Origin of the sequence: Novipirellula rosea (genome assembly GCF_039541335.1) — a bacterium.
In the GTDB taxonomy this organism is placed as follows: Bacteria; Planctomycetota; Planctomycetia; order Pirellulales; family Pirellulaceae; genus Novipirellula; species Novipirellula rosea.
Window position 1 is genome coordinate 346029 of the sequence record NZ_BAABGA010000120.1, and the last position, 461373, is coordinate 807401.

310 protein-coding genes, 3 pseudogenes and 1 riboswitch (1 of these 314 cut by a window edge) are annotated in these 461373 nt (G+C 55.1%); of the genes and pseudogenes, 165 read left to right on the forward strand and 148 right to left on the reverse strand.

Annotated features, from left to right (window positions below; translation table 11 throughout):
- Nucleotides 1–32 precede the first annotated feature (32 nt).
- Together aroE and ABD971_RS33545 are read left to right on the forward strand one after the other, a co-directional pair.
- A complete protein-coding gene (gene aroE, locus ABD971_RS33540; RefSeq protein WP_345328003.1) occupies nt 33–1523 on the forward strand; it encodes a shikimate dehydrogenase in 1491 nt (496 codons plus the stop codon).
- An 18-nt stretch (nt 1524–1541) separates the two neighbouring features.
- Complete coding sequence (locus ABD971_RS33545; protein ID WP_345328004.1) at nt 1542–2051, forward strand: GNAT family N-acetyltransferase; 510 nt, start codon at nt 1542–1544, stop codon at nt 2049–2051.
- Here ABD971_RS33545 and ABD971_RS33550 read toward each other — a convergent pair.
- Nucleotides 2048–3112 carry a hypothetical protein gene (locus ABD971_RS33550; protein WP_345328005.1) on the reverse strand — a complete coding sequence of 355 codons (1065 nt, stop codon included), beginning with the start codon at nt 3110–3112 and terminating at the stop codon, nt 2048–2050. The genes ABD971_RS33545 and ABD971_RS33550 overlap by 4 nt on opposite strands.
- Before the next feature lie 346 nt (nt 3113–3458).
- On the opposite strand from ABD971_RS33550, the gene rpsL reads away from it, so the two are divergent.
- The 5 genes from rpsL (at nt 3459) to ABD971_RS33575 (ending at nt 8414) form a co-directional block, all read left to right on the forward strand.
- A complete protein-coding gene (gene rpsL, locus ABD971_RS33555; RefSeq protein WP_008708955.1) occupies nt 3459–3824 on the forward strand; it encodes a 30S ribosomal protein S12 in 366 nt (121 codons plus the stop codon).
- A 123-nt stretch (nt 3825–3947) separates the two neighbouring features.
- On the forward strand, nt 3948–4418 hold the full coding sequence (gene rpsG, locus ABD971_RS33560) for a 30S ribosomal protein S7 (protein ID WP_339936314.1): 471 nt from the start codon (nt 3948–3950) through the stop codon (nt 4416–4418).
- 189 nt (nt 4419–4607) lie between these two features.
- Nucleotides 4608–6701, forward strand: coding sequence for an elongation factor G (gene fusA, locus ABD971_RS33565; protein ID WP_339936315.1), 2094 nt, complete (start codon nt 4608–4610; stop codon nt 6699–6701).
- Nucleotides 6702–6737: 36 nt separating this feature from the next.
- Nucleotides 6738–7760, forward strand: a complete 1023-nt coding sequence (mtnA, locus tag ABD971_RS33570; protein ID WP_345328008.1) for an S-methyl-5-thioribose-1-phosphate isomerase — start codon at nt 6738–6740, stop codon at nt 7758–7760.
- 420 nt (nt 7761–8180) lie between these two features.
- A complete protein-coding gene (locus ABD971_RS33575) occupies nt 8181–8414 on the forward strand; it encodes a carbon storage regulator (RefSeq protein ID WP_339936318.1) in 234 nt (77 codons plus the stop codon).
- A gap of 442 nt (nt 8415–8856) precedes the next feature.
- On the opposite strand, the gene ABD971_RS33580 is transcribed toward ABD971_RS33575, so the two are convergent.
- Nucleotides 8857–9786, reverse strand: a complete 930-nt coding sequence (locus ABD971_RS33580) for a glycosyltransferase family 2 protein (protein WP_345328011.1) — start codon at nt 9784–9786, stop codon at nt 8857–8859.
- Between the two features lie 215 nt (nt 9787–10001).
- On the opposite strand from ABD971_RS33580, the gene ABD971_RS33585 reads away from it, so the two are divergent.
- A complete protein-coding gene (locus tag ABD971_RS33585) occupies nt 10002–10988 on the forward strand; it encodes an aldo/keto reductase (RefSeq protein ID WP_345328014.1) in 987 nt (328 codons plus the stop codon).
- A gap of 20 nt (nt 10989–11008) precedes the next feature.
- On the opposite strand, the gene ABD971_RS33590 is transcribed toward ABD971_RS33585, so the two are convergent.
- Nucleotides 11009–11497, reverse strand: coding sequence for a Crp/Fnr family transcriptional regulator (locus ABD971_RS33590; protein ID WP_345328016.1), 489 nt, complete (start codon nt 11495–11497; stop codon nt 11009–11011).
- Nucleotides 11498–11693: 196 nt separating this feature from the next.
- On the opposite strand from ABD971_RS33590, the gene ABD971_RS33595 reads away from it, so the two are divergent.
- From ABD971_RS33595 to ABD971_RS33605, 3 genes are all read left to right on the forward strand, one after another.
- On the forward strand, nt 11694–12977 hold the full coding sequence (locus tag ABD971_RS33595; protein WP_345328018.1) for an outer membrane protein assembly factor BamB family protein: 1284 nt from the start codon (nt 11694–11696) through the stop codon (nt 12975–12977).
- A 71-nt stretch (nt 12978–13048) separates the two neighbouring features.
- The gene (locus tag ABD971_RS33600; protein WP_345328021.1) at nt 13049–14737 is read left to right on the forward strand and encodes an SHD1 domain-containing protein; all 1689 of its coding nucleotides are present in this window, start codon (nt 13049–13051) and stop codon (nt 14735–14737) included.
- A 146-nt stretch (nt 14738–14883) separates the two neighbouring features.
- Nucleotides 14884–16194: an outer membrane protein assembly factor BamB family protein gene (locus ABD971_RS33605; RefSeq protein ID WP_345328023.1), complete on the forward strand. Its 1311-nt coding sequence runs from the start codon at nt 14884–14886 to the stop codon at nt 16192–16194.
- Nucleotides 16195–16206: 12 nt separating this feature from the next.
- On the opposite strand, the gene ABD971_RS33610 is transcribed toward ABD971_RS33605, so the two are convergent.
- The 15 genes from ABD971_RS33610 to ABD971_RS33680 all read right to left on the reverse strand — a co-directional run bounded on the left by ABD971_RS33610 (nt 16207) and on the right by ABD971_RS33680 (nt 38287).
- Complete coding sequence (locus ABD971_RS33610; RefSeq protein ID WP_345328025.1) at nt 16207–17553, reverse strand: sigma-54-dependent transcriptional regulator; 1347 nt, start codon at nt 17551–17553, stop codon at nt 16207–16209.
- Entirely contained in the window at nt 17550–19760 is a 2211-nt protein-coding gene (locus tag ABD971_RS33615; RefSeq protein ID WP_345328027.1) for a sensor histidine kinase, read from the reverse strand. Before ABD971_RS33615 ends, ABD971_RS33610 begins: the two co-directional genes overlap by 4 nt.
- 231 nt (nt 19761–19991) lie before the next feature.
- A complete protein-coding gene (locus ABD971_RS33620) occupies nt 19992–20318 on the reverse strand; it encodes a hypothetical protein (protein WP_345328030.1) in 327 nt (108 codons plus the stop codon).
- Nucleotides 20318–21001: a PspA/IM30 family protein gene (locus ABD971_RS33625; RefSeq protein WP_345328032.1), complete on the reverse strand. Its 684-nt coding sequence runs from the start codon at nt 20999–21001 to the stop codon at nt 20318–20320. Before ABD971_RS33625 ends, ABD971_RS33620 begins: the two co-directional genes overlap by 1 nt.
- A gap of 204 nt (nt 21002–21205) precedes the next feature.
- The gene (locus ABD971_RS33630) at nt 21206–25027 is read right to left on the reverse strand and encodes a hypothetical protein (protein ID WP_345328034.1); all 3822 of its coding nucleotides are present in this window, start codon (nt 25025–25027) and stop codon (nt 21206–21208) included.
- Nucleotides 25028–25404: 377 nt separating this feature from the next.
- Nucleotides 25405–26364, reverse strand: a complete 960-nt coding sequence (locus tag ABD971_RS33635; RefSeq protein ID WP_345328036.1) for an H-X9-DG-CTERM domain-containing protein — start codon at nt 26362–26364, stop codon at nt 25405–25407.
- The gene (locus ABD971_RS33640) at nt 26361–26678 is read right to left on the reverse strand and encodes a hypothetical protein (protein WP_345328038.1); all 318 of its coding nucleotides are present in this window, start codon (nt 26676–26678) and stop codon (nt 26361–26363) included. The genes ABD971_RS33635 and ABD971_RS33640 overlap by 4 nt, the downstream gene beginning before the upstream one ends.
- 148 nt (nt 26679–26826) lie before the next feature.
- Entirely contained in the window at nt 26827–27921 is a 1095-nt protein-coding gene (locus ABD971_RS33645; protein WP_345328040.1) for a Gfo/Idh/MocA family protein, read from the reverse strand.
- Between the two features lie 90 nt (nt 27922–28011).
- Entirely contained in the window at nt 28012–29697 is a 1686-nt protein-coding gene (gene ispH / locus ABD971_RS33650) for a 4-hydroxy-3-methylbut-2-enyl diphosphate reductase (RefSeq protein ID WP_345328042.1), read from the reverse strand.
- Between the two features lie 64 nt (nt 29698–29761).
- Nucleotides 29762–30184 carry a transcriptional regulator gene (locus ABD971_RS33655; protein WP_345328044.1) on the reverse strand — a complete coding sequence of 141 codons (423 nt, stop codon included), beginning with the start codon at nt 30182–30184 and terminating at the stop codon, nt 29762–29764.
- The gene (locus tag ABD971_RS33660) at nt 30184–30798 is read right to left on the reverse strand and encodes a hypothetical protein (protein WP_345328046.1); all 615 of its coding nucleotides are present in this window, start codon (nt 30796–30798) and stop codon (nt 30184–30186) included. The genes ABD971_RS33655 and ABD971_RS33660 overlap by 1 nt, the downstream gene beginning before the upstream one ends.
- Nucleotides 30799–30942: 144 nt before the next feature.
- Entirely contained in the window at nt 30943–32358 is a 1416-nt protein-coding gene (locus tag ABD971_RS33665; protein WP_345328048.1) for a DUF1501 domain-containing protein, read from the reverse strand.
- 65 nt (nt 32359–32423) lie between these two features.
- Nucleotides 32424–35447: a PSD1 and planctomycete cytochrome C domain-containing protein gene (locus tag ABD971_RS33670; protein WP_345328049.1), complete on the reverse strand. Its 3024-nt coding sequence runs from the start codon at nt 35445–35447 to the stop codon at nt 32424–32426.
- A 169-nt stretch (nt 35448–35616) separates the two neighbouring features.
- Nucleotides 35617–36270, reverse strand: coding sequence for an RNA-binding protein (locus tag ABD971_RS33675; RefSeq protein WP_345328051.1), 654 nt, complete (start codon nt 36268–36270; stop codon nt 35617–35619).
- A 298-nt stretch (nt 36271–36568) separates the two neighbouring features.
- Nucleotides 36569–38287 carry a ferredoxin gene (locus ABD971_RS33680; RefSeq protein ID WP_345328053.1) on the reverse strand — a complete coding sequence of 573 codons (1719 nt, stop codon included), beginning with the start codon at nt 38285–38287 and terminating at the stop codon, nt 36569–36571.
- A 388-nt stretch (nt 38288–38675) separates the two neighbouring features.
- Between ABD971_RS33680 and ABD971_RS33685 the strand changes: the two genes are divergently transcribed.
- The 3 genes from ABD971_RS33685 to ABD971_RS33695 all read left to right on the forward strand — a co-directional run bounded on the left by ABD971_RS33685 (nt 38676) and on the right by ABD971_RS33695 (nt 45678).
- The gene (locus ABD971_RS33685) at nt 38676–40004 is read left to right on the forward strand and encodes a tetratricopeptide repeat protein (protein ID WP_345328055.1); all 1329 of its coding nucleotides are present in this window, start codon (nt 38676–38678) and stop codon (nt 40002–40004) included.
- A 508-nt stretch (nt 40005–40512) separates the two neighbouring features.
- Nucleotides 40513–44109, forward strand: a complete 3597-nt coding sequence (locus tag ABD971_RS33690) for a 3-keto-alpha-glucoside-1,2-lyase-like domain-containing protein (RefSeq protein ID WP_345328057.1) — start codon at nt 40513–40515, stop codon at nt 44107–44109.
- A gap of 96 nt (nt 44110–44205) precedes the next feature.
- Nucleotides 44206–45678: a DUF7133 domain-containing protein gene (locus ABD971_RS33695; RefSeq protein ID WP_345328059.1), complete on the forward strand. Its 1473-nt coding sequence runs from the start codon at nt 44206–44208 to the stop codon at nt 45676–45678.
- Between the two features lie 125 nt (nt 45679–45803).
- Here ABD971_RS33695 and ABD971_RS33700 read toward each other — a convergent pair whose 3' ends face one another.
- The 9 genes from ABD971_RS33700 to ABD971_RS33740 form a co-directional block, all read right to left on the reverse strand.
- A complete protein-coding gene (locus tag ABD971_RS33700) occupies nt 45804–46358 on the reverse strand; it encodes a hypothetical protein (RefSeq protein ID WP_345328061.1) in 555 nt (184 codons plus the stop codon).
- 140 nt (nt 46359–46498) lie between these two features.
- Nucleotides 46499–47644 (reverse strand): poly-gamma-glutamate system protein, encoded by a 1146-nt coding sequence (gene pgsW / locus ABD971_RS33705; protein ID WP_345328063.1) that lies wholly within the window; start codon nt 47642–47644, stop codon nt 46499–46501.
- Nucleotides 47641–48123: a poly-gamma-glutamate biosynthesis protein PgsC gene (pgsC, locus tag ABD971_RS33710; RefSeq protein ID WP_339936368.1), complete on the reverse strand. Its 483-nt coding sequence runs from the start codon at nt 48121–48123 to the stop codon at nt 47641–47643. Before pgsC ends, pgsW begins: the two co-directional genes overlap by 4 nt.
- A gap of 5 nt (nt 48124–48128) precedes the next feature.
- Nucleotides 48129–49328 (reverse strand): poly-gamma-glutamate synthase PgsB, encoded by a 1200-nt coding sequence (gene pgsB / locus ABD971_RS33715; protein WP_339936370.1) that lies wholly within the window; start codon nt 49326–49328, stop codon nt 48129–48131.
- Between the two features lie 567 nt (nt 49329–49895).
- Nucleotides 49896–50120, reverse strand: coding sequence for a hypothetical protein (locus tag ABD971_RS33720; protein ID WP_345328067.1), 225 nt, complete (start codon nt 50118–50120; stop codon nt 49896–49898).
- Between the two features lie 74 nt (nt 50121–50194).
- The gene (locus ABD971_RS33725; protein ID WP_339936374.1) at nt 50195–51424 is read right to left on the reverse strand and encodes a DUF1559 family PulG-like putative transporter; all 1230 of its coding nucleotides are present in this window, start codon (nt 51422–51424) and stop codon (nt 50195–50197) included.
- A 242-nt stretch (nt 51425–51666) separates the two neighbouring features.
- Complete coding sequence (locus ABD971_RS33730; protein WP_345328070.1) at nt 51667–53718, reverse strand: hypothetical protein; 2052 nt, start codon at nt 53716–53718, stop codon at nt 51667–51669.
- A 49-nt stretch (nt 53719–53767) separates the two neighbouring features.
- Nucleotides 53768–53953 (reverse strand): hypothetical protein, encoded by a 186-nt coding sequence (locus ABD971_RS33735; RefSeq protein WP_345328072.1) that lies wholly within the window; start codon nt 53951–53953, stop codon nt 53768–53770.
- Nucleotides 53954–54007: 54 nt separating this feature from the next.
- Nucleotides 54008–54901, reverse strand: a complete 894-nt coding sequence (locus ABD971_RS33740; RefSeq protein WP_345328074.1) for a hypothetical protein — start codon at nt 54899–54901, stop codon at nt 54008–54010.
- Between the two features lie 475 nt (nt 54902–55376).
- Here ABD971_RS33740 and ABD971_RS33745 point away from each other — a divergent pair, with 475 nt between their 5' ends.
- The 3 genes from ABD971_RS33745 (at nt 55377) to ABD971_RS33755 (ending at nt 59098) form a co-directional block, all read left to right on the forward strand.
- Nucleotides 55377–56654, forward strand: coding sequence for an HlyD family secretion protein (locus tag ABD971_RS33745; protein ID WP_345328076.1), 1278 nt, complete (start codon nt 55377–55379; stop codon nt 56652–56654).
- A gap of 379 nt (nt 56655–57033) precedes the next feature.
- Nucleotides 57034–57858, forward strand: coding sequence for a TackOD1 domain-containing metal-binding protein (locus ABD971_RS33750; RefSeq protein ID WP_345328078.1), 825 nt, complete (start codon nt 57034–57036; stop codon nt 57856–57858).
- Nucleotides 57815–59098 carry a glycosyltransferase family 2 protein gene (locus tag ABD971_RS33755; RefSeq protein ID WP_345328081.1) on the forward strand — a complete coding sequence of 428 codons (1284 nt, stop codon included), beginning with the start codon at nt 57815–57817 and terminating at the stop codon, nt 59096–59098. Before ABD971_RS33750 ends, ABD971_RS33755 begins: the two co-directional genes overlap by 44 nt.
- Here ABD971_RS33755 and ABD971_RS33760 read toward each other — a convergent pair.
- A complete protein-coding gene (locus tag ABD971_RS33760) occupies nt 59081–60946 on the reverse strand; it encodes a TolC family protein (RefSeq protein WP_345328083.1) in 1866 nt (621 codons plus the stop codon). The two genes, ABD971_RS33755 and ABD971_RS33760, sit on opposite strands and share 18 nt — an antisense overlap.
- 518 nt (nt 60947–61464) lie before the next feature.
- On the opposite strand from ABD971_RS33760, the gene ABD971_RS33765 reads away from it, so the two are divergent.
- Nucleotides 61465–62406 carry a glycerophosphodiester phosphodiesterase gene (locus ABD971_RS33765; RefSeq protein WP_345328086.1) on the forward strand — a complete coding sequence of 314 codons (942 nt, stop codon included), beginning with the start codon at nt 61465–61467 and terminating at the stop codon, nt 62404–62406.
- Here ABD971_RS33765 and ABD971_RS33770 read toward each other — a convergent pair.
- Entirely contained in the window at nt 62372–62677 is a 306-nt protein-coding gene (locus ABD971_RS33770) for a hypothetical protein (protein WP_345328088.1), read from the reverse strand. The genes ABD971_RS33765 and ABD971_RS33770 overlap by 35 nt on opposite strands.
- A 219-nt stretch (nt 62678–62896) precedes the next feature.
- On the opposite strand from ABD971_RS33770, the gene ABD971_RS33775 reads away from it, so the two are divergent.
- Nucleotides 62897–64270 carry an SGNH/GDSL hydrolase family protein gene (locus ABD971_RS33775; RefSeq protein ID WP_345328091.1) on the forward strand — a complete coding sequence of 458 codons (1374 nt, stop codon included), beginning with the start codon at nt 62897–62899 and terminating at the stop codon, nt 64268–64270.
- An 82-nt stretch (nt 64271–64352) separates the two neighbouring features.
- Here ABD971_RS33775 and ABD971_RS33780 read toward each other — a convergent pair whose 3' ends face one another.
- The 4 genes from ABD971_RS33780 to ABD971_RS33795 all read right to left on the reverse strand — a co-directional run bounded on the left by ABD971_RS33780 (nt 64353) and on the right by ABD971_RS33795 (nt 70283).
- Entirely contained in the window at nt 64353–65642 is a 1290-nt protein-coding gene (locus ABD971_RS33780; protein WP_345328093.1) for a DUF1501 domain-containing protein, read from the reverse strand.
- A 14-nt stretch (nt 65643–65656) separates the two neighbouring features.
- Complete coding sequence (locus tag ABD971_RS33785; protein ID WP_345328095.1) at nt 65657–67627, reverse strand: DUF1549 and DUF1553 domain-containing protein; 1971 nt, start codon at nt 67625–67627, stop codon at nt 65657–65659.
- A gap of 449 nt (nt 67628–68076) precedes the next feature.
- The gene (locus tag ABD971_RS33790) at nt 68077–69138 is read right to left on the reverse strand and encodes a peptidase M42 (RefSeq protein ID WP_339936395.1); all 1062 of its coding nucleotides are present in this window, start codon (nt 69136–69138) and stop codon (nt 68077–68079) included.
- Nucleotides 69139–69266: 128 nt separating this feature from the next.
- Nucleotides 69267–70283 carry an alpha/beta hydrolase gene (locus tag ABD971_RS33795; protein WP_339936397.1) on the reverse strand — a complete coding sequence of 339 codons (1017 nt, stop codon included), beginning with the start codon at nt 70281–70283 and terminating at the stop codon, nt 69267–69269.
- A 422-nt stretch (nt 70284–70705) separates the two neighbouring features.
- On the opposite strand from ABD971_RS33795, the gene ABD971_RS33800 reads away from it, so the two are divergent.
- From ABD971_RS33800 to ABD971_RS33815, 4 genes are all read left to right on the forward strand, one after another.
- A complete protein-coding gene (locus ABD971_RS33800) occupies nt 70706–74236 on the forward strand; it encodes a PVC-type heme-binding CxxCH protein (RefSeq protein WP_345328101.1) in 3531 nt (1176 codons plus the stop codon).
- Nucleotides 74237–74478: 242 nt separating this feature from the next.
- Nucleotides 74479–75228 carry an ABC transporter ATP-binding protein gene (locus ABD971_RS33805; protein WP_339936401.1) on the forward strand — a complete coding sequence of 250 codons (750 nt, stop codon included), beginning with the start codon at nt 74479–74481 and terminating at the stop codon, nt 75226–75228.
- A 365-nt stretch (nt 75229–75593) separates the two neighbouring features.
- Nucleotides 75594–78512 carry a Gldg family protein gene (locus ABD971_RS33810; RefSeq protein WP_345328104.1) on the forward strand — a complete coding sequence of 973 codons (2919 nt, stop codon included), beginning with the start codon at nt 75594–75596 and terminating at the stop codon, nt 78510–78512.
- A gap of 12 nt (nt 78513–78524) precedes the next feature.
- A complete protein-coding gene (locus ABD971_RS33815; protein ID WP_345328106.1) occupies nt 78525–80579 on the forward strand; it encodes a DUF4340 domain-containing protein in 2055 nt (684 codons plus the stop codon).
- Between the two features lie 336 nt (nt 80580–80915).
- Here ABD971_RS33815 and ABD971_RS33820 read toward each other — a convergent pair whose 3' ends face one another.
- Nucleotides 80916–81440 (reverse strand): tRNA (cytidine(34)-2'-O)-methyltransferase, encoded by a 525-nt coding sequence (locus ABD971_RS33820; protein WP_345328108.1) that lies wholly within the window; start codon nt 81438–81440, stop codon nt 80916–80918.
- A 127-nt stretch (nt 81441–81567) separates the two neighbouring features.
- On the opposite strand from ABD971_RS33820, the gene ABD971_RS33825 reads away from it, so the two are divergent.
- Genes ABD971_RS33825 through nagB form a run of 3 tightly spaced genes read left to right on the forward strand, consistent with a single transcriptional unit; the run spans nt 81568 to nt 84455 of the window.
- Nucleotides 81568–82209 (forward strand): hypothetical protein, encoded by a 642-nt coding sequence (locus ABD971_RS33825; RefSeq protein ID WP_339936409.1) that lies wholly within the window; start codon nt 81568–81570, stop codon nt 82207–82209.
- Complete coding sequence (locus tag ABD971_RS33830) at nt 82199–83671, forward strand: HD domain-containing protein (protein WP_345328111.1); 1473 nt, start codon at nt 82199–82201, stop codon at nt 83669–83671. The genes ABD971_RS33825 and ABD971_RS33830 overlap by 11 nt, the downstream gene beginning before the upstream one ends.
- A 13-nt stretch (nt 83672–83684) precedes the next feature.
- Nucleotides 83685–84455: a glucosamine-6-phosphate deaminase gene (gene nagB, locus ABD971_RS33835; RefSeq protein WP_345328113.1), complete on the forward strand. Its 771-nt coding sequence runs from the start codon at nt 83685–83687 to the stop codon at nt 84453–84455.
- 303 nt (nt 84456–84758) lie between these two features.
- Here nagB and ABD971_RS33840 read toward each other — a convergent pair whose 3' ends face one another.
- Both ABD971_RS33840 and ABD971_RS33845 read right to left on the reverse strand, forming a co-directional pair.
- On the reverse strand, nt 84759–85739 hold the full coding sequence (locus ABD971_RS33840; protein ID WP_339936415.1) for a Gfo/Idh/MocA family protein: 981 nt from the start codon (nt 85737–85739) through the stop codon (nt 84759–84761).
- Nucleotides 85740–85795: 56 nt separating this feature from the next.
- Nucleotides 85796–86965, reverse strand: coding sequence for a cysteine desulfurase family protein (locus ABD971_RS33845; protein WP_345328116.1), 1170 nt, complete (start codon nt 86963–86965; stop codon nt 85796–85798).
- Between the two features lie 288 nt (nt 86966–87253).
- Here ABD971_RS33845 and ABD971_RS33850 point away from each other — a divergent pair, with 288 nt between their 5' ends.
- The 3 genes from ABD971_RS33850 to ABD971_RS33860 all read left to right on the forward strand — a co-directional run bounded on the left by ABD971_RS33850 (nt 87254) and on the right by ABD971_RS33860 (nt 91082).
- Nucleotides 87254–87580: a DUF6793 family protein gene (locus ABD971_RS33850; protein ID WP_339936419.1), complete on the forward strand. Its 327-nt coding sequence runs from the start codon at nt 87254–87256 to the stop codon at nt 87578–87580.
- 49 nt (nt 87581–87629) lie between these two features.
- On the forward strand, nt 87630–90083 hold the full coding sequence (locus ABD971_RS33855; protein WP_345328120.1) for a hypothetical protein: 2454 nt from the start codon (nt 87630–87632) through the stop codon (nt 90081–90083).
- 72 nt (nt 90084–90155) lie between these two features.
- The gene (locus tag ABD971_RS33860; protein WP_339936424.1) at nt 90156–91082 is read left to right on the forward strand and encodes an ABC transporter ATP-binding protein; all 927 of its coding nucleotides are present in this window, start codon (nt 90156–90158) and stop codon (nt 91080–91082) included.
- Between the two features lie 125 nt (nt 91083–91207).
- Here the strand turns inward: ABD971_RS33860 and ABD971_RS33865 are convergent, their stop codons facing one another.
- Nucleotides 91208–94846 (reverse strand): AsmA family protein, encoded by a 3639-nt coding sequence (locus ABD971_RS33865; protein ID WP_345328123.1) that lies wholly within the window; start codon nt 94844–94846, stop codon nt 91208–91210.
- A gap of 307 nt (nt 94847–95153) precedes the next feature.
- On the opposite strand from ABD971_RS33865, the gene ABD971_RS33870 reads away from it, so the two are divergent.
- A complete protein-coding gene (locus ABD971_RS33870) occupies nt 95154–95579 on the forward strand; it encodes an FHA domain-containing protein (protein WP_345328124.1) in 426 nt (141 codons plus the stop codon).
- A gap of 332 nt (nt 95580–95911) precedes the next feature.
- On the opposite strand, the gene ABD971_RS33875 is transcribed toward ABD971_RS33870, so the two are convergent.
- The 3 genes from ABD971_RS33875 to ABD971_RS33885 all read right to left on the reverse strand — a co-directional run bounded on the left by ABD971_RS33875 (nt 95912) and on the right by ABD971_RS33885 (nt 102234).
- Nucleotides 95912–97420 (reverse strand): hypothetical protein, encoded by a 1509-nt coding sequence (locus ABD971_RS33875; protein WP_339936430.1) that lies wholly within the window; start codon nt 97418–97420, stop codon nt 95912–95914.
- A 148-nt stretch (nt 97421–97568) separates the two neighbouring features.
- Nucleotides 97569–99752 carry a cation:proton antiporter domain-containing protein gene (locus ABD971_RS33880; protein WP_345328127.1) on the reverse strand — a complete coding sequence of 728 codons (2184 nt, stop codon included), beginning with the start codon at nt 99750–99752 and terminating at the stop codon, nt 97569–97571.
- Nucleotides 99753–99957: 205 nt separating this feature from the next.
- Complete coding sequence (locus ABD971_RS33885) at nt 99958–102234, reverse strand: bifunctional SulP family inorganic anion transporter/carbonic anhydrase (RefSeq protein WP_345328129.1); 2277 nt, start codon at nt 102232–102234, stop codon at nt 99958–99960.
- 497 nt (nt 102235–102731) lie between these two features.
- Here ABD971_RS33885 and ABD971_RS33890 point away from each other — a divergent pair, with 497 nt between their 5' ends.
- Entirely contained in the window at nt 102732–104246 is a 1515-nt protein-coding gene (locus tag ABD971_RS33890) for a sensor histidine kinase (protein WP_345328132.1), read from the forward strand.
- A 274-nt stretch (nt 104247–104520) separates the two neighbouring features.
- On the opposite strand, the gene ABD971_RS33895 is transcribed toward ABD971_RS33890, so the two are convergent.
- The 3 genes from ABD971_RS33895 to ABD971_RS33905 form a co-directional block, all read right to left on the reverse strand.
- Nucleotides 104521–105837, reverse strand: a complete 1317-nt coding sequence (locus ABD971_RS33895) for a 3-deoxy-D-manno-octulosonic acid transferase (RefSeq protein WP_345328134.1) — start codon at nt 105835–105837, stop codon at nt 104521–104523.
- A gap of 46 nt (nt 105838–105883) precedes the next feature.
- Complete coding sequence (gene secA / locus ABD971_RS33900; RefSeq protein ID WP_345328137.1) at nt 105884–109594, reverse strand: preprotein translocase subunit SecA; 3711 nt, start codon at nt 109592–109594, stop codon at nt 105884–105886.
- A 262-nt stretch (nt 109595–109856) separates the two neighbouring features.
- Complete coding sequence (locus ABD971_RS33905; RefSeq protein ID WP_345328139.1) at nt 109857–110522, reverse strand: hypothetical protein; 666 nt, start codon at nt 110520–110522, stop codon at nt 109857–109859.
- A 557-nt stretch (nt 110523–111079) separates the two neighbouring features.
- On the opposite strand from ABD971_RS33905, the gene ABD971_RS33910 reads away from it, so the two are divergent.
- Complete coding sequence (locus ABD971_RS33910) at nt 111080–114055, forward strand: CHAT domain-containing protein (RefSeq protein ID WP_345328142.1); 2976 nt, start codon at nt 111080–111082, stop codon at nt 114053–114055.
- A gap of 268 nt (nt 114056–114323) precedes the next feature.
- Here the strand turns inward: ABD971_RS33910 and ABD971_RS33915 are convergent, their stop codons facing one another.
- The 3 genes from ABD971_RS33915 to ABD971_RS33925 all read right to left on the reverse strand — a co-directional run bounded on the left by ABD971_RS33915 (nt 114324) and on the right by ABD971_RS33925 (nt 122579).
- The gene (locus ABD971_RS33915; RefSeq protein WP_345328144.1) at nt 114324–114971 is read right to left on the reverse strand and encodes an RNA polymerase sigma factor; all 648 of its coding nucleotides are present in this window, start codon (nt 114969–114971) and stop codon (nt 114324–114326) included.
- A gap of 7 nt (nt 114972–114978) precedes the next feature.
- On the reverse strand, nt 114979–121011 hold the full coding sequence (locus tag ABD971_RS33920) for an alpha-2-macroglobulin family protein (protein ID WP_345328147.1): 6033 nt from the start codon (nt 121009–121011) through the stop codon (nt 114979–114981).
- A 230-nt stretch (nt 121012–121241) separates the two neighbouring features.
- Nucleotides 121242–122579 carry an NRAMP family divalent metal transporter gene (locus ABD971_RS33925; protein ID WP_345328149.1) on the reverse strand — a complete coding sequence of 446 codons (1338 nt, stop codon included), beginning with the start codon at nt 122577–122579 and terminating at the stop codon, nt 121242–121244.
- Between the two features lie 225 nt (nt 122580–122804).
- On the opposite strand from ABD971_RS33925, the gene ABD971_RS33930 reads away from it, so the two are divergent.
- Both ABD971_RS33930 and ABD971_RS33935 read left to right on the forward strand, forming a co-directional pair.
- The gene (locus ABD971_RS33930; protein WP_339936451.1) at nt 122805–123572 is read left to right on the forward strand and encodes a glucosamine-6-phosphate deaminase; all 768 of its coding nucleotides are present in this window, start codon (nt 122805–122807) and stop codon (nt 123570–123572) included.
- Complete coding sequence (locus tag ABD971_RS33935; protein WP_339936453.1) at nt 123569–124504, forward strand: N-acetylglucosamine-6-phosphate deacetylase; 936 nt, start codon at nt 123569–123571, stop codon at nt 124502–124504. Before ABD971_RS33930 ends, ABD971_RS33935 begins: the two co-directional genes overlap by 4 nt.
- Here the strand turns inward: ABD971_RS33935 and ABD971_RS33940 are convergent.
- Nucleotides 124474–125031 carry a GNAT family N-acetyltransferase gene (locus ABD971_RS33940; protein WP_339936455.1) on the reverse strand — a complete coding sequence of 186 codons (558 nt, stop codon included), beginning with the start codon at nt 125029–125031 and terminating at the stop codon, nt 124474–124476. The genes ABD971_RS33935 and ABD971_RS33940 overlap by 31 nt on opposite strands.
- A gap of 263 nt (nt 125032–125294) precedes the next feature.
- A complete protein-coding gene (locus ABD971_RS33945) occupies nt 125295–126599 on the reverse strand; it encodes a TMEM43 family protein (protein WP_345328154.1) in 1305 nt (434 codons plus the stop codon).
- A gap of 457 nt (nt 126600–127056) precedes the next feature.
- Here ABD971_RS33945 and ABD971_RS33950 point away from each other — a divergent pair, with 457 nt between their 5' ends.
- The gene (locus ABD971_RS33950; protein ID WP_345328156.1) at nt 127057–128265 is read left to right on the forward strand and encodes an SHD1 domain-containing protein; all 1209 of its coding nucleotides are present in this window, start codon (nt 127057–127059) and stop codon (nt 128263–128265) included.
- A gap of 55 nt (nt 128266–128320) precedes the next feature.
- On the opposite strand, the gene ABD971_RS33955 is transcribed toward ABD971_RS33950, so the two are convergent.
- A complete protein-coding gene (locus tag ABD971_RS33955) occupies nt 128321–128890 on the reverse strand; it encodes a hypothetical protein (RefSeq protein ID WP_345328158.1) in 570 nt (189 codons plus the stop codon).
- A gap of 153 nt (nt 128891–129043) precedes the next feature.
- A complete protein-coding gene (locus tag ABD971_RS33960; RefSeq protein ID WP_345328160.1) occupies nt 129044–131956 on the reverse strand; it encodes a hypothetical protein in 2913 nt (970 codons plus the stop codon).
- A 236-nt stretch (nt 131957–132192) separates the two neighbouring features.
- On the opposite strand from ABD971_RS33960, the gene ABD971_RS33965 reads away from it, so the two are divergent.
- The gene (locus tag ABD971_RS33965) at nt 132193–132741 is read left to right on the forward strand and encodes a hypothetical protein (protein ID WP_339936463.1); all 549 of its coding nucleotides are present in this window, start codon (nt 132193–132195) and stop codon (nt 132739–132741) included.
- Between the two features lie 25 nt (nt 132742–132766).
- On the opposite strand, the gene ABD971_RS33970 is transcribed toward ABD971_RS33965, so the two are convergent.
- Both ABD971_RS33970 and pdxA read right to left on the reverse strand, forming a co-directional pair.
- On the reverse strand, nt 132767–134473 hold the full coding sequence (locus ABD971_RS33970; protein WP_345328163.1) for a DUF6798 domain-containing protein: 1707 nt from the start codon (nt 134471–134473) through the stop codon (nt 132767–132769).
- 41 nt (nt 134474–134514) lie between these two features.
- Nucleotides 134515–135474: a 4-hydroxythreonine-4-phosphate dehydrogenase PdxA gene (gene pdxA, locus ABD971_RS33975; RefSeq protein ID WP_345328165.1), complete on the reverse strand. Its 960-nt coding sequence runs from the start codon at nt 135472–135474 to the stop codon at nt 134515–134517.
- 119 nt (nt 135475–135593) lie between these two features.
- Between pdxA and ABD971_RS33980 the strand changes: the two genes are divergently transcribed.
- From ABD971_RS33980 to ABD971_RS33995, 7 genes and pseudogenes are all read left to right on the forward strand, one after another.
- On the forward strand, nt 135594–137147 hold the full coding sequence (locus ABD971_RS33980; protein WP_339936470.1) for a C25 family cysteine peptidase: 1554 nt from the start codon (nt 135594–135596) through the stop codon (nt 137145–137147).
- Nucleotides 137148–137950: 803 nt separating this feature from the next.
- On the forward strand, nt 137951–138994 hold the full coding sequence (locus ABD971_RS33985) for a ferrochelatase (protein ID WP_345328168.1): 1044 nt from the start codon (nt 137951–137953) through the stop codon (nt 138992–138994).
- Nucleotides 138995–139274: 280 nt separating this feature from the next.
- Nucleotides 139275–139754, forward strand: a pseudogene (locus ABD971_RS36155) (formyltransferase family protein); the annotation flags it as partial.
- Nucleotides 139755–139784: 30 nt separating this feature from the next.
- A pseudogene (locus tag ABD971_RS36160) lies at nt 139785–141554 on the forward strand (AMP-binding protein); the annotation flags it as partial.
- Between the two features lie 117 nt (nt 141555–141671).
- Nucleotides 141672–143135 (forward strand): annotated as a pseudogene (locus tag ABD971_RS36165) (LLM class flavin-dependent oxidoreductase); the annotation flags it as partial.
- A gap of 78 nt (nt 143136–143213) precedes the next feature.
- Nucleotides 143214–143966 (forward strand): AMP-binding enzyme, encoded by a 753-nt coding sequence (locus ABD971_RS36170; protein WP_425571419.1) that lies wholly within the window; start codon nt 143214–143216, stop codon nt 143964–143966.
- Complete coding sequence (locus ABD971_RS33995; RefSeq protein ID WP_345328173.1) at nt 143963–150421, forward strand: SDR family NAD(P)-dependent oxidoreductase; 6459 nt, start codon at nt 143963–143965, stop codon at nt 150419–150421. Before ABD971_RS36170 ends, ABD971_RS33995 begins: the two co-directional genes overlap by 4 nt.
- Nucleotides 150422–150600: 179 nt before the next feature.
- Here the strand turns inward: ABD971_RS33995 and ABD971_RS34000 are convergent, their stop codons facing one another.
- From ABD971_RS34000 to ABD971_RS34015, 4 genes are all read right to left on the reverse strand, one after another.
- Entirely contained in the window at nt 150601–151287 is a 687-nt protein-coding gene (locus ABD971_RS34000; protein WP_339936477.1) for a lysophospholipid acyltransferase family protein, read from the reverse strand.
- A gap of 110 nt (nt 151288–151397) precedes the next feature.
- Nucleotides 151398–151685, reverse strand: a complete 288-nt coding sequence (locus tag ABD971_RS34005) for a hypothetical protein (RefSeq protein ID WP_345328177.1) — start codon at nt 151683–151685, stop codon at nt 151398–151400.
- A gap of 102 nt (nt 151686–151787) precedes the next feature.
- On the reverse strand, nt 151788–152795 hold the full coding sequence (gene argC, locus ABD971_RS34010; RefSeq protein WP_345328179.1) for an N-acetyl-gamma-glutamyl-phosphate reductase: 1008 nt from the start codon (nt 152793–152795) through the stop codon (nt 151788–151790).
- Between the two features lie 124 nt (nt 152796–152919).
- On the reverse strand, nt 152920–154218 hold the full coding sequence (locus tag ABD971_RS34015; RefSeq protein WP_339936481.1) for a putative sugar nucleotidyl transferase: 1299 nt from the start codon (nt 154216–154218) through the stop codon (nt 152920–152922).
- Nucleotides 154219–154374: 156 nt separating this feature from the next.
- On the opposite strand from ABD971_RS34015, the gene ABD971_RS34020 reads away from it, so the two are divergent.
- The 5 genes from ABD971_RS34020 (at nt 154375) to ABD971_RS34040 (ending at nt 159366) form a co-directional block, all read left to right on the forward strand.
- Entirely contained in the window at nt 154375–155715 is a 1341-nt protein-coding gene (locus ABD971_RS34020) for a hypothetical protein (protein WP_345328183.1), read from the forward strand.
- A 351-nt stretch (nt 155716–156066) separates the two neighbouring features.
- Entirely contained in the window at nt 156067–157167 is a 1101-nt protein-coding gene (locus ABD971_RS34025; RefSeq protein ID WP_345328185.1) for a hypothetical protein, read from the forward strand.
- 36 nt (nt 157168–157203) lie between these two features.
- Nucleotides 157204–158049 carry a hypothetical protein gene (locus ABD971_RS34030; protein ID WP_345328187.1) on the forward strand — a complete coding sequence of 282 codons (846 nt, stop codon included), beginning with the start codon at nt 157204–157206 and terminating at the stop codon, nt 158047–158049.
- 50 nt (nt 158050–158099) lie between these two features.
- Nucleotides 158100–158855, forward strand: a complete 756-nt coding sequence (locus ABD971_RS34035) for an SGNH/GDSL hydrolase family protein (protein WP_345328190.1) — start codon at nt 158100–158102, stop codon at nt 158853–158855.
- Nucleotides 158856–159033: 178 nt separating this feature from the next.
- Nucleotides 159034–159366: a tetratricopeptide repeat protein gene (locus ABD971_RS34040; protein ID WP_339936490.1), complete on the forward strand. Its 333-nt coding sequence runs from the start codon at nt 159034–159036 to the stop codon at nt 159364–159366.
- Nucleotides 159367–159847: 481 nt separating this feature from the next.
- Here the strand turns inward: ABD971_RS34040 and ABD971_RS34045 are convergent, their stop codons facing one another.
- Nucleotides 159848–161647: a TolC family protein gene (locus ABD971_RS34045; protein WP_345328193.1), complete on the reverse strand. Its 1800-nt coding sequence runs from the start codon at nt 161645–161647 to the stop codon at nt 159848–159850.
- 351 nt (nt 161648–161998) lie between these two features.
- On the opposite strand from ABD971_RS34045, the gene ABD971_RS34050 reads away from it, so the two are divergent.
- Nucleotides 161999–163339, forward strand: a complete 1341-nt coding sequence (locus tag ABD971_RS34050) for an efflux RND transporter periplasmic adaptor subunit (protein ID WP_345328195.1) — start codon at nt 161999–162001, stop codon at nt 163337–163339.
- Between the two features lie 123 nt (nt 163340–163462).
- Nucleotides 163463–166600 (forward strand): efflux RND transporter permease subunit, encoded by a 3138-nt coding sequence (locus ABD971_RS34055; RefSeq protein ID WP_345328198.1) that lies wholly within the window; start codon nt 163463–163465, stop codon nt 166598–166600.
- A 428-nt stretch (nt 166601–167028) separates the two neighbouring features.
- On the opposite strand, the gene ppnP is transcribed toward ABD971_RS34055, so the two are convergent.
- The gene (gene ppnP / locus ABD971_RS34060) at nt 167029–167307 is read right to left on the reverse strand and encodes a pyrimidine/purine nucleoside phosphorylase (RefSeq protein WP_345328200.1); all 279 of its coding nucleotides are present in this window, start codon (nt 167305–167307) and stop codon (nt 167029–167031) included.
- A gap of 346 nt (nt 167308–167653) precedes the next feature.
- On the opposite strand from ppnP, the gene ABD971_RS34065 reads away from it, so the two are divergent.
- The gene (locus ABD971_RS34065) at nt 167654–170041 is read left to right on the forward strand and encodes a glycoside hydrolase family 2 protein (RefSeq protein WP_425571412.1); all 2388 of its coding nucleotides are present in this window, start codon (nt 167654–167656) and stop codon (nt 170039–170041) included.
- Between the two features lie 620 nt (nt 170042–170661).
- Here the strand turns inward: ABD971_RS34065 and ABD971_RS34070 are convergent.
- Nucleotides 170662–171603 carry a putative bifunctional lysylphosphatidylglycerol flippase/synthetase gene (locus ABD971_RS34070; protein ID WP_339936500.1) on the reverse strand — a complete coding sequence of 314 codons (942 nt, stop codon included), beginning with the start codon at nt 171601–171603 and terminating at the stop codon, nt 170662–170664.
- A 308-nt stretch (nt 171604–171911) separates the two neighbouring features.
- Here ABD971_RS34070 and lpdA point away from each other — a divergent pair, with 308 nt between their 5' ends.
- On the forward strand, nt 171912–173303 hold the full coding sequence (lpdA, locus tag ABD971_RS34075; RefSeq protein ID WP_345328204.1) for a dihydrolipoyl dehydrogenase: 1392 nt from the start codon (nt 171912–171914) through the stop codon (nt 173301–173303).
- A 388-nt stretch (nt 173304–173691) separates the two neighbouring features.
- Here the strand turns inward: lpdA and ABD971_RS34080 are convergent, their stop codons facing one another.
- From ABD971_RS34080 to ABD971_RS34115, 8 genes are all read right to left on the reverse strand, one after another.
- Nucleotides 173692–174651, reverse strand: coding sequence for a hypothetical protein (locus ABD971_RS34080; RefSeq protein ID WP_345328206.1), 960 nt, complete (start codon nt 174649–174651; stop codon nt 173692–173694).
- Nucleotides 174652–175247: 596 nt separating this feature from the next.
- Entirely contained in the window at nt 175248–178016 is a 2769-nt protein-coding gene (locus ABD971_RS34085) for a BatD family protein (protein ID WP_345328209.1), read from the reverse strand.
- Between the two features lie 3 nt (nt 178017–178019).
- Nucleotides 178020–179180 carry a prolipoprotein diacylglyceryl transferase gene (locus tag ABD971_RS34090; protein WP_345328211.1) on the reverse strand — a complete coding sequence of 387 codons (1161 nt, stop codon included), beginning with the start codon at nt 179178–179180 and terminating at the stop codon, nt 178020–178022.
- The gene (locus ABD971_RS34095) at nt 179177–180223 is read right to left on the reverse strand and encodes a vWA domain-containing protein (RefSeq protein WP_345328213.1); all 1047 of its coding nucleotides are present in this window, start codon (nt 180221–180223) and stop codon (nt 179177–179179) included. The genes ABD971_RS34090 and ABD971_RS34095 overlap by 4 nt, the downstream gene beginning before the upstream one ends.
- A gap of 26 nt (nt 180224–180249) precedes the next feature.
- Entirely contained in the window at nt 180250–181338 is a 1089-nt protein-coding gene (locus ABD971_RS34100; protein ID WP_345328216.1) for a vWA domain-containing protein, read from the reverse strand.
- Nucleotides 181338–182294, reverse strand: a complete 957-nt coding sequence (locus ABD971_RS34105) for a hypothetical protein (protein ID WP_345328218.1) — start codon at nt 182292–182294, stop codon at nt 181338–181340. The genes ABD971_RS34100 and ABD971_RS34105 overlap by 1 nt, the downstream gene beginning before the upstream one ends.
- A 77-nt stretch (nt 182295–182371) precedes the next feature.
- A complete protein-coding gene (locus tag ABD971_RS34110; protein ID WP_339936517.1) occupies nt 182372–183247 on the reverse strand; it encodes a DUF58 domain-containing protein in 876 nt (291 codons plus the stop codon).
- A gap of 202 nt (nt 183248–183449) precedes the next feature.
- Nucleotides 183450–184478, reverse strand: a complete 1029-nt coding sequence (locus ABD971_RS34115; protein WP_425571420.1) for an AAA family ATPase — start codon at nt 184476–184478, stop codon at nt 183450–183452.
- 344 nt (nt 184479–184822) lie between these two features.
- On the opposite strand from ABD971_RS34115, the gene ABD971_RS34120 reads away from it, so the two are divergent.
- From ABD971_RS34120 to ABD971_RS34140, 5 genes are all read left to right on the forward strand, one after another.
- On the forward strand, nt 184823–186982 hold the full coding sequence (locus ABD971_RS34120; RefSeq protein ID WP_345328221.1) for an efflux RND transporter periplasmic adaptor subunit: 2160 nt from the start codon (nt 184823–184825) through the stop codon (nt 186980–186982).
- The gene (locus ABD971_RS34125) at nt 186979–187947 is read left to right on the forward strand and encodes an HlyD family secretion protein (protein ID WP_345328224.1); all 969 of its coding nucleotides are present in this window, start codon (nt 186979–186981) and stop codon (nt 187945–187947) included. Before ABD971_RS34120 ends, ABD971_RS34125 begins: the two co-directional genes overlap by 4 nt.
- Before the next feature lie 50 nt (nt 187948–187997).
- Complete coding sequence (locus ABD971_RS34130; protein ID WP_345328226.1) at nt 187998–190013, forward strand: hypothetical protein; 2016 nt, start codon at nt 187998–188000, stop codon at nt 190011–190013.
- Nucleotides 190000–190602: a peptide chain release factor-like protein gene (locus tag ABD971_RS34135; protein ID WP_345328229.1), complete on the forward strand. Its 603-nt coding sequence runs from the start codon at nt 190000–190002 to the stop codon at nt 190600–190602. Before ABD971_RS34130 ends, ABD971_RS34135 begins: the two co-directional genes overlap by 14 nt.
- A 176-nt stretch (nt 190603–190778) precedes the next feature.
- Nucleotides 190779–191078 carry a hypothetical protein gene (locus ABD971_RS34140; RefSeq protein WP_345328231.1) on the forward strand — a complete coding sequence of 100 codons (300 nt, stop codon included), beginning with the start codon at nt 190779–190781 and terminating at the stop codon, nt 191076–191078.
- 118 nt (nt 191079–191196) lie between these two features.
- Here the strand turns inward: ABD971_RS34140 and ABD971_RS34145 are convergent, their stop codons facing one another.
- A complete protein-coding gene (locus ABD971_RS34145; RefSeq protein ID WP_008696001.1) occupies nt 191197–191973 on the reverse strand; it encodes an NRDE family protein in 777 nt (258 codons plus the stop codon).
- 297 nt (nt 191974–192270) lie between these two features.
- Between ABD971_RS34145 and ABD971_RS34150 the strand changes: the two genes are divergently transcribed.
- Nucleotides 192271–192534: a FliM/FliN family flagellar motor switch protein gene (locus ABD971_RS34150; RefSeq protein ID WP_339936531.1), complete on the forward strand. Its 264-nt coding sequence runs from the start codon at nt 192271–192273 to the stop codon at nt 192532–192534.
- Here the strand turns inward: ABD971_RS34150 and ABD971_RS34155 are convergent.
- The 4 genes from ABD971_RS34155 to ABD971_RS34170 form a co-directional block, all read right to left on the reverse strand.
- Nucleotides 192531–193346, reverse strand: a complete 816-nt coding sequence (locus ABD971_RS34155) for a TIM barrel protein (protein WP_339936533.1) — start codon at nt 193344–193346, stop codon at nt 192531–192533. The two genes, ABD971_RS34150 and ABD971_RS34155, sit on opposite strands and share 4 nt — an antisense overlap.
- Before the next feature lie 203 nt (nt 193347–193549).
- Nucleotides 193550–194500, reverse strand: coding sequence for an aldo/keto reductase (locus ABD971_RS34160; RefSeq protein ID WP_345328524.1), 951 nt, complete (start codon nt 194498–194500; stop codon nt 193550–193552).
- A 354-nt stretch (nt 194501–194854) separates the two neighbouring features.
- Nucleotides 194855–195151 (reverse strand): BON domain-containing protein, encoded by a 297-nt coding sequence (locus tag ABD971_RS34165; RefSeq protein WP_339936535.1) that lies wholly within the window; start codon nt 195149–195151, stop codon nt 194855–194857.
- Between the two features lie 361 nt (nt 195152–195512).
- The gene (locus ABD971_RS34170) at nt 195513–197942 is read right to left on the reverse strand and encodes an alpha/beta hydrolase family protein (RefSeq protein WP_345328240.1); all 2430 of its coding nucleotides are present in this window, start codon (nt 197940–197942) and stop codon (nt 195513–195515) included.
- Between the two features lie 818 nt (nt 197943–198760).
- Between ABD971_RS34170 and ABD971_RS34175 the strand changes: the two genes are divergently transcribed.
- Both ABD971_RS34175 and ABD971_RS34180 read left to right on the forward strand, forming a co-directional pair.
- A complete protein-coding gene (locus ABD971_RS34175; RefSeq protein ID WP_345328243.1) occupies nt 198761–202534 on the forward strand; it encodes an efflux RND transporter permease subunit in 3774 nt (1257 codons plus the stop codon).
- A gap of 382 nt (nt 202535–202916) precedes the next feature.
- Nucleotides 202917–203750 (forward strand): HAD-IIA family hydrolase, encoded by an 834-nt coding sequence (locus ABD971_RS34180; protein ID WP_339936636.1) that lies wholly within the window; start codon nt 202917–202919, stop codon nt 203748–203750.
- Between the two features lie 224 nt (nt 203751–203974).
- On the opposite strand, the gene ABD971_RS34185 is transcribed toward ABD971_RS34180, so the two are convergent.
- The 5 genes from ABD971_RS34185 to ABD971_RS34205 form a co-directional block, all read right to left on the reverse strand.
- Nucleotides 203975–205024 carry a DUF6807 domain-containing protein gene (locus ABD971_RS34185; RefSeq protein ID WP_345328245.1) on the reverse strand — a complete coding sequence of 350 codons (1050 nt, stop codon included), beginning with the start codon at nt 205022–205024 and terminating at the stop codon, nt 203975–203977.
- Between the two features lie 104 nt (nt 205025–205128).
- Nucleotides 205129–206004: an EamA/RhaT family transporter gene (locus ABD971_RS34190; protein ID WP_345328248.1), complete on the reverse strand. Its 876-nt coding sequence runs from the start codon at nt 206002–206004 to the stop codon at nt 205129–205131.
- Between the two features lie 48 nt (nt 206005–206052).
- The gene (locus ABD971_RS34195; protein WP_345328250.1) at nt 206053–207099 is read right to left on the reverse strand and encodes a glycosyltransferase family 9 protein; all 1047 of its coding nucleotides are present in this window, start codon (nt 207097–207099) and stop codon (nt 206053–206055) included.
- A gap of 310 nt (nt 207100–207409) precedes the next feature.
- Complete coding sequence (locus ABD971_RS34200; protein ID WP_339936548.1) at nt 207410–211165, reverse strand: serine/threonine-protein kinase; 3756 nt, start codon at nt 211163–211165, stop codon at nt 207410–207412.
- Nucleotides 211166–211567: 402 nt separating this feature from the next.
- Complete coding sequence (locus ABD971_RS34205) at nt 211568–212845, reverse strand: HD-GYP domain-containing protein (protein WP_345328253.1); 1278 nt, start codon at nt 212843–212845, stop codon at nt 211568–211570.
- A 356-nt stretch (nt 212846–213201) separates the two neighbouring features.
- Here ABD971_RS34205 and ABD971_RS34210 point away from each other — a divergent pair, with 356 nt between their 5' ends.
- Nucleotides 213202–214245 (forward strand): acyl-CoA desaturase, encoded by a 1044-nt coding sequence (locus ABD971_RS34210; RefSeq protein ID WP_339936553.1) that lies wholly within the window; start codon nt 213202–213204, stop codon nt 214243–214245.
- Nucleotides 214246–214350: 105 nt separating this feature from the next.
- On the opposite strand, the gene ABD971_RS34215 is transcribed toward ABD971_RS34210, so the two are convergent.
- Complete coding sequence (locus ABD971_RS34215) at nt 214351–215367, reverse strand: rhomboid family intramembrane serine protease (protein WP_345328256.1); 1017 nt, start codon at nt 215365–215367, stop codon at nt 214351–214353.
- 232 nt (nt 215368–215599) lie between these two features.
- Nucleotides 215600–216046, reverse strand: a complete 447-nt coding sequence (locus tag ABD971_RS34220) for a YkgJ family cysteine cluster protein (protein ID WP_345328258.1) — start codon at nt 216044–216046, stop codon at nt 215600–215602.
- A 258-nt stretch (nt 216047–216304) separates the two neighbouring features.
- Here ABD971_RS34220 and ABD971_RS34225 point away from each other — a divergent pair, with 258 nt between their 5' ends.
- The 3 genes from ABD971_RS34225 (at nt 216305) to ABD971_RS34235 (ending at nt 220021) form a co-directional block, all read left to right on the forward strand.
- A complete protein-coding gene (locus tag ABD971_RS34225; RefSeq protein ID WP_345328260.1) occupies nt 216305–217231 on the forward strand; it encodes an SHD1 domain-containing protein in 927 nt (308 codons plus the stop codon).
- A gap of 169 nt (nt 217232–217400) precedes the next feature.
- A complete protein-coding gene (locus ABD971_RS34230; RefSeq protein ID WP_345328262.1) occupies nt 217401–218762 on the forward strand; it encodes a sigma-54-dependent transcriptional regulator in 1362 nt (453 codons plus the stop codon).
- Between the two features lie 113 nt (nt 218763–218875).
- Nucleotides 218876–220021 (forward strand): SGNH/GDSL hydrolase family protein, encoded by a 1146-nt coding sequence (locus tag ABD971_RS34235; RefSeq protein WP_425571413.1) that lies wholly within the window; start codon nt 218876–218878, stop codon nt 220019–220021.
- 32 nt (nt 220022–220053) lie between these two features.
- On the opposite strand, the gene ABD971_RS34240 is transcribed toward ABD971_RS34235, so the two are convergent.
- The 8 genes from ABD971_RS34240 to ABD971_RS34275 all read right to left on the reverse strand — a co-directional run bounded on the left by ABD971_RS34240 (nt 220054) and on the right by ABD971_RS34275 (nt 229382).
- Nucleotides 220054–221430, reverse strand: coding sequence for a methyltransferase RsmF C-terminal domain-like protein (locus ABD971_RS34240; protein WP_345328265.1), 1377 nt, complete (start codon nt 221428–221430; stop codon nt 220054–220056).
- A complete protein-coding gene (locus tag ABD971_RS34245) occupies nt 221427–221723 on the reverse strand; it encodes a hypothetical protein (RefSeq protein ID WP_339936565.1) in 297 nt (98 codons plus the stop codon). Before ABD971_RS34245 ends, ABD971_RS34240 begins: the two co-directional genes overlap by 4 nt.
- Nucleotides 221724–221976: 253 nt before the next feature.
- Nucleotides 221977–222591 (reverse strand): septation protein SpoVG family protein, encoded by a 615-nt coding sequence (locus tag ABD971_RS34250; protein WP_345328268.1) that lies wholly within the window; start codon nt 222589–222591, stop codon nt 221977–221979.
- Between the two features lie 94 nt (nt 222592–222685).
- Nucleotides 222686–223720: a 4-(cytidine 5'-diphospho)-2-C-methyl-D-erythritol kinase gene (locus ABD971_RS34255; RefSeq protein ID WP_345328271.1), complete on the reverse strand. Its 1035-nt coding sequence runs from the start codon at nt 223718–223720 to the stop codon at nt 222686–222688.
- A 58-nt stretch (nt 223721–223778) separates the two neighbouring features.
- Nucleotides 223779–224693: an LpxI family protein gene (locus ABD971_RS34260; protein ID WP_425571414.1), complete on the reverse strand. Its 915-nt coding sequence runs from the start codon at nt 224691–224693 to the stop codon at nt 223779–223781.
- A 5-nt stretch (nt 224694–224698) separates the two neighbouring features.
- Complete coding sequence (gene lpxD, locus ABD971_RS34265; RefSeq protein WP_345328276.1) at nt 224699–225799, reverse strand: UDP-3-O-(3-hydroxymyristoyl)glucosamine N-acyltransferase; 1101 nt, start codon at nt 225797–225799, stop codon at nt 224699–224701.
- Nucleotides 225800–226356: 557 nt separating this feature from the next.
- A complete protein-coding gene (locus tag ABD971_RS34270; protein WP_345328278.1) occupies nt 226357–228660 on the reverse strand; it encodes a SulP family inorganic anion transporter in 2304 nt (767 codons plus the stop codon).
- A gap of 395 nt (nt 228661–229055) precedes the next feature.
- Nucleotides 229056–229382, reverse strand: coding sequence for a hypothetical protein (locus ABD971_RS34275; RefSeq protein WP_339936577.1), 327 nt, complete (start codon nt 229380–229382; stop codon nt 229056–229058).
- Between the two features lie 655 nt (nt 229383–230037).
- On the opposite strand from ABD971_RS34275, the gene ABD971_RS34280 reads away from it, so the two are divergent.
- Entirely contained in the window at nt 230038–231927 is a 1890-nt protein-coding gene (locus ABD971_RS34280; protein ID WP_345328280.1) for a hypothetical protein, read from the forward strand.
- A 68-nt stretch (nt 231928–231995) separates the two neighbouring features.
- Here ABD971_RS34280 and ABD971_RS34285 read toward each other — a convergent pair whose 3' ends face one another.
- Both ABD971_RS34285 and ABD971_RS34290 read right to left on the reverse strand, forming a co-directional pair.
- Nucleotides 231996–233633: a hypothetical protein gene (locus tag ABD971_RS34285; protein WP_345328282.1), complete on the reverse strand. Its 1638-nt coding sequence runs from the start codon at nt 233631–233633 to the stop codon at nt 231996–231998.
- Nucleotides 233634–234123: 490 nt separating this feature from the next.
- Nucleotides 234124–236034, reverse strand: a complete 1911-nt coding sequence (locus tag ABD971_RS34290; protein WP_345328284.1) for a tetratricopeptide repeat protein — start codon at nt 236032–236034, stop codon at nt 234124–234126.
- A 379-nt stretch (nt 236035–236413) separates the two neighbouring features.
- Here ABD971_RS34290 and lepB point away from each other — a divergent pair, with 379 nt between their 5' ends.
- From lepB to ABD971_RS34310, 4 genes are all read left to right on the forward strand, one after another.
- Entirely contained in the window at nt 236414–238477 is a 2064-nt protein-coding gene (gene lepB, locus ABD971_RS34295; protein ID WP_345328286.1) for a signal peptidase I, read from the forward strand.
- Nucleotides 238478–238524: 47 nt separating this feature from the next.
- Complete coding sequence (gene lptB, locus ABD971_RS34300; RefSeq protein WP_345328288.1) at nt 238525–239406, forward strand: LPS export ABC transporter ATP-binding protein; 882 nt, start codon at nt 238525–238527, stop codon at nt 239404–239406.
- 68 nt (nt 239407–239474) lie between these two features.
- Nucleotides 239475–241526 carry a thioredoxin domain-containing protein gene (locus ABD971_RS34305; RefSeq protein WP_345328290.1) on the forward strand — a complete coding sequence of 684 codons (2052 nt, stop codon included), beginning with the start codon at nt 239475–239477 and terminating at the stop codon, nt 241524–241526.
- Nucleotides 241527–241583: 57 nt separating this feature from the next.
- A complete protein-coding gene (locus tag ABD971_RS34310; protein WP_339936593.1) occupies nt 241584–242450 on the forward strand; it encodes a hypothetical protein in 867 nt (288 codons plus the stop codon).
- Between the two features lie 46 nt (nt 242451–242496).
- Here the strand turns inward: ABD971_RS34310 and ABD971_RS34315 are convergent, their stop codons facing one another.
- On the reverse strand, nt 242497–242865 hold the full coding sequence (locus ABD971_RS34315; RefSeq protein WP_339936595.1) for an Hpt domain-containing protein: 369 nt from the start codon (nt 242863–242865) through the stop codon (nt 242497–242499).
- A 370-nt stretch (nt 242866–243235) separates the two neighbouring features.
- Nucleotides 243236–243350, forward strand: a riboswitch (cyclic di-GMP riboswitch).
- Between the two features lie 181 nt (nt 243351–243531).
- Here ABD971_RS34315 and ABD971_RS34320 point away from each other — a divergent pair.
- The 5 genes from ABD971_RS34320 (at nt 243532) to ABD971_RS34340 (ending at nt 249252) form a co-directional block, all read left to right on the forward strand.
- Nucleotides 243532–243720, forward strand: a complete 189-nt coding sequence (locus ABD971_RS34320) for a Flp family type IVb pilin (protein WP_040771246.1) — start codon at nt 243532–243534, stop codon at nt 243718–243720.
- Nucleotides 243721–244163: 443 nt separating this feature from the next.
- Entirely contained in the window at nt 244164–244721 is a 558-nt protein-coding gene (locus tag ABD971_RS34325) for an A24 family peptidase (RefSeq protein ID WP_339936599.1), read from the forward strand.
- 327 nt (nt 244722–245048) lie between these two features.
- Nucleotides 245049–246143, forward strand: a complete 1095-nt coding sequence (gene cpaB, locus ABD971_RS34330; protein ID WP_345328296.1) for a Flp pilus assembly protein CpaB — start codon at nt 245049–245051, stop codon at nt 246141–246143.
- Nucleotides 246144–246472: 329 nt separating this feature from the next.
- Nucleotides 246473–247924, forward strand: a complete 1452-nt coding sequence (locus ABD971_RS34335) for a type II and III secretion system protein family protein (RefSeq protein WP_339936603.1) — start codon at nt 246473–246475, stop codon at nt 247922–247924.
- A gap of 107 nt (nt 247925–248031) precedes the next feature.
- The gene (locus ABD971_RS34340) at nt 248032–249252 is read left to right on the forward strand and encodes a nucleotide-binding protein (protein WP_339936605.1); all 1221 of its coding nucleotides are present in this window, start codon (nt 248032–248034) and stop codon (nt 249250–249252) included.
- 29 nt (nt 249253–249281) lie between these two features.
- Here the strand turns inward: ABD971_RS34340 and ABD971_RS34345 are convergent, their stop codons facing one another.
- Nucleotides 249282–250760: a leucyl aminopeptidase gene (locus tag ABD971_RS34345; protein ID WP_339936607.1), complete on the reverse strand. Its 1479-nt coding sequence runs from the start codon at nt 250758–250760 to the stop codon at nt 249282–249284.
- Between the two features lie 286 nt (nt 250761–251046).
- Here ABD971_RS34345 and ABD971_RS34350 point away from each other — a divergent pair, with 286 nt between their 5' ends.
- From ABD971_RS34350 to ABD971_RS34365, 4 genes are all read left to right on the forward strand, one after another.
- A complete protein-coding gene (locus ABD971_RS34350) occupies nt 251047–252894 on the forward strand; it encodes a UbiD family decarboxylase (protein WP_345328298.1) in 1848 nt (615 codons plus the stop codon).
- A gap of 200 nt (nt 252895–253094) precedes the next feature.
- Nucleotides 253095–254141 (forward strand): hypothetical protein, encoded by a 1047-nt coding sequence (locus ABD971_RS34355; protein WP_345328299.1) that lies wholly within the window; start codon nt 253095–253097, stop codon nt 254139–254141.
- Nucleotides 254138–255169: a DUF362 domain-containing protein gene (locus tag ABD971_RS34360; protein WP_339936612.1), complete on the forward strand. Its 1032-nt coding sequence runs from the start codon at nt 254138–254140 to the stop codon at nt 255167–255169. The genes ABD971_RS34355 and ABD971_RS34360 overlap by 4 nt, the downstream gene beginning before the upstream one ends.
- A gap of 8 nt (nt 255170–255177) precedes the next feature.
- Nucleotides 255178–256020: an SDR family NAD(P)-dependent oxidoreductase gene (locus ABD971_RS34365; protein ID WP_345328301.1), complete on the forward strand. Its 843-nt coding sequence runs from the start codon at nt 255178–255180 to the stop codon at nt 256018–256020.
- Nucleotides 256021–256088: 68 nt separating this feature from the next.
- Here ABD971_RS34365 and ABD971_RS34370 read toward each other — a convergent pair whose 3' ends face one another.
- From ABD971_RS34370 to ABD971_RS34380, 3 genes are all read right to left on the reverse strand, one after another.
- Nucleotides 256089–256601, reverse strand: a complete 513-nt coding sequence (locus ABD971_RS34370) for a CinA family protein (protein WP_339941399.1) — start codon at nt 256599–256601, stop codon at nt 256089–256091.
- Between the two features lie 43 nt (nt 256602–256644).
- Nucleotides 256645–258000 (reverse strand): Gfo/Idh/MocA family protein, encoded by a 1356-nt coding sequence (locus ABD971_RS34375; protein ID WP_345328302.1) that lies wholly within the window; start codon nt 257998–258000, stop codon nt 256645–256647.
- Between the two features lie 236 nt (nt 258001–258236).
- Nucleotides 258237–259205 (reverse strand): deoxyhypusine synthase family protein, encoded by a 969-nt coding sequence (locus ABD971_RS34380; protein ID WP_339941403.1) that lies wholly within the window; start codon nt 259203–259205, stop codon nt 258237–258239.
- A 700-nt stretch (nt 259206–259905) separates the two neighbouring features.
- On the opposite strand from ABD971_RS34380, the gene rpoB reads away from it, so the two are divergent.
- Together rpoB and rpoC are read left to right on the forward strand one after the other, a co-directional pair.
- On the forward strand, nt 259906–263628 hold the full coding sequence (rpoB, locus tag ABD971_RS34385; protein WP_345328303.1) for a DNA-directed RNA polymerase subunit beta: 3723 nt from the start codon (nt 259906–259908) through the stop codon (nt 263626–263628).
- Nucleotides 263629–263806: 178 nt separating this feature from the next.
- Complete coding sequence (gene rpoC, locus ABD971_RS34390; protein WP_339941408.1) at nt 263807–268240, forward strand: DNA-directed RNA polymerase subunit beta'; 4434 nt, start codon at nt 263807–263809, stop codon at nt 268238–268240.
- Nucleotides 268241–268367: 127 nt separating this feature from the next.
- Here the strand turns inward: rpoC and ABD971_RS34395 are convergent, their stop codons facing one another.
- Nucleotides 268368–270806 (reverse strand): polysaccharide biosynthesis tyrosine autokinase, encoded by a 2439-nt coding sequence (locus tag ABD971_RS34395; protein ID WP_345328306.1) that lies wholly within the window; start codon nt 270804–270806, stop codon nt 268368–268370.
- Nucleotides 270807–271779: 973 nt separating this feature from the next.
- Between ABD971_RS34395 and ABD971_RS34400 the strand changes: the two genes are divergently transcribed.
- Nucleotides 271780–272706, forward strand: coding sequence for a DUF1559 family PulG-like putative transporter (locus ABD971_RS34400; RefSeq protein ID WP_339941412.1), 927 nt, complete (start codon nt 271780–271782; stop codon nt 272704–272706).
- Nucleotides 272707–272827: 121 nt separating this feature from the next.
- Nucleotides 272828–273238 carry a hypothetical protein gene (locus ABD971_RS34405; protein ID WP_345328308.1) on the forward strand — a complete coding sequence of 137 codons (411 nt, stop codon included), beginning with the start codon at nt 272828–272830 and terminating at the stop codon, nt 273236–273238.
- Between the two features lie 113 nt (nt 273239–273351).
- Here ABD971_RS34405 and ABD971_RS34410 read toward each other — a convergent pair whose 3' ends face one another.
- A complete protein-coding gene (locus ABD971_RS34410) occupies nt 273352–274782 on the reverse strand; it encodes a DUF1501 domain-containing protein (RefSeq protein WP_345328310.1) in 1431 nt (476 codons plus the stop codon).
- A gap of 12 nt (nt 274783–274794) precedes the next feature.
- Nucleotides 274795–277824 carry a DUF1553 domain-containing protein gene (locus ABD971_RS34415; protein ID WP_345328312.1) on the reverse strand — a complete coding sequence of 1010 codons (3030 nt, stop codon included), beginning with the start codon at nt 277822–277824 and terminating at the stop codon, nt 274795–274797.
- Nucleotides 277825–278087: 263 nt separating this feature from the next.
- Between ABD971_RS34415 and ABD971_RS34420 the strand changes: the two genes are divergently transcribed.
- The 4 genes from ABD971_RS34420 to ABD971_RS34435 all read left to right on the forward strand — a co-directional run bounded on the left by ABD971_RS34420 (nt 278088) and on the right by ABD971_RS34435 (nt 282738).
- The gene (locus ABD971_RS34420) at nt 278088–279254 is read left to right on the forward strand and encodes a DegT/DnrJ/EryC1/StrS family aminotransferase (RefSeq protein WP_339941420.1); all 1167 of its coding nucleotides are present in this window, start codon (nt 278088–278090) and stop codon (nt 279252–279254) included.
- Between the two features lie 523 nt (nt 279255–279777).
- Nucleotides 279778–280110 carry a HesB/IscA family protein gene (locus tag ABD971_RS34425; protein ID WP_339941422.1) on the forward strand — a complete coding sequence of 111 codons (333 nt, stop codon included), beginning with the start codon at nt 279778–279780 and terminating at the stop codon, nt 280108–280110.
- A 171-nt stretch (nt 280111–280281) separates the two neighbouring features.
- The gene (speA, locus tag ABD971_RS34430; RefSeq protein WP_339941424.1) at nt 280282–282240 is read left to right on the forward strand and encodes a biosynthetic arginine decarboxylase; all 1959 of its coding nucleotides are present in this window, start codon (nt 280282–280284) and stop codon (nt 282238–282240) included.
- Between the two features lie 99 nt (nt 282241–282339).
- Nucleotides 282340–282738 carry a ribonuclease E inhibitor RraB gene (locus ABD971_RS34435; protein WP_339941426.1) on the forward strand — a complete coding sequence of 133 codons (399 nt, stop codon included), beginning with the start codon at nt 282340–282342 and terminating at the stop codon, nt 282736–282738.
- A 285-nt stretch (nt 282739–283023) separates the two neighbouring features.
- Here ABD971_RS34435 and dnaB read toward each other — a convergent pair whose 3' ends face one another.
- The 3 genes from dnaB to ABD971_RS34450 form a co-directional block, all read right to left on the reverse strand.
- Nucleotides 283024–284466, reverse strand: coding sequence for a replicative DNA helicase (dnaB, locus tag ABD971_RS34440; protein WP_339941428.1), 1443 nt, complete (start codon nt 284464–284466; stop codon nt 283024–283026).
- A 127-nt stretch (nt 284467–284593) separates the two neighbouring features.
- Nucleotides 284594–286549 carry a DnaA/Hda family protein gene (locus ABD971_RS34445; protein ID WP_345328316.1) on the reverse strand — a complete coding sequence of 652 codons (1956 nt, stop codon included), beginning with the start codon at nt 286547–286549 and terminating at the stop codon, nt 284594–284596.
- Between the two features lie 624 nt (nt 286550–287173).
- Nucleotides 287174–288244, reverse strand: a complete 1071-nt coding sequence (locus ABD971_RS34450; RefSeq protein ID WP_345328317.1) for a GNAT family N-acetyltransferase — start codon at nt 288242–288244, stop codon at nt 287174–287176.
- Between the two features lie 184 nt (nt 288245–288428).
- Between ABD971_RS34450 and ABD971_RS34455 the strand changes: the two genes are divergently transcribed.
- Nucleotides 288429–289988, forward strand: a complete 1560-nt coding sequence (locus ABD971_RS34455) for a PDZ domain-containing protein (RefSeq protein WP_345328318.1) — start codon at nt 288429–288431, stop codon at nt 289986–289988.
- Nucleotides 289989–290131: 143 nt separating this feature from the next.
- Nucleotides 290132–290371, forward strand: a complete 240-nt coding sequence (locus ABD971_RS34460) for a hypothetical protein (RefSeq protein ID WP_008692795.1) — start codon at nt 290132–290134, stop codon at nt 290369–290371.
- Between the two features lie 137 nt (nt 290372–290508).
- On the opposite strand, the gene ndk is transcribed toward ABD971_RS34460, so the two are convergent.
- Together ndk and ABD971_RS34470 are read right to left on the reverse strand one after the other, a co-directional pair.
- Entirely contained in the window at nt 290509–290967 is a 459-nt protein-coding gene (ndk, locus tag ABD971_RS34465) for a nucleoside-diphosphate kinase (protein WP_339941446.1), read from the reverse strand.
- Nucleotides 290968–291101: 134 nt separating this feature from the next.
- Complete coding sequence (locus ABD971_RS34470; protein WP_345328320.1) at nt 291102–292289, reverse strand: retropepsin-like aspartic protease family protein; 1188 nt, start codon at nt 292287–292289, stop codon at nt 291102–291104.
- A 148-nt stretch (nt 292290–292437) separates the two neighbouring features.
- Here ABD971_RS34470 and ABD971_RS34475 point away from each other — a divergent pair, with 148 nt between their 5' ends.
- The 5 genes from ABD971_RS34475 to crtI all read left to right on the forward strand — a co-directional run bounded on the left by ABD971_RS34475 (nt 292438) and on the right by crtI (nt 296932).
- Complete coding sequence (locus tag ABD971_RS34475) at nt 292438–293106, forward strand: hypothetical protein (RefSeq protein ID WP_345328321.1); 669 nt, start codon at nt 292438–292440, stop codon at nt 293104–293106.
- Between the two features lie 145 nt (nt 293107–293251).
- Nucleotides 293252–293473 carry a DNA gyrase inhibitor YacG gene (locus ABD971_RS34480; RefSeq protein ID WP_339941452.1) on the forward strand — a complete coding sequence of 74 codons (222 nt, stop codon included), beginning with the start codon at nt 293252–293254 and terminating at the stop codon, nt 293471–293473.
- A 327-nt stretch (nt 293474–293800) separates the two neighbouring features.
- Nucleotides 293801–294280 (forward strand): transcription elongation factor GreA, encoded by a 480-nt coding sequence (gene greA, locus ABD971_RS34485; protein ID WP_339941454.1) that lies wholly within the window; start codon nt 293801–293803, stop codon nt 294278–294280.
- Nucleotides 294281–294334: 54 nt separating this feature from the next.
- Nucleotides 294335–295048: a hypothetical protein gene (locus tag ABD971_RS34490; protein WP_339941456.1), complete on the forward strand. Its 714-nt coding sequence runs from the start codon at nt 294335–294337 to the stop codon at nt 295046–295048.
- A gap of 354 nt (nt 295049–295402) precedes the next feature.
- Nucleotides 295403–296932 carry a phytoene desaturase family protein gene (gene crtI, locus ABD971_RS34495; RefSeq protein WP_345328322.1) on the forward strand — a complete coding sequence of 510 codons (1530 nt, stop codon included), beginning with the start codon at nt 295403–295405 and terminating at the stop codon, nt 296930–296932.
- A 15-nt stretch (nt 296933–296947) separates the two neighbouring features.
- On the opposite strand, the gene ABD971_RS34500 is transcribed toward crtI, so the two are convergent.
- The 3 genes from ABD971_RS34500 to ABD971_RS34510 form a co-directional block, all read right to left on the reverse strand.
- Entirely contained in the window at nt 296948–298159 is a 1212-nt protein-coding gene (locus tag ABD971_RS34500; RefSeq protein ID WP_345328323.1) for a glycosyltransferase family 4 protein, read from the reverse strand.
- A 113-nt stretch (nt 298160–298272) separates the two neighbouring features.
- Nucleotides 298273–299553, reverse strand: a complete 1281-nt coding sequence (rffA, locus tag ABD971_RS34505) for a dTDP-4-amino-4,6-dideoxygalactose transaminase (protein WP_345328324.1) — start codon at nt 299551–299553, stop codon at nt 298273–298275.
- A gap of 358 nt (nt 299554–299911) precedes the next feature.
- Complete coding sequence (locus tag ABD971_RS34510) at nt 299912–300940, reverse strand: AAA family ATPase (RefSeq protein WP_372726365.1); 1029 nt, start codon at nt 300938–300940, stop codon at nt 299912–299914.
- 327 nt (nt 300941–301267) lie between these two features.
- On the opposite strand from ABD971_RS34510, the gene ABD971_RS34515 reads away from it, so the two are divergent.
- Nucleotides 301268–303106: an ATP-binding protein gene (locus ABD971_RS34515; protein ID WP_345328325.1), complete on the forward strand. Its 1839-nt coding sequence runs from the start codon at nt 301268–301270 to the stop codon at nt 303104–303106.
- Between the two features lie 32 nt (nt 303107–303138).
- On the opposite strand, the gene aroB is transcribed toward ABD971_RS34515, so the two are convergent.
- Nucleotides 303139–304272: a 3-dehydroquinate synthase gene (gene aroB / locus ABD971_RS34520; protein WP_345328326.1), complete on the reverse strand. Its 1134-nt coding sequence runs from the start codon at nt 304270–304272 to the stop codon at nt 303139–303141.
- A gap of 200 nt (nt 304273–304472) precedes the next feature.
- Between aroB and ABD971_RS34525 the strand changes: the two genes are divergently transcribed.
- The 3 genes from ABD971_RS34525 to ABD971_RS34535 all read left to right on the forward strand — a co-directional run bounded on the left by ABD971_RS34525 (nt 304473) and on the right by ABD971_RS34535 (nt 307113).
- On the forward strand, nt 304473–305045 hold the full coding sequence (locus ABD971_RS34525; protein ID WP_339941471.1) for a hypothetical protein: 573 nt from the start codon (nt 304473–304475) through the stop codon (nt 305043–305045).
- 139 nt (nt 305046–305184) lie between these two features.
- Nucleotides 305185–306129, forward strand: a complete 945-nt coding sequence (gene radC / locus ABD971_RS34530; RefSeq protein WP_339941473.1) for a RadC family protein — start codon at nt 305185–305187, stop codon at nt 306127–306129.
- Nucleotides 306130–306312: 183 nt separating this feature from the next.
- Nucleotides 306313–307113, forward strand: a complete 801-nt coding sequence (locus ABD971_RS34535) for a phytanoyl-CoA dioxygenase family protein (RefSeq protein WP_345328327.1) — start codon at nt 306313–306315, stop codon at nt 307111–307113.
- Nucleotides 307114–307275: 162 nt separating this feature from the next.
- On the opposite strand, the gene typA is transcribed toward ABD971_RS34535, so the two are convergent.
- Complete coding sequence (gene typA / locus ABD971_RS34540; RefSeq protein ID WP_339941477.1) at nt 307276–309249, reverse strand: translational GTPase TypA; 1974 nt, start codon at nt 309247–309249, stop codon at nt 307276–307278.
- A 554-nt stretch (nt 309250–309803) separates the two neighbouring features.
- Here typA and ABD971_RS34545 point away from each other — a divergent pair.
- The 7 genes from ABD971_RS34545 (at nt 309804) to ABD971_RS34575 (ending at nt 318042) form a co-directional block, all read left to right on the forward strand.
- Nucleotides 309804–311150, forward strand: a complete 1347-nt coding sequence (locus ABD971_RS34545; protein WP_339941479.1) for a Na(+)-translocating NADH-quinone reductase subunit A — start codon at nt 309804–309806, stop codon at nt 311148–311150.
- 150 nt (nt 311151–311300) lie between these two features.
- Nucleotides 311301–312608 carry an NADH:ubiquinone reductase (Na(+)-transporting) subunit B gene (locus tag ABD971_RS34550; protein WP_339941481.1) on the forward strand — a complete coding sequence of 436 codons (1308 nt, stop codon included), beginning with the start codon at nt 311301–311303 and terminating at the stop codon, nt 312606–312608.
- Complete coding sequence (locus tag ABD971_RS34555) at nt 312595–313944, forward strand: Na(+)-translocating NADH-quinone reductase subunit C (RefSeq protein ID WP_345328328.1); 1350 nt, start codon at nt 312595–312597, stop codon at nt 313942–313944. Before ABD971_RS34550 ends, ABD971_RS34555 begins: the two co-directional genes overlap by 14 nt.
- Nucleotide 313945: 1 nt before the next feature.
- Nucleotides 313946–314572, forward strand: a complete 627-nt coding sequence (locus ABD971_RS34560) for an NADH:ubiquinone reductase (Na(+)-transporting) subunit D (RefSeq protein WP_339941485.1) — start codon at nt 313946–313948, stop codon at nt 314570–314572.
- 4 nt (nt 314573–314576) lie between these two features.
- Nucleotides 314577–315212 carry an NADH:ubiquinone reductase (Na(+)-transporting) subunit E gene (gene nqrE / locus ABD971_RS34565; protein ID WP_339941487.1) on the forward strand — a complete coding sequence of 212 codons (636 nt, stop codon included), beginning with the start codon at nt 314577–314579 and terminating at the stop codon, nt 315210–315212.
- Between the two features lie 79 nt (nt 315213–315291).
- Nucleotides 315292–316515, forward strand: a complete 1224-nt coding sequence (gene nqrF, locus ABD971_RS34570; protein ID WP_339941489.1) for an NADH:ubiquinone reductase (Na(+)-transporting) subunit F — start codon at nt 315292–315294, stop codon at nt 316513–316515.
- Nucleotides 316516–316611: 96 nt separating this feature from the next.
- The gene (locus ABD971_RS34575) at nt 316612–318042 is read left to right on the forward strand and encodes an FAD:protein FMN transferase (protein WP_339941491.1); all 1431 of its coding nucleotides are present in this window, start codon (nt 316612–316614) and stop codon (nt 318040–318042) included.
- A gap of 505 nt (nt 318043–318547) precedes the next feature.
- Here ABD971_RS34575 and ABD971_RS34580 read toward each other — a convergent pair.
- Genes ABD971_RS34580 through ABD971_RS34595 form a run of 4 tightly spaced genes read right to left on the reverse strand, consistent with a single transcriptional unit; the run spans nt 318548 to nt 323571 of the window.
- Complete coding sequence (locus ABD971_RS34580) at nt 318548–321166, reverse strand: CHASE domain-containing protein (RefSeq protein WP_345328329.1); 2619 nt, start codon at nt 321164–321166, stop codon at nt 318548–318550.
- 9 nt (nt 321167–321175) lie between these two features.
- Nucleotides 321176–321565, reverse strand: a complete 390-nt coding sequence (locus ABD971_RS34585) for a response regulator (protein WP_345328330.1) — start codon at nt 321563–321565, stop codon at nt 321176–321178.
- 28 nt (nt 321566–321593) lie between these two features.
- Nucleotides 321594–321956, reverse strand: coding sequence for a response regulator (locus ABD971_RS34590; protein ID WP_345328331.1), 363 nt, complete (start codon nt 321954–321956; stop codon nt 321594–321596).
- Entirely contained in the window at nt 321949–323571 is a 1623-nt protein-coding gene (locus tag ABD971_RS34595; RefSeq protein WP_345328332.1) for a hybrid sensor histidine kinase/response regulator, read from the reverse strand. The genes ABD971_RS34590 and ABD971_RS34595 overlap by 8 nt, the downstream gene beginning before the upstream one ends.
- Nucleotides 323572–324090: 519 nt before the next feature.
- On the opposite strand from ABD971_RS34595, the gene ABD971_RS34600 reads away from it, so the two are divergent.
- Nucleotides 324091–324489: a response regulator gene (locus ABD971_RS34600; protein WP_345328333.1), complete on the forward strand. Its 399-nt coding sequence runs from the start codon at nt 324091–324093 to the stop codon at nt 324487–324489.
- 45 nt (nt 324490–324534) lie between these two features.
- On the opposite strand, the gene thiS is transcribed toward ABD971_RS34600, so the two are convergent.
- The 3 genes from thiS to ABD971_RS34615 form a co-directional block, all read right to left on the reverse strand.
- Nucleotides 324535–324738 carry a sulfur carrier protein ThiS gene (gene thiS, locus ABD971_RS34605; protein ID WP_339941502.1) on the reverse strand — a complete coding sequence of 68 codons (204 nt, stop codon included), beginning with the start codon at nt 324736–324738 and terminating at the stop codon, nt 324535–324537.
- 1 nt (nt 324739) lies between these two features.
- The gene (locus ABD971_RS34610; protein WP_339941504.1) at nt 324740–325735 is read right to left on the reverse strand and encodes a sugar phosphate isomerase/epimerase family protein; all 996 of its coding nucleotides are present in this window, start codon (nt 325733–325735) and stop codon (nt 324740–324742) included.
- A 158-nt stretch (nt 325736–325893) separates the two neighbouring features.
- A complete protein-coding gene (locus ABD971_RS34615) occupies nt 325894–326457 on the reverse strand; it encodes a hypothetical protein (protein WP_345328334.1) in 564 nt (187 codons plus the stop codon).
- Nucleotides 326458–326692: 235 nt separating this feature from the next.
- Here ABD971_RS34615 and ABD971_RS34620 point away from each other — a divergent pair, with 235 nt between their 5' ends.
- The 3 genes from ABD971_RS34620 to ABD971_RS34630 all read left to right on the forward strand — a co-directional run bounded on the left by ABD971_RS34620 (nt 326693) and on the right by ABD971_RS34630 (nt 332079).
- Nucleotides 326693–327802, forward strand: a complete 1110-nt coding sequence (locus ABD971_RS34620) for a prenyltransferase/squalene oxidase repeat-containing protein (protein WP_345328335.1) — start codon at nt 326693–326695, stop codon at nt 327800–327802.
- A gap of 248 nt (nt 327803–328050) precedes the next feature.
- Complete coding sequence (locus ABD971_RS34625) at nt 328051–329244, forward strand: phosphoglycerate kinase (RefSeq protein WP_339941510.1); 1194 nt, start codon at nt 328051–328053, stop codon at nt 329242–329244.
- 129 nt (nt 329245–329373) lie between these two features.
- Entirely contained in the window at nt 329374–332079 is a 2706-nt protein-coding gene (locus tag ABD971_RS34630) for an MGH1-like glycoside hydrolase domain-containing protein (protein ID WP_339941512.1), read from the forward strand.
- Between the two features lie 139 nt (nt 332080–332218).
- Here ABD971_RS34630 and ABD971_RS34635 read toward each other — a convergent pair whose 3' ends face one another.
- The gene (locus ABD971_RS34635) at nt 332219–332647 is read right to left on the reverse strand and encodes a secondary thiamine-phosphate synthase enzyme YjbQ (RefSeq protein WP_339941631.1); all 429 of its coding nucleotides are present in this window, start codon (nt 332645–332647) and stop codon (nt 332219–332221) included.
- 495 nt (nt 332648–333142) lie between these two features.
- On the opposite strand from ABD971_RS34635, the gene ABD971_RS34640 reads away from it, so the two are divergent.
- From ABD971_RS34640 to ABD971_RS34650, 3 genes are all read left to right on the forward strand, one after another.
- A complete protein-coding gene (locus ABD971_RS34640; RefSeq protein WP_008705212.1) occupies nt 333143–333367 on the forward strand; it encodes a hypothetical protein in 225 nt (74 codons plus the stop codon).
- A gap of 218 nt (nt 333368–333585) precedes the next feature.
- Complete coding sequence (locus ABD971_RS34645; protein ID WP_345328337.1) at nt 333586–334704, forward strand: Gfo/Idh/MocA family protein; 1119 nt, start codon at nt 333586–333588, stop codon at nt 334702–334704.
- A gap of 274 nt (nt 334705–334978) precedes the next feature.
- Entirely contained in the window at nt 334979–335266 is a 288-nt protein-coding gene (locus tag ABD971_RS34650) for a hypothetical protein (RefSeq protein WP_345328338.1), read from the forward strand.
- A gap of 268 nt (nt 335267–335534) precedes the next feature.
- Here the strand turns inward: ABD971_RS34650 and ABD971_RS34655 are convergent, their stop codons facing one another.
- On the reverse strand, nt 335535–335873 hold the full coding sequence (locus tag ABD971_RS34655; RefSeq protein ID WP_339941520.1) for a LapA family protein: 339 nt from the start codon (nt 335871–335873) through the stop codon (nt 335535–335537).
- 269 nt (nt 335874–336142) lie between these two features.
- Here ABD971_RS34655 and ABD971_RS34660 point away from each other — a divergent pair, with 269 nt between their 5' ends.
- The 12 genes from ABD971_RS34660 to ABD971_RS34715 all read left to right on the forward strand — a co-directional run bounded on the left by ABD971_RS34660 (nt 336143) and on the right by ABD971_RS34715 (nt 357733).
- On the forward strand, nt 336143–337390 hold the full coding sequence (locus ABD971_RS34660; protein ID WP_345328339.1) for an ImuA family protein: 1248 nt from the start codon (nt 336143–336145) through the stop codon (nt 337388–337390).
- Nucleotides 337305–339038, forward strand: coding sequence for a Y-family DNA polymerase (locus ABD971_RS34665; protein ID WP_345328340.1), 1734 nt, complete (start codon nt 337305–337307; stop codon nt 339036–339038). The genes ABD971_RS34660 and ABD971_RS34665 overlap by 86 nt, the downstream gene beginning before the upstream one ends.
- Before the next feature lie 837 nt (nt 339039–339875).
- Entirely contained in the window at nt 339876–340487 is a 612-nt protein-coding gene (locus ABD971_RS34670) for a LemA family protein (RefSeq protein WP_339941526.1), read from the forward strand.
- A gap of 177 nt (nt 340488–340664) precedes the next feature.
- Nucleotides 340665–342662, forward strand: coding sequence for a M48 family metalloprotease (locus ABD971_RS34675; protein WP_345328342.1), 1998 nt, complete (start codon nt 340665–340667; stop codon nt 342660–342662).
- 623 nt (nt 342663–343285) lie between these two features.
- Nucleotides 343286–344359, forward strand: coding sequence for a CPBP family glutamic-type intramembrane protease (locus ABD971_RS34680; protein WP_345328344.1), 1074 nt, complete (start codon nt 343286–343288; stop codon nt 344357–344359).
- A 75-nt stretch (nt 344360–344434) separates the two neighbouring features.
- Nucleotides 344435–347464, forward strand: a complete 3030-nt coding sequence (locus ABD971_RS34685) for a VWA domain-containing protein (RefSeq protein WP_339941532.1) — start codon at nt 344435–344437, stop codon at nt 347462–347464.
- A 289-nt stretch (nt 347465–347753) separates the two neighbouring features.
- The gene (locus tag ABD971_RS34690) at nt 347754–349256 is read left to right on the forward strand and encodes an aldehyde dehydrogenase family protein (RefSeq protein WP_345328345.1); all 1503 of its coding nucleotides are present in this window, start codon (nt 347754–347756) and stop codon (nt 349254–349256) included.
- Between the two features lie 112 nt (nt 349257–349368).
- The gene (locus tag ABD971_RS34695) at nt 349369–349767 is read left to right on the forward strand and encodes a hypothetical protein (protein ID WP_345328346.1); all 399 of its coding nucleotides are present in this window, start codon (nt 349369–349371) and stop codon (nt 349765–349767) included.
- 263 nt (nt 349768–350030) lie between these two features.
- Nucleotides 350031–351440: an NAD(P)/FAD-dependent oxidoreductase gene (locus tag ABD971_RS34700; protein ID WP_339941538.1), complete on the forward strand. Its 1410-nt coding sequence runs from the start codon at nt 350031–350033 to the stop codon at nt 351438–351440.
- A gap of 438 nt (nt 351441–351878) precedes the next feature.
- Nucleotides 351879–352148 carry a 30S ribosomal protein S15 gene (gene rpsO, locus ABD971_RS34705; RefSeq protein ID WP_339941540.1) on the forward strand — a complete coding sequence of 90 codons (270 nt, stop codon included), beginning with the start codon at nt 351879–351881 and terminating at the stop codon, nt 352146–352148.
- A gap of 323 nt (nt 352149–352471) precedes the next feature.
- Nucleotides 352472–354736 carry a polyribonucleotide nucleotidyltransferase gene (gene pnp / locus ABD971_RS34710; RefSeq protein WP_339941542.1) on the forward strand — a complete coding sequence of 755 codons (2265 nt, stop codon included), beginning with the start codon at nt 352472–352474 and terminating at the stop codon, nt 354734–354736.
- Between the two features lie 285 nt (nt 354737–355021).
- Complete coding sequence (locus tag ABD971_RS34715) at nt 355022–357733, forward strand: bifunctional acetate--CoA ligase family protein/GNAT family N-acetyltransferase (RefSeq protein ID WP_339941544.1); 2712 nt, start codon at nt 355022–355024, stop codon at nt 357731–357733.
- Between the two features lie 28 nt (nt 357734–357761).
- Here ABD971_RS34715 and ABD971_RS34720 read toward each other — a convergent pair whose 3' ends face one another.
- Nucleotides 357762–358697 (reverse strand): histone deacetylase family protein, encoded by a 936-nt coding sequence (locus ABD971_RS34720; RefSeq protein ID WP_345328347.1) that lies wholly within the window; start codon nt 358695–358697, stop codon nt 357762–357764.
- A gap of 629 nt (nt 358698–359326) precedes the next feature.
- Here ABD971_RS34720 and ABD971_RS34725 point away from each other — a divergent pair.
- From ABD971_RS34725 to ABD971_RS34735, 3 genes are all read left to right on the forward strand, one after another.
- Nucleotides 359327–360625, forward strand: coding sequence for a DEAD/DEAH box helicase (locus ABD971_RS34725; protein WP_339941549.1), 1299 nt, complete (start codon nt 359327–359329; stop codon nt 360623–360625).
- A 156-nt stretch (nt 360626–360781) separates the two neighbouring features.
- Complete coding sequence (locus ABD971_RS34730) at nt 360782–360913, forward strand: hypothetical protein (protein ID WP_339941552.1); 132 nt, start codon at nt 360782–360784, stop codon at nt 360911–360913.
- A 168-nt stretch (nt 360914–361081) separates the two neighbouring features.
- Nucleotides 361082–361285 (forward strand): cold-shock protein, encoded by a 204-nt coding sequence (locus ABD971_RS34735; RefSeq protein WP_339941553.1) that lies wholly within the window; start codon nt 361082–361084, stop codon nt 361283–361285.
- 172 nt (nt 361286–361457) lie between these two features.
- On the opposite strand, the gene ABD971_RS34740 is transcribed toward ABD971_RS34735, so the two are convergent.
- Together ABD971_RS34740 and ABD971_RS34745 are read right to left on the reverse strand one after the other, a co-directional pair.
- Nucleotides 361458–363047: an aspartate:alanine exchanger family transporter gene (locus ABD971_RS34740; RefSeq protein WP_345328348.1), complete on the reverse strand. Its 1590-nt coding sequence runs from the start codon at nt 363045–363047 to the stop codon at nt 361458–361460.
- Nucleotides 363048–363213: 166 nt separating this feature from the next.
- Nucleotides 363214–364620: an L-serine ammonia-lyase gene (locus ABD971_RS34745; protein WP_345328349.1), complete on the reverse strand. Its 1407-nt coding sequence runs from the start codon at nt 364618–364620 to the stop codon at nt 363214–363216.
- A 272-nt stretch (nt 364621–364892) separates the two neighbouring features.
- On the opposite strand from ABD971_RS34745, the gene thiD reads away from it, so the two are divergent.
- The 4 genes from thiD (at nt 364893) to ABD971_RS34765 (ending at nt 368941) form a co-directional block, all read left to right on the forward strand.
- Nucleotides 364893–365663 (forward strand): bifunctional hydroxymethylpyrimidine kinase/phosphomethylpyrimidine kinase, encoded by a 771-nt coding sequence (thiD, locus tag ABD971_RS34750; protein ID WP_345328350.1) that lies wholly within the window; start codon nt 364893–364895, stop codon nt 365661–365663.
- A 118-nt stretch (nt 365664–365781) separates the two neighbouring features.
- Entirely contained in the window at nt 365782–366546 is a 765-nt protein-coding gene (locus ABD971_RS34755; RefSeq protein WP_339941560.1) for a methyltransferase domain-containing protein, read from the forward strand.
- On the forward strand, nt 366543–367667 hold the full coding sequence (locus ABD971_RS34760) for an NAD(P)/FAD-dependent oxidoreductase (RefSeq protein ID WP_345328351.1): 1125 nt from the start codon (nt 366543–366545) through the stop codon (nt 367665–367667). The genes ABD971_RS34755 and ABD971_RS34760 overlap by 4 nt, the downstream gene beginning before the upstream one ends.
- A gap of 278 nt (nt 367668–367945) precedes the next feature.
- On the forward strand, nt 367946–368941 hold the full coding sequence (locus tag ABD971_RS34765) for an adenosine kinase (RefSeq protein ID WP_339941564.1): 996 nt from the start codon (nt 367946–367948) through the stop codon (nt 368939–368941).
- 162 nt (nt 368942–369103) lie between these two features.
- On the opposite strand, the gene ABD971_RS34770 is transcribed toward ABD971_RS34765, so the two are convergent.
- The 3 genes from ABD971_RS34770 to ABD971_RS34780 form a co-directional block, all read right to left on the reverse strand.
- Complete coding sequence (locus ABD971_RS34770; protein WP_345328352.1) at nt 369104–373315, reverse strand: DUF7133 domain-containing protein; 4212 nt, start codon at nt 373313–373315, stop codon at nt 369104–369106.
- Nucleotides 373316–373399: 84 nt separating this feature from the next.
- Nucleotides 373400–374671 (reverse strand): serine hydrolase domain-containing protein, encoded by a 1272-nt coding sequence (locus tag ABD971_RS34775; protein WP_345328353.1) that lies wholly within the window; start codon nt 374669–374671, stop codon nt 373400–373402.
- Nucleotides 374672–374746: 75 nt separating this feature from the next.
- A complete protein-coding gene (locus ABD971_RS34780; protein ID WP_345328354.1) occupies nt 374747–376105 on the reverse strand; it encodes an enolase C-terminal domain-like protein in 1359 nt (452 codons plus the stop codon).
- A gap of 211 nt (nt 376106–376316) precedes the next feature.
- On the opposite strand from ABD971_RS34780, the gene ABD971_RS34785 reads away from it, so the two are divergent.
- From ABD971_RS34785 to ABD971_RS34810, 6 genes are all read left to right on the forward strand, one after another.
- Complete coding sequence (locus ABD971_RS34785; RefSeq protein WP_345328355.1) at nt 376317–379433, forward strand: PSD1 and planctomycete cytochrome C domain-containing protein; 3117 nt, start codon at nt 376317–376319, stop codon at nt 379431–379433.
- A complete protein-coding gene (locus tag ABD971_RS34790; protein WP_345328356.1) occupies nt 379430–380878 on the forward strand; it encodes a DUF1501 domain-containing protein in 1449 nt (482 codons plus the stop codon). The genes ABD971_RS34785 and ABD971_RS34790 overlap by 4 nt, the downstream gene beginning before the upstream one ends.
- Nucleotides 380879–381021: 143 nt before the next feature.
- Nucleotides 381022–383250, forward strand: a complete 2229-nt coding sequence (locus ABD971_RS34795; protein WP_345328357.1) for an acetylxylan esterase — start codon at nt 381022–381024, stop codon at nt 383248–383250.
- 621 nt (nt 383251–383871) lie between these two features.
- Nucleotides 383872–385161, forward strand: a complete 1290-nt coding sequence (locus ABD971_RS34800; protein ID WP_345328358.1) for an efflux RND transporter periplasmic adaptor subunit — start codon at nt 383872–383874, stop codon at nt 385159–385161.
- A gap of 249 nt (nt 385162–385410) precedes the next feature.
- Entirely contained in the window at nt 385411–388581 is a 3171-nt protein-coding gene (locus ABD971_RS34805) for an efflux RND transporter permease subunit (protein ID WP_345328359.1), read from the forward strand.
- 436 nt (nt 388582–389017) lie between these two features.
- Nucleotides 389018–390817 carry a TolC family protein gene (locus tag ABD971_RS34810; protein WP_345328360.1) on the forward strand — a complete coding sequence of 600 codons (1800 nt, stop codon included), beginning with the start codon at nt 389018–389020 and terminating at the stop codon, nt 390815–390817.
- A gap of 188 nt (nt 390818–391005) precedes the next feature.
- Here ABD971_RS34810 and ABD971_RS34815 read toward each other — a convergent pair whose 3' ends face one another.
- The 3 genes from ABD971_RS34815 to ABD971_RS34825 form a co-directional block, all read right to left on the reverse strand.
- Nucleotides 391006–391848: a glycoside hydrolase family 16 protein gene (locus ABD971_RS34815; protein WP_345328361.1), complete on the reverse strand. Its 843-nt coding sequence runs from the start codon at nt 391846–391848 to the stop codon at nt 391006–391008.
- Between the two features lie 90 nt (nt 391849–391938).
- Nucleotides 391939–395400, reverse strand: coding sequence for a hypothetical protein (locus ABD971_RS34820; RefSeq protein ID WP_345328362.1), 3462 nt, complete (start codon nt 395398–395400; stop codon nt 391939–391941).
- Nucleotides 395401–395505: 105 nt separating this feature from the next.
- Nucleotides 395506–397221 (reverse strand): MFS transporter, encoded by a 1716-nt coding sequence (locus ABD971_RS34825; protein WP_345328363.1) that lies wholly within the window; start codon nt 397219–397221, stop codon nt 395506–395508.
- A gap of 254 nt (nt 397222–397475) precedes the next feature.
- Here ABD971_RS34825 and ABD971_RS34830 point away from each other — a divergent pair, with 254 nt between their 5' ends.
- From ABD971_RS34830 to tnpA, 8 genes are all read left to right on the forward strand, one after another.
- Nucleotides 397476–398483 (forward strand): LacI family DNA-binding transcriptional regulator, encoded by a 1008-nt coding sequence (locus ABD971_RS34830; RefSeq protein WP_339941591.1) that lies wholly within the window; start codon nt 397476–397478, stop codon nt 398481–398483.
- 260 nt (nt 398484–398743) lie between these two features.
- Nucleotides 398744–399952 (forward strand): DUF1559 family PulG-like putative transporter, encoded by a 1209-nt coding sequence (locus tag ABD971_RS34835; protein ID WP_339941593.1) that lies wholly within the window; start codon nt 398744–398746, stop codon nt 399950–399952.
- A 116-nt stretch (nt 399953–400068) separates the two neighbouring features.
- Nucleotides 400069–400263 (forward strand): hypothetical protein, encoded by a 195-nt coding sequence (locus ABD971_RS34840; RefSeq protein ID WP_339941595.1) that lies wholly within the window; start codon nt 400069–400071, stop codon nt 400261–400263.
- A gap of 148 nt (nt 400264–400411) precedes the next feature.
- Nucleotides 400412–403516 carry an FG-GAP-like repeat-containing protein gene (locus ABD971_RS34845; RefSeq protein ID WP_345328364.1) on the forward strand — a complete coding sequence of 1035 codons (3105 nt, stop codon included), beginning with the start codon at nt 400412–400414 and terminating at the stop codon, nt 403514–403516.
- Nucleotides 403517–403518: 2 nt separating this feature from the next.
- A complete protein-coding gene (locus ABD971_RS34850) occupies nt 403519–406668 on the forward strand; it encodes a CRTAC1 family protein (protein ID WP_345328365.1) in 3150 nt (1049 codons plus the stop codon).
- A 55-nt stretch (nt 406669–406723) separates the two neighbouring features.
- Nucleotides 406724–407347 carry a quinone oxidoreductase family protein gene (locus tag ABD971_RS34855; protein WP_345328366.1) on the forward strand — a complete coding sequence of 208 codons (624 nt, stop codon included), beginning with the start codon at nt 406724–406726 and terminating at the stop codon, nt 407345–407347.
- 18 nt (nt 407348–407365) lie between these two features.
- A complete protein-coding gene (locus ABD971_RS34860; protein ID WP_345328367.1) occupies nt 407366–407716 on the forward strand; it encodes a zinc-binding dehydrogenase in 351 nt (116 codons plus the stop codon).
- A 539-nt stretch (nt 407717–408255) separates the two neighbouring features.
- Nucleotides 408256–408720 (forward strand): IS200/IS605 family transposase, encoded by a 465-nt coding sequence (gene tnpA / locus ABD971_RS34865; RefSeq protein WP_345328368.1) that lies wholly within the window; start codon nt 408256–408258, stop codon nt 408718–408720.
- 487 nt (nt 408721–409207) lie between these two features.
- Here tnpA and ABD971_RS34870 read toward each other — a convergent pair whose 3' ends face one another.
- Entirely contained in the window at nt 409208–410614 is a 1407-nt protein-coding gene (locus tag ABD971_RS34870; protein WP_345328369.1) for a sulfatase family protein, read from the reverse strand.
- A gap of 52 nt (nt 410615–410666) precedes the next feature.
- Nucleotides 410667–412286: a sulfatase gene (locus tag ABD971_RS34875; RefSeq protein WP_345328370.1), complete on the reverse strand. Its 1620-nt coding sequence runs from the start codon at nt 412284–412286 to the stop codon at nt 410667–410669.
- Between the two features lie 196 nt (nt 412287–412482).
- On the opposite strand from ABD971_RS34875, the gene ABD971_RS34880 reads away from it, so the two are divergent.
- The 11 genes from ABD971_RS34880 to ABD971_RS34930 all read left to right on the forward strand — a co-directional run bounded on the left by ABD971_RS34880 (nt 412483) and on the right by ABD971_RS34930 (nt 424600).
- A complete protein-coding gene (locus ABD971_RS34880) occupies nt 412483–412797 on the forward strand; it encodes a TraR/DksA family transcriptional regulator (protein WP_339941608.1) in 315 nt (104 codons plus the stop codon).
- Between the two features lie 54 nt (nt 412798–412851).
- Nucleotides 412852–413253 carry a hypothetical protein gene (locus tag ABD971_RS34885; protein ID WP_339941610.1) on the forward strand — a complete coding sequence of 134 codons (402 nt, stop codon included), beginning with the start codon at nt 412852–412854 and terminating at the stop codon, nt 413251–413253.
- Between the two features lie 8 nt (nt 413254–413261).
- Nucleotides 413262–414125, forward strand: coding sequence for an RnfABCDGE type electron transport complex subunit B (locus ABD971_RS34890; protein ID WP_345328371.1), 864 nt, complete (start codon nt 413262–413264; stop codon nt 414123–414125).
- Nucleotides 414126–414277: 152 nt separating this feature from the next.
- Entirely contained in the window at nt 414278–419197 is a 4920-nt protein-coding gene (locus ABD971_RS34895) for a 2-oxoacid:acceptor oxidoreductase family protein (protein ID WP_345328372.1), read from the forward strand.
- Nucleotides 419194–420552 (forward strand): electron transport complex subunit RsxC, encoded by a 1359-nt coding sequence (rsxC, locus tag ABD971_RS34900; protein WP_345328373.1) that lies wholly within the window; start codon nt 419194–419196, stop codon nt 420550–420552. The genes ABD971_RS34895 and rsxC overlap by 4 nt, the downstream gene beginning before the upstream one ends.
- Nucleotides 420549–421571 (forward strand): RnfABCDGE type electron transport complex subunit D, encoded by a 1023-nt coding sequence (locus tag ABD971_RS34905; RefSeq protein WP_345328374.1) that lies wholly within the window; start codon nt 420549–420551, stop codon nt 421569–421571. The genes rsxC and ABD971_RS34905 overlap by 4 nt, the downstream gene beginning before the upstream one ends.
- Entirely contained in the window at nt 421568–422290 is a 723-nt protein-coding gene (locus ABD971_RS34910; RefSeq protein ID WP_345328375.1) for an RnfABCDGE type electron transport complex subunit G, read from the forward strand. The genes ABD971_RS34905 and ABD971_RS34910 overlap by 4 nt, the downstream gene beginning before the upstream one ends.
- Nucleotides 422290–422940 carry an electron transport complex subunit RsxE gene (rsxE, locus tag ABD971_RS34915; RefSeq protein WP_345328376.1) on the forward strand — a complete coding sequence of 217 codons (651 nt, stop codon included), beginning with the start codon at nt 422290–422292 and terminating at the stop codon, nt 422938–422940. Before ABD971_RS34910 ends, rsxE begins: the two co-directional genes overlap by 1 nt.
- The gene (locus tag ABD971_RS34920; RefSeq protein ID WP_345328377.1) at nt 422937–423518 is read left to right on the forward strand and encodes an electron transport complex protein RnfA; all 582 of its coding nucleotides are present in this window, start codon (nt 422937–422939) and stop codon (nt 423516–423518) included. The genes rsxE and ABD971_RS34920 overlap by 4 nt, the downstream gene beginning before the upstream one ends.
- A 4-nt stretch (nt 423519–423522) precedes the next feature.
- Complete coding sequence (locus tag ABD971_RS34925) at nt 423523–423720, forward strand: hypothetical protein (protein WP_345328378.1); 198 nt, start codon at nt 423523–423525, stop codon at nt 423718–423720.
- A gap of 19 nt (nt 423721–423739) precedes the next feature.
- Nucleotides 423740–424600 carry a ferredoxin reductase domain-containing protein gene (locus tag ABD971_RS34930; protein WP_345328379.1) on the forward strand — a complete coding sequence of 287 codons (861 nt, stop codon included), beginning with the start codon at nt 423740–423742 and terminating at the stop codon, nt 424598–424600.
- 205 nt (nt 424601–424805) lie between these two features.
- On the opposite strand, the gene ABD971_RS34935 is transcribed toward ABD971_RS34930, so the two are convergent.
- The 10 genes from ABD971_RS34935 to ABD971_RS34980 form a co-directional block, all read right to left on the reverse strand.
- Nucleotides 424806–425432 (reverse strand): hypothetical protein, encoded by a 627-nt coding sequence (locus ABD971_RS34935; RefSeq protein ID WP_345328380.1) that lies wholly within the window; start codon nt 425430–425432, stop codon nt 424806–424808.
- Nucleotides 425429–426013 (reverse strand): type IV pilus inner membrane component PilO, encoded by a 585-nt coding sequence (locus tag ABD971_RS34940; protein WP_345328381.1) that lies wholly within the window; start codon nt 426011–426013, stop codon nt 425429–425431. The genes ABD971_RS34935 and ABD971_RS34940 overlap by 4 nt, the downstream gene beginning before the upstream one ends.
- Nucleotides 426010–426618 (reverse strand): PilN domain-containing protein, encoded by a 609-nt coding sequence (locus ABD971_RS34945; RefSeq protein ID WP_345328382.1) that lies wholly within the window; start codon nt 426616–426618, stop codon nt 426010–426012. The genes ABD971_RS34940 and ABD971_RS34945 overlap by 4 nt, the downstream gene beginning before the upstream one ends.
- On the reverse strand, nt 426609–427700 hold the full coding sequence (locus tag ABD971_RS34950; RefSeq protein ID WP_345328383.1) for a hypothetical protein: 1092 nt from the start codon (nt 427698–427700) through the stop codon (nt 426609–426611). Before ABD971_RS34950 ends, ABD971_RS34945 begins: the two co-directional genes overlap by 10 nt.
- Before the next feature lie 13 nt (nt 427701–427713).
- Nucleotides 427714–428922: a type II secretion system F family protein gene (locus tag ABD971_RS34955; protein ID WP_345328384.1), complete on the reverse strand. Its 1209-nt coding sequence runs from the start codon at nt 428920–428922 to the stop codon at nt 427714–427716.
- Nucleotides 428923–428940: 18 nt separating this feature from the next.
- Complete coding sequence (locus ABD971_RS34960) at nt 428941–430677, reverse strand: GspE/PulE family protein (protein WP_345328385.1); 1737 nt, start codon at nt 430675–430677, stop codon at nt 428941–428943.
- Nucleotides 430674–431009 (reverse strand): STAS domain-containing protein, encoded by a 336-nt coding sequence (locus ABD971_RS34965; RefSeq protein ID WP_339941645.1) that lies wholly within the window; start codon nt 431007–431009, stop codon nt 430674–430676. The genes ABD971_RS34960 and ABD971_RS34965 overlap by 4 nt, the downstream gene beginning before the upstream one ends.
- 14 nt (nt 431010–431023) lie before the next feature.
- Nucleotides 431024–432466 (reverse strand): sensor histidine kinase, encoded by a 1443-nt coding sequence (locus ABD971_RS34970; protein ID WP_345328386.1) that lies wholly within the window; start codon nt 432464–432466, stop codon nt 431024–431026.
- A 16-nt stretch (nt 432467–432482) separates the two neighbouring features.
- On the reverse strand, nt 432483–432890 hold the full coding sequence (locus ABD971_RS34975; RefSeq protein WP_339941649.1) for a response regulator: 408 nt from the start codon (nt 432888–432890) through the stop codon (nt 432483–432485).
- Nucleotides 432891–433019: 129 nt separating this feature from the next.
- Nucleotides 433020–433427 (reverse strand): prepilin-type N-terminal cleavage/methylation domain-containing protein, encoded by a 408-nt coding sequence (locus ABD971_RS34980; protein ID WP_339941651.1) that lies wholly within the window; start codon nt 433425–433427, stop codon nt 433020–433022.
- A gap of 222 nt (nt 433428–433649) precedes the next feature.
- Between ABD971_RS34980 and ABD971_RS34985 the strand changes: the two genes are divergently transcribed.
- On the forward strand, nt 433650–435287 hold the full coding sequence (locus ABD971_RS34985) for an HD-GYP domain-containing protein (RefSeq protein WP_345328387.1): 1638 nt from the start codon (nt 433650–433652) through the stop codon (nt 435285–435287).
- Between the two features lie 24 nt (nt 435288–435311).
- Here ABD971_RS34985 and ABD971_RS34990 read toward each other — a convergent pair whose 3' ends face one another.
- Both ABD971_RS34990 and ABD971_RS34995 read right to left on the reverse strand, forming a co-directional pair.
- Nucleotides 435312–435476 carry a hypothetical protein gene (locus tag ABD971_RS34990; protein WP_008693701.1) on the reverse strand — a complete coding sequence of 55 codons (165 nt, stop codon included), beginning with the start codon at nt 435474–435476 and terminating at the stop codon, nt 435312–435314.
- Between the two features lie 41 nt (nt 435477–435517).
- Nucleotides 435518–437329 (reverse strand): secretin and TonB N-terminal domain-containing protein, encoded by a 1812-nt coding sequence (locus ABD971_RS34995; RefSeq protein WP_345328388.1) that lies wholly within the window; start codon nt 437327–437329, stop codon nt 435518–435520.
- Between the two features lie 216 nt (nt 437330–437545).
- Here ABD971_RS34995 and ABD971_RS35000 point away from each other — a divergent pair, with 216 nt between their 5' ends.
- Genes ABD971_RS35000 through ABD971_RS35015 form a run of 4 tightly spaced genes read left to right on the forward strand, consistent with a single transcriptional unit; the run spans nt 437546 to nt 442421 of the window.
- Complete coding sequence (locus tag ABD971_RS35000; protein ID WP_345328389.1) at nt 437546–438097, forward strand: pilus assembly FimT family protein; 552 nt, start codon at nt 437546–437548, stop codon at nt 438095–438097.
- On the forward strand, nt 438094–439770 hold the full coding sequence (locus ABD971_RS35005) for a PulJ/GspJ family protein (RefSeq protein WP_345328390.1): 1677 nt from the start codon (nt 438094–438096) through the stop codon (nt 439768–439770). The genes ABD971_RS35000 and ABD971_RS35005 overlap by 4 nt, the downstream gene beginning before the upstream one ends.
- Nucleotides 439767–440591, forward strand: a complete 825-nt coding sequence (locus ABD971_RS35010) for a PKD domain-containing protein (protein WP_339941663.1) — start codon at nt 439767–439769, stop codon at nt 440589–440591. The genes ABD971_RS35005 and ABD971_RS35010 overlap by 4 nt, the downstream gene beginning before the upstream one ends.
- A gap of 60 nt (nt 440592–440651) precedes the next feature.
- A complete protein-coding gene (locus ABD971_RS35015) occupies nt 440652–442421 on the forward strand; it encodes a carbohydrate binding domain-containing protein (RefSeq protein WP_345328391.1) in 1770 nt (589 codons plus the stop codon).
- Between the two features lie 80 nt (nt 442422–442501).
- On the opposite strand, the gene ABD971_RS35020 is transcribed toward ABD971_RS35015, so the two are convergent.
- From ABD971_RS35020 to ABD971_RS35035, 4 genes are all read right to left on the reverse strand, one after another.
- Nucleotides 442502–443551 carry a dihydroorotate dehydrogenase-like protein gene (locus ABD971_RS35020; protein WP_339941667.1) on the reverse strand — a complete coding sequence of 350 codons (1050 nt, stop codon included), beginning with the start codon at nt 443549–443551 and terminating at the stop codon, nt 442502–442504.
- 195 nt (nt 443552–443746) lie between these two features.
- Nucleotides 443747–444046 (reverse strand): hypothetical protein, encoded by a 300-nt coding sequence (locus ABD971_RS35025; RefSeq protein ID WP_345328392.1) that lies wholly within the window; start codon nt 444044–444046, stop codon nt 443747–443749.
- A 245-nt stretch (nt 444047–444291) separates the two neighbouring features.
- Nucleotides 444292–445296, reverse strand: a complete 1005-nt coding sequence (locus ABD971_RS35030; RefSeq protein ID WP_345328526.1) for a helix-hairpin-helix domain-containing protein — start codon at nt 445294–445296, stop codon at nt 444292–444294.
- Between the two features lie 61 nt (nt 445297–445357).
- Complete coding sequence (locus tag ABD971_RS35035; RefSeq protein WP_345328393.1) at nt 445358–445954, reverse strand: hypothetical protein; 597 nt, start codon at nt 445952–445954, stop codon at nt 445358–445360.
- Nucleotides 445955–446354: 400 nt separating this feature from the next.
- Between ABD971_RS35035 and ABD971_RS35040 the strand changes: the two genes are divergently transcribed.
- Both ABD971_RS35040 and ABD971_RS35045 read left to right on the forward strand, forming a co-directional pair.
- The gene (locus ABD971_RS35040) at nt 446355–448175 is read left to right on the forward strand and encodes a heavy metal translocating P-type ATPase (RefSeq protein ID WP_345328394.1); all 1821 of its coding nucleotides are present in this window, start codon (nt 446355–446357) and stop codon (nt 448173–448175) included.
- 105 nt (nt 448176–448280) lie between these two features.
- Nucleotides 448281–449183 carry a universal stress protein gene (locus ABD971_RS35045; protein WP_345328395.1) on the forward strand — a complete coding sequence of 301 codons (903 nt, stop codon included), beginning with the start codon at nt 448281–448283 and terminating at the stop codon, nt 449181–449183.
- Nucleotides 449184–449251: 68 nt separating this feature from the next.
- On the opposite strand, the gene ABD971_RS35050 is transcribed toward ABD971_RS35045, so the two are convergent.
- Nucleotides 449252–450205, reverse strand: a complete 954-nt coding sequence (locus ABD971_RS35050; protein WP_345328396.1) for a universal stress protein — start codon at nt 450203–450205, stop codon at nt 449252–449254.
- Between the two features lie 409 nt (nt 450206–450614).
- Here ABD971_RS35050 and ABD971_RS35055 point away from each other — a divergent pair, with 409 nt between their 5' ends.
- The 3 genes from ABD971_RS35055 to ABD971_RS36175 all read left to right on the forward strand — a co-directional run bounded on the left by ABD971_RS35055 (nt 450615) and on the right by ABD971_RS36175 (nt 454001).
- Nucleotides 450615–451607 (forward strand): potassium channel family protein, encoded by a 993-nt coding sequence (locus ABD971_RS35055; RefSeq protein WP_339941679.1) that lies wholly within the window; start codon nt 450615–450617, stop codon nt 451605–451607.
- 43 nt (nt 451608–451650) lie between these two features.
- Nucleotides 451651–453378, forward strand: coding sequence for a Na/Pi cotransporter family protein (locus ABD971_RS35060; RefSeq protein ID WP_345328397.1), 1728 nt, complete (start codon nt 451651–451653; stop codon nt 453376–453378).
- A gap of 362 nt (nt 453379–453740) precedes the next feature.
- Nucleotides 453741–454001, forward strand: coding sequence for a BON domain-containing protein (locus ABD971_RS36175; protein WP_425571415.1), 261 nt, complete (start codon nt 453741–453743; stop codon nt 453999–454001).
- A gap of 23 nt (nt 454002–454024) precedes the next feature.
- Here ABD971_RS36175 and ABD971_RS35065 read toward each other — a convergent pair whose 3' ends face one another.
- The 4 genes from ABD971_RS35065 to ABD971_RS35080 form a co-directional block, all read right to left on the reverse strand.
- Nucleotides 454025–456103: an FAD-dependent oxidoreductase gene (locus ABD971_RS35065; protein ID WP_345328398.1), complete on the reverse strand. Its 2079-nt coding sequence runs from the start codon at nt 456101–456103 to the stop codon at nt 454025–454027.
- A 122-nt stretch (nt 456104–456225) separates the two neighbouring features.
- Nucleotides 456226–457023, reverse strand: coding sequence for a 3-keto-disaccharide hydrolase (locus ABD971_RS35070; RefSeq protein ID WP_345328399.1), 798 nt, complete (start codon nt 457021–457023; stop codon nt 456226–456228).
- 216 nt (nt 457024–457239) lie between these two features.
- Nucleotides 457240–458652: a DUF1501 domain-containing protein gene (locus tag ABD971_RS35075; protein WP_345328400.1), complete on the reverse strand. Its 1413-nt coding sequence runs from the start codon at nt 458650–458652 to the stop codon at nt 457240–457242.
- A 58-nt stretch (nt 458653–458710) separates the two neighbouring features.
- On the reverse strand, nt 458711–461373 hold the 3' portion of the coding sequence (locus tag ABD971_RS35080; RefSeq protein ID WP_345328401.1) for a DUF1553 domain-containing protein. 241 nt of this gene lie beyond the right edge of the window; only the last 2663 of its 2904 coding nucleotides appear in the window; its start codon lies off the right edge, out of view; the stop codon is at nt 458711–458713.

Here is a 461373-nt window from a genome sequence, read left to right on the forward strand (position 1 = left end):
GACCGTTCTTCCTCGATGTTTTTTCTGACTTCATGATTTGTGTTAGCCTCGGTCGTGCCCGCCACAAGCGGATGATTGCTGAACATCAGTTTCTCGTTGAACAAGGCGCCCAATTGGTCGAGCTTCGGCTAGATTTCATCGGGCGTGCGGTCAATTTGAAGCGTTTGATTGATGAACGTCCGGGCCCCGTCGTCATCACCTGTCGTCGCCGCGAGGACGGAGGGCGTTGGATGCGTAGCGAGCAAGAGCGTTTGATGGTGCTGCGAAGTGCCATCGCCGCCGGGGTTGAATATGTCGATATCGAGGCCGACATTGCCTCACAAATCCCTCGTTACGGCAATACAAAACGGATCATCAGCTATCACGATTTCGCGGAAACCCCCGACGATCTTGAAAGTTTGGCCGCCGCCATGGCGGATGAGGACGCGGATATTGTCAAAATCGCCTCGATGGCCAACAGCTTCTCGGACAACATCCGTATGTTGAATATGGTCAAAAACGCCAAGCGACCGACAATCGGGATCTGTATGGGCGAAATCGGGATGGTGACCCGAATTCTGGGCGAGCGAGTGGGGTCGCCGTTCACCTACGCGACCTACAGCGCCGACAAGAAACTGGCGCCGGGACAGCTCAATTGGAAAGAAATGAACACGCTGTACCGCTACAAAGAGATCAATGAGGCCACCGAATTGTTCGGCGTCGTCGCCGACCCCGTCGCGCATAGCTACAGCCCGCTGATCCATAACACCGCCTTTTACGATCAGGGGCTGAATGCTCGGTATTTGCCGTTCCGGGTCCCCGCCGACGATCTGCACATTTTCCTGCAAAATGCCCGCAATCTTGGGGTCAGCGGGATCAGTGTCACGATCCCTCACAAAGAGCGGACGCTCGAGTATTGCACGCAAGCGGAATCGAGTGCGAATGGAATTGGGGCGGTCAACACCGTGATTTTCCAAGGCAAAGACAACCTCGGCTATAACACCGATTACCGCGCAGCGATGGATTGCATCGAACAGGTGCTGACGCTGAAAAAAGACGTCGATAAGCCGATGATGGGGATGTCGGTCTTAATTCTTGGCGCTGGCGGGGTTTCCCGAGCGATCGCGTGGGGATTGCGTCAACGTGGCGCCGATATCACGATCGCCTCGCGAACCTTTGAACGCGCCAACCTTTTGGCCTCGGAAATCGGCTGCCGCGTGGTCGAATGGGAAGATCGTCATTCACACAAGGTCAACTTGCTGGTCAACGGAACGCCGATCGGAATGCATCCTGATGTCGACAGCACGCCGTACAACGCCTCGGCAATGAATCAGTTCATGGTCGTGTTTGATACCGTTTACAACCCCGAAAGCACGATGTTGATCAAACATGCAAGAAAGCACGGCTGCCGAATCATCACTGGGATCGATATGTTTGTTCGCCAAGCGGCGTACCAGTACAAATTGTTCACCGGACGCGACGCCCCAATCGCCTTGATGCGAGACACCATCAAACAAGCGACCAACCCAGTTCAATTGAATTAAGCATTTGCGGCATTAGGAGTGATCGTGACGCAGGATTCTTCGCAAAATACCCCTCATTCGTCGGAAAACCCCGACGCCGAGCCCCCTTCGCTGCTGGCGGGGGTGACGATTCGCAAAGCGATGCCAAGCGACGCCGAAGCGATTCATGCCCTGCTGCGACCTTACGTGGCACAGCGTTTATTACTGGCCCGCACCGAAGCGGAAGTGATCGAGCTGACCCGGCACGGTTTTATGGCGGTGCGAACCGATGACGGCAAAGAAAAATGCCTCGGGTTTGCCGCAGTCGAGATCTACAGCGCCAAACTGGCGGAACTGCTCAGCTTGGCCGTGCACCACGAGTATCGAAACATTGGGGTCGGCCGGATGTTGGTCGACCACTGTGTCCAGCGCGCCCGTGAGCTCGGGGTGATGGAGGTGATGGCGATCAGTTCCTCCGAAGAATTCTTCAAAAATTGTGGCTTCGATTACTCATTGCCCGACCAGAAGAAAGCGTTCTTCTGTCAATTGCGACCCCGCCACCCGCACTAGATGCCGACTGATTTAATCGCGTCGGGCTTTTCCGCGTCGGGCTTTCTCGCGTCGGGCTCGGCAACCGGTTTGGCGAGCGTGGGTTGGCCCGAGTTCGCTCGATCCGCAGCAGCATCAGGCTTGGGCATCGGAGGAGGTAGCGTCTCTGCGGCCCCGGGCGAAGTTTCGGTTGCTGCGGGAGCGGCAGGCTGCGGCGTCGACTCGCGAATGCCGTTGTCGGTACTCGCATTGGCAACCCGAAGTTCCAATTGTTGACGCGTCTCGCCAAATCCAGGCAGCGACGTTAACCAGCGGAGCTCGGGGGTAAAGGTCACCCCCTGGTAATTGCGGAGCCGTGTCTGGGCCATTTCGGTGGACATTTCACCCGAATCGATCAGGCGCAGGATCTCTGCGGGGGCCAAATAGTCGATCCAGATATCGCTGTCGCCCCCTCGCCGCGAAAGGCTGGTTTGCAATTGCATCGCCGCGCGGCGGAGCAAATCATCCGACGCCGACCCCGCAAACGGAGGCCTTTGGGACGCAGCCGAAACAGGGCCATCGCCCGACAGAGGGGATGGAGTGGCCGAGGCAATGATCGAGCTGCCGTATCTGCTGTCCGAATTGCTGAATCCGGGATTGCTTTGAATGGGAGCGGCCGGCATTGGGGTGCCGTAGATTGAGCTGCCACTAACAATCGGACTCGTACTCCGGTAGTTTGGCGACGAGTACACGTTTGGGGGATAACTCGGGACGCTGCGATAGTAGGGCGAGGCTGGGGGATAGGCGTAACTCGGGTAAATGGGGCTGCCATAGCGGCTTGAATAGCGTGGGCCGGCATAGATTCCCGTGTTTACCGAGGTAAAGGGAGCACGAACCCGGGTGTCGCCCCAAGGAGCCACATCCACTGCAACGAATGGGACTCGGACACGGACGCCGCCGCCGAATCCGCGACCGATCTGAATCAACTGGGCCTCGGCCTGCGGTTCAGGGCTGAAGGCAAACAGCGACGCCAAAGCGAGCATCGCAAATGGGCGGCCCGAGCAAAGTCGGGTTGCAAAGCTGCCGAGTACTGAGGATTTCATCGCATTTATCTCTCATTGATGGGGTGATAGGCTTCATCGAAAGTCGCTCCCCCTCCATGGAGGTCTAGGTAATCTAGCGAAAATTCGCTGTCCGGCTAGTTGCCATTACATACAGCGGAACAGCTGTTCACTTTTCGAGGAATCTGTTGCGGAAAACGGGGGATTCGTCGTGGTGTTTGAGGCCGTAGGGGGGAGCGATGGGAAAGTTAAGAGGGCATTTTTCATTCCAAGCTAAATTTCCTGCGTTTCAAACGCCGAGTAGCTATTGACAGGTTTCGTGCAAAACGGATACTTGCTCGTTCGTAATGAATTAAGGCCCGACGGAAAAGATCCACAACTACTTTCTATGCCAACCATCAATCAACTCGTCCGCAAGCGACGTAAGCTGAAGAAAAGCCAAAGCAAGTCGCCTGTGCTCGAAAAGTGCCCACAGAAACAGGGCGTTTGCTTGCAGGTCCGTACGATGACACCTAAGAAGCCTAACTCAGCTCTTCGGAAGATCACGCGTGTGCGTTTGAGCAACGGCAAAGAAGTCACCGTCTATATCCCTGGTGAAGGTCACAACCTTCAAGAACACTCGATCGTCTTGGTACGTGGTGGACGTGTTCGTGACTTGCCGGGTGTTCGTTACCAAGTGGTCCGCGGATCGCGTGACGCATTGGGCGTTGATGGCCGCAAGCAATCTCGAAGCCGTTACGGTGCGAAGAAATAGTTTGTGGATCTGATTCCGCAAACCCACTCGCTTCGAGATTTTACCGTTTAGATCCATTTCACGGATTTGCCAGCCGATCGTTGTTTTCGGCCGCGATTCCCAACCGACTTACCGAAACCAAACATGGGACGTATCACAGCTAGCCGCACCTCGCTTAAAGGTGACCCGAAGCACGGATCGATGCTTGCGGGCAAGTTCATCAATTGCTTGATGCTCGATGGCAAAAAGACCACAGCACAACGAGTTTTCTACGACGCACTCGAAGAAGTAGGCAAGCGTAACACCGACGCCGAGCCAATCGAAATCTTCGAAACCGCACTGGAAAACATCAAGCCTTACATCGAAGTTCGCAGCAAGCGAGTCGGTGGTGCGAGCTACCAGGTGCCGATGCAAGTGAACCGTAGCCGTCAACAAAGTTTGGCGATTCGTTGGTTGCTTGCCGCCGTCCGCGACAAAAAGGGACGCCCAATGCACCTCAAGCTTGCTGACGAAGTTTTGGCGGCCTACAAGAAAGAAGGCGTTGCCTACACCAAGCGTGAAAACACGCACCGCATGGCGGACGCGAACAAGGCATTTGCTCACTTCGCTTGGTAGTGCATTCGCACAACGAAATCCATGGACCGCGATCCGGTGTGGCTTACACCGTGTCGCGGTTTTTCATGCGCTAGTGTAGGCTTTGCAAAAACACTATGAACTGTCCTGACGCATCCGCGAATCTTGATTTCGTGAACACGTCGAGCTTGAACCGGTTTCCCTTCTTCCTAGCAACACCCCACGAGACTGATGGCTCTCGACATATCCAAAATTCGTAACATCGGCATCATTGCCCACATTGATGCGGGCAAAACGACCGTGACCGAACGCATGCTGTACCTCAGTGGTGCGAAGCATCGAGTCGGCCGGGTTGATCATGGAACGACCGACACCGATGACGATCCCGAAGAACAAGAGCGTGGGATCACGATTTTCAGTGCGTGTGTGAAGTACAACTGGAATCAGTACTCGATCAACTTGCTCGATACCCCTGGACACGTCGACTTTACCGCCGAAGTGGAACGCTGTCTCCGCGTGCTCGATGGTGCTGTCACCGTGTTCTCGGCTCGCGAAGGGGTCGAAGCGCAAAGCGAAACCGTATGGCGACAAGCGGACAAGTATGGCGTCCCGCGGATTGTCTTTATCAACAAGATGGACCGCGAAGGAGCCAATTTTGAAGCGGTCTACAACGATATCGCGCCTCGATTGGGCGGGCGTCCTGTGGCGGTCGAGTTGCCGGTCGGCCAAGGCCCACCGCACACCAGCGATCCGTTCCGCGGCGTGATTGATCTCGTCGACTTGAAAATGCTGGAATTTGATCCCGAAACCGAAGGCAAGGAAGTCAAAGAGACCGACATTCCCGCAGACCTGCTAGACGAAGCGATGTTGTGGCGGGAACAGATGCTCGAAGTCGTTTATGAATTGAACGACGAAGCGATGATGTTGGCGATGGACGAAAAGCCGGTGCCGCGTGAGATGATTGTCTCGACGCTCCGCAAAGGTTGTATCGAGATGGCGATCCAGCCTGTGTTCTGTGGTTCGGCACTGCACGGTATCGGCGTTCAGCCGCTGATGACCGGGGTTGGCAATTATCTGCCCAGCCCGCTGGATCGGCCGCCTGTCGAAGGATTCGACCCCAAGAAGCCCGACAAGGTCCTGGTTCGAAAACCGGATGTAAAAGAGCCGTTTTGCGGGTTGGTATTCAAAATTTTGCCTGCCAAAACGGGCGACAATTACTGGATCCGCGTCTATAGCGGTGAACTGAAACAGAACTCACGCGTGCAATGCCCCAATCGCGACAAGAAAGAAAACATTGCTCAGCTGTGGCAGATTCATGCCAGTAAGAAGGAACGCGATGGGCAAATCGAATCGGTCGGTGCCGGCGATATCTGCTGTGTGATCGGACCCCGCTTTGCCATCACCGGCGACACCGTTTGTGACACCAAAGAGACGATCGAATTGCCGAGCATCAAGTTCGCCGAGTCCGTATTGTCGATGGCGATTGAGCCCGAAAACACCGGCGACCGCAAAAAGCTCGAAGAAACGCTCGAAATGCTTCGCCGCCAAGATCCCACCTTTCATGCCGTCGAAAACGAAGAGCTTGGCCAGACGCTAATCAGCGGGATGGGCGAATTGCATCTGGAGGTCATTCAGCATCGCTTGACGCGTGACTTTGGCTTGAACGTCAAGTTCTATAAACCGCGCGTGAACTATCGCGAGACGATCAGCGGCAACTCTGACATCGTGGGACAATGCAATCGCCAAATCGGGGCTTCGCACATGTTTGCACGATTGAAGGTCCGCGTGTCGGCACTCGAAGACAGTTCGTCACCGGTGTTGGTGTTTGACCGGTTGCCGGCGGAGTGTCCGCTGCAAGGCAACGTTCGCGCCGCGGCGATCGAAGAGCTGCGTCAACGTGCTGAGGGGGGCGGGTTGATCGCAGGCTTCCCGCTGTCGGGCGTTAAGATCGAAGCCTACGACGCCGAGGTTCACGAAGAGGGCAGCGATGAGGTGGCGTTCCGCATTGCCGCCGGAGACGCGTTCGACAAAGGGCTGCAGGCCGCCGGCCCCGTGCTGCTCGAACCGGTCATGCGTGTCGAGGTCACGACCCCCGAAGATTACATGGGCGAGATCGTCGGTGACCTGCTGCAGCGCCGCGCCATCATCGCGTCGACCGAAACCCGTGGCGCGATGACCGTGATCACCGCTCACGCCCCGCTAAAAGAATTGTTCGGCTACTCGAGTGCCGTGCGAAGTCTCAGCCAGGGACGGGCGGGCGGTAGTATGGAACCCTACAGCTACCAGCCGGCGCCCAAGGAAGACGCCGAGAGTTTTCAGTACTAAACCATCGCGACTCGCTACCGAAGACCGACCGCTACGATGACGACACAGACGCTTGCGTTTAATGACGGATGTCTCGATCTGATCGATCAGACTCGACTTCCTGCCGAGTTGGTGACGCTGCGATGCGAGAACGTCGACCAGACGTTTGATGCGATTCAGCGATTGGTCGTCCGCGGAGCTCCGGCGATTGGAATTGCGGCTGCCTATGGCGTCTGCTTGGCTCGGCAACCTGATGGCACGCGGTCCAGGCAAAGCTATCTCGATGCAATCGAATATCTTGCGAAAAGTCGTCCCACCGCAGTCAATCTGTTCTGGGCGCTCGACCGCATGAAAGCGATTGTCGATTCGGTGGGTGACGACGATACGTTGCCCGAGCGATTGCTTTGCGAAGCCACGACGATTCATGACGAAGATCGTCAGATGTGCCGCGATATCGGACGTCACGGTGCCGAGCTGCTCGGCGATTGCCACCGTGTGCTGACGCACTGTAACGCGGGTGGGTTGGCGACGTCGATGTGGGGCACGGCGCTCGCGCCGATTTACCATTTGCACGAAGCGGGGCACGCCATCGAGGTGTTTGCCGATGAAACGCGTCCGCTGCTGCAGGGCGCTCGTTTGACGGCATGGGAATTAGCTCAAGCCGGTGTGCCGGTAACGGTGCTGACCGATTCGATGTCGGGAAGCTTGCTGAAAACGGGCCAAATCGACGCGGTGATTGTCGGAGCCGATCGAATTGCTGCCAACGGTGATGCGGCAAACAAGATCGGGACCTACCCCTTAGCGGTGCTCGCCCGCTATCACCGTGTGCCGTTTTATGTCGCGGCGCCCTCGAGCACGTTTGATCCTGCGCTTGCTAGCGGCGATTCTATTCCGATTGAACAACGCGGCCGTGACGAAGTCGCTAACCCTCATGGCGTCAAGCTCGTCCCCGACGCCGCCAACGTGATCAACCCCGCCTTTGATGTGACTCCCGCTGACTTGATCACCGCTATCATTACCGAGCGGGGAATCGTAATGCAGCCTAGCCGCGAAAAACTCGCGAGCCTTCTGGGGTGGTGACATCCGGCGAGCGAAATCGCCCTCAATAAATCAGCAGCGGACTTAGGTCCATGAACACTTTTTGAAGTTTCTTCGAAAAGATTTCGTTGCTGTGACCGGACGTGTCAAAGCGCTAGCTGATACTTCTTCTGTCGAGCCGAAGATGAGATTTAAGACGTCTCAATTCGAGACTGATGAATCATTTCGGTATCGACGGATGAGATTTAGAGGTCAATCTGCGACCATAATGATAATTTTTCAATCGCTTCGCAAAAGCAAAGGAATGACTCAATAACCTGCGGTTTTCCGCATTTCATTGAGTTTTATTAAAGTTTGGCGAAGCGGTGGAAACTATCTGATTAATGGAAGCGATTTTGGCACAAAAAGTGTATGTACCTATCGTGTTCAAGAAGTTCAACCTACCAATCAGGGAAGAAAACAATGCTAGTTTTAAGCCGCAAAGAAGGTGAGCAACTCCTAATCGGTGACAACATCGTTCTGACGATCAATCGAATCTCGGCAAATCGAGTTGCGATCGGAATCGAAGCTCCGCGTGAAGTGCGGGTGGTTCGTGGTGAGTTGGACCGCAAAGAAGTGGCACCCCGTGGTACCGCTCCGATGACCATCATCATGGAAGAGCAAAATGTCTCGGTCGCTAGCAAGCCTGATTGCTAGCGTGCAGTGGCGTTGATTGTGCAATTTCGTTGCGAAGTTGCATGACACGCGAAAGCGAGCCGAGACTCACGTTGAACTCAAAGAGCGAATTTGATTTCAAAACGCGAGTACGCCGATTTCGATGAGATGGGCCAACCTGTATCGGGCCAGCCAGTATTGGGGCAGCCAATTTTGATTCAGCGAATTGGTTTTTCATGAGGGATGAACGGGCCGAATAACCGGCCCATCATTCCCTTCACTGCTGAGGGCAAAGACCCCTCGCTGCTGAGGGCAAAGAGCTGCCCCCCGCAGCAGAAAAAATGATGCTCTTCGTTCAGGCGGCAATCGTGTGTCCGCAAGTCATCAAGACTTGGGGCATTTGACGATTCATGCTGAATCGCTTGCCGAGTTTCGTTTCCTCAATGCAAGCTGCAACGCAGACCGCACGTCACGTTACGTCACGCTACGCAGCGCGGCGCGAAGGTGTGAACGAACGATTGGGAAGCGGGAGGACCGATTCACACTGGTCAATCGACTTCACTTCGTCGAGATGCACGCGTCGCTTCATTTCAGCGATTGCGGAGCCACCGGTCATCATGCCGATCGATTCTCGAAGACGCGAAGGTCGACCGAGATTCGCTAGCATCCCTCGCAGTCCATCGCGGAACCCGCTGCGATCCTTGCATGCGGTTTGGCGGATTGCCCACAGACGCTTTCCACGTCGGAACGACGCATCGTTCCATGCGGTATGGTCTTGGTCGGAAACCAAGCTGCACTGTTCTGCAGTCACACATCGCCAACCGGCTTGCGATAATGCCAGCCCTGCGGTGTACGAGAATTCGAGCAGACTATTTCCGCGATAGCAATGACAAACGTTTCGCAGTGACTCACGTCGCCAAAACGATGCTTCGACAAAGACGCCATCGATCTTCGCGATCTCTTGGCGACTCAATTTCGTTTGCGATACACCAGCGGGTTGGCAAAGCCGTGACGCGCCGTCGAACCAACCGGCTCCGACAATACGTCCCGTTTGCTCCTGCCGAACGACCGCAGCGATTGCCGCGACATCGTGATGTTCGAATTTTTCCAGGGCGGCATCAACCCAACCTTCTGTTGCCTTAAAGCCGCCACTTAAGACATGGACAAATCGACCGCGGGCTGCCGAAACGCTTGCGGAGATCAGTTCGAGCAACTCAGCCGAGTCAGCGGATACAAAGCGAACTTCGTCACCCAATTCGAACGGGTCTTCATAAGTCCCGTCGTGAGCAACAATCACTTCACAGCCGCTAGGCTGATGCTCTAAAACACTGATCAAACTGGTTTCGAAAGACTGGAGGTCTTCCGTCACCGGGACCACAATCGTAAGCCGCGGGATCGGAGAAATATTTGGCACCGAACCACCTCAAGAAAGAATGCTGGCATGCACGCCGGCTTTCAAGACAATACGACGACCGACTCGCCGTCCTAGCTAGTTTTCGGTAGAACCAGCGTCAGAAGATGAGATCTTCGGCTGAACAGACCAAGAAAGATGCAAAGCAAGCATCGTCTGACTCTGTATTCATTCGCCAACCGACAAACCCAACCTAATCCCTCAACCCAAACACACTTATGCACACGCGATTGCTCCCCCCCGATGGATCAAAGGTTTCCGAGATTGGCTTTGGTGCATGGGCGATCGGGGGGCAGTGGGGTCCACAAAGCGATGACGAATCGCTGCAAGCACTTCATGCGGCGATCGATCGAGGTGTTAACTTTATCGATACCGCCGAAGGCTACGGCAACGGACATAGTGAGATGCTGATCGCCAAAGTATTGAAGGATCGCAGTGAGCCGGTCTTTGTTGCCACTAAAACGCCCCCCAGCCCCGGACCGTGGCCGCCGAGTCCCTATTGCCGCTGGCAAGATCGCTACTCCGCAGCCTATCTGCGAGACAACATTCACCAACGTTTGACAAACCTCGGTGTCGAGCGAATCGATCTGCTGCAACTGCATACCTGGACGCGCGGCTGGAACGACGACCCGCAACCACTATTGGTGCTGCGTCAATTGCGAGATGAGGGCAAGATTAACTTGATCGGAGTCAGCACCCCCGAGCATGACCAGGATTGTGTCGTGCAGCTAATGCGAAATGGATTGGTCGATGTCGTTCAGGTGATTTTTAATCTATTTAACCAGGATGCTGCCGCTCAAATTTTGCCCGTCGCTGCCGAAACAGGCACCGGCGTGATCGTCCGAGTCGCCTTGGACGAAGGATCGCTGGCAGGCAAATATGCCGGTGACCATGTTTTCGGCGAAGACGATTTTCGCAGCCAGTATTTTGCCGGAGACCGGATGCAGCGGACTGCCGACCGCGTTGCCGAAATTCGTGCCGACATGGATGCGCTGGGTTTGTCCGACGATTATTCCATGGCCGATGTTGCACTGAAATTTGCGCTCTCGCGACCCGAGGTGAGCACGGTGATTGCCGGAATGCGAACGGTCAAGCAGGTCGAGCAGAATACCCGAACGAGCCAACTGCGAGATTTACCGGACGAGGCGATCACGCGTTTAAGGCGACACAATTGGCGCCGCGGCATTTGGTACGGCGGAAAATAAGTGCGGCAGAACGCTACCGTTTAAACCGTGCCGGCAAATGGGGTTTCGACTCCGTGATCCTGTTGCAATTGAAACAAACAGTCGTCCGCGATCCGCAACCGCCGGCTGACTTCGCGTCCCAGATTCATCATGATCATCGCGTACTGCTCGACGTTCATGCGATATAGCGATTGCAGCACCGTACGTGGGATTTCAATCGTTTCACAATTGCATTCCGCTTGCGCCGCAGCCGATCGCGACTGAAAATCAATCAGCGACATTTCACCAAAGCAATCGCCGCTAGCCAAACGTCCCAGCATGATCGATTCGTGTTTCCACATCCGCTGGATCAACACCGTCCCGGCTTCGATCACGTACAGCGACTCGCCCGGGTCGCCTTCGTGGAAAAAATAGTCGCCCGCTGCCAACACGAGCCGATGCGATTCCCCCAGAATCAATTCCAGTGACTCGTTTTTCAGACCCCCAAACACGGCCATTTGGCGAAGCATTTTTGCTTGATGTTCATTCATCGAGTGAGCTCGCGAAAAGAGAGGCGAAACGGAGCGGCGGTGCCGAGCAGGAGAAGCACTCCGATTGTAGCACTTTCGTCGTCCTGAGGATTAAAATGTTGACGTGATCGGCTCTCGGGCCATGGCGGGCGAGATTACAATCGAAGTCCTCCTGCCCCTGCTTCGCCTTCCTCGAGTTTTTTTGCTTGGAATTGTTATGTTCACTGCGGTTCGTACCCGACTGTCTTTGTCTGCTTGCATTGCAATTTTATCTCTGAATCCAAATGTCCGCGGCGACGAATCATGGCCAGCGTTTCGTGGACCGAGCGGCGACGGGATCGTACGCTCGGGCGCCAAGTTGCCGCTGCAATGGTCGTCGGAAAAGAACATTGATTGGCGTACCGAATTGCCAGGCAAAGGTTGGTCTAGCCCCGTCTGTGATGACGGTCGTATTTATGTGACCACGGCGATCCCGGCCGAATCAGCGGAAGGGGCCGAGCAAGTGGCGAAGGAGTTTTCGCTGTCGCTGTTGGTCATCGACGCCGCCAGTGGCGAACTGTTGAAAACGATTCCGGTGATGCAGCAAACCAAGGATCGATCGCCCAAAATCCATTCCAAGAACAGTCACGCCAGCCCCACGCCGATCATCGATGGCGATCGCATCTTTGTCCACTTCGGCTACCAAGGCACCGCATGCGTCAGCAAGCAGGGCGAGATTCTGTGGATCAATCGTGATCTGTACTTCAGCCCTCAGCATGGCAATGGCGGAACGCCGATCTTGGTCGACAACCTTCTCATCTTTACCTGCGATGGTGACAAAGAACCCAAAATCGTCGCTCTGCATGCCGACACCGGGGAACTCGCGTGGCAAACGCTGCGAATGATCTTTTCGATTCGCACGTTCTCGTTTGCAACACCGACATTGATTGAAGTCGATGGTCAAAAACAAGTGGTTGCGCCCGGCAGCGATTGCGTCTTTGGTTTGGATCCCAAAACGGGGGAAACGATTTGGGACGTTCGCTACGATGGTTATTCCGTGATTCCCAAACCGATCTTTCATCGCGGGCTTGTGTTTGTTTCCACCAGCTACGACAGCAGCAAACTGCTGGCGATCCGTCCGACCGGCACCGGCGTGGTGACCGACACACATATTCAGTGGCGTTCCAACAAGAGTGTTTCCAAGACGCCGTCGATGGTCGCCGCCGATGGATTAATCTATTGGGTCAGCGATGATGGGATCGCGATGTGCGCCGAAGCCGAGACGGGCGAGATTGTCTATCGAAAACGGATCGGTGGCAACTTTTCCGCGTCGCTCTTGATGTCTGGCGACCGAATCTATTTCACCAGTGAAGAGGGTGTCACCACGGTGGTCCGCGCCGGTCGCGAATTCAAAGTTCTCGCCACCAATCCGATCGAAGAACGAACCCTTGCATCGCTGGGCGTTTTTGAAGATTCCATTTTACTTCGCACCGCGGACGCTCTTTACCGAATCTCGCAGTAGAAAGCGGTTAGAATCAAGGCTTCTACTTCTCCCCCTCTTTTCGAAACCAGAGTCGCCTCGAAGGACGCCCCATGATTTTCGCACTCCGAAGTCGTGCCCACTGCATTCTGCTGTTTTTATCCGTGTCTGTATTGGGATTGGCATCACCGCCGGTCACGGCCCAAGTGCTTCGTTACCAACCCAAGCCCGATTCGAAATTCGCTTATCGATTTGAGATCAGCGCCGATAGCGGAAGCGAAACGACGCATTACAAAGGGATCACAAAGTACGAGGTCAATAGTGTAGGTGCGGATCAGATCCAGCTGACGTATCGGGGCGGATTATCAGAATCGAAAACGTACAAGGCGGGTAATCGTGGGATGCGAGGTCCGTTTGGTTTTGGTTCATTCCCACCGTCGATGCCCAGTCCGTTTTCGCGACCCGCCTTCGCTGGCAAAACGCAAACCACCAACCAAATCACGATGTCGACACGCGGCGAAGTGATCAAATTGGTGGGCGATTCCCAACTCCCTTTCTTGCTCGGCAATGTCTCGCTGATTCCGTTTGAGCCGTTGCCCGAGACGGACGAAAAGAAATGGCAGATCGACTCGGGGATCGCGGTTACGCAAAAGGACCGCCAAGACCGGTTCGGCCCCGGAGGCTTTGGGCCTGGCGGTTTCGATCCTTTTGGCCGTAGGAATAACAATGATGACACCATACGTGCCGCGATTGAAAGGACAAGCTTCCAGTTACTGCGGCATCAAAACGACTTGGTGTTTTTCAAAAAGGACTACGAATTGAAGATGCCGGAAACCGAGGATGGTGTCGCCTATGAAATGTCCGGCTCGGGAACTTGGACATTCGACAAGTCCGAGAATATGCCTGCGGGGATCGAGTTTAGTTACAAGCTAATTGTCAAAAGCAAAAACTCGACCACAACGCTTCCGATCACGATGAAATACGAGCGGTTGTCGCAGCAGGAAATCGATGCGATCGAAGCTGAGGCCAAAAGAGTGGCCGAGGAACGAGCAATGGCCGCCGCCCAAGCCAAGGCCGAAGCCGAAGCTCCGTTGACCGACGCAGAAAGAAACGATGCACTCGCGTCGCTGGCGTCCAACGACGCGACACGGCAAATTCAAACGCTCGGCGAACTAGCCAAGAAAAATTTGCAATCACCCGATCAAGACATCGTGGCGGCGATGAAGCCATTGGTCGATAGCGACAATGACAAACTTCGCAAAGCGGCTCATTCCGCATTGTTACGTTGGGATGCCGAGTACAAACGAATCGCAAGCCTGAAATCGGCATACGATCGTGGCGGCGTGGTGGACAATTCCAAACGCGAAGTCAATCTGCTGACGACGTTGTACGTCGGCCAAATTGTGCAAGTCAACGAGCATGGGCCGTTTTGGAAACCCGCAACTATCGAAGACATACAGACTGATGGTCAAGTCAGTGTCAAACTTCGCGGCGGTGGCAGCCGCAAGATCACGGTGGCCCGCAGCAAAATCCAACTGGCCCCCGAGGATCTGCCGCAACCCAACAAACCTGCCACCGCAGCAGCACTGCCAAGTTCGCAATCACGCACGTGGTCTGACGCGAGCGGCCGATTCAAGGTCGACGCAGTCTTGCTTCGCGTCGAAGGAGCAAGCGTGGTCCTGAAACGCGCGGACAACCGCGAGGTGACCGTGCCGATCGTCAGCTTAAGCGAAGCGGACAAAGATTTTCTACGTGAACTGCAGCAAAAACGCGCCGCAGTCAAAAATCCGTTCGAGCCATAAAGGGCACGGGACTGATTTTTTTGTGATTTCGAATTCTCTCAGCATTGCTGGCATCGAAAGCTGCACGTTCTGTTTTTCGGTAGTTTGCGTTATAAAGGGTAGGCGAAAGCCAAATTGCCGAATTCGAATCGATTGGGACGATGACCATGAAACGCGTTTTATTACTGACGCTGATTCCGCTGCTGCTGGTCGGTGGCTGTGGTCGTAAAAATCCGGTTGAGGAAATTTCTCCAGAAAAATCGAACGTCAAAGTTGTCGACGTTGCCGTGGACGAGACGAAACTGCTCTGGCCGGCATGGCGTGGGCCGCAGCGTGATGGCGTCGTTCCGGATCAACCGCTGTTGACGCACTGGGGCGAAGAGGAAAATGTCCTCTGGCGTACCGAGGTCCCGGGGCGCGGCCACAGTTCGCCGATCGTCGTGGCGGATTCAATCTATTTAGCCACCGCAATCCAAGACCAACAAAAACAACAAGTGCTTGCCTTTGATCGTGCGACGGGCGAGTCAAAGTGGACTGCCGACGTTCATACCGGCGGCTTTCCTTCGGAACGAGCGGTGCACCACAAAGCGACGCACGCCAACGGCACTTTGGCATGTGACGGCGTCCGGCTCTATACAGCGTTTCTCAACAACGATGCCATCATTGCCTCGGCACTCGATTTGGATGGCAACATCGTTTGGCAACGTGAAATCGGAAAATTTGTTTCCAAGTTTGGCTACGCTCCTTCACCGGTTCTCTACAAGTCGCTGGTGATTTTTGCCGCTGACAATATGGGCGGCGGCTATTTAGCCGCGGTTGATGGTGAAACCGGCGAGATCGCCTGGCGAGTGGCTCGCGGCACTATCAGCAGCTATTCGAGTCCCACGATTGCCAGCGTGGGCGGACGCGATCAATTGTTGATCAGTGGTTGTGACGCGGTGGCCAGCTTTGATCCGGCCAGCGGTGAAAAACTTTGGAGCACCCCCGGCACCGCCGAAGCGACTTGCGGCACCGTGATCACGTCGAAGAATCGAATCTTTGCCAGTGGTGGCTATCCCGATAAGGAAACGGTATGTCTTTCCGCAGATGGAGAAAAAATCTGGTCCGTTCGTACCAAGGTCTATGAACCCTCGCTGGTTTTGAACGATGGTCATCTGTTCGCCGTCAGCGATGATGGAGTGGCCTATTGCTGGAACGCGGATACCGGTGACGTCGTTTGGCGAGAACGTTTAGGCGGCAAGTTCAGTGCATCACCAATCGTTTGTAACGACGTGATTTACGTTTCCAACTTGAACGGTGAAACGTTTGTCTTCAAAAATAAAAACAACTCCTTTAAGTTGATTTCCACTAATAAGCTGGGTGATGACGCGTACGCGAGTCCCGCAGTGGCCGATAGCCAGATGTTCATGCGGGTCGGTGTCGACAAAGGCAGCAAACGTCACGAACAATTGGTCTGTCTCGAATCCGAGACTCCCTAGCCTATCCACCATTTATTGGATCTCTAACGCTTTCATTTTTTGCTGCAGGCTTTGGCGGTGAATGCCAAGCCGCCGCGCTGCCGCACTGACGTTATGCGACTCGGTTTCTAACGCTCGCAGAATCGCCAGTCGCTCAAAATCTTCGACTAACTGCGTCCTCGCTTCGGTCAGCGGTAGATCGAGGTACCGCTCAAACGGAACCTCGTCACTCGCGTTGCGATCGAGGCCCAATCCGAGGTCGCATCGCGTCACCCGATTCTCTTCGCACAACGCTGCCGACGCGTTCACCAATTGCTGCAGTTCACGCACATTCCCGGGCCACACATGTTGCAGCAGCGCCGAAATCGCTTCGTCGGAGATCGTCACGTCGGGTGGCAGAAATCGGTTTGCGAGTAGCAGGATGTCTTCATGACGCGAACGCAGCGGGGGAATAAACAGTTCGATTCCCTTCAGCCGAAAATACAAATCTTGTCGGAATACTTTATCGTCGATCGCCGCTTCGAGATTCTGATGAGTCGCACTAATCACACGAACATCGACCTTGACCCCTTGCTCGGTGCCGACCGGTTGCACGATCCCCTCCTGCAATACTCGCAGCAAACGCGTTTGCACCGCCGCAGGCATATCGCCAATTTCGTCCAAAAACAATGTGCCTCCGTCCGCTTGCCGGAACACGCCGTCGCGATTGTGGTCGGCACCCGTGAACGCCCCTTTGACGTGTCCAAATAATTCGCTCTCGGCCAGCGACGCTGCGATCGCGGCGGTGTTGACGGCAATGAATGGCTTGCTCGCTCGATTACTTCGGGCATGCAATTCGCGGGCGACCAACTCTTTTCCCGTACCACTTTCGCCTCGAATCAAAACAGGCAGCGAGGTTTTTGCCGCCTTGTCGATTTGCGAAAACAGGGTTCGCATCGGTCGGCTCGTGCCTAGCAATTGACCGAACTGAACCGATTCACTGCCGTTTTCAAGATCTTGGACTTTTTGCTGCAAGACAACCCGTTGCTGCGAGCGTGTGGCCATCGATCGAACGTGCTGAACATCGTACGGCTTGGTGACAAAGTCGGTCGCGCCGAGGTGAACACACTGGACCGCCAAACTGACTTCGTTGTTGGCCGTCACGACGATGATCTCGGGCGTCACCGTGGCGGCATCTTGCTGCAGCGACTGCAAAACAAACATGCCGTCATGCGTTGGCATGTTCAAGTCCAAGAAAACCAGGTCGGGTGCATCCGTGCGAATGATCGACAGGGCCGCCTCGCCGTTATCGGCTTCGAGCAACTGTCGCCCTTCGGCTCTCAGCGCCTTGGTCAGCGCATAGCGAGCCGCCGGTTCGTCATCCACGACCAAAATCTTCATGTCAAATCTGCCTGCGGAATCGCGAGTGGTTTTTCGTTGGTTGCTAGTGGTAACTGCACTTTAAATACAGAGCCCGTAGAATCGCTGGTGTGCGATATCTTTCCTGATAATTCTCTCACTCGCTGGCCAACCAAGTAAAGCCCAAGCCCGGTGCCATCGGTTTTTCCGGTCACAAACGGTTCAAACAAATGCTCTTGAACTTCGCAGTCTATTCCAGGCCCATTGTCCGCGACCACGATTGATGCAAAGCGGGCCGATGACGGATCGGATGTGGTGGCAGTCGAATCAAGCGAAGTTGTAATCGTCACCTCGCCATTGGACATCCCCCGCACCGCCTCGATCGCGTTCTTGATCAAATTGAACATGATCTCGCTGAACCCGGCATCGGTGGATTCGATTCGAGCCGTTCCCAATCGTAAATTTGTCGTCAACGTCACCCCATGTTGCCGGGCCAAATGCCCGAGAATCGAGAGCAACCGCTGAATCACCATGTCCGGTTTCACTCCAACATGCTGCGAATCGCTCGGCTTCGAGAAATCGAGTAGCCGCTGAGTCGTCGCTGTCAGTCGATCAATTTCCGAAACAATCAAATCAATGTCCCGATGCACTCCGCTTTCCGCATCGAGATCTTCTTTCATCAAGGTCGCGATGGTACGAATCGAGGAGAGTGGATTTTTTAGTTCGTGAGCCAGCGAACCTGCCATCAATCCCAGCGTCGACAATTTCTCTTGTTGCACCGCACGGCGTTCGGCGGATTGGCGGGCTTGTTCCAAAATTCGGTTTTGAATCGTTGCGGCAAATTGGTCCACCAATAACGAAATCGTACTGAGTTGTTCGTTCGACAACAGTTCGCCGGTACGAAGCGATCCGAGCATCAAATAGCCGTCCACGTCGCGATAGTGAACTCGGAATACAGCCGTCAAGTCTGCTTCGCGCATCCAACCGCATACGTCGGATTCATGAGGCCCCGAGCATTCGATCCAGCGGTCGGGGCAATCGTCGATCTTGCCGCACAACGACAGCACCTCATTTGCAGCCAGTCGTTCGCAAATGATGTCCCGGGTTTGCTCGTTCGCTACTTTCACGATCGAGCTCGCTTCATGTATTTCGTTTGATTCACCGTGACCCGCCGATCGTTGTATCTCGATAAAGCACAATTTTGCGAACCGCAAATTAAACGTCTGCAAGATTCGCTCGGTAAACCACTCCGATAACGACTCGATCTCGTCGTCCGCACGACGCGACAACTCGACCGATAACTGACGTGCTGCATCACGGACTTTGACCACATCCAAACCGACAAAGTACCGCAGCCCTTCGCGAAAACGACTCCGAAGTGGTTGGTACGCCAATACCAGGGCGACCACGACCAGCGTTTCGAGCACCACAAAATCAAAGTGAAACTCTTTGCTGAACGAGCTCATCATCGGCGAGATCGTCAATCGATGAAGGTAAAAAATTGATAGCAGAATCGCGCCATACACAAGCGTCCGCTCAAACACCATCGGCAACAATCGTCGGCGCACCAGATACCATGCGAATACCAACGTAGGGGCCAGCGGCGACAGGTTGGTGAGCAAGCGGAAGGGAGGCTCAAAACGTGTCTTCTGAGCGACCAGAATATAAACACTGACTAACCCCGTGACCGTGATCAAACCGACCGAGAACTTGACCAGAAACGAGCTGGCGCCTCGAGCCACTTGTTCGAGTCGGCTGCGGTTTTTGATGAACAACCAAGCTGCGGTCAGATTCGCTGCTGACAACCACACCAAAAACGGCAAGTGAAACGGTCGCGTTGATTCAATGAAATCACGCGTGCCGCTTTGTACAATCCCGATTGCGATCGGAATGATCAAAAGCACCGGCGTGTAGACGAAGATGTAGCGAAGGTCGCGACGCGGCCGAGAGTCGCCGCCGGTATGATGGATCCGCAACCCCGCGTGCAAAATACTGCAATTCAATAGCAACATACCCGTTACCATCGTGGTCATGCATACCGCGTCGACCGCCATCGCGGTTGCGCCAACCGTATCTCGCAGCAAGGTATGCAGAAACGCGCCGACATGCCACAGAGTCGCTCCGGCCAATGCCCATTTTAGCCAAATTGCCGTCAACGGCCGATTGATCCGCTCCAAGACGATCAACAGCAATACGGTGTCCACGACAGCCGCAAAGCCGATACAGAAAAGCTCGATCTGAGGCAACATGGGCGATAACGAACCGAAGAACAAACGAAATATGAGCAGCGAGTAATGACTAGTGCTGCATCCAGGTTCGATTTTTGGGTAGTGGACGAGGCCACAAGTCCCTTACGCTCGGCAAAATGCAAGGACTCGTTGCCTCGTCCACTACAGTCAAACCCTAGATATCAAATTTAGATGAAGCACTAGCTCAATCATACCTCCAAAACAGCAGGGTCGCGGCTGCCCGACTCACTTTCAAAGCACCACCAACTCATCCTCGGCGACCTCATCGCATTGATCCAAAAAACACAGTTCGGCGTGCTTATCGAAGTCATGGCCGTTGCGAGTAATCCGCAACTCTGCATCTCCGTCGGGGTGGTTCAAAACGTACGTCACCTCATCAGCAGCATCGCCGATATGTCGCTGCGTCACCTTGAAAAGTTCTCCTTTTAACACCACGCGATCGCCCACTTTTAGCGACAGCAATCGGCCTGCGGTGGGGGAGACGCGGATCCGATCCACGCGATACCATCCCACCACGAACTCCCAAAACGCCGCGCAGAGTTGTTGTGTCGCTTTCATCATGGTTTCTCGGTCGAGACTTGATTCTTCAACGCTTCCAATTCGGCCGCGACTCGTTCTTCGCGTTCCGCTCGCTCGAATTGTCGCTCCAGCTCGTCGGCATCAGGATCCTTGCCATCCATTCGCTCCCACGCTTGACTCATCGCTTCCTCGCGGTCCACTTTCTCTTCGAACCGATTGAACTGAGCGAACGCCGATTGGCGATGCGATCGATCGAGTGTCGCGTTGATCTTTTGAGCCGAAGAGGCTCGCGCCATTCGTGCCGCCAACAGCGTCTTCTTCTGTTTGGCCTGGCGGATCTTGTCCTCCAAGTCACGGACACTCTCTTGTAGCTTCTCCACTTCGGTTCGCTGTCGTTGGTGATCGCCGCTGTAGCGTTCTGCCCGATCGGCGGCGGCCATCTTCTGAGCGAGGGCCGATTTCGCAGCCGACTCGTCTCCCCGCTTCATCGCGGTACTGGCACGCAGCATCCATACCTCCACATCGGCCCGCTCTCGCTCGGCACGTCGTCGCATTTGGATCTCATCGGCCACCGCCTCTGCCACACTCGATCGAATGCGGTCGAGTTCCTCTTCCATGTCGATCACTAATTGATGCAGCATCCGCTCGGGATCTTCGATCTTTTCTTTTAGTGACGTGACGCTTGAACGCATGACCAAACTAAATTGACTTAACCAATTCATGGCAATTTCCTTTTTGAGGAGGTTTAATAAACAAAAAACAAACGTGAGATCGGCCCTCGGGCGAGCCGATTTAGGCATCCGTAGTGGACGAGGCAACGAGTCCTCGTGGATTGGTAGTGGACGAGGCAACGAGTCCTCGTGAATTGATTTGGGACGGGACTCGTAGCCTCGTCCACTACGGGGGGCAGCACTACGATCGAACCACTAATTCCAAGTCGCCAATTCCGACGACAAGACACGGATTCGCGAGATCAGTTTCTCGCGATGGTTTTCACAGAACGCAGCCAATGCGATCACGGCCGCACCTAACGCGACTCCGCAGATCCACAACAAACTGGGGTGATCCATCGTCGATCGAATCACCATGGCCACCAAGTCCGCAATTAAGAATGCCGATCCGGCGTACATCAAAGAGCGAAGACGCAATCCGATCGCAGCCAAGATCACCAAAACACTCAGCACCATCAGCGTGAACATGTGTCCCCAGCTACCTCCGAGGATGTCAAAGAGCGGCGAGACCAAGATGATCAAGGCTCCGATGTAACGCAGAGGATCGTGCGATGCGGCAGGCAGCTCGCGTTTGAGTAACTCCACCCCGCCCAGTACCGACAAACCAAACGGCACCATGTAGAATTCCGGAGCGGTCCAGCCCAGCACTCGCCACAGCAACATCAGTGCGACGTTGACGATGACTGCCGCTGCGATCGCGAAGCCGCGTTGCCGTTTGACAATCGATTGTTGAAAGTACACGGCTGCCGCCAACATCAACGACATTACATTTAGTGCGGTCGATGACTCATCAAACACTCCCGAAATCTCTCGGACCGCAGCAAGCACGGCAACCACGGCAGGCAACGTTTGCCCGATCAACCGCATCGGTCGGCGAGTGATCTCCCATCGCGTTTTGTTCGCGGCAAGATGATCCATTGTTAACGCCGCAATCGCGATTGCCGACATCACCAATTGACTGATTCCGGCTCCGACCGTGATCACACCCTCGTGGAACAGGAACAAGGCCAAAGTCGCCGCAACGATGCAAGCTCCCCAAACTCGGAACTCTTGTTGACGACGAATCGCTTGCAACACTTCCGCGACTGCGACAGTGGCAAACCCAATCGTCATCGCCCCGATTTGGAAGACGTCAAAGTGCATCTTCGTGAACGACAATAGTGCGAGGATCATCATCCCGACACGCAGTGCCAATGCCCAATCCCGACACGGGCTGGAGTCGAGTTTCTGATACGCTCGGTCGAACAGAATGACGCTGATCGCCGCCGTCACAAAGACAAACGGCAATGCGACCGCGATGGATCCATGCATCATGCTTGGTATCACCCAACCGCGACACCCGGCAAGAGCTGCCGCGGCGAGCAAGACATGGATGTTTGCGACGATCGCCACCAAACTTGAAATCGCTCGCTCCTGGTGCGTGCGGAATTGCATCCACAACACGGGCAGGGTGATCAAACCGACAAGTCGTGCGGTCAGGTCAAACGACATGCAAGAGGCTACAAGCAGTGCGGACAACCAACCGACACTGACACCTTGGATGACCTTTGCCACCGGTGATGGCGATGTATCGTTGGCAATGTAACTGGCCGACATCCACAAGATCGCTTGCACGATCGCCCACACCACCGGCAACGCAACCAGTGGGGAATTTAGCCCTGACGAAACCAGGATTGCAGTGGCGACCAGTGGCAAGATCATGCTCGCCAAACCTGACGCCAATCGGCTGCGTTGGATCACGGCAACCGCTAACAACCACAAGCTCACCAACACCGTCGAAAGCCCTATCGATCCCATTGCCGCCGTTGGATCTCCTAGCAGCACCAGGTGGGCTTTCAACAACAATGGAACGTGAACCGCAACGACCAGACACGACAGGGCAACAAAACTCAGGTCAAAAATTGGCACAACGAAAGCTTGTGCCCGTCGCATCCAGCCAGACGAAGAGGGGCGAGTACTCGAAACGGTTGAGAACCGTTCGGCATCAAAACCAAGTGTGTTTCGTAGCGACCCGATCGAGGTCGCTTTTGAAATCGATCGAGTTCCCCGCAAAAAGAGATACGCGACACTGGAAATTGCAATCGAAAAATAGGTCGTGTACATCAAACCGTCAGCGATCGAGATGCCAAGTCCTGCCGCCCACCGCACGGCCGCGTAGCCAACTAACATCCACACACATAATCCCGAGTGGTACTGAGGATTTCGCAGCGTGTACAACACAAATGCAGCCATCAAAAATCCGAATGTCATCAGTGACGCCTGTGACATCGGTTCGACAAAGTGAACGATCGAATCGCACACCCACACAAAGGAAACGATCGCGGCGAGAAAGCAGCCCATGACTTGTGTCAGATTACGATCGCTGCCGTCGGATCGCTGGACCATCCACGATCCAGTTCCGGCCACCGGAATACGATTCAAAATTGAATCGGGAATTCGCGTCGCTGTCATCAATGCTGCGGCGGCAGCCATCAGCGTGGGAATCCAAATCGGCGACACGTCGATCCATTGCATGCCATTGAGTGCGGGAATTGCCGCGACACCACTGACCATCGCACAGCCAAGTGAAACGATCACGTAGCGGCGGTCGGCAAACGCAGCGGCAAACATCAAGAAGGCGATCATGTTCGCCAACGAGACCAAAAACGGTGATGCAAACGACATCCACACCATGTCGCTTGTCGCAATCGCACACAAGAACACGGCGACCAAGGTCACAAAGTGCTGAATGGGTTTACTGAATTCAACTTGTCCGAGCTTGCGAAAGCGATAACTTGCTACGGTCAGCAAACCGAGCAGCGGCAAATAGGTAATGCCATAAAGTGTGATCGGCACTCGTTCTTGTTTCAGTGCCTCGACGGTGGTGCTGCGAAGCGTTTGCACGATGTCCGCAAACAATGCGGGGCAACATTGATAGGCGATTGTTACGAATAACAAACTGATCCAGACGAATCCCGAGTGGCGAGTGTCTTTCGCCGTCGCCGCCATCAAGATTGCGGCAACAAGCGATGTGGGAATCACTGCATAGGAGGTTTCGCCAACATAGGAAAATCCGTAGAAGGACAAGGCAACGCCAAGCATGGTCAGAATCAGCCCGCAGAATAGTGGCGTGATAATTGGCCAAGGCAAAGGGCGGACAAGGTCGCCGGTTCGTTGACGAAATACGTTCGCTACGGTTCGTGTTGTCATCAAGACGGTGGCAGCGACCAACACACAACCAAAACCAATCCACTGAATCGGGATCGCCGTTACTGTTTTGGTGCCAACGAGAACAACAAATTGTAGTCCCAACATCACGATCGGCAGAAAGCCAAAAACGCGAGGTAGCTGATGAGTTTCGGCTAACCAGAATGTATGCCGATTGACTTTCAGGACTCCCGCCGTGAACACCAACCAACATGCGGCGGTGAATATCATTGCGGCAATCGGCGTCGAAACGCTTGGCATCGCTCCGGCAACACAGAGAACGCAAAAGCTGATCAAGAAAGTGGTTTGTCGTCCCCGCAGGAAATGGTCCAGAATGCGGCTCGATGCGAACCACAACAATCCCGTTGCGGGCAACAGTAGCATTGCAAACTCAACCACTTGCCAACCTTCTTGCATCGCCGTCCCCGGTGACAACCATGTCAACGCGAGAAAACAAACTGGCAGCAGCAGTAGCGTCAACGCGTACAGGACTCGGTAGGTCGCGTTGAGTTGCAAACGCTTGCGAGCAACATTGCCGGCGACAAAGACGACGCCGGTGTAGGCCAAGATCGTCAGGTACTTGAGCGTCAACGTCCAATCGGGCCACGCCTTGGTGACCAGCATCAAGGAGGAACCGAACACGATCGCGGCTCCCATCACAAGCATCCACTTGATGTTTTTTTCTTGAAAGAAACGATTGAGAAAGTTTTCCAAGAACGAAGGTTGGCTGCGTGCTTCTCGCGCCAAAATCACCGGCTCATTCTGCAACGCATCCCCACCGCCGGACGAGGGAAACGAGGAATCGATTGTGTGAAAGTTTGCTTCTGACATGGCCTGAGTCCGCCCAAGTGAAGGAAGGAAAATCGTTGTGCTCTCCCCTCCTTAAACAAACCCCATGCCACGCCGGGAAAGAAAGTCGCAACCTGTATGCTGGAAAGGACTTAGGTGAATTCGAAGTTTGCAGTGACCGGACATGTGCAGTCGATCGACTGCAGGCAGATAGCAGTCCGATGACTGCGTTTAGAATTCTTGGATGGTGTTTGCGGCGAGGATGCTGGTTAGATGCGGCCGCCGCTTTCGCGGCACAATTATTTAGCCGCGGCCAGCGGCGGCAGCATTTAGCTGCGGGCGTGAGCCCGCAGAATCAATACGCCACAAAACAGGGGAGCCGCGAAGCGGCGGCAGCAATGCTGAGAGATGATCGACGGTTACTTTTTCGCTTTACCCAATTGCTCAAGCACTCTCGCGTCGATGTGATCGTCGATGAATCGAATGGATCCATCCCCCATCAACATGTTGGCGCCCGAGAGATGGGTACTTCCATAACCAACTTGGCCTCGTTCTGAATTTTCCCAGTTTTTGCGAATGCCGAGCTGGAAGGATCGGACATTGTCAGGGTCGGCCCACGGAACGAACGCTGCATTCACTTCTCCCAAAACGATCGTTTCCCCCAGACTGTCAAAATCTTTGAAACGATGCGGGGTTGTAACAGCAAAAACTGCGGGGTTGGCCGCGTTGTGAGCTAAACCAAAACCATCAGGGGACCAAATTGGGTTTCCTTGAGAAGGACAAATGGCATCAGGCATCACGGTACGAAATGCGTCTGCATTGTTAGACGAATTCCATGGTAGAGACGGGTCGATCTCCGGAATTCCATAATTTGCATACGCCCTGATGTGATAGAGCCAATTCTGTCTTTCGTCAGGCTCTACCGTATTGGGCCGATAAGTCGACAATTCGCTATCGTGGGGCGTTTGTGTCTTGCTGATAAATATCGGTTCGGGGGATGTGACGAGCCAGCCGATTTGATGAGCGATGCCTGTCGTTGCGATGCCAACGATAAATAACAGCATGCACAAAATCACAATCGCGATACTCGATTTCAGACGCCATTGAATCAATGCGTGAGCAGGGCGCTTGGCGTTGGCTTGGGAAATGAACCAAGAAAGCAAGTAGTGGGCACAGGCAACCGAAATGGCAAAGCTCACTGCAAAAACAGCCACACCACCGCTATGAAATTGAACTTGCGGCGCGACTCGTCCAATAAAGAAAAACCAACCAGTCAATAGCGAGTTCAGAAGGTCCGTTGGTACCAGCAGGAGACTGGCCAACACAACCACAGCGACTGCCCCGGCCAACCATGCAGCACCGTTTCGATTCCAGCTCATGACCCGTCATCCAACGTGTAGGTGATGCCGTTTTTCTCCCACGCTCCGGGAGTCAGCAATTCACGTGCACCCGAGACCATGGTTAGTACGAGAACAAACAAGGATCCCCATAACAGGACCACCGCAACGGCTTTGCCCCAGGTCAATGGTGGCGACCATCCCGAGTCCTTTGCAATGGAATTCCAAAGCAATCGAATCACGAGGGTCGTGATCAGAAGTCCAACGAAGAAGAAAGAGATGGCTTGGATTCGCTGCTCCGCTGTACCCGATAATCGCAGAATTGTGTCGATATCCTCAGGTAACACACTAGGCATTCCAGCAACAACGGTGGATGTACAACCAATCGTCCAAACCAATGTTAACACGATTCGTTTGGACGCATACATGGTCGGTGACGGAACGTTCGGGGATAGGGGGCCAGCCGAAACTGTCTGTGAGTTTCGCTACATGAAACCGAGATCATCACGCCTTTTGCACCTGAGTGCGTTTGCCTGTTTTGATGCTCGCGTAGATCGCTTCGATCGCCAGCAAGTCTCTCAGTCCCTCTTCGCCCGGTACCTTGCTTTGCCGATCTTCGAGGATGCACTGTGCGAACGCGTCCATCTCGGCCGCGAACTGGTCGATTTGGTCAAACTGGATCGGGCCATCTTTGCTTTGGCCCTTGATCCCTTTGTAGCTGTAGGCTGGATCGAGTCCTAACCAACCCGATTCGCCATAAGCGTTGAAGCGATTGATGCCGTTAAACGCGTACGAAGTGCTGCAGTAACAATTCACGCCGCTGGGCATCGTCATCGTCCACGTAATCGTTTCGTCGACCTCGGCAAATTTTTGAGGATCCATTTTGGTTTCTTGCGCGGTCACCGCAACGGGTTCTTCGCCGGTTAGAAAACGGCATGCTTGCAGCGCGTAGATCCCCACGTCCATCAATGCGCCCCCACCGGCAAGATCCGCTTTTAATCGCCATTGGTTCGGATCGCCAATCTTAAAGCCAAACCCTGCTTCGATCGCGTGTAGCGGTCCGTATTTCCCGGATTGAATCGTTTCACGACAGTACAAATGATGGGGCTCGAATTGACAGCGATAGCCGACTGCAAGCTTTCGATCGTTTTGTTTACATGCCGCGATCATCGCTCGGCAATCTTCGCTACTATTGGCCATCGGTTTTTCACACAGCACGTGCTTGCCCGCGTTCGCACCTCGCACCGTGAACTCTTTGTGCATCCCGTTGGGCAACACGATGTAGACGACGTCGATGTCTTTGTTGGCCGCGATCTTGTCAAAATTTTCGTAGTTGTAAATGTTCTCGGGCTTGATCGAGTATTTGTCGGCCCAGATTTTCTCTTTCTCCGGTGTTCCTGTGACGATCCCCGCAAGTTTGGCATGCTTCGATTTCTGCAACGCCGGTGCAATTTGATTGGTACTCAAACTGCCGAGTCCGACCAAAGCAAAGTTGACGGTCGTTTTTTCTTCGGCGGCACGCGTCTTCGCTTGGGTGAGCAACGTCGACGCGGTAAGTGCTGCCGTTGATCCAATCATCGTTCTGCGACTGAGTGTCATGGTTTGCCTAGGGGTATGAAGAAGGAGCAAAGGGGGAGTAGCAATGACGGCGACGCAAAACCCGGCCGACCAATATGTCCGTAGCTCGAGTCATGCAGCATCAGCGGATGCCTCTCCATTTGAATCGGTCGAATTGCCGGCAACAAGAGTGTTTCTCGTCCATTTGCCCGCTGCGGACCAACGACGCGAAGTTCGGTTGCGGTAGGCGGTCCAGTCCATCGAAGCGGCGAGAAACACCGATTTATGCTCGTGCCAGACAATTCGGCGGGCAACTTCAAACAGAATATTTTCCACTGTCTGAACACAAAAACGGTGAATTCCTATCCAGCCCTCCGAGAGTTTACCTTTCTGACTTTGCTGAAACACCACGTGAGCTCGCTCGTCTCTCAAGATCCGCCGGCAAATCGCATGCACCGTGGGCGAATCGGTCGCTCGCATCAATGCCAGGTAATACACCTGAGCCAAAATTTCGGCGGTGACCAACACGGAGATTGAAGTTCGCAGCCCCGCTAAATGACGCAAGAAGCGGAAACAACCATCGGACCACTGCTTTTGCAGCAGCGGCACACCCTCTTGAGTCAACAGACGACCAAGCCACGCCGCATGCTGGTTCTCTTCCTGCAAAAACAACGTCAGTGCCGCAAGGTAATCGGGGTCTCCGCCTAGGTCGATCCAGTTTCTCGCACAGCGTTTGATGTGACGACCTTCGCCACTTTCGCCCAACTGAAACGTTTGTACCGATGCCGCGATTGCCGATCGTTCAGCATCGTTTAACGTCGGCGAATCGGACCATGGGATTGTTGGCACCTCTTCCAAATTTCGGATGAAATACTGAATCCACTGGCTGTTATCCCACAGAGCATAAGACGACGTGGCGGTGGCAGCAGGACCATTGAGATTTTGCCCGTCAAGTGTTTGCCCTTCGTGTGCTGACAGCTCAACGATCCGCTGCTGCACCGCATCGATGGTCGCATCTGGAGTCGACGTGCCTGCGGTCAGTCCGATTCGTTCGCAGCGATTGACCCACTCGCTCTTCAAATCGTCTTCCGATTGAACGTGATACGCCTGGCACCCCGACGCGATACAGCGATCGACGAGCCGCCGCGTGTTGTTGGAATTGCTGCCGCCCACCACCACAACCACTTCGACTTGTTTGCAGAGCAAATCAACCGCCGCTTGCCGTTGTCGCGTCGGGCGACAAATCGTGTTGACCCAACGGATAGATGAATCAGGGTGTAGCTCAGCGATGCGGTCCCGGCACGCCAAGGCGATCTCTTCGGGCATGGTGGTTTGGCAAACGATGCCGATATCCGATCCAAGTTGCCTGGGAACATCCGCAGGATCCGAAACGACGGCCCAGCGTCCTGGCGGCAAATCTTCGACGATGCCGAGCACTTCGACATGATCCGGCTTGCCGATCACGACGACGAAGTAACCTCGTTCGGCAAGCATCATTGCGGCATCATGGACGCGTCGCACCAACGGACAGGTCGTGTCGACCAATTCCTTGCCAGCGTCCATCAATCGTTTCCGGCGCTGATTACTGATCCCATGGGCGGTCACCATCACCACAGGCCGATCGGGTAACGAGTCACGATCCAGTTCCGAGAGCAACTCGAATTGCCGTGCATTCAAATCACGCGTCACGTCTTGATTGTGTACAAGCTCGCCGTAGACCGACGTCTGCTCGGGGTGCGAAACACTTTCTGCTGTTGCCAATGCGTCACGAACTCCGAAACAAAACCCAAGATGCTCGGCACGGATAATCTGGACCATAAAGTCGACCTCTCTTGAAAGGCTTTGTATTGCAAAGTGAATGGGCAAATAAAAAGAACAATCTTCAAGATGAATCGGACGCCAATCGCGAGACCGATTTACCCTGAACCTTGATTTGTTGCTGCGCATTGATTTGTCGCTGGGCGTCGCCGAGCACACGTTGCAGTTCCGCCAGGTAAGTAGCAAAACTTTCGCGCCCCGCGTCGGTCAACAAGCACGTCGTTTGCGGACGCCGAGCCGCTTCGTCGCGGACCAGTCGCACGAGGCTTGCATCGACAAGTTGTTTTAGATGTCGATTCAAATTGCCGTCGGTCAGATCACACAAACGCTTGAGCTCGTTGAACGTCAAACCTTCGGGGGCACCAGCCAAGCAAGTCATCAGCCCCAGACGTGCTTTTTCGTGCATGACTCGATCGAGTCCATCGTAGGCAAAGCGTCCCGAAGATGAAGGCGGCGTCGCGTCTTCTTGGTGTTTTGCATTAGCCATCAGGCGTGCACCTCGTGCGTGCGGGTCTGTTTGTGCATTAGCCATGCAGCGAAACATTGACCCCCACCAAACGGGACGGCCATCGCCAGCGGACTTAGTGCTCCGTCGCCGTGTGACATCATTAACACGGCCAAACCACAGCCGATGTACCAAATTGCAACTTGCGAAAGCGATCGCGGCAGTAGCGAGGAGGCCGCGAAAATTCCCAAACCAAGCAGCACCGACCACAATCCGGGCAACATCCAAGCGACCTCCGGCGACGTCACAAAGACGATCAACGTCAGCGCGGCACCGACAACAATCGCAGGAGCCAATCGCGATAAAACATCAAGCGTCATCCGCCGAGCTCGAGCGGTCGGGTCACGATAGTAACGAACCGCCATATCAGCGATCACGATCGAGAGTGAAACCGCAGCGACGCTGATCCAAAGCAGCAAATAAGCTTGTAGTGGCGTGGGCGAAGACGATACCAACCGCGATTGAATCGCGGCGGCGAGCAATGCAATGACGCCCGACGCCGCAGTCGGCGCAGCCCGCAACCCATCAAACGTTCTCGACCGATCGGCGACTGCCGAAATCAGATCTAATTGCTGTAGGGCCTCGTCAATTCGCATCGATACGCGTCTCGGTGAGCGGAAATCTTGATATTGCTTTGCATTGCAAAGTAGACGTTTGTGCTCGCGGTGTCAAGCAAAAAGATCGGGCAAAAAAGGGAGACGACATGTTGTGCAACGGCAGAATGCCTAGAAGTCTCACGTTTAGGAATCAAGGATTCCGTGGATGACGTGAGCGGGTTCGACGCCGGTCAGACGAAAGTCGAGGCCTTGGAACTTGTAGCTGAATCGATTGTGATCGATCCCCAACATGTGCAACATTGTGGCGTGGAAATCGCGAACATGCACTTTGTTCTCGACTGCGTTGTAGCCGAACTCGTCGGTCGCTCCGTAAGTGCTACCGGCTTTCGCTCCGCCGCCTGCCATCCACAGCGAGAACCCGTTGATGTGATGGTCCCGACCGCTGCCTTGAGCCATCGGCGTGCGTCCGAACTCGCCTCCCCACACAATCAACGTGTCTTCGAGCATCCCGCGTTGCTTCAAATCATTCACTAGCGCCGCGGTTCCTTGATCGACCAACGACGCGGTCTTTGCCACGCCGTTTTTGACACCGCCATGGTGATCCCAACCGCGATGATACAGCTGGATAAAACGCACGCCGCGTTCGGCCAAGCGGCGAGCCAATAAACAATTACTTCCAAACGAACCATCCCCGGGCGTACAACCATACATTTTTACAATGTGTTCGGGTTCGCCAGACATATCCGTCAATTCGGGCACGGACGTTTGCATCCGAAACGCCATTTCGTAACCGCTAATGCGCGTGGCAATTTCGGGATCATCAAGTTCTCGGTTGCGGAGCGTGTTGATCCGCGAGACCGCATCAACGACATCTCGTTGTTGGCGTGGACCAACGCCGGCGGGGTTGCCAACATAATGCACTGGATTTCCCGTCGCATGCATTTGAACGCCCTGATAGCGGCTGGGCAAAAATCCCGAGTGCCATTGCCGCGAACTGATCGGTTGACTTTGGCCTCCTCCTTCGCTGGTCAAAACGATAAAGCCAGGTAACTCCTGCGTTTCCGCACCAAGCCCATACATCACCCAGGCGCCCATCGATGGACGACCGCTGATCGCGGTGCCGGTATTGAAAAACGTATGTGCGGGATCGTGGTTGATTTGCTCGGTGTGCATCGACTTGATGACGCACATGTCATCGGCAAGTGAGGTGGTGTGTTTGAAGACACTCGACATCCACAATCCGCTTTGGCCATGGCGAGCAAACGGGTGCTGCGGCGCCATGACCTTCAACGTTTTGCCTTGCAACTGAGCGATCGGCTGTCCGTCGGTCAACGATTGGGGCATCGGTTGGCCGTCGTACTTCGCCATTTCCGGCTTGTAATCGAAGGTTTCTAGATGACTCGGTCCACCAGCCATGTAGAGATGGATGACCCGTTTGATGCGGGGGCGATGATGAAGTCCACCCGAGGCAAGTGGTGCGGCAGCGGCCGAATCGCTGCCTCGAAACAGTGACGTTAGCGCTATCGTCCCTAGCCCGCCTCGTCGCAGGAAGGTGCGTCGTGCCATCTCGTTTTGAAGCGGGAACCGATTAGAGAACATCGTTGTCTCGATTGATCAAGTGAATGGAAAAAAGGCAATCGCGGAAGTGAATTCCAATCGATCAATTAATATCGCATCATCGTTTCGTGCAAATTCAGCAAGACGCGAGCCACACTCGTCCAGGCCGCCAATTCCGCCGCTGGCAAATCCGTGGCGACAGGCGCGTTTCCCTCGGAAACCAAATCCAATGCTTCGTCTTGCTTGATCGAGTAGTGAGCAAGGTGCTGGTCGTAAATCTGTCTCAGTTCGCCGGCCACCTCGGGCTCAGGTTCACGAGAGAGGGCCGTTCGATAAGCCCACTCGATTCGCTGATCGACCGACGGAGCCGATTCACGCATGATTCTGGAGGCAAAAACGCGAGCCGCCTCGACAAAGGTCGGGTCATTCAGCAGCGACAACGCTTGCAGCGGCGTATTGGATTTTGCTCGCGCCGCCGTACATTCCTCACGGCTCGGCGCATCAAACGCCTTGAGCATTGGGTGCAAGAATGTTCGTTGCCAATGTGTATAGACACCTCGTCGATACTGGTCTTCGCCTTGGTCAGCGACGTAGGTTCGGCGAGGAAAATTCAGCTGAGCATAATAGCCCTCGGGTTGATAGGGTTTGACGCTTTTACCCCCGATTCGTTCGACCAACAAACCGCTGATCGCCAGTGCATTGTCGCGTACCATTTCTGCATCGATGCGAAAACGGCCTTGGCGAGCAAAGAGCTCGTTATAAGGATCAAGTTTCCGCAATGGTTCCGTCGGGCGAGAGGACCGGCGATAGGTCTCGCTGGTAACGATCACGCGTAGCATGTGTTTGATATCCCAGCCCGACTCGACAAATTCAACCGCCAACCAATCCAACAGATCAGGGTAGGAGGGAAACGTTCCTTGCCCGCCAAAATCATCGACGCTGGAACAAATTCCGCGTCCAAACATCAAGTACCAAAGGCGATTGACCATCGTGCGCGACGTCAAAACGTTGTCCGAGCGGCACAGCCAATCTGCCAAATCGAGTCGCGTTGCACGTCCGTTGACTTCAAGTTCGCCCAGGAATGCCGGAATCGCAGGCTCGACAATCTCACCTGAATCGTCCATCCAATTGCCTCGAGGCTGGACCCGAATCGTTCGTGGCGTGACCGATTTACTGACCAGCGTCAGCGGTGATGATTCTTCGATCGCTGTCCGCTCGGCCTGAAGCCGCTTCAGGCGTTCTTCAAGCTCGATGACCTGAGGTGAATTGGCGAGGTAATACTCTCGCACCGCTGCGGATTGGGGCTCGTTGCGATCATGGGCTGCGATTTGAAGAGCATCAGCGACCGGCTTGGGAATGCCTGCTTTTGAAATCCAGCCCGCTTTATCCCAGTAGACTTGGCCTCCGAATTGAGTGAACGCCATTCCGATGACGGGGTTCGCTGCGGTTAGCCCCACCTGATCGGCATCCACTTCGAGTCGAACCCATTTGCCGGGTTCCGGCAGCTCGCCGCGTCGTTGGTACCCAGCCCACGATTCGGTTCGTCGGCCGTAAGAAATCGCGTCGCTTCCCCACACGGCACGGTGATCCCATTGGCCATCGTTCCACTGCAGCATGATGGACTGAGGAGGATTTTTCGGATCGAGGTAGACCCAGGCGAAAAAACGAGTATCGGCAGAAACGTCGGCGGTCTTTTTCGCACCGAGAAAGAAATGTTGGACGAGTCCTTTACTGGATTGCCGCCGCGACGCGGTGCCACTGTGCACCGGCGCCGAATCAGAGGAGACGAAGTTCCATTCGCCGTCGCTGTTGCCTCCGGTGTCTTGTGTGTCATCAATCCACACCGTTTCTACTTCCGTGTTCTCGGAGATTTGTTTCTTCGTCTCGACTTCCCATTGCGGCTGGGATGCAATCAGGTTTTGGCGAAGCAACTGTTGTTCGGACGTGATGCTTGCGATGCGTTGATTGATCGCTTCGATCTTTTCGATGTCGGAATGGCTTGGCACGCGAATGCTTGGGGGACGACTGCGGGCACTGTAGACACCCCGTTCTTCCAGATCGGCAAAGAATGCGCCCAACGAGTAAAAGTCACGTGCGGTGTAGGGATCGTATTTATGATCGTGACACTGGGCACACCCGACGGTGGCTCCCATGAACACTTGCGATACGTTACGAACACGATCGGCAAAGTAGATCGAAAGATATTCTTTGGCCTGAGCTCCACCCTCTTCGGTCGTTTGGTTCAATCGGTTGTAGCCCGAAGCGATGAGCTGATCGATCGTAGGGCTGGGAAGCAGATCGCCCGCTAATTGTTCACGAACAAATTGGTCATAAGGCATGTTGGCGTTCATCGCCTTGATGACATAGTCGCGGTACGGCGACTGTGACACGTTCTGGTCCCCGTGGTAACCGACAGTGTCGGCATAACGAACCAGATCCAACCAATAGATTGCCATTCGCTCGCCATAGCGCGGAGAACGCAGCAAGCGGTCGACGAGTTTTTCGTAAGCATTGTCACTCGTGTCGTTAACGAATGCGTTGACTTCGTCAAGCGTTGGGGGAAGTCCCGTTAAATCAAACGATAACCGCCGAATCAAAGTAATGCGGTCGGCTTGGGGCACGGGGGCGACAGACTCTTCGGATAACCGTCTGGCAATAAAACGATCAATCACGGACTGGGGTGACGCGTCGGCCGATGCCGGTGGCAACGTAGGACGAACCAAGGGGACGTACGCCCAATGCGGCTCATAGACAGCGCCTTCGTCGATCCAACGCCGCAGTAGTGCTTTCTCGGACGCGTCGAGATGTTTGTGTGATTCCGGCGGCGGCATAATCTCATCGGGATCGCTGGAAACGATCCGGCGAATCAATTCGCTGGCCGATGCGTCGCCCGGCACGATCGCCTCGCTTGCTTCGATGGCCTCGTCACGCAAGTCCAACCGCAATCCGCCTTCGACCATTTCTGCATCGGGGCCGTGACAGGCGAAACATTTGTCGGACAGAATCGGACGCACATCGCGATTGAATCGCAGCGGTCGATCGGCCCATGCGGTGATGCCACCCACAAGGGCAGTCAGTGCAAAGGGAATCAGTGCGAAGTTACGGATGCCGATGGATTGGGGGGCACGCATCGATTCTGATCCGAAGGTGGGAGAACTAGGCGGGGGAGATGCGGTTATTATATCAAGTCTCGCTTGATCCCCATACGCGAATCGGAACATCGCTAAACCACAAAAAAAGGCTGGCGTTTCCTTTGACAGAAACGCCAGCCTGAAGTCGTTATTCGCTTAAAGACTCTGACTATCGGCCACGATAGTATTGGTTCGGAGCGGTCGAACCGTTGGGATAAACGATTTGACGATTTTGGGTGGGGGCCGCCGCAGGGGCTTGGGCAGGTGCTTTTGCAGCTACGGGTTCTTTGGGCTCATTAGCCAAGTTCCATCGTTTGCCGTTCAAACCGGCTTGTGGGTTCCAGTCCACGCCGGGGACGAACAAAATCGATGCGATGCTGCTGCCGTTGATGGTGGCGATGCCCCATTCGGTTTCAACCGTAACGAGTTTGACGTCGGTTGCACCGGTGATCGAGTCACCGTTGAGCATGACGACGGTGGTCGACGCATCGTCGGCCGAGGCAAACTTGATTCCTGCGACTTCTGAAAGCGGGATGTTGGCAACGCCGAACGAGGTTTGCATGTCCAGCTGAGTGGTGTCGGTCAAGGTGCCCTTGATCACTGTCTTGCTAATCAAGTCAACGCTGACGCTCAGCGGTCGCACTTTGCTGCTGGTGACCACTGCCTTGGCAACCGGTGTCGCCTTGGCAACCACGTCGGCTTTCTTGGCCGGAACTGCTTTGGCTTCGTCATCGGCGAACCCATTCAGCCCGAGAGCCGACGACGAGATCACTGCAACCGCAAAACAAGCAACTAGATTCTTGAGCGAAAAAGGATATGACATCTTCTGAGAAACTCCAAAATGGAAGTAGGTGAAACGTTGTATTGGGAAAGGTGGAATGCATGTGGGCGACTGTCCCCCCCGCCTGTTACATTGAACTTAGTTGCCAACCCATCGAAGTCTAATTTCAATTGCCCATCTTTCTCCAACCCATCGATCTGTTGCTTGCGAAACCGGAACAACCGGCAAAATGCGAGTTTGCATCAAAAAACCGCCCGTCGCAAATTACATGCGGACGGGCGGTTTCGTTTGAATTTCGGCGAATTGCACGTGTCAACTCGCCTGCAAATCGTTTCGCAGACTAGCTGCCACAAGCACACGAAGATGCGGCCGAACCACAAGAGCTGCATGCCGGAGCGGCAGCAGCCGAACCGCACGAGTCACAGCCTGCGGCTGCGGGTGCCGAGCAACCACAGCCACTGCCGACGGCAGAAGCAGCCGATCCCGCATCCGCGTCACAGCACAGGTTGATGGTCTCTTCGACCAAGCGTGGAACCATCTTGCAAACTTGAACTTTTTGCTCTTTGTTCACAACCACAGGAACGCACACGGTGTACTCTTCGACTTGCTCTTCCGCAACGCGGTCGTAGCGAGTCACGGTGTACGGCTCGACAACGTGCTCAGGAACGTTGTAGGTGTAGTTCACTTCCTTGGTGCGTTTTTCGGTGTGATACGAAACGTGAGGAATCGTTTCGGTCTTGGTCACCGTAGTGTACTCGAGTTGCTTACGCACACGAGTGCGAGTTTCGTCGCTGTATTTGACGACTTTACGCATGCGGGTGCGTGTTTCGTCAACGTAAACGACCGACTTTTTGGTGCCTGTGCGTGTTTCAGGCTGATAGACCACTTTGGTGCATTCGTAAGGAACTTGCTCGCTTTGTTGTTCGTAAACGGTGTAGCTGACTTCTTGCGAACGAGTGGTGGTGCCAGAGACAGCCACTTGTTCGGTCACAACGTTAGGAACCCAAACTCGCTTGGTGGTCGTGCCACAGGCACCCACAGCGGATTGGCTGACACCGGCGATCGAAGCGCCGTTGCCACCACCGTTGGATCCGCAGCTGCCACAAGCCGAGCTGCCACATGGACTGCCACAAGCTGAGCCACAGCTGGATGCACAGCGACCACAGGATCGTTTGCAATGTCCGCGTAGCAGGCCACATCCGTGACGGTGACCGACCGCTGAACCACAGCCGCCCATCATGCCATTGCCACATCCGTTTCCGCTGCTGTACCCGGCGGGGGCCGATGTCGCAGCAACCACTTGTTCTTCCCAATGACCGTAGTCTTTGGTGACGGTTTTCATGGTGGTCGTAGGCACGCAAACTTCGATGGTGCGTGTTTTCGACACGGGAACCGCGTTCACGACGGTGTGCATGCGTTGTTCGGTGACAACTTGGGGAACGCTAACGGTGTAGGTGAAAGTCTCGTCCTTCAACTGAGGAACCTTGACGGTGTATTCCTCTGGGACTTCGACGAGTTGGGGAACTCGCACGGTGTACTCTTCGGGGACTTCGACCCAAACGGGGACCGATTCGGTGACTTCGACCGTCTTCTCGGATTTCTCAGGAACCAGCACGCTGTATTCGACCGTTTTGGTTTCGGTCACAGGCGTGTTGACGACCTTGGTGCGATAACGCTCTTCGGTCACGGGAACGGTTTTGTAGACGGTTTTTGTACGTTGACGCACTTCTTCACGATTTTCGGTAACACAAACGATACGTGTTTCGGTGACGTATTTCGGTTCCAAAACCACACGATAGTTGGTTACGGGTTGGCACAGCATTTCTCCGCCGAGGGAGTTTGCGGGGCCACTCGCAGAGCCAAGTTCAGTTGCACATCCGGCACCTGAACTGATTGCAGCACCGCAACCGGCGGCGCTGCTACAGCCAGCGCCCGTCGAAACGGCACCGCTAGCACAAGGATCACTGCATCCGCCACAGGAGAGGCAGTGGCCAGCTTGAGAGACGCTGGATACGACCAACGCCAAACAGATGGCTGATAAATTTGCAAACCACTTCACAGTTGTCACGCTCCAAAAACATAAAGGTAAATGTACGTATCGTTAGGCCATGACCAGTGGCCTAGCCGGTTGCCGATCCCCCGAGCGACACAGACGAGACTAAATGCGGAGCAACGAGTTGCAATCCTTGACCCGCAAAAAAGTCGAGAATCGCTTTCACAGCAGCCATGGATTCCTCCTTGATGCGTCAAATCACCGGCATATTCGCTAAGAACGCTACATCAGATGTTTCTGATTATTTTTTGAGTAAAGCTTAGGAATCGGACAAACAAACAACCGCATCCCTCTGATGCTGAACTAGTTTCAATCGGATGAGTCCTGGCATATCGCCGGGATTCCGTGACGAAGCTCCCTTTTTTCAACATCTTCTTCTGCAGGAATGCCGTTCGTGAAGACGTACAAACTGACTCTCAAAACGATCCCTCTCCGTCGCTTCGGGCACTCTTTTGCATCCGGTTGTTTGATGATTGCCGGCGTCACCCTGCCGGCGCTGACGACCTTGGCGGCACCGCCTCAAGAACCCGTGGTCGCTCGAGTCGAGATGAAATTGACCGATGGCGAGAAGGTCACCGATGTGATCGAAAAAGGCGATTTGCTGACCGTCATCGAAGAGCGTGAAGACGACTATGTGATCCTGACTCACGATGGATCCCGCGGCGCCGTCGACAAAGTCAATGCGGTCCGGCTCGCCGAATCGACCGATATTTACAGCGATTTGATCGAGCGGAATCCTGACGAAGGACGCTTTTTGACGCTCCGTGCTTCCGCATGGTGGGCGCTCGGGAAATCCGAAAAAGCGGTCGAGGACTTCGATCAAGCAATCAAACTTGGCTACGAAGAACCGCATGCCTATTCGAGCCGCGGGCTGTTCCACGCGTCGATCGGTAATTTTGACAACGCGATCGCGGATTACAACAAAGCTCTTGAGCTTGATCCTGAATCAATCGCACCGCTGATCAATCGCGCGGCCGTCTACATGGCGCAAGGTGAGGTCGAAAAAGCGATCGGCGACTACACCGCCGCGCTAAAGCAAAAACCGGGCAATGCCTCGCTGCTGCGTCAGCGAGCGATCGCGCTGAAAGCGGACGGTAAGCTCGATCGGGCCATCGAAGACTTCAATGCGATCCTGAAAGGCAACGAAAATGACATCGATGCGATCTCGGGGCGAGGATATATCTATTTTCAACAGGGCAACCACAAGGCTGCGGTAAAGGATTTCTCGCAAGTCATCGAGTTGAACCCAGAGTCGGCGGTGGCGTTCAATAACCGTGGCTACAACCAATTCCAGCTCGGAAACGCTGCCGACGCGCTGGCCGACTATGACAAAGCCATCGAATTGGCGCCTCAGTACGGTTTGGCTCTCCAAAACCGAGCTTGGTTGCTGGCGACCGCCAAAGAGGATTTGTTACGTGATCCGGCAAAGGCGATCGAATCGGCCAAGGCAGCGTGTGAGGTCAGCGACTACAGCAATCTCGGCGATTTGTCCGCGCTGGCGGCCGCGTTTGCAGCGGACGGCAAATTTGAAGAAGCGATCGGATGGCAGGAAAAAGTCGTCGAAAACGCTCCTGAATCGTATCAAGAGTTCGCCAAGAAAATCTTGCAGCGGTACCAGGACAAAAAGCCGTTTACCGCTAACCCCGACGATGCGGATGTGGCATCCGAAAACGGGCCCAAGCAAGACGATGTGGCCACAGCGAAGGCCAAGTCTGCCTCGTAACCTCTGCTTCGTAGCCTCTGTCACGTAGCCTCTGTCACGTAGCAATCCGTCTTGTTGCCTACTCGTAGCTTCAATGTGATCGGCACTGAAAACCGCTCTCTCACCAAGGGGGGGCGTTGCCGTCGATTTTCAGTATCGCTTGCGACACGCGGCCAATGCCATCTACTTTGGTACTAAACAGGTGGTTTTTATAGCGGAGCGGCGCAAGCCGCCCGGTAAAATTCGAACGTTTTACTCGCTGCAACCGGGCGGCTTGCGCCGCACCGCTAAAACAACACCCGGCGGGTGCGACCGTCGCTGGTTTTGACTGCGTTGGCGGGCTTCAAAAAATCCAGCTGAAATGCGGGTGGCTGCCCAGACTGGGGCAGATCGGTGGCCGACCGTTTCCTCGGGACGGCGCATCGACTATTCTATTCTCTCTCTTGGTCCGATCGAGCGATCACGCTGGCATCGGGCCCTGACGCCCCTCGCGCAACTTCCTTCCTAATCTCAAGATTGGTTACTTACAGTGATCTTGTTATCTCGATTGCGACACGCGGTATGGACCGCATCGATTTTTTCACTGTTCGCATCCTCTGCGTTTGCCCAAGTCTTTGACAGTGTGGAATCGGCGAAAGCCAATCCCGACTTTTTGATCCAGGGTGAATACGCCGGTGAGACTCAGGGAATGCAAGTCATCGCCCGCGGCGATGGCGAATTCGACTTGGTTGTCTACGAAGGCGGATTGCCCGGTGCCGGAGCGAAACCCGCGCCGCCGCGACGACTCGAAGGCGACGCCGATGTGGTGGCCGATCTGGTCGAGGCGATGGAGTTGGAGAAAGTCGAGCGAAAAAGCCAGACGCTTGGGGCGAAACCGCCGCGTGGTGCCACGGTGTTGTTTGACGGCACCAAAGCATCGATCGACAAGCATTGGCGTGATGGAAAACTGATCGCGTCCGATTTGCTTGGCGAAGGCACGACGACCAAACAGACGTTCGGTGATTATCGATTGCATCTGGAATTTAAAACGCCGTTCATGCCCAAGGCGACTGGCCAAGCTCGTGGCAACAGCGGTGTCTATCATCAAGGCCGCTACGAGACGCAAGTGCTTGATTCATTCGGGCTTGAGGGAAAAGACAACGAGGCGGGCGGCATTTATACGGTCAGCGCTCCTTCGATCAACATGTGCTTTCCGCCGTTGTCGTGGCAAACCTACGATGTCGATTTTACTGCCGCTCGTTTTAACGCCCAAGGCAAGAAGACATCCGATGCCAAGATGACCGTGCGTCTGAATGGCGTGATTGTGCAAAACAACGTCTCGATTTCCGGTCCTACACGTGGAGCTCCGCTGAAGGAATCGGCCGTACCGGGGCCGATCCATTTGCAAAACCACGGCAATCCCGTTCGCTACCGCAATATTTGGATCGTTCCGGTCGATACCGAGCGTGAAGCTCGCCGACCGATCGTCGCAGGATTCGAACGGCTTTACGCCAGCAGTAGTGAGCCTGATGCGGTCGCAGGTGAGTTACTGATCAATGCGTTGGCGTGCGACGCCTGCCATGCTGCGGACACCTTTGCTGATTTGTCGATCAAACGCGGGCCTGATCTTTCTGCAGTCGCCGGACGTGTGCGAGTCGATGCGATGGTCGACATGATCGCCAATCCCCATCAAATCAAACCCGGCACGACGATGCCCGATCCGTGGGGGGATCTCAGCCCCGAGAATCGCCGCGAGAAAGCTCAAGCGATCACCAGTTTTCTGGTCAGCAAAGGCTCTGGGACGCTGCAGGACCGGGCTGCCCCGAAAGATTTGATCAAGACCGGACGTAAACTCTATCAAACCGTGGGCTGTGTTGCCTGTCATGCGGCCGATCCTAAGTCCAGCAAGGCGGCGATGACGAGCACGTCGGTACCGCTCGCTGGCATCGAAAAGAAATACACCCTCAGCTCGCTGACGGATTTCCTCAGCGAGCCACATGTCACACGTCCGGGCGTTCGGATGCCTGGCTTCGTCGGCTCGCCAACGGAAACGACGGCGATAGCAGCCTACTTGCTCGGCGATGTGGTCGTTCAATCGGGGCTCGGCAAATTTAAGCGTCGGATTTACCGCGGCGACTGGGATCGACTACCCGACTTTAGCAAGCTGCAACCCGAATCGACCGATGAAGTGGTCGGGTTGAAGATCAGCGACATCAAGCCGAAGGTCCAATACGCCGTAATCTTTGATGCAACGCTGTTGATTCGCAAAGAGGGCGAATATGCGTTCCGAGTCAAAAGCGATGATGGCAGCCGCGTGTTCGTCGATGGAACCGAAGTGACGGAAAACGATGGCGTTCACCCGCCGACCACGGCCACCGGTTCGATCAAGCTAAGCGAAGGCCAGCACAAGCTGACGCTAAAGTTTTTGCAAAAGGGAGGCGGTGCGGAAGTCAGCCTTGAATTCGAAGACAAAGAATTCGGATGGACGCCGGTGGAATCGGTGATCATTGACCCGGAAAACCCCGTGGCACTGGACTTTCTGCCCAGCAAATATGTGCCGGATCCTTCGCTTGCCCAAACCGGCCAACAGATTTTCCAATCGGTGGGATGTGCAAACTGTCATCAATTCAAAGGCACGGCCGCAACGCTGGTCGCAAAACCGCTAAAGCAACTCGATTTGACCCGAGGCTGTTTGGCCGACGATGTTTCGGCCACTCCACAGGGCGTCGTTGATTTCGAGTTGAACAACACTCAGCGTGCCGCGATCAGCGCCGCAATCCAACAGCGAAAACAATCCGGCGTGCCTGATGTTGACGATGCTACCCGGGTGCACGTGACCATGACCGCGATGAATTGTTACGCATGTCACAAACGTGGCACCGTTGGCGGTCCCGAACCGATCCGCGAAGCCTCGTTCATCAGCACCACACCGGAAATGGGGCTCGAGGGCCAAATGCCGCCACCGTTGGATGGAGTGGGCGACAAGTTGACCGATGCCTACATGAAAACGATTCTGCAGAACGGGGCAAACGAGCGCCCCTACATGCTGACGCGGATGCCAGCGTTTCGCTATGAACATTTGAAAGCGATGCACGAATCGGTCAACAAACTCGACCGCAAAGGCGATGACGCTCCGATTGCGACCGAGCCAGCTACCGAAGCTCAAATCGCCGGAGGGCGACAGTGTGTTGGCAATCGCGGGTTGGCGTGCATCAAATGCCACAGTTACAACGGCGCCAAGGGTGGCGGCATCGGAGCGATTGACATGCTGAAGATGACCACGCGTTTACGTCCAGAGTGGTTCCATCGCTACTTGCTCGACCCACCGTTGTATCGGCCTGGGACGCGGATGCCCAAGAGTTTTGTGGATGGCGAATCGCCGCTGGCGGACCTCTATGGTGGCAACCCCGATAAGCAGATCGACGCGATCTGGAAGTATTTGCTCAAAGGCGATAAAGCCAAAGAGCCCGAGGGTTTGACTCAGGGGGCCATCCTGTTGGCGGCAAATGCGAAGCCGTTGATTTATCGCAACTTCTTTACCGACGTCAGCGCCCGTGGCATCGGTGTGGCGTATCCAGGGGACGTGAATCTGATCTGGGACGCCGAGCAGATGTCGTTGGCCAAGCTTTGGAAGAACAGTTTCATTGACGCTTCGATGCACTGGATCGCTCGCGGCCAAGGACGCCAACAACCGATGGGCGATGCCGTCGTGCTGATTGACTCGGCGGTTCCCTTTGCGATCCTGCCGTCGAGTGATGCCGCATGGCCGAGTGAATCCGCACGTGAACTTGGCTACAAATTCATGGGCTACACGCTTGATGCGAGCGGGTTGCCAACATTCCGGTACCTCGTCAACGGTTACGCGATCGAAGACAAGCCGGTGGCGAGAAACGTCGACGGTATCAAGTCGTTAGAGCGGCATTTTACGGTGACAAGAACGTCCGATGCATCGGGGACGCTCGTATCGCGTTTTTCAAACGGTGCAATCAAGTCCAGCGAAGACGGAACCGTCACGCTTGCCAACGGAGTCCGCATGACGATCGAGGGCGTGTCGGTACAGCAGGTAGGCGAGGGGGACGCGGCCGAACTGCGAGCCGTCGTTCCGCCCGGCGAGTCCGTCTCGTTCACGCAAACCATTCGTTGGTAGATGCCGACGCCGATGTTTTGCTTTTGGCATTTTTAGGCGTCTTTAACGCGGCGCTCGTCTCAAATTAACCTTCCACTCAGTTTCGCAGCACTACCGATGAATCAGTTTCAACGCCTCGCCGCTTCGTCGCTCTTCCTGTTGTGCGTCACCCCGTTTGTCGCCGCCGAGGATTTGCCGAAAGAATCGGATTACTACGCGATCACGACCTTCGAGGCGCCGCTGGATGAAACGATCGAAGCCTGTGGCTTTCAGTTGCTCGAGGATGGACGATTGGCTGTGTGCTCACGTCGCGGCGATATCTTTGCGATCAGCGATCCGTTTGCTAAAGACATCTCGGCATCACAATTCAAGTTGTACGCTCGTGGACTGCACGAACCTCTGAGTCTGGCGTCGCGTGACGGTTGGCTGTATGCGGTCCAGCGTCCCGAAGTCACTCGGATGAAAGACACCGATGGCGACGGAGCGGCTGATGTTTTCGAAACCTACGCCGATGGCTGGGGGATCTCGAGTGATTACCACGAATACGCCTTTGGGTCCAAGTTCGATCAGGATGGAAACCTGATTGTCACGCTCTGTTTGACCGGCTCGTTCAGCAGCAAAGTGCCTTATCGCGGCTGGGCGATGAAGATCACGCCCGAAGGAGAAACGATTCCGTTCTGCAGTGGTGTGCGGTCGCCAGGCGGTATGGGAGCGAACCTTGAGGGCGACATTTTCTATACTGACAACCAGGGGCCGTGGAATGGAACGTGCGGATTGAAATGGCTGCGTCCTGGCGGTTTTATGGGGCATCCCGGCGGTTGGGCATGGTTTGAATTGTGCGAAGACGTGATGGGCAAACCACCGACAATGCCCGAGGATGGCAGTCGATTACACGTGGAAGCAAAAAAAATCCCTGAACTCGTGCCACCCGCGATTTTGTTTCCTTATGACAAAATGGGCAAAAGTGCATCGGGCATCGCTTGCGACACCAGCGACGGAAAATTTGGTCCGTTTGCAGGGCAATTATTCGTCGCTGATCAATCGCACAGCACGCTGATGCGAGTGGATCTGGAAAAGGTCGATGGGCTTTATCAAGGAGCGGCGTTTCCGTTCCGCCGCGGATTTGCATCGGGCAATGTCGGCGTCGAGATGTCGCCAAGAGGATCCATTTTTGTTGGCGGCACGAATCGCGGTTGGGGGTCGGTGGGGCGGCGGCCATTTGCGGTCGAGCGACTCGATTGGACTGGCAAAACGCCATTCGAAATCCAGCACATGCGGCTGACGTCCGACGGTTTTGAATTGACCTTCACGGAACCCGTGGATGCTGATTCGGCCAGCAATTTGGAAAGCTACAAAATGACGACCTACACGTACGAGTACCGTGAACAGTACGGCAGCCCCGAAGTCGACCACACAACGCCAACGATCCAATCGGCTAGCGTTTCGGACGATGGCAAGAGCGTCCGGATTGTTGTGGACGGATTGCAACTCGGGCATGTGCATGAACTGCACGCCGACGGTGTCCGCAGCAAGTCCGGATTGCCGCTGTTGCACAAGGAAGCGTACTACACGCTGAACCGTTTTAAATAGGCGGCAATCACCGGACAAAAGCCACCTCCCGTCGACCACACAGAGCACGCTCTACCTCTGCACGCGAATTGCACTTCCAACGCATCACGTGAGACAGGACACTGCGTGTCGATTGATTTGGGCCTCTATTTCCAAAGATGTCCGCTGACGATTTCCTCGAGTTCCGCTTCATCGAAGTCTTCGAGTTGGCGTGAGGTCAGCCAGCAGACTCGCAACAACATCTCTTTGGTGGAGGTGATCTGCAGTGGTTTGACGTTGATCAGGTCGCCGTTGGCCGGGTTTTCCACGGTGCGAGCGGGGACCGATAGTGAATAGCTTTCGTTCCGCGTCGCAATCGCATCCAGGGCATCACGCAAACCCGGATTGGGTGGCTCGGATTCGATCAAATCACCGATGTCGATGCCGATCGTATCGCAGCGAATTTTTCGTAGCCGATTGAGAAGCGAACCGGCAGCACTATCGATTGGCAGGTCGGCAAAGAGTTCGCGGAGGAACGGCAGACTGTGTTCGGTCCGCAAAATCGCGTTCAGGCGATTGACTTCGAACGCTCCACCCTCACTTTTCTCGAGATCGCGGTGCGACAACATCCCGAGCCAGAGCAGCGGGATGTAGCGTTTCGATTCGCTAATCAATTCAGGGCATTTATTCGGGCTACTTACTAAACTACCGCGCGCAGACATCACACCGCTCCTGGGATTTGATAAAGCCAATCAGATTCCCGCCTTTTACTTGCGGGTGATTGTACTGCATCCCAGGCCGCCGTTGGAAACGCGGCGGCAACCTTAGCCGCGATCACTGCTAAGGTTGCCGTATTTCGCGGTTACACCATCGGTTCAGGTTGGCCTGAAATTTTGCGTGATCCACGGCCTTTCATGAAGCGATGTCCAAAGTCGGTCAACACGAAGATTCGGAGCGAACCGAGGATTGCTAACAACACCGCGAGAATCAGCAGTCGACTGCGACGCGTTTGTTTGAACACGCCCCCTTCGCCCACCGCAGGTTGCTGCTGTGGCTTTAGCGGCATTCCGTACATCATGGCAATTTGATCCATCTCGACGAGGTGGATAACCGGGATATCTTTTCGCATAAAGCGAGTCATGATCGAGTCGATCTGCATCGTTGCTCGCGAAGCCGTGCGATTGAGTCCAGGCTTGTAAGCTCGTTTGCCGATCGTCTTGCCTACCGAGACCGCACCGCCGCCGACGTTGATGTAGGCTTTGTATTCTTGCGAACCGGCTTGTTTGCGATAGACGTTCATCCGTTCGTCGATCGCGCTGGCAAAATCCTCTGCCTCGAGTCGCTTCAGGTCATTATCCGAAATCGATTTGCGGATCATTTTGCGTGCTTCGTCGCCAAGTCCGATCCCTAAATCCTCGTAACCGCCGATCGAACTTGCAACCGACCGAAAGGGGATGTACTGCTCTTCATAGAGCATCGTCTCCATGTCGATCCACAAGAATTTCGGACTGTTGGCTCCCCATTGAGACGAACCGGCACTTGCCAAAATGACCGGTCGAGCGCCGATGGTTTTCAGCGCCGCCAAGACACTGACGTTCATTCCGGGAAACGACCCTGAATAGCCGACCGCGACTAGGTCGCCTTTGCCGACACCGGCTTTGATCAGCATGTCGATTACGACAGCGGCAAGGTTGGGATTCGTCGAGGTTTGCTTGGCGCCCAATCGACCACTCAGGGTGGTCAAGGGAGTCATCAATTCGCCAATCATGCCGGTGGAACCGGGGTCGATCGCGGTATTGATCCGCATACCAAGATGAAGTTTTTCGTTGCGAATTGCCTCCATCATTTCCTTGGACAATTCCGCCGCTTGCATCTTCAGGTCAAGGTCTTCCTGAGGTGCTTCGACACGGAAGTACTCGACCGTTGCCAGTCCCAGCAGCGAAAATGCCGCCATGAAAACGATGATCGATTGCGAGACTTGGCGTGGTCGCCAATACAGACGTTTCATAGTACGAACTCCAATCCGATCAGCATCAGTACCAAGCGAACCACGGTCGCAGCGGTCAATAGAATTCCAAGCGTTTCGAGCATCCCTTGACGGTCGATCCAAATCGCGATCAATCCAGGGATGATGTAACCAATCACTTCATAGTCGTTCGATTCGGCCAACACATCCGCATCGAACGAATCGACGGGGACCGCAGAAAACGGCGAGATTGACTCCATTAGGATGCCGACAAGAAAACCGACAAGCACCATCAAGACGGTACGCCGTTTTCCGTAAATGACGATCATGTTCGACAGCGAGTACACGATAAAATACGTGACGATCGCGGCAAAAAATGTGGCGACCACCGTTACCGGACGGTCCAGTGACAAGGCGATGTAACCGGGCACCACCATCCCGCCCGCGGCGAGACCAAAGGTTTCCGAGAACAGCAGGCTGACGGCCAAGCCGATGCCAATTGATACAGTTAAAGTGTCCATAGTTCCTAAAATGCTTTTTCGTCGACAATGCCGCGATTGCGGAAATATCGCACCACGTCTAAACCTGCGCCACCAATATTTGCCATTCCCATCACCAATGATGAACGGCCCGAAAGACTCACTACCTTCTCAAAAATCTCAGGCGCTCCGTCCCCTTCGGCCATCACTAATTTTCGTGAATCCAAGCCTGAATTGATGGCATGCTTGGCGAAAATGTAGGTCCCTGAACCGATCAAAACGTAATGATCCGCCGGACGCCATGCCGCACAACACTCGGCCAGCTGTCGCGAGCGATCAGGACGGTCGAATCGACAATTGAAAATCATGATTCGCTTGCCAACGCTTGGATAGCGATCACATGCCATGTCCCAAATGCGTTCGGTCGATTCAGGGTCATTCGCGGCAAAGCCATTGATAAACACGATCTCGCGACCAAAGAAATCCAATTCGGCCACGGTCATGATTCCCGGGTCGGGACTAGCCGACCACATCCCTTGCAGCGCCGTCGCACGGTCGACTCCAAGGTCGCTGAGGATTCGCAACGCGAGCGCCACATTCTCGGCATGTTCAATGTACGCAAACTGAGCCAAATCCAAGGGCTGGATCGCGTGCACCTCGTCTTCGCCGACCGTGATCAGCTCGGTTTTGCGGTCGTCGCAAACCTTGCGAAACGCATCCAAATGACGACGTTCGGCGGTGTACAGTTTGCCCTCTTTCGGCACCATTCCCAGTAACGCCCAAGCCACATCCTTCTCGCCTGGACCCATCACATCCAAGTGGTCGGCACGCGCGTTGGTGATCACGCTGTGGGTTGCGTGTACCAACATGAATTCGCACAACCACTGCAAGTAGGGAATCAACGCCATGCACTCGATCACAAGCGCTTCGGATTCAATCTCAGCTGCAGCGCGAACGATCCGGATTTGTTCAATCACATTCGCGCGTGCCGGACGGAATACCGGATACTCGGCACCATCAGGCAAAATCATTCTTGCCAATGTGCCCGTCGTCTTGGCACAGGTGCGTTTACCCGATGCGCGCAGCCCCGCGGCGATCAGCCGAGTCACTGACGATTTGCCTCGCGTGCCATTGACATGGATACGCGTCGGAATCGTCGCTAGGTTGCGTCGATGTAGGAAAGACTCTAATAGGCCCAGCCCAACCAGCGACCCGGTCGTGCCAAGCAGTGCAAGCGAACCATCCATTCGTGATGGTTAATCCCAGTAAGAGACGTGGAGACTGCGTCAGGTTGAAAAGGTGAATACGAGACCTGATGCGCAGCGAATTATGGTGATGATGCAAAAGCGTGCTAGTGGATCACCGCAAAATTCTTACTAAATTCGGCAAATTTGTCAGCGGAATTGAGAAGATTCTCACACCAAATCTCAGCCCGCAAACGGCATCTGGATGACATTAACCGCTTAATGGTGACTTGTGGAGCCTTAAAATGCTCATACGTGATCGCTAAGGTCCGTCGCGGTCCGTAAAGCGATCGATGCCAGGTATTCGGATTTGCGAATCCAAGTGAGGCTTCGGGAAAGTCCAACGCTGGGAAGTGTTTTGAAGTTTTTTGTGAGAAGGATCAAGACGAGAGATCAGGACAACATCGCTTGGACCACGTTGTCATCGCCGCCGATTTTGAAGGAGGCGTCCCGATGGAATAGGGAAAAAGGTTCCCCGCGGAAAACGGTTCCCGGACTCAGATCCGCTGTTTTTCGGAACGAGTCCGGGTACCTTTTCTATCGACTCCGCTCATGGTGGAGTTGTTGTTACTACCGATTCATGTGCCGTCGACGCAAAGCCTGTTGATCTTGCCGCACCACTTGCTGGGCGTACTGTTGTTCGCCGGCTTGAAGTTCCAACAGAAAGTCACTTTGAACGCCGCCAATTACTTGTACATGGTCGCTACGACCACAGCCAGAGATCAATGCGGTCATCACGAGTGGAAGCACGCATAACGTGATGCTTTGACAGGTCTGTTTGAATGTGATTGTCATTTCGATAGGTCCTTAAATATTTCTCGATGGTTCTGGGAATTTGCTGTTAATCTGGTTTTCTCAAACCAAGACTCTTAGTTGAACGGTTGATCGATGACTTCATTGGAAGCGCGAGTGCCGAGAGCCCCCCAAAGTCCATACGGGCTCTTTTGACCCGGTGCCGACTTCCCGCTTTGTCCGTACTCGACCATGGCCGCGCTTTGGTCGCCGGATTCGATTGAGTCGGTGACGAAGACAACCGCACCGTCTCCCATCAAAACGTGACAGCCGCCTTGATGCCGACTGCTTGGTGGCGCGATGCCTTCTTGGCCCGGCCAATCGTCTTGCCAACACGCAGCGGAGTTAGGCGGGGTGATGGTGAACATTGCCGAGTGAAACGTTTCGCCATTCATCCATTGGTATCCGCGTCCGTAGATCGATCCGCTTTCCCAATCGCTGAACAGAACCGTCGACTCCTCCCAGAATTTTGGTCGTGAGGGATCGATGGATCCGTTGGATTCACAGATACGTGGATTCGCTTTGACGCCGACTTGGCCGCGTGCCGCTTGCGTCCGGATGTCGCGGTCACCCAAGTCGGTTGTGATTTCGCCAGCGACGATCGTATTGGACAGTCCGTCCCTAATGTCACGAAACCGCATCGATACGTGAGCAACGAACGCGCCTCGTTGTCCGGCACGTGAAAGCTGTGAATCGGTGTTCGTTTGGACGAGTGCATGATTCATTGGTCCTGTTTCGGCCTTGGCGAACGAGTCGCCTAAGCAGACCGCATAGTTGGTTCGCCCTTGCGATGGAACGCCGTATCCAGGATCGGACGGGCAGCGAAACGTCGGGATCTCGGTCATGGCAGGTGGGTACAGAAAACTCACGTGAAAGCTTGGCTTGGGGCCAAAGGCAGTCCACGAAGGAACTTTGGGAATGCGATCGCCATTGGGGCCAAGCTCTTGGCCGAGCGATGAACTCATTTCCTCCCACAGCGTTTGTTGCTCGATAAACGGCGTGATACCGACCCAAGCACTCAGTTGGCTCTGGTTGGTGTTCGGCGACCAAATCCACCAGTTAGCCGTGGTCGGATCGAGCCCCGTACCGGTTTTGTGTTTAGGCAGCCGATTGTAGGCGGAATGGTAGTTGTGGATTCCCAATCCAATCTGTTTGAAATTGTTGCTGCAGCTCATGCGACGCGCTGCTTCGCGTGCGGCCTGGACTGCGGGGAGTAGTAGTCCAACCAAGACTCCAATGATTGCAATCACAACCAATAACTCGACGAGCGTGAAAGCAAACCTGGGCCGGTTCGTTGAAGACGTCATGGTGATACCTTTGATACTAAGTTTGGGCAAAAGGGGCAAACGTGGGTGAAACAAATCCGAAGCGACAGTTGGCCGGCAAAGGGAATCCAAGTGTCGTCAAACAAACCATCAAGCGTTTATCGATTCGCTTGAGGTTCCAAAATGGAGGGGGCATGAAATGGGTAAGTAACTACGAAGTCAGTGAAGGGGGCAAATTGGATCGGAGACAGAAAACCTTCTAAGCTTCGGTTTCCAGTCTTTATTTACGGGGTATGTTTCGGGGCAAACGTCTCGGCCGCGGCTGTTTCGCAAAGCGACCGATAGGTTTCGTAGAAGTGAATCGCGATTCCGCCAAAACACTCGAAATCTCGAAAGTAGTTTTCAGCGGCTGAAGTTTGCTCGTCAAAATCGACCATCGAGTTATCGCCGAACGTCACTTTCGAAGGCATCACACTTTCGGTAACGAATCCTCGCATCCGCGGTATCTCGCCCTCTTCCGCGAGGTCGCGTGCCTCAAATGTTCGCCACTGCGTGTCCGAGGCAATCACGGATTTCGCTGTCGCCCGTCGGCTTTCAACCTGCGGATCACTTTCCATCAGCCAATAGAATTGTTTGGCCAGCAAACGTAGCGACCTCTCGGCCGCAGCCCGCTGTTGATCAGAGGGGGCGTGCGGGATTTCGATCCCCACGTGAATGTTTTCGCCGTCATCCATCGTGTGAACGCGATGTCCATCAATCAGGCTCTGGTCGGCGAGCAACCGAGTGAGCGACAAGGCCTGTTGGAATTTCTTGCGGGGAAGCCCTACCAGAAACCAGACCTGTCGATCGGCTTCCATGAACGTCTCGACCCCCATGAAGATGGTTGCGCCACGCTGACGTTGACCGTATTCGATTAACGCTCGTCCGTGAGCGATGATGCCGTCAGCACCGTCGGCCCGGTCACGATAATTCATAACGCCAACGTTATCGAACATATCGATGCAGTGAAAACTGGCTGCTTTGCGAACGCCATTGAATTCGACCGCTGCGTTAGCCTCGCCAGTGTTCTTGTCCATCACCTGCCACCAAAATGGAATGTCAACGCCGAACTGCATGTTCGAGCCTTCGCGAATGCGTCGTTGACACTCGGCATTCAATTCCAGGTATTGGCGGAGGATTTGTTCGCGACGTGAAGGCGAATGCCAACCGAGCAACAGATAAGGTTCGTTGTCGAAATGAACGCCGTCGAATCTTTCTTGCTGATTGGCTTGTGAATTGAATTGCAGCACTGCATCCACTAGGCCAAGCGGAATGTGGTGATTCTGTGTGAGGCAGTGTTCGGGGGCTCCGTCCAACGCATGAATGCGGATGTTTCGCGAATGAGCTTCTGCGATGAAGCTGCGTAATTCCCGTTGCATCAACATGGTGATGCGGGCAGAAGGCGGTGCTTCGGGGGCGGTCGTCGATACCCTTGACGGTTCGGGGTTCTTGGACAGCCCGGGCCGCTCGACCTTGTAGGGCAACTGCAGCCAGATTTGGCCGATTTCGTGTGCATGGCAGAAATCAAAAAGTTCGTACCAACGCGGTGTGCTGCCCAACAAGTCTTTTGTGGACCATAGCCACAGCGCGCGTGACGGTGCAGTTGATTGCTGACGCTGCGGTTGTGGTTCCGGCGCTACGTTGGCGAGAACCATCTGATCCAAATCCGATTTGAATGCCACATCTTCTAAATAGACCGTGAATTCGCCAACCTCTGCAAACTCGAAGGTCAATCCTGCGAATTGCGAACAGTCGATATTTGTGGATCGAAGCGGCACAATCACCTCTTGCCATCCTTGGGTAACTCCGCCATCAAGAAACTGATCGACGGGCCCCAACAACGCGGAGTCCTCCTTGGCGATCCAGTGCTCGTCTGACAAACGAATGTTGAAGGTTTCACCTCCGCGTTCCCCGCGAATCCAAAACGACAGATGCGAATATGCCTGCGCATCGAAGTAGGTTGGTTTCAATGCGTGCATGTCAAAGAAGTGAATCCAATAGCCGCAGAACCCTGCGCTGGCTTTGGTCGCCTTGACTCGCATGCTGTACCCACTATCGCCACGCCTCGGATCAGGCACTCGTATCGCCGAGGCGAATGAGGGCGAACGTTGAAACGTAGAGCGGTATCCATCGAGTCGGTTCTGAACTGGCTGATCAAAACGATCGGCGATCCGCAGAGTCGATGGTGCGTCAGCGACTAATGCTTGCTCGCGAGGGAATGAAGCGATATCGTCGGCACGTGAAGACGCAGCCATAACGACGCCGCAGAAGAACAGCAGACAGTAGCGAGGGTTCACGAGTTTTATTTTCCTGTACTTAGACAGCTTGAATCAACCATTGCGATGCTTAACTGCACGTCGTCTCCAGTAGACGGACGAACGTGTTGAGAGTGATGTCTCGCTCACTTGGGGCCGGCGATGGATGATCGTTCAGGTTTTCCGAGTCGATCCGCTTGGCATGGCCGCGACTTTGGGTGTGACGCAAAATCGCGATACTTTGAATCTCGGCCTCGCGATCGGCAGAGCGGTGCATGTCATCTCGCTCTGCCGTTCGGCGTGGCACTGGAACTTCATCGGGCTATTCTTCTTACTCGGCACCCGCGTTCGTCATGGCAACCTGCGACGAATTGATGCGAACGACTTCGACTTCGGCCGATCGCGCAACTCCTGCAGGCAATTGTTCAATCGACATCCCAGGACGAAGATTGGTCGATTGCTCCGCGTCGGGATAGATCGCTACGATGCGAAATCGAGTGCCTGTGGGAGTGCTGTCATTGCCAAATCGAGCTGACGAAACAAAACGAGTTTTTCCAACCGGCGAAGAAGCAGCCTGCACCCACCAACTGTCGTTGGCTTGAGTCGAACGAACCAACACGATGGGCTTTCGACCGTCCAACGAGGAACACGTGACCAAATCGGCTCGTTCCACTTGACTATTTTCGGTCGGGCTTTGGATCAATTTCGCTTGTTCCGCTTGCGAGTCTACTGGCTCGATTTCCGGGCGACTTTCTAATTTCGTCAGGGTCCTTTTGGGGTTTCCCAAGATGCCGTTTGGCTTTTTCAGGACCACGATGGTTTCCACCGAGCGGGCTAAATCCGGAGGCAATTCTCGAAATGATGCCCCTGGCTGAAACAGCTCTCTGCCTTCCGCCGTCGGCACCATCAACACAACAATTTGAAAACGGCTTCCGTCGAGTGAATTGTCGTTTCCGATTTGGGCGGACGCTTTGAAGGAGCGTTGAGATGTCTTCTTTGGCCGCTCCTGTGCCCACCATAGGCAGCCGGGCTGATCGGCCCTGACTAGCACAACCGGATAACCTGGAGCCAGAACTCTGCCGGCAACCTCGACGACTTGTTCCACTTTCTCTTGCGGTTGAGGATTCAGCAGGATAACTCCGGTGTTTTTCGTCTCATCGCCTTGAACCATGGCTACAGGCATGGTGGCAAACAATGCGATGCCGACAAGCTTAGTGAATTTCATTGAGATGTTCCTTACGAACGAAGCGTACTTGGTTGGTGTTTGGACAACGCCCGAGAAGTTATCAAATTTCTTAGCATCCCCCCCGAAAATCCATCGCGACATCGGATTGAAATTCCAAGTTGCCGGCGGTCGAGACGAATGCGTTACGTCTGCATGATGATTGGAACGTTCTGATAACGGCACCCTTAACGAACAGTGACTCGCTGCGGTTGAATTGATTCGGGTCGCAACGTTTTTGTCAATTTTGGAAGGGCTGTCGCACCACACCTCAGAATGAGCTTGGCCTGCATAATCGGAATACCCGTTGCAACCTCCGACTGCACCGGTGTGTTTAGGCAACTCGGACGATGCTTTTTCACTTCATCGATTCGCGAGAGCTACGGTTTTCCGTAAGCGACGTTCGTCGGATTACAGAGGGGCATGCGTTTAATTGAATTGAATGGGGCACAACCATGAAATATTTAAGGAACAAGACATGCAATCGCCAGGAAACCAAGATAATTCGCGGGACAGCGTTGCCGAATTAGAGTCAGTTGATGGACGGACCGCACGACGAACTGCGACGGATAACGGAAGCAGTCACTCGTCGCATGCGACCTGGCGGGGAATTCGTCAAGCGTCTGATTGCAGGCCGCGAAGATCCCCCAGCCCACCGCGACCGCCGGCACCTGCTGCCCCGGTCCCCATACGACCCAAGCGAAATCTGTTCACCGGTTCGCTGCTCGTCTGTTTGTGCGCGGCCATTGGGTATTTCGTTTGGGATTGGCAACTGCGTTACCAATCGCACGGAGTCGTTCAGGGACGAGTCCTGCAGGTAACACCGCCTTGGGATGGAAACGTGCTGACGTTGCAGGTGCGCGAAGGCGACTCCGTTCGCCAAGGTCAGGTGCTGCTAACGGTCACCAATATCGAGCAAGAGCAACGGACAGCCGAAGTCGCTGACGCACTGAAACTTGCCCAAGCAACGTTAGAGGCAAAGGTCTCGGAGATGCGCTGGCAATCGCAATTGCGTGGTGACCGGAACCAGAAAGCGCTTGGCGAGTATTACGAGATGTGCGGCGAACTCTCGAGCCAACGCACTCAGCTATTGCAGGCCGAAAGCGAATTGCAACGCTTGCGGGCGACGCAAGAAAAGAACGAGATGGCGGTCCGCGACAAAGACTTGGAAAACGCAAGTTACCTCGTCGAAGGGCTGCGAGCAAAGTACGAAAAACAAACCGAAGCTGTAGCGGAAATGAAAAAGCGAGTTGAGATTTATGAGCAATTTGCAGACGATGCGTCGGCAACCATTCAGCCTGCAATTCTGCAAATCAGTAATCTTCAAGCCGAACTAGTCCGCCTGCGAGAAGTTGTCCAACAAGGGCGAATCTGTTCGCCTGTGAACGGTACGGTGCTCAAGGTGCGTCGTTTTGCGGGCGACTACGCCAATGCCTCGGAAACCGTCATGGAGATTTTGGAAGACTCCACGATCGAACCGGTATTGTATTACTCGCAAAACAACGCGGACAAACTACGGGTTGGAGACGAAGTTGAGATCGATATTCGCCCAGGCCTGAAACGACTCCGCTGCCAAATCACACGGATCGGCGAACAGTTGGAATACGCGCCACCAAACATCGAGCGTTACTACCGCAAGAATGAAAAACTGTTGCCCGTCTACCTTCAGCCCTGCGATGCCAAGAACATCGAATCGCTACTGTACTTGGGCAGCGAAATCGATGTTCCACGTTTTTCTTTAGCAACAGCGAAGTAAAAAGACTCGCTGAATGGTAGTGGACGAGGCGACGAGTCCTCTAATTGTGGGACTCCTCGTAGCCCCGTCCACTACGTTCTTTCTTAAATCGCTGTCGCTTCATGTCCGCGAATAACTCCGCTACTAGTTGATGTACTAATGGCAAGTCGGGCTCGAAATCCTCTTGCCGGTAATGTGCCCACGCGCTGTCAACAATCACAACACAATCAAAGATCAAATCATGCACACCTCAATCAATCAACCAAGACATTCCACTGTTAACCACTCGGGAGAAACACTGCCGGTTCAAACTGAGTTGCTAGTGGGGGTGGCTTCGGCCGCCGTCAATTCCTCGGCGTTCACTGGGCCCAATGGGCCGTTGAAAGCTCCTCACTTTTCGATGAACCGTACGGATTGCAGTGACGAATTCGACGAATCGCGGTATGCGATAACTCGGGGAGTCTTTGCCATCCCAATCCTGCACGACCATTCTCCCGATGTGAGCCATTCTGCCGAAGGAATAACGATTGAAATCGGCCGAAACAGCATCATCTTCGAGTTGGCCACGAGGGCACGGCCAGCGACTTCGAAATGGTTGCTGGGAATCGAAAGAGAGAACGGCGAATTGGGTTTCACAACGGTTGTTTCGAGAAACGTATCTCAAGCTGGATTGGGGCTACACATCTCTGCGACAACCGTTGCAACCGGCGACGATCCACTATCGAACGATAACTTGACGCCGACACTGGACCCACAGGACCTGACCTTTCACACAAAATTGCCACTTGCGGTGTTGAACAAATGGGTGTCGCTGGGCGTGTTGCGGCCGCGATTGCTCGATCGTGTTCTGGTTTGTCGAGGCTGCGGTTCGCTGCCGACATTTCGACGTGGATGTCGAAACTGCGGATCAATCGAGGTGAAATCGCAACGTATGATTCATCACTTTGCTTGTGCTCACGTTGATCATGTCTCCAGCTTTCGCCATGCCACGGAACTGGCATGTCCTAAATGCCTTGCAAAAAAATTGGTTGTAGGGGCAGACTTTGAATACCTTGACGGACCACTGCAGTGCCTCGACTGCCAATGGGCCGACACAGAACTGATGACGATCGCACGGTGCGGTCGTTGTGGCGACGAATGTGCATTAGACCAAACCGTTGAAAAGGAAATGGTAGAATATCGTGTTAACCGATTGGAGCTATTGGATCTCGTCGCTGCGAACTGATCAGTTGTTGGCCGCTCTGCTGCCGCTGCTATTGTTCGATAGTTTGAGATATTCGTTAGGTTCGCTGGCTGTTTGGCTGTGTGATTTTGCCCGTGACATCGGCTGCGAATTGCTGGGCAACCGGACAGAGCCGCGGTTTGGACAGTGTCCATCGGTATGTGTCGTCATCGCCGGCTTGAACGAAGCCGAAACGTTGCCTCATACGCTGCGGTCAGTTTGGAACACCTACCCGCGGTTGGAAATCATCGTGGTCGACGACGGATCGCGTGACGCGATGAGCCAAGTGGCCACGGAGTTTGCGCGTGATCACGCCGGGGTGACCGTGCTGAGAAAACGCAATCGCGGCGGCAAATCGTCGGCACTTAACTTCGCATTACCGTTCACCAACGCCGAGATTATCATCGGCGTGGATAGTGACTCGCACGTGGGCGAAAACGCGATTTGGGAAATTGTCCAACCGTTTGCTAATCCGAAGGTCGGCGCGGTATCCGCCGCTGTTATGGCTCGTAACGCGCACACCAATTTAGTGACCAGGATGCAGGGCCTGGAGTATCTGCGATCCATCTTTTTGGGGCGTCTATTTGCTGATCGGGTCGGAACATTGGGAATTGTTTCCGGAGCGTTTGGCGCTTTCCGTCGCGAGGCATTGATGCGAACGGGGGGATGGGACGTTGGACCTGGCGAAGATGGGGATTTAGCACTCCGCATACGAAAATCAGGCTATCAAATTGCGTTCGCGCCCTTCGCCCAGTGTTTCACGAATGTGCCGACGGTCGCTAAGACGTTGGTCAAGCAACGCCGCCGTTGGGAGTGGGCAGTGATCACGTTGGAATGCCGCAAGCATGTTGATCTGGCAAATCCGTTGTCCAAGAACTTCTGTGTCAGCAACCTCGCCATGTTGGCGGATCGCTGGACTTTCAATCTGTTCTTGCAATTTGTCTGCTGGGGATACATGGGATGGCTGTGCATTCACGCCAACGAAGACACGTGGAAACTGTTCTTCTTGTATTACCTGGTTTTTTTGGTATTGGACGCGATTCAGGTAGCCGTCCTGTTGTATTATTCCAACGATCGCCGTCGCGACTTGAGCGTTGGTTTGGCCGCGCCGTTGATGCCGTTGTATCAAGTCGCGTTGCGAGCGGTGATGTTTTACGGCATCCTCGAAGAACTGTTTTTTCGCAGGTCGCACCACGACAACTTTGTTCCTGAACACGTTCGTCGATCAACGTGGCATTGGTAGGTATGCGTCTCCCTCTATCAGTCCAGCATCCTCCACCGTTGGTATCAATTCTGGGATTGGGGCCTCCGTGAATTCACCTGGCAATTCACACGTTGGCACCGATTCGATGGCATCGGATTGAAAAAAGACGTCTAGGTAAGCCAGGTAGGTTCCGCGTACGTAATGAACCGTGGCCACCGCCATCGTGTGCTCGACTTGTGATCGGGCCAATGCCGTCTCGGCATCGACGGCGCGTTGGATCGCGATGTTGACGAATTCCAGTGGAATGTCGACGACTTGATATTTTTCGCGAATCGCCTCGACGCGTTGCCTTGCTCCGACAACGCGATGTTGGTTGGCTTCATTGGTCGCGAAGGCGCGGTGCAGTTCCGCAAACGCGGCATCCAATTCGATAGTGACTTGACGCTGTTGCTCGCGATAAATGGCTTGTTCTCGCATCAATTGGAATTGAGCGTTTCGCACCGCAGCATGGGCCCGTCGGAAACCAACCGGAGATTTCCATTCAAAACCAACGGTCCAATCTTGTAAATCACCACGAAACAAGTCTGAGTAGGCGCCGCTGTTGGCATCACTGGTCGTTCCGAACAAATCCTGGCCAAAACCGTGCATTCGATATTGTCCGATCAAATCGAGTTGGGGCAGTAGGAAGTTGCGGGCGGCCACCAGTTCATATTCCAGCCTTCGAATCTTCAATTGTTGCGTCTGAAGTTCAACTCTCTGCTGAAGCGCGAACGCGAACGAACTTGGACGGTCAAAGATGATTTCGGCCTGGATCGTCTCATCGATCGGTCGAATCAATTTGCCATCGTAAAACGGAATTCCGATCAAAAATCGCAATCGACGTTCGGCTGCCAGCAAGCCGGTCTCGTAACCGATAATGCTATTGTCGGCCGCGGTCGAGGCAGCCAGACCCGCGGTTCGGCCGATGTAAGCGTCCTCGACCGCAGTGACCCATGCATAGTAACGCTCGCGAGCAAGGGCTTCTTCTGCGCCGTCAGCATCCCCGGTCTCAAGCCGTGCCTGCACCATACGCCACGTTGCCAATGCGGCATCGCGTCCTTGCAACTTGGCATCTAGATTGCGATAGGCAAGCAACAGTTCCCAATAGGCGCGTTCGACATCAAGTAGCAAATCGCGGACGGCAACTTGAAAATCGGCAATTTCAATGTGGGTATTCAGTTGAGCAATCCGCACTCCCCGGTAGTTCCCAGGCGATGCACCTGGACCCGCAATCTGGTTGAACGCGCGTCCAGAACCTTGTTTCAAGGGATGACGAATCTCGCCTTGAAAGCCACCGGTAAAGCTCTGTGGAAACCGATTGAGCGGTGAATTGTTGCGATCAAAAGTCGTGAGGTTGCCTAGTTTAAGCTGGGTTCCGCTACCGGTGATCTTTGAGATCGAAAAATCAAGCAGCCCGAAGTTTGTGCGCGGATCCCGCGTCCCCTGTCCCTCGATCGCATTGTTCAGCGTCTGCTCCGTTCTGCCGTAAAGCAAACTTGTGGCAAGCTGAGCGTCGAAATCGCTTAACGCAGCCTCAACCCCAAACTGGGGATCCGTTCGGACAATCACGGAATCGAAGACCGTCGAAACGCTGTCCGGGGCGGAAACGATTGCCCCGCCGATGTCGCGAATGACCTGGCTTCGTGACAAAGCCATCTGGACGACCGAATCGAGCGTCAGCTCCCATGTTTCCCTTTGTTCCGGTGGCAATTGCACGTTGTCAATGGGAACAGGTGCGTTCGAAATGCAAGTGTATTTGACCTCCATCCACTGGGGGTCGTAATCCGCAATCGAATTTCTGTCGGCTACGGTGATGTGTGATTGCTGAGTGAGTTTGCGAGAGTGCATCCCACATCCAGCCAACAAGCCGACGTAACCAATGAATGTGAGGAGACATATCTTCACTGCCAAATTCATAGTAACTTGAATTCGTAACGCGGAAAGCATGCCCCATCAGAACAGTTTGTCGTCCACTAACCAGCCGGGGCATCATTCCGATCACACGGCCCCCACAGGAGGTACAGTCGTCAAACTCATCGCAAACCGCATCGTTTTTCGCTGGCCGTGGTTTGGGACAATCCAGGGCGACCTGTGCTGCCGCCTGTTGCGTCGGTTGGACTGTCTCGTTCTGTCACTTCCGCATATCGCGTGAATCGTGTTTCCTGAACGAAACGAATCCAATCAGGAAAACGTCAAGGTAATCATTGCGACCATGGTTTTCATCTCTAATATCAAACAAAATGAAATCGGCAGGGTATAAGAATAGTCAACATGTCCAACCCGACGGGCATGTCGATTTGCCGTCGATATCTAAAGGCGATAGAGTTGCACAGATAACCGGTCCCTGCAAAACAGGAAACATAACGATGGTCAAAATCTCTCCTTCCTATCGGTCTGCGTTTGCGAGGATGCATTCACGAAGCCGAGACGAAAAACAACAATGCGGTGCTGTCAATTGCCTTGCGATTTTCATCGCGTTTGTGGTAGCCGTGTCGGTCGGGGCCGATGCCCAGGTGCATGCAGCGGATGCAGCGTCGAGTGCTAACAATTCCGGGGATTTGGCGGCGGCAGCTGGAGCCGTCCAACGCATTTCCGCGCATCGCGGCTCTAGCCATGATCGTCCCGAAAACACCATCGCAGCGATCGAAAGAGCGATTGAAGCCGGAGCAACGGCCGTCGAGATTGACGTTCGCACCTCGCGAGATGGTAAATTAGTAATCATGCACGATGCAAAGGTGGACCGGACGACCAGTGGCAGCGGGCGTGTCAACGATCTGACCTGGCCCGAACTGGCGGCGCTGGACGCGGGAACTTGGTTTGGGACGGAGTACCATTCCGAACGGGTGTTGTCACTGGATCAAGCACTGCAAGTCTGCCGTGGACGTATCGATGTCCAATTGGACTTGAAGGAAGAAGGCGTGGCGTATGCCAATCAAATTGTCGCGGCCGTGAAAGTCTATGGCGAACCCGCGCGCACGATCGCGGCAGTGCGAACCGTGGAACAATCACGTCAGCTCAAAGAACGCTTGCCTGAAATGAAGACGCTAATTTTTCTGCGTCAGAAAAAGCAGCTGGATGCGTTTCTAACGGCGGACGTGAATTACTTACGACCCCAAATTGCCTGGATTGAAAATGATCCAACGTTACTGACTAAGATTCGTCAGGCTGGAGCGAAAATCCATTTCGACGCGACCACAGGAACACCAGAGAAAGTACTGCCGCTGCTAAAATATCATCCTGAATCTTTATTGTGCGATGATCCCGGGCAACTGGTCAAAACGCTTGCGCAACTACAGGCGAAGAAGTAATCGAGGAAGAAAAGTAGCGATGAACATCCCCGACCGTCGGTTCTGGAAGCTCCGAAACCATGACCGCTGTGTCAGGAGACTTTCCAGAGTAAAAAGAGACGTAGTGGGTGTTGCCGAGCACGGTGGCGTTTGCGTTGCCCGAGTCGCACGCAATCGGACTGCCGGTGGTGACGGCTTCCGAAGCAGGCCAATGCAGCGGATTGTCAAAGACGACGTCTGGTTCAACGACTCGGCGCCGAAGGATTCCTCGGCCACGTTCGTAGTAAAGCAAGACAAAGGTTCCAGCAAGACAAAGGTTCCAGGACTCAAATTCGTCCAGTCTTGAATCGAGTCCGCATACCTTTTCGTACCCATACCTCGTCCTACTCGTAGGCCATGCACTGCGATGGTAAGCTCTTCGTTGGCTATTCCAACAGCGGCGACAACGCGGGGCGAGTTGGAACAGGTCGGGAACTCTGGAACAACTGCGTGGAACTCGCGGTCATCTCACTTGAAGCAAGAAGGTCACCCCATGAAACCTACTCTGATACTCACCACCGTCCTGCTGCTGTCGCAATCGATCGCGATCTGCTGCGTTACATCGGTTGCGGCGAAGGACCCCATCACAACGCCCGCGGAGGTGCAAGTTACGGGAGCATGGACCGTCTCGGTAACCGTTCCGGGCCCCGACGCGGTTGCTGCCGAACTTACAATTCCTGGCCCCGAAATCGTCACAGTCACGCACGAGAAATACGACCGGCTTCCCGATTTCGACGCCAAGACGAAGGCGGGCTGGCGTAAGGGGGTTCGGTTCAAGGGGGTAGTGGCAGCGGAATGCACGGTCGAAGGTTCGCTCGATCCAGCGAGCGTTGTAGTCCAGGCCGGACTGGAACCCGAGGCCATGACATTTCGAAAAGGCATCGACTATGACGCTGACCTCGTCGCCGGCACCATCGGTCGGTTGCCGCAGGGAGCTATCGCCCCCGACCAACCGGTGTACATCGACTACCAATACACAAAGCAACGCATCGATTCGGTCGTGCTCGACGGCAAAGGCCGGATCGTGCTCAAAACAGGAACGCCGCATACGGTCATGCCCGAACCGCCGACTTTGGATGCGGGCGAGACCCGGTTGGCGAACATCTATCTTCCCGCCCGCCTTGATGCTCTGACTGAGGATCACCTCTTCCCCATCCTGGAAACCGCCTACCCCGAACCGCCCGTGAACGGTTCATCGGTTGCGGAAAGACTGCTGCCCAAGTCGCTGAACAAGCTTCAGTCCGGAGAGCCGCTCAGAATCCTCGTCTGGGGTGACAGCGTATCTACCTTTAATCGCTACCAAACGATGTTTGTCGAGCGTCTGAAATCGCGTTATCCGAACGCAAAGATTGAATTGGTCACGGAGGCGTGGGGCGGACGTAACACCGGTAGCTACCTGAGCGAGCCGCCGGGCAGCGAACACAACTATCAGGAGAAGGTGTTGAACAGGAAGCCTGATCTGATCGTGTCTGAATTCGTCAACGATTCCGGTCTCTCGGAAACGCAAGTGGAGGAGCGTTACGGGAAGATCCTGGCCGACTTCCGCGAGATTGGTGCGGAATGGATCATTCTGACCCCGCACTATATTCGTCCGAGCTGGATGGGATTTTCGAACCAGCAGAACATCGATGACGATCCCCGCGGCTACGTAAAAGGCGTTCGTGCTTTTGCGCAACAGAACCAGATCGCCGTCGCCGAAGGATCACTTCGCTACGGTCGGCTCTGGCGACAGGGTATCCCCTACATCACTCTGATGGAAAACAACATCAACCATCCCAACGTCGATGGTCACAGGATCTTCGCCGACAGTCTGATGGCGCTATTCCCGATCGTCCGAAGGAAGTAAGACTGGCGAGACTCAATTCCACTGTCATGCCGGAACTCCGCTGCGTTTCGGTCAACGGGCTGCGTTCGGCGCCAAACTGCGATCACGACAACAGGGCTCGGATCACTTTGCCGTCGCCGCCGATTTTAAAAGGGCGTCCCGACGGAGAGTAGACTTCTTTGTCGATCGGCAGCCCAGCCGCGGCGGCAATGGTTTTGTTGAAATCGGCGACGGAGACGTGGTCTTTGGCGACGGAATGTCCCCGTTTGTCCGATTCGCCGTAGGCTTGGCCACCGCGGATTCCGGCACCGATCAACAGGCTGCAGAATGCACCGGGGTGGTGGTCGCGGCCAGCGTTCACGTTCAATTTGGGGCTGCGTCCAAATTCCGTGGTGACGACGATCAGTGTTTCATTAAACAGCCCCTTGCTGTGCAGGTCCCGCATCAAGTTGCCCAGGGCGGTATCAAGATTGGCAGCTCGGGTATCGAGCGACTCGTAAAGGTTTTGGTGCATGTCCCAGCCGCCCGAGGTCACCTCGATAAACTGAGCTCCCTTTTCAACCAACCGCCGCGCCAGTAAGCATCCCTGCCCAAGCGAATTGTTCCCGTAGGCGTCGCGAATTGCCTTGGGTTCTTCGTTGATGTCAAACACTTTTAATTGATCGCTGCCCATCAATTGATACGCATCGCGATACGCCTGGTTGTATGCGATCACTTTGCTGTTGTCGCGTCGTTCTTGAAACGCTTCGTCAAACTTGGTGGCCAGCATCATGCGGCGACCAAATAATTCGGGTGGCAGGTACTTGGGGAGCTTCGTGTTCTGTAGTCCTTTGGCCGCATCGGCGATCGGGACAGGCGAAAACGACGGAGGCAGAAAGCCGGCGCCGGGGTGCCCGCTCGTCGATCCAATTAAATAGTTACTCGGTAATCCGGTGTTGGGTTTGGGTTGCTGGGACGTCATCCACGCGCCCATCCCCGGATGCTGGATACTGTTGAGCTGTTTGTAGGCGGTTCGCATCAAATAGCGTCCTTGCTCGTGAGCCCCGGTTTCGGTGCTCAGCGAGCGGACGACCGCGATCGCGCCGGCGAGGTAAGCCAGTTTGGGGAATCGGTCTCCGAACATCAGTCCCGGAACACGTGTTTGCGTCGGCTTGGTTTCGCCCGCTTCTTCGACACCTTGTTTGGGATCAAACGTATCGAGATGGCTCATCGCGCCATCGAGCATGATATAGATAATGTGCTTGGCCTTGCCCGCCGGGGTCGCCGCCGCGTGAGCCGAGTTGGTCCAGGTTTGCGAGCCGAGTGCGCCGGCAAAGGAGACGCCAAGCGTTTGCTTGGCGACCATTTTCATAAAATCACGACGATGTTGGCTTGTGAATTCAGGTCGATTCATCACAGGTTCCGTCTTTATTGAACGAATAGGAATTCGCGAGTGTTCAGTAATGCCCAAATGATATTGCCGTAACCGACATTGTCGTTTTTCATTTGCGACAATTCTTTGGCGGTAATCAACCGATCTTTCTGAGTCGGCATACGGCCAAGCACGCTCAAGAAAATCGCATCGATGCGGTCCTTTGTTTTGTCGATCGCCAACACGTTGTCGACAATCGCCGAACCGGGTTCGAGCATGACATGAGTGATCGGGCCGTTGAACATCGCCAAGGTTTGCGGGACGGTTGGCTCTTGTTCGGCCGTTTGGATACTTTCACGGTTGCCTTGACCAAATTGGCGTAAGAAATGGTCTGCTGGCAATGGCGATGGTAACTCGCTGGCACGACACAACACGTTGCCTTGGTAGGCATGTTGGTTCAGCGACCGTCGGTAGGTCCCGATGTCATATGATTCTTTAAACTGATCGGCCAGCGCGGTGACTTGATCAAACGATGCGTGGCTGAAGTCGATCGAGACGTAGGGGGCGATGTCCGCAGCCGTCGGCCGTTGGAAGGGCCATGGGTTGTGAACCGCCATCGTCAAAATCGAATCCCAAACTTGTTCCGCCGTCATGCGGCGAACCACGGGCCCCGGTGCGTAGTAGAGTTCGCCACTGGTCACTTCGTAATCGCTTGCTTCGCGTTGATACGTGTCGCTGTACAGGATCGCGCGAATAAATTGTTTCTGATCGAAGCCACCTCGCACCATTTGCTCGCTTAACAAGTCAAGCAGTTCCTCATTTGCGCAAGGGTTGTCTTCGTTAAAGTCATCGATCGGCTCGATCACGCCGACGCCGATAAACCGCTTCCATAAACGGTTCGCGATCATGCGACTGAATTTAGGATTCTCGGGACCTGTCACCCAAGCGGCGAACTGTTCACGAGGTGAACGCGACTTGGCTTTCGCCGGGACCTCGTCCCACAGCACCGCCGGTTTTACTGGTGATAGGGGCTTGGCATCGGAGTAGGCGTAATCGTGAGGCAGTTTTAAAACCGCCTTGACCTCGCGAACATCGTACAAGCTGGCGTTCATTACTCGCCGGTATTGACTGGGGAACCGTCCGTATTTGTCACGTCGCTTGGCTTCGTCTTGGAATTCTCGCCTTTTTTTGCGTTCCTCTTGATAGCCGGGCATGTCGCCACCGATCCGCGTTCGCGTTCCGGCTGTCATCGCAGCGAGTTGATAAAACTGGTGCTGTGTCCACTGATCGAATGGATGGTCATGGCACTGGGCACAGCCGATTTGAGTTCCTAAAAAGACACGCACGGTATTGTCGACGTAGGCCAGCGGCATCAAGTCGTCGCGTAGCTGGAATCCGACCGCGGGGTTTTCCCAGGTCTTGCCGGTTGCCGTCAGCATTTCGTAAACCCATTTGTCATACGGTTTGTTTGAACAAATGGACTCTTTGACGTAGGCCAAATAGGGATCTGAGATATTGTCGGGCGACGGTCGCTCGACCAATCGAAGGACGTCCGCCCACATGTTGTACATGTTGCTGACATAGTCGGGACTGTTCAGCAGTTGGTCGATCAAATCGTCGCGTCGATCAGGATGTGTCGACTGAAGAAATTCCGTCGCTTCGGCGAGCGAGGGAATGCGACCGGCCACATCAAGGTACACCCGCCGCATGAACACTTCGTCGCTGGCCGTCGGGTTGGGCGAGATGCCTTCGCTCGCCAACTTGGCTTCGACCGCCCGGTCGATCGCGCGTGAGGCGGATTTAATTTCCGCGCGCGATCTCACTTCGACCTTCGCCACATCCATCTTGATCGATGTCTTCTCAAGCACGCTAGAGGGAAGCTTGATCTTCACTGGCTTTGGCGGTGCTGGCTTCTTTCGCTGGGCAAATGCGTCGGGGGATGTCAGGGTTAGTACCCCCACGGCAATCAGTAGCGTGAAAACGCGGCTGCGGCCAAGCCATTTGGAAACATGCGGAACGACACCCATCTATCGCTGCCCCTTTTTTGAAGAGTCGAAAAGATGTGAGCAAAGAGGCGTGGTTGCCAAGCCGAACGGAACGGCCTCAACGTCGCTCTCAAACTCACGCTGCGTTGTTATAAACGCGGCTACAGCCCCGTTGAACTCAGGTTTTAGGGGGCGAATGCGTCTTTACCTGTCAATAGTGTAGCTCGCCAGCGTCAGGGCCACTCGGGAATTGGCCGCATTTTGGTGACTTTTGCAGCAACAATGCTGTCCCCCCATTCTAGGCAGGACTCGCACTGTGGAGCATTTCGTGTCGGAACTCGTCAAGAGTTTCGAAGAGCACTCGCCGTGGATCGAAAGTCATGCAAGACTTTCTCTACGCACAAAAAATGCCCAAACCCAATAAGAAAAAAGTGCTGCACCGCGTTGCCCAAAACGGCTACCCCAACCATTGATCGCCTATGGGGGGGCGGTTAGTCGATGTAGCTCTCTAACAGTCGTAAGACGGCGCGAATGCTGCTTAGAGATGCGGTTTCCGACGCGGTGTGATAACTCGTTGTGGGGATTTGCAGAGTGGTGCCATTGATTTTCCCCTCGGTCGCCGCCGTCAAACGCCCTAATTCGGTCCGTCCAAAGGAGAGCGGCTTTTCGCGAGTGCGGTTGATCGCTTCGACATAGTCGTCTTTGAAACTGTAGCCGATCCCCAGCGACTCACAACGATCTTGTAGTTCCATCGTCATGTCGCTGGCAAAAATGGCGGTGGCATCACGTCGTCGCAGAACGACTTCTTGCGCGGCGGCCGCCAACGGGGTCGGATAGGGGCTGGTGTCCAGCACAATTAAACGCTGAGTCCACAATTGTTGCCGCAGAAACCACTCGAGCGCGTACCGCCAACTTCGTCCCGCTTCTTCGCCCGCGGTGAACAGCACAGTGCCCTGAAAACCACAGCGGAACATGTGAACGAGGATCGCGACCGACAACACATTGTCAAGTTGAGCCGAGATGAAACCATCGGCGATCGTCAGCCGATCGACAAACGAAACCGGGGTGCCGGGTTGCAGATGGCTAAGTCCATCGATTTCAAAAATCAAGTTGCGGCGATTGGGACAGACGAAGGAACGCGTGATCGCGCCTTGCCCCAAATAGGTTCCAACGTGCGGCAGATGTGACTGGACTCGTTGGCCGATGAAACGATCCTGGATTAATTCCATCATCTGTTCCGAGACCGAGTCGCCATTCAGCTCGCCTCGGTTGCCCGCGATGAACGCCGCGTATTGGAATTCGTTGGGGCCGGTACAGAGCAATCCGTGACGATCGACGTGCGCGGACAAAATGATGGAATCCGGCCGCTTGCCATGGGCCACTAAGACGCCGTGGTACAGCGAAACGTTCACCGACAATTCCTCGAGTTCGCGCAACACGACTCGAAAAAAAGCTTGCTCGACGCCGACTACCGATGGCTCGCGAACCAAGCCACCGAGCAGATGCAGAAAATCACTTAATCCAGCGTCACTCGCTGCCGAATGTTTTACCAACGCGTCACGACCTTTGCATAAAAGAGGATACCCCGCCTCGGAGTTTCATTGCATGCACAACTTTTGGCAATCACATGACGTCGTGTCGGATTGCAAAGCGGTCGAGCATCCATGCCACACTTGACGCCTTAGTCTCGCTGGATCCAAGGGTTGATGTCGTCGCTGATCTTGACGTTGGAGGTGACAAATTTAACCACCGCTGGGATCACCTCAGACGACTCATTAACTAGCGCCGGGCCACTGAGACTTGTTTTGACCATTTGCTGGGTTAGCCCCGATACTTCGCCTTGTCCTGCTTTCTTCTTGAACACTTCGATCCGTTTGGCGATCCGAGTGGCTTCGGATCCTTCGGAGCTGCTGTCGCCCGCGACGATCATGATCGGCATACGCAGTACGTTAATATCGGTCAGCGTGGTGTCGATCCCGACTCCCTTGAGCTGTTTTTCGGGACTAATCAACACGAGCGCCTTGACGTCTTGGCCTTGCTTTTTGCTGCCGATCGACGGCCATCGCCAATCACGCATCGTGAAATGCGACGCCAACACACAGCCTTCGCGGACTCCGATCATGACCAGGGCGTTCAAATTGAGTTTACCGTCGTCGTTCTCGTGCTTCAGAAACTGTTTGGCTTCTTCGAGATCGGCAGACAAGATCGCATCGATGTCGCGTTTGTTCATCGTCGAAAGATTGAAGGTCTGAGTTTTGCCTCGCAGATCCGTAAACTCTTTGCTGCCGCCGTGACCGCGGTAATCAGGGGCTAAGACCGCACATCCGGCATCGCGAAGGGCGACCACAAGATTGTAGTACGGGCTCGCTTGACCCTCCCATTCATGGATCAGGATTACGGGAATGGCGTCTTTCCCCTTGTTCGAGGGGAAGTAGAAGGCGCGAAGAGCTATGCCGTCGCGAGTTTTTAGCGTGACCGGACGTGGTTTGAGCGCCGGATCCTCTTTGCCCTTGCCTTTCCCTTTTGGGGGCTGGCCGACCGCGATCGAGGCAACCACGACGCTCATCGCAAACACCAAGAACATCACGACCATGCGGCGAACAGCATCGTGAGTCGGGGCGGCATCACGTGTTGGGGTGGCATTACGGGGTAAGTCGGACGGGTTATGCAGGGACTGGACGGCTACCGCGCTTCGCATGAAGGACTCCTAAACGTATTTTTCCGGTCGGCTGAAAGCTGTTCGCTTCACTCGTCTCGTGGGCAACGCATTCTTTCGGACACGCTGCACCGGTTAATCTTACTATCCAGCTTTATCTTACTATCTAGTGATTTCAGAGTGTAACCCAATCGTCCCCGTTAAAGGGCACCAAGACGGGGCGGGGGGATAGGTTTGATGAGTTGAATAAAGGGGGGGAGCGGCACGCAGATAACGAAACCGTCCTAATAAAGGTTAAACTGGCACGTCACGTCGGTCAAACTAACCGGACAAACAATCCGCGTTGATCTATACTGTGCCCATAATCCAGCGTTTGCTCGCTCGGCCTGCCTCGCCAGATCGATCCAAAAGTCCAAGATTCGCATTTCAGAAACCCTCACCACCACTTTCTGTACAAATCGACAATGAAGTTTTGCCCCCCTTGTTGCCATGCTGCTGCCCCACTTTCGCGTTTGTCGACCCAGGCAAAAGCCGTTGCTTTGAAGCTTGCCATCGCAGGGGTGGTCTGGGGCGTGCTGGGAATCGTGACACAGACACAGCTGTATGCCCAGCGAGATCTTACCGAGATTCCGCAGCCGGACCCGGTCAGCGAGTCGGCTGAAATGCGAGTGGACGAATCGGCGAACGTCAATCTCTACGCGGCCGATCCTCAGATTCGCAAGCCAATTCAAATGAACTTTGATGCCTCGGGCGCCTTGTGGGTGGCGACCAGCGAGGTGTACCCGCAAATCAAGCCAGGCGAATTGGCCGACGACAAAATCGTGGTGTTGCGTGATACCGACGGCGACGGTGACATCGACCAATCGACCACGTTTGCCGATGGATTGCTGATTCCGACCGGGGTGATCCCTGATGGCGAAAACGCTTGTTACGTCGCCGACAGCACTCAATTGCTGCATCTTGCGGACACCGACGGTGACGGAATTGCGGACCAACGCCGCGTTATCTTTAGCGGCTTCGGCACCGAAGACACGCACCATCTGCTGCATACGTTGCGTTGGGGGCCTGATGGATGTTTGTATTTCAATCAATCGATTTACATCCACAGCCACATTGATACCGCGTACGGCACCCGGCACTTGGACGGGGGCGGGATTTGGCGTTATCGTCCCAGTACCGGCCGCTTGGAAGTGTTCTGTAAAGGGTTCATCAATCCATGGGGCCACGTGTTCGATGAACAAGGCGAATCGTTTGTTACCGATGGGGCGGGGTACGAAGGCATCAACTATGCGTATCCTGATTCCGTCTTTAATACGTCGCCGGGAGCGAGTCGGTGGTTGAGCGGATTGAATCCAGGAAGCCCGAAACATTGTGGACTCGCGGTGCTGTCGGGAACCCACATCCCCGCCGAATGGAATGGCAACTTGGTCACCAACGATTTTCGCAGCCACCGAGTGTGCCGCTTCGATGTCGCGCCCGACGGCAGCGGATTCCGCAGCCAGCAGCAACCCGAAATCATCACGACATCTCATGTTGCGTTCCGCCCAATCGACGTGCGGATGGGGCCCGATGGCGCCGTCTACATTGCCGATTGGTACAACCCGATCATCCAGCATGGCGAAGTCGATTTCCGTGACGAACGACGCGATCGCAAGCATGGTCGAATTTGGCGGGTCAGTTTTCCTGAGCAGCCGCTGGATCTGTGGCCGGAATTTTCAAAACAGTCGACTGCGCAGTTGTGTCAACTGCTCGAGGATCCATCGCTTGACGTTCGCCAATTTGCTCGCGAAGAATTGTGGCGACGTGCGGCAACCGATTCCGCCAGCGTGATGAAAACGATCCGTGATTGGCGAGACGCCGACAATGCAAATGCCGCGATGCGAGCATTGGAAGTGTTGTGGATGAACGAAGTGGTTTCCGCGGCGAACGTGGAGGATGCCAAAATCGCGATTGCCGCCAGCCAGCAATCCGAAAAACGTGTGCTTGGCACGGCGCTGCGAAGCATTTGGCGTAGCCGCGAAAGCGTCTCCAGTGACAGTGATGCCTACCACGCGATCTCGCAGATGGTGTTCGCACAAGCGGATGCGGCCGATCCGAGAACACGATTAGAAGTGGCTATTAGTGTTGGCCAAGCACGTGCGGATCGCGACGCACTGAACGCTGTGATCAAGGTTGCCAAGCATCCGATCGACAGCAACCTGGATTTTGCAATCTGGCAATCCTTGCGAAAGCTCGACGCGGCATCGCCATCGGCTTCCATCTTGGAACTGATCGATTGGCAGTCGAAACCGCATGAATTGGCCATTGCCGTTGGTGCGATTGCCAATCCAAAGGCAGCTCAAGTCGCGATTGAAATGCTGCGGCGTGATGCCGGCAAAGCGGCCTCGAGCGACGAGTTGTTTTTGGCCACAGTCCGAGCTGGCAACGCAAAACAGCTCGGTCAGTTACTTGAGATGTTGACCCGCCCCGATTCGTCGGCGCCATCGGCATCGCGACTGACCTCGCTACTTGAGCGGACGAAGTCCGATGGAACCGTCCCGGCCGACGCAAACGCGAGCGTCGCGGTAGCGGTTGCGGATGTCGAAACACTCGCCCGCAACCCCGAGTGGCGCACGTCGTTGTATCGAGCGGTCGCCACTTGGAAACTGAGTGAAGCCGAGTCTGCTTTGATCGAAATGCTGCCCAAAGCCACCGGCGATAGCCGAGTGGCATTGATCGAGGCGATTGGATCGTTCGAGTCGGACAAGGCCAAGCAGACGATCCACGGACTACTCAATTCGCAGGACACTCAGGCCCGCGTTGCTGCTACGCGAGCGATGGCAAGCAATCGTCCGCGAGCCGCGTTTGCCGCGGTGATCAAGCTGGTCCAAGACAAAGAAACGATCAACGAGGGATCCGCGATCGTTGCCGAAATGGCGAAACGCAAAGACATTCCCGAAGCGTTTGCCAGCGTACTGGAAAAACACACGCTCGACACAGATCTGGCAGGTCACTTGCTGCGACACATTCGCAGCAGTGGTGGAAATGCACGACTCGAAGAAGCAATTCGCAATAGCGGCAAACTTGAAGATCTGGCCTGGAAATTGACCCCGGAACTTTCGGCCGAGATTTTGGCTCAAGCCAAGCAGGGATCAGCAGCCAACGGCGAACGAATCTATCGTCAAGCAAAACTGCAATGCATCAACTGTCACGCCATTGGAACGGCGGGCGGATTGGTTGGTCCCAACCTGATCAGTATCGGGGGCAGTTCGCAGCCCGATTACATTTTGGAATCGCTACTTGCACCGAACGTGAAACTAAAAGAAGGCTACACGACGACGCAGTTCTTGACCGATGAAGGCCGTGTGATCAGCGGGATTGTGCTGACGGAAAATGACAAAACGATCCAAGTCCGGCTTGCCGATGGCACCGTCACTTCGGTTGTCGTCGACTCGATCGAAGATGAATCGCCGGGCAAGTCGCTGATGCCCGAAGGGCTGCTAGACAATGTGACGCAAGCCGAGCTCGCGGATCTTGTCGCGTTTCTTTCCGCGCTGGGACGGGTTCCGGAATTTACCGTTTCGACCGAGCCGATGCTCCGCAGCATCGAGACTCTGATTTTTACCAATCAATCGAATCACCTGATCAATCGCACCAGCACTGATGCGGTGGCCAGTGGCGCCGACGTCATGCAGTGGCGGCCACTGACGTCGCGAGTCGATGGAACCTTTGCGATCGAAGAGATGGATGCGTTTAAGCAGCACCGAACGACACCGCCAACGTCGTTCATTCGTTTTCAAATCAGCGTGTCCTCCGGTGCCGACGCTCACTTGGGGCTGCCCAACGAGATCAGCGAAGCTTGGGTGGATGGCAAACCGACTCCCGCAGCATCGCTGCGGACCGAAGCGTTGCCCGAGGGCGATCACACGATCGTGCTTGCCATTGACCGGACTCAGCAAACCTCTCCGTTTACCATCGGGTTGTCCGGCAACGTGACCACGCCCGAGCCGAAGTAAACCGTCAGCCGACGTCTTTTTGTCGCCGTCTATTTTGTCGCCCGACGTCGCCGACGTCGGAGATTGTTCTCTGCCTGATGTCACCGACGTCGGAAAGAGAGGAACGTCCGAGGCAACTTTTCGGACATTCCGAGCGAACCGGGGGGCAAATGTCCGCGTAGCGGTGTTGAGAACCTCTCTCAGACCGTTATATTTCCGGTTTGAACATTCCCACATTGAAGGACTTACCCAAGAACTGCCGCATGACGATTCAAACTGAATCCCGCCGGCCCATGATCGAGGCGATCGGGCTGAGTAAGTTTTATGGTCCTTTTGCCGCGACTCGCGACGTCACATTTTCGGTCGGCGAAGGCGAATTGGTGGCGTTTTTGGGCCCCAATGGTGCTGGAAAAAGCACGACGATGAAGATGTTGACCGGGTATATCGCCGCCAGCGAGGGCGAAGCTCGGATCGCAGGTCACAACATGATGGAAGACCGGATCGCGGGCAGTCGCCGATTGGGCTACTTGCCCGAAAACGGCCCGCTTTATCCAGAAATGACCCCCTACGCGATGCTCAGTTTTTTCGCTGAAGCTCGCGGGATGACAGCGGCTCGCAAGAAAGATCGCATCGACGCCGTCGTCGACATCTGTGACCTCTCGAGTGTCGTTCATAAACCGATCAGCAAACTTTCCAAGGGGTTCAAGCAACGTGTCGGCATGAGTCAGGCGTTGTTGCACGAGCCCGATGTTTTGATCCTGGACGAACCGACTGCGGGTTTGGATCCCAACCAGATTCGCGGAGTCCGCAAAACGATGCGGCGGTTGAGCGAAACGAAAACGATTCTGCTCAGCACGCATATTTTGCAGGAAGTCGAAGCGATGGCGGACCGCGTGGTCATGATCAACGAAGGACGACTGGTGTACGACGGTGACGTCGAAGGTCTGCGAAAACTCGGGGCAAACGATTTGGACGAAGCGTTTCATTCGCTGACTCAGGGTGCCACCGCGTAGCGTGCCCACCACGCCTGCGTTGGAGCGATCGTTCGGCATCCGTGACAAGCATCGTTCGTGCTCGCGAACATCGCCTCAGGGCTAAGAACATCGCCTCGGGTTATGACGCGAGTTTTCAGGGATTGACGGCATTCAGGGATTGGCGGCCGAGACATCCTTGCTGATTCCGACCGGGCCAACAATTGACTGGCCCAACAATTGACTGGCTCAACAATTGACTGGCCCAAAACTGACATGAATGCACGCAAACTGTAACCTCCGAGTCGCTGTTGCACTCCGCTCCGAGGTTTTCCGCAACGAGCTAATCAACATCGAAGCCAACCGCTTCGACACGTTTAATCCATCCCATCAATCAAACAGATAACATGACGCTCAATAACGTCGCATTTGCCCTGCTGAACCTGTTCGTCTTGGACTTGATCCTGCTGTTGGTGTTAATGGCGATCGTCGCTGCACTGGCGGGCACCAAGCGTGCTGCTTATGCCGTGCTGAAACGAAACTTTGTGGGCTATTTCGGTAACCCTACCGGCTACGTCTTCCTTTGTATCTTTGTCTTTTTGACATCGGTATCGGCGTTTTGGCCTTACGAGTTCTTCAACCAAAACTTGGCCACGCTGGACCAGCTGAATTACTGGTTCCCGTTGATCATGTTGGTGTTCATTCCCGCAATTACGATGAGCATTTGGGCTGAAGAAAAGCGACAAGGCACCGACGAATTGCTGCTGACGCTGCCGGCGGACGACTTTGACATCGTGATCGGCAAGTACATGGCTGCCGCATCGATTTTCACGGCATCGCTGCTGTTTAGCCAATTGAGTACATTCATCACGCTGGCCGTGCTGACCGAAGGAACACTTGATACCGGGCTGATCTTCACCACCTATCTTGGCTATTGGTTTGTCGGTTTGGCGATGATCGCGATTGGCATGATCGCGTCCTTCTTGACGGGTAACTTGACGGTCGGTTTTATCCTGGGGGCTCTCTTCAATGCTCCGCTTGCGTTTGCCTCGCTTGCCGATTCGATCAGCCCCAACAAACGGATTGCCGAATGGTTGGCCAGCAGCGGGATCGCACGTCCGTTTGACGATTTTGGTCGCGGTGTGATCAGCCTTTCCGCAGTCGGCTATTTCGTGCTTGTCGCTGCGGTGGCGCTCTACGCCACGATGGTTCTGATTGGTCGACGTCACTGGACCGGTGGCAAAGACGGCAACACGATGGCGTGGCACTATATCGCTCGCGTCTTGGCCTTGATCGTGATTACTGCTGGTGCGGTCACACTGTTTCGAAATTGGGACTACCGCAAAGATTTGACCGAAGGCAAAGTCAGCTCGTTGGCGGGAGCGACCAAAACGCTGATCCAAGAACTGGACACCGATCGGCCGATCGTGATCGACGCGTTTATCAGTGCGGATATCCCCGAAATCTACGCTCGTACACGCTACGAGTTGATCAATCTGCTGAAAGAGTTCCGCAGCGAAGCTGCCAAGCGTAATCGCAGGATTGAAATCAATCTGTACGACAATATTGAACTGTTCAGCGAAGAGGCTGCACTTGCGTCGGAGCGATTTGGAATCGAACCGGTGACCCGCATGGTGCGAGAGAAGGGATCGTTCCAACAAAAAGAATTGATCTTGGGTGCCGCATTCCGATCGGGACTCGAAAAAGTCACGGTGCCGATCTTTGAATACGGGATTCCGGTCGAATATGAATTGGTTCGCTCGATTAACACCGTAGCCGAGGGAACTCGGAAACGGATTGGTATTGTATCGACCGACGCTCGCTTGATGGGCGGCATGGTGATGCAAGGCATGTCTCCGTCGCAAGCCGCCAAACATCCGTTGATCGAAGAGCTTGCCAAACAATACGATGTCGAAGAAGTCGATCTGGGGGCCCCCGTGACCGTGGGGATGTTTGACGCGATGATCGCCGTGCAGCCTTCGACGCTGCCGCCGGATCAATTCAGTCGCTTGGTCGACGCGATCAAAGTCGGTGTCCCGGTTGCGGTTTTTGAAGATCCAATGCCGGTGTTCAATCAAGCCATCACACCAACGGGCATGCCCAAGCAGTCGCCCGGCAGCATGTTCGGTGGCGGCGGTCCGATGCCTAAGGGGAACATCCATGAACTTTGGGATGCGCTTGAAATCGAGTCGCCTGGGACTCCCGGAATGCAGGGGCTGTTCTCGTCCGATTTGGTTTGGCAGCAATTCAATCCCTACCCCAACCTTGAACGGAATATCAACGAGTTGTGGGTCTTTGTCGACGAAAACGCACCCGAGGTCGAAGAGGGTGAAGCGCTCAGCGAAAAGAGCGTCATCACCTCCAAACTTCGCCAAGTATTGTGCTTGTACGCCGCATCGGTCCGAGCGAAAGACAGTTCGACTCTGAAGCACACCAAGTTGATGTCCACCGGCGGACGCAGCGGTTTGCTGCCGTTCAACAAGGTGCAACAGATCATGCAAGGTGCGACCACCGTGGCTCGTGAAATCGATAGCGTCAGCCCTGGGTTGGCGGTCGCTATGACGATCGAAGGAGCCGTGGCGGCAACCGAAGAGAAAGCCAGCGACGATGATTCGAAAAAGGACGCCAGCAACGAGGCTGAGAAAGCCGATTCACCTGCGGCCGCGCAAGGCATCAAGGCAGTCTATGTTGCCGACACCGACATCATGTCTCCGGTCTTTTTGCAGATCCGGGCCGATCCCAAACAGGCAGCGGACATGCGTTTCCAGTTCCAAAATGTGACGTTTATTCTGAACGCGATTGATTGGTTGACTGGCGAAACCGACTTCATCGAAGTGCGAAAGCATGAGCCGATTTTTGCCAGTTTGCGAATGATCGACTCGGTCAAGGAAATCGCCAGCAGTAATGTCAGCAAGCGTAGTAAGGAATTTCAAGACGAGTACGACGAGACCGTTCGTGAAGCTCAGGAGAAAATGGATACCGAGCTGAAGTCGCTTCGCGAAGAGCTGGAAAAGCTGCAGAAAGAAAGTGCCAATGGCCGTGTGCCACCGGACAAGTTGCAAGCCAAGGTGCAAGCGTTCCAGACACTGCAAGAACGCGAGCAAACTCGTTTGGAAGTCAAGATTGCCAAGAGCGAACGTGATCGCGAACAAAAGATTGGTGACATTCAACGTGAAGCCGATCAGAAGGTGACTTGGATTCAAAACCAAGTCAAAGCCGCAGCCGTCGTGCTGCCATGTATCCCACCATTGATCATCGGTGTGATTGTATTCGCCTCGCGGCGATTGCGTGAACGAGAAAACATCAGCAAAAGCCGTTTGAAATAGTGAGATAGAGTCGTGAACGAAGGTACAAAAACAGGAATTTTCTGGGTCGTTGCGGTTGTGATGCTCGGCATCGCGACGCTAGTCGCATGGCCTACGACGAGCGATAGCGAAACCGGCGGATTCGTCGGAAAACCGCTGTTCGAGGAATTTAAAGATCCGTTGGCAGCCGCCAGCTTGAAAATTGTCACCTATGACGAAGTCGATGCGACGCTGCAGTCGTTTGAAGTTCGTCGGGACAAGGAATCGGGCCAGTGGACGATTCCCTCGCGAAAGGGACCAAACAACAAGGGCTACCCTGCCGATGCCGTTGACCATATGAAAGAGGCAGCGAACTCGCTTGTCGACTTGAAGGTGCTCGATATCCAATCGGAAAACCCCGAGGATCACGAGGGGCTTGGTGTTGCCGAGCCGAAACTCGAAGAGCTGAAGCGTGGTGATGAAGGTGTCGGCCGCTTGGTGACGCTGAAAGATGAGTCGCAAAAGACGTTGGCTGCGTTGATTATTGGCGACAAACTGAAAGACGATCCTGAGAAAGTCTACGTCCGCAAACCGGGACAGGATCCCGTTTATGTCGTCAGGCTTGATGACACGCCGCTGACGACTCGTTTTCAAGATTGGATCGAAGAAGACCTGCTGAAACTGAGCAGCATCGATATCGACACGATGGAAATCAAGGACTACAGCGCCAGTCTTGGTGCGAGTGGCATTTCGTTGCAGCGGAACTATGTGGCCAGCGTCGTGATGGACGGTTCGCAGTGGAAGCTTGATAAACTGATGAAGTATCCCGAGAACAATCCACTCGGCGAACCGACTCCGGTTGCGGTCAAACCCGGCGAAACGCTTAATGCGACCAAGTTAAACGAGATGAAGAACGCGTTGGACGATCTGAAGATCGTGGACGTCGTTCGTAAACCGGCGGGCATCAGCGAAAACCTACGCGCCGACAAAGATCTTGTCTCGGACCAAGAAGCTCTCGAATCGCTTGCTCGTCGTGGATTCTATCCGCTGCAAACCTCCGATGGCGGCGAGTACGAGATGATCTCGGCCAACGGTGAATTGACCGTTTCGCTGAAAAATGGCGTTCAATACCTGCTTCGCTTTGGCAACGTTTCTGGATTGACCGACGAAGCGGACCAGGAAGCCAAAGAGGGCGAGGAAGCGACCAGCGGCGGAGTGAATCGCTACTTGTTGGTTACCACGCAAGTGGACGAATCGAAATTTCCCGCACCGCAATTGCGAGAGATCCCGCAAAACCTTGATGATTTGAGGAAGTTGTTGGGGGAAAACGAACCGAAGGCGGAACCAGCAAAGGCGGACGAGGAAGCTGAGAAACCAGCGACGGAAAAAGAGGACGCATCCGAAGCCGAGATGAAAGCGGACGAAGCAACGGAAACACCGGATGCCGACGAGGCCAAACCTGCCGAAGAAACGAGCGCTGCTGAGGAAGCGAAGCCTGCTGAAGAAATGAAGGCGGAGGAAGCGGAATCTGACGACGCGAAGGCGGACGAGCCCAAGGAAGTCGAAGAGCCCAAGGAAGTCGAAGAGGTCGAGGCGGAGTCTAGCGAATCGCCTGCGGAATCAGGCGAAAGTGAACTCGAAGGCTCGGGCGAAGCCAGCGGCCAAGGCGAAGCTCAAGAGGAAGTCGCGGATGATGCGGAGGCCGACGATGAGTCGGAAGCCGAGCCCGCAGCTGCAGAGAAAACCGAAGAAGCCGAGGCCGACAAGGATTCGGCTGACGAGGAAAAGGCTGCGGATTCCGAACAGCTAAGCGAAGAAGAGATGCTCGAGCGATTGGCTTCGGAACAGGAAAAGATCACGAAAGCCAATCAACGGATGCTGGACGAGCGAAAAGATAAGCTCGAGGTGGCACGTCGAGCGGTTCGAGATTTGAATGCTCGCTTTGCCGATTGGTACTACGTGATTCCCGAAGAGACCTATCGGAAACTTCGTCTCAGCCGTGAAGAGTTGTTCCAAAGCGATGATGCGGCTTCGGCCAACCCAGCCGCCGGATTTCCTGGTGGCCCAGGTGCAATGCCGCAGTTCAACTTCGGACCTCCTGGACAGTAATTGTCGCAAGCTCACTGCAAACAAAACGTTCCCAAGACGATGTTCTTGGGAACGTTTTTTTATGAGCCGTGACGCGCATCGCTGTGATGCACTGAGAGCTCCGAAATTCGGCATCTTCGTTTCGTGGCGACGCTCGCCAGAGCGTGGACGAGTTTGGATCGTTGCTGCCCCAGATGCGAATCACCACCTTCTGGCGAAACTAGCTCCAGGAAAATGCTTTACAGCGTTGCATGACGCGCAAGCAGCCGGCGACCGTGCGGACCGATTTACTCGCTGCACCCGGGCGGCTCGCATCAATGCAACGTTAGATGACATCGGTCTCGTGGTTTCGGCGACTCACTCGCCGAGGCTTCGCACTTGGCGTTGGTGTTCGTACAACACGATGCCAGCGGTGGTGGCCAGGTTCAAACTTCTGACTTTACCTGTGGTGGGGATTCGCAGTGCGTTCGGCGCGTCGCGATCAAGGATCGATTCCGGCAACCCCGACGACTCGCTGCCGAACACAAACACGTCATCTTTTTCAAACTTGGCGTCCCAGATCGTCTTGGTGGCGAACCGGGAAAAATAGAAAAATCGCCGGGGCGAAAGTTTTTCTGTCAGGGCGTCCCAATTGACCACTTCTTCGATCATCAGGTGCTTCCAGTAATCCAAACCTGCCCGGCGGACGTGCTTTTCGTCCAATTGGAATCCGGCGGGGTGAACGATCCACAACTTGGCTCCCACGGCGACGCAGGTTCGCCCGATGTTCCCGGTATTCCCCGGAATCTCAGGCTGGTAGAGTACAACATGTGCCGACGGTAAAGTCGCTATACTGTCGCCTTTCCCATGACACGGCTCCTGCTTTTCTTGATTCTGTTTCATGCCGATCCAAGTAACCTGTCCAAATTGTTTTAAGCGATTCCAGGTCAGCGATAAATTCGCTGGCAAAAAGGGTCCCTGTCCCGGTTGCAAGAATACCATAGCGGTCCCGGATAAGTCCGAGGAGGTGGTGATTCATGCGCCCGATGACGGCGCGCCAAAAGATCGCAAGGGCGTCAGCGTCCTGAAACCGATCAAACGCACCGAAACGGACGTCACCCGCAAAGGACTGATCATTACGATCTCGGCGGTGGTCGGTGCTTTGGCAATCGCGATCGGGCTCCGCTTGTTCAGCGGCGAAAATGGCCCCCCGCTCTTCGCCCAAATCATCGGTTTGATCGTGATTGCCCCCCCGCTGGTTCGCTGGGGGTACTCGTTCGTCTACGACCAAGAACTCGAACCCTATACGGGCATCGAATTACGAAATCGAGTGTTGATCTGTTCGGCGCTCTATGCTTCGCTTTGGATCATCTACGCGTTTGTTCCTACTTATGTGTTCGATCTCGAAAAGGCGTCGGAGATGAACTACATGACGTTCGGAATCATTCTGTGCGTGATGCTGGGGGTGGGAACATTCATTGCCATGAACACGTTCGAAGTCGAAATGCTGGGGGGGCTGACTCACGCCGGACTGTATCTGTTGTCGGCGATATTGTTGGCCTTGATCGCCGGCGTCACGTTGGCAGGGGTAGAGAATCAGGAAGACGCGAGGCTCCGCGAGGCCGGATTGGCAATGCAAGTGACCGTCAATGATGCACGCCATGATTCCTGAAGTCGCCCAGTTGAACCAAGCTTCCTCGCTGGTTCGCATTCCACCGGCCGAAGGGGTGCCGATCTCGCCCCGCGTAAGACGCATCATTGATTCGCCACCACTGCGTCGCTTGGCTTCGATCAGCCAACTAGGGATGGTTGCGTTAGTTTACCCCGGTGCAACCCACTCGCGATTTGAACATTCGTTAGGCGTTTATCTGAATGCGCTGCGGTTGCTGGCGAGATTCACCGGCGATGCTTCGTTGAACCCGCCGCTCGATGCGCGTTCGGCAGACGCGTTTGTCTTGGCGGCGCTCTTGCACGACGTCGGGCACTGGCCGTTTTGTCATCCAATCGAAGATATGCGGTTAACTGGATTCCGCGAACACGAATCACGTGTGTCGGACTGGATCGAGCAATCCGAGCTTCGCCAATGCATCGAGCAGGATTGGGCATGCGAGATCCAAGATGTTGTGGATCTGTTGGAACCGGCAACGAAATCGGCTGAATCGCCTACGAGTCATATACCGCTCGATTTTCTTCGCAGCTGTCTCAGCGGTCCGATCGATATCGACAAGCTTGATTATTTGCAACGCGACAGCCTTCACTCGGGCGTCCCCTATGGTCGCAATTTTGATGTTGGGCGTCTGATCGAATCGATGTGTGTTCATCCGACCAAAGGTATTTTGGCAATCGGCGAAAAAGGGCGGACGGCGGCCGAGATGATGGTGTTCGCCCGCTATGTGATGTTTAGCGAAGTATATTGGCATCACACCGTTCGCGCGGCCACCGCGATGCTGCAGCGCGCCGTGTTCTTAATGAAGGACAAAATCGAACTTGAATCCACCTTCAAGTTGAACGATGCCCAGTGGATCGCTCGCCTTGTTGAGACCAGCAACAGTATTCGCGACGCATCGCTTGGAAACACACATCAACTTGTCGACGGTTTGTTTGGCGCTCAGCGTCGGCTTTACAAACGAGTCGCTGAGTTTAGCGCGATCGATGCCGTCGAAGGGCAGCCTGTCGAAGTGCATCGCCAAATCGCCCGACGTCCGTATTGGTGGTTGGTTGCTGCGAGTGAGAAACTGGCCGCTCGTGTGTCATCAATGAGCGGTGAACAGGTCGTTGCCGAAGACATCCTGATAGATGCACCGCCGGTTAAGCTCGAGGTTGACATCAATGTCGACGTGATCCTGCGTGATGGCAGCTTCGATCGTGCCGCAAGTGACGTGGATGTTAGCGGCGGCGTGGATAGCCCAGACACTGTCACCCACAGCCGGCCGCCGGTCGGTGTCACGCTGGCGAACGTTTCCCCAGTCGCTCGCGCGCTAGCACGTCAACAATTCGACGATCAAGTCAAACGGGTTCGCGTGTTTGTCAATCCTGAAAAACGCGACCTAATGACACACGCCGTTCGCGCCCATGGCGATTGGTCTACCCTCTTGATCGACGTGGTCCAAAGTGTCGACAACGAGATCGTTTAACTCTAGGAATGTCATGAACAAGCCTGCCTCACTCTCTGCTCATGCCCACTCTGCCAAGGTTATTGTTTGTCGGGATGCGACAGCGGCATCGCGAACGGTGGCAAACATGATCGTCGCAGCGGTCAACGCGAAACCCTCGATCGTGCTGGGGTTGGCAACCGGCGGAACGCCCACCGCGACGTATGCGAACATCGTCGAAGATTTCCGAGCCGGTAAAGTACAGTTTAAAGACGTGACCTCTTTTAATCTGGACGAATACATCGGACTTAGCGGAACGCACCCTCAGAGTTTTCGCTACTTTATGCAGTCTGAATTGTTTGATCACATCGACATCGATCCCAACAACACGTTTGTTCCCGAGGGAGGTGCGAGTGATCCGGCCTCACACGCGATCCAGTACGAAGCACAAATCGCTGCAGCCGGGGGGATTGATCTGCAGTTGTTGGGCATCGGTCACAATGGGCACATCGCTTTTAACGAACCCGGATCGTTGCCGTCCACACGAACACGCGTGGTCGAGTTGACGCCGTCGACGATCGAAAAGAATGCTCGCTTCTTTGCTTCGGTGGATGAGGTGCCTAAGACTGCGATCACGATGGGGATTGGCACGATCCTGGAAGCGAAACAGATCCTGTTGTTGGCCACCGGCAAAGGGAAAGCCGAAGCGGTGCGGCGTTCGCTGCAGGAAGCAGCCAGCGAAGAGGTTCCCGCATCGTGGCTTGAGCAGCACCCCGACGTGACGTTCGTCCTGGACGAAGACGCCGCGAGTGAGTTGTCGCTGTAGAGAGCCGCGACACTCCGCGACCCAAAGCACGTTTAGGCCGTTCTGCTAGAGCTTTACTAAAATGGGCGTAGTTCGACCGTCAACTTTGGAGGTAGTGGACGAGGCTACGAGTCCCAGCGACTGAGTGGCACGTCGGGACTCGTAGCCTCGTCCACTACAGAGAAAACACTTCACCCGCGCGATTTGTCACAAAACTCGAATGACGAAGTTGTTTCCGAACCGTGCCTAAACTTCCGGGGCTTGGCCCCTCAATACTAAATCGCAACTCTAAATCTCAAGCGTCGGGCTGTGATGGTGGCCTGCTCACATCTCGTCGTGGGCGAGTTCCACGGATTCGTTGATCGCATCGATCATGTGCTGGGTATCGAGTGCTTGTTGCTGATAGACATCGAGAGGCTCGTCGCTAATAAATTTCGCGATCATACGACGTTCTTGGTTGCCTTCGAATGGAAACTGCTCGACGCCTCCGGTTGCATCATGGATCCAGCAGCGGGCGGGTCGGTCATGCCATGGACGAGTGAAATCATCGCACACCAGCGATGCGTCACTGCCGGCAACTTCGAACCACTTTCGCGTCGACGTGTCGTAACCACACGACAGCGTGGCGGTCACGTCATGGTCGAACCACATCATCGCCGTAATCCGCTGTGCGACGCCTTGCCGGACGACGCGTCCGGCGACCACACGGTTAGGCAACCCGCCCGCGATAAATCTTGCTAACGAGCAGACGTACCAACCGAGATCCAGCAAACATCCACCGCCCAAAGCCGGGTCCAGTCGATGTTCGCCGGTGATGAAAGGACGGAAAAACGAGACCGCAGCACTGATGTGTCCAATTTTTCCAAACCGTCCTTCGTCTAACCAGCGACGAAACATTTCGGTCCGCTCGTGATGCAACCATCCCGTTGCGTCGAGCAGGCGAACCGAGTGAGCTTCACAGGCCAGGTGAACGGCAAGCGATTGTTTGGTCGAAAGCGTTAGCGGTTTTTCGCACAACACGTGCTTGCCTGCCTTCGCTGCGGCGATAGCCCATTCCGCATGCATCGATGGCGGTAAGGCAACATAAACGGCATCCACATCATCACGGACCAAGAGCGATTCATAACCCTCTACAGCAGCCGCGATGCCATATTGATCGGCATGCCAACGAGCTCGTTCGCTCGTTCGGCTTGCGATCGCAGTGACTTCGGCGCCGTCGGTGGATTGAATGTCGGCGACCAATCGCCGAGTAATCCGCCCCGTTCCCAACACTCCAAAGCGTGTGATTGATCCTTCACCACTCATAAAACACGTTCTCTTGTTTCTAATAATTCGAATTGCTTGTTTCGTTAGATTGGCAACTAGGACAATCGACGCAATTTGGCGTGTGATTCGATCAACCACTCCGCCGCCTGATGGATCTGTTGATCGGTGTTAAACCGCCCGATCCCAAATCGCACACTTCGTCTCGCCTCGGATTCGCTCAGTCCAGTGGCGGTCAATACATGGCTCGGTTTCGCATCAACGCTGCTACACGCCGAGCCGCTACTGAACGCGACCGACGGCGTTGCCGCCATCCACGCCTCGCCCTCGATCGATTCAAGTTGCAGATTCAAATTGCCTGCTAATCGGTGCTGCGAAGCGAGTGGAATTCCATTGAGTTGGATGCCATCGATTCCCGAGCACAGCAGTTGGAACAACTGATTTCGCATTTGCCCGATCCGCTCCTGATGGCTTTCCATTTCATCAACTGCCAATTTTAGTGCCGTCGCCATCGCCACAATCCCGGCGGTATTCAGCGTGCCGCTGCGCAGTCCTTGCTGTTGTCCGCCACCGACGATTTGCGGCCTCAGGCGTACTCGTCGGTTACCGTTGCCGACCACCAGTAAACCGCTGCCCTTGGGGCCATAAAATTTGTGTGCGGCCGCACTCAGCAGATCGACGTCCGTATCGAGCATGTCCACCGGGATTCGCCCCACCGCCTGCGTCGCGTCGCTGTGTAGCAACACACCCCGGGAATGACAAATATCGGCAATGGTTTTCATCGGAGCGATCGAGCCGATTTCGTTGTTCGCCCACATTACCGAAACGAGCGCGGTGTCGTCATCGATTGCTTCGGCGAGTTGGTCCAAATCGACGATTCCACTCGAATCGTGGCCGTGCGGGATGACCGGGACTCGCGTGACACGAAATCCATCCCGCTGCAGATCATCGCAGACATCCAACACCGCATGGTGTTCGGAGGTCACCGAAACGAGATGGCGTTTTTTTTGGCGAGGATGCAGGCAAACACCGCGAATCGCCAAATTATTGCTCTCGGTCGCACCACTGGTGAAGATCACCGACTCGGAGGGAACATTCAGTATCGATGCGATTGTGGCCGCTGACTGTTGTACGGCTGCTGCGGCGGTGCGTCCCATTTCATGCGATCCGCTGCTAGGATTCCCAAAATCCTCGGACAACCATGGTAACATCGCATCGACGACCCGCGGATCGCAGCTCGTGGTCGCGTGATTGTCAAGATAAATCATCGGTTGCGTTTGGAAAAAAGGGCGTATCTGCGGTTGAATCCATTGTAACGGGCTGGCTGGTTTTGCAGACCCGGCTGGGGTATGCCAAGGAAACCAATAAAACCATCGAAAACAACCGTCCAAAAACTTTCCAGCGATTCGCGTCGTCGGTATCATGCACTACCGATGCTTGGCGGATAATTTTTCTGTCGCCCGATCCCTTGGCTTGTTGATCCGTTGGCTCGTTGATTTGCTGATTGACGCGTTGCCGATTGACACGCTGACCCTCTCTCCGAAGGACCTTTACCCATGCCGCTATTCGAGGTTGAAACCAACTCTCATATCATCATCACATGGGCCGAAGATGAAAAGGCGGCTCGTGCCGTGGTGGCGGACGCCTATCCCTACGATGAAATCGCCCGTTTGACCAAGCGGCCTCGCGATACGTGGGTGATCAGCAAAGGCGTGCTCGGGCTCACCACCCCCGACCTGAATCCGTGTGCGGTGGCTCGCGAATGCTTGAGCCGATCATCGGGTGACAAGGTGAATGCGATTCGTTTGTATCGAATGGAAACCGGCAGCGATCTGGAACACGCACGCAAGGCGATTGAATCCAATATGGTCATGGGCTGGTAGTTCCGCCGGATCGTGTTGCAATCCTTTCTTTCGCCTGCCAGATTTTTTCATGCCGCGTTTTCCACTCTTGTTGGCCCTTCTGTGTAGCACGCTGATCGTGGGCTGCGATGGATGTCGTTCAACCCCCAGCGCCGAAGAAGAAGAAAAGAAAAAGGCGACACTGCCTGACTTTACGTCCGCACCCGCTCAAGCGTTTCCCGCCGATAGTGCACCGATCGGGGGCGGGATCAAGCCAGGCCATTGGTTCTCGGCCTCGGAAATACTTAAGAGCAACCGCGAGGATGTACGCGGACAATTGGAAAGCTGGGCAAGATTAGGGAAAACATCGAGCCCCGATTCGCAAACGCCTCGCAATGCATTGGTCAACGTCCGCCCCATCGTGCTGCCCAAGGGGCAACAACGGCGGTTTGATTATCGCAACCTCGCTCCGCTGCCGAGTGGCGATTCCAAAAATGTCTTTCTCTCGAGTCAACTGTATTCAGGCGGTCGAGGGTTGGTGTATGACTCGCTGCCCGATGTGTTCCAGTTCCTGTCCCAGGAAGAATACTTTTTTATCATTTTAACGAATCGTCCCGAACGATTCGCGAAATTGATCGGTGCCGATTGGCAGCGTCCGTATCGCTCGGAAGCTGAATTCGCGGGCAAGGCAGCGAACTATCGAATCGTCATCCCCGATACCGACGAAGTGCTGCCAATTGCCGAAACGATGCTTGATTGGACCAGCACCGCGGTGGTGTTGTGGGACGATATCTCTGCCGATTCGCTGACTCCGGGACAAACCACTGCGATTGCGGACTGGATCCATTTTGGCGGCCAATTGATCGTCAACGGTGCCGATGGATCCGATGCCATCGCCGACTCGCCGCTCGTGGATCTGCTGCCGCTGCTGCCACGTGGCAACATCGAACTGGCTCCCGAATCGGCCACCGAATTGCTGAAGACTTGGTCCGTCAAAACCGATCGATCGACGGAAGCACAATCGGCACTGCTGCAGAGCGAGACCGCTCGGGTGGCGGTCGATGGAAACCTGGCTGCCGATGCGGACGATGTCACGGGAACCGGCAACCTGATCCTGCAACGCAGAATCGGTCGCGGCCGCGTCGTGCAGTCGCGATTCGATCTGATGAGCGATTGGATTTCGAACTGGGATTCCTACAACAGCTTCTTTAACGCCGTGATTTTGCAGCGGCCGCGACGCCAATTTGTCGAGATTGATGCCGATGTTTTGCTGAAACACCAGTACGTTGATTTTCAGCGGTACGATGCCGACCCCACGATGAATACCACGTTTCGTATCGCCACCCGTGATGCGCTGCTCGCCCCAAGCACGCCCAACCCCGTGGCGGGCGATCCCGTGGCGGGCGATCCAGCCATCCCAGGGAAAAAAACGGACGACGACACCGCCGCGGCGGAGGTAAGTCCATTGGGAAAAATACCGGCCAAGAATATGTTGTCACGCGATCAATGGACCCGAGTCGATCCGGTGATGGGGATTGGCGGATGGAATAGCGCCAGCGACGCGGTCAATCTGACTCAGGCTATTTTGCGGAACGAATCGGGGATCGTGATCCCGCCATCCTCGTTGGTGGTCCGCTCGCTTGGGTTTTACCTGCTGGCGTTAGTACCGCTGAACTATCTTGTTTTTCGTTTGTTTGGCAAACTGGAATACGCTTGGTTGGCCGTGCCGCTGATCGCCATCGCAGGCGCTATTTGGGTCGCTCGCTCGGCGCAACTTGATATTGGATTTGCACGCAGCCAAACGGAATTGGCGATTTTGGAGACCCAGCCTGGGTATGAACGCGGACACCTTGCTCGCGTCATCGCCATCTACAATTCATTGTCGAGTACCTACGACATGCAATTCAGCACCGTCGACGCGGTCGCAAATGCGATCCCTCAATCCAAGACCAACCCGGCCGACGAACCGCTTCGATTCCGCACCGATTTCGAAGAGGGGCCGATGTTGTCAGGAGTCGCCGTAGGCAGTAACCAAACTCAAATGGTTCGCGCCGAGCAGATCGTTGACCTTGGTGGTGGCATCTATCTGGACGGCGAAATGCTGGTCAACGGAACCGAATACGACTTGCTCGATTCCTTTGTGGTTGCCAAAACCGCCGACGATCAAACGCAACTTGCCGTGGTGGGCCTCTGTTCGGCTGGCTCGAAAACCAAATTGCGTTTTCGCGACGACGCCACCGTCAAAGTGTCTGCGGATCTGCCGCTTCAGGTTTCTCGGGTGATGAGTGCGTTTCTAGCGGACAAATCGGTCCCAGCGGACTCGTCACGCTTGGTTGGACGTATCGAAGAATCGATTCCCGGGATGACCGTCACCCCCCAAGCAAACCAACGCAGTTCGCAGACGGTTGTGGTCGCCAACCTTCGTTTTCCACCGTCGCCCGAACCCCAATCGGATGTCAATTTGGTCGTCGATTTTCGTAAATCGTTGACCGAACCTTTGGAATCGGAAGTGGAGAGCGAGGATGAGGATGAATCGGAGAAGTAAATCGGCTCGCTCATCTCTACCAGCATTGCAACACTGAAATTCAACGCCCACCGCTCGGCCCCAGGAAACTTGATGATCACGCTCAAAGGATTCGGAAAAGACTATGGCGATTTCACTGCCGTCGAGAGCATCGATTTAGATATTGCTGCGGGCGAAACGTTTGGTTTCATTGGTCCCAACGGTGCCGGAAAGAGCACCACGATTCGCTTTCTCGCGACGCTGTTGCGGGCAAGTCGTGGTAGCGGATCGGTGGCCGGTTGCGATGTGATGGCCGACCCCGTCGGCGTGCGGCAATCCATCGGCTACATGCCCGATAACTTCGGCGTCTATGACGGCATGCGAGTATGGGAGTTCTTGGACTTCTTTGCCGTGGCATACCGAATTGGCCGTACCGAGCGAAAGCAGATTATCGATAACGTGCTAGAGCTGTTGGACCTTGGTCACAAACGCAACGACTTCGTCAACGGTTTATCGCGAGGGATGAAGCAGCGTTTGTGCCTCGCCAAAACACTGGTCCATGATCCTCCGGTATTGATTTTGGACGAACCTGCCTCGGGGCTCGATCCACGTGCGCGAATCGAAGTCAAAGCGTTGCTGAAAGAGCTACGCAAAATGGGCAAAACGATTCTGATCAGCAGTCATATCCTGACGGAGCTGGCGGATTGCTGCACGTCGATTGGCATTATCGAACGAGGTCAATTGTTGATGAGTGGTCCGATCGGGAGCGTATACCGGCAAATCCGTCGCAACCGAATTGTCGAGATTGACTTCTTAACCGGGCTGGAAGCGGGGTTGTCGATCCTCCGAAGCAGTGCGGCACTGCGGTCGCTCGAACAAGAACCGACTCGGGTGATTGCCGAGCTGGAAACTGATGATGAGGGATTGGCGAGTTTGCTCGATGAACTGATCAAAGCGGGCGTGCGAATGCGTTCGTTTAACGATCGCGATCCCACGCTCGAGGATGTCTTTATGACCGTGACCAAAGGCTTGGTCACATAATCGTTGATCGCTTGGGCGTCGACCGAAAAGTGGGATAGGCTTCCAGCCTGTCATTGCACCCTCGACAGGCTGGAAGCCTATCCCACATTAACAAATCCGCGGTGCGATCAACGACACTGCATCACTTAGCGGCCAAAGATCTTGTCGATGCCGCGACCGAGTTGCTTCTGCAGGTAATTCTCGGCTGAATCCTGGACCGCCTGCACCCCTAATTCGGTCACGACTTTTCGCACGCCCGACGAATCCAGACGAGGACGCGAGAACGTTCCTTCGATCGGCAGCGTGACCGGTTGTCCGGCCAGGCCTTGCAGATTGCTGCCCAGCCAACGGGCATCCAGCGGCACCTGGGCGATCAAATTCAAGTTGCCATCGAACGAAACATTTCCGCTGGTGACCACTTGGGCGCGGTCCACTTCAAAGAACATTCGTTGGTGGCTGACAACGCCGCGATCGACTGTAAAGTCGACGGTTTGTGCAGGCACACGAATCAGCGTCGTCTCGGGATTCACAGCGGCTTGCGGTGTTCCGATTGATGCGAGCGAGCGAAGTTGTTTGATTCCACCGATGATTTGGTTTGCCATGGGACCGGAGTTCATGTCGATCGAATCGATGTTCAACCGTCCCACCACGCGGCTCTGCTCAGGTCGATCAATAACCACGATGGCTTCGTCGATGTCAGCACTTAGCGTTCCATCGATGCGAGTGGCATTGGCTGCCAGCGGCGCCAAATACTTGAGCCAGCGATCGGTCATTTCAGGGGTCAGTCGGATCGATTCCGCCACCTGGCCTGGTTCAACTCGCATCCACAGCGGCCCTGGCCGATAATGGACATCGCCGGCAATATTCAATCGGCCTTGATCGACCGGGATCGAGGCAGGTGACACGAAAACGCTCGTCTCGGTCAACCGTACCGGAATATTGGCCTGACCAAACTGCACCCCGGCGACTTCGCCCGATTCCCAGCCAAGGTTAGCCATCACACTCATCGCAATGTGCTCGTCGGATTGACGTTTGAGCGCGATCTCGATCGGAGTCTCTTGGACGCCTTGCAATTGAATTTGCATTCCGGCAAGTTCGCTGAGTCGTTTGGCGACCTCCGTCATTTTGATTCTCGCAGGACCTTTTACCGAAACGTCCCCAAGCGAATCATTCCAAACCGCGTGGCCGGTTAAACTGGTCGCGAACCAATCGCTTGATAATTTCAGCGAATCGGTCACCACGCCGCCACTGGTTGGGTCGACATGAATCGTGCCGTTGATTTTTACATTCGGTTCAGCCCAGACCACTCGTGAGCCCGCATTCAGGCCACCTAAGACGGTCGTATTCGGATTCGCTGCGATAGCCCCCGTCGCGTTACGAACGGGGCCAACCAATTGCGAAGCCGCACTTGCCTGAGAGGGTTGGACGACGGCGACGCCTTTGCCATTCATCTCGGTCTGGACGGCATATCGACCCTTTTGACTGGTCACAATAAAGCGGCCGTCACAGTCGCCCATCACCAACCATTCATCGGTCTGGACCGTTTGGCCCGGACGGTAACCAACTTGGCTGATCGCAGGAACGACTCGGTTTGCCACTCGCGTTTTCATACTGCCTTGGATGCGTTCTAGCTTGGCTTGCCAAGCGATTTCGAGATCGGTTCGCTCGGCATTCCATTCACCTTCGATGGCCGCGGAGATGGCGTTTCCGACAATCGTCAAGGATCGGCAATCCAGCGACGACGTCGTCCAGTCATAGTCGCCACTGAAATGCAGTTTGATTTCAGGTTGACTGAAATAGCGGTCGGCGTAGGCCATGTGGGGCTGCGTCAACTCGATCGTCGTGCCGGTCAATCGGCCGCCTGACGACGAGACATCGGCACGCGCATTCATCGTGAATCCACCGTCGAAATCGTGCAGTTCCGCTGGCAACCAGGGACCAAGCGTATCGGCCAGCGCTTCGAGCCGTCCGTCGCCTTGGATACGCAGCGGAAACCGCGTGTTCGCATCGGGGTGTTGGATCCCTTGAACAAGTTCCGCTCGCAGATTCAGCCCGCTGCTCGACAGCGTGGCGTTTGCCACCGACAGCGATTCAATCTGGCCCGCTTGCCATTGGCCCACCGCGTCGACATTCATTCGCAATGCGGGGTGACGCAGCCGATTTCCGCCAGGCAGTTCGATCAACAGGTCTTTGGCGTCGGCATTGCCCGTCAAACGCCACTGGTCGCCACCAGAGGCATTCCAGTGGATCTTGCCACGCGCGGAACCGGCTAGCGATGAACTGGATAAATCGATGATCGGACGCAGCATGTTGGCCAAGCGACCAAAATCGACTTCGATGTCGGTTGCCCCACTTTGTAAGTTGCCTTGTCCGCTAGCTGCCGCAAAGGAACTGGTTAATTTGAATTGTTCGGCTTGGATGCGGTCTTGGTTACTCGAAACGATTGCAGTCATCTCGACCGGGTCGATTACCACCGCTTGGCCTCGCGATCGCGCACGCAGTGCGTCGCTGCGCAGACTCAAACGTCGCCGGCGAGCGTCACTTGACGGCAATGATTCGATTGTGGCCAGAGCTCGTCCCGAAACCAGTTCGGCATCATTTCGGATTGGCAAAACGCCGGGCAAGGCATGATCGAGTGCCGCCAGGTCGACTTCGGCACTGGCGGTTCCTTCGAGTGCATCAAGCCAACGCACCGGATTGTCGCTTGCACCGACGAGGGTGATCGAGGTCGAAAACGCGCCATCGAGCTTCAGCGAGGCAAAGTCGGTCGTCGCAACCAATCCCTGGCCAATGACACGTTCGTTTTGTAACGTCAAGCGGCCATCAAGCATCGCAAGTTTGTTGGTCCAGCGGCGGGTGTCTTGTTGTAGGTTTGCCGCCTCGAGATTGCGAACTTGGAATTGAGTCACGTCGGCGTCGACCGATCCATCACGGCTGCCGCGGATTTTTAAATTGCCGGTGGCATCGCCTACCAATTGAGCTGGAATCTGATCCGCATAGGCACTCATGCGTCTGCGAACCAAGGAGACGACGGATAACGGCAGCGAATCACAGGTCAGATCGATATTCCACGGCGAGGTCGAACTGGGGTGGTCGAGCGAACCAAAATCGAACTCAACTGCTCCTTGCAGCGATCCCTGGCTGCCACGGGGCTCGGCCAAGACGCCGGTAAATCGACTCTGCAATGATTCGCCGCGAAGTTCAAACTTCGTGCTCGCTTGGGATAATCGCCAAATCTCGCCGCTGGTTGCGTCTTTGACCGTCAACGTGACGTCGCTGATGTCGACCGTGGCGGTGGTGGCGGGGCCCTCGGTAGCCGGTTGGTCCAACAGGATTCGCAGGTCCTCTTCGACACTGCTTTGGCCATCGCGAACATCACACTGGATGTCGACTCCACGCACCAGGATCGCACCAAGATCACTTTTCATGGTCCCGATCAGGTCCATCACGGTCAATTCCGTGTCGAGTTGCTCGACTCTGAATTTGCTGCCCGCTTCGCGTCCCTCGATCGCCAACCCGGTGATCCGTAGCGGCGTCACCCAGCCAACACGGATTCCGTCGGCGGTAGCATCAAAACCGTAAGCCGCAGCGGCGCGAGCGACCATCGATCTGCCGACCGGCGAATGGCTAACCAGACTGGGGGCGGCCAGCATCAAGAATCCAACGAACAGCAGTCCGCCGAGCAGGTAGTATCGCCGCCGTCGATTGCGATTTTCGCGACGGCGATGCGTTTGTTCCTGCTGCGTTCGCTCGAGTTGATCGAGCAAAAAGTCGTCGGTGGTCACAGGCACATCCTTGCCGCCAATGTAACGAAGAAGAGAAGATCCGGACCACAGTGTAACGGCAACGACCCCCAAACCCCAAGATGAGTTTTTGTACCACTCTTGGCGACTTTTAGCGACTTTTGCTGACCAAATCAGCGGAAGTGGGCGGAGTTTGGTACGAAAGCTGCCTCGTAAATACTAGAATGAAACCAACCGGTGTCTTTCTTGGCGGATCTTTGATAGCGGCTGAATCAAATTGATTCTGCCGACTGCGGCACCGACGAAAACCCTGACGCTTTCTTTTCTTTCGAAGTCGACGGTACAAATCATGATTTACAAGCTCGTGCTTAAAAACGAGGTCCCTGGGCTCAATCGGCGTAGTTGGACATTCAAACCGCCAGTGTTGTTGGGACGCGATCCCGATTCTAACCTGTGCATCAACCATCACTCGATCAGTCGCCAGCATTGTCAATTTTCGCTCAACGGCGACGAGGGCTTGGTGATCAAAGACTTGGGGTCGACCAACGGAATCTACGTTGATGACAACCGAATCCAGCAACATGTCTTGATGCCGAACCAAGTCGTGCAAATTGGTGCGTTGGAATTAGAGATTCAATTTTCATCCCCAGATGAACTCGCGGCGTCACAGCATTATCCACGCGAAGGTAACGTAGATCGCACCCGTCCGCTGCCGGTGTACCAATTGGATGCTCCACCGGATCCCAAGCCGTGGTGGCGCCGCGTGCTGGGGTGATCCCCCAGTCGCATTAGCGAAAGATGAAAATCGATCGCCTCGCCTCGGCCACTAAGCAGTTAGGCAGGAGTGTTTCAGTAAATTGGCCGTTTTGGCGAACGCTGTGAAGCATTTCTCTTTATAGGGTTTGTGCTAATTTCGCGTAGCGGAAGTCGTCAAGACTTTCGTTGCATGGTATATGCGTCCCCCCGAAACTCTTGACGAGTTCCGCTACGAAATGCTTCACAGCGTTGTCCCAAACGGCGAACGGGATTTCACCCAATGATCCTGCGTCCTTGATCCGGCCTACAACTCGCCCGCAAATACAATTGCGCAACTTCAAAACCGACGTGTCAACCGATCGCACTTTGAATCCGCGTGACCAAGGGGCGAGTCGCTTCGGCAGGGCTACACAATTGGTAGGTCGATGCGGCGAGGAAACGGTTTCGCCACGGCGGCGAAAGAACGCGGTAGTCCTCCAGTGCGGCTGAGCTGAACTTGTAATCGTGCGAATCGTTGCCTTTCAAAAACACCAAACGTCTCGCATGATCGACGACATCTTGCGGATTGCCGCCGGACGATAACAGTTGATACATCTGAAGTGATGCCTCTTTCCGGCTCTTGCCCATCGTCTCGAACACGTCGGCGACCGTAGGCGCATGATCGTTGGGCTGCGTTGATTCGAGTTCATCGATGCGAGTCTCGTTCAACGCACCACGTCCGACTGCAGCATCGCGAAACATCGGTAGAAACGATGCGTTTTGCAGCAGCAGCACTTTGCGTGTCTGCTCGTCTGCCGCCGCCGTAAAGGCGTGATGGATCGCGTTGGTGGTGGTGACGGAGTGCAGCGAAACGATCCCTCGCTGCCGCATCAATAATTCGCCTGCCGCAGCAAATAAACCGTTCCAAATCGACTGGACAGCGATGTTTTTCTCAACCAGTTCCGCAACGAATTCGCTGGCTTCGATCGGTGAACAATCATGCAGCGTCCGCACCAGATCTCGCGTCGCTACATCATCGATTGTTCCACCGGCAAGCGACGCGGACATGTTTTTCGCGGCGACGCGGTTGATCCGACCAGGCCGATCGGCTTCCAAATCACTCGACGACGGATTGGGTTCGCCGTTGTGATTGAGCATCGCGTAAACAAGACTTCGCATCACCGGTTCGGCATACTCCCATCCAATTGTTTGCAACGTTCGGAAGGCATTGGACAGATAGATCACTTTATGTCCAATGCTGCGAAAGTCACGAGCGGCGTAGCCGCTGAGTACTTCAAAGACACGATTGGCGCCCGAGTGACGAACCAGCGAAGTGATCGCGGCATCGGATGCCGATTCGTCCCATCGGTCCAGCGCCGTGCGGAGCGCCTTTTCGGCTTGATTGGCTGCGGGCAATGCCGATTCGTCGACCGCCGGCAGCGTCCAATTCCCTTCTCGCACATCGCGTGCTTGCGAGCTTTTAAAGTTGTCGATGGCCCAGAAGATCGGCAACCAACGGTCCTCGTCGGGGCCGCTAATACTGGCCAAGTGAGCCGAATTGACGACCAGCACCGCATGGAATTTGAATCCCACCGAGGGCCGTGGTTCGACATTGCGCACGCCCGCTAGCAACAGTGCGGCGAGCAGTTCGCGATAGCTGAGTCCCGCTTTGACGCGTCTCGCCGTCGCTTCGATGATCGATTGCTGGGGCGTTTCTTCTAAAAACCTCACCAGTGGCTCGATGTCACTGGAAAAGCGTGCGATGCCACGGTCGATCGTGACATCGGCAGCCGAGAGGGGCCCCAAAGACTGCAGCAAGCCGCTGAGTCCTAAACCGGCCGCCGTGGAAGCTAAGAAAGTCCGCCGCTGTAACGCTGACATTTGATTCTCTCCGGTAAACGAGTCTTACCGTCGATTGTAACGAGTTCGCCAGCAAGTGACCCACAAATAATCACGTCGCGAAAGTCGCCAAGATTTTTGAGGCAAACACTGGTTGCTGGAACGAAACCGTTATCGTTGGGGGCGGCGTTCAGAGGGATGTGATGATTTCGTAGAGTTCTTCGGCAGAGGTCGCTCGACGAAGTTTGGATCGCTTCGCTTCGGTGCCAACCAGCTTGGCGATCTGAGCTAGGTTTCGTAGATGCTCATCGGGCTTGCCGGAGGGACTGATCAGCATGAACACGATCTCAATTGTTGAATTTGTTAGCGGGCAGATGACTTCCGTTTTAGGACGTCCAACGATGAGCACGGCTCGTTCCACCTCGTCTGTCCAGACATGTGGCAATGCAATTCCGTGCCCGAGCAAACTGGTGTAGTCTTCCTCACGCTTCCACATTTCATCGAGTAGGCCGTCCGGCTGAACTCCTGGATTCGTGTTTTGTAATTGGACAATCATCTCACGGTACAAATCAAATAGTTTGTGCTGATCCGAGAGAATGACGTTGCTGGGCGAGAGAGGAATGGTGCTGCGGGTGTCTTCCGATGTCGCGTGATAGACCAGCCATGCACGGTCGCCATTGCCGACGACGGAGGGACGTTTGGTAGTCACTCCGCGCCCGTTGGCAGTCATCAACACATTGGCAGGCGACGGAGTACCGTCGGCAGCGTGAACGACTTCCAACGGTACCGATTCACTACCAGATTGCATCCAGCGGTTCAGCGGGATTTGATCCCACACTTTATCGCCGACTAACAAGTGTGCATTCTCCTCCGTTTCGTATCCAGATGGCTCCCAGCGGAATACGGAACCTTCAACGATCTCGGACCAACGGCGACACAGCATTCGATTGAGGTCGGGATTGGGTGTCAGTGCAATAAGGTTCCCGCAACTGTAAAGTTGAGGATGAGCGTCGGGGGCCATCAGCATTGCATCTTCGCTGAGTGCGGTGTGCCCTTCTCGCATCGCAACACGAACGTCTCTTGCGTTGGTGTCGATCACAACGACTGGAATGTCTTGGGCTTTCAAGAAGGAAGCGACCTTACGACCAACGGGGTTTGCGCCAACAATAATCCAGCCCGAAGCGACTGGTCGCAGAACACCGAGCAAACCGCCGACCATGCCGGCGGTCATCCCTTGCGCGAGTACCGTCCCCGCGATCACCGAATACGTAAACGTTTCCAAAAAGGTTGCTTCCTCCACACCGAGCTGCTTTAGCTGGAGGGTGAATAACGAGGCCATTGACGCGGCGACGATGCCTCGCGGAGCGATCCAGCTAAGAAACAGCTTGTCCTTGATACCGAGCGTGCTGCCGTACATGGAAAAGAAGATGTTCAACGGACGCACTAACAGCATGATTCCCAACACCACTGCGGCGATCTTCCATCCATAATCCAGGAATGCGGCGAGATCGAGGTTTGCTGCCAGGAGGATGAAGAGCAGCCCGATTAGAAAGTCTTTGAGTTCCACTTTATAGGAAACGATACTGCGCAATTGCGGCGTTTTTCGACTACCGAGAACGAGACCGGCGACCGTCACGCTCAACAGGCCACTTTCAGAGATCACAAGATCGGCCAAACCGAAATTTAACATGGCCATCGAAAGCACGAAGATATTCGTGTGATCTTCTCGAATCCAGCCACGTCGCATCACCAGATCAAGCAGAAAGCCGAACGCCATTCCGAACATGGCGCCGGCGAAGAATCTCATCAGGAATTCGGTGACGACAACTTGATGACTACCGTCCGTGCTAACATAGAATTCGTAGCACAGTAGAGCGATGAAGACTCCAATGGGATCAATCAGCACGCCTTCCCAGTGCAAGATGTGGTGAAGACGTTCACGCACACGAATGCGGTGCAACAGCGGTCCGATCACGGTCGGCCCCGTCACGATGACGAGGCTCGCAGCAAGGAAACAGAACGCGGGATCAAATCGGAACAGCGTCCAAATAAGTAGCGTGCTTCCGATCCAGGTGACAAGAACCCCGATCGTGAGAACTCTACAAATCTCTTTGCTCGCTGACCGGTAGCCTTTCAGATCAAGAGTCAGCCCGCCTTCAAAAAGGATGATTGCAACCGCCAAAGAGATGATCGTGCTCAGCCCACTTCCGAGGTCCGATGGGTTCACGATTCCAAGGACCTGAGGCCCTGCAATCACGCCGCCGATGAGTAGCACGACGATTGCTGAAACTTGTAAGAAGCTAGCCACCGTGAACAGACAAACGCCCAAGGCGGCAGCGACCGTGAACGTTGTGAGGATTTCGTTAGAATGCATGTTGTGAGGCCTGATCCGTTAAACGCTAATCCGAATGCGAGGCCCCGTCTGATTTTTCAGTCGCTTGCACAACTCGACGTGCCCCGTGGAGCTATTGGGCAGAGCAAACCTCGAGCTGACGTCTCTCTCGGACAACATGATGTCCTTGGCCGTTTGAATTTCGAAACCTAATTGGCCAATGTGGGTCGGTAACGGTTCCTCCCTTTCAAGAAACGAGTTCTTGCTGGGATTCAGTTGTGACCGAGTCGTCGACGAAAAAATCGATGACTCCCGTCTTGACGTCATACATCGCACCGACGACCAGTAATTCTCCAGCATCGACTGCGCCGCGGATTGCATGACTGCGGTTAACGATTTCTCGAACCGAGCGTTGGACGTTCCTTTTGGCAATCCGATCAACACATTCATCCTTTGCGTCCGGGTGCATGGTCGCGACACCCCGACATTCATTGCCTTCCACCGATTCTTGAATTTCAGAAACGATCGCATGCAGGTGCGGACGACCGCTAGCCTGTTGGGGATCGTTTCGTTGATCCAAGAAGTTTACCGACGAGGATATGGCACCGCAACGTGTGTGCCCCATTACGAGCACCAGCTTTGCACCGGCCACGGTAACCGCGTACTCGAGACTGCCCAATGAGTTCGTGCCGATGACATTGCCAGCCACACGCACACTGAAGATGTCGCAGATGCCGAGATCGAAGACCAGTTCGGTGGGAACACGCGAATCGATACAGCTCAGCACTGCGGCGAGCGGAGGCTGCCCACCGGCGGTAGTGTCAATTGGCCTACCGTAGCCACGTGAAATTCGACGATCCGTATGAAACCGCTTATTGCCATCGGCGAGGATTTCGAGCACTTGTGCTGGGGTCAGGCTATCTTGAAGTTCCCGGGTCGAGTAGTCCGCGAACTGAATTTCATCATGCAGGTCGTACTTGTCGCGGAAGCCACGCAAGCCGACACTCAATCCGCGAGCAGGACCGGTTTCCTCTTTGAATTCTCGAATCAAACTCAAGACGTCAGGATCAATGTAGTCAGACTCCGACGCGTCGAGTAGCAATTTCGACCCCGGCTTTGCTTGATTGAAAATCGTGTCCAATGCTGCACGATTGAGAAAGCTGACTTGATTCGCTAGTTCTACATGCACCACGTCGCCGTCAATGTGCGTCTCAACAATTCGGCGAATCGGACGACGCAGATTGCTGTTTAGAATGAACAGGACACTGACGACCAGCCCGATCACGATTCCAATCAGCAGATCGCTATACACGATTGCGACAACGGTGATGATGAAAGGCGCGAATTGATACCGGCCCTGTTTCCACATGCTGCGGAACAACTCGGGACTCGCCAGCTTCAGTCCGGTGTGAATCAAAATTGCTGCCAACGCCGCCAGCGGGATCATGTTCAGATAGACGGGAAACAGCCCCACGCAAACAAGCAACAAGACACCGTGAAGGATTGCAGACCGCTTTGAAACGGCGCCCGCGTTGATGTTGACCGAGCTGCGGACAACCACGGATGTCACCGGAATCCCGCCGATCAGTCCGGCGACGACGTTCCCTGCACCTTGGGCCCACAATTCACGGCTGCCTGGAGAATTGCGGCGACGCGGGTCCAGTTTGTCCGAGGCTTCGAGATTGAGCAGCGATTCCAACGAAGCAACAATCGCAATGGTCACGCCCGCGACGTAGACCGCTGGGTTCGTCCACTGGGAAAAGTCCGGAAACATAAAGAAACTGCCGAACTCCGAGAAGCTATCGGCAATCGGAATCTGGACCAAATGACTCGTGCCAATCGACCATTCGTTGCTAAGACGCGAAAACAGAAGCTGTAATCCAACCCCAAACAGCACGACGACAAGCGGAGCTGGAATACCTGAGTTTTTGAGCGGTTTCAAGCGGGCCCAGAGCACAAGCAGAGCAAGCGAGGCAAACCCGACAACGGCCGCTCCGAAATGTACCTCGCCTTGGAAGATCGTTGCGATTTCGGAGAACGTATTTTCGTGATCCGGCTGCGAGAACGACATTTCACCTTCGGGATCGTTGTCGTGGCCGAGTAAGTGGGGAAGCTGTTTGAGAATCAGGATCACTCCAATCGCTGCCAAAAGCCCCTTAATCACACTTGACGGAAAAAATGCAGACAACGCTCCGGCTTTCGCAATCCCAAGCCCGATTTGAATTACTCCCCCGACAACAACCGCAAGCAACAGCGCATCAAATGCGCCAAGGTTCGCAATCTGTGCGGCAACCACAGCTGTCAGACCTGCCGCTGGCCCGCTGACGCTGGTATGCGAACCGCTCAGAGCACCAACCACGATTCCGCCAACGATGCCAGCTACGATTCCAGAAAACAGGGGGGCGCCCGAGGCAAGTGCAATGCCAAGACACAACGGCAAGGCCACGAGAAAGACAACGAGGGATGCTGTAGAATCTCGAAATATATTGTTTGCCAGTGATGTCGGGGCGTTTGTGTCATCCATGCATGATTCCATCGTGAGTCCAAGTTAGCGTCTGCGTCAATTGCTGTTGCCGCCGGAATTACCGCGGTGGCTTTTAAGTTTGCGCCACGGCGCAACGCAAAGGCTGTGCCGCGATGTTGGTTACTCCGCATGGCTCTCCGTTTGTCTGTTAGCGTATGGGAATTCCGTGGCTTTGCGTTCGGGGATCGCTTTTACCCGTGAATCAGAAGCAACCTAGGACTGACACCCATCCCGGCCACTCCCCACAAATCGGATCCCCGGTCAGCTTGTTCAACTGCCTATTGAATGTCGTATCGCAAAACAACAATCAGCCTCCGAGCGTTAACCCACGGTTAACGGATTCGAATCGGACGCTAACGCTTTGCGGCTGATTTGATCGACAGCCCGCGGGTCCATCAGAAATCCAAGTTTTGAAAACAAGTCACTTACCCCAACCGTTGTCGAAATTTAGTCTCGGCGACTGAATTTCTTTCACGCCCCTCTCCATGGAGTTTTCGATGAGATTGCGAAGCAGGCTGAGCTTCATCCACGCTGTAACGGGGCTGGCATTGCTGTGTCTTGGTTTTTCGGGGGCTTGGCATGTACTCCAGTTGCAGAAGCGTAACTCGGAGATTCTCAGCAATAACGTTGCGAGCATCCGCGCCGCGGAGGAATTGGAATTGATTGTTCGTGAAATGCGTCACGGACTTGACCGATACCTGCTGACTAAAGACCGAGAGTATTTGCTGCTTGCGATACAGAATCAAGACGCCGCCAACGAATGGATCAACCGAGCGGACGGCTTGGCGGGAGGCGACGACGAGAAGGCACTTGTGGCCGTCATTCGCAGCGGCATCGACAATTACTTTTCCCAACTGCACCAACTGGTTGATGATCCCGACACGCAGATTTCTTCAGAACGAGTCGAGGCATTGGAAGAAGAAATACTGTCGAAACAAGTCTTGGTTACCTCACGCCGGTATCTCAATTTGAACGAAAGTGAACTTGAGGAGAGTAGTTTGCGAAGCGGATCGATGGCATTGAAATTGTCGTTGGCCATGGCATTGCTCGGAGCCTGTGGTGCCGCCGTCGGGCTGGTGGCTGGTTACGGCGTGGCCCGCTCGATCAGTCGTTCGATGTACTTACTTTCGGTTCCTATTCGCGACGTTGCGGGGAAGTTGGATACGGTGGTGGGGCCAGTTGAAGTATCCGCTGACCCCAGCCTGCAAGATTTGCAGCATGTGCTTGAGACGGTATCCACACGAGTCGGCAGCGTGGTTGAGCAACTTCAGAATAGGCACAAGGAAGTGATCCGCGCCGACCAACTCGCTGCTCTCGGGAGACTTGGTGCAGGGTTGGCGCACGAGCTTCGCAATCCGCTGATGTGTATGAAAACGCTCGTTCAATCGGCTCGTCACAATAAGTCAAACCTTGACGCGGACGATCTCGCGGTTTTGGATGATGAAATAACTCGCGTCGACAAACTGCTGCAAACGTTTCTTGATTTTGCCAAGCCATCTTCACTTGTTTCGAAGCCGGTTGATCTGCGAGAGATTGTTCACCAAACATTCGCTCTCGTCACGAGTCGAGCCGAGACACGAGGGATTGAGGTGACACGTTCGATGCCGGATGATGCGATGCCAGTTGATGCGATGACGGTTCAAGGCGATGCAACGCAGTTGCGGCAAGTGCTTTTGAACCTAATACTCAACGCGTTTGACTTCATTCCCAACGGTGGAAAAGTGGATGTGACGGTCGCGGCCGACCATGACGTGTCGTCTAAAACGTCGATAAAGGGGACAAGTTCGAGGTGGGTTAGCTTGAGTGTTGCGGACAATGGTTGCTCATTGCCTGAGGAGTCGGAGCGAATCTTTGAGCCTTTCTTTAGCACCAAAGAACTTGGACTCGGTCTTGGACTGCCCATTTCTCGGAAGATTATCGGCGATCATGGCGGCACCCTCGAAGCGAGAAATCGTGACGGGGGCGGGGTAATCGTCACAGCAAGGTTGCCTGTCTTGTGCAGTACGCAATAAGTCGACCGATAAACGAAACAAACTCCGACTGCAACCGCTTCTGATTCCCGCCATCGCTACAGGTTAACTCGCACACTTGCACTCGTTGCCAGTCGTTGCCAGTCGCGGCGAGACATCTACGGTGGAATACTCATCGCCAGACGGTTGGCGCCAGACGGTTGGCACGGCTTTGGTTGAGTCGCAACGAATCTTCTCCGCCGACGTCAACGTGCTTACCGGTGACTTGAAGGAGGAACGAAACTCTTGACGTGTTTCGCTACGGACATGCCCAACACTACGCGGCGCGTTGCTTTTGGCCTGTCTCGCGCAGACGTTGCTGCAGTGCGTCGACGGTTCGCTGCGTTGCTCCTTGATGCTCAGCGATCACGCGGCGAGCGGCTCGGCCTAGTGCATCGGCGCTGGGGATGTCGGTCAGACATCGCTCGACAAATTGCTGCAGTTGTGGGGCGTCCGCGACGCGAACGGCGCCTCCGGCCTCGATCAACTGGTTGGCGATCTCTTTGAAATTTTTGGTGTCCGGACCAAAGGAAACCGCGCTGCCATAGGCGCCCGGTTCGAGCATGTTTTGGCCACCACGACTTCCAAAGCTGCCGCCCACGGTGGCAATTTGGCTGACGCCCCACCAATGCCGGAGCTCGCCAATGGTATCGACAAGGATCACGGTATCGGCATCCCAACTCGTTTCATGCAGCGACCGATCGACCGAACGCCGATGGACGTTCAATCCCGCGTTGGAAACCAGGTTCGCCACAGCATCAAATCGTTCGACGTGCCGCGGTACCAACACCAGCCGCAACTCGGGGTGCTCGGAAACCAACGACTTGTAAATCTTGATCGCCATGGTTTCTTCGCCCGGCTGGGTACTTCCAACCACCCAAACTCGGTTCCATGGATCGATGCCTGCCCACTGGATGCGGGATTGGACGTCGACGGTTTCGCGATTGTTCGGCGCGTTGTCGAACTTGATCGAACCGGTTGTCTCGATTCGGTCGGCCGCCGTTCCACAGGCGACGAAACGCTGTGCCGTTTGTTCGTTTTGAGCGCCAACCCAAGCGAGTCGTGCAAACGTCGCCTCGGTTAAGAAGGCAAAACGCTGGTATCCCGCCGCACTCCGCTGGCTCAGCCGGGCATTGGCGACCATCACCGGACAACCTTGATTCGTCGCGATGCGAATCAAATTCGGCCACAGCTCGAGCTCGGCCAGCACCAGCATGTCGGGCGACAAGTTTCGTAGCGTTCGCTTGACCGCCCAGCTAAAGTCCAGCGGACAAAAGAAAACGCGATTCGCGCCATACAACTTCACCGCCAAGTCGTAACCGGTGTCGGTCGACGTGCTGACGACAACTTGATGTTCGGGATGCGTTGTTTTTAAACGCTTGACTAGCCCGCTGATCAGGTTGACTTCGCCAACGCTGACTGCGTGCAGCCAAATCGCCGGCTTGCCTGCCGTCAACGACCCCGCGTGCGACTTCGAGATGCCCCACAGTTTTTCGCGGACGCCGCGACGGTACCGCCCGTGCCGGATCATGCGATACATGACCACGGGCGAAAGCAAAAATAAGGCGGTGGCGTAGAGCAGGTTGGCGAACATCGGAATCCTTTCCGAATGGACAAGAAACTAGCGACTCAGAAAAAAACTAGACCACCGGGCCGCTCTTTCGCATGCAGCACGATTTGTACTTTTTGCCACTGCCGCACGGGCAGGGATCATTACGTCCAACGCGAGGCTCGGCGTGACGCACCGGATCGGGACGTGATTCGTTGTCCTGGTTGCTCGATTCAGCAGCACGCTGAGCCGGCGACTCGAGCTCCTGGCGTGGCGCACTGGCCGCATTAGGGTCGTTGCGGCTGGTGGTTGCTTCCACCCATGTGCTGCGGATGAATTCTTCGTTGAACGATTCCATGCGGAAGATCAAATCGGTAACCCGCTCGCCAATCGATTCCCACATCGCGTCAAACAAACGCATGCCTTCGCGTTTGTATTCGACTTTGGGGTCGAGCTGAGCGTAGCCTTTCAAGCCCACGCTGCTGCGCAAATGGTCCATCGTTAACAAGTGATTCTTCCAAGCTTCATCGACGATGCTCAGCAAAATCTGGCGTTCCATCCGTCGCATTTCGGGATAGAAACGATCGTCCACGGCACCATCGACTGCCAACGACAATTCGTGGCGGTTCATTCGCAACAAGTCTTCTTTGATCGCACGGTAGTTGAACTCTTCCTTCAACCAGTCGGCAAACTGCTCGAGACTGCCGTTTTTGCCCGAGGCGACAGCCGCCGTGGTGTCTTTTCCTGCATTACCGAACAACTCGTTCAGTTTGCGCTGCGCGACTTCGTTTTTCTCTTTCGCAGCCCCGCCTGCCTTGCGACTGAACTCGACGAGCTGAGCCTTCAAATCGTCTCGATTCAAACGCACTTCGTCGGGAGTCAGTTGGGCACCAAACCGGTTTTGCACCCAATCGACCAACCCTTCGCGGTCGAGCGAAATTTGGGCACCCTGTTTTTCGGTGAAGCGAGAAATGCCGGCGATGACGGGGTATTCCGACTCTTTCTGCGTGTAAGCTTCCTCAGCACGCTTGTAAAGCGATTCGCTGACCTTTCGCAGATCTTCGACATCGCGGAATTCGTCAGGAGTCGTTTCGATTCCGAATTTGTGACGCATCCACGCACACATCGTTCGTAGACCAAAGTCGGCATCCAGAAACGGTTCACCCTCGGTCAAATCGACTGTGCCGATTCGCTCGTGAGCCTTCTGAATCAATTCGTCGGTCAGTTCATCACGATCCAACTTCTTCAATTGGTGTTCTTGGTAATTTGTGCCAAGCCGGGTGTTAGCCCAGTTTGTCATCGCCTTCCAATTCCACTCGTCTTCCATCGATTGCGGAAGATTCTCTTCGATGATCTCGTGCACGGTGACTTCCGCAGCACGTTCGGCTTGATCCACTGCGTAGACCTTGGCCATCTCGAAATCCATGTTCTGGAAATCGCGTGATTCGAGTTGGCAATCGAGTTGGCTGCCGGCATAGGCGGCGAACGTATCGACACCGTAGTTGGGATCCAAGAACGTGTTGACGAACTTTTCGATTTGAGCCCGAATCAATTCCAAGATCATGTTGCGAGAGCTATGACCGTCCAACAAGTTTTGGCGATAGCGATAAACTCGTTTGCGCTGCTCGTCCATCACTTCGTCGTAATCGAGCAAGCTCTTACGAATTTCGTAGTTGCGTTCTTCGACCTTCTTCTGGGCCGATGCGATCCGCCGAGTCACCATCGAATGCTCGATCGCTTCGCCTTCTTTCATGCCCAAGCGTTCCATCATGCTCTTGACGAAATCACCGGCAAAGATCCGCATCAAGTCGTCTTCCAACGACAAAAAGAAGCGGCTCGAACCGGGGTCGCCTTGACGACCACAACGACCGCGAAGCTGCAAGTCGATTCGGCGTGATTCATGACGCTCGGTACCGAGCACATACAATCCGCCGAGATCGCGAACCACGTCACCTTCTTCGCTCATCTTTTCGCGAGCGTCGATCTCTTCGACCAAGGCGTTCCATTCGTCGTCGGGCACTTCCAAACGGGTTGGATATTTGTGTTGTAATTGTGCCCACGCCATCGTTTCCGGGTTACCACCGAGCACAATGTCGGTACCACGACCGGCCATGTTCGTGGCAATCGTGACCGCGTTGATTCGACCTGCTTGCGAAACGATGTCCGCTTCACGTCCGTGGTTCTTCGCATTCAAAACGTCGTGCTTGATGCCGCGACGCTCGAGCAATTCGGAAAGACGCTCGCTTTTTTCGATACTGACCGTTCCGATCAAAACCGGACGTCCGCTGCGTTCGATCGATTCGATCTTGCTCATTTCGTACGTTTCGGGATTCTTTTCTCCCTTGGCAATGATCACGACTTCGTTTTCGTCGCTCTTTTGGATCTTGCCCCAAACTTCGTTGCCATCTTTCAGATTGATGACATCCCATTTGTGTGCCCGTTCGACTTCGTCGGCGAGCGCCTTGAATTTGTCTTTCTCGGTCAGATAGATCAAATCGAGATGTTCGATCCGCTTCATTTCGCGGTTCGTTGGAATCGCAACGACATCGAGCCCGTAGATCTTCATGAACTCGGTCGCTTCGGTCATTGCCGTTCCGGTCATCCCGGAGAGCTTCTTGTACATCTTGAAGATGTTTTGCAGCGACGCGGTGGCGAACGTTTGGGTTTCTTGCTTGATCGGCACGCCTTCTTTGGCCTCGACCGCTTGATGCAGTCCGTCGCTCCATTGGCGACCTTCCATCAGACGTCCGGTGAATTCGTCAACGATGACAATTTGGCGATCTTTGACGACGTAGTTGACGTCCAATTTGTACAGGTAGTGCGCTTTGAGTGAGTTGTCGATTAAGTGCGGCCATTCCATGTTGCCCGCGGTGTAGAAACTCTCGACTCCCGCCAATTTTTCGGCCTCGCGAACCCCTTCGTCGGTCAACGTGACGTTGTGCTGTTTTTCATCGACGGTGAAGTGCACTTCTTTCTTCAATTGCCGCGCGACACGGTCCGCATCGGCGTAGCGACCGAGATCCAAATCGGCGGGGCCGCTGATGATCAGCGGGGTCCGGGCTTCATCGATCAGAATGTTGTCCACTTCGTCAATGATCGCGTAGTTCAGCGGTCCTTGGCATTGTTGAGCTTCCTTCGGATAGCGATCGTCACCCTTGGCGGCCGGACGCATGTTGTCACGAAGGTAGTCAAAGCCGAACTCGTTGTTCGTTCCGTAGGTGATGTCACAGGCGTAGGCAGCTTGCTTTTCGGCGGTCGACATTCCCGACTGGATCGCGTTGACCGTCAATCCCAAGTTCATGTACAGCGGTGCCATCCACTCCATGTCACGACGGGCCAAGTAATCGTTGACCGTGATCACGTGAACGCCCTTGCCTTCGATCGCGTTCAGGTACGCTGGCAACGTCGCCACCAACGTCTTCCCTTCCCCGGTCACCATTTCGGCAATGTTGCCGTTATGCAGCACCATCCCGCCGATCAGCTGGACGTCGTAGTGACGCATGCTCAGGAATCGCTTGCCCCCCTCGCGACAGACCGCGAAGGCTTCTTCGAGAATATCGTCGAGCGTTTCGCCATCGCGGAGCCGCTTGCGAAAGTTTTCGGTTTGTTGGCGGAGCTCTTCGTCGCTCATCGCCTCGTATTTGGGTTCCAATTCGCCGATGGCCTCCGCCCGTTGGCGAAGTTTTGCGACATGGCGAGCATTCGCTGAACCGAAAACCGAGGTGATACTGCGTTCCACAGCACCGAAAGCGCCACCGAAGATAACGCCGCAAATATCAAAAAGTCGTTCGAAGAAAGACATATTTTTCGTCGGGGTAAGGTCGTATGCGATTCGGGGGAACCGCAGTATCTGGATGAACACGTCTCAAACACACAGGCTTAAAATGCCCACCACGAGAGCAGAACCCTGTGTACGTTTGATCCGTCGTCGCGAGCGTCAATATGACACTTTTGCAGGTCAACATGAAGGTTGTGGCAAATCCAGGACCGAGCCGGAAGCCTCCATGCAATCATCGCGGCGCACGTTACAAAAACGCGTACCTAAATGCCTTTACATCCGCAAGTTACGAGTTTAGTGAAGATGGGTCAACTGCGATTGTTTTTTCTGTAGGCGGTTCGTCTTTGGCCGACATCGCTCGAATCGCCAAAACGATGCCAAAAACGACAATCCCATAGATCGATAGCACGACATTCATCAGGACCCCTTGGATTAGGGTCGTCAATAAAACAGGAAAAAATGGCTCGCCAAACGCCGAGAGATCGTTGGCCGCTCCACTCGGCTCGAACTGGAATCCCGTCACCTTCGCAACCAACGTTGTTGAGGCAACTCCACAAATGATATCAAGCATTCCGCCGATCGGCACAGCGACCGAGATCAAAACTCGCGTTCCATAGGTGATGCCCAGTGTCCATTTTACCGACTTTTTGTGTCGCCACGAAAAGCTCGCCGTCCGCCAATCCAACCAGGTATAGAACAAGCAGAAGATAGCGATCCCGGTCACCATCGCGGCGATTTGCTTGTTATTGGTAACAGCCATGCCCAGCAGAAAGCTTGGGATCGCACTCAAAACGCAGACAAACGTCCACCGAATCGCGATCCGCCAAACAGGAAGCGGTTGGCGGAGTTCAGCTAGCAAGTCGCCATTGGAAGGATGATGGACTTCATCTTCATCCTGCTCTACCACTTCGGCCGGAGCGTAGGGATTCAGGTGCGGCGCGTGGTCCGTCATCAAATTTCGATCCAAAAATGCAGGTGCAAACGATTTTTAGCCAATCCGAATCGGCTCAAACAAAGGAAGCTGAATCCCTCTTCTCCCCCCCTGAGGCGGCTGATTCAGTTGGCCGTTTTGCCGCTAGCCACGGTTTCGTCACCATCCAGCCGGGGGCTAACACGCAAACGGCTAACTTCATTGTGGTGATGTCCTACTAAGTTAGCGGACCCGTCCTTCTGGGTGGGGTGTGGTAGTCGTGGCAATGAAAACTTGGCACCGAAATCGGCAACGTACTTCGCATCAACAGCAAAACTTCACGGTCTCTTTGAATGCATAGTCTAGCGAGTTCTTCGCTGCGGTCGGAAAATCATTCGACGCCGCGCCGGTCAACTCCTAGGATAACAACCAATCGAGCGATCGTTTCTTGATGCACTCCGACGATCGATGTTCGAGTGCGTCGGAGCCTCCTCGACGCGTCCGTGTCGCAATTCCGACTCCTCTTTGACGTCTAATCTATGTCCATGAGCGATTTTCAAACCCAACACGTCTTGGCGTCTCACGATTTTCCAAAAACGATGTTCAAACAAATTCTCGCGTGCATGATCGCGGCGGCCAGCGTGCTTTGTCTGACGCCTGAGGTTTCGTTCGCGCAAGGAAGCGGACTAGGAGGCTTCGGCACCTTAGGGGGTGTTGAACCCGGAGGCCGCTATCCGTCTCAGGAGTATTACTTTGCACTGGAGATGTATCGCAGTGGGGATCTCGAAAATGCGGTGGACGCATTCGAGGCGGCACTTCGCCGCACCCGCCGTGACATTAACGGACGCTGGATCGATTCGATTCCGGTGTACGCGATGTTGGCGGAATGTTATTGGCAGATGGGTAGCGTGCCGCAAGCTCGCGAGAACATCGACGCAGCGATGCAGGTGGCGATTCGCTATCGCGGGTGGCTGAATAAAGTCGATTGGCGGTCCGCGGTCCGCGAGGGGGTGCAAATGTCACCACCGACCGGCGTCTGGCCAGCCGCGTTGGCGATCAAACGCGTGCCGACGTCTGATCGGATCATGTTCCAATCCGGGCAACCTCTCACCGAGCAAACATTGATCCAGGGGGGAGTGGTCGAAGAACCCAATCTACGCGCGATGGACATCATCGAGATCATGCGTGGTTTGGCGATCGCGTCGTACCGTCGACGGATCATCTTGGGGCCATTGTCGGAACAGGACAATTTTGTCAACGAGTTGGCCGAGTCCACTAATGTCGGCGGGCTCCCGCAACCGGTGGCGCAAACAATGAGCGGGGCACTGCATGCGGCGGCTCGCTATGCGGCGCACGACGATAAGCGTGCGTTTCCCGAAGCTTCGAAGTCCGCGTTATCAAGTGGCGGGGCTCATCCCTTGTCGGCGATTGCGTTGCTGGTTCAAGCATCAGTGCTGGCCGAATCCGACAACGCCGAAGGATCACTTGCCGCGGCGCTGGCGTGCGTGAACGTGGCTGCGGCGCTCGAGCAACCCGAACTGATTGGCGAAGCGATGCAGCTTGCCGCCGGAGTGGCCAGTGAGAAAGAGGCCAATGTCGTGCGCACGGCCGCCGATACGGCCGCCAACGCGATGGTTCGAAAGTCACGACTTGCCGCAGTGCACTGTTTTGTCGCCTCGGCCGATGCCGCGATTAAGTCACGCGACTACGCCGCCGCGACCCTTTCGATCGGACATGCAAAATCGTTGTCGGACCGTCGTGATGTGCTGCAACCGCGGATCGATGCCTACGGAGCCTACGTCGCTGCGAAACTTGCGGCGGGACGCGGAGAGGCGTTCGGGATGAAATCGAGCAGCGTTGTGGATAAGGCCTACGGATCGATGCGGACCTTTGCCCAACAACATCGGGTTCGAAATCGAACGCTTGTCTCGATGCCTAGCACGTATCAATTCGCACTGCTTAGCCAGTCGCTCGGAACCCGGATCGGAGGATCCACCAGCGACGCGGTTCTTGATTATTACACCAGTGATCCTCCGCCGGCGCTATGGCGGCGCGATCCCGTCGACGCGATGACATTTTTGACGATTGATCGATCGGCGGCGCTTGCCATGCGACTTGCGATCGCAGCGGAACAGACTGACGGCGACAAAGTTTTGGTCCGCACCGACACGCTGCTGGCGGAACGTTTTTCGCAAACGTTGCCCTTAGCTGGCCGTGTGGCGCATGTGCGTGGGCTGGCCAGTGCCGAGGATCAAACGCTCAGCGATGATCAGCGAAATTTTCGCAACCAAGGCCCTGCGGAATTCAAGCAGCTTCGCCAAATGGTGCTCGACAATGCCAAATTGACGCCGGCAACTGTCAACGATTCGCTGGTCGAAAAACTGGGGCAACAACAAGAATCGCTGGCCACCTTGATCGCGTTTTCACGAGGTTCGTTGCCTCGTTTGGCCCCGCCTCGCGTCGATGAAAAAGCGCCAATCCAAGGGCTGCCCAAACGAACGGCGCTCGTGACGTTTGCGTTTTCGGGCAGTCGCTTGTTCACGACGTTCTCGTTGAACGGGAAAACGCAGGTATGGACCAACAACAATACGTCAAGGCTGCCCGCGATGATCGGATCGGTATTGCGATCGATTGGCGTGGGAAAGACGCGTGGTTCGCGTTTGCCCGAAGACAACGCGTGGCGAAAAGATGCCGCTGCACTGTTGAAATTCTTGTTTCCCGAGGCAAGCAGTTTCGCCGGTACCGACATCGATGATTTGGTGATCGTGCCCGATGGACCGCTGTGGTACTTGCCGTTTGACATTCTACCAATTGACGGCGAGGACGCTGAATTCCTGGGGGACAAGATTAGTATCCGCTACGCCGCGACGCCTGGATTGGCACTACGGCCTGCACCGATTCGTCAAAAGAAAAAGGCGGTGGGAATTGCGGCAAGTCGTTTCTTTGCTCCGCGTGACCTGGAAATTAACACTGCGATCACCCAGTCGATTGTCGATGCCGCAGCGGGATCGATCTTGTTGCCTGTCGCCGAAATGCCTCCCACTACGATGCTAGGCATTGTCTTGGACAGTCTGATCGTAGCGGCTCCGGGCGTGATGGACACGAGCAACCCGTTTGCCATGAGCGTGTTGCCCTACGAGGCAGGAAAGCCCAATGCTGCGCTCGGGGCATGGTTGCAATTTCCATCGCAAGTGCCCACGACGATTGCGTTGGCAGGCTTTCGCTCGCAAGCCGAATCGCCGCGACTTGGGGACGGACGCGAGTTGTTTATGACTCTGTGTGCGCTTCATGTCGCAGGAGTGGACGATGTCTTGATCAGCCGCTGGGCCGTGGGGGGAGAATCCAGTGCAATTGTGCTTCGCGAATTTTCTCAAGAGCTGCCGTTTTCGGGGATGGTCGACGCCTGGAGAAGGGCGCGGATGGTCTTGCGACGCACCGATCTCGATCCGTTGACCGAGCCGCTGTTGGCCCACGCCGACAAGGATCTCGAAAACGTCACCGGCGAAGAGCCATTGTTCTGGTCCGGCTATCTGCTGTCGTCCCCGATCGATCTCAACGCCGCAGCAAAGCAATAGCGGAAGCTGGAATCAGTGTTGCGGAACTCGTCAAGAGTTCCGGCCGCTGCGAGGGAGATTGCGTGCTTTTTTATTTCTTCGAAGATGTTTTTGAAACGCGATTCACTTCCTCTCTGGGGAAAGACTGCTGTAGTAGGCGTCTTGGCGACACCGTATTGTCACCTCTGCCAAACGCAGTTTGGGAGAGGTCGAGCAGAGCCTTCAGCGATGCTCGGGTGAGGGCGGCGCTGCGGCAACACCGGACGGGTGAAGAATGTTTTGCCAACATTCACTCTGCCAATTCGGGGAACACTTCGGCGTCGAGGTCCATGCGGCTGATGATCGAACGCAAACGGAGCTGAAAATCGCTTTTGAAATTTGCAACTTGCTGTTCCGTCAAATCGGTCTTCTCAGCAACGACCTTGTTCGACAATCCGACCACGTACAGCAACTCGATCGCTTTTAGCTTGGACCAATTCTCGCCTTGTTTCCAACGCTCGATCTGCTCGGCGATCGCATCGCGAATGGCCGCTTGTTCGATCTGCTTTCGTTCGCCACTGCGGGCAATCGAACTGGCGACGCGTTCGCCGCCGGTAAAATCGATGTCGGCCCCGTCGCCCGAACCACGGCGATGCAATTGCAACGCCGGTCGTCGTCCCTCGCGCCGCAAATGATCGGTCAATTTGTAAGCACAAATTGAAAACAGATAACTTTCCAGCCGTTTGGATCCGTCGTAGTTCGGCAGACTGATCAAGAACCCCACAAAGGCCTCTTGAACAATATCTTCGCTCGCCGCTCGATCACGAATCCGGCTGTGGGTGTACGCCAACAACCGGCCTTCGTAACGATCGATCAACGCCTGCCACGCATCAGAATCGCCATCGCGAATCCGAGCGACCAAGTGAGTATCAATTTCGCTGGGTTCTGACATCGTCATGGGTTACCTACTGAACCACAATGGGCAAGCTCTCACTGTGGCTGTTGAATTCGGGAGCATACATGCACTCGATGTTCGCATATCCCGTCTGGTACTCGCCTTTCAGTTGGACTCGTGTGCTGTACTCGAACACATACGTTCCCTTTGGCAAGTAGTCGATAAAGAAATGCGTCGCCGTGTCACGAGTCGATTCGTAATACCCCAGCCCATCTTGGTACTTGTACTGAGATAAAACGTTGACCGGCTCGGTGCCGCTGCCGCGATAATCTTTCATATGAGCATACTCCATATCGCGGTCGGTCCGCAAAACGATCCGCACGACCAATTCGTCACCCACCGATACCGGTCCATCCACAGCGACCAGCGTCGGTCCTTTGCCTGTGTTCTTTTTGACAAACAGCTTCTTTTCCAAGGTTAATGGCGTTCCTTCGTGCGGCGTCACCTTGCTGATGTCTTCCAAATATTGCCAGTGCAAACTGCCCCAAGCAACGCCGTCGTCGACTTTTCGCATCGTGACATTGCCAAGTTCCGGTTTGACTTCGCCGGCAGCGAAGCGGACTTCGTAGAACCCGGTTCCGGCTTCGACATTCTCAGGCTCGATCAATTTCTCACCAAGCTCGACTTGGACCAATTCATCGGACGCCAACAGATCACTGCCTCGCAGCAGCAACGCGTAAATCGCGTCCGCAGTCGCTTTCGTCGTCTTCCAATCCTGAGTTTGTTTCTGCTTCAGCAGCCAAACCTTGCACGCTTCGACCGCTTCGCGATCATTCATCACCTCGTCAAAGCCCTCGATCATCATCGCTTGGGTTTCGATCGGCGCACGGTACCACCAGTATGACAATTCGGTCTCTCGCCAGAACATGCCAAGTTCTTCATCGCTGACCGATCGCTCTTTGATCGACGCCATGATGCCTTGGGCCGCTTCGGCTTCACCAAATCGCTTCAGTGCCACCGCCATATGGGCTTGCGATTGCCGAACCGCCAATTTCAACCAATGCGTTTTGGCTTGGTTGACCCAGTAATTGACCGCCTCGCGATGTTCAGGTGCAATCGGCTGGTCCTGCAAGAAGAAACTTCGGCCATACAAGTACAACGCGATCGTTGTCGACAGATGATTCTTATCACGATTCTCTGGTTTGATATCTTCGTATTGCTTGGTCACCCAGCCATCGAGTCGCGTCAGTGACCGGATCGCAGGTTGGGCATCGATGGGCACGCCTAAATGTCGCATCCGTCCAAAACCGGTCGTGATGTACAGCGTGATAAAGTCGTTGCCGCGTCCGCCGGGGAACCAAGGCCACGAACCATCCTCGAGTTGCATCTCGGTCAACTTGAACAAGTTCCGCTTCGTCTCGTCTTGCAAGCGATTGGTGTCAAACAAAATGCCGACGTTGCGACGTGCCTGGCTTTCGCTTTCCGCTTGGCGAACCCAGGGAGTTTCTTCGAGCATTACCGTTTTCAGTTCCTGGTTCTTCTCCAGCGGACTGTCCAGCGCCGGAGTGCCTCGCCACTGATCAAACACTCGCTCGATCTTGGGATCGCTTTGGGCGATGTGCTGGGCCAACGTATTGGCGTACAGTCGGTTGAAAACCTGCTCGCTGCACTCGTAGGGATATTCCATCAAATACGGAAGTGCCATCACGGCGTACCACGATGGGTTCGACGCGACTTGCAGCGTTAACGATTGGTGCTGCAGCGTGTCGGAGTTACCTGATTGAAGCAGCTTTTCAAAATCAAACTGCTTCACCTGCTTGCCTCGGATCGGCAACGGAATCGATTCGGTGACCAACACGCGGCGTGACAGGACCGGCAAATAGCCTTCTTCGCCATCGGAAAGTCTTCCGGTAGATCCAACGGCTTTGTAGGTCAAAAATCCGATTCCGTCGGGCACTTTGATCTTCCACGACAACGATTGCGATTGGCCGGCGGGGATCGTGAACGATTGATCGACCATATCGTTGCCGAGTTGGGCATCGACGTTTTTCGTGCTTTTCGCATCGGCAAACGACAAGCGAACTTGTCCGGTTTGCTGCGTCGGCGATTGGTTGCTGACTTTGACCGTAAATTCGATCAAGTCACCTTCGCGAACGAAGCGTGGCGGATTCGGCTGGACCATCAAGTCCTTTGCTGTCACGGTCTTGCCGGTCAGAAAGCCGCTACGAAGTTTCTGGTCATGGGCAAAACCGAGAAATTTCCACTCGGTCAGCGCTTCGGGCATCGTGAATTCCATCCGTACCGTACCGTCGTTTCCGGCTAGCAGATGAGGAAAGAAGAACGCGGTTTCGTTCAGGTTTTTGCGTGCCGAAACACTTTCCAAATCGACATTTGCAGCTCCCTTGCCATCGCCGTCATCCTGCGGGTCGGCCTGTCGCTCCGCTCCGTCCATCGCGGCATCAGCCTGCATCATCGTCTTCGCCCCTACGCCTTCGGCTTCGCCCATCATCATTCCGGCATCCATTGCCGCCGCCATTGGTGCTGCGGGAGCAAACGCATCCAAACTCTCCGTCCTCATCCGCGATCGCATTGCACCCTTCATTTGATTTCGGAATTGGTATCCCCACAAATTCTGCACGATCATCGACGGGTAATGACGATAGGTCAAATTTCCGTTGCGTTGATCGTGACGCCAGCCGTGCCAGATTTGACGCAGCGATTCAGCCGAATTTTCGAATTGGGAGTGCATCCGCGAGTGGTCTTGATAGAAGACGTTAAAACGCTGCATCCAGGTGTGCGGCTGGAACGCGTCCAAAGAAGCGTCATACAGCGTCGCCACCATCTCGGCCGCAGCACGCTCGGCGTCCGGGCCTTTGATAATCGCGGTCCAAGTCTCTTTGGCAGCAGGATCCAATTTCGAGACGAAATGCTCCCACTGGATATCGAGTTCCTTGTTCGTCCAAGGCACCTCGACTCGTTCGACGTTGAAGTAGGCTCGGTTTTCGCGAACCATCGTCGTTCGCACGACAAAGCCGCCTCGCATCGACTCGTTGACCGGTTGTTCGATCAAAACTTGAGTCGAGTTCGCCGGCGTCCAATAGCTTTTTAACACTTTGCCGCGATGTTCGATTTCGATGAACGCGCGGGCGGTCTCGTAACCGCTGCCCCAGATCGCTCGCATCGATTCACCCGGTTCAACTGAACTCTTTTCTTGCATGAAAAGGTCGGGGATCTTGATCGCAAGCTTCTTGGCATTCGTATCCAGCACTTTGATCGGCAGCAGTGCGGTGACCAGCTTTCCGAACCGATCGCGTGTTTCCAGCTTGGCTCGGTACGGGCCTGCCGATAGATCAAACGTTAGCTTGGCGTTGCCGCCGCCGTCGGTTTGGAAGTCTTGTTTGGCAACTTGGTCACCGAGTTCCCACGTATTGAGGTCCGACAAATCAGGTGCTGGTTTCGAGTTCGCACGATGCAATGGCGGATAGTGATGTCCACCAAGCGATGGACGGACGACTTCGCTGGGTTGTTTCAGCTGATAAACCGTCACCGCTCCCTTGGCCGATTGCCCGTCACCATCGAGCGTTTTCGTGGTGATCAAAATTTCAACCGGCTCGTCACTGGTTTGCCAATCATCGGCTGTCATGGTGGCGGCAAGTGCGGTGTAGCCCACGTTGACCGAACGTTGATCCGAGCGTGTTTCGCCGGTGGAATCGGTTACGTCAGCGTAAACCGTGAACTGAAACGTCGGCTCGCTTTCTGCGGGGACCGACAAGTCAGGTTTAGCATCAAAGGTAACTTCGAACGATCCATCAGCGCCACTACGCGTCGTGCCATGAGCGATTTCTTGGTTGCCTTGCGAGCGTGGAGGGAACCCGAAACGATGCCACGACCATGACCACCAAATCGGGTAGCGTACTTCGCGGACCACGCGCCACGAGACCAATGCGTCATCGATTGCGGCTCCGGTGTAGGCGGTCGCATTTGCCCGGATCGTAACAGGGCCGCCCAATTTCGCCGGTTCGGCCGGAGCGTTTAGTTTGACTTGAAATTTGGGACGTTTGTATTCTTCGACCCGAAATTGGGTTTGCCCACGCGCGACGCCATCGACCCGCAGTGACATTTGCCCCATCAAGCGGTCTCGCGGTGCGGTCACGCTGCCGCTGAAGCTGCCGTAGTCGTTGGTGCGATGAGTCAGCCGCTCAATTTCCTTGCCGTTGACATCCGAAAATACCACTACAACTTGCTGGTTCGCCAGCGTTTGATAGTTGTTTCTCGTTTGGTTGACCGACAAACAAATGCCTTTGTAGCGAATCGTTTGTCCCGGGCGGTACAAAGTGCGATCGGTGAAAAACTGGGTCTGTTGGTGAGTGCGTTCGCGATCATTCGACTGGTAAACCGAAATACCATGGTTGGACGAGAGACGTTGCCCGCGATGTGACGCCAACAAAATCAGATTGCGTCCATTGGTGACTTTCGTCTTGAAAAATCCGTTGCCGTCGGTGAGGACCGTCAGCAATTCCACTCGCCGGTTCCCCTCATTCGCCCAGATTTTTACCGATGCGTCCTGTCGAGGTTCTCCGGTTTTTGCGTCCAACACAAAACCTTCGAGCGTTCCCTTGCCCTGCGCGGTTCGTAGCACCAAGGCCAATTCGCTGACCCAAACCTCGGCCATGCTGACTTGGTTGTCGTCGTGCGCGAAATCGTCGCGGTGGCTGGCATACAAGAAATACGATCCAGCCGCGATGTCCTCAGGCACCTTCACTTGTTCGACGCGTTCTTGATAGTCCTCGGTTTTTGGCAGATCCGCGGACCAACGTTTGACGATTTTTTGGTTCATCAACGCGGATTGCTGAGCACGATTTAATTGCATCGGTTGGTAACGATCTGAATTCACGAATTCGTCGAAATCAAACGTCACTAGTCGAAAGTACACTTTTTCGACGTTGCGGTAGCGAACATCCACGGTCGGCCAGGGGGCGTTCCATACTCGTTCGGTCGTGATCGAGGCCGAGGGGGCTTCGATCTGTTTGATCAAGTTGTAACAGCGGTTACCCCCGATGCTGTTGGGATGTCGCGCCAAGCCTTGCTCTGCGATTTCTTTGGCTTTGACAAATTCGTTTTCACTGTGCAAAACGGCCGCCAGATTATGTAACGCGCGAGCCGAGATCACATGCGACGCGTGCTCGTCGGCAAACCGTTTCAGTGCCGATTTGTAGCGGGCCGCTTTCTCTTCGCCAAAGGCGTGGTTGTAGGCGAATTCGAGCCGGTGCAGGTCGGCATCAATGAATGCCGATCGATCGTCGTCGTCGCGGTGAAATTTCAACAGTTGTTGATACAACTGGATCGCTTTTAACTTGGGCGAATCGGTGTCCTCGGTCGCGGGTGTCCAGTTTTCAAAGTCTTTGGCCGCAGCAAATACCGGGCTGTCGGCTTGCAGATCAAACGCATCTTCGCTGCGTGCACCGGCTTGTTCTGCGGACGAATAAAACTCGAGGGCTTGGTGGACCAAGAAATCCCAAAGCGTGGGGCGATAGTCGTCCGGTGCCGTTCCTTTTTCGATCAATTCGTCGTACTGAGCGATCGGCGTGTTTTGCAGCACGTCGCGGTTTTCGAGTGCCTTGTCAAATTGTTCCGCGGTGACTTCCAAAATTCGCGGCAAATCCCACGTGTTGATGTCGTCACTGACCGGGGCATCGGTTTGTGTCCGCTGCATAAACCGCCAGCGATTTTGCTGGAAATAGTGCCAGTACCAATGGGCGATGATCGCCTGCATCATCGGCTGCATTTCCGCAGGCGCCTGCTCGATCTCGGTTTGCATGCGAGCAATTTTCTCTTCTGGCCGATTGCCTTGGATCGTGCCTTCGAGCGAGATTTTCATCCCGATCGCCTTAATCGCCTCGTCGTAGTTTTTGGCGGCCTTGGCTTTCGTGATAATCGGTTCTAGCTTTTCCACGGCTGTCTTGGGCAGCCCCTGATTGATGGCATTTTGAACCTCGGTCCAGCTTGAATCGGTGGGCTCGGCAGCCCACAACCAAGTGGCACATAACAGCACAAAAACGCTGGCAAAACCGAACTTTTGAAAGTTAGAGATGCGGTAAGACAAGAGAGAGCTCGCGCGTAGGGGGTGGCTAGAGAAGGTGCGTCAGTCTGATGTTAACGAACGTCAGGCCGTTTTATTAGCCGGAAAAATTTTTAAATCTTTGACATCGCGACGTGTCGCGAATTCGTTAGACGCAGCCCGCGCAGAAAATATCCACGCGAGTGACAAAAAGATGGGAATCCGTACTGCAGATACGATTCCCAATGCGGCCTCCTCGGATCGCCCCCCACTCGCTACGATAGCAGCCCCCACAATGTGCGGATCGATAGCGCGATCACGACGACGAGCCCAAACCAACACAGAACTTTGATGGCGATCGGAACCCGCACGGTAAGCTTTTGTAACTGCCATACGATCACGATCGCAAGGATCGGGAAACAGAGCACGGTCAACGCTTGTGCAATCACAATAAAGCTGACCAAATTCATCCCCGTGATCGTCACGGTGCTGGCGACCAACCATCCCAACAACAGGGCTGCGATCGTCGAGGTGCGGACACTTGTCGAGGACATTTTGCTGCTCAGTCCGATGGCGTCGCAAAACACCACGCCACCGATCAACGCATTGACAAGAAACGAGCTTGCCGCCCCAGCAAAAATTCCCAGCGAAAAGACGATCTTGGCCCACGTGCCAAACAGCGGCTCAAGCGACATCGCCACCATGCTGGCGTCGGTCAATTCGCTCGGCGGGATCACGCCATGCAGTGCGGTGGCGGCTGTAATGAAAATCATTCCGGTGATCAGTGCGAGCGAGGCGATGCCCACAAAACTGTCGACCAGCCCGACTCGCAAATCCGCTTGCGTCCACCCTTTCTCTTTGACTTGGTAAGACTGGTAAAATGCTCCCGCGACCGAGAATGTCGTCGCGACCATCGCTCCGATACTCAGCCATGACACGGCCGCCGCGGTACCACCCGATGCGCTTGCATCGCCGCCGGAGGCAAGCTTTGGAATCAATCCCATACCGATCTCGCTAATCGACGGTTGCGACGCGATCATGCTTAGTCCGAACGCGACCACCATCATCCCGACCAACACCGCCATCATCCGTTCCACCAAACGGTACAGATCATGGCGTCCCAAAACGACGATCGCGATAATTAATAGATTGACGATGAACAATAACGATGTTTTCGCCAGCGGGCTGAGATCATCCAGTGTCGAAGGGCCGACAAAACCTCCGGCCGCCATCAACATCGCGTTGTTATTGGACGCCTGGAAAAGTGTGACCGCAATCATCAGCGACCCGCCCACAAGCCACGCTGCCGGCCGACCAAAGGTGTCTGCGACACTCTGGCAGAGCGTCTTTTGATTGCAGACTCCAATCATCATCGAGCCCATCGTCATGCCGATCATCAGCAACCCGGCAAACGGCACCACCCACAGCAAATCGAGTCCGTATTCACACCCCACTCGGCTGGCACTGACGATGCTGCCGGGGCCCAAAACCACGGCCGCCACGACAATCGCCGGCCCGACTCGGGTGAACCAACTGAGCCAATTTTTCGGCGGCGATGCAGAAATTGAGTCATCACTCGCAACAGCCGTGTTTGTTTCGCTATGATCTACCACAATCGTTTACCAAAAGTACAAAAAAATCAGCCAGTCCTTCTGGCCCGCAGCAACATGTTATAGTCAATCTCTATAGAGATTTGGGGCCACCAGCGTTTCGCAGCCCTAAATCTGTTGATCTTCACTATTATTTTTACGACCGGCATTTCCACAGCCGGTATTTCCACCACGCAGACGCTCAGGGGATCTTCCTGAGCCCTCCGATCCCACCTTAACGTTAGAGTGATGATGCGTACGATTCTAGCCGCTGATCGAACCGCCATGGGCCACTGGGTCGCCAAACATGCAGCCGAAGTGATCCGAACCGCGATCCAACAACAGGGACACGCCACGATTGTGATCGCCACGGGGGCTTCCCAATTCGAAGTGCTGGGCGAACTGGTCAAACAGCCCGGCATCGACTGGGGCTCGGTTACCGGTTTTCATCTGGACGAATACATTGGCTTGTCCGCCGACCACCCCGCCTCGTTTTGTCGCTATCTGAAAGAACGTTTTGTCGACCACGTGCCGATTTCTAAATTCAACTTTCTGTATGGTGACCAAGACCCCAAAGAAACGATTGCCACGATCGGTTCGGCACTGCAAAACACTACCATCGACCTGGCCTTGGTCGGCATCGGTGAAAACGCGCACCTGGCTTTCAACGATCCGCCAGCCGACTTCGATACCACGGATCCCTACTTGATCGTCAAGCTCGACGAAGCATGCCGCATGCAACAAGTGGGCGAAGGATGGTTCGCTTCGCTCAGCGACGTGCCGACCGAAGCGATCAGCATGTCGGTGCAACAAATCCTGAAAGCAAAACGAATTTTTTGTAGCGTTCCCGATACTCAGAAAGCCAACGCGGTTCGACAAACATTGCAAGGCGGAATCGATCCGATGGTGCCTGCCAGTATTTTGAAGCAACACGAGGGCACGACGCTGATCATCGACAAAGCTTCGGCAAGTCAGTTGTCCGATGAAACGCGAAATGAATTGGAGCCGGTCACGTGAGCGGCTTTATCGACTTGCAAGTCAACGGCTATGCAGGAGTTGACTTTAATTCCGACGAATTGAGCGAAGCCGACTTGGTCGCAGCATGTACCGAATTGGCATGTGATGGAGTCGAGCAAACGTTGGCGACCATTATCACGGCGCCGATGGACCAAATGGTTTCGCGAATCACTCGCATCGCCGATTGGATTGAATCGGTCCCCGAAATTCGCAAACAGATCGCGGGGATTCATGTCGAAGGCCCGTTTATCAGCCCTGTGGACGGCTTTGTCGGTGCGCATCCCAAGGCGGCCGTTCAGCTTGCCACCGCGGACGCCGCCGAGCGATTGCTGGATGCGGGCAACGGACATGTGCGGCTCGTTACACTTGCACCCGAAATGGATTCCGGTGCCGCTGTGACTCGGTTTTTGCGGGACCGTAGCGTGGTCGTGGCCGCAGGTCATAGCGATGCATCGGTTGACGAGCTGGATCGATGTATCGATGCAGGGCTGGGCTTGTACACGCATTTGGGCAACGGATGTCCGAGCCAATTGCATCGGCATGACAATATCATTCAGCGAGTTTTAAGTCGCTCGGATCGCTTGATGATCAGCTTTGTCGCCGACGGACATCACGTTCCGACGTTTGCACTGCGAAACTACCTGCGGTGCATGCCCACTGAAAACGTCGTGATCGTCAGCGACGCGATTGCCGCCGCGGGACTGGGGCCAGGCGAATACCAGTTGGCTGGGCAAACGGTCTACGTCGACGACGATGGCGCCGCCTGGGCCGAGTGCCGGACACACTTTGCCGGTTGTGCCACCACGCTTCCGAAAATGCGCGAGATTCTGATTCGCGATCTTGGGGCAACCACAACGGAGATCAACGCTTGGATGCGAGACAATCCGAAGCGGTTACTCGGCTACACGCCAGCGACTTCAGCCGCCTTGTAAACCACTTGAGCGCGGCGGAATCCCAGTCGCTCGTACAGTCGAACCGCCGCGGTGTTGTCCGTCGTCACTTCGAGATGCATTTGCGTTAACCCCGCGGCGCGAAATCCCTTGGCGGCACGAGCCAGTAGGATCGAACCAAGCCCACGGCCGCGATGCTCGGGTGAGACACCAACATTTTGAATCGCTCCCCAGCCCTCGAGCTGCAAGCCTTGGATGGTGCCGACCGGTTCGGCGCGAGTGGACCGAGTTGGCCGGTAATGGACCAACCACGTCGCCTCGGGAACAAAGCTGATGCGACCGGTAATCTCTCGCATCAGACTCAGGCATCCGTCGCGCCGAGCCAGGCAGGGGAAAACGTTGGCGTCAAGCTCTTCGCGGAAACTGCGGTATTTCGCCGTCGCGTGATCACGAAGCAAATCGTCTGAAAAAGGAACCAATTCGTACCCCGATGGCGTGACTGCTTCGTCCATCATTGGTCCGGTGAGATCAAACTCCATCCGAAATCGCTTGAAGTACGTTAATCCCATCGTGTTTTACCCAGCAACATTGGCTGTCCGGACGCCTTGAACGGGGACACCGCCCTGATTGGGGACATTGCATTTGGCTTGCAAGCCTGCTTGTTAGGCGTGTCCCTCTCTTTTTAGCCTAACAACTTTGATTAAGCCTAGCACGCTGGAAGCTTGTTGTTTTCGCAGTCTCGTCGCAAATAGTTTTCCGCAGCTTGAAACCTTGCGGCGGCTTCGGTCTTTGCGGTTAAAACATGTCGTGCCTGTCGTAGCAAACGCCACAGCTACTCGACGACTTCAAACACGCCGGGAGCGAGCACTTCGGGTTTCCGTCTGGATCGCGTCACTAAAAACGCAATGATCGCAATCGCCACGGCAATCAAGCCGATCCCCAGCAGCGGTCGATAGACGATCCACGCGATGGCGATGGTCACCAACGACAGGCTGATCGCAATACCTGCCGCAACAATCGTGGTTCCGAAGGCGACGATGCTGCCGAACAACGGGATCACATCCCCTAAGACCGCGAGGGGTTTCATTCCCATCAACACGCCAAAGAACATCATGATCACGCCGACCCCACGCAGAATCCAGGTCAGATTGACGTTGTCGGCTTCGGCGCGAGCGATCATCGCTTCGGGGCTGACCACGCCCAGCGCCAGCATATTTAGTTCGGTGCCCGCCTGAGTCGTATACGGCTCAAACGTTTCAGCAAACTGTTTTGCCATCACGCTGACTTCGGTGTTCGGTGTCTTGCTAAACCAAATTCGCACGTCGCCGATTTGCGGGGCGTCGGTTGTGAAGTTGTCATCCTGCGAGGCCACCTCGAACGCACTGGAATCAGTGTCCTCGGGGGTGTCGGTTTGATCGATCGGATCCGCAGCAACCGACTCGTCCGGCGTAAGGAAAGCGTGCTTCGGATTTGCGGACCAATACAACCGGGGCGAACCGTTGGGACCATCGTTTCGCAGCACCGAGTGTCTGCGAATCGGTTCAGGCAATGCCTCTTTCGTGAATGACAAAGGCTCCGAGAGATCGATTTGGTTCACCAGTGATCGCGACAGGCGAAAACCACCCAAGACCACGTTTTCTGCTTGGGCGACGTGGTTTTGGAAAGGCATTTGTGACGGATTGTTATGCCCCGACTCTTTAAAGTCCGCTGATTCAATCCGATGATCGGACCAGCGTTTTTCGTAGCTGTAAGTCGTTGTGGTGGTGGTTCCGCCTCCGAGTTTCTTTTTCGTTTTACGATCCTCGTCTTCATCCCATTGATACATTTCGACGTGCCGTTTCAGCCGAATGCCCTCCAGCGTGATGGCGAACGCGTCGTCGGTCAAACGCTCGGACGAATGGGCTAAACCGCTGACATGGACGAATTGGCCATCGTTCGCAGCATCGGGAGCATCCGCATTCACACGGACCACCGCTCCGGCACCTTCCTTCAAACCTTTGGCAGTACGAACGGCGCGTCCTTCGTTCCAGAACAGCAGCGGAAAGGAAATTAGGAACAGCAATCCGCCGATGACAATTCCCTTGATCGACCCGACGATTCGGCTAAACCAAGATTCGTGAGTGACTTCGGTAACCATGCAACCGCTTCCGCATCCAATGGGCGAGAAAAAAGACGAAGGGCCGCTGCCGAGTCCGGTGGACTTATCGCGAACATGCAACCCATGATCCGAAATGATACTCGAAACAGACGCCGTCGGGGGCTAAGAAGATTGCGTCAGAATCGTCAGATGACGCTCGGCAGTTTGGGCTCGTCTTGGAAGCTAAACCTGGACTACCAAAACATTGATGTTGTCGTGATTTTTAAATGCGTTGGTTTTCTGCCACCTCTCCCCAACTTCGGAGACTTCTGATTTTGCACAACACTTTAAACAACGCTCTAATACACAACGCTCTGTCCCTCAAAAATTTGTCCCTCGAAAATTCCACCCGGACCACCTCGGCGGAGGTAGAATGCGCAGCCTCGATTCCTTTTGTTCAATGCTGCGTTTAGCGGGAAAGACCGACACGCTCTCCAATTTTTTTTCAGGAATATTGATGTCACCATCGTCCATGCTAGGTCGCGTTGCCGTGCTACTGCTTGTCACTGCAGTCTCAAGTTCGTTTGTTGGTGTCGTCGATGCACAAGAGGCATCTCGGACATGGACATCATCCGATGGAAAGAAAATCGAAGCTACGCTCAAAGATGTGAACGGCGACAAAATTACGCTTGTTCGTGCGGATGGCAAGGCGTTTACCATTCCGCTATCGCGACTGAGTGACGCGGATCAAGCCTACGCCAAGCAAGCCGCTTCGACAGCGCCCGCCGAATCAGCAAACAAGCCCGCAGCCGCTGCGTCTGCGTCTGCGGCGTCAAACACTGCAGCAATGCCTGCCGCCGAACCGATGACGCCTGAGCGATACCAACAGTTACTGTTAGATCTGGCGGACCCCGCGTTGATCGGTGTTAATCTCGTCAACGATTCCGTTGTCCAATTGGCCCCCTTTGTTCAGATCGACATGGCCGGCGAAGCCGAAAATTTCATTTGGCGGAAGGCGGCTGTGCAGCCACCCTTGTTCGTCGCAGACGGAGTGGATGGCCACAAGGGTGAGCGTTTGGTGTTCAAGGTACTTCCCAAGCTGCCCGCCGAAACGTCCAACAAAGTGGAATTCAACGCGCTGGTGCAGCTACTACAGGAAGCCAAGTTTGAAAACCTCAAGGCGACCTCCATCGAGTCGCTCAATGACGGCGGTTCGCAGTACCAATTTCATGTAAGCGGTAAATCACCCGAGGGGGCGGAGCAGTACTTTTACACCTATATCGTTTATCTTGCCGATCGCATCTTAGTTTTCCAATCCAGTGCTTCGACTGACGAACGCTCCACGGAGATTATCAGGATTGCACCTACCGCACAGTTACTGGTTGCAGCTCCAAGCGGCAACGTACCCGATGCGGTTCGTCAGGAACTCGAGCAAGTGATTGCAAGTATGCAGGCCAGCTTGGCGGGAACCGAGTCGGCGGAATCTACCTTGCAGCTGCTGATGTCGGATGAATTCATCACACAGATGAAGAGAGATCCCGATCAATGGGAACAGATGATCGCCGCATACGAATCGAAAATCAAACCCAAGCTGACTGCAGGACTCGCGAAGATCGATTTCAGCAAAGCTGTTTACGATCAAGCGAAGTCGCAAGTAACGTTTCCCATTGATCGGCCACCATTGGTATTTGCAAAAGTAGACGGTCGCTGGTCGATCCAGAATTAGTCGGATTGACGTCGGGCGTGAACCGAAACGTTACTCAATGTTGTCGATGCTCGGGCTATTGGTCCGACTTCGCTTCGAGTTTACCCAGCGAATGCTGGATTGCTCCAATCAATTTCTTCGTCGCGTTGATGGTGAAACGATAGGTGCCGACTTTGTCCTTGGTCTTGTTTTCCCATTGAAGGAATCGCTGCTCTTCAACAGCCTGATAGGTCAACGCCCAGTCCGCTCCTTTGAGCGATGTTTTGATGGGCCATCGCTGTTGTTTATCCGTGGGTGGCGTCGTGATCTTGTCTGTCAAAGCTTTCACGAACGCTTCGGTTTGGCTTTTGTCCAGCATCAGCATCCCGCCGGCCGAGGGCACCGTTTCACCTGGCTTCAGCGGCACCATCAGTGAGATTTGTACGGCTGGATCCATGCCTGCGTAATTCGTCGCGTTTACATACGTGTAGCCGGTTCGAGAAGATTCCGTGTGAACGAACGCAGAAGGATCACCAATCCACGATCGATCGCCGATCACGACGGATTGAAGATTGGGATCGAAAGTATCGTCATTGGGATCCCAATCATCCGCAAATAAAGGGGCCGAGATCATGCAAAGCAGTAAATAACCAATCATCCGATTCACTGGGACGTTCCTCATTAAGCCATCGTTCCAACTAAGTTTCCTGTGCCGATACCCGTTATATCGGAGCAGACAGTTTAGTCGAACCACGCCGCCAAGAAATCAATTTCCTCTTTAAGATCCGCTTCTCTCTAAAAACAGGTTGCTACGAGCGATTCACTGCGAGATTGTAATCGCGGCCGTCGCTTCGGCGATCGGCAGCTTCCAGTCCGAGATGGCCGAGTTTTCTAGGTCGACGCGACTCGCGATTGCATGCAGCAGCCGGGTTGCATTGCCGTCGGGTGCTGTCTTGAACAGATTATCTAGATAGTAGGGCGGCGTTGCTTGATAGTAGAGGGTCGCTTTCACTGAGAGTCGACTCGCCTGCACGTCGTCGGGAACCGCGATTTGGTAGAGAGTGGTGTCACTGCCCGTACCGTCGATAAAGTCCTCATCACCCGAGGCGACTGGTCCCGGCAGCGTCGCGGTCAAATAAGCACCGCTGAGCCCGTGCCCTGGTCCCTCGGCGGACCAACCTTTGGGAAGCAATCGATTGTCCTTCACGGTCGAGCAGCCTCGGACGAAACTGGTCGTGAACCGATTGGCGTTGTCTTTTAACAGCGTTTCGTAAATCTGCACCTGACGCGGCGAATTGATCACTAGGTGGTGCGGTTGGAACGATTGGTCGGGATCCTGTTTGTCAAAAAATTCCGTCTCGAGCGGTTCGCCGTTTTCGTCCAAAATTACACCGACCTTGTTGGTCCGTCCCGAAGCCCAGACGACTCGTTCGTCCGATGAGCCCGCGTTTTCGAGGACGACAAACTCGATGAAAGCGCGGCGAAAACCGACGCCGGTGGGAAATCGATGGCCAGCCAAGTTGGTGATGTGAACTTTGGCTTCGATCGTTTGCTTTCCGTCGATCGCGGTTGCGGCGGCATCCACCTTCAAGGCGGCGGTTTGCTGTTGGGCCATCCGGACCATCCCCGCGATCGCCTGATCGGCGCCACGGTTTGACCCCGTCATGTAATCCGTTTTCTTGACGCCCAACACGTCATCGAATTGCTTGAAGTACTCTAACAGCCACACGTTCAGTCCGGCAAAGCCGTGCCGCCGATAATCCTCGCGCACACGGATACGTAAATCATCATGTTTTGCGAGATTCTCGGCGTCGGGGTACGACGCGTCCTGAATGGCCGCGATTCGAGTCTGAATCCGTTTATCTTCGTCGCCCGTCTCGGCTGCGAACGTGCGATCGTGCATGTGGCACTGTTGGCAAGATTGCCCGTGGGGTGCGTCTGGATTTGTTTCGTTGTTGAATTGACTGTTCAGCCATTCCAGATAGGTCGCCTGTTCAACATGATGGTGAAACTTTTTAAATTCGGGCACCGACTCACTCTTCACCAATTGCGCATCTTCACGCTCGATCTCGCCAGCGACCAAGGGATTATCAATCGTTGGCAGAGACACCGTGTGGCACGTGCCGCATAGCTGAGATTGTTTGATGTAATCGCTGTGTTTGGGTTTAAATCCGATCGCGTGCTGCATCGCATAGCCCGCAAGCTTGTCGTCTTGGTATGGCCCATAGATTTCGCTGGGCGGCCCAAGGTGTACGTTTCCCGTGATCGACGTTTCCAAAAAGTGGGCGAGGTAAGGCCGATCGTCATCGTCGGATTGAGGCAGCGGTTGCATCCGGTGACAAACCATACAACTAACACCTTCTCGAATCAGTGCGCCAGTTTCCGATTTTGCATGCACGTCATCCAGAGTGAGTTTGTCATGTGGACCACCCGAGTGACTTGTCTGCAAGTGACCCATCGCTCCATGACACCGCAGACAGGTATCGACGAGCGTCTCTGTAAGTGACTTCGCTTCATCGCCCTCACCAAACTGCTGGCGAATCAGTGCAATCTCACTTTCGACTTGTGCATAAAAAACAGGATCGCGACCAGCCAGTCCCATCGGCGTCCATCGCCACTCACCATAGGGTGAAACATTCACACCTTCCCCGCCGTAGGTCGTGCTACTGTCATCGGTAGGAACGAACCCAACCGGGCCCAACGGACCGGTGAGTCCAGCGTGACAGTTCATGCACTGATTCGACGTCACGAAGTCGCGAATCCCATTCCGGGTCGCAGGCAATGCATCGTGACTCGTGGAAGGCAAGCAGGGGACCATCGCGACATCGATAGTTTCAATGGCAGCGAATAATCTCAAGAATTCCTCGCTCGGCGTTCGGGAAAGTTCCTTTTCCTCGTTGTCCGGTTTTGCGGAGGCGGCTTCTTTATCGGTTTCTTTCCGCCATGAATCGTCAACACGAAAAAGGATCGGTTCGCCTGGGAAACCCTCAATGTTGCGGAGCGAGGCAAAAGTGAACTCATTGTCGATTGATTCAGGAGACTCTGCGGCGGGAGATTGCGTCGACGCGTGGCACCGCACGCAGTAAAGTCCAAAACCTGAATACGGTTGTTGATTGTTAGCGTGGTAGTCGAAAGGCTTTGCGTCGGAGCCAGGGTTGCTCCAGAACCAACCGTCGTGCGAACCGGAGCTGTCCTTCACCATCACGGTCCACGATTCAAGCGAGGCTCGTAATTGTTCTTCGGACTTCCCGTGATGCTGGATCGCGGGCGGTGGATATTGCTCTTTGATTATCATCTCGCCATCGGGGATCGGACCGGCACGATCACTCCGCAGCCAGCGAATAATCCCGGGCGAGTAGAAGACGCGAACCGCGGGGTGCGTACCGTAATACACTCCGTCAATATACGGCCCCGTGTCACGCACCGATTTGTCTTTTCGCCAGTCGAGCTCGATGTACTGACGCTCTGCTAGAAAGGAAAAGAGTTGTGCCTCGTATTCATTGACCGTCAGCGTGCTCGGCAAGGGCAGGTCCGCCGGTCTGCCAAACTCGTCTCCATTCGGATCTCGTTTCTGCCCCACTTCGTTTGCTCTGCCCGTTGCATAATCCTCATTCGTAGCCGAACGTAAATGGGTCGGTTGGCGGGCGGCGAGTCGATTGTAAAAGAGAGCAGTGCCAATGACACTGACGAGAAAAACGAACGCGAAAAAGACACTGGTCTTCGGGTATGGCATCGATTGCGGACTACGTTGCTTGGGATAGATAGGGCGTCTAGTTGTTATGGCACGGGGTATGCAAACTGCGTGCCTCATCTCGGATGAAAGGCTGCCAGCGCAATTGGGCGACGCCGTCGACGGGGCTAGGCCGCTGAACGAGCTGTTTTGAACAACAGGTTGGCCGAATAGAGATCAGTGTGTTGGGATGCCAACCACTCGCAGAGTTTGCAACAGGATTTATTAGAGAATCGATTATGACCGTGGATAACTGTATCCATATCGCCAACGCGTTTTACCTCGGCTCGTACCTGTGCCGAGACATCCTTTGGCTTCGCGTTTTGACCTGCGCAGGACTGATTTTCGGCATCATCTTTTTCTGCTGCCAAGCGGAAGCGATGTTTGCTCCGGCGTCTTGGATGGGAGTATTTCTGGTGGTCAACTTCGTTCAAATTTTGCGGACGATTCGCGAGCGTAGTGACACCAGACTTAGTGCTGACCAGGAGGAAATTGGCTCGCTTTTACTGCAGAGATTAAGTCGTGAGGATATGCTGAATATTCTCACAAAATCCATGTGTGATAGCGACCGTCGTTCCAAATTGCTCGAGAAGAGCAAGGAGATCACGCTCAACGAAGAAGAACGGATTGTTCGCAACATGGCCTTTGACCGATTGTCCGATCAGGAATTGATGAACTTAATTGTGCGACGGTTTTGGAAATCGATCCGTCGTCGGCGGAGAGGCTGGTTTCGATTTGTGGGCCGACCTCGCAAGCGGTTCTTTGAAGTGATCGATCCGGTGACGTAGGCAAGCACGATCGATAATAACATCCTCAAGGCATCGCGTAGGGCAGCTCGTAAACCGCGTAGGTTTGGTTCTCGTTTTCTGCGAGCGGATAGACGCGGACCAACGGCATGTGCTGGCCCGTGATTCGTCGATCGACGACAATGTAATTCACGCCATACTTTTCGCGGTACTCGATCAACGATTGATAGTGAATCGTGACCCGAATCGTGCTGAGCCGGACCGGGTAGATTTCTCGGAAACGCCTGTACCACTGGTCCAAGCTTTTTGAGTCCTGAGGCACGTCTTTCCAGTTCACCACCTCTGCTCGCTCGGCATACCATTTGAAACTTTGTTGATGACGTGGCGTCAAAAATACTTCATCCACATCGGTGGCCAGACGAACCCAATCACATACCTTTAACCAGTCCTCAAACACCCGTTGTTGTTTCGCAGGCGGTGCGTCGACGTCCCAGCCCAACATGGCGTTGCTAGCCGACGGCGGTACCCCCAGTCGCATGCGGTCAAAACTGCTGATTCCCACCAAGACCACACATATCGCTAATCCTGCGTAGCCGGAAATGAACATCGACTTTGCCTCATGCCGCAGCGAAATACAACGCATCAGCAACAGCGAGAACCAAAGGGCGACAACAGCGTCGGACAGCCGAAACCAGTAATACCGCAATAGTTTTGCTGCCAGATCGGGCGAGTAAGTTTTTAAGCCTCCCAGCATCAAACCGATCACCGCAATCATGATCGCTCCGACTGCAAACCCACGAATGCGATTCCATTGCTCACGTTCAGATTGCTCACGTTCACTTTGATGACGCGTGAGCCAGGCAAGCCCGACGGCGCTGCCGAGCAACACTGCGTGCCGAACATACCAGTGGAACTGAAAGTTCGACGGCAATAAATGATGCGGCAACCGATAGTAGGTGTAGATCCGCGCCGCTCGCACTGAGTCGGCCGCGTCGCCACCCATCGTCAACCATAGCGCCGGCAAGACGCCGATCAACGCGATCGCGCCACCGAGAAACAACGCCGGAGTGAAAAACGGTTTGCGGTGCTCGCGAGGTCGTTCGCTGATCAGCCACGCAATCGCCACTGCGACGACCGACCAACCGCCCGAGAGCACATGGAATGCCGAGGCGATGCCGAGCAATATCCAGACACGATTCCATCGGCGGTGAACCAGTTCGGCGAGCGCCAACAAGACAAATCCGTACGCGGGCACCTTGGCTTCGATACCGCCGATCACCCATTCGCCTGCGAGATTACCGTACTCGACTGCGGCGATCCAAGCGATCGCGACCCCGAGGGTGGCAAACCGCATTGGAACGAGTGCCGTGGTGAGTCGATACAGCCCGATGGCAATCAAGGTCCAACCGGCAAAGCGGCCGATCCACGCGGTGGCCTCGAGTGACAGGAATAGCGTCGGCCACCCAAACACAAAATAGAATGTCGTGTGTGCCTTGCCCGACGCCGTGAACAAATCGTTGGCGCACCAATCGGGCTGCCAGAAATTTTTTGCCTTCACCAAATAGTGAGCTTCGTTCACCATCGGAGGCGCGTCGGCGGCGTAGATAAAGAACAACGCGACGACCGCGATCACTTCGAGTGCTGCCCACCCCATCGACCGTTGGCTCTTGACCGCTAGCGGGTGTTGGATCGGTTGTTCCACAGCCGAAGTTTCCTGACTCGCCGACTCGTCATCCTCTGGCATTAAATCCGCTACTCCAAAATCAGGTGACACAAAAACAGAATCCTTCACGTTCTTCCAGCGGCTTCAAGCTTCTAGCGGCTACAAAGATCGGCAGCCATGCGGATCGCCGACATCATACTGGCGTGATTCGCGACCCCTTTCCAGGCCAAGTCCATTGCGGTGCCGTGGTCGACACTGGTTCGCACGATGGGAAGCCCCAACGTAACATTGACTGCATCGTCAAACGCAAGTGCCTTTAGTGGGATTAAGCCTTGGTCATGATACATACAAACATAGACGTTGATATTGCTTCGCATTGCCGGAGTGAACGCGGTATCGGGTGGCAAAGGGCCGATCACATCGTGACCTTCCTGCCGAGCACGATCGATCGCTGGTTGAATGATCCGTGATTCTTCGCCATGGCTGAACAATCCATTCTCGCCTGCGTGCGGATTCAGCCCACACACCGCAATTCGCGGCGATCGCTTCAATCGCCGCTGGAGTGCGTCGGCTGCCATTCGGATCGCTCGCAAAATTCCCTCGGTCGTCAGCGTTTTGGGCACGTCGGCCAGCGGGATATGGATCGTCGCCAGCACACACGAGATCGATTCGCTGGTCAACATCATCGAGAAATCATCGGTCCCGGTTCGCGATGCCAGTAGTTCGGTATGACCTGGGAAATCGATCCCGGCATCGTGCCAGGCTTCTTTTTGGATCGGCCCGGTCACGATCGCAGCAGTCTGTTGATTCAGCGTCGCGTCGATTGCGGCGGCAACGGCTTCGAACGACGCGCGACCGGTGTCAGCACTAAATTGCCCGGGGATCAGGGCGTTGATGTTGGCAAGCGGCAGGTCCACTACCGCGGGCATTGGCAAATCGAACTGGCTCGCCACTCGTTCGAGCACCGCTTGGGGGCCGTACAAAATTGGGGTGCAAAATTCGGTGATTTTCGCCGAGGAGGCGCATTTTAGGGCGATTTCGGGCCCAATTCCGGCCACGTCACCGACGGTAATGGCGATTTTCGGGTGGGGCGTCGGTACGTCGTCGGACATTGATCTAGCGTAAAAAAGTTGGATTCGTTGAGATAAGAGAGACTGTCGCACTTTACAATTGAGCCGTACGACTAGAAACGCAGCTTAGCTGATTTCTATCCCTTTCTAAAATGACCGGTATGTTCTCTCGAAACACCTTTTTTTCGCTTTCTGCATTGTTGCTGGTCGTCGCATGTGCAGTCGCGGATCGTCGTGCTGCGGTGGCTGCCGATATTTTGGCCGTCTGTCCCCCCACCTATCGCGCCGAACTGCGGCACTGGATCGATCATCGTCAACGCGACGGATTGAGTGTATCGATCGTCGAGAATCATCCCGATGCCAAATCGCTGCAAGCGGCAATCCAGGCCTCGGCTGATCCCAGCACCCGGTACGTCGTGTTGGTGGGAGACGCCCCGTCGATTGGAACAACCTGCAATCCACTACTTGAAATTCCGACCACCTATTCTGCGACCACGGTGACCGCCAAATATGGTTCCACCCCCACGTTGTCCAGCGACATGCCGTTTGGCGATTTCGATGGCGATGGAATTCCCGAGGCGGTCGTCGGTCGGTTTCCTGTCAAAGCAGAAACGCAATTACAATCGTTTGTTGAGCGGATTATCCGCTATGAACAAAATGCGGACTTTGGTTCTTGGCGAGGCAATGTGCAATTGGTCGGAGGCATCGGGGGCTTCGGCGGCATGATCGACACGGCCATTGAATCGGTGACCCGCACGATTGTGACCGGAGTCCTGCCTGCGGAAACTCGCACCACCGTTGCCTACGCCAGTCCCAATCATCGCTTTTTTCCAAAAACTAAATCGTTTACCGAAGCGGTGATCGAAAACTACAACCGCGGCGCTCGGTTTTGGGTCTATGCCGGTCACGGCCAAGTGACTCATTTAGACCGAGTTCCAGCGAATGCCCAAGGGCAACCGGTGCTCGATTGCGACAGCATCGGACAACTGAACTGTGTCGGTGCGTGTTCGCCAATCGCATTGCTGTTGGCGTGTTACACCGGAGCGATTGACGCACCCCAAGATTGTTTTGCCGAGCGAATGCTGTTGGCCGACGGAGGCCCGATCGCAGTGATCGCGGGAACGCGAGTGACAATGCCCTACGGTAACGCGACCGCCGCAATCGGATTGATCGACGGCGTTTATCATCAGAAAGAAGCTCGACTGGGCGATGCGTGGCTGAACACGCTGGTCGAGATGCAGCGGGATTCGACGACCGACCGATCGACCACGCGAATGATGATCGATTCGCTCGCCACCATGATTAGCCCCGCAGGCACCAACCTCGTCGACGAACGCCGCGAACATGTCCGGCTGTACAATTTGCTGGGTGATCCGACGCTACGTCTGCATCCTCCCGAATCGCTCGATATCCAAGTCAAACCGGGCTACAACCCTGGTGAAACGATCACGATCGAGTCGACCTGTTCAATTGACGGCGAGTTGACGATGACGCTCGATCGGCCGCTGGGATCGTCTTCGGATGACGACGATCCGAACCAAACCTCGATTGCCTCGATCACGCAACCGGTCACGGCGAATCAGACCCATCAATGCGTGTTTGTGCTGCCGACCGACGTCAGCGGTCCGTTGACTGTCCGTTGTCTGGTCGCCGGTGAGCAGACATGGGCCACCGCGTCGGCATCCACCATTGTACGCCAGCCCGCGAAACGCTAAGCCGCTTGCTCGGCCGCTTAGGTTTGCAGAGGGAAAATCGGATTTCACCTCCCTGTGGGGAGGTCAGAGTCGGCGGTAGCCGACGCTGGGTGGGGCTCGTTGTGTTAGTGAGTGGACAGCGCAAGAAAAAGGTGACCACCCTCCCCGGAAAACTCGCTGAAGGCTCGTTTCCCGACCCTCCCGACGCAAGCTGGGAGGGTGAACCGAATTCACCTCCCTGTGGGGAGGTCAGAGTCGGCGGCAGCCGACGCTGGGTGGGGCTCGTTGTGTTAGTCGGTGGACGGTGCAAGAAAGAAGTGACCACCCTCCCCGGAAAACTCGCTGAAGGCTCGTTTCCCGACCCTCCCGACGCAAGCTGGGAGGGTGAATCGGGATTCACCTCCCTGTGGGGAGGTCAGAGTCGGCGGCAGCCAACGCTGGGTGGGGCTCGCTGTGTTAGTGAGTTGACGGTGCAAGAAAGAGGTCGCCACCCTCCCCGGAAAACTCGCTGAAGGCTTGTTTCCCAACCGTCCCGACGCAAGCTGGGAGGGTAAACCGAATTCACCTCCCTGTGGGGAGGTCAGAGTCGGCGGCAGCCGACGCTGGGTGGGGTTCGTGGTGTTAGTCGGTGGACGGTACAAGAAAGAGGTCGCCACCCTCCCCGGAAAACTCGCTGAAGGCTCGTTTCCCGAACCCTCCCGACGCAAGCTGGGAGGGTGAATCATGGGGGTGGCTGCGTTATCGACACATCCTTGCCGATCTTCTAAAGTTCAGAACGATTAATCGCCCTGCTTCACTGCCCCTCCTCAAAGACTCGCTCCTGTATGTCCGATACAACGCCACCGTATGACTCGTTCTTGCTCGTTTCCTTTGGTGGTCCCGAAGGGCCTGATGACGTCATCCCATTTTTAGAGAACGTGTTGCGAGGCAAAAATGTGCCGCGTGAACGGATGATGGAAGTCGTCGAGCACTACCAACATTTCGGCGGCGTCAGCCCCATCAACGAACAAAATCGTCAATTGCTCGCGGCGATCAAGTCCGAATTCAAGGAGAGCGGAATCGAATTGCCGGTTTACTGGGGCAATCGCAATTGGGATCCGTATTTCGAAGACACGTTGCGACAGATGCGAGACGATGGCTGCAAACGCTCGCTCGCATTTTTCACCAGCATGTTTAGTTCCTACAGCGGTTGTCGCCAATATCGCGAAAACATCCTCGCCGCACAGACAGCGGTCGGCGAGGGCGCACCGGCGGTAGAGAAAGTGCGAATGGGATTCAACCATCCGCTGTTCATCGAAACGTTGGCCGAGAATCTGCGAGTGGCGGCCCAATCGATCGACGCCGATCTAGCGACGACTCAGGTGTTGTTTACGGCTCATAGCATTCCGTTTTCGATGTCCGATCACTGCGACTATGAACGGCAACTCAACGAGGCGTGCCGCTTGGTTGCCGACATGGCAGGCGCCGACCGATGGAAATTAGTCTACCAAAGCCGCAGCGGTCCACCGCAACAACCGTGGCTCGAGCCCGATGTGTGTGATGCGATCACGGAGCTCGATGATTCGTCGCCGCTGGGGTCGCTAATCGTCATGCCGATCGGTTTTGTTAGTGATCACATGGAGGTGCTGTTTGATTTGGACGAAGAAGCCGCGGATCTTTGCAAGTCGCGTGACATCAAGATGGCGCGAGCGGCCACGGCGGGCGTGTCCCCTAAATTTGTCAGCATGATTCGCGAGCTGGTTCAGGAACGGTTGTCCGACGATCCGATGCGTCGCGCCCTCGGCGACCTCGGTCCTTGGCATGACGTCTGTCCGGCGGATTGCTGTCTGTACACACCGCAGCGCCGCCCTCAAGTTGGAGCGTCGTAGCCCAGGCTGCCAGAGGCTGTCCAAGGCGGCAAATACCTTGACGTCGCGAAAAACACCGCGAGTTTCGCTGCGAGAAAAACGAATACACCTACCTTCGCCAGCCGCGATTCACCGATGTCCGAGATATCCGGCGACAATCGGATACTAATAACCGAATTTGCGTCCAAACGGGATTAATTTGGGCGAAGTCGTTGCAAGGCTTCTATCAGAGAATCAAACTCTAGTATGCTAATGGGGGGATAGATTCCACTCTTGAGTTACGCTTGCATCGCTGATACCCATGACCCAACCGCACTCGGCCTTTCTATTGGGAGATCGACTTCTTGTCGTCCAGTGTGCCGAATCACTGTTGGCCCGTGGATTCCAGATTGCCGCCATCGCATCGTCGCACCCCGATGTGTTGCAATGGTCGCGAGATCACCAGATCGCCTGCGTTGATCCTCGGTCGAATCCCCGTGCTCTCGCCGATGCCGCGGCCGCCGCGGCGCCGTTCGATTTTCTGCTCAGCGTCACTTATCTGCGGATGATCCCCAGCGAGGTGATCGCGTTGGCTAGGCGATGGGCGATCAATTTTCATGATTCGCTTCTGCCTGGTTATGCCGGATTAAATTCAACCGCGTGGGCCATCGCCGCGAACGAACCGCAGCACGGGATCACTTGGCACGTTTTGACCGACCAAGCCGATGCAGGGGACATCGTTCTGCAAGTGTCGATTGAGATTGCTGGTGATGAGACCTCACTGACGCTGAATACAAAATGTTTCCAAGCAGCGAGCGATTCGTTTGATACGATGGTCGATCGGATCTTGGATCCATCGTTCCGTCCCACGCCGCAAGATTTGCAACAGCGGAGCTATTTTTCACGCGACAAACGGTTTCACTGCGACGGTTGGATTGATACCTCCGCTTCGGCGATCGATTGTGCTGCCATCGTTCGTTCGTTGGACTTTGGCAACCGCTTCGAAAATCCGTTGGGCCTACCCAAATTTCGATATCGGAACCAATGGTGGATCACACGTTCGGCAGACGTGCTGGATGTCCCATCAAAGTCGGAACCAGGCACGATCGTGGCAGTGGAATCCGACGCGATCATTGTGGCAACCCGCACCGGTGATCTACGGTTGGGCAGCCTCTGGCCACTGACCACTGCACCCGCGATTGATAACCCAGCGGCGAAAGCGTTTGTGGTTGGTGAGTCGCTTGATGCGTTGACAACGATTCAGCAGGACGCGATCAACCAAGCGGCACGGTCCGCAGGCAAGCAGCAGGACTTTTGGATCAAGCGACTCGCAAAAGTTCGACCTTTACTGGTGATACCCGACGGCGGTAAATCGGGGCGTGAATCCGAACAGGGATCCAATACGGAAACGTGTCTGCCAATTTCTGTCCCGGATAACTGGGGCATCGACGACGTGATTGCTGCGTTCGGATTGTTTTTGAGTCGTGTCAGCGGAAACCGCAGCTTTGACATCGCGTTTTACGATTCGTCGACCGTCGCTGCGGAACTGCTCGCTAAAGAGCGACCACTCGGGATTGACATCGATCCTCAGAAATCCTTTGCGACTCATCGAGATGCGGTGCGAGCGGAACGCGAATTGATTGATCGGCACGGATTTTTTTCGGCTGATCTGCCACTGCGTTATCCCGCGATCAACAATGCCCCATTGAAAGACACGGCGAGCATTCACATCGTCGATTCGCTCGCGGAACCCTCGGCTGGCGATTCGCCGCTTTCGCTGTGGATCGCATCCGATGCCTCGGTGGCGGAACTGCGATACCAAGCTGCCGACCTCGACGACGTATGGCCTGAGTTGCTTTCTCGCTTGCCACTTTTTATCGCTGGATGCGAAACCGGCCACGCGCTGGCCGTGCAAACGATCTCGCTGCTCAGCAAGCCCGAAGAACAGCAAATTCTGGTTGAGCGAAATCGCACCGCTCGTGACTATGATCACCGCGAGACAATTGATCGAGCGATTGCGTCGCAAATCAAACGCACCCCGCAGGCAATCGCCCTGGTCGATGGGCAACACGAGTGGACGTATCAACAGCTTGCTGCCGAAGTCGATCGTTTGGCCACGTTCTTTCAATCCCAAGGGATTGGCCAAGGCGATCTTGTCGGGATCGCCACCACGCGAAGCCTTGGCATGGTTGCGGCGATTGTCGCAGTCATGAAGACCGGTGCCGCCTATGTGCCACTGGATCTCGAGTTTCCTGCCCACCGTATCGCGTTGATGATCGACGATGCACGTTTACGCTGCATTTTGGTCGATCCCCTCAGCCGTGCTCGCGTGCCGAACAGCGAAGTCGAAACGATCGACATTGGCAATTTCGAATCTCCTCTGACCGAGACACAAAAAACGGAAACGCGAGAATCCGCAAGCAAACCGTCTGGTCTCGCCTACGTTATCTACACCTCGGGTTCCACCGGCCAACCCAAGGGAGTGATGGTCACGCATCAAAACGTGATCAATTTCTTTGCCGGGATGGATGATCTGATTCCGCATGATCCTCCGGGCACTTGGCTTGCCGTCACCAGTTTGTCGTTTGATATCTCGGTGTTGGAACTGTTGTGGACCTTGGCACGCGGTTTAAAAGTCGTGCTTCATGACACACCATCGCGAATCGCGTCGACGGCGAAACTGCGTCACGCAGCGAAACCGATCGACTTTGGTTTGTTCTATTTTTCCAGTAGTGCGAATCAGAGCAAATCGCCGTATCAGTTGCTGATCGATGGAGCCCGGTTTGCAGACGAGCATGGTTTTTCATCGGTCTGGACTCCCGAGCGTCATTTCCACGATTTTGGCGGATTGTACCCGAATCCATCGGTGACCAGCGCCGCAGTCGCCGCGATCACCCACCGCATCGCAATCCGCTCGGGTAGCGTCGTGTTGCCACTGCATCATCCGGCTCGCGTCACCGAAGAATGGTCCGTGGTCGACCAGATTTCGGGCGGCCGCGTCGGCATCTCGTTCGCCTCGGGTTGGCAACCGAACGATTTTATTTTTGCTCCGGAAAACTATGCCAACGCCAAAACGGTGATGTTAGATAACATCGATCTCGTGCGTCGGCTTTGGCGTGGCGAGACCGTGGGATTTGCCGGGCATGACGGCAAAGAGGTTGCCATCCAAACGTATCCACGTCCGCTGCAAAAAGAGTTGCCGGTTTGGGTCACGACGGCCGGCAACGAAGACACGTTTCGGATGGCAGGTTCAATCGGTGCCAACATCTTGACGCATCTGCTGGGACAAACGATCGAAGAATTGACCGCTCGAATCGACGCGTATCGCGACGCGCGGGCGAAAGCCGGCCACGCGGGGCCCGGTGAAGTCACCGTGATGGTGCACACGTTTGTCGGCGATTCGAATGACGAAGTTCGTGAACTTGTTCGTAAACCGCTGACCGAATACCTGCGAACATCGGCAAGTTTACTAAAAGGATTCTCACACACCTGGGCTGCGTTCAAAAAGCGGACCGATGGAACGACGGTCAGCGACTTTGATATCGATAAGATCAGCGGCGCGGAAATGGACGACTTGTTGGCGTTTTCATTTGAGCGTTATTTTCAGTCGAGTGGCTTGTTTGGAACGCCTGACAAATGTCTCGACCTGGTTGGAAAGTTGCACGGCGCCGGCGTTACTGAAATTGCTTGCCTGATCGACTTCGGAGTGCCTGCGGACGTCGCCTACGCTCATTTGAAAGACCTCGACGCGCTGCGGTTGCGGGCCCAAACCGAAATCGCGACGCCGCCGGTCGCAACCCAATCCATTCTCGATCTAGTCCGCCAGCATGCGGTCACTCATTTGCAGTGCACTCCATCGATGGCACAAATGTTGATGGAGGACGACGCGTCGCGAACGGCAATCACGTCGATTTCTCATCTGATGCTTGGCGGCGAAGCACTACCCGCTCAACTTGCCGACCAAATCTTGACGGAAACCGCGTCGGCTCGTTTGGTGAACGTCTACGGACCCACCGAAACCACCGTCTGGTCGACCCGCAAAATCATCGAACGAGGTGTCAAGTTTGCCGGTTCGATCGGCAAACCAATTGCCAATACTCGGATCTATATTCTGGATGATTTTTTGCAGCCGCTGCCCGATGGCGTTGCCGGGAATCTTTGGATTGGGGGTGACGGTGTTGCGGTGGGCTATTTGCGGCAAGACGAATTGACCGCCGACCGGTTTCGACCGGATCCTTTTTCGAGTGCGGGTGGCGGTCGCATGTACAACACCGGCGACTTGGCTCGCTGGAACGCCGATGGCGAAATCGAGTTCCTCGGCCGATCCGATTTTCAGCTGAAAATTCGGGGACACCGGATTGAATTGGGAGAAATCGAAAACGCGATCGATTCTAACCCCGCTGTCCGTCAATGTGTTGTGGTCGCCGATCCGAGTGCGACCCCGTCGGTCGAGCTCGTCGCCTACGTGGTGCTCAGCGATGAAGTGCCAAGCGATCAAATGAAAACGAAGTTGCGAGATTCACTTCGCCAAACGTTGCCCTCGCACATGGTCCCATCGCGATGGGTTTGTTTGAACGAGTTTCCGCTGACGCCAAATGGTAAAATTGATCGTAAGGCTTTGCCGGGGTGGAATCGTGATCAGGGGATCACGCCGACACCCCAGTCCACTGCGGCAACGAACCTGGATGCGACTCAGCAGAAACTTGAAACCATTTGGCGTACGACCTTGCAACTTGATTCGATTCAACTGGATGATAACTTTTTTGATCTCGGTGGTCATTCGCTCTTAGCTGTGCGAGCCCACCGGATGCTAAAGGATCAACTCAGTGCGTCGATTGTAATCACCGACCTGTTTCGTTTCCCTACGATTCGCACGCTATCGCAGCACATTGATGCGATCAGCACACGTCAAGGCGACGATTCACCCGCGTTACCTCGCACGTCGGCAGGGCAATCACGAGCGTCACGCCGCAAGGAATTGCTCGGCAAACGGCGTGGGGAGCGATCGAAATGACGTTACCCGAAAATGCGATCGCCGTGGTCGGGATCGGTTTGCGTTTTCCCGGCGCAAGCTCGGCTGACGAGTTTTGGCAGAATCTGCGAGACGGAATTCGCTCGATCCGCGACTATAGCAGCGAAGAACTGCTGCAAGCCGGTGTCACGCAGAATGACTTGGACGATCCTCATTACGTTCGCTCGGGGGCGCCGCTGGACGACATGGATCAATTTGATGCCGAGTTCTTTGGGTTTTCGCCCAAAGAGGCGGCGATTATGGATCCACAGCATCGCAAATTCTTGCAGTGTTGTTGGGAGGCCCTCGAGGACAGTACGCACCCGCCGAGCCAATTTGATGGCTCGGTCGGCGTGTTTGCCGGCTGCGGGATGAACAGCTACTTCATGTTCAACCTGCTACGCAATTCGGCGATTCGTGATTCGGTGGGCATGTTTTTGCTTCGTCACACCGGCAACGACAAGGACTTTTTAACCACGCGAGTATCCTACTGTTTCAATTTGACGGGTCCGAGTGTCAATATTCAAACGGCATGTTCGACATCGTTGGTGGCCATCCATACCGCTGCCCAAAGTCTGTTGGCGGGTGAGTGCGAATTGGCGATCGCAGGTGGCTCGACGATCGAACTGCCACACCGTGTGGGGTATCACTATCGCAGCGGTGAAGTGTTGTCGCCGGACGGACATTGCCGAGCGTTTGACCAAAACGCGATGGGCACGGTGTTTGGCAGCGGTGCCGCCGCCGTGGTGCTGCGGCGGCTCGAGGATGCGGTCCAAGATGGCGATCGTATCTATGCCGTGATCCGTGGCTCGGCGATCAATAACGACGGGGCGAACAAAGCAGGCTATCTCGCTCCGAGTGTGGATCAACAAGCCGCTGCAGCTTCGGAAGCTCTGGCGATCGCCGAAGTCGATGCCGAATCAATCGGCTATGTCGCGGCTCACGGTACAGGCACTCCGATTGGCGATCCGATTGAAATCGCTGCGTTGACGGCTGCGTTTCGTGAAACCACCGAGCGACGCGAATTCTGTGCGATCAGCTCGGTCAAACCCAATATTGGACATCTCGATACCGCGTCAGGTGTGGCCAGTTTTATTGCCGCGGCGATGGCGATTTATCACGGCAAGATTCCTCCGAGTGTCGATTTCAATGCGGCCAACACGGCGATAGATTTTGCCAATAGCCCGTTTCGCGTTTCTCAGACTCCAGCGTCCTGGAGTGCAACCGATTCACCACGTCGCGCGATGATCAATTCACTGGGCGTCGGAGGAACCAATGCCAACGTGATCCTCGAGCAAGCTTCCTCATCGATCGAGTCGACGCCGCCAACACGACCCGAACAAATCATAACACTTTCGGCTCGCAATCCTCGTTCACTCGATGAACAATGCGAGCGACTTGCGGATCATCTCGAGCAGAATGGTGAGGTTGATCTTGCCGACGTCGCTTATACGCTGCATGTGGGACGCGAAGCGTTTGAGCATCGGCGAATCTTGGTGAGCCGCGATCGTCAAGAGGTGATCGATACGCTGCGCAGTCGCAACGCAAAGCGTCTGTTCACTCATCACGCGGATGCGAAGCTGGATTCGATTACGTTTATGTTTCCTGGTGGCGGCGCCCAGTACGCTCAAATGGGCCGCGGGTTGTACGATCGCGAATCTGTTTTTCGACAATGGATCGACCGGGGATGTGAAACGCTTGAACCGTTGATCGATGTCGACCTCCGGCAGCTGATTTTTAACCGCCAAGTCTCTGATGCGGACGCGAAGCAGCAGTTTGAACGTCCCGCGATTCAATTGCCTGCCATTTTTCTATGGGAAATCGCGACCGCCGAGTTGTGGATGTCTTATGGCATCAAACCGTCGGCGTTGATCGGCCATAGTATGGGGGAAAACACCGCAGCCTGTCTCGCCGGAGTGCTCGGTTTTGAGGATGCGTTGCGGTTAGTCGTACTGCGTGGCCAACTGCTCGAGCGAGTCCCGGCCGGTGGCATGATGACGGTTGCCTTGCCCGCGTCAAAGGTGGCGGAAATCGCGGGCGAGCAGCTGGATTTGGCCGTCATTAATGGGCCAGCGATGTGCGTCGTTTCGGGGACCGATTGTGCGATCGCCGAATTCGCCGAACGGATTAAATCTAGCGAGGTCGAGAGCAAACGAATTCCGATTCGCATCGCCGCGCATTCACGACTGCTCGACCCCGTGTTGCCTGAATTTCGAGCTTTTCTAGACACGGTGCAGCTCAGCCCGCCAAACATTCCATTTGTCTCGAATCGAACCGGCACTTGGATCACCGATGCCGAAGCGACCTCGCCCGATTATTGGTGCGAACAACTTCGCCACACCGTTCAGTTTTCGAAATGTTTGGAAACGGTCGCTGGCAACACGTCGAGTGTGTTCATCGAGGTCGGCCCTGGGAAAATTCTGAGTGCGTTGGCGAAACAGCACCCCGCGATCACGTCAAAGCGGACGGTGTTGTCGTCGCTGCGACACGCCGAGGAAGTGATCGACGATACCACCTTCTTTTTGACGACCTATGCCCGATTGTGGGCAGCAGGGTTGCCGATTAATTTAAAAAGCCAATGGGCAGGCGAGACTCGCAAGCGAATCACGCTGCCGACCTATGCATTCCAACAAGATCGCTATTGGATCGATCCGACGGACGAGTCGCCAAAGACAGCCAAACGCATCCGTAAATCGCTGCAAAAAACGGAGGACATTCGCGAGTGGTTCTACCAATCGAAGTGGCGAGAACGTACCGGAACGCCCGCACGCGAATTGCCTCCTGCGTCAAACAACTGGTTGATTTTTCTTGATGATGCAGGCATCGGTCAAACGATGGCGAACCAGCTTCGAGAGCGTGGCGATACCGTTGCGGTTGTCCGCCGCGGAGACATCTTTCGCCATGTGTCAGCTCATGAATTTGTGCTTGTTCCTGAATTGGGACGCGACCAATATATCCAACTTGCCAAGCAGCTTTCGCAAAACGATTTTGTTCCCGACCGGATTGTCTACTTGTGGCCGATCACCAAAGATTCCAGCTACCGACCGGGATCGACGTTCGCGATGCGAATTCAAGAGGAAGGGATCATCGGATTGACGATGACGATTCAAGCGATTGCGGGCATTCTCGAGGACCACCCGTGCTCGGTCATGATGGTTGCCAATGGCATGCAATCAGTCGAGGGTGGCCCGATTCGCTATCCCGAGAAAGCGACGGCGATCGGTCCGATCCGTGTTGCACCTCGCGAATACGCCAACCTACAAACGATGGCGGTCGATATTTCGCTGCCCGCAACCGATCAACAGCGAGCAGCGATGTCTGAGCTATTGATCCGTGAAGCCGCAATGCCATCACGCGGCGATGTGCGTGCGATTCGTGAAAACAAAGTGTTTGAAAAGAGACTCGAATCAGTTCGTCTCGATCCACCCACGTCGAATTCTTTGCTTCGCACGGGCGGCACATACCTGATCACCGGCGGTTTTGGTGGAATGGGACGTAGTCTTGCCACGCTGCTCGCCTCGAAATATCAAGCAAACTTAATCCTGTTGTCGCGAGCTCCAACGTCATCGCCGGCGGTTACGATCGCCGGCCCGCAAGATCTACGAGGGAAACAGCGAGAAAGATTTGTGGAGTATCTCGAAGGTTTGGGGGCCAAAGTTCGGGTGGTGATTGCGGATGTTGCCCATCCGGCCGAGATGCAAACGGTTTTCGACGAGATAAAGAAACCGTTCGCAAAAATCTCGGGCATCTTTCACACGGCTGGCGAATTGGATGATGACTTGATTGCCACCGCGACCGTCGGTTCGATCCAAAACGCGTTGGCGGCAAAAGTCCACGGCACTCAGTTGCTCGAACCATTCCTCAACCATAAATCGCTGGATTTCTTGGTGCTGTGTTCTTCGACCAGCACATATCTCGGCCCTGCTGGTCAATCGGCTTACGTAGGCGCCAACGAGTTTCTGAATGCGTTCGCCGAAGCCAAGTCGGTGGAATCCACGTCAACCCGTGTCCTGTCGATCAACTGGGGCGTGTGGCGAGATGTCGGAATGGGCGCAGCGGCGTACAACCGTATGCATGGCAATCGCGATCATCGTGACTCCGATCACTCCGGTGGCACTGCGATGCCTGCGAATCATCCGTTGTTTGACACGCGGCGAGTGGATGAGGTCACGGGGGAAACGGTCTTGACCGCGACACGCTCACCCGCGAAACACTGGGAACTCGATGAACACCGGACCGCCAACGGGAAATCTGTTTTGCCAGGCACTGCGTATCTCGAGTTGGTCGTTGCAGCGGCGCAGGAGATTTCCAGTGGCTCGTCGCTACACGTCAGCAGCATGAGCTTCTTGAAGCCCTGCGTGGCCGAAGAGGATGCCGAACTTCAGATTCGAGTTCGGTTGGCTACCTCCGGTTCGCAAAACGCGTTTTCAATCGAAAGCCGCGTCACCGCAGATAGCCCGTGGGATCTCAATGCAATGGGCCAATGGTGTCTCGGCAACGAGGGGACGCCGAAGTACAAACCGGAAACGCCTGCATCCCCATGCTACAAAACAGATTCGGAAAACGACGGGCAAGTCATGCAATCGTCTCCGATCACGCGGCAAGCTGAATGGCTCCGCTTTGGTCCGAGATGGAATTGTTACGACTGCTTGCATTACGCCGACGGACAAGCCTATGCGTCGCTTTCGATTCCAAATGAATTTCAAGACGATTTGAAAACTCATCCGCTGCATCCCGCATTGTTGGATATGGCCACGGGATTTGGGTTGCCGCTTTCGCGTGATTATCACGACGATTCAGGTTTGTACGTCCCGATCGGCTACGCTGCGGCAAACGTGTATGGGCGGCTCCCTGAAAAAGTTCGCAGTTACATCACGCTATCGGATTCGTCCACGTCGGGCACCGATGTCATCTCACTTGACATCCGCGTGACGGATCACGACGACAACGTGATCGTACAAATCGATCGATTGCAAATGCAGCCGGTCGATTCGCTTCGATTCGGAAACGCCGAATCGACCCAAGTCGCTCTATCGCGTCCCACCACGTTGAGTGATTCAGAGGCTATCTTTGACGAGTCGTACTCGTTGGGGATTTGTCCCGAGGAAGGCCAGCGAGTGTGCGAGTGGCTGTTAAACGAGTGTCTGTTGAACGAGCGGCTGCTGAACGACGGCAACGTGTCGCCCGTATATGTATCGCCCATCGATCTGGAAGAACTCAGGCATCGCATCAACGAATTGGGGGAAGCCTCGTCCGAATCTGCGATCAAATTTTCGCGTCCCACACTTGATACCGGTTACACACCGCCACAGACACGTACTGAAAAATCGCTGGCAAAACTGTGGGCGGATCTTCTGGGCATTGATCAAATTGGTTGTGATGACAACTTCTTTGATCTCGGCGGACACTCGTTGTTGGCCGTGCGGCTGTTTAGCAAGATCCGCAAAACGCACGGGGTTGAATTACCACTAAGCAGTTTGTTCGAGGCGCCGACGATCACAACCCTTGCTGCGATGATTGACCAAGCGAGCGGCAATTCGGAAGCGTCCGAAGCCAAGACGTGTCCGTCGCCTACATTTCGCTTTCTTGTCCCGCTGCACCTGCCCGAGAACGCCGTCAAACCACCGCTGTTTGTCGTCGCCGGCATGTTCGGTAACGTGCTGAATCTTCGCTATCTGGCGAATCGCTTGGGAGATGATCAAAGCGTCTATGGGATTCAATCCAAAGGACTGATTGGTGACGATATGCCTCATCAAACGTTCGAGGAAATGGCAAGTGATTACCTTAGCGAGGTCCGGCAGGTCCAACCCAGCGGACCCTACTTTTTAAGTGGATTTTCCGGAGGAGGTGTGTCTGCCTACGAGATGGCTCAGCAGTTGGTTGCCGCTGGCGAACAGGTTGCGTTTCTAGGCTTGCTCGATACGCCTGCGGCCGAACGCCCTTCATTGACTCGTTTGGATAAACTGAAAATCCATCTCGATTTGATCCGGCGACATCAGTTGCGTTACTTTTCGCATCACGCTCAGCAGCGTTCACAGTGGCAAGAGAGTCTGGTGCGGCAAGAAGAGGAACGCATTGCACTGCAAAACAATCCCAACGATGCCCAGTTTCGCTCCGCGCTCGTGGGGGATGCGTTTCTGAAGGCGAACGAACAATACACGACGCGGCCCTACGCTGGCGACGTCTGTTTGTTTCGGCCTCCACTGGAAGTGGCCCATCGATTATGGGGAGGCCGACTGTTGACCCACGATCGGCAATTCCGAGACCCGCTGAACCACTGGGGCCCCCACGTCCAAGGTGCCATCGAGGTCTACGAAGTTACGGGCGATCATGATTCGATGATGCTCGAACCACATGTCCGCAATTTGGCTGCCAAATTCAAACGCTGTCTTGACCAAGCCAATCAGCGTGTTGCCGCAGCCGTACCGCCGATGTCAGCCAAAACGCGGCCGCACTAGGTTTACGACACGGGGGTTTAGGTCACGGGGTTTAGGTCACGGGGTTTAGGTCACAGTTGGGAAATGAGTAGCTGTGCTCGCCAGAGCGTGGGCGAGTTTCCATCGGTGTTCCCTATCTTGTCCACCGTCCGGAGACCGTAGCGGCACTGTTTAGCGGCACTGTTTAGCGGCACTGAGCACTAGGCGGCACGTTGTTGGGCCGGTTCGTCTCGGACCGCAAGAAATTTTGCTTCGCTAGGATCGTATTTGTGTTCCAAACGATGCAGTTCGCGTTCGATCCGTAGCGTAAACGCTTCGACAGTCTCGCCTGCCAAAGGACGCAATGGATCGCCAAAGTAGGCATCCACTCGAGTGAAAGGCAGCGGAAACTGCAGCCGATCCCAAGTGCTTTTCAAAATAAATCGGTAGCGGGGAATCACGATCGCGGGCAACACCGCTGTGGTGGTTTTTAATCCCAACATCGCAGCCCCGCCGTGCACGCGTCCGCGAGGTCCATTGGGACCGTCGACCGCGAGCGTGGCAACGCGACCTTCGCCCACCAGCCGAATCATCTGGTTCAGCGCCGTGGTGCCTCCTTTGCGGGCCCCACCGCTGCTGCCACGAACCGGTTCGTGACCACAAAAACGAAGTAGGGGAACGACAATTTCACCATCCGTCGATCGCGAAACCATCGCCACGGTTCCACGTTCTGCCGCCATCGAACCCGCAATCTGGTGGGCATGAAGTGATGCATAAATATGCCCCACACCCTGGGACGTCAATTGATCACGCTGGTCGTTGTGGAAGTGAAACCGTAGCGTGAAACGGATGATCGTGATGAGCAAGCCGATTGCGCTGCCGATCAACCATGCGATTTTTTTGTTCATTGCTAGCATCAAGCGAGAGAAACGCGGGACTGTTTTCGTCAGATATACGAAGTGGAGGCCCCTGGCGTGAAGAGTCATTTCGTCAAGAAATGATGCTCACAAAACGCTCGCTACTCGAACAAGCCGTCCACGAGGCTGCTGACCTGGGTGCGGAAACCGTTCAGCGAGGCATCTTCGAGTAGATCGGATCGGTTGTTTTTGACCATCGCAGCGGCCAAAGATTTGTGTTCCTGCCAATCGCTCAAGCGAAAATCACGGATATCGACGTACACGCCCGATAGGTTGTTGCTGATCTTAGGAACCAGAAACACACCTTCTTTGCCTCGCACGACGTGGTAGTGCATCGCTACGAATAACAAAACCGCTCCGCATACCATGCCGGCTAGAAAACGTGACATCGCTCGAATCCTTGAATGAAATGGAATCACCAAGCAGCTGAAACTACGTAAATCCCCCGTTTGACGCAAGATGAACCTAGTGCGGCCGTAAATCAACCAAGTTTAAAGTCCCGTTGTTTGCGGTAACCCAAACATGACATTCATGTTCTGGATCGCCGCACCGCTGGCCCCTTTGGTCAAATTGTCGATCGCACACACCAGCACGATGCGATCCCCCGCGTCCCGCGCAGTCATTTGGACATGATTGGTTCCTGCGACATGCTTGGTCGCCGGCAAATGGTCCACCGGGGTGACAAACGGACAATCCGCATATTGCTCTCTCCAGCACTCCATCACTTGTTTCGCAGTGCCGCCACGAGGTCGCACGTAGATCGTCGACAAAATTCCGCGATCCATCGGCGTCAAGTGAGGCGTAAAAACGAGCGAAATTTCTTGCCCGCCGATTCGATGCACCAAGTCCGCCATCTCGGGTTGATGACGATGGCTGCCGACGCCGTATGCCGCAATCGACTCATTCACCTCGCAGTACAACGTTCCGATTTTGGCACTTCGGCCGGCACCGCTGACACCGCTCTTACTATCCACGATGATGTCATTCGCTTCGATCATCTGTTTGGCAATCAACGGCGAAAGCGGAAGGATCGCCGAGGTGGGATAACAGCCTGGATTGGCCACGAGGTCAGCGTCGCGAATTTGGTCCGCAAAAAACTCGGGTAATCCGTAGACCGTTTTTCCGATCCGTTCGGGCCAAGGATGCTGGACGCCGTACCATTTTTCATACGTTGCCTGGGACGACAAACGAAAATCGGCACTAAAATCGACCACACGGACGCCATGTTCGATCAATTGTTTGCAGGTTTCGGCCGAGGCACCGTGGGGCAAACACGACATCACGACGTCACATTTCTTCGCCAGTGCGGCGGGATCTAAGGTCTCGATCGGCACGTCGCAACGACCCGCCAAGCTCGGGTGAATCTCCGCGATCGATTTGCCGTCTTCGGCGCGACTTGTTGCCGCAACCAACTCGGCTTCGGGGTGAGCTAACAGCAATCGAGCGACTTCCAGTGCGGTGTAGCCGGTGGCACCAACGATTCCAACGCGGAGGGTCATATTCGGGTCTCTATCTTGAAGAACAATGCGGATGAATGTTGTAGCGGTACGGGAGTGGACGGCTCGCGGCTAGCGCCATCGGTTCACTTAGTGCGAACCTGCTAAGCGAAGGGGAAAAGCAAACTTACAAAGTGTACTGGTCGGTGGCTTCGCGTTCGGCTTCGGATTGAGCGTACATGTCCAGGATCAATTGCTTGTCGCATTCACGCTGGGTCACGTTACGTCGCGCGAACATGCGTGCTTGCGTGCTGATCATGACATCGGCGGGCAGCAAGGCGGTTTGACCAAACAGACGAGCGTAGTTGACGAAGCTGGGGACATTCGAGGTGACAAAACCGTACAGCATGCTGCACACCCCGATCACTTTACCGGTAAAGATACTGGTGTTGATTGCCGATTTTGAATAGTCGCCGATGAAACAACCGAGGAACTGCATCCCCGTGGCAATCTTGGTTTCGCCGTATTCGATATTGATGGTGCCATAGGTGTTTTTTAAGTCGCTGTTGCAGGTTCCTGCACCGAGATTAATCCAGCTGCCAAGATAGCTGTGTCCTAGAAAACCATGATGCTGTTTGTTGGTGTAAGGTTCGATGACCGAGGCTTCGACTTCGCCGCCGATTTTGACAGTATGCCCTAGCGAGACGCCGTCCTTGATTGCCGAGTGTTCGATGACGCGAGTGCCGTGGCCGGCGTACAGCGGGCCTTCGAGGTAACAGAACGGTCCGACTTTGACGTTGTTCTCGAGCAGGATTGGCCCGTCGTCGGTATTGATCGCCGCGTATTGACCCACCGAGACGCCTTCGCCCACGAACACGCCGTCGCTGGTTTGTTTGTAATTCCCGTGAGCGATTCGCCACTCGATCGCATCACGCATCTCTTTCATGTGCCAAGCGACGACGTCGTGAGGCCAATGAAACGCGGACGCCTCGGCCGATCGCTTGGGCAGCGACAGCGATTGCTCGGTTAGAAAATCGACCACGCTCTGCCGAGAATCGGTCGCATATTCTGCCTTCTTCGCTGCCAAGTCCGCCGCGGTCCAGCGGGCGATCAATACCGAACCGTCTTCGGCATCGACGACGCAGCACGATTCGGTTTCGCCGCCGAGTGTCACCAGCACGTCATCGAGCGCCACGCGAGGGACCAGCCGAGCGTTCACGATCAGCAACCCGTCACTCTCGCTGGGCCATTTTGAACCACCGAATGCCTGCTCGGCCGATTCGAGTTCGTAGTCCAATTTTTGAATCAACGTCAAATACGACCGCACCGAACCCGATAGCGAGCTGCCCTGCAGCGGTCCGGCGACCAGTTGTTTCAAACGGTCGACCAACCGCAAACTCGCACACGTGACCGCGTAGGCGGGGCGTGCTTGGATGATCGGAACAAGCTGGTTAACGCGAGCATCTTCGAAACAAATGATTTGCATGGTTGATTTCAATGATCAGGAATGCGGGGCGTGGGCAGCGGAAAAGAGGTTCTGAATGTGCCGGTCGTAGAGTTTAACCGAAACCCCCTTGCTGTCTCTGCCCCCACTTCGCCGCGAAATGCTCTTGTTTTGGTTGCTGCGAATTAACGTGAAGGGATGGTTGTCGATTCCTCCCTTCTGTTGCCACCTGCGGTTGCGACGCCCGTGCAAATCGGGACTCGTCTAGGGCGGATCGTTGCGCCGCTGTCTTGCGGAGCGATTCTGGGTCTGATCGCTGGCGTGGGACCCACCGGGGCCGCGGAAAATAACGCAGTAACAGCCCAGTCCGCCACTCGTTGGGTGATCGAAGGGCTCGATGCGGAAAGTTTTGCGACCCGCCAACATGCCGCCCTCCGGCTGATCGATGCTGCCACCAACCCGGAAGTGACCCCGCAGCAACGCCGCGTCGTAGAAGAGCAACTGCAAAGCGGACTCGATCACCCATCGCTGGAAGTCCGAGTCCAAGCGTTTCGTCTGCTGCAACAGATCGATCAAGCCGCCGTGGATGCCCAAATTCGGCAACTTCGGAATCCAAAGATCGATCCGGCTGATGTCGATTTGGTTGGCTGGAAAGCGTTTTCTGAATTGGTGGGTGACGACACAGCGAGTCGTCAATTTTACGCACGGCTGTACCTCGGTCATCAGCGACAAATCGAACATCTGATCCGTCAGCAACAACGCACAGGTGGGGGCACGCGAGTGCACCGAGCCAGCGGCAGCGAGTCGCGTTATCCCGCCGCCAATCATGATCTCGACCGTTGGGCACTCGTTTTGTTTGCCGATTCGATTCTCGATCCAGCGGCGCCCTCGTATCCGTCGGCACGATTGATGATGTCATTGGCGCATTCCGGCGTCGGCCCCTGTCTGGGCAGCGACCAGGATGACGAATTGGTTCGGCGGCTGATTCACCAATGGCTGCTCCGGCATCGCGAATTAGGCAGCGTGTGTGATCAATTGCGGATCGCGATGCGTTACCGATGCGATTCGTTGGCGATGGAGCTTTGCCACCGTATTTTGACGGATCCTCATTCGCCGGCCACATGGCAAACCACCGCAATCTTGGCTGCCAGCGTGCTATGTGCATCGCAGATGGGGTTGGCAGAGAGCGAGTTGGAAATTGACTCGGTTTTGGCGTCGCGACTCGCCGATAAGCGTACCGCTCATGTGTGGCAGCTGATCCCGTCGCGAAAAACCAAGATTCGCACCCAGGTTTGTGATGTCGCGATGGCCATGCTGCTGTTTCGTCACCAAATTGATCCACGCAGTGCGGGGTTCGCCGAACTGCAAGCGGACCCCACGTTGATATACCGAGACGATAGCATTGGATTTCGCAACGAGCATGAACGCGAAGTGGCCCACCAGCAAGCTCGCAGGCGGCTGCGTGAAAACGGCTACGATGTGCCGTCGTTCTCACGTGACGTGCAGTCGTTCTCACGAGAGATGAACGAGCCAAAGTGATTGTCGTTTGCCGCACACGCCGCTCGGCTCAGAGAACCGAACGACAATCTTCTCTTGCTTGCAGCCCCCACCAATTCTTAATGCAAGCAATCCGCTTGCGTTTCTTCCTGGGCACTGGCGCCGTGAAACCGACGTTGACCTGAGTGCCGTCTGCCTGTTAATCGAGTTTTGTGGTGGGAGTGCGCCGCGATGGCTAAAACTCCCTAACGCCCACTCTCCCTTTAAAAAACGATCCGAAGAAGTCTGGCGACCCCTGTGATTTGCCCTCCAGCCCGAACGAACGCTACCGCCGCGATTGGTCGCTCCAATCCGGCTCGATTCGTTTGCGCGATGGTGCTCGGCCTTGGCGGGATGGCACTCTTTTCAGGTTGTCAAAACCGGGCTCACACGGATCTGTATCAGCAACGGATTGCGAACGAAGTCCGAATCCTGGAAGACCAGTTGTACGAGGCGGATTACGAAAATCGCAAATTAAGAGACGAACTCGAACGTGCCAAAGGCCGGGTTTCTACCGATGCGGTTGCTCCTCGCCATTCGCAACACAAATCGCAATCCGACTACGGGCCGCCGATCCCGAGTCCTGATCCGCTGTCGAACGGGCCACTATCGAACGGGCCGATCTATGGGCCCAACAGATCGATTGATTCGTTTGATATGGAAAACGACTTTGGCGATTCGTTGATCGATCCAGGACAAGCGGTTCCGATGGACCGGCTGAACAATCCGTTTACCGACGAACCGAGTGGTAACGACCTGCCCGGCAGTGATGTGCCCGGTCCAGCTGGATCCAAACGCAGTGGAAACAAGCGGGACCAACCGTTGGTGGATCCCGCGCCTCGGATGTTGCCACCGCCGATCGGTGTTCCGGAGCCGCCTGGGAAATCTGACACTGAAATTTCGCCGATCGAGCCGGGAGAAATCCTGCCTCCGCCATCGTCCAATGGAAAAGGGCAACCGAAACCGCCGGGGCAAATCATTTTGCCTGACGCAGCCAAAGCAACTCAGCAAGAAATTTCAGCTCCCGAGACACTCCAATTGCACACCGGTTTGTCGGGCGGGCATCAATCCGATAACGACCACGAGGTCGACGGATTGTACTTGGTCATCAACGCACTGGATCATTACGGCAAGACGGTCAATCTCGAGGATTTTGAAATCGATGCGGAAATGTCGATCGTCATTCTTGACCCCGCCCGTGAACCGTCCGAAGCGAAGATCGGCCGCTGGGAGTTTTCTGCGGAAGAGGTTTCCGAGCTGATCCGTTCGCGTCCCTTGAGCGGATTCCATGTCCCGGTGATCTGGCAAGACGTCGAGCCCGAAGGGGACGAAGTGATCGTGCACGTTCGCTTGCGATCCGAAGGGGACGAAATGCGTTGCAATGGGCGAGTGAAAGTCGCGGAGTCGGGGGTGATTGCCAAATGGACGCCTCGCGGTGATTCCGAAAAACGCTAATCCCCTGTTTGCAACCTCTTCAATGGATTGGATTCGATGAATTCGTCGGAACAAAGGCAAATCCGCCGCGGACTGCACCCAAGCTGTTTTCTGGCGGTCGCATTGCTGGCGGTCCCTCTTGCCGGTTGCCGCGTACTAGCACCGATCCCGATTCCGGTCGCCAGCCAACAGATTGCTCCTGAATTGGTGCAAAGCAACGATCCTCAATTCGAAATTGGCCAGCCGCAACCGGTGATCGATGGGATCGGTTGGGTCGTGGGGATTCCGGACAAGATCTTGCTCTGGGACCGCCGCGTGGATCGGCACAAGATTTCCGAAGAGACGATTCTTGCAACGGCCGATTACCTCGAGCAAAACAATCTGCCGCATGTGAAAGTGCGTGTAAACCAATACGCACCGCTGAAAGATTGGAAACGGCTAACGCAGAACAAGACGGTGGCATGGCCATGGCGTTACACGTTGGGCACGCTGTCGGTGGCGGGAGAGACGATTCTGCCTGGGCGAATCATCGGGGGTGATCATTTCAACCCGTTCACCCAAACCATTCATCTGTACAGCGACATTCCCGCAGTGGCACTGCATGAAGCGGCGCACGCCAAGGATTTCACACGGCGAACCTATCAAGGCACGTATGCGGCCGCTTATCTATTCGTTCCGCTGTGGCACGAAACACTCGCATCGCAGGACGTGTTCGCTTATTTAGAGCAGAAACAGGATGTGCCGGCGTTGATCGAAGCGAACCGCATCCTGTATCCGGCGTATGGAACGTACGTGGGCGGCGCCTTGGGAAATTTTGTTCCCAACTATTCGCTGCCGATCTACTACGCTGCCGTGATTGCGGGGCATGCTAACGGACGGATGCTCTCGCAGCAGTTACAATGACGTCCATCTCGAACCTTTCCCTGCTTGATTCCTCCCTTAGAGTTCACACCATGAATACAAAACTAGGTCGTCGTGATTTGATGCGTGCTTCGTTGGCTGCCGCGGGTGCAGGGGCGATGTTGACCGCGTCACAGCGGACAGTGATGGCGGCAGAATCGACCCCCTCAGTGCCTGAGAACACCACCATTTTGTTCCAAGGCGACTCGATCACCGACGCCGGACGCGACCGGAAAAACCAATCCACCAACAACGCACGTGGGCTCGGTAACGGTTACCCGGTGTTGATCGCGGGTGACCTTTTGAGTGCTCATCCCGAATCCAAATTGACCATTCACAATCGTGGGATCAGCGGTCACAAGGTTCCCGATCTGGCGGCCCGTTGGCAAAAAGATTGTTTGGATTTGAAGCCTGACGTGCTCAGTATCCTGATTGGCGTCAACGATATTTGGCACAAGTTGAATGGACGATACGACGGCACGGTCGCGGATTACGAGACCGGATACGAGGCGCTGCTGCAGCAGACGCAGGCGGCACTGCCAAAGACTCGCATCATCATCTGTGAACCATTCGTGCTGCGATGCGGTGCGATCAACGACAAATGGTTCCCCGAGTTCGACCAACGGCGTGCGGTCGCGAAAAAGTTGGCCGACAAAATGAACCTCGACTTCGTGCCGTTTCAGACAATGTTCGACGAAGCGGTGAATCTGGCTCCGCCCCAGTACTGGGCCGCCGACGGCGTCCATCCGACGCTTGCCGGGCATGCATTGATGGCGAAAAAGTGGCTCGAAGTGTTCTATCAAGCCTAAGGATCGCCAACCGCGATGTTCTGCATTGCACACCCGCCGCCCTCCCCCCACGGGGCGGCGGATTCCGCGGGGTTCCCCGAGGTGGCGCGAGTCCAAAAAACTGGTAAAACCCCCCTCGCGGTCGAATGTTTTCGTGGCTTTCACACCGCCTACCGAAACCCCTACCAGGAATGCAAATATGTCGGACGTCCATAAAAAGTACAACGAAGTCGAAAAACTGATCGATGATGAAAAATTCGAAGAAGCCATCGCAGGCTTGACCGAAATCATCGCCGAAGACGGAACCTTTGTCTTGGCTCACCTTGCCCAGGCTCGCGTTTACACGAAAACAGGCCAGCATGATTTGGCGATCCAGCACGCCGAAAAAGCGTGCGAATTGGAACCAGAAGATCCGTTCAACTTCACCGCGCTGAGCGTCACCTACCAACGCGCGTGGGCAGGCACTCAAGAGCAGCAGTACATCACCAAAGCCGAAGATGCGATGGCCAAAGCACGGATGTTGCAAGGCTAGTGCAATCGCCATAACCATTGCGTAGCGAAAGTCGCGAAGACTTTCGGCTTCCGTACCTCCGCGATGTCGATTGCAGTCGCTCGCGTCGCGAGCCCGGACTGCTAAATCTTGGCGCGGTCGTGGTGAACGGTGACGCTGGATTTTCTGCCACCTCTTCACCAACTTCGAGATTGCTGAAATAAAATCCGGCGTGGCGCAAGCGTACTGTCACCTCTCTCAAACGCAGTTTGGGAGAGGTCGAGCAGAGCCTTCAGCGATTGCTCGGGTGAGGGCCGACCGAGCAAGTCGAGGCGAACTGCAAGCAATGTTGCGCGGTCGGCCCTCACCCGAACGAGGCCTAAAGGGCCCGCTGGACCTCTCCCAGCTTCGCCGGAAGAGGTGATTGCGGATTTTGCCTAGAGAAAAGCGAGCCGCCCTGTCCCAAAGTAAAGGGCCCGTCGCTAGTATCGACCGTTCCAAATGAAAGGCGTCGCGATGCCTTTTACATTCCCATTGCCGTGGGGGCCGGCGCGGTCACCGGCCAACCGAGTGCCCATTGCAATTGAAATTGGGCTTGGTTGTGGTCGATGATCGCTTGCAAGTATGCCCGGCGAGCGGTTTCAAGTGCTTGAACCGACTGCAATACTTCTAGCGGTAACCCTTGACCATCTCGGATCCGTTCTAGGTTTCGGTTGTAGGAGTCTTCGGCCGATTGGATCGCTCGCTCAGTCACCGCAATTTGCTCGCGACGAAATTGAATTTGCGAATACGCTTCCGAAATCTCGCGAGCGACTTGATCCATCACCCTCAACTTTTCGAACCTAGCTTGTTGAACGCGTGCCGATGACTCGCGACGAGCGGCTCGCTCGCCGAACCCAAGGTTGCGAACTTCCCACGTCATCACGGCGTCCAAATCGTAACGGCCGTCCACGTTATCAAGGTTGTTGCCAAGCCCGCCGCCGAAGCCGCCGGTACTGAATCCTAACAGCACGCTGGGGACAAACGGAGCGTACTTTTCACGGCGATACGCTTCGCAGGCGGCGGCCACAAGAGACTTCGATTCCTTCAGTTCTGGACGCGAATTGAGTCCTGTGCTGATCAGCGAGGCCTTGTCCATTTCCAGCGATACCAAATCGATTGGCACCGCCGTCACATCCATAGGTTGGATCGTATTTCCACCATCCAGACTGAGCGTTTGCGCCAACCGAGCCGACGCCACGGCGATCCGTTCACGGGCCACGATCATGCGGTTGTCGACCATCGCCAACTCGGTGTTGATCCGGTCCGCATCGGCTTGCAGCCCTTCGCCCGCCTTGGCAAAGTCGTTCGTGATTTTGAACAGTTCGGAGGTCCGTTGACGTGACGATTCCAGGATGCTGGCGTCTTGGTAGGCGTTGACTAATTCGGTGTAGGCGACAGCGGTGGATCGCAATTGTTCGTTCAGCACCGCGCTAGCGGCATGGTTTCGAGCCGAGACGGTTCGCTCAGCGATCTCGGGCAGAAAGATCGCGTCGGCAAGATGGAACTGGGCGACCAATCCGGGACGCGGCGTCGTGCCAGCGCCGGTGGCGCCGGTGCCCAGGCCGTATTGGAACGAGTTGCGATTGATGTCGACGATGGTCCCATCGCTGGCCTGATAATTACCATCATGACGGTGAAAACCAAAGCCGGCCTGGATCGATGGCAGCCACAGCACTTCGGCGCGAGCGAGTTGGGCATAGGCTTCTTGCACATGCCACTGGGCAAACCCGACCGCCGGGTGTTGGCCGCCGACCATCGCCAACGCCGATGGCAAATTCAAGTCGATCGATTGAGAGGTTGCGGTCATGGGCTGGCCGGCAAAGTCGCCTTGCGGGATCGCTCCTTCGAAATATTGAACATCTTCGTCGATCGGAAACGCCATCGGCAATGCGGGTTCGACCGGCACGTTCGCGACCGGACCGTCTTCGAAGGCGGTCAACGACAAATCTGCGGTTGCGATCTCGCTCGGCTTCGACTCGACGAGCTTTAGCTCGTATTGACGTCCGTCGATGGTCAAGGTTCCGTGGCGTGATGGATCGTCGCCCCCCGAAGGCTTCATCGAGGCTTTTTGGTGATTGACGGGACGCACTTCCTCTGAAGCGGCGGGGACGGATTCGGCCAAACTTGCATCCGCGGTTTCGGCGATCGGTGCGATCGGTGCAATCGTGGCGACGGCATGATGGAGTCGAGAGGGCGTTGGATTTTGCGTCAAGTATTGGTTGCCTGCACAGCCCGTCAGCACCATCAGGCCCGCTAGGCCCATCAGGTCAAGAGTGATCATGAGTCGGGGCATCCTGCCCTCCTTTATCGCTAAGTCCGTAGCCGTATCCACATTCGCGTTGTGCTTGTTACTCCAAACGCAACGGTCACATGGAAAGTGCTTCGGCAAACGAGAGTGCAGATAATGACGGATGACGGCGTTGAACTGCGGGAATCCAAGTTAGCCGCCATCGAAAACACGCGTTGTGCAAACTATGATGAATGATTGCCTCCGCGAAGCTTGTTCGCTGGTACCGGTCGTACCGATTGTGCGGATCGTGACCTGCCAAGCGAGGGGCAAAGAACCGCTTTTGAATGAATCTACACGGTGGCACTCCTTGGCAGTGCGTCGAACTGAAAACGAGAAACTTGAATGAATCACCCTTTCCACCGCGGCTGTTTGGCTTGGCTCGGCGTTATGGGCGTCTTGGTTGTGACCGCGGGCTGTTCGCCTGATTCCAAACCGGGCGTCGCGAAAAAGGACGAAACGCTCCACGTGACCCGAGTCAAGACGGTCGCGGTTGCCCCCACCGAAGTCCAACGCACAACGCTGCAACCCGCATCGGTGCACGCTTACTTTCGAGCCGAATTGCGGGCCAATATTTCGGGCTTTGTGAAGGAATTGAAAGCGGACATCGGCGTTTACGTCGAAGCAGGCGCCGAGCTGGCGACGATCGATGTGCCGGAGATGCAAATGCAACGCGAGGTGATCGAAGCGAGAATCCGGCGGTTGGTCGCAGAGGAACAGCGGGCTCAAGCAGGCATCGACCTGGCCACAGCTCGAGTGCGATCGTCCGAAGCTCAATTAGCCGAGGCCAAGTCAAAATTGAGCAGCGCTGAAGCTTCCTTGGCGGCGTCCTCGGCCGAGTTCAATCGCACCGAAGATCTGGTCCAGCGTGGATCGCTACAAAATCGTATGCTGGACGAAGTGCGACTGAAACGAGATTCCGAACAGGCTCGCAAGGAAGCAGTCACGTCATCGGTGCAATCGGCCGAAGCTGAAGTCGCGGTGGCGCAGTCGCAAGTGGCATCTGCAAAAGCGGACATGGAAGCCGCTCGCGCGGAGACCGAAATCACTCGGCGACAACTCGATGAACTCGATGTGTTGTTGTCCTACGCGGTCATCCGAGCTCCCTTTTCCGGCGTGATCACCGACCGCTTTGTCCAGCCTGGCGATCTGGTTCGCGAAGCGAGTGAGGTCGGTAGCGGCAAACCGTTGTTTGTGCTTAGCCAGATCGATAAGGTCCGTATTCGTATTCCGGTCCCTGAAACCGACGCACCGCTCGTCAATCAAGGCGACGAAATCACGTTGACGTTTCCTTCGTTCACGGCGGAATCCCCGATCACCGCGACCGTCACACGACGATCCGGTAGCCTCGACCCGAGCACTCGCACGATGATGGTCGAAGCCGAGATCGATAATCCCGAGGGCAAGTTGTTGCCTGGTATGTTTGGCCAAGCTTCGATCCATCTTTCGACCAAAGCGGCCGCCAACATGTTGCCCGCTCGCGCGATTCGTTTTGAAGAGTCGGGCAACGCCTACGTGTACGTGGTTGATCAAGACGAAACGGTTTCGATCGCTCCGATCACGATGGGGATGGACGATGGCAATTCAATCGAGGTGCTCTCGGGGGTCGAAGCAGGCCAACGCGTGATCGACGCCCACCTGAGTCGATTCACGGATGGCCAAAAGGTAAGCGTCCTCGTGAACTAATTCTCCGTCTCATCCCGCAGCTGCGATTGCCGCGACTGCATTCCTTCTTTCTGCACAGACCCTTTGAAGACGGCGTCGAGACGTCTGACGCTCCGCCCGCTTTATCACCTGAGATTTCGCTCCATGGGATTGACTAACTTTTCGCTGAAAAACCGGTTTGCTGTTTTAGCGGCCACGATCGCGTTGTGCGTTTTGGGCGCAGCGGTGATTCCGGGAATCACGATCGACATTCTGCCGGACTTTAAAAAGCCAGTCGTCGTCAGCTTCTTTTCCTATCCAGGCTTGCCCACCTTGGACATGGAAAAATCGGTCAGCTCGCGTGTCGAGCGTGCATTGACGTTGGCAGGAAAGATCGAACATCAAGAATCACGCACGGTCCCCGGGGCCGCGGTCATCAAGGTTTTCTTCCAACCCGGTGCCGACCCCAGTTCGGCGATGAACGACATCGTCAACCTCGAAGCGAGTGACATGTTTCACTTGCCGCCAGGAATCGAGTGGCCGTTCACGCTGCGTAGCGAACCGGCAAACCTGCCTGTCGTGTTGGCGGCCATTGCCGGAGAGGGGCTGGGTGAATCGGAACTGTATACGATCGGCTATTACGCCGTCCGCAATAAAATGGGTGGCCTCAAAGGGGTCCAGATCCCGCATCCGTTTGGCGGCAAATTCCGTCAAATGATGGTCTACGTCGATCCCGCAAAACTGATGGCGTATCACGTCAGCGCGGTCGATGTGGTCGAAGCGATGAAGAAATCCAATTTGGTGTTGGCGGCGGGGACCGCGCGAATGGGCGGCACCGATTATCAGGTGCAACCACGTAACACGTTGCCAACGACCGAAGAAATCGAAGCGATTCCGATTTCGGTTCGCGACGACCGTCCCGTCTTTATTCGCGATGTGGCCCGCGTCGTTGACGACGCGGCACTGCAATACAACATCGTTCGCGTTAACGGGAAACGCAGTGTTTATTGTCCGCTGCTGCGTGAACCGGGCGAAAACACGATCGCCGTGGTCGACCGTATTTACGAAGGCATCGCGTCGGAAATTCCGAAGATGAAAGAACGCGGCGACATTCCCGAGGCGACCGAAGTCACGCTAGTTTCGGATCAATCGAGCTACATTCGTAACGCAATGTCGAACTTGATGATGCAGGTTGGCTTGGGAGCCCTGTTGGTCGCGATTGTCGTGTTTGTCTTTCTGCGCCGGATCGTGCCCACGCTGATCATTGTCGCCACGATTCTGCTGGCGATTTTGATCGGGGCACTCGGGTTCGCCTTTACCGGTCAAACAATCAACGTGATGACGCTCGGTGGGATTGCGTTGGCGATCGGGACCGTCGTCGATGCCGGGATCGTGGTCGTGGAAAACGTGATACGGCACCAACGCATGGGCAAATCGCCGATGAAGGCGGCACGCGAAGGGACCGACGAGGTTTCCGGAGCGATCCTGGCTGGTACCGTCACCACGCTCGCCGTATTTTTGCCCGCGGTCTTTTTGACCGGCATGATCAAGTACCTGTTCACGCCACTTTCGCTTGCGGCAACGTTCACGATTGGGGCATCGTACGTGTTGGCATTGACCGTGGTCCCGGCTTTCTGTGCGACGCTGGTTCGCAATCGCATGCGTGACCGCAATCGTGATTCCTCTAGTGACGAGGACGAAGACAAGCCACACGGTTTGTACGGTCGCTTGCTTGGCATAGCAATGAAGGTGCCTGCAGTGACGTCGTTGGTGATCGTTGTGGGGGTCGGAGCCACATTCCTGTTGTTGCCGTCAATCGGAACCGAGTTGTTCCCGGCGGTGGATGCAGGCTCGTTTGAAATTCGACTCAAAACGTTGCCAGGCACCGCACTGGATGAAACCGAGAAATTGGTGGCCCGCATCGAAGAATCGATCAAGCAAACCATTCCCGAAGAACAAATTGAAACGCTGATCTCCAATATCGGGTTGCCGGTGGGAAAGGGAGCGGGGTTCTCGACCGTGCTCAGTTCTAATTCGGGCCCCGACACGGCGTACGTCATTGTCAACTTGAAACAGGACGGTCGTTCCACCAGTACCGAAACCTATATCAACGCGCTGCGATATCGATTCGTGGACGAGTATCCGCTGGAGCAGTTTCTGTTTGTTTCCGGAGGCATTGTGAACATGGCACTGAACGAGGGCGTGCCGACGCCGATCAGCGTTCAAGTTTCGGCGGGAACATTGGGCCAATGCCGCGAGGCCGCGGAGCGGATTGTCGAAGCGGTCCGGCCGATCGCAGGCACCGCTGACGTGCAGATCGCTCAATCGCTTGACTATCCACAATTTGATGTGCAAGTGGACCGCACGCGAGCAAAGTATTTGGGCGTCGACCAAGAGGAAGTCGCTCAGACGGTTCTGACCGCGCTGGGGTCGAGCGTGGGCTATGCGCCGACGATTTGGATCGATCCCAAATCGGGCACCGACTTTTTCATGGGAGTGCAATACGAGTCGAATGATTTTGAATCGCTGGACGACGTTCGCAACATTCCGTTGTCACTGAATACCGCGGATGGGCCGATCACGATTCCATTGTCGAACATCGCCACGGTCAAACGTGTCACCATACCGGGCGAGATCGCTCACTACAATATCGCTCGCGTCAATGACGTGCACGTCAACGTGTCCGGACGCGATCTGGGCTCGGTCGCCGCGGATATCGAGGCGACATTGGCAGAGATGGAATTCGCCAACGGCGTGTCGGTGACGTTGCGAGGCCCGGTGGAAAAGATGCGATCGGGAATGAGTCTGCTGGGGATGGGATTGGCCGTCGCCGCACTGTTGGTGTATCTCGTGTTGATGGCCCAGTTCCGCTCGTTTCTTGATCCGTTGATCATTATGTTGGCGGTTCCGCTAGGGATCGGGGGCGTGTTGGCGGTTCTGTATTTGACAGACACCTACATCAACATCCAATCGTTGATGGGCACGTTGATGATGATCGGTGTGGTCGTCAACAACTCGATTCTGTTGGTCGAGTTTGCCAATCGTCGTCGGGCGGATGGATTGTCGCCGTACGACGCCGCGATGTCGGCGGCGCAAGTGCGACTGCGTCCGATTTTGATGACATCACTGACTCTGGTTGCATCGATGTTGCCATTGGCATTTCAGCTGTCACCGGGTAACGAAGCGATGATCCCTTTGGCTCGAGCCTTGCTGGGCGGCATGATCGTATCGACGATCCTGACCCTGATCTTGGTCCCCTGTGTCTACACCTGGGTGCACCGCAAGTCGCCATTGGCGGTGTAGCAGAATGAGACGTATTCGCGAGTCCAATGCTGTTCACTTTGTTATCGCCACGCCGCGATCCGTCCGACTGCAGCAAGTTAAACGTTCCAACTAGACCCGGCGGCTTGCGTGGCTCCACTAAATCATTGGTTTTGCAGCGGCTTGTCGGTTGCAAGGGCTTTCAGCAACCTCTCACGAACTCAGGAGGCTACTGAAATCGCATGCGGCATGGCGGCAACGTTTTGTCACCTCTCCCAAACGCAGTTTTGGGAGAGGTCGAGCAGAGCCTTCAGCGATGCTCGGGTGAGGGCCGACCGAGCAAGTTGAGGCGAGCTGCAAGGAAAGTTGCGCGGTCGCCCTCACCCGAACGAGGCCTGTGGGCCCGTTCGACCTCTCCCAAGCTGACGCTCGGGAGAGTAACTCGCGTCTCTGTTCCCAGCACGCCCTGCCTAGCTGTAGAAGCAGAGGTAGGCGGTGGCTTGGTCGACCTTTAACTGAAATTTTTGGTTGGCGTCGACGCGGAACTCGCTGCCGGTTTTGTACGATGCAAACTCGCTTGACCCAGGCAGTTTGACTTTCAGTTCGCCTGAGACGACCTTCATCAATTCCTTCTCGCTCGTGCCAAACTCATACTCGCCGACCGCCATCACGCCGGACGTCACGCGGCCTTCGCTGTTCTCGAAACCGATCGATTTGACTTTGCCGTCGAAATATTCGTTGACCTTCATGGGGACAGTGCTTTCTAAAAGTTGATTGGGAAGCGAAAGAAATTCGTGTGGCGGACATGATAGATCCTGCTGTTCGATGAGCAAGCGGGCGGGCAATTTCACGAGAAATAGCCGCGTTTCTTTGTCCCAGTCGCCGTGGATCGCTCTCGTTGGATGTCGGTGGCTAAGCTATCTTGCGAGTCGAAAATCGCAGAATAGCAAATTGCGGAGCAATGAAACTCATTTACCAAGCGGTCGAGTTGAGCTATTTTGTCTGTGTCGTTCGGTTGCGGTGTCTGCCGTTGCCGAACGTCCTTTTTCTGAATTCGATCAATCGCCACCATCCCCAACAAGCGAGGAACCCTCCGTGCTAAACCAATCTTCATTCGGTAGCGGCCGCCTGCCTCAGACGCGTCCACGATGCTCGCTGACAGGTTTGGCCACCATGACGCTCGTGATCTTTGTCATGCTCGGCGGATGGTTTCCGCAATCGCGGTCGCTGGCAGATTCGCCTACCAGCAGTACCACTCTGCAGGAGACGTCGTGGCGGTTCACCACCAAAAAACCACGAGCTCATTGGTACGAGGTCGGGTTTGATGATTCTCGATGGGCACAAGGCGTCGGCGGATTCGGAACGCGGTCCACGCCCGGGGCGCGAGTTTCCACCCAGTGGAATACCGATGATATCTGGTTGCGACAATCGGTTGAACTCGATGCGGTTCCCGCGCAGCCCGCGATCTATATGCATCACGACGAAGATGCCGAAGTTTATCTCAACGGCAAAAAAGTGCTGGCCGTGACCGGTTACATCGACCATCACAAAGTGTTTCCGTTGGACGCTGATGCGGCGGCGGTCATCAAAAAAGGCAGCAACCTGATTGCGGTGCACTGCCACCAATCCACCGGCGGCCAGTCGATCGACGTGCACTTGATTGATGCCAACCATATCCCCAAACTCCCCAAGCCAAAACGAAATACGATCCCCTTCAAGTCGGACTTGATCACCAAGTGGGGCGAGCAGGTGACCGCAGAGAACGCATGGACCGAGTATCCTCGTCCTGCGTTGGCGCGACCCCGATTGCAAACCCCAAGTTGGACCAACTTGAACGGCCACTGGGATTACGCAATCACCGGCGTGGATCAAACCGAAATCCCGCAAAAATGGGACGGCGAGATCCTGGTGCCCTTTGCGATCGAATCACGATTGTCGGGTGTCCAGCGGTTGCTGAGTGATTCCGAAGCGTTGTGGTACCACCGCACGTTCCAAGCCGATGTGACGCAAGGCGAGCGGTTGAAGCTGAATTTCGAAGCGGTCGATTATCGCTGTGAAGTTTTTGTCAATGGAACCTCGGTGGGTAAACACGTTGGCGGCAGCAACCCATTTTCGCTGGACATCACCGATGCGGCAAAGTCGGGCGAAAATCAGCTGGTCGTTCGTGTCGAAGACGAAACCGAAGGATCGCAAATTCGTGGCAAGCAAGTCATCCATGCGCACGGAATTTGGTACACCCAAGTCTCGGGGATTTGGCAAACCGTGTGGCTCGAAACGGTCGCGGAGCGTCACATCGATGATCTGAAAATTCACTCGGCGATTACCGCTTCGCCGGACCAAGCCAAGGTGACCGTCAAGGTCGATTTGGCTGGCAAACCGGTTGCCGGTGAAAAGGTTCGAATTAGTCTCGTCGACGGCGACCAACTGATTTCTTCCAAAACGTTTAATACGGACGGGGTTTTCATTACCGACGTCAGTGACGCAAAACTATGGTCACCCGATTCGCCGCATTTGTATGATCTCAGCGTCGTGGTGCTCGATGCATCTGGTAATGCGATCGACGAAGTTCAATCGTATGTCGGCATCCGCGAAGTGGGACGAACGGTGGATAAGGATGGACATCATCGATTCACACTGAATGGCGAGACTATTTTTCATCTTGGACCACTCGACCAAGGCTGGTGGCCCGATGGGTTGCTGACGCCTCCTTCGGACGAAGGCATGTTGTATGACATCGAAGTTCTCAAAGACTCGGGTTTCAACATGATCCGTAAACACATCAAAGTGGAACCGCGGCGTTACTATTACCACTGTGACCGCATTGGGATGATGGTTTGGCAGGATCAACCCAGCGGCGGCAAAGGCCCCCCGTGGACACGAATGCGGGCAAACCCACAAGATGCTGATTGGTCCGATCCCGATCACGATCAGTACATGGTCGAGATTGAGCGGATGATTGACGACCTCGAAAATCACCCCAGCATTGTCGTGTGGGTGCCGTTCAACGAAGCGTGGGGGCAACATCGCACGATGGAGGTCGGTAAGTGGACGGTCAAGCGGGATCCGTCGCGTTTGGTCAATATCGCCAGCGGCGGAAACTTTTGGCCGATCGGTGACATTGCGGACCATCATGCCTATCCGCATCCCAATTTCCCTTTGAACGACAAACGCTTTGACGATTACATCAAGGTGGTTGGCGAGTTTGGCGGACATGGTTATCCCGTCCAGGGACACCTGTGGGATGCCAATCGCGACAATTGGGGCTACGGTGGATTGCCAAAAACGCTGCAGGAATTCAAGGATCGCTATATCGAATCGATGCGACGACTCGAAGTACTGAAATCCAACGGAATCGCCGGAGGCGTGTACACGCAAACCACCGATGTGGAAGGCGAGATCAATGGATTGATGACGTACGACCGCCGGGTTTTAAAAATCCCCGCAAGCGAGCTGAGCAAGATTCACGCGAATCTGGTGAAGTAAGAAAATGATTTGGGCGCGTCAGCCGTAGCGAAAGTCGTCAAGACTTTCGGCCATTCCTGTTGCGGTTCAAACGAAGTGGCGTATTGTTTACGCCGGAGCGGTCCCGGCAAAGTGATCGTTAGCGGCTTTGGCGCTAGCCACCGTTCCGTTGTTCAACAAAATTCGGTGTCCAACAAAACGCCCCAAGAAACGTACACACCGGATCCGCGGCCAGCGCTGGGCCGCTAAATCTTTGGTGTTGACGTCGGATATTAGGTGGAATTTTTCTTTCGGCCTTTACTTCAGTCACCTCTCCACCGACGAAGTGTCGGGGGAGAGGTCGAGCACGCCCTAAAGGCGTTGCTCGGGTGAGGGGGCGACCGCGCTATCGCCCGAGCAATTTCGGTGCAAACGGCGTTCTCGTCGCCATCGACTTGCTCGGTCAGCCCCCTCACCCGAACGTCGCTGAAGGCTCCGTTCGACCTCTCCCCCAACGAAGTTGGTGGAGAGGTGGCAGAAAAGCCGCGCAACATCAAATTACGTTAACCCCAAAGTTTTAGCAGTCCAGAGCAAACCCTTCGGTCTCATTGGAACGATTTATACGCTGCAACCGGACCGCTTGCTGCGTTGTCGCTGACACGTCAGCGGGCTTGCCGTGCTTCTACCGCCCCGCTGAAGATTTCGTGAGCCACCAGCGTGATCATTCCGAAGATCAACGGCAGCACGTAGTACAGAATCCGGAAGATCAGCACGGACGCGAGCACCGAATCACCCACCGTTCCTTTGAGCAGCGTCACCAAAATCACCTCCAACACGCCAAGTCCGCCGGGGACCTGGGTCATTAGCGAGATCGCAATCGCGACTAGGTAGGCCGCCAGGACTTGCGCGAATGGCACTGCCGCGTCGACGGGAAGGACTAGATACAACGCGGTGGCGGAGATCAGCAAATCGACCGCGGCCACCGAGGCTTGCACCGACATCAATCCCAATGCGGGGGGACGCAAATGCAACTCGCCAATCGGCCATGGTTTGTGCCACAGCCAGCATACCAGCGCGTAGCCAAACGCAAGGCAGAGCAAAATGACGCCGAGCGTCCGGGTGCCAAACGGCAATTCGACCGAGGCGGGCAATTCAATTGGCACCGAGACCAGGACGATCCCACCTAAAAACCACAGCCCGCTCCAAAACGTCAAACCACAAATCGAGATCAAAACCACGATTTGACGTGCCGTTAACCCCCATCGGGAATAGAAACGGTAACGAATCGGGGCGCCGGCCATAAAGGTGCCCAGATTGTTGCCAAGCGTGAATCCCATAAACGAGACCAACGCGACACGGCGTAGCGGCAGCGATCGGCAGATGTAACGCAGCGCCAACAAATCGTAGGCGATCAGCAACCCGTAGTTCAGCGCGATCAGAAAGGCCGCGATTCCGAGATAGATCGTCGGCACGCCCGTAAAACCGGCCTTAAAGTCGTCCCAGGTTACCTCATGTGCTTCGCGCCAAAGCAATTTGATCGCCAACAGAAACAGCAGGCATGCAAACGCAGGCCCAGCGATCGCACGGAGTTTTTGTTTGGGCAAGGTGAGGCTCGGCTGAGCAGAACAGGGAATGGGTGGGGACGGTAGTTGCCAATTGTGCCGGTTCAGCCTCGTTCGGCAAGCCCGCTAAGGATCAAGCCTGCTAAGGATAACGGGTCCACTAAGTATAAGGGCCCACAAATCCTAGAGGACCGGCGGCACAAAATGAAAACGCAATGCCGCGTAAGATCCCAAACTTAGCCCGGTAGCCGAACTAGCGTGTTGTTTGCCAAACTGTAGGCCTTGGGAATCTCGATCAATCAACAAAATTCCCTCCAATTTCACTTCAACCTTTGCCTGCAAACAGAAACATGAAAACCGTTCGACATGAATTAGTGGTGCTTGGTGGTGGTCCTGCAGGATACGTCGCCGCAATCCGTGCCGCCCAACTTGGAATCGATGTTGCCTGTATCGACGAGAACGCTCAATTCGGTGGGACGTGTGTGCGGGTCGGATGTATCCCTAGCAAAGCGCTGCTCGAATCGAGCCATCTGTACGAGGATGCCAAACACAAATTCAGCGAACATGGGATCAAAGTCGGCGGACTGGAATTCGACCTCGACGCCATGATGGCTCGCAAGAAAAAGATCGTCGACACGCTGACCGGCGGCATCGACATGCTATTCAAAAAACGGGGCGTCACTCCCTATCGTGGTCGCGGCAAATTCAAAGACCACGAAACGATTCAAGTCGACGGCGATGAACCGGTTTTGGTGCAAGCCGACCAGGTGCTGATCTGTGCCGGCAGTCGTCCTGCCAAGCTCAGCTTTATCGAAGAGGATGGTGACCGCATCGGCAATAGCACCACCGCACTCTCGTTTCCCGACGTTCCCAAGCGATTGATCGTGATCGGTGGCGGTTACATCGGTTTGGAAATGAGTGCCGTGTGGAATCGGTTAGGCAGCGAAGTGATCGTGTTGGAAGCCCTCGACCGCATCATGCCTGGTATCGACGGCGAGATCGCCCAACTGGCGCATCGCACCTTCAAACGGCAAGGACTCGATATTCGCACCAGCACCTTTGTTGATTCCGCCAAACGCGACGGAGACGAGTGTGTGGTGCAAATCAAAGATGGCGAAGCTCTGCGTGCGGACCGCGTGTTGTTGGCGACCGGACGCACCCCTGCCACCGACAACATCGGACTCGAATCGATCGGAATGGAAACCGACAAGCGAGGCTTCATCAGTGTCAACGAAGAATTCCAAACGTCACTCGAAGGCGTCTATGCGATCGGCGACTGTATCGGTGGCGCGATGTTGGCGCACAAGGCGATGGAAGAAGCGATCGTGTGTGTCGAGCGAATGGTCGGCATTAAGAGCCACATCAACTACGACGTGATACCGGCGATCGTTTATACCCATCCCGAGATCGCGATGGTGGGACAAACCGAAGAGCAGTTGAAGGAAGCTGGCATCGAGTACAAGAAGGGCGTTTGCCCGTTTGGTGCCAACGGACGTGCTCGCACGCTGGGCGAACCCGAAGGCCGCGTCAAGATTCTGGCCGATGCTGCAACCGACCGCGTCCTGGGCGTGCACATCATCGGTGCCCGAGCTGGCGACATGATCGCCGAAGCGGCCACTGCGATGGAGTTCGGAGCGAGCAGCGAAGATATCGCTCGCACCTGCCACGCGCATCCAACGATGTCCGAAATCGTCCACGAAGCCGCATTGGCCGTCGCCGAACGCGCGATCCATACGTTTTAAGTAGACCAGATGGTTTATCGGCGAACGCAGCTTGACGGCCACCTCTGCACCTACTGATTGGCTGCGGACTGAATGGCTGCGGAGAAAAATCTGGCGTATCGCGAGCGTGCTGTCACCTCTCCCAAACGCAGTTTGGGAGAGGTCGAGCAGAGCCTTCAGCGATGGTCGGGCGAGGGCCGACCGAGCAAGTCGAGGCCACTTACACGCAATGTTGCGCGGTCGCCCTCTCACCTGACTTAGTGACTGCTGATTTAGTAGCAATGATTACAGTCCAGAGACCGACACGCCCTCTGCCGGTGGCGTGAGTCACCGGCTAGCGGAGGTGGGGAAACATAGCCCAGCGGGCGACACACTCTCGGTTTGAACCTCGATCGCGTTTGCTACGAAGTTATGAACTCGGGCTTTTGTCAAAGTGTTTGCGAAACAACTCCGCTTTTTCCTTTGGCACACCCATTCGAAGCTGCAGCGTCTCGGATTCGAGTTCGTGATTGATCGTCGACATCCAAAACGCACGCTCCACTTCAGAGCAATTTTGAAGTGTAGTCGCGATTAGTCGCAATGCATTGAACTCGACGTTGATGCGCTTTGTTTTGGCGAACTCATTAACCGCCAAAGTAATCATTGCAGCCCGACGCGAACTGGAATCCGCAGGTAAGGTTTCGCTTACTAATTTACAAACACGTGAGTCGTCGCGAGGGTTCGAGTATAGACGAGCGCTTCCGGAGACTTTCGGAGAAAAGTTAGTGACAAAAGTTTCGCGTGTGCCCTCACTTGATGCGTTCTTGATCAGCGTCTCGTAGGATTCCCGAGACATTAACGGCGATGTAAAGGTGATTTCATCGGTTGCTTTCAGGGCGTGGTCCCTCCAATCGGTGACCCCCTCCAGCCCAACATCGCCGTGAATCGTGGTCGAAGCAGTGGCCGTCAGTGTCATTTTTTGTCCGCTCAGCGTCGGATCAAATGGATCAAATGATCCATCGTCGCGATGATCGTTGCCGTATAAGTCCAAACAACGCTCGAATGTGAAACTCTCGTTCGGCGCAATTTCCAGGAAGGTTACGCCACCGGGAATCTCACCATAACTTTCAACATATTCCCTCACATGGGGCGTCGTTGCGACAATGACCAAACACAAAAAATTCCGAATCCGAACAGGAGTGTTTGTAATGTTTTTGATCGAGATTTGCGCATAGAGCATGTCGCCGACAGCGAGCGTGTCCGCTGAATAAATCACTGTAAATTCAACGTCTTTCGCCTTGGCGATCGGTGGCGCGGCATTTGTCTGTTGCGACGTAAATGTCGTGACCACCAACAGCCATGCGGATAACGAGCAGAGTACCGTTTTCATCATTGTCGTGTCTTGAAGATCGCTTTCGTGGTCCATCTCATGTTGGTTCTCGTGCGTACCAACTCGATGCCTAATCGACATCAGAACCAAATTAAGGGCTCCGATGACTCGTGTCGACTAAAAAGTTTTGAAAAGTTACAAGTGAGCGAGTCTGGGGCAAGCGGCCGTGATTTGATTCTTTAGGCCAGGGGCCGGAACGTGAACTGCCGTTGGCGTGAGCCAACGGTTTTAAAAGGCGACCTGTCGCCAACAAGCCAGCGGCCGACACAATTTCGCGTTGGGTGTGTCGGCCGCTGGCCTTTGTTGGTCAAAAACAACGTGACCGTGGCCTTACGGCCACGGCAATCAATGTATCGGCCTCCGGCCTAAGCTGACCGCTTTCCGTGTCGTTTGACCAATCGAAATGCCAATCGCAGAGTGAGTCGTGGGCCGTAAGGCACCGGGTAGTGCGCGGGACCCGGCCGCGCACGCGTCACGGCTCATTGATGAACGTTGATGCGAAATGGATGTGGATATTTGTGGAGGGATCTTTAGCAAGATCCACTACGCAACATCGAAAGTCTTGACGACTTTCGCTACGGGGGACTCCCAGCCAACTAGCGGACTTCGTTGCTTCGTAGCCATCCGGAACGTTGGTCCATCGAGGTGACTTTGACCCAGTCGCCTCGGTGTTTGCTCACGATCACTTCGCTTGCTTCGGCGAGCGGTTTGCCGATCTCCGGTGAAGTCGCATCGTCGGACAAGTGCATGTTCGCCTTGGCCACCACCACGGTTGCCGCTTGCGGGTTGCGAAGCGTCCAGTCGTGGGCGGATACCGATCCTGCGAGGACCAGCGAACATAGAATCAATCCCACCGGCCAAGCTCGTCCGATGCGATGATCGCCAAACCACAGTCGCGGAAAACCTCGCTGGACCAGCATCAACCAGGCAACCGCCCAAACGACAATGCCACTCCACAACACCCAGAACCGTGGCACGTGTGAAAAGAGAATTGTTACGGATTGACGCGTGATGCTTCGCGCGTCGAGGGAGGTGGCATTGGCCGAGTTGATCTCGTGCAGCGTTTGGCGAAGTGCTGCTGCAAATTCAGGGTTATCCGGATCGAGCAAAATCGCTTGCCGATAATAGGCCACTGCCATGCCCTTTGATCCGCTCATGCGATAGCTGTTTCCAAGGTTGTAGGACAGTTTGGCGTTCTGGACCCCTGAATCAACGACGATTTGGTACTTGGCGGCCGCAGCAGCAAAGTTCGCATTCGCTTGTTCGGGATCACTCGTGATCGCTTCGGCGGCACGATGGTACAGCCCGTCCGCTTCACTCAAAACGGCATGTTGTTGCTGGCGAGTCATCGACACGGCACCGGATGACGGGGCATCTTCAGCGGACGCCGATTGTGTCAGTCCGCAGCTCACCACTGCGATTCCGATCAATGAACGCAGCACGGTGCTTGATCGGCCCGCCTGAGCCTGCATCGTTTTCGCAGCCCGATTCGCTTTTCGGTCCACGCATGATTCAGCGATCTGGCTCGCTTCACGCTTCAAACTCGGCAAGCTGCGAGGATCTTCGGTTGCCAACTCGGAAAACAAAATACCGTGCTCGGCTTGCCGACATCGATCAAACCAGCTCTCGAGTCGCACTGCGAGTTCGCGATTTCCACTTCGCCGCAAATGCCCCACCACCACCATTTCGCTGGCTTGATCGAGCTTCCAATACGACGCCAAGAATTCACGCATCGCCAAGCTCAATTCGCGAGGCGAGGTGGCGGCCGCACAGGCATTTTCGAAATGTTTTAGCGGCATCAGCGAACGAACGCCCGAGGCAACGACGCCTCGGCGTGCGAACAATAACGAAAACGCGAACGCAAACGGAGGCAGCGCAATCGCGGTCAAAACCAATGGATTCCACGTCGTGCGAGCTGATTGCGAATCGAGTAAGTCGTCGGCAGGATAGATGGCTGGGACCATGGCCACCGGATCGTCGTCGGATCGTTCCGCATCGTTGCGGGGTAAATCGGGGTTGGCAACGATTTTGTCAAAAGACAATGTCTCGGCTGCGGAAACCTCGACGGGAATCGGTTTGCTTCGAACGGTGACAAATTTCTCTTTGCGAGGATCGAAAAAGCTGAACTCGATCGGCGGAATCTCGCTCACGGATTCGGAAAGCGGGCGAATCGTGGTGGTAAACAGCTTTTGGTTTCCGTCAACAAATCCCGCCAACGATTCATCTGCTACTTTGAATTTCTTGGTCAGCGTTTGCTGTTCATTCAACAGCGGCGGTTGCACACGATCCATAGGCCCATCGCCGCGAATGGCAATGTTCAGCGTGATCGGATCGCCTGCGTTTACGGTCGTCGGCGTGGCTTGTGTATAGATTTCATAATCACCGACGGCCCCGCGATAATTCGCAGGACGGCCTTGATTTGGAATGGGGTTGATTTCAATCGGAGAAACGTTTGCATCAACGATCACCGGGCGAACCGACGAAATTGACAGTCGCGGGCCAAACGACGAGAAGGCATCATCGAAAAAACCGGAGCCTGAAAAAGGCGACTGATCACCAAAAAAATCATCTAGCGGGCTTCGTGAGCGTTTCAGTTCAGTGGGGTACCGGATGACAATTCGGCAGTTGGATCCATCGATCGATCCTGCGTGTTGCGGATAGATTTCGGCATCAATTTCGTACAAGTAGTAAGTCGATGTCGTGCCATCGTCACTTTCACGTTGCACCCGCTCGCCACCGGGACGCTGGTTGTTGTCCGCCAATTCGTTCATGCGATCGGTGAACGGGCCCCAATCGGTTTGCCGGCTGATCAAGCTCCACATGTCGCCTTCGGAAAGCGTCACTCGGAAATCTTCGTTTTGGTAGGGTTTGATCCAGATTTTAAGCGTCAACTGGATCGGTTCTCCCACATAAACACTAGGCCGATCGCCTGTGATTTCGACGAACGCCAAATCGCCCACTTCGCTTTTGGTCGCCGAGAACCGAACGCTCTCGGTCAACTGTTTGCGTCCATCGTAAGACACCGTCAGTGGCGGAATGACAAATTCACCCGCACGATCAGGGGTGATGGCGTAGGAATAGGTGAACGATTCGATGATGGATCGACGCCCGTTGATGCTGAAAACTTGAGTGCTTTGCGAGGGAGCCCCCGTGGATTCAATCTTCAGTCCATCGACTTCGGGCAGTTCGGGCGCTTCATGCTTAGCGACATTGCTGAATTCGATCTGCAGTGTCACCGGATACCCGACATAGGTTTCTTGTGCCGAGATTCCGATACGCACGTCGCCAGCGGTGGCATTGCCACTGCATAGCGAGACAAACGCGAGCGATAAACCGATCAATAAAAGAGGTGTAACGTTTTTCATGGCTTACCAATCCTTATCGACAGGAACTTGTCGGCGTCGTTGTTCACGTTCGGTTTGCATGCGTCGCAGCATCTCGCGATCGCGAATCGCTTGCAACATTTTTTGGGCTTCGTCCTTGGTCATGACGCCGATTGCGGTTGGTTTCTGGGGATCTTCCTCGCTCGCCGCATCGTTTTCGTTTTGACCGTTGACGGCAGAAAGCTCTCCTTCGGTTTTTGAAGGATCCGATTCAGCCGCCTCAGTCGGTTGCGGTTCCGCGTCACTCGGATCCGCATCGCGATTGTCATCGGATGCAACATTGTTTTGGGGTTGATGGGGCGACGACTGATTCGGGGCAGGATTTTCCGGAGGGTTGTCGGCACCCGAATCCGCATCCGGCGGCATCGATTGCGAGTCGCCGGACTGGCTTGGGGCGCTGTTCGCGGATTCGGATGTTTCGCTTTGGCCGTCGTCCGCGTCGGATTGTGAAGGATTGTTCTCTGCTGAACCTTGGTTTTCGTCCTGGTTTGGCTGAGCTTCGGAATTCGACTCCGATTCGCCTTCTTGGCCCGCTTGCTTGGATTGCTGTGCCTCGGATTTTTCAGACTTCGATTCATCCTGTGAATCCGAGTCGTCGGACTCTGACGACTCTTGTTTCGATTCGGATTGTTCGCTTTCAGACTCGGTTTGTTGTTGCGGTTCCTGTTGCGGCTTTTCTTGTTCGTTTCGCTGTTTTTCGTTTTGCTGTTGCGACTGCGGTTGCTCGGCTTGGTTTTGCTGTTGCTGTTGGATTTGCGAAATCAACCGCATGGCTAATTCGATATTCGCGCGGGCGTCTTGATCCGCCGGGTGAATCGCCAACGCACCGCGGTAATGTTTGATCGCCTCTTGCAGCATCCCGACGACCTTGATTCCGTCGTTCCCCTCTTGCTCGAGCTGCTTTAAAGCTTCGGCATAGCGGACATTTCCCAAGTTGTAGCGAGACCGGGCCGCGATCTCGTCGTGATCCGATCCACTGAGCTGCTGTAGCGTTTCGCTTGCGCGAGCGGTTTCACCAGCGGCATACTGTTGTACAGCTTCGTTGTAACGCTGCGTATCCGAAGGGACGGCTTCGTCGGCAAAGGCAATCGTGTTCACCACGCCTGCGATCAACATGATTGGCAGGTAAGTCTTGATTACATTCATATTGCTTGTCCTTCCGCTTGCACTGGATCATCCGAGGATGTCGGCAGCCAATGCGTCATGAAGGCTTCGCACAGGAAGCTGATTAGTGCCAAACCAACAAACCACTGGAATCTGGCTTCGTATTGATTGATCTTGGCGGTTTCAAATTGTTGCTGTTCTACCTTGGCGACGTATTGGTGATAAACACTCGCCATGTCGACTTGTTTGGTTTCGGCGGGAATGAAGGCTCCGTTGGTTTCGGTCGCCACCGCTTGCAGAATTGCCCCATCGAGTTTCGACCAGACTTGTTGTCCGTCGTAAGTCACGTAGTTGGAATCGCCGTCGGTGCCTGCAGGAATCCTCGCGCCTTCGCTCATGTTGCCCAATCCAATCGTGAAGATACGAACGCCCTGGTCTTGATGAATTTGTTTGGCAACCTTCAGCGGTTCACTCTCTTGGTCTTCGCCGTCGGTCAGAATCACCATCGCCTTATGATCGTTGGTCTTGCTCAAGAATCCTTTGCTTGCCACCCGAATCGCATCCCCTAAACGCGACCCACCTCGGCGGATCGAATGCGTTCCCACCTCTTTCAGCGAGCGACGAAAATCGTCGTAGTGGTTGGTCATCGGAACGACTTGGCGTACTTCGCCGGCAAACACGACCAATCCGACGCGGTCCCCCGCCATCACATCGAGCATATCGTTGATTTGTTGCTTGGCTCGGCTCAGCCGGTTTGGCGTCGCGTCTTCGGCCAGCATTGACCGAGATACGTCGACCACAAACATGACCTCGATTCCTTTTTGAGGAACCTCACGCCACACCTTACCCCAACGAATGTCGACCAGTGCGATGGTGAGAAACAAGAACGTCAACAGCAACAGCACCGTGCGTACGGCAGTACGCAAACGATGGTGCGGTGGCAGCAATTGTGAGTTGAAGTTTGCGGTCGCAAAGCGGCGTAATTTCGCTCGCATTCGCACCGCAGCCCAGACGATCACGACGACGCACGCCAGTGCTAGCCACAGCCAGTTCAGTGCGAAAGGGTTGCCATATTGAATTTCCATTGCTTGAATCCTCATGCGTTCTGCCGTTACGCCCACGCTCGAATCAGCACATACTTGACCATGACGCTGGCGGCGATCAAACACAATGCACAAAGGGCAATCGGTGGAAATGTGATCGCGTTCCAGGTGAACGGCTGGACCGCCAATTCGCGGTAGTCCGTGAATTGATGCGATTCGATCTTCGTTTTCTCGAGTTCATCGATCGCTTCGTAGATCGCTTCGAGCGACTGAGTGTCGGTGGCTCTGAAGTATTCGGCTCCGGTGGTTTTCGCGATTTTACGCAGCGTGTCTTCGTCGATATTGACGTCCATCCACTGCACGGTCGCTTCGCCGGTAAAGGGATGCCGCGACGGAAACGGAGCCCGTCCCTTGGTGCCAACCCCGATCGTGTAGATTTTGATTCCCATCGTCTGGGCCAGCTCGGCGGCCTGGATCGGGTCAAACTCGCCTGCGGTGTTTTCGCCATCGGTCATCAAAATAATGACTTTGCTTTTAACCGATTCCTTGTCACCCGTTTCCAGTGATTGCAGTTTTTCGACCGCCAAACTGATGGCATCACCGATCGCGGTCCCATCCTCGCGACGCTGCGTCACAATCTCGGCTCGATTGAGTTGTTCAAGTAGGAAGGCATGATCCAGCGTCGGGGGTGTGATGGCATCGGCAAATCCAGCGAACGTGATCAAGCCAATCAAGTCGCTAGCGCGGCCAGCGATTCCATTTTGATCGGCTTCCTCTTCGTCTCCTTTGACAAAGCTTGCGGCCACGTTTTTAATTGCGGTCAAGCGATCAACATGGTTTCCATCGATCTTAAAATCCATCGCCTGCATGCTGCCGCTGCGGTCAACGACCATTTCCATCGCGATCCCTTCGGAATCGATGACGGTTTGCTCGCGGCCCACTCGAGGTCGCGCTAAGGCAATGATCATCGCAACCAACGCCAACAGCGTCAGGAATTCGGGGAGCCACGCCAACCGTTGACGCCACGTTGGCCGAATCCCCGCGATGCTGTGGGTCGAGCTAAATCCAATCGACCACGATTGTCGTCGCCGAAACATGCTCCAGCCAAGCAGTGGTACCAAAGCCAATAACAACAGGAACCAAGGACTCTCAAACATCACACGCCCTCCCTGCTGCCGGACGCGACTGGCGAACCGGACGAATGGTCCAGCAATTCATGCAGGAAATTCGTCGCGTCTTGCACCTTTGGTTTGATTTCCTCCGGCGCCAACCGATGCGGTGCGAATTTGGTTTGTTCAACGTCCATCAACCATGCGTTCAATCGGTTTTGATGTTCACTCGCAAGCGATGACTTTGTTGTCACAAATCGAACGACTTCGTCGGTCGTCATCACGGCGGGGTTCATGCCTTCGCGAGCGATGACAAAATCGCGAGCGATCTCGGCAAGTTCGAGGTAGGCCGATCGGTCATCGATTTGTCCTGCCTCGTGACGCTGCTTCAGCGAGGCCAAGCGTCGCGATGCCCACTGCTTTGGCGTGACGGGCTTTTGCATCCGCCGTTTGACCAGAAATGCGACGAAGGCAAGGGCTATCAATCCGGCTGCGATCGCGGGCCAGTGAATCGGTGTCGATTCGGATTGCGAAGGAATCGACAACGCGGGTTTCATCGGGCGAAATGCCGTGGGGTTATCCTCGCTCGTTAAGACACTGTTGATTTGGATCGGTATCGGTTTGCTGCGAACGAGGCCTGATTGCGAGTCGGATGCATCGCGAAGGACATAACGAATCTCGATCGCAGGAATCGTTTGCTCGCCCACTTCGATCGTTTCCAGTCTCATTCGCCGCGTCCAACGTCGTGTTGACGAATCGGCGTCGTCCAGCACCGGTATCGACGGCAAATCCTCGACGGCGACGACATCGAATGGTCCCAATGTTTCGGTCGTTGGCGGAAACGTAATCTCCGCGTCCACGGGAGCAGTTACGGTGAGCGTCAACTCGATCGGATCCAGCAGCAATGCCTCGGTTTGATTGACGGTGGTGTTGACGTCAACGTGACGGTCATGTTCAGCGGCATCGAGGGGTGTCAATCCGATCATCAGCGCGATTGCGAACATTGCTATCCGGGCACCCGGAAGCAAGCAAAAACGAGGTTGGCGTTTACATGTACTGAATTCACGTGCATTCAATCCGTTCACCGCTGTGTCTCCCGATGATAGAAGTACTGTTGCAGTGGATGGACAAAATCGTGTCCGGTTTCGAGATAGATCGCGGGCATTCGCATGCGTCGAAAGGAGGATTCGAGGTTCTCGAAATGCCGCTGTACCGAATCGGCGTAGGCACGTCGCACGCGGGCGCTACTGGTGTCCATCGTGACCAATTGGCCCGTTTCCAAATCACGCAGCCGGACCAATCCGATATTGGGCATCGTCATTTCACGCTCGTCGCGGACGACGACGGGGATGATTTCGTGACGACGACGAGCGACCTTTAACGTGTTTTCGCAATGAGTGTCTTGGAAATCGCTGATCAGAAAGACGACCATTTTTCGGTGCGACGTGCGGTTAAGATGCTCGATCGCCGACGTCACACTGGTTCCGCTGCCCACGGGTTGGCAATACAGCAGGTCCCGGATCAAACGTAAACAGTGGCGAGTGCCTTTGCGAGGTGGAATTGATTTTTCAACGCGATCCGAAAACAGCGTTAAACCAACTTTGTCATTGTTTTTGATTGCAGAAAAGGCCAAGGTCGCGCCGAGTTCGGCGACCAATTCACGCTTGGTTTGTGATTGCGTTCCAAATCCTTGCGACGGACTGATGTCGACCAGCAACTGGACCGACATCTCTCGTTCTTCGCGAAACAGTTTGACGTAGGGCTGATCCGCCCGCGCCGTGACGTTCCAGTCGATGCTGCGTACGTCGTCGCCGATCGCATACGGCCGGACTTCCTCGAACTCCATACCGGTCCCCTTGAACGCCGAGTGCCATCCGCCGGCCAGCAGATCGTCCACGACGTGGGAGGTACGGATTTGAATCCGACGAATCTTTTTCAGGATTTCTGGAGGAATCAAGGTTGTTGGGTCTCTTACAAAACAAGTCAACGGAGGGCAAGTCAACCATTGATCCGCGTTGGAACAATCGTTGACGTAGCGGATCTTGCTAAAGATCCTGTCCCCATGATTGATGCATGGGATCTAGCTGAAGATCCTGTCCGCATGGGATCTTTAGCAAGATCCACTACGGGGTTTGTGGAATCGGACATTCGGGCGGCCATCACGGCACTGCAACCGCGTCCAAAATCATTTGCACGATGTGTTCGCTTGTTTTCTCTTCCGCCTCGGCTTCGTACGTGATCATCACACGGTGACGCAGCACATCCATCGCGATGTCTTTGACGTCTTGAGGCGTGACGTAGGCTCGGCGATGCAAGAACGCGTTCGCTTTGGCGGCCAGTGTCAAGTTGATCGTCGCACGTGGTGATGCACCGAACTGAATCCATTGGGTGATCGGCAAACCGTAGGCCTCGCATTTCCGTGTCGCCATCACCAAATCGACGATGTATTCGGCAATGCGTCGATCAACAAAGACTTGGTCGACAAGGTCGCGAGCTCGGACGATCTCTTCGGGCGTGGTGACCGCTACGACTTCGTCCACGCGGCGTGTTCGCGACATCCGGCTGAGGATCTCGAGTTCTTCGTCGCGAGTCGGATAGTCGACGACGACCTTCATCATAAAACGGTCCATCTGAGCTTCGGGCAGCGGGTACGTTCCCTCTTGCTCGACCGGGTTCTGCGTGGCCATCACGAGGAACGGATCAGGCAGCGGGAATGTTTCGCTGCCGATCGTGACTTGGCGATCCTGCATCGCTTCGAGCAGCGCACTTTGCACTTTTGCCGGAGCCCGGTTGATTTCGTCGGCGAGAATCAAGTTGGCAAAGATCGGGCCTTTTTGGACCACAAATTCTTGTTGTGCCGGCCGATAGACTTGCGTTCCGATCAGGTCGGCCGGAAGCAGATCGGGGGTGAATTGCAATCGCTGGAAATTGGCATGAATCGCTTTCGAGAGCGTCGCCACGGCGGTCGTCTTGGCGAGCCCTGGAACGCCTTCGATCAACAAATGACCTCCGGTCAAAAGTCCGACCAGCAAGCGATGGACGAGCACCTGTTGTCCGACCAGTGTTTTGGCGACCTCGTTGGCCAATCGCTGCATCGGTTCGCCGTGCCGCTGGATTTCCTCGATCAGCTGCGAGTCCAGCGATGGGTGTCCGCCGCTCGTGTTGTCCGTGGTATCGGCTTCAAACATTGTTTCTCGTTTTTCCATGGAAAAGGGAATCGATGCGGGAAAATTTCGGGGACTTGGCGGTAACGAAATGCATGTGCCCATTTCAAGATGAATTTAGGCAATGCAAATCAAGTACCAGCGGCGATTTGCGGATGAATTACGTGGTTTTACGAAGTTTATCAAAATGAGTTCGTGGTCGATCCGGGGCAAATTGCCCCACGCGTGTCAGGCCGCCGCGTCGAGGAATTGCAGTCATTTCGCGATTCACATTGCTCCATTCGCTCGGTTTTGCTACCTGAGTTGTTGTCGATGGTTGCCTCGGGGCGACATCGCTACGTTCCCCGTTCACTAACCAAGCCAATCCCGTGAATTCGGCCACGACTGACGCCCCTTTTGTGTTTTCGCCCGCGAGCTCGCCGCTCGGCCCGCATACGGCTGCGCCATCGTCCAAAGCATCACCGGACTCCAGTTCCAATCGGGCTCCTGCATCGCTGGTCGATGAAACGCGGCGCGAGATTTCCGAGATGGTTCGCGAGATCGCGTTGGCGGTCCGCAGCGAGCGATCGCGTGCTGAATTTTTTGGCATGTTGGCAGATCGTATCCTACGAGCGATGGCTGCCGAAGGTGTCGTGATTTGGCGAATCGAATTAAATGAACGAATCGAAGTAAGTGAGCCGGGGTTTGCAGGCGGATCGGACGATGCGGTAGCCGGGACGCCCAAAATGAGTGTCGTTCACCACATCGGCGAGATCACCGACCGCTCGATTCCCGCGGGCTCGATCGCGGCCCACGATCGCATGCTGTTAGAAGTCAGCGACGCTGCCCAGCCCGTCGTAGTTCCGGCCACCCCGGATGCCTCGGACCCCGAAGTGCCCGCCAATCCCACGCATTTTCCTGCTGCCATCGTTCCGATTGAGTGTGAATCGGCCAGCACCGGCGAGTCGTATCTGCTCGAAGTGTTCCTTGAACAAGAATGTGGCGTCGCGACGCAGCGTGGATACTTGCGTTTTGTCGCTCAGATGGCAGACCTTGCCGGCGAATTTCTGCGCAGCGATCAACTTCGCGACTTGCATCGCCGACGACAGCGAACCGAACAAGTCGATGCGGTGATTGCATCGATCCACGGATTAACGAGTCGTGAAAAGATCGAAGCGAGAGTGGTCGACGCCGCTTCGGATCTATTTGGATTTGATCGCGTTGGGCTCTGTTATCTCCGCAATGACGTGGCCCAGCTGAGTGCGGTGAGCTACGTCAACGCGATTGATTTTCGCGGTGCGGCGGCGAAACAAATGATTTCGACTGCGGAATCGTTTTATACTCCCGACACCTATGTGTTGTTGGAAGCAGACGATTCCGATGACAAACCCAGCACGCCACTGCAGCCCCGCGTCGTGGTCGCTGCGGAAGCACGCGATTCGCTCTGTTTGGTTGGATTGGCCAACGCGGATTCAGTAATCGATTGCCAAAGCATTGCAAATGACCTGCAGCGGTTGGCGAAGCATGCGGGACTAGCGATTCGTCATCGAAAAAGTATTGAAGCAATCCCCGGTGGCCAATGGTTGGTGTCGTTTGCGAACCAAAGCCGAGGCGACCGTAGCGGGAATTGGTTGGCGCGAGGTTTTGCGATCGCAATGTTGACATTGATCGCGGTCGTCGCGTTTCTGCCGGTGCCGATGGTGGTCACCACCCCTGCGACTCTGAGGCCGGAAAAGATTCAGTCGCTGTTCGCGTCACGCAGTGCGACGGTACAGCAAATCCATGTCTCGCATGGTGAGCGAGTCCAGCAAGGGCAAGCTCTGCTGACGATGCACGATCCTGAACTGGAAAAACAGATCACGACGCTGCTCGGGCGGCACGCGGTGCTACTGCAAAAACAAGCCTCAATCACCACGGCGCTCGTGGATACCGCATCGCATCGCAGCGATCGCAGCGAGCAAATTCAAAGCGAGCGAAGTTTGGTTGCCGAGGAATTGCAGGCGATTGACGATCAATTACAGATTTTGAAGCGAGTCAAAGAATCGCTGGTTTTGCGTGCCACCGAAGATGGCGTGGTCGATAGTTGGCAGATCGGGCGGCGTTTGCTCGGACGCCCTGTCGTGCGAGGCGACAAACTGCTCGAGGTGATCGGCGAGGACACGGCTTGGTTAGTCGATGCCCGCGTTCCGCTCTCGCGAATTGCCTCGGTTCGTTCGGCATTGCAATCCGAATCGCTTCGCACCGCCGTTTTGATCGATGGCAGCGAAACGCCCAATCACACCGCCATCGTACAGCAATTTGGTCCTTCGATGCGCAACGTCAAAGACGACACCGATACCAAAGCGGTCGTTCTCCGTATCGAAAACGGTGACGACATCGGAGCCTTATTCGGAGCGGGGCCGGTTTCGGGATCGCCGGTGCGAGTTCTGTTCCGCTGTGAATCCAAGCCCGCGATCGGAGTGCTGTTCTATGACGCGCTGGAAGCGGTTCGCAGCACGATTGGACTGTATTGGTCGGCACGTTCCCAACCCACGGAAAACGCAGCATGAAGTTCATCGCTCTCGTATCACGCTCGCTGTGTCTCTTGGCCAGTTTGACATTGCTGGGCCGCAGTTTGGCTGCGGAAAACAGCACGATTGAGGTCACGGATTGCGTCGTCCGCTTTGCCGAAGAAGTGCATGTGCCGAGTGTCGAGTCGGGACGTGTGGCGGCGGTCAACGTCAAATTGAATGAACCGATCGACAACAATGCCATCATCGCGCGGTTGGATGATCGAACGCTGAAAATTCGACATCGTGCCTCGACGCTGCGACTGGACCATGCGCGGCGCACTGCGATGGACGACGTCGAGCTTCGATACGCCGAAACCGCATTGGCCGAAGCCGAAGCCGAACTGGATTCCAACCGTTCGATCCACAAGGACGTCAGTGGCGCGATCCCGCTCAGCCATCTCCGCCGTTTACGTTTGGCGGTCGAGCGTGGCGAATTAGAAGTCGCGTTGGCTAAGAAGCGACGTGTCGAAGCCCAAGTCGAAGTCGAGATGCGCGAGGCCGATGTCGCGATGCTCGATGACCAGCTACATAATTTGGAAATTACCAGCCCGATGGCCGGAACGGTGCTCGAAATTAGCCGTTCGCCCGGCGAGTGGATCGAAAAAGGAGAGGCAATCGCCACCGTCGCACGTGTGGATCGCCTGCATGTCCATGCATTGGTGCGGCAGGAAATGTTGCCCTTGGGGCAATGCAAGGGGTTGCCGATCAGTGTGCACTGGATCGATTCACACAGTGGTCTCGAAAAATCATTACGCGGCACTGTGTTGTCACTTGATCCGCAAGTATTAGCGGGGGCTCGCTATCGATTGCATGCGGAAGTGCTCAATCGCCGAGACGAGACAGATCCGTCGCGCTGGCAATTGGTCCCAGGAACCGAAGTGCGGATGAAGGTGTATGCAAACCAACCGGTCCAATCCAATGCCTCGCTGCCGACGCGATACTCGAGGGAACCATTGCGATAGTGTCCGGCAAACCCCGCGATTCACGGTCACCGATTCTTCCACACGTGCTGATGTCCAACACACCCGCCATCGAACCGCCGCGATTGAGCATACGCAGCGATCTGGATTCGATTCGGATCGATGAAGGGCAGCGCGCAGCGCGGCTTGTGATCGACGATGTCAGCGGCCGGTTTTCGCGTGTCACCGAGCGCGCGTGGCAACAACTCCGTCGTCGTGACGCCAATCCGATGTTGTGGAAACAGGCACAGCATGCCGGTTGGACTCGGACGCGATCCAGTGTCACGCCGGGACGGTTTTCGCTGCTCGCAATTCGAATCCCGTTGGGATCGATCGATGGGATCGCCAAATCGATGGCGGGATATAGCGGAATTTTGTTCGCGCCCATTGCGATCGTGCTTTGGAGTGGGCTGATTGCCGCGGCGCTGCTGTTGGCCATCTCACGCAGTCCGCAATGGATTCATGGTGTACAAAACTTGCCGCAATTCCTCTCGTCCACCAATTCCGTCTTAATCGCAGTCACGTTTTTGGCGACCAAAACGGTTCATGAACTGGCGCACGCGGTGATGTGTCGGCGGATGGGGGCGAGAAGTAAATCGGTAGGCGTGTTCCTGTTTTGTGGTGTCCCGTCGCCCTATTGTGATGTGACCGATGTGTGGCGGTTGCCCTCCGCACTGAGTCGCGCGGCGGTGATGTTGGCAGGGATTTACGTCGAGTTGATCATTGCTGCGATCGCGACCTTTGTTTGGTGTGGTGCAAATGATCCGGCAATCCGACTGCTAGCGATGAATTTGATGATCGTGTGCGGGATCAGCACGGTGCTGTTTAACGCCAATCCGCTGATGCGTTATGACGGCTATTTTGTCTTGATGGATTGGGTGCGAAGTACCAATCTACGTCGCGAAGCACGCGACTGTTTTCAAGCAACGGTGATCAGCCGCGTTGCGGGCCATGATTATGGACGCGCGCGGCGCTATGATTTCCGTGGCATCGCGTTGTCGATCTATCACGTGACCTCGCTGATCTATCGCAGTTTGATTTTGGTTGCGATCGCCACTTTGCTGCTTAGCCTAGCCGGAGCGGTGCATTTGCGGTTCGTTGCCGTCGTGGTGGTCACTTTGGCGGCAACCGCGATGATCTTGCGTCAAATAAAGTCGAGCTTTGGAATTCTACGAGGAGAGGGGCATTGGATGAGAGTTCGATCGTGGCGACGTTTCGCGGTGGTGCTATCGCTGATTGGAATTTTGGCGTTGGCTTTGTTGTCGCCCCTTCCTCGCTACCGTCACGTGGTCGGCATCGTTGATTCGGCAGACGCCGTTAACGTGTTTTTGCCGCCGGACAGCCAAATCAATTCGGTCGCGACCGAGGTGGGACAACACGTTCAGGCAAATCAATTGATCGCCACGCTGGCGAATGACCACGAATTGATTGAAGAGGCACGGCTGCAAGGTGAATTGCGATTAGCCAAATTGCGAAGCAATCTCGCGCGTCGAACCGCACTGGATCGTCCCCAAGTGGCCTCGCAGTGGACGACGCTGCAGGCAGCGGAAAAGTCGGTTGAAATGTTATTGGACGATATCCACCAACGACTTGATCAAGCCAACGTGGTTGCCCCGATTGCGGGAACGATGTTACCGCCAACGCCTCAGTCAGAAACACCCGAGCGTGCATCGTCGATCTGGCTGTCGGGCCAAGTGGGCGCTCTCGCCGATTCGCAAGAAGCATGGTGCCGGATCAGTCCCCAGGGGCAGCGACACGCGGTTTTTCGCATCGACGCTCGCGACCATGACAAGATTACCAATGGGACCGAGATCCGCATTCATTTGCAGAACGGATCGGCGGGCGTGATATCGACGGCGATCCAGTCGGTGTCCGCCATTGAAGCCGACTCGCAATCGATCACTCAGGAAGCGAACTACCAAATCTTGTGCCCATTGCCTGCTTCTAAGTCGCACGAGATGATGGATTCGATTGGTGCATCGTGCTCGGGGGTCATTCGTTTGCCATCACGTGCGATCGCTGCCGATCTTGTCTACTGGATCAGCGAGTTTGTTCGTGGCCAAATCTAAATCCGATCGGGATCGGCAAGCGACAACGGCTCAAATGCCTGAGCCGTCGCAGCGGTTGCCCATCGATATCAACGCGGGGCCGCACCCCAGTTTGTTGTCGCTTGAGAAACTGCTTGAGGATTGCGAACTTCGGACCCAACGGCGAAGTGGCCCGGGAGGCCAACACCGAAACAAAACGAGCTCCGGTGCGTTCTTGCTGCATCGGCCGACAGGAATCGTAGCCGAGGCGACCGAGCGGCGAAGCCAAGCCCATAACCGCGACGTGGCACTGGAACGTTTGCGTTACAGCTTAGCCGTGGAAGTCCGAACCAAGTCGGCTTTTGATGAACCGGCAACGGAAATCGAAGCGGCGTTTCGAGAACGGTATCGCGGGAACATCAAACGGATGAACGAACACAACGTCGATAAACCCGCGGTATTAGCGTTGCTGCTGAACGATCTTCACGCCAGCGGCGGACAGCCGAGTTTGGTCGCCAAACGGTGGAAGTGCAGCACCAGTGCGATTGTCACGCTGCTGCAATCGGTGCCTATTGCGTTTGCGCTGGTCAATCAAATTCGTAGCCACCACGCGCGGTTGCCACTGCGGTAACGCAGACTAACCGCGATAATCGGCACAATCGTTCGCATCCGCGCCGATGTTCGTGTCGCGAGTTTGTCTGGGCTGCATGCCGACGAATTTGCACGTGCTAGGGTTTTGCACCGCAAACGAGAGCGTCGGGTTAGGATATTTTGACAAACAATTTGCCATGTTTAGAGTACAGGTAGATGGGAATTTTAGAAACCTTGTTCGGGCAATCTAACGAGATCCTTGAAAGCACCGGTGGTGAAGGTTGGAACAAGCATGGCTTTGGGACGAAATATCTGTTGATTACCAGCAACGATTCGCAACCCGTTGCTCGGCTTTATGGCACCACGCGCGACTCGCGACGCGAACTGTTGGACGCGATCGATGTTCTGCTGTGCAATGAAGACCAATGTTTGTTGATCGGCGTCGAGGCAGGCGATGGGATTTCTCGCTTCTTTCGCCTAAATCCAAGCGAAGCACGAGAGCGTCTAGGTGCTTGATTTTCTTGCTTTCATTTTCCTGCAGTGATGCAAAAACGAAAACGGCTCGCGGTGAAACATGTTCACAGCGAGCCGTCTTGTTTGATTCAGAAAGCGATGTCCTGCTGAGCGAGGAGGTTTAAGTTGCTTTCGCTTTGGTACGGGCTTCGCGAAGTCCTCGGCTGAGGATATCACGCAGCATTGGCGAGAAGTCTTCGTATTTGGCTTCGTCCGGAGCTCCCTTGCTGAACTGGTAGATCGCATCGCGAGGTTTGACCCCCAGTGCGATTAGCGAGCTGCTGACGGTACCGTACTCGGGATTTCGCATCACCATGCTTGGACGACCTTGGCCGACCGGGGCACGGGCGAAAACCTTGCTGGCGACTGCCAAAAATTTCACAGGCGAATCGAGCGTTTGTAGCGTCAATAAGCGACGTGCCATCTGAACCCGTTGATCTTCGGGATCGTTCAAGTTGCGGGCGCCGATGATATTCAATCCATCGCGAAGCTCGACCACCTCTTGGCGTTCGTCCGCATGGATTGCGTACCCGTTGCTGGCGTCGGCAATAATGATATTGCAGCCTTCGTAGCGAGTTTTCGCAAACTCGGCGTGGGCTTTATCGAGCGCCTTGTTCGCGGTGGTGCAACGAAGCAGATCCAGAGCAAGCAAACCACGTGATCGCTGACCAAATAGGGGCATCGACGTCGCACGGTTGCACAAGCCGACGAAAACACCGTTTTGGTTTACCCCCAGCCACGTCCCACTTGCTTTCTGGTCAATCCCACATAACACCCGGGGCTTGCCAGATTGGATTGAAGGCGGCAAGCTTGAGCGGTTGTAGTATTCTTCGCGATTGGCGGCCACCAAAATTGGACTTTCGGGGACCAAGCGATACTGAACGGCCAGTAAGCACATTTCGCAGCTTTCTTTTCAAAGATCGGTTGGAGGGAATTCTCGGGCTGACGCCAGTCCCAGCACCGAAATGGTCTGGAGCAACGACTCAGCACAGAACAATGTATCTACGCAGTCACCTCCACTACACCCCCTGGTGAGGGGTGTCCGTCAAAAATTAACTTGTTTCAGCGAATTCCGCCCTCCTTGCTGGAATTCTGGGCAATCTTTGACGCTCAAATCGGTCGATAAGGATAGGTAGCTGGGCAGATGTGAATGCCTTTTACCGTTTTTTGACCGTTGTATCCCCCTGAACGAAGTATGGAAATCAATACCTCGGGACCCCATTCCAAAGCCGTTTTGGCCATTCGCACCAATGTCAGCGTCACGCTTGCCAGGCAAAAGGTGCCGCTTCGCCGGATTGTTGACCTCGTTCAAGGGTCATTATTGACGTTCGACACCCATTGTGACGAGCCGCTGACGCTCGAAGCGGGCGGCCAGCCGATCGCGATTGGCGAGACGATCAAAATTGGGGACAAATTCGGAATCCGAATTCGCGAGATTCTTCGTAAAGAAGAAGACTAGCTCTGTGTCCAGTATTTATAGGCTCGCATCGTTTGCCGGGCCGCTTCTTCGGGATTAGGCCATGCGAAGGCTTCGGCACACAGGTATCCCTGATAATTGATTTGGCGAAGTGCGGCGATGATGCGGCCGTACTGCATATGGCCGCAACCGACGGGACGGCGGTTGCTATCGACAAAGTGAATGTGGCCGACTTTGTCGCCCCCGCTAATTAATGCCTCGGCAATATCCGCTTCTTCGATGTTCATGTGGAACAGATCGCAGAGCAGCGTGACGTTTTGGGTCGAGAGTGAATCGAGCAACTTCACTCCATCGGCGACCGTACAACACTGGTTCGTCTCGTAACGGTTCAGCGGTTCGTAGATCAGCGGCACGTTGTACTGAGCGGCGTGGCTGCCGCCATCTTCGAGTGCTTCGCACAAGTATTTTCGCGCGGTCGGAGCATCGACCACGGCATCGGAGCGTCCTTGCATCGATCCGATAATCGCCGAAGCACCGAATTGACCCGCCAGATCGATGACGTCTCGCACGAATTTCTTGGCCTGTTCACGTTTGCCAGCGTCGGCGTCGGCGAGTTGCAATTTATGCTTGACCCAGCCAGCCCCGGTTCCTAACGCGGCAAGTTTCAGTCCCGCTTTGTCGAGCATCGATGACAATTTGTCGGGATCGATTGCGTCGGTTCCGGGAGCAAAAATTTCCACCGCGTCGTATCCCAGCTCTCCTGCGAACGCGATCGATTTTTCGAGCCCGTCCCAAAGAACAAAAGGGCCACCGCGAGCTTCTTCGACCAGACTAATAGTGATACAGGATTTCATGACAGCTTTTCTAGGAACAGAGGGAGTAGGGATGGAAAAAGCAAGCGGCAGAACGAAGCGACGTGGATCGCCCTAATCCTTCATCTAAATTTGACCGTCGTGGACGAGGCAACGAGTCCTTGTCATTTGCCAAGCGTACGGGACTCGTTGCCTCGTCCACTACTGGCCTCGTTCACTGACTTAAAATCAACCTAAACAAAGCACTACGCTGCGGGGCCGTCGTTGTTTTCAGGACGACCTTCGACGTAAACCCAGTTGTGAATCGGTTTAAGGATCTCGATCACTTCGGCCACCAAGGTTTCGTCCATCGGTTCGTCGAGCCAATCGCACCATTGGGCGACGCGGTCAGGGTTGGCCGAACCGGTGACGCAGCTTGCAAATTCTTCGTTTGCAACCGAATACTGCAGCGCCAACTTGGCGATGTCGGTGCCTCGGTCAGCACAGTGGGCGGCTGCTTTGGCGGCGACTTCACGAACCTCTGGCGTGGCTTTGTGCCAATCGGGCAGCGGCGAATTGGTCAATAATCGAGCCGAGAACGGTGCCGCGTTGATCAATCCTACGCCTTGTTCTTTACAGGGCTCGATCAACGCCAACGCCATGTCGTTTTGCAGTGTGTAATGATTGTAGGTCAGCACCACATCGAGATCCGAACGCTTGAGCATCTCCAAGAAGATCTTCATTGGATAACCGCTCACGCCAATGAAACGCACCTTGCCCTTTTCGACTTCCTTTTTCAGGGCGGGGATGGTTTCGTTAACGATTTGGTCGAGGTCAACAAATTCGATGTCGTGACAAAACACCATATCGATGTGATCGATTCGCATCCGCTCGAGCGAAATATCGATGCTTTCGGCAACCCGTTTTGCACTGAAATCAAAATGCTTCGGAGCAAAGCGGCCTAACTTGGTGCTCAATAGATACGAGTCACGAGGTACGTCGGGCAACATGCGGCCAAGCATAATCTCGCTCATCCCACGACCGTAATAGGCTGCGGTGTCGATGTAGTTCATCCCGCGATCCAACGCGACATGCACCGCTTTGAGTGCCTCGCCCACATCGACTTGGCGAAATTCGGCACCGATCGAGGAGGCGCCAAAACCAAGGACGGGAAGTGTCAGTCCAGTGTTGCCAAGAGGTCGTCGCTGCATTGCCATCGGATTGGGTTTCAGGTGAGTTTGGGGAGTGACTTGTTCGCCAAACCAACCTAACACATCTAGCAGGGCTGTGAGGAGAGGCGGTCTACGGCAAAAAACAGCCCGAAATGTTCCAAATCAGACGCAAACTGTCACAAATAAGACACCGGACGACACTCGTCCATTGCCGTTTGCTTTGCCGGCCAAACCCGAGGGTGTTTATTGCGGAGCGGCGCGAGGTAGACTTCGAACGCTCCACTCGCTGCGACCGGGCCAGATGACGCGTCACGGAGATTAGCCACTGTGATCGATGAGCTAGAGTCGTCAACAAGGTGGGGGCGTCAGCGAAGTGGGGGCGTCAGCGAAACAGCAGCACTAGCACGAGCGGACGGTGATGCGATCGGTAACCGTATCGACTCCGGGAGTCTCGATCGCTGTTTGGTAAGCCATCTGTCGTAAGTAGTAGCTTTCCATCTCGCCGCGAAGTTCTACGGCTCCGACGTCACCGACCGTAACATCGACGCGGCGAAGTTGACGATAGCTGCTCGCTTCGAATTTGCACAAGATGTCACGACGCAGTTGATCAATCTCGTGGTTCACTTTGGCAGCCACTGGCTTTTGAACAGCCACTGGCTCATTGGCAACTACGGTCTCGCCTGGCAAATGCAGCATGGAAATCAGTCCTTTGAATGCGATAGAAAAACGGAAGGAGGGAAGTGGTTGGATCCCGTTCCCGACGAGGCACTTGAATCAATGGAAGTCGCGTTATCGCCTCGGAGGTATGCGGCGGAATCAGCTTGCTGTACGCGACGGGTCACCCCCCTTCCATAGCAAGCATGATTCTCATGCACTCGATCATTTTATGCAATGGTCTTCGCGTGAAAAACAAACGATTACATCATGATAGCAAGCGTTTCGCTTTTCCGTAGCATAAGAGGGGGATTTGATAGGCTATCGCTGCCGAACGATCTGAAACACACCCCCGATTTTCCACTGTCCAAAACTCAATCCGGAACACCGCGCTCGTGTGATTTCAACGCTCGTGTGATTTCAAGAAGTGCGCGAAAAATGCGTAGATCACTTCGTTGGACGAATCGTTGGGTGAGTGGTCGGGACGGTTTGTCATTGCGACACGATCGCGGTAGCCAAGGATTGCGTTGACCGCAACGCTGTGATTCAGTGGCTGCCAGCGTGAGAGCGGATCTTCTGAACCTGCCGAAACAAGGAACGGTCGCGGTGCCATCAACGCATGCAATTCATGCAAATCGTGACCGTCCTCGACCAGTTTTGGGTAGAGCCCCCGCACCGGATTGTCGTCGCGGATCAGCCCGCGTCGCCGCCACGGTTTGGGGTGATAACCGAGGTACCAAGGTTCCCAGTAGTTCACGCTCGGTCGTGCTTCGTCAAACACGATGCCTGGATCGGACCAGGCGGCACAGGCAAATTTGTCGAACAAACACGAAGCGAACATTGCCCATTTGCCACCAAAGGAATGTCCCACGATGCCGATTCGCTGCGAATCCACCTCGGGACGGTTTGCCAAGACGTGCCAAGCGTTAGCAGCGGCGTAGGCCAACATCGACAGAGGCTGAACTTGGGCGTTGTCGAGACTGGGGTAGTACAGCGAGTATGTTTTTGCGGCGGTCGCCTCGGTCGTTCCGATCGACAACACGACGAATCCGCGGCGAGCAAGCTGCAGTGCGAAATCCCGATTTGCCGTCCCTTGCCCGATCGCCGTCTCGGGCTCGTAAAACACCGTGACCACGGCGGGATGGGGGCCTTCGCCATCGGGAACCAGCAAATAACCGGTCGTTTTCTCGTTTGGCGTCCATGGAAAGCGGATCTGGTGCTGCGTGAAATTCTCGCGTCGCTCCGTTTTCAGCGTTTCCACCTCTGGCTGCGTGATCAGCGGCGGCCATTCGCCCAGCATCGATTGCCAGTCCGCTAGAATCTCGCTGCGGCGACGTTTCCACTGCGCGCGAGTCTCGACCGGCGACCCGTCCTTGAACGTCAGCGGAGAGGAATAATCGCCGAAATCGTCCGCGAACTTTTGCGGTGGCGAAAAGTAGGGAGCGATCGTCTTCCAGGCCGTGTCCGCGTTGGGGGCTGATTCCTCGGGCGTTGATTCCTCGGGCGTTGTTGATTTGGCCCCCGTGTGACTGTCGCCCTGCCATGCTTGATTGGGGCGATCCCACATTAACTTGGCAACATAAACGCGATTATCGCTGCCATGTTTCTCGACTCCGTCGGGCTGCATCCATTCGGTCACCGTCACCCACGTTTCGGTCGGTGAGACTTCGGTGACACCAAAGTTCCCCAGCCGAGCACCGTGCTCCGGAACGACCACTTGCTCTGTTTCGCGGATCACTTGCAGGGTTTCAGGATTGACCTGGGCGATAAACAGCGGAGCGCGATGCCGAAAAACATGGTCGTTATTTGCACCCCGGCGAGTGTAGACCAGAAACAAACCGTCGCTATGCGTCACCCAGTGCTGTTGAGTGTTGTAATTGCCAAGATCGTTGCCATCGTCGAACGTCCAGCGACGAGGCGTTTCAAAGTGCATTCCATCGTCGCTGGTACAAACGTAGCCGTGATCGTCGTTCCGCATCGTCAAATAGTAGCGGCCGCGAAATTGGGTCAATGACGGTTCACAGAGTCCACGTTTCACCGGAATCGTCAACTCATCGCTATGCTGGACGTACTGTAGCGTGTAGCCGTCATAGCGACAGCGAACCACGGTCACCGAGTATTGTGACTGAGTCGGATTTCGGAAATAGATCGGCAGCAAGACGTCGCCGCCTGGCAAGTCGACACGCTGGACACTGCCTGCACCCGCGTTCTTAAATTTGGCATCCGATGGCATGTTTACGGTTTGCCAATCGGACCATTGGTTTTTGGAGGGTTCGAATGTGGCGTAGGCAATCCCGCGAGGCGACGCGTGCATCACCCGATTGTTGCGATACCATACAGTTTGCCCGATCCCCAGCAATCGCTGACTGGCCGCATGCCACTTGGGGGCGAAGTCACAAACGGTGGTTTCATCACCCGGTTGTACCAAGTCGGGGGCAACCGACGCGCCTCCGGGAAGCGGTGCGGAAGCGTCAGCGGCGACACGTTGGCGATCGAATGCATTCAGCTCGACCGGGTCACTCCAGGTGTCGCCGAGATTTTCCGAGCGAGTCTGGTGCAGCGGATAAAAGACGTCGGATCCGCTCAGCAATAATTTCTGCATCGTCATCACGACCGACGGCTGGCCGGCGGGATCCGACGCCGGGATCGCCCCAGCGCGTGCGTGCACCCAACACTGCTTGCCATCGTACCCTTGGTAAGCCACGGTGGGATCGATGGTGAACGCGACCGTTGCCGGATTGCCACTGTCGGCAGCAAGAGCGATCGCGGAACTAACGAGCATCCACAAAGTGGCTGTCCACGCCAATCGTGTTGGCGTCCAAGGCACTGTCATCACAAACGTCTCGATCAACGGGAAGGGGGGGCTGGCAAAGGTGGGACGCCGCCGCATGGCAACAGCGGGGCCGATCGCTGCAGCGGGGCGTGCTTGCTAGCGGCGGGGCGGGTTAGGCTCTGTCTGAGATCGCACCAGGGGCGGAAACTTGGTAGCGGAATTCGTCAAGAATTTCGATTTCCCAAGGGTTTATGCCATGCTGCCGAAACGTCACGCACGACTTCCGCTACGATTTTCAGACAGAGCGTTAGTCTAACGGATCCCGGGCGCGGGCGGGGGAACGAACGCCAATTCTCAATAAAGTGGATGGCGTTGGGCGGCTTGTCGGCGGGCTGATTAGAATGGCTGTGACCCGGACAATCACTTTGGCCGTCATCTGCAGGAGGTGACGGATGGTTTTCCGAAAATGGTTTTCCGGAACTTGGGATGACTTGGTAGCTGGGGCGATTGATGGAGGATAGCTAGCCATTTGTCGGTACAGATTCCGCGATTGGTACATCCTATCTGAAGGGGAGAAAACCTTTGAGCTGGAGCCCCTTGGTATTGCCAATGTGAAGTAGACCCCAAGGCTTGGGATCGTTAGCTTAAGTGCGTTATTCGTGCAGTGAGGATTGGCACGATAAGACGAGCCGAGGAAAGGGGATATGTTGGGTTGGGCCAAAATCTCGCGGAAATGGGGTGCTTCTGGCAAAATGCGGGCATCTCACCGCGGTTGATGTCATGCTCACCCCCCGCACCCCTCGCCCTTTGAATGCTTCCGTGATCAATACATCCTCACAGATTTCCGCATCATCCGAATTTCCAACGCAAACGCCACCATGAAACAGCCCCTGTTAGAGCGACGCAGCCCGCTGGGGGTCACCTATGCGTTGGCCATCTTGATGGTCTTCTTTTTCGTGTTGCCATCGGTTTTTCGTGCGGCACGGTTGAGCTTGGGTGAGACGCAGAACGAAGTCAAAGATTGGTTGCCGAGTGATTTTCCGGAAACCGCCGAGCTGGAATGGTTTGCCGACCATTTCGTGGGCGAAAGTTTCGTGTTGGCCACATGGCCGGGATGCACCAGCGGCGATCAACGCTTGCAATTGCTCGAGCAAAAACTGCGTCACGAGTCCGACGACTATGATCCCGCCGTTGGTCGGTCGGCCGAGGTCCGCGCCGAATACGCTCGCGCTCGCGAGAAGGGCAAAGAGCTGGGACTGCTGAACACCGGCCGCAAAAACGACAACTGGGGGAGCCTGCAGGAGAAATGGGTCCGCTCGGCATCAGGGGATTGGTACTACATCACCCCGGATGGCAAATTGTATCGCTGGGAAGAGGCGATGACCGGACCGGCGGCGTTGATCCGTACGATCAAACGGGCGACCGGTAACTACGCGCTTGAAGGCACGTTTATCACTGCCTTTGGCGAAGCGACGGACGATCAAGCGACCAATCCGTTTTACAATGATCCCTCGCTGATTTGTGCGCCGATGTTTCATACAGTTGAAACCGGGGATTCGATTGCGGATGAATTGTCCGCAGAGGGCGGAGCGCTTTGGCCGATCGATTTGACCGATGAATCGATGCGTGCCACCGTGGCTCGGCGATTGGCACTGGAGCGATTGACGGGGACGTTATTCGCGAACGCGGTGCCTTACGAATTTGATTGGAAGATTGAATCGTTTCGCAACGAAATTCCCGCGTCTCGGCGAGATGAGTTGCCTGAGGATTTTGACGAGCGGGTTAAGCAGAGCTTTGAACGAATCCTAGCAGACCGTTTTGACGGATCGCTCGACCAATTGCGAGCCGCCTCGACGGAGGAGCAGGACTACGTCTGGTACGCCATCTATGATTCGGTCGACGTTACCCCCCCACCGCGATTGACCTGTGTGGTGGTGACCTTAACCGATATTGCCAAAGACAACTTGCCCTACGTTTTAGGACGCGGAGTCGCTGGGGGGCCTCGCGGTCGATTGTTGCAATTGGCCGAAGATTCGGGGGTTCGTCCTGCTCCGCCGCCATCGACTGCACCTCCGCCGTTTAATCGCCAGCCCGCGGAAACGGTCGCGGGAATGCCGCCTTTGCGTTTGGGCGGACCGCCGGTGGACAACGTCGCGATCGACGAAGAAGGAACGGTCACGTTGATCCGTTTGCTCGGCTACAGCCTGGTGATCGGGATCGTATTGTCGTACATCTGTTTCCGCAGCATCAAGATCACCACGATGGTGTTCGTTGTCGGTGGCAGCGCCGCGATGCTCAGCATGGCGATGGTGTGGTGGACCGGCGGCAAGGTCGATGCGATTTTGATGAGCATGCCTTCGTTGGTTTATGTGCTGGGGCTTTCGGGCGCGATCCATGTGGTCAATTATTATCGTGACGAGGTCCGCGCCGGCGGCGAAGTCGGAGCGGCCGGGCGAGCGCTGCGGCATGCGATTTTGCCTTGTACGCTCGCTTCGTTTACGACCGCGATCGGATTGGCATCGCTGTTTACCAGCAACTTGGCTCCGATCAGCAACTTTGGTTTGTATTCGGCGATTGGGGTGATGGTCACGCTGGGCATCTTGTTCTCTTATTTGCCCGCCGCGCTGCAAACGTTTTCGCCAGCTTCGGACCTAGCCCGCGACGCCAAAGAAAAAGCGGCGGCCAAACAGGCGACCAATCCGGCGTCGAAGTCAAACGGCAGCCCTCACGACGATGCCCCGGAAGGTTACTTTGCCGAGTGGTGGGCGTCGGTGGGGCGCTGGGTCACGTCGCATCATGCGTTGGTCAGCATCGCCTGTTTGACGGTGTTGTTTGTCGGCGCGATGGGGCTGAGACACATCAAAACATCGGTGCAGCTGTTGAAGTTGTTTGATTCCGAATCGCGGATCATTCGTGACTATGCTTGGTTAGAAGACCATTTTGGCAAATTGGTCCCGATGGAAATGATCGTGCGAGTGCCGAATTCGTCGCTGGCCGAATCCGATCTTGTGCAGAACGGACCGGCAAAACCAGCTACGGAAAATTCCACGACGGAACCCCATCCGCTCAACATGCTCGAGCGTGCCGAGATGGTTGCCCGAGTCAGTCAAGTGGTGCGGCGAACGCTCGGTGAAACCGGAATGGACGTCGTCGGCCAAACAATGAGCGCCGATACGTTCTTGCCCCCGCTTCCGCCGCCCAGCAATTCCTACGACCCGCGTCGATCGATCGTCAATCGCAAGTTGCTCGAGTCGCGTGACCAATTGCTGCAAAGCGATTATGTGCGGATTGAAAAAGAGGGTCCGTTTGCCGGCAGCGAATTGTGGCGAATCAGCTTGCGAGTCGGTGCATTGTCGGACGTCGACTATGGTCGCTTCATCAGCACGCTGCGGACAGCGGTGGAACCGGTAATGCGGGCCTACGATACGCGAGAAGTGTTGTTGACGTCGCTCAAGCGTGATGCCGATGGCGAACCTCGGAAATTGTCTGGCAAAGATGTCGTCGTGCTGGTCGGGCATGAACGCCCCGAATCGCTTGACACCGCAAAACTGCTGATTGATCCCGAGACGATTGATACACGAAGCATCTATCTCTCGACGTTAAAAGAATTGTTGGCGAACGAGAGAATTCGTGTCGGTTGGGTCGATCCCAACGCCGCCGATTCCAAACTCGAGATCGGCAGCGAGAAATGGAACCAAATGGTTGCTGCCGCCAGTGCGGTGATGTGGGTGGGCGACGAGCCAAGCGACCCCACGCTACGTGAATCCGCGACGCGCTGGATCGACGCAAACGAAGTGGCATCCAAGCCGGTGCAAGCCGCGTTGACGCCGGATCGGTTCCCCAACGTCGAGGGTTCTGGTTCGCTACAAACGATCTACACCGGTGTGATTCCCGTCGTCTACAAGGCTCAGCGGACGTTGCTGTATAGCTTGCTCGAATCGATTGCTCTTGCCTTTGTGCTGATTGCAATTGTGATGGCGATGCTGCTGAACCCCGGTCGATTGCCGTGGTCTTGGGCGAGCCCATCGAATTTAGCCAACGGGGTGATGGCCGGTGCGGTCGCGATGATTCCCAACGTGTTCCCCGTCCTGCTTGTCTTTGGCGTGATGTGTCACTTGGACGTCGCAATTGATATTGGCACGATGATGACCGCTTCGGTGGCAATGGGAGTTGCAGTGGACGATACGATTCACTTTTTGTCGTGGTTCCGCACCAATCTCGATCGAGGGATGACCCGCGTCGAAGCGGTAATCGAGACGTATCGCCGCGTCGGCCCCGCGATGACGCAAACCACTGTGGTCGGAGGACTCGGACTGTTTGTCTTTGCACTTTCGACGTTCACGCCAACGCAGCGTTTTGGAACGCTGATGCTGTTGATGTTGGCCACCGCATTGGTGGGAGACCTGATTCTGCTGCCCGCTCTTTTGGCGGGGCCTTTAGGACGCTGGTTTAAACCGCGGACGACGACCGATCCGAGCCAAGCGGCGAACGCTGCGGCGACGGCGGAGGCGACGAGCCCACCACAGATGGCTCCTGCTATCGAACCGCAATCGCAACCTGATGCGGCCAGCGAATACGAGGACTTGCCACGCTTGAAAGTCCATTTCCCCCCAGATCGGATCGATCGACCCCATCGCATGAAGCGGAAATAGTCGACGGAATGGCGGGCAATGGCGAAGTTTGCAGGCCGCTACTCTGATCGGGTGGTTGCCTGTTTCCTGAGCGCTTCTTTGCTCGCGGCAATCGAGACTGCTATCGTTTGCAGCAGTCCTTGCTCGCGCTCAGTTGAAATGCTTGCTTTCACTAAGAATTTATCTTTCCATTCGTCACGGATCTATTTAACCCAAAGCAGAGCTTAAGGGAGGCAATCGGTCCGGCCGTTTCAAGATCACCAATCGGCGGTTCAAAATCGGATCCAAGCGGGCGCGGGGCTGTGCGAATGGGAACAGTTGTTGCGTTGTCCGTGAAGTCGATTTGTATTTCGAACCCCCGGAGATAGTGAACGTGACGGATAAACTTGGATTTTTGATCGACATGGATGGTGTCATCTACAAAGGGAGTCAGCTGATTCCCGGCGCAGATGTCTTCATTGATCGACTTAAAAGAGAGGACCATCCTTTCTTGTTCCTGACCAACAACAGTCAGCGAACACGCCGCGACGTGGCGATGAAGCTGAAGCGTATGGGGATCAATGTTGGCGAAGAACATATCTTCACCTGTGCAATGGCAACGGCTAGGTTTCTCTCAAAGCAGAAACCTAACGGGACCGCATACGTGATTGGCGAAGGGGGCCTGCTGCAGGCTCTGCACCAAAACGGTTACTCGATTGTCGATAGCGATCCCGATTATGTCGTCGTCGGCGAAGGCCGTACGGTGACTGCCGAGTCGTTGGAAGCGGCAACGCGTATGATCCTTGCTGGGGCGAAGCTCGTCGCCACCAACATCGATCCGAACTGTCCTACCGCCGGCGGAACTCGCCCCGGTTGTGGTGCGGTTGTTGCCTTTCTCGAAACAGCGACGGGAAAGAAAGCGGCAAGCGTTGGTAAACCGAGTCCTGTAATGATGCGTGCGGCACGCAAGCAGTTGGGACTCGCGACGTCCGAGACCGTGGTGATTGGCGATACCATGGAAACGGATATTTTTGGTGGCGTGCAGATGGGATATCAAACGGTGCTGGCACTGTCCGGCGGAACCCAGTTTGATGATTTGGTCAACTACGCCTTCAGCCCCGATTCGATCATCGACTCGGTCGCGGATTTGGCTTCGCCGGAAGTCAATCTGCGAGAGAAATTTGGTTTGGCCGCAGCCGGCGAAGATTTGATGCCAGCTGTGAATGAATGGGAAGAGATGCGTCTAGCGACCACCTAAGCCGATGACGGCGACCGCTTGGCCCCAATCCTAATCCCGCCCAAGACACTCGTCCCGACAGAAATGTCCGCCAAGCGTCGAGTCAATTTTATGGTTGATGAAAAGCCGTAGGGCTAGGTGCGTCATACGAAACGCACCTAGTCTGCGGCCGATCATTGATCGATTGCCCTCATCGGGTGAGCGGATTGCCGCTGACGAATCTCTCGTCGGTCATTCCGAATTCTTTACTTGGTGAATTCGAGCCAAGCTTGTTCAATCGCTGCCGTATCCGGTGGATCGTCGTGAGCGATGTAGCGATAATCAGAGACGTACGTCTCGTTTGGTTCGAGAGTGAACTCGCCATCGACCATCGGAGCGAAACAGAAATAAGGTTTGCTGGGGTGTAAGCGAACCGCTTGAGGGAAGCGAAAGTTTTTACTGTGGCTGAGCATCGCGATACCACATTGCTCTCCGTCGACACGTCCAAACAAATCCACCCACTTCACATGCGATCCGTTGCCGTCAAATCGGCGTTCGCCCTCGCTCGTTAAAAATTGATGTCGAGCAACGTCCATGTCAGGTTCCGCAAGTTGCTGTCCTGCGTCTCTCGCTTTGAGATAGGCGTTGATCGCTTTTTCGCTTTCGACGGTGACCCATTCATTGTTACCGCGAAATGCCATTCCGCCGTAGTGGTACGGATTGATCGTCAGCAGCGAATCGGCAACGCAAGTGATGGTGGAGTGGATGTCGACGACAAATCCGGGGTCGGTCGTGGCATGCACCTGGACGGTCCATTGTTCTTTCAGCACCGGCGTGGGCGGATCCGGCGTGGTGAACGCTTCGTGTCGCAATTCGACGGTGAATGATCCCACTTGGTCACCACTGTTGACCTCGATCACCTTATGATGCGACACGTTGCCGGTTCGTTTGTGCTGGTTCCAAAAGTCGACTCGTTTGCCTTGGAAGGTCGTGTTAACAAATGCGCCGAACAACGCGTGTTGATGAGCATGGTCCGGTGCAAAGTCGCCCGTGACCATACGTCCGCTTGGGGTGTACAGCGGATGGATGTAGCCGCTGCGTCGGTAGATTGGGTCCATGCCTTGCGGTGGTTCTTGGAACGCTTTGTTGTACGTCAGCACCGGTTTGCCTCGCACCGTGACCTTAATGGAGTCGGGGGTTTCGGTGCACGTTACAATCGCGGCCGTTTCGGATTGGGCGAACACGGATGCCCGGTCCATCACAAAAAGACTGAACAGGGGCAGTAAGCCAATAACGATTCGGTTGTGAGTTGGCATGCAGGAAGCTCGGCGTCAGGCGGGGAGGGAATCAGGGAGGTCCAGAACGTCGGCTATTATAGAGCGAAGCCGCCATGCGAGCGGGGGCCGAGCAAGGGATCGTCTCAAGTCCGCGAGAAAATGACCAGGATGACAGCGACCGTTAGCAGGCTGGCGCCGAGCAAACGCGTGATCATCGTTTGGTGGCCATGGTCGGCCTCGGCACCGCCCCAGATTTTTGCTGCGGCCCAGGCCAACGCGACGCCCCACAGGCCCCGCATTGCATAGACCACGTTGATCCGCGCGGCGTCGTGGAATATGGCAACGGCAACGGTGATGCTAACCGCTTGCAGTGCCACAAACGTTGCCCCAGGCAACAGATTGGCACGGATGGTGGCGTCTTTGAACTTGGACCACTGGACCCAGGGAGCGAGGCAAAGCGAGGCAGCCCCGACCATCCAAAAGACAATCGGTAGAAAGCGGCCCGCACCCCAGGCAGGTGCCCAAAGTTGGACTAAACAATCAAACGCCGCGTAAGAAAACGCAGCCGAAAGCGCAAATACGATGGTCATTACCACGTCGTGGGGGTGGCTTCGTCCGGTCCACTGGATCAATGCAATCCCTGTGGCCGCTAATGCAGCGGCATACCACACCGATCGGGGCAATTGTTCGCCGCCGACAAACGTCAAAAGCAAGGCGACAAACACGACTTTGATTCCGAAGATCGGGGCCGCAATCGAAACATCACCGCGACCAATCGCCAAAAATGTGAACGCGAGTCCTTGGATAAACAGCCACGCAATCACCGCGGGCTGCCAAAACATGGTCCAATCAAGCGTGGTGCCCCCGAGTACCCATAGCGACGAAAAGGCGATCGCCGAGAACAGGTTCGAAACGAAAACGATCGTAATTTGGCCAGCACCAGCGGCACCTGATCGTTTGACAAAGATCAAACCACAGACGTACAGAACGCTGGCTAGCAGGGGAAGTAACAGATGCATCGTGCGCACAGCCTACACGTCGCCGCCGCAGCCGAGAACCGTGCGTCTTCAGGCAGCCTGCAGAAGCATCTGTTTGGTGTGCACTTCATCAATCGCAACACAAACGTCGGCGACGGTGATCGCTCGCATCGCCGAGTTATCTGCGTTTCGTCGATGTCGTCGCGATCCGCGTTCGTACGCCTTTTGAATCGCGACTTGGCCGTAGGGGCCCGAGTCACCTGGGCGTGTCGCACCGTAGAGCCCGATGGTGGGGGTGCCAACCGCGACAGCGATGTGCAGCGGACCGGTGTCACCGCTAATGAAGAGGTCGGCGTGACTGATCAGCGCGGCAAGATGGTGGAGGTCGGTATGAGGCGCCAACACCGCAGCGCCGCCCGATTTTGCCACGATCTCGTCGGCCATCACTCGTTCGTCGCTGGTGCCCCACACGACCGCGGATTGATAGCCAAATTTCTGTTTTAGATAGCGGGCGGTTTTAGCAAAGCGAGCCGCTTCCCAAAGTTTCGATTGCCACGTCCCTCCTGGGTTCAGCACGGCCAACCGTGGGCTGGCGATCGTACGTCGCCATCGCGAGGCCCAAACGACCGACGCATCCGATACGGGCAAATCCCATTGAACCGACGGAGAATGCAGCCCGAGTGGCGACAGCAGTTCAAGCGATCGATCCGTCACGTGGCGAAACGCCGGTGCCACACGAACATTGTTCAACAGCCGACTGAGCTCGCCACCATGTTTTCCTGCAAATCCAATCCGCTGGTGCGCTCCGGATACCCATCCGGCCAATGCCGACTTGGTGTTGCCTTGGCAGTCAATCGAAATGTCAAATTGATGCGGACGCAAAAGAGAACGGGCAGTCTGGATTCCCGACGGGGAAATGAACCATTTGCGGTCAAGTTGAATCACCGCATCGAGGGCTCGATGTCCCCGCACCATCGGCGCTGCTTTTCGTTCGACCACCCAGCCTAAATAGGCATCGGGGAATTCGGCTCGCAACGCACAGGCGACGGGAAGCGTTAAAATCGCATCGCCGATCGCACTGAGACGAGAGATGAGAATTCGAGGTCCACCTCGCTGCTTGATCTTTATATTGGACATCACGGCGATCCTTCGCACGAAAAATTGGGGCGTCCTATTGGGTGATTCTAAACGGCCGAACGCGGGCGATGCCAGAGCGATCAGTCAAGATCCCAAACCTATGAACGCTAGCAAATCTGAGCGTTAGCAAATCTAAACGCTAGCAAACTAGCCAACGTGGCTGGCCATCGGCGGCGCCGAGTGAATATCGACATTCTGAGAAGAAAAACAACGGCAGATTCACCACGAAACGGCCGCTCGGTGGCTAAGGGGGCACAAACCAGCGGCGAAGCGAAGGAGGGCGAAAAGCCGCCTCCCCCTGGCAATGCGATCAAATCGTATAGAGTCGCGAGAACCGCAGCGGATCCACGATACCATGTCGTTCCATTCTCGCTATCAAACGCCCCGAGGACTCGCCATCGTCGATCGTGGCGATCATGTCTTCGGCTGCCAATTGATAGGGGCGAAGCCGTTGTTCCTTGCTCATTTCCCAAGCGATCACCAACTGCTTTCTCGCGTCGGCAAAGTCGGACGTCGAGGTGGCAGTCAATTGCAGCAGCAAGCCTTCATAGAAATAGGCGACCGTCTTCGCAAACGCACCTTGCTCGCGATGCAAGCGTCGGATTGCCGTTTCAATCGATTTGACCCAGGGGCCGGCAGGATCCTTTTTCAGTTGATGCAGCGCGGTCAAGGCAACAAATTGCTCGACCATCACGCGATTGCATTGCAGCATCAACGCCGACAAATTGGTTTTCGAACTGCGTAGTTGCTCGATCCGTTGCCACGCTTGGTCATAGTGCCCCTTGTAGAGATCAAGATGGACGTGGGCCGTCCATTCGAGGAAGTTAAGCATTTGCGTGCCACCACAAGCAGCCAAACTCTCTGCATTCTTTGCCCGCACTTGTTCGCTGTCGATCACTCGATCTCGCATCAGCCAGGTAGAAGCTCCGCAACCTGAGCTTGCGATGATCCATTGAAATTGATCGTTTCGCTGCTTGAAATCGTCCAGCATTTGATCACATGTCTTCATCATCGCAGTCCATCGACCAACGTGCCAATGAGCCATCAAGTAGGCTGAGCGAAGGTGGCATACTTCCAGCGTCAATGGTTCACTCGATGCACTATAGTGGTGCACGCAGGCATCAAAGGACGCTGCCACACTGTTCCAACGCATCGCCAACGCTTGCGAAAACGCAATGCCTGCCCACACATCACCGATCATTTTGGAATTCTCGGTGGCGATCGCCCGTGGCAACAGATCTTGCAGCGCCAATTCGCTGCGGATTCGTTTGGACCCATGGTTGTAAGAACCGAAGACGGCGGCGCCGACTTCGACCAGGATTCGGTCCGCTTCACTACCGTAGCGTACCGCCAAGTTTGCTGCGGTGATGTTCAATTCCGCCGCGTGCAGGTTGTCGTACATCGACAACGGGCGGGCAACCGACAAGCAGAGTTCAAGTCGTTGCCGGTTTCTTACTGTCACGTTCTCGGGGGACACGCCGCCTTGTTTGCGTGAGAACCGAATGTTCGTGCAGACACAATTTGCCAGCAGACGCAAAATGTTGATTCTGCTCATCCAGCGTGGTTTGGCGGAGGGCACGTTCAGCAGGCGAGTCAATCGTTGCAATTGTTCACGCACTTCATTGAAATAGCCACAGCGAATCAGCAACGTAGTGGCTTTTAGCTGATAGTTGACGCTTTCTTCATCATTCAGCTCTGATGCGAGAAGCTGAAAGTAATGTGCCGCGTCCACGGGGCGGTCGGCTTCGACAAACGTTTCCGCCGTGATCCGAATATGCTCAATGCGTTCGGGACCACTGACGTGGTCGATCACTTTGGCGTGCCAGCGAGCGGCTTCGGTTTTGGCGTGATAGCGTTCGGCGTTTTCGGCAGCCAGGATCGCGTACGAAACGGCACGGTTGGGTTCATCTGCCTCGAAGAAATGACGTGCGATGCGAGCCGCCAATTTGCCCCCCGAGTCGAGGCGGGAAAGCAATCGAGCCCACGCGGCATGACACTCGCGTTTCTGAGAATCGCTCAGCGTGGTCGCCAAGTTCTCTGCAATGCTGTCGTGAAAAATCGAGATGCATTCGCCACCGGTAACGTCATCGCGAACCAACCGCTGTTGGACCAATTCCGAAAGCACGGCATCAATTGATTCGCCCAAGCCGGTCAATTCGCTCAACTGTTCTGCGGACACCAAATGCCCTGCGGTGACAATGTACGATAATGCGGTTTTGGCATCGTCACTGAGTCGTGCTACACGCATCGGCCACAGTTGGCCGGTGCGAGTGACCACGCGGGCTCCGGAATCGGTTTCCTCGCCGCTGACGGTATGGTGAAGCACGCCACCGGGGCGAAGTTCTTCGATAAAGTCGATCAGACGCAGTGGGTTTCCCTGCGCCGCTTGGACAAGTTCTTCAATGGCGGTGAAATTCAAGCGGGCCGACCAACGACGGGCTGCTCCAATGAGCAATTCTTGCGAGGCGGCCTCGGTCAAACGGTCGAGCTGTATTTTGTGTTGTGGAGGTGATGCTTGGTGATCCCCGTCGGGACGCGAGACCGTGATGATGCCCAGCATGCCTCCGCTGACCGCTTGCAAGCGGTCCAGCACATTTACACTATCGCGATCGGCCCACTGGACGTCGTCAATGATCAGAATCAACGGACCGACCAATCGCAAGGCTTCGCTTAGACGCACCCCCGCTTCGATCGCATCGAGACGCTTAAAACTTTTTCGGTCTGGATCGACCGAGGTGCTCGCTTTCACGACGCTCTTCAAGACCGGAAATGCTTCATGCAAAAACTCCGTGCTGGCGGGATCAAGTTCCATGATGTCGCGATCGTTTTTCATGTAACGCGTGGCGATCGCATCACAGATTTCATCGAACGCTAACATCGGAAGGTCTTCGCCGGAGCGACATTTCGCTCGAAATAGCTGCCCCCAGCGTTTCAGGTGAATGTATTGTGCAAGTTCGTCCACAAAGCGGCTCTTGCCGATTCCCGACGGCCCTTCGATGTGTAACCGTCCCACCCCGCCACTGAAAATCTCATCGATCCAGTCACAGCACTGCTCGAGTTCAACATCACGTCCCACGATGGGAGTGTCGATCCAGAGGCAACAAGGCGACTCGGCCGACCCAAGTCGTGATAGTGCCGATGCGGTGGGGCGATCGACTGGATCGCTCTGCAGCATCTCGGCACAAGCTTCACGTAACACGCTGGGGACATCCGAGGACAGATCCTCTACCGCTTCGCTGATCATCTCTTCGTCATCACGCCGATTGTCTTGCGAGCGTTCAATCGACAAATGCACATGATCGACCGTGCGATCCAAGATGCGAAGGGCGTCCAGCAAAACCAACCCTAAACTAAAGATGTCGCTGGCGGGCAAATAGTATTGATCCCACAAACTTTCGGGCGCAAAGAAGTGCGGTGGGCCGACGAGATAGTCGCGATAGCCGTTGGGATCGCTATCAAAATCGATCGTTCCGACCAGCCCGTAATCAATCAGCCGACCGTGACCCGTATGATCGATCATCAAATTTTGAGGCTTGATGTCCCGATGTACCAATCCGCGTGAGTGCATTAACGCCAACGCCGATGCGTATTGACGCACCAACGTCAGCAGTTGTTTATAGCCTCCATCGGGATCTTGTTTACCAAGATCCCAGACCCCCAGCGAAAACGTTTTGCCTTTGACTTCTTCCATCGAAAACGCGATGTGGTCATCGATGTAATGGATTCGGTCGAGGTGGATCAGACCGGGGTGCCGCAACGGGATCATGCGGCGAAAACCGAGCTTGTTGCGGACTAGGTTTTCACATTTGGCAGGCAACAGTAGTTTCAATGCGCAGAGTCGACCCGTGCTTTCGTCACGCGCGCGATAGACGTATCCACTGCTGCCCTTGCCAAGCAGATGGTGCAGCATAAAGTGCCCGAGTTGGTCGCCCGGCTTCCATGGGGGCGCAATCCGATCACTCGAGGCGTCGGGAAGATGCGTTTCTCGGTCTTCTTGCCCACGAATCTTGGTGTCCGAGGAAGGGTCGGTCGGGAAGTGCTCTTCATTGTCGCGTAGTCTTGCCATTGAACCTGTTACCCCTGTCAAACTCGAACGTCGACCGCAGTTAACTCATGCTGCAAAGCAACAGAGTATAGATCATCTGCCCGAAAAGAGCAGGTCAAAAAAGCCAACCGACGCATTGAGTTGTAAGAACGAAACGCCAGCAAATCAAAATGCCCCCCCTAACTGATCGACCAGCTCCCCATATCGCGTGTGCACCTATGGCGCGCATTCGCTAAGGAGAATGCGGTGAGGTCCGTGTGGTTTCAGTGAAATCCATAGATTCGCAGGCTGAACGCGTTGCAACGCTGTGATTTGTTGCCATCCTTGGTGAACAGAATTCGCTGGAGGGGTTCGGCAATCAGAAGCCCCCAGGCACGAAAACTCAGAGGCAGGGAAGTTCGAAGGCCAGCTGTTTGCCTGTGGTCAGGCCGCTGCGGGCGTGGCAATCGATCGCACGATATGAATGGTGTGATCGTGTTGTAGGTTCAGCACGGTGGGGGAAGAAATGCGTTGCCGGGTGTCCCACATTTCGATCGTTGGACGGTCGAAGGATGCGCCGCCGGCGCGAATCACACGGCCCAGTTTTTCATTGGTCAGTTCGACGAAGCTGCCCAGCGGGTAGAGTGACGTTAATTCAAGCAGGGCCCGCACGACCGTCGCATCGAATTTGCCTTGCTTCATTTCTTTAAGCAGCTGTACGAGGGCATGATACCCCTGGATGGCCAAGCGGTGAGGACGCGTCGAGATCATTCCAATAAATGCGTCGGCCACACAGGCAATTTTTGCGAGCGGGTGAATCGCATCGCCATGGCGTCCGCGAGGGTAACCGCTGCCATCACATCGTTCATGAATTTGGTACGACACCATTTGCGAACCGATGGATACTTGTTCACCGAAACGGCCGATCACTTCGGCGCCACGGACGGGATGGTCGGCGAGACGTTTAAGCATGCCATCGCTGAGCGGATGTTTTGAGCTAAACAATCCGGTACCGATCGCCTTCATGCCGATGTCATGAATCAAGCATCCCACGCCGAGTTCGATCAGCAGCGCTTCGTCTAACCCCATTTGCGAGCCAATCGCCATCGACATGGTGGCCAGATGCACACCGTGCCGTGCCGGGTACTCGGTTTCGAACGGAGAACAAGCCATGCAGACGAGCGCATCAACGTCTTCGGTCATCCGTCGCAAAATATCCTGGCACGTCGCGTGCAGCGGTGCCACGCTGCCATCGTGTGTCGCCAGCGTTTCATCAAAAATCTGGTTGATCGATTCAATCGAGTCACTGGTCTCGGACGCCCATTGATGGGTCATTCCTGGTTCATACGAGCAGTTTTCGGGTTTGCGCGCGCGAGCGGCAAACGGCAATGTATTCTCGTGTTCGGGTTCATCGTCGGCTTCTAAATGTTGGTCCAAGATCAAAGTTTGCTCGTTGATCGTGCTGGATTTGACATAAGCCGGAGGCGGAGGCACCTTTACCGCCCGCCCTTGTGGGGTGAAGGCATTGAGGATTGCAATGTCTTTTTCGCTTAATAGCAGACTCTTTACCCCCCGCAGCTGCAGTCGCAGGATCAAATCCGCGGTGACTTCCATCCCTTCGCCCAACAGACGAACACGTGCATTTTCGGGATCGGGAATTGCGGAGGTGAGTTTGACACCCGGAACCAGCAATTTTGCGGAGACTTTGCGGTATTTAGACATGGAAAGGCTCGAGACAGGGCGACGCTGGCAATCCAATGCATTTTTGAGAGGGGAGAACGGCTACACACATTTTTTGTCAGACAAAAGTGATTGGTTCGGAACGTAGCTAACCCGCAACATTATGGCTGCAAAGCAGCGAATGGAACGTCGAGATGGGTGGAGTACCATCTGGCCACCATCTAGGGCTAGTGCACATTTGCAGCGACAAAAATAAAAGACTTTTACACTCCCGTTACATAGGTTTACATGCTCTGAGACAGACAGGGCTTTACGGTTCTGTAGAATCTCCTCACTCAGGCAACTTCGTGAGATGTCTGACGCTTTCCCAAGGACATTCAACGACAGGATTTCATCTTATGGCTTCGGTCATCCCTCCTACCAAAAAACAGACTCGCCGCCAACGCAAATCGTTGGACCGCGCCCAGCCCGCTCAAAATAAAAAATCGAATCGTGACGCGAACTCGCCTCACGTCAGCAACGATAAAATTGGCAAATTGCCGTCAAACGCTCATCCGACCGCTTCGGAGCGACGTCGCGTTAACAATCTCAGCTACTGGGCGATTGGGTGGTTAACGATTGCCCACTTGGTCGTGCTGGCGGCTCCCTTCTACTTTTCCTGGACGGGATTGGCTGTGATGGTCGTCCTGCACTGGATGACGGGTAGCCTGGGGATTTGCCTCGGTTATCACCGCTTGTTGACCCACACCGGCATGAAGACTTATTCGTGGGTCCGTTATACGTTTGCCACGATTGGAACCTTGGCGGGCGAAGGCTCGGCATTGGATTGGGTTGCCGATCATCGCAAACATCACGCGCATAGCGATCAAGAAGGCGATCCGCATTCGCCAAACGAAGGCGGTGTGTGGGCCCACATCACATGGCTCGCGTTTCACACGCACAACGGCGATCGCACCGCCTACTTGCAGCGTTGGGTCCCCGACTTGTACAAGCAACGCGGAATGCGAATTTTGGACATGTTGTTCTTGCCCCTACACATTGCCGTTGGTTGTGCATTGTACGGCATCGGATACGCAATTGGCGGGAACGATTTCGGACTTTCGCTGCTGATCTGGGGTATGTTCGTTCGTCTGGTCGGTGTTCTGCACGCGACTTGGATGGTCAACAGTGCCTCGCACATGTGGGGCTACAAGAACTACGAAACCACCGACGATAGCCGCAACAACTGGCTCGTCGCGATCGTCGCGTACGGCGAAGGCTGGCACAACAACCACCACGCTTACCCACGCATGGCCAAGCACGGTCACAAGTGGTGGGAATTCGACATTACTTGGCAAGCGATTCGTTTGCTGCGAGCCTGTGGCCTTGTTTGGGACGTGGTCGATTATCGTACTGTCGCTGAGAAACAAGCCGGTGAGAGTGCTCCGACGACCGCAGCGTGATCTGAACGCCGACGGTCGCGTCAATGAATCAAAAACGCCGCTTGCACAAATGTGCCAGCGGCGTTTTTTTTGTGGTTCAGTTGACTTTAGCGTGTTTGGGCGACTCTAGCGTTTAGAAGACGTCAAAAATGCAGCGATGACGCCTGCGATCAAGCCACCGAGGTGGGCACCGTTGGCGATCGGCCCAAACATCCCGGTCATACACAAGACCAACCATCCCAACATCAGCATCACGTTGCCTTGAGACATGCGAATTGGGTACGACAAATCCATTTGCGGACGAATCCAAAGATAGCCAAACAAGCCATAAACGGCTCCTGACGCCCCGATGGCAAACGGCGATCCTGCGACCGCATGGAGAATCGGCGGCAGTGATTCGGCACCCGGCAGTGAGACCTGCAGCATCATTCCGGCGAGCTGGCTGATGAACAGCAAGATGCTCAGAAAGATCGAGCCGTGCAGTCGTTCAATCGCCGAACCGAGCAGAAAAATCCAAATCATATTGAATGCGAGATGCAGCGGATCGGCGTGTAAAAACATTGGGGTGATAAAACGCCACACCTCTCCCTTTCGCACCGAGGCAAACCAATCGCCGTCGCTCTCGACGTAGTCGCGGTGATCCACGAAGGACAGGGCGTAGTCGACCGACTGTTCCGTCGTCAACTGAGTACTATCAAGCGATTGCCTTGGCCGGCCGAAGCCTCCGGTAAAACTAGCGATCACCGACAACGCAATCACTGCAATGACAACGGGAATCCGTTGCTGGCGGCCAGCCATGCCGGCACCCCCAAGTCCCCCCATCGCCGTCCCTCGTGACGCCGGCATCGATCGTTGTAACTTTCGTTGCTCGGCAATTTTACGTTGGTGATGGTTCACCCGCTCGTTGCGAATGGCGTCCGCCTTGCTTTTGACTTGGTACGATTCTGAGTCGGGGGATTGCTCGAACAAGGCAAATTGTTTGCGGGCTTCTTCGACGTCCTTTTCCTCACGGATCCAGATGTCCCAGCGGGGGCTATCGGGGTCCCCGTCGGAGTCCGCTGCGGCATCAATCGACAGTGTGACCAAATAATCACAGAACCGATGAGCAAGAGTTTCGTTTTCAAGGCTGCCGATTCGCCGCATCAGTTCAACGCCGTGTTCAATCGAGTAGTGGAGGGGAACAACCGCAGGATTGTAGAGAGTATCTGCGGAAGGCTAGTTGTAAGCGGAAATTACGCAAAACGCACTCCCATGGAAGCGATTCGAGCCAGCATTGGGGGAAGGGCCACAGCAAAAAGTGGCCGGCGGCAACGCGCCGACGGTGGCCAACGATCCAAGCAGCCAACGATCCAAGGAGTTCGGGGGGCCAAACGACTCACACGGACTTTTGTTTCCGCTGCGCTTCAATTTCCTCAAACGTGTAAAGTCGGCCGGTTCCGGACCCTGGGCAAACGCTGCAAGTTTCTTTCCAATCTTTCTTTCGCTCCAGATTACTGTCCCAAAACGGCCATGTCCGGCACTGGATCGGTCGAGCACCATAGACGCTGCATTTGCGGGTTTCGGGGTCCAACAAGATACAGTCCCCGTCGGGATATTCTTTTAGGCTTTTGTCTGCGCCGACTTGGCGAACGAATTGGTACTCGAACGCGTCGACCTCCAATTCCATTTCGTCGGCCAAATCCGCGATTTCGTCTTCATTGACCCAAACAAATCCCGGCGCTCCGCTGCAACAGTCCCCGCACTGAGAACACTCAAAACGAAGACCGTCGGCGTACCATGGGGCGGCCTTTTTCTTGTTGTTTGAATCTTGCTTTTTGGGCATCGTAGAGGAAACCGCAGGGGGGGCAGTGGATCAGGCTCGAGCGGCAGCGGTCGCTTCCAAGCGATCGAATTCAAGTTCCAGCCGAGCTTCTTGGAACCCATCACTGTAGCGTTTCACCGCGAAATCGTCGACGCGGCCAGTCGTTTTTGCACTGCGGCGGATCGACTCTTCCGATTTGTGCCGAGCTGGGGGCGTGCTAAATTAGAGACATCGATCTCGGTGGGGTCTCTGCGAATCGCTTTCTTCGGAGCTTGTTCCATGCGAATTTTTTCTACCCTCTTGGTGCTGGTGTGCAGTTGGTCGATGACCGCGGCGAGCGTGGATGCCCGCGAGTGGTCAAGTCTCGATGGCCAATTCAAGATCGATGCCGACGTGATCGCCTTTAACGATTCGACGGTGGTGTTGAAACGCAAGTCCGGGAAATTGGTGGCGGTCGAATTGGCCGAGCTGTCGCAACAAGACCGAGATTATGTGGCGTCCAAAGAGACGAGGGATGCGTTTCGCAAATCCGCGGACCAAATGCAGACGTGGACGTCGGTCGATGGAATGATGATCCGCGGACGTGTGCTTGCCTATGGCAAAAAGGATCTCGAGGTGCAGCGGAAGAAGGGCAATGTGCTGATCAACGGTCAGCCGTTTTCCAGAATTGATCCGCTGCATCAAAAGCTTGTCTTGAAAATCATTTCGCATCTCGAGGGAGCGAAGATTCAAGAGGAGTCGCAGCTCACTGCCTGGGCAAAAAAAACGCTGGCTGCGAAACCCAAGACGTATCCGCTCGAAGGCGTTCTGATGCAACTCGAAAGTGGTGATGAGATCAGTGTTCCGTTCTTCTTGTTTGACAAAACCGATCTCGCCGTCCTGCAGCCTGGTTGGGAACATTGGCGTAGCCAAACCGAGGACGAAGCGGCCCGCGAACGCGAAAGTTTGATGGTTCAAACCTCTGCGATGCAGTACCAGCTTGAAAAACAGCAGAACTATCAAATCGAACGAATGAAACTTGATATGCTGGCGGCAGCCACCGGGTTAACCTCAATCTGGGAAGTCATGCTCGAGCCAAGGCAAGGCGTTTATGGTCGCCGCACCAGCGTCATCGTGACCGCCCGCAACAGCGACATCGCGACGCACATGGTGACGGCGCGTTATCCCGGTTACGCGGTGATCGGAGTCCGGCGGGCTAACCGCTGATCCTGCCCAGCCGTCAATTGGGCCCCGTTGTTAATCGGGCCCAGCCGTTATTTGGGCCCAGCCGTTAATTCAGCCAATCGCGAAGCCGATGACCGCGACGCTGTTGAGGCTCGACCGCAGAGTCAACGCTCGATGCGGAAGAGCGATTTTTTCTATGAAAGTTGATTGAATGAGTTCCGAACCGTTCGCCGTGCTGATTGTTGATGATGAGCCCAATATCCGATCGGGTTTGGCGAAGGGGCTCGCCAGCGAAGCTGACCTTGTGAAGACCGCGGGCGATGCCGACGATGCACTGGACCAGTTCAACAAAGGTTCGTTTCAATTGGTGATCGCGGATGTGCGATTGAATAGCAGCATGACGGGGATCGAGCTGTTAGAAAAAATTCGTTACTTGCGTCCGACCACCGCGGTCATCGTGATCACTGCCCACGGAACCGTCGAGACCGCCGTTGAAGCGATGCGTGCGGGCGCGTTTGATTTTATCTTGAAGCCGCTTGACTTGAATTTGATTCGTCAGCAAGTCCGCAAGGCTCGAGAGTATTACCAATTGCGAGTCGAGAACCGGCAATTGAGAACGCAATTGGCCGGCGCGGGGCAAGTCTCGAATATCATTGGCAACGGCGCCGCGATGCAAGCGGTGTTTCAGCAGATTCGCCAGGTCGCTGCTACCGAGGCGACTGTTTTGATACAGGGCGAAAGTGGCACGGGAAAGGAATTGATTGCCCGCGCCCTGCATGACCTCAGCGACCGAAGCAGCGGTCCCTTTATCGCCGTGAATCTAGGCGCGATGCCAGAAAACCTGCTCGAAAGTGAGCTTTTTGGCCACGAAAAAGGCTCCTTCAGTGGCGCCTCGCGACAAAAACCGGGATGCTTTGAACAGGCCGCCGGAGGCACTTTGTTCCTGGACGAAGTGACGGAAATGTCGGCGAAAAGCCAAGTCGATCTGCTGCGGGTGCTCGAATCACGCGTGTTTACGCGTGTGGGGGGCGAAGAGTTGATTCACACCGATGTACGCATTGTTTCAGCAACCAACCGTTCCGTGCATGAATTGATCGAAGAAGGCGTGTTTCGCGAAGATCTGTTCTATCGTTTAAACGTGATCCCCATCGAAGTCCCTCCGCTGCGGGCGCGTCGCGAAGACATCCCGTTGTTGGTAGAGCATTTTTTAGAACAGTTTTGTACGCGACATTCGCGCGACGCCAAACAGCTATCTCCCGCAGCGATGCAAACGCTGGTTTCATCCAATTGGCCCGGCAATGTTCGCCAACTGCGAAATATGATTGAGCGGATCGTGGTGACCCACAGCGGCGAAGTCATCCATCATGACGAATTGCCCGCGGAATTGACTCGCACCCCAAGTCCGGCGAACAAAACGCTCGTTCCGTTGGCCGAAGCGGTCGAAGCCTGCGAACGCGAAACAATCGCTGCAGTGCTTAACGCCTATGACCTGCATCGTGATAAAACCGCTAAAGCGCTTGGGATCAGCGTGCGAACGCTCCATTACAAAATGAGTCGCTATAATTTGCATTAACCCAGTGCACGTTAACTAAGTGCATGTTGCCCCCCTACCTTTGTTGCCCCATGTCGTGTCGTGCGTCAGCGATCCGGCATCCCTTCCTTCCTCTGACGCTTTGAGATGAATTGATGATCACTCTGTTTCACCGCGCTGTCCCCATCTGGATGGTTCTGCACGCCTCCTTGTTATTGGCTCAAGACGTGTCGATTGCCACGTTAGATCCTGAAATGGCGGTCAGCAAAAAATCCGCCGGCGGAATCGATTGGTACGACGTGACTCAGTGGGGTGTCGAAGGCCGTATCTTGCCCGATCAAGAGCGACAACAATGGTTTGATCGCCTGCCTGCATCGGCGCAAGACTCGGTGACCAAGAATGTTTGGAATCTTAGTCGCGACAGCGCGGGGATGATGGTCAGGTTCACCACCGATGCCACCGCAATCCACGTCCACTACAAATTGAAAGACGCGGGGTTGGCGATGCCTCATATGCCCGCAACCGGGGTCAGCGGGGTCGATTTGTATGCTCGCGACAACCACGGCGATTGGAGATGGGTTCAGGTTGCCAAGCCGTCGTCCCAAGAAGTCAAAGCGGAAATCGTGAGTGGGTTGGCGAAGGGACAGCGTGAATACGCGGCCTACTTACCGCTCTACAATGGTGTCGAGTTTATGAGCATCGGCGTCGAGCAGGGACGTCATTTCGCAGGATTAAAACCACGCAAAAAGCCTCTCGTGTTCTACGGTACCAGTATCACCCACGGTGCTTGTGCCAGCCGACCAGGGATGGTTCATACTGCGATTTTGGGAAGACGATTCGACATGCCGGTGGCCAACCTTGGCTTCTCGGGCAACGGGCGAATGGACAAAGCCGTAGGTGATTATCTAGTGCAAGTCGATGCTGCTGCGTTTGTTATCGACTGTTTGCCCAACATGGGGCCGGCCGCGGTGGCAGAAAAATGTATTCCGCTGGTCAAACAGATTCGTCAATCGCGCCCCGACACCCCGATTGTGCTGGTAGAAGATCGCCGCAATACCAATGATTGGATCTTACCGGATCGCCAGCAGCATCACACCGATAATCATGCGGCACTGAAAGCGGCCTACAAAAGTCTGGTCGATGACGGTGTCACCGGCTTGCATTACATCGAGGGCGATCATCTGTACGGGGACGACGCCGACGGGGCGACCGATGGTTCCCACGCCAGCGATCTCGGCTTTATGCGACAAGCTGACGTCTTTGAGCCAATATTGCGTAAGGCGATCGGCATCCAGAATTAGCACGACAAACTCGTTTCATTTCCCCCCCGCAGTCAGCGGGGCGGTGACAACTGGGTAAATCGTGATGCGGTGGGGAGATGGTTTTTGCCCAAACCGCGATCCCCTTTGACCCAGCCCAAGGGGCGTCCGTGGTACTGAACCACGGTCCAGCCGCGAGAAGGACATGGAATCGGGGCTCCGCTGAGGTATTGTGCCGCCGTTTCATGGTCGACGTCCAGCGTTTGTCGGCTGCGAAGAAGGGTGCCTCGTTGTAAGGCCGCTGCATGTGCCGGCTTCCACACTTTGCCCGTGCGATGAGCAATTTCGGGACCTAACTTGGCAACCCGTTCCACCCATACCGGCGCATCAATTGGAATCGCGTAAAGCGATGAATCGCTACCAAAATACCGATGCACTTGTCCCGAATCGGTGAACCATTGATCGAGTTCGACCGTGGTTTTAAATGGTTTGTTGTTGCGAAACGTTTTGGCTGACCACGATGCTTCCCCTTGAATCAACGAGGCCGCAAAGCTGCCAGCGCAGTCGTGTTGGTGAGGCCACAAGCGATAGCAGCCGGGGGTGATGGGAGATGCATACGGCTGCAGCGATGGGATCGATTCCGCAGTGAAGTCGTGCGAACCGAGCAGACCGTCGATCTGAGCTTCGTTTTCCGCTGCGGCGAACGTGCAGGTGCTGTAGACCAGTTTTCCACAGGGACGCAGCAATCGCGTCGCGGCGGATAAAATGCGTTGCTGCCGCGACGCACTATGTTCGATTTGATGGCCCGATAGCGCCGAGATCGATTGCCGTTTGCGTGACAATAACGCCTGTCCGCTGCAGGGGGCGTCCACTACGACGACATCAAAACAACCCGTTAACTGTTTTGCTAGATCATCGGGATCGAGTTGCGAGATCGCGAAACGGTCCGAACCCGTGCGAGACAAATTGTGCAACAACGCGGGAACACGCGAACGAATCGGTTCGTTCGCCAGCAGAAAACCGCTGCTCTCGAGCGATTCGAGAATCGCCGTGGCCTTGCCGCCCGGCGCGGCACAGAGGTCGCAAACAGTTTGATTTTTTAATGCAACAGGATGATCGGCTTGTAACGCTGCAAGCGCGAGGAGCGATCCCGCATCCTGAACGTAATAGTCGCCCGCAGCATACGCGAGTTCCTTTGATGGACGCGATTCAGTCGATTCGCAGCGATAGCCCAGGGAATACCAAGGCACGGGGGTGGTCGGAAACGGCAGCGATTCTGGGGCGACTTCGCGGCGTACCCGAACGACGTTTCGGTGACGACTTGATAGCGAAGCGATAAACGCGTCGAGTTCGTTTGCCGAAAGCGAGATCTTACCAAGTGCGTCGCGAACCAGGTCGTGAAGCGAGTCGTCATCCAACGACTCGCTATGCGAAGTTGAAGTCACACTCATGCCTGACGTTGAAACCATCGCCAAGCGGACAATCCCATCGACAACACTCCGGCGAGCAAAAGCGGCGAGGTTAGTGTGAACATGATGAACACGATGTGGGCGAGATGCCCCGATCCGTCATCGCTTCCCGCGACGAAATTGTTGCCTAGCAGGACATCGAGATCGGCTTGAACCGCAGGCACCCGAATTGCATACAGCCCACCCGCGAAAATGACGGCAAAGATCACCATCATCAGCATCATCACTGCGAGGCTAATTTGCGGAACACGGCGACGATGTGACGATGGAAGCATTTGAGGAACAGAGCGGTGGATCATGTCATAGGAGCGTTGCCGAACACACCCTCCCCCCCCTTGCGCGATGATCGTAAAACGCGGGGCTCAAGCCGACGATTGCAATACGCTGATTGCAAAAGGCTGGGGTAAGGGGGGCTTGGGGGAAAGTCGGTGCTCCCCCCTGGCAGCACGCCTACTGTACTCGGTCTGAACCCTGATCGTCAATCAACCGCTACGATCGGGCACGCATCACTGTGGACGGAGAGGGCGATTAGAAAATGCCCGCTCCGAAGTCGTCGTCTTCTTGAGGGCTCGCTTTTTCTCGATTGGGTGTATTCATAAAGTGCGGTCGTTTTGGGCCACCGCTTCCTGAATCGGGTTCGTCAATCATCGCATCATTGCTTGACGAGGCTGGGGCGGCGTTTTGCCGACTTTCGCTTTTTTCGCGGGCGGGTGACGGTGACGGACCGGCGTCATCATAGCCAAAGTCATCATCGTAACGCGACCGATAACCCGGTTCTCGTGATCGGCTGAGCTCGGCTTCAAATTCTTCGATCACTGCATTTTGAATCAATTCGCGGCAATCGCTGTTGATCGGATGAGCAACATCCGCATACAGCTTTTGAGGTGAATCCGTGTCTGCATCGACTTGCAATTTCACGCCACAATGATTGCAGTAGGTTGCACGAAGATGGTTTTTATAACTGCATCGTTGACAATGGCCTGTCAATTTTCGACTTGGCATCGCCACAAAAGGACCGTTCGCACCGTCAATGATTTTAAGGTCGCGAACAACAAAACAACCATCGATCGTGATCGAGCAAAATGCTCGCAAACGATCCTCGGACGCTTCCATTAGCTTGATGCGTATCTCTGAGATCTGCACTAGGTGACCCTCCCTAACCGCGATGGCATTGGAATGCGGATTGTCCGGAGCCTACAGTGCATCTAAACATGTTCAGCAACTCTGGACTTAGTATTTACTCAATTTGGATGCTGGCGGGGACAAGCACCGAACTCGCAGCGACTACCCTCGCGGTCGGTAACGATTGCCGATCAGCATCTGACCGGACACCCCGCTGCTGTACTGCACTATATTGGTTACGCAACTGCGATGCCAATCTGGTCGCATGGATTGCGGACTCTGCCAGACCGAAACAAGCCGAGCCGCTCCCTGTTAATTGACACCCCCGCAGCCCGAGATGCCACATCGATTTTAATATTTCGTCAATTTGCGGTGCGATTTTTGATGCGGGCTCCTGAAGTCGATTACACATATGCGAAGCGATCGACCCCCAATCTCCCGTCTTTAATGCCCCGATGAACGCGTCCGCGGGCTGAGGAGTGTCGGAAATCGACGATTCTGAATAAATTTTTGCGGTCGATAAGCTTGTCGCTGGAAATGCCACAACCGTGTTAAGCTGAGTGGTCAACGCGACAGGGGTAAGTTGTTCGCCGCGTCCCTGAGCCCTTGCCGCAGTCCATGCCGTTGCTGCATTGCCAAGGAAAAATGGAATGTCGCTGCCGAGTTCGGCCGCCAACACGACAAGATCGGGATGGTCCTGAGGGATCCCGCTGAGGGTTGCCGCACAGAGCAGTGCCGAGGCCGCATCGCTGCTAGCGCCCCCCATTCCCGCGCCCGCAGGAATGCTTTTTGCTAGGTGACAGGAAAATCCCGTCGCTAATCCGAAATGCTCCGCGAACCTGACTAGTGCCCGGTGGACAAGATTTCGCGAGTCATCGGGAATCGCAAGCAGCGATTGTCCCTGATCCGAATCAGGATCAACGCCAAGTTCGCGAGCGACAATTTCGAGCGACGGCATCCACTGGACCGCGAGCTGAACGCCTGGGGTTTCGCTTTGCTGGATGCGGAGCTGGTCACGCCAATCGATCGCGACCATCACGGTGTCGATATCGTGATAGCCATCTTCACGTTTGCCCATCAGCTCGAGAAAGAGGTTCAGCTTTGCGGGCGGATGGGTCACCGCGATCGATGACAGGGGGAGAGCTTGCACGGAACTTTCTCGGCGAATTCATCGATAGAGGGAGCGGTAACGATACCATGCTCGCGGTTCAGGCGACGTTGGACTCGTTCGCCAAAGCGGTCTCGTTTTCGATCGACGCGACATCACTCTGCTTCATCGCAACGATGGTGATTCCGTGTCGGCGGGCATCGTCCACCGTTTGGGCTTGATCCACCACGATCGTTTTCCCCGCTTCGATGGCAATCACCGTTCCGCCGGCTTGGGCAACACGTTGGACGGTTTGTGGGCCGATGGTGGGGACGTCAAAACGCATGTCCTGGTTTGGCTTGCTGACTTTGACGAGTGTCCAGCCGCCACGACGGCAAAGTTCGCCCGTCCGCTCGATGCAAGCGTCGGTGCCTTCGATCGCTTCGACGGCAATCACGGTGCCATCTTTGATGGTGATCGATTGTCCGATATCCATGCCACCCATTTGCCGCGCCACCTGCCATCCCATTTGGACGTCACGCTGAGCACGGTTGGTCAGAGGTTTGCCGACAAGGGTTCCGTGTTTCACAAGTAGCTCCGGTGCGAAGTCGGTAGCGGCACAGATTTCCATGCCACTACGCGTGTAGGTATTCGTGACGGCCAACAGCAGACGATCGTCACGTGCATCGCGTTTGCGGCCAAACAACAGCGGACCAAAGGTGCGAATCGCGTGTAGGTCGGGCAAGTGTTTTAGCCACACCGATCCTTGGAACAAAATGTCTGACTTGAACAGCTTTCCCGCCATCGTGACTTGTTGCACCCCGTGACGTCGGAAGTAGCGGATATGTCCACCCACTTTGCCCACGCCAAGCCAATGGACGTCCTTGCAAATGGACTCTAATTCGCGACTGGCGTGCCCTTTGATGGCGATGCAGCACACATCGCGTCCCTCGCGGACGATCGCTTGGGCGACTTCGATGGGAAAACTTCCCCATCCCGCGATAATTCCCACTGGCGAATTCGAGGCAGTGTTCATCATAGCTACGCGGCACGTTTATTGTGGCATTTAATCGAAATCGACTCGGGCGACTTTGCGGCGGACATTGATGCCGCACTCGCTTCATCGCTTTGCTTGATCATGCGGTCGATATCGCGTCGCAAGTTCTTGATTTCGCGTCGCATCTCGGGCAGCTTTCGCTCGACCGCCATGATTTGCATTTGCTCGCGCTGAGGCGTCGCGGGGGACCCGAGGTAAACTTGGTTTCCTTCGCAATCATCCATCACTCCGGCTTGTGCGCCGACGATGGTTTGGTCGCCCAAGGTGATGTGATCCTTCAATCCAACCTGGCCCGCCAAAATAACGTAGTCGCCCGTGGTGCAGCTGCCTGCGATTCCAACCTGGCTGCAAATCAGGTTGTGACGGCCAATTTTGCAGTTGTGGGCGATCATGACTTGATTGTCGATCTTGGTCCCTTCACCGATGCGGGTGGTGCCGTAGGTGCCTCGGTCGATCGTGACCGAAGCCCCGATTTCGACATCCGATTCAATTTGCACATAGCCCAACTGTGCCGTCGGAACGTGACGTCCCGCTTCTTGCCGATAACCAAATCCATTGGCACCGATAATCGTGCCAGCGTGAATCGTCACGCGGTCGCCGATTTGAGTGTTTTCGTAGAGAGTGACGTTGCTGTGAATCACGCAATCGTCACCAATCTGAGTGTGAGGCATCACGACGACACCCGGCATGATTCGGGTTCGTTGCCCAATGCTGACTCCAGCTCCGAGAATCGCCGAAGGATGGACGCGAGCCGAATCGGCCAGCGTTGCTGAGGGATCAATCCCCCATCCCGGCAGGTCGAGTGAGACCGGCGGTCGGAAACAGGCCACGATTTTTGTAAATGCGTCGCGTGGATCTTTGACCACGATCTGAGCCATCGAAAGATTCGTTAACGGTTCGGAACAGACGACGGCGGTCGCTTTGGAATCATTCAGGTCGGCTGCACGTCGAGGATCGTCGACCATCGTGACGTGGCCGCTTGTCTCTTCCCCCAACGGAAACGCACCATGGCATACGGTATCGCCATCACCGTTAATGAGCTTTCCTTCGGCCAAGATGGCCAAGCTGCTAAGTCGTTTTTTCATGGAGAGCATCCTTGCCTCGATGTTGGAGCTGTATTGGAAAAGCTTCGCCCGCGTCACCATCCCTGGGACCGCTAGACTTGTGGACACTAAAATTTTGCCGCTTCTCTGCTCTTTCTATACCCGCGTCCAAGCAAAACGATCAAGATCGATTTGCGAGCGTAAGTGCAAGGGATTCTTCAAAACTTCATTTTCAGTGCGCGAATTTTGTCACTCAAATCTTGTCACTCAAGGGTGCCCTCGATCGATCGCTCGATTCGCCCTCTTTTCCCGCCCCAACACCCGGCCCCTCAGCACTTGGCCCCTAGCACTTGGCCCGCCCCGAGGATCGCTTGATCCCCACGCTGGCAGAAAATATCTGACATTCCCAACGCTTTGAAAGCAAAAAACGGAAGACTTTATTGTCTTCAGCATGTGCGGATGGGCGTGCAGGGGCGGATGTGCGTCAGGCAACCAGGTTGCCCGACGCACCGACCACGGCGTTTGATAGCAATGCGACAACAATCGTCGCGGCCTCGAGTTTTTTTTAAGGAACCTCGAGGCTTACACAATCATCAAGCTCAGGCGTGCTGGACCGCAGGCGTCAGGTCGGTCCGTTCTTGCCCCGCGTCATCCAGGAAGCGGATCTTGCCGCTGGCAACATCGTAGATAGCGCCGACGACCATCAGTTGTCCCGATGCAACCGCAGTTCGAATGGCCTCGCTTCGGCTCTTGATCTTCTCCACCGTCTGCATCACATTTCGCACCGTTACTTCATCGACAACCGCTTCGACGTACGATTCGCCCTGGGCGGTTGCGGCACGAAATTCATCGCGATCGACTGAGGGTTCGATTTCGTTGATGATGGCGTGTAGATGGGGGCATCCGGTGGCCTTTGTCACGTCTTGGTTGGTGCTCACTAAGTTCACCGCGGCGGTAACCGCGCCACATCGAGTGTGTCCCATCACGAGCACCAATTTGACACCCGCGACCGTGACGCCGTATTCGATGCTGCCGAGCGACTTGGTGCCAATCACGTTGCCCGCAACGCGGACGCTAAAAATGTCGCCCAGTCCGACATCGAGCACCAATTCGGCCGGGACTCGTGAATCGATACAGCTGAGGACTGCCGCAAGCGGGGTTTGCCCACTCGCCGTGGCATTGACTTGACGCCCGAAGTCGCGTGACAAGCGATTGCCTGAAACAAAACGGCGATTGCCCTCGCGTAGGATCGATAGAACCTGTTCCGGGGTCACACGATCCTGTAATTCACGCGTCGAGTAGTCAGCGAACTGAATTTCGTCCTGCAATTGGTATTTATCGCGAAAGCCTTTCAAGCTGACTGTGACACCACGGGCCGGGGCCGTGTTGAGTTTGTAATCGCGAATCAAACTCAAAATATCGGGATCGATATAGTCCGACTCCGTCGCGTCGATTAACAAGTGGGTGCCTCGCGGCGACTCGTTCAACAGTTTGTGCAATGCGGCTCGGTTCAAAAAACTCACTTGATTGGCAAGTTCAACATGAACAATGTCTCCGTCCAGATGCGTTTCGACGATGCGTCGGATCGGGCGACGTAAATTGCTGTTCAAAATGAACAGCACACTGACGCCCAGACCGATCAGGATTCCGATCAGCAAATCGGTCATCACAATCGCAACAAGGGTGATAATGAAAGGAGCAAACTGGTATCGGCCCTGCTTCCACATTTGTGAAAACAGCGTGGGGCTGGCCAGTTTAAAGCCGGTGACAATCAGGATCGCCGCCAGCGCCGAGAGCGGGATCATGTTGATGTAAATTGGGAAAAACATTGCGCACAGCAGCAGCAGTACGGCATGGAAAATGGCCGACATCTTTGTTTTACCGCCGGCATCGACGTTGACACTACTGCGAACGATGACCGAGGTCATCGGCAAGCCACCAATCAATCCCGCAATGACGTTTCCAACGCCCTGGGCAACCAATTCGCGGCTTGGCGGCGAGTCACGTTGCTCAGGATCGATTTTATCGACCGCTTCGAGATTCAATAGTGTTTCCAGCGAAGCGACGATTGCGATCGTGACTCCCGCGATGTAGATCGCCGGATTGGAAAACTGAGAGAAATCAGGAGTGGTGAAGAACGAGAAAAACGCGGAGGTCGATTCGGCGACTGGAAATTGGACAAGGTGAGTCGAAGTGATCTCCCACTTTCCACCCAAGCTGCGAAGATACACGCTGACCGCAACGCCCAACAAAACGACGATCAATGGTCCCGGCACAACCGAGCGCTTCAGCGGTTTGATCTTTTCCCACATCAGCAAAACGAGGATCGAAAGGAGCCCGACCACCAACGCGCCAAGGTGGATGTCGCCTGCCAAGGTCGAGAGGATTTCGGTAAAGGTGTTTTCGTTATCAGGCTGTGAAAATGCCATCTCCCCTTCGGGGTCATTGTCGTGGCCGACGATGTGCGGGATTTGTTTCAAGATCAGGATCACACCGATCGCCGCCAACAGTCCTTTGATCACACTGGAGGGGAAAAACGCTGACAGTGCACCGGCCCGAGCGATCCCCAGTCCAATCTGCAACACACCGCCGATCACGACGGCTAGCAGGAACGCCTCGAAGGAACCAAGCAACGCGATCTGTGCCGCAACAATGGCGGTCAATCCTGCCGCGGGACCACTGACGCTGGTGTGCGATCCGCTGAGTGATCCGACGACAATACCGCCGATGATGCCTGCCAAAACACCGGAAAACGGCGGGGCGTCCGAGGCGATTGCAATGCCGAGACAGAGCGGAAGTGCCACCAAGAACACGACGATCCCCGCCAGAAAATCTTTCGGGATCGTCTTCGGAGAGAACAGTGAGGTTGTTGCACCGGATTGGAGCGGTTGAGAATTGGACATAGACGTAGGCTTATCAACTGTATGTGAAGTGAGGGTAAGTTTCGAATCGGATCGCGGTGGGATCGGCTGGATGCTTGCAGTGATCAAAGTGGCAGCAGGGCCACTGTGGACACACGGATTTCCAGCACTGAATCCTCACCGGAAACAGATGACTTGAGCGGGGGTGAGGACAATCGTTTGCATCGAAATGCAAACGCCTCTGGGGATGCGACTGCAGTCCTCTCGCGGATGTTCAACGAGATACAGATTCTTGGCGTACGCGATCGACGAATTTGCGATTCGTGAAAACGAGGTCACCGAGTGATCCACACGAATAAACGAATTCGCAAGAGACCCTGCCGACATTAACGATACGGTTATTGCGAACGAAGAGAGCGTCCGCAGAAGAGTGTCCGCTAACAGCGAATCGGAGCTAACACCGCTTCATTAATGCGGTGCCCCACCAAACTTCGTCGGGGGTTCCGCTCACTGAAACTGACATGCGCATGGGACCGCAGAAGGTCGAATGCGGAGGGATAAGCCTGTTCTCGCCGATTCGGTAACTGCGATTTTCGTTCGCGAGTCGTTTCCGAAATCGGCACGCGTTCTTCATGCTCTTCCGCTGGCGTTTGTGAATCCGATGCAGTGGCAAGCAGCGATACGGGCACGAAAAACGTCCCGCATGGCAATGCCAAAGCGAATAGCACAAGAGCGAAGAAGGCACCTGAACAACGCGGTTTCATGGATGGTTTTTTGGACCCAAAGGGACGAGACAGGGAAGCGGGGTGCCAACGATGGTAAAAATCGGCACTCCGCTCAGAATACGATAGAAAATCGAGTGGGTTCGTCAAGGTGAAAATATTATCCCACCTTCGGATGAAGATCAGGTGTTTCCCAAAAGGAAAATCTCGGCTTCAGCAAAATACGGTATTTCCCCGTCTGTCTCGCTTTCGAGCGTCGAAATCGCCTCGCTCACTCGGAAAACGCAGCGGAAACGTGGATAGGGATGCACCGATTTCCGGTTTGGTAAGGGCGTAGTACTAGCAATCTTAGGTGGAACTCCTCTGGGATCGCGTGATTAAGGTTGGTGATCTGAGAGAAAATGGTCATGATAAAACAGGATGGAATTGTGGGGAAAATGGCGTAATCCGCGTTTTCAACAAGACTTTGACCGGCATCGGATGTCGGACACTCTAATTTTCGGGAAGGGGTCGCTTGGCTTTTCAACCTTTTGCAGTCCGGTGCTTGACGTGTTCAAGTCGTTTGCGGGTGACCGATCCGTCACTGGTGGGAACCATTTCCGCCTGCCCGAAATGCGGCTCGATGGTGGAAATCCAAGGCGAATTTTCAGCGAGTCCTGCCTCAGAGTCGCTTCCGAGGAACCCCGAGCAGGTTGCTTTGGGGACGGACAGTGTTGATAGCGAAACGATCACGCGAGACGCGCTATCGGGGGGAGATCTGTATGCCGAGGCGGCGGTTGCAGCACCGCACTCGCCTGCGGAGCCGTTTCTTGGAACCGAGGCGATTCCGCCATCGCAGATCGCCGATGCAGGAATGCCGATTCCGCCCGAGGGTTGGCAAAGCGATCGCACCCGAAAGTCTCGTCAGGTCGGCATGATTGTGGCCGTTTCGATCGCCACTGTGCTGATCGCGATGGTGGTCTTCGTTTGGTTCGTGCGAACGTGGGATCGAGGGGCCGCTAGCGCGGACGCCGCTTCCGCAGTGACAACGGCCGATTCTGCGGATGCTGCTGCCAATGATATCGCCAATGCAAACGCGATTGCTCCCGAGGTGGACGCGGTGGAACCAACGACTCCGCCGATGCCATCTCCTGTATCCAACCCGCCCCCCGGCCGCGATCCTAGCGAGGACGCCCCCAGCGACGACGTCGTGCCTTCTCCCGACGACAATCCACCGGGCGTCAACTCAGGCGACATCAATGGGAACCCTGCCGATGCTGGGCCGATGCCAGCGGAGATTGCCTCGGTCGCGTCATCTAACACATCGTCCAACGACATTCCCACCGACCTGCTGCCTGTCGATCCGCTGGGGCCGATCGTCGATGTGAATCGAGATGCCGCGGCCCCCGTTGCCGACGATGGCATGTCCAAACTCGATGAAATTCCTCCTGAATTACGAAAGTTCACGGTGTTATTGGACTTAGGACGCGAGACCAATGAAACCAAACCGACGATCCAGACACCGCCGACGCTGGATAAGTTGAAAGTGGAAAATGCAGCAGAGGAAACGCTTGATCCGATGATGATCGCCACGCCTCCCGCGGCCATCAACTTGGATCGGGCGTTGGCGTTGAAATTTGCAATGAACTCCAAAGGCTATCCGCTGGGCGATCTGGTGTTGCTGTTCAGCCAGCTTTCGGGAGTGCCCATTCAGATCGATTGGATGTCGTTGGATATGGCACAAATAAGCATTCGCGAGCGTGTCCCCACGGCACGCGGTTTTTTGTCAGCGCGAGAGCACTTGGAACAGCTCGGCACGTCGATCGGTGCCACAATTCAATTTGATCAATCCTTTGCGATGATCACGATGGAGGAAACGGAATTTGCGAAACGCATCGAACCGGTGCTGCAGCTTGATGATTTCGGCGACGATCGCGCTGCGGCGATATCGGTGTTGGGCAAGTTTTTACAGAATGATGCCGAGGCACAGCCGGGGACCGTCAAAATTGGTAAGGCATTGGCGGAACAGCAGCTCGCGGTACTTGCGTTTGAGTCGCTGCGGCGGATGCGGGGGATCGAAGGCAAACTGCAGGATCAATTCCTGAGCCGTTGGGCTCACGCGGCAAATTCGACCACAGGACCATGGCCGGTTCTCGCTGGCGGGGATTCGGGACCCACTTTGGATGCTCCGATCACGATTGCGGAGCTGTTGAGACGTGTGTCGCGAAAAAACCAAGCCACCTGTATGGTGAATTGGTTCGATGCACGACGACGACGTCTCTCGCCCGAGCAACTCGTGATGCCGTATGTCAAAGACGATGCCGGGAAGATGTTGTCCACCCTGTTGCAGCCGTTTGAGATGCAAGTGCGCCGCGTGGACGACTCGCTTTGGTGGGTCGGCACCGAAGCGACCTATGACCGCTTGCTGCTGGTCGTTTGGTCAGAGCCGCTTGGAGACCGACGGGACGCGTTCATTCAGCAGGTTTCCGAAGTGATGGCGGCCCGCGCCGAAGAAGGAGGCCGAATCACCTATGACGCGGTCAGTGATCGCGTGATGATGTTGCTGCCTCGCTATATCGTTGGTCAATTGTCCAAAATTCAAACATGACGCGGCGAGCGAGGCAAGGGATCTCGCGTTTCTTTTACTCCGGTAACCGAGATGGCTGCCGAATACGGTTATCGGACGACCGCTAACTCTGGAATCGGTTGAGCCGGGAAAGCGAAACGTTCATAGGTCGCAGGACCGACTTCCAGGTTCAGCTCTTCGTATTGCGACCGAACATCGGCGAATGCTCGACGGCTAAACAAAAAGACTTCGTCCTTTTCATCGCAATCGAATGTGACGATGTTGCTGCTGCGTTTTTCTGACATGCGGATGGCTTGTTGCAGATGCTTGGCCAACATTGTCTTTAACGGCTGGTGGGATGCCGATTGATAGACTCCCGTTGTCGCCATTTTGGGTTGATCGCTCTTGGTAACCGATTCGGACACGGTGATGATCGGTAACCCGTCGTGCAAAACGCTGGTTAGCCGAATGCTTGGATTGACATTGTTGTCACTGACTTCCGCAAGCACGGTGTGATTGCATCCCAACAACAAACCAATCGATGGTGAAGTTGGCGTATCTTGGATTCTCGCATAGGCGGGACTCGAAAATCCAAGATCGCACAGCAGATCCATGGTCTCCATCGTCAAACTGCCAACGCTATCATCCATTGCGGCAAACAACAGTGGATCTTGGTAGACTTTGGTCCGTCGATTTCCAGCGTCTGAATCCGCTGTCGCCGATTCATCCTCGTTCTCGCTAGGCTCAGGATTGTAACGTAGGATGGCGCTCGGAGACGCTTCGGTCGGTTTCGGCATTGTGACGACGGGAATGTGTTCGGGTTTCGGTGCCCGTGCATTGACAATCGCCCCGAGCACGGCGGCCACTCCGGTGGCCAATACTCCAAAACCGAACATGTGGTGCAGCGAGTGACTTTCGGATTGCCCAAAGCCGCCTAGCAGATAAATTTCATAACCGCCCAGCATCAACAAAATGACGCCGACAAAATTGTAGGTGAATCGCGTCTTATTGCCACCACGTCCGCGTCGTAGCGGAATGCCCAGCAGGCTGATGAGCGACGGTAGCGGCAGAAACAGCCACGTCCAAATTGATAGTGAGCACGTTCCGCACACAACCAACCCCGCAGCAAACATCAGTAACGATGTGATCAGCAACAACGTGGAGGTTAGTTTCGAGGGTGGCGTTTGAAGAGGTTCGATGCGATAGGTCCCCTGCGAATGGTCGTCGGTTTGTCCTGCCTGTTTGATTGCAGTGAACCACTCGGCGGCTCCAAGGTCCGTTGCTGGCGGTGCGACGACTGTTTTCAGCAGCGCGATCGTCGTCTCGCTGTCGTCGCGGCAGAGATAGCCACGAATTGCATTGGATGATTCAATTTGTTGTTTTGCGTTTGTCACATCCATGCTGTGTCGAGACAAGCTGACAAGCGGGGTGGTTCCCTGAGGTCCCTCTGCTTTCGAAAACAGGGGAATGCCGCGAAACGATTCTTCCAGTAACGAACCGATAGGAGCCTGCTGAAGCGTGTCGGTCACGTCTTGCTTCATCGCTGCGATTTTGGTCTGGATCAACTCTGGATTTCTGCCTAATTCGGCTGGGTTGATCACTTTGGCCACGGACGTGGTGAGGTGTTCGAGCGGACTCGTCGGTGCCGGACGGTCAAAATCCACATTAGTCAATTGGACAAACGCGTTCTCAGCGAGACCTTCGGATTGCAATTGGCTCAAATCTAACTCGCGTGGAAATGATTTCATCGCAAAGGCACGATGGCACTTGGGAAGTCCCGAGGACAAGCCAAGTAACGTACCTAAGCACAACAGCGTGAACCCAACGAGTAGGTAGAAAGCGTCATGACGCCGTGGTGCGGCGGCATTGTTTGGGTCGGATTTACGACGCGAGGATTTCCTCATAACCAAAACTTCCAGCGGATATAGGTTTTGCGTGATGTGGTGATAAACCAACAAAAACCTACGTCACTTTTGGTAACGGGGACGCAAACCTCGTCAGGGGGAGTGGAATACCTCGCCGAGTGCAGCGGTTATGAGGGAAGCAGCGAATATTCGCACAATGACGCCGCGTCGAGGAGCTGTTTTGGCCGTCGCGGTTTAACAGCAGGCTGATTCGAAATCGGCCCGACCAGAAAGCGGCCCGACCAGAAAGCGGCCCGATGAGAACGAGGCTCGATCAGAAAGCGGCTCGACCAGAAAGCGGCTCGGGCTGCGGTTTTGGGAGGGGGACTGCGGTTTAGCGGGTCTCGGCCTCGAGTTTCGCTTCGAATTCTTCGAGTTGACGGATCATCGGAGGCGAATGTGGCGTCAAACGGACCGCTTTCCGCTGGGTCGCCACCGCATTCTTGTAATCACCCACAGCGAAATAACACCGAGCGCATGTGTCCAGTAGCGCTGAATCGTTCGGTAGCAACTCAATCGACTTCAGACTGAACCGGAGTGCCTGTTCGTAGTCGCCCTTGGTGTTGCTAACCAGCCACGCGTATTGGTTGAGGGCTTGGGCGAGGTCGTAACCGCGTGGTTGAAAGCGAGCTTGCTGCTTCATCATCACTTCGATACTGGCAATCTCTTGCTTGGCTCGTTGGACGTTTTGGGTTAACAGCAAGTCGACGGTCTCGGTCCAATCGGGATCGTTTTGATCGAGCCGAAACATCGAGATCAAAATGTCAATGTTTTCAGGTCTCAGCCGCAATGCTTTGACGAGTAACGGTTTTGCCGCTTCGCGGTCTCCTTGTTCAATCTTCAGCAGCCCCGAGTGCCACTGGATGTTGCTACGCATTTCGTCATAAGAAAATCGCAACGCGTTTAGTCGGTTTTTTAATTGATCGTCACTCTCGATCCGGTTGATCAGCGGGGTCAACAAATCCACGACGTCTTGATGTCGTTCCAGATCCGCTAGCATGGTGGCAAGTAGATCCCGGGCGCTGACGGATGGGGAAGCATCCATTTCCAAATGATCAATGATGCCGCGGTATTCGCGTTCCGCCCACTCATACAGCCCCCGTTTCTGCAATTCCTGAGCAATCTCGCGGTGGGTTTGCGCGATCTCCTCGAGCTCGTTAGGCGAGATTGTTTCCCGCTCGGCTGCGTCACTTGGAAATGGACGGATTTCAATCGCCTGATCCGCGAGCAATTGCGCCCGCCCGGAATCCCCTTCGGCCTTAATCGCTTCGGCTGCCGAGTACAACAACATCGGCTGCGAATCGAACATTTGCAGGTGACGTTTTTGCAGTTCAATCACGATCGGGTGCAAGCCGTTTTCGATCGCCCAGCGACACGCTTCCGTCAGATCACGCGTGGTGGGGGGAATCAGATCCAAATTCGCTTTGGCAAGCATTAACGCGTCATCCACTTTGTCGCTCAACCAAGCATGGCGAACGCAGACGCGGACGAGCTCGAGAACCGAATCACGAGTGGTTTGTTGATTCGATGCGGTGTCCAATTGGCGTCGTTGCTCCGCCACGATCTCGCTCCATCGTGCGGCATCGTAGGTGCCGTTTTGCAAATCATTGGCGTATGCGATCAACCACGTGGCGGCCGCGCGATCGCTATGGCTGAGTCCCTCGCGAATCTGCTGGGCATCTTGTTTTTGTTGCTCCACTGCATAAGACGAATCTTGTTGCATCACCGCCAAGGCTGCGACACGGCTGAGGTCGAGTGAGGTTTCAAAGCGAGTGAGCCGAACCAACGCCTGCAGCCCCGCTCGTTCTGGCAATTCCGCCAAACGGACAATCCGGCTGCGTCGTTCGTCGACGCTTTGTGCTCCGTATTCATGCAAGATGTCACGCACTTCGTCCGGGTCACTCGGCTTGGACCAACTGACCAACAAACTGCTCACCAGATGACGTGCGGTCATCGCAATTTCATTGTCGGGATGGTATTGAGCGAGATGCAATTCGTCGAATGCTTGCAACCCCAAACGGGCAAGTGATTCACGTGCACGAACACGTGTCGCATAGGTTTCGCTGCCCAATTGTTCGATCAGCCGGTTGACCACCGATTTGCTGCTGTCCGCTTGGGATGTCTGCGACGATTCGCCCCCCGTGTCCGCAAAACCGACGTTGGGTGACAACGCGAGCAACACCAGCGATGTCAAAATAGCACCCAAGCGGGGGCCAGCTGCGGTTGGGGTCATGCGGAAACGCATGCGGATTCTCCGGAAAACGATGACAAGCACGGCATTAGGATTGCGTCGTTATTCTAGAGCAATTGACGTTTTTGTGCATTGTGAAAGCGAGACGCGGCAGCTGCAACGAAATGTTTTCCCTCTGGCGGGGAAGAGCCAGCAACGTGAACTGGCCGCATTCGGAGCTAGCAAATCGGGGGGAAATCGGGGGTTTCTGCTGAAAGTGGGGGATTATTGGCTGCAATTTGCAACCTGCCTACCAATAACTGCGGGTGCGGCAACGAATGAAATCGAAGTTCCGCAGCTCTCGTAAAACCGCTACTATGCCGAAGCCTGGCAATTTTCCACAATGATTGGGCTGATTCCCGATTCTGTTGTGCCTCTCTGTTGTAAATCATTGATGAAATCAAAAAACAAGAAAGCCCCGTCCTCGGGAAGCGAATCCGCCTTGGGAAACGAATCCGCGTCGAAAGTCGATTCTCGTGATCCCGCAGAAATCCGTGCTGAAGCGTTTCGCATGTCTGGCCAACGGGAAACGGTCGAGGCGTTCGTGGTCGCATTTATCTTGGCGCTGCTGTTTCGTGCCTTTTTGGCCGAAGCCTTCGTGATTCCGACCGGCTCGATGGCTCCCACGTTGATGGGGGCTCACAAGGACCTGACCTGCGACCGCTGTGGGAATCTATTTCAAGTCGGCGCGAGTTTGGAGCGCCGCGGTGCCTCGACCGACGAGGTGGTGGTGGCCGGGATCTGCCCGAATTGCCGGCACGTCAATCCGATGGATCTGGCAGGCAACTCGGATGACGAAACCTTCAACGGCGACCGAATCTTGGTCAGCAAGTTTGCCTACACGCTCAGCGAACCCGAGCGTTGGGACGTGATCGTATTCAAATTCCCAGGCAATCCAAAGCAAAATTACATCAAGCGTCTGGTCGGCTTGCCGGGGGAAACGTTGAGAATCCATCACGGTGATGTTTATCGTCGTCCGCTGGAGGACGAGGGCAGTGCGGATGAGATCATTCGCAAACCTGCCGACAAACTGCTGGCGATGAGCCAACTCGTTTATGACACCGCATTTCAATCCCCCGATTTGATCGCAGCGAACTATCCAAGCCGCTGGCAACCCTGGACCGACGGTGCCACCTCGCCGCCGACCGATTCATGGCAGGTGCAGCGGGACGCCGACGGGTTGACGGCATCGCTTTCTTCGGAAGCCGCGGCTCGGATGCATTGGCTGCGTTATTACCATCGCTGGCCCGACGAACAACAATGGGATCGTGCCTCAAACGGACTGTCGCTTGCCGACGTCGATCCCTATTCGAGCCGCTTGATCACCGACTTCTACGCTTACGGGTCTTACGTCACCGTGGACGCGGATCGCGTGTACGACGAGCGCCCGACGTTGTTGCCGACTCGGTCGAGCTGGTTTTCACGAATCACGCGTATGCTCAATGGTGGCTATTCATCGGGGACCTTTAGCCCGTCCTTCCAATCAGGCGAGGGACCTGAGCAGTTTCAGGGACGAGCCTCGTACGGATCAAGCGACTTGTCACGCGATGGCGTGCATTGGGTGGGCGATCTCATTCTCGAAACCGATCTCGAGACCTCTGCCGAAAGTAAAGAAGTGGTCTTCGAACTCGTCGAGGCCGGGATCCCGTATCGTTGTACCATCGATTTGACTACGGGCGTTGCGGTACTGAGCATTGGCGATGATGACTCGCGTGTGTTCAGTGCGAACGGCGAAAAAAACAATCCGCATCCGACAGCGCAAACGACCGTTACGGCCGGTTCGCGGCACCGCGTGCGAATGAGTAATTGTGATGATCAAATCGTGTTATGGGTGGATGATTCGGTTGTCGAGTTCGATGCACCCACGACCTATGATGCTCGTACGTTTCTATCGGACACCGAGAATCATCCGTATTACGTTGACGCCGGCAAACCGCTCGATGCCGCACCGGCAGGCGTCGGGGTGCGTGGCGGAACCAGCACCGTTCACCATTTGCGTATCGATCGTGACAAGTATTACATCGCCACCAAGTCCTCGGATGCTGGCATGTACGATTACGACATCGAAGAGTTGGGCGACTTGACCAATGGACGCTTCAGTTTTCGCAACCAAGAATTGATGCGTCGGTTGATGGGCGAGTTTCAACAGGTAATGGCCGAGCCCGAGCAGTGGTCCGATTTCGAAGGCTGGCAGACACGTCGCAGCGTCAGCTTTCGGCTCGAGGAAGATCAATTCTTTCCAATGGGGGACAACAGTCCCGAAAGTCTGGATGCTCGCTGTTGGGCGGGCACGAAGTTGCGTCCGGGAATGACTGCCGAAGCAGATGCTTGGGCCCGAGCTGATTTCGTTCCCCGTGATCTGTTGGTGGGCAAGGCATTGTTGGTGTTCTGGCCCCATTCGTGGAATTCTCCGGTTCCCTTTACTCCTAATTTTCGACGCATGAAGTTGATCCGTTAGATTGACGCTTCTCCGCACACCTTCCTTTTCGCAAAAGCAGAAATAGCATGGATGCACATTCCGAAAATCGACCAATTCTGCAAGCCCTCGATTTGCAGAAAACCTATGGTCGCCGCCGCGTCGTTGATGGTGTGAACCTGCACGTCGACAAGGCCGAAATCGTCGGCCTGCTCGGCCCGAACGGGGCGGGGAAATCAACCAGTTTCCGCATGATCTGTGGGATGGTCCAGCCCGATCGTGGCAGCGTTTTTCTGGATGGCACCGATGTGACCGATTGGCCGATGTTCCGGCGGGCGCGTGACGGCCACATGGGATACTTGCCGCAAGAACCGAGCGTGTTCAAAAAATTGACGGTCGAGCAGAACATTTCTGCGTTGCTGGAATTGTTGGGCATGGATCGCGCGGCGCGGAAGCACCGCACGCAGCAATTGCTCGAAGAATTCAACATTACCCATATCCGCAAAAGTCGAGCTGCGGGGCTCAGTGGTGGAGAGCGACGCCGTTTGGAAATCGCCCGCTGTCTGGTGTCCGATCCCAAGATCGTGATGCTTGATGAACCGTTCGCAGGGATCGACCCGGTCACCGTCCAGTCGATTCAAAGTGTGATCAAGCAGCTGCGAGATAGCGGGATCAGTGTCTTGATTACCGACCACGCGGCACGCGAAATTCTCGGCACGGTGGATCGCTGTTATGTGATCTATCAAGGTCAGGTGTTGATCGATGGAAGCCCTGACGAAGTCAAGGAACACCCCAAGGTACGTGAAGAATACTTGGGCGATTTGGATGCGGCCGCGAAAAGTCCGCTGCAGCGGGCGGCAATGGCCGGGCAAGCGGCCGATGACCCAGAGTATCCGCCCGTGCCACGCCCCCACTTCCGTTCCTCCGCTGAACGAACTCGCAAACCGTCTCGCTCGGTGACCGACGTTTAGACAACACGGATAACGCTTCTACAAACAAGCATAGGGCTTCTACAAACAAGCATAGGGTGCACTAAATCGTGAATCGTCTTTCCGCTTCGTTAAGTCCCTACTTGCTTCAGCACCAGAACAACCCGGTGGATTGGTATCCTTGGGGTGAGGAAGCGTTTGAGCAGGCACGCCAATCGGATTTGCCTGTGTTCTTGTCGGTCGGCTACGCGGCATGCCATTGGTGCCACGTGATGGAACATGAGAGTTTCGAGAATGCCGCGATCGCCGAGTTTTTGAACAAATATTTTGTTTCGATCAAAGTCGATCGCGAAGAACGACCCGACATCGATCAAATCTATATGAACTCGCTGCAGCTGATGACGGGCCGCGGCGGTTGGCCGATGAGTGTGTTTCTCAATCACGAGAAACAACCCTTTTATGCCGGTACGTATTGGCCTCCGTCGGCTCAGCGGGGCATGCCGGGGTTTTCTCAAATCCTCGATGCGTTGGCAGATGCCTGGCAGAACCGGCGCAGCGAAGTCGAAGCTCATGCAGCGCAAATCACGTCATCGCTCGGTCAATTGGCGCTCGGCGTTAGCGAACCCGCTGCGTCTCTGCCCGAAGATGCGGTGATCCGCGATGCGACGAATCATCTGTTGGACGTGCTCGATCGAGAACGCGGCGGGTTTGGTTCGGCGCCGAAATTTCCACACGCTACGGATCTTGAACTGCTGCTGCGTCGTGGCCAAACGAGCGGGGAAGAAGAACTCATTAACGCAGCGGAACTAACACTCGACGCGATGGCCGGCGGTGGAATTCGTGATCACATCGGTGGTGGGTTTGCGCGTTACAGCGTCGATGCCAATTGGTTGGCGCCACACTTCGAAAAAATGTTATATGACAACGCGTTACTCGCTGCGGTTTATGTTCGCGCGTTTCAGGTGACCGGACACGAGCGGCATGCGGACGTGGCAAAAGAAATCCTTGACTATCTTGCCCGCGAGATGTGCGATCCCTGCGGAGGTTTTCACTGCAGCGAGGATGCTGATAGCGAAGGAGTCGAAGGAAAGTATTACGTTTGGACGGTGGCTGAAGTGATCGCGGCGCTGGGAAGCGAGCGCGGCGAGCGGTTCTGTCAGATTTACGACATCACCGAATCGGGGAATTTTGAAGGCAAAAACATCCCCCGTCTGCAAAAAACGATCGCGGATTGGGCGAGCGAGTTGGCGGTGCCGGGGTTAGCAGCGGAGTTGGCGGTCGATCGTGAGCGATTGCGCGAACAGCGTGGCAAACGAGTGCGTCCCGGACGCGATGACAAGATTCTAGCCGGCTGGAATGCTTTGGCGATTCGTGCGTTTGCGATCGCGGGGGGCGTGCTGGATCGCCCCGATTACATCGAAATCGCCGAACGTTCGGCAACCTTTATGCTCGACAAAATGACCTCCGAAACGGGGCGTTTGTATCATGCGTATCGACAAGGCCAAGCCCATCTCGATGCGTATGTGGACGACTATGCATACACGGCCGAAGCCTTCTTGGCATTGTTCGAAGCGACGGGCAGGGCCCGCTGGGTCGGCCGGGCCAGCCAGCTAGCGGAGACGATAATCACTCACTTTGAAGATCGCGAAGTCGGTGGTTTTTTCTACACGTCCGATGATGCCGAGGCGTTGATCACTCGCACCAAAGATTGGCATGACGGCAGTTTGGTCAGCGGGAATGCGTCGGCGACGATGGCTCTGTTGAAACTGTCGCGATTGACCGGCGTGGATGCCTATCGCGACGCAGCGGTGCGGGCACTGCAATTGGCGGGGCCTATTTTGCAGTCGCAGGCAGCCGCCTGTGGAGCGTTATTGTCGTCGCTTGATCGTTTGTTGCACGATCACGAACAATGGGTGCTTGCTGTCCCGGATCGGGAAACGATGGCCGCTTGGCGGACGCGGTTTCTTAGCCGCTACCGTCCGCATGCCACATTGTCGTGGGTGATTGGCCAAGCTCCGGAATCTGGTCCCGTCGCCTCGCTGAACCATGCTCGCGAAGTGATCGATGGAAAACCAACGCTCTATCGATGTCAAAATTTCAGCTGTGATCAACCGCTGGTTGGAGACGAAATCGGGCTGCTGCTTCAGCAGACGACTTCGTGACGGGATACAATGGGGACGCAGAATCAGTAATGCGAATCCCGTTTCCCGCAGGTCATTATGAGTGCCGAAGTCATCACAGTCGTTTGTAAGTGCGGGCAAGGTTTCCGCGTTAAGTCGGCCGCGATCGGACGCCAAGTAAAATGTCCGAAGTGCAAATCGGTTTGCGATGTGGTGGCACCGCCGAAAGCCGCCACGCCGAAATCCGATGCCGCAGAACAGGATGCCGCGGGGATTCCGGCGGTCAAAGGGGACAAACAACTACCGCCACGTTGGCAAGGGGATGTGCCTGATTTCAGTGGTTTGGCCGCGAAAAAAACGCCCACTCCCTCAATCGTGACCGACAAGGCTGACTCGATTGCCGGGCTTCCCACGACACCTTCATCGTCCACCGACACGCCGCCGAACATCGTCGTGCCAGGCGAAAAACCGGCGGCCAGTTCGCTTCCGAATTTCGAAACGCGCAAGGGGGCAGCCGAGACGAGCGGGACGACTGCAGTACCGGAGTTTGCCGCCGACGAATTGTCCGCAGAACCCGACGAGGACGCTACCGCAGGATCTGGATCAGCGACGCCGCCTGTGAATCCCTACACGTCAACGCAACCGATGATCAGCAGCGGGGGGACGCCATCGAATTTGCCTCAGGAACGCAAGTATCCGATGTTAGAGCTGATCCGAAAACTGTATTTCGGATTAGCCTGTCTGATTCTCGGCTTGGCGATCCTTTACACGCTGGTGGTTCCCGTGATCGGAATGACACAGGAGGGGATGATGGGGTTGGTGACCGGGCTGCTTACCGCCGTCCCGATTTTAATTGCCTCGGCGATCTGGTCGGCAACCTTGCTGGCGGCTTCGGAGGTGATCAAATTGTTTTTGGATATTCAATCCAATACCTTAGCCACGGCCAATGCTGTTCAGTCGCGTTAGGCGAGTCGCGTTCGCCGAGTCGCTGCGGTTTGTTGCGGGGCCGCTGCTACATCGAGTCGGCGGTTTCCGCTTTCAGCTGGGCCACACACTGGCACCATTTTTTGGCCAATTGATCAAGATGATCGATCTGTTGCTGCGTGATCTGGTCGGGGGAATCGGCGTTTCGCTCGACTTCGGCGGCGGCTTCGACGTCATCATCGCTCGCAACGTAGCGAAAACAGGACTTCAGCGTATGAGCTGCGGTTCGCAAGGTTCGCGAGTCGGCTGATTTTGTCGCCGTACGAATTCGGCCGATCAGCATCGGCACCTCTTCAAGAAACGCATCGCTGATCGCAATCAATGTTTCTTTGTGATCGCCGGCGTGTCCGCTTAGTTGTGCCCGCCAATCGTGTGACGGTGATTGTGATTCGTCCATATGTGGGAATCTCCGCAAAGAGTGGATTCGATATTCGCTTGGGCTCGGCAGCGACGTCGCACGCCAACGATCGCCACAGTTCATCTTACCATTGATGGCACCGCCGCAGTGCACCGCAGCGGTTGGAGCGGAGGCGGTGGGGGACTTCCCGCGAGAACGCAAATCGGGGGGTGGTTGGCTGCATATTCGTCACGATCGGTTTGTTTGGCAGTTTTATCCAATCGTTAGGGCTTCGGTGATCGGACTTTTTTGACTCGGTCGAATCGTATCGTACTTTCAAAGTGTAAAGAGTGAGCGAATCAAAGTTGGTTCGCTGCCAGGATGAAGGTTTGCATGTGTGTGCAAGTCATCAGATCTGGTCGGCCTTGCTCCGTGACAAAGGCAAACCGTTCGAGAGGGCGGGGCGCAAAACCACGGGTCCGTGAGTCGTGCGGCGGATCGATTACCGATCCAAAGGACTGCTTCAGGATTGCCAGGTTGCCACGGAAAATCGATTGCTCGAGAGCTTGCTCTCTTGGCACTCGGTGCACCAAGGCACGTCAGACGAAAGTCGGAGACGAGGCTGCCCTTACGTTGAACGCATTCACGTCGAATGTGTTCGTATTTAAGCATCGTCGTGAGTCATCTGTTAACGATGATTCACATCTCACTCGCGAGGAGAGAGACATGAAGAATTTCGCTACCAGCATCGTAAACTTCCTGAAAGAAGAAGACGGACCAACTGCGGTTGAGTACGCCGTTATGTTGGCTTTGATCATCGTCGTTTGTTTGGTTTCGGTCGGTTCGATCGGAACCGCTGCGAACACCAAGTTCGACGCAGTCGGCAAGGCCATCTCCGGTGGCGGTGGATCCTAGTCGATCGCCGAACTCGTTCGGCTAAATTTATTCGTCGCATCGTCCGGCACAGATCGCATGTTTGCGGTCTGTGCTGGCTGCGTCGATTTTTGCTTGTGGAAACTCAGCGAGTTGCGAAACACGTTCGTAACCGTTTCAAAGGGCCACGTCTCCTAAAGTCTACGCCCAATCCAACTTTTTTCGTTCGCTACCCCGACCCATTCGGGAGGCTTAATAACCGATGAACTACCCACTGATTCCCGCCGATGCGGCTGCGTATGCCTGGCAGCTTTCTTGTTGTCTGGTCACGCTTCTGTTCGCGATGTTTAGTTGGTTGATTGGCCCTCGCTAACGAAACTACTGCTTTGCAATCGAACATCGGGTGAGGCCCAAAGAAGGCCATCACTCCGCGTTCCATGCGGCCGAAAAAGCTTACTCACAAAACACTTTACGGGGATAGACTCATGGATACTTTGTTTCACTCAGTCGTTGACCACTGGATCGTCTGGTTTGTCACGATCGTGCTCGTCGTTGCTGCGATTATCGACGGCGCCATTTTGAAGGTGCCTAACTGGTTGACCTTTCCCTTCATCATTAGCGGTTGGGTCTACTGGACGATCACCGCCGGATTCGCGGGGTTGGGCTATAGCTTGCTGGGAACCTTCGTCGGCATGATGTTGCTGCTCGTGCTCCGCAATGTGGGCGGTATGGGCGCCGGTGACGTTAAACTGCTTGCCGGAGTCGGCGCGTGGCTCGGGACCGTGATCACGCTGTGGGCTTTTGCCTACACCGCGATTGTGGGTGGCGTGATGGCTGCCTTTATGATCATGGCAAGTGGCAACTGGTTCAAACATTATGCGATGGCTCGTCAGATTCTCGAAGAATGGAAAACAGTGCGTAACCCTTCGAAACTTGCCGAGATCGCTCGCGAGCGGAAACCGACCATGAAACTGTTGCCCTACGGCATCCCGATGGCCATCGGTTCGATCGCATACTTTGCTATCGCCGGTTTGTTGGTCTAAGAAAAAATGCTAGCCAATAGGGAGGGAGCGCAATTTGTGCTCCCTTCTTTTTTTGTGTCCTAACCCGTTTTGCCCCTGATTCGTCGACGATTCCTCTTCCAAGAAATTCCCAAACAGGCGTTACAAACTGCCAAATGTGAACTCAGGTAGTTTGCGTTAACTTTTCTAAATCTAGTGGTCGTAATAGCCCCATGGTATCGGTTGCAGCGATCGCTCTTGCAAAACCGAAAACCCATGTGAGTCGGAACATACGGACTAAGCCGGATTCGACCCTTGTAAAAACGTTCTGCCAAACGACAGCTCCTATTCAGGCACGTCTGATTAGCCATGCGAAACAAATCACTCATTCTGCTTCTAGCTTGCGTTTGCGGTACCATTGCAGCGGTTGGCATTAGCCAATGGATGCAGGCTCGCGGCACGACTAGTGAAGCCGCACCGACCGTCGATATTTTCGTAGCAGCCAAAGCGATCGATATTGGCGAGCAGATCACGGGCGAAAAAATTCGTCTCGAGCCGTGGCCCGCCGATCGTATCCCCGAAGGATCCGTGGGCGACCTTGGTATGCTCGATGGCAAATTCGCCCGCCAGAAATTTTATGCGGGCGAACCGGTCATGCCGGTCAAGTTGATGGACACCAACACGGCGACTGCACCTAAGGGGTACAGCGTGGTGGCAATGCGAGCGGACGCCGAGAACAGCATCTCGAATTTGGTTCAACCCGGTGACCGCGTGAACGTGATGGCGTTCTTTACCAAAAGTGAATTGATTCCTCGCACCATGACCAAGACGGTTTTGACCGGTGTTCGTGTGTTTGCGATTGATGGTAATACCGATCGTCTCGAAGGGGACGCAAAACCGACCACGGCACGCACGATTCAATTGTCCATTCGCAGCGACGACGTCGACGCGTGGACCTATGCCAACGAATTAGGAAAGATTCGTTTAAGTCTTGGCAACCCGGGCGATTACGAAGAGCCCGCCACCGATGAGGGGCCAAGTCCCGCCGCCAGCTCATTCTTGAAGTGGCTTGCCGACTACCAAACCGCGCAGGACCGTCGCCGCGAAGAAATGCGTCAACCTGTGGCAACGCCCGTGGTGGCCCCCGCAGCCGCCCCTGCCGCAGCGGCGGCAGCACCGAAAAAACGAAAAGAGGGATTCAAGATGCTCAAAATGGTCGAAGGCCGCATGATTGAGTACTGGATCGCTCCGAATGAAGTTCCTGTTGTGATGAGCGACACCGGTCCTACCGACAGCAGCGGACAAGAGACCACGGAAGCCGATGCGGGATCGCAAGAAGATTTGTCTCACAGCGAAGCGAACGCTCCTGCCGGTGGCCCAGGTGACTACAGCCACCTCAACGGAGCTGACAGCCCGTTCTTTCAGCCTCAGGGCGAACGTGGCAATTCGGCTTCGGATTACTAGAACTATGATGGGGAGAAGTCGTTCTATCGAGGGTGTTCATCCACCTGAAATCAAGCGACTTCTCGATAAGCGTGTTTTAAAAAACTCTTTACCAGAGAACTTGTTACTTATTACTGCCTGAATTGATTGTCCAAAGCACAGATGCTTTTTCAAATCATAGTTGGCTTCGCCAATCACCAGGCCTTCGCAAGGATGCTTTCGCGATGGAAATGAACTGTTGGACAACCAAGTCCACCGCATCTCTGATGCTGATGATGGGTCTTGTCTTAACTAGCCCCGGGTCTGTTGTAAAAGCAGACGGACCGGTTCAGTTGACATCGAACCAATCGATGGCGTCCCATAGTATTTCTCAGACGGTGGAACGTTTCGAGATGCTGGTCAAAAGCAGTCGCATTTTGACATTGGAAGATCGCATTCCTAAATTCCAAGTGCATAACGAGGAAGTGATCGGAGCGACTCCGGTTTCGCAAAATCAGATTCAAATTTTCGCGAAGGTTCCCGGAACGACTCAGTTGAATCTCTGGGATACCAACGACAAACTCTATACTGTCGACGTGACGGTGCTTGCAGACGCTCGCGAGGTCGAAGGGATTTTGAGTTCCCAGTTGCCGTTTGCATCGCTCAAAGTCATGCCGATCAATGACAGTGCCATTATTTCAGGAACGGTCACCAGCGTTGATGACGTTGACCGTGCCGTCGCGATTGTCGAACAGTTCTATTCGACCGTGGTCAACAACATCAAAGTTGTTGGCGTACAGCAAGTCCTGCTGCATACCAAGATCATGGAGATTTCACGTACCAAGTTCCGTGATCTCGGAATTGACTTGGCGATCCTTGATTCGGGAAACCTGTTCGTCAACGCCCCCGGCGGGTTGATCAATGCCTCGGCGAGTACGATCTCGGGCGGGGTGATTCACGCGGGTGACCAAGCCAATGCGAGCGTGTTGACCGGCGACTTTAGTGCACTGATCAAAGCCCTTCGCCAAGACGACTTGGTCAAACTGTTGGCGGAACCCACAGTGGTGGCCACCCACGGACGCCCTGCTCGTTTCATCGTTGGTGGTAAAGTGCCCTACATTGTTCCCTCGGGCAACGGTGCGGTCTCGGTCCGTTACGAAGAGTACGGAACCTCGGTTGACTTCTTGCCGTTCGTGGTCGGCCCTGGGCGAATTCGCTTGGAAGTGCGTCCCGAGGTCAGCGAAGTGGACCCCTCGCGTTCGATCATCAACGAATCAACTCAAGTGTTCGCGTTCACGCATCGCTATGTCGAAACAGCGGTCGAGCTGCAAGCCGGACAAACGTTTGCCTTGGCCGGGTTGTTGCAAACACGTACCGAGGCGACGCGTCGCGCCACTCCGTTCTTCGGCGAACTGCCTTACATCGGAACGTTCTTTCGCCGCATCAACGAACGTCGCAACGATATCGAACTGCTTGTCACGGTGACTCCGGAAGTGGTCGCCGCGATGGATCCTTGTGAAGCACCCGCAGGCGGTCCTGGTTTGAACTCGGGTTCGCCTAACGACAAAGAGTTCTACTTGCGAGGCTTCTTGGAAGTACCGAACTTGAAAGGTGACAACTGTGGCGACGAGATCAACGCCTGTAACGATGTCCAGGGCTTTAGCATTGACCCATCGTACGGCGGACAAGTTCTCGGTGGAAATTCGCACCAATTCGACCAAGAAATCTTGCGTCATCCTGGTTTGCCCGAGGGGGCGATTGTGCCCGGGGCAACCCCAACCGTCATCGGTGATGGCGTGACCGTGGTGTCGCCACAAAACTAAAGCGACGCAATCGCGGTGGTCGCGTTAGACCACCGCGAAATAGATCGAGCGACAATTCCGTCGCGGTAAGAAATTCAGAATGAATTCATGTCAGTGGATAGGTCGTTATGAGTAATGTTCTAAGAATTGCCCTTGTTGATCCAAATGATACATCCCGCAATCAGCTCAAGGGGATGCTCGTGGGGATGGACACGGTGTGGCTTGAGGCAGATTGCTCTCGTTATGAGTTCTACCCTGATGTCGTCGAGCAAACCAATCCGGACGCGGGAGTTGTCGCACTTGATGCCAATCCCGACAAAGCGATCGAATTGATCCAGCGGCTTTCGACCTCGGCGCCCGAGACGTCGCTGCTGGCTGTCAGCGAAAGCACCGATGGGCATTTGATCCTTCGCACGATTCGCGCCGGTGCGAAAGAATTCCTGACGCTGCCGCTCACAAAAGAAGAACTCAGCAGCACGCTGGATCGCATCAGCCAGCAAAAGTTCGGAGCCAACGAAGGTGGCAGCCGGCCGTGTGAAGTGATCGCGGTTGCCGGAGCTACCGGTGGTGTCGGCACGACAAGCACCGCAGTGAATCTGGGGTGTGTGTTAGCAGCCGATCCTCAAAACAGTGTCGCACTGGTCGATCTTGATCTTGCCCTGGGGGACGCGGATGTCTTTTTGGACTCGATCCCCGACTACACTTTAGCCGACGTTGTTCAGAATATCGCTCGCTTAGACATTCAGCTGCTCAAGCGATCGTTAACAAAACATAGCAGTGGATTGTACTTGTTGCCTCGACCGGTCGAACTTCATGACACCGAGTCAATCAACGGGGACAGCATTCGCAAAGTCATTGGGCTGCTGAAGGCTTCGTTCACTCACCTGGTGATCGATCTCTCGAAGACGTACAGCCAAGTGGACATTGCCGCGATGCAGTGTGCCAGCCGAATCGTTCTCGTCACTCAGCTCGACTTACCGTGTTTGCGGAATGTCGTGCGTTTGATGATGAGTTTTGAAGAAATGGACAACTTGCAGGACAAGGTTGAAATCATCGTCAACCGTGCGGGTTTGGACTCGGGGCAAATCAGTCTGAAGAAGGCCAAAGAGACGCTCGGCCGCGAGATCTTTGCGTTGCTGCCAAACGACTATCGCACGATGGTCGAAGTCCGTAATAACGGCGTACCCTTGATCATCCAGGCGCCCAAGGCCGCGATCACTCAGTCGATCCGAGATCTGGCGGCAAAGCTCGACAGCAAAACGCATGCTCCGGCCGAAGAGAAAGAGGTCGCCGAGAAACCAGCCGCCAACAAGTGGAAGAAATTCTGGCCCGGGGCGGCCAAGGCGTAACTTTCGACGTGGCCGGGCGTTGACCCCCGCTACGCTTGCGATTCGATCCAATTGACAAGGGTGCGAACCATCACCCCGGTGGCACCTGCATCGCGGTGCGGTTTGGGCGAATCGACAAACGCAGGACCTGCAATGTCGATGTGAACCCACGGGGTGTCGCCGACAAAGTTCTCGAGGAACTTGGCCGCCGTAATGGCACCTCCCCAGCGACCTTCGCCTACGTTTTTGATGTCGGCGACCTTGCTCTTGACCTTTTCATCGTACAGGTCGAACATGGGCAATTGCCAAACGGGTTCGCCTTCGGTCTTCGCGGCTTGCGAAACCGCATCACACAGAGGTTGATCGTTGGTCATCAATCCGGCCACCTCCATGCCCAACGCGACCATGCACGCGCCGGTCAACGTGGCCAAGTCAACGATGCTGGCAGGAGCGTTTTCGCGAGTCACATCCAGTGTGTCCGCTAACACCACGCGGCCTTCGGCATCGGTGTTCAGGATCTCGATCGTTTTGCCGCTGCGGGTTTTAATCACATCGCCCAGTTTGTAGCTTGTGCCGCTGATCATGTTTTCAGCCAATCCGCAAACGCCGATCACGTTTCGTTTGACCCCGAGCTGAGCGACCGCTTGCATCACGCCAAGCACCGTCGCAGCGCCGGCCATGTCGCATTTCATATCGACCATGCCGTCGCTGGGTTTGATCGACAAACCGCCACTATCAAACGTGACCCCTTTACCCACGATGGCAATCGGAGCTTCATCACCCCCTCCTTGATGACGAAGGATTACGATTCGCGGAGGGCGAGCCGAACCTGCACCGACGGCAAGGATCGCGCGGCAATTTTCGGCTTCGAGTTTTGTTTCGTCCCAAACTTCGATGCTCAATTCCGATGCTTCGGCCACCTTGCTCGCTTGCGCAGCAAAGGTTTCGGGATAAATCACCCCGGCAGGTTCGTTCACCAAGCGGCGAGTTTGGTTGATCGCGTGGCCGATGATCTTGCCTCGTTCGATCGCTTCTTGCGAAATTCCCGAGAAGCGAATCGCAGCGGGCACATGCGCGCTCGGATCGGATTGATAGATCGCCAGGTTTTCGCAAGCACAAAGGGCGCCGGCCACAATCGCATCATGGGTCGATGGATCAAAACACTCACCCAGCGCAATATCAACTTGGTCCAGCGAGTTGTTGGTGATCGACCGAATCGCAATTGCGGCGATCTCAAATGCGTCCACGCGATTGCTGCGAGTGTCGTCGCCGGTACCAATAAGTAGCACAACCGGGGGGCCATCGTTGTTGGCCGGAACCAGTTTGTTGACCTTGCCTCGTTTACATGAAATCGCACCACGTTTGCGCAGGCGATCGATCCAGCCCTCGCCCGCCTCGTTCAGTCGAGTCAAGGTGGCCGAATCCTGCGGCTTACCCGAAATTCCTACAATCAACACGTCGGTGGACGCATCAGATGCATCGGTGAGTCGGCTGACATGGGGCGACGGAAGCGGAAGACTTTCAAGCATCGGTTTTCAGGGGTTTGTAAGGCAATGGGACGCAGGCACTTTCCGTGTGACAGCTGCTGGGGCGGTCGAGCATGATTCCTGATCGACCGGTGTTAGTCTAAAGACATCTCGCCGGTTATCCTAGCTAGCCAGTAATCTTTGGGGGGGGCAATCATTTTGGGGAGCCCGTCATCCTCGCAGACCCTCTGATCGCCGTAGACCCGTCGCTGATGCGGGGGCGGTTGCTCGCTCGGACCTTTGTTCTACAACTACTGCAGATTCCTCCTGCTCGATTTGAAAGCTGATTGTGAAGCACCGTAGCACTCAAGATGTTGTCGAGGATTTACGCCGTGACGGACGTTTGATCGAGGTCACCGATCCGGTCGATCCTGATTTGGAGATGGCAGAGATTCAGCGACGTGTTTACGCTCGCGGAGGACCTGGCATCCTGTTTTCGAATGTGGTGGGGTCACGATTCCCCATGGCATCCAATCTGTTCGGGACGCTGGAACAGGCTCGCTATCTGTTTCGAGACACGCTCGAATCGGTTCGCCGGCTCATCGAACTGAAATTGGATCCGTCGGCACTTCCCAAGCGACCGCTGCGTTACGCGGGCGTTCCCTGGACCGCGCTGCATACGTTGCCAAAATCGGTCTCCCGCGGCGCGGTGATGGCGAATCAGTGCCGTGTTTCGGAGCTGCCGCAATTGAAGTGCTGGCCCGATGACGGGGGAGCCTTTGTCACGTTGCCGCAAGTGCTGAGTGAGGATCCGGCTGCACCCCGAGATCTGATGAAAGTCAATCTGGGCATGTACCGGATCCAGATTTCGGGAAACAAGTACCAAGCGGATCGAGAGATTGGGTTGCACTATCAGATTCATCGTGGCATCGGTGTCCATCATCGTGCGGCACTCGATCGCAATGAGCCGCTACGAGTCGCCATCACTGTGGGTGGTTCGCCAGCGATGACGCTTGCCGCGGTGATGCCGTTGCCCGAAGGATTGACCGAATTGATCTTTGCCGGGGCGCTGTCGGGGCGACGCATCGCAATGGTGCGAGGCAATCATGCACCGGTCTATGCCGATGCCGATTTTGCCATCGTGGGGACCATTGATCCGGCGCGGACGAAACCTGAAGGCCCGTTTGGTGATCATCTCGGGTACTACAGCTTGGAACATCCTTTCCCGTTGATGCATGTCGAGCACGTGTGGCACCGCAATGGAGCGATTTGGCCGTTTACCGTCGTCGGTCGACCGCCTCAGGAAGACACCACGTTCGGTCAATTGATTCATGAATTGACCGATCCGATCATTCCAACGGTGATCCCCGGTGTCAAAGCGGTGCATGCCGTGGACGCCGCCGGCGTGCATCCTTTACTGTTAGCGATTGGCAGCGAACGCTACATGCCGTATCTGGAACGCCAAGAGCCTCAGGAATTGCTGACTCAAGCCAACGCGATCCTCGGCAACGGACAGCTATCGCTTGCCAAGTACCTGTGGATCACCGACGACCCCTCGGCCCAACTTGACATTCATCACATCGAACCGTTTTTTCAACATGTCCTCAAACGCGTGGATTGGCGACGCGATTTACATTTCCATACGCGAACGACGATCGATACGCTTGACTACAGCGGCAGCGGGCTCAATCGCGGCTCGAAGTTAGTCGTCGCTGCCTCGGGCGATCCGGTTCGCGAACTAGCGGCTGAGTGGCCAAACGACGTTTCATTGCCGGAACCGTTTTCGCAACCACGCCGCGTGATGCCAGGCGTGTTTGCAATCGAGTCGCCGGAGTACTCGAGCGATGGAAATTCGAACGAGGTTGCTCGGCTTGCCGAGGCGATGGGCCAATGGAAGGACAGACATCGCGATTGTCTCGCCGGGGTGATGATCCTTACCTTGGTGGATGACAGTGCGTTTGCCGCCGCATCGCTTTCAAATTGGTTGTGGACCACCTTTACCCGCAGCAATCCCGCCGTGGACGTTGCCGGCGTGCAGCCTTCGCTGATCGACAAACACTGGGGCTGTAGCGGGCCGCTGATTATCGATGCCCGCGTTAAACCGTCGCATGCACCGCCGCTGATCGAAGATCCCAAAACCACCGCCAAAGTCGATGCGCGGGCAGCGCGAGGCGGACCGCTAGCAAAGTATTTGTAAAGCTTTTCTCGACTTTTTTATGAGAATGATGCTCTCTAGCGTTACGAAGCATGCAACGTCGTCGACGTTCGTATTGTCATGCTATCGCTCGATTCGTAGGATTGCGGAAGGTGAGGGCCAGCCATCCGAGGCTGAGCTCGGCATTTAGCATCCTGTGATGCGAGCGCGATCTGCGGTTTCACGCAAAGCAGCAATCTGGCGTGATCAAGATCAACCGTAATCGGCTCAACCCCAATGACTCCAATGGCGGCGACATGGAAGTGAACACGGCCCCCGTTAGCACGACCCCTGTAAGCACGCCCCCTGTAAGCACAGCCCAGTGGGTCGAACAGCAAACCAAGCGTTTGGATGCGCAGCCGATCGTCGGTTACTTTCCCGGAGATCCTCCGTCGGCCGAGTCCGTTGCGTTTGCGGCGCTGGCGGCATGTGCCTATCGGCGTCCTGCCGCAGCGGCAACCGCATGTCGACGGCTATTGGATTCGCAGCTCGGTGACGGTTCCGTTGCGGTATGGCTTGATGACAAGGGACCGTTTTGGCCCACCTCGCTTGCCTGTATCGCGTGGCGGCGTTTCGAGAAACAATGGCCTGAACAAGCAAAATCATGGTGCCGCGATGCCTACGAAAAAGGGCTGGATTATCTCCTGAATTGTGGCGGCGAAAAAATCGCTCGCAATGAAATCATTGGTCATGACACCGAATTGGTCGGATGGCCTTGGGTCCTAGGAACCCATTCTTGGATCGAACCGACCGCGATGGCGGTGCTCGCGATGCGACATTGTGACCGTGCAAATCATCCACGCGCGATCGAAGCGACGAAGTTGCTGCTGGATCGCCAATTACCCAGTGGTGGTGCAAACTATGGAAACACGTTTGTGCTTGGCCAAGTACTGCGTCCGCATGTGCTGCCCAGTGCGATGTGTGTCGTTGCCCTGCACCGTATCACGCCCGTTCCCGATGGGCTTGCCACAACGGTGCGCTACTTGCAACAAGAGCTGAATCGTCCGATTGCAGCCACGTCACTTGCCTGGACCATCCATGCATTGGTGTCAGCAGCCTGGGATTCAGGAACCGGTTTTGAACTCGAGTTCGACTGGCCGCTTCGTTCGGCGATCCAGCGATTGCAATCGATGGGCGAGAATCCCCATCGGCAGAACCAAATGATGTTGGCGGCGCGGTTTCGCGAATCACCGCTGCTCGACTTGCCACCGCTGCAAGTCGTTCGACCTACCGAAGGGACCGGCAAATGAGTCAATCCAATGATCCGATCGACCCGACGCCCCAGCAGGACCGTCGCGGTTTTCTCGTCTCGGGAGCCGTCGTGGCCGCTGGCGCTGCGGGCGTGGCGTACTGGAACCGACAATCGCGGCCGAATTCGTCGGTGTTTATCGCGCGAAATCAGAAATACGACGGCGAGCTTGTACGCACGATTCGCGAGGGGTTGATCGCTTGCGAATTTGATCCCGGCTGGGTCACGGGAAAACGTGTTTTGCTGAAACCTAACCTAGTCGAGCCATCACGGCTTGCACCCCATATGACGACGCACCCAGCGATGATCCAGGCCGCTGCGGAGGTGTTTCGTGGCTGGAATGCCGAAGTGACGGTCGGCGAAGGTCCCGGGCACGTTCGTGATACCGAGCAAGCATTGCTCGATTCCGGTGTGATGGAAGCACTGCACGATGCCAAACTTTCCTTTGCCGATCTGAATTACCAACAGGTCCGTGCGGTGGGAAACGTGGGCCGCGCCTGCGCACTGAAGCAATTTTATTTCCCACAAGCGGTGATCGAAGCGGACTTGGTCGTCAGCATGCCAAAGATGAAAACGCATCATTGGATGGGAATGACCGGAGCGATGAAAAATCTGTATGGCGTGATCCCGGGATGCAAATACGGATGGCCCAAAAATGTGTTGCATTTCAATGGCATTCCGCAAACCGTGTTCGACATTAATTCCTCGGTTGGCCGAACGATAACGATCGTCGATGGGATTGATTGTATGGAAGGCGACGGCCCCATTTTGGGGACGAAAAAGTCGATGGGGTTGGTGTTGGTCGGTCAAAATTTAACCGCCGTCGACTCCACGCTCTGCCGGATCATGGATATCTTACCCGAACGTATTCCTTATCTTGCACTCGCCGCTGACAAGCTCGGACCGGTAAGCGAATCCCAGATCACCCAGCGTGGTGAATCATGGCGTCCGCTCGTGGATCCGTTTTTGCTGCTAGATCGAGATCACTTGCGAGGTTTGCGAGCCGCCAAAACGCACTTCGTCACTTAAAAACAAGCATGTCATTCCCTGAGCCCACCGCCGTGCCGCGGCCATCCCCGGCATTTGCCCGCGTCTTTGACTGTCCCAATCCAGTCGCCTTGGTTACCGGCAGCGGTGCACCGCGAGTCGGTCGTGCGATCGCGATGGCGTTGGCCCAGCAGGGGTGCCGCATCGCGCTGCACGCTAACACCAGCACGGACAAGGCGTCGCAAGCGGCTGCGGAAATCACGCGGCGTTTCGGCAGCGAAGCAATCGTGACCTGTGGGGCGCTGCAGCACGATGGGGTGGCCGATCGCATTGTCGAAGAAACACATTCACAATTCGGTCGCATCGATGTGTTGGTCAATTCGGCTGCGATTTGGCAGCCGACGCGATTCGAAGACGTGACATCCGACGAAGTGCGACGCTATTTCGAAATCAATGCTCTGGGGTCCTTTTTGTGTGCCCGAGCGGCGGGGTTGAAAATGGTGTCGCAGCCCTCCGGCGGATCGATCGTGAACATCGGGGATTGGGCTACCGTGCGGCCGTACCTCGATCACGCCGCCTATTTCCCTAGCAAAGGATCGATCGAGGTGATGACTCGTTCGCTGGCGGTCGAGCTAGGACACCGCAATCGACGTGTGCGTGTCAACTGCATCCATCCGGGGCCCGTGCTGCTTTCGCAGGACGTGAGCGAATCGCATCAGCAGAAGCTCGCCGCCAGCACATTGGTCGGCAAGATCGGTACGCCTGAGAACATCGCTCACGCAGTCCAGTTTTTCTGTGAAAACGACTTTGTCACCGGCGTCTGTTTACCCGTGGATGGGGGACGCAGTATCTTTGCTCCCGATGGACTGCAAGTCGGTATGAACACCGGCTAATCTGAACACCGGGTAAATCGTTGGTTGCAAACGACGCTGCACGATCGATGCAGCGGTCGCGACGGGTTCTACAGCAGGCGGGACGAATATTTCGCGGACAGACTTTCGCTTGCGTCGCTCAGTACAATGCCCGCTGCTTCGTGTTGTCTCGCGACCCGTTCTGAAGCCGCCAGCCGCACAGCGCGAACTGCCGCATCCGCGATTCGTTGGCCTCGCCACAGCACGCCGACGTAAATCATGCCATCGAGCTCCGCCGGCGCGTCGGGGCCGAGATGCCCGGTCACCGCAACGGCCAAGTCGGCTTCGGATGTTTGCTCGAGCACGTTCTTGGCCAACTCCATCGTCACTAACGCACTGACCGCCGTATGTTTTTCGATCAAACTTGCAGCAATGTTTAACCACTGCGTCTTCGTTTGCTCGCGGTACACCACCGCGGAACCGCAAAGCCAGTTTGATATTCCCGGTACCGAGGCGAGCGTTGCAGAGACTAGCCCCGCAGTACAGCTTTCGGCAAACACAATTCGCTTTTCGTTCTTGGCAAGTCCATCCGCCAAGGTGCGAGCATGGTTGAGAATATTCATCGAGCGATTTTATTAGTGCATCTAAAGGGAACGAGGTTGTGGTTTATCCTAGGGACCAACCGGCACGTGGCTCGCGGCGAAGGAATGGCTCGGCTTCAGGGCATCCGACGCACTCCATTGTCTCGCGATTCCAAGTGATCTTTTTGCCCACGCGATAGGCCACATTGCCGAGATGGTTGGCTTCGGTCAACGGGCCGGCGTAGCTGGCAAACGGGCTGCCGGTTTCGCCTTCGCCGCGACACGCCTGCAACCACTCTTGGTGATGACCCGGCGAATCAGCGATAAAAGGTTCGGGGCGTTTGAATTCGGCAAAATCTGACTCGGGCAAAAGGACGTGTTTTCCATAATCGGACAACAGCATCCCTTTGCTGCCGACAAACAAAACGCCGCTGCCCCATTGCGGAATGGCTTTCTGTGTCCACAGTTCGGGCTTATGAGTCCCCTGGTACCAGCTCAACGTGACCGGCGGCAATTTGCCTCGCGATCCGTATTGGTAAACCGTCGTCATCGATGCCGGCGCGATTTCCGGATGCGGCGGAAGCCCAAACGACTCGACGGTCTGCGGCGCATCTAGTTTGAGGGCCCAGAAGGGAAGATCGTTCCAGTGCGAACCAAGGTCAGACATTGTGCCGTTGCCAAAATCCCACCACCGATACCAGTTCGGGCCGGGGAAATAGACCTCGTGGAACGGGCGTTTCGGAGCCGGGCCAAGCCACAGGTCCCAGTCCAGATGAGCGGGCGGTTTCATCGCATCTCGAGGGCGGCTGTCCACGAACAAGCGGTCGCGGTGTTTTTCTGCGTCCGCTTTGGATTGGTAGCCCCACGCTCGGGATACCCAGACATGCGCTTCGCTGACGTCACCGATCGCACCGCTTTGAATCAATTCAACGACGCGGCGATAGTTCCCCGATGCATGGATTTGCGTTCCCATCTGAGTGACGACGCCCGCTTTGGCTGCGGCTTCTGCAATACGACGGGTTTCGTAAACGTTGTAAGCGAGCGGCTTTTCGCAGTAAACATGTTTGCCCAGTTGCAGTGCTGGCATCGTGGCATAGGCATGCGTGTGTTCGGTCGTGCTGACGACGACCGCATCGATATCGTTTCCGATCGCGTCGTACATCTTGCGAAAATCAGTGAACTTTCTCGCCGTGGTAAATCGTGTAGCGGCATGATCGACAAACCTGGAATCGACATCACACAGCCCGACAACATCCACCGCTCCGCTTGACGAGATCGCGGAAAGATTGGCACCCCCACGACCTCCGACGCCGACAAACGCGACCTTCATTCGGTCGTTCGCGGATAATGCCAACAAGGGACGCGATGTTGCGACTGCGGCGGCGCCTGCGATCGATCCCGCGAGTAGATGTCGACGATTAAAGTGCAACGGTTGGTTCATGGAATCACTTTCTCAATGCCAGGAAGGAAATGAAGGTGGGATCGCGCAACCGGTTTGCGGAGTGCAGGTGGAGGTCATCTCCAGCGCCGTTCTGCAAACTCGTTTGGCGACACTCGCGCCGACGCGGTGGAGCGGGGTGCGAGAGACAATCATTGTAGCCCGGCGACTTGGCTCGCGTGTTGCGTCGCCGCGAGTAAAACGATCAATTTAGACCACGCGGCTCGCTTGAAGCCCCGTTACCACTGCAAAACGTAGGCAAACACCAGCGGGGCGACGATGGATGCATCGCTTTGTACCATGAACTTCGGCGCTTCAGGCTCGAGTTTGCACCATGTGATCTTTTCGTTGGGCACGGCGCCGCTGTAGCCACCAAAACTGGTGACCGCGTCACTGATTTGACAGAAATAGGCCCACAGTGGGATGTCCAGCTTGAGATCCTGGATCATCAGCGGCACCACACAGATAGGGAAGTCGCCTGCGATTCCGCCCCCGACTTGAAAGAACCCGATCGGACTGTGCTTGGAGGTTTCGCTGTACCAGTGGATCAGTTTTTCCATCTGCATCGTGCCGGACGCGATCGCTTGATGGTTTGCCACTTTGCCCTCGTACACGCGCGCGGCGTAGATGTTGCCGAGCGTCGAATCTTCGAGCCCGGGAACGAACACGGGAATTCCCGCGTCTTTGGCGGCCGCAAGCCAGCTGTTTTCGCGTGGGATCTGGTAGTGCTGGACCAAATCTTCGTCGTCCAACAGGTCGAACATGAATTGGGCTGGCATCCGCATCTCCTTTTTCTCAGCGGCTTCCTGCCACATCACTAGCAATTTGCTCTCGATGTGACGCATCACCGTTTCGGGGATACAGGTGTCGGTGACACGGTTGAACCCTTCGTCACGCAATTTGACTTCGTCTTCGACCGAAAGGGCACGCCAATCTTCGATGATGCGGTATTCGTCATGAGCGACAAGGTTAAAGATGTCTTCTTCGAGATTCGCCGCGGTACAGGTGATTGCGTGCACCTTGCCTTGGCGGATCATCTCGGCGAGCGAAATTCCGAGCTCGCCCGTGCTCATCGCCCCGGCGAGCGTTACCATCATCTTGCCGCCATTTTCCGTAGCGACAAATTCGCGATAGCTTTTCGCGGCACTCAAGGTTTCGCGTGCATTGAAATGGAGAAAATTCTTTTCCAGGAATTCAGATACGTTCACGGCAAATGTTTCTTGTTAAAGCGTCACGAAAACAGAAGGGGAGGGGGATTTTGATTCTCGCGGACGATTCTAGCGGGAAACCCGGCGCTGCCGAAGCGGATGGGCCGCAGAACTGGGCTGCGATCGATACAATCGGAACAAAAGAGTCCTTGGCCGCTTTTTCTTGCCGATTTCACAAACCAAAAGCGGCGATTTTCGTCGTCACACGATCCGCAGTGCGTTGGCTCGACCAGCTTTGCCAAATCGTCACAAACCAATGCTCCGCAACGGTTTAGCTGCATTATTCGGGTTGGCCGAGGGCGGGGCAGGCGTGCGTAGCATTATTCGGGCCAAAAAGATCGACTTGCCCTTTTCGGATTTTGGGCGATCTGTTAGGGTTTGAGGGTGATCACCGGTGTAATTGTTGCGTTTTGCGTCCAAATCTTTCCGCTTGACCGTTTTCCTGGGAATGTTGGCCCACAGAGACGGCGAATTCTCTTCATCCATCCTCGATGTTTTCTCGGGCTGATGGTTTGCGCTAAACGTGCTGATACACACCGGCAGTCGCCTTTTGCAACTGTTCCAGCTCTCGTTACCCCAAAGCATTCGCTTGGCACCGCGATCGTTTGTTCAGTTCAATCGAACCGTTTGATTGAAAAGCGCCTCTGCTACCTCACTCGCGCCCGCCAAATATTGGCCTCCTAAGGAGCTTTCACCGAAGATGGCAACTACGACCATGCGTCGCCTCGAACCTACTAGCGTTCGACACTTTGGAACTGGACTTTCCACTTTTGAACTACCTGACCTCACCGCCCTGCAGACCGTGTCTTACGCGGCGTTTCTGCAAGAGGATCGTGAGCCACTGAACCGGGAAGATGAAGGCCTGGAAAGTGTGTTGCGCGAGATCTTTCCTATCTCAAGTTATGACGGCAACATCACGCTGGAATATCTTTACTACGAACTGGGCAAACCACGCTATACCAGTCAGGAATGTCGCCAACTTCGTCTGACCTACGGTCGGCCGCTACGAATTTGGTTGCGTCTGAATCGTGAAGAGCCTGTTGAAGAAGAGGTCTATCTGGGCGACCTGCCGATCATGATGGGCGGTGGTGAGTTCATCATCAACGGAGCCGAGCGTGTCGTTGTTTCGCAGTTGCACCGCAGCCCCGGTGTCGACTTCGTGCTCGAGCAAGACACGACGACCGATCGCAAGTTGCCAAGCTGCCGTGTGATTCCCGAGCGTGGTTCGTGGATCGAAGTCAACGTGACCAAAAAGGACGCGCTGACGGTTCGTATCGACCAAAGTGGTAAATTTGCTGCGACCACCTTGCTGCGTGCAATGGATCCTCGCTATTCGACCGACGCTGATTTGTTGGCGGCGTTCTACGAAACGAGCGAGTACAAGATCAGCGGTGGCAAGAGTGCCGCGAAGATCGAAGGCAAGATCGCAGTCGATGACGTGATTTACCCCAGCGATTCAGATCGCGCCGGCGAAATTATCGTCGAAGCCGGGCACAAAGTCACCAAAGAAGTTGCCGAGACAATCTGCACCGCCGGTGTCACCAGCATTGAATGCATGGAATCGCCCAAGATTCCTTTGATCTTCAATACATTGATGGAAGATAATACGGCGAGCCACGAAGAAGCGTTGCTCCGTATTTATCAACGGCTTCGCCCGGGGAATCCTCCGCAACTGGAAAAGGCTCGCACCTTGTTCCAGGAAAAGTTCTTTGACGAGAATCGATATCGTTTGGGTAAGGTTGGGCGTTTCCGTCTGAACCGCAAACTTGAACTCGGCGTCGATGAAGACATCATGACGCTTCGCCCCGACGACATGATCGCGGCGATCAAGTACTTGATCAATCTGTTCGATCCTGATAGCGGTGCGGAAATCGACGACATTGACCACCTCGGCAATCGTCGTTTGCGAACCATCGACGAATTGGCGAGCGAAGAGCTCCGTAAGGGCTTCTTGAAGCTGCGTCGTACTGTTCAAGAGCGAATGAGTATCAAAGATGCTCAGGACATGTCGCCTCGTTCGTTGATCAATCCGAAAAGTGTTTCCGCGGCGATCGATTATTTCTTCGGTCGTGGTGAGCTTTCGCAGGTGGTTGACCAGACGAACCCGTTGAGCCAATTGGCGCACGAGCGTCGATTGTCGGCACTCGGCCCAGGTGGTTTGAACCGTAAGCGTGCGGGCTTCGAAGTTCGTGACGTTCATATTTCTCACTACGGTCGTATTTGCCCGATTGAGACACCTGAAGGAACGAACATTGGTTTGATTAGCTCGCTGGCGATTTACGCTGGCGTGGACAGCTATGGCTTCCTAGTCACGCCATATCGGTTGATCAAAGAAGGCAAAGTGATCGATCAAGTCGTGTGGTTGCGAGCGGACGAAGAGAGTGAATCGTACGTTGCACCGGCGGATACCGAGATCATCGATGGCGCGCTCGTTCCCGGGCCCAACATGATCGCCCGTTTCCATAGCGACTTTGAAATCGTTCAGCCCGAGCAAGTCGATTACATGGACGTTGCACCGAGCCAAATGGTAGGTGTTTCGGCCGGTTTGATTCCGTTCCTCGAGCACGATGATGCAAACCGTGCGTTGATGGGGTCCAACATGCAGCGGCAAGCGGTGCCGTTGTTGGTTGCAGAGCCACCGATCGTCGGTACCGGTGTCGAGCGCGAAGTCGCACGCAACAGTGCGATGGTCGTGCGAGCACGTCGTGCGGGCAAAGTCACCTATGCGGATTCGACCCGCATCGAAATTGGCAGCGATCACTACGACCTGAAAAAATATCAGGGACTAAATGAACGCACCTGTTTGAACCAAAAGCCGATCGTCAGTATCGGTGACAAGGTCGAGCAAAACCAAATCATTGCTGACGGTGCCGCGACGCGTAACGGCGAGCTGGCTCTGGGACGAAATGTCTTGGTCGGCTTTATGTCCTTCGATGGATTCAACTACGAAGACGCGATCATCATTAGCGAAGAATTGGTTCGCAATGACACTTACACCTCGATTCACATCGAAGATTTTGATGTTGAAATTCGCGAAACCAAGCTGGGACGTGAAGAGTTCACTCGCGACATTCCCAACGTCTCCGAAAAAGCGCTTCGCAACTTGGATGACTCGGGGATTGTTAATGTCGGTACTTACGTCAAACCAGGCGATATCCTGGTCGGTAAAGTAAGTCCGAAGAGCAAGACCGAGTTGACTCCGGAAGAAAAACTGTTGCACGCGATCTTTGGTCGTGCGGGTGAAGACGTCAAGAACGACTCGCTCGAAGTCCCATCGGGCATCGAAGGGATCGTGATCGATACCCAGAAATTCTCGCGTCGTATGAGCTTGTCTGAAGATGAGCGAAAGGTTTTCGAAGCGGAATTGAAGGCTGTCGAGAGCGAAGGGAATACCGAAGTCGCTAGCACGTTTGAGTCGCTCGTTCGCGAAATGGAAGAAGTCGCGGGCGTGAAGCTCAAGGATGCGACAGGCACTCCGTTGGCCGATGGTCAAGATCCGAAATTTGTGGCCGAACGTGCGACCTCGTTCCGCTTGGACCACATCTTGGATCAAGTCAAAGACGAAGCGAAGAAGAAGGAAGTCGAAAGCGTTCATGCTCAGCAATGGGCGAACGTCGAGACCGCCATCGATGTGCGTGACCGTAAATTGAACAGCATGAAGCGTGGTGACGAACTACGCAGTGGTGTTCTGCAGATGGTTAAGGTCTACATCGCCACCAAGCGAGTGATCAGCGTCGGTGACAAGATGGCGGGACGCCACGGTAACAAGGGTGTGATCGCCAAGATTTTGCCGATCGAAGACATGCCGTTCTTGCCTGATGGAACTCCGATTCAAATCATGCTCAACCCGCTCGGCGTTCCTAGCCGTATGAACGTGGGGCAGATTCTCGAGACACACCTTGGATGGGCCGGTGCCAAGCTTGGTTTCCAAGCTTTGACTCCTGTCTTTGACGGTGCAAGCGAAGAGGACATCAACAAATGTCTCGCCGAAGCGGGACTTCCCGCGCACGGTAAGATTCGTTTGACTGATGGACGCACCGGAGTTCCGATGGAGCAGGAAACAACGGTTGGTTACATCTATATGCTGAAACTGCATCACCTTGTTGATGACAAGGTTCATGCACGAAGCACCGGGCCATATTCGTTGATCACACAGCAGCCGCTTGGTGGTAAAGCACGTTTCGGTGGCCAGCGTTTCGGAGAAATGGAAGTTTGGGCACTCGAAGCTTACGGTGCCGCTTACATTCTGCAGGAATTGTTGACCGTGAAGAGCGACGATGTCGAAGGCCGTACCAAGATTTACGAGTCGATGGTCAAGGGCGAGAACACGTTGGAAGCGGGCACGCCTGCGAGCTTCGACGTGTTAACGAACGAGATTCGCGGCTTGGCACTCAACATGCAGCTTGAGAAGCGACCGATTTAAGAGAGGTATTAGGTATTGGGTTTTGGCGAGCGGGCGACTTACTGATCCGCTCCTGAAACCTTGTCCTCTCTCGTTTTGAAACCGCAGCGAAACGCTGCGGTCATGACTTTGCGACTTTCAATTCGATTGTCGCTACCCCCCTGACACCTAAAAACCTGCTTTCTAAGGCCTGTGATTTATGTCGATTAGCGAAACTAGCAATTACGATCGCATCAACGACTACGCTTCGGTACGCATCTCGCTCGCGCGACCCCAAGACATCAAAAGTTGGTCCTTCGGCGAAGTCAAGAAGCCCGAAACGATTAACTACCGAACCTACCGTCCGGAAAAAGACGGTCTCTTCTGTGAACGCATCTTCGGCCCTGAGAAGGACTGGGAATGTGCCTGCGGTAAATACCGTGGGATGAAGTACAAGGGCATGATCTGTGACCGCTGTGGTGTCAAGGTGACCCACAGCCGCGTCCGTCGAAAGCGAATGGGGCACATCGAATTGGCGGCCCCCGTTGTCCATATTTGGTTCTTCAAAGCGATGCCTTCGCGTTTGGGCAACCTGTTGGACATGAAGACCAGCTCGCTCGAAAAAGTGATCTACTTTCAAGATTATGTCGTCATCGACCCGGGCCAAACCGAGCTCGAAGATCGTCAATTGTTGACCGAAGAAGAGTACCGTGCCGCGCGTGCTCAGTGGGGCAACGATGCCTTCGATGCCGACATGGGCGCCGAAGCGGTTCGTAAACTGTTGAACAAATTGGACCTGGTCACGCTGTCCGAGAAACTTCGTGTCGATCTGCAAGAGACCGGATCGAAGCAGAAGAAAAAGGATCTGATCAACCGGCTGAAGATTGTCGAGTCGATCCGTGACAGCGACAATCGTCCCGAGTGGATGGTGTTGGACGTGATCCCTGTGATTCCGCCCGATTTGCGTCCTTTGGTTTTGCTTGATAGCGGTAATTTCGCAACCAGCGATTTGAACGATCTGTATCGCCGTATCATTAACCGTAACAACCGTTTGCGTAAGCTTGTCGATCTGAATGCACCCGAAGTCATCATTCGCAACGAAAAGCGAATGTTGCAGCAATCGGTCGATGCGTTGTTCGATAACAATCGCTGTAAGCGACCTGTGCTTGGTTCGTCTAACCGACCGCTGAAGTCGTTGACCGACATGATCAAGGGCAAGCAAGGTCGTTTCCGCGAAAACTTGCTTGGTAAACGGGTCGATTACTCGGCACGTAGCGTGATCGTGGTCGGACCGCGTTTGAAATTGCACCAATGTGGTTTGCCCAAGAAGATCGCGCTCGAATTGTATCAGCCGTTCATCATTCGTCGCTTGAAAGAACTCGGTCACGCCGACACGATCAAGTCCGCCAAGAAGATGCTTGAGCGTAAAGACGAAGAGGTATGGGATATCCTCGAGCAAGTGATTCGCAATCACCCCGTGCTGCTCAACCGGGCGCCGACACTTCACCGGATGGGGATCCAAGCGTTCGAACCGACTTTGGTCGAAGGCAACGCGATCCACTTGCACCCACTCGTCTGTAAAGGCTTCAACGCTGACTTTGACGGTGACCAGATGGCGGTTCACTTGCCGCTTTCGATCGAGGCCCAAGTCGAAGCTCACACGTTGATGATGAGTACCAACAACGTCTTTGCACCGTCCAACGGTAAGCCAATTATGAGTCCGTCGCAGGACATCGTGATGGGTTGTTACTACATGACGATGGAACAGCCTGACCGTAAGGGCGAAGGCATGGTCTTCTCGGGTTACGACGAAGTCGACTTGGCAACCGCTCAGGGCATCATCAATGTGCATGCCAAGATCAAGCTGCGTTTGCCTAAGTTCCAGAAATTGAAAACCAAGGATGATTCGGGCAAATATGGTGCGATCATCGACACCACGCCCGGTCGTGTGCGGTTCAACGAAATGTTGCCTGACGGGATGGACTACTACAACTTCCCAATGCGAAGTGGCGACTTGGCGAAGGTCATTTCGGACTGCTACCAACGTCTCGGTCGTCGTGCAACCATTCACTTGCTTGACGACATGATGCAGATGGGCTTCCGCGAATCGACGCGAAGTGGTTTGTCGTTCGCGACCGATGACTTGGTGACTCCCGATACCAAGCTCAGCTTCATCAAGGACGCTGAAAAAGAGGTGATGAAGCACAAGAAGGCTTATGACCGCGGGTTGATGACGGGTAAAGAACGTTACAACCAGGTTCTCGATGAATGGACCAAGGCTCGTGAATCGATCACGACTGACATGATGAAAGCGATGGAGAACGACATTCGCGAAGGCGGATGGTACGTGAATCCCGTATTCTTGATGTCGCACTCGGGTGCTCGTGGTGGTATCGAACAAATTCGACAACTCGCGGGGATGCGTGGTTTGATGGCCAAGCCGACCGGCGAGATCATCGAAACTCCGATTAAGGCGAACTTCCGCGAAGGCTTGTCGGTACTGGAATACTTCAGTTCAACGCACGGTGCTCGTAAGGGCTTGGCCGATACGGCACTGAAGACGGCCGACAGTGGTTACTTGACGCGTAAACTTGCCGACGTTGCCCAGAACGTGGTTATCACGATGGACGACTGTGGTACGACCCAAGGAATCACCAAGGGGGTCGTTTACCGTGGTGAGAAGGTCGAAGTCAGCTTGGTCGACTCGATCAACGGACGTATCAGTCGTCAATCGATCGTGAATCCTGTGACGGATGAAGTTATCGTCGCTGAGAATCAGATGATCACGCCTGAGATCGCGCGTCGCATCGAAGCGATGGGACTCGAGAAGATCCAAGTTCGTACACCGATGACCTGTGACGCTCCGCTCGGAGTTTGTCGCCGTTGTTACGGGATGGACATGTCCACCGGTGCGATGGTCGAAGAAGGGATGGCGGTCGGAATCATCGCGGCACAAAGTATCGGTGAGCCTGGTACCCAGTTGACCATGCGTACGTTCCACATCGGTGGTAGCGTTAGCAAGCAGATGGAAGAATCGGATATCAAGAGCAAGAAATCCGGTATCGTTCGTCTGACTCGGATGCGTGCGGTTCGAAACACCGAAGGTCGCAACATCGTGTTGACACGAAACGGCGAAATCTCGTTGGTCGACGATCGCGGACGTGAAATCGAATCGTACCCGGTGCCAACCGGTGCGACGTTGATGGTCGAAGAAAACGATACCGTCACCGAAGGCCAAATCCTCTGCGAATGGAACCCGTACTCGATTCCGATTTTGTCGGAAGTCGAAGGTCGAGTTCGCTTCGAAGACGTCGTCGAAGGCGAAACGATGCGTCAAGAACGTGAAGCTAGCGGTAACATCCGCATGCTGATCGTCGACCATAAGGGGGACTTGCACCCGCAGATCGTGATCGAAGATATGGAAGGCAAGGCACTGGACGTTCAGTACCTGCCCGAACGTGCGATGATCATGGCGAAAGAAGGCGCCGCGATCACACCAGGTATGGTGCTTGCGGAAATGCCGCGTGAAACCGGCGGTGTTTCGGACATCACCGGCGGTCTGCCTCGGGTTACCGAGATTTTCGAAGCTCGTAAACCGAAGGATCCTGCGGTCATCGCAGAGATCGACGGCGAAGTTGAAATCTTGGCTGAGAAGAAACGTGGTAAGCGTACCATCGTTGTTCGCAGTGAATCAGGAATCGAACGTGAGCACTTGGTGCCTCACGGTAAGCACTTCCAAGTTCACAGCGGTGATATCGTGCGTGCCGGTCAAGCGTTGGTTGATGGACCTTTGGTGCCTCACGACATCTTGCGTGTTTCGGGTGAAGAAGCGGTTCAGCAGTACTTGCTGCACGAAATTCAACAGGTTTATCAATCCCAACGTGTGGAAATCAATGATAAGCACTGTGAAATCATCATCGCTCGCATGCTTCGCAAAGTGAAGATCGAGAACCCTGGCGATACCAACCTGTTGCCTGGTTTGGTGATGGACCGATTCCAGTTCCGTAAAGCAAACCAAGAGCTTTCCAAGTGCATCAAGATCGCCAACCCTGGCGATAGCGATTACAGCGAAGGCACGATCATTCCAAAGGATACGTTCGAGCAGGCGAATGCCGAAATCGAAGCTTTGGGCGGAACCCCAGCGAAGGGCAAACGTCCGAAGTCGGCAACGGCGAGTACCCAATTGCTGGGGATCACCAAAGCCGCGGTTCAGTCGAACAGCTTCATCAGTGCGGCGTCCTTCCAAGAAACCACCAAGGTATTGACCGAGGCCGCGTTGGCGGGCAAGGTCGACAAGTTGGTTGGATTGAAGGAAAACGTGATTCTGGGGCACTTGATTCCTGCGGGAACCGGTTTCCGTATCTTCCAAGACGGCGAAGTGAATTATCGTCGCGAAGCTTTGGAAGAATTGGCGGCGGCACCCGTTCAATCGCTCGAAGAAAGTTTCCCACTGCTCAACGCTGGCGAAGAAGCGGCACCGGCACCTGCACCCGCAGCACCGACCATCTCGCCTCTGGATATTTCGCCAGTCGATAGTCCCGCAGCGGAAAACGAAAGCAGCGATGCTCCGGCAGCACCTGCCAGCAACGAAGCTTTGGACAACATGTTCGGCGGCGGAAGCAGCAGCGGTGGTGGCGAACAACAAGGTTCGTAAACCCTGTCGGTGACCACATCGAAAACGTGGTCACGATGATCGCAAAATCAAAAACACGGCCGTGATCTTGAATCACGGCCGTGTTTTTTTTTTATGTCCAGCGATACGCGACACCCAAATTGGGCACTCATTTGATCCGTCGGCTTGTCGTTATCGGCGTTTGGGACGTGGTCATGATTTGCGGCGGTTCAAAGCTGCGGTGACGACATGCACTGCAGGTTGTTTCGTTGACCACCACTCCCAACACGTTGGCACCCGCGATCTCGAGTAGTTCGCATGCGTGTTGCGTTTCGGCAGGATCGTTTTGATGTGAGCGGACGGTCAACAGGACGCCGTCCGATAACGCCGCGATCACACGCGATTCACTGGCCAATAAGATCGGCGGCGTGTCAATGATCACGAATTGAAACCTGTCTCTTAGCCAGTCGGTAAAGCGTGCGAACCGCGGTGATGCGATCAGATCTGCCGGACATTTCGGCTGCGGACCAGCCGGCAGCAAATACAACCCCGCAGTATTCATTTCTCGAATCACATCACGTGGGGTGGAGTGCCCACTGAGCAACGTCGACAATCCAGCGTTATTGGAACTGCCAAACAGGTTATGCATCGTTGGGGCGCGGAGGTTGGTGTCCATTAACAGCACGCGTTTGCCGGACTGAGCAATCGATACCGCAAGGTTGGCCGCCAGTGTCGATTTTCCGTCTCCGGCGACGGGGCTGGTGACTTGGATCACCATGTTGGTGCTGGTTTGGTTGATGCAATCCAGTGCGGTACGTAGCGATCGATAGGCTTCCGCATCCGCAGATTCGGGTTCGTGAACGGTGCAGAGGGTTTGAGGCTGGCGTGACTTTAAACGTTTTCGGTCACGATGGCGTTCGGGGATTTTGGCAAGAATTGGTAGCCCGAGATCACGGATCGCCTCGGGGTTATGATGCGTTCGTTCGGCGATTTCAGCACAACCTACCCAGACAAAGGCGCACATCAATCCTATCATTCCCGATGTCAGAATGGTAATTAGTGCGTTGGGGGCGACCTGCGACGGGTTGCTCGGCGGCGCGATCACGGTGGTGCCAAAGTTCCCAAAATCTTTGTTCAAATCAAATTGGCTGAGTTGACTGATCAGCGCATCGTAGCGTCGTTCCGCAAGCGAGATCTCGACCAATAAATGATCATTTTCATTCTGACGAAGCTCGGATTCGCGAACCTTGTCTCGATGATCCTGCATCCGTTGGTTCATCGTTTGGTATTGAGTCGCCAACGTTTGATCGGCCGCATCAAGATCGGCCAGTTCCTGTTGTAGAGATCCAATGTAGGTATCGATTAAATCCGCCAGTTGTGACTCGTTACTTTCCATGGTTTCGGTCACGGAAGCCTTAGGTTTCGATTCCGAGCGGGTCGCCACGGAGGCGGCGGGGGCTTGGCTTTCGGCCGCGATCTCGAGCTCGATGGTTTTTATTTGCTCGGCATAAAGGTCACGGACCTGGTCAATTTTGTTGCGTAATTCCTGTAACGATGGATAGTTGTCTCCGTATTGATTGGCCAGCAGTTTCTCTTCTTCCTCCAACGGAAACAGTTGTTCACCGAGTCTTTCTTTTAGTCCTTGCAATCGAATGCGGGCTTCTAGCAATCGGTCGTAAGATTGCTGTTGCTTGGACTCGCCACGCCAAATTGATCGTTCCGCTTGGTCCTCCGAACGCTCCTGCCGATGCCGTTCCGTTGCGGCGAGTTGCATCTGATGTTCTTGGTAGATTACAGGAAGCAGCAGGCTTGCGGTTTGGATACTTTGTGATTGAGCGGTTTTGATCGTCGCTAGTCGCGACAGCAGTTCCGCGCGTCGAACCCTGGAATCGACAAGCCGGTTATCAATCTCGATCAATTGTCGTGCGGACGAGGCATGTTCGGCGCTCTCGATCGCAGGCAGCGGGACGGAGGCTTTGGCACGCTGAAAAGCCAGCTTTTTCTCTTGGATTTCATGCTGTAGCGATTCCGCCTTGTTGTAGATCAGTTCGATCGCCTGTTCCAAGTTTTCGCGGCTGGATTCGATCAAATAATGCTGGTACGTCGACACGAGGGCTTCGAGCACCTTGGGGCACTCGTCGGGATAAATACTGTCGAATGAAATTTGAACAATCGAATCTTCATGATCCACATTCATCGAAGGCAGGATGGTGTTGGCGACGTTACTGGATTCCGCCAATAAAGCGAGGTCCTGTAGTTCGTTCTCTTGAAACGCTTTGTCGACAAACCATGGGCTTTTGATCAGCGATGCGTGCGTGTCAAGCAACGAGGCGTCATGACCCCGCGCCGAGGAACCCTCGCGATCGAGCGAGTCCTTAGGTTCGACAAACACTTCTGCTTTCGAGCGATAAACCACCGGCTGATTGTGGAAATAGATCCAACCGCCCACGAAAGCGTACAAAAGTGATAATAAAATGCGGTACTTGTGACGCAGCAAAAACCGCATGTACGAAACGAGGTCGTCGATCTGCAGCAGGGCATCGTCCGGCGGCGGAGGAGGTGTGATCTCCGCTCGATAAGTTTCGACCAACGGGGAACGGCGAAGCATCGTGCGCTCCTTCTGAGGCAAGTGGCTTTCTAGCTGTAAACGACTATCCGAGCGAATCCGCGTGTTGATCCGCCTAAGTTTAGTCCCCCCGTGACAATCACGGATTAGGGAGATTGCCCCATCTAGGGGGCGTGGACGCTGGGCCCAACTTAAGACTGCAACGGTGGCGAATGCCTCTAAATGACTCTGGCCAACGGATTCCGCACTTCATATACCGGGGTGATCTTATTCCATGCACCGGAGTTCTATAGCCGCCATTATAGGGGTGGGGTGCGTTCCAGTGGGGTGGAAATTGTTGTGGTATTTCTAAAAGATCTGGTCGCCATAAATTTTTTTGCCTTGCAAATTTTGCTTCGCGAACTGCGTGTGCTGAACCGGAACCGCGTGACGAGGTGACGCATAGTGCACACACGCTCACTTTTCAGCGTTCGGTTCGGTTAGCGAGGTGTGGAGATGGTGAGTCCACGGCGTTTACCCAGTGTCATCACTTTAATAACGCTCGCGTTCCACACCGCCGACTTTCGGTCGCGATCACGCCGCAAATCGTCCCTTGGCCGCGAGTGAAAACTTCGCATCAGACCAAACGGTCGATGCCGCACCGCAAAGAAAAAACACTTGCTGATCGGCAACGTCGATCGCATCGACTGCAGACGCTCCGCAAAAAAAAACAATTTTTCGCCAATTTCGTTTCGTGGTTCCGAAGAAATCGTGACTCTGGTTTTCGTGAGTTAGCGGGTGCTAATAGACCCCTGTTTGTTCGTAGCGGCACCGCCTGCACTGCTGTTTGTGAGCGACGAAAATCGCCTCTCCGGTCGCAGGCAAATCACGCGTTTTGCGGACTCTCATTCGGCCTTAAACCCACTCGCAAAAATTTGACAGCAGATCGATGCCCGGTAGTCTATAGACCAAGACCTGTGGAGATTGTCTCAGGCTTGCGCTTTTTGTTTCTTAATTCAGGGGTAAAGGGGAAGTGATGAAGGCAAATACAAGAGGACGCTCCGCGAACCAGGGTTTTACTCTGGTCGAGCTATTGGTGGTGATTGCCATCATCGGAGTTCTGGTTGGGTTGTTGTTGCCCGCGGTGCAGGCGGCCCGCGAAGCCGCCAGGAGAATGAGTTGTTCCAATAACATGAAACAACTTGGTTTGGCGCTGCACAACTACCATGACACGTTTCGCATCTACCCGTATGGTTATCGAGATTCGGGGACGTTTCATCGGCGGGATACTTGGATGCAGCAAGTGATGTCATTCATCGAAATCGGAACGGTCTCGGAAGCCTACCAGCACTGGGATGGACAATGGGTGATGGATACACCTCCCGAGCTCAAGGATGCAGTTCTACCCGCCTTTATGTGTCCTTCGGATCCCGGCGCCGGTGGCTTTGGCGGTGGTGGTTCGCGGCGGGCCAACGGCGAAGGATTTCAAGGCAACTATGTGGTCGCAGCCGCCAGCACCGAGATGACTCGGCCAATGACCAATCTCGATGGCATGTTTTACAACGATTCGAAAACGAAGATGCGCGACGTTGTCGATGGAACCTCCAATACGCTGATGGTCGGCGAGACATTGGTGCGGCCCGGGCTTGGCGGTTGGGGCGGAGCCGGCGGGTATTGGGGCGGCGGTCCGCACGGTGGATTTGGTTTCACCACCTGGCAATCTCCTAATAGCACGCTGCCCGATCAAGTCTATTCGTGCAAGACCGAGACCTATCGACTAGCACCCTGTAATTCGATCGGGGGTGCTGTGGAGATCCGCAACTTCGCACGGAGCGTGCATCCCGGCGGCGCACAATTCACGCTGGCGGATGGTTCGGTCCGGTTCCTCACTGAATCGATTGACCTGGTTACCTATCGCGCGATTGGCACCCGAAACAATGGCGAAGTTGTGACGCTGCCCTAGGGGGCCGGCGTAGACCATTTCAAACTCGCGGCGGGGAGCAGCTTTTCACTCCCCGCCGCGTTTGCTGCTGTTCCCCCTCAGCATGTTTTTTTCAAACATCCTTTTTGAATCGGAATCATTCATGCGCACAGTGTCAACTCAAGTGATCGTGGTCGTTTTGTTCTCCTGCTCGTTATTTCTTTGTGGCTGCGATAGCGATCCGCTGGCCCGCGTCGTCGTCGAAGGGACCGTCAATTTGGACGGTGTGCCGTTGGCCAACGGAGACGTGACGTTTGTGCCCGACGATCCATCGGTCCAAGCCGACAATTTGAAAGTGATCGACGGTGTGTTCAAAGGTCCCGTGATTCCGGGTGCAAAGCGAGTGGAAATCCGTGGCTATGAAGAGGTTGCCGCTAACTTGCCCGCAGATTCGCCCGAGGCGGGAGCCAGCTTTAAAAAGCAAATTTTGCCTGCCAAGTTCCACTCGCAAAGTGATTTGATGGAAACGATCCCAAGTCCCGGCCCTCTGAGCTATACCGTTTCGTCGGACTGAAGCGGGCTGTCGAACGAACGGAGCATGTCATCTAACGACAGAGCGTGTTGTTGCGAGGGCGTAGGGGCGATCCCCACGCTGCAGTCCCGTGCAAAGATTCTCAACCAATATTCTCAGGAGAGAATCTCAGTGACGATTTTACCGTGCACGTCGGTGAGCCGGAAATTGCGACCGGCATGCTCAAAGGTCAATTGCTTGTGATCGAGTCCTAGTTGATGCAGCAGGGTGGCGTGCAAGTCATGCATATGCACGCGACCCGCGATGCTGCGGAATCCAAATTCGTCGGTTTCTCCGTGCGAATGTCCGCCACGAAAACCGCCTCCGGCTAGCCAGACCGTGAAGCCGCGAGGGTTATGGTCACGACCGGTTCCGTTGTCTTGGGCATAGGGAGTGCGACCAAATTCGCTGCCCCACCACACGATCGTGTCTTCCAGCAAGCCACGTTGTTTGAGATCGGTCAACAGCGCCGCGATCGGTTTGTCCACAGCGCGGGCATGCGTGCTGTGTCTAGGTAAATTGGAATGTTGGTCCCAGGCGGGGTTGGCGGAATCGTCCCCGTAGTTGACTTGAATAAACCGCACCCCGGCTTCACACATTCGCCGGGCCATCAAGCACCGGGCTCCATACCGTTTGGTCTCGGGGGCATTGATTCCGTACATCTCGATCGTCTCGGCGGTCTCGCTAGAGAGATCAAGTGTCTCGGGCGCGAATTGTTGCATCCGCCAAGCGAGCTCGTGCGATTTCATCGCGGCGTCGAGTTCGGCGTCCTGCAGCGGACGCTGTGCGAGTTGCTGCTGGTTCAATCGATTGAGTAATTCAAACTGTTGTTGTTGCAGCGGGTGGGGGATATCGTCGCGAGTCAGGCTGTCGATGGTCATCGTGCTGCTGCTGGCCCCACCGACCTTGGTGCCTTGGTAACGAGGCGGCAGAAAGGCGCTGCCGTAATTCCGTGCGCCGCCGTTTCCGATCGAGGGGGCAATCGAAATAAAGCCCGGCAGATTCTCGTTCTCGCTGCCCAAGCCATACAGCAGCCACGAACCGAACGAGGGGCGGATGAAATTGGTGCTGCCGCAGTGCAGGAACAGCGTTGCGGGGCCATGGGCGACGCCCTCGGTGTGCATGCCGTGCAACAGGCACATGTCATCGGCATGACGTGCGGTTTCGGGAAACAAGTCCGACACCCAGCGGCCTGATTCGCCATATTGGTTGAATTTCCAAGGGGATTGCATCAAGCGAAATGCCCGGCCCTTGCCCGATCGGGCGAGTTGCCGCGCATCATCAAATTCATACGACTGGCCATCGTGTTTCGCCAATAACGGTTTGTAATCAAACGAATCGACTTGGCTGACGCCGCCTTGCATGAACAAAAAAATGATCCGTTTGGCTTTGGGTGCCAACGGCAATGATTTGTCCGATCCTGCGGCAGCTTGATGCGTTTGCGCGAACGCATTGGTTTGAGCCAAGAGCGCCGAGGCGGCCATCGAACCAAAACCGCAGGCGGCGGTCTGCAGCATTTGTCGGCGTGGGAAAATTGAGTCGATCATGACGTTTTTACCTCAGGGCAGGTAGCGGAAATCGAGGGACGCGAACAGCGAATGAATCAACACGGCAAGCCGGTCGGGTTCGCCAGGTTCGGCGGGCTGTTCCAGGAATGCCAAGCATGTAGCGCGTTCTGCGTCGCTCGGTAGACGATAAAAACAGTGGCGATAGATGCGGTCCACCAACTCGGTGTCCGATGGCGAATCGGCGTCCGATGGCGAATCGGGGGACGATAACGAGGATTGTTCGCGGAAATTCGCGGCAGCCGCGTTGGCGCGAGCAATGATCCAGGGATGGTTCATTAACACTAACGCCTGCGTCGCGACGGTGCTGCGAGTGCGTTGTCCCACCGAAACGCTGGCGTCCGCAAAATCAAATGCCTCGAACAAATCCGGCAACGCATTGCGAAACACGGGGTGATACAAACTGCGCCGCGGTGAATCGATGTGATAGTTGTAATCCGCGTTGGTGCCGCGCCGAATCAGCGATCCACCCTGAGATAAATCCAGTTCGCCGCTGATTTGCAGCATCGCATCTCGAAGCGACTCGACGCTTAGTCGTCGCGAGTGCCCTCGCCAATACGTTTCATTCTTGGGGTCGACCTTTTGTTGTCGTTGGTTCCGCCCCGCGTCGTCGAGCGTTATTCGTCGGCGGTAAGCATCCGACATCACGATCGTGCGAACGAGATGTTTGGTTGACCAATTGTTTTGGATCAATTCGTGAGCCAACCAATCGAGCAGTTCGGGATGCGTGGGACGGTCTCCTTTCGTGCCAAAGTTGTTCATCGAATGCACAATGCCTTGCCCCATCAGTGCAGCCCAGATGCGATTGGCATAGACACGGGCGGTCAGCGGGTTTTCGGGCGACGCTAACCAATCAGCCAGTTCCAGCCGCCCGCTGGCGTCAGCGTCGATTGGAAACGAATCACCGTGGGGCAGCGCTGTCAAGAAACCGCGAGGCACTCGATCGCCGAGGTTGTGGACGTCGCCGCGGATGTGAATCATCGTATCGGTCGGAGTCGGATTTTCTTGCAGCGTCATGTAACGCGGACGCTCGGCGAGTTGCTGTACCAGCGATTTTCGTTCGACTTCCAAGTCGGCAATGATTTTGGCGTTCTCGGCGGCTTGGCGTTGTTTTTCCCTCTGTTCGTCATTTTGACCCGCGATTTCTTGCTGCAACGCGGTCGCGGGTAGCGAACGGTTTTGCTTTTCTGCCAACGGTAGGAATTGAACGGCATCGACGATCACGTAACCGTTGGAATCTTCGTTGGAAACAATCACAAACGCTTGTCCATTGCGTTCGAACTCGTATTCGCCCAGTGATACCCACACTCCTTCTTCGGGCGGCACTTTGCGTTGATTGACCCGAACCACGGTTTCTTCATTGGCACTAAAGACGCGGACGACGGCGTTGGAGGCACGGTTGGTGCCGGCGGTATAGGCGAGTCGGACTTGGTACTTTCCCGCAGGCAACTTTGGCGGCTCAAACGTCGCCGTCTTCATGCCTTTGTGTTCGTTGCTGTCGTGGATATAACCATCGCCAATCAAACGACCGACCGATGTGGAATGCATCCATTCGCCGACCAATTTTGCCGCCCCACTGTCGACGACGATCCCCTCAAGTTCAGCCAACGGAATAATGCGGCTTTCTTTCGTCAATTCGATGCTGGCCGATTTTTTTAGCGAAGCAAGTTCCGCATTCACACTCGCCAATGTCTGAGTGATCGAGTCGTAGTGCCGCTGCATCGAATCGCTGACAGGAAGTGGTTTTTCGATCCAGCGAGACAGGTTGGCGTGGGTTAATGCGGTGGAGGAGCGAAAGATGCCCGCCAACGCGTAGTAGTCACGTGTGGGAATCGGATCAAATTTATGATCGTGGCATCGCGCGCACCCGATCGTTTGACCTAAGAACGCACGTCCAATCGTATCGAGTTGCTCGTCGATAACGTCCATCTCAAGTTGGGTCTTATCCTGTTGCTCGAGGTTGGAATTCCCCATCATCAGAAACGTGGTCGCCACATGTTGCAGTTGACGTTGGTGCAAGTCGTCGGACTCGAGCAAGTCACCCGCGATTTGTTCGCGAATCATTTGGTCAAAGGGACGGTCGGTATTAAACGCTTCGACGAGGTAATCGCGATAACGCCAGGCTTCGGGGAAAACGAAACCCCGCAACGTGATCGATTCGGCGTAGCGTGCGACATCCATCCAGTGACGAGCGAACGTCTCACCAAATCGTGGTGAGGCGAGCAATTTGTCGACGAGCATTTCATAGGCTGCCGCGTCGTACTCGGTTTGCTCGTGTCCCGCGTCCCCGGAGGTGTCTGCCGCCGTTTCGCTCGCTTGAAGATCGTTGGCAAGGCGTGGGGTGGGTGGCAGTCCGGTTAAATCAAAAGACAGACGTCGCACCAACGTGGGATGATCGGCAACCGAGGTCGCGGCGAGTCCTAATTCATGCAGTCGCTGATTTAGAAAACGATCGATCGGCGAGGCCGCACCGGATCCCGATGGGATTTCGGGCGTCTCGATGGGGCGGTATGCCCAGTGTTGCTGTGCTTGTTCGACCGACAATCCCGAGCTGGATTTCGGTTTCTCCGAATCGCCGCGTGCCTCGCGTGGATCATAAGCTCCATCGGCGATCCATTTTGAAAACGCATTGATCAGTGAGTCAGGCAATTTGCCATCGGGGGGCATTTGCAAATTGGCGTCTTCGTAGCGAAGGGCTGCCATCAGCGTGCCGTTATCCGAGGTGCCGGGAACGATGGCGATTCCCGAGTCGCCGCCCGCTTGCCAACCCTGTTTTGTGTCGAGTCGTAAACCGCCGCTGATTTCTGTTTCAGGAGAGTGACAATCGAGACAATGTTCGATCAGCGCAGGACGGATGACCGTTTCAAAAAAGGCTTCATGTGCCGCGGACGTTTCATCACTTGTTTTTTCGCCGTCGATTCGTTCTTGCCCAATCAGCAGGTCGAGAGGGCAAAAGAGTCCTGCGAGGGCACAAGCGGCAACGATCAGCCGAGGAGTGCGAGAAATATGGAGACGTCGGTACATCTTTATTTCGGCGAGGTGAGGCAGGTCGGGGGGGAGGGAGGTCCCATTTTATCCGAAATCAAGCCGTGGCGTGCGAAAGAAATCGTGACCTCGGAAAGAAAGAGGGACGCCCAAAGTTAAAAATTTTTTCTCTTGACCTGAACCATACGCTGCGATTATTTCATAACGAGGGAATCCATCCCCTGACTTGGCCAGCGCGAATTGACGTCGCTTTTACCAAGCCCCTTTTTTATTAACCAGTTCAACCATGGAAGGTTGCTCCTATGGCCAATGCCACCGACGGCGTCCCCTTGCTGGACGTGAATCGTGATAACCGCCCTCACCGCGAAGAATTTCTCGAAGCACTGACCGAAGTGCTCGACAGCGGGCGATTTTTGTTTGGTCCTGATGTCACCGCATTGGAGAACGAAGTCGCTGCGTACAGCCAAGCTGAGAACGCTATCGGATGTGCCTCCGGAAGCGACGCATTGCTACTCGCCCTGATGGCGCTCGAGATCGGGCCTGGCGACGAAGTGATCGTTCCGAGTTTCACCTTTTTCGCCTCGGTCAGCTGCATCACACGATTGGGGGCAACACCGGTATTCGTTGACATTTGTCCCGATACGTTCAATGTCGACCCGGAAGCGATCCGCAGTGAGATCACCGATCGCACTCGCGCGATCATCCCTGTCCACCTGTTCGGCCAATGTGCTCAAATCGATCGAATTTGCCAGATCGCCGGCGATCATGACATCCCGGTGATCGAAGACGCGGCCCAAGCGATTGGTGCGGCCTATCATTCCCGTCCCGCTGGCAGTTGGGGCAAAATGGGGTGTTTCAGCTTCTATCCGACCAAGAACCTTGGCGGCATGGGCGACGGCGGGATGATCACCACCGGGGATGCCGCCACCGCAGACCGTTTGCGATTGTACGCCAGCCACGGCATGCGGCCTCGCTATTATCATCAAGTCGTTGGCATCAACAGCCGGTTGGACACCTTCCAAGCAGCCGTGCTTCGCGTGAAGCTGCGTCATTTGGACAAAGCGGTCCAGGATCGTCGCACCAACGCCGAACGCTACTCGCGATTGCTCAGCGAAGCCAACGTCGTCGCCGCAGACCAGATCGTTTTGCCTGCGACCGATCCCAACGCGTTTCATGTGTGGAATCAGTATGCATTGCGAGTCGGCGAAGGCCGTCGTGACGCCCTGCGTTCGCACTTGTCCGAGCGTGGGATTGGATCGGAGGTCTATTACCCCGTCCCGATGCACGAGCAGCAATGTTTCCAGGACCTCGAATTCGACCGCGATGCATTGGCCGAAACCGAGCGTGCGAGCAAGGAAGTTTTGAACTTGCCAATCTTCCCCTCGCTGACCGAAGCGGAACAGCATCGTGTCGTCGAGAGCATCAGCGGTTTTTACGCTGCTGGGGCTCGATCGGCTGCAGCGGCCTAGACCGTCCGTTCGAGCCAAAGCGAAAACGCCCAAGTCTGAAACGCCCAAGAGCGAAACGCCTGAGGCCGCCACGATGAAGCGGCCGAGGGATCACGTCGCGGAACAGGTTTGACTGATTTCAATGACCCAGGTCCACGGCATTGACCGTGTTACCTGGGTTTTTTGCATGACGGGCTTCCGTAACCGCCGGGCGTCAGAGAGCAAGATCGTCGCTACCATCCTGTTTAAAATCCCCTCAACTGGGCAAGCAAAGGCGATTTAACTACGATTCGCTCTTTAGGCCGTTGCAGCGAGTTAGGGGAGCTGAAAATCGCCCTCACGCCTCTCCAAGGAGCTCGATGGGCGAGTTTTGCAGCCATTCTCAGGCAATTCGCAATACTTGCATCTTGTCGAATCCCAAGCATTCCGAATACTATAAGGTTGACGGGTTTCTGGGAGGCTTCGGCATTACCATGGTAGACCTGAGTAGTTTACATTTCGAAACTCACCAGTCCGACAGGGCGTCCGAAGGAGTTTGACAACGATGGCAGTAAAATTAACCGAACGAGCCGCTGAAGAAGTGAAGCGGTTTCGCCAAGAGAATAACTTTGATGAGTCCACTTCGCTGCGAATCGGCGTTGCTGGCGGTGGTTGCAGTGGTTTCAACTACACGCTTGGATTCGACGACAAATTCGATGAAAAAGCAGACAGCAAGTACGATTGCCACGGCGTCGAGGTCATTGTCGACAAGAAGAGCGCGTTGTACCTCGATGGCACGACCGTCGATTGGTATTCGAGCCTCGAAAAGCAAGGTTTCACCTTCGAGAACCCCAATGCGGTGAAGAGCTGCGGTTGCGGTAGCTCGTTCCAGGCATAAGCTGCGCTGGATCACGCTCCATTTTAGACATGAAACGCCCTGTTGCTTTGCAGCAGGGCGTTTTCTTTTGGCGGTGTGTGTGTAAAAATCCGATCCTGGTTTGGCATCGCTGCGGGCAGTTTTTGATCCTGGCACGATCGTCCAACAACTCTTTAAGAGGTATCTGGCTGAATGAGCGTTGTAGCACCCAAGAAATGGTCCGGAGCCGATTCGGCGTCGTTGTACGAAGTCGACCGTTGGGGTGACGGGTATTTTCACGTCACAAAAGACAGCCGGTTGATGGTTTCACCCAGCCGAGATCCCGAGCAGGCGATCGACCTGAAGGAACTCGTCGATGGGCTGACCCAGCGCGGATTGGACCTGCCAATTCTGATTCGCTTTAACGGCATTCTGCGAGATCGTCTGAAACGGCTGAGCGAGAGCTTTGCTGATGCGATCGAAGAACATCAATACAACAATTCCTACCGCTGCGTGTTTCCGATCAAGGTGAACCAACAGCGTGATGTGGTCGAGCAGTTTGCCAAACACGGACGCGAGTTCGGGTTCGGAATCGAAGCGGGCAGCAAGCCCGAAATGTTGGCGGTGGTCGCGATGACCGACTCGGACACGCCGATTATCTGCAACGGGTTCAAGGACGACGACTTCATCCATCTCGCGATGCGGGCGCAGCAAATTGGGCGTACCGTCATCCCCGTGGTCGAAAAAGTCAGTGAGCTCGATCTGATCTTAAAACACTCCGAAGCGCTCGGAGTGCGTCCGACGATCGGCATGCGAGTTAAGCTTGCCACGCGAGGTTCGGGGCGTTGGCAAGCCAGTGGCGGCTACCGCTCGAAATTCGGGCTGACGGTGGCCGAAATGCTTCGCCAACTGCAAAAGCTCGAAGACCGAGGTATGGCGGACTGCTTCAAATTGCTGCATTTCCACGTCGGTAGCCAAATTACCCACATTCGCCAACTCAAAGCGGCGATTCTCGAAGCAGCACGTATCTACGTTGACCTGCATCGTCGCGGTGCGGGGCTCGAAATGTTGGACGTCGGTGGCGGGTTGGGCGTCGATTATGACGGATCGCACAGCGACAATGAATCGAGCATGAATTACTCGATGCAAGAGTATGCAAAAGACGTGGTCTATTTGGTGCAAACGGTTTGTGACGAAGCCGAGGTTCCGCATCCGGAATTGATCAGCGAAAGCGGACGTGCCGTCGCCGCGCATCACAGCGTGTTGGTGGTTAATACCTTGGGCGTGACCCAGCAGGGAAGCGTGCAGGATTTGCCTACGGACGTTCCAGATGATTACGAGCAACCAGTGCTCGATCTGTGGATCAGTTATCGTGATTTGACTTCCACTAACATGCTCGAGTCGTTCCACGATGCACAGACGTCGCTCGACCTGGCGATGAACTTGTTTAGCGGTGGATACTTACCGCTGGAACAACGTGTGGTCGCTGAGAATCTGTATTTTGCGATCTGTCACCGCGTGCGTGAATTCGCCAGCGAGCTCGAGCATGTGCCCGATGATGTCAAGCATCTCAATCGGTTGCTGTCGGATATTTACTTTGCCAACTTTTCGTTATTCCAATCCGTTCCCGACTCCTGGGCGATTGATCAGTTGTTTCCGGTGATGCCGATCCATCGTTTGGACGAACAACCGACACGGCACTCGGTGATCGGCGATATTACTTGTGATAGCGACGGCAAAATTGACAAATTTGTCGGCGGTGAAGGTCCTCAGCGTACGATCTTGCTGCACGAGTTTGAAAAGCAACAGCCCTATCAAATTGGCATCTTTATGGTGGGCGCCTATCAAGAGATCCTTGGGGATCTGCATAATCTGTTTGGCGATACCCATGCCGTGCACGTCGATTTGAACGGCGATGCGGTCAAGATTGAATCGATCGTCAAAGGGGACACCGTCAGCGAGGTGCTCGGCTATGTCCAATATGACGACAGAGAACTGATTCGGCGACTGTTAGACAGTATCGATGCGGCGGTCAGTAGCGGGAAAATTGACAACGCCCAAGCTGGCGAAATGCTTCGCTTCTACGAGCGTGCTCTAGGAAGCTATACCTACCTTTCCGAAAATGGTCACTCCTTGGCCCACATCAAAACGCCCACGGAAAACAATACCTAGACGCGATCCTCGTTGTCCTTGCGGCAATCGAGAACGCTTGGTTTTCCGTGGTGCCCTCTACGCTTCTCTCTTTCCCAACCTCTTTTAAGAAATACGTTTATGACGACTTATCCCGAAGATGCCGATGGTGCGGTACTGGCTAACCTTCAATCGCTTGGTGTCGACATGTCGGCTCCGCTGCTGATTGAGTTTGCGGTTGACGCGCCGGACGAAGCGTCGGCTCATCGGATCGAAAAGGCGCTCGTCGCCAAACAGTACGAGACCGAGGTTTACTACGACTCGGGCGAGCCTGACGAGGATGACGAAGAGGAACTTGAAGAGGACGACGAAGAATTTGGTCCCTCGTGGACGGTCTACGTCAACGTCACAATGGTGCCTGAATACGACGAAATTATTCGGATTCAAGCCGAGTTGGACGAATTGTCCAAGCCGCACGGCGGCCGCAGCGACGGTTGGGGCGTGATGATGGACGAAGAGTCGCTGCCTGACGAAATGTAGTCTGGCTGGAATTTCACTGTCGACTTCCTTGTCGAAGTCGACAGGTTTCACGAGGTGAATTTGGCTTTCCGCCTGTCAGGAATGTTTTGACTCATTCGTCTGTCCCACATTCGTCTGTCAACAATTACCTGTCGCTGCCTGCAACCCGCTGGTGCTTGTGGGCTAAGCGGCAGGACACCCGTCGCAGCCGTCGGTTTTCACAAGGTCAATGAGCGGTTGTCGATCAAGCGGTCGTGTATCGGTTGAATGACCGCCAACGGCTTGGAAAGCCGAGCGACAATCCGCTTAGAAGCCACCGGGGCTACTGAATTCGGCGTAGTCGTCAAATTCGTTGTGGCGTTCGGGCGCTCGGTCGCTAAACCGCGTAAAGTCGCCTTCCCAGCTAAGCGGGACGTTTCCAATGGGGCCGTTACGCTGTTTTGCCATGATGATTTCTGCTTGTCCGGCGTACTGAGCCTTGTCTTCACCGCGATGGTAATACTCTTCGCGGTGCACAAACATGACCACGTCGGCATCCTGCTCGATTGCCCCCGATTCCCGCAAGTGACTCAATTTGGGTTGGTGATCTTTGCTGTCTTCGGCTTGCCGGTTCAATTGAGACAAACACAGCAGCGGGGTGCTCAGTTCACGAGCCATCCCTTTCAAACGACGCGCGATCTTGGATACCTGCTCTTGCCGTGGGTCACGCGAGTTATCGGGTTCAATCAGCTGCAAATAGTCAATCACAATCAAGCCAAGCGCCTCTTCACGCCGCTTGATTCGCCGCGCGGCAGCCGCAATTTCGCTGACCGTTCGGCTGGGAGAATCGTCGACGTACAGCGGTGCTTCACTGATTTCATTGGCTTTTTGAATTAGCCGTTCGCGATCGTCCGACGAGATCGTGCCGTTACGCAGCCGGTGACCGTTCACCCGCGCCAGCGAACAGAGCATACGGTCGGCAAGCTCGATCCCGGACATTTCCAACGAAACGAACAGCACGGGAAGCCGTTGGTTGATGGCGACGTATTCGCCGATGTTCATCGCCAGCGCGGTTTTACCCATCGAAGGACGTGCGGCGAGAATGATCAGTTCGCCATTGTGCAATCCGCCGGTCATGTTATCGAACTCGGTGAACCCGGTTTCACAGCCTCCGTCGGTGTGTTCGCCGCTCATCCGCGCTTCCATTCGGTCCATGGCCGCATGCAGAATGTCGCTGATGCTGTGAACGGAATTACCCGACCGACCATCCATGATCGCAAAGATTTTTTGTTCCGCTTGAGCACACATTTCGCGTGCTTCGCTGTTCTGTTCGTACGAGTCGCGGAGGATCTCGGTGCTCGCTTCGATCAACCGGCGGTAGACCGCCTTTTCAGAAACGATCCCTGCGTAATAAACCGCGTGCGCCGCATTGGGGACCGCACCGGAAAGCTTGGCGAGGTACGCCGCCCCACCCACGTTCTCGTAATCGTTGGCTGTCCGCAGACGAGAAACCAGCAGCGTGATGTCGATCTTTTGACCTTGATCGTGCATCTCGCGAAGATGTTCGTAGATCTTTCGGTTCGCGTCGTCGAAAAAGTCCTCGGCACGTAGTGACGCAATGTCGTCACACACGATCGGCAGCAGCAGAATGCTTCCAATCACGCCCATTTCCGCTTCGAGGTCAAAGGGCGGTTGCCGCTGCAAAATCTCGCTAGCGCTGGCTTCTTTCTTCTTTTTTCGGCCTTTGAACTGAAAGTCGTCTGCGGTCAAGGTTCCGGTCCGTGGAGATTAGGAAACGAAGAGGCTAAGAGAGTCTTATTTGATAGGGCGATCGAGAATTACGCAACCTGAACTCCATTGAGGAGTTTTGCCCGACGGAGTCACCCCCCCGTGCAGCCTACGCCGTTCGCAATTGGTTTTCGATGCGGTCGATCGCTTCGCGAGCGGAAACCGAGGTCGGACCACGGCCGATCGCCTTGCCGCTCTCGAGCCACTTCTTCACGTTCTTTTCTGCTGCGATCGCCGTGCTGTGCGAGCGGCCGCCAAAGTGGTTGGCAATTTCGGCGTACGCGGATGAGGTTAATTGTCGTGACAAATACATGGCCAACATCCGAGGTTCGCAAACCGCACGGGCTTGGGATGAACCACGCAGATCTTCCAGCGGTACCTTAAAGGCTTCGCAAACCGTTCGCTCGATCGTGCTTAGCGTCACCGAGGCTTGCCCGACTCGCAGCAGGTTGCCGCCGAATTGACGGATCTCGTCCATGGTCGCCATGCGGCCAAACATTTTTTGTAGTGTGGCTACCAGGTTCACCATCCCGCTAAGCACACGTCCGTCGCCGGCGAGTTGAGCGTTGACTTCCGTGATCATCTCGTCCGGCCACTGGATCGAACATCGCTGCTGGACCAGACGTCGCAGCACCGTTTCGCGGGTCGTTGAGTCGAGCGAGTGCATCGGGCAAACCAAACCGCTCGCCATGCGTCCCGACAATTCTCGCGAAAGTCCTTCGATTTCCGAAGGAGCCTGGTTGGCTGTAAATACGATCGGACGCCCTGCTTCGATCAAGGCTTCGACGGTGTACAGCATTTCACGAAGCGTGGCACTTTTCGCACTCAGGAACTGGACGCCATCGATCAGCAGTGCGTCGACCTCGCGGTAACGTTTGCGGAAAGCGGGTAGCCCGGTGGTGCCGACCGATTTGCAGAAGTCATTCGTGAATTTTTCGCCCGACAATTGCACGACGGTCCGCATGCGGTGTCGGCGACGGAATTGGTCAGCGATCGCATTGACGAGGTGAGTCTTGCCGATCCCCGAAGGGCCGTACAGGAACAAGGGCGTTGCACTGCCGGGACTTTGGCACGCCATCATCACGGCGGTGTGGGCAAGTTGGTTTGAGGTTCCCGCGACAAAACTGCTGAGCGTCATCGCGTCGCGAGGCAGTGCTGGTTTGCCGTTTGACGAACCAGCATGCACGGCGGGCGAGGTGGTCGCATCGGGGGCGGCGGTGCCGGTCGGTTCAAAAATGGGAAGCGGCGGCTGGCTGCCATCGTCGACCGGACGCGATTTTTTGGGTTTGGGGGAACGAACGGATCCGGCTGCGATCAGCGACGACAATGGCTGTGCACTGGATCGTTTTCGTTGAGGCGATCCGTGAGTGTCACGAGCACGACGTGCGGGGGATTGCGTGCCGCGAGCCCTGGCCGGCGACGAAGCCCGCTCGGTCGCCGCTGCAGAGGGCTGAGCCATTGGTGCAGAGGCCACCGATCCAGTGCCCACCGGTGCAGCGCCCGTTGATACAGTGCCCGATGATAACGCGCCCATGGACACGCTCGTCAGCGTTTGAGGCGTCACCGCCGCGGCGGACGTCGATGATCCGCTGTCCTCCGAATCGTCGGACTCCAGTGGCAGTTCCACTTGCGTGGGTTCGGGGCGTCCAAGTTCGATTGCGACAGCCAATGTCGAACCACATGCCTGAGCCGCCGCTGCACGGATTTGTTGCAAAAAGTTTTGCCGCAAACGATCCAACGCAAATTGGCCACTGACCAGTACGACCAGGCGGGGGCCCGAGTCGAGCCGCGATGGGAGCGCGGCCGAGTCAAATGCGGCCGAGTCAAACGCGGGCGAGCCAAGCGAAGGCTGGGCAAGCGATTGCTCGCGTGCCTCGGCATGTTGCGAGTTCTCGGCAGCGTTCTCGCCACCCGCCGCTTTTGGGGCTGGGGTAGCTTGGACCGCGAAGGCGACTCCGTGCGTAAACCACATCCGGAATCGATCTGCACCGATACGCTCTTTCAAAGCTTCCTTGAATGTTTCGACAACAACCTTGTCGTCGATGCAGCCGTGCGGTGCAGACATACCGGTAGCGCAATCCTCCTTCATGGATATTTCGCGGTGCAACCAACACGCCACCACTCGGAAGGATCCGCTAACCGGATCGCCCAAATGAGGACGCGAAAATAGAATGCCGTTGGATGGCCGAGTCGGGAGTGCAGCCGAAAGCGTTGGCGATTTGAAATCGTGCCAACCTAGCTCCGCTGGGCGGCAACAGTGCCTTCCCAAACTCGAACGTTCACAAATAACTTCTCGCGATCAAAGGACTCTTTCTTAGAACCCGCCTCATGCTTTTTCAAAGCACACTGTCTCGTTCGCGTGAGGCCAGATTCTATGGTTGCTAGCATCGAAGTCAAATACCTCTGCACCTTCAATAAGAAGATTTCTTTAGCGCAATGCTCTGACGTCCGCACAATCCAAAAAAGACCACGATACGGCACTCTCGTTTTGTGGCACCCTAGCGTGTTCGGAGCGGTCGTTAGACTGGGTACGTTTGTGGAAAATATGTCGATAACAGAAACCTCACGGGAACTTCATTTTTATCTTGCTGCCGTAACGGCTTTCGCATCAATGGCTTATGGGCAAGCCGCTAGCCGAATCGGCGTTTTTTACGACCCTGTGGCCTTGTCAGTGAGATTTTGCTTTCAATTACAGCGACTTCACCCACACCGATTCCTCCAGCATCGGTTGAAGTCCAAAAGCGCGGTACAAATCGCTGGCAAAGTCATTTTGCTGGTCCACTGCCAAGATTAAACGACTGGCGTCAAACCCCTCGGCAGTCGCGATCACCGAGCGGATCAAATCGATCCCTAATCGCTGACCCCGGACGCTCGGAATCAGCCCCATGTAAACGAGCTCGACGACTTCATTTGAACTCACAGCATCGTTACCGCTTTCCGAACTTGGGTTCGTGTTATTTCGCTTCGCGTTGTGGCGGGCCAAGATTGCTACCCCAATCGGCTTGTCGTCGTTTTCCATAGGAGTGGTTGGCCAGACGGTGAACCAGCATTCCGGAGCAAAGGAGGCGTTGCTCTGGTATCCCGCAATCGTTTGTTCAGCCGAACGGTAATCCAGCAATACGGGGCAATCGAGCGTCTCGACGTACGTTTGCTCGACGAGGTCCGTGAACATCGTCAGCGCGGACTCGTTATTCCAGTCCATTGGTGAAAGCCGCAATCGTGGCGGCTTGATGTCGTGGCGGGATGTCTTCTCCGCTGCCGACTGGAGCGACTTGGTCATGTATTCGAGGTCGGCCACCCAGCGGAACCCGAGTCCTTCGAACCATGCCTCGGCAACCTCAGTCAGACTAAATCCATCACAGGCCCATTGAACGAAATGGACACCTCGTTGGGAAAGTGTCTCGTCGAGTTGTTTTTTTATTATCTCGATGATCCCCGCTCGGTCTGATGCCGCGACTTCGGTCATCCAGCCAGCGTGCAGCAGCGTCGCCGAATCGTTGGATGCAGTTGCCGATTCACCGTGCTGCAGTGGCAGAATCGCGATTGCGGCGGCCAGCGGCTTGCTAGCCGCTTCATTCGTGGACGAATCTTGGTCGATCGCGGTCACAATCAAAACACTGTCCTGGTTCCCGTCGTCCAGCAGACCTCGGATCTGATCGACCACAATTTGGGCCCGACCGATGGAAAGATCCTGCAATAAATTGGGCAAAATCGCTGGCAGATCGTGAATGGGGGCAAGTTGAGGGCAAATCGTAGGCATGTCAGCTCTTTTGGGTCCGGTTTATGCAGGGTTCAGTGCGAGCTTGATTTCAAAGCAACCAACGGGGGGCGTCGTAAAGCTCGCAAACCCCAATCAGCCCCTGACCCTATCAGATTGGTCACCCGCTCCGTATGATATGGGCTTGATTTTAACGGTAATACGGGACAGTCAGTTGAGAGAAATGATGAAGAGCAAACGTCACTACGCACCTTTCTTGGCCATTGCGGTTGCGATTGGATTTGCCACTTTTGTGAGTGAGAACAACGCTCACGCTCAGCTCTTTCCACGCTTGCGTGCTCGTTTGGAGCCCTTGTTGCAGCCTCAGCCTCTTCCCAATCCAGCGGTGCAGCCGAACCCGGCGGCCGTGCAGCCTCAACCGAGGGCTCAAACGCCGCTGCGTCCGGTCCAACCGATCGTTCGTCCCCGCACGATCACGCCGCCCGTCACCTCGCGCCCCGCAGCGACACCCAGCGGCGGCTCGCTCGGAGTGGACGTCGAACAGATGAACGTTGCGATGCAGGGATTACGAGTGACTCGCATTTCTGCGCATTCGCGTGCGGATGACGCGGGACTTCGCGAGGGAGATATGATCGTTGCGATTGATGGGCAAGAGACACCGACGATCCAATCGGTCGTTGCGGTATTAAGCCAACGGCGTGCGGGCGAATCCGTAGTCGCGCGAGTGATTCGCGGTCGACAAATCGGCCAGCTGACGATCCCGTTGGTGGAAAAATCAATCAGCGACAATCCCGTGGCTTCCGCCAAACCAGCCACCTCGCAACCGGAACGTCGCCAACCCAAAGTCGCGTCAAACCCCACCGAGCCTGCGAAATCGGTGCTGGTTCCCAACGAACCGGCTGTATCGGTCCCCGCAGACACTCCCTCTTCGGTGGCATCGTCTTCGGTGGCATCGTCTTCGGTAGCATCCGATTCAATGTTGAAGCGTTTGGGGATCGCAGTCGAAGATGCTCAAGTGGTGCGAGGCGCTGTGGTTACGGAAATTCAATCCGAATCGGTTGGTGAGCGATTGGGGTTTCAAATTTCGGACCGGATCGTCTCGGTGGATGGCGAGTTTGTGTTTACCGCCCAACGTTTTGAATCTCGTCTGCAGCAGTGGGACGCGGACAAACCACTGAAATTGCAACTGATTCGCGATGAACGTCTGCTGACGCTTTCCTTGGATCCCGCCAGCACGCTGGGCGGCGATACGGTTGCCAAATCGACCGGGGGCAAACCGGGCGAGGCAAGCGGCAACCCGGGTGACGGTGGCGGCGACGCGGGGTCAATGCTCGAAGGGGTCGGAGCCGCTCTAGGGAACTTCTTGGCGGGGCAGAAAAAACAGACCAGCGATGCGGCCAGCGGCAAGACTTCGTCGGCACCCACTGCAAAATCTTTGACCCCACCCGACCCAGTGGCAAAAGCGGCCGCTGCCATGGATGCCGATCCATTGGCATTTGGCGATGAAGAGGCGATCGATCAAGCCGCTTTCGAAGAATTAGCGACGCCCAAGGTGGCTCCGGTCGAGCGAGCATTTGATACCGATCCGTTGACGCGTCGCCGGTCGGAGACCAAATCCAAAGCGGATTCGCCATCTAACGAAATGCTCGAGTTGCCTGCAGGAAAGGTTTCTGCTGCTCCGTCCGGCGATGTCACCAGCAAGCGGGGCAAGGAGTTAGAGGCCGAAATTGAGCGGCTGGAACGCCAACTCGAAGAAATGAAAGCAAAGGCGGCTGAGAAAAAATAGCCGTTTGTGGTGGTCCAAAGTAAAGATGTAACGGTTGTCTGGACGATACCGGATGTGACGAGACTTGCTGCAATGTGGATTGCAGCAGTCGAATCGTCATGAAACGCACCTGACAACTCGCCGGAAATCACGAAGGCACATCAATGAGCCGCACGTCGAAGCAACAACGCCTGACTCGTTTGGCTGTAGCCACCGTACTCTCGGGGGCCTGTGTCATCTCGACCACGGGATGCCAAGTCGCTCTGAATGGTCAAACGCTACCGAGTCCTTACTACCTGCAGGACGATGTCCAGTACTTCCCCGCAGGTCCTGAATTTAAACTGCCGCGTGAAGCAGCCGCTTTGAAGGCGGCTCGCGCTGAAGAAAAACTCAATCAGCGATAACGGTCGACACAAACGCACTTGTATCGGGGCCTTCGCGAGCGTAGTCCGCTCGCGTTGAATTTGCTGCATGGCGTGTTTGCGACGACACGCAAAACAGCCGCGAGATTACTCGTCAGTGAGACGACACTCCTGTGAGACTACTCGTCGGTGGCTCGCATGAACGCGGTCATGACCGAGTCGTAGTCGCACAACTCTTCATCGCGGAAATAGAGCTTCAGCTCTCGCTTGGCCGATTCTTCGGAGTCGCTGGCATGAACCAGGTTCATTTGCCGGCTGCTGCTGAAATCACCACGAATCGTGCCTGCCGCAGCTTTCAGTCCGTTGGTGGCGCCCAACATATCGCGGACCACTTGGATCACATCCAATCCGTCGATGGCGAGGGCCACGACGGGGGCTGCGGTGATAAACTCTTCTAATCCGCTGTAAAACGGCTTTTCGACGTGTTCAGCGTAGTGTTGCTGCGACAATTCAGGAGTCACGCGAAGCATTTTCATGCCCACGACGTGAAGCCCCTTCGCTTCGAATCGAGCGATCACTTCGCCCATCAAACGGCGTTGAACACAATCAGGTTTTAACAGTACCAATGTACGTTGCATCGAACAGCAGACTCCGCGCCAGCATGCAAAAGTGAGCCGGCAATATCGAGGAACAAAATTGAAGTTCCGGGATTATCGACACCAATCTTGCGAGCGCGAAGCGGGGGCGCGAAAAGGTTTATCGGCCCGCCCAGCTAGTCCGCAGCGACTCGCAGCAGCGTGATCGTTTTTTCGCTCGCATTGATCTCGAATTTGAAATGCTGCAGAAAGCTCATTCCCAGCAGTGGTTCTGCGTCGGTGGCGACCGAGTCGAGAATCGCCGCTTCGACGTTTTCGGCTTCGAATTCGCCGATTCGAACGCGAGGCAGCACGACGGCACGGGCCGGAATCGTCCGCCCATCCGCCATCACCAGCGTGACTTGGCGAGCATCTACGGGCACTTCGATTCCGAGTTCCACGGCGGTTTTGGCGGGCAACGTCACCAGCGACGCACCGCTGTCGACGATCATGTGCGTCGGCTTCGAGCCCACCACGACGGTCACCCCCAGCGATCCGCCAGGGCCGGGGATCAGCGTGATCGATTCGCGAAAAATCTCTTGCTCGACCCGTTCGAGCCGTTTGTCGATCGATTTCAAGATCATCGCCGCCGACAACTCGCGGGGCGTCTCGAAGTTGATGGCCATCACTCGCAGGGCGATTTGCGTCTCCTTTTTTTGCAGCGATTCGGAAATCGCATCGTGCAGTTTTTCATAATCGGATCGGATCGCGAGCACGGTTTCAGCGTATTCGGTTTCCGCCGCCGTCAATTTGGCTCGTTCGGCTGCAAGTTGTTCTTGCAGCGTGGTGCGGTTGGTCATCGCGGTTCGAATCTGAGCACGAGCCGCTTCAATCAATCCAACCAGCCGGTTGTTGGCTTGCACATTGATTCCCGCGACGCGGGCCAACTGCAGATTTAACTCGCCCACCTGAGCGTTCATTTGCTGTAATTGATTGCGATTCAAGTCGACTTTCGCCTGGGCTGCCTTCCACGACTGCTGAATCAATTTCAATTCACGCTGCTGCCGCGTCAAACTGGTCAAAGCACGCGAAATTTCGGTTGAATGAGTGGGCTGGATCGTTTTTCCACTCTGGCGGAGCCCTTCAGCTTCGAGGATTTTCTCAGCCTTTTGCACCACTTCGGGACTATATTTTGCCTCGTCGGCGGCGAGGAGTAGCGGCATATCGGTTAAAACAAGGATGGCCAGACACGCCATCCCGGCGTATCGCAAGACGAAGGGCGATACCCGGTGCGATTTAGCTTTGTTTGCCGCGGACTTGCCGTAACGCGTTGGCGAGCAACAGGTTTCGGGAGAACAGGTGTCGGGGGAACAAAGAATTCGCATGGTGATCCTATTGAATGTCCGCGAATCGAGTTTGGGGGGGAGTTCGGATCCCATTGTAGCCTCGGCTCCGCGCCGATGGGTCGTTTCTTTCACGGGGTGTCGTTCTTTCTCGCGGTGTCGTGCCCTTTTTCGGCAACTTAGAATTCTTTTGCCGATCTTAGCGGTCGTCGCGGCGGGCGATGCGTATTGCCAATCGCCGCCCCGTACCACGGCGACGTCAACGAATTCACCCGCGTCGCTCAGCACGCTGAGCCAAACCGCGACGACGCTGCTGCGAACGCAAGCGACTGCGAATGAACCGCGAGAAAGTGAATTGGCGTTAACGGCGCTTTGCGATTTTTACGTTTTGATGCGGAGCGACCCCCGTTATTCGAGCAGCGACATGCTTCGCGGGGACGCCGCCAAAGTGCGTCGTCGGTTGATCAAGTCGGCACACCACATCGAACATCGTTTACGGCGAGCGGGGATCCCGCGTCCACCAACACTGTCCGCTGAAGTGGATACGATGCTCCGCGAGAGTGCCCATGATTTCAAGTCCGGAAAGCGAACGCGGTTGAGTGATTGGCAGGATGCAGACGTGGCGGTGTCGCAGCCGAGCGAAGCGGCGGCGGTCGGCGGGCGCGCAGGCGGCGCGGTGCAGGATAACGGATGGCAATTGGTGGAATTGATCGAGCGAGTGGTGGCTCCCCAGTTTTGGGATTCACAAGGCGGCGCCGGGACGATTCAGTATTACGCGATGCGTCGGGTATTGGTCGTGCGAGCCACCAGCGATGTCCACGAACAAATTCGCGACATGTTGATTGCGTTGGGGTGGTAGCCGCTGCAAGCGGTGTCGTTACGATGGAGAATGATGGCGTGCCTAGTAATTGCGACTTGGCCGCAGTGTGAAAGTCGGCAGTGTGAAAGTCGATCGCAACGAAAGTTGCAGCAACGAACGTTACGGTTTATTCCATTTAGAGCGTATGAATAAGAAAACTGATTCGATCAACGAACCTGTGATGAAGTTGACCTGTCCGACTTGCAGTAAGCGGTTTTTGGTGGACGAAACACCGACGCCGCCGTTTTGCTGCGAGCGGTGCCAGCTAATCGATTTGGGCCGTTGGCTTGGCGAAGAAATTGGTCTGCCCTACGAAGGCGATCCTGAAGGGACACCGGTCGAGTACCGCGATCCGCCCAACGATTGATGGCGGCGGGACAGATTCTCCAAAGTCAAATCCCCCAAAGTCAAATGCGATAAGTGAATCGCTGCCCTTGAATCTCAGTGCAGCAGAATTTCTCGCTCTGCCACGCTCCGCTTCGCTGCTTGCATCTTTACAAGAGCTTCGCCACAGGCGAAAATGGCCGATTGCTAACGACAAGAACCTTTCTCAGCCGAGGCGGCTTGGGGAAGGTTTTATTTTGGCCGTTGCGGATTCCACTGGCTGCTAGCAATTTTGCTTCTACTGTTGAATCCATTCCATCGATTTGTCGAACACGATTCTTAAAAACCATTCTCACGAGGATTTCCCACCATGCATGACTCAGTGCCGATGACACGGGAGGGATACAACAAGATCAAAGCGGAAATTCATCGACTTGAAAATGTCGAGATGCCGTTGATCACGGAAAAGATTGCCGAAGCGCGCGCCGAAGGCGACTTGAAAGAGAACGCCGAATACCACGCCCAACGTGAAAACCAAGGGATGGTGATGGCGAAGGTCAACGAATTGAAAGACAAGATCGCACGCGCCTCGATCGTCGATATCTCGCAGTTGCCCAAAGACGAGGTGGTCTTTGGTTGCAAGGTCACGGTCGAAGATTTGGCCTACGGCGACGAAGAGCAATTCACGTTGGTTGGCGCTGGCGATGAGGACTATGACTCGGGGAAAATCCTGGTAACCAGTCCCTTTGGTCAAGGTTTGATCGGCAAAAAGGTGGGCGAGACGGCTGAGATCGAAGCGCCCGCCGGCAAGCTGAAGTTCAAGATCTTGAAGATCGAATTGGATATGTAGTTCGCATCTTGTTCGCCGCGTCTGCGCGAACATTCTTCCTTGGCATTGCTTCCCATGTCCGACTCTGATCCCTCCGACGTCAACCAATCGGCCGCTGATACTCCCGCTGCACCAACGGCGGAGGAGCAGGGGCCGGGTTGGATGCCCGCGATTTTGGCAGCCACGTTACTGATGGGGATGGCCGGCTTTATCTTTTGTGGCGTCTCGACTTGGTTCTTGTTTCAAAAACGAGGCGAGATGGCGGTGCGGACAATCCGCGGCAGCTATATCCCCGATATCGAACAGAGTCGGTTGTCGCCCGAGCAAAAAAAGTTGATCGTCAAACGACTCGAGACGTTTGCTGGATCGGTTGAACGCAAAGAATTCGAAAACTGGCAAGCCTCTGGCGTGATGCAGCGTTTGCAACGTCTGCCTGTGTTGCAGTGGGGTGAATTGGCGGCGGTGGAATCGTTCGTGCAGCAACAAGATGAAGGGGACACCGAAGAGTCTTTGAAACAGATCTCGCGGCTCCGCCGTGCCACCGAACTTGATAAGGCGACTTCGTTCGATTTCGAAGACGTGTTGTCCCCGGTTCACGAACCGGCTGACAATGCACTAGGGCGACAATTAATGCAGCCACTCACCAATGCCGCGGTCAACGAAGTGATCGTGCGAGCAAAGTTGGTTGCCGATCGCAGCGAAGTTCCCGATGAGATGTTTACCGACATCGCGATCGATGCCATCGTGCAGGAACAAATCAACGCGGGGATCGCCGAAGGCGGCTTCTAAATCCCAAAGCCTTCATTTCCGTCCGTTGCTCGCTCACGCGTTCTAAAGTCGTTAACCATTTTGACGCTAACCACGGTTTCGTCACCACTGAACCGGCAGCTGTCGCCCGAGCGGCTAACATAACAGCGGTGATGTCTTACTGAACCGGCATTCGCTGACGACCCGGAGTGACTGAAAATCCGCAACTTCAAATTGACGCGTTGGGTTGTGATGATGATGGATCCGCGGCCCAGAGAATATCGCGGTTGTCATGCCGCATGCGATTTCATCACTTGGCGCCCCTTTCCAAAGCGGCTGATGCCTCTACAGTAACCCGGCGGTTGCTCGGGTATGAATTGGAAAAGGAACGCGGTTTTGTCATCTCGTAAAGTGGTTGTCGTAGGCGCAGGGCCTGGAGGGCTTGCCGCTGCGATGCAGTTGGCGTTCGCGGGCTGCGACGTCACGGTGCTCGAACGGCATGGGGCTGTCGGCGGCCGCACGTCCGCAATCCAGGCCGATGGGTTTCGTTTTGATTGTGGACCCACGTTCTTTCTGTACCCCCGCGTGCTCTCGGAAATCTTTCGCAGCGTTGGCTACGATTTGATGGAAGAAGTGCCGATGATCCGGCTCGAGATGCAGTACCGGTTGACGTTTGGCAAGGGAGGGCAGCTCGATTGCAGTAGTGACATCGATGCGATGGACCGCCAGATCGCAGAGCTCAGTCCTGGGGATGTCGGTGCGTTCCGGCGTTTTTTGGATGACAACCGGGTGAAGCTCGAGAAGTTCCGTCCGATCCTAGAGTCTCCCTTTCGTTCACCACTCGATTTGTTTCGGCCTTCGGTGTTGTCGGCGGTTCCTTATTTGAATCCGCAGCGATCACTTGCCAGCGAGCTGCAGCGTTATTTTACCGATCCTCGGCTGGTGATCGCGTTTGGGTTCCAAGCCAAGTATCTCGGGATGTCGCCGTTTCAGTGCCCAAGTTTGTTCAGCATTCTGTCGTTTCTTGAATACGAGTACGGTGTCTGGCATCCCATCGGTGGTTGCAATCAAGTCAGCGAGCGGATGGCCGAGGTCGCTCGATCCTTAGGCGTGAAGATCCGCCTTGACGAACCGGTCCAATCGATCGAATTGGAGGGGCGTCGTTTAACCGCGGTGCATACGAAGCGAGATCGCTATGCTGCCGATTCGTTTGTTGTCAACGCTGATTTCGCGGACTGGATGACTCGCCATGTGCCAAACGAAGTGCGACGACGTTGGAATGACAAGGCAATCGAAAAGAAAAAGTTTTCCTGCAGCACGTTTATGTTGTACCTGGGAATCGAAGGATCTTATGACGAGCTTCCTCATCACAACATTCACATCAGCCGAGATTACGAACAGAATCTGAAGGAGATCGAAACCACACACACTCTCAGTGAGGATCCGTCGTTTTACGTTCAAAATGCTTCGGTGACCGATCCCTCGCTGGCGCCGCCCGGATGCAGCACATTGTATGTGTTAGTGCCGGTGACCCATCAGCATGAAAACGTCGACTGGGCAGCCGAAGGGGACGCGTTTCGTGACCGCGCGCTTGACTGTATGGCACAGATCGGGTGTGGTGACGTTCGCGACCGAATTCGTTTCGAACATCGTATCACGCCCGACGATTGGCAGCAGCGTTACGGGGTTTACCGCGGCGCGACCTTCAATTTGGCTCACAATCTTGGCCAAATGCTACATCGACGTCCCGGCAATCGTTTCGAGGATCTGCAGGGCGTTTACTTGGTCGGCGGCGGAACGCACCCTGGTAGCGGATTGCCGGTGATCTATGAATCAAGCCGTATTACCAGCCGGTTATTGCTGAACGACCTTGGCGTCGATGCGGATTTTATCGACCACCACGAAGCAACGCCGCTGCATCGATAAGATTAAGGACAAGCTCTATGGACTCGACGGACAATGATGGTCGCGAAAGTTCGCCAAGCTATGTTCGGACAACCACTGTTGGTCGTCGGCGTTATTGCGTATCCAGCGGGAAACGAGGTCGCCCCATTTGACCGGCAATCGGAGCCGTTTCCATGTCGCGTGCGAGGCGGCGGAGATTGACTCGTAAAGTTCCGCAGTGGTCAGCACTTGTTCAATGCAGCCTGCCATTTGTACCGCATCTTTCTGAGGAAACAGCATCGCGTTTTCACAATGCTTCAAATGGCTGGTGAACATCGGGTGATCCGACGCAATCGTTGGCGTGCAAGCACGCAGCGCATGGTGGATGACAAGCGGGAATCCTTCGGGGTAATCATGCCGGCTCGGCACGATGACAAGATCGCACTCGTTCATCAGCGGTTCAATGGAATCGCTAGGCATTAGCCCCATCAGTTCAACGCGATCTTGGACGTCATACCGCGTGCAGTGGTCGCGTGCAAAATTTGCGGTGTCTGGTCCCACCAATTTCAGTGTCACCTTGAAGGATCTCGATTTCAAAATGGCGACCGCTTCGATCATTTCCGCCACCCCTTTGCCCTCCGACACCGTGCCGACGTAGCACAGCGTAAAGTGGTCTCGGTTACTTGGAGACGGCTTTGCCGTGAACCGGCCAGGGTCGGAATCGATCAGGTAATCCCAGGGAATAATTTTCTCGGGTTTGACGCCAAGTCGTGCGAGTTCACGTGACGAATTGATGCCGTAGCTGCCCACCCAGCGAAAATTTTCTCGGTTGAGCGCTCGCGCCGTTCGCCGTGCTTTGGCTTCACGAACGATGTTTCGGGGGAATCCACATTTTTCGCGGGCCAGCGTGTTCGCGAAGGTTGTGATGGTCTGGATTCGCTGTTTGGCGATCCAGCGAATCACAGTCTGGTCGATCGGATGGACGGCGAGATGAGTCGGCTGGATTTGCGAAATCCGTTCGATCATCGTCGCAGAATTGGCGCCGCTGGCCAGTCCTGCACCGATCGCGCGGACTCCATTGGGCAACACCTCGTCATACGGTTCGTCGGTCGTTGACGTCATCACGGCGAACTCGTCGACCAATTTGCTTAACGCAGCATACGAATCCATCGAATACCGCTGAGCGTGATAGGTTTCTAAACCTCCGGCAGCAAGCCGATGATAGGTCTCACGCACATCCCCGGCGTGGTGCACAAAAAGCAGACGCAATGGACTCGACCCCTGGCGTGAATCAAGAAGTGGATAGACTGCAAAAACAGGAAGTCGGGATCAATCGCGTTGCTCGATCATCAACGACCGTTCCAGGCGGATCGTTCGCCTGCTCAACCCCAATCATCAAAGTTCTTCAGCGCTCGGGTGACTCTGGCCGCTTGGTCCAGTGACAAACCGGTGTAAAAGGGAATGCGAAGTAGTCGGTCCGCCGCTTTTTCTGTGACGGGACAATCCCCAAGTCGGTAACCGTAATCTTGGCCCATCGCCGAGCTATGCAGCGGTTGATAATGAAACGCCGCGCTGATTCCGCATCCCCGCAAATAATCGGTCAATCGCGTTTGTACGTCCAGCGATGGAACCATCATCCAAAACAAATGGTAAGCGGACTCGCAGTCCGCAGGAATGGTTGGCAACTGCACGTCATGTGCTTGTGCCCATGACGAGAGTTCGGCCATATAGAACTCGTGCAGCGATCGCCGATGTCGCTGGACAAAATCGTGTTCGCGAAGTTGGACCCACAAGTGGGCTGCCAGAATATCCGACGGTAAATAGCTCGATCCTTTGTCGCACCACGTATAGCGGTCGACCTGACCACGGAGGAACATCGCACGATTGGTTCCTTTTTCGCGAATGATCTCCGCTCGCTCAGCAAACTCGGGTTCGTTGATCAACAACGCGCCTCCTTCGCCACACGAGTAATTTTTGGTTTGATGAAAACTCGCCGTTCCGAACCTTCCGATGGTGCCGAGTGCCTGACCGCGATAATAGCCAAAGATCGCGTGTGCGGCATCTTCGATCACGGCGAGGTGATGGCGTTCGGCAATCGCATTGATCGTCGCCATCTCGCACGCCACCCCAGCGTAATGGACCACCGCAATCGCACGCGTTCGCGGTGAAATCAGCGATTCGATCGCCGCTTCGTCAATATTCAATGTGTCGCTGCGTACATCGCAAAATATCGGTCGCACACCGAGGTTGGTGAACGCATTGGCAGTAGAGACAAACGTGAACGAAGGCATGATGACTTCGTCGCCTGGCTGCAAATCGAGCAGCATCGCAGACATCTCGAGTGCCGAGGTGCATGACGTCGTCAACAACGCCTTCTTGCACTGCAATTTCTCTTCTAACAGCGTGTGGCACTTTCGCGTGAACGGACCATCGCCGCAAAGTTGGCCCGACCACAAGACTTTAGAGATCATTTCGAGCTCATCGCCAAACACATAAGGCTGGCAAATTTCAATCGGCTCGCTTTGATGCGTAAGCGATTCTGCGTCGAAGAGCGGAGGGGCGTGCCCGTTTCGGGCGTTCTGAATTCGCGTCGACGGTGAAACCGTTTGCGATGGTGAGTGTTCGTTCCAAGGGGTGGCGTCGCCGTTTAGCTCTGTGTGCATGGTGAAGACACTGCCGATCCATATAAACAAAGGTGAATCATCGCTGTTTGCAAACGTTATGCGGTGGTCAAGGTGGCTGCGATCAATGGTGAGGGCTTAAAGGGTCCGCAAAAACGGGGCCAAACAGCCTTTTGCATGCGAGGCCATTGCAGGGGAGTTCTGTCTGCAATGCTGGCTTTTGCAGAGGAGACTATTGGAGGATCCTTTTGTCTGGGGGGTATTGTATAGCCTTGGCGCCAGCGTCGGCAACTAAGAAATAGCGGCGGTGTAAAAAAGGGGCTCTTTTGCTCACCATCGTTCTTGGTTGGGGGGCGTTGTGCCCTCCGCCACCAACAACGATACATGAGACGCAAGCGACTTACAAAACTTTTGTTGTTTTTTTAGACGCTTCGCGAATCATTCGCAAAATCAGATCATCGACGGTGATGCCGTCTGCCTCAGCTGCAAAAGTCGGTACGACGCGATGGCGAAGCACGGGCAGTGCAAGAGCTTGCACGTCTTCGATGGCAACACTGGGGCGCCCATGAAGCAGAGCTCGCGCCTTCGATGCAAGCACCAATTGTTGGCTGGCGCGTGGCCCTGGCCCCCACTGGATCAGTTCCTTCGCCCACATGGCGCAATTTTCGTCTTGCGGCCGTACGGTTCGCACCGCATCGAGCACCCAGTCTTTCACATGGGGCGGCAGCGGCACGTTGCGGACTGTGTTTTGAAACTGAACGATGTCTTCACCGCTGATCACCGGCTCGACCGTGCTCTTGAACGTCGATGTCGTGCGGTCAACGATCTCGGATTCTTCATCGCGACTTGGGTAGCCCACCACGACATGAAACAGAAAACGATCGCGTTGGGCTTCCGGCAACGGGTAGGTGCCTTCCTGTTCAATCGGATTCTGCGTGGCCAACACAAAGAAAGGCTCGTTTAGCCGATACGTGGTGCCCGCTGCGGTCACCTCGTGTTCTTGCATCGCTTCGAGCAGTGCAGCCTGAGTTTTTGGCGGCGTCCGGTTAATTTCGTCCGCCAACAACATTTGAGTGAAGATCGGGCCCCGTTCAAACTTGAATTCGCGACGTCCCGTGGCCGGGTCCTCTTGAATGATTTCGGTGCCGGTAATGTCGCCCGGCATCAAATCGGGCGTGAACTGAATTCGCCGAAACGACAACTCCATTGATTCGGCGAGCGTGCGGATCATCAACGTCTTGGCCAGCCCCGGGACTCCTTCGAGCAAGCAGTGGCCGCGAGCGAGAATGGCGATCAGCAATTGCTCGATCACCTCGTCTTGCCCTACGACAATCCGGGCAACTTGTTCTCGAACCCGGTTACAGGCATGCACCAACCGTGTGGTGGCGGCGGCGTCGTTCGAAGGCTCAATCGGGGGCGGTTGGACCAAGGCAAGTTTCCTTCTCGCAAGTGGGGATGCAGTCGGCGGGGAGGGACGAGGAAACGTCCGCTGATTATTGTAATCCACCGACAAACCCGATTGTCACGCCAGCGAAACGCATTTTTTCCGGTTTCGCGAGCCTCGCAGGACTTCTGAGTACTTTTGCAACCCCGGCGACGTTTCTCTGCGGAGGGCTGAGTTACGCGCGGTTTCAAATTGCGCCGCGGTTTCAATTTCAATAGATTCTCCTATCATGGGGAATCGCAGCGGTCACGCCGCTCCCCCCCCTCCGTCATCCAGCCGTTCTAGGATTCTTTTCTCCCCACGTGATTTTTTATGGCTTCTCTGTTCGTGGTCCGAGGGCGTGATCAAGGAAAACACTTTCAATTGCAGGGAAGTGTCGTCCGAATCGGTCGCGATAAAACCAACACCATCCAGTTGTTGGACACCGAAGCATCACGCGTCCATGCCGAGATCCAATTAGACAAAATAGGCGGTTGTCGGCTGCTTGATTTGGACAGCAGCAATGGCACGTTGGTCAACGGCGTGCCCAAGCGGCAACATGATCTCGCCAGCGGTGACCGGATCGAAATCGGCGGGTCGATGATGATCTTTACCGGCACAGGGCAACCCGGCGCCGGTCGATCCGGAGCGATGGAGGCGGCACATGGAGTCGATATCGTTCAGCAAAGTCATCACAACGATGGCAGCCGAATCATTTCTTCGATCTCGCCCTCCTCGGGGACGTTCCGGTCTCGGTTGGACTCGGGATCGATGGAGGGATTGGCGGCACCACGGACGATCACGCCGTCGGTGAGCGATGCGGACCGCTCGCTTGAAGTGATGTATTTGACAGCAATCGCGGTGGGACGGACCGATGATTTGAACCAGGTGCTCAACCGGATTTTGCGTTTGGTCTTCGATTGGATCGAAGCCGACCGTGGCTGTGTAATGCTGCGTGATAACGAATCGGGGCTTTTTCAGCCCGCCGCCCGTTGTGATCGTCAGGAAGCTCCGAGCAACAAGCTGGGAAGTCAGCGGCGAATCGAGATCAGCCGTACCATGCTGGACTATGTATTGGAGAAAAAGGAAGGGGTGCGAACGAGTGACGCTCGTGACGATATCCGTTTTGACTCTGCCGCCTCGATCGTCAGTGCGGGCGTTCGCGAAGCGATCTGTGTTCCGCTGCAAGGCCGCTATGACATCGTCGGCGCTTTGTACGTGGACACTTATACCGACCCAGGGCAAATGATGGCCCGCGATAATGCTTCAAGATTCACCGATGATCATCTAAGGTTGATCACCGCGATCGGCCACCAAGCGGCATTGGCAATCGAAGATACCTTCTACTATTCGGCGCTTGTCCAAGGCGAACGGTTGGCAGCGATGGGGCAAACGATCGCCACGCTTTCGCACCACATCAAGAACATCTTGCAAGGCATTCGGGGGGGCAGCTATTTGATCGAAGCGGGGTTGCAGCGTGATGACACCGATGCCGTGCGACGAGGGTGGCGGATCGTCGATCGTAACCAAGAACGTATATCAAACTTGGTGCTCGATATGTTGACGTTCTCCAAAGAACGCGAACCGCAGTGTGTCGACGCCGACTTGAATGAAACCGTCAGCGACGTCGTGGAATTGATGCAGCCTCGTGCTCAAGAAATGAACGTCCAGCTGGAATCCGAATTATCGCCCGAGATGCCCGATGCGTTCTTTGACTCCGATGCACTGCATCGTGCAATCTTAAATCTGGTGACCAATGCGGTGGACGCTGCATCGGAACATGCCAAGAAACAAGGTGAAGCCGCCGAGGAAGTTGCTGTCGAAGCCGCCGGCGAAAGCGGGGATGACAGTGGCGAGGAAGTCACGTTTGCGGCCAACGTCAAAGTGATCACGTTGTACGATCCCGCCGAGGGCTGGATCGTCGACGTTGTTGACAATGGTCCCGGCGTTCCCGAAGAAGATCGGCAGAAGATTTTTTCGTTGTTCGAGTCTCGCAAAGGGGCACGAGGCACAGGACTAGGTTTGCCTGTGAGTGCAAAAATCATGCTCGAACATGGTGGCGATATTCAAGTTTTAACGCCAGCCAATGGTAAAGGCAGCTGTTTTCGTTTGCGGCTTCCCCCACGTGGGACCGATCTGGGCGACCTCAGCCGCCGCGACACGATGGCATAGCAAGCATGCCTCCCTCGCCCCCGCCAACCGCTCTAGCGGCACGACTCGATCGCCCGGATCACAGCGTCAGGGGCGATGTCACCTACTAGGCCAACGCTGCCGATTCGCTCGGGTAAGATGAATCTCAGCTTTCCATGCGACACTTTCTTGTCGCGCTGCATCACGGGCAACATCGCGTCGACGTCGGCTTCGGCAAACGTGGTGGGTAATCCGCATGCCAAGAGCAGGTCGTTTTGCCGGCTCAGCAAACTCGCGTCACACATTCCCAAATCGACCGCCATGTTCGCGGCCATTTGCATTCCGATCGCAACGGCTTCGCCATGCAATAGTTCGCCATAACCTGCGGTCGCTTCAATCGCATGAGCAAACGTGTGGCCGTAATTCAAAATCGCCCTGCGGCCACTGGTTTCTCGTTCGTCTTCGCCCACCACTCGCGACTTGGATCGACAGCTCTCGGCGATCGCATGCCGGACCGCTTCGTCTTCGCGTGCGACGAGCTTGGTGGCGTTTGCTTCTAGCCAATCAAAAAAGTCGGCATCGTCGATCACGCCGTACTTGATGACTTCGGCCAACCCGCTGATGTACGCTCGATCGGGCAACGTCGACAAGACATCGGTATCAATCAATACAAGCGAAGGCTGCCAGAAGGCGCCGACCATGTTTTTCGATGTCGGAAGATTGATCCCCGTTTTGCCTCCGACACTGCTGTCGACCATCGCTAGCAGCGTGGTGGGGACTTGGATAAATCGGATGCCGCGTGTGAACGATGCGGCCGCGAACCCGGCAAGATCTCCGATCACGCCGCCACCGACAGCAATTAAAACGCTGCTTCGGTCGGTCGAACAATCGAGCATCCACTGCCAAATTTCGCTTAACTGCGAGACCGATTTGCTTGTTTCGCCCGATGGCACCGACAGCGTGCTGACGCGAACCGGCTTTCCACCTTGGGTTTGGCAAGCCGTTAGTGAGTCTGTTAACTGCTTGGCCCACGGATCTTCGACTGCGGCGTCGGCGATCAACAATGCGTGCGACAGGTCCGGCAAGGTTGCCAGGATGGTTTGGCTGAACGAGTCAATTTGCTGGGTGCCGATCTTGATTGGGTAGCTGCGGTCGCCAAGCGGGACTTCGACAGAGAGCGTTGGATTGCGTTGGGAACCCGATGACATGAGAGGACTCGAGGCGTTGCGGAGGAAGGGGGGATTGGAATTCGTCTGGGAAAATCGGTGTCATTTGCCTGTAGCTTACAGTGCGATAAGCTTCCAGTTCAGATGAGCTGCAAGTGCATGCTGGGCTTGATTGCCCCGCCGGAAGCCTATCTCACGCACCGCCACCTCGTAAACCGACACCCCGCACACGAGACAATTTTTTGGAAACGGAAACGACTCACGCCGACAAGTACAACGATCCGCGAGCTCGCATCACTCGACGAGGTGTGCTGATTGGCATCGCGGTCGTCGTTTTAGGGGTAATCGGCGCCTACTTTAGCATCACCGGGCGGCGGACGAAGATCGAAAAGAGCACCGCGTTCTGGGGGCAAGAGACGATTACCGCGCTGCAGCTTGGCGAGCGGTTCGAAATCATTCCAATCGATAGCGAGCGGAAAGAGCCAATCAATTTGACCGCAATGCCGGGGCTGGGACTGCTGCGTCAGGCGTTGCTGGAGGACCGCAACTACGAATGGGACACCCAGGGCAACCGCCCCCTGTCCGAGCGGATCGCCGACTCCGAGACCAAGGAGCGGATACGCTTTCGGCTAACCGATCCCAACGGAAAACGGTTCGAAAAAGTGGAGTTGGATCTGGATTTAGATAGCGGTTGGATCGCCGCTGGCGACGGTTCCAAGAGCGTCCGCATCAATGCACACACGCGGCCGAAGCTGAAAAATTTTCTCTCGACAGTCATGCACGCCGAGCAAAAACGCTACGACTTTCGCGAGTAAGCCGGACGCTCGCGAAAACGACGCCGTTGGCGTTGCAGATTCGTTCGCAGAAAAGTGCCCCGATGTTTTCCACTGCAGCGGGGTAGCGTGCTAGGATAAGGATCAAATCTTTTCTGCGACCGTCCGCGAGGTTGATCCGATGTCCACAGATCGACGCAAACGATTGGCACAAGTGGTCGAGCCACTCACGGCGCTTGAAGAGTTTTCTTCGGAGCAGGCAAAAGCGGTGTGCGAACAGGCCAACCCAGCCTACGTCACCTCGACACTAAAGACCTTGGTTCGCGAAGGCATCCTGCAGCGAATTGTGGTGGATGATCAACACCGGTTTCGTTGGAGTGAACCGGAGCGTTTTCAGCCCGAGAAATGGATCGACCAGCAAATCCACGGGTTGCAAGTCAGGGAAACCCCCGAGCAGGAGCGGCCTCGCGAAAAATTGCTTCGCAATGGAGCGGCGTCGCTCAGCAATGGCGACTTGTTGGCGATTCTGATTCGCGTCGGCGTGCAAAAAGAGTCGGCGATCACAGGCGGCAATTTGCTGGGCAATCGTTTCGCCATGCAACTTGAAAAGCTGCCACGAACCGATCGCGAAGAACTTCGTGAAATCAGCCCGACGATCAACCGTGTCAGTTATGCGCAAATTATGGCGGGCATCGAATTAGGACGTCGTGTGGCCGCCGCGCAAGCAAGCCATCGCCAAGACGAGACCAGAATCACGAGCACCGAGTCGGCGATTCAGTACTGTGCGAATGAATTTGCCAGATTGGCGACCGACGCGGTGCAAGAAGAGTTCCATATCGTCACACTTGATACGAAACACAAACCGATTCGCACCCATCAAATTACGATCGGCACGCTCGATGCCAGCTTGGTGCACCCTCGCGAAGTGTTTCGGCCTGCCATTCGCGACGCCGCGTCGGCTGTTTTGCTAGTGCATAATCATCCCAGTGGCGATCCGACACCAAGTCGCGAAGACATTCAGGTGACCGAGCGGTTGACCGACGCTGGTAAATTGCTCGGGATTGTCGTGTTGGATCATATCATTGTCGCCAGTCAGCGATGTCTGAGCATCCGCGAAGAAAGCTAGCCGCGGTCGGATTCTTTGCCGCGTTGGCGTCGTTCGCGTTGAATTACGTTCACCACTGCACAAGTTGTTTTTTGTGAAAACTTGGCGTGAACACTTTCATTCCTTGTCGTGAACTTGTTTAATTCATCGTTAGTAGGGGCACGGTCTCATTCCAAGATGCTCTTAGCGAAAGGGAGTTGCTCAGTGGACGGACAATTTAACGCCATTGCAGATCACGTTGACCGCGTTGGAACCGAGGCTCTGGCCGGTCGGTTCAAACTCTCTCTCGGCCAACAGTGGGAATATGAAAACCACGGCTTTGTGGTTTTAGATCAGGTGATCGATGTCGCCGCGATTGCGGAGATGCGAGATGCGATCACAAAGATGGTCACCCAATACTCGCTGCCTGGCGAATCGCCGATGGATGCCTGTATTCGTTTGAACCACGAAAACGATCGGGCGCTCTACAACATTTACTGCGTCAGTCATCAATCTGCGGCGATGAATCGCTTGCGAGAGCAGTGCCGAGAGATCGTCGAGCAGGTCGTGCCCAAAGATTCCGGCGTTCTGATCGACGTCGATTCGCACATCATTTTCTGTATCCCCGATTCCACTCGGCTGACGTGGGGGTGGCACCAAGAGAGTACGTATGACGTGTTCGACGGCAATGGCGTCAATTTTTGTTTGCCGATCTTTGAACGCGCCACTCGCGAAAACGGCTCGATGAGCGTGCTGCGAGGAAGCCACGTGATGGGCAAGTTGCCGTTTGACAAAGTCAAGGAACACGAGAATGGGGCGACCACGTTGGTGCCGCAAGGAATCCAAGAGTACGAAGAGGCGTTTGATGAGGTTGTCTTCGAAGCGGACCCCGGATCGTTGGTGATGTTTAATCGCCACCTGATCCATCGCTCGAACCAGAATCAAACACCGCGACCGCGAATCACCGCAGTGATTCGGTTTATGCAGATCGAATCGCTACCTGAGTCGTTCGAAAAGCCGTACTAATGCGGCATGGTGGTTGGGCTATAAGGATAGCCGAACGGACGCGAGAGGGTTGAAGCCGGTTTGGCGAATACCGTCCGGCAAATACAGCGAAAGTCTTGATGACTTTCGCTACGGTGACCCATCCCGTTCTTTTTGCTTTTGCAAAGCACTCCAAAAATTCGCTTAGCCGTTGCGGCCTTGGCGGCGACGCGCCGATTCGGTCAGCAAGATTTTACGCAAGCGAATGTTTTCGGGCGTCACTTCGACCAACTCGTCTTCTTCGATGTATTCCAAAGCGGCTTCGAGTGATAGCGTTCGCGATGGTTTCAGGATCACGTTGTCGTCGCTGCCGGAGGCACGGACGTTGGTCAGTTTCTTTTCGCGACAAGGGTTTACGATCATGTCGTTTTCGCGAGCGTTTTCGCCAACGATCATTCCTTCGTAAACTTCTACGCCCGCAGGCACGATCAATTCGCTACGGTCTTGCAGCAAGAACATCGCGTGAGGCATCGTTTTGCCACTGGTCATCGAAACCAAGACGCCGTTGGCTCGCTTAGGCAGTTCGCCTTCGACCGCGCGGTAGCTTTCAAAGCGGTGGTGAATGATCGCCGTTCCACGAGTCGCATTGAGTAGTCGCGTTCGCAATCCGATCAAACCACGTGATGGGATCAAAAAGCGAAGCAGGCTGTATTCGCCACGTTGCGAGAGTTCTTCGAGTGTGCCGCGGCGGTTTCCAACCAATTCCATCACGGGGCCCATGGCATCGGTTGGGACTTCCACGCGAAGCGTTTCAAATGGTTCGTGCTTCTTGCCGTTGATCTCTTTGAAAATGACGCGTGGCTTGCCGACGCTCAGTTCGAAGCCTTCACGCCGCATCGTTTCGATCAAGATCGCCAAGTGCAACACGCCACGTCCTTTGACGGCGTAGGCTTCGGTGCCTTCGACCATTTCGACGCGAAGCGCGACGTTGCGTTCGAGTTCTTTTTCAAGCCGAGCTTTCAACTGACGTGTCGTCACGTACTTGCCTTCGCGGCCCACCATCGGCGACGAGTTGACGCTGAATACCATTTCCAGCGTCGGTTCATCGACGGTCAAGCGTGGCAGTGCGTTGTTTGCATCGACGTCCGAAATGGTGTCGCCGATCTCGATGGATCCGAGTCCTTCGATGGCGACAATGTCACCCGCTTCGACCGATTCAGCCGGAACGCGGCCCAGTTTGTCAAAGATGAACAGGCCGCCAACCTTCTGCTTGCTCACGCCGCCTTTTTGGTGCAGGTCAATCGTTTGTCCCGCTTCGATTTTTCCAGCGCTGATTCGGCCTACCGCAATTCGCCCTACATACTCGCTCCAATCGAGCGTCGTGACCATCATTTGTAGCGGGGCTTCGTTTTCGACCTCAGGGCCAGGCAGCGAGTCAACGAGTAGATCCAGCAGCGGACGCATGTCCTTGGTCGCCGTCTTGGGGTCGTGAGTGGCGTAGCCCTCTTTCGAGCTGGCGTAGACATACGACGCCGCGTCGAGTTGTTCCTCGCCACCGAGTTCGGCTAGCAGTTCAAGTGCCTCGTCGAGTGCTTCGTGAGGTCGTCCGTCGGGGCGGTCGACCTTGTTGACCACAACGATCGGGCGAACCCCGGCCTGCAGTGCCTTTTCGAGCACAAAGCGGGTTTGTGGCATCGGGCCTTCGGCCGCATCGACAAGCACGAGTGCTCCATCGGCCATCTTCACAACACGTTCGACTTCGCCACCAAAGTCCGCGTGACCTGGGGTGTCGATCAAATTGATCTTCACGCCGCGGTAGTGAATCGCAATGTTCTTGGAAAGGATCGTGATCCCGCGCTCACGCTCGAGGTCGTTCGAATCGAGGATTCGCTCGCCCTTCAGCTCGGTGTCGCGATATTGACCGCTTTGCCGCAACAGACAGTCAACAAGAGTCGTTTTTCCATGGTCAACGTGAGCGATGATCACTACGTTGCGAATGTCGTTTCGGCGCAAGGGATTCGTCTTCGTACTGTCGGATAGGGAGGCGGGCGATACGGCGTTGTCGAGTGACGCAGATGTCATGTTTGAATCAATTTTGTAAAGTGAGGAGAGTCCGTGCGAAGCGCTCGCGACCGTCGGATAAATAAATACGCCCGCCTGAGAAAAAACGACGGTCATGGACGTTCGGTGACGCCAATGAGAGGTTCCGTGCGTTGCGCAATCGAGCTCTTGCCCTCTATCAAACCCGATAATAGGGTGCCGCGTCGAGGCGTAAGTTTTTTGGCACCTAGGATCGCCCCCTTGGGGCCGTTTACGGGAAGAGCAGTCCACGTTGTGCCTGTGCGTCACAGTTCTCGCAGCATCTCGAAAGTATGCCGTTGCCAGTTTTAGCTCGCTGTGCCATATTTAACGCCGCAAAAGTTCTGCCAACCCAATTGGCAGGTCTGCCTGCTCGAATTGACGCTGTAGCACGACGCTCCGCACCGATCACGCCCGCTGACGAATCTAGGTTCCTGACGCGGGCATTGTCTCGAATCTACTTTGTGAAAAGTTTCACAAGCTGTGCGATCGCTCGTTGGTTCACCGCGTTTCCAGAGCAAGTTGACAGGATCTGAGTCACAAACTGCGGTTGCCCCTCTCGAGGGGTTCGCTGGTTTGTCCAGTGATCGTCACGCCAGGTGGCCCTGTCGCACGCGGCTGGTTCGTCATTCGTCTTCGGCACTTTCACAACAATGACAACGATCAAACAAGGTTTGGATCTGCCCATCACGGGCGCTCCGGAGCAACGCATCGCCGTTGCCAAGCACGTTCGCCACGTTGCGCTCATCGGTGACGACTACGTGGGGATGAAACCCACAATGTTGGTTGGCGAAGGTGACACGGTTCGCCAGGGTCAGCCCGTTTTTGAAGACAAAAAGACACCTGGCGTGTTGTTTGTCGCCCCGGCATCGGGAAAAGTGGTTGAGATCAACCGCGGCGCCAAGCGGAAATTCGAATCGCTGGTGATCGAAGTCGACGGCGACGACCGCGTTGAATACGAAGGGGTTCGCGGTGCCGATCCTGTGGCGCTCGGCCGCGATGGTGTTGAAAAACATCTGATCGCGAGCGGGTTGTGGACAGCGTTTCGCACACGTCCCTTCGGTAAAGTGCCTGTCCCCGGGACCTCGCCCAGTTCGATCTTCGTCCAAGCGATCGACACCAACCCGTTGGCGGCCGATCCTGTTGTGGCGATGGCAAATCGCAAAGAACAGTTCTCGCTCGGCTTGGTTGCAATTAAGCAGCTGACCGAAGGCAAGGTGTTCGTTTGTAAGAGCGAAGGGGCACAGATCCCTGGCGCCTCGACCAACGGCGTGCAAATTGAGAGCTTTGCTGGCCCGCATCCGGCCGGTTTGGTGGGGACTCACATCCATTTCCTCGATCCCGTCGGTCCAACAAAGACGGTTTGGTACATCAACTACCAAGACGTTTGTGCGATCGGATCGCTGTTGCAAACCGGAACTCTGGACACCCATCGCGTGATTTCGCTTGGCGGTCCTCTGGTGAACCAGCCTCGCTTGCTGGAAACCCGTTTGGGGGTCGATATTGCCGAGTTGCTTGAAGGCGAGACCCAGTCCGGTGTTGAGCAGCGCGTCGTTTCCGGTTCGGTGCTCAACGGCCGAATCGCAGCGGGGCGATTCCGTTTCTTGGGACGTTACCACAATCAAGTTTCGGTGTTGGCCGAAGGCCATCAGCGTGAATTCCTGGGCTGGCAAGGTCCTGGGTTTGACAAGTTCTCGGTCTCGCGAGTTTATGCGTCGGCAGGAATGCCGGGTAAGAAGTTCGCCATGACCACCACCACCCACGGCAGCGAACGAGCGATGGTGCCATTGGGCACTTACGAGCAAGTCATGCCGCTGGACATTTTGCCAACCCAGCTTCTGCGTTCGCTGATCTATCGCGATACCGACGAAGCACAGCAATTGGGTGCTCTGGAGCTCGAAGAGGAAGATCTGGCTCTGTGCACTTTTGTTTGCCCTGGCAAGTACGAATACAGCTCGCTACTGCGTGAAAGCTTGGCGACGATCGAGCGAGAAGGTTAGACCGTCTGTTGACACGTTTTGTGTTTCGTCGCTGCTAGCCCCCTTTGTTTAAGGCTGCTAGACCGCGAGTCACACAAACACCGTCGCCGTGCCGCTAACCGTATTAACCCCCGTTCATTGAAATTTCATCCCAACCGTGGGAACACACTTATGAAAGCACTCCGAGACGCGCTTGACAAAGTCCACCCCTTGTTTGCCAAGGGTGGAGCATTGGAGATTGCGTATCCCGTTTACGAAGCGTTAGACACGTTTCTGTACACGCCCGGCGAAGTCGCCAAGGGCCAAACCCATGTTCGTGATGCCATCGACCTGAAACGGATGATGATCACGGTCGTGATGGCTTTGGTGCCGGTGACCTTGTTCGGAATGTGGAACGTTGGATACCAAGCAAACAGTGCCATTCAAGCCATGGCAACGGCCGGAATCGACCACGCAGGGGATTGGCATTACGCGATCCACAGCGCAATCGGTTTCGAGAACGATCCCACCAATCATGCGGACAATTTTGTCCTGGGGGCGATTTTCTTTCTGCCGATTTACATCGTTTGTATGTTTGTCGGTGGTCACATCGAGATGGTGTTCAGTGTGCTTCGCGGTCACGAGATCAACGAAGGATTCCTGGTCACCGGATTGCTGTTCCCACTGACGCTTCCTCCGACAATCCCGCTGTGGCAAGTCGCTCTAGGCATTGCCTTTGGGGTGATTGTGGCCAAGGAGGTGTTTGGTGGAACCGGCCGAAACTTCTTGAACATTGCTTTGACCAGTCGCGCGTTTTTGTACTTTGCTTATGCGGGGGAAATCAGCGGCGACAAGGTTTGGACTGCAGTTGATGGATTCAGTGGTGCGACCGCCTTGGGGCAGATGGCAAACGCCAATGCAGCACCCAACGCCGAAGGGGCCGCCGAAGCCGGAGTCGCACTGTCGAGTCCCGCAATCGCATCGCTTAGCCATATTCAATACAGCTGGAACGAAGAAGGGGCGATCACTTGGATGAGCGCCTTCCTCGGCACGATCCAGGGCTGTATCGGTGAAACGAGCACCTTGTTGTGCATCGTCGGTGCCGCGATCCTGATCGCAGCGGGGATTGGGTCTTGGCGAATCATGTTGGCCGTCGTGCTTGGCGTGATCGCAACCTCGTCGCTACTCAATGGCGTCGCAACAGAAACCAACGCAATGATGGCGGTGCCGTTTTACTGGCACCTCGTCGTCGGCGGCTTAGCGTTCGGATTGGTCTTTATGGCCACCGACCCCGTCAGTGCCTCGATGACCGAAAAAGGCAAATGGATCTATGGCGGATTGATTGGTTTTATGACCGTCCTGATCCGCGTGATTAACCCCGCGTTCCCCGAAGGGATCATGCTGGCAATTTTGTTCGGCAACGTGTTTGCACCGTTGATCGATTACTTTGTGGTTCAAGCTAACGTCCGACGGAGGCTCGCACGCTATGCAACAACGTGATTCAGTTTTCTACACCGTCGGCGTTGCCGCGGTATTATGCGTCGTCTGTTCGTTGGCCGTCAGCTTTGCTGCGGTTCAATTGCGACCGCTGCAGGAAGAGAACAAGAAGCTGGACCGCCAGCGGAATATTCTCGACGCGGCAGGGTTGTCGATGGGCGAGTTTGGTCGACCTGCAAGCGAGTTGACTCGCGATCAGATCACCGATTTGTACAGTCGTGTGAGTGAAAAACTGGTGAATTTAGACACCGGCAAATACAACACCGACTTGGATATCGAAGAGTACGATCCTCGCGAAGCCATCGATAAAGACGACGAGAGCATCAGGATCGAAAATCCGAAATATGACCTTGGTGAACAACGCCGCGAGAAAGTCGCACGTGTTTACTTCGTTCGCAAACCGGGTGAAGACAAGATTCGACAAGTCGTGTTGCCTGTCTACGGCAAGGGACTGTGGTCGACTCTGTATGGCTACTTGGCACTCAAGAGCGATCTGCAAACGATCCAAGGTTTGACGTTCTACGAGCACGGGGAAACTCCCGGACTTGGTGGCGAAGTCGACAACCCGAGCTGGAAAGCTCAGTGGCCTGGCCAAAAATTGTTTGACGAAAACGGCGAACCGATGGCCGAGGTCTACAAGGGCCCCGCACCGGATGGCAATCCGTACGCGGTCGATGGACTCTCCGGAGCCACGATCACAAGCCGTGGTGTCACGAACCTGATCCGTTACTGGGCCAGCGACGAAGGCTACGGTCACTTTCTGGAACAGTTGGAAAAGGAAATCGCCGCTCAAGAAGGTGAGACCGAGACGCCGGTCGTGAACAAGCCGGAAGCGAAGAAGCCTGTCACGGTGAAGCCAGAGCCCAAAAAGCCAGAGCCCAAAAAGCCGGAACCCAAAAAGCCAGAGCCCAAGCAGGCAGATGCGAAACCTGCTGTGAAGAAGCCCGAGCCGAAGAAGCCTGAGCCGAAGAAGCCTGAGCCGAAAAAAGAAGAAGCGAAGAAGGAAGTCGTCGAAGTCGAAGCACCTAAGGCGGAAGAGCCGAAGGCAGAAAAGGCTGAGATGAAGGCCGAACCAAAGCAGGAAGAAGCGAAGCCAAAGGCTGACGAAAAACCCAAAGCCGAAGACAAGCCCAAAGCCGAGGAAAAGCCTGCGGTAGAGGAAAAAGCGAAGGCAGAGGAAGCTCCGAAGGCCGAGGAAGCCCCGAAGGCAGACGAAGCCCCGAAGGCAGACGAAGCTCCGAAGTCGGAGGATAAACCTGCTGCCGAAGAGAAGCCTGAGGTCAGCGAAGAATCGAGCCCAGAACCAAGCGACGGCGAACCCAAACAGGGAGACGAATAAAATGGCAGCTGGAAGAGTAAACAAGGTCCTGTTTGGACCCGTGCTCGACAATAACCCGATCGCACTGCAAATCCTCGGGATTTGTAGCGCTCTAGCGGTTACGACCAAGATGGAAACATCGGTCGTGATGGCGATCGCCGTGATTGCGGTCACCGCGTTTAGTAACGCCGCCGTCAGCGCGATTCGTCACTACATCCCCGGCAGCATCCGGATCATCGTGCAGATGACCGTGATCGCGTCGTTGGTGATTGTGGTCGACCAATTGCTAAAGGCTTACATGTTTGACATCAGCAAGCAATTGTCGGTCTTTGTTGGTCTGATCATCACCAACTGTATCGTGATGGGACGCGCCGAAGGCTTTGCAATGAAGAACAGTCCCGGCATCAGTTTTATCGACGGGGTTGGTAACGGACTCGGTTACGGTCTGGTCCTGCTGTTTGTCGCTTTTTTCCGCGAGCTGTTTGGTAGTGGTTCCATCTTCGGTTACGAGATCATGCAATTGACTCGCAACGGCGGCTGGTACAACCCGAACAACTTGATGCTCTTACCCCCCAGTGCGTTTTTCTTGATCGGTTTCCTGATCTGGATCATTCGTGCGTGGAAGCCTGAACAAATCGAAGAGGCTTAATTCAATGGAACATTACCTTAGCATTCTGCTCAAATCGATTTTTGTCGAGAACCTCGCGCTCGCATTCTTCTTGGGGATGTGTACGTTTTTGGCGATCAGCAAAAATGTCAAAACCGCTCTCGGCCTCGGCGTCGCGGTGATTGTGATCCAGGCGATCACGGTGCCTGCGAACCAATTGATTTACTCGTGGTTTTTGAAGAAGGGCGCCCTGACGTGGGCAAACAACTTCATCAGCACATCGACGGTTGATTTCGCGACCGTGGATTTGTCGTTCCTCGGTTTCATCAGTTACATCGGGGTGATCGCGGCGATGGTCCAGATCCTCGAAATGACGCTCGACAAGTTTTTTCCACCGCTTTACAACGCGCTGGGGATCTTCTTGCCGCTGATCACCGTGAACTGTGCGATTCTCGGAGCTTCGTTGTTCATGGAACAACGCAAGTACGATTTTGTTGAATCGTGTTTCTTCGGAGTCGGTTGTGGTGTTGGCTGGGCCCTCGCGATCGCGGCTTTGGCCGGGATTCGAGAAAAGATGAAATACAGTGACGTGCCTCCTCCGCTACGTGGTTTGGGAATCACGTTCATCACGGTGGGATTGATGGCACTTGCGTTTATGTCGTTCAGCGGTATTCAGCTGTAGCGAGCTTGGTGCGATGGCCCGCTGTTTGGCCATCGCGTTTTTCAAATCAAATCATCGAACTTCTGACGAGTTTGTAGTTATGGAAACCGTCCTACTTGGCGTCGCGATGTTTACCGTCGTGGTCATCGCACTTGTTTTGGTCATTCTTGCCGCGAAAAGCGTTCTGGTCGCTTCGGGGCCGGTCAAGATCACGATTAACCACCAAAAAGAAATCGAGGTTCCTGCGGGCGGTAAACTGCTCGGAGCTCTCGCCGACGCTGGCGTGTTCGTTTCCAGTGCCTGTGGTGGCGGCGGAACCTGTGCCCAGTGCAAAGTGAAAGTCGAATCGGGTGGCGGAGAAATTTTGGCTACCGAAAAAGGACACATCAACAAGAAAGAAGCTTCCGAAGGCGAACGTCTTTCTTGCCAAGTCGCTGTGAAACAGGACATGGTCGTTGAGGTTCCCGCCGAAGCATTCGAAACGAAAAAATGGGAATGCACCGTTCGTAGCAACAACAATGTTGCCACGTTCATCAAAGAATTGGTGCTCGAATTGCCTGTCGGTGAAGAGGTCGACTTCAAAGCGGGGGGCTATATCCAAATCGAATGCCCGCCTCACGTTGTCAACTACAAAGATTTTGATATCGACGAACGGTTCCACGAGGACTGGGACAAATTCAACGTTTGGCGTTATGTCTCGAAAGTCGAAGAGCCCGTCGTACGCGCCTATTCGATGGCCAACTATCCTGGCGAAAAAGGCATTATCATGCTGAACGTGCGTGTCGCTTCGCCGCCACCACGTGCTCCTGAAAACACGCCGCCCGGTAAGATGAGTAGTTACATCTTTAACCTGAAACCAGGTGATAAGGCGACAATCAGCGGTCCCTACGGTGAATTCTTTATCAAGGACACCGAAGCAGAAATGGTTTACATCGGGGGTGGTGCTGGAATGGCACCACTGCGAAGCCATATCTTTGAACTGTTCAAACGAGGCAAGACCAACCGCAAAGTATCGTACTGGTACGGCGGTCGCTCGAGTCGCGAATTGTTCTATGTCGACCACTTCCGTAAAATCGAAGAAGAGTTTCCTAACTTCAAGTTCAATATCGCGCTGTCGGAACCACTTCCGTCGGACAACTGGACCGGTTATCAAGGCTTCATCCACCAAGTGCTGCTGGAAAACTACCTTAAAGACCATCCGGCACCCGAAGACATCGAGTATTACATCTGTGGCCCACCGATGATGAACCAAGCGGTCTTCAAAATGTTGGATGACCTTGGTGTCGAACCCGAAAACATTGCTTACGATGACTTCGGCGGCTAGTTCGATCATTTAGGTAATCGTTTTGGTGAGCCGTGGACGCTTGCCGCGGGTTTGCTCCGATCCGCTGCGTCACAACAACTTAAAATGGTTAAAATAATGCTTACAACGACAACGCAGCGAATGATTCCGTTCGCTGCGTTTTCTTTTGCTGTCGCGCTGTGGCTGGGGGCGGTGTCGCCGGCTTCTTCGCAAGACACGCCACCCCAAGACGCTGCCGCCGAAGATGCTGCCGCCGAAGATGCGGCTTCGAAAACCGCCAGTGACGCGGTCATGCGTGAGCTTCATGGCGAGACCATGGGGACGACCTACATGGTCAAGATCTACAACCCACCCAAGTTTGAGTCAGACGTTGCGATCGAGGTCGATGCCGAGCTTCGCAAGGTAAACGATCAAATGTCGACTTACCTGAAGTCGTCCGAGATCAGTCGATTTAATGACTCGGACTCTACCGATTGGTTTGACGTCAGCGAGGAAACAGCCGAGGTGGTTGGTGCCGCACTGGAAATCTCCGAAGCCACCGCAGGTGCCTTTGATGTCACGATCGGGCCTTTGGTCAACGTATGGAGTTTTGGTCCTGATCCCAAAACCAACGAAATCCCCAGCGACGCAGTGATCACCAGCTTGCGTGAATCGGTAGGCTACAAAAAATTGGCGGTTCGAAATGACCCGCCAGCGCTGAAAAAGTCGGTCCCCTCGCTGAAGGTTGATCTCTCTTCGATTGCCAAAGGCCATGGCGTCGACCGAGTCGTCGAGCGGTTGGCGGATCTTGGTGCCAAGAACGTGTTTGTCGAAATCGGCGGCGAAGTTCGTGTTTCAGGTTCCAAAGATGGACAGCCTTGGAAAGTCGGGATTCAAAATCCGCAAGCTGCCGATGGCGGCGCGATGTCGCTGGCCGCGGCACATCCAATCCTCGATCAAGCGATGGCCACCTCGGGTGACTATCGCATCTATTTCGAGGTGGACGGGAAGCGTTATTCACACACGATCGATCCTCGCACCGGTCGACCGATCGATCATGATTTGGCCTCGGTCTCGGTGATTTCCGACACGTGCATGAAGGCCGATGGTTGGGCGACCGCCATCAACGTGCTGGGCGCCGACGAAGGGATCAAGGTGGCAGCTGAGCAAGACTTGGATGTCTTAGTCATCCGTCGCCGCGGAGACGAATTTGTGCGTGTCGGTACAGGTTCACTCTCACCGTATGCAGCCGAGCCCGACGCGACCACGGTCGCCAATCCCGTTCCCACGACCGATGCCTCCTCGAACGAACAGCCATCGCTGTACACTCGCATGCTTCCCACGTTGATCATTACTTTAATCGGATTCGGAATCATCCTTAGCGCGATGGCAATCGGTGTGATCTTCGGACGCAAATCGATCAGCGGTTCGTGCGGCGGTTTGGCGGGTAAGAAGAACGACGACGGCAGCGTCAGTTGTTCGTTGTGCAGCAACCCGTCGGACGCCTGCCAAGAGCTTCGCGAGCAGATGAAAGAGGGCCAAGCCAAAAAAGACGCCGCGCAATCTTAAGTTCCAATCGCAGTTTCAAAGCGTCAAAACTGAGCCGCCGTCGCTAGCCTGGACTGCTAAAACTTTGGGCGTGTCGTGATGTTTTGGTTACGCTGGTTTTTTGCCACCTCTCCCCCGACCTTCGGTGACTGCTGATTTAGTAGCATTGATTGCAGGCCGGAGGCCGATACACCCTCTGCCGGTAGCGTAAGCTACCGGTCAGGAGTGGCGGAAAAATATAGCCCGGAGGGCGACACATCTGCTGCCAGTGTGTCGGCCTCCGGCCTTACGGCGACAAGTCGCCTCTAAACCGTTGGCTCACGCCAACGGCAGTCTATCTGTCGGCCTCCGGCCTGTGCGTTTGCTACTAAATCAGCAGTCACCTTCGTCGGTGGAGAGGTCACTGCAGTTTAGGCAGGACGAAAAACACCCCCTAATATCCGACGTCAATACAAAAGTTTTAGCGCCGTCGGCTCATCGATACGGGTAAAGCGACAACGCAGCTCCGTCGAATTAAGTAACTGCCTTAGCTGACGCAACACGCGTCTTCTTGTGCCTGGATCACGTCACTCGAGTCATCATCGGAGCCGTGCGGAATTTCGAAGCGGAAGATCGATCCACCGCTTGCCGATGATTCAATCCAGATCTGGCCATCGACGCGATCGACAATCCGTTTGCAGATTGCCAGCCCGATCCCGGTTCCCTTGTACTTGCTGCGATTGTGCAATCGTTTGAAAACGCCAAAGACTTGTTCGCGGTAGCTTGGTTCAATTCCGATCCCATTGTCTTCGATCGAATAGATGCACCGTGATCCGCGGACCTCGCCGCTGATATGAACGCACGGTTCTTTGTCGCCGCGGTACTTGATGGCGTTGCCGATTAGGTTCTGGAATAGCTGAGCGAGTTGCCCAGGATCTGCTTCGGCGATTGGCAACGGGGCGTAGGTAATTTGAGCGTTGGATTCGCGAATGGCTTCGGATAGGTTGTCGATGGCGTACTGCAATGTTTCATTAGCGTCGACTCGAGACAATCGTCGCGCTTCGGATTCCACTCGCGAATAGGCCAGCAGGTCTAGGATCAGTGTTCGCATACGGCGGCCACCGTCGATGATGTAGGACATGTACAGTTTGGCGTCGTCACTGAGCTCGTTGCCACAATCCTCTTCGAGCAACTCGCAGAACGAATTGACTTTTCGCAGCGGTTCCTGCAGATCATGCGAGGCGACGTAAGCAAATTGGGCGAGTTCTTCGTTGCTGCGGGCTAAGCTGGCATTGGCCATTTCGATCCGTTCTTGAGCAAGTTTTCGTTCAGAGATGTCGGCTGCGATACCGAGATACCCCGTGATCTTTCCTTCTTGGTCGCGGAGTGCGGTTACCGTCAACAGCACAGGAAACTTGCTGCCGTCTTTGCGGATGTACGTCCATTCACGTTGTTCGGATTCAGATTGACGCGCCTTGATGACAAAGACTTCGAATCCCGCGGGCACTTCGCATCCGAATTCTTCGCTCAATTCGTTGGCGCGTGCCTTCACTTCGTCGCTGTCATGGAACACGCCGGGGTTTGCTTGGTCGATCATTTCGTCCTTGCTGTAGCCCAACATTTTCTGCGCAGCGTCATTAAAAACAACAATCGTTCCTTGCGGATCGGTGGCAATGATGGCGACTCCCGCCGCGTTTTGGATTGCGGATTGCAATCGGCGTGTGGATTCCAATTCGCAGGCGGCATGTTTTCGCTCAGTGATATCCGAATTCGCACCGAGCATACGAACGGGACGTCCCGCTTCGTCAAAAAATACCACCGCCTTGGCGCTGATATGACGAACGATTCCGTTTGGCCGAATGACACGGAACTCGCAATCAAACGTGCTCTCGCCGCTCAATGCAGCTTGAAATGCCGCTTCGCATGAGTCTCGATCATCGGGATGAAGGCTGTGTAGCCACGCTTGGTAGGTTGCCGAGAATGTGTTGCGGTCGCGGCCATATAGCCGGTACATCGCATCATCACACTGGACATCGCCGGTGTTTGGATCAAAATCCCAGACTCCGATCTGATTAACATCCGCTGCCAAACGAAGGTTTTCCAGATCGAGTGTCATCTCGTCCGCCAAGCGAAGGGCCTTTCGCGAGGCACTCGAGATCAACAGGAACAATCCGATCAGCAAGACATCGATGATCAATCCTGCGAAAAGGATGGTCAATGGTTGCGTGGTATCGACATTTGCCCGAAACGACTTGGTGCTCCAGACGTCAAATGTCCAAGTTCGCCCATACGCAGCGACATCGATTGTTTTTTTGAATAGCGGATTGGGATCAAAATCGGCATCGCTGGCGACATGTTCGTCGAACAGCACGTCGCCGGCATCTTCGATTCGAATTCCAACATGACGATTTTGTTTCGCCAGCGTTCCTTCCATTAATTTGCTGAACACAAACGGGGCGTAGACCAATCCCGCAAATTGATCGATGACGGGTTTGTCCTTTTGATGCACGCGACCGTTATAAAACGGGGCGAAGAATAGAAATCCAGGGGTTTGCATCGAGTCTTGGACCAACACAATTGGGCCGGTGACTTGGGCTCGTCCTGTGTCGCGAGCTTTCTTTGCCGCCGTAATTCGATTCGACTCGTGTGCCATGTCCAATCCCAATGCTTGAATGTTCTCTTGCAATGGAACAATGCATGTGATCGGCCAATATTCATCACGTTGCTGCATCGGATGGACGCTGAAATCAGGACGGACGGATCGTTCACGCTGAATGAACAGCGGAAGTTCTTGATCGCTCAGGGCTTGGATTACTCCGATGCCGTTGATCCCAGGGTACTTTTGTTCGATTTGAATCGAATCGGCATAGCGTTTCCATTTGGCCGAGTCGATATCGCCATCGATGGTGCCAATAAACGCCACGCCAGACCACAGTGCGTCTTCGTATTTTCGCATCCGTTCGCGAACCAGTTCAACCGTTTGGTCGGCGTCACGATCAAATTGCAATTGGATCCTGGCGTCAAGCTGATCGCGTGAATAGTTCCATGCTAACAACGTTAACCCGAACGAGAAAACCACGATCACCCAGTGGAACCAACGCATCGTACCGGCCGCCACTAACGTGCTGCGGACACCATCGGATCGATTCTCGGAGGTTGTATTCATGACTTGGCGTTAGACGCGGCCCAGTGCGGGGGTGTCACAATAGGAGCGAATCAATTCGCCCAGTTCCGCAAACACATGAGGCGATTTGTGCAAGTAACCGGCGTTCATTTCACGGCAACGACGCAGCGTTTCAGTGTCATCGCGGCCGGTCACAAAAACTTTCTCGATTTTGCCGACCGACTCGTCTTGATTTAGAAACTCCAGTGCGGTCAGTCCGTTGCCGGTTGGTGTTTCTACATCGGCAATGATCAAGTCGAAGTGCTCGGTTCGTAACTTTGCCATCACCGACAACCAGTTGTGGGTGACGGTGACATCGTGATTCGATGCGCAAAGCGTCAGCTGTAAGGTTTCGGCAAAGTCGATGTCGTCTTCGACTACCAGGATTTGTAACGGTCGCATGAGAAGCGTGCCTAAACAGTAAAAGGGACTAAAGCGAGGAATCAACCACCGCGAACAATGCGTCGTTCGAATACGGTTTGCAAAGGAAATATTTGGCACCGATATCGAGCGCCGTCGTTTTGTCGCCCAGGCTTGCCGAGGCGATGATCACGGGGATCTCGCTCGTCGTGGGATCGGCTTTTAGTTCCGCCAACGCGGTCAAGCCATCCATGTTGGGCATGCGAATGTCCATCAAAATTACATCGGGTTGATCGGCTCGGATCTGCTGCAGTCCGTCGCAACCGTCAATCGCCGTGCTGACCGTGTAATCGCGAGTTTCTAAGCGAAGCCGTGTTCCGTAACGAATCGCCTCGTCGTCTTCGACGATCAAGACACGTGTTTTTTTAGACATGATTCACCTCGTAGTGATCGGGGGTTAATGCGAACGAAGGAAAGGGAGCATCACCGATGCATCGAATGGGATGCATCAATGCTGCGATCCCCGCATGGATCGAAAGTGTTCCCTGTTGCTGCACATCGAGTGCGGGCAAAGGACCTTGGGGGCGGTTGCGATTCAGTGACGTGGTTTCTTTGGCAATGCGTGAAAGAAACGATGCGGCACTTTCGGGATTCGCATGCTGGACCACCAGCCAATCCACAGGCCCCGTTTTGATCAATAAGTCGTGGGAATGCAGCAAGTAGTTCAGCAGTAGGTGAATCTCATCAGCACGCTGATTTGCCTCGGGTTCAATCTCGGCTTTGATTCGTATGAAACAAACCGTCGCGTTTTCGTCGATTTGTTGCAGCCGGGCAAAATAGCGTTGTGCGACCGCTTGCGGTTCGTCAAAGGGCACCGTGAACGAAAACGTGCTTCCCTCGCCTATCGTGCTGGCCAAGGACATTTGGCCGAGATTCAGATCAACGAGTTCTTTGGCGATATTCAGCCCCAAGCCAAATCCCTTTGTCGAACTCAATAATTGCGTGTTTGCTTGACGGAAACGTGAGAAAATCTGTTCTTGTTGTTCTGACGCGATCCCCGGTCCCGAATCTTGAACGGAAAACGTCACCTCGCGGTCCCGCCGTGAACTTGTGATTCGGACGAGAATCGAGTCACCCGAGCTTGAGAACTTAATGGCGTTGACAATCAGATTGATCAGCGTCCGCGAGACTTTTTCGGCATCGCAAAAGATCGGTGTTTGAGTTTCATCCGCTTGGAACTCGATCGTGATTCCACGCAGTGATGCACGTTGCTGCAGTCCGGATAGAATCCGCGTCACAATTTGGGCTGAGTCGCATGTTTCGCGGTTCGCAGCGAGAAGTCCCGATTCGTGGCGACTGATATCCAACATGTCGTCGACAATGTTGTTCAAATCGTCGACACGATCTTCGATCACTCGCAACATTCGGCACTGTTCTTCGCTAACCTCGCCCACCGCACCATCGGCAATCAGACTGGCGTATTGCTTGACCACACACAGCGGCGTACGGAACTCATGCGAAACATTGTTGACGAATTTTTGTGACGAGTCGTGCAGCCGTTCGAGGCGTTCGTTTTTGGTTTTCAGCTGAGCGGATTGAGTCTCCAGGACGACGGTTTGCTCTTGGATCGCGTCAACTAATCGCTTGATCTCTTCGCGTTGCTTGATTCGCTCGATGCTTTGCCGAATACAGCGGTGAACCGTCGTGGGAGTGATCTCGCTCTTGCATAAAAAGCTTTCCGCCCCCTGGGATACCGCGTCAATGTAAAGCTGTTCCTGGTCCTGACCCGAAAGCACAATGATCGCAGTGTTGTCAAACAATTCGCTCAGTTGTTGTACGGAACCAAGACCGCACGAATCCGGTAAATTGAGGTCCGTCAGGATGACTCGAAAATCAATCTTTTGGGCGAGACGGATCCCTTCGGCAAGCGATTCGGCGCGATGAAATTCGTAGTTGCCCTGCGACTTGCGAAGCGTGATCTGCAAATGAGTGGCGTCCCCATCATCGTCTTCGATCATCAAGATCCGTATCGCAGTCCCATCGGTCATGGCTAGCCCTCTCGCTTTCGGTTGAATCAACGTGCTAACGGATTTGCCCCGTGCAGCCTCTAGCCAATTGATGCTGAACCCTATACCGCCATTTAGACTTTCCACTCAAAAAACGAGAAAAACGTGTCCTTCTGATACACGAAAAATGCGTTGTAAGAAGCCCACTGTAAAGAGGTTACGTCAATACTTCGCAGGCATTGTTGTGGGGAAATGAACGGGTCATCCGGATTGCCCCGGGGGGGCGTGCCACAAAGTCTGTGCGGAATAAGGGGGCAGCGGTGTATTGAAGGGGGCGCTGCGGCAACAAACGGGCTGTTCCGGGTGTCCGATACGCCAAGCGAATCAAGGATCCTAATCCTTAAGTTCGAGATCCCCTTAAGATCGAGATCATTAATTAGTCAAACTGACAACTCCGTCGAACGTGCGACGTCAATCGTAAGCTAGAGAGTAATGGGGCGCCGCGGTAACGCAGCAGCGACACGATTCGCATTCTCGTCAGAAGCAAAGGCAAACAACAGCGTGGAAACCATCTTAGTGATCGAGGACGACGAAGCGGATCAATTGCTTCATGAAGTCGTGATCAAACGAACGCGACCTGACATCAAAATTGTCAAAGCGTTTGATGGTCGCGAAGCGCTCGATATGTTGGCCCGTCTCGACCCGATGCCACAACTGATCTTGTTGGACATCAATATGCCGATCATGAATGGGTATGAATTCCTAGAGCACTATTCTCAACGCGATGACCACACCATCCCTGTCGTTGCCGTGCTGACGACCTCGGATCAAGAGTTCGATAAGCAGCAGATGGCCAAGTTCCCGGTGGTCAAAGATTATCTGGTCAAACCGCTTCGCGCTGCAAACATACAGACGTTGCAAGATTCGGTCACCCAAAAAAGAACCGCGATGTCGCTGTAATTCAGCGAGCACCGCGGTTTTAGATTGGTTGATTGAAATCGCTCTTTAGCCGCCACCGACCAGGGTGACGACTTCGACATCATCGCCGTCGTTCACCATCGTGGACGCATAGTCTTCGCGAGGCACGACATCCGCGTTGACTTCGACCGCCAAATAGTTCGGCGGTACATCGACGGTCGCGAGCAACTGCTGGACACTCATCGACGATTCGATTTCGACGCTTTCGCCGTTGACTTTGATTTGAATCATATTAACCGTCAAAAGCGGCGTCAAAGGCAACGTTGCTCGGGCTGAAGTCGAGCTTCTTGGTGAATGCACAAGCTTCCTTGGCACCAAAGGTTCGCTCCATTCCCGAATCTTCCCATTCGATTGAAAGCGGTCCGTCGTAATTGATCTCGTTCAATGCACGAATGATCTCTTCAAAGTTCACGCCACCACGGCCTGGGCTGCGGAAATCCCACCCGCGTCGTGAATCACCAAAGTTCAGGTGACTGCAATTGATACCGCTGCGGCCATCAAGCGTCACAATCGCGTCTTTAATATGGACGTGGTAGATGCGGTCGGGGAACGCGCGGATGAACTGCACCGGATCAATCCCTTGCCAAATCAGGTGGCTGGGGTCGAAATTGAATCCGAATTCTTTGCGATGGTCGAGTGCTTCGAGGGCACGGGCGGCGGTGTGGATGTCGAAAGCGATTTCGGTGGGATGCACTTCCAAGGCAAAGTTCACTCCGCACTCGCCGAACACGTCCAAGATCGGATTGAAACGCTCGGCGAGCAAAGCAAACCCGTCATCGATCATGCTCGGAGGAACAGGGGGGAACGAATACAGCAAGTGCCAAATGCTGCTGCCGGTGAAACCGTTAACGACTTCGACGCCAAATTTTTGTGCCGCGCGTGCGGTGTTCTTCAGCTCTTCCGCGGCCCGCTCGTTGACGCCCGCTGGATCGCCATCGCCCCATACGTAATCGGGCAGAATCGATTTGTGACGCGCGTCGATGGTGTCCAACACCGCTTGGCCGGCCAAGTGGGCGCTGATCGCGTGGCATTGCAGCCCCGCGTCGTCGAGTAACTTGCGATGCTTGTCGCAATAGTCGTCTTCGGCGATCGCACGGTCGACTTCAAAGTGGTCACCCCAGCACGCTAATTCGATCCCGTCATAACCAAATTCGGCGGTCATGCGGGCCATTTCTGCAATCGGCAAGTCGGCCCACTGGCCGGTGAAAAGCGTAACGGGTCGAGCCATCGCGAAAAATCTCCGTAAATAGGTTGGGGAGCTGGGTTTGGGATTCGTTTTACAACGAAGGACTGGATTATAGAGAAATCCGTCAGCCCATTGTGCGCTTGGGGGGCGGATGACCGCAACCATCCCAAGAATCACCCCGCGATCGTCACGCTCTGGAACTAACCTTCAAAGGCAAGCCGGCGGGCTTGGGCCTTTAAGTCCGCATGCAGCCGCTGCGCGGCGCGGGTTTGTTCGGCCAAGTCGGTCGAAGCAGCTTGTTGTTCGAGTCGGAATTGCCGCTCGCGGTGCTCTTGTAGTGCCGCACGTGAGTTCAGTTGTGCTTCGCGAGCATCGAGGTCCGATTCCCAAGCCTGCAGCCGTTCGATTAAATCGGCCGCCTGCAGTCCCAGCCACTGCTCTCGGGGCGAAGTTTCCGCGTTGGTTTGGAGCTTCGCAGTGGGGTGTTTTACTGACACGGCAGCAGTGTCGTTGGCATCGGCAGCCACATCGTGTGCCGCGTCAACGCGATAGCTCGCGAAAAAGTCACCTCGTGACATTCCCTCTCGCAATTGGCCCTCTCGCAATTGGCCCACTCGCAATTGGCCCTCTCGTGATCGCCCCACTCGCTGCGATGCCGAATCCTTCCCGGCGAACGGCTCGCCGCCGGCAATCCGAACGCGACCGAGTCGAATACGATCGACTCGATTCAGCTTCTCGATTCGTTTCCAGCGGTACGAGGGCATGGGATTTGGGGGCTTCGTCGTGGTTACGGCGGAAGAAGAAGGCTGCAATTCGGCAGCTCTGGCCCCAAAATTGCGAACACCTATCCATTGGTTCGGAAATCGAGGCCGATAAACTGCATCGATCTGAACCCACCAGATAAAATGAACGAGTCAGTAGTGCGGTCGATACCGGTTATTCCGGTGGAACCGCCTACCACCCTTTCGCTACCCACTTTCTTAGGACGAGTCCCCACCCATGATGCGATTGTTTGCAGGTCTGTTTTGTTTCACCACGACGGTTTTCTCCGCGATTTTCCCTGTTTTGGCCGAGACACCGCTGGATGCCAAGATTCAGCGTTCGGCCGCCAAAGGGATTGAATTCCTGAAAAATCGAGGGCAAGCCGACGACGGTTCCTTTAGCGGCGAGACCGGTGCCGCCGTTACCGCCCTCTGCGTCAACGCGATCCTGCAGCATCGTCCGCAAGCGATCAACGATCCGGTGATCCAAAAGGCGCTGGCGTTTATTTCATCGAAATTTCAAGCCGACGGTGGAATTTACGCCACCGGTTCGTCGCACCAAAACTATGAAACCTCCGTCGCCATCGGCGCCTTGGTGCGGGCGAACAAAGATGGTCGCTACGACAGTGCACTGAAACGCGCCGAAACCTTTTTGAAAGGGTTGCAGTGGGATGAAGGCGAAGGCATCGAATCGTCGGACCCCAGCTACGGTGGCGCGGGCTATGGAAGTCACAAGCGACCCGACCTTTCGAACACCTCGTTCTTCATCGATGCTCTTCGCGATCTCGGCAACGAAGCGGACGATGAATCGTTGCAGAAAGCGCTGAAGTTCGTGGTTCGCTCGCAAAACTTGGCTAACGAAGGTAACGACACACCGCATGCCGACGAAGTCAACGATGGGGGTTTCTATTACACTCCCGCCGCGGGCGGTGAAAGCCAAGCGGGCGCAGCCGAAGGGGGCGGGCTGCGAAGCTATGGCTCGATGACCTACGCCGGACTAAAAAGCATGATCTTCGCAGGCGTGTCCGCCGATGACCCTCGTGTGTTGGCCGCCATGGACTTCATTCGCAAGCACTATTCGCTCGATTCGAACCCGGGGATGGGGCAAGCTGGGCTGTATTACTATTACCACACGTTCGCCAAAGCACTTGATGCGGCCGATGTCGAAGTCTTGGACGACGCCTCGGGAACCCCACACCCGTGGCGTGAAGAATTAGCCAATCATCTGATTGCCGAGCAGCAACCCGATGGATCGTGGGTCAACAAGCAGAGCGAGCGATGGATGGAAGGGGATCGTCAACTCGTCACCGCCTATGCATTGCTGGCACTGGCCTATTGCCGCGAATAAAGCGGGCTTGGTTTGATTCGTCGCCCGTCCCACCGGCGTGGCAACGGATGTCTTTCTGCTCCGCCATCGCAGCAGTGCGATGGCGGGCTGTTTGCCATAAACCGCGACGCGGTTGTGATCGCTTGCCGCGGTCGAGCGGTTCGCCAAACCCTTGTCTACTCGACACCCCGGATGGTTTGTTGATAATCGCGGGCTAATTAGCTCGTAGAATCACCAATTCATTTTTTCGGGAACTGAGAGAATAGGCCATGGCGAAAAAGACAATCGATCAAGTCGACGTAGCGGGTAAGAACGTGTTGATGCGAGTCGACTTCAATGTCCCGCTCGACGAAAATCAACAAATCACCGATGACCGCCGCATTCGCATGGCGTTGCCGAGCATCAAGAGCGTGATCGATCGTGGCGGCCGAGTGATTTTGATGAGCCACTTGGGACGCCCCGAAGGCAAGGGTGACGACGCCAAATACAGCTTGGCACCTGCGGCAAAACAATTGGCCGTGCTGCTCGACAAACCTGTCGCCTTTGCCACCGACACCGTTGGCGACGATGCGACCAGCAAAGCAGGCAAGCTGGCCGATGGTGACGTGCTCGTTTTGGAAAACCTGCGTTTCAATCCAGGCGAAAAGAAGGGCGACAGCGAATTCGCAGGCAAATTGGCTGCGATGGCCGACATCTACTGCAACGACGCCTTCGGAACGTGTCACCGCAAAGACGCGTCGATGGTTGCCGTTCCCGAAGCGATGGCCGGCAAGCCCCGCGTGGTCGGCCATTTGGTTGCCAAAGAAATCGCCTACCTGACCGACGCGATCAGCAACCCCGAACGTCCGTTCGTGGCAATCTTGGGCGGGGCCAAAGTTAGCGACAAGATCAACGTGATCAACAATCTGCTCGGCATCTGTGACACCGTCTTGATCGGTGGTGCAATGGCTTACACCTTCTCGTTGGCACAAGGCGGCAAAGTCGGCGACAGCTTGGTCGAGAAAGACAAGGTCGAATTGGCGAAAGAGTTGTTGGCCAAGGGAGGCGATAAACTGCAGCTGCCCGTCGACACGCATTGTGGCGACGATTTCGGCAACATCGCTGGATGCAATAAAAAGGTCGTTGCCGCAGGCGAAATTCCTGACGGCATGGAAGGACTCGATATCGGTCCCGAAACCGCCAAGATTTACGCCGACATCATCAAGAACGCCAAGACCGTGGTTTGGAACGGCCCGATGGGTGTGTTCGAAAAACCGCCGATGGACGCCGGCACTAAAGCAGTCGCGCAAGCGGTCGCCGATGGCGATTCGACCAGCATCATCGGAGGCGGTGATAGCGCAGCTGCGGTCGATCAACTTGGCTTCGCTGACCAGGTCAGCCACGTCAGCACCGGTGGCGGTGCGAGTCTAGCGATGCTTGAGGGCGAACGCTTCGCTGCCGTCGATTTGCTCGACGAAGCGTAAGCAACAGAAAAAGAGGGGGGAGACACGGAGAGGGGGAGATGAGGAGAAGGAAACGGCAAAGCTAAATCTCCCCCACTCTCGCTTCCCACCCTCACTCCGTACTCCTCACTCCTCCGCCTGGGACTTGGCATGACTGCTGAAGACGAACGCTTGACTCAGTCCCAACGACGCCAGCAGAATTGGCATCGTTGGGGGCCGTATCTGTCCGAGCGGCAATGGGGAACGGTTCGCGAGGATTACAGCGAAGGAGGCGATGCGACGTGGAGTTACTTTCCTCACGATCATGCCCGCAGCCGGGCTTATCGCTGGGGCGAAGACGGGCTGCTGGGCGTTTGTGACCGTCAGTGCCGGCTGTGCTTTTCCGTCGGTTTGTGGAACGGACGCGATCCGATTCTGAAAGAGCGATTGTTCGGGGTCACCGGCCCCGAAGGCAATCATGGCGAAGACGTCAAAGAGTGCTACTACTACCTCGATAGCACGCCGACGCACAGCTACATGAAGGCGCTGTACAAATACCCGCAAAGTCGCTTTCCCTACGAGGAATTGGTTGACGTCTCGCGGGCACGCAGCCGCATGGACGACGAATACGAGCTAACCGATACCGCGGCCTTTGCTGATTCACGTTACTTTGACGTCGTTGCTGAATACGCCAAGAATGACCCGAACGATCTGCTGATCCGTTTGACGATCACCAATCGCGGTCCGCAAGCCGCAGTGCTACATGCGCTGCCCCAGCTCTTTTTTCGCAACACATGGACGTGGCAGTGTACCGACGAAGGTTGTACGACGCGTCCGTCGATGCGGTTGTCCGGCAACGTCGTGCAAACCAATCACGAATCGCTTGATCGGTTCTGGTTCGCGTGTGATGCGATGGATGATTCGGGCGATTGGGTTTGGTTATTTACCGATAATGAAACCAACAAAGTTCGCCATCCCAATCTGCCAAGCGAAAGTGAGTTCTACAAAGACGGGCTCAATGACTTTGTCGTCCTCGGCGATACCAAGGCGGTCAACCCCGAGCGGCGTGGCACCAAGGTGGGGGCGTACGGATTATTGATGTTGCCAGCGGGCGGATCGCGAGAGATCCGTTTGCGTTTGGCTCACGTTGATTCGCCGATCATCAAAGACACCGCTGGCGGCGATGCCAAGACGTTTTCAAACGTCGCGTTTGGCGATTCGTTTGATGCGTGTTTCCAACAACGGATCGACGAGGCGGATGAGTTTTACGCTTCCCGCATCCCCGCATCCTTGAGCGAAGATCGCAATCGGATCATGCGGCAATCGTACGCCGGATTGCTGTGGACGAAACAGTTCTACCACTACGTTGTTAACACTTGGTTGGATGGTGACCCAAACGGCGTGAAAGCGACGGAGCTGCGGAAGCTGGGCCGTAACAGCGATTGGCGGCATCTGTTCAATCGCGACGTGATCTCGATGCCCGACAAATGGGAATATCCTTGGTACGCCGCCTGGGACTTGGCGTTTCATATGGTGCCGATGGCGCATTTGGATACTCACTTTGCCAAAGAACAGATGATTCTGTTTTTGCGTGAGTGGTACATGCACCCCAGCGGCCAAATTCCCGCGTACGAATGGCAGCTGGGTGACGTCAATCCGCCCGTCCATGCTTGGGGCGTTTGGCAAGTCTACAAGGCGTCCGGCCCACCCCAGAAGCGTGACAAAGAATTCCTGGCTCGCGCGTTTCAGAAGTTGTTGATCAATTTCACTTGGTGGGTGAACCGCAAAGACCCGCGAGGCAAAAATATCTTTGCCGGCGGCTTCCTGGGACTCGATAACATCGGAGTTTTTGATCGCAGTAAACCGCTTCCGCAAGGGCACCTTGAACAAGCCGATGGCACCGCGTGGATGGCATTCTACTGCGGCACGATGCTGCGGATGGCAATCGAATTGGCCGAAGACGAAATTGCCTACGGCGACATGGCCAGCAAGTTCTTTGAACATTATGTGGCGATCGCCGAAGCGATGAACTCGATGGACGGCAGCGGACTTTGGGATAACGACGACGGCTTCTACTACGACCATCTGTATGTCGACGGCAAATCGATTCCGATCCGCGTTCGCTCGCTCGTCGGATTGCTGCCGCTGTTGACCGGTGTGATCCTCGAAGAACCGATCATCGAAAAGTTGCCCGGTTTTAAACGCCGGATGAATTGGTTCTTGAGGAATCGCAGCGACCTCAGTCAGCATATGACTTACATGGAACGCGAGGATGCCAACCTTGGAAAGCCTTGCAACCGTCTGCTGGCGATTCCATCGGGCGATCGTTTTCGTCATTTGATTTCAGTGATGCTGGATGAAAACGAATTTTTGTCACCCTTTGGAATTCGCAGTCTGTCGGCCGCCCACCGCGATCAACCCTTTGTTTTTGATTTTGGCGGACAGCATCACGAGGTTCGTTATTTACCAGGCGAGAGCGATAGCGGGATGTTTGGTGGAAACAGCAATTGGCGAGGCCCGATCTGGTTCCCCACGAACTTCCTGCTGATCCAGGCACTCAAGCGGTACTACGTGTTCTACGGCGATGATTTTAAAGTCGAATGCCCCACCGGCAGCGGCGTGATGATGACGTTGATGGAAGTCGCTCGTGAATTAGAGCGACGGCTGATCTCGATCTTCGAGGTCGACAAGGACGGAGCGCGACCATCCCACGGCAAGGTCAGCCAATACGCGGATGATCCCGCCTGGAAAGATCTTGTGCTGTTCTACGAGTACTTTCACGCCGACGAGGGAACCGGTTTAGGTGCCAGCCACCAGACCGGATGGACTGCACTGATCGCCACGATCCTAAGAAGCCACGGCGCCGCAGCACGCTAACGTCGCCGATCGCTCGGGACGTCGATTCGATTTCCGAAAAACTTTGAATTGAACGTAACCTAGGCTTCCAGCCTGGCTTTGCAGTGATTCCCAGGCTGGAAGCCTAGGCTACGTGAGGTCACTGCGGACACTCTTTCGGCTACGCGGTTTCACCCATCACGGTGATCACAACGTTGCGGCCACCCGCATGGTCGCGATGCTCGCACAAATAGATGCCTTGCCAAATACCGACCTGCAGCCGGCCATCGGTAATAGGGATCATCACGCTTGCGCCCATCATCGAAGCTTTGACGTGGGCCGGCATATCATCGGGCCCTTCGATCGTGTGAATGTAAGGCAGCGATTCAGGGACCGCGTGGTTCATCGCCGTTTCAAAATCGACCCGCACATCGGGGTCGGCATTCTCGTTGATCGTCAGCGACGCACTGGTGTGTTGGATGAACACTTGCATCCAACCCACCTTCATCGTGCTCAGTTCGGGGACCGCATCGACGACCTTGTCGGTGATTAAATGGAAGCCTCGGCTCATGGCGGGAAGCCGCAGTTTTTTTTGAATCCACATGGTGATGACTCAGCGAGTGCAAAAGGGCAGTGAGAAATGTCGAGAACTGAAAATATATTTTTGAATTATTTTTGCTTCAAAAACCAAGCAGAGGTTGACTGGGGGCTGAAACAGCCCCAAAAGACAGCCTTGCATGCCAACGGAGTTCAGAAAAACGTCAGTCAAGGATGAAGTCTCCTTCACCCCGTGGCAATGTGAGAGTATCCCCCCTTGACAAAGTTCGGTCGTTGCATGGGGGGGATTCGTTAGTCCATTGGGTTGCGGTGAGTTTTGCGGTAATTACGAAAGGGGGGTGGAATGGCAACCATCCATTTCGTGTGTGAGTTCACACAGGCTGCTTTCATAGTTAACACAATTTTCTTGACACTGGGGTAATCGCGTCAATAATCTCCTCGTGCAAACAGCTGTAGCCATTTGGATTCACGGCCGAATCAGACAACGAATTAGATAGCAGGACACTTGTAGGAATAGGTGTTTTGCTCATGGAGTAGAAAACGAACAATGAGTCATTGCAAGAACGTATTTGAAGCCATCTTGCGTTATGGGCACGACGAAGACTTCGTCCCGAACAAGGACGACAATTTTGAACCGACCGACGCCCCTGCGGGTAGCCAAGAAAAGATCGAAGTGCTGCGTAAACGCGTCGAGCTCGGTCAACCTCTTTGGCACACCACCGACCGCGTTGATTACAGCGGTTTGACCGGTGCGATTCGCCCACGCGAGTAAAATTTGCGAGTAAGATTTTTGTGGGCTCCCCCGCAAACACAACAAACTTAAGTGCGACCCAGATACCCTCGCCAGGAAGTGTTCCTGGCGAGGGTATTTTTTTGTTGGTTCCGCCTGGTAATGTAGTTTGTCAGTCGAAGGGGCGGTGCGTTTGAAGCGGATCAAACGTAATATGGCTGCAAATTGGCTACAAAAACACGACTTACGAGACGGGCTAGATGACAGATTCAATCTGTAGATGGGGGTTTTTAGGGGCAGCCGGGATTGCTCGGAAAAACTGGAAAGCAATTCGCCTTAGTGGCAATGGACGCGTCGCCGCGGTCGCCAGTCGGTCGCTGGGGCGGGCTCAGTCGTTTATCGACGAGTGCTCTGCCGAAACGCCGCAAAGTGAAGCTGTCACCGCGATGGGATCGTACGAAGAGCTGATCCAGAGCGATCAAATCGACGCTGTTTATATCCCGCTACCCACCGGAATTCGCAAAGATTGGGTAATCGCGGCCGCTGAGGCGGGCAAGCACGTGTTGTGCGAAAAACCGGTCGGCGTGAACACTCAGCAGGTTCGCCAGATGATCGAGGCCTGTCGTGCGTCGGGCGTCCAGTTCATGGACGGAGTGATGTTCGATCACAGCAAGCGAATCGAAGACGTCTCGGCGACGCTTCACGACGAAGAATTGCTCGGCAAACTTCGCCGCATCAACACCCATTTTTCGTTTTGCAGCGACGAATCGTTCGAGGCATCGAATATCCGCGCCAATTACGAGCTCGAGCCACACGGTTGTCTCGGTGACCTCGGTTGGTACTGCATCCGCTTCATTTTGTGGGCGTCCAAGATGCAGATGCCTACGCGGTTGTCGGCGCGAACGATCACCTCGATCGGCAACTCACAGGGCGAACATCAGGTGCCCGGCGAGTTTTCTGCTGAACTGGAATTTCCCGCAGGGTTGTCGGCTGCGTTCTACTGTTCGTTTTTGACCAGTAACCAGCAAACCGCAATTGTCTCGGGAGAAAAAGGGCATTTGACGATCGACGATTTTGTCTTGCCGTTTTATGACTCGCGAACCCACTGGGCGACTCACGATCACCAGCTCGAGATCGATAACTGCCGCTGGAATTTCAAGCGGCAAACTTCGCCACGCTCCAATGACGAGTATGCATCGGGCGAACCGGTGGCACCCGAAGTCGAGATGGTTCGCCGCTTTGCGAGCTATGTGAACGAGAACTCGATCCAGTCCCGCTATCCTGAATTGACGCTGAAAACCCAGCTGATCTTGGATGCATGTCGACGCAGTGCCGTGGCGGGCGGCGATTGGGTTAACGTCGAAGCGGTGGACGGCTGAGCTGACGCAGCAAGTTTGACGTAGCGAAACTCGCCAAGGGTTTCGAGGCCACGTAATCGCCTGCGTGACTCCACTGTCACGCGAGTGACGTGTTTCTTTGGCCGCTCACGCAGAGCGGCGTTTTTGCCCCGAAACAGACTCTTTTAAGAAATTCAAAATTTCTTTTTCGAGCTGTGACCAGACGTGTCATTAGGGTCGCGAAGAATGGTTTTAGTTGAGTGATTGATCGCTCCGCCATTACCTGATTCGCTTCTTTCGCACAGGAATCTGTCCGATGACCCAACTGATGCTTTTCGATAGCCCTGTCGTCACCAGCCCCATCGCCAGCCGTTCAGCGGTCGCCGTTGCTTCGCCCGCCGTCGTGGCTCCGAAGGCGATCCAGTCGTCGGCGGTCCGCAAATCCGAGCGTCCTGGAACCAAGCTCGCAGCAGCGAACATCAACGAGCCCAAGGCGGGGCTGAATCACATGGGCGACTTGGCTCGTCTGGTCTTGATGCGTCACGATCTCGTCGCCGCCCGCCGCGCCGCCCGCGCCGCCCGCGCCGCTCGTGCCCCCCGCTAAGCGGTTTTGTCCCGGTAGCGAAACTCGCAGAGAGTTTCGGCCACGCAATCGATGGCCGAACGTTTCTGCGACTTTCGCTACACCCTGGTGCTTTTGATGTAGCTACCGTCGCCAGACGGTGGACTACGTTCTGGCGAACGTAGCTACGGATTGAATCCCTGGGCTGCGAAGCTGAGATGAACGCTGCAAATCCTCGCTTCGACGACATCACTGGAAGCTTATCCCGCATGACAGGCTGGAAGCCTATCCCACATGCCTATCCCACATTTTACTTCTTCGCGTCGGCACGATCCGGAGCCAGAGCGTCGGCCCGCTCTGGCTTCGGAGCCGACGAGGAAGAATTCGGAGCGGCGGGGCCAGCCGAAACGGTTTTTGCCGCCGATTTGCCATTGGCCTTCTTGCCCTTTTTCGGTCGCAACATCCCGTACGTCAACATCGCGCCAAATACAAAACCGATACCGACCGCCGTCAAAATCAACAGCAAGAGGGAGACTTCGCCATGGAAGAACAACAAGTTCACTTCTTCGTTTCGATTGTTCTGAAACGCGATCACCAACGCGATCACGATCCCCAGCAACAACAAAATCCAGCGTATTTTCTGCATCATCAGACACTCTCTCGTCGATCTTTCTTAAAAGACGCTTTCCAGTAATCCCAGCCAATGCTAGCATTTAAGATGCGTCTATCGTTCAGCCCGGTGGTAAAGGGGGAGTCATGCGAAGGCTTTCCGCCACCCAAGCCTAGGCTTCTCGCCGGGGAAAATCCAGCAACCTTTCCCAGGCCGGTAGCCTTTCCCGGGCTGGGGGGGAGGTCCCGTGAGCGAGTGCGGGTGATGTTTTGTTGTTTCCTACTCCAATGGTCCAAAGGACACTCCTCGTGCCCCAACAAACCTTTGAATTTATGGAAACGGCTGCCGCGACGGAGACCTCCGCCGCAACCCCTGCTTCATCTAGACCTCCTGCTCCATCAAGCACCTCTGCTCAAACAACGCCTAGCTCGGGCACAAGTTTTTCCCGCCAAACCGCTCTTTCCCGCAAAACAGCAAAGCGACCGTCGCTGACGATTGGAAAATCATCGCTGCTGTTTCCATTGGAACCCTATGTTCGCTCGGTGGCCAAGCGACCTGCTTCGCTTGCCCTGCATTCTCACCTCGCTGTCGGCCGCAGCGCAGCTTCGCCGGTTTCTACTGAATCGACCGTTAATGTCACACCGCAGGCCAGTGACCGTCAGGCCAGTGACTCACAAACCAGTGACTCACAAACCAGTGACCGCCAGGCGGTTCTGCAAAAATTGCGTCTGCAAGCGAACTGTTTGGATGTTTCTCCCGCCAGCGAATCGAATTCTGCTGCGGGGATCGCGGGCCGCGGGCAAATCTTCTCGACCGGCTCGTCCGCCCTCGATCAAACTTTGCTTCGCGGCGGGCTGCGGCAAGATGCGATTTCCGAATGGATCGCCGACGCCGAGGGTTGCGGTGCGGCGGCACTATCGATGATCGTGGCTGCCAATGCCCTGCGTGCTCACGACCAGCAGGCGGGGGATTCGAGTAGCCCGATTGTGATCATCGATTCACGCCAAACCTTTTATCCTCCGGCGGCAATCGCGTTGGGGATCCCCGCCGCCCGCATGATTCTGGTGCAACCTCGCTGTGCTGCTGATGCGGTTTGGGCGATTGACCAATCGCTGCGGTGCGAAGCGGTCGCGGCCGTGTGGGCGACGATTGATACGCGGCTGGACGATCGCGATGCTCGGCGTTTCCAATTGGCGGCCGAACAAGGACGCACGCCTGGCTTTTTTGTTCGCCCTCTGCGAGAACGCGGAAAACCGAGTTTCGCTGAAGTTCGTCTGCATGTTAAAAAGGGAACCGGTCGGTCGTGGCAGGATCCTGAAATTCTTAATCACAGCACGCCACTGCAAGTCACGCTGGATCGGGCGCGTGGCGGTCCGCTGGGAAAAAGCGTTTGGATTCAAATTGATGACCAGACGCGGCTAATCGAAGTCACGGCTCCACACGAAGTGGCAGTACCGCAAGAGACAAGACATGAAACGGCTGCTGTGCATCTGGCTTCCCAACTGGCCCATCCAAAGCGTGCGGCTTCGCGAAGCCGCCAACACCGAGCCGGTTAAGGAATCCAATGTCGTAGATCGCGCCGCGATCAAAACGAACGCTCCCACCCTGCTGTGGGCTGACGATCCTCGTCGCGGACGCATCGTCGTCGCCTGTTGCCCTCGCGCATCGATGTTGGGGGTCCGCATCGCGATGCCGTTGGTCGAGACGACGCCGCTGTTACAGCACCACCAATCCTCAAGCGAAAAAGCTTCACCCAGCACCGTCGCTGCCGACATTCGCCCCCACGATCCGTTCATCGATCGTGAAATGCTCAAGCAGCTCAGCTACCAAATTCAACAATCGATCACACCGCGAGTCGCGATCGAATCACTCGACGATCAACCTTGGGCCGGTTTCCCACGTCATCAACCCGAATCGTTGTTGTGTGATATCACCGGAGTCGAACATTTGTTTGGTGATGAGCACGGGCTGATCGCCACCGTGCAAAATTTACTGACCTGTCACTTCGACGTCCCGCTACACGCCCGCATCGCGATCGCTCCGAACTTGGCTGCCGCCTGGGCGATCGCTCATTTCGGTCAACACGATGCCCAGTCTACCGATGAACCGACTGCGGCGATTGCATCGTTTCCGATCGAATCGCTGCGGTTGGCTCGTGAAACCACAATGACTCTGCACCGGCTTGGTGTCGAGCGTGTCGACCAATTGCTGCGTTTGCCACGTGGCGGTTTGGCCACACGGTTAGGCAAACCGCTGGTCCAGCGGATCAGTCAAGCGATTGGTGAAATCGACGAACCGCTGGTCACCGACCTTGCCCCCGACGAATTAACATACTCGCACGAACTGGAGTATCCGACACGCGATTTGCCAATTCTGCTGCACCGCATGGAGGGACTATTGCAGCAAGCCAAGGCTGGGTTGGCGAAACGCAAACTCGGAGCCCTGCGTTTGCTTTGCAATCTCGATTTCTCAAAGCCTCCTTCCAAGCACATCGAGATCGGCTTGTTTGCTCCTAGCCAAGATGTCAAGCATCTTGGTTCGCTGGTGGCAATGCGGTTTGAAAATTTGGCACTGCGGCATGACGTGACCCGATTGACACTGTCAGTCGCTCTGACAGGCCCCTTGCGTAGTGTGCAGACGTCGCTGTTGAGTGATGGGCCGGTTGATTCGCACACCTTGGGCGGAACCGCGGTTTCGCGTTTTGTTGACAAGCTGAGTGGTCGACTCGGACGTGATGCGGTGTTGCGGGTGAAATTGAATGCCGATCCGTTGCCCGAGAATGCTCATTTAACGCTGCCGATGACCGGTCAACCTGTCAAATCGCGGCGCGTTTCAAAACGTGCAAAGACCTCGTCGCCATCGTCGCCGGTGAATTCGCATCGTTCCGCATCGCGTTATCGCACGCCATCGCCCGAGGATGCGATGCGACGGCCGCTGACGATCCTCGATCCACCTCAACCGCTCTCGCCAGTCGTTCCTTTGGCGTCCTCGCAAGTCCCCGAGTCGTTTCGTTTGCGAGGCCGCGAGACTCAGATTGTGGGGTATTGGGGGCCCGAGCGAATCGAGACACGTTGGTGGAGCGGCCCTGCGGTCCGCCGTGACTACTACCGCGCCGAAACCGACTGTGGCACGTGGTGGTGGATTTATCGAGACATCTCCTCGGGTGACCAACCCCAATGGTTCCTGCACGGCCAATTCACGTAGCTCGCAAGCCGTCCGAAGAATAGCTGGCGGCATTTTCCGTAGTGGACGAGGCAACGAGTCCTTTTGGGCTGAATGAAGCTGCAGGACTCGTTGCCTCGTCCACTACCGCCCCCGATTGATTGAGAATGCTGAAGTAGTCTATTTCAAATGCCTGTCATGATGCCCGCTATCACCGCGACAGCGGTAGCTGTAGCGAGTCACCTCTCCCGGCGAAGCTGGGAGAGGTCCAGCGGGCCCTTTAGGCCTCGTTCGGGTGAGGGCCGACCGCGCAACATGGCGTGCAGTGGACTCGACTTGCTCGGTCGGCCCTCACCCGAGCATCGCTGTGGGCTCTGCTCGACCTCTCCCAAACCTGCGTTTGGGAGAGGTGACAGTACGCTTGCCCAACGCCGGATTTTATTTCAGCAGTCTCTGATTGTTCCTAACGTCCCAAACAGTCCTGCCGTTTTTTAATTTGCCGTCGCATCAACTTGCTTTACCCTCTCGACGAAGTGGGGAGGGTCGGAAATCGAGCCTTCAGCGAGATTTCCAGCGGAGGGCTCGCCGCGTATCGCTTTAAGTCTACCTCCACATCACCCTCGCACGTGCACTCACACGGTTCGCAGCCGCATAACCCGCGCAACCGAACCAGCACTTCGAATCAGCACGCGTTTGCGGATCGAGCCAAGCTTTTTGAAACTCTTTGTGACCAAATCGAATTGGCTTTGAACCTAGGCTTTCACAGCGGGTTCGCTAAGGAAGTTTCTTCCTCTCGAGCTCGGCACCGCCGCCGGGAAACGGCTCCTCGCGGCTGAGCCCCTCCCCTCTCCAAAAGTCATTACCTCACGAGTTCTTGTTATGATCAATGCTGTTGTTGTCGGCCTTGCTGCGGGGCTGCTGTTTGCCGCCGCGATCTTCGTTGCTCGCATCTACAACGTCTTGCTGGCGTCGTTCGAAGAAACGCGAAACAGCTTTGCCCAGATCGAAGTCCAATTGAAACGCCGCTACGATTTGATTCCTTCCTTGGTCGAAGCGGCACGAGCCTACTTGACGCACGAACGGGAAACACTCGAAGCGGTGATCGCGGCTCGCCAACAAGCTTCCTCGAAACTGAGTGGTCTGCAAAACAATCTCACCGACGCGGGGGCCGTCAAATCATGGGCGGCATCCGAAGGGGCACTCGGCAGTGCGATGGGCCGTTTGTCGATGGTGATCGAGTCCTATCCCGAGCTAAAAGCGAACGAGTCGATCGCTCAATTGACCGAAGAACTAACCAGTACTGAAAACCGGATCTCGTACGCTCGCCAATTGTACAACGACTTGGCGACTCGCTTTAACATCCGCCGACAAACGTTCCCCACCGTTGCGTTTTCGTCGCTGGTCGGATTTTCAGAGAACGTGGAGTTGTTGCAATTCGACGACCAAGTCGAGATCCAGCGTGTGCCTAAATTTGAACTTGTCGGTGCATAGGACCTCGCCGCCGTGATCCGTAAGTCCTCTGGGGACCGCGTCATCGCGTCCCGTCTCCACGCGTCAACCTCCTGCGTGATGATTGCAGTGACGCGTTTGTCCCAGCTCGAAGCGTCATCGAGGGAGCTCTGGTGATGGGATGCGATCTGCTTGGAATCGAAATGAGAAAGACGATCGATGTTTGATTTTCTATCGCGGCAAACGCGTGCGCGTCGCAGCAGTTCGCGGTTCTACGCATTGGTTTTGTTGGCACAAGGCTTAACCGCGGTCGCGACCGGCATGGCAGTCGGTTATTTATTGATGTTCCCGGTGGTGTATGTGGCTGCCGCCGTCGATGCCGGCAAACAGCCGCCGCGATCCGTGTTTCAGTCGTCCGTTACCGAATCGCCGTCAAGGTATTCGCGGCGTCATCGCAATACTCAAGAAATCCTGAGGCGGTTCGTCCACGCGTTCGAGCAACCCACGACCCCCGACACGCGCTGTGTCGATCCGGCGATCGTATTTTGGTACACCTCGCTGTTTGGGATTTCGCTAAGCAGTCTTGGGATCCTGGCAGCGACTTTCTACGAGCGGCGGCGGATTGTCGGCGAAGGCGGCTGGGCAATCGGCTTGGCACTGGGCGGCCGACATCTCAATCAACCACGCTCCGCCAACGAACGAAAACTGGTCAACGTTGTCGAGGAAATGGCGATCGCATTTGGAACAACTCCGCCAGCGATTGTCGTGCTCGACCATGAACCTGGAATCAATGTGTTTGCTGCGGGGCTGGCGACCGACGACAGTATCCTGTGCGTTACCGCCGGAGCAATCAAGTGTTTGCCACGCGAAGAACTGCAAGGCGTGATCGCGCACGAGTTCAGCCATTTGACGCAAGGCGACACACGGCTGGGAACTCAGTTGACTGCGATTCTATATGGACTCAATTCGGTTCGTCTGTGTGCCGAATGGATTTTTCGTATAGGACACGAAACCAGCGAATCCAACGAAGAAGGGGCTTCGTGGGGTTACGTGTGGATGTTGGTAGGGATCGCGATCTGGCCGTTTGGGTTGGCCGGCGCCTTTGCCGCCGCGATGTTAACGTTGGCGATCACCCGATCACGCGAAACATTAGCGGATGCCGAAGCCGTGCAAAAGACTCGCAATCCCGCCGCGATGGCCAAGGCGCTGCGCCGCATCGTCGGGCATCCGCAACGTGGTCAATTGCTGCATCCGCAGACGACTATCGTTGCACCGATGTTGTTTGTGGACTACCACGACAAGCCATGTTGGTACGCCACGCATCCGCCGATAGAAACGCGATTGTTCGCTCTCGATCCGCTTGGCGATGCGACGCCGATTTATCACGAACCGGTTACGAAGCGGCGGCGTGAAGATCATGCGCCCAAAACGGTGGCTGTGATGGAATTGCTGTTTGGAGATAACGACGCGGATGATGGCATGCCCGAACCGTTGACGCCAAGTTCGCCTCAGCCCGCGATTGCAGATACGTATGGGGGTGGTGCAGCGGTCGCAATGCTTGCCGAACCCGCAGCAGTGGTGACGTCATTGTTTCGTCCAGAGACCTTTGCGATTTCGATTCCGATGTTGGTCGGTCTCGAGCCACAGCAGTCGACTTCAGCGTGTGATCCCGCATGGTTGAAAACAATCTGCGACGCAGACGCAGCGACTCAGATCGCATGGTTGGCACAGCTTTGCAGCGACGCCGAAATGATGTCACCCAAGGAACGTAGTCAACTTCGCTTGGCAGCAGAGCAGTGTCGTCGTCGTCTGGGCGATCGTGACTGGGCGCGTCACGCGTCGCTGTGGATGATCGTGCGAGCATCTGAGCCGAATCCACCCGAAGCCTCCTCTGCGTTCGTCCCGCCGCACGAGGTGGCCGGATACTCGCGGATCATCTTGTCAGTGTTGGCGGTCTGCGATGGCGACGATGGCATGGCGGATTACGAGTTCATGCGAGGCTGGTCGCAGTTGCGATTCGCCGATACATCGCGTTTGCCAGCGGCCGAGTTAAGCTGGGACGAATTTGAATCCGCAGTGCAACGGATGTCTCTAGCTCCGCCGTCATCAATCGAGTCGTTGCTGGTCGCGATCGCCAACGTCGTCTCCGGCGATGGCCGAGTCAGCGAGTCCGAGTCCGCGATCATTGCGATGATCCGCACTGCACTGGAGTCTTAAAGCGAGCAGTTTCGTTCACTCAATCCAGCGTCATTCGGCTGTCCGAAATCATTCGTCGCTGCGTACCAACCGCTCATACTTGTGAGCTCCACCGCGGGACGCAGGTACCGCCCCGTCATTTTTACGGGGTTAATGATTGATTGCCGATTGAGCGATCTTGTTTCGGGGAAATGACCGCCAACGGCTTGGAAAGCCGAGCGACAATGGCTCAGACCCTTTGGTTAGCAACTCTTAGTCTTGATCCTAATCTTACTCTTAATCCCGTCTGCGGTAGCCAAGTTTGTCCGGTGACCAGCGGAGAAGAGTACGATTAAGAGTAATAAGTAAAAGCAGGCAAAAAACTGGAGGTTTTAAAGTGCACTGCTGGCCGATGCTTTGTCGGTCACGCCCACATGGACAAACCGGTTTTCACTCTACCATCCGCAACTTCGCTTTTTCAAACTTCTTTTCGAGCATCACGGTGGCGAAAATTTCGTCGACGCCATCGGAATCGTCGTGAATACCCGGCGACCGGTTTGTCGCGTACACTACGGGCTCGCCCAAAGCCCATCACGCATACGGCGGCCAATGGATGTCTCGCGTTGCCGCCGTTTCCCGCGTGCGATCTCTAGGAATGTTTCACCATGGATCCTCGTCCGCCTGAAGACGATCAATCTCACCCCCCCGACTCGGATGCCAGTGCAAGGCCCGATACCGAATCGCCACACCATTTGCCCCCTTCCGAATCACAACCGCTCGAGCCGGCCAATCCGTATGCTCCGGCGTTGCCGCGTGCGCCACATCCTCTGTCCACGGTGGATGAGCTTGCTCCTCCGCTCCACAGTTCGATCGACTTGTCCCCCGAGCGTTTCCGCTGGTGGACCACCATCGCCGTCGTCGCGGCCTCGCTAGGCGTCTTTTTGTTCGTCAGCATGCTGACCTCAGTGCTTGCGTTTTTGATCGTTCATGGTGGTTTCAACCCTCAATTGGTCTCGGATCCCAATGCACTGGGCGATGTGATGAAGTCGCGAACCGGAATCGTGATGATCATCTTGATTCCTCAACTAGCCATGATTGTGCCATCGTTGTTTGCTGCACTGCTGTCGCCTGTGGAAACACGCAAGCGTTTGTCGTTGGTCCGCGGTCGCTGGCCCGTCTGGGTTTGGTTCGCTGCCGCCTTGGCCACGCCGTTGGTGGGATTGATTTCGTCACTGGTCGTCGGCGGCTTTATGGAAGAGAGCGAAAGCTTGAAAGTGATGAGCGAGGCGTTTCGTTTCCACGGTCACAACGGCTTTTTGATTCCAATCGCACTGTTGATCGGAGCGACTCCGGCGCTCTGCGAAGAAATCTTGTTTCGCGGTTATGTGCAGACTCGATTGGCGAAATCCTTCGGCCCGCTTGCCGGCATTTTGGTTTCGTCGTTTCTATTTGCCGCCTTCCACATGGACTTTGTCCACATCGTTGCCGTCTTTCCGCTGGGCGTCTATTTGGGGTTTTTGTCGTGGAAAAGCGGATCGCTGTTTCCCGCCATGCTGGCCCATTTTGTCAACAATGTGATCAGCGTCGTGGCGGTCTGTTTGGCGCCGGCTGATAAGACCGATGTGCTGGGGATGCCAAGTATCGCAATCTCGGTTTTCATTCTGGGATTTGGTATAGTGGGCATTGCCTCCGTCTTCTTTGCCTCGGTTTATTACCGTGATCCGGAAACGATCGGGTAAAAGTGACGGCGGAATAGCGTTGCTACGGATGACAGGCTGGAAGCCTATCCCACACCTTTGGTTGATAATCTGCTCATGATGCTTCCCACGCGACTCGGTTTTGACCAGCCCGGCTACTTGTGGTTGCTGCTGTTTTTGCCACTGTTGTGGTGGTACGGATATCGGTCGCTCGGAGCGTTGGGGCGGTTTCGCCGCGGCTTCGCCTTGCTGTTTCGCACCGTGGTTTGGACCGGCATCGTGTTGGCGCTGGCCGGAGTGCAATTGGTCTGGGTCAGCGATCGCGTGACCGTGATGTACTTGTTGGACCAAAGCGAGAGTATCCCACGAGTCAAACGCCAAGTGATGCTGGATTATGTGATCCGCAATGTCCGTCGGCATCGTGACGGCACTCGCGAAGACCGTGCAGGGATTGTCGTCTTTGGACGCGATGCATCGATCGAGATTCCGCCATTTGACGACGATATTCCTCCGCTGCGTCGGCTCGAAAGCTTGCGGGATCGCACCGATGCGACCAATTTGGAATCGGCTCTGAATCTGGCTCAGGCGTCGATGCCCGAAGACACCTCGCGACGTATTGTGATTGTCACCGATGGCAACGAGAACATCGGGCAAGCTCGCAAGTTGGCTGCGCGTGCGGCCCAAGCCGGAATCGGAATCGATGTGGTTCCCGTGATCATCGATACCAAAAGTGAAGTCTTGGTCGAGAAAATCGACCTGCCCGATAACATCCGCAAAGGACAGCCGTTTGAGGCGCGGATTGTTGTCAGCAATTATTCCGAGGCGGGAAGTGGCGAGCCGGTCGAAGGAAAATTGCGAGTCAAACAGCGTGTCGGTGGCCAAGAGTCGTTGCTGTTAGAACAATCGGTGACGCTCGATGACGGGAAAAATGTCTTCCCGCTTCGCCATCAAATCGAACAGCCAGCGGGTTACACCTACGAAGCCGAATTTGTGCCCGACGCGGCCGACGATGACGGTATTCGCCAAAACAACAGTGCGACGGCGTACACCTACGTCCGTGGCAAAGGGCGTGTGTTGTTGATCGAAGACAAATCGCATATCGGCGACTTTGATTTGATGACCGACGCGCTGCGGGATGCGAACATCGAAGTCGTCCAGCAACCGAGTGACGAATTGTTCGGTTCGCTGGCGGAGCTGCAAGCGTATGACGCGGTGATCTTGGCCGGCGTTCCGCGAGCGGCGGGCGACAGTAGCGAACAAATCTCGTCCTTCACCGACGAACAAATCGACATGCTCGTTCGCAATACGCAGCAGCTCGGCGCGGGGCTGCTAATGATCGGCGGTCCCGAGGCGTTCGGGGCGGGCGGATGGTCGGGCACCGAGCTGGAAAAGGCGATGCCGGTCGACTTCAAAATCAAAAACACCAAAATCCAAGCCGTCGGAGCATTGGCGTGCATCATGCACGCCAGCGAGATGGCCGAAGGCAACCATTGGCAAAAAGTGATCGCGCGGGCAGCCGTGGAACAGCTGGGGCCAGCCGATTACGCCGGCGTTTTGCACTGGACCATGACGGGGGACGCATGGCTGTGGGGCGGTCGCAACGGACTGCTCGAAGTGGGCCCGAATCGCAAGGCGATGTTAACTGCGATCGGACGGATGACCCCAGGCGATATGCCGCAATTTGATCCCGCGATGCGAATGGCCGTCGCCGGTTTGACTCGCACCCCCGCTTCGACCAAGCACTGCATCATCATCAGCGACGGCGACCCGAGCGACCCATCACCCGGCACCATCAGCTCGTTTAAAACCAATAACATCACGATCAGCACCGTGGCGGTCGCGTCGCATGGTTTGACCGAGAGTGCGCGGCTGCGCAAAATTGCCCAAGACACCGGGGGCAAGTACTATCAAGCCGCCAGCGGAAAAGCACTGCCGCGAATCTTTCAGCGTGAAGCTCGTCGCGTGTCGCGGCCGTTGGTCTACGAACCGCCTGGGGGGGCGAACCCACAAGTCATTTTCCCCCACGCGATGCTCGAGGGCGTCGATCGTGTGCTGCCGAATATCAATGGCTTTGTGTTGACGCAGACCAAAGACAGCCCGCTGGCTCAAGTTTTGATCCAATCGCCGAAGCCCGATTCACCCGAGAACGCGACGGTATTAGCGGTCTGGACATACGGACTGGGACGTACCGCGGTGATGACCACCGATGCGGGAGCACGTTGGGCCGCTGATTGGACCGAGTGGGCAGGCTATGACAAGTTTTATGCACAATTGGTCCGTTGGTTGATGCGGCCGACCGGTGACACTGGGAAATTTTCGATTGCGACGCAGGTCCGTGATGGCGAGGTCCAAGTGGTCGTCAATGCATTGGATCAAGACGATTCGTTTCTGAACTTTTTGGATATGAATGCCTCCGCACTCGATCCGAGTTTGAAACCGGTGCCGCTACGAATGCGACAAACCGCGCCCGGCCGCTACGTCGGATCCTTTCCAGCGGACGAAACCGGCAGCTATTTTGTCAACGTGGTCCCAGGACCAGGAGCGTCACCGCTGACCACCGGTGTGACGGTTCCCTACAGCGACGAATTCCGCGTGCGAGAAACCAATCGAGCGTTAATGGAATCACTGGCGGCACTGACACCCCGTGGCGGCAAACCAGGCGAAGTGACGCCGCCGCTGGAGAATCAACTCAGTGAGTCGCTGGTCGATACCAACGCTTTTCGTGGCGGTTTGGCACTGGCCAGAAGTTTCCGTGATGTGTGGCCTTGGTTCGTCCTGGCTAGCTGTGGACTATTTCTCGGTGACGTGTTCGTTCGCCGAGTGGCCATCAATTTGGATTGGATCGGCCGAGCGGTCGGTCGCCTGCGAGGGCAAAAACAGGATCGCGATGCCAGCGTGACCGCGCGGCTTGATGCACTGCAAAAGAGCAAAGACTCGCTGGGCGATTCACTCGAGCGGCGTCGAGCAAGCGTCCGGTTCGAGCCGACGGAAATGGAGGGGACGCCGGTCGATACGTCATCGATTAGTGGCCCCCGCAGCGAAACGAAGCCGATTGCCGAATCCAAACCGGAATCGGCGGGGCCGAGTTACACCGAGCGTCTGCTGGAGGCCAAGCGAAGAGCCAAGAAGGATAAGGGCGAGTCGTAGGATGACCGCAGCGATAGCGGAGTTCCGGCACCGCGGCGAGAAGTGAGAGTATGTGAAAACACTTGTCAGGCGTTAGTGCTTGGCATTCAATAGAAGTAGAGAACGTTTTTATCTCGCAAGCAGACCAATGGGGGCTGCTTCGTGTTAGGTAGCGAAACTCGCGGAGAGTTTCGGTTTGCACGTGAATTGCCGAAAGTCTCTGCGACTTTCGCTACGACTGTGCCCGAAAATCAAATTGCGTCTCCAAAACTAAGACTACTGTCCAGTCCATATTTCGAAGGAGTGTCCGATGTCCGTCGCAACAAACTCACCCGTTCCCGAGTCGCTACAGTCGTTCCTGAGTTCGCCCAAGAAAATGTTGATTGGCGGCAAATGGGTCGAGGCCAAAAGCGGCAAAACATTCGACGTTTATGACCCTGCAACCGATCAGGTGGTTGCTCAAGCCGCGGAGGGGGAAGCGGCAGATGTCGAGCTGGCGGTCGCCGCTGCGAGAAAGGCGTTCGACCAAGGTCCGTGGTCGAAAATGGGCGGATCAGAGCGTTCGCGTTTGATCTGGAAAATCGGTGAACTGATCGAAGAGCACGCCGACGAATTGGCGCAGATTGAAACGCTCGACAATGGCAAACCGTTCGCCGTGGCCAAGGCAGCGGATGTCGCATTGGCGGCCGACATGTTTCGCTACATGGCGGGCTGGGCCACCAAGATCGAAGGCAACACGATACCGATCAGCTTGCCCTATGCTCCCGGTGCCGAGTTTCATGCGTTCACACTGCGAGAACCTGTCGGGGTGGTCGGCCAGATCATTCCTTGGAATTTCCCGCTGCTGATGGCCGCCTGGAAATTGGCTCCGGCGCTGACGACCGGTTGCACCGTAATCCTAAAGCCTGCCGAACAGACACCGCTCTCGGCGCTGCGACTGGGCGAATTGATCGTCGAAGCCGGTGTGCCGGACGGCGTCGTCAATATCGTCACGGGCTTTGGTGAAACGGCCGGAGCCGCGATCGCATCGCATGACCAAATCGACAAGGTCGCATTCACCGGATCCACCGAAGTCGGCAAGTTAATCATCAATGCGGCCACTGGCAATTTGAAACGCGTCAGTCTCGAACTGGGTGGCAAGAGTCCCAATGTGATCTATGACGACGCCGATCTTGATTCCGCGATCGCCGGTGCGGCGGATGCCATCTTCTTTAACCAAGGCGAGGTTTGTAGCGCAGGATCACGGCTGTTTGTACAGAAAGGCGTCTACGACGAAGTGGTCGCTGGCGTCAGCGAGATTGCGAAGAATTTGAAGGTCGGCAGCGGCTTTGACGCATCGACTCAAATGGGCCCGCTCGTTTCGCGGGAACAATTCGATCGCGTGAAGGGCTTTTTGAAAGCCGGAGTGGCAGAAGGCGCCGAGGCCTCCGCAGGCGGCTCGGCACTGGATCGTCCAGGCTACTTTGTTCAGCCGACGGTGCTGAAAAACGCATCAGAGGAGATGTCGGTGGTCCGCGAAGAGATTTTTGGACCCGTCGTTGCGGCAATGCCGTTTAGCGATGAGGCCGAACTCGTCGGTCAGGCCAACAACACCGCTTACGGATTGGCGGCAGGCATTTGGACGCGTGACATTTCCAAGGCGCATCGGTTTGCCAAAGCGGTCAAAGCGGGGTCGGTGTGGATCAATTGTTACAGTGTGTTTGATGCGGCGTTGCCGTTTGGCGGTTACAAACAATCGGGTTGGGGACGCGAGATGGGGCATGCGGTATTGGAGAACTATCTGCAAACCAAATCGGTTTGCGTTAGTTTGTAAGTTGTCGTGGTCGGCCCGACCGCAGCGATAGCGGCATCAAACTTGCACTGTTTCTGTTGGAACGACTTCGATGGTCGACTTTTGACACGAAAAGCAACCCGAAGGTGCAATGATGAATGATCCATTTGTGAAATCCCAGTGGCAGATACTCTGTGAGGACCTCCGGCGATGTGCGAGAGCGATCGCGGTGTCCGAGGAGGATGCGGAGGAATTTGCCCGCCAATCCGAGACGTTTGCCAATCAAGAGCCGCCTGATCGTTATCCCGGCCTGCTCCGAAAAACGGCCGAGGCGGCCGAGTTGGCGGTGCAGTGGCAACAGCAGCGAGGCGAGGAGACGCCGACGGACGCAGGCACGCTGCCGGCTCAGGCGGGCACGGAGCAGACTCACGCGGAAGCGGTGCAGACTCACGCGGAAGCGGTGCACGCCCACGAGGAAGAGATGATCGACGAGGCGTCCGACGAGAGCTTCCCTGCCAGCGATCCGCCCTCGTTCAGTCATGCTCACGCGTAAACCAGGTTCAGCAACGGTGTGCCGCGTCGTGTGGGGTGGTGGGTGAGCGTGCCCGCAAGTAATCGCGACGGGTAGCCTAGACGAAGGGAAATTAGATTGTTGCGTCTCATCCCCTGCCAACGGCAGACGATCTCCCATTAGTCACGCCGGACGGCCGGTGCGTGGGGCAGCCGTGCACCGCACTGGGAATCTCCCCTCGCCGTCGCCTTCATCGTTCGTATTATGGAGGTGTCGAGATCCGCAAATGAACGTTGGAAAATGGGATGAATGAATCGTTGAAGCATGTGGTGATTATCGGAGGTGGATTCGCCGGTTTGAATGCGGCCAAGGCTTTAGGCCGCGACAATCGCGTCTCGGTCACTCTGATCGACCGTCGTAACCATCATTTGTTTCAGCCGTTGCTGTATCAGGTGGCGATGGCGGGGTTGAGTCCTGCGGATATCGCCGCCCCCCTGCGAAGCATCCTGTCCAAAGAAACGAATGTTCGCGTGTTATGTGGCCGAGTCGATTCGATCCAATTGGCCGAACGGACCGTGACCGCGACGTTCGGCAAGGTCAGCTACGATTACTTGCTGGTCGCCTGTGGTGCTCAGCACAGTTATTTTGGGCATAACGAATGGGAGGCGAATGCTCCCGGATTAAAGACGCTCGAGCAAGCTACGGAGATTCGCCGCCGCGTTCTAGAAGCATTTGAAAAGGCGGAATTGACGAAAGATTTGGACGAGCGTCGCAAACAGTTGACGTTTGTCGTCGTCGGAGCTGGGCCGACGGGAGTCGAGTTGGCCGGAGCGATCGGCGAGATGAGCCGTTTCACCTTGGCTCGCGATTTCCGCAACGTCGATTCCAAACTTGCACGTATTATCTTGATCGAAGCGGGGCCGCGGATTTTGCCGATGTTCTCGGAAACACTGTCCAGTCGAGCGATGCGTGATCTGGAATCGCTAGGTGTCCAAACTTGGACGGACAGCCGAGTGACGCGGATCGACGAAAACGGAGTGGATGTGTCGGGGGACCGAATTAACGCCGCTACCGTGTTGTGGGCTGCGGGGGTGCAAGCGTCGGAAATCGGCAACCAAGACGGATTCCAGCGGGATCGCCAAGGCCGCATCCAAGTACAAAAAGACCTCTCGATCGCCGAGCATCCAGAAGTTTTTGTGGCAGGCGATTTGTGCAGCTTTGCAGGAGACAACGAGCGTCCTTTGCCCGGCATCGCGCCGGTGGCGATGCAGCAGGGACGTCACTTTGCCAAGGTCATACGCTGTGAATTGGATCAAAAGCCGAGGCCTGAGTTTCATTATGTCGATAAGGGCCAGATGGCCACGATCGGCCGCAGCCGGGCGATTGCCGAAGTCGGCAAGTACCGCTTGACCGGCTTCCCCGCCTGGTTGGCGTGGTTGGTGGTCCATATTTATTTCTTGACCGGGTTCCGAAATCGGTTGTTCGTGATCCTCAGCTGGACATGGTCGTTCATCTCGTTCCGACGCGGAGCGCGATTGATTTTAGAGAAACATTGGCGGTTCTACGGCAAAGATTCGCCTGCTCAGGACGATGCCCCCAAAATGAGCGGGATAGGGCCTGTGGAGACCATGCCGGTGGCCGTTCGTCAGCCGGAATCCGATGCCGGAAACGTGGACGCACCCATTCCGCCCGTTCCCTCCAAGTCGGCTCGTTAAGTAGCTGGACGGCTAACGAAATCCGCAGTCTTCGTGGGCAGGATGATGCAAGTGGATGCGAGGTTTGCAGGGATAGCTAGCAAGCTGGGGTTGGCGGAAACGTCGGCACACCGGTTATTTGCATCGGGGTGACGTGAGCTGCAGCTTGTTCTGCTCGAGATTTTCCGAGCCATTTGCCCGGACACGAGCGATTTGCCCGGACAATGGGGGGCGAAGTGGTCTGCGGCTGGATGAAGCCCAATAATCCGCAGCGGTACTGTAGGCCGCAAAATGAGAAATCGGTGGTTTCTTTTCTTGGCCAGGGGGCAATTTGGCGTTGCGTGTTTGGCGCGGACCGCTAAACTACCCCGCTTGTAGAAACTGCTGGTAAATTGTCGAAGTCTGTAAGAAAAGACTGTACAAAACAAACGTACTGAAACGAAGCGAAAAGTAATACGAATGACGATTTCGAAAGAACGTAAGTCCGAAGTCATTAAGGAACACGGAAAAGCCAACGATGACACTGGCTCGCCGGAAGTTCAAATTGCGATCCTAACCGAGCGTATTAATGGTTTGACGGAACACATGCGAACCCATCGCAAAGATTACGCTTCACGGCGTGGATTGTTGGGTTTGGTGAGTCGCCGTCGACGTCTGCTGGATTACGTGCGAGGCGAGGACCCACAGCGGTACCTCGATATCATCGGTAAGTTGGGCATCCGTAAATAGCCCACAAAGACGCCGCATTGGTGCGATGGTTGGCAAACAACTCCGCTCGCCCTCTGGTGGCGAGCCGAGATTCTTTTCTCTCTTTTTCGCGCTCCGTGCGGTAGACGGCGGTAGCGCCGTGCGCTGACCGAGATGGGGGTTTGCCTGGGCCAATGGCTAGACTGCCTGCCCTCACCCCCTCTCTTTCTAACCCGGCAAGCCGCACCCCTTTGTTTGAATTGCTCCGCTCCCTACGAGGGAGTCCCGTTGATGGGAGCCGCAAGCGCGGTTCGAGCGATCTCTTGTTGTTGTAATTGAATGTAGGTGGAAGGAAGGTTTCCAAAGTGACTGTGAATAAAATTAGAGTTGAAAAGAAAATCGGACACAGCGTGTTGTCGTTCGAGACCGGCCAATTAGCGAAGCAGGCTGCCGGTAGTGTGATGGTTCAGTATGGTGAGACTTCGGTCCTCGTTGCTGCCGCATCGAGCGACCCGCGTCCTGGTCTCGATTTCTTTCCCCTGATGTGTGATTACCGCGAGCGTTTGGCCGCGGCTGGTAAATTTCCTGGTGGTTTTCTGAAGCGAGAAGGCCGTCCGAGCACCAAAGAAACCCTCAGTGCTCGTTTGATGGATCGCCCGATCCGTCCTCTTTGGCCTGCGGGCTACAAAGACGAAGTTCAAGTGCAGGCGTTTGTTGTCGCCAGCGACATGCAAAACGACGGCGACGTGTTGGCGATGAACGGTGCGGGCGTTGCACTGCACATCAGCGAACTGCCTTTCCAAGGCCCCGTGGCTTCGGTCCGCGTTGGTAAAGTGGACGGCAAATTGGTTGCCTTCCCAACCTTCGAAGACCTCGAGTCGAGCGAACTCGACATGATCGTCAGCGGTTCGCGTGACAAGGTCGCGATGATTGAAGGCTTCGCCAACGAAATGGCCGAAGACGACATGATGGAAGCAATTAATTTTGCCCATGATGTGATTCGTGAAATCATCGAACTGCAAGACGAGCTGTACAAGAAGGTCAATCCTAAGAAGAAAGAGTACGTTGCTGCGGAAGACGATGGATTGTTCCAACGTCTGAACGACGCCTACTACGACGATTTCCGTGCCGCCCAACAAACTTCGGGCAAGCAAGATCGCGCCGAAGCGGTTCGCAATCTGCGTGACCGCGCGATGGGCGAAGTGATTCCTGATCCTAAGGCCGACGGCGCCATCTGCGTTAACCGCTTCAAATCGGTTTGGCACGACTTGGAAGAAAAGGTCGTTCGCGATTTGATCCTCGCCGGCACTCGCCCCGACGGACGTGACAACAATAGCTTGCGTCAAATCTACTGTGAAACCGACCTGTTGCCTCGCGTTCACGGTTCGGCATTGTTCCAGCGTGGCGAAACTCAGGCGTTGATCACGATCACGCTGGGAACCGCACGTGACGAGCAACGTGTGGATGGTTTGCAAGAAGAGTACAGCAAGAAATTCATGCTGGACTACAACTTTCCATCGTTCTCGGTTGGCGAATGTCGCCCCATTCGTGGCCCTGGACGTCGTGAAATCGGCCACGGCTGTTTGGCAGAACGAAGCGTTGCCCCTGTATTGCCAGCCGCCGAAGACTTCCCCTACACGATCCGTGTCATCAGTGACATTTTGGAATCCAACGGAAGTAGCTCGATGGCTTCGGTTTGTGGAGCGACCCTTGGCTTGATGGCTGCAGGCGTTCCGATCAGCAACCCTGTTGCTGGTATTTCGGTCGGCTTGGTGCAAAGCTCGCCTGACAATTGGGTCTTGTTGACCGACATCCTCGGTACCGAAGATCACTTCGGCGACATGGACTTCAAGATTGCGGGAACTCAGAACGGGATCACCGGCATCCAGCTCGACCTGAAGGTCACGGGCATTGGCGATGACGTGATTCGTGCGACGTTGAAGCAATCTCGCGAAGCTCGTATCGAGATCCTTCGCAAGATGTTGACGACGATCCAACGTCCTCGACGCGAGATCTCGTCCACCGCACCTCGTTTGCTTCGCACCAAGATTGCTCCGGACAAGATCGGTGCTCTGATCGGTCCTGGCGGAAAGAACATTCGTGGCATCCAAGAAACCACTGGATGTGTGATCGAAGTGGACGACGACGGAACCGTTTTGGTCGCAAGTTCGAACAAAGAGTCGGCTGCCGAAGCGATGCGTCAAGTCGAAGCTTGCACGGCAACCGTTCAGATCGGCAAGATCTACGATGGCGTCGTCAGCAGCATCAAGGACTTTGGTGCATTCGTCGAAATCCTGCCAGGGCGTGACGGACTGTGTCACATCAGCGAAATCAGCACCGGTTACATCAGCAGCATCGACAAGGTTGTTGCCGTTGGCGATCCAATGAAGGTTTTGGTCATCGATGTCGATGAGCACGATCGCGTGAAGCTGAGCCGACGCCGTGCGTTGGAAGAGCTTGGCGAGGAAGATGAATTGGCATCCGCAGTCGAAGGCGACGACGAAGATCGTGGCGGTGAAGACCGTGGCGGCAGCGATGAAGATCGCCCACGTCGACGTCGTGGCGGCAGCGGCGGCGGCGGTGGTGGTGGTCGTGGACGCAGTGGTGGTGGCGGCGGCGGACGTCGCTAAGCTCCCTTCCCCGGCAGAGGTGACCACCCCATGGTGATCACCGATCCGTCATCTAATTGAATGCACATCAGCGTGCGGCTCGCAATGAGTCGCACGCTGTTTTTCTTTGCTGGGCATGTCGGATGGCGTCATAGGGTTGCCGCCCAGGGGCTGCGTTGGCTGCGAGAACTTGGCTCGTTTGCTACACTAGACCGAGTCTCATCGAGCGGACGCGGTGATGTTGTCGTAGGGTCTATCTGATCCTGCAGATGATTCGCTGCTTCCCTACGGCAAGGAGCCTTTCAAATGCCGACGCGTAATCTCGCGAAAATCTTTAAGCCAAAAAAGGTTGCCGTTATCGGCGCCAGCAACCGCGATGAAAGTGTTGGGCAGCGAGCGTTGCGGAATTTGGTCGCCGGGGGATTTGCCGGAGAGATCTATCCCGTCAATGCAAATTACAGCGAGCTAGAAGGGTATCGTTGTTATCCATCACTGGCTGAGATTGACGCCAGTGGTTCCCCGATCGATCTCGCCATCATCTGTACTCCTGCAGCCAGCGTGCCCAATGTGGTCCGGCAATGTGGTGAGGCGGGGGTGTTAGGAGTGGTGATCCTGTCGGCCGGTTTCCGCGAAGTGGGCAGCCAGGGCGAGCAGATCGAAGCGGAGATCCGCAAAACCGCCAAGTGTTTTGAGGGGCTGCGAATCATCGGGCCCAACTCGCTCGGGCTGATGTCGCCCTACCATCAACTGAACGCCAGCTTTGCGGCGGACGTTGCCACGCGGGGACGAGTTGCATTCATCTCTCAATCGGGCGCCCTCTGTGCTTCGGTCTTGGATTGGGCGGCCCGAGAAGGGATTGGGTTTTCCCATTTCGTCTCGATCGGCAACATGCTCGATGTCGGTGTCGCCGACCTGATCGACTACTTCGCCCAAGACCGCTGGACCGATTCGATCATCTTGTATGTGGAATCGATTCCGCACGCTCGCCAATTCATGTCGGCGGCACGCGCCTTTACCCGCAGTAAACCGATTATTGTTTACAAGGCAGGGCGTTTTGGAGCGTCCGAAAAAGCAGCTGCAACGCACACCGGTGCAATGATTGGGCTGGACAATGCTTACGAAGCCGCGTTGACACGCGCCGGGGCTGTGCGTGTCAGCGAGCTTGCGGATCTGTTTGACTGTGCCGAATTGTTGGCTGGCCAAGAAGCTCCCGCAGGTCCCCGGCTTGCGATTGTCACCAACGCAGGGGGCCCGGGGGTGATGGCAACCGACGCGCTGCTGCAACGCAACGGGACGCTGGCCGAATTGAGCGAAGCGAGTCTCGAGAAACTCGATCGCTTGCTTCCTGCGGCGTGGTCACACGGGAATCCGATCGATGTTCTCAGCGACGCAGACGCATCACGTTTCGGCGACGCCGTGGCGATCGCGCTGGCCGACAAAAACGTCGATGGCGTGTTGGTCGTATTATCGCCGCAGATCTGGACCCAGCCGCTGGAAACCGCGGACGCCGTGATCAAAGCGGCGAATCGGTCACGGAAACCGGTGCTCACGTCTTGGATGGGCGGCGTCCGAGTGCAAGCGGGAATCGAGCGGTTCAGCCAAGCCGGAGTGCCCTCGTACGCGACACCCGAAAAAGCGGTTGCCTCGTTCATGTATTTGGTCCAGTACGCTCGCAATCGAAGCATGTTGTACGAGACCCCTCGTTCGGTGCCGATTGAATTTCAGATTGATCGTGAGCATTTGCATGCGATTTTTCGTGAACGCGTTGCGGCCTGTGACAGCGATTCGAATGATTATGAAACACTGTCAGAACTGGATTCAAAATCGCTACTCGATGCCTACGGAATTCCGGTCTGTCAATCATTTCCTGCGGCGGATCAGGCTGCGGCACTTAAGATCGCCGATCAGATCGGGTACCCGGTGGTGATGAAAATTCACTCGCCATCAATTGTGCATAAAACCGATGTCGGCGGAGTGGCTCTCAACTTGATCGACCGCAATGCAGCAGCCAAGGCGTATGACCAGATCATGTTGCAGGCTAAGCAAAAGCGTCCGGACGCGAGAATCGAAGGAGTCACGGTTCAGCGAATGGTGGTCGCCCCGTGGGGACGAGAGCTTTTTGTCGGGGCCAAGCGAGGCCCGGTGTTTGGCAGCGTGTTGATGGTAGGGCTGGGAGGAACCGCGACCGAATTGCTGTGGGACCGCACCTTTGAACTGCCGCCGCTGAGCGAACGATTGGCGCGGAGGATGCTCGAGTCGCTACGCGCTTGGCCGCTGCTGGGCGCCTATCGCGGCCAAGCCCCCGTGGATCTCGACCGCTTGATCGAGGTCTTGATGCGGATTAGCTATCTGGTTGCCGATGCCCCCGAAATCATGGAAATGGATATCAATCCATTGTTGGCGACACCCAACGAAGTGCTTGCGTTGGATGCGCGAATTGCGTTTCAGCGAGAAGCCGTCTTGCATCCTCCCGCCCCCTATTCGCATCTCGCGATTTGTCCCTACCCAACTCAATTCACGCGTCCCATGCAGCTTGTCGATGGCACGGAGGTGTTGATGCGAGCAATTCAGCCCGAAGACGAACCGATGTGGTGCGAATTGATCTCTAGCTGTTCGCCCGAGTCGATCCAGATGCGATTTCGCTACATGTTTCGCTCGGCAACGCATGAGTTGGCGTCACGTTACTGCTTTAATGATTACGACCGCGAGATAGCGATTGTCGCCGAGATCGAGCAAGGCGGACGCAAAATGCTAGCCGGGGTGGGGCGGTTGGTTGCCGATGCCGACCATCACGAAGCTGAATTTGCAATTTTGGTGGGCGATGCGTGGCAGGGGCACGGACTTGGTGCCGCATTGATGGATTACTGTTTGCAGATCAGCCGGCAAATGAAATGGAAGCGAATCGTCGCCGAGATCGCTCCTCAAAACCGTCGTATGCTGGAGATGTTTTCCAAGCGAGGCTTTATTCTTAATCGCATGATCGCCGCAGACGTCGTGGTTGCAAAGAAAGATCTGTAACGTGTTGGGCGTGCCGCGACTGCAATTCCTAGCTCTCTTCCAGCAACGTTTCGAGGTGATTGCTGACGCTTTCGGCTAACGCGTGCGGGTTGTAGCCTCCTTCGAGAACGCTGACGATCCGTCCGTCGGTGTATTGCTTGGCAACCGAAACAATGTCTTGGGTGATCAAAGTAAAATCTTCGCTCGACAGACCAAGTGATCCGATCGGGTCGAGTCGATGGCTGTCAAAGCCTGCACTGACCAACAGCAATTGGGGGGCGTTTTTTTCGGCGAGACTGAACATTGCATCGCGAAACCTTTGACGCTGAATTTCAGCAGAGGTGCCAAATTCGATCGGCAGATTGAGTGTCATGCCTGACGCTTCCCCGATGCCTGTTTCGTCTTCCATTCCGCTGTAGGGATAAAGCGGAGATCGGTGCATCGAGAGAAAGCTGACTCGAGGGTCGGCATAAAAGATATCTTGGGTGCCGTTGCCGTGATGAACGTCAAAGTCGACGATCATGACATGTTCGAGCCCCAGCGTTTGGGTGGCGATGCGAGCTCCGATTGCGATGTTGTTGAACAAGCAGAATCCCATCGCTCGATCGCACGTGGCATGGTGGCCGGGCGGCCGGATCAAGCAGAATGCGGTCTTGTCTTCACCGGCGACCACGCGCTGGACGGCATCGGCGACGGCTCCGGCGCCAAGCGTCGCGGCATCATAGGACCGCAGGCTGACGACGGTGTCTTCATCGACCGCGCCTCCCCCACGTTCGGATAGGCTGCGAACCGCTTGAATATGGTCGGCGGTATGGACAAGCCTCAGCTGTTCCATCGACGCCGGTTCCCAGGCGGGGCGGTGGCAAAGGGCATCGAGCCCGAGAAAGTTCAGTCGACGCATCACCGCTGCGAGCCGTCCCGGATTCTCGGGATGCTCGCCGGTTTCGTGTTCTTGGAACAGGTAGTCGTAATAAAATAGTGTCATAAGCCCTAGGATCCCTTCGCGTGCATCTATTATGCACCGAGAATCTTTGGATTGTCACTTGGCTTAACTGTGCCAGGTGAGTACACTTCGCAGAGAAGCCCCAGCATTTCGTACTGATTTTCTGGGGGTGATGGTCGAAAATAAGCGAGTAACGCGGATTTTTCGAGTGAGAGCGGGGTTTTTTAACTCCGGGAGTCTCGCTTGAAACGGAAGCGTTTTTCGGCCAAACGGGATTTCTGATTGCAGAGTTGGACCCTCTTGCTACCCCGTAAAATGGGTGCCGGCACATTCGCCGCACAATATTGCTGCCAACTATCGGTTGTGTTAACCGCTCTGGAAAGCTGCCGGCGTCGACGATTCGACGCTCCGGATTCTGTGACTTTCTTGTTTGTCCAGAGTTATCGTCCTTACGGACGGTTAAACGATTCCAATTGTCGGTGCGCTCGCGTTCCTATCGGAAAAGCGGATGCAGGGCTTGCGGATTCTAACACAACGATTACTCCATCCCCCCATTTTAGACTGACGCGGTTGCATTGAATGCCAAGCGTGGGTCGAGCCTGTTCCGCAATGTGTGGGTAGGCAGTGAGGCGTCGATGGATCCCCAAAACAATCTTCCTAGGAAAACTTTTTTGAAGACATTTGACGAACTCGATTTGATTGCTCCCCTGAAACGTGCAATTTCCGACGAGAAGTACACCACGCCAACCCCCATCCAAGCTCAAACCATTCCTGCAGCACTCGAAGGACGCGACGTCCTTGGCTGTGCCCAAACGGGTACCGGAAAAACTGCTGCATTTGCGTTGCCGATCTTGAACCAGATCGGTGGCGAGCATCGCAAAGCGGCTCCCAATCGACCGTTGGTCCTCGTGCTCGCTCCGACGCGTGAACTTGCTATCCAGATTGGTGAAAGCTTTGCCACCTACGGCAAACATCTCCGTTTACGGCAAGTGCTGGTTTACGGTGGCGTTAGCCAAGGCAACCAAGTCCGCGCCCTGAATCGGGGAGCCCATATTTTGGTTGCCACTCCGGGCCGCTTGATTGACTTGATGGACCAAGGCCACATTGATCTTCGCCAACTTGAAATGTTCGTGCTCGACGAAGCCGACCGCATGCTCGACATGGGCTTTTTGCCTGCACTTCGCCGCATCATCAGCGAATTGCCGCAGCGTCGCCAATCGCTGTTTTTCTCGGCGACGATGCCACCGAAAATTACGGATCTTTCGCAAAGTTTGTTGCGTGATCCGGTGACCGTAAACGTGACTCCCAAATCGACCAGCGTCGAACGAATTGCCCAACAGCTGTACTTCGTCGAAAAGGGCGGAAAGTTAAAGTTGTTGGAAAAGATTTTGGTCGACGAAAAAGCCGATCGAGCCATTGTCTTTACTCGCACCAAGCGTGGCGCAAACGTCTTGGCGGAAAAACTGGATCGCAACGGATTCAAGGCGGTTGCGATTCACGGCAACAAGTCACAAAGTGCTCGCCAACGTGCACTCGAAGCGTTTCGTCGCAATAAGGTTCAAGTCCTCGTGGCGACTGATGTTGCGGCTCGCGGTATCGATATTGATGGCGTCACGCACGTGGTCAATTACGACATTCCCAACGAACCCGAAAGTTATGTACACCGCATCGGGCGAACCGGGCGAGCGGGTGCCGAAGGGGTCGCGATTTCGTTCTGTAGTGATGCCGAGCGAGGTGAGTTGCGGGAAATCGAGAAATTTATCGGGTTGAAATTACCGCTGGCGCCGAATCAGCCGCCACAACAACCCCGCGATCCGAATGCCGCCAAACCGAAACAGGGCGGCGGGGCACGTCGTGCACCGTATCGCGGTGGCGGTCGAGCCAATCGCGGCAGTTCGCATGCCGCCGCGGCGGCCAGCCAAGGAAGTCGTCGCCCAAGACGCAAACAACGCGCAAAGCAAATTAACTAGGTTTCGCAGAAATGTCCGCTTTGCGGCGGTGTAAACCAGGAAAAATGAAGCAATTTGCTTTAATCCGCGGGGTTAAAGCAGCACGACAGAACGATCCCTTTTTGGAGAGAGACTATCGCAAAAAACCAAAATACCTTCGCCAAGCGACAACGCGAGATGGAAAAGAAGTACAAGGCTCAGGAAAAGCTGAACCGACGTGCACAGCGCAAGCTTGATCAGGAGAACGGAGTTGTTCCGGTCGTTGCAATCGACGAAGAATCCGAAGAAGATTTGGATAACGACGTTTAAAGTTCAACAACACACGATTTGATTTGATATAATCGACCCCGCCTAAGGATGGTTTATTACCTACGAGGACGGAGTCGTTAACGTAGACCTCGGTGCAGTTCGATTCGCAAGAACGTTTCTTGCGATTGAAAACGGCACAATTGTTTTGAGAGTATTGGAAGAGAAGAGATGGCAGAAGGCAAAATCAAGCGAGTTACCGACAAGGGATTTGGTTTCATTGAAACCGACTCGGGTAGCGACATGTTCTTTCATAGTTCGGCACTGGAAGGTGTTAACTATGACGACCTACGTGAAGGTCAACTCGTTTCGTACAACGTGGGCAGCGGACCGAAAGGCCCTCGTGCTGAAAACGTACAACTGATTGAAGACTGATTGATCAATCTGATCGATATCTAACATAAGCACTGAGAGCCTTAAAACTCTCGGTGTTTTTTTATGCGCCGATGTCCTCGCAATCACGGTTGCAGCGGAGGTTGTCGAGCTGGAAAAAGCGGCAAGCGTTGTGGCCACATCATCGTGGCACCCCAGGCGTGTCCGACTTTGCTTACATCCAGTTCAAGATCTCGACCAACAACGGGCCTAGAATCGTGATCATGACCAAGGCAACCGGATACGCCGCGACGTAACTGGTCACCGGTTGGCTTGATTCGGTCGCCCCGGTCAAAACCGCAAGCCCTGGGGTCGAGGTCATGCCGCCACAGGTGGCGCCGAGATTCTGCAGCAGCGATAACCCAAACACGAATCGTGCCATGCAGTAGCCGATCAGTAACGGGAAACTAACGATCGCCAGCGCCGCGAAACAGAGCACCAATCCATGTTCCGCCAGAACGGGGCCCACGTTTTTGCCTGCTTTGATTCCGGCATCCGCTAAAAATAATGCCAACCCGCTTTCGGTCATCAACATCATTGCCGCAGGAGGAAAGGAGCCTCGGATCGGGCCGACCTTGCGAAAATGTCCTAGCAGCAGTCCGACCATCAAAGGACCTCCGGCGATTCCAAGTGAAACCGTCAGTCCTTCGAAATCCAATTCGGCATGACCGACTAAAATTCCAATCGCAATTCCAATCACAACCGATAGCAAGTCGGTCTCGTTTAGTGTCCGCGGTCGATGCCCGACAATGGGCTCGATATTGGCAAGGTTGGACGACTCGCCCACCAACGTGAGACGGTCGCCGAACAAGATTTGAGTTTGCGAGGAGGGGACAAACTCGATTTCATAGCGACGGATTCTTGCGACCGTGACCCCATAACGCGAGCGAAGTTTCAAAGCCTTGAGCGTATGTCCGTAGATCTCTGGCGACGTGACCACCACGGTTTTGCGTTCGTGGTCCGCATCTAGAATCGCTTTTTCCTCTTCATGCAGCACCCCGAGTGTCTCGGCAACGCGAGCAATCTCGCTGTACTCGCCGAGCAGCATCACGCGATCTCCGATGGCGAATGCATAGTCCGGTGGCGTCGGTGTCCATCTCGATTGGACCAAGACTCGCGAAATTTGGCAGCGAGAATCCGATAGCACTTCCACTTGGCTTGGCCGTTTTCCCACGATTCCTGGATTCACGATTTCAACCATGCGTCGCTGAATTGACGAATCTCGGAGGGCATCGGAATCGCTGCTGGAGGGCGTGGGAGCGATCGATTCGGGCGAGGCCCATTTGAATGCGAGCTGCACAAATAAGACAACGCTAATAATTCCGATCGGATAAGCGACCCCAAATCCAACGGCGACAGCGGCAGGATCCTCGACCGATTCGCTGATCGCTCCGAGTGCCGGAGTGCTGGTCATCGATCCGGCCATCAATCCGCCTGCCAGATCCGCAGGGAGGTCCAAAAGCTTGGCACAGCACCATGTTATCGCGGCGCCGGTGACGACGATGACAGCACCGAGACACGCCATCACCTTGCCTCGTGATGCCAAGCCGCGAAAAAAAGTAGGCCCTGCAGAGATGCCGACACAGTAAACAAACAGCGCTAACCCCAGCGTCCCAAAGCCATCGGGGATTGTCCAACCAAAGTGGCCAACCAGCAATGCGACGAACAGAATCGCCGAGGTTCCAAACGAGATCCCTAGAATCGACATTCGGCCAAGAAACAGACCGGCTGCAATAATACAAAGCAGAATGACAAGCGGGGACATTTGAGCGCCTTCCTAGCCGAAAACGAAATACAAATCAGCGGCTGTTTCTAACCGATTGACTGTTTGGTTGCGACGCCAAGAAAATCGTCGGAAGCCAAATCCCCCCAGTCCCCGGCCCAAGGGACGCGATGCGGACACGCTTTCAAAAGACTTTTGCCGGCTTCATTTAGCAGTTGATGACGTTGACCGCCAAACCGCCGAGGCTTGTCTCTTTGTACTTCGATTGCATATCGACGCCGGTTTGCCGCATCGTCTCGATCACTTTGTCCAGCGAAACACAGTGTTCGCCGTTACCGTACAGCACGGCAAGACGAGCGGCGTTGATCGCTTTGACGGCACCCATCGCATTGCGTTCAATACAGGGCACCTGCACCAACCCCGCGACTGGATCGCAGGTCAGCCCGAGATTGTGTTCCATGCCGATTTCCGCGGCGTTTTCGATCTGAGCCGGGGTCCCGCCCATGACCGCGGCGAGTCCTCCCGCAGCCATCGAACAAGCGACTCCTACTTCGCCCTGGCATCCCATTTCCGCCGCCGACAACGAAGCGTTGCGTTTATAGAGCATGCCGATCGCCGCGGCCGTTCTCAAGAAGGTGTGGATCGCTTGCCGATCGACGCTAGGATCGAAGCGAGCGAAATAGGCCAATACGGCCGGAATCACTCCGGCTGCCCCGTTGGTGGGTGCCGTCACGACACGGCCTCCGGCGGCGTTTTCTTCGTTCACTGCCAGTGCGAACAGAGTCACCCAGTCGATATGGGCGAGCGGATCGATGCTGCCGTTGGGCAACGACAACGTCCCTTCGACTGGCGAAATGCCCGACAATTTTTTGTAGATCCCAGGGGCTCGACGCTGAATGTTCAATCCGCCTGGCAAGATACCTTCGTGTCGACATCCCATTTCGATGCTGTGGTTCATCGCTTCCCAAATCTGATTTAATTCGTATTCGATTTCCTCGGCACTGCGAAACGTCAGTTCGTTGTGTTGCACCAGTTCGCTGATCGTCAGCTTGTTTTCGTCGCATTGACGCAGCAACTCGGCGGCGCTGTGAAATGGGAACGGCGCAGTACGATCCCGGCTGAGTGGATTGGCGGCGTCTGCGATTTCATCATCCTCGACCACAAATCCGCCACCGACCGACAGATACGTCTTTTGCAATAAGGTCTCACCCGATCCCGTCAACGCGGTGCAACGGATCCCATTAGGATGCTCGGGAAGAAAGGTATCGCGATGAAACAGTAGGTCTCGTTCGATATCGAAATCGATTGAGTGTTTCCCGATCCAAAGCAGGACGCGATCGGATTGGATTTTGGCAAAACGCGGGTCGATCGATTCGGGATCGACGGTGCGAGGATGTTCGCCGCACAGTCCAAGCACAGCCGCCCGGTCGGTGCGGTGCCCTTTTCCCGTCAATGCCAACGATCCATAAAGATCAATGACAATCCGGGCTACGGATTTTGCCGTAGCTGCCTGGTCCAACGCTTTGGCAAAACGCTGCGTTGCAATCATCGGGCCCACGGTGTGGGAACTGCTTGGGCCGATCCCGATTTTCAACAAATCAAACAGACTGATCATGGTGCAAGTCTTTTTTGTCACAGATGAAGCGTGTCAACGAAACGAGGTGGACAAGCCGCTATCGCCAAAACTGCTAACCGTCCGAAAGAGCTCTAGTTGACCGAGTGATCTGCGGGGGCGTAAGCGGACGGGGACCAAATGCCACCTACGGCAATCCAACCTGCGGTTTAGGCTATTGCTACTCAAAAAGACCGTCGACTTATGCAACACTCGACACGCATCTATTCTAACATAACGGTTTTAATTGACTCTTGACTTCGAGGGCCCCTACGATGCATGTTGCCTTGACGATCGCCGGTTCGGACCCTTCGGGCGGGGCGGGCTTGCAAGCGGATTTGAAGACATTTCACGCCAATCATGTTTACGGAACCAGTGTGGTGACCTTGTTGACGGTTCAAAACACGCAAACCGTTGACGCCATCAAAATGATTGAGCCCAACTTTGTGCTGGCTCAGTTGGACGCTGTGCTTGACGACATTCCGCCGACGGCCGCCAAGACAGGTGCCCTGGGAAACGCCGCGATGATCGAAGCGATCGCCGAGCGTGCTGCTTCGTTTCGTTTTCCTTTGGTGGTCGATCCTGTCATGATCAGCAAACATCGAGTGCCGCTGCTAGACGATGCTGCGGTGGATGTGCTCGAGCGACTGCTGTTGCCGCATGCGTTTTTGGTGACGCCGAACCGAATGGAGGCGGCTCGTTTGACCAACACCAAGGTGGATGATTGGGAATCGATGGAAACGGCTGCCAAAACGATCCATGCGATGGGGGCGAAAAACGTGCTGGTCAAAGGCGGAGAAATCGGAACCGAATCGGTCGATTTGCTGTTAACTGACAATCGTTTCCATCGGATTGGCGGCGAGCGAATCCACAGCGAAAACACGCATGGCAGCGGATGTGTACTTTCGGCAGCCATCACGGCAAGTCTTGCCAGAAACAAGCCCTTGCTTGATGCGGTCGAGCACGCGAAGCAATTTATCGTCGAGGCGATTCGTACAACGCCCAAGCTGGGCAAGGGATTAGGGCCGCTGAATCTGATTTTCTGATAATCTCATTGCTTCGTAGAATTCGATCCTCGATAATCCCAATGGTTGCGGATGACCAAGCTTGGCCCAAAGTTTGCTCAACCTGTTGCGCCAATATTCGCTTCTAAAAGGATGTTATATGTTGCATCGGAATCTCCAGCACGAATTGATGGATGATCCTCACTTGCCTCGGGACCAACACGAATTGGCGTTAAAGGGATTGTCGCGGCTGAACCGCTTCACGGGGGTCGCCGCATTGATGTATCGCCACTTGCGCCGACGTGTCGATGTGAACGCTCAGCGACCACTGCGAATTCTGGATGTCGCCAGCGGGGCGGGAGACGTTCCGATTTATTGGGCCCGACGCGCTCGTCGCGATGGCGTCGAGATGGAAATCACGCTGCTCGACGTCAGCGAGGTTGCGGTCGATACGCAACAGCAACGAGCCGCCCAGGCGGGCGTGGAAGTGCAATCGGTTCAAGCGGATTGTCTTGCTCATCCATTGCCGGGCGGTTTTGATGTCGTCACCAGTTCGCTGTTCATGCATCATTTGAACGATGAACAAGCTGGGACGTTATTGCGGGCGATGAAAGTTGCGACGGACGCGACCATTTTAGTTTGTGACCTGCATCGGTCTCGAATGAACCTCGCAATGGTTGCCTTTGCCGGGCGTGTCTTGTCACGGTCGCCGGTGGTTCACACCGATAGCGTGCTCAGCGTCCAAGGGGCGTACACACAAGCTGAGTTTCAAACATTGGCACAAGCTGTCCTCGGTGGCTCGATCGAAATGCACCCGGCTTTTCCCTGTCGTTTCCTTGCGTCGTATGAGAAACCGGCTCCGGCCGATCCCCAGATAATCGCCAACGTCGCGGCTGTGCCAACGGTGTCGAGTGTCGCGGTATGAGTAGCGACATGGCGGTGGCGTCGTCGTCTCGTTCGCCGGTGTTGGTTATCGGCAGCGGCGTCGCCGGCGCGGCTTGTGCCATTCGTTTACGATCGCTCGGCGTCGCAGTGGACTTGGTCGAAAAAGCTACGTTTCCGCGTGCCAAGGTGTGTGGTTGCTGTATCGGTGAAGCGGGGCTGAATGCCTTTACGCAATTGGGGATTCGTGACGAGGTACTGGATCTCGGGATGCCCACGCGGCGTTGGTGTGCTTCACTTGCGGGACGACGCATCGAGTTGGCGATTCCGCTCGGAGTGGCGATCTCTCGCGAAGTGCTGGATCCGCTGATGATGCAGGCCGCAGTTCGCTCCGGTGCCAACGTATCAATGAACTGCACCGCAACCATCAAAAACAGTTCGTACGATGTCGTTTCAGTTCAGCTTGATCAAAACGCCACGACCATTCGTCAAGACTATTCGTGTGTGGTGGTCGCATCAGGTCTTCGTTCGGGCAACTGTGGCGGTTTGTTGCCTTGGACCGAAGTGCCGCATGGCCCTTTTGGGATTTCGATGATGGCATCGTCGGTGGATGTTGAACCTGGCGTCATCTATATGGCCTGCAACCCAGATGGTTATGTCGGACTTGTCAAACTTGCTGATGGACGCGTCGATGTGGCCGCGGCGCTTCAGTCCGGTCAATCTTCCTTTGCGACCGGCGATCCGGTCACACGCGTGCAGCGAATACTCGCGACGAGCGAATTTGCCTCGGTCGAGCTTTCGGATTTTAGTCCTGTGATGACCACGCCGCCGCTGCGGCGATCACGCCGGGCCGGGCATGGTCGTGTTTTGGCGATCGGGGACGCGGCCGGTTACGTCGAACCGTTTACCGGCGAAGGGATGACATGGGGCATGCAGGGGGGGATGGCTGCAGCAGACTTGATCGCGGCGAAGCGAAATGATTTGAACGATGTTGGTGACGTGTGGGAGCAAAAACTCGCGGCCTTGCTGCGATGCCGAAAACGGACATGTCGCGTCGTCACCACGGCGCTGCGGTCGCCGGCCGCGTGTCGCATCGCCGCAGGAACACTGCGGCTGTTTCCAGGTCTTGCGACCCCACTATTGCGCAGCATGAACAAAGCCTAGCTGGTCGCAATTGCCAAACCTCGCCGCACCTGCCGCTCGCCGCATCTGCGGCTCACCCAAGTGAAACTCGCCAAGAGTTTCGGTCCCCATTTAAATCAATCTCCTTGATCCCATCGCGATTCCCCCCGAAGTTAGCGATCGAGAAGAATCCGCGTCTGACAAAACCGCGTAAAACACGGTGTTTTGGTTAGGGTTCTACACGTTGACGCCCGGACGGACTAAGTTGTGGGCCTGTGAACGCACTATTGAAAACCTGTTAATTGAAGGCTGCAAAGCGAATGACGTCGTACGATGTATTGGGTGTAGGGAACGCACTGGTTGATATCCAAGCACAGGTAGAAGATTCGATTCTGAGCGAATTGTCGATCGACAAGGGGATTATGACGCTTGTCGATGATCAACAACAAGCGAGTGTTTTGAGTCGGCTTGATGGACGACCTTTGAATCGTTGTGCGGGCGGATCGGCTGCGAACACGATTGTCGCACTCGCTGAATTTGGTGGCACGGGGGCGTTTATCGCGAAAATCGGCGATGACGAAGTCGGCGAGTTCTTTATCAAGGACATGCGAGACTTGGGGGTCAAGATGGACGTCGATCCCGCCAAAGGATCGCCGACCGGAACGTGTGCCGTTTTGATCACCGACGACGCTCAGCGATCAATGATGACCAACCTTGGCGCTTCGGCCACGTTGCAATCATCCGATATCGACGAGTCACTGATCAAGGCGGCCAAGTACGTTTACATCGAAGGCTACTTGTTGACGGGCGAAACCACCAAAGCGGCGGCATACCGCGCGATGGACATCGCCAAGCAGCATGGTGTTAAAGTCGCGTTCACCGCTTCGGATCCGTTCTTGGTCAACATGATCCGTGACGAAATTTGGGACTTGATCACCGGACCTGTTGATTTGTTCTTCTGTAACGAAGAAGAAGCGAAGAGTTTGACCGGAGAAGCGGACCCGATCGCTTGTGCTGCAAAAATTCATGACCACGCGGAAAACGTCGCATTAACGCTCGGCCCCAAGGGGTCGATTGTGATGCACGGCGGCGAAGCATTCCCGATCGAAGGCGTCGAAGTCAAAGCGATCGACACCACCGGAGCGGGCGACATGTACGCCGGTGCATTGCTGTACGGCATCACCAACGGCATGACATGGCGACAAGCAGGCCACTTGGCTTCGCAAGCATCCGCACGCGTCGTGTCCCAAATGGGAGCACGATTGGAACGGAAGTTTACGAAGGAAGAAATCCAATCGCTGAGCGACTTGGCCTAAGCCGATTTCGCAGCGACCGATTGTGTCGAGAAAACTCGCCGCAGCGAAATTCTCCGTAGCGAAACTCGCCAAGAGTTTCGGCAGATCAAGGGGCAGCCGTTAGGCACCGGGGAGTGTGAATGACGCAGGCTCCGGCCGCTCACACGCGAGCGGCTCACAACATCATTCTTTCGCGTTTGCCGCCGCCAACGATTCGAGGTAATCCAGCAACGACGCCAACTCGTGCGTCGTGTAGTCCTTCATTACCCCTTCGGGCATGACCGAGATCGGCGACGTTTGACGCACTTCGATTTCGTCTTTTAAGATCGTCGTCTCTTTGCCCTGCTGGTCTCGGATTGTCACGCGATCACTTTGCTCGTTCGTGACGAACCCGGTCAAGACCACGCCATCGAGTGTCAAAATCGAATTGGTGACGAAGCCTTGAGCGATCGTTTTGCTGGGTTCCAAAATCGCAGTCGCTAGATCGGGACGTTTGTACGTCTTGGCAATGTTGCCCAAGAAAGGCCCTTTTTGCACTTCATCTTCGCTGATGGTATGGCACGCCACACAATTCGCTTTCGTAAAGATTTGCTGGCCAACGGCAATGTTCCCTTTCATCGCGACCGCTTGTTCGGCGGCTTCGCTTGTGGTCAATGAGCTGATCATGGCCGAATCATCCTGTGCGATATCGGCGATCTGCATTTGTTTTACGATTGACCTCGCCGTGTCGGCGATGGATGCATCGGAGTCGGAGCGAGCAGCCAGGATTTTAGCATCGAGGTAATGGTTCTCGATTTTTGCGGCCGCTTGCATCAACCGCACTCGGCGGTTGGCGTCTTGCCATGCTGCGTCAAGTGATTGCTTTGCGAGTTCGCGATTTTCAGGACTTGCGTTTCCGCTGGACGCTACAGCGATTAACGCTGCCTCGGCCCAAAACGCGGTTTCCGGATCCGATGACGAGGCCACCGTGGCGAAGGTCGATGTTTGAGTATCCAGCCTCGGTGCATTGATAAACGCGTTGCGAGCACGAACGAGCTCTTTTGATTGCTTGTTCGTCGCATCGACGGTGCGCTGCAGTGTCACCAGGGCGGCGATCATCGAGGCCGGCGCGTCGCGGTCATCCACACTTGCCAACACGTTGACTAGGTCCGCCATCGTGGCGGCTGGCAGGTCGCTGCGTTTCGCGGCGGCAACCAGTACCGTGATCGCGTCACGCGGAACATCGCTGGCGGCGGTCAATTGGGTAACCAACTGACCCACTAAGCTCGGGTCTTGTTTGGCCAGTTGAACCAAGCGGGTGAGTGAATCGCTCGATTCAATCCGGTTGCGGTTCATCAGCGAGATCAGCTCCGCCGCGGCGTCTCCCGAGGCGTCGCGAAGTGCTTGCTTCAGCACTGCCGCGATCTTGTTGGTTTCGCTCCAAGGGCTCGGCTGGTAATAAGGGCCTCGCGTATCAGGACGGGTGCCCCACGAATCGCCATTCCACTGGCCCTCTTGGAAATGCAACCGGCAAAGGGCTTCCAAAATCGCCTCGCGTCGATCTGGGGCGGTTTCCTTAGCAAGCCGTTGGATCAAACCGTCGACCACCGACGGTTGGTGCATCATCGCCAAACTGCGAAGCACTGGTCGTGGGGAAACGGAATGGTCGTCCAACGACGCAAAGCACGCGTCGAACGCATTGCGTTTTGCCAGACTGCGAATCGCCACGTGGACAATCACAGGGTCATCGCTGCGGAGTGCCGCGATACAGCGTGCGATGGAGGCGGGATCGGTTGCGTCGCCTTGCAGTGACTCGGCAATGTTTCGCTGTTCGTTTCGTTTTGCCAGTCCACGCTGAAGCAGTTGGCGATGAGCCGTGTTTCCACGTCGCATCAATTCACGCTTGGCTTCCATTCGCCGGCGTGCACTCGGCGAGTTCATCTCGTCAACAAGCTGGTCGTCGCTTAGACTTTCAAATTTTGGTAACGGGGTGGGGCTAAACGCTTTGGGTTTCACGCAAACAATGTATCCTACGTTGGGACCGTTCCAATCAAATGTCGCGCCTCGCCAACTGGCACAATACACCCGACTGTTGCCGTCGACGTCGGCATCGGTGGGACGTGTCATGCGGATGAACGGCTCAGGCGATTTCGTCTCTTCGTAACTGGCTCCACTGGGAGCGACGGTGTGACGGTAGAGGGCTCCGGTGCCCCAGTCTGCTGTAAACGGGGCATGGTTCCAATCACCAAAACCAGGCTCGTCGATGTAAACCGCGCCGCACCCAGAACCACCGCCGTAATCGGCCAACGGCTGGACACATTCATCAGAAAAGTTTTTGTAAAGACGCGGGTAGCCGTGGTCATCAGTGCCGGTGAAGTGATGCAGACGAACGTCCCATCCGCCGCCGTCGTTGGTATTGTCGCGGGCGAACATTTCCATTTCGGGGCTGATCGCCACCTCCAGGATGTTGCGGGTTCCGGTCGAATAGATTTCCAATCCCGTACCATCGGGACGCACCCGGATCACTCCGCCGCCGCGGTGTGTCAGCCGCCGGCCATCGGTACCTTCGGCATTAATAAAGCCAAAGTCGCCTCCGGCAATGTAAAGCCATCCATCCACCCCAAGACTGACACCGTTAGTGGTGTGGTCGGCGGGCCGTTTGCCGTAATCAAAGGCCAAGTTTTTGACGAGTATCTTTTGCTCGTCCGCTTCGCCGTCGCCATCGTGGTCAATGAACGCACTGAGGTGCGGCGGGTGCATCAAGTACAAGCGGTCGTGGTCCCACACCAAGCCACGCGGCGCATCGACTTCGCAAAACACTTTCGTTTCGTCGGCGCGGCCGTCGTTGTCGAGGTCACGCAACCGGATCACGCGGCCGCGGCGTGGATTGCGGCCGAGCGAGCCATTGCCATCCGAGCTGACGTACAAGGTGCCATCGACGTCGGCCGCGACAAAGACGGGATAGTTCACCGCCGGAGGAGCCGCGAATAGTGTCGCCTCGAAACCGTCGGGGACTTTCACATCGGACAACAGCGCTGCTTCCTGATCCGCTGACATCTTTTCAATCGTTGGATAGACGTTGCCTTGTTTTGCGTACGGATCCGGACTCAGCGGAACAAACTTTTTCTTCTCTGCGTCGGCCGGCCACAGCGGGCCAACGCCCTGGCCGCTCAATTTGACTTCGCGAATGCTGCACCACCCCGCATCGCTTGAAATACCGGTGATGCGGACGAACTTCGATGGCGAATTGGCGATCAATGTTTGAGGTTCGTTGATCGCAGTGGATGCACTGGATTGGTCCAAAAGCATTGACCACGATTTGCGGTCAATCGAGCCTTCGACTTTGTATTGATAGGGACGATTGGGGAACTCCCATGTGATTTCAATCTCACCAAGCACGTGCGGCTTGTCCAGTTCAAGTTGCAACCACTGGGGATAACTACCACCATCGGCACACCAACGCGTTTCCGCGTTGCCATCGACCGCAAGGTAGGCGTCTTGAGACGTTTGAGTGGACGATGCTTTGGCTTTCACGAGCGTCGCGTCATCAGGCATGTCGCCTAGGTTGATCGAAACCGGTGCTTTGAATTTTTCTTTGTCGATGAACGTGACTTTGTTCTGGCCAGCGAACGGATGCAGATACTCAGGTGACAATTTTCCACACGCCCACAACACTCCTCGCGTGACCAATTCCAAGTAGCGTGGATCCTCGACTGTTTCGGTATTGTGACCGATTGTGGTGCTAAAGCTGCGTGCCCCTTGCGTTTCATTGGTCCACGCCACGACCGCTTGGTCGACACGTGCGTTGTCACCACTGCTGACGGCTTGTTTGCCGATGGCCAAGGGATGAGCACCGAACAGTTTGACGTTGTTGTAAAGCTCTTCCTTGATCGTTGTCCAATCGCTTAATGTTTCGGTGATCGGATGCTTTGTGTCGACGAACTGAATTTCGATCGGTTCTTGCGGTCCATGACCACTCGATTGTAAACCGAGGTGTTCGAACCACGCGTCGCTTCCGGTACGAAAGCTGTGCATGGCGCAATGCAGATGCACGGCGGGAATCGTTTGATGCGTTTGCACGATCCGGTCGACAATCGCTTGATCCTTGATGTCCGCGGCACATTCATCGTGAATGATCACGTCGTAGCGTTTTGCCCAGTTTGGATTTTCATAGATCGGCAATACCGGGGCGGTGGTCGAATTGTCAGTCCAATAGACATCGACTTGGATATTGGCCCGCGACTGAATTCCCTTGCACAACGCTTCTTGTTGGTTGGCGTAATCGTGGCAACAACCGCCCGCGATCAATAACGCTCGAAGCGGCTTAGGGGCAGGGGCGTCGGCAAAGCTTGGCCCCGCAGTCGCCGCGAAACAGAGCGACGCGGCGATCACCGGTATCAAACGGAGTGAGTTCATAAAGAAGCGGGTGGTAAGGAGGGCGAGATGGCAGAGCTGGGATGGACGGGCTGGGACGGACGGGGGATTCTACTGGACGGAATTCTACGGGGCAATCGCGTCGTAGATCAGACCTTTTAGCTTGAATTCGGTCAGCCACTGGTATGGCATGATCTGTTCGATCGTGATCACAACCAAGTTGTCTTTGGGGGACACCCAGTAATGCGTGCTGGCGGCGCCGCCCCAGCCGTACTCGCCAACGCGGCCATCGGGATCCCAGTCGCTCATCGATTCACGTACCGAGAATCCAAATCCAAAGCCGACTCCGCCGCGAACCTCTTCGCCAAATTTGATCCAGCCAACACTTTCGGGGACTTGGTTGGTCGTCATCAATGCGACCGTTTCAGGCTTCAGCAAGCGAGTGCCATCGAATGTTCCGCCCGCCGTGATCATCAGCAAGAATCGCATGTAGTCTTCGGCGGTAGAGACCAAGCCGCCGCCACCCGATTCAAACGCGGGGGCTTTCAAATAGGGGCTTTCGTCCGGCGCATCGCCGAGCGTCAATTTGCCTTTGCCATCGGTGTTGTAGTTCGCTGCAAAACGGTCGACCTTGTCGGCAGGAACAAAAAATCCAGTGTCCTTCATTCCAAGCGGATCGAAGATTCGTTTGCGAAGAAAGTCGCCAAGCGATTCACCTGAGACGACTTCGACGACGCGGCCAAGCACATCGATCGAGATCCCGTACTGCCAATCGGTGCCCGGTTCAAATGCCACCGGCAATTTGCTGAGTTTGGTTTGCATCGTTTCGAGCGAATCGTCACGTTGCAGCATGTCGAGTTCCTTGAACGCTTCGTCATGTGGCGAATTCCCCGAACGACCATACGTGTAGCCCGCAGTATGCCGCATCAGATCGGCGATCGTCATTGTCTGTGTTGCAGGATGCGTTTTGTCGTCTGTAGCAACCTGCACGTTTTTAAGTTCAGGAAGATATTTCGAGACGGGGTCGTTTACATCCAATTTTCCTTCTTCGTGCAGCATCAGCGCCGCCGCGGTCGTGATCGCTTTGCTCATCGAATAGATTCGCACGATCGTATCGGGCTTCATTGGCTTGTCGGCTTCGAGATCCATTTTGCCATAGGCTTTATGCATCACGATTTTGCCGTGACGGGCGATCATCACGATCCCGCCGGGGATGCGGTTTTCGTCAATCGATTCCTGCATCGCCTCGTCTACTTTGGCGAGCACGTCGGCCGACATGCCGACGTCCGCCGCGTCAGCAGTAGGCAACTTCTTCGTTGCGACATCTGCGGATTGCGCATGCAAACATTGGTGGCCGATAATCGATAGGACAAGCACGCAAAGGATCGAGCGAATCATGTAGGCAATACCGGGGAAGGATGAAGATTGATCGGATGTCGGGAAGTGTGCGATGAAGAGTCGGCCGCCACGGTGCTACTGAGTCAATTGAGGCGGGATGGCCTCAAAGGCAGCGCCTTTACGCAAGTGACTACGGTCTCGCCATGCCGTTCCGTCAGGAAATTGATACTGATCGATAAAGGATGGTACAAATTCCAAGCCCCAGCCGGCGGCGGCGGGGGTGACGTAGTGTCCGTTGTGAGTGCGAACCGGATGCTCGACCGCTTCCTGTAGAAAGTCGATGTATTCCACCAACTGGGTGTCGGAAGTTCCCGAGACGGCGATTTGGTCCCAAACGCTGTAGTGCTGAATCATGTTGCACAATGCGATTCCCCCGCCGTGGGGACAAACTGGAACGCCGAACTTTGCTGCCAGCAAGATGATTGCCATCACGTCGTTTACTCCGGCGACGCGAGTGGCATCGATCTGGCAATATTTGATCGCCTGACTTTTGAGTAGTTGTTTGAAAATCACAGGCGACGCGGCATGTTCGCCACAAGCAAATCCAAAACTTGCATCAGCGAACGTTTCAGCGAGATCGACGTAGCCCAGGACATCGTCGCGGGCGATCGGTTCTTCGACCCATTTCAAATCAAAATCACGGTATTGTTCCAAATGTTGCTTCGCTTCGGGGACGCCCCAGTATTGGTTGGCATCGACCATCAAATTGCACTCGGATCCGACGACGCTACGAAGAAACGCAATGCGTTTGACGTCATGATCGAGGTCGCGACCGACTTTCAGTTTAAACGAATCAAATCCCTGCTCACGTAACTTGTCGATCGTAGCAACGATTTCGTCGTCACTTAGCCCCAGCCATCCTGCGGTGCAGTACGCCTTGGGGCCACGTTCTCGTAATTGAGTTTCTCGATCGGCGACGCGACTGCGTGCGTTTTGCAAGATGGCCAACGCTTCTTGTTCAGTTAACGCATCGCGAAGGTTTCGCCAATCGATGCAATTGACAATAAATTCAGGTTCGAGATCAACGAGCAATTTCCAAAGAGGCTTCTGCAGCGACTTGGCCCACAGGTCCCACATCGCATTGATTATGGCGCCTGCGGCCATGCGGAATACACCATCGTGCAGCCAACGCAATTGATGGTGATCGATCAGTCGTCGATACAAGGTGATCGGAGATTCCGCAAACTCCTCGAGCGTCATCCCGATCAAGAGTTGACCAAGATCGGCAATGCCGTGACAAATCCAGTCCGTGCCCGCACCGACCGTGAACACAATGGATACGCCTCGCAGCCCCGAGTCGGTTTCCAAATGCAAGACCGCCGACGAGTAGTCGGGCTGAAGATGAAAGGGATCGGAGCCTAACATTTGGTCGGACGTCGGAACGCGGAGATCAAAAACGTTTGCGGAGGTGATTTTGATGCTGCGATTGGGCATTCGGTAACCAGGATTGGGGGGCAGTGGGAGCGGCAAACCATCTTAGCGTCACGCACGCTCGCCGTCACGTAAGCTGAAACAACCGCGATGCAGTGATCAGGACGGCGGAAACGAGAACGTGATCCACGTCCGAAACATCACAAAAACAGTCCGAAATCAAACATCAAGAATGGGGATGTTAAAAATCCAGCTCTTAGGTGTGCAAACCTGCATGAACTCGCCCTCATTGTCGTTTAAACTGGCGTGCATGATCCCACCACGCTTTCCCACCTTCATTCTGCTTTTGTCCGTTTCCTTGTTGATGCCCCATCGTGTCCGTGCTGCGGACGAACCGGTGCGGTTTAGCAGGGATGTGTTGCCGATTTTGTCGGACCGTTGTTTTCATTGTCACGGGCCCGATGAAGAACATCGCGAAGCCGATCTCAGATTAGACCGACGTGAATCGGCCGTTGATCAGATCGGGGCGATCGTGCCGATGCAGCCTGATGAAAGCGAATTGCTTTCGCGGATCATCAGCGACGACGAAGACATGTTGATGCCACCGCCGCAGTCGCATCGTAAACCGCTGAGCCAATCGGAGATCGAGATTCTACGACGCTGGATTGCCGAGGGAGCCGAGTGGGGCAGCCATTGGTCGTTTGAGAAACCGGTGCGTCCGGAAGTGCCGAAGTCGGAAGCGAATGCAATCGATTTCTTCGTTCGCAAACGACTCACGCAACATGGTTTACGCCCCGCGGCCGAAGCCGACCGGCGGACTCTGATTCGCCGTGTCTCGTTAGATTTGATCGGATTACCGCCCACACCGGCGGACGTCGACGCCTTTCTTGCCGATGAATCCCCTGCCGCCTACGAAAACCTAGTCGACCGATTGTTGCAGTCGCCTCACTATGGCGAGCGGATGGCATGGCCGTGGCTCGATGCAGCTCGCTATGCCGACACCAGCGGTTACCAAGGCGATCCGGTGCGTTCGATGTGGCCGTGGCGTGATTGGGTGGTCAATGCGCTGAACGAAAACATGCCGTTTGATGAATTCACGATTCAGCAAATTGCGGGCGATTTGCTTCCGAACTGCACTCCGGAACAGCAGCTCGCATCTGGGTTCAATCGCAATCACATGCATAATGGCGAAGGAGGCCGAATCGCCGAAGAGACGCGTGTCGATAATGTTTTTGATCGCACCGAAACGACGGGCACGGTTTGGTTGGGGCTGACGCTGCAGTGTGCTCGTTGTCACGATCATAAATTCGATCCGACCTCCAACTTGGACTACTTCGCCTTCACCGATTTCTTCAACCAAACCTCCGAAGAAGGACGTATCGTCGGTGGGCTCGCGGTTCCTCCGGCAATGGACTATGTGCCAGCCGAAACACGTCATCAGTTGCAGGATCAGCAGCGTCAAATTGATCAATTGACGAAACAACTGATGGCGGCGTCGGACGAAGCCGATGCGGCTCAAGCGAAATGGGAATCGCCCTGGAATGAACCGAGTTCGCGCGAGCAGACGCAGCGGTGGATTCCGCTTGATGCAATCGATTCGCGTTCGACCGGCGGGGCCACGATCACCAAACGCGACGACTTGGCGCTGCACGTGACCGGCCAGCGTCCTGGGAAAGATGTGTATGAGCTCACCTTTGCGACTGACCTACGGGACATCAGCGGCATCCGGATTGACGCGTTCGTGGACCCCTCGTCGCCCGGTAAAGGGACCGGACGCGATAAAAATGGCAACTTTGTCTTGAGCGAAATCGAGGTCGCGGCTCGCCCTGCGGATGCCGCGAAGGAGGACTTCAAGCCGATCAAACTCGTCCGCGCCGAAGCCGATTTTTCCCAAGCCGGGCTGCCGGTCAGCGAGGCGATTGACGGTAAAAGCGGAAACGACAACGGATGGTCTGTCAGCGGGCATACAAAAAAGGAACCTCGTTGGGGCAAGTTCTTTTTTGAGCAGGCGGTCGGATTCGATGCGGGGACCGAGTTGAGCGTCAAGTTGCGATTTGAATCCCAACATACTCAGCACACCTTGGCTCTGTTCCGCATCAGTGTCAGCGACGAAAAACAACCCGAGGGGATCGATGCCAAGATTGCTGAGAGCTTACTGAAGCAGCCCGAGCAGCGAAGTGATGCGGATCGAGCGGCACTGCGAGAACATTTTCGTCTGCATCATTGGCCGCCGATGGGCGAAATCGCTCGCCAGTTGAACGCCGCTCGCAGCAGGCTCGGCAAGCTCAAGGCCAACGCGAAACCGGTACGGGTGATGGTGATGGACACGCGAGAGAAACCTCGCGAAACGTTCGTGCTGGTCAAAGGAATTTACAACGATGTGACGGATCAAAAAGTGGTCGCCAATGTTCCCAACATGCTGCCGCCGCTACCTGAAAAGCCTGATGGTGCTCCGCCAACACGACTCGATCTCGCCCGCTGGATCGTATCGCCCGAGAACCCGTTGACGGCACGCGTGACCGTGAACCGTTACTGGCAGACATTCTTTGGCCGCGGAATCGTTTCCACCATGGACGATTTTGGTTTGCAGGGGACGCAGGCTACGCACCCCGATCTGCTGGATTGGTTGGCGGTTGAATTTGTCGAGTCGGGCTGGGATGTCAAGAAGATGCATCGCTTGATCGTGACCAGCGAAACGTATCGGCAATCCGCCCAGGTGACGTCCGAGTTGCTAGAACAGGACCCCGAGAACATTCTGCTTTCACGAGCACCACGCTATCGCATGCCGTCGTGGATGATTCGCGATCATGCGTTGGCGGCAAGCGGGTTATTGAATCCGTCGCGGGGTGGACCGCCGGTCAAACCGTATCAACCCGACGGGATCTGGGCCGAAGCGACGTTTGGCAAAATACGCTATCAAGCGGATACGGGCGAGAAACTGTATCGCCGATCGCTGTACACATTTTGGCGGCGAATCGTGGGACCGACGGTGTTCTTTGATTCGGCCAAACGACAAACGTGCGAGGTCAAAATGAATTTGACCAATACGCCGCTGCACGCGCTGACCACGTTAAACGACGTTACGTTCGTCGAAGCGGCTCGCGTGTTGGCAGAACAAACGATCAAAGATCATGATAATAAGACGCAGCGGATCACTTCGGCGTTCCTCCTGTTGACCTCGCGTCCCCCCACGCGGTTGGAGCTCGAACTGCTAACGAATCGGGTCGATGGTTATATCGAAGCGTTCGAGAAATCACCCGAGGATGCTGCGAAGTTATTGGCGATCGGTGACAACCCGCGTGACACGTCGTTGGATCCCGCCGAACACGCGGCTTATACAACTCTGTACAACACTCTGATGAATCTCGACGAGGTTTTGGTAAAACCATGAATCCAATCCATGAACACGCCGCCCTCGTTACCCGCCGTCATCTATTAGGGAAAATGGGATTGGGCGTTGGTGCGGCTGCGCTTAGCACGCTGGTCGGTGCCCAGACGCACGCGGCGCTACCAGATCCAGCGGCGCCGACGCTGCCGAATTTTCCCGCCAAAGCGAAACGGGTAATCTATTTGTTTCAAAACGGCGGGCCGTCGCACGTCGATCTGTTCGATCACAAGCCAAAGCTGCGCGAGCTTGCCGGACAAGGGCTGCCTGATGAACTGACCGCAGGCAAACGATTTAGCACGATGACCGCGAATCAGGAAAAGGCGTTTTTGCCCGAGATCACCCAATTTGCTCGTCATGGCGAATGTGGCAAATGGATAGCCGATAACTTTCTGCCTCGTACCGCCGAGATCGTTGACGACCTCTGTTTTGTCCAGTCGATGAAGACGACGCAGGTGAACCATGCGCCCGCGATTACCTATTTTTTGACCGGGTCCGAACTGCCTGGCAAACCGAGCATGGGAGCATGGTTGACCTACGGGCTAGGAAGTGAAACCGAAAACTTGCCCGCCTTTACGGTCATGACCAGCCGTGATCGCCAAGCTTCGTGTGGTCAAATTTTCTATGACTTCTATTGGGGCAATGGTTTTCTGCCTAGCAAGTATCAAGGCGTCAAGTTTCGTGGTGCAGGCGACCCGGTGCTGTATCTTTCCAATCCTGATGGGATCACTCGCTCGACACGGCGAACCCAACTTGACGATTTAGCAGCGCTAAATCAAATGAACTTAGATCGCCTTGGTGATCCCGAGATTTCCGCTCGCATCGCGCAGTACGAAATGGCGTACAAGATGCAGTCGTCGGTGCCCGAGTTGACCGATATGCGTGACGAACCGCAACATGTGCTGGATATGTACGGACCGCAAGTTCACGAGAAAGGCAGCTTTGCCTACAACTGCTTGATGGCGCGTCGGTTAGCAGAGCGTGGTTGCCGGTTTATCCAACTGATGCACGCGGGTTGGGATCAGCATACCAATTTGGACACGCAGCTTGAAATCCAATGCCAAGACACCGATGCGCCCTCGGCGGCGTTGGTCAAGGACTTACAGCAACGCGGGCTGCTCGAGGACACGTTGGTAATTTGGGGCGGCGAGTTCGGGCGAACTCCGTTTCAGCAAAACCGGCCTGGTGCCAATCGCGGACGCGATCATCATCCCTATGCTTTTTCGCTATGGATGGCCGGCGGCGGCGTCAAACGTGGGTTCACTTACGGCGAGTCGGACGACTTTGGATTCAACGTCGCCCACAACCCGGTTGAAGTCCATGACTTGCAAGCCACGATCCTGCATCTGCTAGGAATCGATCATTCGCGTTTCACCCACCGTTTCCAAGGGCTGGACCAGCGGTTGACGGGTGTCGAAGAAGCAAGTGTGGTTCACGATCTGTTGGTATAAGCCTGGGCCGAGCTGGATCGTCATCCTCGAAATCGGACACCGTGAACTCTATGCACTTTTGCTGGCTTCACGATTTTCGTGGTGCGAAATCGGTTACAATGGGCGTCCGCTTCTACACTCTCCTACCTGATTCGGAGCCCTCCGTGAAAGTCTCATTTCTCATTGTCCGTGCCCAAATTACGTTCCTCGCTGTTGCGATTGGTTTCGTGGTTTGTGGTTCATCTGCGTTGTTCGCTGGCGATCCCACCCATCATCGTGTTCTCGACGCCGACACTCGCCCCGATGACGCTCGGCTGAGCGAACCGAAGGATCTGAATGGCTACTTTCCGTTTGAGGTTCCCGAATCGAAAGAGGCATGGCAGCAGCGTCAGGCAGGATTGAAGCAACGGGTATTGGTAGCGACCGGCTTGTTCCCGATGCCCGAGAAGACGCCGCTCAACGCAGTGATTCACGGCAAAGTCGAGCGTGACGGTTTTACGGTCGAAAAGGTCTATTTCGAAAGCTTGCCCGGACATTTTGTTTCGGGACTATTGTTTCGGCCTGAGGGCGAAGTGACCCACAAGCGGCCTGCGGTCTTGTCGCCTCACGGTCACGGCGGGCGACAGTACGACTACGGCGAAGCCAAGATGGACGAACTGATCAAATCGGGTGCCGAGCTGCATCGCGAATCGGGTCGTTTTCCAAAACTGGCTCGCTGCGCTCAACTTGCTCGAATGGGCTGTGTCACATTTATCTTTGATATGCTCGGCTACGTCGACAGCCAACAAATTTCGAAGGATCGTGCGCATGGATATGCCAAGCACGACGCGGAATTAGAAGGCAGGGACAACTATGGCTTTTACTCCGCTCAAGCCGAAGGCCGGCTGCACAGCATTCTTGGTTTGCAAACGTGGAACTGTATCCGGTCGCTTGATTTTTTAGAGAGTCTGGATGATGTCGATCCGGCTCGCTTGGCGGTCACCGGTGGCAGCGGCGGCGGAACGCAGACGATTCTGATGGGCGCGATCGACGATCGCCACATCGTTGGTTTTCCTAATGGCATGGTTTCGACCAGCATGCAGGGAGGCTGCACCTGCGAAAACTGCAGCCTGCTTCGCATCGGCACCGGCAACGTCGAACTTGCGGCCTTGTTTGCCCCGCGGCCGCAAGCGATGACGGCGGCGAATGATTGGACCAAAGAGATGATGACCAAGGGCTATCCGCAACTTCGTGAACTGTACGCGATGCTTGGCGTCGCCGGGGATGTGTACTGTGAACCCATGCTGCATTTTCCTCACAATTACAACGCTGTCAGCCGCAGTGTGATGTATTCGTGGATGAATAAATATCTTGACCTCGGATTAGAGGAGCCAATCAAAGAACTCGATTGGAAACCGCTGACACCCGAGGAATATACCGTCTGGAACGACAAACACCCGGCCCCCAAAGGTGGCGACGATTACGAACGCAAATTGCTGAAGCAATTAAAAGAGCGAGATTTGGCCGTGTTGTCAAATCACTCGCCTACTGGCGATCGTGAAACGCGATCCTACCTCGCCACGGTCCGCTCGGCTTGGCAGACGTTGATCGGACGAGAGATGCCCGAGGCTTCGGAAATCAAGCGAACCAAAGTCTGGAAAGAACCACGCGAGCAGTACATCGAGTTTGGCGATCTGATCACGCTGACAGACAAAGGCGAACAATTGCCCGTCGTTTCGGTCTATCCGAAGCCGGACAAGTGGAACAAGCAAGTCGTGTTGTGGATCGATGGCCAGGGCAAGTCGGGAATGTTTCCCGGTGGAAATCCTCATGCGGAATTGTTGCGGTTGGTGAAGGCAGGATTTGCAGTCGTTGGCGCCGATTTGTACGGCCAGGGCGAATTCACAAGCGAATCGGATTCGCTCACAGAGAATCCGACGGTCAAAAATCCGCGTCCGTTTGCGGGGTACACCTACGGTTACAACGACACCGTGTTTGCTCGCCGCGTCCATGACATTCTGACTGTGACGGCCTGGATTCGTGGCGACGATCACGAACCCAATTCGTTACATGTGCTGGGCGTCAACGGTGGCGGCCCGCTGGTTGCCGCAGCTCGTGTGATTGCCGGAGCGAAAATGGATCGCGTTGCAATCGACACCGAGGGGTTTCGGTTTGAAATGCTCAATGATTGGAGCCACGTGAACTTTCTGCCCGGAGCAATCAAGTATGGTGACCTGCCCACGCTATTGGCACTGTCGGCCCCACACCCGCTGTGGATCAATGGCGAGAAATCGATCCCCGCGATCGTGAGTACGGCCTTTCACACGCTTGGAAAGCCGGACGCGGTAACGCTAGGCTCACCGGATGCCGACTCGACCACGGCCGCCATCGATTGGATCCGGCAATCACCGTAGTCGAACACTTTTTTTGTTTACGTAGCGAAACTCGCATCGCGTTTCGGATGCCGTGGCTTGCGTGTTTCGCTCGGCGGGTTTCGCGACTTATCGATGTCGTTGCCATCGATGTCAATCATAAAACGCGTGCCGTAAACCAGCCCTGCGCTGCCTTTTTCTGGCCCCTTCGATCAAACTCGAGGCCATTCTTTTCCCCAGCCGCGGAACCTGGCACGCATCCGTTCTGCGGAGCCAGGGGATCTGCACTTGCAAGTGGAATCGCCCTCCCCACTCGCGGCGTTCTCCACGCTCATAGGTTGGTTGTCGCGTCCGGCGTGGGACTGCAAAACGTGGTTTGGTCCCCCTTTTGCTTTAAGGTCATAACGAACGGAAAATCCTTTCAGGGGTTAGCCCGTTTGAGGCCGAAACGGAGCCGTTTTTCCTTGGTTTTTCCGCCTCTTTGTCGCCCCACCGGGGTGACGTCATTTACCGAAAACGAAAACCGAAGACTGCAATGTTTTGCAGGACAGTGCTCTTTATTGCAGACCACCTCTTGTTGCCCGCGTTGCACGAGAACGACATGGCATAGGGAAACGAAAACGCTGGCGATCACCAGCATGTGGATTCCTACGACCACGAACGTTGGCCAGTAAGTCCGACGACGATCCACTCGACAACCAACTACTACAAATCATCAATCTTATGAATATCGCAGCGTTTCGTACCGTCATCCTTGGAGTGTCCTTTCTTGTTTTGCTTCCTGCTTGTAACAAGCTCAGCGATCTCAAGAACCAGTACTACCTATCGCACTCTGAAGCGTATTCGAGCGAGGGCTTGGTGCCGCACGCGGAGCATCATGATGCCGAGCCGAGTTCCCACGGGGAAGAAAGCCATCAAGCAGATCATCATGAAGGCCATCAGACTGAGCACCACGGAGAACACAAAATCGTGGTCACCAGTCCGGTTGCCAAGGACGTTGTAAGTACCCAGCAGTACGTTTGCCAAATTCATTCGTGGCGTCACATCGAAGTTTGTGCTTTGGAAGGCGGGTATCTCGAGACCATTGCGGTCCAGGAAGGGCAGCGGGTGAAGCAGGGAGAGTTGTTATTCAAAATTCTTCCGACGCTGTACGAAGCCCGATTGGAATCGGATATGGCCGAGGCCCAATTGGCACGAATTGAACTGCAAAACACAGAAAGGTTGTTTGAACAAAACATTGTTGCCCAGCCCGAAGTCGCATTGGCGAAAGCAAAGTTGGCAAAGGCCCAAGCGAAGGTCAATTTGGCGCAAGCAGAGTTGAACTTCGCCACGATTCGAGCACCATTTGATGGCATCGTCGACAAGCAACACGAACAACAAGGCAGTCTAATCGAAGAAGGCGACGTGCTTACCACCTTGTCCGACAACAGCACGATGTGGGCTTACTTTAACGTTCCCGAAGCTCGCTATCTGCAATACGAAGCCACCCCAGATAAAGACAATGTCAAGGTCGAGCTTGTCTTGGCCGACGGCAACAAGTTTCCTCACGCGGGAGCGATCGGAGCGATCGAAGCCGACTTCAATAACGAGACAGGCAACATTGCGTTCCGAGGCGACTTTCCCAACCCCCAACATTTGTTACGGCACGGTCAAACCGGCACCGTGTTGCTCAGCCGTGTAGTCCCAAACGCGATTGTGATCCCTCAGCGAGCCACCTTCGAGATTCTTGCTAAGAGGTACACGTTTGTTGTCGACGACGAAGGGGTTGCTCATCAACGCGAAATCGTTGTTCAGAGTGAACAGGACGACATTTATCTGATCAAGCAGGGGCTCGACGTCAACGAAAAAATTGTGCTCGAAGGGATCCGACAAGTCCGTGACGGCGAGCACGTGCAGTACGAGTTCCAAGCTGCCGAGGACGTTCTCGACAATCTGAAATACCACGCCGAATAGGCGTTCCGACCGTTCGGTAGCGGAAGTCGCCGAGAAATTCGACGAACCCCGACGTTGGCCAAAACACGCGAAATTGCCGCTAAGCAGTTGGGCAGGAGCCTTTCAGTGTATTGGCCGTTTTGGCGCTAGCCACGGTTCCGGCGCTGAACCGGGGTTAGCGCCCACACGGCTAACGGGGGTTCACCCAATGATTCCTGCCTACCTGCTTACAACCACAAGTCCGAAACCAACCCCGCTTCATCTAGAACTATGTTTGCAAGAATTCTGCATCGTCCCGCGCTGGCCATCGTTATCTCGCTGCTGATCCTGTTTATGGGCGGGTTGTCGATCGTTTCGCTGCCGATTTCTCAGTTCCCCTCGGTCGCGCCACCAAGCGTCGTGGTCTCGGTGTCGTTTCCTGGATCGAGTGCAAAAATCTTGGTCGATTCGACCTTGGTGATCCTGGAACAAGCGATCAATGGCGTTCAGGACATGCGTTACATGATCTCCGATGCAACCAGTGCTGGCGAGGCAACGATTCAAATTGTTTTTGAACCTGGAACGGATCCCAACGTGGCGGTCATGAACGTCAATAATCGGATCCAAGCGGTGAAGAACAACCTTCCTCCGATCGTGGATCGAGAAGGCATCATCGTCATGCAGAACATGTCCAGCATGCTGATGTACGTGAATGTGTTTAGCAAAGACAAAAACGTCGACCAAAATTTTCTGTACAACTACGCTTCCGTCAACGTGTTGCCCGAAATCAAGCGGATCCAGGGGATTGGTAGTGCGACGATCCTTGGCAACCGTGCCTATGCGATGCGGATCGAGCTCGATTTAGAACGATTGCGTGCTTACAACGTATCCGCCAAGGATGTGATGGATGCGTTGGCGGAACAAAGTATCATCGGTTCGCCTGGACGTCTCGGCCAAGCGACGGGTAAAACTTCGCAGACGTTGGAGTACGTTTTGACTTGGGTGGGACGCTACGACAAGCCTGAGCAATATGGGGACATCATTTTAAAGTCCAATTCCGAAGGCGAAATCCTGAGGATCAAAGACGTTGCGACGGTCGAACTCGGGTCGTCATTCTACGATTTGTACTCGGACATCGACGGCGACCCATCGGCCGCCATTGTGCTCAAGCAAACTCCTGGTTCGAACGCCAGCGAAGTCATCGATAAGGTCAAAGAGAAGCTTGAAGAGATCAAAGAGGCACAGTTCCCTCCGGGGATGGACTATTCGGTTACCTATGACGTTTCCAACTTTTTGGACGCGTCGATTGAAAAGGTACTGCACACGCTGCTCGAAGCTTTTGTGTTGGTTTCGCTGGTGGTTTATTTGTTTCTCGGTGATTTTCGCAGCACGTTGATCCCGACGCTGGCCGTTCCCGTGTCGTTGATCGGAGCGTTCTTTTTCATGTTGATGTTCGGCATGTCGATCAACCTAATCACGCTCTTCGCATTGGTGTTGGCAATCGGTGTCGTGGTGGACGACGCGATTGTGGTGGTCGAAGCAGTGCACGAAAAGATGCACTCGCAACACCTAGGGCCTTACCAGGCGACCCAAGAGGTGATGCATGAAATCAGCGGCGCGATCATCGCGATCACAATGGTGATGACCGCCGTGTTTATTCCGGTGACCTTCATGACCGGGCCGGTTGGCGTTTTCTATCGCCAATTCGGACTCACCATGGCGATGTCGATTGTGCTTTCGGGTTTGGTCGCCCTGACGCTCACGCCGGTGCTGTGCGCGATGATTCTGAAACCTCACGATCCGAACAAAAAGAAAAGTCTAAGTCCACTGGCGTTATTCTTGAGGGTGTTCGATCGAGGTGTCGAGAAAGTCACCGGCGGTTATGCCTGGATTCTAAAGGGCATCGTGACCCAGCGTTTGATCACCATGGTCCTCGTTATGGGGTTTAGCATCGGTATCTTTCTGGTGAACACCGTGCTTCCCACCGGCTTTATTCCGCTCGAGGACCAGGGGATGATTTATGGGATTATCCAAACGCCTCCGGGATCAACACTGGAGTACACCAACAGCAAATCGCACGAGCTGGCCGATATTTGCAAAAGCTTTGACGAGGTCACTTCGGTCTCCTCGATTGCCGGTTACGAAGTTCTTACCCAAGGGCGTGGATCCAACGCAGGGACTTGTTTGATTAACTTGAAGCCTTGGGAAGAACGCAAACTGACTTCGAAGCAGTTGATCGAAGAACTCGAAGAAAAAGGTCGCGATATTGCCAATGTGCATCTCGAGTTCTATGAACCACCGGCGGTTCCCGGCTTTGGTGCGGCCGGCGGTTTCTCTTTGAACTTGCTGGACAAGACAAACAGTGGCGACTACCAGCAGATGGGCGAAGTGACGGAAACGTTTATGGAAGCCTTGGGGAAACGCAAAGAGTTAAAGGGGCTTTTCACTTTCTTTGCGAACAACTACCCGCAGTATGAAATCGTCATCGACAACGATGTGGCGATGCAAAAGGGCGTTTCGATCGCCGATGCGATGGAGAATCTCTCCATCGTCGTAGGCAGTACTTGGGAGCAAGGTTTCGTCCGATTTGGCCAATTCTATAAGGTCTATGTTCAATCGGCACCCGAGTTTCGTCGGTATCCCGAAGACTTAGAGAATCTGTTCGTCAAGAACGATAAAGGAGAGAATGTTCCCTACTCGGCATTCATGAAGCTCAAGAAAATGCAGGGCCTCAATGAGATCAGCCGTTACAACTTGTACACGACGGCAGCCATCCAGGGAGCACCGGCTGAAGGTTACAGTACCGGGCAAGCCATTGCAGCGATCCAAGAAGTGGCCGCGGAGGTGTTGCCACGCGGTTACGATATCGATTGGCAAGGTCTCTCTTATGACGAGGCCAAAAAAGGGAACACGGCTGTCTATATCTTTTTGGTCGTCGTGATGTTTGTTTATCTCGTTTTGGTGGGGCAATACGAAAGCTTTCTGTTACCGTTGGCGGTGATCATTTCGTTGCCAGTGGGTCTGTTCGGTTCCTTTGCGTTACTTAAAGCAATGGGCTTAGCCAACGACGTCTACGCACAAATAGGGTTGGTCATGTTGGTTGGACTGCTGGGCAAGAATGCGATTCTGATCATCGAGTTCGCGGTGCAGCGTCGCCACGATGGATTGTCGCTAAAGGACGCAGCCATCGAAGGCGGGAAACTGCGGTTTCGGCCGATTCTGATGACCTCGTTTGCGTTCATTGCCGGTTTGATTCCGTTGGTCCGTGCCACTGGCCCTGGGGCAATCGGGAACCGCACGATCGGTACGACCGCGGTCGGCGGCATGCTGGTGGGGACCGTGATTGGCGTGTTGTTGATTCCCGGACTCTATTACATCTTTGGCAAGTTGGCCGACGGTAAAAAACTATTGCAAGATGAAACCGATGAACCCCTTAGCGAGCGATTCGAACACGAGGCATAAAGGCGGCATAATCGCCAAACTCAATACCTCCTACGCAATCGGACGCCGACGGTGGCGACCATCGGCAATAAGTGACGATGGACTGCAAAAAATTGCAGCGTCCAGGACGATTTTACGCGGGAATTTACGAGGTTTAAACGTACAACCGATAAAGGCCCTCTGTCGCAACGGTCGAAGGAAGAAGCAGTGGCGATCGCTCGCAGTTTGTTGCAGGTTTTGCCATCGAGGCAAACCCCCGGGCAACGTCCGTCGTTGACGAAACCAAGCCTTGGGGGACAGAGCTTTTATCAAGCGACCCGATTGGACAGCGGTTGTTGTCTTAATTCGGGATAGAAACGCTCTTTCAAAAATTGGGTGGTTGCGCGTTTCGTCCACATGGATGTGGTCGACAACTGCGAGCTGAAGATCGTGGATCAGAACGTCAAGGAGTAGACGGATGAACCTGTTAATAAAATTCCCGCGTACCAAGCTTAAGAACGTCGCCATTTCGACGGCGGTCGTGACAAGCTTTCTGGTTGTATTACCGTCGTGTTCTGTCCCGCCGCTCCGCCGGGCCCAACCGGGACCGACGATGCCAGAAAACTACAACCTGAATACTCAGTGGATCAATAGTGCTTCTACTGGGGATCCAGATGCTGCGGATCCGGATATTGTCAGCCAGAGCGATGCGTCGTCACTCCCGGAGCATCTCGTTGACGCGGACGAATCCCCAAGCGAATCGAAAAGCCTGTTAGGCCCTTTCAAGCTGGCAAGCTTCGTCAAACCGGCAAGTGCGCTGAAGTTGAACGAAGCTGATGACTCAGCGGACAACACGAGTCCGGTGAAGGATCAGACCGACTACTTGAGTGATCTGCCGGGCGGATCAGGGGTTGGACCGAACCCGATGGAGATTGGCTACGATGCCGTGGAGATCGGGATTTCCAACTGGGAAAATTCGTCACAGGTGCCTCGCTTTGAATTCTTTAACGATCCCTACCTGACCGGTCTGATCCACCAAGCGTTGACGGGCAACCAGGAACTGAAGATTCTGAACGAAGAGATCCAGATCGCATCGAACGAGGTTCAGGCTCGAAGCGGTGAATACCTGCCCTTCGTCACGCTTGGCGCCGGTGCAGGTGTTGAAAAATCCAGTGCCTATTCGCGAGAAGGGGCTGTCGAAGAACATCTCGATGCTCGCGGCAAATCGTTTCCCGATCCGTTGCCCGATTTCTTGGTTGCGACCAACGTGTCGTGGGAGATCGACATTTGGCGTAAACTTCGCAATGCGAGAGACGCGGCTTGTTTACGTTATCTCGGATCAATTGACGGACGAAATTACATCGTCACCCGTATGGTCGCCGAGGTGGCTGAGAACTATTTCGAGCTGTTGGCGCTTGACAACCAGTTGCTAACACTCGACAAGACCATCGAGATCCAACAGAGAAGTCTCGAGACCTCGCAACAGATGAAGGATGCCGGTCGCGGCACCGAATTGGCCGTCCAGCGATTTTTGGCCGAAGTGCGTAAGAACCAAAGCGAAAAGCTGATCATCCAGCAGCGGATCGTCGAAGCCGAGAACCGCATTAATTTTCTGCTCGGTCGCTACCCCCAACCCGTCCAGCGATCCTCGGTGGAATACATCGACTTGGACCTCCACACGCTCAGCGCCGGGGTGCCAGCACAATTGCTGCGTAACCGCTCGGACATCCGCCAAGCCGAACGCGAATTGGCAGCGGCTGGGTTGGATGTGAAAGTCGCCAGAGCTCGCTTCTATCCTTCGCTGAATCTTAGTGCAGGTGTGGGTTACCGAGCCTTCGATGCCGGGTACCTGTTCTCGACACCAGAATCATTGATTTACAATGTCGCCGGAGACTTGGTCGCCCCGTTGATCAACAAAAAGGCAATCAAGGCGGCCTATCGCAGTGCGAATGCTCAGCAACTGCAAGCGGTGTATGACTACCAACGTACCGTGCTAAATGCGTATACCGAAGTGGTCAATCAGCTGAGCAAAGTCGACAACTATGCTAAGAGCATTGAGATCAAAAAGCGACAACTCGAGTCGTTGGAAGCATCGGTCGACAGTGCAACCAAGTTGTTTCAGAACGCTCGGGCCGAATACATGGAGGTGCTGTTGGCTCAGCGTGACATGATGGAGGCTAAGATGGTCTTGATCGACACCAAGCAAGAGCAATTGGCTGCCACGGTCAACGCGTATCAAGCTCTCGGCGGGGGCGGTGCATTGACAGGGGTGAATTAGTCGGCGCCCATCGCAGGGCAATCTTGTCGTTACGCTCGCCAGAGCGTGGATGTTTGCCGTCGGTTTGGGATCACCACCTTCTGGCGAAGGTAGCTATTAGGAGATCCTTCACCGCGTTCACGTCAAACGCAACGAAAACAAAACGCGTCGTCAATTTTGGCGACGCGTTTTTCTTTTCTGAGCTTTTGCTATTGGTAAACGCGAACGTAGTCGACCAACATTTGGGCAGGGAACGGCGTCGAGTCGTTGGGCGAACCGAGGAAATTACCGCCGACTGCGACGTTCAAAAGCAAGTGGAATTCTTGGTCAAACGGCGCCGGGAATTCACCTCCGGTGCTACTCCATTTGGTTTGCGTTTGGTACTTCTTGCCATCGATTAGCCAATCGATTTGGCCCGGTTTCCAGACGACGGAAAAGGTATGGAAATCGTCTGCAAAGGTTCCGTTTTGCAGTTTGTACTTGTCTCCGCTGTATGCATTGCGTGGCCAGACATCGCCGTAATGCAACGTGCCTAAGACTTGATCGGGTTCTTGCCCTTTCATTTCCATGATGTCGATCTCACCGCTGGCAGCCCAGCCGCCGTAAGCATCGTCGGTGGGCAGCATCCAAATCGCGGACCAAATTCCGGCTCCCTCAGGAAGTTTCGCTCGCACATCGATGCGGCCATACTTCCAATCGCCGCGATGTTTGGTCCGCACGCGTCCCGATGAATACTCACGCTCGGTACCGCTGATTCCCGCGTTATCTTTGCGAGCTTCGATCACCAGATTGCCATCTTCCACGCGGACGTTTTCCGAGCGGTCGGTGTAAATCTGCAGCTCACTATTGCCGCCTCCAAACGCATTGACCTCGACTCCCCACTTGGCGTAGTCCAGCGAGTCACCATCGAATTCGTCTTGCCAGACCAACTTCATTGCGGTGCCCGCGGACGCCGCTTGTGGATCGACTTTCTCTTGTCCCATCGCCGGGACGATCCCGATGCAAGTGATGGCCGCAAAGCAGACCACGCGGTTTGTTGTCTTTCTTGTCATTTTAAGTGCTACTTTGGTGATTCGAGATATCATAGTTTTTAGCTTTCGGTTGCGAGGATGGGAACGACGTAAAAAGAATCAGGCGTGGCGTCACGCCGGAGCGACAAAGGTCAGCTCAATGCGAGTGATCTCACCACGGCGACGATACAACATGTCCGTCTCTGCAGCGGTCATTATCAGTTCTTCGCGGTGGGCGGTCGGCTGGTCCGCGTAATGGATGCTTATTCCAGGGCGGTCGCTGGGGCGATAAATGATCGGCACCTGGCACAACGTCATGGCAAAACAACCTGACGAAACGTTCAAGTGGATCCGCCGCCGCAGGACATCGAAATAGACAAGTTCCGCGTCCGCTTGAAGCAGTTCACTTGTTTCGAAAAAGACCGGGTCAAAGCGGAGTTGGCCCTTATCGATGCGGATCCCAAGTTCATCCCAGCGGCAGAGAATGTCCTCTTTGACTTGCCCCGTCATCCCTGGTTGTTGGACGCCGGCGCCCCGTGGGGTGTGCGAATAGGGGTCCGAGGGAAAGGCTCCGTATTGTGATGGAGTCTTGGTTAATCCGATCCCATCGCGGATTTCGCGATAGTGCGCGTGCAATCGCTTCCGTAGGTCAGAGTTAGACGGCGATGTTGTGTCACTGATGTGTATACACTGCTCCATGACCGCCAAAGCGAGCTTGGAAACCATATGCCAGTAGATCGATCCGAGTCCCTCGTAGCCGAAAAAGGTCCCGGACCGACCAGTGAAGTGTCGATGCCCAAAGGTTTGCTCAAAAATTTCGTTTAACAGTGCCCGGTCCTGACGTATCAACTCGCCATATTGCGGGTGATGCTGTAATCGGTCCAACACAAGGTTCAGATCCGATGCGTTGCGAAAGTGGCTGTTGAAGTGTAAATCGCCATGGATGTCTTGCCGCACAATCTCGACGTTCTTGTTTGCGAGCAGGCTTTTAAGCAGAGCTGAAGGTGACGCATTTTTTGAACAGATGCGGTTCTTTTCCAGGAATCGAGGTAAGTCACGGTCGGGATACAGCATGTAACTTTGCTGATCTTCGCGGTAGATTTTGCTGGACCGCAATGCATCGAGCACTTCGAGCGATTCCAAAGGCGACAACATTCCGCTACTGAGCACCGCGACCTGCCCCTCCAGCATTTCGTACAGATGCGAAAGCGACGCGGAATCGTCCTCGAGATGCAGCAAGTTGTAGGAATGATAAAGTCCATCGTCGCGACGGTTGCTGCGAATCGTGTGATCGATCATCGTTCGTGCTTGTTGAAACAGGTCAACCAACGACGCCAAGGCGACCTCTTCTTGTTCGTTGCAAATCGCACCGCGATACACTTGGTCGCGATAGTCCTCGCCGGCGATCGACAGCGCATCGAGGATTTGTTTGCGGCGGTCGTCCAGAATCACGCCATCAAACGCATCGGCGTGCTGCTGCAAAACGCGTTTGACCGCCTCGGCTAACCGGCACACCGATTGGGATATTGGTGTCGTTTTAGGCAGATCATCGCTGGGATTGCTGAACCAATCGATTAGAAACGTCAGATAGCGGCGAAGGTAACACGCTGTGACGACCGACAATCCTCGGCCGACCAATGCATTGTTGGCGTCATTCCACTCTGGCCGCTGGGTATTTAGCCAAACGCCTCCTTCAGGAACAAAATTCGTCAGTTTGGTGAGCGCTGGAACTAGCAGCTTTTCAATTAGCCCCACGTGGTAGGGTTCGCCATCGTCGCCCCAAAGCAGTTTACCATCGCTTCCAATGGAATTGACACGTTGGTTGATCTCGGCAGCATGTTCAAAATCAAAATCGATCGTGATTTGAGGATCACGACAAATTTGTTCATAGGGGCGAATGCGGTAAGGAATGTCAGCGTACGTGCAGTACGGTTGAAACAGACACGCGTTTAGCTGGACTGGAGTCATCGCTCGGCAGCGTTCGAGCAATTTCAATAAGTAGATGATTTGATGGTCACCCCAGTATCCGATGTTGGTCCATGGATCGTTGGGATCGGGGACTTCCCAATCGAATCCGTCCTTGGTGATGCGGTAGGGGTTGTAGCCGTCGGCGGTCGATGCGTTGACAAAGCGAAACACCATGCTGGTCGCGAAATGAGGATACGCGACCGCTAATGCTTCCCAGTTTTGAAAAATATCTCGCCAATTTCCTTCGTAACTCAGTTTCTCGGATCCGTCCTCGGATCGAACGTCGATCGAGTAGGTGTTCCATGGCCGTGTGGGGTCACCATGCCGACGACTGAAGTACAGCGGCAAGTATTCCGAAGCGATGCGGATCAGATCAGGATCTTTGGTTTCCGCGATTCGTAATTGCAGTTCGTCCATGCAGATCGACTTCGGTAAATCGTCCCATAGGGTCGCGTTACGCTGTTCCGCGACGCGGTTCGCGCCTTGCACGTGGGCGTGGAAATCGGTGGTGTTGATCTCGTATCCATGGGCGGGTAGTCCACCCCGCATCACGTTAAATAACACATTGGATTGATGACGTTGGATACGCAGTTGGTTCGCCCCAAGTTGACGGCCATCCGCAGCAGACAAGATTTTAAGGAGTTGCGTTTCGTTGGCCGAAGTGTCCTGTTCCAACGCGGCGGCGACATCTCCGCTGGCGGTCAAACGGTGCTGCAGTTTGATGACGTCGCAGTGGTCATTATTCAGATCCGCGACGATGCTCCACCGCACAGGATCAAGCGGTTGCAGTTCAAGCCGTTTCGATGCGAAAAATGCGCCTCGGCGTCCCCGCACCTCGTGCTCAGAAACCAGATCGGCGCCGTTGCGGACTTGCTCGAGTTGAGTATCGCTCAGTGCAATTGCTGGCGAATCCAATCCATGTTGCCAAGCCACGGTCGCACGAAGTCCTTCGCTAGGTTCGGCGCGATCGGTCGGAATGGAGCTGAGGTAATACAACCCCAAGCCCGCATCGGAAAGCAGCTCGCTCTTTTTGTAGGCGTCGGCCAAATTGCTGTAACGCAGCTGGAAATCCTTTCCCAGATCCGCTGGCAACAAATTCTGCAGCCCATCGGTCACTTCGACTTGCACCGCACCGTCGTTCAGATTGACCAGCTCACAGCGGCGGATGAAACCGAAATGGTGACCCGAAGTCCAGACGTAGCGAAACGCAATGCCGAGCGAATGATGAATCTCTTCGAACAGGATGCGGTTGCCAAATGAATTTTTGTAAAGGTTTTGCGACCGCCCACCATCACGGATCGGCGCGGTCGAAAACGGCTCCCATAACACCCAGTGATTGTCTTGCAAAACACGCAACAACGTCTTGGGCCCGGTATGGGCGGCGGTGTCGGCGATCTTGTCTGACGAGTAATACGGGAAAAGTGCCGAGTCGGGGTTCTGTCGGCCCGCCGTTAATGCCCCGCGACTGGAAATGAACATCCAGTGGTCGCTGGAACTCACCGCGCTCATGAAGAACGGGGGCATCAAGTGGCTGTTGGTGATCTTGTACCACGTTGCTCCTTCGAGCTGGACGTATTGTCCCGAGACACTAGGCCGCGTGATCGCAGGGGAGTGAAGAGAAGTCATATTGAAACAGTGATAGAAGGGAGACGGAATCTGCTGTGAAAAGAGTGCGACTGGCGAACTAAGTGTCTAGGTCATTGGACGATCCATGCCGACGCGATAAGCGTGTTATGCCGATTGCAAGTCCTCAGATCTTCTCGCTTGCAATTCACGCTCGATTTGCGCCGAAAGCGGTTGGTTGATGTTGTACAAAAGCAGGCAGGCCGCGGCCGATAACAGGAATATCGCAGGAATCACGCTCATCATCATTCGCAAACCTGCGAGCGTCGTGGACGTTTGTAATTGCTCAATGCCTAACAGAGGTTGCAGATAACCGTAATAATCCAGTGCGAATCCGGTCATCGCAGCGCCAACGGCGCAGCCCATTTTTTGTGAGAAGGTGGCGGCGGCGAAAACAAGCCCGGTGGCGCGTCGACCTCCACGCCACTCGGAATAGTCCGCCGTGTCGGCGTACATCGCCCACAACAACACGGGAACCGGTCCGCCAATGAACGACGCGGCAATTTGCAACGCAAACATCGTTTTAATCTGGTCCGGTTCAAGAAACAGGAAGCAGGCCGTCAGCACGGCGACTCCCGCGTTCATCCCAATCATCAGATTCTTTTTGCCAAAGATTCGCGTGAGCGGTTTGGTTAACAACATCCCGGCGATCGCAGCAAAACTGCCCAAGACCCAAAACATCGGAGCGAGCGAGGCGTCGCCACAGTAGTACTTGAAGTAGTACAAAATGGCACCGCCGCGAACAAACAAGCCAGAGAGTTGCAACAGCCCAAAACCAAACAGAACCATCCAAGGACGATTGGAAATCAAATCGTTAAAGTCCATTTCCAAGGTGGATGCCTCGGTGACATCGTCGAAGCGATGTAGCGCCACTTGGCGTACCGCCAACGACACCAGACTCAACAACACGTAACCGCCCAAAATGGGCAAAAGCGTCGTTGGCGAAAACGCGGTGGCTAAACATGCCAATAGAGCCAATCCGCCTAACATCACTTGATGGACACGAAGGCTTGTCAGCACAAACCGCAAGTCGGCGCGGAAGGTCGACTTCATCGCGACCGCCGGTTGCACTCGTTCTTTGGTGGTGGCAAACGTGATCAAAAATAGGATCACTGCGGCAACCGAAAAGATCGCCATCGTCCAGAAAAAGCCCATTTGTTCATTGATGACGACCTCTTTCGCCACGCCATCGATGACGGCGGTTTCGGTGCCACCAAAGTAGCGAACCATCCCCAACGTGCAGTACTGGACAACAATGCCTCCGCAAAATGCAGCCACAAACCGGTAAGTCGAAACGCTCGTCCGCTCGATCGAATCCGAACTGATCACTCCCATCAACGCTCCGTACGGAATGTTGATCGCGGTGTAGGCCATCATCACCAAGGTGTACGTGACGTAGGCGTAAACCAATTTTCCGGTGGGGCCGAGATTCGGCGTGTAGAACGTCATCATCCCCGTGATGGCAAAAGGGACGGCCATCCAAACTAAATAGGGCCGAAATCGTCCCCACGCTGTACGTGTGCGATCGGCAAGGTAACCGACCAACGGATCATTGATCGCGTCCCAAATCCGGGTCACCAACATCAGCGTGCCCGCCGACTTGGCCGTCAAACCAAACACGTCGGTATAGAAGTAGACCAGGAAAAATTCGAACGTTTTCCAGTACAGGTTCGATGCGGTGTCCCCTACACCGTAACCCAGTTTTTCACCCACGCTGAGCGGTTGGTCGCTTTGAGGGTCCGACGAAACCGGGCCTTGGATCGCACCATCGCCGGGGGGGGTTGTGGCGATTCCAGGACTTTCGGTGGGTTCAATCGCAGTCACGGGCACAGTCATCCAGTAGGTGAAAAGCGAGAAAGACCAGTGATAAGTGACGCGGTTGCAGTCAACCGGCGTCGATTCAGCCCTTCTGGAACGTTACCGTAACAACGAATGAAACCGGTTGCAATAAGATTTCGGAAACACGTCACGAAAACGGGGTTTTGCGAAAACTTCATAGAAACCGGTTGCAGTGCATGGGGGTAGGTGCGTAGATTTAATGAAACCGGTTGCAGAAGCCTTACACGAAGCGAGCCCACATGAAACTCAACGGAACCACCATCAGCGACATCGCGGCACGAGCCAACGTCAGCAAGAGTACGGTGTCGCGTGTCTTGAACGACAAGTCGGTGGTTAATCAGCAGACACGCAAAGTTGTGCTCGAGGCGATGGAGTCGCTTGGCTATCAAGCCAACGCGTTCGCTCGCAGTCTCGCCAGCGGGCGTTCGATGACGGTGGGCGTGGTGACACAGAAAATTGGCAGCCCGTTTTACGACATGATCATGCAAGGCGTGATTCAAGGCTTTGCCGGAACCGGTTACTCGCCGCTGTTCGTTGACGGTCAGTGGGAAGAGAGCACTGAATTGGAAGTGATCCGAGCGGTGCTGGGACGAAAAGTGGATGGGTTGTTGCTGCTGGGCGGTGATCTTCCTGAGCAACAATTGAGTGAATTAAAAGAACGGCTGCCAACGATCGTCGTCGGCAAAGAGATACCTGGTTGGGAAAACCAATGTGTTTATATCGACAACGTCGGCGCCGCCTACGATGCGACAAAGCACCTGATTGATTTTGGGCATCGCGACATCGCGATCATTCAAGGGATCAAGCAGCATCAGGATGCGATGCGGCGATTCGACGGCTACGCACGAGCGCTCGCCGACGCGGGCATCGAGCTCGATCCGGGCTTGGTGCTCGAAGGAGACTTCTCGGCACAGTCGGGCATCGTCGGGATCAGTTCGCTGTTGATGCGGGGTAAATCCTTCACTGCGGTGTTCTGTGCAAATGACATGGTTGCCTACGGCGCTAGACTGGCTTTGCAGCGGCATGGGATTCGTGTGCCCGAGGATGTGTCCATTGTCGGGTTTGATGACCAGGGTGAGTCGGCTTATGTGACTCCGCCGCTAACCACGGTCCGACAACCGGGAACGGAGATGGGAGCGGCCGCCGCCGCGGGACTCGTTCAATTAATGCAAGGCAAACCCTGCGTGCTGCCAAAGTTACAGGCCGAACTGAAATGTCGCGAATCGGTAGCGAGGGTATTGCGATGAATACTCGCTCCTTACTCCGTCGTCTATTGGCCGGTTTTGCGGCATGTTTCGTTCATGAACCCGTCTTCGTTTTCTCACAATCATCCCTACAACGCCCCTGGCGAGGAGGTCCAAGTTAAAAAGCCCCCCGGCTTCCTCATCGCCCGCGGTTGCATCCATGGGTGATCAGTGAGCTTCGACAAAAAGTAAATGTTACGAAGTGTCTCAAGTTGAAAACACAGTTGTGTTTTCTCTCTTTTCTTTCCAAAGGCTATCTTATTATGTTCCGTCCCCAAACTTCCAAGTCGGGCTTCACGCTCGTCGAACTTCTCGTCGTGATCGCGATCATTGGCGTGTTAGTTGGTCTGCTGCTGCCAGCAGTCCAAGCGGCTCGCGAGGCGGCTCGCCGCATGAGCTGTAGCAATAACTTCAAGCAAATTGGGCTTGCGGTTCACAATTACCACTCCGCGTACAACCAGTTGCCGAAGCAGAAAACCGGGACCGGGTTGGACCCCACCACTGGGGCTTGGTGGGACGGAACGAGTGTGACCACTCAAAGTCAACTCAGTTGGCTTGTCCCGATCACGCCCTTTGTCGAGCAGCAAGCGATTTGGGAACAGATCTCCAATCCGCTTGGTTTTGAACTCAGTGCGGCTGGTGGACTCGTGCCTCGAACGCCATCGTGGACCGCGATGGGGCCCAAGCCGGGCAGCAACTATACCTATCCACCGGGGATGACCCAATTGCCAAGTTTCCGTTGTCCTTCGGACCCCGGCACAGGCTTGCCAGGAATGGGACGCACCAACTATGCATGTTGCCTCGGCGATTCCTTCTCCAAAGCCGAATCGGGCGCGGTCAATCAAACATTGGTCGTCACGACCGGCGATGCCGAATGGTGCCGTGCGGGACAACGGGGCGCCTTTGTGGTGCACCAAAAGATGGCATTTCGGGATATTTTGGACGGACTGTCCAATACGATCATTGCCGGCGAGATCAATACGGATCTGGGCGATCGTGACATCACAACCGATGCGGCAATCTTCAAGGCGGTCAAAGCGACTCCGTCGATTTGTCGAACCGACGGATCGGTCGATGCCCAACGTCCTCGTTTCTGGGCCTCCGGTACAAATACCATCATCAAGGCACACGGTTCCATCTACGGTCGTGGTTACCAATGGATGACGGGTGAGCACTTGCACACCGGCATGATGACCATCCTGCCGCCCAATAGCACGCTGTGCTACCAAGGCGAATGGCCTGGACAAGAAGGTATTGCACCCCCAAGCAGTCGCCACCAAGGTGGTTGTCATGTGTTGATGGGCGACGGTGCGATCAAGTTCATTACCAATTCGATCGAATCGGGTAACCAAGAAGCTCACATGGTTGAATTCAGCCGAACCGGGATTTCTGCTCCCGGTTCAAAGAGTCCTTACGGATTGTGGGGGGCGCTTGGCACGCGAGCAAGCAAAGAGACGGTCAGCGAATTTTAATCCGCCGATCGGCACCCCAAGTTTTCTCGTGCAACCCTCGGTTGCACGAGGCGGCAATCAATTTTGCACGCCGCTTTCACTGTTCTCAAACTTCCCACTCGACACAATAACAAATTATGAAAATTCCATTGACGCAACTTTGTTGCACTGCTTTGTTCCTCGGAACGCTGACCATCACCGGCTGCGGCGATTCGGATTCTCCCACGATCGTGGGCGGCCCGACGCCTGAAATCCAAGCACAGCTTGACGCTCGAGATTCCGACTACGCTAAATCGATGGCCGAATCAAGAAAAGGGGATCGTAGCCAATAAAGGCGAAACGGGATCGCATGGTCGACAGGGCGTGTTATGACGCCTCGCCCTGTCGTGCCACCGATTGGTACTTTGTTCGAAGCGGTGACCCGCTTCGCTTCCACCTCGTGATACCGATGACTCGTCGGGACTTGACGAGGTTTTTTCTATGATATTTCTAGCGGATCGACTCTCTGCCGCACACCCTTGGTTGTCTCGGATGATCATTCGGCTGACGCTGCTCTGGCTGCTTCTAATCAGCGGCTGCGATCGGTCAAGTGACGCTGATTTGCGGTTGGGCTCGGATTCACTGCAGTCCTCCGGTTCACAGCGGTTCACTGCTTCACAGCAAGCTTCTGACTCACTGCAATCGCTGAATGACGCGATTGACGGCCAACATTGGGCGAAGGCATGGGAGTTGTCTCCCGTCGTACTATCGCGTTATCCGCGAGATGCTGACACGATCGCGTCGGTAGCTCGCGTCGCATTGGAAAACCAGAAGCCGCATTTGGCTGGCGATCTGATGATCGACGCCTGTCGTGCCGAGTCACTCGAGAACGTATCACGGACACAACAAGCGATTGCAACTCTCGCTGTCACCGGACGGGTCTACGACGCAATCGATCTGCTTGACGAGTGCATTGATCGGCATCCGCAACAACACGCGATGCGGCGGATGTTGTTCAATTTTTACACCGGCGTCGAAGATCACGTTCATGGCATCCCGCACGGACGTTTTCTGGTTCGTCATCGCCAATTTGATTTGCCATTGTTGTTGGCACTATGCAGTAGCGAAACTCGCACCGAGACCGCAGATCCATTGACCGAGATGGCACGGCGTAACGCGAAGGATCATCGTCCGATGATCGCCGAAGCGAAGATTCAATACGATCTTGGCAGAATGCAGGACGCGGCGTTACGGTTGCAGGATAGTCTCCGCTTCCATCCGGATTACGCCCCGGCGCTATCGCTTCAGTGCCGTGTGTTGTTCGCTCAGCAACGCGAAAGCGACTTGATTCAACTGGCCATAACCCACTGTGACGACATCGATCGCTATCCAAATTTCTGGATCGCCATCGGAGATTTGGCAAGATCGCAGCAACACGATGCGGAAGCAACGCGGGCGTATTGGGAAGCAACTCGTTGCGATGCGGATGTTCGCCAGGCGTGGGTGAAATTCAGTACGTCGCTTAGGCGGTTTCAGGATTTACCCGATCGACTGGACGCCGAGACGATCACCGCGATCGAAAATCGGGCGGTTCAGCTCAGCCGATTGGCTGAATTAAAAACATCGATGACGAGGCGTGATCATCCGGATCGCCGCACGACGATCGAGATTGCCACCACGTTGCAGCAACTCGGGCGACTTTGGGAAGCTGAGGCATGGGCTGCGTTAGCCACCACTTTGGCGGACGACGACGATGTTCCGGTAAAGCAAGTACGTCAATCAATCATCGCCGCGCTTCGCAAGGACACGTCTTGGCAAAGTTTGACGTTGCACCCTGAGCTGACGCTCGATTTGAGTGATTTGCCGCTGCCGCAATTGCTTGCCTCGGATCGTGCTGCGATCACAGACGGCTCGATGCCCACGTCGTCGGGGGCACCTTCGATGCCGCGTGCAGGTCAAGCGGAAACGTTGGCGTTGGTCGACGAAGCAAACCAGCGTGGTTTGGAATTCTTTGGATGCACCGGTGATGATTTGGACCGGCCGGGGGTGATGTTCTATCAAACGGTCGGATGTGGTGGCGGGGCGATCGATTTCGATCTTGATGGCTGGGTTGATCTTTACTTAGCCGCCGCTGGCGGAACACCGGGCAAATTCGATTCGGCCGCCAACGGGTTGATCAGAAATCTCGGTGGTCGGTTTTCCGATGTGTCGATTCAGGCGGGGGCCGATGATCGAGGCTTTGGGCAAGGCGTGGCGATCGGTGATGTCAACGAAGATGGATTTCCCGACATCTTGGTGTTGAACTATGGCCCCAACACGTTGTGGGTCAACAACGGCGACGGCACCTTCGCTGATGCAAGCGAGCGTTTGGGCGACCGCAATGCGTCGACCTGGTCGACAAGTGCCGCGATCGCGGATTTGGACGCAGACGGTTTAGCGGACCTTGTGATTGTTAACTACTGCGACGGGCTAGAACCAGTCCACAAAATTTGTCGCAGCGCGGACGCCGAGATCGCGCGAGCCTGCTCGCCAATCGTTTTTCCCGCCGCAGCCGATTCGTTCATGAAAAGTCACGGCGACGGAGACTTTATGGATCAAACAACTCAGTGGAATGCGACGGCCTCGGTTCAGGGGCGTGGACTGGGCGTGACCGCAGGCCAGTTCGATCAGCAACCGGGCGTGGATGTGTTTGTCGCAAACGACATGACCAGCAACCATTACTGGACCCGCAGTCACGACTCGCAATCGGCCGCCGATTATCAAATGTCCGAATCCGCTATTTTACGTGGCCTTGGATCCGATGACCGCTCTGCGGCGCAAGGTTCGATGGGCATTGCCGTTGCTGATTTCGACCGCGATGGCGACACCGATTTCTATGTCACGAACTTTGTCAACGAAGGCAACACCTATCATGATCAACAGCGTGATGGGTTGTGGCGTGACCAAACGGCCATCCACCACCTGTATCAACCGACGCTACCGATGGTCGGTTTTGGCACGCAAGCGGTTGATCTTGATAATGACGCGGTTCCCGAGTTGGTGGTATCCAATGGACATGTGGATCACTATCCGAGTGACGACCGTGCTGCGTTCTATGCCCAGCCGATGCAGGTGTTTCAGCGACGTTGGTTAGACGATGGTGTGTCCGCTGGCGAATTCGTTTCGATCGCCGATCGGATCGCCGGCGAATATTTGAAGTCGCCTCACGTCGGACGTGCCCTATGGACAATGGATGCCAATCGTGATGGACGCACCGATTTGGTCGTGACCCATCAAACCGAACCCGTTGCCCTGCTGATCAACCACAGCGAACCAGCAGGCGATTGGTTGGAATTGCAGCTTGTCGGACGCAATTGTTCGCGAGACGCGATTGGTGCGACAATTCATCTTCAGTCGGGCAATCAACAGTGGACCGCGGGGCAAATCTCAGGTAACGGATTTCTGTGTAGCAACGAGCGTGTGATTCGAGTCGGAATGGGTAGCGCGAGTGGCGATTGCGATGTCGTGGTGAGTTGGCCCGATGGTCAACAACAGCGATTCCATCAACTCTCGCTCAATTCTCGCTGGTTGCTCGTTCAGGGAGACGCGGACGCGTTTAGGTGGTAACGATGCGAATCACAATCCCTTGGTCTAGTAATACCGCTTGCCGGTCGAGGTCCAGCACGCTCTTTGATTTCTTGAACGTTCTGCTGCTGTGGTGCGGCCATTGCCTCGGTGCAAGACGGCGATTGGACGCGTGTAGCCGCAGTTGCGTGTTGACTCTGCTGTGTTTCGTCGTGAACGTGGGATTGGTCGGGTGTCGCGAGGCAAACGAAATCACGGCAAACGTGGATCCGATCGCAAACCACTCGGAATCTGCAGCGGATTTGTCTCCGACGCAACCGCAGCGAATGGAGTCAGCCGTACAGTTGATCGAGGCGGGGGCCACGTCCGAAGCCTCGTTGGTGATCCGTGATTTGTTGATCGAGGATCCTGATGATTTGCGATTCAATACGTTGATGCTGCGGGTGATGGTCGCCGATCAGGACATCGCGGGCGCGGTATCGCTGTTGGACCGGATGGTGGATGTGCATCCGCAACGTCATGACGATCTGCAGGCTCATGCGGCAAACCTGTTGTACCACGACGGAGCGGTCCAAGAAGCGATCGAGCGGCTCGAGTCGCTGCTGACGCGGTCGCCTGAGTTTTACGAAGCCCGACGGCGGTTGGCTCAAATGCTGAATCAACAAGGATACATGTTTGACGCCAATGAGCAGCTTCGAATTCTGATTCGCGACCATTCGATGACACTTGACGAATTGGTTAGCTTGATCTTTCCCGATCGGTCGTGGGTCGCAGTGAAGGATATTCCGCAAGATCGCAGCGAGTGGCCGAAGCATCAATTGAGTGTGATGAGTGTCGCTTCGGCCTATCGCATCGACGGGAATCCACGCCGGGCACTTCAGTGTTTGAACGAGCACGATCCGAGTGGGCAGCGAACCGATCCAGCGTTCTTGGCATTGAAAGGCCGTACGCTGGCCGACGCACAGATGTACTCGCAACTGAGGGATTGGGTTGCCTCGGCGCCCATTCAGTGCCAGCGTTATCCCGATTACTGGATCGCGTGCGGGAACTTGGCGATTCACGACAAAGACGATGCAGCGATCGCATGTTTTGTGAACGCAATCCAGAAGGAACCGCACAGTTTGGACGCTCACTATGGGATGATTCAGTCGCTCGAAAATGCGGGACGCACGTCGCAGGCCGAATTGTTTCGTGCACGATCTCAATCGCTCGATACGTTGGGACACAATGTCAGAACGATCCGCGATGCAACGCATCCGAATTCGCAGGCATTCGTCGACTTGGCGACTGGGTTGATGAGTGTGGGACGGTCGTTGGAGGCGATTGCATGGCAGGAGTTTGCCCTGACCCTTTTTTCGCCTCAATCACCCCAGCGTCATCAGATTGGCAGTTACAAGTCACGCGTCCTAGCCGAATTTCCCTCTGGCAACGACGAATCAACGATTTTGTGTGGGCTTGATCCAAGCGAGTTGCCGTCGCTGGATCGCTGGTTCGCCATGCTCAAACCTGTCTCGTCCACCGCGGATGCTGCGATTCAAACCGTCTCGCACGTTACAGCGGCTCGCGACGATTTTCCCCAGATCGATGCCGTATTTTCTAACGTCGCTGAGCAAGTCGGTATTGAGTTTCGCTATCGCAATGCCGCCGTCCCAGTGGAACGTGAGTTTCAAATCTTCCAAGCCTTCGGTGGCGGAGTGACATGTTTGGATTTTGATCGAGATGGACACGTCGACTTCTATTTTGGACAAGCGGCGACAACTCCACCTGATGGAATCTCGGCTTATTCCAATGCGTTGTTTCGAAATCAAGACGGTCAATTTACAAACGTCATCACGGAGGCCACGGCGGATAATCGAGCGTACGCCGTCGGTGTGACTGCGGGGGATTGGAACCAAGACGGTTTCGCCGATTTGATGATCGGCAACTTGGGGCGAAACGAACTGTTGATCAACCAAGGAGATGGTAGTTTTCGTCCGCTTGCTGACGACTCGCTCGCAGAGGTGTCGTCGTTCACCAGCAGTGTGGCGATCGCCGACGTGACGGGCGACGCGCTTCCGGACCTTATCGAGGTCAACTATCTGGATGATCCTAGCATTTTTGATCCGATCCAGTATGACGCCGATGGCAAACCCGTCTCGTTGCCGGGGCCGTTGCAATTTAAACCTGCAATGGATCGCGTCTGGGTTTCCGGCGGTGATGGAACGATGACGCCACAACCGCTCGGAGATCAAGATGCAGACGACTTTAGTACCGGGCTCGCATTGTTGGTCACGGACCTGGATCAAACGCCTGGTAACGATGTGTTTGTAGCAAACGATCTGCGAGCCAATCAATTGTGGGTGCGTCACGATCCTGATGATATGCGTTCGGCGCTGGTGGATGTTGCGGTGTCGCGTGGCGTGGCGTACGGAAGTGCGGGCAAGCCGATGGCGTGCATGGGAATTGCCTCAGCCGATTTCGATGGCAATGGACGAACCGATTTGCATATCACGAATTTTGAAAATGAGTGGTCCAATCAATACATGCAGAACGAGTCGGGCGTGTTTGTCGATTCCGCGGTGCCGTACCAATTGGACACGGTGTCACGAAAGATGTTGGGCTTTGGAACCCAGACGATCGATTATGACAACAACACGGTGTGGGACTTGATCGTGGGCAATGGACACATCGAAGATCTGACCGCCAACGGAAGTCTGTTTGCGATGCCGACGCAACTGTTGGCCGGGCGGGGAAACCGATTTGTGTTGCAAGAGGTTTCAGGCGACGATGGTTACTGGATCGGCATGCATTTTTCCCGCGCCATGGCCAAATGCGACTTTAACCGTGATGGACGCGTCGATGTTGTCATCACGGATCTAAAGCAGAATGCGGTCTTGCTTGAAAACCAAACTTCCACGTCCCACCATTGGCTGCAGCTTGAGTTGGTAGGGACGACATCGGAACGAGACGCGATTGGGGCGCGAGTGACGGCCGAGTTTGACTCGAGATCGATCACGCAAACGGTCAACACCGGAGATGGCTATTGTGCAAAGAACGAATCGGTGCTTTGCTTTGGACTCGCCGCAGCCGATTCGGTCGATCGAGTCACGGTGGTGTGGCCAAGCGGTCGAGAGCAGGTTTTTGAGCGATTGGCTTGCGATACACGTTGGATGTTGATCGAGGGTGAATCGGCCTGGGACACTACGCTACAATAGTGCTTCTTCAAAAATCTCTGGCTCGATCCCCTCATTTTCATCTGAGTTGCCGCATATGAAAGCTGCTTTTATTCAACAGACTGGACCTGCACAGTCGATCCAATATGGCGAATTGCCGGCGCCGGAAATAACCGAATCGCAGGTGCTGGTGCGAGTGAGGGCGGTCTCGGTCAATCCGATCGATTTGTACATCCGCAGCGGTGCGGTGGCCGCCGATTTGCCAAGTCCCTACGTGATTGGTTCGGACCTTGCTGGCACTGTCGAAGCAGTGGGGGCCAAGGTCACGCAGTTCAAAGTCGGCGATCGAGTTTGGGGAGTGCAGCAGAGTTCAGCTGGCCACCAAGGCACGTTTTCAGAATTGTGTGCGGTGGATGCACAGTGGATGCATGCGATTCCTAAGGATGTTCGGGACGAAGACGCTGCGGCGATCGCGTTGGTTGGGATTACGGCTCATTTGGGAATCGTCCGCGAAGCGCGTTTGCAGGCCGGCGAAACGATCTTTGTGCATGGCGGCACTGGCGGTGTCGGTTCGGCCGTGGTGCAAATGGCTAAAGCAATCGGAGCACGCGTGATCGCGACCGCTGGCGGCGAAGAAAAGGTGAAACGGTGTCGCGATCTCGGTGCAGATGTCGTCATCGATTATCACGCCAGTGATGTTGCCAGTGAGTTACAGGCGTAGGCGGCGGAGGGTGTCGATGTGTTTTTTGAAACGCTACGAGAGCCCGATTTTGATTTTGCCATCAGTGCCATGGCGGCACGCGGCCGGATGGTGGTGATGGCGGGACGTGATGCGCGGCCGGAGTTCCCTGTGGGACCGTTCTACGTCAAAGGCTGTTCGCTGCACGGATTCATGCTGCTCAAGGCGAGTGCGGAAGAACAACAAGCTGCCGCCGATGACATCAACCGCTGGTTATCCGCAAAACAGCTTCGCCCGTTGATTGACCGAGTGATGCCGCTCAGCGAAGCCGCCGAGGCGCACGCATTGCAAGAAAAACAAACGCTCGAAAACCAAAGCAATCTCACCGGCAAGCTAGTCCTAACCCCGTAGTGGATCTTGCTAAAGATCCCGTCAAGAGCAAGGACAGCCACGAAGTGGCGACATGTTGTAGCTATGGGCGTCAGCCCATGGAAGGCGTACACGTCGTGCGCCGTAAGTCCCGAAGGGACGACAGGAGATTCCATGAACGCGATTCCTGTCGCCCCTTCGGGGCTTTGCGATCGCGTTTGCACTCGCATCCACGGGCTCACGCCCGTGGCTACAACAAGCCGTCCCTTCGGGACTCACGAACAGCCACGAAGTGGCGACATGTTGTAGCCATGGGCGTCAGCCCATGGAAGGCGTACACGTCGTGCGCCGTAAGTCCCGAAGGGACGACAGGAGAATCCATGACCATGATTCCTGTCGCCCCTTCGGGGCTTGACGATCGTATTTGCACGTCGCATCCACGGGCTCGCGCCCGTGGCTACATCGTGCCGTCCCTACGGGACTAACCGGCAGCTGCAAAGTGGCGGCGTTAGGAAGTAGGAATTCGTAACCACCTCACCCCTTAGTCCCAATGGGATGACAGGAAGAACCGGAGCGTAGCCATGTCGACTTTCACTAATTTGCTGTTCCACATTGTTTACAGCACGAAATATCGAAAGCGAACCATTCGTCTTGAATGGCAGGACGAACTGTACGGTTACGTCGGAGGAATCGTCCGCGATCAGAAAGGAACCCTTCTGAAAATTGGCGGCGTTGAAGACCACGTTCATTTGCTCGCGAAGCTCAGTCCGACAATCGCGATTTCAGATGTGCTCAGAAAGATCAAATCGAACTCGTCGAAATGGATCAATGGACGACCAGACGTATCGAGAATGTTTGAGTGGCAATCCGGGTATGCGGCGTTCTCAGTTAGTGAATCTCAGTCGCCGTCCGTTTCCGATTACATCGCCAGTCAAGCCGAGCATCATCGGAAGATGACCTTTGAAGAAGAATTCCTTGCAATCTTGAGGAAACACAACATCGAATTCGACACTCGGTACGTCTTTGAGCAGGAGATCATTGAATGATTGTCGCTTCGGCAGTCACGAGGTGACGAGCACGAACAGCCACGAAGCGGCGACATGATGTAGCCATGGGCGTCAGCCCATGGAACGCGTACACGTCGTGCGCCGTAAGTCCCGAAGGGACGGCAGGGAATTCCATGATCGCGATTCCTGTTGCCCCTTCGGGGCTTTGTGATCGTATTTGCCTCCAGATCCACGGGCTCACGCCCGTGGCTACATCGTGCCGTCCCTTTGGGACTAATCACAGCGACGAAGTGGCGACATGTTGTAGCTATGGGCGTCAGCCCATGGAAGGCGTACACGTCGTGCGCCGTAAGTCCCGAAGGGACGACAGGAGATTCCATGACTGCGATTCCTGTCGCCCCTTCGGGGCTTTGTGATCGCGTTTGCCCCCGCATCCACGGACTGACGCCCGTGGCTACAACGTGCCGTCCCTGCGGGACTCACGAACAGCCACGAAGTGGCGGCATGACGTCCCTGCGGGATTCACTTAATAATCCTGTCCGTTGTCACTTGACTTGCACGAAGCTTGCCATTTTGTGATGGCCTGCTTCATGCTGCTGACTCGTTCGGCATTGCGATCAGCCAAATCGTGACTCTCGCTTGGGTCTTGAGCCAAATCGTACAATTGCCATGTCTTGCCATTGTCGCTGCTGATCAACTTGTGTCGGCCTTGATGCCAGGCGAGCTGTCTGCCGGATTGGAATCCAAGCGGTTCACTCCGCTGCAAATTTGGGTTGGCAATCACATCGATTAGCGAGATGCCATCGATCGGACGCGAGTCGGGATATTCGGCTCCGATCGCCGCGAGCACGGTCGGTAGATAGTCGCTAGTGACTGCGGGGAAGTCGGTCGTCGATCCGGCCTTGGTATGCCCCGGCCACACCAAAATCCCCGGCACGCGAACGCCTCCCTCGTACAACGAACGCTTACGGCCGCGAAAGTCGATCGCGGAACCTGGAGCTTTGCCCGCACTCCCCTCGGGGCCATTGTCGCTACAGAACCACAACATCGTATTGTCGGCGACGTTCAATTCAGCCAGCTTCGCTCGCAGTCGGCCCACTTGTTCGTCCAGCGCCGTCACACATCCGTAATAGTTGCGTTCATAATTCTCGTGATCCCGGTAGTGTTTGGCGTGCTTCTCACCGGCGACGACTGGCAAGTGCGGCGCGTGGAACCAAACCGCAGCAAAAAAGGGTGTCTCTTTGGCCACTGCGTTTTCGATAAACGGGATCGCGCGGTCCATGATCACGCGGGAATCATCGCCCTCGAGATTCTCGGTGACCGGATTGCCGGTGTGATCCCAGTAGTGCGTCCCGTAGGACTTCGCATTCGCTTTGTCGGTAATCGCGTCCCAGTGGCCGTTGTCCCTGGCGTTGGCCGGTTTGATCATCGGATCATAGGTGGGAACTTTCGATTCGGTCACAAAGCTGTCGTCGTAACCATGTTGTCGCGGCGGTGAGAAATGTTTCGCGCCTTTGGGGCCGCCTCGATTGGCATCCTTGACTGTGGTTGTCAACGTTCCGAGGTGCCATTTTCCAAAATGCCCCGTGGCATAGCCTTGCGTTTTTAGCAGTTCAGACAGCGTGATCTCATCCTTTTTCAGATGCCCGGTATTCGCGTTGTAAATTCCGTAGCGATACGGATGCCGGCCGGTCAAACAGCTGCCGCGTGTGGGGCTGCATACGGGGGCGGCTGAGTAAAAACGATTGAACTTCAATCCATCCGCTGCCATCGCGTCAATGTGTGGCGTGTGGATGGGCGACTCGGCGTTGAAGCATCCGGGATCCCCGATGCCGAGATCATCACACATGACCAAAATGACGTTGGGTTTGTCCGCAGCGGTCGCTTCCAAAACCGACAAAATTGCCAGCGAAAATGCAAAGAGGGGACGCATCGAATTTCCTTGTTCCGTTTTGTTTCAAAGCATGGATAAGCCGCTTGCTAATTTACAGCGATTTTGGAGGCCCGGCCGGTTTCCCGGTCTGCTTGTCGATCGGATATTTCGGTTGCCAAGTGGGATGTTTTTGATTTAGCCATGCATCCATTTGTTTGGAAATCGTCGAGGCAATTTCAGGGCGTGTCTTGATCAAATTCTTGGTTTCACCTTGATCGTCACTCAAACAGTACAGTTCCCACGAATCGGTTTCGTAGACGTACATCAACTTGTAACGTTGGCCATCGATGTCTGCGATTGCAGAAACGGCCGGTTCGGCTCGTTTGTCCATGTAGCCAGGGAACAGATAGAACACGGTGTTTCGCGGTCGCTGCGTGTTTGGATTTCGCAACACATCGGCAAACGACTCGCCGTCCAGCGGATGTTGGTCCGACGGGGGAACCCATTCCTTTCCAGCTAATTCAAGATAGGTTGGGTAATAGTCAACCGAATGGACTTTATGATCCGTGACGGTGCCCGCCGGAATCACGCCAGGCCAATAGGCGATCAAGGGAACGCGAATGCCGCCTTCGGTCAACATTCCTTTTTCGCCTCGCAGTGGTTGATTGTCTGCATGGGTACCGCCGTTGTCCGAGGTAAACAGAATCAGCGTGTTCGCCGCGATGCTGTCATCGGGGTTGCCATCGCCATCGGGGTCCTCAAGCGTCGCCAGTATCCGAGCCATGTTCTCGTCGACGCCTGCGATGAAGCCGACATACTCGGCCATCTTTTTATTTGCATCGCCGATGCGATCGATGGCTGCTTGTTTTAAGTCGGGGCGAGCACGAACAGGTCCGTGCACCGCATAAGTATGGAATTGCAAGTAGAAAGGTTTGTCGCCATCGGCAAGCTCTTTGACGGTGTCTTGCATCGCATCACCTAACGCATCACTGATGTGCTTGGGAGTATCGAGCAGCGATTTGGGTAGACCACGCTTCGACAAATAGGCATTGTCGTACGGAGCGGCGTAGCGATCAAAGTGCCCGAGTCCGACTCCTTTGAATTTCCATTCGCCGGTCTTCTTGGATGCGAAACAGGTTGGTTGATGCCCTTGGCTGAATCCGCCCAGGTTGATATCGAAGCCGACATTTTCGGGCATCGTTGCTTCGCCGCGATGACCGCCGACGTGGAATTTGCCAATATGAGCGGTGGCGTAGCCGTTTTGCTTGAGCGCCTCGGCAACCGTGATCGCCTCCGGAGCAACATCCTCGGATTGCTCGGGACCTTTGAAGTGGGCGGCTTCCCTTTTGATTCCGCCTCCGCCAAATCGGTTCAGATGTCCGACCACGTAAACATTGTTGTTAACGCGGGCCGGATATTGGCCTGACAACATCGCCGCCCGAGTGGGGGCACAGTTGGGTTGGGCATAGGCATGCGTAAAGCTGAGTCCACCAGCGGCGATTTTTTCGATCGTCGGCGTTTGGTAGACCTCTTTCGTGGTTCCCATGGTCGCCTGTTTTGCGCTGATGTGATTCCATCCCAAGTCGTCGACCATATAGACGATGATGTTGGGTTTGGCTTCAGCCGGGCGGTTGTTGTTATTCGCAGCGAGCGACTGGGCTGCCGCATTGATCGCTACGATCGATGTCAGGACGAAGAATAGTAGAAAGGTCGAGCGGGGGCTACGTTTCACGAGGGGCCTCTAGAAGCGATTTTTGAAAGGATTAGGGTTCGGCATGCCGACCGGGATGGCGGGATCTTATTGTAGCCTGCGGCATCGGCGACTGCACGCATGTCATCCACCTTGGCAGGGATCCGGTTTGCCGCTGCGGTATGCCATTTGCTTTTCATCATTATCCAACTTGTCTGACCTACCCGAGGAAAGTCGCATGACAAACTACACCAAGTTGAGAACGGAACTCGAAGCACAACTGAGTGACCTCGTCGCCCGAGCCGAGGGGATCGACAACGACCTCCGCAAACCCGGCGACGAAGATTGGGAAGAGCGGGCGGCGGAATCCGAAGGGGACGAAGTTCTGGCCTCGGTAGCCGATCTCGCAATCAAAGAGATTGAACAGATCAAGCATGCCCTGCACGAGATCGACGAAGGAACGTATGGCAAGTGCACTCGCTGTGGTAATCAAATTCCGCAAGAGAGACTTGAGGTCGTGCCTTATGCCACGACGTGTACCGGATGTGGTTGATCGTTTAATTCTCGCCCGATCATACCGAAATTGACCCTTGTAGCGGAGACCGTGATGCGCATTCGATTGCCCCTGATGGTGTGTGGTATCGCGATGGTTTTGATGCCTGCGATGTTCGTGCGGTCGCAACAGGCGGAAAAGCCTGAACCGCAGATGGAGGTCCAGAAACGGGACATGCAAAAGAAGCTGGACTATTCAAAAAACATCCTCGATGGCTTGGTGACCGAAGATTTTGACAAAATCCTCGCCAGCGCCAAATCGCTCAACACGCTGGCAAAACACAAGTGGATGCAGAATGATTCGATCGCTTACCGCACTCAAAACCAAGTGTTTTGGTTTACCACCGGGACGCTGATGACGGCAGCGGAGCAAAAGAATCTCGACGGAGCGATGCTCTCGTATACCCAGATGATGCACACCTGTGTCAATTGTCATCAGCTGATCCGACGCCAGTAGTTCGTGCCATGACGATCGTGACCTCCGTAGCGGTAATTGCCGGATTGACGTTCGCGTTGGCGTCGATGATCGTGATCGCTAATCGCTGGTTACACGTTCACGAAGACCCGCGAATTGATCGGCTGGAATCGATGTTACCGCACACCAATTGCGGGGCATGTGGCTATCCGGGATGCCGAGCGTTTGCCGAGGCGTTGGTGCGGGGCGAGACGTTGCCGGTGAAATGCACCGTCGGCACGGCGGGGGACCATGTCAAAATCGCGACCTTTTTAGGCGTGGATGTCGGCACGCAAGCGAAGCAGGTGGCACGTTTGGCGTGTGCGGGTGGGAGCAATGTGGCACGAAACCGCGCGCATTACGAAGGACTCGGTTCGTGTGCCGCCGCGGCATTGGTTGCCGGAGGTGGTAAAGCTTGTTTTTGGGGATGTCTTGGTTTAGCCGACTGCGAGCGTGCCTGCGATTTTGATGCGATCGAAATGGATGTTCACCAGATTCCGGTGGTCGACGAAGATCGCTGTACTGCCTGCGGCGATTGTGTCGAGGCGTGCCCGAAGGATCTATTTTCACTTCACCCGGCGAACCAGCGGTTGTGGGTGGCGTGTGCTTCGTTGGCCGAAGGCGACGAAATCCTTAGCGATTGCGAAGTCGCTTGTACGGGATGTGGTCGCTGTGCGATGGATGCACCGGTCCAGATCCAGATGAAGCATCATTTGCCCGTCATCGATTACAGCAAAGGTTCGTTGTCGGCGATGCCCACCCAGCGATGTCCAACCGGCGCGATCGTTTGGCTCGACAAAACGCTTGGACCGGTAAAAGGCCAAGCGGCCAAAAAAATCATTCGCCAAGGCAATGTGTGTGAGGGGGTCTCGTAAGCGACTCGTCGAGGGGGCGGCATGTGCTTTGCGTCGGCATGTGCTTTGCGTTCTGAAATGTTGCTTGACGAATGCTTTGCATTTTGAGGTTTGGCGTTTGAGCCGCAAACCGCATCGCATTGGAGCGGTCTTTTCCGTGAGCGATGGTGGCCATGACGAAATCAAAACAGGAATTCAAATACCCAGGGACTCGGGTCGCAGTCGATGGCAACACTGCGGTGGCGATGTGTGAACGCGAGTCGACCGATGCGGCCGGGGCATACCCGATCACGCCCTCCACACAGATGGGCGAGTATTGGGCCGAGGCTGCCGCAAGCGGCCACTTGAATATTTCGGATCGGCCGCTGATTTTTATTGAACCGGAAGGCGAGCATGCTGCTGCGGCGGTTACCGCAGGGCTCTCGATGACGGGGTTGCGAGCGAGCAATTTTTCGTCCGGCCAAGGCATCGCCTACATGCACGAATCGCTGTACGCAGCGGTGGGAAAGCGATTGACCTACGTCCTGAATATCGGGGCACGGGCAATGACCAAAGCGACGTTGAATGTGCACGCGGGGCATGACGACTATCACTGCATGGACGACACCGGCTTCTTTCAAATGTTTGCCAAAGACGCGCAGAGCGTCGCCGATTTAAACATTATCGCCCATCGTATCGCCGAACTCGCATTGTCGCCGGGCGTTATCGCACAGGATGGGTTCCTAACGACTCACTTGATCGAATCGATCCAAGTTCCTGAACGCGAATTGATTCGAGAATTTTTGGGGCGTCCCGACGACATCATCCAAACGCCCACCCCGGCGCAGCAGATTATTTACGGCGATACGCGAAGACGGATCCCCGAGGTATGGGACGTCGACAACCCGGTGATGACAGGCACGGTTCAAAATCAAGACTCGTACATGCAGAGCGTCGCGGCCCAGCGTCCCTATTTCTTTGATCATTTGCCGGAATTGACCGAGCAAGTGTTCGAGCAATTTCATCAGCTGACCGGCCGCCGCTACGATCGTGTGATCGGTTACCGTGTCGACGATGCGGAATACCTGATCGTCGGTCAAGGCAGTTTGATTCCAACGGCCGAGGCGGTGGCCGACTACCTGCGTGAAAGTCGCGGCATTCGAGTCGGCGTAATCAACTTGGTGATGTTTCGCCCCTTTCCCGCCGATCTTCTCAGTCAAATGTTCAAGGGCAAAAAGGGCGTTGCGGTGCTAGAGCGGCTCGATCAACCGCTCGCAGTGGATTTGCCGTTGATGCGGGAAGTCCGCGCGACCATGAGCCGCTGTCTCGAGAATGGGCGTGAGCCATCGAAGCCTGCGTTTGCGAACTTGGAAACCTATTGTTCGCTTACCGACGCACCTTCGCTGTATTCAGGTTCCTTCGGAATGGGCAGCCGCGATTTGCAACCCGAAGGTGTGGTGGCGGCGATCGAGAACATGCTTCCGCAAGGACAACATCGCAAGTTCTTCTATCTGTCGATCGACTTTCTGCGCGAGAACCCGGTTAGTCCCAAGCAACGAATTCACCAACAAGACATCGAATCGAAATATCCCGACATCCGTAAACTTGCTATCCGCGGATCGGAGAATCCGAACTTGATGCCCGAAAGCAGCATCACAGTGCGGATGCATTCGGTCGGCGGCTGGGGCGCGATCACGACGGGCAAAAATTTGGCGTTAACGCTGTACGATTTGCTTGGATTTCATATCAAAGCCAACCCCAAATATGGATCGGAAAAGAAGGGACAACCGACAACCTACTACTTGTCCGCGGCTCCCGAACCGATTCGCATCAATAGCGAGTACTTTTATGTCGACGTGGTATTGTCGCCCGATCCAAACGTGTTCCATCACACCAACGCCTTGGCGGGACTAAAGGAAGGCGGCGTGTTTATCATCCAAAGTGACAAGACGACTGCCGACGAGGTGTGGAAGAGTGTGCCGGAGCCGTATCGCCGGATTTTGATTGATAAGAAGATCAAATTCTTTTACTTGGACGCGTTTCAAATTGCTCGCGACGAGGCGAGTGACCCTGATCTGCAGTTGCGAATGCAAGGCATTGCATTTCAAGGAGCTTTTTTCTCGGCGTCCCCGGTTGCTGAGAAAGCCGGATTGTCTCAGACACGTCTAATCGAAGCCATCCGCAGCCAATTGCAACATAAATTTGGCAGCAAAGGGGCTCGCGTCGTCCAGGAAAACATGGCGGTCGTCAAGCGAGGGTTCGACGAAGTCAAATCGGTTGCCTATGGTGCGATCGACGAGGAATCTCCGCGTAAAACCGCGACGCAAGAACCGGCACTTCCCGTGGTGCTTAAAACGCAACCAACAAGCAAGTCGCGTCTGTCGGACGTTCATCGTTTCTGGGAACAAACCGGCAACCTTTACGCACGCGGGATGGGATCCGACACGATTACCGATCCTTTTATCGGTTTGGGAACAATCCCCGCAGTCACCACAATGTTCCGTGACATGAGCGGAATTCGCTTTCAACATCCTCAATGGATCGCCGAGAACTGTACCGCATGTGGACGCTGCTATACGGTTTGCCCCGACACTGCGATTCCAGGTCTAGTCAACGAGGTTACTCAGGTCTTTGACACGATCATCGCTCGGCTTCGCAAAGGTGGAATGGATTTAAAGTACCTGCCAAAAGCAGTTCGCGACGTTGAGAAAAATTTGCGTCCGATCTTTGCCGAGGCGAGCGAAAACGACAACGTGTTGGGAATGTTGCAAGAGGCGATCAACAAGACCCTTCGCGACAGCAAGCTCGAGAAGGTTTCGCGTGATGAACTCAAGCACGAACTCGAAGCGTTCCGCGAAGAAATCGGCGAGTTTCAGTTCGCGCTGTCGCGTCCCTATTACACACTGAAAGAAAAAGAGTCGCCTGGCGAAGGCGGGCTATTGAGTATCACGGTGAATCCCAACACCTGCAAAGGGTGTATGGAATGCGTGCAAGTGTGTGACGACGATGCACTTCATGTCGTGCCACAAACGGACGAGTCGCTCAACACATTGCGTCGAAATTGGGATGTTTGGCAAGACCTGCCCACAACCCCGAAAAAGTACATTCGCGTGCAAAACATCGAAGAGGGCATCGGCGTGCTCGAAACGTTGTTGTTGGACAAACGAAACTATTCGTCGTTGGCAAGCGGCGATGGTGCCTGTAACGGTTGCGGCGAAAAGAGCGTCATTCATCTGTTCACCGCAACGGTCGAAGCACTCATGCAACCTCGCGTCGAGCGGCATGTCGCCTCGTTGACCGCCTTGATTGCGAAACTGGAAACTCACATCCAACATCGATTGGTACAGGAAATCGATGTCGGCGATCCCGAATCGCTTGCGAAAATTGTCGATGAATTAGGCACCGCCGATGTGACGCTCTCAGGGATCGCTCAACGAGTCGAGAACCAGCGGGGTGGCGAGCCGATTGATCAGCAATGGCTTCGCCGGGTCACGAGCCTATTGGCGAAACTAAAACGACTTCGTTGGAACTACATCGAGGGTGTCACAGGACGTGGGCGTGCCAACGCCGGGATATTGAACTCGACCGGGTGTTCGTCGGTGTGGGGTAGCACGTTTCCCTTCAACCCGTATCCCTTCCCCTGGGCCAATCATTTGTTTCAAGATGCCGCTTCGATGGCGATGGGAGTTTTCGAAGGGCACATGAGCAAGATGGCCGACGGGTTTAAAGCAATCCGCTTGGCTGAGCAAGAGTTGTCGGGCAATGGCAATGATCCGGCCGATTCGTCGTTGACCTATTTCAATTGGCGACATTTCAATGATGAAGAATGGGAACTTTGTCCGCCGGTGGTCGCCATCGGTGGCGATGGCGCGATGTACGATATCGGTTTTCAAAACCTTTCACGTGCCATGATGTCGGGCAAGCCGATCAAAGTGCTGATCTTGGACACGCAGGTCTATTCCAATACGGGCGGACAAGCCTGCACGTCGGGATTCTTTGGGCAGATTTCTGACATGGCTCAATACGGCAAATCGATCCAGGGCAAACAAGAGGTTCGCAAAGAAATCGGTTTGATCGGAATGGCACATCGCACGACCTATGTGATGCAGAGCACGATTGCACATCCGAACCATTTAATCGAAGGATTTATCGAAGGGCTGAAGTCGCGGCGACCTGCGCTGTTTAATCTCTACACCTCGTGTCAACCCGAGCATGGCATCGGAGATGACATGAGTGCCAATCAGGCTCGCTTGGCGGTGGAGTCGCGAGCCTATCCGCTGTTTCGCTACAATCCCGATCACGGCAATCGACCTGAGCAGTGTTTCGATCTGGAAGGCAATCCCGCGATCGACCAAGATTGGCCTAGCTACGAGTTGAAATACAGCGAGAACGGGCGTCACAAGACGATGTCGTTGCCGATGACCTTTGCGGATTTTGCCGCGACCGAGATCCGATTCCGTAAACATTTCCGGACGGCACCGCCGGAAACGTGGAACGACAAGATGATCCTGCTGTCCGATTTCTTAGAACTTCCGGCGGGCGAACGCGAAGGACGGTTTCCTTATGTGTGGAGCGTCAATCGCAAACAGGAATTGATGCGTTTATTGGTCGCGCCGCCAATCGTCGCGTCCTGCGAAGATCGTCGCGATTTCTGGACGATGCTGCGAGCGATCGCCCGTGTGAACGAAACCAAACCGGATCGCACCGCAATCGAAGCGGATGTCCGACGGGAAATGACCAACCGTATCGCGTCGGGAATGATGCAGTTATTGACTGGCGAAGCGAATGGGTCGGCCGTTGCCGTCGCGGACCCTAGTCAGGCGATTCCTGATCATCAATCATCGGCGGATTCCAATAGCGAATCCATGGCCCCTTGGATCGACACGCCCGAGTGTACCTCGTGTGACGAGTGTGTTCGTTTGAACCCCAACATCTTTGCCTACAACGACAAGAAAAAGGCATTCATTCAAAATCCAGAGGGAGGGCCTTACAAGGATTTGGTCAAGGCCGCCGAACGCTGCACAGCCCAAATTATTCATCCAGGGTTGCCGAAAGACCGCAGCGAAAAGGACATTGAAAAATGGATCGTTCGTGCTGAGAGGTTCAACCAATGAGAAATCTACGGTTCGACTTTTTTCGCGGTAAGACATTTGCCCATGGGATTCATCCTCCTGAATCGAAACAGGAGACATGTCATCGCGAGATTCATCAATTCCCGTTTGCACCGCTATTGATCGTGCCACTTTCGCAGCACATCGGCAAACCGGCAGTGCCCGTGGTTGGTGAAGACGACGAAGTGGTGCGAGGCCAATTGATCGCCGCGGCAGACGGATTCATGTCGGTGGCGATCCATGCTCCGGCATCAGGAATCATCCGCCGAATCGCCCCGACCCCCAGCATCAATGGCAAGATGGAACCCGCATTTTTTCTTGAGCCGTTTGCGGCATCGACTCAAGAGGTGGTTGAGGGAACTCCGCTGGATATCGATTCGGCAAGTCGCGAGCAGATCCTCGCCGCGATCCAGTCCGCAGGCATTGTCGGGCTCGGGGGCGCCGGATTTCCGACCCACGCGAAACTGAAAATTCCCGATGGTAAGTTCGTTGACACGCTGGTGATCAATGGCATCGAGTGCGAACCGTATCTGACGACCGATCACCGCGTGATGCTTGAACATGCCAACGACGTGATCACCGGCATCGGTTACCTGTTGCGTGCGACCGCAGCCCAGCGGGCGATCATCGCGGTCGAGGCGAACAAAACCGACGCGGCGGAATCGCTTCGCCGCATGTTGCCCCCGTCTGTCCCGATCACCATCGAAGTCCTGCCTGTGAAATATCCACAAGGTGCCGAGAAAATGTTGATCACCGCGTTGTTGGGCCGAGAGGTTCCGTCGCGTGGATTGCCACTCGATGTGCATGTGATTTGTGTCAACGTGGGGACTGCGGCCGAAATCGGCAAATTGATTCCTCACGGACTAGGGCTGCAAGAACGCGTCGTCACGGTGGGCGGACCAGCGATCCAGCAGAAAGGCAATTACCGTATCCCAATCGGTACCACGCTGCGGTTTATTTTGGAAACCGTGGGCACCGAACCCGACATTTCGACCGTCGTGATGGGAGGACCGATGATGGGAGCAGCCGCCTCGAGTTTGGATATCCCGATCACCAAAGGCTCCACCGGCGTGATCGCGTTCACTGAGCGTGAAACCGGCAAGCTGAGATCGCGAAAGCAGTTTCCCTGTATCAAGTGCGGCGATTGCGTCGACGTGTGTCCGCTCTTTTTGAACCCGTCGCAACTGGGGCTGCTTGCCGAACATGGTCGTTATTCGTCAATGGTCAACGACCACCACTTGATGGACTGTTTCGAGTGTGGCTGCTGCACGTTTGTGTGCCCTGCTCACATTCCCTTGGTCCAGCAATTTCGCGTCGCCAAGGCTGCGATTCGCAAGGCGGCAAGGAGCGAGGGATGACGAAGTTATCCAAAACGCTGACGATCCAAAGTTCGCCGCACATCGGTGCCGCGGCGAGTGTCGACTCGATCATGCTGAACGTGGTATTGGCGTTGCTGCCGCTCTGTGCGTTTGCAATTTACCGCTTTGGGATTTCCGCCGCGTTGATCCTGATGATGGCCGTGTTGTCCTGTGTGCTGACGGAACACCTGATGTGTCGGTCCGCTGGCCGACCAACCACGGTTAGCGATGGATCGGTGCTGATCACCGGCATCCTGTATGGACTAATTCTGCCACCAAGTTTGCCGCTCTGGATGGTGGCTGCAGGTGGGGTGATCGGCGTCGCGATGGGAAAGTTCCTTTTTGGCGGACTTGGCTACAACGCGTTTAATCCTGCCTTGGTGGGACGCGCGATTTTGCAGGCCGCCTTTCCTGCGGCAATGACGACGTGGCCATCCGAATCCGCCGCCTCGTTCGCATCGCTTCCTTCATCAACACTTGCGCTGCCACTGACCAAGCCCGATTACGATGGAATCTCGGCAGCAACGCCGCTGGCGAAGTGGAAGTTCGAGCAGATTCCAACCGATACAGCCGACCTGTTTGTGGGCACGGTATCGGGATCGACCGGAGAAACGTGTGCAGCCCTGATCTTACTCGGAGGCGTCTACTTGGTGGCTCGGCGAATGATGAGCTGGCGGATCCCCGTTGCGATTCTTTCCACCGTTGCGCTTTGCAGCATGCTGTTGCAAGCGATTGATCCAACTCGCTACGCGGGACTCTCGTTGATGTTGTTTTCAGGCGGCTTGATGTTAGGGGCGGTTTTCATGGCCACCGATATGGTTGCCTCGCCGATCACTCATCTTGGCTGCGTCGTTTACGGGATTTTGATCGGTTTATTGGTAGTGGTCATTCGTGTGTGGGGTGGCATGCCCGAAGGCGTGATGTACGCAATCCTAATTGGCAACGCCGCCTCGCCCCATATCGACCATTGGATTCAGCCGCGAGTTTACGGAACGGCATCTCAAGGAGGGGCGGTATGAAAACCTCGCTTCCCACTGACCCCACGTTGACCGGATCGGCAAGCATGCCGGCTCCGCAAACGGCGGCGATTTACGGAGTGGTGTTGAGTGTCGGGATCGTGTGCAGTCTTGCAACGGTGACGGTTTACCAGTTGACGCTTCCGCGGATTCTCCGCAACCAAGTGGCCATGCGTCACGACGCCATTCTGGCGGTTTTGCCCGATATGGTTTCAGTGATCCCATTCAAATTTGACCAAGCCGGCGGACGGTTTCAGCCTGCTGCGACGGATACAGCCGATTCCAATCTTGTGTTCGCAGGTTTTGGTCCGAGCGGAGAACTTGTCGGTTTGGCAATCGAGACCGAGGGGATGGGGTATCAGGACACGATTCGGCTGATGTATGGATACTCGCCACACGAGCAAGCGATCATCGGAATTCGTGTTTTAGAAAGCCGTGAAACGCCAGGGCTCGGCGACCGCATTGAAACGGATGCCAATTTCCTGAGTCACTTTCGACGGTTGGATGTTTCGCTCGATTCCACCTCGAACCAGCTTGCTCATCCGATTGAGTTTGTTAAATCGGGAAATAAGAGCAACCCTTGGCAGATCGACGGAATCACCGGGGCGACGATCTCGTCGCGAGCCACCGCGGCGATGATCGGTGACAGTGCAGCGGACTGGATCCCTCGCGTCTATCCTCGTCTTGCCGATTTCACGGCAACCCCACTGGAGTCGCGATGATGTCTTTCGCACACGAAGAACCGGTGCAGCCTGCGACTGACGATCTCGTCAACGGCATCTGGAAACAGAATCCGGTCTTTGTCCAGGTGTTAGGCATGTGTCCGGTGTTAGCGGTTTCCAACACTGCGATCAACGCGTTGGCGATGGGGTTGGCGACTTCGTTTGTGTTGCTAATGTCCAACGTCGTTGTCTCGCTGATTCGCCACGTCGTTCCGAACCAAGTTCGTATTGTAACGTTCATTTTGGTGATCGCCACGTTTGTCACGATCGTCGACTACGTGATCCAAGCCATCAGTTTGCAACTGCATCGATCGCTGGGGGCGTTCATTTCGCTGATCGTGGTCAATTGTTTGATTCTCGGACGTGCCGAAGCGTTTGCTTCGAAGCATCGCGTCGGTCGTTCTGCAATGGACGCACTTGGCATGGGCATCGGCTTCACCATCGCACTGCTCTGCTTGGGCGCCATCCGCGAACTGCTCGGCAACGGCAGTCTGTTTGGATTCCGAATGTTCGGCGAGTCGTTCCAGGAGTGGACGATCATGATGCTGCCGCCGGGCGGATTTTTTACGCTGGCAGCATGGTTGTTGCTCATCCACTGGTTTGAACAACGTCGTGGTGGCACCGAAACCCAGCGCGAGGTGATCCGATGAGCCACGAGTCCCTTGGCGTGATCTTCATCAACGCATGTTTGGTGAACAATTTTGTACTGGCCTATTTCCTGGGGATTTGTCCGTTCTTGGGCGTGTCCGCCAAACGCCAAACCGCATTGGGGATGGGGGCGGCGGTCACGCTGGTGATGACCGTTAGCTCGGTTGCCGCGTCGGGAATCCACACGTTGTTGGTGTGCTTGGACGCACCCTATTTGCAACTGATTTCGTTCATTGCGGTGATCGCGTCGATGGTCCAGTTGGTCGAAATGTTCATTAAAAAGGTCAGTCCAAGTCTATTTCGATCATTGGGGATTTTTTTGCCGCTGATCACCACGAACTGTGCGATCCTGGCGGTTGCCTTGTTTCAAACCAACCGAGGCTACGACTGGCTTCAGTCGATCGTGTTTGCGATCGGTGCCGGAGTGGGCTTCACATTGGCCCTGGTACTGATGGCTGGAATTCGCGAAAAACTTGAACTCGCCCATCCACCGGATCTTGTCAAAGGGACGGCATTGACGTTGATCATTGCGGGGTTGTTGTCGATTTGTTTCATGGGGTTCGCGGGGTTAATGGGGTGAGATGATGATTGCACTGGTCAAAGCCATCGCCGGAGTCACGGTCATCCTGGGCGGTTGGCTGTGGGTCCAAAACCGATGGCGAACCGTGACGGGGGCCGCGTCCGACGTCGATGCGTTGGCTGGCCGAATCGGTTGCCATGGATGTGGCTGCAAAACGCAATGTCAAAATTCAGAGACACACGATCCTACGCATGACGGTTAGATTTCGAGGGAGAATTGGGATGCGACTACAAGACTACGATACAAAAACTCGCTACCGAGCGACGGTGCGAGCCAGCAAACGAATCACTGCCGTGGATTCCCACGAGGAGGTTCGCGACATCTTGATCGAGGTGGAAAGTCAAGAATTCGACGTCGCCGTGGGCCAGAACATTTGTGTGTTGGCGCCGGGGCAAGCGGAAATGGGCCAGGAGTATCATTTCCGGCTGTACAGTATCGCGGATGTCCCGCACAGCACGCCCGAAGGTTATCTGCAGATCCGCATTTGTGTGCGTCGCTGCAACACGATCGACGAATTCACGGGCGAACAGTACCCCGGTGTGGCGTCGAACTACCTATGCGACCTGACCCGCGGCGAAACACTGACGATTACCGGGCCGTACGGACAAGCGTTTGAAGCCCCTTTGGATCCGGATGCTACCCTGATTCTGATCTGCGCCGGAACTGGGATCGCCCCCTTTCGTGCTTTCGTCAAATATCTCTATTCCGAGGCGTGTGACTTCAAAGGCCGTGTTTGGTTATTTCACGGTGGCCAAACCGGTGTCGATTTGTTGTATCGCAATCAAGAGAAGGACGATTTTGCGCTGTACTACGACCGCGACACGTTCGAAGCGTTTGACGCGTTAAGTAACCGCCCCGGTTGGTCCGAGACGGCCGATTGGGGAGCGGCGATTGAAGATCGTGGCGAAGAACTGTGTCGATTACTCTCGGAACCGACAACGTACGTCTACGTGGCAGGGCTGGAGGTCATCCGCGACCAACTGGACGAAGTGATGGCCGAGATCGCGGGGGCGAACCAGACATGGTTCCGCTGGAAAGAGGATCTGCAGGCCGAAGGCCGCTGGATCGAACTGCTGTATTGAACGGGCTTAGCCTGGATCTGATAAAATATTGGTATTGTCGTGATTTTTAGTTGCGCTGGTTTTCTGCCACCTCTCCCCCGACTTCGTCGGTGGAGAGGTAACTGCGGCAAAGCTTGGAAGAAAAACTCACCCCCAATAGCCGATGGCAATACCAAAGTTTTAGCGGTCCAGGCGTAGCCTGGATCTGAAAACCGCTGGGATCAGATCACGCTGCGGGAATCTCGGGCAATACCTCGTCCAGTGCCGGTTCGTCCAGTACCGGATCACCCGACGCGGACTCACCCGACTCTGGATCGACAGCGACTTCCACTGCCACGATCACATGGTTGGGCGTGATCTCGACGACTCGTCCTTCGGGCAATACGTCTCCGACGCGAACCCGTGTAGATCCAATTACGGCGACGCGTCCCGAGGTGTTTTCGTAAATGATCTTGACTTCTTCGTGTGGCCGATGTTCGATCGTGGTCTTGGGTTCCACTGCAATGGTCTCATCGACAACCACTTGCGCAACGACCGGGGGGGCTTCTAGCTTCGGCTGCTTCGCGACCGGCGCTTTCTCTTTGACAAAAATGGTTTCAAATGGATTGGTTGCTAAGACGTGGTCCAAATGAACGTCGGGCCAACGAACGGGCGGATGCAAGTTGTCGGGTGATTTCTGGAACGAGACCTTCGTGATCGCGCGATTGGTTCTCAGCGACGGCGGCGTGTCGAATTCCTGACCCTCATCCTTGGGGGCAAATAACACAAAACCCAAAACGCCGACTAACACGGCGATCAACGCAAACTTTTTCGGAGTCAGACTCGATGTGGATAGAAACTCAGTTTGGCTCATTGCAGTTTCCCTGATGGGGTCAGCTCTGGATTCAGATCGAACAGCAGTCGCAATTGGCATTCAGCCGAGAATGTTTGTTCGCTATTTTTAGGTGCCGTCACGCTCAACTGAGCAATCCGATAACTTCGGGGCAGGTGTTGAAGACCATCCAGGAATCGGCAAAACCCAGAATAGGGACCTTCGCCGACAAAGCGAATGTCCATCTCGCGGTGTAGCGATTCGTTGACCACTGCACCGGGGCGGAAATCGCGGATTTGGAACTGGCTTGCTTTGGCAAGTTCCGACAGCTCGCTGAGGAAATCGATTTCGCCTGCTTTGGCTGGGATTTTGGTTTTGAACTCGGAAACGCGTGTCTCGGTCGTTCGCACTCGCTGCTCGGTATCCCGATGCGCCGCATGAATGTCTTTGCTTTTTCGAAGTAGCGCGAGCGACTCGGATTGGGCAGCGTCGTTCTGTGATCGCTTTGCCTGAAGTTCGTGGCGGACAAACACCAGCAGGGCCAGAATCACCAACATTCCCACGATACCCACGCCGTGCAGCATCAAGTTACAAGATCGTTTTGTGGTAAAAATTTCACTCATTTTCCCGGTGACTCCGCAAACTTGCACTCAATCTGGAACTGACGTCCATGTGTCTCGTCAATTTGGTACATCAACGACGACCTCAGTTCGACTTGGTGAAACACATTAGAATTGCGTAACGATTCGACAAAACTCGCCAAACTCTTGTCGCCATCGGTAACGCCTTGTAGCGACAAACTGCTAAGGTTTGCGGGCGTCGCTGCTGATCGGGATTTCTTGTTGATTTGGCGGCTTGCGTTGGACGACAGATGCATTCGTTCGATTTGGACTTTGCCGTCACTCGATTTCGTGGCTTTGCCCAAGATGGCCAGCAACGCGAGTGAGCGGTCGGGGACGCAAATGTGCTCGAGTACGTCGACCTCTTGTTGCAGAACATCCAGTTGCGAATCCAAGCTGGCTGTCTGAACTTGCAGTTGCTGCAGCGGGTGAATTTCGCTTGTCAACGCGTCGAGTTGCAGTTGGCTTTGCTGGACGTCTCGATAGTTTCCTGCCATGACTACGATTCCGCCAATCAACAGCGCGGCCCAGACCAACGCCCATTGACGCAGTCGCCGCCGCACCAGCATTTGGATGACGAGTTTTTCGGGTAATAGATTTATGAACATGACCGTTGCTCCCAACGCAGGGCCGACAGGGCAGCGGCGACGCCAAATTGTGCGTCATCCGCAGCCTCGTGCGGCTTGGTCGTCGGCAAACACCACGTCTGTGCTGCGATCCCAAGTTGGTGACTAAGACATTCGGGCAGATGACGTATCGACGCTCCGCCACCCAACAAGACCAATTCGCTTGGCTTGGATATACGGAATTGCTGCGTTGCATAGTCGAGCGTCCGCTTCAATTCGTTGATCAATTGTGCAATCGGCTGTTCGAGCATTTGTGCTGGGCCCGAGACCACGGGGCGTCCCGATGGGTGCGGTGGTGAAACCGCATAGCGGATTAGCAACTGCATCGCTTGGTCGTGCGATAAATTGAGTGCTTGCTGGATCGGTCGCATCAGCGTGCGGAGCCCACCGCCACGCAGCACTCGCGTGTAGATCGGTTTGCCATTGGCCACTAAGACGAAGGTGAATTCGCTATCGCCCAAGTCGAGTGCGACGACGGGCGTCGTATGTTTGCCGCTCATCATCGTGACCGCGCGAGCCAATGCACATGGCAATCCATCGAGGACTTGGCATTCATAACCCGCCGACGTCAAATCCTCAGCGATTCCCATGGCGAGACTTGTGGGCATACGCAGGGCGGTGATTTTTGCCGCTTGATCCGCTGCTTCGCTGGTACTCCAGAAACCGAACACATAGTCGGCATCACCGGATTCGTTGTCAGCAGCAAGTTCCTCGCAAACCATGTCCCGCGTTTCATCGAGAGACGCTGCCGGCAATTCAAGCGATCGCAACGAGTGATACGACATCGAAACCGCGGCTGCACATTCCGAGCGGGTAAACAGTTCGCGTAGTTCGGCGATTCGTAGCTTTTTGTCAGCCAGATTGATTGCCTTGTGCTGCGAATTGGGCTGCGGATCTTCCTCGCGAGTCACACACCAGCGTTGACAAATCTGGTATCGGTCACCCGTCCGTTCGACCTGTGTGAATTTGATCGACCGGCTACCAATATCGATTCCGATCCACCCTCGCGGCGTCGACGCAAATGGGGTTCTCACGCGGTGTTGTAATGTTGTCAGTACGGACATAGCGGCGATTCCTTTATTGTGGCATGGACGACACGTCCAGCAGTGGAAGGATGACCGAGAAAGCCACGCCGGCGACCACCATCCCTAGGAAGACAATCACGACCGGTTCGAGCAACTTAACCAAATCACGCAGATGGCGTTCGCCTTGGTCCTCGAAATACTCACCGACCATTTTCAAGACATCGCCAAGCTTGCCGGTCCTTTCCGCAGTCGCAACCATTTGCGCCGCTCCCGAAGGCAGGAAGGGTGACGACAATAACGTCGGTCCCAGGCCTTCGCCACGAAGCACCTCCGATTCAAGCCGTTCGTACATCGACCGAAACAAGCTGTTGCTTGATGCCGAGCGGCACAGACGAATGCTTTCGACTAAGGGAACACCGCTGCTAAGCATGGTTCCAAGCAATCGAAAGGTCCGTCCGGTCGACAGCGATCGAGTGGCTTTTTTGGCAAATGTAAAATTAAGCGATGCGTAATCCCAGGCGTCACGGACAAAGTTTGCATTTCGTAGCGCGTATGCGGCAAACGCCAACCCAATGAACACTGCGCCGAGCAAAACGAAATGGCCGCGAACAAATTCACCCATGTTCAACATCAGCTGGGTGAACGGGGGCGGCGCCTTTTCCAAGTCCGCAAAAACTTTTGCGAATTGAGGAAGGATAAAGAAGAACAGCACCACCAGCACCACCAACGTCACGACGCACAGCACCAATGGGTACATCAACGTCGACACCACCGTTTGTCGCATCCGCAAATCGCTGCGCAGCAAATAGGTCAACCGCTCGAGCACCTCGGTGATCGAACCGCTTTGTTCGCCCGCGGCAATGCCGGCGACAAACATTTCATCAAATACGTGAGGATGTTTCCGAAGTGCGCTGGCAAACGTCGAGCCCCCCTCGATGTCTTCGCTAACACGGCTCATCACGGTTTGCAGTGCAGGGTTGGTGCACTGACCGGCTACCGATTTCAGAGCCTCGGAAAGATCGACCCCCGATTGGCTCATGATCGTGATCTGTGACAACATCATCACGATGTCGTTCTTTTTGATGCGGTTGCTGAACGAGAACGATGCGGGACGGACCGCTTTGACTTGATCGGCACTGATTTGCAGCAAAAACAAACCCTGTTGCCGCAACTGGGAACGCGCTTCGGCCAACGAATTCGCTTCGATGTCACCGAGGGTGATTTTCCCGCTGCGTTCTTTGGCTCGATAGTTGAATTTCATGATCGGTTCCCTCACGGTTTAATCGACGAAAGCCACTCGTGATACTTCTTCGAGACTGACTTTGCCTTCCTCGGCTAAACGCATTCCCTCATCAACCAAAAACGTTCCGGACTGTTTCACGTGTTGATTACGAATCGCTTCGATGTCGCCACCTGCGGAGATGATTTCTCGCATTTCGCGGTCAACGCATAGGACTTCGTACAGTCCGGTTCGTCCGCGTGAACCGGTGTCGTAACAATTGCGACATCCTTCCCCGCGAACAAACGTACGACGGCGGTCCCCTTTGTACTGGAACGAGTCCAGGATTTCGGGACTGGGAAAGTAGGTTTCTTTGCAGGTCGGACAAACCATTCGCACCAAACGTTGTGCGATGACTCCCAATAATGCTGCTCCGATTTTGAACGGTTCGACGCCCATGTCGCGAAGCCTTGTGACGGCGCTGAAACTATCGTTGGTGTGCAGCGTGCTAAGAACCAAGTGGCCGGTCAACGCAGCTTGGATGGCCACGGCTGCGGTTTCCGCGTCACGAATCTCTCCGACCATGATCACGTCGGGGTCTTGCCGCAGTATCGCCCGCATCGCTCCGGGGAAGGACATCGGTTTGTTACCGCCGACGGGGACTTGAACAATTTGGTCCAAGTCATATTCGACCGGGTCTTCCACCGTGACGATGTTGCGTTCGACCGATTTGATCAACTCCAGTGCCGAGTAGAGCGTGGTCGTTTTGCCGCTGCCGGTTGGCCCCGTGACCAGCACCAATCCATGGGGCCGATGCAACATTCCTTTGACGTCGCTCAATAATTTCGGAGGAACACCCAGTTCATCCAGATTGAAGGTGACGTTTTGGCGATCGAGAACCCGAATCACGACCTTTTCGCCGTGATTGGTTGGCAGTGTCGAAACACGTAAATCGATTTCACGACCTTCGACGGTCAAGTGAATGCGTCCGTCTTGGGGGATGCGGTGTTCGGCGATGTCAAGTTTTGCCATGACCTTAAGCCGCGAGATAATCGCCGGGTGAAAATCGCGACGAGGTCGCAGCGTTTCCCGCAACATGCCATCGACTCGGAAACGCACTGACGTGCATCGTTGTCCCGGTTCGACGTGAATGTCGCTCGCCTTTTGACGAACCGCGCTGACGATCATGTAATTGACGAGATTGATGATCGGGCTGCCGTTGGCTAACGACTGCAAATCCGCAATGTCGATATTGAAATGATCCGCCTCTAAATTCACTGCATCGGGATCCATGTCCGCAGTGACCGCATCGACCGCAAAGTCGTTCTCGTAGCAGCGGGGCAGCATCCGCTCGATCACCGAGCGCAGCGTCAATACCGGTTTTACTTGCAGCCCGGTGATTCGTTCGATCTCGTCGACATGCTGAAGATTGTGCGGGTCGACCATGGCAACGCTTAGCTTGCCACGCACCTTGAACAGGACGAGTGCCTCCAGCGATTCGGCTTTTGCCTTGGGCAACAACTGCACAACCGCAGGGTCGACCATTCCGTCACGCAGCAGCGCATAGGGAACGCCGCGTTGTTGACTCAAAAAACGCAGCAATGTGCCTTCATCGATCAAACCCAATTCCAGCAGCGTCTCACCCAGCCGCGCACCTTTGGCGGTATGTTCGGTAAGTGCGGCTTCGAGTTCATCGCGGGTAAGTACACCGGCGCGGACCAAACGCTCGCCCAGCGGCAACGGCGTTTCCGGCGCAGCAGCGTGATTCCGATTTGCACGTTCGATAACCAAACTCATCGCGAGAAACTCCCGACGGCGGAAACAACGTCATCGGAAATCGCAAAGTCGCGGTCCAGTTCGGTCGCTTGCAATATCTCGGTGCACAGCGGATTGAGTGCAGCCAGGTGAATCGCTCCACCGTGTTGCAGACAGCGGTCTCGCAAATCCAACAAGAATTCCAGACCGGCGCTGTCCAGCAGCGGAATGTTGCGTAAATCAAATACGATTTTGGGCTGACCGTGCCCAAAACATTTCTCGCAATGACCTGCTAATTCGACGGTATGGTCACGGCTTAAAGGATCATTCCCCGAGAGCACAAACACACTGCCTTGCTTGGAGCATTCGAACATTCGATTCACTCCAATTAGTTCAGGGGTAAGGTCAGGGTGAAACGCGATCCCACATTCAGTTCACTCGAGATGACGATTTCGCCACCGTGCAGTCGTGCGACTTCTTGCGAGAAGGCGAGTCCTAGCCCGCTGCCGCTGATCTCTTGCACACGCGAGTCATGGCTGCGGAAGAATTTTTCACAAAGCCGCGGCAACTCTTCCGCTGCAATGCCAAAACCAGTGTCCTCGACTTGCAACTGAATCCCATCCGCATCGGTCTCGACCAGCAAACGGACACTTCCGCCTGCGGGGGTGTATTTGGCCGCGTTGCTAAGCAAATTGACGAGCACACCGGCAATCTTGTCTTTGTCGATTCGCAGTTTTGGCAACTTCGCAGGCAACTTGCTTTCGAACGCTAAAGTTTTCTCTTGTAGCGAAGGCTGAACTTTTTCGATCACTTCATCAATCAAACGCTGCATGTCGGTTTCGTGTCGCACGACCGAGATCGCACCCGATTCCATCTGGCTAACGTCAAGCAGGTCGTCGACAAAACGGGCCAACCGAGTCGCTTCGGACATCAAAATGTTGTAAAAGCCCTTTTGATGTTCGACATCGATGTCGTCATTGTCGATCAACGTTTCGGCGTAGGCTTTGATATTCGCCAGCGGCGTTCGCAGTTCATGTGTCGCGGTGAACACAAACTGGTTCCGCATTTCTTCGGCAAGTTTCTGTTGCGTGACGTCGCGAAGACTCCACAACGAACTGCCTTGCTCGAACGCGTCGCCGATCAACGGGGTGCGGCTCAATCGCCAAACGCCAGCGGAAAGTTCGTTACCAAGCAATAATTCGATCGTGAAACTGTTTGATTTTTGTTGCTGCTCATCCAGCTCCGCGGCGCTGGCGGGACTGACAGCCGCGGCGAACCATTGGCCGAGTTCGCGTCCCACGACATCACTTGCCGACGCGGCGCCCACCATTGCCACCAACGCATTGTTGGCAAGCACGACATTGCCGTTAGGATTGGTCAATGCGACCCCTTCGGATAACGCGTTGAAAATCCCTTCCCATCGTTTGCCGGCCGAAGCGTCGAGAGTTTCACGCAGCCGCTCTTCGAGCGTCGAGAGCGTTCCTTGTTCGTTGATTTGTCGTAGCAGTTTGTTCCATCCCGCCGCGACAGGAGTGGTGGCAATCAGCGGGACCAACTCTGCCGGGGAACTGCAGACCCCGGTGGTGATATGTTGCAGTTGGTTTTCGATCGATTCATTGATTTGAACCGAGCGCCGCATGATAAAGCTGCCGACTAAAAGCAAAAACAGCGGAACCGCCACCGTGATCGAGACGGATTCAATCAGGGCTCCTCGCCACGCCAGCGTCAATGCAACGCTGACGACTCCAAAGATCGAAGCCAGACCGCACATTAAATATCGGTCAACGATTCGGCTGCTTAGCGACGGGATTGCGTTGGAGATATTATTCATGAATGCGGTTGGGGGTTCACGAATACACGGCGCTGGTGTCTTCGCTGGCTGTGAGCAAGTCGTTTACGATGGCAACAATTTCTCGGATACTAAACGGCTTGAGAACAAGTTTGGCGATATTCCAATCTCGCCGCAGTTGTTCTCGATCCAATTCCATCCCTTTGGCCGAACACATGATGATGAACATCGCATCCAGTGATCGGTTTTGTCGGATGTAATGACAGAGTTCCGCTCCGTCGACATTGGGCATTTGGTAATCGGTTATCAACAGGTCAAACGATTGGTTGGCGAGCGATTCCATTGCCTCGGCACCATCGTGGGCAATGGTGACGTCAAAGCCGGACCGCTGGAGATTGAATCGCAGCACATCGCCAAGGACACGATTGTCCTCTGTGATTAAGATCCGTCTTTTTAAATCACTCATTAAACTGGCCTAATAGGAATGATTGCGTTCACCGAGCGGAGCTCGATGAACGCAATCGTCATGGATGGGCTTTGAAGTGGATGTAGGGTGGGGCGATCAGAAGCCAAGGCTGACGAAACGCCAGCGAGGCTACCATTTCGTGATAAAGCCCGAGTCGTTAACACAAAACTCACCGGTGGATTCGTCATAGATCCAACCCCCGGCGGCGGTGGCCGTTTCAAGCGGTGACGTTCCTGCCACGATGCCGGCGCCTGGATTGGATCCTACCTGAGTCGCAGGAAAGGCGCCTTGCAAATAAGGTTTCAAATCGGTGGTGAAGGTGGATAGTTCCGGGTAGTCGCCGGTTTGCGCTTTATACAAATCAATGGCATCGCGAATCACGACAAGCGATTGTCGAGTTGCGTTGTCACGCGCATTGCCAGCGGTATCGAACATGCGGGGAGCGGCGACGGCGGCCAAGATGCCCAGAATTAGCACCACGACGACCAATTCCACCAACGTAAACCCTTTGCGACACCAACGTCTTGTCTTGAACACTTTGCATTTACCCCTACGGAAGTACGATTAATGCCGAGTGACTGAACATTCCCGGCTTACGTAAAAACATAGGACGCAATTAAGGAGTGTCCGGAAAGTCAAGGAAATTATTCTCACGTAATTTTCGGGGGGATTCTCGATTTTGCGGGCTAACCTTGGACAGTTGCGAGACTTCCCTCGTCTCGTTTGTTCACGCGAATCCAGTTGATATGAGTCCTTCCGATGTCCGAACACCGTGCTCAGCGTTTGCTCGAAACGAGACATCTACAGCGTCCTCAAGAGGTTGCTGAGATCCTGCAAAAACATTTTCGCACCCCCTTTCACCTGGTCACGCAACAGGGCTCGGTGCGACTGAGTGTTTCGCCGCTCCAGGCGGATCAACTTGAACACACTCATCTGTCACTCCCCGAGACGCTGCAAATCGATGCGTTACTCGCGGCTAAAGAGCCCTCGGTGCACGCGATTTCCGCTGAAAATGCAGTTTTGGCGATTCCGATGGGGAATCGTATTACGCCCTTTGCCTTGTGTGGAATCATTGCCGCAAGTGATGCTAATTTGAGCATTCCTTTGGCAAATATGGTGGTCGAAAATTTAAAGTGCAAACAAGAGATTGCGTCGCGTGATTCGCAGCTCGATGAATACGCTTCGCAAGTCACGCGAGATTTCGAAGAACTCAGTTGGTTGCGTTCGCTTGCCGAGAGGCCGGAGCTGTGGCATCCGCAGAACGATTTGCAAAATATTGCCAGTGTCATCCTGCCTCCGCTGTGCGATGTTTTGTCCGTTGAAGCAATTTTTCTGTTCGTAACGGATACGCAAACAGGTGCAGATACGCTGGCATTCCGTGCTGGCGAAACGGAGGTCCGTGACCACACGATGATGGAATTGGTGGGTCAGTTTGCGGATCAAATCGTCGAACAACCCGTGGTTCGAAATTCCAATAGCCTTCACAGGGGGTGGCAGGACCTCGAGGGAATCCGCAGTTGTGCATTGGTCCCGATTGCCAACAACTCTCAGCGGTTTGGCTGGCTAGTGATGGTCAACAAATTGGCTCGGCCCGACGCGGACTGCCTCGCTGACCTATCACCGCAACTGCGTGAATTCGGTACGTTCGAAGCGGGGTTGCTTCAGTCCGCTGGGCTGAACTTAGCGGCACACGCCAGCAATCTGCAATCGTTCCGCCAGATCGAGGACCTTGTCGTCGGAGTCATTCGAGCGATGATCAACTCGATCGACGCAAAAGACGCCTACACTCGCGGTCATAGCGATCGTGTGGCTGCGATGGGACGCACGCTCGCTGCAAAATTGGGACTTGATCCGCAAGAGCAACACGATGTCTATATGTCGGGGTTGCTCCATGACATTGGCAAAATTGGCGTGCCCGATTCAGTACTCGGTAAACCGACGCGGCTAAGCGAAGAAGAGTTTGCGATTGTCCAACGCCATCCTGAAATCGGATATTCGATCCTGAAGCATCTGAAGCAACTCGACTTCGTGCTTCCGGGCGTGCTACATCATCATGAGTGCTTTGATGGAAGCGGCTACCCGCATGGATTGGCTGGCGAAGAGATCCCTTTGATGGGGCGGATCTTGGCAGTTGCCGATGCCTACGACGCGATGACGAGTACGCGGCCTTATCGAAATGGAATGCCCCGAGCGAAAGCCGAAGCCATTCTACGAGCCGGAGCGGGCGAGCAATGGGACACCCGAATTATCGACGCGTTCATGCAGTGTGCCGATGAGATGTACAGCATCTGTCAGGTCAATCGTCAACATCCGACGCTGCTGCTCAGTGATCGCCCTAGCAACGATGCAGCATGGGACGAAATTGACGTCGCGGTGAACTTGTCGCTCAGCAAGTAGCGTTGTCCTTCACCGATCGAAGCGTCATTTTTTTCGCCGCAATTTCACGCGGCGATTGCCGGAGCGTCGCTCCATCGACTTGGGCAGCTTCGTTTCGTTTTTGCGTCGATTCTCTTTTCGACGTTCGGGGTTATCACGTTTCTCGAGTAGATGGAGTAGTTCCTCGGGAATCTCGGGATCGTTGGGCATCGTTAGATAATCTCCGCGCTAAGAAGCCATTTGGACCCCACTTACTGGACATCCAAATCAGAAGGGTAGATGTACGTGTGATCCGGTTCGTGATAGACCGGTGGATAATCGCCATTGCCGATTGGGTCTTGGATCATCACCGCTTCGGCGGATTGATCCACAAAATGTCGGTTGTTTGTGCGTGACGATTGACTTTGCCGTGGATGAGAAGAGAACGGTTGGAATTTGCGCGGCGTGTTACTGGGATCGGGTAGTTCCGGTTCCCAATAGCGTCGATCGGTCGGTTGCAATCCATCATGGAACAGAGGTGTCGATGACTGGTCGACCTCTGCGGGATGGATGCTGCGGCATCCAGGAACGTCTGGCAAGATGCGTGGCAGTAACGCGATAATGATTTCGCTTCGCTCGCGTTGCAGTTCGTGGCGTTGAAACAGTTTACCCACCAGCCACAAATCACCGAGCCATGGAATCCGACTTTGACCATTGTTGTTGGTTTCTTTGATCAAACCGCCGATCAACATCGCCTCGCCATCAGCCAACATGATCCGCGTTTGTAACTGCGTCGTTTCACTCTCCGGAAGACTGGTGGTGGTATTGATTCGTCCGGTGGAGACCTCGGGGTTGACCTGCATCACAATCTGGCCGTCGTCGGTGATGGTGGGGGTCACTTCGAGAATCACTCCGACATCGAGGAAATTGACACTCTGCAGCGTGCTTGTCTGGGTCGTGGTGGTGAGCAGATAACCAATTTGGCCGCCCACTTGGATGCGAGCCTGTTGTCCGTTGAGCACGGCAATCTTAGGCGACGCAAGCGTTTTGGAATCGGTCGTACTTTTGATTGCTTCGATCACGCCGTTAAGATCGCGGCCTTCGACACTTAAAACCCCAGTGGGCTGGGTTCCACCTTTGGTAAAGTTTTTCGCTTCCAACTTGATTGGCGACCCCGCGATGCGGAGCATGTTACTCATGTCGATCCCGTGTCGGTTGTCTTCACCCAGTTCGACTTGCAACACATGGGCTTCGACAATCACTTGACGTGGGGCACGATCCACCTGCGCAATGTATTCTTCGACTCGCCACAGATACATCGGCAAGTCCTCGACCACCAACTGCTCTTGCGTCCGTCGGTGGTCAGTGGACATCGATTGATTCAGGAACACTTGGCCAACAGGTGAGAGCATTCCCTTGACGATTTTTTCCGCGTCCTCGGCTGAGATATAGTCCAACGAGAAGACACGCATTTCGCGTCCTTGCAGGTTCGCTGGGCCTTTGGTTTCGCTGGAGATATTAGAAACGACAATGATGTTGTTTCGCTGAGTCCAGGTCAAACCGTTGGCGGGAAGAATGGAATTCAGGGCGTCCGAAAGCGAAACGTCGGTCAGTTTGACGGTAATCCGCTGGCTCACATCGCCGCTGGTGATCACGTTAAGTCCCTGTTGCTCGGCGATCAAATGCAACACCGAGTCGACCGTGGCGTCAGTGATATTGATCGAGATTCCATGATGAATTGCGTCGGAATACAAAGGGTCTTGATCCGTTGTCGGCGCCGCTAATCCGACTCGATCGGCACGGGAATGGACAGGCGACTGCCATGCGGTTTGCGCGACAGCCGTTGTCTTTTGTCGCCAATTTGGATCGGGCTTGCTAAGCGGTTGCGATGAACGGTCGCCATTTGCCGCGGTTGTAGAAGATTGCAGTGATCGTGGGGCACGAATCTGCTCGGCAAACGTGTCGCAATACGCCGTCGAGGTGCAGCACCCCATCCACATCAGCAGCAGGATTGCTGCATAACGCCCCGGTCCTCGAGAAACGAAGGTGCCGCAGTTTCGATTTTGCAACGACGGCAGTTTCATGGGGGCGTAAGGCTCGTCCAGAGTCGGTAATCAGAAGAATCGTTACAGCTTCTATCGGCGCTCCCTGGTCCGCATAATCAGAAAACTCGGGAAAATCGGAACGCCTTTCCTAGCTTAACGACGAGGTTGCGTGGGCTGATTCGCTAATTACGGGTTAGAGTTGCTTGGTGAATTGGTAGCAATAGGCTCGTATTTTCGTTTCGGCTAGGCAACTCGATGAAGGCTGCAAAAGAAAAGACAGCATCGCAATCGTCGAGAACGCTAGCAACGCCGGCGTCCCCCACATTGACGCGAAAACAATCGGCATGCGGCCCAGTTCGCGCGGGGCTTTCGCTGATCGAGATCACAATCGTGTTGGTCATCCTGGGCATCATGGCCGCTGCTGCGGCGCCGCGTTGGGCCGATTCGCTACAACGCTACCGTGTCGCGAATACGGCAAACCGAATGGTTGCCGATCTGAAACGAGCACAATTGACAGCATTCCGCTCAAGTACTGCAAAGACGGTCACGTTTTACGTGGATCGCGAGCAATACTCGATCGAGGATGTCCGACCGCTTGAACGGCCCTCGGGGGACTACCTCGTGAAGCTGAATGAGTCGCCCTATAAATCGTCGCTGGTTTCGGTTTGGGGCCGGACCGGTACTCAGACGCTGACGTTTAACGGGTTTGGTATTCCCAATCGAGGTGGAAACATCATCGTTGGGTCTGGACGTTTGCAAACGACGATCACCGTGGACGCTGTCACGGGAACGGCGGTGATTCAATGAAACGGTCTCGCACCTTACAGTTATATGTCGCAGCTGTCGCAAGCGGCGGTGGACCACGTCGCGGCATGCTGCTGATGGAATTGGTCGTCGCGTTGTTGGTGTCGAGCATCATTATTGCAGGCCTTCACGCGAGTCTCGCGATTTCAGTTCGCAGCATCCCTGATTCCGATGGCAGCACCGCATCCGCACTTCGCGGAACTCGCATTGCCGATCAATTCGCGACGGAACTTGAAACGGCGGTCCACATCACCGAACGTTCGGCGACCACCATCGGATTTACTGTACCGGACCGCGACGGCGATGGTTTTGCCGAGCGAATTCGTTACGCATGGACGGGAACCCCGGGGGGACCGCTGACGCGGCAATACAATGGGTCAACGCCGCTAACAATCGCCGATGATGTCGAGCTGTTTAGTTTGACGCCCAACTTTCAAAGTGTTGCCGAGACCTATCCGAGCGTGGGGATCGAAGACACCTATGAATCGCTATTGATCGATCGCTCGGCAACCAGCGGGCTTGGTAATAATGAAATTAAATCCGACGACTGGGTGGGGCAACATTACGCAATGACATTGCCTGCGGGAGCCTATACATGGCGTCCCACGCGTGTGCAGTTCAGAGCGCAGAAGTCTTCCTTCAGCTTCTTTTATCGTACGATTCGTGCTCAGATGCTTCCCGCGTCGATCAATCTCACTCCCTACGGCAGTTCGGATGAACAAGAGACGGTGTATGTGTTGCTGAGTAGTTACGAGTGGTACGAGGCCCGATTCGACAAACTTGATCCGCATGCCTCCGGTGGTGGTCTCTGTTTGGTGTTGGATCGTAACCAATCGAATTCCGGGGTCGAATTACAAAGTACGAGTGACGCGTCTGGATTGCTTAAGTCGTCCAACGGTGGCACGTCGTGGTCCTACAACAACGGAAAATCCTTGGTTTCGCGATTGTATGGGAAATTGACTCGCGCCAGCGGAAGCCTTTCTCTGAGCAGCAATTATCTGACGTCGATGGGCGTGACGATGCGAATGAAACCCAATACCCCCACATTGAATTGGACGATTGCGTGCTTGAATCATCCCGAGTTACTCTCCAATAAATGGGAAACCAAGTTCAACGCAAATCCAACGACAGTGGATGTCAACGGAGATGCCGCAGGCGACTGGATCGTCGACGACGGTGACACATTTGATGCCGACTCGCTCGTCGATGGAGTTTGGCGGACAAACCGAACTCAGTTGAATTCCACTCCGGATTGTAATTTTGATACGCCAACCGTTGTCGATGTCAAATTCCAGAACACAAGTGTGGGAGGAAACGGAGCGACATTCAAGATCAACGCGTTTCGATCTGGAGCCACCTGTGCTCCGGTGCTCGCTTCATTGACAAAACAATCCGACGGCAGTCAAACGTTGACGTTGGCGACCAAATCGTCCGACGCGAACACTCGCACCTTGATCAAGGTGCCGGGGCTACCGAATCAACCGGTGTACTTGCATTTGATCCTCGATCCGGATACCTCCAGTGTCAGTTTAAGTATCGACGAGGTCCAGTACGGGACATACGCATTGTCTCCCTTTGAATCGACCGATGCCAACCGGTCGGCATGCCTTGGTGCCGACGTGAGCGATGCCGAATTTTCGTATGCACGCATTCGGGTGATGGAGCCACAGCCATGATCGGGATGTCACAATCACGCCGCGACGACAACGAGCGACGTCACGGTTTTGCACTGCTGGATGCTGTGATTTCTGTGATGCTGGTCGGCATTTTGATGGTTGGGGCATTGCAAACGATCGGAGCGTCCAAGCGGCGCGAACGGGTAACGCTGGATCGTTTGTTGGGGCAACAGTTGGCGGGTGCGATGATGAATGAGATCCTATTGCAAGCGTACCGCGAGCCCGAAACGGACGAAGAAGCGACGTTTGGAACGGAATCGGCAGAATCAACCGGCAATCGATCGCAGTTTGACGACGTGGATGACTTTCATGATTGGAGTGCATCGCCGCCACAAGATCGCAGCGGTGGGACAATCAGCGGATTCGATCAATGGTCACGCAGCGTTCATGTTACTTGGGCGGATGCCGAGACGTTAAGCGAAACGACCGCTACCAATACAGGGCTGAAGAAGATCCGCGTGACCGTTTCTCAAAATGGCCAAGTCGTCAGTACGTTAGTCGGTTATCGCAGCATCGGATGGGTCCAAACGATTCCCGCCCCCTCCGACGCCACCGGCAATCATGCGCCGGTTGCCGTCGCCACGTCCCCCGATCTGAGCCGCGATGTGGGACAGACTGTTCTGTTTGACGGCGATGGATCGAGCGACCAAGACGGCGACTACCTGTCCTACGTTTGGGACTTTGGTGACGGCAGCAAAGGCAGCGGAATCAGTACCACTCATTTCTACTACACACCTGGAAACTATACCTGCACGTTAACGGTTTACGATGGTCGTGGGGGAACCGCGTCTGCGGCGTTGACCGTAGTGATTGCACCGTGATGCGTCGCGAGTGATATCGATATCCACTAACACAAAATCCTTGATACCGGACTCAATTACGTGAATCTCAGTCGTCTCGACGACCGCCGGCGGCACCCCTGCCAACCACGCTCACGCGACGGAGCGATCTATGCGGTCGTTTTGTTTTCGTCGCTGATTGTGGCCTCGATCGGACTGGCGTCACTGCAATTGATGCGTTTGCAGGGGCGTAGTGCCGAAGAGAGTGACGACTTTATTGCCGCCCGTGTCTACGCCCGGGCTGCGGTGGATATCGGCATGTTGCGGATTCGCAACGATCCTTTTTGGCGAACCCATTTTGGCAATGGTGATTGGATCACCCAGCAAACGATTGATCGTGGCACCTATTCGCTGTCCGCGACCGATCCCGTCGATGACGACGTTGCGGTCGGCGATAACCATCCCATCATCCTGACAGGGACGGGCCGCCAAGGGGATGCAATGTTCCAAACCTCGGTGCGTTTAGAAGTCGGTCCGCGAACGGGATCGTGTCTCGAGGTGTCGATGATCAGCGGTGACGATATGGACGTCGACGGCGCCACGCTCTCGAGCGACCAAACTATTTGTGCTAACGAAAAAGTGGACGCGGGCGGCGGTTCTATTGTCAATGCTAACGTCGAGGCGTACGACGATATCAACGGTTCAACCTATACCAAATCAACTCAACTGCGTTCGACGCGGCGCACCATGCCCGATCCGCTACACACGCTGGACTATTACTTGTCGCATGGTACGACGATCGATTATTCGTCGCTACGAACCTGGCCCCAACCCGAGATCTTGGTCAACACGACGTTCGAATCGGGCACGCAAAACTGGGGGGCGTTGGGCGACTGTACACTGCAACGCAGTTTCACACAGAAAAAGGATGGGCTTTACTCGCTGCGAGTCACTGGACGCGCGGACAATAACGCGGTGGCGGCACAAAATCTATCGCTGGCAAGTCTCCGCAGCGGCGATACCTACGATGTCCTGCTGAACGTGTTTCCTACTGCCAATGCGAAAGTTCAGGCCGTGTTGACGCTCGAAACATCCGAATCCAGTACGCTGTCATTTATGACTCCGGTGACCACGCTTGAAATCAATAAATGGGGCAGCGTTGGTGGCAGTTTCTCTCCGACCTGGACGGGAACGCTCACTCAGGCAACGCTGCGACTCTCAATCGATATTGCCAACGATTATTTCATGGACAGCGTTAGTTTGCGTAATACAACCTACCCGTCGGACTCGTACGTGTTGGATGGATTATTGACGCCAAGCAACAATCCCTTTGGCGGAGCGACCAACGCCAAAGGAATCTATCTGATCAACTGCGCTGGCAAAGACGTGCGAGTGGGAAAATCCAGGATCGTTGGCACGTTGGTGTTTCTTAATCCCGGCCAAGATTCGATCATTCAAGGCCCCTTGGTGTGGGAACCTGCCGAACTGAATTACCCCGCACTGCTAACCAACGACACGCTGCGGATAGGGGTGTCATCAGCCGGTTTTAACGAGACAAATGTGGGCACCAATTTAAATCCGCCCGAGACGCCTTATCCGTTCAACGGCGGGACATCCAACACCACGTTCTCTGACACCGACTCGTATCCCTCGGAAATTTCGGGGCTGATCTACTCCACCGGCGACTTGAAGTTCTCGGCCGAATCGAAGATTAGAGGCGTTGTTATTGCCCACGAAAAGATCAAGGTCCAGGCGACATCGCTGAACCTGAACTATGACAGCCGCTACTTAGAAAATCCTCCGCCGGGATTCGATGCCGACTCCGTCACGATGAAGGTCGTTCCGGGAACGTGGCAACGCGAGGTGAACTAGTTCCAAGAAGCGACGCTGGACGTGACCCGGCGCAGTCGTGCTGGACGTGCCCCAGCTCCGTCGCACTGGACCGCCGCCGATTACGGCGTGGGATGTCCCCAACGGTCGCCGTGGATCGCATGAACTGGGTGGACCATCTCGTCCGCTTCGCGTCGCCTGGACAACGTCTGGATGTATTGTTGGCGTTGTTCGCCGGAATTGAATTCGATTGGACGCTGCATCTCCAATTCTCGCATCGATTTGATGTGATGTTTGTCCATGAACATTCGCAATCCATCGACCAGCGTACGAATCACCCCAGGGCCTTCGCGGTACACGGCCGAAGTCACCATGGCAACGTCGGCTCCGGCCAACAGCACGCGGATCACGTCGCTCGGAGTGCCGATCCCACCACATGCCGCAAGCGGCATGGCAGGGCAATAGCTGTGAATTCGCATGATCGTTCCAAGCGATTGAACGATCGAACCCGCATGGGTTAATTCCCAGTTGGTTTTCAGCTGGAAACTGTCAAGACAGATGTCGACGTCGGGGGCCCGACCGAACAACACCAAACCTTGGGCGCCCGACAATAATCGATGTGCCAGATGGCTGGGGCTCGTGTAATAGCGGTCGAGTTTCAGGAACAACGGAATCGTGATGGCGGCATCAATTTGGGTGACCAACTCGGTCATGGCGTCTTCGACTTCTCGCGGACCGCCATATTCGCTTGGTGGCGGATGATGCACATTCAATTCGATCGCCGCGGCGCCCGCCTGCTGAAGCTCACCGGCAAAGTCCAGCCAATGACCTCCACATTCCCCATTCAGACTGGCGATGATGGGAATCGAAGCGTGAGAGCTTGCGCGTTGTACCATCGACAAATACGATTCGGCACTTTGGCAATACGTATCGGTCGGTCCCGATTTGCAGCGTTCCAATAATTGGGGAGAAGCTTCATGAACCTCGAGTCCCCTTCGCTGATTCCACTGCAGGACCTGTTCCTGAAAGAGCGAGGGAAGCACGATCGCGCCCGCACCTGCTGCGGCAATCGCGGCGTGGCTCTGCTCTTCGGCGGTCAATGGACAAGCGCCGACAATGATCGGGGAATTGAGCTTCAAGCCGCCAAAGTGTGTGGTCAGGTCAATGCTCATTGGCACCCCTTGTATCGCGAACAGGAAACTCGACAAAATGCCCACGTGACTTTTACGAGTTTCTTGTCTTTGATTATAGGGCACCCGACACAAATAGTTCCCAATAAAAGTCAACGAAGCCCAGCTCGTTGCATCTCCATGACGTGATCAACGCAACGCGGTTCGCAGGTGCGAATCCGTTGATTCGCTGCGTTTTTAGTTCAGCTCCATGCGATGCTTTCTCATGTACGAGTGGCATTCAACACAGCGAACCGTCATCGACACATATCCCAGCGTTGCTCGGCTAATGTTCTTTTCCTTTGCGGCTTCGGCGATCATGTCTGCGGTGCGTCGGAATTCCTGACTTTGAGTGACATATTCCGGTGTCTGCAGCACGTTCCAGCCGCTTTCTAAACTCAACAGTTTTAATGCTTTGGCATTCTTGGCGATCGCCTCGAAATCCTCGAGCGTCAGCCCCTCCAGTATCGCTTTTGACTTATCGAGCTTCATTTTCATCAGAGGAGTGATTCGATGAGGCGGTGCTTCGTTAGGGGGATCAGCACTACTGAGTTGCGAACCCAATGTTGCGAAAAACAGGGCAAAAATTAGGGCGCTCACGACTTTCATCATCGATACTCCAGCGGCAGAAAGGGGAAAAGGAAGCAAAACGGAGTTGGCAAAAAATTGATCCTGCCGATATCCAACTCAGCAGGTCACTCGGTGAACATGCCGCCGCAATCGGGTTGGCAAGGCGGAGCGTTCTATGGATGGGGGTCCCCCGCAGAGTGGGGGCGATAATGTCGCCAACATTCTTCTTCTCGTCCTCGGACGATACGGCAGCCACGAAGTTTGCCAAACTGCGAGGTGATCACCGTCCAACGATCATGTGACTTCGGATCGTCGCGATAAAGGATGACCCAATCCTTGGTTGTATTAAGCTGATGAGCACGCGCGGTGTTAGAGTACATCGCGGTGTAGTGCCGGTCGGATCGCTGGCAATGAAGAATGGGAAGCCAAGCGACTGCCCCAGGATTGAAATGGCGAGGTGCGATCTTCGTCAACTTGCCTTGCGAAGCGAGTCGTCGATACTCTTCGTCGACGTCCAGCAATTCTGCGACCGAAACCTCGTGGTCCGATTCGCGTGCACCGGAAACGGTGTGATCATAAACGGCCGGCTCCGACCGCGTCATGTCCGCAGCGAGGGCTGAAGGGCCAGCAGGGGCGCGATGACGAAGACGATCCGCCAAACTTTCGCGAATGGCGCGAATTCGCTTGCGTCCCATCCCCGGTACTTTTTCGAGCCGTCCGTCTTTCGCAGCGGCCCATAATTCCAGAAGTGTTTCGATCTCGAGCTCCTCATGAATCCGATGCGCTAGCTCGGGACCGATGCTGGGCAATGTCGCAAACAATCGCTCCGCAGTCTCATCGCCACGCAGCCGATCCAATAGCGGAATGCGACCCAATCGAAGATATTGTTCGATTAAGTTTGCGATCGAATGCCCAATCGTCGGCAAGTCAATCAACCCCATCACGCCCTCGTGCAGCATGATGTTGCGAACCGGAGTCGCCAGCGAATGGAGTGTCTTGCTGGCGTTCTGATACGCGCGAACGCGAAATTCACCCGCACCTTGTTCCGCCAACAGGTTGGCGATTTCGTCAAGCAATTCTGCGATCGCTTGATTCTCCGAGGCATGCTGCGACGACTCGGAAACCGTTTCGATCTCGCGAGCAATCTCGTCGGGTTGATGCGACTGAATCGCGACCATCTCAGCCACCTGCTGTTGTTTGGGGTGAACGTTGCGTTGCGAACGGGCTTGCTTGGCCGAATTACTTCGGGGTTCGAGGAAGCGCGACTTCGCGACCTAGCACCTCGTCGAGAAACGAAAGGACGCGTCGTTCATCGATCGTGGTTTTGACAAACCCCAACACGCCGCCGGAAGCGTTCGCCACCGCCCTCGCTCGATCCATGATGTCCGCACGGAGCGTCAGCAACGACTCATCACTCATCCGGGTGATCAAGTCGGTGATGTAATGCTTCCACGTCAAGGCAAGCTTCTTTTTGGGTTTGACGGACAACCAGTGCTCAAGTAAATCCGCCGCCGGCGTTCCTTCGGTGATTCCTTTTTCGTGTGCCGCAGCCAAGATGGGTTGGCGTTCCTCGGGATCCATTTTCCCATCGGCCCAGGCAACAAGGACCAGAGGAACCAACGATAACGCAGCGACCGTTTCGGCATTCGCACCGCCAGCCAAGAGTTCGTCGATCAAATGGGCATCGGAAATCCCCGTTACCTCCGCGAGTTGTTGCCGATTGGTTTCGAGCTCCTTCTTCGCCCGCATGTCTGCAATGAGCCGCTCGTCGACTCGGTGGAAAAATTCATCTTCCAATGCTTGACGACGATCGGTGAATGCGTCTTTCGTCACCATTACTTACTCCTCGGTTGATTGCCCATTAGATTCACGTTGCGATTGCAACGGTTAATTGATTTGCAAACGTTGTGCCACCACGGTAGATGATGCGTCCCGTACCGTTTTCTTGCGGAAAACATCCGCTCCTTAACGAGTGCGAGACATTGATGTGTGACGCTGTGACACACGTGTGCACCGTTGACGCACCGAAAGCGTTTAAATTGTTGCCTCGGGGATTGGAAAAAATGCACAAGCGATGTGAACTTTGCCATTGTCAATCATGCGTCACATGCTTGGCGCAACGTTTGCCTGATCTGCGGTCCAGAAACCGAAGACCTTCCCCCCATCACACCGCCGCTATCCAGTGCCCACCCCAAAAACGCCAGTGACGGAGTCTTCCGTCAGCCGAAAGCAAAGCATGATTGCCGCGCTCGCAGTCGTTGCGATTCTCGTTCATTTGGTATTGCGGTTCGTGATCGTTACCGATCGCTTTGTCACCGAATTGCCGCTGTTGGTTGCCTTGGTCTTTGGCGGTGTTCCGTTGGTTTGGGAGCTTTTGGTCAAGTTGTTCCGGCGTGAATTCGGGTCGGATCTGTTGGCGGGCATTTCGATCGTAACCTCGGTCGTCTTACATGAATATTTGGCGGGCACGTTGGTGGTGCTGATGTTGTCCGGCGGCGAAGCGCTCGAAGCATACGCGGTGCGTAGTGCATCGTCGGTCCTGCACGCGCTGGCCAAACGGATGCCCTCGGTGGCTCATCGCAAACGCGGCTCGATGCTCGAGGACGTCGCGCTGGACGCGGTGCAAATTGGCGATGAATTACTCGTGCTGCCTCATGACATCTGTCCGATCGACGGTACGGTGGTCGAAGGTCACGGAGTGATGGACGAGTCGTATTTGACCGGTGAACCCTACATGATGTCCAAGACGCCTGGATCGCAGGTGTTGTCCGGAGCGATCAATGGGGATTCCGCTTTGACGATTCGTGCAGAGAAGTTGGCGGTCGATTCACGCTACGCCAAGATCATGCAAGTGATGCAGTCGTCCGAACAACACCGACCGCGAATTCGCCGACTGGGCGACCAACTGGGCGCATTCTATACGCCGCTTGCGGTCGCCTTGGGGGTTGCCGCCTGGGTGGTTTCCGGAGACCCGATCCGCTTTCTTGCGGTCATGGTGGTTGCGACGCCTTGTCCGCTGCTGATCGCCATTCCGGTAGCGATCATCGGATCGATCTCGCTGGCGGCACGCCGGGCCATCATCATCCGTGACCCTGCGGTGCTGGAACAAGTTGATGGGTGCAAGACGATCATTTTTGACAAAACGGGAACGCTGACCTACGGCAAGCCGCAGCTGACCGAACAGATTTGTTCGCCAGAGTACGAACCGCAAGAGGTGCTTTCGCTGGTCGCCAGTTTGGAACAATATTCCAAGCACCCGCTGGCCGAAGCGATCGTTGCGGCCGGTCGAAATGCGAATGTGGTTCTCAAAGAATCCAGTCAGATGAGTGAGCGTCCGGGCGAGGGACTGCGCGGGATCGTGGCGGGAAAGGAGATTCGCATCACCAGCCGCCAAAAATACGTCGCTGGGCATCCTGAGGCGAACGATTTATTGCCACAGCAAGTGGGCGGGTTGGAATGCCTGATTTTGATCGACGGCGACTATGCAGCGACGTACCGATTAAGGGATGCACCACGCACCGAGGGGGCGCTGTTTGTCAACCATTTGTCGCGGCGACATCAGATTGAGCGAGTCGTCTTGCTTTCGGGAGATCGTGAATCCGAAGTGCGGTATTTAGCCGAACTTGTCGGGATCTCGGAATCCTATGGTGGGCAAAGTCCCGAAGATAAATTGGAATTTGTGCGGCGGGAAACCGAGCGAGACAAGACGATCTTTGTCGGCGACGGGATCAACGACGCCCCCGCCTTGATGGCCGCGACGATCGGGATTGCCTTCGGCCAAAACAGTGACGTGACAAGCGAAGCCGCTGGAGTGGTGATCATGGACAGTTCGCTGGCCAAGGTGGACGAGTTCATGCACATCAGTCGGCGGATGCGAACGATTGCGTTGCAAAGCGCCGTGGGAGGCATGGCGCTAAGCTTTATCGGAATGCTGATCGCTTCGGCCGGTTACCTGCCGCCAGTCGCCGGCGCGGTGACCCAAGAGGTGATCGACGTCATCGCGGTGCTCAATGCCTTGCGAGTGGCATTGCCGCCCAAAAAGTTGGTCGATTTTTAGCGTTCCAGCAATCGCAAGGAAACGATTCGATTTTTAGGGGTACTGCAAGCGGGAGCGTGGTATCATGCATGCGTACTCCACGAGTCTCTTTTGGGGGAAACTGCGATGAAAGTCTTGCTTGCGTCTGATGGTTCTTCGCTCGCGAAGAACGCTGCGGAATTGTTGCACCATCTCAAATTCCAGCAACCACTGAAGCTTGCGGTATTGACCGTTTCATTGGGCCCCGAGTTGACGATTCACGGTAATCCTCAGAACTTGACCCGCGAGGAAGAAGAAAAGGAGTTCGTCGCCCGGCATCACGCCGATCTCGAAGCGATGTTCAAAGATCAGTGTCCCGACTATTTCTCGAAACTGCATCACACGGGAAATGTGGCTCAGTCGATTTTGGAGGTCTCACGACGCATCGTTGCCGATCTAATCGTGATCGGGGCGGTCGGCCATTCGTTGGTCACCCGCATGTTGTTGGGCAGTATTTCGGATCGGGTCGCGACCCATGCACAATGCTCGGTGTTGGTCGTGCGACCGCCCGATAAAGATCACCGTCCCCATGTCTGTCCCAAGAAAATCACGATTGCCTACGATGGGTCGATCGCGTCACGCGAAGCCATCAACGAAATGATGCAGTTAACTTGGGATCCGGATTGTGAGTTCAGTGTGCTCAGCATAGCGCCAAGTTACGACTACCTGATGAGTGAGGGAGTGGCGGCGGGCGTTCTGGAGGACGAAGCGAAAGCCTTGGAACAAACGAAAGACAAGGCCCAGTACATGGCCAAACAGCTTGCTGAGAAGTTGCCCAACACACATCCGCATGTGATTCGCAGCCAACACGAGGGCGAGGCGATCGTTCGCTTTAGCGAGCATCAGCAAAGCGATCTGGTGATTCTAGGGGACACAGGGCACAGTTTGCTGCACGATCTGTTTCTCGGCAGCACCACGAAATACGTCTTGCGTCATGCACCCTGCAGCGTGTGGATTTCGCGCCACCATCACACAACCGAAGGCGAATGAAGCTGTGATGGTTGGTTTTGGAGAACGCCCGTGGCGCGGCGCCGCTTCGAAACTGCACCATCGGTGGCTTAGGGATGATGATGCGGTAGCGTGACGGGGGACTCGAACCCACTCGGTTTGACAGCCAAGATCGAACAGGGAACCAGCGGCAACAGACGCTCCGCCGTGTTGCCAGTAATCAGCCCTGAAATGCCCGAGCGGCCCAGTGTGCCCATGGCCAGTAAGTCGATGTCATACTGCTCGATGCAGTGCCAGATCGCAAAGTCCGGCGGGCGTGTAGCAAAGTGGATATGGGCTTCGCGAGAGAGTTTGAATTGTTTCAATTGGTCGTTGATTTTTTGCTCGGCCTCGTGACGGTATTCCGCCGCTTTTTCATCCGAAACGGGGGCGGGAAAAACGTGGTCCAGTTCTGGGTACTCAATCGCGTGTAGCACGTGCAGTTCGGCGTCGTGCAGCTCGGCCATCGCTCCGCCCAATTCCATCGCTTCGTCGCCGACAGGCCTTAGATCGTGAGCCACTAAGACCGAGCGAAGCTTTTGCTCGGGCGGCGACTTGGTAACCCACACCGCGCAGGGACATTTCCGCAATAGCTTGACCGTATGACTGCCGGTGGCAAAAGGATGCGTAGGGGAAGCGTCTTTGGCTCCCACGATCACCAAATCGTGCTGTTTCCAAATCACTTGCCGAATGGTTTCCATCCAACTCTTGCCAAACACGACGCGATTGTCCGCGCGGACGCCTTCGTCATTGGCATGTTGGACCAACTTGGCCATCACTTCCTTGGCGTGATCGCGAACGGTTCGCCGGCCATGCCCCTCTTGAACTAATAACTGCGTTTCCGCATCGAGATTCGGAGCCCAAGGAGACAACACATTGAGAAAGGTCAGATGCGCTGCATTGGTCTTGGCCAACCAAATCGCTCGCGTGATCGCCTTCAATGACGACGGGGGAATCGTGTCGACGACATGTCGGTCGCCTTCGGCAAGATCAACGCCCACCAAAATGGATTTAAATCGCTTCATCTCAGATCTCGTGTGTCTTGGTGCAAGCCGCAATGGGGTGGATACAGCGAGAGGCTCTCGATGCGTTTGATTGTCTTGCTTCCTAGCCCCCATTCAAAAAAGAAAATGGCAAATGATGTGCCAAGCCGCAGCGTGCCAATCGGGGTGACCAAGGTATCGATGCCGCTTCGCCCCGAAGCAGCGTTTCGTAAATCGATCGAAACTTTTAGGGTGTGCGTAATTGTCCCATTGCAAAGCGTTGTTGTGGAGGATTGTGTGCTCTGTCGCACGTGACAGTGGGCGTTTTGCGTCCTTGCGACGCTTGGCATGGTGAATGCAATTGTTTTGCCGCCATGCGATGACATCACCCCGGTGTGACGTCAATCATCCACCCTTGTTTTAGAATCGGGCCGAAGCACGAGGAGCAAAGATGCGTCAATTGGCCTGGATCATTGTTGTTCTCGTGGTTCTAACCGGCGTCGGAACCGGATGGTTTTGGCTTGTCGAAGGTTGGCCGCTGGTCGATTCTGCGTTCATGACGGTGATCACGTTGAGCACGGTGGGGTACAACGAAGTTCGACCGTTGTCGGACCGTAGTCGTGTCTTTGTGATGATCTACTTGGTGTGCGGTTTAGGCGTCTTTCTTTTTGCGGTCGTCCAACTCGGTGAGATGATCGTCCGTGCAGAGCTACGAACTTGGTTAAGGAAACGAGGAATGAATTCGACACTTCAATCGGTCAAAAACCATTTTATTGTGTGTGGTTTTGGCCGCATGGGGCGAACGATCTGTCGTCATTTGGCGGATCGTAAACTGCCGTTCGTCGTGATCGACCAAAATGAAAACACGCTTGCCGAATGTGAACAACATGGTTGGCCGTGTGTGCGTGATGACGCAACGAGCGATTGTACGCTGCTGGACGCGGGGATCGACCGTGCTCGCGGTTTGGCGGTGGTTCTAGACAGTGACGCCGACAATCTCTACGTGGTATTGTCGGCCCGTTTGATCGCGCCGGACTTACAAATCATCGCGCGCGCTTCGGACGAAAGCAGTGCTCACAAGATGGAAAAGGCGGGTGCCAATCGCGTGGTCAGTCTGTTCGCCAACGGGGCGGCAACGATGGCTCAACTGTTGATCAATCCGCACGTTGAAGACTTTTTTGAGTTTGTCTCGGGAACGGGAGCGACGTTGGATCTTGCTGAAATTCGCGTCAGTGCTAACTCACCTTGTGTGGGACGCCCGTTGTCGGATACTGATTTCCGCAGTCGCGGCGTGATCGTCGTTGCGATCCGTCGTCCCAATGGCGAGGTGTTGTTGCCGCCGTCGGGAAGCAGCGTGATTGATGCGGACGACGTGCTGATCGCGCTCGGCAAAGTGGCTGCCATTTCCGCCGTGCTTTCGTGCGAATACCTCGACGCATCTTGACGAACCTGCTGCACGCATCCCGCACCACGAAAGGTTACTTTTCATGTCCGCCGTCTCGATCGAAGCTGGAAATCTCATTACGGGACTCGGCGGTGGCTTGGCTCTATTTCTGTTTGGCATGCGTCAGATGACCGAGAGTCTGAAGACGGTCGCCGGCAGCAGCATGAAGACGTTACTGGCACGCTTGACCGCAAACCGATTCACCGCGGCGATGGCGGGCATGATTATCACCGCGGTGATTCAGTCCTCGTCGGTCACCACGGTACTGATCGTCGGCTTTGTCTCGGCGGGTTTGTTGACGTTAAGCCAATCGATCGGAGTGATTATTGGCGCAAATGTAGGCACCACGATCACCGCCCAAATCATCGCCTTCAAGGTGTATCAATACGGTTTGTTGCTGATTGCAATTGGCTTCTTGACCGACGTCGTGGCCCGAAACGAAAAGATCAAACAGTGGGGCATGGTCTTGATGGGGTTGGGGATGATCTTCTTTGGCATGAATCTGATGAGCGAGGCGACCACGCCGCTGCGTCAGTTGCCATTGTTTATCGATGCGATCCAGAATATGCAAAACCCGCTGATGAGCATCGTGATCGGTTTTGTCTTTACCGCCATCGTGCAAAGTTCTTCGGCAACCACGGGGATCGTCATTGTGTTGGCTAGCCAAGGACTGATTTCGCTTGAGTCGGGGATCGGATTGATTTTTGGCGCCAATATCGGAACCTGTGTGACCGCGATCTTGTCGGCATTTGGCCGACCGCGTGAAGCGGTTCAAGCCGCCTGGATCCATGTTCTCTTTAACGTCGGTGGCGTGCTGTTGTGGATGTTTTTTATCCCCGAATTTGCCCAGCTCGTGCGTGTGATTTCGCCGACCGCTAACGACTTGCAGGACGCCGCTAAATTGGCGGCGGATACACCGCGTCAAATCGCCAACGCCCACACTGTTTTCAACGTGGTGAATACATTGTTGTTCATTGGGTTCACCGGTCCGTTGGCCAAATTGGTCGATCGCATGGTGCCCGAACGTGAACAGCCCAAGGGAATCGACGCGATCTATCTCGACGCAATGTTCCTCGAACATCCTGCCTTGGCACTTGACCAAGTGCATCGTGAACTCGTGCGTCTTGGCGAATTAAATCAGAACTTGTTGAAACAATCGCTTGCCGTGGCAACGCAAGGCAATCGTCGAGACATCGTCCGGCTTCGCGAGCGGGTCGCCGATGTGGACCACCTGCACGGCGAAATTATCACGTTCCTGGCCCGGCTTTCACAAAAGAGCATCATGGATCCTCAATCCACTCAGCTGTACCGCTACATCGGTGTCGCCAATTACATGGAGAATGTCGGGGATGTCGTCGAGAACAATGTGCTGACCGACGCGACCAAGCGAATCCAGTCCAATGTGGCTGTCAGCCCCAGGACAATTGAAGTGCTAAGCACGGTGCACAAGCAGGTCTGCTGGGCTTTTGATCGGTTGATCACGGCGCTTCGAGAGCGAGACTTCGACGCAGCCCGCGATGCAGCCGAAAGTAAAACCGAAGTCAACAAAATTGCCGAGAAGGCCGCGTTTCACTTGGCCCAGCGACTGGTGGCGTACGAACCGAATCGGCTCGCTTCCTTTAAAGTGGAAACGGATATCATCGAGAACCTTAAACGAATCAATGCACTGACGCGAAGAATCGCACGCGTGGTTCTGGAAAACGAAGTCGTCTCTCCACCTCTGCACGAGTCATTGTCCGCCACAAACACGACGGCCCCCGTGAATACCTAATCGCATTTCCCGTAACGGGGTATCCAAGCCGATTCGCATCGTTTCTGCGCTGGACAGTACTGTCGAAAGTGATCCATCGCATCGCGATCCGGCTGTTTAAATCGCTTCTCGACAATCGTTCTTGACCGATGGCGGGATCCCGCTAGAGTTGAATAACGAGAAGGTGAACAGCAAAAAAAAACGTATCGACAGGAAGTCGCTTTCCTCGTCAGACGGTGGCACCCCAATCTGACGAGCGTCGCCACGCTAATTCTTCATTGGCTGCCCTAAAGGATCTGGCACGCATCAACAAATGCAATCATCAGATTGCTTTCAATATTAACGTCGTCGGTATCGATCCTATCTCCCTACGGATTCCCGTAATGATTCAAACAACTGCGTCTTCCTCCCGCTCCCCCGAATTGCCCTCCGTGATCTCGTTGGACGTGGCCCTCAAGGCCAACGAGCTCTTTCGCACGTGCCCCTATTCGTCCATCCGAAACGTACAGTGCCGCTTTCACGAAGGCGTCCTGATTCTTAGTGGCGAAGTGCCCTCGTTCCACATGAAGCAAACCGCTCAAGAATTGATTCGACACGTGCTGCATGTTGAACAGATCGATAATCGTCTAAACGTTGTTCGATGACGATTCTGAATTGAGCCTTGGGCTTACTTGGCACTCGCAACCGGCACCAATTGCAGTGCGTCTAAGATGACGAATCCATCGGTACCGGTGTTGATCACGGTGATGACGGTTTCGGCGGTGTTGGTTAGATCCGCGACACCGATCGAGCGGAACAATCCGCCAGCGGGCAGCGTTTGAGTTTGGTCGACGCTGAACTTCGCTTCCGTCGAACCGCTGGTCACAACGACGGGCACGTTGCTAGCGCGAGTTGGGTGGGCCGAATAGGCCATCCGCACCTCGTACTTGCCCGATTCGGGTGCGGTAAAGCGAAATGTCGCTTTTGAACCGCCATCGGCGATCTTGTCATCATGCACGTAGCCGCGGCCGACATGGGGCGAGAAGTTGGTCGAGTGTTTCCAGACACCGCTCAGCTGAGCCGCTTCATCGTCCAACACGATGCCCGCCAGCTTGGACGCATCCACAGTGTCTTGATCAAAAATTCCTTCAGGGATTTCCAGCACCTGTTTTTGTCCCTGCAGCCGCTCGCGTAGTTCGGGATAAGCAAGTTCCTGAACCGCTACCTCTTTGTCGGCCGCCATCGCCGCAGCGATCCCGGCGCTCTGCCCGAGAATCATCCAAGTCGGTTCGACCCGAATCGATGAAATGGCGACATGAGTGCACGAAAGAGCCACCGGTACTAATAGATTCGAACATTCGCTCGGCACTGGCAAAATTGCAGGATAGGGAATGTGGTACGGATAGCCATGGCGTTTTCCCTTCATCCGCACGGGGAAAATCGTGCCTTCGTTGATCACGCCCCCATCACGCAGCGCAACCCGCTGGCAATCATGCGAGTCGATCGGAAACGAGGAAACCACGATCGGATCCTCTTTCTGTTGATCCACCAAAATGTCGTTTTGGCTGACTACATACATGCCCTTCATCCGGCGGCCTTCGCGAACATAAAGCTGCGGCGAGAAGTGTCCGTACTTTGCGAACTCGTCTTTGCACAACCCGAGTCGAGCGTAGTGTTTGCGAGTGGACTCGGGCACGGAAGGATCGGTCGTCAAGAATTTGAAGAACTCAAGCGTGTATTGTTTGTGAGCTTCCCAGATCTGTTGACGCTTCGCCGCGTCGGCTTCGCTCCATCCGTTGCATGCCCCGACAAACCCAAACGAAAATTGGCCGCCGATCGAATTGTTGCCATCCAGTTTTCCGCCAGGCACATCGTACAGGTCAAAACCAACACCGCTGCCGTTGTTCCGCAAGTGGCGGCGAACGGCCTCGAAGCGAGCCGGATCATAATGGTCGGGCTCGGGCATCGGGACGCGATTCTTTGGATCGGCAGTCAAGCACAACCGGAAACTATAAACCATCACATTCGAGTCGCCCTGGTCCACGGGGCCGGCGTCGGTCGTGGTGATCAGCGGCAATGGATTTCCATCGTCGTCCAAGCCCGAAATGTTCATCTGCCGCTTGGTGAATTGTTTCCCCGCTAACGACTCGCCGTATTCGCTTTTGCCCTCGCGTCCGATTGTCCAGCTGACGCCCGCCGCGGCCATCAAATCGCCTTCGTAGGTTCCATCGATAAACACCTTTGCCGAGAAATCACCATCGCTTGTTCGCAAACTTTGGATGCGACTGCCGGACTTGATCACCGATTCGAGTACTCGCTCGGTCAGCACGGTCACCTCGGCCTCGTCGAGCATTTGCTGGGTCACCCGCGCGGCAACGTGTGGCTCGTAAGACCACTTGCTTTGATCCTTGACGCTGACGTCGTAAGGCAAGGTGACGCCGCGGGATTGATAGTCTTGTTCGATGCGGCGATGCCATTCATCGAACAGCCCCATCACGGTGCTGCGAACGGTTTGATTGGAATCACTAAAGCAGAGACCGCCGGTGTTGACGCCGCCCACGTGATCAGTGGGCTCAAGCATGATCACCGAGGCGCCTTCACGTGCTGCAGCAATCGCCGCACAAAAACCGCCTGGCGTCGAGCCATAAACGATCACATCGGCTTCGGTCGCCGCATGGGACGGAGAGGTGATGCCCATCAGGAGTGCGACAACCAGCAGCACTCCAGCGCTGAGGGTGGGACGTAGCGTCTTGGTAATGAAAAACATGGTGGGGAATGATCTTGAGGTGGGGCGAGGGGGGGGAGCGAAAGGCAGGAATGTTGCGTCTGCAGGACGCTGATAGCCGAACTCGCGACGAGTTCGGCTATTGCAACATGTATTACCGCTCGTTACTGCGTCAGCTCTTTGACGCGGATGTCACGCCACAGCACGGTGCCGCTGTTGCCTTTGTGAATCTGCAGTCCAAAGAAGCCTTCGGGATAAGTGCCGTCATCAACCCAGTGGGCTGCGGGGACACCGTTGAGCCATGTTTTGACGACGTTGCCCTTGGCCATGATCGTCAAGCGATTCCAGTCGGTTTTCTTTAGTGCCGCACGGACCGCTTGATGCTCTTTCAACCACAGCGGGTAGAAGTAACCACCGCAGCTTTGCCCATAGATGCCGCCGGACCAACGGCGGTCGCCGGTAATCCCTTCCATTTCCGCTTGCGGTCCAAACACGGTTTCCGACTTGACGCCCTTTTTCGATTCGGACGTCTTCGACTGAGCGCGAAACATCACACCCGAGTTGCCGTTGACTTCCCATTTCATCTCACATGTAAAGATGAAATCACGATAGTCATCTTTGTTGGTGGACAAGTAGGTGCTAGGCGATCCAGGGACGCAGGTTCCCTTCAGCACTCCGTCTTTCGCTTCGAACTTACAGGTGCCGCCCTTGGGGGACCAACCGGTCAAATCTTTTCCGTTAAAGAGTGGCGTGAACCCTTCGGACAAGTCGGGTTCCGCGTCGGTGTTCAATAACATCTCATCAGCGGGCGGAATGTTTTGTTGGTTTTTGTACTTTTCGTACCAATCCTTTTGCTGCGGATCGACTTCGCCGGCCGCGGCCACGCTGCAGTGGATGACCATGCCGCACACGAGACTAAACATGATCGACGGTTTGCTAACCGTGATGGATTGAAACAACATTTTGATTCCTGTTTTGGATACAAGGTTTTTAGATGCAAGGTTAAGCTTTGATTGTTGATTGCAAGATCCTAACACGGGCAAACGCCATTTTCGCCCCCTCGGTTGTTGCAACCGTGTCGGCAACGCAAAAAACGAGCTGGATTATTGTCTCTAGACCCATTCGACGAAATTAAACGGCGTAGCTACCGTCGCCAGACGATGGACAAGACCAAGTCGCTACGCCAAAACCTCGCGTACCACGTCCCCATGGACGTTCGTTAAACGCCGCTGGATGCCGTTGTGATAGAACGTTAGTTTTTCGTGATCGATGCCAAACAAGTGCAGTACCGTTGCATGGAAATCGTGCCATGGGATGGGACGCTCAACCGCCTTCCAGCCAAGTTCGTCGGTACTGCCGACCGCGATCCCTGGCTTCAATCCCGCTCCGGCCATCCAACAACTAAATCCGTAACGATTGTGGTCGCGTCCGGGGCCGACCTGATTCGCTGCAGACTGAGCGAACGGAGTGCGACCAAATTCGGTAGTGAACAATACCAGTGTATCGTCCAACATGCCACGCTGTTTCAAATCACGCAGTAGGGCAGCGATCGGTTTGTCGATACGTCCCGCTTCGACCGTGTGGTTTTCTTTGACATTTTCATGAGCATCCCAGCTGGCGCGGGGACTTCCCGCAATCGGGCCTCCGGAAAACAACTGCACAAAACGCACGCCCTGTTCCAATAACCGACGTCCCAGCAAACAACGTCTGCCCATATCGGCGGTCTGTTTCTCGTGGATACCGTACGCCTGTTGCGTGGTCAGCGATTCATCCGAAAAGCGACTGACGGCGGGAATCGACGTTTGCATCTTGGCCGCTAATTCGTATGCCTTTACCCTCGCCATCAACGCCGCATCCTGCGGGTTGCGATCGGCGTGAGCGCGGTTGACGGCGTCGATAAAATCGCGGGTTGCGGTGTCTGCCGTGCTTAAATCCTGTGCCGGGAATAAATCTCGAACCGGTTGATCGCCACCTCGAAGCACCACGCCTTGATGGTTTGAAGGCAAGAACGAACTACTCCACGTTGATGCACCCGTGTTCGGCGCCCCGCGTTCATCATTCAACACGACGTAGGCGGGCAGCGTTTCATTCTCCATTCCCATCCCATAGGAAATCCAGCTTCCCATTGAGGGGAAACCGTTGAACTCAAAACCACTATTGGCCAAGAACAGTGCCGGAGTATGATTCGCCGACTTCGATTCCATCGAACGCAAAATCGTCAGGTCGTCGGCTAACTCGGCGATGTGGGGAAACATCTCAGAGATAAGCAGTCCACTTTCTCCGCGAGGTTTGAATTCCCAATCTTGTCTGCGCAACAAACCCATTTGACCAAAGAACAAATCTACCTGCTCGTCGGTCTGCAGCGATTTTCCGTGCATCTTTGTGAGCGCGGGCTTCGGATCAAACGAGTCAACGTGACTGAGTCCACCGACAAGACAGATGTGGATCGCCCGTTTTGCTTTTGGCTGCACCGACACTTCCGATGCCGACGCGCAGGGTGTCTCGCGATGGAGTAGCGATGCCAACGCGGTGGCCCCAAGACCGCTAACACCCCAATTGAAAAAGTCGCGACGGGTTGTAGTCGAGTTCATCTAATCAATCTCAAACGCGGTATCGCACAACTTCTATTTGACATCGCAGGAGCTTTTCTTAATTCATGACAAATTCGTTGACATTAAAAAGGCCTCGGCACAATGCCGCCAAACCGTGATTGCGAACAAGTTGTTCGGAAAGAGCTCGCTCCTCTTCGCTGGGGTCACGCGTGATCGCCAATTGCCATGCTCGCGTCACTTGCCCACGAATGTCATTCTGGAATTCGGATCGAACTCGTTCCGCCATTGCATCGGCCATCTGTAGAACAAACGAGTTGTTTAAGAGACTTAGTGCCTGAAGCGGCGTTGTTGTCACGGCACGACGGGGTGCGGTGGAGGCGGAATCGGGACAATCAAATGTATCCAGCAACGCACTTCGTCCACCGCGCGGATTGAAACGGTAAACCGTTCGCCGCCAAAATGCTTCGTTGTTGGCATCGAGCGGTTCGTAATAGGTCGTGCCGTTGTTTTCCGTCACTGAGACGTCGATGAAACTAGGTCCGCCTGCGGCGGTGTCCAATTTCCCGCTGACCGCCAACATGGAATCTCGGATCACTTCCGCCTCGAGCCGACGTGTCGTCCCTCTCCACAACAATCGGTTATTCGCGTCGATCGCCTGCCCTTTGGCGTGTTGTTCCGGTGCAAGACCGTGCGAAGCTTGCCGATACGTTTGCGAGGTCACAATCACGCGATGTAATGATTTCATCCGATAGTTATCGGCGCGAAATTGCCAAGCAAGATACTCAAGCAGTTCGGGATGCGTCGGACGGCCGCCGTTGAATCCGAGATCATTGGGAGTATCGACGATGCCAACGCCAAAATGATAGTGCCAAATGCGGTTGACCATCACGCGAGCCAGTAGCGGGTTGGCATCGCTGGTGACCCAGTCGGCGAGTTTGCGGCGACGCTCGGCTTCGGGTGCATCCACAGCCAAATCGAAATCGCCTGAAAGCCCCGACACTGCCTGCAATCCAGCGGGCGCCACTTCTTCACCGGCATTGGCGGGATCACCACGCACTAACACATGTGTGGTTACGCCAGGCCCCGGCGTTAGCGTATAGATGTTGGCCTGACTCTCGGCAGTCTGCTTCTCGATTGCCGCTCGCGTATTTGAAATGGCGTTCTGCAATGACGCACGATGGTTGCGTTCGGCCGGACTTAGTGATGCCACGATCTGTTGTTCGGTGACGTGATCGGCCAATGTTTTCGAAGATCTCTGGATTTCCTCGGCCGACAACGCGCGGTCGTAGAACGCGGCGCGATGCAATTTGGCACGCAAGAATCGATTTCCGCCGGCCGGCTTATGCCTGAGCCCGAACAAAATCTGAGCTTGCCCCGCCTCGTAGGTTTGCAAAGGCGATTTTCGAATCGACGTTCCGTAAGCAACCCCGTCACGATAAGCGACGATCGTTCCGTCCGTTTGATAGACCATCGCAATGTGCACAGGACGCGTGACCGCGTCGACTTCTTGGCTTGCCGCAAAGGATTCCGTGCGTGCAAAACCGTTACTGCCCGCCATCCATTGTTTCGGATCTTTCTCGCCAAAAACTATCGCGTCAAAAACGCTGCCATCCGGTCTCTGCAACGAGATCGCCGCGCCGCCGGATTGGTCCAACGTGTCAAGTTGAACCCAGGCTTCGAGTGTTTTTTCGTTGATCGTCGTCGCAATGGCTGGCGTCTGAACAAAACTTTGGCCATCCAGAATCAACATGCCGGATTCGACCTTGGCGTTTCCAACCGGTGTGCCATGCAAATTGCCAGTGCTGTCCGAAAAATCATCGTCAAATTCCCACCGTGCAAACGCTGGTAAAGGCTTGGTGAGTGCGGTTTTCCCTCCGCTGCGGTCGGCAAGGATCGCGCGACGTGCCGTTTGATCGATCGCGGATAATTCATGCTGTAGCGAGGAGAGTTTGGATGTCAGTTTGTCCAATCGGTCTCGATCCTCGGACGATTGTTCGACTCGTTCACCAAAGCCGAGCCCCGAGACCGACGACGCCATTTGGTAATACTCTTCCTGCGAAATCGGATCAAATTTGTGATCATGGCATCGCGCACAATGAACGGTCAGTCCAAGAAAGCTCTGGCTCAGCGTGCCCAGCACCTCTTCGATCTCGTCTTGGCGAGCCAATTCACGCATCCGCGGGCTACCGCCGATGACGGTGTTGTGAACTCCAGCAACCCAAAATCCAGTCGCTGCGGCTCCCGTGATCCCGCCAGTGATTTGATCTCCGATCAATTGCTGACGCACAAATTCGTCGTAGGGCATGTCGGCGTTGAGCGACTCGATCACCCAATCGCGATAGTGCCAGGCATTTTTGCGGGCCGCGTTTCGTTCGAAGCCATCGCTTTCACCGAACCGTACCACGTCCAACCAATGTCGCCCCCAGCGCTGGCCATAGTGCTTGGATGCCAGTAGATCGGCGACGACGTTTTCGTAGGCAGCATCGGATGGATTCGAAACAAACGTAGCGACTTGTTCCGGTGTCGGCGGAAGTCCAATGAGATCAAAATAGACGCGCCGAATCAGCGTGCGAGGATCGGCTTCGGATGCAGGCGTCAGATTCGCATCCTGCAAACGGTGCAAGACAAAAGCATCCATCGGGTTTCGAGACCACCGGTCATTGGAAACCGCAGGGACCGTCGGTTCGGAAAGCGGTTGCAGCGACCACCAATCGCGTCCCGCGCGAGTGGACGTCGACGTCGCATACGGATCGATTGGGC

Excerpts from the sequence above, each read along its gene's own strand:
- ABD971_RS33765 (WP_345328086.1), top strand. The coding sequence starts at position 61,465 with ATGGTCAAAATCTCTCCTTCCTATCGGTCTGCGTTTGCGAGGATGCAT.
- ppnP (WP_345328200.1), bottom strand. The coding sequence starts at position 167,307 with ATGAAGGTCAACGAATATTTCGACGGCAAAGTCAAATCGATCGGTTTC.
- ABD971_RS34030 (WP_345328187.1), top strand. The coding sequence starts at position 157,204 with ATGAATTCGTCGGAACAAAGGCAAATCCGCCGCGGACTGCACCCAAGC.
- ABD971_RS34955 (WP_345328384.1), bottom strand. The coding sequence starts at position 428,922 with ATGAAATTCAACTATCGAGCCAAAGAACGCAGCGGGAAAATCACCCTC.
- ABD971_RS34090 (WP_345328211.1), bottom strand. The coding sequence starts at position 179,180 with ATGAATGTAATCAAGACTTACCTGCCAATCATGTTGATCGCAGGCGTG.
- typA (WP_339941477.1), bottom strand. The coding sequence starts at position 309,249 with ATGACCGTCGTTTTTTCTCAGGCGGGCGTATTTATTTATCCGACGGTC.
- rffA (WP_345328324.1), bottom strand. The coding sequence starts at position 299,553 with ATGCACACAGAGCTAAACGGCGACGCCACCCCTTGGAACGAACACTCA.
- ABD971_RS34685 (WP_339941532.1), top strand. The coding sequence starts at position 344,435 with ATGATGCTTCCCACGCGACTCGGTTTTGACCAGCCCGGCTACTTGTGG.
- ABD971_RS34480 (WP_339941452.1), top strand. The coding sequence starts at position 293,252 with ATGAATAAGAAAACTGATTCGATCAACGAACCTGTGATGAAGTTGACC.
- ABD971_RS34850 (WP_345328365.1), top strand. The coding sequence starts at position 403,519 with ATGCGAATCACAATCCCTTGGTCTAGTAATACCGCTTGCCGGTCGAGG.
- ABD971_RS33780 (WP_345328093.1), bottom strand. The coding sequence starts at position 65,642 with ATGAATCGACCTGAATTCACAAGCCAACATCGTCGTGATTTTATGAAA.
- nqrF (WP_339941489.1), top strand. The coding sequence starts at position 315,292 with ATGGAAACCGTCCTACTTGGCGTCGCGATGTTTACCGTCGTGGTCATC.
- speA (WP_339941424.1), top strand. The coding sequence starts at position 280,282 with ATGAGCGTTGTAGCACCCAAGAAATGGTCCGGAGCCGATTCGGCGTCG.
- ABD971_RS34005 (WP_345328177.1), bottom strand. The coding sequence starts at position 151,685 with ATGTCACGTTTTCTAGCCGGCATGGTATGCGGAGCGGTTTTGTTATTC.
- ABD971_RS34405 (WP_345328308.1), top strand. The coding sequence starts at position 272,828 with ATGCGCACAGTGTCAACTCAAGTGATCGTGGTCGTTTTGTTCTCCTGC.
- ABD971_RS33665 (WP_345328048.1), bottom strand. The coding sequence starts at position 32,358 with ATGTTCTCTAATCGGTTCCCGCTTCAAAACGAGATGGCACGACGCACC.
- ABD971_RS34150 (WP_339936531.1), top strand. The coding sequence starts at position 192,271 with ATGGAAATCAATACCTCGGGACCCCATTCCAAAGCCGTTTTGGCCATT.
- secA (WP_345328137.1), bottom strand. The coding sequence starts at position 109,594 with ATGTCTTTCTTCGAACGACTTTTTGATATTTGCGGCGTTATCTTCGGT.
- ABD971_RS33875 (WP_339936430.1), bottom strand. The coding sequence starts at position 97,420 with ATGTCAGCGTTACAGCGGCGGACTTTCTTAGCTTCCACGGCGGCCGGT.
- ABD971_RS33615 (WP_345328027.1), bottom strand. The coding sequence starts at position 19,760 with ATGTTGCCTCAGATCGAGCTTTTCTGTATCGGCTTTGCGGCTGTCGTG.
- ABD971_RS33800 (WP_345328101.1), top strand. The coding sequence starts at position 70,706 with ATGAAGTTTTGCCCCCCTTGTTGCCATGCTGCTGCCCCACTTTCGCGT.
- ABD971_RS34195 (WP_345328250.1), bottom strand. The coding sequence starts at position 207,099 with ATGTCCAATATAAAGATCAAGCAGCGAGGTGGACCTCGAATTCTCATC.
- ABD971_RS33605 (WP_345328023.1), top strand. The coding sequence starts at position 14,884 with ATGAAACGCGTTTTATTACTGACGCTGATTCCGCTGCTGCTGGTCGGT.
- ABD971_RS33995 (WP_345328173.1), top strand. The coding sequence starts at position 143,963 with ATGACGTTACCCGAAAATGCGATCGCCGTGGTCGGGATCGGTTTGCGT.
- ABD971_RS34640 (WP_008705212.1), top strand. The coding sequence starts at position 333,143 with ATGAGTCATTGCAAGAACGTATTTGAAGCCATCTTGCGTTATGGGCAC.
- ABD971_RS34925 (WP_345328378.1), top strand. The coding sequence starts at position 423,523 with ATGATTGCACTGGTCAAAGCCATCGCCGGAGTCACGGTCATCCTGGGC.
- ABD971_RS34935 (WP_345328380.1), bottom strand. The coding sequence starts at position 425,432 with ATGAGCCAAACTGAGTTTCTATCCACATCGAGTCTGACTCCGAAAAAG.
- rpsO (WP_339941540.1), top strand. The coding sequence starts at position 351,879 with ATGACGATTTCGAAAGAACGTAAGTCCGAAGTCATTAAGGAACACGGA.
- ABD971_RS33795 (WP_339936397.1), bottom strand. The coding sequence starts at position 70,283 with ATGCGAAGCGCGGTAGCCGTCCAGTCCCTGCATAACCCGTCCGACTTA.
- pgsW (WP_345328063.1), bottom strand. The coding sequence starts at position 47,644 with ATGAAACGTCTGTATTGGCGACCACGCCAAGTCTCGCAATCGATCATC.
- ABD971_RS33740 (WP_345328074.1), bottom strand. The coding sequence starts at position 54,901 with ATGAAATTCACTAAGCTTGTCGGCATCGCATTGTTTGCCACCATGCCT.
- ABD971_RS34760 (WP_345328351.1), top strand. The coding sequence starts at position 366,543 with ATGAGTAGCGACATGGCGGTGGCGTCGTCGTCTCGTTCGCCGGTGTTG.
- ABD971_RS34840 (WP_339941595.1), top strand. The coding sequence starts at position 400,069 with ATGAAAATTCCATTGACGCAACTTTGTTGCACTGCTTTGTTCCTCGGA.
- ABD971_RS34775 (WP_345328353.1), bottom strand. The coding sequence starts at position 374,671 with ATGATTCGCTCGATCCTTTGCGTGCTTGTCCTATCGATTATCGGCCAC.
- ABD971_RS33885 (WP_345328129.1), bottom strand. The coding sequence starts at position 102,234 with ATGGATGACACAAACGCCCCGACATCACTGGCAAACAATATATTTCGA.
- ABD971_RS34035 (WP_345328190.1), top strand. The coding sequence starts at position 158,100 with ATGAATACAAAACTAGGTCGTCGTGATTTGATGCGTGCTTCGTTGGCT.
- argC (WP_345328179.1), bottom strand. The coding sequence starts at position 152,795 with ATGACCCTCCGCGTTGGAATCGTTGGTGCCACCGGCTACACCGCACTG.
- ABD971_RS36175 (WP_425571415.1), top strand. The coding sequence starts at position 453,741 with ATGATTCAAACAACTGCGTCTTCCTCCCGCTCCCCCGAATTGCCCTCC.
- ABD971_RS34655 (WP_339941520.1), bottom strand. The coding sequence starts at position 335,873 with ATGATGCAGAAAATACGCTGGATTTTGTTGTTGCTGGGGATCGTGATC.
- ABD971_RS34450 (WP_345328317.1), bottom strand. The coding sequence starts at position 288,244 with ATGCCTACGATTTGCCCTCAACTTGCCCCCATTCACGATCTGCCAGCG.
- ABD971_RS33785 (WP_345328095.1), bottom strand. The coding sequence starts at position 67,627 with ATGGGTGTCGTTCCGCATGTTTCCAAATGGCTTGGCCGCAGCCGCGTT.
- pdxA (WP_345328165.1), bottom strand. The coding sequence starts at position 135,474 with ATGTCCGACGACGTACCGACGCCCCACCCGAAAATCGCCATTACCGTC.
- ABD971_RS34340 (WP_339936605.1), top strand. The coding sequence starts at position 248,032 with ATGAGTAATGTTCTAAGAATTGCCCTTGTTGATCCAAATGATACATCC.
- ABD971_RS35045 (WP_345328395.1), top strand. The coding sequence starts at position 448,281 with ATGAAAGTCTTGCTTGCGTCTGATGGTTCTTCGCTCGCGAAGAACGCT.
- ABD971_RS34845 (WP_345328364.1), top strand. The coding sequence starts at position 400,412 with ATGATATTTCTAGCGGATCGACTCTCTGCCGCACACCCTTGGTTGTCT.
- ABD971_RS34460 (WP_008692795.1), top strand. The coding sequence starts at position 290,132 with ATGAGCCGCACGTCGAAGCAACAACGCCTGACTCGTTTGGCTGTAGCC.
- tnpA (WP_345328368.1), top strand. The coding sequence starts at position 408,256 with ATGTCGACTTTCACTAATTTGCTGTTCCACATTGTTTACAGCACGAAA.
- ABD971_RS35010 (WP_339941663.1), top strand. The coding sequence starts at position 439,767 with ATGATCGGGATGTCACAATCACGCCGCGACGACAACGAGCGACGTCAC.
- ABD971_RS33760 (WP_345328083.1), bottom strand. The coding sequence starts at position 60,946 with ATGCACTCTCGCAAACTCACTCAGCAATCACACATCACCGTAGCCGAC.
- ABD971_RS35030 (WP_345328526.1), bottom strand. The coding sequence starts at position 445,296 with ATGGTCGCGATTCAGTCGCATCAACCCGACGAGATTGCTCGCGAGATC.
- ABD971_RS34695 (WP_345328346.1), top strand. The coding sequence starts at position 349,369 with ATGAATGATCCATTTGTGAAATCCCAGTGGCAGATACTCTGTGAGGAC.
- ABD971_RS33595 (WP_345328018.1), top strand. The coding sequence starts at position 11,694 with ATGTTCACTGCGGTTCGTACCCGACTGTCTTTGTCTGCTTGCATTGCA.
- ABD971_RS34890 (WP_345328371.1), top strand. The coding sequence starts at position 413,262 with ATGACGATCGTGACCTCCGTAGCGGTAATTGCCGGATTGACGTTCGCG.
- ABD971_RS33895 (WP_345328134.1), bottom strand. The coding sequence starts at position 105,837 with ATGTTCGCCAACCTGCTCTACGCCACCGCCTTATTTTTGCTTTCGCCC.
- ABD971_RS34365 (WP_345328301.1), top strand. The coding sequence starts at position 255,178 with ATGTCATTCCCTGAGCCCACCGCCGTGCCGCGGCCATCCCCGGCATTT.
- ABD971_RS34610 (WP_339941504.1), bottom strand. The coding sequence starts at position 325,735 with ATGGCTCGACCCGTTACGCTTTTCACCGGCCAGTGGGCCGACTTGCCG.
- rpoB (WP_345328303.1), top strand. The coding sequence starts at position 259,906 with ATGGCAACTACGACCATGCGTCGCCTCGAACCTACTAGCGTTCGACAC.
- ABD971_RS35050 (WP_345328396.1), bottom strand. The coding sequence starts at position 450,205 with ATGAAGCGATTTAAATCCATTTTGGTGGGCGTTGATCTTGCCGAAGGC.
- lepB (WP_345328286.1), top strand. The coding sequence starts at position 236,414 with ATGAAATCAAAAAACAAGAAAGCCCCGTCCTCGGGAAGCGAATCCGCC.
- ABD971_RS34160 (WP_345328524.1), bottom strand. The coding sequence starts at position 194,500 with ATGGCAATGCAGCGACGACCTCTTGGCAACACTGGACTGACACTTCCC.
- ABD971_RS34765 (WP_339941564.1), top strand. The coding sequence starts at position 367,946 with ATGACGTCGTACGATGTATTGGGTGTAGGGAACGCACTGGTTGATATC.
- ABD971_RS34895 (WP_345328372.1), top strand. The coding sequence starts at position 414,278 with ATGACGAAATCAAAACAGGAATTCAAATACCCAGGGACTCGGGTCGCA.
- ABD971_RS35065 (WP_345328398.1), bottom strand. The coding sequence starts at position 456,103 with ATGTTTTTCATTACCAAGACGCTACGTCCCACCCTCAGCGCTGGAGTG.
- ABD971_RS34965 (WP_339941645.1), bottom strand. The coding sequence starts at position 431,009 with ATGTTCGAATGCTCCAAGCAAGGCAGTGTGTTTGTGCTCTCGGGGAAT.
- ABD971_RS34235 (WP_425571413.1), top strand. The coding sequence starts at position 218,876 with ATGATCACTCTGTTTCACCGCGCTGTCCCCATCTGGATGGTTCTGCAC.
- ABD971_RS34025 (WP_345328185.1), top strand. The coding sequence starts at position 156,067 with ATGGCACTCTTTTCAGGTTGTCAAAACCGGGCTCACACGGATCTGTAT.
- ABD971_RS34100 (WP_345328216.1), bottom strand. The coding sequence starts at position 181,338 with ATGTTTGAGAGTCCTTGGTTCCTGTTGTTATTGGCTTTGGTACCACTG.
- ABD971_RS33725 (WP_339936374.1), bottom strand. The coding sequence starts at position 51,424 with ATGACGTCTTCAACGAACCGGCCCAGGTTTGCTTTCACGCTCGTCGAG.
- ABD971_RS35005 (WP_345328390.1), top strand. The coding sequence starts at position 438,094 with ATGAAACGGTCTCGCACCTTACAGTTATATGTCGCAGCTGTCGCAAGC.
- aroE (WP_345328003.1), top strand. The coding sequence starts at position 33 with ATGATTTGTGTTAGCCTCGGTCGTGCCCGCCACAAGCGGATGATTGCT.
- ABD971_RS34715 (WP_339941544.1), top strand. The coding sequence starts at position 355,022 with ATGCCGACGCGTAATCTCGCGAAAATCTTTAAGCCAAAAAAGGTTGCC.
- thiD (WP_345328350.1), top strand. The coding sequence starts at position 364,893 with ATGCATGTTGCCTTGACGATCGCCGGTTCGGACCCTTCGGGCGGGGCG.
- ABD971_RS33960 (WP_345328160.1), bottom strand. The coding sequence starts at position 131,956 with ATGCCATACCCGAAGACCAGTGTCTTTTTCGCGTTCGTTTTTCTCGTC.
- ABD971_RS33820 (WP_345328108.1), bottom strand. The coding sequence starts at position 81,440 with ATGAAACAGAATCAAGAAAAGCAGGAGCCGTGTCATGGGAAAGGCGAC.
- ABD971_RS33645 (WP_345328040.1), bottom strand. The coding sequence starts at position 27,921 with ATGACACTCAGTCGCAGAACGATGATTGGATCAACGGCAGCACTTACC.
- ABD971_RS33620 (WP_345328030.1), bottom strand. The coding sequence starts at position 20,318 with ATGAAAGCGACACAACAACTCTGCGCGGCGTTTTGGGAGTTCGTGGTG.
- ABD971_RS34985 (WP_345328387.1), top strand. The coding sequence starts at position 433,650 with ATGTCCGAACACCGTGCTCAGCGTTTGCTCGAAACGAGACATCTACAG.
- ABD971_RS34590 (WP_345328331.1), bottom strand. The coding sequence starts at position 321,956 with ATGTCTAAAAAAACACGTGTCTTGATCGTCGAAGACGACGAGGCGATT.
- ndk (WP_339941446.1), bottom strand. The coding sequence starts at position 290,967 with ATGCAACGTACATTGGTACTGTTAAAACCTGATTGTGTTCAACGCCGT.
- ABD971_RS34415 (WP_345328312.1), bottom strand. The coding sequence starts at position 277,824 with ATGTACCGACGTCTCCATATTTCTCGCACTCCTCGGCTGATCGTTGCC.
- ABD971_RS33845 (WP_345328116.1), bottom strand. The coding sequence starts at position 86,965 with ATGATTTATCTTGACAATCACGCGACCACGAGCTGCGATCCGCGGGTC.
- ABD971_RS34910 (WP_345328375.1), top strand. The coding sequence starts at position 421,568 with ATGAAAACCTCGCTTCCCACTGACCCCACGTTGACCGGATCGGCAAGC.
- ABD971_RS34130 (WP_345328226.1), top strand. The coding sequence starts at position 187,998 with ATGTCCAACACACCCGCCATCGAACCGCCGCGATTGAGCATACGCAGC.
- lptB (WP_345328288.1), top strand. The coding sequence starts at position 238,525 with ATGGATGCACATTCCGAAAATCGACCAATTCTGCAAGCCCTCGATTTG.
- ABD971_RS34830 (WP_339941591.1), top strand. The coding sequence starts at position 397,476 with ATGAAACTCAACGGAACCACCATCAGCGACATCGCGGCACGAGCCAAC.
- pgsC (WP_339936368.1), bottom strand. The coding sequence starts at position 48,123 with ATGGACACTTTAACTGTATCAATTGGCATCGGCTTGGCCGTCAGCCTG.
- ABD971_RS33850 (WP_339936419.1), top strand. The coding sequence starts at position 87,254 with ATGCCGCTATTCGAGGTTGAAACCAACTCTCATATCATCATCACATGG.
- ABD971_RS33980 (WP_339936470.1), top strand. The coding sequence starts at position 135,594 with ATGTTCTCTCGAAACACCTTTTTTTCGCTTTCTGCATTGTTGCTGGTC.
- ABD971_RS35070 (WP_345328399.1), bottom strand. The coding sequence starts at position 457,023 with ATGTTGTTTCAATCCATCACGGTTAGCAAACCGTCGATCATGTTTAGT.
- ABD971_RS34260 (WP_425571414.1), bottom strand. The coding sequence starts at position 224,693 with ATGAACACTGCCTCGAATTCGCCAGTGGGAATTATCGCGGGATGGGGA.
- ABD971_RS34335 (WP_339936603.1), top strand. The coding sequence starts at position 246,473 with ATGGCGTCCCATAGTATTTCTCAGACGGTGGAACGTTTCGAGATGCTG.
- ABD971_RS34400 (WP_339941412.1), top strand. The coding sequence starts at position 271,780 with ATGAAGGCAAATACAAGAGGACGCTCCGCGAACCAGGGTTTTACTCTG.
- ABD971_RS34745 (WP_345328349.1), bottom strand. The coding sequence starts at position 364,620 with ATGATCAGTCTGTTTGATTTGTTGAAAATCGGGATCGGCCCAAGCAGT.
- ABD971_RS34115 (WP_425571420.1), bottom strand. The coding sequence starts at position 184,478 with ATGTTTGAAGCCGATACCACGGACAACACGAGCGGCGGACACCCATCG.
- rpoC (WP_339941408.1), top strand. The coding sequence starts at position 263,807 with ATGTCGATTAGCGAAACTAGCAATTACGATCGCATCAACGACTACGCT.
- ABD971_RS34015 (WP_339936481.1), bottom strand. The coding sequence starts at position 154,218 with ATGCAAATCATTTGTTTCGAAGATGCTCGCGTTAACCAGCTTGTTCCG.
- ABD971_RS34940 (WP_345328381.1), bottom strand. The coding sequence starts at position 426,013 with ATGAGTGAAATTTTTACCACAAAACGATCTTGTAACTTGATGCTGCAC.
- ABD971_RS34275 (WP_339936577.1), bottom strand. The coding sequence starts at position 229,382 with ATGAAACCGCGTTGTTCAGGTGCCTTCTTCGCTCTTGTGCTATTCGCT.
- ABD971_RS34155 (WP_339936533.1), bottom strand. The coding sequence starts at position 193,346 with ATGAAATCCTGTATCACTATTAGTCTGGTCGAAGAAGCTCGCGGTGGC.
- ABD971_RS34000 (WP_339936477.1), bottom strand. The coding sequence starts at position 151,287 with ATGAACAAAAAAATCGCATGGTTGATCGGCAGCGCAATCGGCTTGCTC.
- ABD971_RS33930 (WP_339936451.1), top strand. The coding sequence starts at position 122,805 with ATGATGCGTACGATTCTAGCCGCTGATCGAACCGCCATGGGCCACTGG.
- ABD971_RS34370 (WP_339941399.1), bottom strand. The coding sequence starts at position 256,601 with ATGAATATTCTCAACCATGCTCGCACCTTGGCGGATGGACTTGCCAAG.
- ABD971_RS34785 (WP_345328355.1), top strand. The coding sequence starts at position 376,317 with ATGAACTCGCCCTCATTGTCGTTTAAACTGGCGTGCATGATCCCACCA.
- ABD971_RS34435 (WP_339941426.1), top strand. The coding sequence starts at position 282,340 with ATGACGACTTATCCCGAAGATGCCGATGGTGCGGTACTGGCTAACCTT.
- ABD971_RS35035 (WP_345328393.1), bottom strand. The coding sequence starts at position 445,954 with ATGGTGACGAAAGACGCATTCACCGATCGTCGTCAAGCATTGGAAGAT.
- ABD971_RS33635 (WP_345328036.1), bottom strand. The coding sequence starts at position 26,364 with ATGAGCTGGAATCGAAACGGTGCTGCATGGTTGGCCGGGGCAGTCGCT.
- ABD971_RS34200 (WP_339936548.1), bottom strand. The coding sequence starts at position 211,165 with ATGGCAAGACTACGCGACAATGAAGAGCACTTCCCGACCGACCCTTCC.
- mtnA (WP_345328008.1), top strand. The coding sequence starts at position 6,738 with ATGACGACACAGACGCTTGCGTTTAATGACGGATGTCTCGATCTGATC.
- ABD971_RS33855 (WP_345328120.1), top strand. The coding sequence starts at position 87,630 with ATGCCGCGTTTTCCACTCTTGTTGGCCCTTCTGTGTAGCACGCTGATC.
- ABD971_RS34140 (WP_345328231.1), top strand. The coding sequence starts at position 190,779 with ATGGGAATTTTAGAAACCTTGTTCGGGCAATCTAACGAGATCCTTGAA.
- ABD971_RS34050 (WP_345328195.1), top strand. The coding sequence starts at position 161,999 with ATGAATCACCCTTTCCACCGCGGCTGTTTGGCTTGGCTCGGCGTTATG.
- nqrE (WP_339941487.1), top strand. The coding sequence starts at position 314,577 with ATGGAACATTACCTTAGCATTCTGCTCAAATCGATTTTTGTCGAGAAC.
- ABD971_RS34315 (WP_339936595.1), bottom strand. The coding sequence starts at position 242,865 with ATGGACGAATCACAATCACCGTCACACGATTGGCGGGCACAACTAAGC.
- ABD971_RS35055 (WP_339941679.1), top strand. The coding sequence starts at position 450,615 with ATGCGTCAATTGGCCTGGATCATTGTTGTTCTCGTGGTTCTAACCGGC.
- ABD971_RS34310 (WP_339936593.1), top strand. The coding sequence starts at position 241,584 with ATGAGTGCCGAAGTCATCACAGTCGTTTGTAAGTGCGGGCAAGGTTTC.
- ABD971_RS34210 (WP_339936553.1), top strand. The coding sequence starts at position 213,202 with ATGGCTTCGGTCATCCCTCCTACCAAAAAACAGACTCGCCGCCAACGC.
- ABD971_RS34095 (WP_345328213.1), bottom strand. The coding sequence starts at position 180,223 with ATGGAAATTCAATATGGCAACCCTTTCGCACTGAACTGGCTGTGGCTA.
- ABD971_RS34270 (WP_345328278.1), bottom strand. The coding sequence starts at position 228,660 with ATGTCCAATTCTCAACCGCTCCAATCCGGTGCAACAACCTCACTGTTC.
- ABD971_RS33905 (WP_345328139.1), bottom strand. The coding sequence starts at position 110,522 with ATGACGGACCACGCGCCGCACCTGAATCCCTACGCTCCGGCCGAAGTG.
- ABD971_RS34755 (WP_339941560.1), top strand. The coding sequence starts at position 365,782 with ATGTTGCATCGGAATCTCCAGCACGAATTGATGGATGATCCTCACTTG.
- ABD971_RS34970 (WP_345328386.1), bottom strand. The coding sequence starts at position 432,466 with ATGAATAATATCTCCAACGCAATCCCGTCGCTAAGCAGCCGAATCGTT.
- ABD971_RS34670 (WP_339941526.1), top strand. The coding sequence starts at position 339,876 with ATGATCAATGCTGTTGTTGTCGGCCTTGCTGCGGGGCTGCTGTTTGCC.
- ABD971_RS35040 (WP_345328394.1), top strand. The coding sequence starts at position 446,355 with ATGATTGCCGCGCTCGCAGTCGTTGCGATTCTCGTTCATTTGGTATTG.
- ABD971_RS34630 (WP_339941512.1), top strand. The coding sequence starts at position 329,374 with ATGACTGCTGAAGACGAACGCTTGACTCAGTCCCAACGACGCCAGCAG.
- ABD971_RS34975 (WP_339941649.1), bottom strand. The coding sequence starts at position 432,890 with ATGAGTGATTTAAAAAGACGGATCTTAATCACAGAGGACAATCGTGTC.
- ABD971_RS34290 (WP_345328284.1), bottom strand. The coding sequence starts at position 236,034 with ATGCGTTTCCGCATGACCCCAACCGCAGCTGGCCCCCGCTTGGGTGCT.
- aroB (WP_345328326.1), bottom strand. The coding sequence starts at position 304,272 with ATGTCATCGGGTTCCCAACGCAATCCAACGCTCTCTGTCGAAGTCCCG.
- ABD971_RS33675 (WP_345328051.1), bottom strand. The coding sequence starts at position 36,270 with ATGTCATATCCTTTTTCGCTCAAGAATCTAGTTGCTTGTTTTGCGGTT.
- ABD971_RS33810 (WP_345328104.1), top strand. The coding sequence starts at position 75,594 with ATGACGCTCAATAACGTCGCATTTGCCCTGCTGAACCTGTTCGTCTTG.
- ABD971_RS34215 (WP_345328256.1), bottom strand. The coding sequence starts at position 215,367 with ATGCGGCGAATCGGCAGCCTTGAAAACGAAACTCTTGCTCATCGGTTC.
- ABD971_RS35075 (WP_345328400.1), bottom strand. The coding sequence starts at position 458,652 with ATGAACTCGACTACAACCCGTCGCGACTTTTTCAATTGGGGTGTTAGC.
- ABD971_RS33660 (WP_345328046.1), bottom strand. The coding sequence starts at position 30,798 with ATGCGAATTGACGAGGCCCTACAGCAATTAGATCTGATTTCGGCAGTC.
- ABD971_RS33655 (WP_345328044.1), bottom strand. The coding sequence starts at position 30,184 with ATGGCTAATGCAAAACACCAAGAAGACGCGACGCCGCCTTCATCTTCG.
- ABD971_RS33610 (WP_345328025.1), bottom strand. The coding sequence starts at position 17,553 with ATGAAGATTTTGGTCGTGGATGACGAACCGGCGGCTCGCTATGCGCTG.
- ABD971_RS34740 (WP_345328348.1), bottom strand. The coding sequence starts at position 363,047 with ATGTCCCCGCTTGTCATTCTGCTTTGTATTATTGCAGCCGGTCTGTTT.
- ABD971_RS34930 (WP_345328379.1), top strand. The coding sequence starts at position 423,740 with ATGCGACTACAAGACTACGATACAAAAACTCGCTACCGAGCGACGGTG.
- ABD971_RS34680 (WP_345328344.1), top strand. The coding sequence starts at position 343,286 with ATGGATCCTCGTCCGCCTGAAGACGATCAATCTCACCCCCCCGACTCG.
- ABD971_RS33695 (WP_345328059.1), top strand. The coding sequence starts at position 44,206 with ATGAATCAGTTTCAACGCCTCGCCGCTTCGTCGCTCTTCCTGTTGTGC.
- ABD971_RS33750 (WP_345328078.1), top strand. The coding sequence starts at position 57,034 with ATGAACCGTACGGATTGCAGTGACGAATTCGACGAATCGCGGTATGCG.
- ABD971_RS34995 (WP_345328388.1), bottom strand. The coding sequence starts at position 437,329 with ATGAAACTGCCGTCGTTGCAAAATCGAAACTGCGGCACCTTCGTTTCT.
- ABD971_RS33880 (WP_345328127.1), bottom strand. The coding sequence starts at position 99,752 with ATGCATTCTAACGAAATCCTCACAACGTTCACGGTCGCTGCCGCCTTG.
- ABD971_RS34550 (WP_339941481.1), top strand. The coding sequence starts at position 311,301 with ATGAAAGCACTCCGAGACGCGCTTGACAAAGTCCACCCCTTGTTTGCC.
- ABD971_RS34175 (WP_345328243.1), top strand. The coding sequence starts at position 198,761 with ATGAAACAGCCCCTGTTAGAGCGACGCAGCCCGCTGGGGGTCACCTAT.
- ABD971_RS34675 (WP_345328342.1), top strand. The coding sequence starts at position 340,665 with ATGTTTGATTTTCTATCGCGGCAAACGCGTGCGCGTCGCAGCAGTTCG.
- ABD971_RS33630 (WP_345328034.1), bottom strand. The coding sequence starts at position 25,027 with ATGTCAGAAGCAAACTTTCACACAATCGATTCCTCGTTTCCCTCGTCC.
- ABD971_RS34855 (WP_345328366.1), top strand. The coding sequence starts at position 406,724 with ATGAAAGCTGCTTTTATTCAACAGACTGGACCTGCACAGTCGATCCAA.
- ABD971_RS34105 (WP_345328218.1), bottom strand. The coding sequence starts at position 182,294 with ATGTTCGCAATCGCGCTGATGATCGGATTGACACCCCTCGATGCCGCT.
- ABD971_RS33985 (WP_345328168.1), top strand. The coding sequence starts at position 137,951 with ATGTCCGATACAACGCCACCGTATGACTCGTTCTTGCTCGTTTCCTTT.
- ABD971_RS34225 (WP_345328260.1), top strand. The coding sequence starts at position 216,305 with ATGCGAATTTTTTCTACCCTCTTGGTGCTGGTGTGCAGTTGGTCGATG.
- ABD971_RS34360 (WP_339936612.1), top strand. The coding sequence starts at position 254,138 with ATGAGTCAATCCAATGATCCGATCGACCCGACGCCCCAGCAGGACCGT.
- pgsB (WP_339936370.1), bottom strand. The coding sequence starts at position 49,328 with ATGGATGGTTCGCTTGCACTGCTTGGCACGACCGGGTCGCTGGTTGGG.
- ABD971_RS36170 (WP_425571419.1), top strand. The coding sequence starts at position 143,214 with ATGTACAACACCGGCGACTTGGCTCGCTGGAACGCCGATGGCGAAATC.
- ABD971_RS34770 (WP_345328352.1), bottom strand. The coding sequence starts at position 373,315 with ATGAACTCACTCCGTTTGATACCGGTGATCGCCGCGTCGCTCTGTTTC.
- ABD971_RS34045 (WP_345328193.1), bottom strand. The coding sequence starts at position 161,647 with ATGATCACTCTTGACCTGATGGGCCTAGCGGGCCTGATGGTGCTGACG.
- ABD971_RS34245 (WP_339936565.1), bottom strand. The coding sequence starts at position 221,723 with ATGCTTCCATCGTCACATCGTCGCCGTGTTCCGCAAATTAGCCTCGCA.
- ABD971_RS34960 (WP_345328385.1), bottom strand. The coding sequence starts at position 430,677 with ATGAGTTTGGTTATCGAACGTGCAAATCGGAATCACGCTGCTGCGCCG.
- ABD971_RS34055 (WP_345328198.1), top strand. The coding sequence starts at position 163,463 with ATGGGATTGACTAACTTTTCGCTGAAAAACCGGTTTGCTGTTTTAGCG.
- ABD971_RS33950 (WP_345328156.1), top strand. The coding sequence starts at position 127,057 with ATGTCACCATCGTCCATGCTAGGTCGCGTTGCCGTGCTACTGCTTGTC.
- ABD971_RS34230 (WP_345328262.1), top strand. The coding sequence starts at position 217,401 with ATGAGTTCCGAACCGTTCGCCGTGCTGATTGTTGATGATGAGCCCAAT.
- ABD971_RS34165 (WP_339936535.1), bottom strand. The coding sequence starts at position 195,151 with ATGCTGCATTTGCCAGGCGAGACCGTAGTTGCCAATGAGCCAGTGGCT.
- ABD971_RS34665 (WP_345328340.1), top strand. The coding sequence starts at position 337,305 with ATGAAACGGCTGCTGTGCATCTGGCTTCCCAACTGGCCCATCCAAAGC.
- ABD971_RS34085 (WP_345328209.1), bottom strand. The coding sequence starts at position 178,016 with ATGAAAAACGTTACACCTCTTTTATTGATCGGTTTATCGCTCGCGTTT.
- ABD971_RS34920 (WP_345328377.1), top strand. The coding sequence starts at position 422,937 with ATGAGCCACGAGTCCCTTGGCGTGATCTTCATCAACGCATGTTTGGTG.
- ABD971_RS33840 (WP_339936415.1), bottom strand. The coding sequence starts at position 85,739 with ATGAGTGGTGAAGGATCAATCACACGCTTTGGAGTGTTGGGAACGGGG.
- ABD971_RS33700 (WP_345328061.1), bottom strand. The coding sequence starts at position 46,358 with ATGTCTGCGCGCGGTAGTTTAGTAAGTAGCCCGAATAAATGCCCTGAA.
- ABD971_RS34555 (WP_345328328.1), top strand. The coding sequence starts at position 312,595 with ATGCAACAACGTGATTCAGTTTTCTACACCGTCGGCGTTGCCGCGGTA.
- ABD971_RS34810 (WP_345328360.1), top strand. The coding sequence starts at position 389,018 with ATGAACCTGTTAATAAAATTCCCGCGTACCAAGCTTAAGAACGTCGCC.
- ABD971_RS34815 (WP_345328361.1), bottom strand. The coding sequence starts at position 391,848 with ATGACAAGAAAGACAACAAACCGCGTGGTCTGCTTTGCGGCCATCACT.
- ABD971_RS35025 (WP_345328392.1), bottom strand. The coding sequence starts at position 444,046 with ATGAAAATGAAGCTCGATAAGTCAAAAGCGATACTGGAGGGGCTGACG.
- ABD971_RS34885 (WP_339941610.1), top strand. The coding sequence starts at position 412,852 with ATGCGCATTCGATTGCCCCTGATGGTGTGTGGTATCGCGATGGTTTTG.
- ABD971_RS34490 (WP_339941456.1), top strand. The coding sequence starts at position 294,335 with ATGTCCGACTCTGATCCCTCCGACGTCAACCAATCGGCCGCTGATACT.
- rpsL (WP_008708955.1), top strand. The coding sequence starts at position 3,459 with ATGCCAACCATCAATCAACTCGTCCGCAAGCGACGTAAGCTGAAGAAA.
- ABD971_RS33915 (WP_345328144.1), bottom strand. The coding sequence starts at position 114,971 with ATGACGATGTCAGAACCCAGCGAAATTGATACTCACTTGGTCGCTCGG.
- ABD971_RS33640 (WP_345328038.1), bottom strand. The coding sequence starts at position 26,678 with ATGCCTAGTGTGTTACCTGAGGATATCGACACAATTCTGCGATTATCG.
- ABD971_RS34690 (WP_345328345.1), top strand. The coding sequence starts at position 347,754 with ATGTCCGTCGCAACAAACTCACCCGTTCCCGAGTCGCTACAGTCGTTC.
- ABD971_RS33600 (WP_345328021.1), top strand. The coding sequence starts at position 13,049 with ATGATTTTCGCACTCCGAAGTCGTGCCCACTGCATTCTGCTGTTTTTA.
- ABD971_RS35020 (WP_339941667.1), bottom strand. The coding sequence starts at position 443,551 with ATGAGCATTGACCTGACCACACACTTTGGCGGCTTGAAGCTCAATTCC.
- radC (WP_339941473.1), top strand. The coding sequence starts at position 305,185 with ATGTCCACAGATCGACGCAAACGATTGGCACAAGTGGTCGAGCCACTC.
- ABD971_RS34325 (WP_339936599.1), top strand. The coding sequence starts at position 244,164 with ATGGATACTTTGTTTCACTCAGTCGTTGACCACTGGATCGTCTGGTTT.
- ABD971_RS34820 (WP_345328362.1), bottom strand. The coding sequence starts at position 395,400 with ATGACTTCTCTTCACTCCCCTGCGATCACGCGGCCTAGTGTCTCGGGA.
- ABD971_RS34170 (WP_345328240.1), bottom strand. The coding sequence starts at position 197,942 with ATGACAGTGCCTTGGACGCCAACACGATTGGCGTGGACAGCCACTTTG.
- ABD971_RS34205 (WP_345328253.1), bottom strand. The coding sequence starts at position 212,845 with ATGTCTAAATACCGCAAAGTCTCCGCAAAATTGCTGGTTCCGGGTGTC.
- ABD971_RS34870 (WP_345328369.1), bottom strand. The coding sequence starts at position 410,614 with ATGCGTCCCCTCTTTGCATTTTCGCTGGCAATTTTGTCGGTTTTGGAA.
- ABD971_RS34080 (WP_345328206.1), bottom strand. The coding sequence starts at position 174,651 with ATGAAAACGGTACTCTGCTCGTTATCCGCATGGCTGTTGGTGGTCACG.
- ABD971_RS34515 (WP_345328325.1), top strand. The coding sequence starts at position 301,268 with ATGGCTTCTCTGTTCGTGGTCCGAGGGCGTGATCAAGGAAAACACTTT.
- ABD971_RS34580 (WP_345328329.1), bottom strand. The coding sequence starts at position 321,166 with ATGAATACAACCTCCGAGAATCGATCCGATGGTGTCCGCAGCACGTTA.
- ABD971_RS34595 (WP_345328332.1), bottom strand. The coding sequence starts at position 323,571 with ATGACCGATGGGACTGCGATACGGATCTTGATGATCGAAGACGATGAT.
- ABD971_RS33550 (WP_345328005.1), bottom strand. The coding sequence starts at position 3,112 with ATGAAATCCTCAGTACTCGGCAGCTTTGCAACCCGACTTTGCTCGGGC.
- ABD971_RS33860 (WP_339936424.1), top strand. The coding sequence starts at position 90,156 with ATGATCACGCTCAAAGGATTCGGAAAAGACTATGGCGATTTCACTGCC.
- ABD971_RS34650 (WP_345328338.1), top strand. The coding sequence starts at position 334,979 with ATGACCCAACTGATGCTTTTCGATAGCCCTGTCGTCACCAGCCCCATC.
- thiS (WP_339941502.1), bottom strand. The coding sequence starts at position 324,738 with ATGATTCAAATCAAAGTCAACGGCGAAAGCGTCGAAATCGAATCGTCG.
- ABD971_RS33585 (WP_345328014.1), top strand. The coding sequence starts at position 10,002 with ATGCACACGCGATTGCTCCCCCCCGATGGATCAAAGGTTTCCGAGATT.
- nagB (WP_345328113.1), top strand. The coding sequence starts at position 83,685 with ATGAACAAGCCTGCCTCACTCTCTGCTCATGCCCACTCTGCCAAGGTT.
- ABD971_RS34780 (WP_345328354.1), bottom strand. The coding sequence starts at position 376,105 with ATGCCCAATCGCAGCATCAAAATCACCTCCGCAAACGTTTTTGATCTC.
- ABD971_RS34945 (WP_345328382.1), bottom strand. The coding sequence starts at position 426,618 with ATGTTCATAAATCTATTACCCGAAAAACTCGTCATCCAAATGCTGGTG.
- ABD971_RS33940 (WP_339936455.1), bottom strand. The coding sequence starts at position 125,031 with ATGGGATTAACGTACTTCAAGCGATTTCGGATGGAGTTTGATCTCACC.
- ABD971_RS34240 (WP_345328265.1), bottom strand. The coding sequence starts at position 221,430 with ATGAGTGTGACTTCAACTTCGCATAGCGAGTCGTTGGATGACGACTCG.
- greA (WP_339941454.1), top strand. The coding sequence starts at position 293,801 with ATGCATGACTCAGTGCCGATGACACGGGAGGGATACAACAAGATCAAA.
- ABD971_RS34345 (WP_339936607.1), bottom strand. The coding sequence starts at position 250,760 with ATGCTTGAAAGTCTTCCGCTTCCGTCGCCCCATGTCAGCCGACTCACC.
- ABD971_RS34790 (WP_345328356.1), top strand. The coding sequence starts at position 379,430 with ATGAATCCAATCCATGAACACGCCGCCCTCGTTACCCGCCGTCATCTA.
- ABD971_RS33720 (WP_345328067.1), bottom strand. The coding sequence starts at position 50,120 with ATGACAATCACATTCAAACAGACCTGTCAAAGCATCACGTTATGCGTG.
- ABD971_RS34835 (WP_339941593.1), top strand. The coding sequence starts at position 398,744 with ATGTTCCGTCCCCAAACTTCCAAGTCGGGCTTCACGCTCGTCGAACTT.
- ABD971_RS33870 (WP_345328124.1), top strand. The coding sequence starts at position 95,154 with ATGATTTACAAGCTCGTGCTTAAAAACGAGGTCCCTGGGCTCAATCGG.
- cpaB (WP_345328296.1), top strand. The coding sequence starts at position 245,049 with ATGCGAAACAAATCACTCATTCTGCTTCTAGCTTGCGTTTGCGGTACC.
- ABD971_RS34720 (WP_345328347.1), bottom strand. The coding sequence starts at position 358,697 with ATGACACTATTTTATTACGACTACCTGTTCCAAGAACACGAAACCGGC.
- ABD971_RS34730 (WP_339941552.1), top strand. The coding sequence starts at position 360,782 with ATGGAAAAGAAGTACAAGGCTCAGGAAAAGCTGAACCGACGTGCACAG.
- rsxE (WP_345328376.1), top strand. The coding sequence starts at position 422,290 with ATGTCTTTCGCACACGAAGAACCGGTGCAGCCTGCGACTGACGATCTC.
- ABD971_RS34425 (WP_339941422.1), top strand. The coding sequence starts at position 279,778 with ATGGCAGTAAAATTAACCGAACGAGCCGCTGAAGAAGTGAAGCGGTTT.
- ABD971_RS33910 (WP_345328142.1), top strand. The coding sequence starts at position 111,080 with ATGTTCAAACAAATTCTCGCGTGCATGATCGCGGCGGCCAGCGTGCTT.
- ABD971_RS34615 (WP_345328334.1), bottom strand. The coding sequence starts at position 326,457 with ATGCCCTCGTACCGCTGGAAACGAATCGAGAAGCTGAATCGAGTCGAT.
- ABD971_RS34410 (WP_345328310.1), bottom strand. The coding sequence starts at position 274,782 with ATGATCGACTCAATTTTCCCACGCCGACAAATGCTGCAGACCGCCGCC.
- ABD971_RS34455 (WP_345328318.1), top strand. The coding sequence starts at position 288,429 with ATGAAGAGCAAACGTCACTACGCACCTTTCTTGGCCATTGCGGTTGCG.
- ABD971_RS34905 (WP_345328374.1), top strand. The coding sequence starts at position 420,549 with ATGACGAAGTTATCCAAAACGCTGACGATCCAAAGTTCGCCGCACATC.
- ABD971_RS34575 (WP_339941491.1), top strand. The coding sequence starts at position 316,612 with ATGCTTACAACGACAACGCAGCGAATGATTCCGTTCGCTGCGTTTTCT.
- ABD971_RS33590 (WP_345328016.1), bottom strand. The coding sequence starts at position 11,497 with ATGAATGAACATCAAGCAAAAATGCTTCGCCAAATGGCCGTGTTTGGG.
- ABD971_RS35060 (WP_345328397.1), top strand. The coding sequence starts at position 451,651 with ATGTCCGCCGTCTCGATCGAAGCTGGAAATCTCATTACGGGACTCGGC.
- ABD971_RS34220 (WP_345328258.1), bottom strand. The coding sequence starts at position 216,046 with ATGCCCAAAAAGCAAGATTCAAACAACAAGAAAAAGGCCGCCCCATGG.
- ABD971_RS33965 (WP_339936463.1), top strand. The coding sequence starts at position 132,193 with ATGACCGTGGATAACTGTATCCATATCGCCAACGCGTTTTACCTCGGC.
- ABD971_RS33625 (WP_345328032.1), bottom strand. The coding sequence starts at position 21,001 with ATGAATTGGTTAAGTCAATTTAGTTTGGTCATGCGTTCAAGCGTCACG.
- ABD971_RS34320 (WP_040771246.1), top strand. The coding sequence starts at position 243,532 with ATGAAGAATTTCGCTACCAGCATCGTAAACTTCCTGAAAGAAGAAGAC.
- ABD971_RS34560 (WP_339941485.1), top strand. The coding sequence starts at position 313,946 with ATGGCAGCTGGAAGAGTAAACAAGGTCCTGTTTGGACCCGTGCTCGAC.
- ABD971_RS33735 (WP_345328072.1), bottom strand. The coding sequence starts at position 53,953 with ATGCACCGCTCTGCCGATCGCGAGGCCGAGATTCAAAGTATCGCGATT.
- lpdA (WP_345328204.1), top strand. The coding sequence starts at position 171,912 with ATGAAAACCGTTCGACATGAATTAGTGGTGCTTGGTGGTGGTCCTGCA.
- ABD971_RS34735 (WP_339941553.1), top strand. The coding sequence starts at position 361,082 with ATGGCAGAAGGCAAAATCAAGCGAGTTACCGACAAGGGATTTGGTTTC.
- ABD971_RS33890 (WP_345328132.1), top strand. The coding sequence starts at position 102,732 with ATGAGATTGCGAAGCAGGCTGAGCTTCATCCACGCTGTAACGGGGCTG.
- ABD971_RS33575 (WP_339936318.1), top strand. The coding sequence starts at position 8,181 with ATGCTAGTTTTAAGCCGCAAAGAAGGTGAGCAACTCCTAATCGGTGAC.
- ABD971_RS34190 (WP_345328248.1), bottom strand. The coding sequence starts at position 206,004 with ATGCATCTGTTACTTCCCCTGCTAGCCAGCGTTCTGTACGTCTGTGGT.
- ABD971_RS34625 (WP_339941510.1), top strand. The coding sequence starts at position 328,051 with ATGGCGAAAAAGACAATCGATCAAGTCGACGTAGCGGGTAAGAACGTG.
- ABD971_RS34700 (WP_339941538.1), top strand. The coding sequence starts at position 350,031 with ATGAATGAATCGTTGAAGCATGTGGTGATTATCGGAGGTGGATTCGCC.
- ABD971_RS34805 (WP_345328359.1), top strand. The coding sequence starts at position 385,411 with ATGTTTGCAAGAATTCTGCATCGTCCCGCGCTGGCCATCGTTATCTCG.
- ABD971_RS34020 (WP_345328183.1), top strand. The coding sequence starts at position 154,375 with ATGGTTGTCGATTCCTCCCTTCTGTTGCCACCTGCGGTTGCGACGCCC.
- rpsG (WP_339936314.1), top strand. The coding sequence starts at position 3,948 with ATGGGACGTATCACAGCTAGCCGCACCTCGCTTAAAGGTGACCCGAAG.
- ABD971_RS35000 (WP_345328389.1), top strand. The coding sequence starts at position 437,546 with ATGAAGGCTGCAAAAGAAAAGACAGCATCGCAATCGTCGAGAACGCTA.
- lpxD (WP_345328276.1), bottom strand. The coding sequence starts at position 225,799 with ATGAAAAAACGACTTAGCAGCTTGGCCATCTTGGCCGAAGGAAAGCTC.
- ABD971_RS34040 (WP_339936490.1), top strand. The coding sequence starts at position 159,034 with ATGTCGGACGTCCATAAAAAGTACAACGAAGTCGAAAAACTGATCGAT.
- ABD971_RS34125 (WP_345328224.1), top strand. The coding sequence starts at position 186,979 with ATGAAGTTCATCGCTCTCGTATCACGCTCGCTGTGTCTCTTGGCCAGT.
- ABD971_RS34375 (WP_345328302.1), bottom strand. The coding sequence starts at position 258,000 with ATGAACCAACCGTTGCACTTTAATCGTCGACATCTACTCGCGGGATCG.
- ABD971_RS34445 (WP_345328316.1), bottom strand. The coding sequence starts at position 286,549 with ATGTCTGCACCGCACGGCTGCATCGACGACAAGGTTGTTGTCGAAACA.
- ABD971_RS34420 (WP_339941420.1), top strand. The coding sequence starts at position 278,088 with ATGGCCAATGCCACCGACGGCGTCCCCTTGCTGGACGTGAATCGTGAT.
- ABD971_RS34285 (WP_345328282.1), bottom strand. The coding sequence starts at position 233,633 with ATGAAATCATTTCCACGCGAGTTAGATTTGAGCCAATTGCAATCCGAA.
- ABD971_RS34185 (WP_345328245.1), bottom strand. The coding sequence starts at position 205,024 with ATGCCAACTCACAACCGAATCGTTATTGGCTTACTGCCCCTGTTCAGT.
- ABD971_RS33745 (WP_345328076.1), top strand. The coding sequence starts at position 55,377 with ATGCAATCGCCAGGAAACCAAGATAATTCGCGGGACAGCGTTGCCGAA.
- ABD971_RS34395 (WP_345328306.1), bottom strand. The coding sequence starts at position 270,806 with ATGCTTCGCCGTTCCCCGTTGGTCGAAACTTATCGAGCGGAGATCACA.
- ABD971_RS34470 (WP_345328320.1), bottom strand. The coding sequence starts at position 292,289 with ATGCGAATTCTTTGTTCCCCCGACACCTGTTCTCCCGAAACCTGTTGC.
- ABD971_RS34990 (WP_008693701.1), bottom strand. The coding sequence starts at position 435,476 with ATGCCCAACGATCCCGAGATTCCCGAGGAACTACTCCATCTACTCGAG.
- ABD971_RS33945 (WP_345328154.1), bottom strand. The coding sequence starts at position 126,599 with ATGGTTACCGAAGTCACTCACGAATCTTGGTTTAGCCGAATCGTCGGG.
- ABD971_RS34950 (WP_345328383.1), bottom strand. The coding sequence starts at position 427,700 with ATGTCCGTACTGACAACATTACAACACCGCGTGAGAACCCCATTTGCG.
- ABD971_RS33830 (WP_345328111.1), top strand. The coding sequence starts at position 82,199 with ATGATTCCTGAAGTCGCCCAGTTGAACCAAGCTTCCTCGCTGGTTCGC.
- ABD971_RS34620 (WP_345328335.1), top strand. The coding sequence starts at position 326,693 with ATGATGCGATTGTTTGCAGGTCTGTTTTGTTTCACCACGACGGTTTTC.
- ABD971_RS33805 (WP_339936401.1), top strand. The coding sequence starts at position 74,479 with ATGACGATTCAAACTGAATCCCGCCGGCCCATGATCGAGGCGATCGGG.
- ABD971_RS34585 (WP_345328330.1), bottom strand. The coding sequence starts at position 321,565 with ATGCGACCGTTACAAATCCTGGTAGTCGAAGACGACATCGACTTTGCC.
- ABD971_RS33670 (WP_345328049.1), bottom strand. The coding sequence starts at position 35,447 with ATGCGTGCCCCCCAATCCATCGGCATCCGTAACTTCGCACTGATTCCC.
- ABD971_RS34880 (WP_339941608.1), top strand. The coding sequence starts at position 412,483 with ATGACAAACTACACCAAGTTGAGAACGGAACTCGAAGCACAACTGAGT.
- ABD971_RS34180 (WP_339936636.1), top strand. The coding sequence starts at position 202,917 with ATGGATGGTGTCATCTACAAAGGGAGTCAGCTGATTCCCGGCGCAGAT.
- ABD971_RS34145 (WP_008696001.1), bottom strand. The coding sequence starts at position 191,973 with ATGTGCTTACTGGCCGTTCAGTATCGCTTGGTCCCCGAAAGTCCAATT.
- rsxC (WP_345328373.1), top strand. The coding sequence starts at position 419,194 with ATGAGAAATCTACGGTTCGACTTTTTTCGCGGTAAGACATTTGCCCAT.
- ABD971_RS34545 (WP_339941479.1), top strand. The coding sequence starts at position 309,804 with ATGACAACGATCAAACAAGGTTTGGATCTGCCCATCACGGGCGCTCCG.
- ispH (WP_345328042.1), bottom strand. The coding sequence starts at position 29,697 with ATGGTCCAGATTATCCGTGCCGAGCATCTTGGGTTTTGTTTCGGAGTT.
- ABD971_RS34645 (WP_345328337.1), top strand. The coding sequence starts at position 333,586 with ATGACAGATTCAATCTGTAGATGGGGGTTTTTAGGGGCAGCCGGGATT.
- fusA (WP_339936315.1), top strand. The coding sequence starts at position 4,608 with ATGGCTCTCGACATATCCAAAATTCGTAACATCGGCATCATTGCCCAC.